General features: G+C 61.0%; 412 protein-coding genes, 1 other RNA gene and 1 pseudogene (2 of these 414 running past the window's edge). 186 read left to right on the top strand and 228 right to left on the bottom strand.

What is annotated here, in order from left to right; genetic code table 11:
• A protein-coding gene (locus AC0IYN_RS12265; RefSeq protein WP_071494482.1) for a DUF423 domain-containing protein crosses the window boundary here: on the bottom strand, positions 1-341 show its 5' portion. The gene continues 37 nt to the left of window position 1, outside the view; 341 of the gene's 378 nt are visible here — the first part of the coding sequence; its start codon is at positions 339-341; the stop codon falls past the left edge of the window.
• Between the two features lie 74 nt (positions 342-415).
• On the opposite strand from AC0IYN_RS12265, the gene mtgA reads away from it, so the two are divergent.
• Complete coding sequence (gene mtgA / locus AC0IYN_RS12260; RefSeq protein WP_471841569.1) at positions 416-1,138, top strand: monofunctional biosynthetic peptidoglycan transglycosylase; 723 nt, start codon at positions 416-418, stop codon at positions 1,136-1,138.
• 195 nt (positions 1,139-1,333) lie between these two features.
• On the opposite strand, the gene rpoH is transcribed toward mtgA, so the two are convergent.
• The 4 genes from rpoH to ftsY form a co-directional block, all read right to left on the bottom strand.
• Positions 1,334-2,188 (bottom strand): RNA polymerase sigma factor RpoH, encoded by an 855-nt coding sequence (gene rpoH, locus AC0IYN_RS12255; protein WP_003176698.1) that lies wholly within the window; start codon positions 2,186-2,188, stop codon positions 1,334-1,336.
• A gap of 129 nt (positions 2,189-2,317) precedes the next feature.
• Entirely contained in the window at positions 2,318-3,343 is a 1,026-nt protein-coding gene (gene ftsX / locus AC0IYN_RS12250; protein WP_028618314.1) for a permease-like cell division protein FtsX, read from the bottom strand.
• Positions 3,340-4,011 carry a cell division ATP-binding protein FtsE gene (gene ftsE, locus AC0IYN_RS12245; protein ID WP_003234627.1) on the bottom strand — a complete coding sequence of 224 codons (672 nt, stop codon included), beginning with the start codon at positions 4,009-4,011 and terminating at the stop codon, positions 3,340-3,342. The genes ftsX and ftsE overlap by 4 nt, the downstream gene beginning before the upstream one ends.
• Entirely contained in the window at positions 4,008-5,399 is a 1,392-nt protein-coding gene (ftsY, locus tag AC0IYN_RS12240; protein WP_471841565.1) for a signal recognition particle-docking protein FtsY, read from the bottom strand. The genes ftsE and ftsY overlap by 4 nt, the downstream gene beginning before the upstream one ends.
• 231 nt (positions 5,400-5,630) lie before the next feature.
• Between ftsY and AC0IYN_RS12235 the strand changes: the two genes are divergently transcribed.
• The 4 genes from AC0IYN_RS12235 to AC0IYN_RS12220 all read left to right on the top strand — a co-directional run bounded on the left by AC0IYN_RS12235 (position 5,631) and on the right by AC0IYN_RS12220 (position 10,184).
• Positions 5,631-6,986 (top strand): M16 family metallopeptidase, encoded by a 1,356-nt coding sequence (locus AC0IYN_RS12235; RefSeq protein ID WP_078050572.1) that lies wholly within the window; start codon positions 5,631-5,633, stop codon positions 6,984-6,986.
• Positions 6,979-8,469 carry a M16 family metallopeptidase gene (locus tag AC0IYN_RS12230; protein ID WP_406596608.1) on the top strand — a complete coding sequence of 497 codons (1,491 nt, stop codon included), beginning with the start codon at positions 6,979-6,981 and terminating at the stop codon, positions 8,467-8,469. The genes AC0IYN_RS12235 and AC0IYN_RS12230 overlap by 8 nt, the downstream gene beginning before the upstream one ends.
• Positions 8,469-9,077, top strand: a complete 609-nt coding sequence (gene rsmD, locus AC0IYN_RS12225; protein WP_016976022.1) for a 16S rRNA (guanine(966)-N(2))-methyltransferase RsmD — start codon at positions 8,469-8,471, stop codon at positions 9,075-9,077. The genes AC0IYN_RS12230 and rsmD overlap by 1 nt, the downstream gene beginning before the upstream one ends.
• A 102-nt stretch (positions 9,078-9,179) precedes the next feature.
• Positions 9,180-10,184 carry a hydrolase gene (locus AC0IYN_RS12220; RefSeq protein WP_406596606.1) on the top strand — a complete coding sequence of 335 codons (1,005 nt, stop codon included), beginning with the start codon at positions 9,180-9,182 and terminating at the stop codon, positions 10,182-10,184.
• A gap of 90 nt (positions 10,185-10,274) precedes the next feature.
• Here AC0IYN_RS12220 and AC0IYN_RS12215 read toward each other — a convergent pair whose 3' ends face one another.
• Entirely contained in the window at positions 10,275-11,129 is an 855-nt protein-coding gene (locus AC0IYN_RS12215; protein WP_457240456.1) for a sulfurtransferase, read from the bottom strand.
• A gap of 32 nt (positions 11,130-11,161) precedes the next feature.
• Positions 11,162-11,833 (bottom strand): TetR/AcrR family transcriptional regulator, encoded by a 672-nt coding sequence (locus AC0IYN_RS12210; protein ID WP_016976019.1) that lies wholly within the window; start codon positions 11,831-11,833, stop codon positions 11,162-11,164.
• 146 nt (positions 11,834-11,979) lie between these two features.
• On the opposite strand from AC0IYN_RS12210, the gene AC0IYN_RS12205 reads away from it, so the two are divergent.
• The 5 genes from AC0IYN_RS12205 to AC0IYN_RS12185 all read left to right on the top strand — a co-directional run bounded on the left by AC0IYN_RS12205 (position 11,980) and on the right by AC0IYN_RS12185 (position 16,596).
• Positions 11,980-13,407: a coniferyl aldehyde dehydrogenase gene (locus AC0IYN_RS12205; protein WP_457268003.1), complete on the top strand. Its 1,428-nt coding sequence runs from the start codon at positions 11,980-11,982 to the stop codon at positions 13,405-13,407.
• Positions 13,408-13,435: 28 nt separating this feature from the next.
• Complete coding sequence (locus AC0IYN_RS12200) at positions 13,436-13,981, top strand: twin-arginine translocation pathway signal protein (RefSeq protein ID WP_471841557.1); 546 nt, start codon at positions 13,436-13,438, stop codon at positions 13,979-13,981.
• Positions 13,982-14,052: 71 nt separating this feature from the next.
• The gene (locus tag AC0IYN_RS12195; protein WP_099493132.1) at positions 14,053-15,648 is read left to right on the top strand and encodes a GMC family oxidoreductase; all 1,596 of its coding nucleotides are present in this window, start codon (positions 14,053-14,055) and stop codon (positions 15,646-15,648) included.
• A gap of 114 nt (positions 15,649-15,762) precedes the next feature.
• On the top strand, positions 15,763-16,242 hold the full coding sequence (gene coaD / locus AC0IYN_RS12190) for a pantetheine-phosphate adenylyltransferase (RefSeq protein WP_003176711.1): 480 nt from the start codon (positions 15,763-15,765) through the stop codon (positions 16,240-16,242).
• A gap of 102 nt (positions 16,243-16,344) precedes the next feature.
• Positions 16,345-16,596, top strand: a complete 252-nt coding sequence (locus AC0IYN_RS12185) for a YfhL family 4Fe-4S dicluster ferredoxin (RefSeq protein ID WP_047278436.1) — start codon at positions 16,345-16,347, stop codon at positions 16,594-16,596.
• Between the two features lie 113 nt (positions 16,597-16,709).
• Here AC0IYN_RS12185 and mutM read toward each other — a convergent pair whose 3' ends face one another.
• Both mutM and AC0IYN_RS12175 read right to left on the bottom strand, forming a co-directional pair.
• The gene (gene mutM, locus AC0IYN_RS12180) at positions 16,710-17,522 is read right to left on the bottom strand and encodes a bifunctional DNA-formamidopyrimidine glycosylase/DNA-(apurinic or apyrimidinic site) lyase (protein ID WP_028618324.1); all 813 of its coding nucleotides are present in this window, start codon (positions 17,520-17,522) and stop codon (positions 16,710-16,712) included.
• 21 nt (positions 17,523-17,543) lie between these two features.
• Entirely contained in the window at positions 17,544-18,356 is an 813-nt protein-coding gene (locus tag AC0IYN_RS12175; protein WP_406599338.1) for an HDOD domain-containing protein, read from the bottom strand.
• Between the two features lie 310 nt (positions 18,357-18,666).
• Here AC0IYN_RS12175 and AC0IYN_RS12170 point away from each other — a divergent pair, with 310 nt between their 5' ends.
• The 3 genes from AC0IYN_RS12170 (at position 18,667) to ilvD (ending at position 23,346) form a co-directional block, all read left to right on the top strand.
• Entirely contained in the window at positions 18,667-19,863 is a 1,197-nt protein-coding gene (locus tag AC0IYN_RS12170) for a class I SAM-dependent rRNA methyltransferase (protein WP_471841551.1), read from the top strand.
• Between the two features lie 195 nt (positions 19,864-20,058).
• Positions 20,059-21,258, top strand: a complete 1,200-nt coding sequence (locus AC0IYN_RS12165; RefSeq protein WP_471841548.1) for an MFS transporter — start codon at positions 20,059-20,061, stop codon at positions 21,256-21,258.
• Positions 21,259-21,504: 246 nt separating this feature from the next.
• Positions 21,505-23,346, top strand: coding sequence for a dihydroxy-acid dehydratase (ilvD, locus tag AC0IYN_RS12160; RefSeq protein WP_016976011.1), 1,842 nt, complete (start codon positions 21,505-21,507; stop codon positions 23,344-23,346).
• A 107-nt stretch (positions 23,347-23,453) separates the two neighbouring features.
• Here ilvD and AC0IYN_RS12155 read toward each other — a convergent pair whose 3' ends face one another.
• From AC0IYN_RS12155 to AC0IYN_RS12140, 4 genes are all read right to left on the bottom strand, one after another.
• Complete coding sequence (locus AC0IYN_RS12155; RefSeq protein ID WP_471841545.1) at positions 23,454-25,901, bottom strand: TonB-dependent siderophore receptor; 2,448 nt, start codon at positions 25,899-25,901, stop codon at positions 23,454-23,456.
• A gap of 132 nt (positions 25,902-26,033) precedes the next feature.
• Complete coding sequence (locus tag AC0IYN_RS12150) at positions 26,034-26,981, bottom strand: FecR family protein (RefSeq protein WP_471841543.1); 948 nt, start codon at positions 26,979-26,981, stop codon at positions 26,034-26,036.
• Positions 26,978-27,511: an RNA polymerase sigma factor gene (locus AC0IYN_RS12145; protein ID WP_406599330.1), complete on the bottom strand. Its 534-nt coding sequence runs from the start codon at positions 27,509-27,511 to the stop codon at positions 26,978-26,980. The genes AC0IYN_RS12150 and AC0IYN_RS12145 overlap by 4 nt, the downstream gene beginning before the upstream one ends.
• A 192-nt stretch (positions 27,512-27,703) precedes the next feature.
• The gene (locus AC0IYN_RS12140) at positions 27,704-28,762 is read right to left on the bottom strand and encodes an HAD family hydrolase (protein WP_406599329.1); all 1,059 of its coding nucleotides are present in this window, start codon (positions 28,760-28,762) and stop codon (positions 27,704-27,706) included.
• Between the two features lie 241 nt (positions 28,763-29,003).
• On the opposite strand from AC0IYN_RS12140, the gene AC0IYN_RS12135 reads away from it, so the two are divergent.
• Positions 29,004-30,395, top strand: coding sequence for an L-cystine transporter (locus AC0IYN_RS12135; protein WP_065902204.1), 1,392 nt, complete (start codon positions 29,004-29,006; stop codon positions 30,393-30,395).
• 31 nt (positions 30,396-30,426) lie between these two features.
• On the opposite strand, the gene AC0IYN_RS12130 is transcribed toward AC0IYN_RS12135, so the two are convergent.
• From AC0IYN_RS12130 to AC0IYN_RS12120, 3 genes are all read right to left on the bottom strand, one after another.
• Positions 30,427-30,714, bottom strand: coding sequence for a type II toxin-antitoxin system RelE family toxin (locus AC0IYN_RS12130; protein ID WP_406599328.1), 288 nt, complete (start codon positions 30,712-30,714; stop codon positions 30,427-30,429).
• Positions 30,704-30,943: a type II toxin-antitoxin system RelB/DinJ family antitoxin gene (locus AC0IYN_RS12125; protein WP_338574457.1), complete on the bottom strand. Its 240-nt coding sequence runs from the start codon at positions 30,941-30,943 to the stop codon at positions 30,704-30,706. Before AC0IYN_RS12125 ends, AC0IYN_RS12130 begins: the two co-directional genes overlap by 11 nt.
• An 83-nt stretch (positions 30,944-31,026) precedes the next feature.
• Entirely contained in the window at positions 31,027-31,539 is a 513-nt protein-coding gene (locus AC0IYN_RS12120) for a dihydrofolate reductase (RefSeq protein ID WP_457239790.1), read from the bottom strand.
• Positions 31,540-31,608: 69 nt separating this feature from the next.
• Here AC0IYN_RS12120 and AC0IYN_RS12115 point away from each other — a divergent pair, with 69 nt between their 5' ends.
• Together AC0IYN_RS12115 and AC0IYN_RS12110 are read left to right on the top strand one after the other, a co-directional pair.
• The gene (locus AC0IYN_RS12115) at positions 31,609-32,979 is read left to right on the top strand and encodes a DUF2868 domain-containing protein (protein ID WP_406599326.1); all 1,371 of its coding nucleotides are present in this window, start codon (positions 31,609-31,611) and stop codon (positions 32,977-32,979) included.
• A complete protein-coding gene (locus AC0IYN_RS12110; protein WP_471841536.1) occupies positions 32,972-34,339 on the top strand; it encodes a DUF3482 domain-containing protein in 1,368 nt (455 codons plus the stop codon). The genes AC0IYN_RS12115 and AC0IYN_RS12110 overlap by 8 nt, the downstream gene beginning before the upstream one ends.
• On the opposite strand, the gene AC0IYN_RS12105 is transcribed toward AC0IYN_RS12110, so the two are convergent.
• From AC0IYN_RS12105 to AC0IYN_RS12075, 7 genes are all read right to left on the bottom strand, one after another.
• Positions 34,336-34,890 (bottom strand): phosphonate degradation HD-domain oxygenase, encoded by a 555-nt coding sequence (locus tag AC0IYN_RS12105; protein WP_406599324.1) that lies wholly within the window; start codon positions 34,888-34,890, stop codon positions 34,336-34,338. The two genes, AC0IYN_RS12110 and AC0IYN_RS12105, sit on opposite strands and share 4 nt — an antisense overlap.
• Positions 34,890-36,023: a TIGR03364 family FAD-dependent oxidoreductase gene (locus AC0IYN_RS12100; RefSeq protein ID WP_406599323.1), complete on the bottom strand. Its 1,134-nt coding sequence runs from the start codon at positions 36,021-36,023 to the stop codon at positions 34,890-34,892. Before AC0IYN_RS12100 ends, AC0IYN_RS12105 begins: the two co-directional genes overlap by 1 nt.
• A gap of 124 nt (positions 36,024-36,147) precedes the next feature.
• Positions 36,148-37,170, bottom strand: a complete 1,023-nt coding sequence (locus AC0IYN_RS12095) for a putative 2-aminoethylphosphonate ABC transporter substrate-binding protein (RefSeq protein WP_406599322.1) — start codon at positions 37,168-37,170, stop codon at positions 36,148-36,150.
• An 18-nt stretch (positions 37,171-37,188) separates the two neighbouring features.
• Positions 37,189-38,895: a putative 2-aminoethylphosphonate ABC transporter permease subunit gene (locus tag AC0IYN_RS12090; protein WP_471841533.1), complete on the bottom strand. Its 1,707-nt coding sequence runs from the start codon at positions 38,893-38,895 to the stop codon at positions 37,189-37,191.
• A gap of 1 nt (position 38,896) precedes the next feature.
• Positions 38,897-39,961, bottom strand: coding sequence for a putative 2-aminoethylphosphonate ABC transporter ATP-binding protein (locus AC0IYN_RS12085; protein ID WP_406599320.1), 1,065 nt, complete (start codon positions 39,959-39,961; stop codon positions 38,897-38,899).
• A gap of 273 nt (positions 39,962-40,234) precedes the next feature.
• Positions 40,235-41,098 (bottom strand): LysR family transcriptional regulator, encoded by an 864-nt coding sequence (locus AC0IYN_RS12080; protein ID WP_406599319.1) that lies wholly within the window; start codon positions 41,096-41,098, stop codon positions 40,235-40,237.
• Positions 41,099-41,114: 16 nt separating this feature from the next.
• The gene (locus AC0IYN_RS12075) at positions 41,115-43,367 is read right to left on the bottom strand and encodes a heavy metal translocating P-type ATPase (RefSeq protein WP_457239796.1); all 2,253 of its coding nucleotides are present in this window, start codon (positions 43,365-43,367) and stop codon (positions 41,115-41,117) included.
• 85 nt (positions 43,368-43,452) lie between these two features.
• Between AC0IYN_RS12075 and cadR the strand changes: the two genes are divergently transcribed.
• Positions 43,453-43,893: a Cd(II)/Pb(II)-responsive transcriptional regulator gene (gene cadR / locus AC0IYN_RS12070; protein WP_406599317.1), complete on the top strand. Its 441-nt coding sequence runs from the start codon at positions 43,453-43,455 to the stop codon at positions 43,891-43,893.
• A gap of 53 nt (positions 43,894-43,946) precedes the next feature.
• Here cadR and AC0IYN_RS12065 read toward each other — a convergent pair whose 3' ends face one another.
• The 3 genes from AC0IYN_RS12065 to AC0IYN_RS12055 form a co-directional block, all read right to left on the bottom strand.
• Positions 43,947-44,780 carry a thymidylate synthase gene (locus tag AC0IYN_RS12065; RefSeq protein WP_024077947.1) on the bottom strand — a complete coding sequence of 278 codons (834 nt, stop codon included), beginning with the start codon at positions 44,778-44,780 and terminating at the stop codon, positions 43,947-43,949.
• Positions 44,781-44,831: 51 nt separating this feature from the next.
• Positions 44,832-45,644, bottom strand: a complete 813-nt coding sequence (gene lgt / locus AC0IYN_RS12060) for a prolipoprotein diacylglyceryl transferase (protein ID WP_078050602.1) — start codon at positions 45,642-45,644, stop codon at positions 44,832-44,834.
• A gap of 77 nt (positions 45,645-45,721) precedes the next feature.
• Entirely contained in the window at positions 45,722-46,504 is a 783-nt protein-coding gene (locus tag AC0IYN_RS12055) for a sulfite exporter TauE/SafE family protein (RefSeq protein ID WP_099493148.1), read from the bottom strand.
• Between the two features lie 121 nt (positions 46,505-46,625).
• Between AC0IYN_RS12055 and AC0IYN_RS12050 the strand changes: the two genes are divergently transcribed.
• The gene (locus AC0IYN_RS12050) at positions 46,626-47,372 is read left to right on the top strand and encodes an NRDE family protein (RefSeq protein WP_471844777.1); all 747 of its coding nucleotides are present in this window, start codon (positions 46,626-46,628) and stop codon (positions 47,370-47,372) included.
• Between the two features lie 92 nt (positions 47,373-47,464).
• Here the strand turns inward: AC0IYN_RS12050 and ptsP are convergent, their stop codons facing one another.
• Both ptsP and AC0IYN_RS12040 read right to left on the bottom strand, forming a co-directional pair.
• The gene (gene ptsP, locus AC0IYN_RS12045) at positions 47,465-49,744 is read right to left on the bottom strand and encodes a phosphoenolpyruvate--protein phosphotransferase (protein WP_025859566.1); all 2,280 of its coding nucleotides are present in this window, start codon (positions 49,742-49,744) and stop codon (positions 47,465-47,467) included.
• Positions 49,745-49,766: 22 nt separating this feature from the next.
• Positions 49,767-50,246 (bottom strand): RNA pyrophosphohydrolase, encoded by a 480-nt coding sequence (locus AC0IYN_RS12040; protein WP_003176750.1) that lies wholly within the window; start codon positions 50,244-50,246, stop codon positions 49,767-49,769.
• A gap of 143 nt (positions 50,247-50,389) precedes the next feature.
• Here AC0IYN_RS12040 and AC0IYN_RS12035 point away from each other — a divergent pair, with 143 nt between their 5' ends.
• On the top strand, positions 50,390-51,046 hold the full coding sequence (locus AC0IYN_RS12035; protein ID WP_406599314.1) for a histidinol-phosphatase: 657 nt from the start codon (positions 50,390-50,392) through the stop codon (positions 51,044-51,046).
• Positions 51,047-51,140: 94 nt separating this feature from the next.
• On the opposite strand, the gene AC0IYN_RS12030 is transcribed toward AC0IYN_RS12035, so the two are convergent.
• From AC0IYN_RS12030 to ilvA, 3 genes are read right to left on the bottom strand one after another with little or no spacing between them, the layout of a single operon-like run.
• Positions 51,141-51,608, bottom strand: coding sequence for a DUF2269 family protein (locus AC0IYN_RS12030; RefSeq protein WP_406599313.1), 468 nt, complete (start codon positions 51,606-51,608; stop codon positions 51,141-51,143).
• Positions 51,609-52,022, bottom strand: coding sequence for a DUF2269 family protein (locus AC0IYN_RS12025; RefSeq protein WP_471841528.1), 414 nt, complete (start codon positions 52,020-52,022; stop codon positions 51,609-51,611).
• Between the two features lie 41 nt (positions 52,023-52,063).
• The gene (gene ilvA / locus AC0IYN_RS12020) at positions 52,064-53,578 is read right to left on the bottom strand and encodes a threonine ammonia-lyase, biosynthetic (RefSeq protein ID WP_457239797.1); all 1,515 of its coding nucleotides are present in this window, start codon (positions 53,576-53,578) and stop codon (positions 52,064-52,066) included.
• A 137-nt stretch (positions 53,579-53,715) separates the two neighbouring features.
• Between ilvA and rpiA the strand changes: the two genes are divergently transcribed.
• The gene (gene rpiA / locus AC0IYN_RS12015; RefSeq protein ID WP_028618351.1) at positions 53,716-54,387 is read left to right on the top strand and encodes a ribose-5-phosphate isomerase RpiA; all 672 of its coding nucleotides are present in this window, start codon (positions 53,716-53,718) and stop codon (positions 54,385-54,387) included.
• Between the two features lie 84 nt (positions 54,388-54,471).
• On the opposite strand, the gene AC0IYN_RS12010 is transcribed toward rpiA, so the two are convergent.
• The 4 genes from AC0IYN_RS12010 to AC0IYN_RS11995 all read right to left on the bottom strand — a co-directional run bounded on the left by AC0IYN_RS12010 (position 54,472) and on the right by AC0IYN_RS11995 (position 58,748).
• Entirely contained in the window at positions 54,472-55,386 is a 915-nt protein-coding gene (locus AC0IYN_RS12010; RefSeq protein ID WP_406600012.1) for an SdiA-regulated domain-containing protein, read from the bottom strand.
• 120 nt (positions 55,387-55,506) lie between these two features.
• Entirely contained in the window at positions 55,507-56,433 is a 927-nt protein-coding gene (locus AC0IYN_RS12005) for an SdiA-regulated domain-containing protein (protein ID WP_099493153.1), read from the bottom strand.
• 233 nt (positions 56,434-56,666) lie between these two features.
• Positions 56,667-57,332 (bottom strand): fumarylacetoacetate hydrolase family protein, encoded by a 666-nt coding sequence (locus AC0IYN_RS12000; protein WP_406600013.1) that lies wholly within the window; start codon positions 57,330-57,332, stop codon positions 56,667-56,669.
• 21 nt (positions 57,333-57,353) lie between these two features.
• Positions 57,354-58,748 carry an FAD-binding oxidoreductase gene (locus AC0IYN_RS11995; protein ID WP_471841526.1) on the bottom strand — a complete coding sequence of 465 codons (1,395 nt, stop codon included), beginning with the start codon at positions 58,746-58,748 and terminating at the stop codon, positions 57,354-57,356.
• A gap of 205 nt (positions 58,749-58,953) precedes the next feature.
• On the opposite strand from AC0IYN_RS11995, the gene serA reads away from it, so the two are divergent.
• Entirely contained in the window at positions 58,954-60,183 is a 1,230-nt protein-coding gene (serA, locus tag AC0IYN_RS11990) for a phosphoglycerate dehydrogenase (RefSeq protein ID WP_003195214.1), read from the top strand.
• 47 nt (positions 60,184-60,230) lie between these two features.
• On the opposite strand, the gene AC0IYN_RS11985 is transcribed toward serA, so the two are convergent.
• Both AC0IYN_RS11985 and AC0IYN_RS11980 read right to left on the bottom strand, forming a co-directional pair.
• Positions 60,231-61,562: an IS4 family transposase gene (locus AC0IYN_RS11985; RefSeq protein ID WP_471844775.1), complete on the bottom strand. Its 1,332-nt coding sequence runs from the start codon at positions 61,560-61,562 to the stop codon at positions 60,231-60,233.
• A 122-nt stretch (positions 61,563-61,684) separates the two neighbouring features.
• Positions 61,685-62,125 (bottom strand): DUF4399 domain-containing protein, encoded by a 441-nt coding sequence (locus AC0IYN_RS11980; RefSeq protein ID WP_025859315.1) that lies wholly within the window; start codon positions 62,123-62,125, stop codon positions 61,685-61,687.
• A 134-nt stretch (positions 62,126-62,259) separates the two neighbouring features.
• Here AC0IYN_RS11980 and AC0IYN_RS11975 point away from each other — a divergent pair, with 134 nt between their 5' ends.
• Entirely contained in the window at positions 62,260-62,736 is a 477-nt protein-coding gene (locus AC0IYN_RS11975) for a transporter substrate-binding domain-containing protein (protein ID WP_406599792.1), read from the top strand.
• A 79-nt stretch (positions 62,737-62,815) separates the two neighbouring features.
• Here AC0IYN_RS11975 and AC0IYN_RS11970 read toward each other — a convergent pair whose 3' ends face one another.
• Both AC0IYN_RS11970 and AC0IYN_RS11965 read right to left on the bottom strand, forming a co-directional pair.
• The gene (locus AC0IYN_RS11970; protein WP_457267995.1) at positions 62,816-63,298 is read right to left on the bottom strand and encodes a 2-thiouracil desulfurase family protein; all 483 of its coding nucleotides are present in this window, start codon (positions 63,296-63,298) and stop codon (positions 62,816-62,818) included.
• 2 nt (positions 63,299-63,300) lie between these two features.
• The gene (locus tag AC0IYN_RS11965; RefSeq protein ID WP_406599802.1) at positions 63,301-63,933 is read right to left on the bottom strand and encodes a 2OG-Fe(II) oxygenase; all 633 of its coding nucleotides are present in this window, start codon (positions 63,931-63,933) and stop codon (positions 63,301-63,303) included.
• A 131-nt stretch (positions 63,934-64,064) separates the two neighbouring features.
• Between AC0IYN_RS11965 and AC0IYN_RS11960 the strand changes: the two genes are divergently transcribed.
• The gene (locus tag AC0IYN_RS11960) at positions 64,065-64,817 is read left to right on the top strand and encodes a DUF2059 domain-containing protein (RefSeq protein ID WP_095013917.1); all 753 of its coding nucleotides are present in this window, start codon (positions 64,065-64,067) and stop codon (positions 64,815-64,817) included.
• Positions 64,818-64,861: 44 nt separating this feature from the next.
• On the opposite strand, the gene bipL is transcribed toward AC0IYN_RS11960, so the two are convergent.
• Positions 64,862-65,785, bottom strand: coding sequence for a phospholipase BipL (gene bipL, locus AC0IYN_RS11955; RefSeq protein ID WP_406599794.1), 924 nt, complete (start codon positions 65,783-65,785; stop codon positions 64,862-64,864).
• Positions 65,786-65,884: 99 nt separating this feature from the next.
• Here bipL and AC0IYN_RS11950 point away from each other — a divergent pair, with 99 nt between their 5' ends.
• Together AC0IYN_RS11950 and AC0IYN_RS11945 are read left to right on the top strand one after the other, a co-directional pair.
• Positions 65,885-66,460 carry a DUF6436 domain-containing protein gene (locus AC0IYN_RS11950; RefSeq protein ID WP_457232628.1) on the top strand — a complete coding sequence of 192 codons (576 nt, stop codon included), beginning with the start codon at positions 65,885-65,887 and terminating at the stop codon, positions 66,458-66,460.
• Between the two features lie 31 nt (positions 66,461-66,491).
• Positions 66,492-68,846 (top strand): penicillin acylase family protein, encoded by a 2,355-nt coding sequence (locus AC0IYN_RS11945; protein WP_471841520.1) that lies wholly within the window; start codon positions 66,492-66,494, stop codon positions 68,844-68,846.
• A 130-nt stretch (positions 68,847-68,976) separates the two neighbouring features.
• On the opposite strand, the gene AC0IYN_RS11940 is transcribed toward AC0IYN_RS11945, so the two are convergent.
• Positions 68,977-69,879 (bottom strand): AraC family transcriptional regulator, encoded by a 903-nt coding sequence (locus AC0IYN_RS11940; protein WP_458376073.1) that lies wholly within the window; start codon positions 69,877-69,879, stop codon positions 68,977-68,979.
• Between the two features lie 103 nt (positions 69,880-69,982).
• Between AC0IYN_RS11940 and AC0IYN_RS11935 the strand changes: the two genes are divergently transcribed.
• Positions 69,983-70,336 carry a carboxymuconolactone decarboxylase family protein gene (locus AC0IYN_RS11935; RefSeq protein WP_028618364.1) on the top strand — a complete coding sequence of 118 codons (354 nt, stop codon included), beginning with the start codon at positions 69,983-69,985 and terminating at the stop codon, positions 70,334-70,336.
• Here AC0IYN_RS11935 and AC0IYN_RS11930 read toward each other — a convergent pair.
• Entirely contained in the window at positions 70,314-71,279 is a 966-nt protein-coding gene (locus AC0IYN_RS11930; protein WP_471841517.1) for a GlxA family transcriptional regulator, read from the bottom strand. The two genes, AC0IYN_RS11935 and AC0IYN_RS11930, sit on opposite strands and share 23 nt — an antisense overlap.
• Positions 71,280-71,511: 232 nt before the next feature.
• Here AC0IYN_RS11930 and AC0IYN_RS11925 point away from each other — a divergent pair, with 232 nt between their 5' ends.
• Positions 71,512-72,153 (top strand): HD domain-containing protein, encoded by a 642-nt coding sequence (locus AC0IYN_RS11925; RefSeq protein WP_457267721.1) that lies wholly within the window; start codon positions 71,512-71,514, stop codon positions 72,151-72,153.
• A gap of 131 nt (positions 72,154-72,284) precedes the next feature.
• Here the strand turns inward: AC0IYN_RS11925 and AC0IYN_RS11920 are convergent, their stop codons facing one another.
• From AC0IYN_RS11920 to AC0IYN_RS11890, 7 genes are all read right to left on the bottom strand, one after another.
• On the bottom strand, positions 72,285-73,169 hold the full coding sequence (locus AC0IYN_RS11920) for an ABC transporter permease subunit (RefSeq protein ID WP_034116303.1): 885 nt from the start codon (positions 73,167-73,169) through the stop codon (positions 72,285-72,287).
• On the bottom strand, positions 73,166-74,086 hold the full coding sequence (locus tag AC0IYN_RS11915) for an ABC transporter permease subunit (protein ID WP_406599799.1): 921 nt from the start codon (positions 74,084-74,086) through the stop codon (positions 73,166-73,168). Before AC0IYN_RS11915 ends, AC0IYN_RS11920 begins: the two co-directional genes overlap by 4 nt.
• Complete coding sequence (locus AC0IYN_RS11910; RefSeq protein ID WP_033897564.1) at positions 74,083-75,225, bottom strand: ABC transporter ATP-binding protein; 1,143 nt, start codon at positions 75,223-75,225, stop codon at positions 74,083-74,085. Before AC0IYN_RS11910 ends, AC0IYN_RS11915 begins: the two co-directional genes overlap by 4 nt.
• A gap of 68 nt (positions 75,226-75,293) precedes the next feature.
• The gene (locus tag AC0IYN_RS11905; protein WP_406599800.1) at positions 75,294-76,388 is read right to left on the bottom strand and encodes a polyamine ABC transporter substrate-binding protein; all 1,095 of its coding nucleotides are present in this window, start codon (positions 76,386-76,388) and stop codon (positions 75,294-75,296) included.
• Positions 76,389-76,542: 154 nt separating this feature from the next.
• Positions 76,543-77,637, bottom strand: coding sequence for a polyamine ABC transporter substrate-binding protein (locus tag AC0IYN_RS11900; protein WP_078051003.1), 1,095 nt, complete (start codon positions 77,635-77,637; stop codon positions 76,543-76,545).
• A 196-nt stretch (positions 77,638-77,833) separates the two neighbouring features.
• Complete coding sequence (locus AC0IYN_RS11895; RefSeq protein WP_099493165.1) at positions 77,834-79,198, bottom strand: aspartate aminotransferase family protein; 1,365 nt, start codon at positions 79,196-79,198, stop codon at positions 77,834-77,836.
• A 58-nt stretch (positions 79,199-79,256) separates the two neighbouring features.
• Positions 79,257-80,615, bottom strand: a complete 1,359-nt coding sequence (locus tag AC0IYN_RS11890; RefSeq protein ID WP_065902296.1) for a glutamine synthetase family protein — start codon at positions 80,613-80,615, stop codon at positions 79,257-79,259.
• A 598-nt stretch (positions 80,616-81,213) separates the two neighbouring features.
• On the opposite strand from AC0IYN_RS11890, the gene AC0IYN_RS11885 reads away from it, so the two are divergent.
• Both AC0IYN_RS11885 and AC0IYN_RS11880 read left to right on the top strand, forming a co-directional pair.
• Complete coding sequence (locus AC0IYN_RS11885) at positions 81,214-82,590, top strand: glutamine synthetase family protein (RefSeq protein WP_003213894.1); 1,377 nt, start codon at positions 81,214-81,216, stop codon at positions 82,588-82,590.
• Between the two features lie 277 nt (positions 82,591-82,867).
• Positions 82,868-83,506 carry a TetR/AcrR family transcriptional regulator gene (locus AC0IYN_RS11880; RefSeq protein ID WP_406599801.1) on the top strand — a complete coding sequence of 213 codons (639 nt, stop codon included), beginning with the start codon at positions 82,868-82,870 and terminating at the stop codon, positions 83,504-83,506.
• Between the two features lie 91 nt (positions 83,507-83,597).
• Here the strand turns inward: AC0IYN_RS11880 and AC0IYN_RS11875 are convergent, their stop codons facing one another.
• The 6 genes from AC0IYN_RS11875 to ssuE form a co-directional block, all read right to left on the bottom strand.
• The gene (locus tag AC0IYN_RS11875; protein ID WP_003213899.1) at positions 83,598-83,813 is read right to left on the bottom strand and encodes a TOBE domain-containing protein; all 216 of its coding nucleotides are present in this window, start codon (positions 83,811-83,813) and stop codon (positions 83,598-83,600) included.
• A 28-nt stretch (positions 83,814-83,841) separates the two neighbouring features.
• On the bottom strand, positions 83,842-84,648 hold the full coding sequence (ssuB, locus tag AC0IYN_RS11870; protein ID WP_015886420.1) for an aliphatic sulfonates ABC transporter ATP-binding protein: 807 nt from the start codon (positions 84,646-84,648) through the stop codon (positions 83,842-83,844).
• A complete protein-coding gene (ssuC, locus tag AC0IYN_RS11865; protein WP_078050626.1) occupies positions 84,645-85,433 on the bottom strand; it encodes an aliphatic sulfonate ABC transporter permease SsuC in 789 nt (262 codons plus the stop codon). Before ssuC ends, ssuB begins: the two co-directional genes overlap by 4 nt.
• A 9-nt stretch (positions 85,434-85,442) precedes the next feature.
• The gene (gene ssuD, locus AC0IYN_RS11860) at positions 85,443-86,591 is read right to left on the bottom strand and encodes an FMNH2-dependent alkanesulfonate monooxygenase (protein ID WP_003176786.1); all 1,149 of its coding nucleotides are present in this window, start codon (positions 86,589-86,591) and stop codon (positions 85,443-85,445) included.
• Positions 86,592-86,616: 25 nt separating this feature from the next.
• Positions 86,617-87,585: a sulfonate ABC transporter substrate-binding protein gene (locus AC0IYN_RS11855; RefSeq protein WP_100491916.1), complete on the bottom strand. Its 969-nt coding sequence runs from the start codon at positions 87,583-87,585 to the stop codon at positions 86,617-86,619.
• Positions 87,586-87,679: 94 nt separating this feature from the next.
• Positions 87,680-88,273, bottom strand: a complete 594-nt coding sequence (ssuE, locus tag AC0IYN_RS11850; protein WP_015886424.1) for an NADPH-dependent FMN reductase — start codon at positions 88,271-88,273, stop codon at positions 87,680-87,682.
• On the opposite strand from ssuE, the gene AC0IYN_RS11845 reads away from it, so the two are divergent.
• On the top strand, positions 88,272-88,469 hold the full coding sequence (locus AC0IYN_RS11845) for a hypothetical protein (RefSeq protein ID WP_406599726.1): 198 nt from the start codon (positions 88,272-88,274) through the stop codon (positions 88,467-88,469). The genes ssuE and AC0IYN_RS11845 overlap by 2 nt on opposite strands.
• 96 nt (positions 88,470-88,565) lie before the next feature.
• Here AC0IYN_RS11845 and AC0IYN_RS11840 read toward each other — a convergent pair whose 3' ends face one another.
• On the bottom strand, positions 88,566-89,204 hold the full coding sequence (locus AC0IYN_RS11840) for a peroxiredoxin (protein ID WP_038850715.1): 639 nt from the start codon (positions 89,202-89,204) through the stop codon (positions 88,566-88,568).
• Positions 89,205-89,495: 291 nt separating this feature from the next.
• A complete protein-coding gene (locus tag AC0IYN_RS11835) occupies positions 89,496-90,851 on the bottom strand; it encodes an OprD family porin (RefSeq protein WP_457240552.1) in 1,356 nt (451 codons plus the stop codon).
• A gap of 370 nt (positions 90,852-91,221) precedes the next feature.
• On the opposite strand from AC0IYN_RS11835, the gene tauA reads away from it, so the two are divergent.
• On the top strand, positions 91,222-92,208 hold the full coding sequence (tauA, locus tag AC0IYN_RS11830; RefSeq protein ID WP_457248923.1) for a taurine ABC transporter substrate-binding protein: 987 nt from the start codon (positions 91,222-91,224) through the stop codon (positions 92,206-92,208).
• Between the two features lie 79 nt (positions 92,209-92,287).
• On the opposite strand, the gene argA is transcribed toward tauA, so the two are convergent.
• The gene (gene argA / locus AC0IYN_RS11825) at positions 92,288-93,589 is read right to left on the bottom strand and encodes an amino-acid N-acetyltransferase (RefSeq protein ID WP_122427232.1); all 1,302 of its coding nucleotides are present in this window, start codon (positions 93,587-93,589) and stop codon (positions 92,288-92,290) included.
• A gap of 135 nt (positions 93,590-93,724) precedes the next feature.
• Positions 93,725-94,873 (bottom strand): acetylornithine deacetylase, encoded by a 1,149-nt coding sequence (gene argE, locus AC0IYN_RS11820; RefSeq protein ID WP_078050632.1) that lies wholly within the window; start codon positions 94,871-94,873, stop codon positions 93,725-93,727.
• A 158-nt stretch (positions 94,874-95,031) separates the two neighbouring features.
• Here argE and AC0IYN_RS11815 point away from each other — a divergent pair, with 158 nt between their 5' ends.
• Positions 95,032-96,399: a CYTH domain-containing protein gene (locus AC0IYN_RS11815; RefSeq protein ID WP_471841510.1), complete on the top strand. Its 1,368-nt coding sequence runs from the start codon at positions 95,032-95,034 to the stop codon at positions 96,397-96,399.
• A 67-nt stretch (positions 96,400-96,466) separates the two neighbouring features.
• Here the strand turns inward: AC0IYN_RS11815 and AC0IYN_RS11810 are convergent, their stop codons facing one another.
• The gene (locus tag AC0IYN_RS11810; RefSeq protein ID WP_010207358.1) at positions 96,467-96,937 is read right to left on the bottom strand and encodes an Lrp/AsnC family transcriptional regulator; all 471 of its coding nucleotides are present in this window, start codon (positions 96,935-96,937) and stop codon (positions 96,467-96,469) included.
• A 127-nt stretch (positions 96,938-97,064) separates the two neighbouring features.
• Here AC0IYN_RS11810 and AC0IYN_RS11805 point away from each other — a divergent pair, with 127 nt between their 5' ends.
• The 7 genes from AC0IYN_RS11805 (at position 97,065) to AC0IYN_RS11775 (ending at position 103,158) form a co-directional block, all read left to right on the top strand.
• Positions 97,065-97,403, top strand: a complete 339-nt coding sequence (locus AC0IYN_RS11805) for a hypothetical protein (protein ID WP_457267933.1) — start codon at positions 97,065-97,067, stop codon at positions 97,401-97,403.
• 84 nt (positions 97,404-97,487) lie between these two features.
• Complete coding sequence (locus AC0IYN_RS11800) at positions 97,488-99,167, top strand: GspE/PulE family protein (protein WP_471841509.1); 1,680 nt, start codon at positions 97,488-97,490, stop codon at positions 99,165-99,167.
• 77 nt (positions 99,168-99,244) lie between these two features.
• Entirely contained in the window at positions 99,245-100,165 is a 921-nt protein-coding gene (locus tag AC0IYN_RS11795; protein WP_078050636.1) for an SPFH domain-containing protein, read from the top strand.
• 10 nt (positions 100,166-100,175) lie between these two features.
• Complete coding sequence (locus tag AC0IYN_RS11790) at positions 100,176-100,622, top strand: NfeD family protein (protein ID WP_034110117.1); 447 nt, start codon at positions 100,176-100,178, stop codon at positions 100,620-100,622.
• Between the two features lie 69 nt (positions 100,623-100,691).
• Entirely contained in the window at positions 100,692-101,006 is a 315-nt protein-coding gene (locus AC0IYN_RS11785; protein ID WP_003176799.1) for a DUF2388 domain-containing protein, read from the top strand.
• A 188-nt stretch (positions 101,007-101,194) separates the two neighbouring features.
• A complete protein-coding gene (locus tag AC0IYN_RS11780; protein WP_457240366.1) occupies positions 101,195-101,860 on the top strand; it encodes an outer membrane protein in 666 nt (221 codons plus the stop codon).
• A 155-nt stretch (positions 101,861-102,015) separates the two neighbouring features.
• Entirely contained in the window at positions 102,016-103,158 is a 1,143-nt protein-coding gene (locus tag AC0IYN_RS11775) for a DegT/DnrJ/EryC1/StrS family aminotransferase (RefSeq protein ID WP_457240365.1), read from the top strand.
• Between the two features lie 126 nt (positions 103,159-103,284).
• Here AC0IYN_RS11775 and gcvH read toward each other — a convergent pair whose 3' ends face one another.
• The 9 genes from gcvH to AC0IYN_RS11730 all read right to left on the bottom strand — a co-directional run bounded on the left by gcvH (position 103,285) and on the right by AC0IYN_RS11730 (position 113,258).
• Complete coding sequence (gcvH, locus tag AC0IYN_RS11770; RefSeq protein ID WP_025857391.1) at positions 103,285-103,668, bottom strand: glycine cleavage system protein GcvH; 384 nt, start codon at positions 103,666-103,668, stop codon at positions 103,285-103,287.
• 53 nt (positions 103,669-103,721) lie between these two features.
• Positions 103,722-104,804 (bottom strand): glycine cleavage system aminomethyltransferase GcvT, encoded by a 1,083-nt coding sequence (gene gcvT / locus AC0IYN_RS11765; protein WP_457268045.1) that lies wholly within the window; start codon positions 104,802-104,804, stop codon positions 103,722-103,724.
• Positions 104,805-104,960: 156 nt separating this feature from the next.
• Entirely contained in the window at positions 104,961-106,577 is a 1,617-nt protein-coding gene (locus AC0IYN_RS11760; RefSeq protein WP_471841506.1) for an ABC transporter permease, read from the bottom strand.
• 161 nt (positions 106,578-106,738) lie between these two features.
• Complete coding sequence (locus AC0IYN_RS11755) at positions 106,739-107,743, bottom strand: extracellular solute-binding protein (protein WP_406599736.1); 1,005 nt, start codon at positions 107,741-107,743, stop codon at positions 106,739-106,741.
• A 725-nt stretch (positions 107,744-108,468) separates the two neighbouring features.
• Positions 108,469-109,686, bottom strand: coding sequence for a 2-octaprenyl-3-methyl-6-methoxy-1,4-benzoquinol hydroxylase (locus AC0IYN_RS11750; RefSeq protein WP_457239385.1), 1,218 nt, complete (start codon positions 109,684-109,686; stop codon positions 108,469-108,471).
• Between the two features lie 9 nt (positions 109,687-109,695).
• Positions 109,696-110,181: a DUF4442 domain-containing protein gene (locus AC0IYN_RS11745; RefSeq protein WP_078050643.1), complete on the bottom strand. Its 486-nt coding sequence runs from the start codon at positions 110,179-110,181 to the stop codon at positions 109,696-109,698.
• Complete coding sequence (gene ubiH / locus AC0IYN_RS11740; protein WP_457248441.1) at positions 110,174-111,361, bottom strand: 2-octaprenyl-6-methoxyphenyl hydroxylase; 1,188 nt, start codon at positions 111,359-111,361, stop codon at positions 110,174-110,176. Before ubiH ends, AC0IYN_RS11745 begins: the two co-directional genes overlap by 8 nt.
• Complete coding sequence (gene pepP, locus AC0IYN_RS11735; protein ID WP_457239383.1) at positions 111,358-112,680, bottom strand: Xaa-Pro aminopeptidase; 1,323 nt, start codon at positions 112,678-112,680, stop codon at positions 111,358-111,360. Before pepP ends, ubiH begins: the two co-directional genes overlap by 4 nt.
• Before the next feature lie 20 nt (positions 112,681-112,700).
• A complete protein-coding gene (locus AC0IYN_RS11730) occupies positions 112,701-113,258 on the bottom strand; it encodes a YecA/YgfB family protein (RefSeq protein ID WP_406599146.1) in 558 nt (185 codons plus the stop codon).
• A gap of 138 nt (positions 113,259-113,396) precedes the next feature.
• On the opposite strand from AC0IYN_RS11730, the gene AC0IYN_RS11725 reads away from it, so the two are divergent.
• From AC0IYN_RS11725 to AC0IYN_RS11710, 4 genes are all read left to right on the top strand, one after another.
• Positions 113,397-113,606: a TIGR02449 family protein gene (locus AC0IYN_RS11725; protein ID WP_007982902.1), complete on the top strand. Its 210-nt coding sequence runs from the start codon at positions 113,397-113,399 to the stop codon at positions 113,604-113,606.
• Entirely contained in the window at positions 113,603-113,920 is a 318-nt protein-coding gene (locus AC0IYN_RS11720; protein WP_003176812.1) for a cell division protein ZapA, read from the top strand. Before AC0IYN_RS11725 ends, AC0IYN_RS11720 begins: the two co-directional genes overlap by 4 nt.
• A gap of 30 nt (positions 113,921-113,950) precedes the next feature.
• Positions 113,951-114,129, top strand: a non-coding RNA gene (ssrS, locus tag AC0IYN_RS11715) — 6S RNA.
• A 57-nt stretch (positions 114,130-114,186) separates the two neighbouring features.
• Complete coding sequence (locus tag AC0IYN_RS11710; RefSeq protein ID WP_406599145.1) at positions 114,187-114,816, top strand: 5-formyltetrahydrofolate cyclo-ligase; 630 nt, start codon at positions 114,187-114,189, stop codon at positions 114,814-114,816.
• Between the two features lie 7 nt (positions 114,817-114,823).
• Here AC0IYN_RS11710 and AC0IYN_RS11705 read toward each other — a convergent pair whose 3' ends face one another.
• Positions 114,824-114,973: a hypothetical protein gene (locus AC0IYN_RS11705; RefSeq protein ID WP_010207387.1), complete on the bottom strand. Its 150-nt coding sequence runs from the start codon at positions 114,971-114,973 to the stop codon at positions 114,824-114,826.
• Between the two features lie 195 nt (positions 114,974-115,168).
• On the opposite strand from AC0IYN_RS11705, the gene AC0IYN_RS11700 reads away from it, so the two are divergent.
• From AC0IYN_RS11700 to AC0IYN_RS11685, 4 genes are all read left to right on the top strand, one after another.
• Complete coding sequence (locus tag AC0IYN_RS11700; RefSeq protein WP_025857402.1) at positions 115,169-115,618, top strand: EVE domain-containing protein; 450 nt, start codon at positions 115,169-115,171, stop codon at positions 115,616-115,618.
• Between the two features lie 69 nt (positions 115,619-115,687).
• Positions 115,688-116,653 (top strand): HlyD family secretion protein, encoded by a 966-nt coding sequence (locus tag AC0IYN_RS11695; protein WP_457239380.1) that lies wholly within the window; start codon positions 115,688-115,690, stop codon positions 116,651-116,653.
• Positions 116,650-119,367: a ribosome-associated ATPase/putative transporter RbbA gene (gene rbbA / locus AC0IYN_RS11690; protein ID WP_471841500.1), complete on the top strand. Its 2,718-nt coding sequence runs from the start codon at positions 116,650-116,652 to the stop codon at positions 119,365-119,367. Before AC0IYN_RS11695 ends, rbbA begins: the two co-directional genes overlap by 4 nt.
• Positions 119,367-120,485 carry an ABC transporter permease gene (locus AC0IYN_RS11685; RefSeq protein ID WP_078050651.1) on the top strand — a complete coding sequence of 373 codons (1,119 nt, stop codon included), beginning with the start codon at positions 119,367-119,369 and terminating at the stop codon, positions 120,483-120,485. Before rbbA ends, AC0IYN_RS11685 begins: the two co-directional genes overlap by 1 nt.
• Before the next feature lie 19 nt (positions 120,486-120,504).
• Here AC0IYN_RS11685 and AC0IYN_RS11680 read toward each other — a convergent pair whose 3' ends face one another.
• Positions 120,505-120,912 (bottom strand): flagellar basal body-associated protein FliL, encoded by a 408-nt coding sequence (locus AC0IYN_RS11680; protein ID WP_015886451.1) that lies wholly within the window; start codon positions 120,910-120,912, stop codon positions 120,505-120,507.
• 150 nt (positions 120,913-121,062) lie between these two features.
• Here AC0IYN_RS11680 and AC0IYN_RS11675 point away from each other — a divergent pair, with 150 nt between their 5' ends.
• Positions 121,063-122,040 (top strand): NADPH:quinone oxidoreductase family protein, encoded by a 978-nt coding sequence (locus AC0IYN_RS11675; protein WP_471841497.1) that lies wholly within the window; start codon positions 121,063-121,065, stop codon positions 122,038-122,040.
• A gap of 252 nt (positions 122,041-122,292) precedes the next feature.
• The gene (glpT, locus tag AC0IYN_RS11670; RefSeq protein ID WP_025857408.1) at positions 122,293-123,630 is read left to right on the top strand and encodes a glycerol-3-phosphate transporter; all 1,338 of its coding nucleotides are present in this window, start codon (positions 122,293-122,295) and stop codon (positions 123,628-123,630) included.
• Here the strand turns inward: glpT and AC0IYN_RS11665 are convergent.
• Both AC0IYN_RS11665 and AC0IYN_RS11660 read right to left on the bottom strand, forming a co-directional pair.
• Positions 123,627-124,280: a gamma-glutamylcyclotransferase gene (locus AC0IYN_RS11665; RefSeq protein WP_099493183.1), complete on the bottom strand. Its 654-nt coding sequence runs from the start codon at positions 124,278-124,280 to the stop codon at positions 123,627-123,629. The two genes, glpT and AC0IYN_RS11665, sit on opposite strands and share 4 nt — an antisense overlap.
• A 26-nt stretch (positions 124,281-124,306) precedes the next feature.
• Positions 124,307-126,694: a TonB-dependent receptor plug domain-containing protein gene (locus tag AC0IYN_RS11660; protein WP_457239376.1), complete on the bottom strand. Its 2,388-nt coding sequence runs from the start codon at positions 126,692-126,694 to the stop codon at positions 124,307-124,309.
• Positions 126,695-127,022: 328 nt separating this feature from the next.
• Here AC0IYN_RS11660 and AC0IYN_RS11655 point away from each other — a divergent pair, with 328 nt between their 5' ends.
• On the top strand, positions 127,023-127,505 hold the full coding sequence (locus AC0IYN_RS11655) for a sn-glycerol-3-phosphate transporter (protein ID WP_406599140.1): 483 nt from the start codon (positions 127,023-127,025) through the stop codon (positions 127,503-127,505).
• A 106-nt stretch (positions 127,506-127,611) separates the two neighbouring features.
• Here AC0IYN_RS11655 and AC0IYN_RS11650 read toward each other — a convergent pair whose 3' ends face one another.
• The 5 genes from AC0IYN_RS11650 to AC0IYN_RS11630 all read right to left on the bottom strand — a co-directional run bounded on the left by AC0IYN_RS11650 (position 127,612) and on the right by AC0IYN_RS11630 (position 132,843).
• On the bottom strand, positions 127,612-128,580 hold the full coding sequence (locus AC0IYN_RS11650) for a CDP-6-deoxy-delta-3,4-glucoseen reductase (RefSeq protein WP_078050655.1): 969 nt from the start codon (positions 128,578-128,580) through the stop codon (positions 127,612-127,614).
• Entirely contained in the window at positions 128,580-130,046 is a 1,467-nt protein-coding gene (gene ubiD / locus AC0IYN_RS11645; RefSeq protein WP_003176824.1) for a 4-hydroxy-3-polyprenylbenzoate decarboxylase, read from the bottom strand. The genes AC0IYN_RS11650 and ubiD overlap by 1 nt, the downstream gene beginning before the upstream one ends.
• Positions 130,047-130,202: 156 nt before the next feature.
• Positions 130,203-131,462 carry a transcription termination factor Rho gene (gene rho, locus AC0IYN_RS11640; RefSeq protein WP_016973082.1) on the bottom strand — a complete coding sequence of 420 codons (1,260 nt, stop codon included), beginning with the start codon at positions 131,460-131,462 and terminating at the stop codon, positions 130,203-130,205.
• A 234-nt stretch (positions 131,463-131,696) separates the two neighbouring features.
• A complete protein-coding gene (gene trxA, locus AC0IYN_RS11635; RefSeq protein ID WP_015886460.1) occupies positions 131,697-132,026 on the bottom strand; it encodes a thioredoxin TrxA in 330 nt (109 codons plus the stop codon).
• 121 nt (positions 132,027-132,147) lie between these two features.
• Positions 132,148-132,843, bottom strand: a complete 696-nt coding sequence (locus AC0IYN_RS11630) for a FadR/GntR family transcriptional regulator (protein WP_406599138.1) — start codon at positions 132,841-132,843, stop codon at positions 132,148-132,150.
• 255 nt (positions 132,844-133,098) lie between these two features.
• On the opposite strand from AC0IYN_RS11630, the gene AC0IYN_RS11625 reads away from it, so the two are divergent.
• From AC0IYN_RS11625 to AC0IYN_RS11610, 4 genes are read left to right on the top strand one after another with little or no spacing between them, the layout of a single operon-like run.
• Positions 133,099-133,884, top strand: a complete 786-nt coding sequence (locus AC0IYN_RS11625; protein ID WP_406599137.1) for a transporter substrate-binding domain-containing protein — start codon at positions 133,099-133,101, stop codon at positions 133,882-133,884.
• 17 nt (positions 133,885-133,901) lie between these two features.
• Positions 133,902-134,570 (top strand): amino acid ABC transporter permease, encoded by a 669-nt coding sequence (locus AC0IYN_RS11620; RefSeq protein ID WP_457267429.1) that lies wholly within the window; start codon positions 133,902-133,904, stop codon positions 134,568-134,570.
• Positions 134,567-135,217, top strand: coding sequence for an amino acid ABC transporter permease (locus AC0IYN_RS11615; RefSeq protein ID WP_046034889.1), 651 nt, complete (start codon positions 134,567-134,569; stop codon positions 135,215-135,217). Before AC0IYN_RS11620 ends, AC0IYN_RS11615 begins: the two co-directional genes overlap by 4 nt.
• Positions 135,204-135,941, top strand: coding sequence for an amino acid ABC transporter ATP-binding protein (locus tag AC0IYN_RS11610; protein WP_065938032.1), 738 nt, complete (start codon positions 135,204-135,206; stop codon positions 135,939-135,941). Before AC0IYN_RS11615 ends, AC0IYN_RS11610 begins: the two co-directional genes overlap by 14 nt.
• Here AC0IYN_RS11610 and AC0IYN_RS11605 read toward each other — a convergent pair.
• The 4 genes from AC0IYN_RS11605 to AC0IYN_RS11590 all read right to left on the bottom strand — a co-directional run bounded on the left by AC0IYN_RS11605 (position 135,913) and on the right by AC0IYN_RS11590 (position 140,424).
• Positions 135,913-136,446 (bottom strand): DUF1120 domain-containing protein, encoded by a 534-nt coding sequence (locus tag AC0IYN_RS11605; protein WP_457248447.1) that lies wholly within the window; start codon positions 136,444-136,446, stop codon positions 135,913-135,915. The genes AC0IYN_RS11610 and AC0IYN_RS11605 overlap by 29 nt on opposite strands.
• A complete protein-coding gene (locus tag AC0IYN_RS11600) occupies positions 136,436-138,937 on the bottom strand; it encodes a fimbria/pilus outer membrane usher protein (protein ID WP_471841490.1) in 2,502 nt (833 codons plus the stop codon). Before AC0IYN_RS11600 ends, AC0IYN_RS11605 begins: the two co-directional genes overlap by 11 nt.
• A gap of 7 nt (positions 138,938-138,944) precedes the next feature.
• The gene (locus tag AC0IYN_RS11595) at positions 138,945-139,634 is read right to left on the bottom strand and encodes a fimbria/pilus chaperone family protein (protein ID WP_406599149.1); all 690 of its coding nucleotides are present in this window, start codon (positions 139,632-139,634) and stop codon (positions 138,945-138,947) included.
• Between the two features lie 130 nt (positions 139,635-139,764).
• Positions 139,765-140,424, bottom strand: a complete 660-nt coding sequence (locus AC0IYN_RS11590; RefSeq protein ID WP_406599134.1) for a DUF1120 domain-containing protein — start codon at positions 140,422-140,424, stop codon at positions 139,765-139,767.
• Positions 140,425-140,871: 447 nt separating this feature from the next.
• On the opposite strand from AC0IYN_RS11590, the gene ppx reads away from it, so the two are divergent.
• The gene (gene ppx, locus AC0IYN_RS11585; RefSeq protein WP_090401544.1) at positions 140,872-142,374 is read left to right on the top strand and encodes an exopolyphosphatase; all 1,503 of its coding nucleotides are present in this window, start codon (positions 140,872-140,874) and stop codon (positions 142,372-142,374) included.
• 157 nt (positions 142,375-142,531) lie between these two features.
• Here the strand turns inward: ppx and ppk1 are convergent, their stop codons facing one another.
• A complete protein-coding gene (gene ppk1 / locus AC0IYN_RS11580) occupies positions 142,532-144,754 on the bottom strand; it encodes a polyphosphate kinase 1 (RefSeq protein WP_457239369.1) in 2,223 nt (740 codons plus the stop codon).
• Positions 144,755-144,772: 18 nt separating this feature from the next.
• Positions 144,773-145,786, bottom strand: coding sequence for a porphobilinogen synthase (gene hemB / locus AC0IYN_RS11575; protein WP_406599132.1), 1,014 nt, complete (start codon positions 145,784-145,786; stop codon positions 144,773-144,775).
• Between the two features lie 207 nt (positions 145,787-145,993).
• Here hemB and AC0IYN_RS11570 point away from each other — a divergent pair, with 207 nt between their 5' ends.
• Positions 145,994-146,644 carry a DedA family protein gene (locus tag AC0IYN_RS11570; protein ID WP_457239367.1) on the top strand — a complete coding sequence of 217 codons (651 nt, stop codon included), beginning with the start codon at positions 145,994-145,996 and terminating at the stop codon, positions 146,642-146,644.
• Here the strand turns inward: AC0IYN_RS11570 and AC0IYN_RS11565 are convergent.
• Positions 146,625-147,860 (bottom strand): sterol desaturase family protein, encoded by a 1,236-nt coding sequence (locus AC0IYN_RS11565; RefSeq protein WP_406599130.1) that lies wholly within the window; start codon positions 147,858-147,860, stop codon positions 146,625-146,627. The genes AC0IYN_RS11570 and AC0IYN_RS11565 overlap by 20 nt on opposite strands.
• A gap of 117 nt (positions 147,861-147,977) precedes the next feature.
• On the opposite strand from AC0IYN_RS11565, the gene elbB reads away from it, so the two are divergent.
• Positions 147,978-148,643 (top strand): isoprenoid biosynthesis glyoxalase ElbB, encoded by a 666-nt coding sequence (gene elbB / locus AC0IYN_RS11560; protein ID WP_099493190.1) that lies wholly within the window; start codon positions 147,978-147,980, stop codon positions 148,641-148,643.
• A 71-nt stretch (positions 148,644-148,714) separates the two neighbouring features.
• Here elbB and AC0IYN_RS11555 read toward each other — a convergent pair whose 3' ends face one another.
• A complete protein-coding gene (locus AC0IYN_RS11555) occupies positions 148,715-149,170 on the bottom strand; it encodes a YaiI/YqxD family protein (protein ID WP_471841484.1) in 456 nt (151 codons plus the stop codon).
• A gap of 2 nt (positions 149,171-149,172) precedes the next feature.
• Positions 149,173-151,068, bottom strand: a complete 1,896-nt coding sequence (locus tag AC0IYN_RS11550) for an FTR1 family protein (protein WP_471841482.1) — start codon at positions 151,066-151,068, stop codon at positions 149,173-149,175.
• A gap of 266 nt (positions 151,069-151,334) precedes the next feature.
• Between AC0IYN_RS11550 and AC0IYN_RS11545 the strand changes: the two genes are divergently transcribed.
• The 4 genes from AC0IYN_RS11545 to AC0IYN_RS11530 are packed head-to-tail and all read left to right on the top strand — an operon-like array spanning position 151,335 to position 154,478.
• Complete coding sequence (locus AC0IYN_RS11545; protein ID WP_457267898.1) at positions 151,335-152,729, top strand: COG3014 family protein; 1,395 nt, start codon at positions 151,335-151,337, stop codon at positions 152,727-152,729.
• 10 nt (positions 152,730-152,739) lie between these two features.
• Positions 152,740-153,111: a YcfL family putative periplasmic lipoprotein gene (locus AC0IYN_RS11540; protein WP_008439304.1), complete on the top strand. Its 372-nt coding sequence runs from the start codon at positions 152,740-152,742 to the stop codon at positions 153,109-153,111.
• Positions 153,112-153,146: 35 nt separating this feature from the next.
• Positions 153,147-153,734: a penicillin-binding protein activator LpoB gene (gene lpoB / locus AC0IYN_RS11535; protein WP_015886479.1), complete on the top strand. Its 588-nt coding sequence runs from the start codon at positions 153,147-153,149 to the stop codon at positions 153,732-153,734.
• 3 nt (positions 153,735-153,737) lie between these two features.
• Entirely contained in the window at positions 153,738-154,478 is a 741-nt protein-coding gene (locus tag AC0IYN_RS11530) for a penicillin-binding protein activator LpoB (RefSeq protein WP_457267897.1), read from the top strand.
• A 137-nt stretch (positions 154,479-154,615) separates the two neighbouring features.
• Here the strand turns inward: AC0IYN_RS11530 and AC0IYN_RS11525 are convergent, their stop codons facing one another.
• The 3 genes from AC0IYN_RS11525 to AC0IYN_RS11515 all read right to left on the bottom strand — a co-directional run bounded on the left by AC0IYN_RS11525 (position 154,616) and on the right by AC0IYN_RS11515 (position 157,819).
• Complete coding sequence (locus AC0IYN_RS11525; protein ID WP_028618426.1) at positions 154,616-155,248, bottom strand: LysE family transporter; 633 nt, start codon at positions 155,246-155,248, stop codon at positions 154,616-154,618.
• An 88-nt stretch (positions 155,249-155,336) separates the two neighbouring features.
• Complete coding sequence (locus tag AC0IYN_RS11520) at positions 155,337-155,909, bottom strand: mechanosensitive ion channel family protein (protein ID WP_028618427.1); 573 nt, start codon at positions 155,907-155,909, stop codon at positions 155,337-155,339.
• Entirely contained in the window at positions 155,909-157,819 is a 1,911-nt protein-coding gene (locus tag AC0IYN_RS11515; RefSeq protein WP_471841480.1) for an ATP-binding cassette domain-containing protein, read from the bottom strand. Before AC0IYN_RS11515 ends, AC0IYN_RS11520 begins: the two co-directional genes overlap by 1 nt.
• 50 nt (positions 157,820-157,869) lie before the next feature.
• On the opposite strand from AC0IYN_RS11515, the gene AC0IYN_RS11510 reads away from it, so the two are divergent.
• Entirely contained in the window at positions 157,870-158,337 is a 468-nt protein-coding gene (locus tag AC0IYN_RS11510) for a TIGR02444 family protein (protein WP_471841479.1), read from the top strand.
• On the opposite strand, the gene AC0IYN_RS11505 is transcribed toward AC0IYN_RS11510, so the two are convergent.
• Positions 158,334-159,533 carry an AlgP family protein gene (locus AC0IYN_RS11505; protein ID WP_471841477.1) on the bottom strand — a complete coding sequence of 400 codons (1,200 nt, stop codon included), beginning with the start codon at positions 159,531-159,533 and terminating at the stop codon, positions 158,334-158,336. The genes AC0IYN_RS11510 and AC0IYN_RS11505 overlap by 4 nt on opposite strands.
• 192 nt (positions 159,534-159,725) lie before the next feature.
• On the opposite strand from AC0IYN_RS11505, the gene AC0IYN_RS11500 reads away from it, so the two are divergent.
• Positions 159,726-160,403, top strand: a complete 678-nt coding sequence (locus AC0IYN_RS11500; protein WP_471841475.1) for an FKBP-type peptidyl-prolyl cis-trans isomerase — start codon at positions 159,726-159,728, stop codon at positions 160,401-160,403.
• 54 nt (positions 160,404-160,457) lie between these two features.
• On the opposite strand, the gene AC0IYN_RS11495 is transcribed toward AC0IYN_RS11500, so the two are convergent.
• From AC0IYN_RS11495 to AC0IYN_RS11465, 7 genes are all read right to left on the bottom strand, one after another.
• A complete protein-coding gene (locus AC0IYN_RS11495) occupies positions 160,458-160,916 on the bottom strand; it encodes an Rsd/AlgQ family anti-sigma factor (RefSeq protein WP_078050678.1) in 459 nt (152 codons plus the stop codon).
• Positions 160,917-161,125: 209 nt separating this feature from the next.
• Entirely contained in the window at positions 161,126-161,647 is a 522-nt protein-coding gene (locus tag AC0IYN_RS11490; protein WP_406598738.1) for a disulfide bond formation protein B, read from the bottom strand.
• A gap of 236 nt (positions 161,648-161,883) precedes the next feature.
• Positions 161,884-163,125 carry a heme biosynthesis protein HemY gene (locus AC0IYN_RS11485; RefSeq protein ID WP_457267472.1) on the bottom strand — a complete coding sequence of 414 codons (1,242 nt, stop codon included), beginning with the start codon at positions 163,123-163,125 and terminating at the stop codon, positions 161,884-161,886.
• A 5-nt stretch (positions 163,126-163,130) separates the two neighbouring features.
• A complete protein-coding gene (locus AC0IYN_RS11480; protein WP_457248457.1) occupies positions 163,131-164,243 on the bottom strand; it encodes a uroporphyrinogen-III C-methyltransferase in 1,113 nt (370 codons plus the stop codon).
• An 18-nt stretch (positions 164,244-164,261) separates the two neighbouring features.
• A complete protein-coding gene (locus tag AC0IYN_RS11475; RefSeq protein ID WP_471841472.1) occupies positions 164,262-165,020 on the bottom strand; it encodes a uroporphyrinogen-III synthase in 759 nt (252 codons plus the stop codon).
• Positions 165,017-165,958: a hydroxymethylbilane synthase gene (gene hemC, locus AC0IYN_RS11470; RefSeq protein WP_078050681.1), complete on the bottom strand. Its 942-nt coding sequence runs from the start codon at positions 165,956-165,958 to the stop codon at positions 165,017-165,019. Before hemC ends, AC0IYN_RS11475 begins: the two co-directional genes overlap by 4 nt.
• A 138-nt stretch (positions 165,959-166,096) precedes the next feature.
• Positions 166,097-166,843 carry a LytR/AlgR family response regulator transcription factor gene (locus AC0IYN_RS11465; RefSeq protein ID WP_406598734.1) on the bottom strand — a complete coding sequence of 249 codons (747 nt, stop codon included), beginning with the start codon at positions 166,841-166,843 and terminating at the stop codon, positions 166,097-166,099.
• 505 nt (positions 166,844-167,348) lie between these two features.
• Between AC0IYN_RS11465 and argH the strand changes: the two genes are divergently transcribed.
• Positions 167,349-168,743: an argininosuccinate lyase gene (gene argH / locus AC0IYN_RS11460; RefSeq protein WP_457267475.1), complete on the top strand. Its 1,395-nt coding sequence runs from the start codon at positions 167,349-167,351 to the stop codon at positions 168,741-168,743.
• Between the two features lie 93 nt (positions 168,744-168,836).
• Here argH and AC0IYN_RS11455 read toward each other — a convergent pair whose 3' ends face one another.
• On the bottom strand, positions 168,837-169,496 hold the full coding sequence (locus tag AC0IYN_RS11455) for a glutathione S-transferase family protein (protein ID WP_458376102.1): 660 nt from the start codon (positions 169,494-169,496) through the stop codon (positions 168,837-168,839).
• 126 nt (positions 169,497-169,622) lie between these two features.
• Between AC0IYN_RS11455 and AC0IYN_RS11450 the strand changes: the two genes are divergently transcribed.
• From AC0IYN_RS11450 to AC0IYN_RS11440, 3 genes are all read left to right on the top strand, one after another.
• Entirely contained in the window at positions 169,623-169,907 is a 285-nt protein-coding gene (locus tag AC0IYN_RS11450; protein WP_028618441.1) for a hypothetical protein, read from the top strand.
• A gap of 96 nt (positions 169,908-170,003) precedes the next feature.
• Positions 170,004-170,258 (top strand): TIGR02647 family protein, encoded by a 255-nt coding sequence (locus AC0IYN_RS11445; protein WP_010207442.1) that lies wholly within the window; start codon positions 170,004-170,006, stop codon positions 170,256-170,258.
• A gap of 167 nt (positions 170,259-170,425) precedes the next feature.
• A complete protein-coding gene (locus tag AC0IYN_RS11440; RefSeq protein WP_471841465.1) occupies positions 170,426-173,266 on the top strand; it encodes a class I adenylate cyclase in 2,841 nt (946 codons plus the stop codon).
• Here the strand turns inward: AC0IYN_RS11440 and rnk are convergent.
• From rnk to cyaY, 3 genes are all read right to left on the bottom strand, one after another.
• Entirely contained in the window at positions 173,263-173,676 is a 414-nt protein-coding gene (gene rnk, locus AC0IYN_RS11435; RefSeq protein WP_135311347.1) for a nucleoside diphosphate kinase regulator, read from the bottom strand. The genes AC0IYN_RS11440 and rnk overlap by 4 nt on opposite strands.
• Before the next feature lie 131 nt (positions 173,677-173,807).
• Positions 173,808-174,026, bottom strand: a complete 219-nt coding sequence (locus AC0IYN_RS11430) for a DUF1289 domain-containing protein (RefSeq protein ID WP_015886498.1) — start codon at positions 174,024-174,026, stop codon at positions 173,808-173,810.
• Positions 174,027-174,028: 2 nt separating this feature from the next.
• Complete coding sequence (gene cyaY / locus AC0IYN_RS11425) at positions 174,029-174,361, bottom strand: iron donor protein CyaY (protein WP_406598731.1); 333 nt, start codon at positions 174,359-174,361, stop codon at positions 174,029-174,031.
• Positions 174,362-174,599: 238 nt separating this feature from the next.
• Between cyaY and lptM the strand changes: the two genes are divergently transcribed.
• Genes lptM through AC0IYN_RS11395 form a run of 6 tightly spaced genes read left to right on the top strand, consistent with a single transcriptional unit; the run spans position 174,600 to position 179,185 of the window.
• Positions 174,600-174,770 (top strand): LPS translocon maturation chaperone LptM, encoded by a 171-nt coding sequence (gene lptM / locus AC0IYN_RS11420; RefSeq protein ID WP_010207449.1) that lies wholly within the window; start codon positions 174,600-174,602, stop codon positions 174,768-174,770.
• Positions 174,771-174,779: 9 nt separating this feature from the next.
• The gene (gene lysA, locus AC0IYN_RS11415; protein ID WP_099493200.1) at positions 174,780-176,027 is read left to right on the top strand and encodes a diaminopimelate decarboxylase; all 1,248 of its coding nucleotides are present in this window, start codon (positions 174,780-174,782) and stop codon (positions 176,025-176,027) included.
• A 3-nt stretch (positions 176,028-176,030) separates the two neighbouring features.
• Entirely contained in the window at positions 176,031-176,861 is an 831-nt protein-coding gene (gene dapF / locus AC0IYN_RS11410) for a diaminopimelate epimerase (RefSeq protein ID WP_406598730.1), read from the top strand.
• A 13-nt stretch (positions 176,862-176,874) separates the two neighbouring features.
• Positions 176,875-177,591 (top strand): DUF484 family protein, encoded by a 717-nt coding sequence (locus AC0IYN_RS11405; RefSeq protein ID WP_099493202.1) that lies wholly within the window; start codon positions 176,875-176,877, stop codon positions 177,589-177,591.
• 2 nt (positions 177,592-177,593) lie between these two features.
• Positions 177,594-178,493, top strand: a complete 900-nt coding sequence (gene xerC, locus AC0IYN_RS11400; RefSeq protein WP_406598729.1) for a tyrosine recombinase XerC — start codon at positions 177,594-177,596, stop codon at positions 178,491-178,493.
• Positions 178,490-179,185: an HAD family hydrolase gene (locus AC0IYN_RS11395; protein ID WP_406598728.1), complete on the top strand. Its 696-nt coding sequence runs from the start codon at positions 178,490-178,492 to the stop codon at positions 179,183-179,185. Before xerC ends, AC0IYN_RS11395 begins: the two co-directional genes overlap by 4 nt.
• A 160-nt stretch (positions 179,186-179,345) precedes the next feature.
• On the opposite strand, the gene sutA is transcribed toward AC0IYN_RS11395, so the two are convergent.
• The 4 genes from sutA to glnK form a co-directional block, all read right to left on the bottom strand.
• On the bottom strand, positions 179,346-179,672 hold the full coding sequence (sutA, locus tag AC0IYN_RS11390; protein WP_015886504.1) for a transcriptional regulator SutA: 327 nt from the start codon (positions 179,670-179,672) through the stop codon (positions 179,346-179,348).
• A gap of 103 nt (positions 179,673-179,775) precedes the next feature.
• Complete coding sequence (locus AC0IYN_RS11385; protein ID WP_010567185.1) at positions 179,776-180,201, bottom strand: secondary thiamine-phosphate synthase enzyme YjbQ; 426 nt, start codon at positions 180,199-180,201, stop codon at positions 179,776-179,778.
• Positions 180,202-180,412: 211 nt separating this feature from the next.
• Entirely contained in the window at positions 180,413-181,750 is a 1,338-nt protein-coding gene (locus AC0IYN_RS11380; protein WP_078050692.1) for an ammonium transporter, read from the bottom strand.
• Positions 181,751-181,784: 34 nt separating this feature from the next.
• Positions 181,785-182,123 (bottom strand): P-II family nitrogen regulator, encoded by a 339-nt coding sequence (gene glnK / locus AC0IYN_RS11375; protein ID WP_002555808.1) that lies wholly within the window; start codon positions 182,121-182,123, stop codon positions 181,785-181,787.
• A 421-nt stretch (positions 182,124-182,544) separates the two neighbouring features.
• Here glnK and AC0IYN_RS11370 point away from each other — a divergent pair, with 421 nt between their 5' ends.
• The 3 genes from AC0IYN_RS11370 (at position 182,545) to AC0IYN_RS11360 (ending at position 185,694) form a co-directional block, all read left to right on the top strand.
• A complete protein-coding gene (locus AC0IYN_RS11370) occupies positions 182,545-182,805 on the top strand; it encodes an accessory factor UbiK family protein (RefSeq protein WP_078050693.1) in 261 nt (86 codons plus the stop codon).
• A gap of 17 nt (positions 182,806-182,822) precedes the next feature.
• Positions 182,823-184,103 (top strand): MFS transporter, encoded by a 1,281-nt coding sequence (locus tag AC0IYN_RS11365; protein WP_471841452.1) that lies wholly within the window; start codon positions 182,823-182,825, stop codon positions 184,101-184,103.
• 94 nt (positions 184,104-184,197) lie between these two features.
• Positions 184,198-185,694 (top strand): YifB family Mg chelatase-like AAA ATPase, encoded by a 1,497-nt coding sequence (locus tag AC0IYN_RS11360; protein ID WP_406598725.1) that lies wholly within the window; start codon positions 184,198-184,200, stop codon positions 185,692-185,694.
• Between the two features lie 101 nt (positions 185,695-185,795).
• On the opposite strand, the gene AC0IYN_RS11355 is transcribed toward AC0IYN_RS11360, so the two are convergent.
• Together AC0IYN_RS11355 and AC0IYN_RS11350 are read right to left on the bottom strand one after the other, a co-directional pair.
• The gene (locus tag AC0IYN_RS11355) at positions 185,796-187,772 is read right to left on the bottom strand and encodes a methyl-accepting chemotaxis protein (RefSeq protein ID WP_406598724.1); all 1,977 of its coding nucleotides are present in this window, start codon (positions 187,770-187,772) and stop codon (positions 185,796-185,798) included.
• A 177-nt stretch (positions 187,773-187,949) separates the two neighbouring features.
• Positions 187,950-188,870 (bottom strand): LysR substrate-binding domain-containing protein, encoded by a 921-nt coding sequence (locus tag AC0IYN_RS11350; protein WP_471841449.1) that lies wholly within the window; start codon positions 188,868-188,870, stop codon positions 187,950-187,952.
• A 149-nt stretch (positions 188,871-189,019) separates the two neighbouring features.
• On the opposite strand from AC0IYN_RS11350, the gene AC0IYN_RS11345 reads away from it, so the two are divergent.
• Positions 189,020-190,417 (top strand): NorM family multidrug efflux MATE transporter, encoded by a 1,398-nt coding sequence (locus AC0IYN_RS11345; RefSeq protein WP_458376107.1) that lies wholly within the window; start codon positions 189,020-189,022, stop codon positions 190,415-190,417.
• A 113-nt stretch (positions 190,418-190,530) separates the two neighbouring features.
• Here the strand turns inward: AC0IYN_RS11345 and AC0IYN_RS11340 are convergent, their stop codons facing one another.
• On the bottom strand, positions 190,531-192,195 hold the full coding sequence (locus AC0IYN_RS11340; RefSeq protein ID WP_406598721.1) for a putative bifunctional diguanylate cyclase/phosphodiesterase: 1,665 nt from the start codon (positions 192,193-192,195) through the stop codon (positions 190,531-190,533).
• A gap of 255 nt (positions 192,196-192,450) precedes the next feature.
• Here AC0IYN_RS11340 and rep point away from each other — a divergent pair, with 255 nt between their 5' ends.
• Both rep and AC0IYN_RS11330 read left to right on the top strand, forming a co-directional pair.
• Positions 192,451-194,460: a DNA helicase Rep gene (gene rep, locus AC0IYN_RS11335; RefSeq protein WP_016975907.1), complete on the top strand. Its 2,010-nt coding sequence runs from the start codon at positions 192,451-192,453 to the stop codon at positions 194,458-194,460.
• 58 nt (positions 194,461-194,518) lie between these two features.
• The gene (locus AC0IYN_RS11330; protein ID WP_010207474.1) at positions 194,519-195,091 is read left to right on the top strand and encodes a xanthine phosphoribosyltransferase; all 573 of its coding nucleotides are present in this window, start codon (positions 194,519-194,521) and stop codon (positions 195,089-195,091) included.
• A gap of 113 nt (positions 195,092-195,204) precedes the next feature.
• Here AC0IYN_RS11330 and AC0IYN_RS11325 read toward each other — a convergent pair whose 3' ends face one another.
• The 6 genes from AC0IYN_RS11325 to dadA form a co-directional block, all read right to left on the bottom strand.
• Positions 195,205-197,127, bottom strand: a complete 1,923-nt coding sequence (locus AC0IYN_RS11325; protein ID WP_471841447.1) for an acetyl-CoA hydrolase/transferase C-terminal domain-containing protein — start codon at positions 197,125-197,127, stop codon at positions 195,205-195,207.
• Between the two features lie 133 nt (positions 197,128-197,260).
• The gene (locus tag AC0IYN_RS11320; RefSeq protein ID WP_016975909.1) at positions 197,261-197,674 is read right to left on the bottom strand and encodes a c-type cytochrome; all 414 of its coding nucleotides are present in this window, start codon (positions 197,672-197,674) and stop codon (positions 197,261-197,263) included.
• A 181-nt stretch (positions 197,675-197,855) separates the two neighbouring features.
• Positions 197,856-198,404, bottom strand: coding sequence for a cupin domain-containing protein (locus AC0IYN_RS11315; protein ID WP_003176893.1), 549 nt, complete (start codon positions 198,402-198,404; stop codon positions 197,856-197,858).
• A gap of 116 nt (positions 198,405-198,520) precedes the next feature.
• Entirely contained in the window at positions 198,521-199,594 is a 1,074-nt protein-coding gene (gene alr / locus AC0IYN_RS11310) for an alanine racemase (RefSeq protein ID WP_471841446.1), read from the bottom strand.
• A 78-nt stretch (positions 199,595-199,672) separates the two neighbouring features.
• Positions 199,673-200,026, bottom strand: coding sequence for a RidA family protein (locus AC0IYN_RS11305; protein ID WP_078050724.1), 354 nt, complete (start codon positions 200,024-200,026; stop codon positions 199,673-199,675).
• Positions 199,998-201,299: a D-amino acid dehydrogenase gene (gene dadA / locus AC0IYN_RS11300; RefSeq protein WP_406598718.1), complete on the bottom strand. Its 1,302-nt coding sequence runs from the start codon at positions 201,297-201,299 to the stop codon at positions 199,998-200,000. Before dadA ends, AC0IYN_RS11305 begins: the two co-directional genes overlap by 29 nt.
• 156 nt (positions 201,300-201,455) lie before the next feature.
• On the opposite strand from dadA, the gene AC0IYN_RS11295 reads away from it, so the two are divergent.
• Positions 201,456-201,944 (top strand): Lrp/AsnC ligand binding domain-containing protein, encoded by a 489-nt coding sequence (locus AC0IYN_RS11295; RefSeq protein WP_003176896.1) that lies wholly within the window; start codon positions 201,456-201,458, stop codon positions 201,942-201,944.
• A 9-nt stretch (positions 201,945-201,953) separates the two neighbouring features.
• Here AC0IYN_RS11295 and AC0IYN_RS11290 read toward each other — a convergent pair whose 3' ends face one another.
• Positions 201,954-202,307, bottom strand: coding sequence for a YkgJ family cysteine cluster protein (locus tag AC0IYN_RS11290; RefSeq protein WP_028618464.1), 354 nt, complete (start codon positions 202,305-202,307; stop codon positions 201,954-201,956).
• A 115-nt stretch (positions 202,308-202,422) separates the two neighbouring features.
• On the opposite strand from AC0IYN_RS11290, the gene AC0IYN_RS11285 reads away from it, so the two are divergent.
• A complete protein-coding gene (locus AC0IYN_RS11285; RefSeq protein WP_471841443.1) occupies positions 202,423-203,715 on the top strand; it encodes an NAD(P)/FAD-dependent oxidoreductase in 1,293 nt (430 codons plus the stop codon).
• On the opposite strand, the gene AC0IYN_RS11280 is transcribed toward AC0IYN_RS11285, so the two are convergent.
• Positions 203,716-203,940, bottom strand: coding sequence for a DUF1127 domain-containing protein (locus AC0IYN_RS11280; RefSeq protein ID WP_338574279.1), 225 nt, complete (start codon positions 203,938-203,940; stop codon positions 203,716-203,718).
• 167 nt (positions 203,941-204,107) lie between these two features.
• Between AC0IYN_RS11280 and AC0IYN_RS11275 the strand changes: the two genes are divergently transcribed.
• Together AC0IYN_RS11275 and AC0IYN_RS11270 are read left to right on the top strand one after the other, a co-directional pair.
• Positions 204,108-205,532 (top strand): aminotransferase-like domain-containing protein, encoded by a 1,425-nt coding sequence (locus AC0IYN_RS11275; RefSeq protein WP_406598716.1) that lies wholly within the window; start codon positions 204,108-204,110, stop codon positions 205,530-205,532.
• A gap of 62 nt (positions 205,533-205,594) precedes the next feature.
• A complete protein-coding gene (locus AC0IYN_RS11270; protein WP_457267096.1) occupies positions 205,595-207,163 on the top strand; it encodes a phospholipase D family protein in 1,569 nt (522 codons plus the stop codon).
• An 18-nt stretch (positions 207,164-207,181) separates the two neighbouring features.
• Here the strand turns inward: AC0IYN_RS11270 and AC0IYN_RS11265 are convergent, their stop codons facing one another.
• Together AC0IYN_RS11265 and AC0IYN_RS11260 are read right to left on the bottom strand one after the other, a co-directional pair.
• Positions 207,182-208,327, bottom strand: coding sequence for an MFS transporter (locus AC0IYN_RS11265; protein ID WP_471841440.1), 1,146 nt, complete (start codon positions 208,325-208,327; stop codon positions 207,182-207,184).
• Between the two features lie 181 nt (positions 208,328-208,508).
• Positions 208,509-210,002, bottom strand: a complete 1,494-nt coding sequence (locus AC0IYN_RS11260; RefSeq protein WP_406598714.1) for an aldehyde dehydrogenase — start codon at positions 210,000-210,002, stop codon at positions 208,509-208,511.
• Positions 210,003-210,231: 229 nt separating this feature from the next.
• Between AC0IYN_RS11260 and AC0IYN_RS11255 the strand changes: the two genes are divergently transcribed.
• Positions 210,232-210,594 carry a cupin domain-containing protein gene (locus tag AC0IYN_RS11255; protein ID WP_457238827.1) on the top strand — a complete coding sequence of 121 codons (363 nt, stop codon included), beginning with the start codon at positions 210,232-210,234 and terminating at the stop codon, positions 210,592-210,594.
• A gap of 72 nt (positions 210,595-210,666) precedes the next feature.
• Here the strand turns inward: AC0IYN_RS11255 and rpmG are convergent, their stop codons facing one another.
• Together rpmG and rpmB are read right to left on the bottom strand one after the other, a co-directional pair.
• The gene (rpmG, locus tag AC0IYN_RS11250) at positions 210,667-210,822 is read right to left on the bottom strand and encodes a 50S ribosomal protein L33 (RefSeq protein WP_003176906.1); all 156 of its coding nucleotides are present in this window, start codon (positions 210,820-210,822) and stop codon (positions 210,667-210,669) included.
• An 11-nt stretch (positions 210,823-210,833) separates the two neighbouring features.
• The gene (gene rpmB / locus AC0IYN_RS11245) at positions 210,834-211,067 is read right to left on the bottom strand and encodes a 50S ribosomal protein L28 (protein ID WP_010207494.1); all 234 of its coding nucleotides are present in this window, start codon (positions 211,065-211,067) and stop codon (positions 210,834-210,836) included.
• Positions 211,068-211,525: 458 nt separating this feature from the next.
• On the opposite strand from rpmB, the gene AC0IYN_RS11240 reads away from it, so the two are divergent.
• Positions 211,526-213,118 carry an ABC transporter substrate-binding protein gene (locus AC0IYN_RS11240; protein ID WP_406598712.1) on the top strand — a complete coding sequence of 531 codons (1,593 nt, stop codon included), beginning with the start codon at positions 211,526-211,528 and terminating at the stop codon, positions 213,116-213,118.
• Positions 213,119-213,205: 87 nt separating this feature from the next.
• Here the strand turns inward: AC0IYN_RS11240 and radC are convergent, their stop codons facing one another.
• On the bottom strand, positions 213,206-213,880 hold the full coding sequence (gene radC / locus AC0IYN_RS11235; RefSeq protein WP_078050733.1) for a RadC family protein: 675 nt from the start codon (positions 213,878-213,880) through the stop codon (positions 213,206-213,208).
• A 161-nt stretch (positions 213,881-214,041) separates the two neighbouring features.
• Between radC and coaBC the strand changes: the two genes are divergently transcribed.
• The 4 genes and pseudogenes from coaBC (at position 214,042) to argB (ending at position 218,298) form a co-directional block, all read left to right on the top strand.
• A complete protein-coding gene (coaBC, locus tag AC0IYN_RS11230; protein WP_457238825.1) occupies positions 214,042-215,250 on the top strand; it encodes a bifunctional phosphopantothenoylcysteine decarboxylase/phosphopantothenate--cysteine ligase CoaBC in 1,209 nt (402 codons plus the stop codon).
• A gap of 5 nt (positions 215,251-215,255) precedes the next feature.
• Positions 215,256-215,711 carry a dUTP diphosphatase gene (gene dut, locus AC0IYN_RS11225; RefSeq protein ID WP_003213270.1) on the top strand — a complete coding sequence of 152 codons (456 nt, stop codon included), beginning with the start codon at positions 215,256-215,258 and terminating at the stop codon, positions 215,709-215,711.
• A 240-nt stretch (positions 215,712-215,951) separates the two neighbouring features.
• Positions 215,952-217,373: pseudogene (locus AC0IYN_RS11220) on the top strand (phosphomannomutase/phosphoglucomutase); the annotation flags it as partial.
• A gap of 19 nt (positions 217,374-217,392) precedes the next feature.
• The gene (gene argB / locus AC0IYN_RS11215; protein WP_016975925.1) at positions 217,393-218,298 is read left to right on the top strand and encodes an acetylglutamate kinase; all 906 of its coding nucleotides are present in this window, start codon (positions 217,393-217,395) and stop codon (positions 218,296-218,298) included.
• A 100-nt stretch (positions 218,299-218,398) separates the two neighbouring features.
• Here argB and pyrE read toward each other — a convergent pair whose 3' ends face one another.
• A complete protein-coding gene (gene pyrE, locus AC0IYN_RS11210) occupies positions 218,399-219,043 on the bottom strand; it encodes an orotate phosphoribosyltransferase (RefSeq protein ID WP_406598710.1) in 645 nt (214 codons plus the stop codon).
• Between the two features lie 82 nt (positions 219,044-219,125).
• Between pyrE and AC0IYN_RS11205 the strand changes: the two genes are divergently transcribed.
• A complete protein-coding gene (locus tag AC0IYN_RS11205) occupies positions 219,126-219,905 on the top strand; it encodes an exodeoxyribonuclease III (protein ID WP_003195493.1) in 780 nt (259 codons plus the stop codon).
• Positions 219,906-219,963: 58 nt separating this feature from the next.
• Here AC0IYN_RS11205 and AC0IYN_RS11200 read toward each other — a convergent pair whose 3' ends face one another.
• Positions 219,964-220,335, bottom strand: coding sequence for a DUF4870 domain-containing protein (locus AC0IYN_RS11200; RefSeq protein ID WP_025856354.1), 372 nt, complete (start codon positions 220,333-220,335; stop codon positions 219,964-219,966).
• A 22-nt stretch (positions 220,336-220,357) separates the two neighbouring features.
• Positions 220,358-221,080, bottom strand: a complete 723-nt coding sequence (rph, locus tag AC0IYN_RS11195) for a ribonuclease PH (protein WP_010207511.1) — start codon at positions 221,078-221,080, stop codon at positions 220,358-220,360.
• A 186-nt stretch (positions 221,081-221,266) separates the two neighbouring features.
• Between rph and AC0IYN_RS11190 the strand changes: the two genes are divergently transcribed.
• The 6 genes from AC0IYN_RS11190 to AC0IYN_RS11165 all read left to right on the top strand — a co-directional run bounded on the left by AC0IYN_RS11190 (position 221,267) and on the right by AC0IYN_RS11165 (position 226,561).
• The gene (locus tag AC0IYN_RS11190; RefSeq protein ID WP_078050738.1) at positions 221,267-222,130 is read left to right on the top strand and encodes a YicC/YloC family endoribonuclease; all 864 of its coding nucleotides are present in this window, start codon (positions 221,267-221,269) and stop codon (positions 222,128-222,130) included.
• A 10-nt stretch (positions 222,131-222,140) separates the two neighbouring features.
• Complete coding sequence (gene gmk, locus AC0IYN_RS11185; protein ID WP_471841433.1) at positions 222,141-222,761, top strand: guanylate kinase; 621 nt, start codon at positions 222,141-222,143, stop codon at positions 222,759-222,761.
• A gap of 167 nt (positions 222,762-222,928) precedes the next feature.
• Positions 222,929-223,192: a DNA-directed RNA polymerase subunit omega gene (gene rpoZ, locus AC0IYN_RS11180; RefSeq protein ID WP_003176920.1), complete on the top strand. Its 264-nt coding sequence runs from the start codon at positions 222,929-222,931 to the stop codon at positions 223,190-223,192.
• 60 nt (positions 223,193-223,252) lie between these two features.
• Positions 223,253-225,358 carry a bifunctional GTP diphosphokinase/guanosine-3',5'-bis pyrophosphate 3'-pyrophosphohydrolase gene (spoT, locus tag AC0IYN_RS11175; protein ID WP_016975931.1) on the top strand — a complete coding sequence of 702 codons (2,106 nt, stop codon included), beginning with the start codon at positions 223,253-223,255 and terminating at the stop codon, positions 225,356-225,358.
• A gap of 22 nt (positions 225,359-225,380) precedes the next feature.
• Complete coding sequence (locus tag AC0IYN_RS11170; RefSeq protein WP_003176922.1) at positions 225,381-225,761, top strand: RidA family protein; 381 nt, start codon at positions 225,381-225,383, stop codon at positions 225,759-225,761.
• Positions 225,762-225,817: 56 nt separating this feature from the next.
• Positions 225,818-226,561 carry a hypothetical protein gene (locus AC0IYN_RS11165; protein WP_471841430.1) on the top strand — a complete coding sequence of 248 codons (744 nt, stop codon included), beginning with the start codon at positions 225,818-225,820 and terminating at the stop codon, positions 226,559-226,561.
• A gap of 29 nt (positions 226,562-226,590) precedes the next feature.
• Here the strand turns inward: AC0IYN_RS11165 and AC0IYN_RS11160 are convergent, their stop codons facing one another.
• Positions 226,591-227,922 carry an IS4 family transposase gene (locus AC0IYN_RS11160; RefSeq protein ID WP_471841429.1) on the bottom strand — a complete coding sequence of 444 codons (1,332 nt, stop codon included), beginning with the start codon at positions 227,920-227,922 and terminating at the stop codon, positions 226,591-226,593.
• Between the two features lie 106 nt (positions 227,923-228,028).
• Positions 228,029-228,886 carry an SDR family oxidoreductase gene (locus AC0IYN_RS11155; protein ID WP_457248244.1) on the bottom strand — a complete coding sequence of 286 codons (858 nt, stop codon included), beginning with the start codon at positions 228,884-228,886 and terminating at the stop codon, positions 228,029-228,031.
• Positions 228,887-229,073: 187 nt separating this feature from the next.
• Between AC0IYN_RS11155 and exbB the strand changes: the two genes are divergently transcribed.
• From exbB to AC0IYN_RS11125, 6 genes are all read left to right on the top strand, one after another.
• Positions 229,074-230,054, top strand: coding sequence for a tonB-system energizer ExbB (gene exbB, locus AC0IYN_RS11150; protein WP_406599562.1), 981 nt, complete (start codon positions 229,074-229,076; stop codon positions 230,052-230,054).
• A gap of 6 nt (positions 230,055-230,060) precedes the next feature.
• Complete coding sequence (gene exbD, locus AC0IYN_RS11145) at positions 230,061-230,486, top strand: TonB system transport protein ExbD (RefSeq protein WP_017526806.1); 426 nt, start codon at positions 230,061-230,063, stop codon at positions 230,484-230,486.
• Complete coding sequence (locus AC0IYN_RS11140; RefSeq protein WP_016975935.1) at positions 230,483-231,232, top strand: TonB family protein; 750 nt, start codon at positions 230,483-230,485, stop codon at positions 231,230-231,232. Before exbD ends, AC0IYN_RS11140 begins: the two co-directional genes overlap by 4 nt.
• Before the next feature lie 143 nt (positions 231,233-231,375).
• Positions 231,376-232,296, top strand: coding sequence for a hydrogen peroxide-inducible genes activator (locus AC0IYN_RS11135; protein ID WP_015886540.1), 921 nt, complete (start codon positions 231,376-231,378; stop codon positions 232,294-232,296).
• 8 nt (positions 232,297-232,304) lie between these two features.
• Positions 232,305-234,380, top strand: coding sequence for an ATP-dependent DNA helicase RecG (gene recG, locus AC0IYN_RS11130; protein WP_471841425.1), 2,076 nt, complete (start codon positions 232,305-232,307; stop codon positions 234,378-234,380).
• A 77-nt stretch (positions 234,381-234,457) separates the two neighbouring features.
• Positions 234,458-235,858: an aminoacyl-tRNA deacylase and HDOD domain-containing protein gene (locus AC0IYN_RS11125; RefSeq protein WP_122729884.1), complete on the top strand. Its 1,401-nt coding sequence runs from the start codon at positions 234,458-234,460 to the stop codon at positions 235,856-235,858.
• 90 nt (positions 235,859-235,948) lie between these two features.
• Here the strand turns inward: AC0IYN_RS11125 and AC0IYN_RS11120 are convergent, their stop codons facing one another.
• The 13 genes from AC0IYN_RS11120 to tagH all read right to left on the bottom strand — a co-directional run bounded on the left by AC0IYN_RS11120 (position 235,949) and on the right by tagH (position 253,438).
• Positions 235,949-236,326, bottom strand: a complete 378-nt coding sequence (locus AC0IYN_RS11120; RefSeq protein ID WP_028618482.1) for a hypothetical protein — start codon at positions 236,324-236,326, stop codon at positions 235,949-235,951.
• A 124-nt stretch (positions 236,327-236,450) separates the two neighbouring features.
• The gene (tagQ, locus tag AC0IYN_RS11115) at positions 236,451-237,374 is read right to left on the bottom strand and encodes a type VI secretion system-associated lipoprotein TagQ (RefSeq protein ID WP_406599565.1); all 924 of its coding nucleotides are present in this window, start codon (positions 237,372-237,374) and stop codon (positions 236,451-236,453) included.
• Between the two features lie 84 nt (positions 237,375-237,458).
• Positions 237,459-239,168 (bottom strand): SUMF1/EgtB/PvdO family nonheme iron enzyme, encoded by a 1,710-nt coding sequence (locus AC0IYN_RS11110; protein WP_406599566.1) that lies wholly within the window; start codon positions 239,166-239,168, stop codon positions 237,459-237,461.
• The gene (locus AC0IYN_RS11105; protein ID WP_457239951.1) at positions 239,161-240,345 is read right to left on the bottom strand and encodes an ABC transporter permease family protein; all 1,185 of its coding nucleotides are present in this window, start codon (positions 240,343-240,345) and stop codon (positions 239,161-239,163) included. The genes AC0IYN_RS11110 and AC0IYN_RS11105 overlap by 8 nt, the downstream gene beginning before the upstream one ends.
• Positions 240,345-241,049 carry an ABC transporter ATP-binding protein gene (locus AC0IYN_RS11100; protein WP_457239950.1) on the bottom strand — a complete coding sequence of 235 codons (705 nt, stop codon included), beginning with the start codon at positions 241,047-241,049 and terminating at the stop codon, positions 240,345-240,347. The genes AC0IYN_RS11105 and AC0IYN_RS11100 overlap by 1 nt, the downstream gene beginning before the upstream one ends.
• Positions 241,049-244,030 carry a serine/threonine-protein kinase gene (locus AC0IYN_RS11095; RefSeq protein WP_406599569.1) on the bottom strand — a complete coding sequence of 994 codons (2,982 nt, stop codon included), beginning with the start codon at positions 244,028-244,030 and terminating at the stop codon, positions 241,049-241,051. Before AC0IYN_RS11095 ends, AC0IYN_RS11100 begins: the two co-directional genes overlap by 1 nt.
• Complete coding sequence (locus AC0IYN_RS11090) at positions 244,027-244,746, bottom strand: PP2C family protein-serine/threonine phosphatase (protein ID WP_406599570.1); 720 nt, start codon at positions 244,744-244,746, stop codon at positions 244,027-244,029. The genes AC0IYN_RS11095 and AC0IYN_RS11090 overlap by 4 nt, the downstream gene beginning before the upstream one ends.
• Positions 244,747-245,400, bottom strand: coding sequence for a type VI secretion system-associated protein TagF (gene tagF, locus AC0IYN_RS11085; protein WP_406599571.1), 654 nt, complete (start codon positions 245,398-245,400; stop codon positions 244,747-244,749).
• Positions 245,397-248,897 carry a type VI secretion system membrane subunit TssM gene (gene tssM, locus AC0IYN_RS11080; RefSeq protein ID WP_406599572.1) on the bottom strand — a complete coding sequence of 1,167 codons (3,501 nt, stop codon included), beginning with the start codon at positions 248,895-248,897 and terminating at the stop codon, positions 245,397-245,399. Before tssM ends, tagF begins: the two co-directional genes overlap by 4 nt.
• Positions 248,894-250,183: a DotU family type VI secretion system protein gene (locus AC0IYN_RS11075; RefSeq protein WP_457248248.1), complete on the bottom strand. Its 1,290-nt coding sequence runs from the start codon at positions 250,181-250,183 to the stop codon at positions 248,894-248,896. Before AC0IYN_RS11075 ends, tssM begins: the two co-directional genes overlap by 4 nt.
• A gap of 6 nt (positions 250,184-250,189) precedes the next feature.
• On the bottom strand, positions 250,190-251,524 hold the full coding sequence (gene tssK / locus AC0IYN_RS11070) for a type VI secretion system baseplate subunit TssK (protein ID WP_406599574.1): 1,335 nt from the start codon (positions 251,522-251,524) through the stop codon (positions 250,190-250,192).
• Positions 251,525-251,542: 18 nt separating this feature from the next.
• A complete protein-coding gene (gene tssJ / locus AC0IYN_RS11065) occupies positions 251,543-252,052 on the bottom strand; it encodes a type VI secretion system lipoprotein TssJ (protein WP_406599575.1) in 510 nt (169 codons plus the stop codon).
• 57 nt (positions 252,053-252,109) lie between these two features.
• On the bottom strand, positions 252,110-253,438 hold the full coding sequence (tagH, locus tag AC0IYN_RS11060) for a type VI secretion system-associated FHA domain protein TagH (protein WP_406599576.1): 1,329 nt from the start codon (positions 253,436-253,438) through the stop codon (positions 252,110-252,112).
• A gap of 394 nt (positions 253,439-253,832) precedes the next feature.
• Here tagH and tssA point away from each other — a divergent pair, with 394 nt between their 5' ends.
• The 12 genes from tssA to AC0IYN_RS11000 all read left to right on the top strand — a co-directional run bounded on the left by tssA (position 253,833) and on the right by AC0IYN_RS11000 (position 271,238).
• On the top strand, positions 253,833-254,852 hold the full coding sequence (gene tssA, locus AC0IYN_RS11055) for a type VI secretion system protein TssA (protein WP_471841416.1): 1,020 nt from the start codon (positions 253,833-253,835) through the stop codon (positions 254,850-254,852).
• A 54-nt stretch (positions 254,853-254,906) separates the two neighbouring features.
• Positions 254,907-255,413 (top strand): type VI secretion system contractile sheath small subunit, encoded by a 507-nt coding sequence (tssB, locus tag AC0IYN_RS11050; RefSeq protein WP_010207547.1) that lies wholly within the window; start codon positions 254,907-254,909, stop codon positions 255,411-255,413.
• A gap of 2 nt (positions 255,414-255,415) precedes the next feature.
• Positions 255,416-256,915 (top strand): type VI secretion system contractile sheath large subunit, encoded by a 1,500-nt coding sequence (gene tssC, locus AC0IYN_RS11045; protein ID WP_078050756.1) that lies wholly within the window; start codon positions 255,416-255,418, stop codon positions 256,913-256,915.
• A gap of 134 nt (positions 256,916-257,049) precedes the next feature.
• Complete coding sequence (locus tag AC0IYN_RS11040; RefSeq protein WP_005792512.1) at positions 257,050-257,538, top strand: Hcp family type VI secretion system effector; 489 nt, start codon at positions 257,050-257,052, stop codon at positions 257,536-257,538.
• A gap of 78 nt (positions 257,539-257,616) precedes the next feature.
• Complete coding sequence (gene tssE / locus AC0IYN_RS11035) at positions 257,617-258,132, top strand: type VI secretion system baseplate subunit TssE (protein ID WP_005792513.1); 516 nt, start codon at positions 257,617-257,619, stop codon at positions 258,130-258,132.
• Complete coding sequence (gene tssF, locus AC0IYN_RS11030; protein ID WP_457268002.1) at positions 258,129-259,988, top strand: type VI secretion system baseplate subunit TssF; 1,860 nt, start codon at positions 258,129-258,131, stop codon at positions 259,986-259,988. Before tssE ends, tssF begins: the two co-directional genes overlap by 4 nt.
• Positions 259,952-260,995 carry a type VI secretion system baseplate subunit TssG gene (tssG, locus tag AC0IYN_RS11025; protein ID WP_471841414.1) on the top strand — a complete coding sequence of 348 codons (1,044 nt, stop codon included), beginning with the start codon at positions 259,952-259,954 and terminating at the stop codon, positions 260,993-260,995. Before tssF ends, tssG begins: the two co-directional genes overlap by 37 nt.
• Positions 260,988-263,651 (top strand): type VI secretion system ATPase TssH, encoded by a 2,664-nt coding sequence (gene tssH / locus AC0IYN_RS11020; protein ID WP_458376118.1) that lies wholly within the window; start codon positions 260,988-260,990, stop codon positions 263,649-263,651. Before tssG ends, tssH begins: the two co-directional genes overlap by 8 nt.
• 156 nt (positions 263,652-263,807) lie before the next feature.
• On the top strand, positions 263,808-265,748 hold the full coding sequence (locus AC0IYN_RS11015) for a type VI secretion system Vgr family protein (RefSeq protein WP_406596258.1): 1,941 nt from the start codon (positions 263,808-263,810) through the stop codon (positions 265,746-265,748).
• Between the two features lie 14 nt (positions 265,749-265,762).
• Positions 265,763-266,197: a DcrB-related protein gene (locus AC0IYN_RS11010; protein WP_406596257.1), complete on the top strand. Its 435-nt coding sequence runs from the start codon at positions 265,763-265,765 to the stop codon at positions 266,195-266,197.
• A 12-nt stretch (positions 266,198-266,209) separates the two neighbouring features.
• Positions 266,210-270,607 (top strand): RHS repeat-associated core domain-containing protein, encoded by a 4,398-nt coding sequence (locus AC0IYN_RS11005; RefSeq protein WP_471841413.1) that lies wholly within the window; start codon positions 266,210-266,212, stop codon positions 270,605-270,607.
• A gap of 16 nt (positions 270,608-270,623) precedes the next feature.
• Positions 270,624-271,238, top strand: coding sequence for a DUF6707 family protein (locus AC0IYN_RS11000; protein ID WP_458376120.1), 615 nt, complete (start codon positions 270,624-270,626; stop codon positions 271,236-271,238).
• A 92-nt stretch (positions 271,239-271,330) separates the two neighbouring features.
• Here AC0IYN_RS11000 and AC0IYN_RS10995 read toward each other — a convergent pair whose 3' ends face one another.
• From AC0IYN_RS10995 to AC0IYN_RS10985, 3 genes are all read right to left on the bottom strand, one after another.
• On the bottom strand, positions 271,331-271,606 hold the full coding sequence (locus AC0IYN_RS10995) for an HU family DNA-binding protein (RefSeq protein ID WP_003176958.1): 276 nt from the start codon (positions 271,604-271,606) through the stop codon (positions 271,331-271,333).
• Positions 271,607-271,797: 191 nt separating this feature from the next.
• On the bottom strand, positions 271,798-272,946 hold the full coding sequence (locus tag AC0IYN_RS10990; protein WP_471841411.1) for an NAD(P)/FAD-dependent oxidoreductase: 1,149 nt from the start codon (positions 272,944-272,946) through the stop codon (positions 271,798-271,800).
• Between the two features lie 37 nt (positions 272,947-272,983).
• Positions 272,984-273,151 (bottom strand): rubredoxin, encoded by a 168-nt coding sequence (locus AC0IYN_RS10985; protein WP_015886569.1) that lies wholly within the window; start codon positions 273,149-273,151, stop codon positions 272,984-272,986.
• Between the two features lie 194 nt (positions 273,152-273,345).
• Between AC0IYN_RS10985 and AC0IYN_RS10980 the strand changes: the two genes are divergently transcribed.
• Both AC0IYN_RS10980 and ubiA read left to right on the top strand, forming a co-directional pair.
• On the top strand, positions 273,346-273,909 hold the full coding sequence (locus tag AC0IYN_RS10980; RefSeq protein ID WP_406596253.1) for a chorismate--pyruvate lyase family protein: 564 nt from the start codon (positions 273,346-273,348) through the stop codon (positions 273,907-273,909).
• Positions 273,909-274,799 (top strand): 4-hydroxybenzoate octaprenyltransferase, encoded by an 891-nt coding sequence (gene ubiA / locus AC0IYN_RS10975; RefSeq protein ID WP_233892994.1) that lies wholly within the window; start codon positions 273,909-273,911, stop codon positions 274,797-274,799. Before AC0IYN_RS10980 ends, ubiA begins: the two co-directional genes overlap by 1 nt.
• Before the next feature lie 160 nt (positions 274,800-274,959).
• On the opposite strand, the gene AC0IYN_RS10970 is transcribed toward ubiA, so the two are convergent.
• Positions 274,960-275,340, bottom strand: a complete 381-nt coding sequence (locus AC0IYN_RS10970; RefSeq protein ID WP_323622945.1) for a COG4315 family predicted lipoprotein — start codon at positions 275,338-275,340, stop codon at positions 274,960-274,962.
• Between the two features lie 155 nt (positions 275,341-275,495).
• On the opposite strand from AC0IYN_RS10970, the gene phoB reads away from it, so the two are divergent.
• From phoB to AC0IYN_RS10955, 3 genes are all read left to right on the top strand, one after another.
• Entirely contained in the window at positions 275,496-276,185 is a 690-nt protein-coding gene (phoB, locus tag AC0IYN_RS10965; RefSeq protein WP_003176964.1) for a phosphate regulon transcriptional regulator PhoB, read from the top strand.
• Positions 276,186-276,266: 81 nt separating this feature from the next.
• Positions 276,267-277,553, top strand: coding sequence for a phosphate regulon sensor histidine kinase PhoR (gene phoR / locus AC0IYN_RS10960; protein WP_406596266.1), 1,287 nt, complete (start codon positions 276,267-276,269; stop codon positions 277,551-277,553).
• Positions 277,554-277,677: 124 nt separating this feature from the next.
• Entirely contained in the window at positions 277,678-279,018 is a 1,341-nt protein-coding gene (locus tag AC0IYN_RS10955) for a hemolysin family protein (RefSeq protein ID WP_010207573.1), read from the top strand.
• A gap of 3 nt (positions 279,019-279,021) precedes the next feature.
• Here AC0IYN_RS10955 and AC0IYN_RS10950 read toward each other — a convergent pair whose 3' ends face one another.
• The 8 genes from AC0IYN_RS10950 to AC0IYN_RS10915 all read right to left on the bottom strand — a co-directional run bounded on the left by AC0IYN_RS10950 (position 279,022) and on the right by AC0IYN_RS10915 (position 289,263).
• Positions 279,022-279,684: a M23 family metallopeptidase gene (locus AC0IYN_RS10950; protein ID WP_471841410.1), complete on the bottom strand. Its 663-nt coding sequence runs from the start codon at positions 279,682-279,684 to the stop codon at positions 279,022-279,024.
• Positions 279,685-279,772: 88 nt separating this feature from the next.
• Positions 279,773-280,684 (bottom strand): response regulator, encoded by a 912-nt coding sequence (locus AC0IYN_RS10945; RefSeq protein ID WP_028618509.1) that lies wholly within the window; start codon positions 280,682-280,684, stop codon positions 279,773-279,775.
• A 167-nt stretch (positions 280,685-280,851) separates the two neighbouring features.
• Positions 280,852-281,613 carry a phosphate signaling complex protein PhoU gene (gene phoU, locus AC0IYN_RS10940; RefSeq protein ID WP_010207581.1) on the bottom strand — a complete coding sequence of 254 codons (762 nt, stop codon included), beginning with the start codon at positions 281,611-281,613 and terminating at the stop codon, positions 280,852-280,854.
• 70 nt (positions 281,614-281,683) lie between these two features.
• Entirely contained in the window at positions 281,684-282,517 is an 834-nt protein-coding gene (gene pstB, locus AC0IYN_RS10935) for a phosphate ABC transporter ATP-binding protein PstB (RefSeq protein ID WP_010207582.1), read from the bottom strand.
• Between the two features lie 187 nt (positions 282,518-282,704).
• Positions 282,705-284,375 (bottom strand): phosphate ABC transporter permease PstA, encoded by a 1,671-nt coding sequence (gene pstA / locus AC0IYN_RS10930; RefSeq protein WP_025856392.1) that lies wholly within the window; start codon positions 284,373-284,375, stop codon positions 282,705-282,707.
• 15 nt (positions 284,376-284,390) lie between these two features.
• The gene (locus tag AC0IYN_RS10925; RefSeq protein WP_406596265.1) at positions 284,391-286,424 is read right to left on the bottom strand and encodes an ABC transporter permease subunit; all 2,034 of its coding nucleotides are present in this window, start codon (positions 286,422-286,424) and stop codon (positions 284,391-284,393) included.
• A gap of 384 nt (positions 286,425-286,808) precedes the next feature.
• Positions 286,809-287,795, bottom strand: coding sequence for a phosphate ABC transporter substrate-binding protein PstS (locus AC0IYN_RS10920; protein ID WP_016978637.1), 987 nt, complete (start codon positions 287,793-287,795; stop codon positions 286,809-286,811).
• A 178-nt stretch (positions 287,796-287,973) separates the two neighbouring features.
• Entirely contained in the window at positions 287,974-289,263 is a 1,290-nt protein-coding gene (locus AC0IYN_RS10915; RefSeq protein WP_406596251.1) for an MFS transporter, read from the bottom strand.
• Between the two features lie 454 nt (positions 289,264-289,717).
• Here AC0IYN_RS10915 and AC0IYN_RS10910 point away from each other — a divergent pair, with 454 nt between their 5' ends.
• The 3 genes from AC0IYN_RS10910 to AC0IYN_RS10900 all read left to right on the top strand — a co-directional run bounded on the left by AC0IYN_RS10910 (position 289,718) and on the right by AC0IYN_RS10900 (position 296,842).
• Entirely contained in the window at positions 289,718-290,122 is a 405-nt protein-coding gene (locus tag AC0IYN_RS10910) for an acyl-CoA thioesterase (RefSeq protein ID WP_003176975.1), read from the top strand.
• A gap of 58 nt (positions 290,123-290,180) precedes the next feature.
• Positions 290,181-291,080 carry a D-hexose-6-phosphate mutarotase gene (locus AC0IYN_RS10905; protein WP_406596250.1) on the top strand — a complete coding sequence of 300 codons (900 nt, stop codon included), beginning with the start codon at positions 290,181-290,183 and terminating at the stop codon, positions 291,078-291,080.
• 113 nt (positions 291,081-291,193) lie between these two features.
• Positions 291,194-296,842 (top strand): hypothetical protein, encoded by a 5,649-nt coding sequence (locus tag AC0IYN_RS10900; protein ID WP_471841406.1) that lies wholly within the window; start codon positions 291,194-291,196, stop codon positions 296,840-296,842.
• A gap of 45 nt (positions 296,843-296,887) precedes the next feature.
• Here the strand turns inward: AC0IYN_RS10900 and AC0IYN_RS10895 are convergent, their stop codons facing one another.
• The 4 genes from AC0IYN_RS10895 to purE all read right to left on the bottom strand — a co-directional run bounded on the left by AC0IYN_RS10895 (position 296,888) and on the right by purE (position 299,443).
• Positions 296,888-297,424, bottom strand: coding sequence for a DUF3299 domain-containing protein (locus tag AC0IYN_RS10895; protein ID WP_078050776.1), 537 nt, complete (start codon positions 297,422-297,424; stop codon positions 296,888-296,890).
• Positions 297,425-297,502: 78 nt separating this feature from the next.
• Complete coding sequence (locus AC0IYN_RS10890; protein ID WP_015886585.1) at positions 297,503-297,748, bottom strand: GlsB/YeaQ/YmgE family stress response membrane protein; 246 nt, start codon at positions 297,746-297,748, stop codon at positions 297,503-297,505.
• 106 nt (positions 297,749-297,854) lie between these two features.
• Positions 297,855-298,940 (bottom strand): 5-(carboxyamino)imidazole ribonucleotide synthase, encoded by a 1,086-nt coding sequence (locus AC0IYN_RS10885; RefSeq protein ID WP_457247617.1) that lies wholly within the window; start codon positions 298,938-298,940, stop codon positions 297,855-297,857.
• A gap of 11 nt (positions 298,941-298,951) precedes the next feature.
• Positions 298,952-299,443, bottom strand: coding sequence for a 5-(carboxyamino)imidazole ribonucleotide mutase (gene purE / locus AC0IYN_RS10880; protein ID WP_003176980.1), 492 nt, complete (start codon positions 299,441-299,443; stop codon positions 298,952-298,954).
• A 392-nt stretch (positions 299,444-299,835) separates the two neighbouring features.
• On the opposite strand from purE, the gene AC0IYN_RS10875 reads away from it, so the two are divergent.
• The gene (locus AC0IYN_RS10875) at positions 299,836-301,671 is read left to right on the top strand and encodes a reprolysin-like metallopeptidase (protein ID WP_457266690.1); all 1,836 of its coding nucleotides are present in this window, start codon (positions 299,836-299,838) and stop codon (positions 301,669-301,671) included.
• 56 nt (positions 301,672-301,727) lie between these two features.
• Here the strand turns inward: AC0IYN_RS10875 and AC0IYN_RS10870 are convergent, their stop codons facing one another.
• Positions 301,728-302,639, bottom strand: a complete 912-nt coding sequence (locus AC0IYN_RS10870; protein ID WP_457238620.1) for a LysR substrate-binding domain-containing protein — start codon at positions 302,637-302,639, stop codon at positions 301,728-301,730.
• A gap of 182 nt (positions 302,640-302,821) precedes the next feature.
• Between AC0IYN_RS10870 and aspA the strand changes: the two genes are divergently transcribed.
• From aspA to AC0IYN_RS10830, 8 genes are all read left to right on the top strand, one after another.
• The gene (gene aspA / locus AC0IYN_RS10865) at positions 302,822-304,246 is read left to right on the top strand and encodes an aspartate ammonia-lyase (RefSeq protein ID WP_017135792.1); all 1,425 of its coding nucleotides are present in this window, start codon (positions 302,822-302,824) and stop codon (positions 304,244-304,246) included.
• 392 nt (positions 304,247-304,638) lie between these two features.
• Positions 304,639-306,090 (top strand): alanine/glycine:cation symporter family protein, encoded by a 1,452-nt coding sequence (locus AC0IYN_RS10860; RefSeq protein ID WP_078050779.1) that lies wholly within the window; start codon positions 304,639-304,641, stop codon positions 306,088-306,090.
• 86 nt (positions 306,091-306,176) lie between these two features.
• The gene (locus AC0IYN_RS10855) at positions 306,177-307,154 is read left to right on the top strand and encodes an asparaginase (RefSeq protein WP_406596245.1); all 978 of its coding nucleotides are present in this window, start codon (positions 306,177-306,179) and stop codon (positions 307,152-307,154) included.
• A gap of 105 nt (positions 307,155-307,259) precedes the next feature.
• Positions 307,260-311,852, top strand: a complete 4,593-nt coding sequence (locus AC0IYN_RS10850; RefSeq protein WP_471841399.1) for a hypothetical protein — start codon at positions 307,260-307,262, stop codon at positions 311,850-311,852.
• 143 nt (positions 311,853-311,995) lie between these two features.
• Positions 311,996-316,606 carry a dermonecrotic toxin domain-containing protein gene (locus AC0IYN_RS10845; protein ID WP_471841397.1) on the top strand — a complete coding sequence of 1,537 codons (4,611 nt, stop codon included), beginning with the start codon at positions 311,996-311,998 and terminating at the stop codon, positions 316,604-316,606.
• A gap of 72 nt (positions 316,607-316,678) precedes the next feature.
• Entirely contained in the window at positions 316,679-317,671 is a 993-nt protein-coding gene (locus AC0IYN_RS10840; RefSeq protein WP_406596242.1) for an AraC family transcriptional regulator, read from the top strand.
• 180 nt (positions 317,672-317,851) lie between these two features.
• Positions 317,852-318,892, top strand: coding sequence for a histone deacetylase family protein (locus AC0IYN_RS10835; protein ID WP_099493250.1), 1,041 nt, complete (start codon positions 317,852-317,854; stop codon positions 318,890-318,892).
• Positions 318,889-319,980 (top strand): polyamine ABC transporter substrate-binding protein, encoded by a 1,092-nt coding sequence (locus tag AC0IYN_RS10830; RefSeq protein WP_406596241.1) that lies wholly within the window; start codon positions 318,889-318,891, stop codon positions 319,978-319,980. Before AC0IYN_RS10835 ends, AC0IYN_RS10830 begins: the two co-directional genes overlap by 4 nt.
• Here AC0IYN_RS10830 and pdxR read toward each other — a convergent pair whose 3' ends face one another.
• Positions 319,981-321,519, bottom strand: coding sequence for a MocR-like pyridoxine biosynthesis transcription factor PdxR (gene pdxR, locus AC0IYN_RS10825; RefSeq protein WP_457238624.1), 1,539 nt, complete (start codon positions 321,517-321,519; stop codon positions 319,981-319,983).
• Between the two features lie 87 nt (positions 321,520-321,606).
• Between pdxR and AC0IYN_RS10820 the strand changes: the two genes are divergently transcribed.
• From AC0IYN_RS10820 to AC0IYN_RS10810, 3 genes are read left to right on the top strand one after another with little or no spacing between them, the layout of a single operon-like run.
• Positions 321,607-322,245: an FMN-binding negative transcriptional regulator gene (locus tag AC0IYN_RS10820; RefSeq protein ID WP_406596239.1), complete on the top strand. Its 639-nt coding sequence runs from the start codon at positions 321,607-321,609 to the stop codon at positions 322,243-322,245.
• Positions 322,242-322,688, top strand: a complete 447-nt coding sequence (locus AC0IYN_RS10815; protein ID WP_078050789.1) for a GNAT family N-acetyltransferase — start codon at positions 322,242-322,244, stop codon at positions 322,686-322,688. Before AC0IYN_RS10820 ends, AC0IYN_RS10815 begins: the two co-directional genes overlap by 4 nt.
• Before the next feature lie 10 nt (positions 322,689-322,698).
• Positions 322,699-323,370, top strand: coding sequence for a GNAT family N-acetyltransferase (locus tag AC0IYN_RS10810; RefSeq protein WP_471841394.1), 672 nt, complete (start codon positions 322,699-322,701; stop codon positions 323,368-323,370).
• Between the two features lie 211 nt (positions 323,371-323,581).
• Here the strand turns inward: AC0IYN_RS10810 and AC0IYN_RS10805 are convergent, their stop codons facing one another.
• Together AC0IYN_RS10805 and AC0IYN_RS10800 are read right to left on the bottom strand one after the other, a co-directional pair.
• Positions 323,582-323,839 carry a helix-turn-helix domain-containing protein gene (locus AC0IYN_RS10805; RefSeq protein ID WP_371857045.1) on the bottom strand — a complete coding sequence of 86 codons (258 nt, stop codon included), beginning with the start codon at positions 323,837-323,839 and terminating at the stop codon, positions 323,582-323,584.
• Positions 323,840-323,847: 8 nt separating this feature from the next.
• Positions 323,848-325,182, bottom strand: coding sequence for a type II toxin-antitoxin system HipA family toxin (locus tag AC0IYN_RS10800; protein WP_471844770.1), 1,335 nt, complete (start codon positions 325,180-325,182; stop codon positions 323,848-323,850).
• A 291-nt stretch (positions 325,183-325,473) separates the two neighbouring features.
• On the opposite strand from AC0IYN_RS10800, the gene AC0IYN_RS10795 reads away from it, so the two are divergent.
• The gene (locus AC0IYN_RS10795) at positions 325,474-326,748 is read left to right on the top strand and encodes an autotransporter outer membrane beta-barrel domain-containing protein (protein WP_458376125.1); all 1,275 of its coding nucleotides are present in this window, start codon (positions 325,474-325,476) and stop codon (positions 326,746-326,748) included.
• A gap of 89 nt (positions 326,749-326,837) precedes the next feature.
• Here AC0IYN_RS10795 and oadA read toward each other — a convergent pair whose 3' ends face one another.
• Both oadA and AC0IYN_RS10785 read right to left on the bottom strand, forming a co-directional pair.
• Positions 326,838-328,646, bottom strand: coding sequence for a sodium-extruding oxaloacetate decarboxylase subunit alpha (oadA, locus tag AC0IYN_RS10790; protein WP_078050793.1), 1,809 nt, complete (start codon positions 328,644-328,646; stop codon positions 326,838-326,840).
• 11 nt (positions 328,647-328,657) lie between these two features.
• Positions 328,658-330,073 carry an acetyl-CoA carboxylase biotin carboxylase subunit gene (locus tag AC0IYN_RS10785; protein WP_016978663.1) on the bottom strand — a complete coding sequence of 472 codons (1,416 nt, stop codon included), beginning with the start codon at positions 330,071-330,073 and terminating at the stop codon, positions 328,658-328,660.
• Between the two features lie 196 nt (positions 330,074-330,269).
• Here AC0IYN_RS10785 and AC0IYN_RS10780 point away from each other — a divergent pair, with 196 nt between their 5' ends.
• Positions 330,270-331,244 carry a LysR family transcriptional regulator gene (locus tag AC0IYN_RS10780; protein ID WP_099493256.1) on the top strand — a complete coding sequence of 325 codons (975 nt, stop codon included), beginning with the start codon at positions 330,270-330,272 and terminating at the stop codon, positions 331,242-331,244.
• Here AC0IYN_RS10780 and AC0IYN_RS10775 read toward each other — a convergent pair.
• The 3 genes from AC0IYN_RS10775 to AC0IYN_RS10765 form a co-directional block, all read right to left on the bottom strand.
• Positions 331,174-331,371 carry a PA3496 family putative envelope integrity protein gene (locus AC0IYN_RS10775; RefSeq protein WP_078050795.1) on the bottom strand — a complete coding sequence of 66 codons (198 nt, stop codon included), beginning with the start codon at positions 331,369-331,371 and terminating at the stop codon, positions 331,174-331,176. The genes AC0IYN_RS10780 and AC0IYN_RS10775 overlap by 71 nt on opposite strands.
• A gap of 93 nt (positions 331,372-331,464) precedes the next feature.
• Positions 331,465-332,331, bottom strand: a complete 867-nt coding sequence (hexR, locus tag AC0IYN_RS10770; RefSeq protein ID WP_003177007.1) for a transcriptional regulator HexR — start codon at positions 332,329-332,331, stop codon at positions 331,465-331,467.
• A 158-nt stretch (positions 332,332-332,489) separates the two neighbouring features.
• Positions 332,490-335,366 carry an EAL domain-containing protein gene (locus tag AC0IYN_RS10765; RefSeq protein WP_406596236.1) on the bottom strand — a complete coding sequence of 959 codons (2,877 nt, stop codon included), beginning with the start codon at positions 335,364-335,366 and terminating at the stop codon, positions 332,490-332,492.
• A 247-nt stretch (positions 335,367-335,613) separates the two neighbouring features.
• Here AC0IYN_RS10765 and uvrD point away from each other — a divergent pair, with 247 nt between their 5' ends.
• The 3 genes from uvrD to AC0IYN_RS10750 all read left to right on the top strand — a co-directional run bounded on the left by uvrD (position 335,614) and on the right by AC0IYN_RS10750 (position 339,470).
• Complete coding sequence (gene uvrD, locus AC0IYN_RS10760) at positions 335,614-337,797, top strand: DNA helicase II (protein WP_457247623.1); 2,184 nt, start codon at positions 335,614-335,616, stop codon at positions 337,795-337,797.
• 260 nt (positions 337,798-338,057) lie between these two features.
• Positions 338,058-338,927 carry a Tim44 domain-containing protein gene (locus AC0IYN_RS10755; RefSeq protein ID WP_406596234.1) on the top strand — a complete coding sequence of 290 codons (870 nt, stop codon included), beginning with the start codon at positions 338,058-338,060 and terminating at the stop codon, positions 338,925-338,927.
• Positions 338,928-339,062: 135 nt separating this feature from the next.
• Positions 339,063-339,470 (top strand): SMI1/KNR4 family protein, encoded by a 408-nt coding sequence (locus AC0IYN_RS10750; protein WP_010207624.1) that lies wholly within the window; start codon positions 339,063-339,065, stop codon positions 339,468-339,470.
• Positions 339,471-339,667: 197 nt separating this feature from the next.
• Here AC0IYN_RS10750 and AC0IYN_RS10745 read toward each other — a convergent pair whose 3' ends face one another.
• Positions 339,668-341,431, bottom strand: coding sequence for a cation:proton antiporter (locus AC0IYN_RS10745; RefSeq protein ID WP_406596233.1), 1,764 nt, complete (start codon positions 341,429-341,431; stop codon positions 339,668-339,670).
• Between the two features lie 291 nt (positions 341,432-341,722).
• Here AC0IYN_RS10745 and AC0IYN_RS10740 point away from each other — a divergent pair, with 291 nt between their 5' ends.
• Positions 341,723-342,208: an acyl-CoA thioesterase gene (locus AC0IYN_RS10740; protein ID WP_034110411.1), complete on the top strand. Its 486-nt coding sequence runs from the start codon at positions 341,723-341,725 to the stop codon at positions 342,206-342,208.
• Between the two features lie 36 nt (positions 342,209-342,244).
• Here the strand turns inward: AC0IYN_RS10740 and AC0IYN_RS10735 are convergent, their stop codons facing one another.
• Positions 342,245-343,273, bottom strand: coding sequence for a hypothetical protein (locus tag AC0IYN_RS10735; RefSeq protein WP_406596232.1), 1,029 nt, complete (start codon positions 343,271-343,273; stop codon positions 342,245-342,247).
• Between the two features lie 81 nt (positions 343,274-343,354).
• On the bottom strand, positions 343,355-344,227 hold the full coding sequence (gene pdxY, locus AC0IYN_RS10730) for a pyridoxal kinase PdxY (RefSeq protein ID WP_034110415.1): 873 nt from the start codon (positions 344,225-344,227) through the stop codon (positions 343,355-343,357).
• 117 nt (positions 344,228-344,344) lie between these two features.
• Here pdxY and AC0IYN_RS10725 point away from each other — a divergent pair, with 117 nt between their 5' ends.
• Positions 344,345-344,740, top strand: coding sequence for a DUF3301 domain-containing protein (locus AC0IYN_RS10725; RefSeq protein ID WP_406596231.1), 396 nt, complete (start codon positions 344,345-344,347; stop codon positions 344,738-344,740).
• Here the strand turns inward: AC0IYN_RS10725 and AC0IYN_RS10720 are convergent.
• The 4 genes from AC0IYN_RS10720 to dksA are packed head-to-tail and all read right to left on the bottom strand — an operon-like array spanning position 344,734 to position 348,025.
• Positions 344,734-345,696, bottom strand: a complete 963-nt coding sequence (locus tag AC0IYN_RS10720; RefSeq protein ID WP_471841380.1) for a CobW family GTP-binding protein — start codon at positions 345,694-345,696, stop codon at positions 344,734-344,736. The genes AC0IYN_RS10725 and AC0IYN_RS10720 overlap by 7 nt on opposite strands.
• A 44-nt stretch (positions 345,697-345,740) precedes the next feature.
• On the bottom strand, positions 345,741-346,385 hold the full coding sequence (locus tag AC0IYN_RS10715) for a DUF1826 domain-containing protein (RefSeq protein ID WP_471841378.1): 645 nt from the start codon (positions 346,383-346,385) through the stop codon (positions 345,741-345,743).
• Entirely contained in the window at positions 346,385-347,593 is a 1,209-nt protein-coding gene (zigA, locus tag AC0IYN_RS10710) for a zinc metallochaperone GTPase ZigA (protein ID WP_457238631.1), read from the bottom strand. Before zigA ends, AC0IYN_RS10715 begins: the two co-directional genes overlap by 1 nt.
• 27 nt (positions 347,594-347,620) lie before the next feature.
• Positions 347,621-348,025 carry an RNA polymerase-binding protein DksA gene (gene dksA, locus AC0IYN_RS10705; protein WP_078050804.1) on the bottom strand — a complete coding sequence of 135 codons (405 nt, stop codon included), beginning with the start codon at positions 348,023-348,025 and terminating at the stop codon, positions 347,621-347,623.
• Positions 348,026-348,152: 127 nt separating this feature from the next.
• On the opposite strand from dksA, the gene AC0IYN_RS10700 reads away from it, so the two are divergent.
• A complete protein-coding gene (locus AC0IYN_RS10700; protein WP_025854431.1) occupies positions 348,153-348,521 on the top strand; it encodes a hypothetical protein in 369 nt (122 codons plus the stop codon).
• Here the strand turns inward: AC0IYN_RS10700 and AC0IYN_RS10695 are convergent.
• On the bottom strand, positions 348,518-349,720 hold the full coding sequence (locus AC0IYN_RS10695) for an N-acetylmuramoyl-L-alanine amidase (RefSeq protein ID WP_458376128.1): 1,203 nt from the start codon (positions 349,718-349,720) through the stop codon (positions 348,518-348,520). The two genes, AC0IYN_RS10700 and AC0IYN_RS10695, sit on opposite strands and share 4 nt — an antisense overlap.
• Before the next feature lie 128 nt (positions 349,721-349,848).
• On the opposite strand from AC0IYN_RS10695, the gene folE2 reads away from it, so the two are divergent.
• From folE2 to AC0IYN_RS10660, 7 genes are read left to right on the top strand one after another with little or no spacing between them, the layout of a single operon-like run.
• Positions 349,849-350,745: a GTP cyclohydrolase FolE2 gene (gene folE2, locus AC0IYN_RS10690; protein WP_458376129.1), complete on the top strand. Its 897-nt coding sequence runs from the start codon at positions 349,849-349,851 to the stop codon at positions 350,743-350,745.
• The gene (locus AC0IYN_RS10685) at positions 350,742-351,410 is read left to right on the top strand and encodes a metal ABC transporter ATP-binding protein (RefSeq protein ID WP_457238634.1); all 669 of its coding nucleotides are present in this window, start codon (positions 350,742-350,744) and stop codon (positions 351,408-351,410) included. The genes folE2 and AC0IYN_RS10685 overlap by 4 nt, the downstream gene beginning before the upstream one ends.
• Positions 351,410-352,276, top strand: coding sequence for a metal ABC transporter permease (locus AC0IYN_RS10680; RefSeq protein ID WP_471841374.1), 867 nt, complete (start codon positions 351,410-351,412; stop codon positions 352,274-352,276). The genes AC0IYN_RS10685 and AC0IYN_RS10680 overlap by 1 nt, the downstream gene beginning before the upstream one ends.
• A gap of 11 nt (positions 352,277-352,287) precedes the next feature.
• A complete protein-coding gene (locus AC0IYN_RS10675; protein ID WP_406596223.1) occupies positions 352,288-353,166 on the top strand; it encodes a metal ABC transporter substrate-binding protein in 879 nt (292 codons plus the stop codon).
• Positions 353,163-353,576 carry a phosphoribosyl-AMP cyclohydrolase gene (hisI, locus tag AC0IYN_RS10670; RefSeq protein ID WP_457266701.1) on the top strand — a complete coding sequence of 138 codons (414 nt, stop codon included), beginning with the start codon at positions 353,163-353,165 and terminating at the stop codon, positions 353,574-353,576. Before AC0IYN_RS10675 ends, hisI begins: the two co-directional genes overlap by 4 nt.
• Positions 353,573-354,133: a gamma carbonic anhydrase family protein gene (locus AC0IYN_RS10665; protein WP_005792581.1), complete on the top strand. Its 561-nt coding sequence runs from the start codon at positions 353,573-353,575 to the stop codon at positions 354,131-354,133. Before hisI ends, AC0IYN_RS10665 begins: the two co-directional genes overlap by 4 nt.
• 3 nt (positions 354,134-354,136) lie before the next feature.
• Positions 354,137-355,474 (top strand): dihydroorotase, encoded by a 1,338-nt coding sequence (locus AC0IYN_RS10660; protein ID WP_406596221.1) that lies wholly within the window; start codon positions 354,137-354,139, stop codon positions 355,472-355,474.
• Here AC0IYN_RS10660 and AC0IYN_RS10655 read toward each other — a convergent pair.
• A complete protein-coding gene (locus AC0IYN_RS10655) occupies positions 355,471-355,992 on the bottom strand; it encodes a DUF3617 domain-containing protein (protein ID WP_471841370.1) in 522 nt (173 codons plus the stop codon). The two genes, AC0IYN_RS10660 and AC0IYN_RS10655, sit on opposite strands and share 4 nt — an antisense overlap.
• A 130-nt stretch (positions 355,993-356,122) precedes the next feature.
• On the opposite strand from AC0IYN_RS10655, the gene cls reads away from it, so the two are divergent.
• The gene (gene cls, locus AC0IYN_RS10650) at positions 356,123-357,562 is read left to right on the top strand and encodes a cardiolipin synthase (protein WP_471841369.1); all 1,440 of its coding nucleotides are present in this window, start codon (positions 356,123-356,125) and stop codon (positions 357,560-357,562) included.
• A 133-nt stretch (positions 357,563-357,695) separates the two neighbouring features.
• Here cls and cfaB read toward each other — a convergent pair whose 3' ends face one another.
• From cfaB to hflK (AC0IYN_RS10610), 8 genes are all read right to left on the bottom strand, one after another.
• A complete protein-coding gene (gene cfaB, locus AC0IYN_RS10645; RefSeq protein ID WP_406596218.1) occupies positions 357,696-358,880 on the bottom strand; it encodes a C17 cyclopropane fatty acid synthase CfaB in 1,185 nt (394 codons plus the stop codon).
• A gap of 87 nt (positions 358,881-358,967) precedes the next feature.
• Positions 358,968-359,756 (bottom strand): HvfC/BufC family peptide modification chaperone, encoded by a 789-nt coding sequence (locus AC0IYN_RS10640; RefSeq protein WP_471841366.1) that lies wholly within the window; start codon positions 359,754-359,756, stop codon positions 358,968-358,970.
• Complete coding sequence (bufB, locus tag AC0IYN_RS10635; RefSeq protein WP_457238641.1) at positions 359,747-360,592, bottom strand: MNIO family bufferin maturase; 846 nt, start codon at positions 360,590-360,592, stop codon at positions 359,747-359,749. The genes AC0IYN_RS10640 and bufB overlap by 10 nt, the downstream gene beginning before the upstream one ends.
• A 64-nt stretch (positions 360,593-360,656) precedes the next feature.
• Positions 360,657-360,908 carry a BufA2 family periplasmic bufferin-type metallophore gene (bufA2, locus tag AC0IYN_RS10630; protein ID WP_078050818.1) on the bottom strand — a complete coding sequence of 84 codons (252 nt, stop codon included), beginning with the start codon at positions 360,906-360,908 and terminating at the stop codon, positions 360,657-360,659.
• Positions 360,909-361,025: 117 nt separating this feature from the next.
• Positions 361,026-362,912, bottom strand: coding sequence for a cation-translocating P-type ATPase (locus AC0IYN_RS10625; RefSeq protein ID WP_471841363.1), 1,887 nt, complete (start codon positions 362,910-362,912; stop codon positions 361,026-361,028).
• The gene (hflK, locus tag AC0IYN_RS10620) at positions 362,909-363,943 is read right to left on the bottom strand and encodes a protease modulator HflK (protein ID WP_457238643.1); all 1,035 of its coding nucleotides are present in this window, start codon (positions 363,941-363,943) and stop codon (positions 362,909-362,911) included. The genes AC0IYN_RS10625 and hflK (AC0IYN_RS10620) overlap by 4 nt, the downstream gene beginning before the upstream one ends.
• On the bottom strand, positions 363,940-364,932 hold the full coding sequence (gene hflC, locus AC0IYN_RS10615; RefSeq protein ID WP_406596263.1) for a protease modulator HflC: 993 nt from the start codon (positions 364,930-364,932) through the stop codon (positions 363,940-363,942). The genes hflK (AC0IYN_RS10620) and hflC overlap by 4 nt, the downstream gene beginning before the upstream one ends.
• 9 nt (positions 364,933-364,941) lie before the next feature.
• Positions 364,942-366,846: a protease modulator HflK gene (hflK, locus tag AC0IYN_RS10610; RefSeq protein WP_457238644.1), complete on the bottom strand. Its 1,905-nt coding sequence runs from the start codon at positions 366,844-366,846 to the stop codon at positions 364,942-364,944.
• 246 nt (positions 366,847-367,092) lie between these two features.
• Between hflK (AC0IYN_RS10610) and AC0IYN_RS10605 the strand changes: the two genes are divergently transcribed.
• From AC0IYN_RS10605 to AC0IYN_RS10580, 6 genes are read left to right on the top strand one after another with little or no spacing between them, the layout of a single operon-like run.
• On the top strand, positions 367,093-367,716 hold the full coding sequence (locus AC0IYN_RS10605) for a CDP-alcohol phosphatidyltransferase family protein (RefSeq protein WP_471841360.1): 624 nt from the start codon (positions 367,093-367,095) through the stop codon (positions 367,714-367,716).
• An 11-nt stretch (positions 367,717-367,727) separates the two neighbouring features.
• Entirely contained in the window at positions 367,728-369,482 is a 1,755-nt protein-coding gene (locus AC0IYN_RS10600) for a bifunctional alpha/beta hydrolase/class I SAM-dependent methyltransferase (protein ID WP_406596211.1), read from the top strand.
• A gap of 2 nt (positions 369,483-369,484) precedes the next feature.
• Positions 369,485-370,783 carry a phosphatase PAP2/dual specificity phosphatase family protein gene (locus AC0IYN_RS10595; RefSeq protein ID WP_457238645.1) on the top strand — a complete coding sequence of 433 codons (1,299 nt, stop codon included), beginning with the start codon at positions 369,485-369,487 and terminating at the stop codon, positions 370,781-370,783.
• The gene (locus tag AC0IYN_RS10590) at positions 370,773-371,216 is read left to right on the top strand and encodes a hypothetical protein (RefSeq protein WP_078050825.1); all 444 of its coding nucleotides are present in this window, start codon (positions 370,773-370,775) and stop codon (positions 371,214-371,216) included. The genes AC0IYN_RS10595 and AC0IYN_RS10590 overlap by 11 nt, the downstream gene beginning before the upstream one ends.
• Before the next feature lie 9 nt (positions 371,217-371,225).
• Positions 371,226-371,846 carry a lysophospholipid acyltransferase family protein gene (locus AC0IYN_RS10585; RefSeq protein ID WP_471841357.1) on the top strand — a complete coding sequence of 207 codons (621 nt, stop codon included), beginning with the start codon at positions 371,226-371,228 and terminating at the stop codon, positions 371,844-371,846.
• 1 nt (position 371,847) lies between these two features.
• A complete protein-coding gene (locus tag AC0IYN_RS10580) occupies positions 371,848-372,780 on the top strand; it encodes a phosphatidate cytidylyltransferase (protein ID WP_078050827.1) in 933 nt (310 codons plus the stop codon).
• Positions 372,781-372,875: 95 nt separating this feature from the next.
• Here AC0IYN_RS10580 and AC0IYN_RS10575 read toward each other — a convergent pair whose 3' ends face one another.
• Entirely contained in the window at positions 372,876-373,358 is a 483-nt protein-coding gene (locus AC0IYN_RS10575) for an Lrp/AsnC family transcriptional regulator (RefSeq protein ID WP_010207672.1), read from the bottom strand.
• Positions 373,359-373,484: 126 nt separating this feature from the next.
• Here AC0IYN_RS10575 and AC0IYN_RS10570 point away from each other — a divergent pair, with 126 nt between their 5' ends.
• The 3 genes from AC0IYN_RS10570 to pbpC all read left to right on the top strand — a co-directional run bounded on the left by AC0IYN_RS10570 (position 373,485) and on the right by pbpC (position 382,271).
• Positions 373,485-374,114, top strand: coding sequence for a LysE family translocator (locus AC0IYN_RS10570; protein ID WP_406596209.1), 630 nt, complete (start codon positions 373,485-373,487; stop codon positions 374,112-374,114).
• 77 nt (positions 374,115-374,191) lie between these two features.
• Positions 374,192-379,990 carry an MG2 domain-containing protein gene (locus tag AC0IYN_RS10565; protein WP_471841354.1) on the top strand — a complete coding sequence of 1,933 codons (5,799 nt, stop codon included), beginning with the start codon at positions 374,192-374,194 and terminating at the stop codon, positions 379,988-379,990.
• On the top strand, positions 379,971-382,271 hold the full coding sequence (gene pbpC, locus AC0IYN_RS10560) for a penicillin-binding protein 1C (protein ID WP_471841352.1): 2,301 nt from the start codon (positions 379,971-379,973) through the stop codon (positions 382,269-382,271). Before AC0IYN_RS10565 ends, pbpC begins: the two co-directional genes overlap by 20 nt.
• On the opposite strand, the gene AC0IYN_RS10555 is transcribed toward pbpC, so the two are convergent.
• The 20 genes from AC0IYN_RS10555 to mnmG all read right to left on the bottom strand — a co-directional run bounded on the left by AC0IYN_RS10555 (position 382,272) and on the right by mnmG (position 401,322).
• The gene (locus AC0IYN_RS10555) at positions 382,272-383,438 is read right to left on the bottom strand and encodes a hypothetical protein (RefSeq protein ID WP_457247638.1); all 1,167 of its coding nucleotides are present in this window, start codon (positions 383,436-383,438) and stop codon (positions 382,272-382,274) included.
• A complete protein-coding gene (locus AC0IYN_RS10550; protein WP_471841351.1) occupies positions 383,435-384,016 on the bottom strand; it encodes a LemA family protein in 582 nt (193 codons plus the stop codon). The genes AC0IYN_RS10555 and AC0IYN_RS10550 overlap by 4 nt, the downstream gene beginning before the upstream one ends.
• A 117-nt stretch (positions 384,017-384,133) precedes the next feature.
• Positions 384,134-384,805: a Fic family protein gene (locus AC0IYN_RS10545; protein WP_471841349.1), complete on the bottom strand. Its 672-nt coding sequence runs from the start codon at positions 384,803-384,805 to the stop codon at positions 384,134-384,136.
• Positions 384,806-385,119: 314 nt separating this feature from the next.
• Positions 385,120-385,482 (bottom strand): avidin-fold protein, encoded by a 363-nt coding sequence (locus tag AC0IYN_RS10540; RefSeq protein ID WP_471841347.1) that lies wholly within the window; start codon positions 385,480-385,482, stop codon positions 385,120-385,122.
• Between the two features lie 60 nt (positions 385,483-385,542).
• On the bottom strand, positions 385,543-387,375 hold the full coding sequence (gene glmS / locus AC0IYN_RS10535; protein ID WP_034110478.1) for a glutamine--fructose-6-phosphate transaminase (isomerizing): 1,833 nt from the start codon (positions 387,373-387,375) through the stop codon (positions 385,543-385,545).
• 10 nt (positions 387,376-387,385) lie between these two features.
• Complete coding sequence (locus tag AC0IYN_RS10530; protein ID WP_078050831.1) at positions 387,386-388,153, bottom strand: DeoR/GlpR family DNA-binding transcription regulator; 768 nt, start codon at positions 388,151-388,153, stop codon at positions 387,386-387,388.
• Between the two features lie 193 nt (positions 388,154-388,346).
• Positions 388,347-389,714: a bifunctional UDP-N-acetylglucosamine diphosphorylase/glucosamine-1-phosphate N-acetyltransferase GlmU gene (gene glmU, locus AC0IYN_RS10525; protein WP_099493279.1), complete on the bottom strand. Its 1,368-nt coding sequence runs from the start codon at positions 389,712-389,714 to the stop codon at positions 388,347-388,349.
• Positions 389,715-389,837: 123 nt separating this feature from the next.
• Positions 389,838-390,254 carry a F0F1 ATP synthase subunit epsilon gene (locus tag AC0IYN_RS10520; protein WP_015886644.1) on the bottom strand — a complete coding sequence of 139 codons (417 nt, stop codon included), beginning with the start codon at positions 390,252-390,254 and terminating at the stop codon, positions 389,838-389,840.
• A gap of 44 nt (positions 390,255-390,298) precedes the next feature.
• A complete protein-coding gene (gene atpD, locus AC0IYN_RS10515; RefSeq protein ID WP_015886645.1) occupies positions 390,299-391,675 on the bottom strand; it encodes a F0F1 ATP synthase subunit beta in 1,377 nt (458 codons plus the stop codon).
• Positions 391,676-391,702: 27 nt separating this feature from the next.
• Complete coding sequence (atpG, locus tag AC0IYN_RS10510; protein ID WP_010565870.1) at positions 391,703-392,563, bottom strand: F0F1 ATP synthase subunit gamma; 861 nt, start codon at positions 392,561-392,563, stop codon at positions 391,703-391,705.
• A gap of 50 nt (positions 392,564-392,613) precedes the next feature.
• On the bottom strand, positions 392,614-394,158 hold the full coding sequence (gene atpA / locus AC0IYN_RS10505; protein WP_003177064.1) for a F0F1 ATP synthase subunit alpha: 1,545 nt from the start codon (positions 394,156-394,158) through the stop codon (positions 392,614-392,616).
• A gap of 21 nt (positions 394,159-394,179) precedes the next feature.
• Complete coding sequence (locus tag AC0IYN_RS10500) at positions 394,180-394,716, bottom strand: F0F1 ATP synthase subunit delta (protein ID WP_003233569.1); 537 nt, start codon at positions 394,714-394,716, stop codon at positions 394,180-394,182.
• Between the two features lie 12 nt (positions 394,717-394,728).
• Entirely contained in the window at positions 394,729-395,199 is a 471-nt protein-coding gene (locus AC0IYN_RS10495; protein WP_015886647.1) for a F0F1 ATP synthase subunit B, read from the bottom strand.
• Between the two features lie 58 nt (positions 395,200-395,257).
• Entirely contained in the window at positions 395,258-395,515 is a 258-nt protein-coding gene (atpE, locus tag AC0IYN_RS10490; RefSeq protein ID WP_002555987.1) for a F0F1 ATP synthase subunit C, read from the bottom strand.
• Between the two features lie 133 nt (positions 395,516-395,648).
• Positions 395,649-396,518 carry a F0F1 ATP synthase subunit A gene (gene atpB / locus AC0IYN_RS10485; RefSeq protein ID WP_025854397.1) on the bottom strand — a complete coding sequence of 290 codons (870 nt, stop codon included), beginning with the start codon at positions 396,516-396,518 and terminating at the stop codon, positions 395,649-395,651.
• A 16-nt stretch (positions 396,519-396,534) separates the two neighbouring features.
• A complete protein-coding gene (locus AC0IYN_RS10480; protein WP_010565865.1) occupies positions 396,535-396,942 on the bottom strand; it encodes a F0F1 ATP synthase subunit I in 408 nt (135 codons plus the stop codon).
• Between the two features lie 148 nt (positions 396,943-397,090).
• Entirely contained in the window at positions 397,091-397,963 is an 873-nt protein-coding gene (locus AC0IYN_RS10475; protein ID WP_016970690.1) for a ParB/RepB/Spo0J family partition protein, read from the bottom strand.
• A 9-nt stretch (positions 397,964-397,972) separates the two neighbouring features.
• Entirely contained in the window at positions 397,973-398,770 is a 798-nt protein-coding gene (locus tag AC0IYN_RS10470) for a ParA family protein (RefSeq protein ID WP_010207696.1), read from the bottom strand.
• A gap of 18 nt (positions 398,771-398,788) precedes the next feature.
• Positions 398,789-399,433, bottom strand: coding sequence for a 16S rRNA (guanine(527)-N(7))-methyltransferase RsmG (gene rsmG, locus AC0IYN_RS10465; RefSeq protein ID WP_406596205.1), 645 nt, complete (start codon positions 399,431-399,433; stop codon positions 398,789-398,791).
• On the bottom strand, positions 399,430-401,322 hold the full coding sequence (mnmG, locus tag AC0IYN_RS10460; protein WP_406596204.1) for a tRNA uridine-5-carboxymethylaminomethyl(34) synthesis enzyme MnmG: 1,893 nt from the start codon (positions 401,320-401,322) through the stop codon (positions 399,430-399,432). Before mnmG ends, rsmG begins: the two co-directional genes overlap by 4 nt.
• Before the next feature lie 566 nt (positions 401,323-401,888).
• Here mnmG and AC0IYN_RS10455 point away from each other — a divergent pair.
• The 3 genes from AC0IYN_RS10455 (at position 401,889) to AC0IYN_RS10445 (ending at position 405,869) form a co-directional block, all read left to right on the top strand.
• The gene (locus AC0IYN_RS10455; protein WP_457239518.1) at positions 401,889-402,395 is read left to right on the top strand and encodes a sigma-70 family RNA polymerase sigma factor; all 507 of its coding nucleotides are present in this window, start codon (positions 401,889-401,891) and stop codon (positions 402,393-402,395) included.
• Positions 402,395-403,339 carry a FecR domain-containing protein gene (locus AC0IYN_RS10450; protein WP_406596262.1) on the top strand — a complete coding sequence of 315 codons (945 nt, stop codon included), beginning with the start codon at positions 402,395-402,397 and terminating at the stop codon, positions 403,337-403,339. The genes AC0IYN_RS10455 and AC0IYN_RS10450 overlap by 1 nt, the downstream gene beginning before the upstream one ends.
• A gap of 91 nt (positions 403,340-403,430) precedes the next feature.
• Complete coding sequence (locus AC0IYN_RS10445) at positions 403,431-405,869, top strand: TonB-dependent siderophore receptor (protein WP_457247663.1); 2,439 nt, start codon at positions 403,431-403,433, stop codon at positions 405,867-405,869.
• Between the two features lie 84 nt (positions 405,870-405,953).
• Here AC0IYN_RS10445 and mnmE read toward each other — a convergent pair whose 3' ends face one another.
• The 5 genes from mnmE to rpmH all read right to left on the bottom strand — a co-directional run bounded on the left by mnmE (position 405,954) and on the right by rpmH (position 409,882).
• The gene (mnmE, locus tag AC0IYN_RS10440; protein ID WP_406596201.1) at positions 405,954-407,324 is read right to left on the bottom strand and encodes a tRNA uridine-5-carboxymethylaminomethyl(34) synthesis GTPase MnmE; all 1,371 of its coding nucleotides are present in this window, start codon (positions 407,322-407,324) and stop codon (positions 405,954-405,956) included.
• A gap of 79 nt (positions 407,325-407,403) precedes the next feature.
• Complete coding sequence (gene yidC, locus AC0IYN_RS10435) at positions 407,404-409,086, bottom strand: membrane protein insertase YidC (RefSeq protein ID WP_078050839.1); 1,683 nt, start codon at positions 409,084-409,086, stop codon at positions 407,404-407,406.
• Positions 409,087-409,088: 2 nt separating this feature from the next.
• Complete coding sequence (yidD, locus tag AC0IYN_RS10430) at positions 409,089-409,334, bottom strand: membrane protein insertion efficiency factor YidD (protein WP_003213574.1); 246 nt, start codon at positions 409,332-409,334, stop codon at positions 409,089-409,091.
• A complete protein-coding gene (gene rnpA / locus AC0IYN_RS10425) occupies positions 409,327-409,734 on the bottom strand; it encodes a ribonuclease P protein component (RefSeq protein ID WP_471844767.1) in 408 nt (135 codons plus the stop codon). Before rnpA ends, yidD begins: the two co-directional genes overlap by 8 nt.
• 13 nt (positions 409,735-409,747) lie before the next feature.
• A complete protein-coding gene (rpmH, locus tag AC0IYN_RS10420) occupies positions 409,748-409,882 on the bottom strand; it encodes a 50S ribosomal protein L34 (RefSeq protein WP_003213577.1) in 135 nt (44 codons plus the stop codon).
• Between the two features lie 585 nt (positions 409,883-410,467).
• On the opposite strand from rpmH, the gene dnaA reads away from it, so the two are divergent.
• From dnaA to gyrB, 4 genes are read left to right on the top strand one after another with little or no spacing between them, the layout of a single operon-like run.
• Positions 410,468-411,988 carry a chromosomal replication initiator protein DnaA gene (gene dnaA / locus AC0IYN_RS10415; protein WP_406596200.1) on the top strand — a complete coding sequence of 507 codons (1,521 nt, stop codon included), beginning with the start codon at positions 410,468-410,470 and terminating at the stop codon, positions 411,986-411,988.
• 38 nt (positions 411,989-412,026) lie between these two features.
• Complete coding sequence (gene dnaN / locus AC0IYN_RS10410; protein WP_010207719.1) at positions 412,027-413,130, top strand: DNA polymerase III subunit beta; 1,104 nt, start codon at positions 412,027-412,029, stop codon at positions 413,128-413,130.
• 20 nt (positions 413,131-413,150) lie between these two features.
• Entirely contained in the window at positions 413,151-414,254 is a 1,104-nt protein-coding gene (recF, locus tag AC0IYN_RS10405) for a DNA replication/repair protein RecF (protein ID WP_406596199.1), read from the top strand.
• 4 nt (positions 414,255-414,258) lie between these two features.
• Positions 414,259-416,676 carry a DNA topoisomerase (ATP-hydrolyzing) subunit B gene (gene gyrB, locus AC0IYN_RS10400; RefSeq protein WP_078046197.1) on the top strand — a complete coding sequence of 806 codons (2,418 nt, stop codon included), beginning with the start codon at positions 414,259-414,261 and terminating at the stop codon, positions 416,674-416,676.
• Between the two features lie 106 nt (positions 416,677-416,782).
• On the opposite strand, the gene AC0IYN_RS10395 is transcribed toward gyrB, so the two are convergent.
• A complete protein-coding gene (locus AC0IYN_RS10395; protein ID WP_457232087.1) occupies positions 416,783-417,505 on the bottom strand; it encodes a response regulator transcription factor in 723 nt (240 codons plus the stop codon).
• A gap of 350 nt (positions 417,506-417,855) precedes the next feature.
• Here AC0IYN_RS10395 and AC0IYN_RS10390 point away from each other — a divergent pair, with 350 nt between their 5' ends.
• Positions 417,856-418,728, top strand: coding sequence for a FecR family protein (locus tag AC0IYN_RS10390; RefSeq protein WP_406596261.1), 873 nt, complete (start codon positions 417,856-417,858; stop codon positions 418,726-418,728).
• Positions 418,729-418,731: 3 nt separating this feature from the next.
• Positions 418,732-421,011, top strand: coding sequence for a CHASE2 domain-containing protein (locus tag AC0IYN_RS10385; RefSeq protein ID WP_458376144.1), 2,280 nt, complete (start codon positions 418,732-418,734; stop codon positions 421,009-421,011).
• Positions 421,012-421,192: 181 nt separating this feature from the next.
• On the opposite strand, the gene AC0IYN_RS10380 is transcribed toward AC0IYN_RS10385, so the two are convergent.
• From AC0IYN_RS10380 to glyQ, 4 genes are all read right to left on the bottom strand, one after another.
• On the bottom strand, positions 421,193-421,963 hold the full coding sequence (locus tag AC0IYN_RS10380) for a lysophospholipid acyltransferase family protein (protein ID WP_457239513.1): 771 nt from the start codon (positions 421,961-421,963) through the stop codon (positions 421,193-421,195).
• A gap of 82 nt (positions 421,964-422,045) precedes the next feature.
• A complete protein-coding gene (gmhB, locus tag AC0IYN_RS10375; protein ID WP_016978727.1) occupies positions 422,046-422,582 on the bottom strand; it encodes a D-glycero-beta-D-manno-heptose 1,7-bisphosphate 7-phosphatase in 537 nt (178 codons plus the stop codon).
• 2 nt (positions 422,583-422,584) lie between these two features.
• On the bottom strand, positions 422,585-424,639 hold the full coding sequence (gene glyS / locus AC0IYN_RS10370; protein ID WP_406596194.1) for a glycine--tRNA ligase subunit beta: 2,055 nt from the start codon (positions 424,637-424,639) through the stop codon (positions 422,585-422,587).
• The gene (gene glyQ, locus AC0IYN_RS10365; protein ID WP_003187265.1) at positions 424,636-425,589 is read right to left on the bottom strand and encodes a glycine--tRNA ligase subunit alpha; all 954 of its coding nucleotides are present in this window, start codon (positions 425,587-425,589) and stop codon (positions 424,636-424,638) included. The genes glyS and glyQ overlap by 4 nt, the downstream gene beginning before the upstream one ends.
• 81 nt (positions 425,590-425,670) lie before the next feature.
• Here glyQ and AC0IYN_RS10360 point away from each other — a divergent pair, with 81 nt between their 5' ends.
• Entirely contained in the window at positions 425,671-426,228 is a 558-nt protein-coding gene (locus AC0IYN_RS10360) for a DNA-3-methyladenine glycosylase I (protein WP_406596193.1), read from the top strand.
• Positions 426,229-426,268: 40 nt separating this feature from the next.
• Positions 426,269-427,156 carry a lysophospholipid acyltransferase gene (locus AC0IYN_RS10355; RefSeq protein WP_406596192.1) on the top strand — a complete coding sequence of 296 codons (888 nt, stop codon included), beginning with the start codon at positions 426,269-426,271 and terminating at the stop codon, positions 427,154-427,156.
• A 130-nt stretch (positions 427,157-427,286) separates the two neighbouring features.
• Here the strand turns inward: AC0IYN_RS10355 and AC0IYN_RS10350 are convergent, their stop codons facing one another.
• The 5 genes from AC0IYN_RS10350 to def all read right to left on the bottom strand — a co-directional run bounded on the left by AC0IYN_RS10350 (position 427,287) and on the right by def (position 431,873).
• On the bottom strand, positions 427,287-427,598 hold the full coding sequence (locus AC0IYN_RS10350; RefSeq protein WP_406596191.1) for a hypothetical protein: 312 nt from the start codon (positions 427,596-427,598) through the stop codon (positions 427,287-427,289).
• 42 nt (positions 427,599-427,640) lie between these two features.
• A complete protein-coding gene (trkA, locus tag AC0IYN_RS10345) occupies positions 427,641-429,014 on the bottom strand; it encodes a Trk system potassium transporter TrkA (RefSeq protein WP_065875588.1) in 1,374 nt (457 codons plus the stop codon).
• Between the two features lie 22 nt (positions 429,015-429,036).
• Complete coding sequence (gene rsmB / locus AC0IYN_RS10340; RefSeq protein ID WP_457247665.1) at positions 429,037-430,347, bottom strand: 16S rRNA (cytosine(967)-C(5))-methyltransferase RsmB; 1,311 nt, start codon at positions 430,345-430,347, stop codon at positions 429,037-429,039.
• Positions 430,344-431,297 carry a methionyl-tRNA formyltransferase gene (fmt, locus tag AC0IYN_RS10335; RefSeq protein ID WP_457239511.1) on the bottom strand — a complete coding sequence of 318 codons (954 nt, stop codon included), beginning with the start codon at positions 431,295-431,297 and terminating at the stop codon, positions 430,344-430,346. Before fmt ends, rsmB begins: the two co-directional genes overlap by 4 nt.
• 69 nt (positions 431,298-431,366) lie before the next feature.
• Positions 431,367-431,873: a peptide deformylase gene (gene def / locus AC0IYN_RS10330; protein WP_457247666.1), complete on the bottom strand. Its 507-nt coding sequence runs from the start codon at positions 431,871-431,873 to the stop codon at positions 431,367-431,369.
• A gap of 135 nt (positions 431,874-432,008) precedes the next feature.
• Here def and AC0IYN_RS10325 point away from each other — a divergent pair, with 135 nt between their 5' ends.
• The 3 genes from AC0IYN_RS10325 to tsaC all read left to right on the top strand — a co-directional run bounded on the left by AC0IYN_RS10325 (position 432,009) and on the right by tsaC (position 434,555).
• The gene (locus tag AC0IYN_RS10325; protein WP_458376148.1) at positions 432,009-432,785 is read left to right on the top strand and encodes a peptidoglycan-binding protein; all 777 of its coding nucleotides are present in this window, start codon (positions 432,009-432,011) and stop codon (positions 432,783-432,785) included.
• Between the two features lie 63 nt (positions 432,786-432,848).
• Entirely contained in the window at positions 432,849-433,943 is a 1,095-nt protein-coding gene (gene dprA / locus AC0IYN_RS10320) for a DNA-processing protein DprA (RefSeq protein ID WP_457247668.1), read from the top strand.
• Between the two features lie 54 nt (positions 433,944-433,997).
• Entirely contained in the window at positions 433,998-434,555 is a 558-nt protein-coding gene (gene tsaC / locus AC0IYN_RS10315) for an L-threonylcarbamoyladenylate synthase type 1 TsaC (RefSeq protein WP_003170728.1), read from the top strand.
• Positions 434,556-434,649: 94 nt separating this feature from the next.
• Here tsaC and AC0IYN_RS10310 read toward each other — a convergent pair whose 3' ends face one another.
• On the bottom strand, positions 434,650-435,627 hold the full coding sequence (locus AC0IYN_RS10310; protein WP_099493292.1) for a quinone oxidoreductase family protein: 978 nt from the start codon (positions 435,625-435,627) through the stop codon (positions 434,650-434,652).
• A gap of 159 nt (positions 435,628-435,786) precedes the next feature.
• On the opposite strand from AC0IYN_RS10310, the gene hemF reads away from it, so the two are divergent.
• Together hemF and aroE are read left to right on the top strand one after the other, a co-directional pair.
• A complete protein-coding gene (gene hemF / locus AC0IYN_RS10305) occupies positions 435,787-436,719 on the top strand; it encodes an oxygen-dependent coproporphyrinogen oxidase (RefSeq protein WP_457247984.1) in 933 nt (310 codons plus the stop codon).
• Entirely contained in the window at positions 436,719-437,537 is an 819-nt protein-coding gene (aroE, locus tag AC0IYN_RS10300; protein ID WP_406596184.1) for a shikimate dehydrogenase, read from the top strand. The genes hemF and aroE overlap by 1 nt, the downstream gene beginning before the upstream one ends.
• 120 nt (positions 437,538-437,657) lie before the next feature.
• Here the strand turns inward: aroE and AC0IYN_RS10295 are convergent, their stop codons facing one another.
• The 3 genes from AC0IYN_RS10295 to betC form a co-directional block, all read right to left on the bottom strand.
• Positions 437,658-439,226: a SulP family inorganic anion transporter gene (locus AC0IYN_RS10295; RefSeq protein ID WP_406596183.1), complete on the bottom strand. Its 1,569-nt coding sequence runs from the start codon at positions 439,224-439,226 to the stop codon at positions 437,658-437,660.
• 133 nt (positions 439,227-439,359) lie between these two features.
• A complete protein-coding gene (gene choX, locus AC0IYN_RS10290) occupies positions 439,360-440,274 on the bottom strand; it encodes a choline ABC transporter substrate-binding protein (protein ID WP_406596182.1) in 915 nt (304 codons plus the stop codon).
• 15 nt (positions 440,275-440,289) lie between these two features.
• On the bottom strand, positions 440,290-441,804 hold the full coding sequence (betC, locus tag AC0IYN_RS10285) for a choline-sulfatase (protein ID WP_457247983.1): 1,515 nt from the start codon (positions 441,802-441,804) through the stop codon (positions 440,290-440,292).
• 103 nt (positions 441,805-441,907) lie between these two features.
• On the opposite strand from betC, the gene AC0IYN_RS10280 reads away from it, so the two are divergent.
• The 6 genes from AC0IYN_RS10280 to AC0IYN_RS10255 all read left to right on the top strand — a co-directional run bounded on the left by AC0IYN_RS10280 (position 441,908) and on the right by AC0IYN_RS10255 (position 447,527).
• A complete protein-coding gene (locus AC0IYN_RS10280; protein WP_406596180.1) occupies positions 441,908-442,858 on the top strand; it encodes a choline sulfate utilization transcriptional regulator in 951 nt (316 codons plus the stop codon).
• A gap of 31 nt (positions 442,859-442,889) precedes the next feature.
• Complete coding sequence (locus AC0IYN_RS10275) at positions 442,890-443,219, top strand: DOPA 4,5-dioxygenase family protein (RefSeq protein ID WP_457238822.1); 330 nt, start codon at positions 442,890-442,892, stop codon at positions 443,217-443,219.
• Positions 443,220-443,315: 96 nt separating this feature from the next.
• Positions 443,316-444,275 (top strand): 2-dehydro-3-deoxygalactonokinase, encoded by a 960-nt coding sequence (locus AC0IYN_RS10270; protein WP_471841320.1) that lies wholly within the window; start codon positions 443,316-443,318, stop codon positions 444,273-444,275.
• A gap of 1 nt (position 444,276) precedes the next feature.
• Positions 444,277-444,897: a 2-dehydro-3-deoxy-6-phosphogalactonate aldolase gene (locus AC0IYN_RS10265; RefSeq protein WP_471841318.1), complete on the top strand. Its 621-nt coding sequence runs from the start codon at positions 444,277-444,279 to the stop codon at positions 444,895-444,897.
• A gap of 47 nt (positions 444,898-444,944) precedes the next feature.
• Positions 444,945-446,093 (top strand): galactonate dehydratase, encoded by a 1,149-nt coding sequence (gene dgoD, locus AC0IYN_RS10260; protein WP_003170741.1) that lies wholly within the window; start codon positions 444,945-444,947, stop codon positions 446,091-446,093.
• 126 nt (positions 446,094-446,219) lie between these two features.
• Complete coding sequence (locus AC0IYN_RS10255) at positions 446,220-447,527, top strand: MFS transporter (protein ID WP_406596176.1); 1,308 nt, start codon at positions 446,220-446,222, stop codon at positions 447,525-447,527.
• Between the two features lie 91 nt (positions 447,528-447,618).
• On the opposite strand, the gene AC0IYN_RS10250 is transcribed toward AC0IYN_RS10255, so the two are convergent.
• The 3 genes from AC0IYN_RS10250 to trpB all read right to left on the bottom strand — a co-directional run bounded on the left by AC0IYN_RS10250 (position 447,619) and on the right by trpB (position 450,231).
• Positions 447,619-448,059, bottom strand: a complete 441-nt coding sequence (locus tag AC0IYN_RS10250; protein ID WP_028618615.1) for an anti-virulence regulator CigR family protein — start codon at positions 448,057-448,059, stop codon at positions 447,619-447,621.
• 136 nt (positions 448,060-448,195) lie between these two features.
• On the bottom strand, positions 448,196-449,005 hold the full coding sequence (trpA, locus tag AC0IYN_RS10245) for a tryptophan synthase subunit alpha (protein WP_471841315.1): 810 nt from the start codon (positions 449,003-449,005) through the stop codon (positions 448,196-448,198).
• A complete protein-coding gene (gene trpB / locus AC0IYN_RS10240) occupies positions 449,005-450,231 on the bottom strand; it encodes a tryptophan synthase subunit beta (protein WP_078046223.1) in 1,227 nt (408 codons plus the stop codon). The genes trpA and trpB overlap by 1 nt, the downstream gene beginning before the upstream one ends.
• 110 nt (positions 450,232-450,341) lie before the next feature.
• On the opposite strand from trpB, the gene AC0IYN_RS10235 reads away from it, so the two are divergent.
• Entirely contained in the window at positions 450,342-451,241 is a 900-nt protein-coding gene (locus AC0IYN_RS10235) for a LysR family transcriptional regulator (protein WP_406596174.1), read from the top strand.
• A gap of 5 nt (positions 451,242-451,246) precedes the next feature.
• Here AC0IYN_RS10235 and AC0IYN_RS10230 read toward each other — a convergent pair whose 3' ends face one another.
• Positions 451,247-451,573 (bottom strand): ElaB/YgaM/YqjD family protein, encoded by a 327-nt coding sequence (locus AC0IYN_RS10230; RefSeq protein WP_003170746.1) that lies wholly within the window; start codon positions 451,571-451,573, stop codon positions 451,247-451,249.
• 156 nt (positions 451,574-451,729) lie between these two features.
• Here AC0IYN_RS10230 and AC0IYN_RS10225 point away from each other — a divergent pair, with 156 nt between their 5' ends.
• Positions 451,730-451,945 carry a dodecin gene (locus AC0IYN_RS10225; protein WP_003187305.1) on the top strand — a complete coding sequence of 72 codons (216 nt, stop codon included), beginning with the start codon at positions 451,730-451,732 and terminating at the stop codon, positions 451,943-451,945.
• A 115-nt stretch (positions 451,946-452,060) separates the two neighbouring features.
• Positions 452,061-452,288 (top strand): DUF1161 domain-containing protein, encoded by a 228-nt coding sequence (locus AC0IYN_RS10220; RefSeq protein WP_406596173.1) that lies wholly within the window; start codon positions 452,061-452,063, stop codon positions 452,286-452,288.
• A gap of 61 nt (positions 452,289-452,349) precedes the next feature.
• On the opposite strand, the gene AC0IYN_RS10215 is transcribed toward AC0IYN_RS10220, so the two are convergent.
• Positions 452,350-453,351, bottom strand: coding sequence for an LLM class flavin-dependent oxidoreductase (locus tag AC0IYN_RS10215; protein WP_099493303.1), 1,002 nt, complete (start codon positions 453,349-453,351; stop codon positions 452,350-452,352).
• A gap of 217 nt (positions 453,352-453,568) precedes the next feature.
• Here AC0IYN_RS10215 and AC0IYN_RS10210 point away from each other — a divergent pair, with 217 nt between their 5' ends.
• Both AC0IYN_RS10210 and AC0IYN_RS10205 read left to right on the top strand, forming a co-directional pair.
• Entirely contained in the window at positions 453,569-454,000 is a 432-nt protein-coding gene (locus AC0IYN_RS10210) for an OsmC family protein (protein WP_065926832.1), read from the top strand.
• A gap of 237 nt (positions 454,001-454,237) precedes the next feature.
• Positions 454,238-454,477, top strand: a complete 240-nt coding sequence (locus AC0IYN_RS10205; protein WP_010207769.1) for a DUF1161 domain-containing protein — start codon at positions 454,238-454,240, stop codon at positions 454,475-454,477.
• Here the strand turns inward: AC0IYN_RS10205 and AC0IYN_RS10200 are convergent, their stop codons facing one another.
• Positions 454,478-454,740: the 3' portion of a PA0061/PA0062 family lipoprotein gene (locus AC0IYN_RS10200; RefSeq protein ID WP_457247982.1), read on the bottom strand. The gene runs 160 nt beyond the window's last position; 263 of the gene's 423 nt are visible here — the last part of the coding sequence; its start codon lies off the right edge, out of view; its stop codon occupies positions 454,478-454,480.

Raw genomic sequence — 454,740 nt, 5'->3', positions numbered from 1 at the left:
AAAAACCAACCTAAAAGGAACGCTAGCCCGCCAAACGGCGTAATGATGCCTAGCTTGCTGATCCCGGTCAGGGTCAGCACATACAGGCTGCCGGAGAACAGCAAGATGCCGACGGTAAACGAGATGCCCGCCCAGCTGACCAAACGGCCAGGAATATGCGCCGCCAGCAGCGCCACGCCGAACAGCGCCAGGGTATGGACCAGTTGGTAGGTCACGCCGGTATGGAAGATCGCCAGGTACTCGGCGCTCAGGCGGTTTTTCAGGCCATGGGCGGCGAACGCACCGAGGGCCACGCCGGTGAAGCCGAAAAAGGCAGCCAACATCAGAAAGCCACGCAACATGAGGAACTCCAGTCAGACTCAAAGGGCCGGGTCTGTATAATGGCCCGCTCAACGGGTTCGGCCAAGCCATCTCTATGCTGCGTCTCCTCTTCAAATGCTTTCTCAACGTCGTGAAATGGTTTGCCATCGGCAGTGTGCTGCTGGTGCTGCTGTTTCGTGTCGTCCCGCCGCCGTTCACCGCGCTGATGGTGGAACGCAAGGTTGAATCCTGGTTCGACGGCGAACCCATTGACCTGCAGCGCAGTTGGGTGCCGTGGGACGAGATCTCCGATGACCTCAAAGTGGCGGTGATGGCCGGTGAAGACCAGCGTTTCCCGCAGCATTGGGGTTTTGACTTTGGCGCAATCCAGGCCGCCATCCTGCACAACGAGCGCGGTGGCTCGATTCGCGGCGCCAGTACGTTGAGCCAGCAGGTGTCGAAGAACCTGTTCCTGTGGGCCGGCCGCAGTTATTTGCGCAAAGGCCTGGAGGCGTGGTTCACCGGGTTGATCGAGGTGCTGTGGCCTAAGCAACGGATCCTTGAGGTGTACCTTAACAGCGTGGAGTGGGATGAAGGCGTGTTCGGCGCGGAAGCGGCGGCGCGGCATCACTTTGGGGTGAGTGCCAAGGGGTTATCGCGACAGCAGGCCAGCTATTTGGCTGCTGTACTGCCTAACCCGAGGGTGTGGAGTGCCAGTCATCCGACGGCGTATGTGGCGAGGCGAGCGGCTTGGATTCGCCAGCAGATGAGCCAGTTGGGTGGGGATGGGTATCTGGTTGAGCTGAACAACTCACGCAAAGCACCCTGGTCCGACTGACACACCACAAATCTGGCTGACACCCACCCTCTGTAGGAGCCGGCTTGCCGGCGATCGCGGTCTGTCAGGTCGTTCGTTTTCCGCTGATAGACCGCTATCGCTGGCAAGCCAGCTCCCACAGGGGCTCGCGTGAGGTCAGAAACAAAAATGCCCCAATCTCTCGATCGGGGCATTTTTTTGTTTTATCGCAGCGTTTTAGGCGGCGATCGACAACTTCAGCTTGTTCATCGCGCTTTTCTCAAGCTGACGAATTCGCTCGGCCGACACGTTGTACTTCTGTGCCAGGTCGTGCAGCGTGGCTTTCTCTTCCGCCAGCCAGCGCTGGTAGAGGATGTCACGGCTGCGGTCGTCCAGCACTTCCAGCGCTTCGTGCAGGTTGTGGTTGGAGTTGTCGCTCCAGTCCGCATCCTCCAGTTGACGCGCCGGGTCGTACCGGTGGTCTTCCAGGTAGTTGGCCGGCGACTGGAAGGCGCTGTCGTCGTCCGCTTCAGCAGCGGGGTCGAAGGCCATGTCATGGCCGGTCAGGCGGCTTTCCATTTCGCGCACTTCACGAGGTTCCACACCAAGGCTTTCGGCCACACGGTGGACTTCCTCGTTGTTCAGCCACGCCAGGCGTTTTTTCTGGCTGCGCAAGTTGAAGAACAGCTTGCGCTGGGCCTTGGTGGTCGCCACTTTCACGATGCGCCAGTTGCGCAGGATGAACTCGTGGATTTCCGCCTTGATCCAATGCACAGCAAACGACACCAGACGCACACCCATTTCCGGGTTGAAGCGTTTCACAGCCTTCATCAGGCCGACGTTGCCTTCCTGGATCAGGTCAGCCTGGGCCAGGCCGTAGCCGCTGTAGCTACGGGCGATATGTACGACAAAACGCAGGTGGGCGAGCACCATCTGCCGAGCCGCCCCCAAATCCTGCTCATAGTAGAGACTCTCGGCCAGTTCACGCTCCTGCTCGGGCGTCAGCAATGGAATGCTGTTGACCGTGTGCACATAGGCTTCCAGGTTCGCACCTGGGACCAAGGCATAAGCAGGTTGCAAAGAAGTGGTCATACGAAAAAACCTCCGACTCACATAACTCGTGCAGTGAAGCACTGCGAAAATTGACCGGGAACCGTAGGACAAGTTCCCTAAACCACCAATACGGTCAATACAAACGAAACCACATTAATCTGACATTAACTACTTCGGTGCCAACTCGCGTAAATGACGAGCGACCGCAATCCAAGCACCGATATACCCCAACAATACCGCGCCTAGCAAGAGACTCAGACCATCGGCTACCGGCACGCCGGCCAGCGCGAAATCACTGCCGTAGAGTCCGGCCAGCCCGACAACCGCGTCGTTCAGCCAGTCCAGGCCAAATGCCAGCACGCCCCAGGACAAAACCCCGGCACCGAAGCCATAAAGCGCGCCCATGTACAGAAAAGGACGACGCACATAGCTGTCCGTGCCGCCGACCAGTTTAATCACTTCTATCTCGGTGCGACGGTTTTCAATATGAAGACGAATGGTATTACCTATCACCAAAAGTAATGCAGACACCAACAGCACCGTCAAACCGAACACAAAGCGGTCGCCCAGCTTGAGGATCGCCGCCAGGCGCTCTACCCAGACTAGATCAAGTTGCGCCTGCTGCACCTTGGGCATCTCTGCGAGTTTTTGTCGCAGGGCTTCCAGCGCCGGCTTGTCGACTTCATTCGGCGTCACCAGTACCACGCCCGGCAGCGGGTTCTGCGGCAGCTCTTTAAGCGCCTCGCCCAGGCCGGATTGTTGCTGGAACTCTTCAAGGGCCTGGTCGCGGCTGATGTACTCGGCATCCGCCACACCTGGGATGTTCTTGATGTCGTCGCGCAACGCTTCACCGTCTTTGGCGCTGGCATCGATGTTCAGGTACAGCGAGATCTGCGCCGCGCGCTGCCAGGAACCGCCGAGGCGCTCCACATTATTCAGCAGCAACGACAAGCCCATCGGCAGGCTCAGGGCCACCGCCATCACCAGGCAGGTGAAAAAGCTGCCAATCGGCTGCTTGCCCAGGCGGCGCAGGCTGTCGACCAGGCTGGCGCGATGGCTTTCGATCCAGGCGCGCAGCAGGGTGCTGAAGTCCGGACCGTCATCGTCGTGATCGTGTTTTTTCTTCTGCGGTTGCGGGTCGGCCGGCTTCGGCGCCACGCGCTCGGAGACTTTAGGGCTGCGTGTTGCACTCATACGCCGGCCTCCCCGTCACCGATCAGGCGGCCGCGCTGCAGGGTCAGCATGCGATGGCGCATGCGTGCGATCAGCGCCAGGTCGTGACTGGCGATCAGCACGCTGGTGCCCAGGCGGTTGATGTCTTCGAACACCCCCATGATCTCGGCCGCCAGGCGCGGGTCGAGGTTACCGGTGGGTTCGTCCGCCAGCAGCAAGGCCGGGCGGTGGACGATGGCGCGGGCGATGCCGACGCGCTGTTGCTGGCCGGTGGACAGGTCGCCAGGGTAGAGGTCGGTCTTGTCCGACAACGCCACGCGCTCCAGGGCCGAATCCACGCGCTTGACGATCTCGGCCTTGGACAACCCGAGTATCTGCAACGGCAGCGCCACGTTATTGAACACGGTGCGGTCGAACAGCAACTGGTGGTTCTGGAACACCACGCCTATCTGACGGCGCAGAAACGGAATCTGTGCATTGCTGATGGTGGCCAGGTCCTGGCCCGCCAGCAGCAGTTTGCCGGTGGTCGGGCGCTCCATGGCCAGCAGCAGGCGCAACAGGGTACTTTTGCCGGCGCCGGAGTGGCCGGTTACAAACAGAAACTCGCCGCGACGCACCCGAAAGCTCAGCTCATGCAAGCCCACATGCCCGTTGGCATAGCGTTTACCGACCTGTTCGAATCGAATCATGAACGCTCCCGCTCGGCAAACAGTGCCTGTACAAAGGGTTCGGCTTCAAAGGTGCGCAGGTCGTCGATGCCTTCACCGACGCCGATATAACGAATCGGCAACCCGAACTGTTTGGCCAGGGCGAAAATCACACCGCCCTTGGCCGTGCCGTCGAGCTTAGTCAATGCCAGGCCGGTCAGTTGCACCGTCTGGTTGAATTGTTTGGCCTGGCTGATGGCGTTCTGGCCGGTACCGGCGTCCAGCACCAACAGAACCTCGTGCGGGGCGTCTGCGTCGAGCTTACCGATCACGCGGCGAACCTTTTTCAGCTCTTCCATCAAATTGTCTTTGGTGTGCAGGCGACCGGCGGTATCGGCGATCAGCACATCAATGTTGCGGGCCTTGGCGGCTTGCACGGCATCGAAGATCACCGAGGCGGAATCGGCGCCGGTGTGCTGGGCGATGACCGGGATCTTGTTGCGCTCACCCCAGACCTGCAGTTGTTCAACCGCGGCGGCGCGGAAGGTGTCACCCGCCGCCAGCATGACTTTTTTGCCTTCGGACTGCAGCTTCTTGGCCAGCTTGCCGATGGTGGTGGTCTTGCCGGCGCCGTTGACGCCCACCACCAGGATCACGAACGGCTTGTTCGGGGTGATCACCAGCGGTGCTTCCACCGGCTTTAACATCGCCGCCAGTTCGGCCTGCAGGGATTTGTACAGCGCGTCGGCATCAGTCAGTTGCTTGCGCGCGACCTTCTGGGTGAGGCTCTGGATGATCACGGCGGTGGCTTCAACGCCCACGTCGGCGGTAAGCAGGCGGGTTTCGATGTCTTCCAGCAGTTCGTCGTCGATGACCTTTTTGCCCAAGAACAGGCTGGCCATGCCTTCGCCGATACTGGCGCTGGTCTTGCTCAGGCCTTGCTTGAGGCGGGCGAAGAAACCGGTCTTGCTGGTTTCGGCAGGCGCGACAGGTTCGTCGATAACGGCGGGAGCGGCAATTACTGGCTCGATTGCCACCGGTGCGGGAACTGGCGCTTCAACGACCACCGGCTGCGGCTCAACGACCACCGGAATCGGCGGCACCACGTGCTCGGCCTGCACATCTTCAACCAGTGCCACAGGCTCTTCGGCCACCGGCAGTTCCGGCCACGGCTTGTGCTCGGGCTGCGGCTCGGGTTCAGGCTCAACCTCGACGACCGGCTGCAATACCGGTTCGGCCATCGGCAACACCACTGGTGCCGGGGTTTCGGCAGCCGTATCGGCTTCTACTATAGGCTCGGGGATCGGTTCGGCTTGAACCTGTGGCTGTTCGTCGACGGTTTCCTGCGGCTTTTTGCGCAGCCATCCGAACAGGCCTTTTTTCTCGCCAGCCGCAGCTGGGGTCTTCTTGTCGTCGTTGGAACCAAACATGGAGACGGCTATCTCAAGGTAGCGACGCGCCAAGGGGCGCGCCGGTAAATAAAATTCGATGCGTAACAGACTGTTTTTTAGCCAGCTCGTTCATGCGCAACATTTTGAAGGCCAAAATAGGGCCTCAACAAGACAGCCGCAGTGGCCGTCCCTCAGTCGGATCAGTATCCTAGCACCTCCTCGCCCGCCGACGCTAAGACCAAGCGGGCAGCCCAACAGGTTTAAAAACGAATGAATGCTCTAGCCCGCCGCGCCGCAGGCCTGCTGTTCAGCACAGTTTGTCTGCCTCTTTCAGCTCTGGCTGCCGACCCACAACCCACCCACGAATTCACCCTGGACAACGGCCTCAAGGTCGTCGTACGCGAAGATCATCGCGCGCCGGTGGTGGTTTCCCAAGTCTGGTACAAGGTTGGTTCGAGCTACGAAACCCCGGGCCAGACCGGTTTGTCCCACGCCCTGGAGCACATGATGTTCAAGGGCAGCGCCAAGGTCGGCCCCGGCGAAGCCTCGCTGATCCTGCGCGACCTGGGCGCGGAAGAGAACGCCTTCACCAGCGATGACTACACCGCTTACTACCAAGTGCTGGCCCGCGACCGCCTGGGCGTTGCCTTCGAACTGGAAGCCGACCGCATGGCCAGCCTGCGCCTGCCGGCCGATGAATTCAGCCGCGAGATCGAGGTTATCAAGGAAGAGCGCCGCCTGCGCACCGACGACAACCCGATGTCCAAGGCCTACGAGCGCTTCAAGGCCATGGCATTCCCGGCCAGTGGCTACCACACGCCGACCATCGGCTGGATGGCCGACCTGGACCGCATGAAAGTCGAAGAGCTGCGCCACTGGTACCAATCCTGGTACGTCCCGAACAACGCCACCCTGGTGGTGGTCGGCGATGTCACCCCGGACGAGGTGAAGAACCTGGCCAATCGCTACTTCGGCCCTATCCCCAAGCGCGACGTGCCACCGGCGAAGATCCCAATGGAGCTGGCCGAGCCCGGCGAGCGCCTGCTGACCCTGCATGTGCAAACCCAACTGCCGAGCGTAATGCTGGGCTTCAATGTCCCTGGCCTGGCCACCGCCGAAGACAAGCGTTCGGTACAAGCCCTGCGCCTGATCTCGGCCCTGCTGGACGGCGGCTACAGCGCTCGTATCTCCGAGCAGCTGGAGCGCGGTGAAGAGCTGGTCTCTGCCGCGTCAACCAACTACGACGCCTATACCCGCGGTGACACGCTGTTCATGCTGTCCGCCACGCCGAACCAGCAGAAGAAAAAGACCGTCGCCCAAGCCGAAGCCGGCCTGTGGCGCCTGCTGGAAGAGCTGAAGGCCAAGCCACCGACCGCCGAAGAGCTGGAACGCATCCGCGCCCAGGTCATTGCCGGCCTGGTCTACCAGCGTGACTCCATCACCAGCCAGGCCACGGCCATTGGCTCCCTGGAGACCGTCGGCCTGTCCTGGAAGTTGATGGACACCGAACTGGCCGACCTGCAAAGCGTGACCCCGGAAGATATCCAGAAAGCCGCGCGCACCTATTTCACCCGCGAACGTCTCAGCGTCGCCCATGTTCTGCCTCAGGAGACCGCTCATGAGTGATCGCAAAAGCAGCCGCCTGATCTTCCCCGGCCTGGTCGTCGTCACCCTGATCGCCGCCAGCGCCGTGTACTTCCTGCGCCCGAACGACTCCGTGGCCAGCCCGGCACTGGAAAAAGCCCAATCGAGCAACACGCTGCAATCCCTGGCGGAGCTGGACGGCAAGGCGCCGACCAACCGCAAGCTCGACGTGCAAACCTGGACCACCGCCGAAGGTGCCAAGGTGCTGTTCGTCGAAGCCCATGAACTGCCGATGTTCGACGTGCGCATCCTGTTCGCCGCCGGCAGCAGCCAGGACGGCAACGTGCCGGGCCTGGCGCTGATGACCAACGCCATGCTCAACGAAGGCGTGCCGGGCAAGGATGTGAGCCAGATCGCCCGCGACTTCGAAGGCCTCGGGGCGGACTTCGGCAATGGCGCGTACCGCGACATGGCGCTGGTGTCCCTGCGCAGCCTCAGCGACAGCGATAAACGCGACGCCGCCCTGAGCCTGTTTGACCAGGTGATCGGCAAGCCGACCTTCCCGGCCGACTCCCTGGCGCGGATCAAGAACCAGATCCTCGCCGGCTTCGAGTACCAGAAGCAGAACCCCGGCAAGCTGGCGAGCCTTGAGCTGTTCAAGCGCCTGTACGGCGACCATCCTTACGCGCACCCAAGCGAAGGCACACCGGAGAGCGTCCCGAAGATTACCCTCGCGCAGTTGCAGGCGTTCCACGCCAAGGCTTACGCAGCGGGCAACGCAGTGATTGCAGTAGTCGGCGACCTCACCCGCGCCGAAGCCGAAGCCATGACCGCCAAGGTTTCCGCGTCGCTGCCCAAGGGCCCCGCCCTGCCAAAAATCGCCCAGCCGACCGAACCCAAACCGGGTTTGAGCCGTATCGAGTTCCCGTCCAAGCAGACGCACCTGCTGTTCGCGCAACTGGGTATCGACCGTGCAGACCCGGACTACGCTGCCTTGTCACTCGGTAACCAGATCCTCGGCGGCGGTGGTTTCGGCACCCGCTTGATGAGCGAAGTGCGCGAAAAACGCGGCCTGACCTATGGTGTGTACTCCGGCTTCTCGCCGATGCAGGTGCGTGGCCCGTTCATGATCAACCTGCAGACCCGCGCGGAAATGAGCGGCGGCACCCTGCGCCTGGTCGAGGATGTGGTAGCCGACTACCTCAAGACCGGCCCGACGCAAAAAGAACTCGATGACGCCAAGCGCGAGCTGGCCGGCAGCTTCCCGCTGTCGACCGCGAGCAATGCCGATATCGTCGGGCAGCTGGGCGCCATGGGTTTCTACAACCTGCCGCTGAGCTATCTGGAAGATTTCATGAAACAATCCCAGGCCCTGACCATAGAGCAGGTCAAGGCTGCCATGAACAAACACTTGAGCGCCGACAAGATGGTCATCGTGACCGCCGGCCCGACGATTGCGCAAAAGCCACTACCGCCCCCCACAGATAAACCCGCCGAGCAGCCGCTCGGGGTTCCGGAGCATTAATGGCCAGTTCATCTCGCCCGAAAAAACCTGTCCACAACGTCCATAACGGTGTGGGCCAACTGCGCATCATTGGCGGCGAATGGCGCAGCCGCAAGCTGAGCTTCCCCGACGTCGTGGGCCTGCGCCCGACGCCGGACCGCGTGCGTGAAACCCTGTTCAACTGGCTTGCACCGTACATCGCGGGCGCCAAGGTACTGGACCCGTTTGCCGGCAGCGGCGCGCTGTTCCTGGAGGCGTTGTCCCGTGGCGCCGCCCTGGGCCAGGCGCTGGACGCCAGCAATGTGGCGGTGTCCAGCCTCAAGGAACACCTGGGCACCCTGCGCTGCACCACCGGCCAGGTCCAGACCGCCGATGCCCTGCGCTACCTGGAAACCCAGCCGGCCAGCCAGTTCGACGTGGTGTTCCTCGACCCACCGTTCAACCAGAACCTGCTGCCGACCGTGTGCACGCTGCTGGAAGAGCGCCAATGGCTCGCGCCGGATGCGTGGATCTACACTGAGAGCGAGACCGCGCCTTCGACCCTGGGACTGCCGGCAGGCTGGCGCCTGCACCGCGAACAGAAGTCCGGGCGGGTGTATTACGCGTTGTGGCACCGTAGCGTCGCCTGACCTCCGGACGTGGCCGCAGGGCTTGTGTTGTAGTGAGCGGGCTTGTCGAATCGTCGCACCGCCCGCTCACCACAATTAAGTGCGCTCGCCACAGAGAGTTCCATGAAGCCTTCTACCCACCTGTTCACCCCCGCCTTCGGCCTCGGCAACCCTCACCTGCAAACGCTGTGGGGGCCGCTGTGGCGCCCCACTACCCATATCGAGCGCCAACGCGAACGCCTGTGGCTGGAAGATGGCGACTTCCTCGATCTCGACTGGCACGGCCCACATGACGCGCAATCCCCGTTGGTGCTGGTGCTGCATGGGCTGACCGGTTCCTCCAACTCGCCCTACGTGGCCGGCCTGCAAAAAGCCCTTGCCGCGCAAGGCTGGGCCAGCGCCGCGTTGAACTGGCGTGGATGCTCGGGCGAACCGAACCTGTTAGCGCGCAGCTATCACTCCGGTGCGAGCGAAGACCTGGCAGCGGCCATTGCCCACCTGCGGGCCAAGCGACCGTTGGCGCCGTTGTATGCCGTGGGTTACTCACTGGGCGGCAATGTGCTGCTCAAGCATTTGGGGGAAACCGGCGCGGCATCCGGGCTGCAAGGCGCCGCGGCGGTGTCGGTGCCGTTTCGTTTGGACCAATGCGCGGACCGTATCGGCCTGGGCTTTTCGCGGGTTTACCAGAAGCATTTCATGCGCGAAATGGTGGCGTATATCCGCGTCAAGCAAAGCCGCTTTCTACAGGATGGTCGGGCGGACGGGCTGAAAACCCTGGAAGCCCTGGGCTCATTGGAGAAAATGCGCACGTTCTGGGACTTTGATGGCCGGGTCACTGCGCCGTTGCATGGTTTCTTGAGTGCCGAGGACTATTACCGCCGCGCGTCGAGCCGCTATTACCTGGGCGGCATCCAAACGCCTACCTTGATCATCCAGGCGGCTGATGATCCGTTTGTGTTTGCCCATAGCCTGCCAGATGCGAGTGAACTGTCGGCGTGCACTGAGTTTGAGCTGACAGCCAAAGGTGGGCATGTAGGTTTTGTCGACGGTTCTCTCAAACAGCCAAGCTATTACCTGGAACGCCGGATTCCCGCCTGGCTGCTGGCGCAAACCAAGCCACACCTGTAGGAGCCCGGCTTGCCGGCGATGGGGCCGGTAGCTATTGCGCGAGACTTCAGGGCGCCATCGCCGGCAAGCCGGGCTACTACGGGGGTGTGATCAGTCGCCTGTGGCGATTGCCCGTGCCGGATCGGTAATCCACTCGCTCCACGACCCCGCATACAACTTGCCCAACGGATAACCCGCCAGGCTCAGGGCGAAGAGGTTGTGGCACGCCGTCACGCCAGAGCCGCAATACGCGACCAACTCGTCCGGCGAGCGACCTTGCAACTGGGCGGCGAAACGCTGCTTGAGCTGTTCAGCCGGAAGGAAGCAGCCATCGGCGCCAAGGTTTTCGTTGAAGGCCGCACATTGCGCGCCAGGGATGTGCCCGGCGATCGGGTCGATCGGCTCCACTTCGCCGCGAAAACGTGGTTGAGCGCGGGCGTCGATCAGGGTCAGACCCGGCTGGCCCAAGCGTTTTTGCAGGTGTTCGGCGTCCAGCAGCAGGCGGTTGTCCGGCGTACCGGCGAAGCTCCCAGGCTCAACCAGCGGCGCGTCCAGGCTCAGCGGGAAACCGGCGGAGTGCCAGGCCTTGAGGCCGCCATCCAGGATAAACACGCCATCGCGCTTGCCCAGCCAGGCCAGCAGCCACCAGGCGCGGGCGGCATAGGCGCCGGGGCCGTCGTCATACAGCACAATATCGGTATCTGCGCTGATGCCCCAGGCCCGTAATTGCTGAACCAAGGTGTCCGCCGCCGGCAATGGGTGACGTCCAGTGACCCCCTTGGTCACCGGGCCACTGAGGTGTCGCTCCAGGTCGGCATACTGCGCGCCCTCGATATGCCCTTCGGCATAGCTGCAGAGCCCGTAATCCGGGTCTTCCAGGGCAAAACGGCAATCCAGGATCACCACCCCATCGGCCTTCTGGCGCTCGGCCAGTTGCTGGGGGCTGATCAATTGGGCAAGCGGCATGACGGACTCCTATGAACGATTCGGGAAAGGTCCTACTTCACTTCTTCCAATGCCTGATTTAACGGCACGTAAAATTCCTTGAACAAGGCATCCACTGCTTCTTTCGCCTGGGGCGTGACAAAACCCGCCTCCAGCACCAGCACCTGATACACACCGCGCTTGATCGCCTCGGCGCTCAGGTGGGCCGAGTTCTCATTGGTGGTGCACAAAAACCGCACCCAAGAGGTGAGGATGATCCAGGCATTGAGGGTCAGGGCTTCGGTTTGTACCGGGTCCATATTGAGGATGCCGGCGTCGACAAACCCTTGGTAGATAGCCCCACCCTGGGTCAGGCAGCGCTGGGAAAAACGCCGGTAGCCGGTGGCCAGTTCCGGGTCGCTTTCCAGCAGGTGTTCGAGGTCGCGGTGCAGGAAACGGTAGCGCCACATACCAGCCAACACGGCTTGCAGGTAGAAGCGTTTGTCTTCGACTGTAACCGCGCGGCCTTGGGGTGGGCGCAGGAAACTGTCCACCAGGGCTTCGTATTCACGAAACAGTACGGCGATGATCGCCTGCTTGTTGGGGAAGTGGTAGTACAGGTTGCCCGGCGAAATTTCCATATGGGCAGCAATGTGGTTGGTGCTCACACTGCGCTCGCCCTGCTGGTTAAAAAGCTCCAGGCTGGTTTGCACAATGCGCTCGCTGGTCTTTACTCGTGGTGCCATAGGGAATCAGCTTCTGTACACGTGATGGGGCATCTTACGGCCTATTCTTGCAGGGATAAATCCGCACGTAGGCGTAATGACATTTGACAATTTAGAGCAATGACTCTAAAAATCCAGGCAGACCAATAACAATCGGGAACGCCGCCATGTCTGCCAACGTTGCCTACCTGCAAGATTCCCAGGCGCTGGATCAACTCCAAGACCTGTTCGACACCCAGCGCCGTGCCTACGCCGCCAACCCGATGCCGCCGGCGGCCCAGCGCCAGCAATGGCTCAAGGCCCTGCGCGACCTGCTCAGCGACGAGCGCCAGGCGCTGATCAACGCGATCAGCCAAGACTTCAGCCACCGTAGCGCTGACGAAACCCTGTTTGCCGAACTGATGCCCAGCCTGCACGGCATTCACTATGCCAGCAAACACCTCAAGGGCTGGATGAAACCTTCCCGACGCGCTGTAGGCATTGCCTTCCAACCCGCCTCGGCCAAAGTCATCTACCAACCCTTGGGCGTGGTCGGGGTGATCGTGCCCTGGAACTACCCACTGTACCTGGCCATCGGGCCACTGGTCGGCGCATTGGCGGCGGGTAACCGGGTGATGCTCAAGCTCAGCGAATCCACCCCCGCCACGGGCGAGTTACTCAAAGTGCTGCTGGCGAAGATCTTCCCCGAGGACCTGGTGTGCGTGGTGCTGGGTGAAGCCGAAGTCGGCATGGCGTTCTCCAAGCTGCCCTTCGATCACCTGTTGTTTACCGGCGCCACCAGCATCGGCAAGCACGTGATGCGTGCGGCGGCCGAACACCTCACACCGGTCACCCTGGAGTTGGGCGGCAAGTCGCCCGCCATCGTGTCTGCCGACGTGCCGCTCAAGGACGCCGCCGAACGTATCGCCTTCGGCAAGGCGTTGAATGCGGGCCAGACCTGTGTCGCGCCCGACTATGTACTGGTGCCGGAAGACCGGGTCGAGGCGTTCGTGGAGGCCTACACCCAGGCTGTACGCGGGTTTTATCCGACCCTGGCCGACAACCCGGACTACACCGCCATCATCAATGAGCGGCAACTGGCCCGGCTGAATGCCTACGTCAAGGACGCCACCGACAAGGGCGCCACCCTGATCCCGCTGTACGACCAGGGCCAGGCGCGACGCATGGCCCACAGCCTATTGTTGAATGTCAGCGATGACATGACGGTGATGCAGGACGAAATTTTCGGCCCGGTGCTGCCGATCGTGCCCTATCGCGGCATCGACCAAGCGTTTGCCTACATCAACCAACGCCCTCGCCCACTGGCCCTGTATTACTTCGGCTACAACAAGGGCGAGCAGGGTCGTGTGCTCCACGAAACCCATTCCGGCGGTGTGTGCCTGAACGACACGCTGCTGCATGTGGCCCAGGACGACATGCCATTTGGCGGCATCGGCCCGTCGGGCATGGGTCACTACCACGGCCACGAAGGCTTCCTCACCTTCAGCAAAGCCAAGGGCGTACTGGTGAAACAGCGCCTGAACGCTGCGAAGCTGATCTATCCGCCCTACGGCAAAGCCATCCAGAAGTTGATCCAGAAGCTGTTCGTCCGCTGACACCGCCACCCACGGGATAACAATAACAATGAACCCTAGCCTGACTGAAACACCCGCGCTGTCGCGGCGCGGCGTCCTGAAAATCGGCCTGTGTGCCAGCGCCTTCCTGGCAACCGCCGGGCTGGGCGCCAGCCTCAGCGGTTGCTCCAGCAGCACGCCGGCCAGCGGTTTCGTGATGTTGCGTAGCAGTGATCTACCGTTCCTGCGCGCCGTAATCCCGGTGCTGCTGGAAGGTGTGGCCAGTGCCCAGGCAATTGCCAACGGCGTTGAAGACACCCTCAAGAAACTCGACTTCAGCCTGCAACGCCTGTCGCCGGAGATGTTCAAGCTCACCCAGCAAATGTTCGACGTGCTGGGCATGGCCATCACCCGTGGCCCGCTGACCGGAGTCTGGGGCAGTTGGGAAAACGCCAGCAGCGAACAGATCCGCAACTTCCTGCACCGCTGGGAAAACAGCTACCTGAACCTGCTGCGCATGGGCCAGGGGTCGCTGCTCAAGCTGGTGATCATGGCCTGGTACTTCCAGCCCGCGTCCTGGGCCCATTGCGGCTACCCCGGGCCACCGAAGATCTGACACACCGCGTCGCCTGGATCGCCGGCAAGCCGGCTCCTACCTGTTCACCACAACAATAAGAGTGCCTGTTTATGCCCGTACCCGACCTGTTCCGCGACGGCATGGCCCGTGGCTGGAAAACCCACAATGGCGCCGCCCTCGACAACGACCTGACCCTGGAGGCCGACGTCGTGATCATCGGCAGCGGCGCCGGAGGCGGTACCACTGCTGAAATCCTCAGTGCAGCGGGCTACAAAGTGCTGCTGATCGAAGAAGGCCCGCTCAAGACCAGCAGCGATTTCAAGTTGCTCGAAGACGAGGCCTACACCAGCTTGTACCAGGAGGGCATCGGCCGCATGAGCAAGGATGGCGCGATCACCATCCTGCAGGGCCGGGCCGTGGGTGGCACCACGCTGATCAACTGGACATCGAGCTTTCGTACCCCGGACGCCACCCTTGCCCATTGGGCCAGCGAATACGCCGTGAAGGGCCACAGCAGCGCGGAGATGGCACCCTGGTTCGAGAAAATGGAGCAACGCCTGGGCATCGCGCCCTGGGCCCTGCCGCCCAACCCCAATAACGATGTGATCCGCAAAGGCTGCGAAAAGCTCGGTTACAGTTGGCACGTGATCCCACGCAACGTGCGCGGCTGTTTCAACCTGGGTTACTGCGGCATGGGCTGCCCGGTCAACGCCAAGCAGTCGATGCTGGTGACCACCATTCCCTCCACCCTGGAAAAGGGTGGCGAACTGCTCTACCTGGCCCGCGCCGAACGCCTCAACTACAGCGGCGACACCATCAACAGCCTGGAATGCGTGGCCATGGATACCCTGTGCGTGGCGCCGACCGGACGCAAGATCACGGTAAAAGCCAAGCATTACGTGCTCTCGGGCGGCGGCATCAACAGCCCGGCGCTGCTGATGCGCTCAGACGCGCCCGACCCACATTCACGGCTGGGTAAACGCACCTTCCTGCACCTGGTGAATTTCTCCGCCGGGTTGTTCGACGAGGTGATCAACCCGTTCTACGGCGCGCCGCAGTCGATCTATTCCGACCATTTCCAGTGGCAGGACGGCACCACGGGCAAAATGTCGTACAAGTTGGAGGCCCCGCCCCTGCACCCGGCGTTGGCCAGCACCCTGCTCGGCGGCTACGGCACCCAGAACGCCCTGGACATGAGCCAGTTGCCCAACACCCACGCGATGCTGGCGCTGCTGCGCGACGGCTTCCACCCCGACAGCCCGGGCGGCAGTGTGGAGTTGCGCGGCGATGGCACGCCGGTGCTCGACTACCAGGTGTCGGACTACGCCTGGGATGGCTTGCGCCGCGCGTTCCACAGCATGGCCGAGATCCAGTTCGCGGCGGGCGCCAAGTCGGTCAAGCCGCTGCATCACGATGCGCGCTACGTCAAAACCCTGGGCGAAGCCCGCACGATGATTGACGACCTGAACCTGGAGCTGCACCGCACGTGCCTGGGCAGCGCCCATGTGATGGGCGGTTGTGCCATGGGCGAAGACCCGAAAAACGCAGTGGCCGACAGCCTCGGTCGGCACCACCAACTGCGCAACCTGTCGATTCACGATGGCTCTTTATTCCCCACCAGCATTGGGGCCAACCCACAATTATCGGTGTACGGTTTGACCGCCCAACTGGCGACAGCATTGGCCGAACGTCTGAAAACAGCGTGAAAAAACACGGTATTCGCCATGTCTATACTGCTTTCTTCTGCATAAGTTGACTTTCCCGACCGGGATGGCTGCGATACCATCCGGTTCCCCAACGGACTCCGCCAGGACGACGCGATGAACCGAGTGTTGTACCCAGGTACCTTCGACCCGATTACCAAAGGCCATGGCGATCTGGTCGAACGTGCCTCACGCTTGTTCGACCATGTGATCATCGCGGTCGCAGCCAGCCCCAAGAAAAACCCGCTGTTTCCCCTGGAACAGCGCGTGGAGCTGGCGCGTGAGGTCACCAAACACCTGCCCAACGTGGAAGTGGTCGGTTTTTCCACGCTGCTGGCGCATTTCGCCAAAGAGCAGAACGCCAACGTATTCCTGCGCGGCCTGCGCGCGGTGTCGGACTTCGAATACGAATTCCAGCTGGCCAACATGAACCGCCAACTGGCGCCGGACGTGGAGAGCCTGTTCCTCACCCCGTCGGAACGTTATTCGTTCATTTCCTCGACGTTGGTCCGTGAAATCGCCGCTTTGGGCGGGGATATCACCAAGTTCGTACATCCGGCTGTAGCAGATGCACTGACGCTGCGCTTCAAGAAGTAACACCGTTCAATCGGCGCCTGCTCGCACTGCGGGCGCCAATGCGGCACAATTGCGCGCATTAGTTTTCAGATGCCTTGGCTGACAGCCCTGGCAGGAGTTTCCATGTCCCTGATCATCACCGACGATTGCATCAACTGCGACGTCTGCGAACCCGAGTGCCCGAACGCCGCAATTTCCCAGGGCGAAGAGATCTACGTGATCGACCCCAACCTGTGCACCCAGTGTGTCGGCCACTACGACGAGCCTCAGTGCCAACAGGTGTGCCCGGTGGATTGCATTCCGCTGGATGAAGCCCATCCGGAGACGGAAGAGCAGTTGATGGAGAAGTACCGGCAGATTACCGGTAAGGCTTAAGGGCCTCTTCGCGAGCAAGCCCGCTCCCACAGTTGACCGAGTTCCAATATGAGAATGCGGTCGAATGTGGGAGCGGGCTTGCTCGCGAAGGCGGCATCAGCCATCACACAAGATCAGCTCTGGCACTTAGGGCAAAACACACTCGCGCGCTGTCCCAGCACCACATTGCGCAACTCGCTCCCGCAGACCTTGCACGCCTCGCCACCGCGGCCATAGACGAACAGTTCCTGCTGGAAATACCCGGGTTGCCCGTCGCCACCGATAAAGTCCCGCAACGTGGTACCGCCGCGTTCGATGGCAGCGGCCAGCACGCGTTTGATCTCAATCGCCAGCTTCAAGTAACGCCCGCGCGAAATGCCGCCAGCAGCCCGACGCGGATCAATCCCCGCCGCAAACAGCGCTTCCGTTGCATAGATATTGCCCACGCCCACCACCACCGCGTTGTCCATGATGAACGGTTTTACCGCCATCGACTTGCCACGGGACAGCTGGAACAGGCGCTCGCCATCAAACAGGTCGGTCAACGGCTCCGGCCCCAGGCGTAGCAACAGCTCGTGGTTGTGCGGGTCCTGGCTCCAGAGCATGGCGCCGAAACGCCGCGGGTCGGTGTAGCGCAGGGCCATGCCCGATTCCAGCTCGATATCCACATGCTCGTGCTTGGCCGCCGGCATGCCGACCTCCACCAGTCGCAGGTTACCCGACATGCCTAAATGGCTGATCAAGGTGCCCACTTCGGCATTGATCAACAGGTACTTGGCCCGTCGCTCCACCAGCACGATGCGCTGGCCGGACAGGCGCACATCAAGGTCTTCCGGAATCGGCCAGCGCAGGCGCCGTTCACGCACTACCACGCGGCTGACCCGCTGGCCTTCCAGGTGCGGCGCGATTCCGCGCCGGGTGGTTTCGACTTCTGGCAACTCGGGCATGTGTACCTCTTGAAGGAAGGGTCAGTGCGCGCCCAGCTCGCGGATCGACAACTTCATGCTTTCGAAGTCGTAGTCCGACAGGCCCACGTAATCCAGCACCAGATGGCCGATGGCTTTCCACTCATGGTCCACCGCCTGGTTGCCCAGTACGCGGTAGGACGAACAAATGTGCTCGGCCATTTTCAGGATCGCCAGCAGGTTCTTGAGCTGCGAATTGCGCGACGACTCATCGCTGAAAACCGCCAGGGCGTTGTGGTGGTTGGCGATGGCGTCGGTCACATGCTCCGGCAGGCGCCAGGACTTGGCGGTGTAGTAACCCACCACGGCATGGTTGGTGTTGAACGCGTTGTTCTCGGTGTCGACCACGCGGCAATCAGGGCCGGCGTTGGCGTAGGCCTGCTCCAGTACCGACATGTAATTGGGGAAACGCTTGAGCATCAGCGGCACGCCGCAATCGTGGAACAGGCCCAGGGCATAAGCCTCGTCCACCGCCTGGGCGCCGGTGCGCTTGGCCAGGGTGAGGCAGGTCATCGCCACATCCTGCGCGGTGTCCCAAAAGCGGTTGAGGGTGACGATGGTGTCGTCGCTCATCTCGCCCTTGATCGACAGCGCGTTGATCAGGTTGATGATCGAACGGCTGCCCAGCAGGTTCACGGCACGCTGGATCGAGGCAATCTTGTTGCTCAGCCCGTAATACGACGAGTTGACGATCTTCAGCAGCGCACCGGACAGGCCGGGGTCCTGGGAGATCAACCGGGCGATCACTTCCAGGTCCGGGTCGGGCATGTATTGCTCCATCTGCAAATCCACCATGATTTGCGGCTGGGGCGGCACGCTGATGCCTTGCAGGGCCTGTTGGATCTGTTCGGAAGAAAGCTCTTGGGACATAAGTACATACTCTGGGCTAGGCGGGGATTCTAACCTCTATGGGAACTTGACTGACACCTCAAAAACCCGGGCCGAACCCCAATTACCTGTAGGAGCTGGCTTGCCAGCGATAGCATCACCTTGAAGTGACTGAAAGACCGCGTCGACTGCATCGCCGGCAAGCCGGCTCCTACACAAGGCAGCCCCACATGTCTGGCGGCGCGGCCAACATCGACACAACACGGTATACTCCCGCTCTTTTTTCCGGAGCGACGTCATGTCCCTGCCAAGCCTGCGTCTCAAAGCCAACGCCGATCGTCGTTTGCGCAACGGCCACCTGTGGGTCTACAGCAACGAAATCGACGTGGCCGCCACCCCACTTCACGGCTTCCAGGCGGGCGACCAGGCCATCCTCGAAGCGGCCGGCGGCAAGACCCTGGGCATCGTGGCCATGAGCCCGAACAACCTGATCTGCGCCCGCCTGCTGTCGCGCGACATCAAGTTGCCGTTGGACAAGTCGCTGCTGGTGCACCGCCTGAACGTCGCCCTGTCCCTACGCGATCGCTTGTTCGACAAGCCGTTCTACCGCCTGGTCTACGGTGATTCCGACCTGCTGCCAGGCCTGGTGGTCGACCGTTTCGGCGACATCCTGGTGGTGCAGATCGCCTCGGCGACCATGGAAGCGCATAAAGAAGACGTGATCGCCGCCCTGACACAAGTGCTCCAGCCGAGCGGCATCCTGTTCAAGAACGACTCCGCCGCGCGCGACGCCGAAGGCCTCAACCGCTACGTCGAAACCGTGTTCGGCCTGGTGCCGGAGTGGGTTGCGCTGGAAGAAAACGGCGTGAAATTCGAAGCCCCGGTGATCCACGGCCAGAAGACCGGCTGGTTCTACGACCACCGCATGAACCGCGCACGCCTGGCCCCGTATGCCAAAGGCAAGCGCGTGCTCGACCTGTACAGCTACATCGGCGGCTGGGGCGTGCAAGCCGCGGCCTTCGGCGCCAGTGAAGTGTTTTGCGTCGACGCCTCCGCCTTCGCCCTCGACGGCGTGGAGCGCAATGCCGCGCTGAACGGCTTTGCCGAGAAGATGACCTGCATCGAAGGCGACGTGTTTGAAGCCTTGAAAGAACTGAAAGCCAGCGAAGAACGCTTCGACGTGATCGTCGCCGACCCACCGGCCTTCATCAAACGCAAAAAAGACATGAAGAACGGCGAAGGCGCCTACCGCCGCCTCAACGAGCAAGCCATGCGCCTGCTCAGCAAGGACGGCATCCTGGTCAGCGCGTCGTGCTCCATGCACCTGCCGGAAGACGACCTGCAAAACATCCTGCTGACCAGCGCCCGTCACCTGGACCGCAACATCCAGATGCTCGAACGTGGCGGCCAGGGTCCGGATCACCCGGTGCACCCGGCGATTGCCGAGACACGCTACATCAAGAGCATTACCTGCCGGTTGTTGCCAAATAGCTAAGTAACACCGCCCCCCTGTAGGAGCCGGCTTGCCGGCGATGGCGTTATGCCTGGCGCTGCATCAGCGCCTGACCCATCGCTATCGCCGGCAAGCCGGCTCCTACAGGGGATTTGCAGGCTTTATGGCGTTATGGGTTGAATTCCATTTTTCGCAGACTAGTATCGGTTTCTGGAATTACTCCGGAAAACAAAAACAATGTCTGAGTCCACCTACTCGCCCCCGCTCAGTGGCGAGATAAAACGCCAACAACTCTCGCGCTTCATCCTCATCACCTGCATCTCACTGATCAGCTTTTTCCCGATCAATATCCTGCTGCCCTCCTTTCCCGCCTTGGCTGAAAGGTTCGATACGCCCACCGCCGAGGTCGCGCTGTCCATCAGCCTGTTCACCCTGGTCTTTTCCATTTCTCAACTGATCACCGGCCCGCTGTCGGACAAATGGGGGCGCAAGGAAGTCCTGCTCGGGTGCATTACGCTGTCGATCCTGGGTGCCATCGGTTGCGCACTGGCGACGGACTACCTGACCTTCCTGCTGTTTCGCTCAGTCCAGGCCATGGGCTGCGGCTTTTTTGTATTAGGCCACGCACTGGTGGAAGACCTGTTCGAGGAGCAAGACCGCGCTCGCGTGCGCCTTTACTACATGACCCTGAGCGGCTCATTCGTTGCGTTGTCGCCGTTGATCGGGTCCTGGCTGCAAACCACCTTCGACTGGCAAGGCAGCTTTTATGGGTTCGCCGTAATGGCACTGGGCATGTTGATCCACGCCCTCTGCATCCTGCCGTCCAAGTCCGCCAGCCCACACCGCACGCCAGTGTCAATCATCGGCACGCTGAAAGCCGTCGCCCGTAATCGCGACTTCCTGCGCTACTGGTGGATCGCCGCACTGGTATTCGCCTGCTACTTCGCCTTGATCAGCGTGACACCGCTGATTTTCATGGACGCGCTGAAGCTCTCCGAATACCAGTACGCGCTGGTGCTGATGGTGTACGGCGTGGCCTATCTGCTGGGCGGCGTTGCGGCCTCGTACCTGCAAAAGCGGATTTCGCTGTCCCGGCAAATCAATATCGGCCTGGGGCTGCTGCTGGTCGCTGGCGTGCTGTTAACGCTGATCGTCAGCCTGGACGCCATCACCACTGTGACGTTGCTCATCCCGATGTTAATCAGCGCCCTGGCCGTAACCCTGGTTCGCCCGGCGGCGATTTCTGCGGCGATGCTGCTGTTCTCAAGCAGCGCGGGCACTGCCGCCTCGGCGGGCAACAGCATCATGTTCCTGACAGCCGCCATAAGCAGTGCCGCCCTGGCGCAAACCGGGTCCAACCTATTGATGAGCATCGCCCTGAGCTTCATCGTCTTCAGCCTGTGGGGCTGGCTGACCAATGCCAGAACCGGAGGCTGACCGACCCGCACGTCCCGTAGCCGCTATCTTCACGGTTGCGGCCATTCCCTCCAGCCGCCAGCGGTGTAGAATCGACGCTATTCATCGCCAGTCATCCCCCGGCGGGTTTATGAGCTCGAGGCCCAAGCACGCGGCGATCCCGCGACGCGAGTGGCAACTTCCGGACACACGGCCATTTCTGAGTGTTCCAGACGTCAATAGAAGCTCACTCCCCATTGATACCGATTAGCCGCCCGGAGTGCTCCAATGCCTGATTACCGCTCGAAAACATCCACCCACGGCCGCAACATGGCCGGCGCGCGCGCACTGTGGCGTGCCACGGGGATGAAAGATGACGACTTCAAGAAGCCGATCATCGCGATTGCCAACTCGTTCACCCAATTCGTACCGGGCCACGTCCACCTCAAGGACCTGGGCCAACTGGTCGCCCGCGAGATCGAACGCGCCGGCGGTGTCGCCAAGGAATTCAACACCATCGCCGTGGATGACGGCATCGCCATGGGCCATGACGGCATGCTGTATTCCTTGCCGAGCCGCGAGATCATCGCCGACTCCGTGGAATACATGGTCAACGCCCACTGCGCCGACGCCATCGTCTGCATCTCCAACTGCGACAAGATCACCCCCGGCATGCTGATGGCCTCCCTGCGCCTGAACATCCCGGTGATCTTCGTGTCCGGCGGCCCGATGGAAGCCGGCAAGACCAAGCTCGCCTCCCACGGCCTCGACCTGGTCGACGCCATGGTCATCGCCGCCGATTCCAGCGCTTCTGACGAGAAGGTCGCGGAATACGAGCGCAGCGCTTGCCCAACCTGCGGCTCGTGCTCCGGCATGTTCACCGCCAACTCGATGAACTGCCTGGTGGAAGCCCTGGGCCTGGCCTTGCCGGGCAACGGTTCCACCCTGGCGACCCACAGCGACCGTGAACAACTGTTCCTGCAGGCCGGCCGCACCATCGTCGAGCTGTGCAAACGCTATTACCACGACAACGATGAGTCGGTGTTGCCGCGCAACATCGCCAACTTCAAGGCGTTCGAGAACGCCATGACGCTGGACATCGCCATGGGCGGTTCCACCAACACCATCCTGCACTTGCTGGCCGCGGCCCAGGAAGCCGAGATCGATTTCGACCTGCGCGACATCGACCGCCTGTCCCGCCACGTGCCGCAACTGTGCAAAGTCGCGCCGAATATCCAGAAGTACCACATGGAAGACGTGCACCGCGCCGGCGGGATCTTCTCGATCCTCGGTTCGCTGGCCCGTGGCGGCCTGCTGCACACCGACCTGCCGACCGTGCACAGCAAGTCCATTGCCGAAGGCATCGCCAAGTGGGACATCACCCAGACTGACGACGAAGCCGTGCACACCTTCTTCAAGGCAGGCCCGGCGGGCATTCCGACCCAGACCGCCTTCAGCCAGTCGACCCGTTGGGACACCCTGGACGACGACCGTGAAAACGGCTGCATCCGCAGTGTCGAGCACGCCTACTCCCAAGAAGGCGGCCTGGCTGTGCTGTACGGCAACATCGCCCTGGATGGCTGCGTGGTAAAAACTGCCGGTGTGGATGAATCGATCCACGTGTTCGAAGGCCGCGCCAAGATCTACGAAAGCCAGGACAGCTCGGTTCGCGGCATCCTCGCCGACGAAGTGAAGGAAGGCGACATCGTGATCATCCGCTACGAAGGCCCGAAAGGCGGCCCGGGTATGCAGGAGATGCTGTACCCGACGTCCTACCTGAAATCCAAGGGCCTGGGCAAAGCCTGCGCCTTGCTGACCGACGGCCGCTTCTCCGGCGGCACCTCGGGCCTGTCCATCGGCCACGCTTCGCCAGAAGCCGCTGCCGGTGGCGCGATTGGCCTGGTGCAGGATGGCGACAAGGTGCTGATCGACATTCCGAACCGCTCGATCAACCTGTTGATCAGCGATGAAGAACTGGCGGCACGCCGGGTCGAGCAGGACAAGAAAGGCTGGAAGCCGGTCGAGAAGCGTCCGCGCAAAGTCACTACTGCGTTGAAGGCCTATGCCCTGCTGGCCACCAGTGCCGACAAGGGTGCTGTGCGCAACAAAGCGATGCTCGACGGCCTGTAAGCCTCGCGCATAAAAAATGCCCCGCCAAGTGCGGGGCATTTTTTTGCCTGATGAAAACCTTCAGGCCACTCAAGATCAAAATGTGGGAGCGGGCTATGCGCAATGGCTCAGAATTGGGGGGTATAGGTCATGGTAAACATCACATTGCGCGGGTCGCCATAGTAGTTACTACCCCAGTTCGCGTTATACGCAGGGATGTAGTACTTCTTGTCGAACATATTGTTCAGGTTCGCCGCAACGGTGAATTCCTGGTTGATCTTGTAGGCCACCCGCGAATCCCACAAAGCATTGCCGGGCACGCTGAATGTGCGGTCATAGGCGACGGTGCTGCTTTGCGCGGTCACACCGGCGCCGACGCTGACGTTGCTCCAGTCCCCCGGCAACTGATAGTCACCCCAGACCTTGAGCAGGTGCTTGGGCGTCCAGGTGCTGAAGATCTTGCCTTCGTAAGTGTCGTCCTTGATGAATTTGGTGGTGTTGTAGGTGTAGCTGGAAACCAGTTGCAGGCCCGGCAGCACCTCACCGCTCAAGGTGGCCTCGAAGCCCTGGCTGCGAACCTTGCCGGACGCGAGCGAGCAGTACCAGCCGCCACAAACCTTGCCGCCTTGCAGATCTTGAGCCGCACGGTTTTCCTGGTCATAGCGGAAAACAGCAAACGACGTATTGAGGCGGCCATCCGCCAGTTCGCCTTTCAGGCCCAGCTCGTAGTTCTGGCCCTCAATGGGCTTGAGCACGGTCAATGAGGTGGTCAGGTTGGTTTGGGGCTCAAAGGCGTCGGTATAGCTGGCATAGGCCGACCATTGCTCGTTGAGCGCATAAACCAGGCCGGCGTAAGGCGTGACGTGACCATTGCTTTGCGTGGTGCTGCTGGTCGGCTCGCCGTATACCCCCCTGGCACCGCTCTCGTCCCGATAGGAATAGTCATACCAACTGGTACGCGCCCCGAGGATCACCGTCAGCGGGTCCATTACTTGGACGCGCCAGGTGCCATAAATCCCCTTCTGGCGAATGTCATACCAGCTCTTCGTCGCATTCCCTGCCTGGAACAACTGGTTCCTGTCGCGCTGCGGACGGTTGTGGTCGATGTTGAAGATATCCGCCCCCGGCGTCGCCGCGCGCGCCCAGAAATCATCCGTGGTGAGTTTGGAATAGTTGGCGCCCAGCACCATCTCCTGCCGCAACCCCAGGCCTTCGAACTTGCCGTCGACATACACGTCCACACCGCGACTCTTGGTGTTGAAGTCAGTGACCCAGTCCACGTAACGCACGGTGCCGGTGTCACCGGGATTGGGGATGGTGTCCCACGTGGCCTGGTAGGTCGCGTCGTTGTGTTCATCCATGGCCACCAGAGCGGCCTTCACTTTCCAATCATCGTTGAAGCGATGCTCGATATCGGCAAACACCTGGGTCTGGTCATTGACGTTACGGTTCCAACTGGCGCCGACAAAGGTCGAGCGCGACAGGCCGATATCGCTGCCGTTGGCGTACCGGGGCAGCGACATGAAGTTGGGCCGCGAGTGGCCCTTCTGGTTGCTGATGCCCACGCCGACGGTGGTGTCTGGCGTGAAGTCGTAGTCCACCGCTGCATAGACCGTCTGGTTCCAGCCGCCGGCGTAATCGACAAAAGAATCGGTCGTGTCGTAGTCCGCCACAAAACGGCCGCGTAAGGTGCCTTCGGTATTGAGCGGGCCACCCGCGTCCACTTGTGTGCCGTAGTGGTCCCAGGAACCGGCCTTGGCAGTGACGGTGACGGTCGGCGCCTGTTGCCCGCGCTTGCGCACCAGGTTCATCGTGCCGCCGGGGCTGTTCGCGCCCTGCAGCAAGGCGGCCGGGCCACGCAGGGTTTCCACGCGGTCGTAGATCGCCATGTTTTCGGTGAGGTAGCTGCCCAGCGCGTAGGTGTTGCGCGGAATGCCGACGCCGTCGTATTGCAGGGTGCCGACCTCAAAACCACGGGAGAAGATAAACATGCCAGGGCCAGGGGACTTGGTCGCCGTCAGGCCGGGGGTGCGCTTGACCACTTCGGACAACTTGGTGGTGTTCTGGTCGTCCATCTGCTTGCGGGTCATGACGCTGACCGATTGCGGGATGTCCTTGAGCTTTTGCTCGCCTTTGCCGATGGTCACGGCACCGGTGGTGTAGGAGCCGGTGCCTTCGGTGGTCGCCCCCAAGCGTTCAGCGCTGATGGTGGTGGCACCGACTTCGAGAGCGCCACCGGTGTCCACGCGTTTTTCCAGGGTGACGGTATCGGCGTTGATAAACGCCGCGCTCAGCCCAGTGCCGCCGAGCAGTTGCCCCAAGGCTTCACGCTGGCCCAGGTTGCCAATCACTCCCGGCGACACCACCCCTTGGGTCAATTCACCACTCACCAACACCTGAACCCGTGTCACCGCCGAAAACGCCGCCAGCGCACCGTCCAGGCTCTGCCCTGGAATATCAAAACGGTAGGTCTGTGCCTGAGTGGTCTCAGCGGCCTGCAAATACAGCGGTGCGGTGCCGCAAGCCAAGGAAATGGCCAGTGCCAGCAAAGGCCGTGCGGCGTATCGGTGTGCCATGGATGAAGCTCCCCGGTGCAAAAAAGTCTGTGATCGGCGCCGCACTACTTGAGAGTGCTTACTATTTACGCCTCAGTGATCAAGGACGATGGCTTGCGGGGAAACCCTGAAACTATTTTGAAAAAGTTGTCGTCAGGACGCTTTGCCTTCGCGCAACACCAGCAAATACGGGGTGTAGTGTTCGACCTGCAGATTGAGGGTGTATTCCAGCGCTTTGATCACGGCGTCGGGTTTGTCGATCTCGAACACGCCGGACACCACGCGATTGCGCAGCGCATCGCCCAGTACCACGGTCTTGCCCGGCCAGTAGCGATTCAACTCGCTGACCACTTCCGACAGGGGCTGCTGGCGGAACACCAGTTGCCGTTGGCGCCAGGCGAAACCGCTGGCCGGGTCGAAGCCATGTACCTCTGCGAGGTGCTGGTCCTGATACTCCACCGCCCGGCCTGGCTCCAGGAAGACCGGCTCACCACTGCCCGCACTGACCTGCACTTTGCCCTGAGCCACCTGCACACGCGTCTGTGCATCACGCCGTGCCACGCTGAACTGGGTTCCGACCACTTTCACCCAGCCATCGCCGGACTGCACCACGAACGGCCGCGCCGGGTCCTTGGTCACGCTGAAAAACCCTTCACCACGCAGCAGACGAATCTGACGCTCACCGCCGCTCATGCGCACTTGAATCGCGCTGTCAGTGTTGAGTTGCAACTGGGAGCCGTCGGCCAGTTCGACCGTGCGCGATTCGCCGGTGCCCGTGGCGTAGTCCGCGCGCAGGCGGTCGAGCCAGGGGGTGTTTTGCACGGTCAGGCCCACTGCCAGCAATATGGCAGCGGCATATGCCCAACGGCGCGCAGGTTGGCGCCAGGCAGCCTGTTCGGCGCGGCGGATCACCCGCGCCGGTTCACGCAAACCGCCGAGCATGGCCTGCACCTCCTGCCAAGCGTCATCCTGTGGCTGGCCCTGCCCAAGCCAGGCGGCAAAGGCGTCCATTTCGGCTGCCGTGACATCTTCGGCCTGCAGGCGGAAGTACCAGGCGGACGCTTCTTCGAACAACGCGTCGGCTGTGGGTAGAGCAGTCATGACCGACGTCCTTGTGTGTCGCAGGCGAGCCGCGTCTTGATGTAGGCGCGGCATTCAATCAAGGCGCGACGCAGTTGGTATTCCACGCTGCGCGGGCTGATCGACAGGCGATCGCCAATCTCGCGGTAGGAAAGTTCGTCGACATGATAAAGCAGGAAGATCTGCCGAGTCGCTTCGGGCAGCGACAGGATAGCGTCCTGCATGAGTTGCTCCTGCTGGTAGGCGGCCAATTGCTCGTCAGCACCTGGGTTGCCGCACGGCAGCTCTTCGCTGGGCTCGCCGGCATCCAAGCGTTCACGGCGGATGGCCTGGCGCTGGTGATCGCGCACCAGGTTGCTGGCGATGGTAAAGAGGAAGGCCGGGAGGTTGTCGATCTTCTCGCCGGAGTCCAGGCGCGCCAGGCGCAGGAACGATTCCTGGGTCAAGTCAGCGGCCACCTGAGCGCTGCCGGTGCGACGGGTGACGAAGGCTTCGAGGGCTTTCTTCTGCTCCGCGAACAGGCGCGCGATCTGCGAATTCCAGGAGGACACAGCACTACCTTGAAAAGAACGGAGGGTTCAGGAAGTGCGCACGCTAGCAGAGGATGAGATTGGTTCGCAATTGATATCTATTTTTGCCGACCTCTGTAGGAGCCGGCTTGCCGGCGATGACGGCCTTGAGCCTTGCATTGATCTCACTGACGCCATCGCCGGCAAGCCGGGCTCCTACACGGTTGCGTAGGGCTACTGGATTTCGTCAGGCTTGACGATCACCCAGTTCTTGTCCGCCGTCACCGGCAACCCTTCCTTGGCCTGCGCCGCCGCATGCTTGGCGATCATGCCGTTCAGTTGGGTCATGTATTTGTCCTTGCGGTTGATCCACAGGTGGATGCCGCCCTTGGCCACGTCGACATCGTGGAACAGCATGTAACCGTCGCTGGTCGGCGTGTCGCCGCCGACGATCACCGGTTTTTTCCACTCGTCGATGTAGGTGAGGATTGCCGCGTGCTTGCCCGCCATCCAGGTCGCCGGGGTCCACAGGTAAGGGGTGAGTTCCAGGCCGAGGTTGGCCTTCTCGTCATATTTGCCGGCCGTGATCTGCTTGCGCGCGGTGGTCAGTTCGCCGGTCTTGCGGTCCTTGAGCAGGGTGGTCACGCCGATGACGTTCTCGGGTTTGACGTTGTAGCCGTACTTCGGATCGGCGGCGACCATGCGCACCAGTTCTTCCGAGGCGGCGGTCATCACATACACTTCGATGCCGTTTTCCATCAGCTTGTTGTACAGCTCGGCCTGGCCGGTGAAGACTTTCGGCGGCTGCACCTCAGACTGCTTCACCACGTCGCCTTCAAAATAGCTGACCGGCACGGGCTTACCGGAGGCCATCAGCTCATCGACCTGCACTTTGAGTTCCTTGAGGGTGAACCCCGAGAACACCTGGGCAACCCACGGGTAGCAGACCATGTCGTCCACTTCGCAGAGGCGATAGTAGTAACTGAACAGACTTTCCTTATGGTCGGCGGTGTCTTTGAACGGCATAAGCTTGAGCGACGGATCAAGGCTGTCGCGGGTGATCAGGCCCTTGTTTTCCATGTAGGGCAGCAAGGATTCTTCGAGGTCGTAGCGGTAGCTGGTGTTGTCCATGTCGAACACCGCGTAATTACCCTTGTTGGCGTTGGCGGCGATCATTTTGTTCAGTTGCTCGGCGGCCGGTGCCGGCCAGTGTTTCAACTCGGTGGCGGCCATGGTTTGTCCGGCAAGGCCCAGACACAGCGCGGCGGCAAACAATCTCGAAGCGAGCTTCATATGCGTTTTCTCCCTGAGTTAAAAACATCGACGCTAACAAATCCCTGTGACAGTTACCGCCCGAGCGCGACCGCTTGCGTCGTGATCGCGCCAAAGGCATGTGCATGCGCGCCAGATGCTTATTCCAAAAACGACAGTCACCATTCCATATCGGTATTAAATCAATATATTTCAAGCTGTTAGGCTTTCCGGTTCGCAATCGCAGGCTCTCGCGATTGGCTGCCTTCTCAACGGAGCTTCAATGAATCTGCCCCTGATTCTCAACTTACTGGTGTTCGTGGCCCTGTTGCTGGGCCTGGCACAAACCCGTCGTACTAACTGGAGCCTCGCCAAGAAGGTGCTGGTTGCCCTCGTACTCGGCGTGGTGTTCGGCACTGTCTTGCACACGATCTACGGCGACGGCAACCCGGTGCTCAAAGCCTCCATCGGCTGGTTCGACCTAGTCGGCAACGGCTATGTGCAACTGCTGCAAATGATCGTGATCCCGCTGGTATTCGCCTCGATCCTCAGCGCCGTGGCGCGCCTGCACAATGCCTCGTCACTGGGCAAGATCAGCTTCCTGACCATCGGCACGCTGCTGTTCACCACCGCGATTGCGGCGCTGATCGGCATCGGCCTGACCAACCTGTTCGGCCTCACCGCCGAAGGCCTGGTGGCCGGTACCCAGGAAATGGCGCGCCTGCAGGTAATCCAGAGTGATTACGCCGGCAAGGTCGCCGACCTGAATATCCCGCAATTGCTGCTGTCGTTCGTGCCGGCCAACCCGTTTGCCGACCTGGCCCGGGCCAAGCCGACCTCGATCATCAGCGTGGTGATTTTCGCCGCCTTCCTGGGGGTTGCCGCGCTGCAACTGCTCAAGGATGACGTGGAAAAAGGCCAGAAAGTGCTCAACGCCATCGACACCCTGCAAGCCTGGGTGATGCGTCTGGTGCGCCTGGTGATGAAGCTGACCCCGTACGGCGTATTGGCGCTGATGACCAAAGTGGTCGCCGGTTCCAACCTGCAGGACATCATCAAGCTCGGCAGTTTTGTCGTGGTCTCGTACCTGGCCCTGGGCCTGATGTTCGTGGTGCACGGCCTGCTGCTGTCCCTGGCCGGGATCAACCCGCTGCGTTTCTTCCGCAAGGTGTGGCCGGTGCTGACCTTTGCCTTCACCAGCCGCTCCAGCGCGGCGGCGATCCCGCTGAGCATTGAAGCGCAGACCCGTCGCCTGGGCATTCCGCAATCCATCGCCGGGTTCGCCGCGTCGTTTGGCGCGACCATCGGCCAGAACGGTTGCGCCGGTCTTTATCCTGCGATGTTGGCGGTGATGGTCGCGCCGACCGTGGGCATCAACCCGCTGGACCCGCTGTGGATCGCGACGTTGGTAGCCATTGTGACCCTGAGTTCGGCCGGCGTTGCCGGCGTGGGTGGCGGTGCAACCTTTGCCGCGCTGATCGTACTGCCGGCCATGGGCTTGCCAGTGTCACTGGTGGCGCTGCTGATTTCCGTAGAGCCGTTGATCGACATGGGCCGCACGGCATTGAACGTGAATGGCTCGATGACGGCCGGCGCGATCACCAGCCAGGTCATGGGGCAGACGGATAAGGCGTTGTTGAATGCGGATGAGCATGCGGAGTTAGCGCAGGCATAACGAAATCAGCTAGCAGGGATCTAGCTCCCTGCTAGCTCAACCGATCGGCAGCCTTCCGGTAAACTTCTTCACGCTCACGCTTGTCGACGGCAACGACAAATACCGTAATCTCCTGCTCGATCACTTGATACACCAACCGATAGCCGCTGCTGCGAAGCTTGATCTTGTAGCAGTCGGGCAAGCCATGCAGACGGCTGGCTTCAATACGTGGATTGATCAATATCTCAGCCAGCTTCTTTTTAAACTGTTGGCGAACGGTATCGCCGAGTTTGTGCCATTCCTTTAAAGCGCGTGCATCGAAATCAAGTTCATAGGTCATCCAGTGAGACCTTCACTCGCTGAGGCGCAGTCAACCGCTCCCGGACGGTTACAAACAAAGCCTCATCATCTTCAGTCATGAGGACAGGTTTGAAGGGCAACTGACCGCGCTCTGCCACATACTGCAATGCTTGGCGCATCAATTCCGATGGAGTGACGCCGAGCTTTTCCAGCTCGTAATAAGCACGAGCCTTAAGGTCGTCGTCGATACGTACGTTAATAGAAGCCATGGGACAGCCCTCACTGTAAAGACATTAGTCATTACAGTGGCGCATAAGGGCTTCTTCTGCAAGTACGCCTTGTCCGGTTCCGACTAGGCCTTTTCCCAAACCTCGAAGTTATACGCCGGCTTATCTCCCTCAGCCGCATTCTCGACATTCGACACCAGCTTCCACTGGTTCGTATCAAACTGCGGAAACCACGCATCCCCATCCGGACTCAGCGCTACCCGCGTGAGGTACAGGCGATCCGCCTGCTCCAGCCCCTGCGCATACAACTGCGCACCGCCGATCAGCATCAGTTCGTCCACGCCTTGCGCCTTGGCCCATTCCTTAGCGCGCGCTAGCGCCGCGTCCAGTGACGGAAAAACTTCCGCACCTTCCAGCGCCAGGCCGGTCTGACGGCTAACCACAAGGTTCAAGCGCCCCGGCAGCGGTCGGCCCAGGGAGTCCCAGGTCTTGCGCCCCATGATGATCGGTTTGCCGAGCGTGGTGGCCTTGAAATACTTGAAATCCCCCGGCAAATGCCAGGGCATGCTGTTGTCGACGCCGATCACGCGGTTTTCACCGAGGGCTGCGATCAGGCTTAAAGGGAGAGTTTTTTTCATGGCGACGAGAATACCAGAGCCCCGAGCCAGGGGTTATGCTCCAGGCTCACAAACACAACAGGACTACGCGTGACTCCACTGCACACACTCTGGCTGACAGAAACCGTGCGCCTGCGCGAAGAACACGCCGGCCCGCTGGAAGACCTGGAAGCCAACCGCCTGGCCCGCACGGCCGGGGGCGACCTGCCGACACGTATCCAGCAGCGCGCCTTGCACCTGGCCGAACGCGATGGGCTCACGGCGGCCCTCACCCGCTGGCTGCAAGGTGCGCGTCTGGCGCTGGTGCTGCTGGCAATCGTCGCGGTCATCAGCGGCGCAGGGCTGGCGTTTGCTGCACTGGGCAACGGTCTAACGCCGGTGAATGTGTTCTGGGCCTTGGGCAGCCTGCTTGGCTTGAACCTGATCCTGCTGATCAGTTGGGCGCTGGGCCTGCTGTTTGCCGGCGAACACAGCGCCAGCCTCGGCCGACTGTGGTTGTGGCTCAGCGAAAAGCTCGCCCGCGACGCCAAGGCCGCCCAACTGGCCCCCGCACTGTTACTGCTGCTGCAACGGCAAAAACTCAATCGCTGGGCCGTGGGTGTGCTGGTCAACGGCCTGTGGCTGCTGGCGTTGCTCAGTGCCTTGGTGATTCTTCTTACGCTACTCGCCACCCGCCGCTACGGCTTCGTGTGGGAAACCACCATTCTCGGTGCCGACACCTTCGTCGCCGTCACCCAGGCCCTCGGCACCTTGCCTGCTCTGTTGGGCTTCAATGTGCCGACCGTCGAGATGATCCGCGCCAGCGGCGACTCCGCACTGAGTATTGAAAGCGCCCGCCAAGCCTGGGCGGCCTGGTTGGTGGGCGTGCTGCTGGTGTACGGCCTGCTGCCACGCTTGATCCTCGCCCTGCTGTGCCTATGGCGCTGGAAGCGTGGGCGCGCCGCGCTGCGCCTGGACCTCAACCTGCCCGGCTACAGCCAACTGCGCGAGCGTCTAATGCCGAGCAGTGAGCGCCTTGGCGTCAACGACGCTGCGCCCGAACAATTGCATCACGTCAGCGGCGGCGTCAGTGAACTGGAAAGCGATGGCGCGCTGCTGGTCGCCATCGAACTGGACGACCAGCACGCCTGGCCGCCCAAATTGCCGGCCAGCGTGAAGAACGCCGGCATCCTCGACAGCCGCGAATCACGCCACAAACTGCTGGAGCAACTCTCGCGCTTCCCACCCGCACGCCTGGCCATCGCCTGCGACCCACGGCGCTCGCCGGATCGCGGCAGCCTGGCACTAATCGCCGAACTCGCTCGCAGCGCCACCGCCACCCGCGTGTGGCTGCTACAAGCGCCGCCCGGCCAGGCCCTGGACGCCGAGCGCCTGGGCGACTGGCACGCCGCGCTGCAACAGCTTGAGCTGCCGTTCGCCGACTGCGCGCCGTTGAACTGGCTGGAGACCGGTCATGACTAAGCCACTGAAACTCGCCGTGGTTGGCCACACCAACGTCGGCAAGACCTCGCTGCTGCGCACCCTCACCCGTGACGTGGGTTTCGGCGAAGTCTCCCATCGCCCCAGCACCACGCGGCATGTCGAAGGCGCGCGGCTATCGGTGGACGGCGAAGCCTTGCTGGAGCTGTACGACACGCCCGGCCTTGAAGACGCCATCGCCCTGCTCGATTACCTGGAGCGCCTGGATCGCCCCGGCGAACGCCTCGACGGCCCGGCACGCCTGGCGCGCTTCCTGGAAGGCAGCGAAGCCCGTCAGCGTTTCGAACAGGAAGCCAAGGTGCTGCGCCAACTGCTGGCCTCGGACGCCGGCCTGTATGTGATCGACGCCCGCGAGCCGGTGCTGGCCAAGTACCGCGATGAGCTGCAAGTACTGGCCTGCTGCGGCAAGCCGTTGCTGCCGGTGCTCAACTTTGTCAGCAGCAGCGACCACCGCGAGCCAGACTGGCGCGAAGCCCTGGCCCGTCTTGGCCTGCATGCGCTGGTGCGGTTCGACAGCGTGGCGCCGCCGGAAGACGGCGAACGGCGCTTGTACGAAAGCCTCGCCCTGCTACTGGAAAGCGCGCGACCACAGTTGGAGCGCTTGATTCTTGACCAGGAGGCCCAGCGCCAGGCCCGTCAGCAAAGCGCTGCGCGCCTGATCGCCGAGCTGCTGATCGACTGCGCCGCGTGCCGTCGCAGCGTGGTTACCGAGGATGAGCAGCAAGCCATCGGCGACCTGCGCAAAGCCGTGCGCCAACGCGAACAAAAATGCGTGGAAGCGCTGCTCAAACTGTTCGGCTTCCGCCCGCAGGATGCCGCTGCCAGTGACTTGCCCTTGCTCGACGGACGTTGGGGTGATGACTTGTTCAACCCCGAAACCCTCAAGCAACTCGGCGTGCGCGTTGGCGGTGGCATTGCCGCCGGCGCGGCGGCGGGTGCCGGCGTGGATTTGCTGGTCGGTGGGCTGACCCTCGGCGCCGCCGCCATTGCCGGTGCGATTGCCGGTGGCGCCCTGCAGACCGCCCGCAGCTATGGCAGCCGGCTGCTGGGCAAGATCAAGGGCCAGCGCGAGCTGACCGTGGACGACAGCGTCTTGCGCCTGCTCGCCCTGCGTCAGCGCCAGCTGCTCAAGGCCCTGAACCTGCGTGGCCATGCGGCGATGCACAGCATCAAGGTCGATACGCCTCAGGACAAGACTTGGCGCGAAGGCAAATTGCCGGACGCGCTGCACAAAGCCCGCGCCCACCCGCAATGGTCGTCTTTCAACCCACACGCCAGGCTCAGCCAGGCCGAGCGCCAGGAACAGGTCGAAGCACTGGCCCAGCGCCTCGACGACGCCTAGGCCGCCAGCAGCTGCCGCGCCTTGGCCTTGAGCACGTCAAGGTCGAGCACCGGCACGTGCATCTCCTTGGCCTGTTCATCCCAATGACGCATGCGCAAACTCACGGCGCACAGCGGGTCCTGTTCAAATGCCTGGGCTTCTTCGGTGCTCATCACACCGCCCTGAAAGGCCAGGGTACGGCGGCTGGCCTCGCTGAGGCGGGCGTAGTAGTCCGGCTGGCTGAAGGTCAGGTAACGCTTGGCCTGCACGTGGTACTCCACCAACCGGGCCATGCGTTCGCTGAATCCTGCGCGGCGCAGGTAATCCGCCCCCAGCCGTTCATGACTGACCACGCCGTACCCGCCCATGTTCTCGCCGCCCTGGCCGCAGAGATGCCCGATGTCGTGGAAAAACGCCGCCAGCACCACTTCATCATCAAAGCCTTCGGCCATGGCGAGTTGCGCGGCCTGGGACATGTGCTCGATCTGCGACACCGGCTCGCCGATGTAATCCGCCGTGCCGTGCTGCTCATACAAGCCGAAGACCTCGGCGATGGTCTGTTCCGGGTTCATCACGCAGCTCCCCACAAGGTACTGATATTGCGCTCGGCCATCGCCGGCCCCACGCTCATGCCCACGCCCGTGTGCATCAACGCGGCGCTCACTCCTGGCGAGACCCGCAGGAATGAAAACGGCCCCGGCCCGCGCGAGCCGTACACGCCCTGCCAGCGTTCCACCACCTGGATCTTGCAGCCCAGCGTCTGCTCAGCCAGTTCGATCATCCAGTCATCCACCTGCTCGGCATTGAAGGGCGACGCATCGCTGCCGTAGTCATGGGAGTCGCCGATGATCAGTTCGCCATGGGGGGTCGGGCTGATCAGCAGATGGATGCCGTGCTCGTGCAGGTGTGGCGTTTCACGCAGGATCTGCGCCTGCACCGGCGCGGCTTCCGGCAGATCGGCGAACGCGCCGTAGTGCACGCAACTCAAGCCGGTGAGCAATGCGTGTTGCAGGTTCAGGTTCACCACTGGGCGGGCGCGCAACATTTGCAGGCGGCAGATGCTCGGGTTGAGTTCGGCGATCGATTCGGCCAGCAGGGTCTGGTAGTCGTGGCCGGAGCACACGATGATCTGCTCGCCGCGAAAACTGCCCGCCGTGCTGTGCAATTGGCCCGGCTCCACGTCGCGCACCAGCGTGGAGAAATAGAACTCCACGTTCAGCTCTTGCGCCAGGTAGCTGATCAGCGCCGGGATCGCTTCACGCGAATACAGCTGCTGATCGTCCTTGCCATGCAATGCGGCGCGGTGATGACGGAACTGGCCGCCGTACAGATCCTTCATGACGGCGCCTTGCAGCAGTTCGACGTTGTAGCCGTGCTCTGCAGCGCGGCCAACGCAGAAGGCTTCCAGCAAATGCTCTTCCGCTTCGGTGCGGGCAAACAGGTACGCGCCGTTGCGCTTGAGTTGCAGCCCGGCGACCTGCGCCCAATGCCCCCAGATGTCGCGGCTTTCCCGCGCCAGGTCCAACATTGGCCCCGGCGGTTGCCCGGTCACGAGGGCCTGGCCGAAGTTGCGCACCGAGGCGCCCAATGGCGTGGCGCTGCGCTCGAACACCTTGACCGTGAGGCCGCGCTTGGCAGCGGCAAAGGCGTGGGACAGGCCGAGGATGCCGGCGCCGATGATCAGCAGGTCGGTTTGGTGTGTCATGGAGTAATGTCCTGAATTCAAGGCCGCCTTCGCGAGCAAGCCCGCTCCACATTTTGAATTGCGAACACCATCAAATGTGGGAGCGGGCTTGCTCGCGAAGAGGCCAGTAGCCCTAACGAAAATCTTACTGACCTGCCACCTTCTCCGACTTGCCGTCATAGCGCTTGCGCCATTCGGTCAAAATGCTGTCACGGTTCTTCGAGGCCCACGCGAAGTCGTTCTTGATCAGGCGTTGTTCATAGTCGGCCGGCAATTCGGTCTGTGGCTTGGCAATGCCGGGTTGGGCGAGGACGGCAAAGTTGTCCTTGTACAGGTCCATGGCCGCTGTGCTGGCAGAGAAGTCAGCCAGTTTTCTGGCCGCATCGGCGTGGGCTGTGCCCTTGATCACCGCCGTGGCTTCGATGTCCCAGCCCAGGCCTTCTTTCGGCAGGATGATGTCCAGCGGCGCGCCCTGGCGTTTCAACTGCACGGCCGGGTATTCGAAGCTGATCCCGATCGGGAATTCACCCGACGCCGCCAGCTTGCACGGCTTGGAGCCGGAGTGAACGTACTGGCCGATGTTCTGGTGCAGGTCGTCCATGTATTGCCAGCCTTGCTTCTCGCCAAAGGTCTGCAACCAGGCGCTGACGTCCAGGAAACCGGTGCCGGACGAGGCCGGGTTGGGCATGACGATCTTGCCTTTGTACTCAGGCTTGGTCAGGTCCTGCCAGCTCACCGGCTTGGTCAGGCCCTGCTTTTCGGCTTCGACGGTGTTGAAGCAAATCGTTGCCGCCCACACGTCCATGCCGACCCAGGCCGGAGGATTGGCGGCGTCGCGGTAGTGTTTGCCGATCTTGTCCAGGTCCTTCGGTGCGTAGTTGTCCAGCATGCCTTGCTGGTCGAGGATCGCCAGGCTGGAGGCGGCCAGGCCCCACACCACATCAGCCTGCGGGCGGGCTTTCTCGGCCAGCAGCTTGGCGGTGATGATGCCAGTGGAGTCGCGTACCCATTTGATTTCGATATCGGGGTTGGCCTTTTCGAAGGCCTGCTTATAGGTCTTCAACTGCTCGGCTTCGAGGGCCGTGTACACGGTCAGCTCGGTCTTGGCGAAGGCATTCAGGCTGAATGCAGTGAGTACGGCAGCGACCAGCGCCAGGGGCTTGAACATGGAACACCTCCTTCAGGATTATTGGCCTGGCGCGGTCTGGCGCCATGCTTGGGAGCGGCGCAGTGCGCCACGTGAAGCCCACGCCAGCAGCAGTGAAACGCTGCCTGAGGTGAACAGGATCAGGGTCGACATGGCCGCCGCACCGCCCACGTTGCCGGCGTCGTCCATGTTCAGCACAGCGACGGCGGCCAGGATGGTGTCGGGGCTATAGAGGAAGATCGCGGCGGACACGGTGGTCATCGCCGACACGAACAGGTAGCGCACGATGTCCAGCAGCGCCGGCAGGCAGATCGGCACCGTCACTTTCAGGTAATGGCGGTAAAACGGCGCCTTGAGTGACAACGCGGCGGCTTCGAACTCGGCGTCGAGCTGGCGCAGTGCGGTGGTGGCGGTCATCTGTGCGGTGGTCAGGTAGTGCGCAATGGTGCACACCACCAGCAGGGTCATGGTCCCGTAGAACACATGCAGCGGGTTGCCATTGAGGTTGAAAAAGAACACGTAGCCCAGGCCCAGCACCAACCCAGGCACCGCCATCGGCACGAAACTGAGCATGCGCAGCGCCAGGTTCAGGCCTTTCTGACCCTTGGTCTTTTCCATCAGGTAGGCCCCGGTGAAGATCAGCACGCTGCCGATCAACGCCGTGCACAACGCCATGGTCAGGCTGTTGCGATAGGCCAGCCAACCGCCGCCCGCCGTGTCTTCGAACTGATAGTGGTTGAGCGACAGCGACAGGTTGTACGGCCAGAACTTCACCAGCGACGAATACACCGCCATGCCGAATACCAACAGCAACAGGGCACAGATCAGCAGCACGATGGCCAGGTAGCAGGCGTCTCTCAGGCGCGAGGGTGCCGGCTGGAACACTTGGGCACGCCCGCTCATCGAATCGCCGTGGCGGCGGCGCAGCCAGGCGTCGACGCCAAAGCTGAACAGCGCCGGCAGCAGCAACACCATGCCGATCAATGCGCCACGCCCGAACTGCTGCTGGCCAACCACGGCTTTGTAGGCCTCCAGCGCCAGCACCTGGTAATCGCCGCCCACTACCACAGGCACGCCAAAGTCGGTGATGGTGAGGGTGAACACCAGGCAGAACGCGGCGAACACCGCCTGGCGCGTGGCGGGCCAGGTGATGCTGCGAAACGCCCGGGCCGGGCTGGCGCCCATGCTGGAAGCGGCATCGAACAGTCGCGCATCCGCCAGGGACAGCGCCGACAGCAGAATCATCAGGGCGTGTGGGAAGGTGTAGATAACCTCCCCCAGCACAATGCCCCAGAAGCCGTAGATATTGTCCGAGAGCAACCCACGCAGCATGCCCTGGTTGCCGAACAGGTACACCAGCGCGATGCCCGGCAGCATCGACGGAGCCATCAGCGGCAGCAGCGACAGGCCACGCCAGATCGACTTACCGGGAATCAACGTGCGTTGCAGCGCGTAGGCAAACAGGTAGGCAAGCGGTACGACGATGGCCGCAACGCTGAGGGAAACCTTGAGGCTATTGCCCAGTAGCCAGTGGAAGTTGTCACTCGTGACCAATTCCCGCGCGGCCACCAGGCCACCGCCCTGCCCGGCTTCGCTGCTGAAACCGCGCCAGAAGATCGCCAGCAGTGGCAGCAGCACGGCGACGCTCAGCAGCAAAAGCCACAGCCACTTGCCGCCAAGCACGAAAAGACGGTCACCCATTTCGGCGCGGGTAGCCTGGCGCGGCAGCGTCATCACCGTAGCCATCTCAGGCAAACACCTGCAGGCTGCGCGGTGGCAAGGCCACCCAAATATCCTGGGCGCCCAGGCGCGGCATGGCCTCGGGGGCCAGTTCAGCCAGCAACGGGTGCCCGGGTAACTGCTCCAGTTCAAAGCTCATGCGGCAGCGGTTGCCAAGAAAGGTGATCTCACGGACCTTGGCCGGGAACAGGTTCTCTTCATGCACCGGCGGGTTGACGCTGATCGCCTCCGGGCGACAGAACAGGCGCCCAGACCTGGCGACGCCGGCGTCGTCGGCCAGGCGCATGTTCATCCCGCCCACTTGGGCGTGGCTGGCACTGTTGCGGCTGAACGGCAGCCAATTGCCCTGGCCGACAAACTCCGCCACGAACGGCGTGGCCGGGCGGTCGTAGATCTCCTGGGGCGTGGCGTATTGCTCGACCTTGCCGTTGTTCATCACGGCAATGCGGTCGGCCATCAGCATGGCTTCGTCCTGGTTGTGGGTGACCATCAGGGTGGTAATGCCCAGGCGACGTTGCAGTTGGCGCAGCTCGGTGCACAGATGCTCGCGCACCCGGGCGTCGAGGGCCGACATCGGTTCATCCAGCAGCAATAACGACGGCGCCGGGGCCAGCGCACGGGCCAGGGCAACCCGTTGCTGTTGGCCACCCGAGAGCTGGCCGGGGAATTTCTTTTCGCTGCCCAGCAGGCCAACCAGTTCCAGCATCTGGCCGACGCGCTTGCGCACTTCGTCACGACCGCTGCCGGTGAGGCCGTAGCCGATATTCGCTTCGACGGTAAGGTTGGGAAACAGTGCGTAGGACTGGAACAGGATGCCGTAGTCCCGCGCCTGGGGCGGCAGCAGGGATACATCCCGGTTGCCCAGGTAAAGCTCGCCGCTGTCCTGGCGTTCCAGGCCCGCGATGCAGCGCAGCAGGGTGGTCTTGCCGCAGCCCGACGGGCCCAGCAGGCACACCAACTCGCCGGCGGCGACGTCCAGGGAGACGTCATCCAGCGCGGTAAAGGCGCCAAAGCGTTTCTGGATACCGCGCACCTTCATGGGCGCGCCGGGTTGGGTCAGGGCTGTGTTCATGCAAGGCACCTCATCGAACGGATGAAGGCCATGCTAGGCAGGCAATGCGTCCCTGATGTGGCAGAAAGGCAAAACCAGGCGATAGTGGTATTGGTGGAATTGGGTAGGACGCGAACACCATTGTGGTGAGCGGGCTTGCCCCGCGCTGGGGCGAGCAGCGGCCCTAAAATCAGGCTCCCGGTTTTTCCTGCAAAAAATGCGGTGGCATTATTGGGGCTGCTGCGCAGTCCAGCGCGGGGCAAGCCCGCTCACCACAGAGATCTTACTCGACCGTTAGAGTGGAGACATTTCCTGCGCCAACCCCAGGAACGCCGCCGGTAACCGCGCGCCTTTGCGCTCCTTGAGGCAGTACAGGTACTCGGGAATCTGCGGTGCATTTTCAATGGTCAGCACGCGCAGTTGCGGGTCGTGGGGCACTTCCTGACGCGCAATGATGCTGATGCCAATGTTGCGCAGCACCGCCTCACGGATCGACTCGCGGCTACCGATTTCCAGCAACGGGCCGAAGCTCACGTTGGCGCTTTGCAAGAGCTCTTCGGTGAGGCGTCGCGTGGTTGAGCCCGCTTCACGCATCAGTAAAGTGTGCCCGGCCAACGCCGAGAGCGGCACATGATCGAGCTTGGCCAGCGGATGGTTGCGGTGCACCGCCAGCACCAGCGGGTCGGTGCCCAGCACGCGGCGGATCAGGCGCGGGTCTTCCAGCAGTTGCGAGGAAGCAGCGACGTCGACGCGGTAATCGTCCAGCGCTTCCAGCACCTGCTGGGAGTTGCCGATCTCCACCGACACGTCCACTTGCGGCAGGCGCTCGCGAAAGGCTTTGACCAGGTCGAGGATGTAATACGGCGCTGTCGCGGCGATTCTCAATGCACCCTGGACCTGACCATTGTTGCGCAGGAAAAACTCGATGTCCGCTTCCTGCTGCAACAGCGCCTTGACCATCGGCAGCAGGCGCGCGCCGTCGTCACTGACGGTGAGGCGGCGGCCGCCTCGGTAGAACAGTTCGACGCCGTACTGGCTTTCCAGGTTACGGATCTGGGTGGTGACCGTGGGTTGGCTCAGGCCGAGTTTTTTCGCCGCCTGGGTAATGCTGCCCAGGCGGGCGACCATGAAAAACGCCTTTAACTCCGCACTCAGCACACCGCCCTCTCATCGTTTATTTGCGCAACAGGCGCAGGCCATTGAACACCACCAACAGGGCCACGCCCATGTCGGCGAACACCGCCATCCACATGGTGGCCAGGCCCAGGAAGGTGACCACCAGGAAGATCGCCTTGATCACCAGCGCCAGGGTGATGTTCTGCTTGAGGATACTCGACGTTTGCCGCGACAGACGAATGAATGCCGGAATCTTGCGCAAGTCATCATCCATCAGCGCCACGTCAGCGGTCTCGATGGCCGTGTCGGTGCCGGCGGCAGCCATGGCAAAGCCGATCTCGGCACGGGCCAGGGCCGGGGCGTCATTGATGCCGTCGCCGACCATACCCACACGGTGGCCTTGACCGTAAAGGGTTTCGATGGCTTGCAGCTTGTCGGTAGGCAGCAGGTCGCCCTGGGCCTGGTCGATGCCGACTTGGGCGGCGATTGCCTGGGCGGTGTGAGTGTTGTCGCCGGTGAGCATCAGGGTCTTGATGCCCAGTTCATGCAGTTGCTGGATGGCTTCGCGACTGCTGTCCTTGACGGTGTCGGCCACCGCGAACAGTGCCAGCGGGCCGGAGTTGTCGAGCAGCAGCACCACGGACTTGCCCTGCTTTTCCAGGGCGAAGAGTTTTTCTTCCAACTCCGGCGAGCACAGGCCCAGGTCTTCCACCAGGCGATGGTTGCCCAGGTGGTAGGTTGCACCGTTGATATCGCCGCGCACGCCGCGACCGGCCAGGGCCTCAAAGTTATCCACAGCGTGAACCGGCAGGTTTTTATCCACAGCCGCATTGGCAATCGCCAGTGACACTGGGTGATCGGAGCGCCCTGCCAGGCTGGCGGCCAGGGCCGGCGCGCTGTCTTCAAGGTTGGGGAACAGCGCCAGGTAATCGGTTTGCACTGGCTTGCCGTGGGTGATGGTGCCGGTCTTGTCGAGCGCCAGGTAGTCGAGCTTGTAACCGCCCTCCAGATACACGCCGCCTTTGATCAGGATGCCTTTGCGCGCGGCGGCCGCGAGGCCACTGACGATGGTCACCGGAGTGGAAATCACCAATGCACAGGGGCACGCAACCACCAACAGCACCAGGGCGCGGTAGATCCAATCGAACCAGGCGCCGGCCATGAACAGCGGCGGAATAATGGCCACGCCGAGGGCGAACAGGAACACCGCCGGGGTGTAGACCTTCGAGAAGCTGTCGACAAACCGTTGGGTCGGTGCTCGCGCGCCCTGGGCTTGTTCCACCGCGTGAATGATGCGCGCCAGGGTGGAGTTGTTGGCCGCGGCAGTGACTTTGTATTCCAGGGAGCCTGCCTGGTTGATGGTGCCGGCGAAGACCTTATCACCCACGGTCTTTTCGATCGGCAGGCTTTCACCGGTGATCGGCGCCTGGTCGATGGTGGACTGGCCGGCAGTGACTTCACCGTCCAGGCCGATGCGCTCGCCGGGCCTGACCCGCACGATGGCATCCAACTCAATGCTTTTGACCTCTTTTTCGACCCATGTCCCATCCGCCTGCTGCACTGTGGCCTGCTCAGGCGTCATTTGCATCAAGCCGCTGATGGCATTGCGCGCACGGTCCAGGGACTTGGCTTCGATCAACTCGGCCACGGTGAACAGGAACATCACCATTGCCGCTTCCGGCCATTGGCCGATCAAGACCGCGCCAGTCACCGCGATGCTCATCAAGGCGTTGATGTTCAGGTTAAGGTTTTTCAGGGCAATCCAGCCCTTTTTGTAGGTGGTGAGGCCGCCGCTGAGGATCGACACCAGCGCGACCACCGCGATAACCCAGGTGGGCGCGGCATTGGTGAAGTGCAGCACCTCGGCAGCCAACGCGCCAACGCCGGACAGCGCCAGCGGCCACCAGTGCTTCTTGGGCGATGGCTCGGCGGCAGGCTTGCCTTCTTCGATGGGGTCGGCCTGCATGCCCAGGGATTTGATCGCGTCGACGATGGGCGCAGTGTTCGGCAGGTCGTGAGTGACGCCGAGGATGCGGTTGATCAGGTTGAACTCCAGCTGCTGCACGCCCGCGAGCTTGCCCAATTTGTTCTGGATCAGCGTCTGCTCAGTAGGGCAGTCCATGGCTTCGATGCGGAAGGTGCTCAGCCGGGAGCCAGCGGTGGGCGCCTCGCTCAGTTGCACCAGTGCCGGCGTTGGAGTGCCGGAACAGCACGAACCACCGTGGCCGTGGTCATGCACGGGCGTGAGTTTTTTCGGGCCATGATCATGGTCGTGATCGTGCTTATGCGGGGTGTGGAGGGAATCGCTCATTCTGTCGCGTCCGTAAAGGTGCCTGTTGCCAAGTAAAGACCCTGTAGCCACTATAGGGTCAAGCACCCATTTGGAGATTGCTGCGATGAAGATCGGCGAATTGGCCAAACTGACCGACTGCCCGGTAGAAACCATCCGTTACTACGAGAAGGAAAGCCTGCTACCGCCCCCGGCGCGCACCGATGCCAACTACCGCGTGTACACCCAGGCACACACCGAGCGACTGATCTTTATCCGCAACTGCCGCAGCCTCGACATGACCCTGGAAGAAATTCGCAGCCTGCTTGGCCTGCGGGACAGCCCCCAGGACCAGTGCGAGAACGTGAATGCGTTGATTGACGAGCACATCCACCATGTAAAGGCGCGGATCGATGGGCTGTTGGCGTTGCAAGAGCAATTGCTGGACTTGCGCCAACGCTGTGGCGGCGGGCCCGAGTGCGGGATTCTGCAGCGGCTGGAAGTCAGCGGGAGTGTGGCAGCCAGCGAGGCTGAGCCCTCGCATGTAGGCAGAAGCCACGGCCACTAAATCAAGTGAACACCGGCTAAATGTGGGAGCGGGCTTGCCCGCTCCCACATTGATCAGATGGCCACGTCTGCCTTGATGCTTGGGTCGGCGTCGTAACCGACGATTTCGAAGTCTTCGAACCTGTAGTCGTAGATCGACGCAGGTTTGCGCTTGATCACCAGTTCCGGCAGTTTCTTCGGCGTACGCGCCAGTTGGGTGCGTATCTGCTCCATGTGGTTGCTGTAGGCGTGGGTGTCGCCCGTGGTGACGATGATCTCGTGAGGGATCAGGTCGCACTGCTGGGCCAGCATATGGGTGAGCAAGGCCAGCGCGGCGGTGTTGTACGGCAGGCCGAGGAACACGTCGGAGCTGCGAATGTACAACTGCATCGACAGGTGACCGTCGTGCACAAACGCCTGGTACAGCAGGTGGCACGGTGGCAGGGCTTGCTTGCCGTTGCGCGCGTTTTCCTGCGGGCTTTTGGTTTCGTCGGGCAGGTACTCGACGTTCCAGCCGTGGAACAGGATGCGGCGGCTGTTCGGGTTGGTCTTGAGCGTGTGGACCATGTAGTCGATCTGGTTGATCGTACCGCCGTCCTTGGTTGGCCAGGCGGTCCACTGTTCGCCGTACACCGGGCCCAGGTCGCCCTCTTCGGTGGCCCATTCGTCCCAGATGCGCACGCCGTTTTCGTTCAGCCACTTGATGTTGGTGTTGCCGCTCAACATCCAGATCAGCTCATTGGCGATACTTTTGAAGTGAAGCTTCTTGGTGGTCAGCAGCGGGAAGCCGTCGGCCAAGTTATGCCGATACTGACGGGCGAACACGGCCTTGGTGCCGGTGCCGGTGCGATCGCCCTTGGTCAATCCATTGGTCACGACGTCGTTCAGTAGTTCGAGATATTGCTTCATGTTGGTACCTGTATCGGTGAAGCCGAGGCTGGCGAGCCTCGGCATTCGAATTTAAAGCGCAGCGTTCTTCAGCGGTTGCGGGCGGTTATAGGCCCACCACAGCAGGCCCAGGCCCACGAGGATCATCGGCAGGCTGAGGATCTGACCCATGGTCAGCCAACCCCACGCCAGGTAGCCCAGTTGTGCATCCGGCACGCGCACGAACTCGACGATGAAGCGGAAGATCCCGTAGAACAACGCGAACATGCCCGACACCGCCATGGTGGGGCGTGGCTTGCGCGAGAAGATGTACAGGATAAGGAACAGCGCCACGCCTTCCAACGCGAACTGGTAAAGCTGCGACGGGTGGCGCGGCAGTTGCGCCGGGTCGCTGAACGGCGGGAACACCATGGCCCACGGCACGTCAGTCGGCTTGCCCCACAGCTCGGCGTTGATGAAGTTACCGATACGCCCGGCACCCAGGCCGATCGGCACCATCGGCGCAACGAAGTCCATCAGTTGGAAGAACGACTTGCCATTACGACGGCCGAACCACCAGGCGGCGATCATCACGCCGATAAAACCGCCGTGGAACGCCATGCCGCCCTTCCACACTTCGAAGATCAGCGTCGGGTTGGCGATGTACGCCGAAAGATCGTAGAACAGCACATACCCCAGGCGCCCGCCGACGATCACCCCCATCGACAACCAGAAGACCATGTCGGAGAGCTTCTCCTTGGTCCAGGTCGGGTCGAAACGGTTCAGGCGCCGGGAGGCCAGCAACCAGGCACCGCCGATGCCGATCAGGTACATCAACCCGTACCAGTGGATTTTCAGCGGACCGATGGCCAGGGCCACCGGGTCGATCTGCGGGTAAGGCAGCATTGCGACTCCTCGTTAATCATTCGTTATTGCGACCGGACCATGCCCGGGCGCGATTAAGACTGCATTACTCACGTTTTTCAAAGCAAAAAGTTTATGCCGACACAGAACAGCAACCCGGCAAACAACCGCTTGAGCAAACGCGGCGACAACCGGTGCGCCAGGCGCGCGCCGAAGCGGGCGAACACCATGCTGGTCAGGGCAATGCCCAGCAGTGCCGGCAAATACACGAACCCTAGACTATGAGCGGGCAACAGCGGGTCATGCCAGCCCAGAATCATGAAACTTAATGCACTCGCCAGCGCGATCGGCAGGCCGCAGGCCGATGAGGTGGCGACCGCCTGTTGCATCGGCACGCTACGCCAGGTCAAGAACGGCACGGTCAGCGAGCCGCCGCCAATCCCGAAAATCGCCGAAGCCCAGCCAATCACGGTGCCCGCCAGGGTCAGGCCGACCTTGCCCGGCACCGTTCGGCTGGCCTTGGGCTTGACGTCCAGGGCCAACTGCACGGCCACCAGCAGGGCAAACACACCAATGATTTTCTGCAGGTGCGGGCCGGAAATCGCCTCGGCGGTCAACGCGCCAAAACCCGCACCGATCAAGATACCCACGGTCATCCATACAAAGATCGGCCAACGCACCGCGCCACGTCGGTGGTGCTCACGCACGGCATTCACCGAGGTGAAGATGATCGTTGCCAGGGAGGTGCCCACGGCCAGGTGGGTCAGCACCTGCGGGTCGAAGCCCTGCAAGGTGAAGCTGAACACCAGCACCGGCACGATGATGATCCCGCCGCCCACGCCAAACAGCCCGGCGAGCACGCCCGCACAGGCGCCGAGCAGCAAATACAGCAGAAATTCCATGGGAGCCCCCAAACCAAGTCCGGCATGTTAACGGATGGAAGGCATGCGACCCAACTGGATACGATGGAACGGCGCTGCCGGTGTGGGTAGAGTGGGAAAAAACACAAAAGGGAATCGCCTGATGTGCCTGATTGTTTTCGCCTGGCGGCCGGGCCACGCCCAGCCGTTGATCGTCGCGGCCAACCGCGATGAATTCTACGCCCGCCCCAGCCTGCCGCTGGCCCAATGGCCGGATGCGCCCGACGTCTACGCCGGTCGCGATCAGGAAGCAGGCGGCACGTGGCTGGGGGTGAATGCCGATGGGCGCTTTGCTGCCCTCACCAATATCCGTGACCCGCACCAGCCGCCGGCTCGTAAGTCGCGTGGCGAGCTGGTGGCGCGTTTTCTAAACGGTTCCCTGCCGATTGAGGACTATTTAGCCGACGTTAATGGCCGTTCGATTGAATATGCCGGGTTTAACCTGCTGCTGGGTACACGGGATGAGCTTTGGCATTACAACGCCAATCACACCGAGCCGACGCGATTGGAAGCTGGGGTGTATGGGCTGTCCAACGCCGGGCTGGATACGCCGTGGCCAAAGTTGCTCAAAGCCAAGACGGCGTTGAGCGCGGTATTGGATGATCCACAGCCGGAAGCCTTGTTGGGGATTTTGAGTGATCCTCAAACGGCGCCGTTTGCAGACCTGCCAGATACCGGAGTGGGCTTGGCGACGGAAAGCCTTTTATCCAGCGTGTTTATCGCCAGCCCAAGTTATGGGACACGAGCGAGTACGGCGCTGATCGTGAATGCCGACGGGACGCGGCGGATGGTGGAACGTAGTTTCGGGCCGCATGGTGGGCGGCTTGGTGAGGTAGAACTGAGGATTTAGCGGTGTTTGGGCTGGCGCCATCGCTGGCAAGCCAGCTCCTACAATGGAATGCATTCCAATGTAGGAGCCGGCTTGCCGGCGATGGCCTCGGTCTAGAGGGTTTTCGCCGAAGCCGGGTTGATCATCCGCGTCAGCCCCAGGTTTTTCAGGGCCAATTGCAACGAGCTGTGGATAACTTGCGGGTTGTCGATGGTCATCAACTCCGCCAGCAGGTCCTTGGCCATGCTCAGTTCAACCTGGCGCAGCATCCACTTCACCTTCGGCAAGTTGGTGGCGTTCATCGACAGGCTGTCAAAGCCCATCGCCATCAACAGCACCGCCGCCGCCGGGTCGCCGGCCATTTCACCGCAGATGCTCACCGGCTTGCCTTCGGCATGGGCGTCGCGCACCACATGTTGCAGTGCTTGCAGAACCGCCGGGTGCAGGTAGTCGTAAAGGTCGGCCACCCGTGGGTTGTTACGGTCCACGGCCAACAGGTATTGGGTCAGGTCGTTGGAGCCCACCGACAGGAAGTCCACCTGCCGCGCCAGCTCCTTGGCCTGGTACACCGCTGCCGGGATTTCGATCATCACGCCAATCGGCGGCATCGGTACGTCGGCGCCTTCGTCGCGTACTTCGCCCCAGGCGCGGTGGATAAGATGCAACGCCTCTTCCAGCTCATGGGTACCGGAGATCATCGGCAGCAGGATGCGCAGGTTGTTCAGGCCCTCACTGGCCTTGAGCATGGCGCGGGTTTGTACGAGGAAGATTTCTGGGTGGTCGAGGGTGACGCGGATACCACGCCAGCCGAGGAACGGGTTGTCCTCTTTAATCGGGAAATACGACAGTGACTTGTCGCCGCCAATGTCCAGGCTGCGCATGGTCACCGGCAACGGGTGGAAGGCTTGCAGTTGCTCGCGATAAATCGCCAGCTGCTCCTTCTCACTCGGAAAACGCTGGTTGATCATGAACGGCACTTCGGTGCGGTACAGCCCCACCCCTTCGGCGCCGCGCTGTTGCGCGCGGGCCACATCGGCGAGCAGGCCGGTATTCACCAGCAACGGCACACGGTGGCCGTCGGTGGTCACGCACGGCAGCTCGCGCAATGAATCGAGGCCCAGCGCCAGTTGCTTCTCTTCCTCGACCACTTCGGCGTATTGCTTGCGCAGTACTTCGCTGGGGTTGGTGAACACTTCACCACGATGGCCATCGACGATCATGTCGATGCCATCCACTTTGGAATACGGCAGGTCCACCAGGCCCATCACGGTCGGGATGCCCATGGCCCGGGCCAGGATCGCGACGTGGGAGTTGCCCGAACCCAGTACCGACACCAGGCCGACCAGCTTGCCTTCGGGCACTTCGCCGAGCATGGTGGCGGTCAGTTCTTCACTGATCAGGATGGTGTTGTCGGGGTAGACCAGGTTGGTGGTGCGGTCTTCCTGCAGGTAGGCCAGCAGACGGCGACCGAGGTCACGCACGTCCGAGGCGCGTTCGCGCAGGTAGGCGTCATCCATCAATTCGAAACGGTTGACGTGATCGGTGACCACTTGGCGCAGCGCACCCTGGGCCCACTGGCCGGTCTTGATCACGGTCTTGACTTCATTACCCAGCGACGCGTCGTCGAGCATCATCTGGTACACGTCGAACAGCGCACGCTCTTCGGGGCGCAGTTGTGTGGCCAGCTTGGTCGACAGGTTGCGCATGTCCGCGCGCACGCCTTCCAGGGCGGTCTTGAACAATTTGATTTCAGCGTCGATATCATCGACGGTCTTGTCCGGCACTACGTCGAGGTCGGCCGGCGGCAGCATGACCACGGCGGTACCGACCGCCGCGCCCGGCGAACCCGGTACGCCGACGAACTTGGCTTCCTGGATGCCCTTGCCCTGGCGCCCAAGGCCGCGAATCGAGCCGGTGGCTTCGGCGTGGGCGATAACCCCGGCGAGCTGCGCGCTCATGGTCACGAGGAAGGCTTCTTCACCTTCGTCGAACTGGCGGCGCTCTTTTTGCTGGATGACCAACACGCCGACAACGCGGCGGTGGTGAATGATCGGTGCGCCGAGGAACGAGGCGTAACGCTCTTCACCGGTTTCGGCAAAGTAGCGATAACGCGGGTGATCGGCCGCGTTTTCAAGGTTCAGGGGTTCTTCACGCGTCCCCACCAGGCCCACCAGACCTTCATTGGGCGCCATGCTGACCTTGCCGATGGAGCGCTTGTTCAAGCCCTCCGTGGCCATCAGCACAAAACGGTTGGTCTCGGGGTCCAGCAGGTAAACCGAGCAGACCTGGCTGCCCATGGCTTCCTTGACGCGCAACACAATAATCCCCAACGCCGCCTTGAGATCCTTGGCGGAGTTAACTTCCTGGACGATCTTGCGCAGCGTATTGAGCATGGCTCGGGGTCGAACTCCGTCGTCAGTCGCGCGCTAAAAGGCGCGGGGCAAGCTCTTTGAGAGCGCGACGATAAACCTCGCGCTTGAATGTCACCACCTGGCCCAACGGGTACCAATAGCTGACCCAGCGCCAGCCATCGAACTCCGGTTTACCGGTCAAATCCATCCGCACCCGCTGCTCGTTGGAGATCAGGCGCAGGAGAAACCATTTCTGCTTCTGGCCGATGCACAGCGGTTGGCTGTGGGTACGCACCAGGCGTTGCGGCAAACGATAGCGCAACCAGCCACGGGTACAGGCCAGAATTTGTACATCTTCGCGCTCAAGGCCGACTTCTTCGTTCAACTCACGGTACAAGGCGTCTTCAGGGGTTTCGTCGGGGTTGATTCCACCTTGAGGAAACTGCCAGGCATCTTGGTTGATTCGGCGAGCCCATAGCACCTGTCCGGCATCATTCGTAAGAATAATCCCGACATTAGGACGGAAACCATCGGGGTCGATCACGGCAACAACCTCGCAAACGCATGTCGCCGCATTGTTCCACAAAGGTTGATGAAGCGGCAACGAGGCTTCTTACCTTATGTGCACTCTTGTGAAAAGACCGTATTCTGGACGCCTTTTTACAGACTTTTCAGCGAGTAACTGCAATGCGCCTGGCTTTATTCGACTTGGACAACACCCTCCTCGGCGGTGACAGCGACCACGCCTGGGGCGATTACCTGTGCGAGCGCGGGATTCTCGACCCGGTGGCCTACAAGGCCCGCAACGACGAGTTCTACCAGGATTACCTGGCCGGAAAGCTCGACAACGCCGCCTACCTGAACTTTTGCCTGGAAATCCTCGGCCGCACCGAGATGGCCCAATTGGATGAGTGGCACAACGACTACATGCGCGACTGCATCGAGCCGATCATGCTGCCGCTGGCGATTGAGCTGCTGGCCAAGCACCGCGCCGCCGGTGACAAGCTGGTGATCATCACCGCCACCAACCGTTTTGTCACCGCTCCGATTGCCGCACGCCTGGGCGTGGAAACCCTGATCGCCACCGAGTGCGAGATGGAAAACGGCCGCTACACCGGGCGCAGCACCGACGTACCGTGCTTCCGCGAAGGCAAGGTGACACGCCTTAACCGTTGGCTGGATGAAACCGGCTACACCCTCGAAGACAGCTACTTCTACAGTGACTCGATGAACGACCTGCCGCTGCTGGAGCAGGTGACCCACCCGGTGGCGGTGGATCCGGACCCGAATCTGCGCGCCGAGGCCGAGAAGCGCGGCTGGCCGGTGATTACGTTGCGAAGCTGAACATGCCATCGCCGGCAAGCCGGCTCCTGCATTGGAATACGCTCTCCTTGCAGGACACGGCTTGCCGGCGATAAAGGCAACACAGTCCCAAGCCCTACATCGGCTTGGCCACCATCAAATAGAAAATCGCCATAAACGCCAGGAACGCCGGCCACCCCAGGCCAAACCACCAGCGCATATAGGTCGCAGCCTTGATCGGCATCGCCGTGCCCTCCAGCAACGCCTGCTCGGCCATCTGGTGCACGCGAATCTGCAACCACACCACCGGCAGCCAGCAGATACCCGCCAGCACATACAGACCGAACGTCCACTGCAGCCAACTCTGCTGCAACGACCACCCCGCCAGATGCATCAAGCCGAGCCCGCTCAGCGGCTGGAACACCGCCGTGGTCGCGGTAAACGCCCAGTCGGCGAACACCAGGTGCTTGAAGGTCACCGCGATCACTTCCACCTTGCCGGTGCGCCAGGCGCGCAACGCGTAGTACGCCGAGCCCGCGCCCAGCCCGAACAGGAGGGTCGACGAGAGGATATGCAGGGTTTTCAGCAGCAGGTAAGCGCTCATCTAGACGGGCTTGGCACCCATCAGCCCGGCAATCGCCACAAACCCCACCAGGCTGACCACCGCCAGCACCAACGTGAAGTTCAGGCTACCGCCCTCGCCTTTGCGCAGGCGATTAAGCCGCGCCACCAGCCAGAACCACGCCAGCGCCGCCACGGTATAGAGGATGCTGGACCCCAGGATCCAGGTCTGCCCCAGCGGCCAGCCGATCAGATGGACCAGCCACCAGCCGGTAAACGGCATGCTCACCACGCAAATGCCCATCAACAACCAGACGAATGCCCACGGGCGCTGCACGGTCACCGCCGGGCCGGCGCTGCGTTTGCGCCAGGCCAGCAACGCCAGCCCCAGGCCGCTGAGCAGCAGCAACACAGTGGCTGTTATGTGGATAACTTTCAGGGTTGTCAGGGTTTCCATGTGTCGTCTTCCTTAAAGGCCGCCCCCATCAGCGTAGTCGCTCAACCGAGGAACAGTTTGTAGGCCGGGTTATCGCTTTCATCCCAGTACGGGTAGCCAATGGCTTCCAGGGCTGCCGGCACCAGGTGGCGCTCATCCGCCGGCACTTGCAGGCCGGCGACCACACGGCCGTCTGCTGCGCCGTGGTTGCGATAGTGGAACATCGAGATGTTCCAGCGCCCGCCCAATTTGTTAAGAAAGTTGAACAAGGCACCCGGACGCTCCGGGAATTCGAAACGCAACACCACTTCGTCGCTGACCTTGGCTGCGTGCCCGCCGACCATATGACGGATGTGCAATTTGGCCAGTTCATTCTCGGTCAGGTCCAACACCGGGAAACCCTGGCTGGTAAGGCTGGCGATCAGTGCACTGCGCGGATCGTTGTCCGGGTGGGTTTGCACGCCCACAAAGATGTGCGCCTCGCTGCCGGAGTGGTAGCGGTAGTTGAATTCGGTGATCTGGCGCTTGCCCACGGCCTCGCAGAACGCCTTGAAGCTGCCGGGCTTTTCGGGAATGGTCACGGCGATGATGGCTTCGCGACCTTCACCCAGTTCGGCGCGCTCGGCCACATGGCGCAAGCGGTCAAAGTTGACGTTGGCACCGGAGTCGATGGCCACCAGGGTCTGCCCGGTCACGCCACGGGTCTCCACGTATTTCTTGATGCCCGCCACACCCAGGGCTCCCGCCGGCTCGGTGATGGAACGGGTGTCGTCGTAGATGTCCTTGATCGCCGCACAGATTTCATCGGTGCTCACGGTGATCACTTCATCCACATAGTCCTTGCAGATGTCGAAGGTGTGCTGGCCGATCTGCGCCACCGCCACGCCATCGGCAAAGATGCCCACGGCCGGCAATACCACGCGCTCGCCCGCAGCCATGGCGGCTTGCAGGCAGTTGGAGTCGTCCGGCTCGACACCGATGACCTTGATCTCCGGGCGCAGGTATTTTACGTACGCCGCGATACCGGCGATCAGGCCGCCGCCGCCCACCGGTACGAAGATCGCGTCCAGCGGCCCTGGATGCTGGCGCAGGATTTCCATCGCCACGGTGCCCTGCCCGGCAATGGTGTGCGGATCGTCGTATGGGTGGATGTAGACGTAGCCTTTTTCGTCGACCAGTTTTAGCGAGTAGGCCAGGGCTTCGGGGAAGGAATCGCCATGCAGCACCACCTTGCCGCCACGCGAGCGCACGCCTTCGACCTTGATCTCGGGGGTGGTCTTGGGCATCACGATAGTGGCCTTGACCCCCAGCACCTTGGCCGCCAGGGCCAGGCCCTGGGCATGGTTGCCGGCCGACGCCGTGACCACGCCGCGCGCACGCTCTTCGGCAGTCAGTTGGGTCAGCTTGTTATAGGCGCCGCGAATCTTGAACGAGAACACCGGCTGCAAGTCTTCACGCTTGAGCCAGACCTTGTTGCCCAGCCGTTCGGAGAGCTGGCGGGCGGTCTGCAACGGGGTTTCTACGGCAACGTCGTAAACGCGCGAGGTGAGGATCTTTTTGACGTACTGTTCAAGCATCGGCGGATATCACTGGGCGGGTTGGGCAGGGCCAAGGAGTCTAACCCAGCGTTTGGGCGGGCGACCACACGAATCCAGAGGTTTTGTTGCGTTATACTCGCGCCCCTCGATAACTCCCCGCCCGTTCCGGAGCCCGCATGACCCAGGATCAACTCAAACAGGCAGTGGCCCAGGCCGCCGTCGATTTAATCCTTCCTAAACTCGACGACAAGAGCATCGTCGGTGTCGGCACCGGCTCCACCGCCAACTGCTTTATCGATGCGCTCGCCCAGCACAAGGGCGCGTTCGATGGCGCCGTGGCCAGCTCCGAAGCCACCGCTGCGCGCCTCAAGGGCCACGGCATTCCGGTGTATGAGCTCAACACCGTGAGCGACCTGGAGTTCTACGTCGACGGCGCCGATGAAAGCGACGAGCACCTGAACCTGATCAAGGGCGGCGGCGCAGCCCTGACCCGCGAGAAGATCGTCGCCGCCGTGGCCAAGACCTTCATCTGCATCGCCGACGCCAGCAAGCTGGTGCCGGTACTCGGCGCATTCCCGCTGCCCGTGGAAGTGATCCCGATGGCCCGCAGCCACGTGGCCCGCGAGCTGGTGAAACTGGGCGGTGACCCGGTGTACCGCGAAGGCGTATTGACCGACAACGGCAACATCATCCTCGACGTGTTCAACATGCAGATCACTAACCCGGTTGAGTTGGAGACACAGATCAACGCGATCGTCGGCGTGGTCACCAACGGCCTGTTCGCCGCGCGCCCGGCCGATGTACTGCTGCTGGGCACTGCCGAAGGCGTCAAAACCCTCAAGGCCTGACACCCTTCCCTGTAGGAGCCGGCTTGCCGGCGATGCCGTCTTCAACATCGCCATCGCCGGCAAGCCGGCTCCTACAAGGGGCATTCAGGGATTGGTTTTCTTAAAGACGTAGAACAGGTTCGGCTCGCTGACGAGGTACAACGTGCCCTCGTCATCCATGGCGATCCCTTCGGCCTGAGGCACCCGCTTTTTCAGGCCATGGCGCCCGTTCAGCAGTGACAGACTGCTCAACGGGCGACCGTCGATATCCAGTTCCAGCACCAGGAACGACTCGTCCGACAGCGCCAGCAAATGGCCGCTGCGCTCGTCGTATTGCAGGCTCGACAGATCACGCACAAACAATCCGGCATCACGCTTGGGGTTGTTGATCACGTGCACCGAATAGGTTTTTTCCGGCTTGAAGTGGGGAAAACCGTGGACCTCGTAGATCAGCATCGGGTCGCGCTCCTTGGCCACGAACAGGCGCTTGCCCACCGAGTCATAGGCCAGGCCTTCAAAACCCTTGTTGCCACCCACGTGCAGGCCCAGGGTCATTTGCTCCGCATCGGCGGCGTCGAGGAATTGGGTGTCGTCGTCCACATGCACTTTGATCAGCCGCTGCTGGCGCTCATCGCTGATGACATAAATGTTGTCACTGATGAACTCCACGGCTTCGGCATCACCAAACCCCACCAACGGAATACGCCGTAGGATCTTGCCCTCCAGGGACAGCTCGATCAATTCGGCGTTCTTGTTGGTGACGGTAAACAGGCTTTTGCGCACCGGGTCGTAGGTCAGGGCCGAGACATCGTCATCAAGCCCGTCGATGACCTGGGCTTCCAGCGTCACCCGGTAATCCGCAAGGCCAATGGAGCGCTCGTCCGCCGGCTGGCGCCAGGCCTGCCAGTTGAACCAGGCGCGCTCGAAGAGGCGGAAGTGCTGCGCAACGGCCCCGGCGCTGACCAGGGCGATCAGCACCAGCATAAAGAAGAGGGGTTTGGGGCGGGCTAGTCGTCGCATCGGGCGGGCTCAAAGTCAAAAGTGGCGAATGAATATCACGCCCGTCTGAATTTAAACTTAAACGCGCCCGGATGTCTGGCGAATGCCGCACATAGAGACATATCCGACGTAATCGGTGTGCTATTTCTGCTTTTCGAAACGATAGAACAGGTTGGGCTCGCTGACGATGTACAAGGTGCCAGCCTCGTCCATGGTCACCCCTTCGGCTCGCGGAATGGTGTTTTTGAGGCCGTTGAATCCGCCGAGCAGGGTCATGAAGCTGACTTGCTCGCCCTTCTCGTCCAGCTCCAGCAGCAAATGGGAGTCGGCCGAGAGCACCAGCAAGTGCCCGGTGCGCGGGTCTACCGCCAGGGCGGAGAGATTGCGCATGTCCAACTCTTTGCTGGCCAGCTTCTGTTTATCGCCCGCCAGGGTCTGGCCACCGTCGCTTTTCCAGGTAAACAGCGCGGGCGGGCGCTCTTCGCCGAGTACCAGCTGCTGGTTGCGTTTGTCCCAGGTGATGGCTTCGAAGGCCTTGTTCTGGTCCTTTGAAGGGCCCAGGTCATAGCTGGTGAAATCCGCCTTGTTCAGCTGGGTGGTACTGGCGTCGACCTTGACGATGGTCAACGTGTGCTGGCGTTCGTCGACCACTGCCAGCAGGCCGTTTTCCATCACGGATACGCCTTCCGGATTGTCCCAGCCGTTGAGCGGCATCTTGCGCAGCACATCGCCCTGCAGGCTCAGCTCGACAAGAAACGGGTTTTTGCCCATCACCGAAAACAGGGTTTTGGTCTGCGGGTTGTAGGAGACGTCGGAAGCTTCGTCCTTTTCCATTCCCGGCAAAAGCTTGCCATCGATGACTGCACGGTAGTCCGGCAGCCACACGCTCTCCTGGCGTTCGGCAGGCGTCTCAAAGCGTTCCAGCACCCACAGCGCGCCGCGATCATCCCAGTGCATGGCCCAGGCAATGCCATACACAATGGCCCCGACCAGAAACAGCCAGGAGTACCAGCGCAAGGCAAAACGGGAACGCGGCTTGGGTGTAGCGGAGGGCAGAGGCACGGCCATTGGGCGCTTTTTCCGGAAAGTCAGCGTTAGGTGATAGCACAGGAACACAGGGCCCGCGCGCTGGAGGCTGAGGATTATCCGGATGGCGTGTGAAAAAAATGCAAAAAATTGGAAACTTCAGGCGCACACAAGACCCTGTGGGAGCCGGGCTTGCCCGCGATGGCATCAACCCGGTATGTCAGTCACACCGAGTCGATGCCATCGCCGGCAAGCCGGCTCCTACAAGCGCAGGTTCAGCGCACGCTGCTGTCGAAACGGCTCACGTTCGACAGTTCCAGCACCAGCTCATCACCGACATTCAATGGGCCTACGCCCGCCGGGGTGCCGGTGAGGATCACATCGCCCGCTTGCAGCGAGAAGCAGCCGGCCATGTGCTGGATCATCGGGATGATCGGGTTGAGCATCTGCGCGCTGTTGCCGTCCTGGCGCACTTCGCCATTGATGCTCAGGCGAATGCCGATGTCGGTGACGTCGGCAAAGGTGCTGCCCACGACGAATGGTGCAATCACCGCCGCACCGTCAAAGGACTTGGCGATTTCCCACGGCAGGCCCTTGGCTTTCAGCTCTGCCTGTTTGTCGCGCAGCGTCAGGTCCAGGGCTGGGGCGAAGCCGGAGATGGCGTCGAGCACTTCTTCGCGGCTGGGCTTGGTCGACAGCGGTTTGCCGATCAATACCGCGATTTCTGCCTCGTAGTGCACCGAACCGCGCTCGGTCGGAATGCTGAAACCGCCTTCCAGCGGCACCACGCAACTGCCCGGCTTGATGAACAGCAGCGGCTCGGTGGGCACTGGGTTGTCCAGTTCCTTGGCATGCTCGGCGTAGTTACGCCCGATACACACCACTTTACCGACCGGGAAGTGGATGTTGGTGCCGTCGACATACTTGTGCTGGTAGCTCATGGAACGACTCCTTCAGGGCGATTAAACAGCGAAGATCTTGCCAGGGTTCATGATCCCGTTCGGGTCGAACACGGCTTTGACGGCCTTCATGTATTCGATTTCAACCGGCGAGCGGCTGTAGGTCAGGTAGTCACGCTTGGTCATGCCCACGCCGTGTTCGGCGGAGATCGAACCGTTGTACTTCTCAACGGTTTCAAACACCCACTTGTTCACGGTGGCGCACTTGGCGAAGAACTCATCCTTGCTCAGGTTTTCCGGCTTGAGGATGTTCAAGTGCAGGTTGCCGTCACCGATGTGGCCGAACCAGACGATTTCGAAGTCCGGGTAATGTTCGCCGACGATCGCGTCAATTTCCTTCAAGAACGCCGGCACTTTGGAGACAGTCACCGAGATGTCGTTCTTATACGGGGTCCAGTGGGAAATAGTCTCGGAGATGTATTCGCGCAGTTTCCACAGGTTGTGCAGTTGGGTTTCGCTCTGGCTCATCACGCCGTCCAGCACCCAACCTTGCTCCACGCAGTGTTCGAAGGTTTCCAGCGCGTGGTTGGCGACTTCTTCGGTGGTGGCTTCGAATTCCAGCAGCGCGTAGAACGGGCACTCGGTGTCGAACGGTGCCGGCACGTCGCCTCGCCCCATGACCTTGGCCAGTGCCTTGTCGGAGAAGAATTCGAAGGCGGTCAGGTCCAGTTTGTTTTGGAACGCGTGCAATACCGGCATGATCGAATCAAAGTCGGTGGTGCCCAGCACCATCGCGGTGAGGTTTTTCGGCGCACGGTCCAGGCGCATGGTGGCTTCGACCACAAAGCCCAACGTGCCCTCGGCGCCGATAAACAGCTGACGCATGTCGTAGCCGGTGGCGTTCTTGATCAGGTCGCGGTTCAGCTCGAGTACGTCGCCCTTGCCGGTGACAACCTTCATGCCGGCCACCCAGTTGCGGGTCATGCCGTAGCGAATCACCTTGATCCCGCCGGCATTGGTACCGATATTGCCGCCAATCTGGCTGGAACCGGACGATGCGAAGTCCACCGGGTAGTACAGGCCTTTCTCTTCGGCGACGTTCTGCAATTGCTTGGTGACCACGCCCGGCTGGCACACGGCGGTGCGGTCGGTGAGGTTCACGTCGAGGATCTGGTTCATATAGTCGAACGACACCACCACCTCGCCATTCGCCGCCACGGCAGCGGCGGACAAGCCGGTACGCCCGCCCGATGGCACCAGCGCCACCTTGTGTGTATTGGCCCAGCGCACAATGGCCTGGACCTGCTCAGTGGTCTTGGGGAAGACGATGGCGGTCGGCGCGGGTGCGAAGTGCTTGGTCCAATCCTTGCCGTAAGCCTCCAGGGAGTCTGCATCGGTCAGCACTTTGCCGGGCTCAACCAGGGTCTTTAGCTCATCAATCAGGGCAGGATGGGTCATCGACAGAACTCTCGAACAATTCATGGTCATCCTGAGAACGCTTCACGTCGCAGGAATAGGTGTTTAGCGGGGCGCGTATGCTAGCATACCGCCCCCGCAGGACAGAGCCCAAGGGCGTTTCTGCGGTGACGGCTTTCCTGCCGTCCGGGTCAGCTTAAGCGATCCGATTCCCTGCCATTTTTCTCCGGGATACAGGTTTACGCAGATGAGCAAGACTTCTCTCGATAAGAGCAAGATCAAGTTCCTTCTTCTGGAAGGCGTCCACCCATCGGCTGTCGACGTTCTGAAAGCCGCCGGGTACACCAGCATTGAGTACATCACCAGTTCTCTGCCGGAAGCCCAGCTCAAGGAAAAGATCGCCGACGCGCACTTTATCGGCATTCGCTCCCGCACTCAGCTGACTGAAGAGATCTTCGACCACGCCAAGAAACTCGTGGCGGTCGGCTGTTTCTGCATCGGCACCAACCAGGTCGACCTCAACGCAGCGCGCGAGCGCGGCATCGCGGTGTTCAACGCACCGTACTCCAACACCCGCTCCGTTGCGGAGCTGGTGCTGGCCGAGGCGATCCTGTTGCTGCGCGGCATTCCAGAGAAGAACGCTTCCTGCCACCGTGGCGGCTGGATCAAAAGCGCGGCCAACTCCTTCGAAATTCGCGGCAAGAAGCTGGGCATCGTCGGTTACGGCTCGATCGGTACCCAGCTGTCGGTCCTGGCTGAAGGCCTGGGCATGCAGGTGTTCTTCTACGACACCCTGACCAAGCTGCCATTGGGCAACGCCACGCAAGTGGCCAGCCTGACCGAGCTGTTGGGCATGTCCGACATCGTGACCCTGCACGTTCCGGAAACCGCTGAGACCCAGTGGATGATCGGCGAGAAGGAAATCCGCGCCATCAAGAAAGGCGGCATCCTGATCAACGCTGCCCGTGGCACCGTGGTCGAGCTGGACGCCCTGGCCGACGCGATCAAGGACAAGCACCTGATCGGCGCCGCCATCGACGTGTTCCCGGTGGAGCCGCGCTCCAACGACGACATCTTCGAAAGCCCGCTGCGTGGCCTGGACAACGTGATCCTGACCCCACACATCGGCGGCTCCACCGCTGAAGCGCAGGCCAACATTGGCCTGGAAGTGTCGGAGAAGCTGGTCAAGTACAGCGACAACGGTACGTCGGTATCGTCCGTAAACTTCCCGGAAGTGGCCCTGCCGGCTCACCCTGGCAAGCACCGTCTGCTGCACATCCACCAGAACATCCCTGGCGTGATGATGGAGATCAACAAGGTCTTCGCGGAAAACGGTATCAACATCTCCGGTCAGTTCCTGCAGACCAACGAGAAGGTCGGCTACGTGGTGATCGACGTCGACGCCGAGTACTCGGACCTGGCGCAAGAGAAGCTGCAGCACATCAACGGCACCATTCGTAGCCGCGTGTTGTTCTAAGGTTTTGCCGCAACATGAAAAAGGGAGCCCCTCGGGGCTAATGCCAGTCAGTTAAGCTGACTGGCATTTTTATTTCTGATTGGATACTTCGGTGATTTGAGCCGGATGGCTCGGGGATAAATACGCTCCTCTCGCCGATGAGGCAGGACATAGTGCGGCGCTGAAGCATGGAGCTCGGCCAGGTATTTGGGGATGTTCCCGGAGCGGTCGGCCGAGACGCTGTTGATAAACCCTAAAATTGCCCAGGTACAGGCGGTAAAGCTCATTTCACATGGGTAAATACCCTGGCAGTGACGGCTCATTTCTACCATCTGATAGCGCAACAGGTTGTAGCCCAGCAACACGCCCCATAGTTCCTGCTCGATCATCTCGGGCGTCCTGCTACGCAAGGTATAGCTGCTGTTGAGCAGCGTCTGTTTCATCTCCCGAAAGCCCAATTCGATCTCCCATCGCTGGCTGTACAGGTCGACGATTTCATCAGACGGGAAGCGCAGCGGGTCGATCATTGACGTCAGGATCTGACACACCTTGCCCTTGACGGTTTTGCTCAGCAGTCGCGCAATCAGGCGCTCGGGCAGTCCCGGCCATTGCTTGCGGGCCTGCGGCGAAGTGCTTAACGAGACCACTGCATCCTGACGGCCCAAACGCTGAACAACTTCGTACTGCGCACCTTTGCGCAGTGGCATCAGCCAATGGCGCTCGGTGCCTGCTTGCTGCCATTGGTGCAGCAATCCCAAGGAGTAGAAGCCGCGATCGAAGAGGGTCAACGAGTGATCGGGCGTGGTGTCGATCAGTTGTTCGGCCAGTTTCATTTCGTTGCTGCGATAGCCATCAAATGCACTGCCGATCAACATGTGACTCGTCAATTCCATCTGACAGACCATGCGTACCTGGGGGAAACCGGTGTCGCCGTGCTGGTTGCTGGCCGAATCGTAGCGCGCTCGATTTTCGGGGGTGTCAGGCGTTCGCCAGACGACACCGTCGACGCCCAACAAGCGCAAACCGGCCCAAGTCGGATGGTTAGCTGCTTCATGCCAACTTTTCTGAGTCAGGTCGAAGACCTGTCGTACGGCTTCGCTACCGAGTCTCTGACGTGCCTGGACTACAGCGCTGGGGGCCACTAACGGGCGTTGACCCGGCAGCATGATGTTCATGCGACTGACCACATCCCACGCTGACATGCGCCGGAAGAACGCCATGGAAATCACGCACCAGAGCATCATTTCCAGCGGCAAGCGTCGCTTGCGCAGCGTCGCCACACCGGCCTGTTCAAGCGCCTGCTCGACCAAAGAAGGATCGAGCAAGGAATCCAATCCCTCGATTGAGTTTGGAGTGGAAGCGAAGTTGTGGGTCAGTTCCAGTGCCCGAGCGAGACGCATAAAAAAATCCGATGCCAGTACAGGCATCGGATTTTGATTTCTTGCGGCCAAAGGTCAAGCGAGATGGCTTAACTGATCGGCATTAGCCCCTCGGGGCTCCCTTTTTTGCATCTGAACAAATCTTACTTAACGTTAACCGTGATCACTTTCGAGGCTACAGTCGGGTTGAACTGCATGTGCAGCTTGTCGCCAGCCACCAGTTGCAAGGTGTGCTTGCCTGGGGTGAGGGTCAGTTCGGTTTCGGTCTGGGCCTTGCCGTAGTGGATCACGGTGTCGGTGGCCGGGATCGGCACGCTGGCGTCAGGCAGTTCTTTCTGGTCGATCAGCAGATGGTGGTGACCGGTGCCTGGATCCTGGCTGGTGGCCGGGGCCAGTTTCAGGCCCTCCATGCCGAATTTGACGGTGAAGGTTTTATCGACCGTCGCGCCGTCTTTAGGCGAGACGATGAATACTTTGGCATCTGCGGGTGGAGCGCTGCGCGGGATACCGTCAGCAGCAGTGGCCAACATCGAAGCACCCAGCATCAGGGAGGCCAGGGTGGCACGGGACAAAAAGGCGTTCATTCGCTTCTCCAGTTTTTCTATGAAATCTGTAGGGTTATGACAACTTCGCGACAAATTGCTGTCCAAGGCACTCAACACCATAGCAAAGCGATGCTGAACGGCGCCTCGCACATTAAAAATCTCTAGGAGTGACCATGCGCTTTTCGCCTGGCCTGTTACTTTTGCTTCCCCTAATGAGCCCCTTGGCTCACGCCGAGCTGATCGATGACGTCTTCGACCGTGGCGAACTGCGCATCGCTCTCGAAGCCAACACTCCGCCGTTCAACTTCAAGGAAGGCGACAAGCTCACCGGCTTCGAAGTGGAACTGGGCGAGCAACTGGCCAAGGAGATGGACGTGCGACCTTCGTTCATCACCACCGATGACACCGACCTGCTGCCAGGCGTGGAAACCGGCAAGTACGACGTGGCCATCAACCATATCGCTATGACTGCCGAGCTGCAGGATCGGTTCGATTTCAGTGAGGCGTATAACGAGAAGCCGGCGTTGGTGATCCCGTTCCAGAAGGGTAATCCGGCGTTCAAGGCGAGTTTGGACAAGGCATTGCAGCGCGTGAAGGCGGATGGGCGCTTGAAGGCACTGACCGATAAATGGCTGGAACCGGAACTGTAGGCGCCGGCTTGCCGGCGATAGCGGTGAGTCAGCGACAAATCAGGTGGCTGGGAGATTGCGATCGCTGGCAAGCCGGCTCCTACAGGTTTTTTAGCGCCTGGGCGGCTTCGGGCAATTCCAGCTCACTGAACACCAACACGCCATGCTGCTTGAGCAGCGCAGCCGTCACACCTTCGCCACTCACCTTCACGCCGCTGAAGGTGCCGTCGTAAGTCAGCAGATTGCCGCACGACGGGCTATTGGCCTTGAGCACGGCGATGCGGATGTTATGGCGCTGCACCAGTGCCAGGGCCTGGCGCGCCCCCTCAAGGAACGCCTCGCTGAAATTTTCGCCTTCGGCGGTCAGCACTTGGGCACGGCCCTCCCACACATCCACGCCTTGCCCGCCTGGGATCTCGGCGGCAGGTCGTGGGGTTGGCAAACCACCCGACACTTCCGGGCAGATCGCCACCACACGCCCCTCGGCCTGCCACACGGCCAACTGGTCGAACGGCCCACTGGCCCCGCCGTCGTAACGCACCTTGTGCCCGAGCAGGCAGCGGCTGATCAGAATCTTTTGCATACTTAAAACGGCTCGTTACCCCGACGGCGAAACCAACCGGTGAGGGACAGGCGTTCGCGCGTGGCGGGCAGGACTTCGTGGGGCACTTCGCCCGACAGGAACACCACCAGGCAACCGCCGGTGGGCACCACATCGTATTCGACGCCGTCCTTGAGGTACATGCGCAACTGGCCACCATGCTCGGGCAGCCAGGCGTCATTCAAGTAGATCACCGCCGAGACCATGCGCCGGTCATCGTCGCGAAAACGGTCCAGGTGCTTGAGGTAGAACGCACCCGGCGGGTACATGGCGAAATGGCTTTCGAAATCTTCGAGGCCGAGGAACAGGCCACGGTTCATCGCCAAACGCAGGCTGTCCATCAGCGCCATATAGGTGTCGCAGACCGCCGCGTCACCGTCCTCCAGCCACTGGATATGGTCACCGCGAATGCCTTCGCGAATCTCCTGGGCCGGGCCACGCCCTACCGCCGCCGGAGCCAGTTCACCCTCGGCCGCACGTTTACGGCACTCAGCCGCCAGTTCCAGAGTCAGAGCCTGGGGCACGAAGCCGTCCTGCCGGGACCAGCCCTTTTCGGCCAGGTCGTCGACAATACGTTGCAGCAAGGGGTGATCGAGGGGTATTTGCATGGCGCGCATAGTATCCATACGCCTGTGAATCCGACAGAGCCGCCGAGCGTCTGAATACACTTTAGTCAGGTGACCGATAGGACTTCTCGACAAATCCTACGCCTGACACGGACAATAGTGGCCGACTGACAGGAGTCCATATGCGTCGTTTGTTTTTTTCCTTGCTGATGTTCTGCGTTTTGCCCGCCTGGGCAGACGGCCATGACCAGTTGTACAAGGTCGCCGGCTGGGCCGAACAACGTGCGCATTTCAATGACGCCCTCAGTGCCGCCCAGCAACGCTACCGCAACAGCCTGCCGCCAGCGGTGTACCAGGCACTGGTGGACAACAGCAATAAACGTTTCGCTGCCCAGGCGGTGGACCAACGTGCCGAAGCACAGTTGCGCAAAAACCTGGCGGACCCTAAGCCGGCCCTGGCATTTTTCCAATCGCCCCTGGGCCGCAAGATTGTCGCCGCCGAGTTGCTCGCCACGCGCCGTGATCAATTGGCGAAAAACGCCCAAGGCCTGCCGAAAATCGAAGCCGACGCGACTCGCAGCCTGATCATCGGCCACTTGGCCCAGGCACTGCCGGCCCGTGAAGCGGGCGCGGAAGTCAGCCTGGCGATTGCTGGCGTGGCGGCAGACAGCTTGAGCCAGATGATCCCCGGCCTGTTGGGCGGTGGTCAGGCCCAGGGTATGTTGAATGGCCAGCGCGAGCGGCTGATGCAACAAATCGATAAGGACCTGAACAACACGCTGCTGTACGTCTATCGGGATTTGTCCGACCCGGAACTGGAAGAATTCGCTACGTTTGCTGAGTCGCCGGAGGGTAAGGCGTATTACCAGGCGGCCCTTGCGGCCATTCGCGCCGGACTGGCTGTCGGCCAAAGCACCTCAAGCCTCGCACCCTGACCCCTTGTAGGCGCCGGCAAGCCGGCTCCTACAGTGGGGGTGGGTCAGGTCAGGTGGCGAGTGAGATAGCTGAAGTATTGCTGGCGAATTTCTGGAATCTCATTCGCCAGATGATGCCTGCCACGCGGCAGCATCAACACGTCGGGCTGGTCGAACTTGCTCCGTAGCACCTGCAGGTTGTGCTGCCAGTCCACCGTCATATCTTCCTCACCCTGCACAATCACCGGCCGACGTGGGCTACGCGGTGCGGCTTCGATGCGTTTGATCCAGCGCGCCAAGGCGCCCACCCAGGCGGTCGGCAGTTGGCGCGGCTGCAGCGGGTCGGCTTCCAGGAAGGGCTTGAACGCTGGATCGTGGGTGTTTTCGCTGAACCGCCGCGCGATGCCTTTGACGAACGGGCGCAACAGGTAATAGCTGACTTGCGACCAGCCCCAGGCCCGTGGCCGCACCAGAGGTGACAGCAGGAAAGTCTTGCCCTGGGCCGGGCTGTCGGCGCCATGGTTGAGCAGGTGATCCACCACCACCGCGCCGCCGGTGCTTTGCCCGAACAGGTGCCAGGGTTGCGGCAGTTGCAGCGCTTGCGCCTGGGTGAACAGCGCATTCACCACCTGTTGATACACCGCAAAATCATCGATGCTGGCACGCACGCCACTGGACAGGCCATGCCCCGGTAAATCGCAGGCGATTACCACGAAGCCCTGCTCCAGCGCCCACTTCACCACATGGCGGTACAGCCCCATGTGGTCGTAGAAACCGTGGAACAGGAACATCGTCGCCACCGGCGTGGGCGGCCACCACACCTGCGCCACCACCTCAAAACCCTCCACCTCGAAACGCCCCAGACGGCTCACCGCCTGGTCCAGACCGTAAAAACGCTGGTAGACCCGCGCCTCGGCTGAAAGCGGTTGCGCATCCACCAGGGGCCGCAAGCTTTCGCGCAGATGATCAGGGTCAAAGGTAACAGGCATAAAGGCTTCCAGACTTGCGGCATAGATGAATATCGAGCTGCGATATTCATCTGTCAGGACAAGCATGGCAAGCTACGCGACCTTCGAGGATACATCTGAATGCGACAGCCCTACCGTACCGCCCTGTTCGCCAGCCTGATCCTGGTTATCTGCGCCGGCGTGCTGTGGGCGGCGTATGACTGGTTCCAGGGCCGCTACCTGCGCGCCTTCAGCGAACACACGGCGGTGTTTTCCGGTGACCCACTAACACTGCCCGCCGACCTCGCCGGCCCCGGCCCGATCCGCCTGGTGCACTTCTGGGACCCGGCCTGCCCCTGCAACGTCGGCAACCAGCAGCACCTGGGCGAATTGATCGAGCAATATGCCCCCCAGGGCGTCGAGTTCTATGCCCTGCAAAAGCCCGGCAGCCACGGCCAACTGCCCGACAACCTGCGCACGATGAAAACACTCACCGCCCTGCCCGGCGCCGACCAAGTGCCGGCCAGCCCGGCCGTGGGCATCTGGGATCGCAGCGGTAAGCTCGCGTATTTCGGGCCCTACAGCGAGGGCCTCACGTGCAACTCCAGTAACAGTTTTATCGAGCCGATCTTGAAAGCCCTTGAAGCAGGACGCGAGGTGAATGCCACGCACACCCTGGCGGTGGGCTGCTATTGTTCGTGGCCAAAAGGCTCGTAACTCGCCGCCCCACTCTTGGTAAGGAATGTTCATGAAGCGCGTCTTGCAGGTTCTCGCGGGTCTGGTGGTACTGGTCGCCCTTGGGGCCGGCGCGTACGTCTACAGCAAGCAACCCACCCGCCAGGGCACGGTGACACTGGCCAACCTGCAAGGCTCGGTCACGGTGCGCTACGACGACCGGGGGGTGCCGCATATTCGTGCCGAGAACGAAACCGACCTGTACCGCGCCCTGGGCTACGTGCACGCCCAGGACCGGCTGTTCCAGATGGAGATCATGCGGCGCCTGGCCCGTGGCGAGCTGGCCGAGGTGCTCGGGCCCAAGGTACTGGAGACCGACAAGTTGTTCCGCAGCCTGCGCATTCGCGACCGCGCGGCCACCTATGTGGCGCAACTGGACCACGAGTCAGCGCACTGGAAGGCCCTGCAGGCCTATCTGGACGGGATCAACCAGTATCAGGACAGCCACGCCCGCCCGATGGAGTTCGACGCGCTGGGCATCCCCAAGCGACCGTTCACCGCCGAAGACACCATCAGTGTTGCCGGGTACATGGCCTACAGCTTTGCCGCCGCGTTTCGTACCGAACCTTTGCTGACCTACGTACGCGACCAGTTGGGCAGCGACTACCTGAAAGTCTTCGACCTCGACTGGCAACCCAAGGGCGCCCTCAACCTGGCTGCCAGCGATTGGCAGACCCTCGGTGCCATTGCCTCGCTGAGCGAGCAGGCCCTGGCCGACAACGGCCTGCCACAGTTCGAAGGCAGCAACGCCTGGGCCATCAGCGGCAACCGCACCAAGAGCGGCAAACCGTTGCTGGCCGGTGACCCGCATATCCGTTTCTCGGTGCCGTCGGTGTGGTACGAGGCGCAGCTGTCGGCGCCGGGGTTTGAGCTGTACGGCTACCACAATGCGCTGGTGCCGGTGGCGTTCCTGGGGCACAACCTGGACTTCGGCTGGAGCCTGACCATGTTCCAGAACGATGACCTCGACCTCATCGCCGAGAAGGTCAACCCGGACAACCCCAACCAGGTCTGGTACCACGACCAGTGGGTCGACATGACCAGCACCGAGCAACAGATTGCGGTGAAGGGCCAGGCACCGGCGACATTGACCCTGCGCCAATCCCCCCACGGCCCGATCATCAATGACGTGCTGGGCGAAAACGCCGGCAAGACGCCGATTGCCATGTGGTGGGCGTTCCTCGACACCCAGAACCCGATCCTCGAAGGCTTCTACCAGCTCAACCGCGCCGACACCCTGGCCAAGGCACGCGCAGCGGCAGCCAAAGTGTCCGCGCCTGGGTTGAACATCGTATGGGCGAATGCCAAGGGTGATATCGGCTGGTGGGCGGCAGCGCAGTTGCCGATCCGTCCGGCCGGGGTCAACGCCGGGTTTATCCTCGACGGCAGCAGCGCCCAGGCCGACAAGCTGGGCTTCTACCCCTTCAGCGCCAACCCGCAGGAAGAGAACCCGGCGCGCGGTTACGTGGTGTCGGCCAATGCCCAGCCGGTCTCGCCGACTGGCATGGAGATTCCCGGTTACTACAACCTGGCCGACCGTGGCCAGCAGCTCAACGCGCAACTGAGCGACAAGAGCGTGAAGTGGGACGTAAACAACAGCCAGGCCTTGCAGCTGGGCACCACCACCGCCTTCGGCCCGCGCCTGCTGGCGCCGCTGTTGCCGGTGCTGCGTGAGGGGGTCACGGACCCGGCGCAATTGAAGCTGGTGGAGCAGCTTGCAAGCTGGAAAGGTGATTACCCGCTGGACTCTACCAGCGCCACGCTGTTCAACCAGTTCCTGTTCAACCTGGCCGATGCCGCCTTCCATCCGAAGCTCGGCGACGGCATGTTCAAGACCCTGCTCAGCACCCGCGTGATCGACGCCGCGCTGCCACGCCTGGCCGCCGCGCCGGATTCGCCGTGGTGGGACGGCAAGCGTTCGCAAACCGTCAAGCTTGCCTGGGACAACAGCCTCGCGCACCTCAAGGCCACCTTCGGTGATGACCCGAGCCAATGGCAGTGGGGCAAGGCCCACACCCTGACCCACGGCCACCCGCTGGGCTCGCAGAAGCCGTTGGACCTGATCGTCAATGTCGGCCCGTTCCCGGCACCCGGCACCCATGAAGTGCCGAACAACCAGTCCGCCAATATCGGCCCGGCGCCGTGGCCCGTCACCTACGGGCCTTCTACCCGCCGCCTGATCGACTTCGCCGACGTGGCCCACGCCCTGACCATCAACCCGGTCGGGCAAAGTGGCGTGCCGTTCGACAAGCACTATGGCGACCAGGCGGAAACCTACATCGAAGGCGGCTATGAGCAGGCGCATTTCAGCGATGAGGAAGTGACGGCGAATACGCGCGGCACACTGAAACTGCTACCTGCCAGATGAGCGCCTGGAACTCGGTCAACCTGTGGGAGCGGGCTTGCTCGCGAATGCGGAGTGTCAGTCAATATTCCCGCCACTGAACCACCGCATTCGCGAGCAAGCCCGCTCCCACATTGGATATACGCTACAGCGGCTACCGTGCCCGCACCCGGCCCGGCGCCTCCCCATAGGTTTCCTTGAATTTCTTGCTGAACGCCGCCTGGGACTGGTAACCCACCTGGGCGGCGATATCCAGCAGGCTCAGGTGCGACTGGCGCAACAGGTTGAAGGCCAGCTCCATGCGCAACTGAGTCAGCAGCACCCACGGTGATACGCCCGCCACTTTTACAAATGCGCGCATGAACGTAGCGCGCGACATCGTCGCGGCGGTGGCCAGGCTGTCGATGGTCCACTCATGCCCGGGATCGGCCAGCATCGCTTGCCAGGCCTTGCTCAGGCGCTTGTCGGCGAGCAACGCGAAGGTACCGGCCACGGGTGTCTGACGGGCCAGCCAAGTACGCAGGATCAGGGTGAACAGCGCCGACGACAACGCGTCGATAAAGGAGCGTGCGCCCAATTGCTGGCCGTCCGCTTCACTGCGCAATAACGCGATCAACGCCGCCAGCTGGCCGTCGCCCTGCCACTCGCGGCTGGACACCACCAGGTACTCCGGCAACGCGCCGAGCAGCAATGACTGGCGGTTGTAGTGGAAGCTGCCACAGAGCATGTCCAGGTCCGGCCGGTCGCCGCCCAGGCGATGCACCGGGAGCAGGCCACCGCTGACCACTTGCGGTTGCATCGGCCGAATCTGCGCACCCTGGCTGCGCAGCAAATGGGTGGCACCGCCGGGCATCAGCAGGATATCGCCCTCCTCCAGCGTCACTTGTTGCCCTCCCGACAACTCGGCACGACAGGTGCCGCTGAGCACGATGTGGTAAGGCGCCACGCCGCGGCTTTCCGGTGAATGACCCAGGGCCCACTCCCCCTGGAATTGGCAACGTAGATCTAGACTGCCGCGCAGGTTGGCCAGCGCGATGAGCGTGTCGATCGAGTTCATTTGCGAGCATCGGTCAAAAAGATGAGCGGATTGAACAATAACGCCACCCCCGAACGGAAGAGACTGGCTCCACACCACCCACACCTGTTCAGGAGTTACCGCAATGTTCAATAACTGGTCCGACTTGCTGCCTACCGTGAAGAAAGCCTTTGGCACACTGGGCAAGAGCAACCCGAAGATGGTCAAAGCCTACATGGCGCTGGGCGAGGCCGCCGAAGAAAACAACGTGCTCGACGCCAAGACCCGTGAGCTGATTTCCATCGCCGTGGCCATCACCACGCGCTGCGACGGCTGCATCGGCGTGCATGCCGACGCGGCGATCAAGGCCGGCGCCACTCGCGAAGAAGTCGCCGCAACCCTGGCCACCGCGATCTCGCTGAATGCGGGCGCGGCGTACATCTACTCGTTGCGCGCACTGGAAGCCTACGACACCCTCAAACCGGCGCCGCAAAGTTAAGCCGGAACTGTTGCGGCGTCACGCCCAGCCGGCGGTTGAACACACTGCGCATGTGCTGGGCGTCGCGAAAGCCGCATTGGTAGGCAACGGTCTTGAGCGGCGCGGGGCTGCTTTCGAGCATGACTCGTGCCGCGTCTACCCGCGCCCGCTCGACAAATTCCGCTGGCGTGATCCGCGCCTCACGGGCAAACACCCGGGAGAAATTGCGTGCGCTCATATTGGCCGCCTTGGCCAGGTCGGCAATGGTCAGGTCCCCGGTCAGGTTCGCCAACACGTACAACTGCACCAGCGCCACCGCCGAGGTGGTTTCGGCGTGGGGTGTGAGGAACGGACTGAACTGCGACTGCCCGCCCGAACGCTGGGTGAACACCACCAGGCGCTTGGCCACGCTCAACGCGACTTCCGGGCCGTGGTCCTGGGCCAGCAAATACAGCGACAGATCGATGCCCGCCGTGACGCCGGCCGAGGTGTAGAGGTTGCCGTCCTGCACGTAGAGGCGGTCGGCCTCGACCTGGGCGGTGGGGCACAGGCGGGCCAGGTCGGCGGCATCGTTCCAGTGGGTGGTGACGGTTTTCCCGTCCAGCAGCCCGGCGCGGGCCAGCATGAAGGCGCCGTTGCAGATCGAGCCGAAACGTTGCGCACGGGCGGTAGCGCCGCGCAGCCAGTCATCGAACTCGGCGCCGAAGTCTTGGAAGGGCAACTGCGGGCCGCCGGCGACCAGCAGCAGGTCGTAGGCTCGCAGGGCTTCGCTGTAGTGATGGTGGGCCTGCAATGACAGGCCGTTGGAAGCGGCCATGTTGCCGTGGCCGTAGCCGATCACGTCCAATTGGTAATGGTCTTGCGGCGGTAGAAAACGGTTGGCTTCGCAGAACACGTCCATGGGGCCGGTCACGTCCAGTGACTGGACGCCGGGGAAGATCAGGATGGCGACGGTTTTGCCCATGCTGCAAACACCTCGGCTGTGTGGATGTACGCGATTGTGTAGGAGCCGGCTTGCCGGCGATAGCGCCAGTGACATCCCCATCGCCGGCAAGCCGGCGCCTACAGGATGGGGTGGCGCGATTTCGAGGCACATTGGCCGACATCGCACCCTCGCCGCCATAGCCCCTTCGCGGGTGCGCGACCAGACTGGACTCCTCGGCGCCACCCCCGGCGCTTTGTTGAGGAGAACGACCATGAGCACCACCATCGCCGGCATCCAGATCCCGGACAGCGCCCTGGCCAGGGCCACCACCGAATACATCCGCGACGTCGAATCCGACCTGCTCTACCACCATTCCCGCCGGGTGTTTCTGTTCGGTGCGTTGAGCGGTGAACGCAAGCAACTCGCCTATAACCCGGAACTGCTCTACGTCGGCGCGATGTTCCACGACCTGGGCCTGGTGGAAGGCCATCGCAGTGACAACGAGCGCTTTGAAGTCGACGGCGCCAACGCCGCCGCCGCGTTCCTCAAGCCGTACGGGCTGACCGATGACGATATCGAACAGGTGTGGCTGTCCATCGCCCTGCACACCACGCCGGGCGTACCGCAGCATCTGCGCCCGACCGTGGCGCTGGTGACGGCCGGTGTGGAAATGGACGTGCTGGGTATGGACTACGCCGCGTTTTCCAGCGTGCAGCGCGAAGCCGTGGTGCATGCGCATCCACGCGGTGAAGGGTTCAAGGAGTGCATCATTTGCGCGTTTGCCGACGGCTTGCGCCATCGTCCGCAGACCACGTTTGGCAACGTGAAGACGGATGTGCTGGTGGATCAGGAGCCGGGGTTCAAGCCGATGAATTTTGTAGAGGTGATCCGCAAGTCTCCCTGGACTGCATAGTTGACCTGAAATGCAATCAACTGTGGGAGCTGGCTTGCCTGCGATGAGGCCCTGCCAGTCGACTCATCTGTCGACTGATAGACCGCTATCGCAGGCAAGCCAGCTCCCACTTCTTTACCGCATTCCGTCAGTTAGACCGGTGCAGGTGCCCGACGCTTGTCCGGCTGCTGCCAGCCATCGGCGGCGGCTTCTTCAATGGCTTGCTGGATGGCTTTCTTGCGGTGCTCTTCGGCACGACGGCTGAAGAACCACACCAGGAAGGTCACCAGCGACACCGCCAACAGTATCAGGCTGGCCACGGCGTTGATCTCGGGTTTAACCCCAAGGCGCACTGCCGAGAACACTTCCATCGGCAAGGTGGTCGAGCCAGGGCCCGACACGAAACTTGCCAGTACCAAGTCATCCAGCGACAGTGCGAACGACATCATGCCGCCCGCCGCCAGCGACGGCGCGATCATCGGGATGGTGATCAGGAAGAACACCTTCCACGGCCGTGCGCCCAGGTCCATCGCCGCTTCTTCGATCGACAAGTCCAGCTCACGCAGTCGCGCCGACACCACCACCGCCACATACGCCGCACAGAAGGTGGTGTGGGCGATCCAGATGGTGACGATGCCACGCTCCTGGGGCCAACCGATCATCTGCGCCATGGCCACAAACAGCAGCAACAGCGACAGACCCGTGATCACTTCCGGCATGACCAGCGGCGCAGTCACCAGGCCGCCAAACAGCGTGCGGCCCTTGAACTGGCTGATGCGCGTCAGCACGAACGCCGCCAACGTACCCAGGGCCACTGCGGCCACCGCCGTGTAGCAGGCGATTTCCAGGGAACGCGCCACCGAGCCCATCAACTGGGTGTTGTCCAGCAGGCCCACGTACCACTTGATCGACCAACCGCCCCACACCGTCACCAGCTTGGATTCGTTGAACGAGTAGATCACCAGGATCAGCATCGGCAGGTAGATGAACAACAACCCCGCCACCAGCATGAAACTCGAGAAACTGAAGCGCTTCATATCTTGCCCTCCATCTCTTTGGCTTGGCTGCGGTTGAACAGGATGATCGGCACGATCAGGATCGCCAGCATCACCACCGCCAAGGCAGAGGCCACCGGCCAGTCACGGTTGTTGAAGAATTCTTGCCACAACACTTTACCGATCATCAGGGTTTCCGGGCCGCCCAGCAGTTCCGGGATCACAAACTCACCCACCACCGGGATGAACACCAGCATGCAGCCGGCGATGATGCCGTTCTTGGACAGCGGCACGGTGATCTTCCAGAAACTGTTGAAGGTGCTCGAACCCAAGTCCGATGCAGCTTCCAGCAGGCTCTGGTCGTGCTTCACCAGGTTGGCGTACAGCGGCAGGATCATGAACGGCAGGTACGAATAGACCACGCCGATATACACCGCGATGTTGGTGTTGAGGATCTGCAGCGGCTCGTTGATCAACCCGATGGACATCAGGAAGCCATTGAGCAAACCGTTGTTGCTGAGAATGCCCATCCACGCATACACGCGGATCAGGATCGCGGTCCAGGTCGGCATCATGATCAGCAGCACCAGCACGGTCTGCATCTCTTTGCGCGCACTGGCGATGGCGTAGGCCATCGGGTAGCCGATCAACAGGCACAACACTGTGCTGAAGAACGCCATTTTCAGCGAGCCCAGGTACGCGGCGATATACAACTCGTCGTCGCCGAGCATCGCGTAGTTGCCCAGGTTGAGCACCAGCTGCAGTTTCTGCTCAACGAAGGTGTAGATCTCGGTGTAGGGCGGGATCGCTACGTCGGCTTCGGCAAAGCTGATCTTCAGGACGATGAAGAACGGCAGCATGAAGAACAGGAACAGCCACAGGAAGGGAATGCCAATGACCGCATGACGGCCACTGGGCGTTATTCGTTGCAGGCGGCGCTTGAGCTTCTTCATGTTCATGAGCGAAGTACCACGCCGCTGTCGTCTTCCCACCACACGTACACCTGGTCACCCCAGGTCGGCCGCTGGCCACGGCGTTCGGCGTTGGCCACGAAGGACTGCACCAGCTTGCCGCTCGGCAGCTCCACGTAGAACACCGAGTGGCCGCCCAGGTAGGCGATGTCGTGCACCTTGCCGCTGGACCAGTTGTGCTCGCAGGTCGGCATTTCGGTGGTGACCAGCAGTTTTTCCGGGCGAATCGCGTAGGTCACCGACTTGTCTTCCACGGAGGTGGCGATGCCGTAGCCCACGTAGATGTCACGGTCCAGGTCGGCGCACTTGAGCACCGCGTGGCCTTCGGCGTCATCGACCACTTGGGTGTCGAAGATGTTGACGTTACCGATGAACTCGCACACCAGGCGGCTGGTAGGCGTTTCGTAGATGTCGATCGGGCTGCCGATCTGGGCGATCCAGCCCAGGTGCATGATCGCGATGCGCTCGGCCATGGTCATGGCCTCTTCCTGGTCGTGGGTCACCATCACGCAGGTCACGCCGACGCGCTCGATGATCTCCACCAGTTCCAGCTGCATCTGCGAACGCAGCTTCTTGTCGAGGGCACCCATGGGCTCATCGAGCAGCAGCAGTTTCGGGCGCTTGGCCAGGGAACGGGCCAGGGCCACACGCTGGCGCTGGCCACCGGACAACTGGTGCGGCTTGCGCTTGGCGTACTGGCTCATCTGCACCAGCTTGAGCATCTCCGCCACGCGGGCGTCGACCTCGGCCTTGGGGATCTTGTCCTGTTGCAGGCCGAACGCGATGTTCTGCGCCACGGTCATGTGTGGGAACAAGGCGTAGGACTGGAACATCATGTTGATCGGCCGCTCGTAGGGCGGCATATCGGTGATGTCTTCGCCGTCGAGGTAGATGCGGCCCTCAGTCGGGCGCTCGAAACCTGCGAGCATGCGCAGCAAGGTGGACTTGCCCGAACCCGAACCGCCGAGCAAGGCGAAGATCTCGCCTTTCTTGATTTCCAGGGACACATCGTCCACGGCAATCGTCTCGTCGAACTTCTTCGTGACCCGGTCGATTTTGACCAGCACCTTTTTCGGTGTCTGGTCGCCCTCGAGGGCTTTCTTATAGGCGCCGGAGGCAACTGCCATTTACGAAACTCCCAGAAAAAAAAGAGTGCAGCGGACCCAATACGGGCCTGCCTTGGATAGTTTGAGCCTTACTTGCCCGTCTTGACCTTGGTCCAGCTACGGGTCATCAAACGTTGCACTTTCGGGGGTAGCTCGAAGTTGACGAATGTCCTGTCGAGTACCGCCTGCGGTGGGTAAACCGCTTCGTCCGTGCGTATCGATTGCTTCATCAGTTTGTCCGCCCCTGGGTTAGGGTTGGCGTAACCGACGTAATCACTGACCTGAGCGATCACCTCAGGTTGCAGCAAATAGTTGATGAAGGCGTGGGCCTCTTTGACGTTGGTCGCATCCTTGGGGATGGCCAGCACGTCGAACCACAGGTTGCCGCCTTCTTTCGGGATCGCGTAGGCGATGTTCACGCCTTTGCCCGCTTCAGCCGCACGGGCCTTGGCCTGGAATACATCGCCAGAGAAGCCTGCCGCCACGCAGATGTTGCCGTTGGCCAGGTCCGAGATGTATTTGGATGAATGGAAGTAGGTCACGTAGGGCCGCACCTTGAGCAGCTTCTCTTCGGCCTTCTTGTAGTCTTCGGGGTTGGTGCTGTTGGGGTTCAGGCCCATGTAGTTGAGCACTGCCGGCAGCATTTCATCCGCCGAGTCCATGAAAGACACGCCACAGGTGGCCAGCTTCTTCATGTTTTCCGGCTCGAACAGCACGGCCCAGGAATCGATACGGTCGACGCCCAGCACTTCCTTTACTTTATCGACGTTGTAACCAATGCCGTTGGTGCCCCACAGGTACGGCACGGCGTACTGGTTGCCCGGGTCATTCTTTTCCAGGCGCTTGAGCAGCACCGGGTCGAGGTTGGCGTAGTGGGTCAGCAACGACTTGTCGAGCTTCTGGAACGCCCCGGCCTTGATCTGCTTGCCGAGGAAGTGGTTGGACGGCACCACCACGTCGTAACCGGTACGCCCGGCCAGCAGCTTGCCTTCCAGGGTTTCGTTGGAGTCAAACACGTCATACACGGGCTTGATGCCGCTGGCCTTTTCGAAGTTGGCCAGGGTGTCGGCGCCGATGTAATCCGACCAGTTATAAATATGCACGGTCGGTGCAGCCTGCACGCTGACGGCCAGCGTGATACCTGCACCCACCAGCATGGCTTTGCGAAATAAAGAAATTGGCAAGTGGAGGTCCTCTTAAATAGTTGGGCCTTGAAGTTGTTGCCCGGCAACAAAACCGGCGCGCAACTTACCCTCGATAAACCGATCCGGCAAAACTTTCTGTCATTTAATTGTTTCGATAACCACCGCGCCAGGCGCGGTGGTTAACAAAGACCGGTTATTTACCGGACTTGATCTTGGTCCAGCTGCGTGTCATTTCACGCTGGGTCGCAGCCGGCAGGTCGGCAATGGCGTAGAGCTTGGCTTGCACGTCCGCTGGCGGGTAGATGCCTGGGTCGCTGGTGATGTCTTTGTCGACCAGTGCAGTGGCTTTCTCGTTACCGTTCGGGAACCGTACGCTGTTGGTGATCGACGCCATGACGTCCGGCTTCAACAGGTAGTTCATGAACTTGTAGGCTGCATCGACGTTTTCGGCATCTTTAGGGATGGCGACCATGTCGAAGAAGCTACCAGCGCCTTCTTTCGGAATGTCGTAGGCAACCTTGACCTTGCCACCCGCTTCAGCCGCGCGAGACTTGGCCTGCTGGATGTCACCCGAGTAACCCACGGCTACGCAGATGTTGCCGTTGGCCAGGTCGGAGATGTACTTGGACGAGTGGAAGTAGCCGATCGAAGGACGGATCTTGAGGAACAGCGCTTCGGCCTGCTTGAGGTCGTCTTTCTTCTGGCTGTCGGTCGGCAGGCCCAGGTAGTGCAGCGCGATCGGCAGCATCTCGGTTGGCGAATCGAGGAAGCTCACGCCGCAGCTTTTCAGCTTGGCGATGTTCTCGGGCTTGAGCAACACGTCCCAGGAATCGATCTTGTCCACGCCCAGCGCGGCCTTGACCTTCTCCGGGTTGTAGCCGATGCCGATCGAGCCCCACATGTACGGGAAGGCGTGCTTGTTGTCCGGGTCACTGACCGACACGGCTTTAAGCAGGGATTTGTTCAGGTTGTCGTAGTTGGACAGCTTGGACTTGTCCAGCTCCTGGTAGACACCGGCCTTGATCTGCTTGGCGAGGAAGTTGTTCGACGGTACGACGATGTCGTAGCCGGACTTGCCCGCCAGCAACTTGGCTTCCAGGGTTTCGTTGCTGTCGAAAACGTCGTACACCACTTTGATGCCCGACTCTTTTTCAAAGTTGGCAATGGTGTCCGGTGCAATGTAGTCGGACCAGTTGTAGACGTGCAGCACTTTATCGTCGGCCTGGGCCGCGCCCGCCATTGCGCCCATCAGGGACAAGGCGAGGAGGGTCTTGCCAGCGTTCTTCAAACCTAATGCCTTCATTTGGTGATGCTCCAATTTTTTCTTTTTTGGGCCACAAGCTTTATATGTTTCGAGGCCCAGCCAAAGGGCAACAAAACAGGGCGACAGTCTGGCAAGTTCCGAGGCCGGCTTTCAACCAAAGCCTCATTTATAACTGCTCAGGACGCGGCGCCCGAAAGCCGCTGCGTCCTGAGCCTAGCACTTAGCCCTGCAATGCCGCCAAAGTCAGGTCCAGGCACTGCCGAGCCTTGGTGACCAGCTCGTCGATTTCAGCCTTGCTGATCACCAGTGGCGGCGAAATGATCATGGTGTCGCCCACGGCGCGCATGATCAGGCCATTCTCGAAGCAAAAGGTGCGGCAGATCATGCCAACGCCCTTGCCTTCGTAACGCTTGCGCGTCGCCTTGTCTTGGACCAGTTCGATCGCACCGAGCATGCCGACACCACGCACTTCACCCACCAGAGGGTGATCAGCCAGCTCCCTCAGACGTTTCTGCAAATAGGGTGCCGTTTCGTCGTGCACACGCTTAACAATTTGCTCGTCGCGCATGATGCGGATGTTTTCCAGCGCCACCGCAGCGGCCACCGGGTGACCGGAGTAGGTGAAGCCGTGGTTGAAATCACCCCCTTCGTTGAGGACGTCCACCACTTCATCGCGCACGATCAGGCCGCCCATGGGGATGTAGCCCGAGGTCAGGCCCTTGGCAATGGTCATCATGTGCGGCTTGAGGTCGTAGAAATCGCTGCCGAACCACTCGCCGGTACGGCCGAAACCGCAGATCACTTCGTCGGCGATAAACAGGATGTCGTACTTGGCGAGGATTTCCTTGATGCGCGGCCAGTAGGTGGCGGGTGGCACGATCACGCCACCGGCACCCTGGATCGGCTCGGCAATAAAGGCACCGACGTTGTCCACGCCCAGTTCCAGGATCTTCTCTTCCAACTGGTTGGCCGCCCACACGCCGAATTCTTCCGGGCTCATGTCGCCGCCTTCGCCAAACCAGTATGGCTGGGCGATGTGGGTGATGCCCGGGATCGGCAGGTCGCCCTGCTCATGCATGTAAGTCATGCCGCCTAGGCTGGCGCCGGCCACGGTGGAACCGTGGTAGCCATTCTTGCGGCTGATGATGGTTTTTTTATTCGGCTGGCCCTTGATCGCCCAGTAGTGGCGGACCATGCGCAACATGGTGTCGTTGCCTTCGGAGCCGGAACCGGTGAAGAACACGTGGTTCATGCCGGCGGGCGCGATGTCGGAAATGGCCTTGGCCAATTCCAGCACCGGCGGGTGAGCGGTCTGGAAGAACAGGTTGTAGTACGGCAGTTCTTTCATCTGCTTGGCGGCGGCGTCAGCCAGTTCATCGCGACCGTAACCGATCGCCACGCACCACAGGCCGGCCATGCCGTCGAGGATCTTGTTGCCTTCGCTGTCCCACAGGTAAACGCCGTGGGCTTTGGTGATGATCCGTGGGCCTTTCTCTTTCAATTGCTTGAAGTCGCTGAACGGCGCCAGGTGGTGATCGCTGCTCAAGGCTTGCCATTCACGGGTTTGCGGGTTGTTGCTGGACATACCAATCTCCTAGACTTTTCAGGTGAGGGCGCGCCTTTCCTACGACGCGCCCGGCGCATCAGACGGCGAAGAGCAGGAATTCCCGCTCCCACGAACTGATCACGCGCTTGAAGTTTTCATGCTCGGCCCGCTTGACCGCGACGTAGCCTGTGATGAATTTTTGACCCAGGTATTTCTCGATGGTCTTGCTGTTTTCCATGCGTTCCAGGGCGTCTTCGATGGTCAACGGCAGGCGCAGGTTGCGTCGCTCGTAACCACGGCCCACCACTGGCGCGCTCGGGTTGTGGCCTTCGACCATGCCGATGTAGCCACACAGCAGGCTGGCGGCAATCGCCAGGTACGGGTTGGCATCGGCACCCGGCAGGCGGTTTTCCACACGGCGGTTCTGCGGGCCGGCATCCGGTACGCGCAGGCCGACAGTGCGGTTTTCTTCACCCCATTCCACGTTGACCGGCGCCGAGGTGTCGGGCAGGAAGCGACGGAACGAGTTCACGTTGGGGGCAAACAACGGCAGCAATTCAGGGATGAATTTCTGCAGGCCGCCAATGTGATTGAGGAACAGTTGGCTCATGGTCCCGTCTTCATTGGAGAAGACGTTCTTGCCGGTGGCGATGTCGATGATGCTCTGGTGCAGGTGCATGGCACTGCCAGGCTCGCCGGTCATGGGCTTGGCCATAAAGGTGGCGGCCACATCGTGCTTGAGCGCGGCCTCACGCATGGTGCGCTTGAACACCAGGATCTGGTCGGCCAGGGACAATGCATCGCCGTGACGGAAGTTGATTTCCATCTGCGCCGTGCCGTCTTCGTGGATCAGGGTGTCGAGGTCCAGCTCCTGCAGTTCGCACCAGTCGTAGACGTCTTCGAACAGCGGGTCGAATTCGTTGGCCGCTTCTATAGAGAAGGACTGGCGTCCGGTTTCCGGGCGGCCTGAACGGCCAATAGGCGGTTGCAGCGGGAAGTCCGGGTCTTCGCACCGCTTGGTCAGGTAGAACTCCATCTCCGGCGCCACGATGGGCTGCCAGCCTCTGTCGGCGTAGAGCTTGAGGACTTTCTTGAGCACGTTGCGCGGCGACAGCTCGATCGGGTTGCCTTGCTTGTCGTAGGTGTCGTGGATCACCTGGGCGGTCGGCTCAATGGCCCAGGGCACTAGGAATACCGCGTTCTGGTCGGGACGGCAGATCATGTCGATGTCGGCCGGGTCGAGCAATTCGTAATAAATGTCGTCTTCGACATAGTCGCCGGTCACGGTCTGCAACAGAACGCTCTCGGGCAGGCGCATGCCTTTTTCAGCGATGAACTTGTTGGTCGGCGAGATCTTGCCCCGGGTGATGCCGGTGAGGTCGCCAATCATGCATTCGACTTCTGTGATCTTGTGGTCTTTCAACCAATCGGTGAGCTGGTCGAGGTTGTTACTCATAAATGCCTCTGGGCTGGGTTTCCTGGCATCCGTTAAAGGCCAGGCGTTGGTTGACGCAGCATCCGCGTCGTTTTTTTCATTCAGGGTAGGAGCTTACCTGCCATTTGCTGCAGCGTTGCATTCCTCACGCCAAAGTTGTGTGCAATCTTGAGCGGCACATGGGTCGGGCGTGTTTCAAAGGCATGCGAGGAGGCAAAAAAGAGGTTGGACCGGGCGTCAAGAATATTGGCCGGGCCACGCGCTATCACGCGGGAGGAATATACGGGTGACACAGCCTGACTGAGGCAGGCCAAGACGCCGTTGGGCGGCAGGAGAAACATGAAGCACCCCGGTATTATTGCTGTTATGGGTTTGAATCGAGCTTAGCCTTGTTCATTTTTTTACACAACACCCCCGTAAAAAATACAACACGGCCCGCTCAAGCCTGCTAGTCCCAAGCCCTCCAAACCCAAAAAACCGCCCCAAAAAGCCCCAAAAAAGCCCTCGTGGCGCTTTTTTAGGGCAAAAAAGGCCTCGCTTGACTTCGGCATGCCGTTCGGGTTGACTGAAACCAGAAAAGATCAATGATTGATATTTTTAACAACAAAGGTGTTGCATCATGTCGGTACCCCCGCGTGCCGTTCAGCTTAACGAAGCGAACGCGTTCCTTAAGGATCATCCTGAGGTTCTGTACGTAGACCTTCTAATTGCGGATATGAATGGTGTGGTGCGCGGCAAGCGCATCGAACGCACCAGCCTCCACAAGGTTTACGAGAAGGGCATTAACCTGCCTGCCTCTTTATTTGCCCTGGATATCAACGGCTCTACGGTGGAAAGCACCGGTCTGGGCCTGGACATCGGTGATGCTGACCGAATCTGTTATCCAATCCCCGATACCCTGTGCAATGAACCTTGGCAAAAGCGCCCTACCGCGCAATTGCTAATGACCATGCACGAACTTGAAGGTGAACCTTTCTTCGCCGATCCGCGCGAAGTGCTCCGCCAAGTTGTAAGCAAATTTGACGACCTCGGCCTGACCATCTGCGCCGCCTTCGAGCTTGAGTTCTACCTGATCGACCAGGAGAACGTGAACGGCCGCCCACAACCGCCCCGCTCGCCGATCTCCGGCAAACGCCCGCACTCGACACAGGTCTACCTGATCGACGACCTCGACGAGTACGTCGACTGCCTCCAGGACATTCTGGAAGGTGCAAAAGAGCAAGGCATCCCGGCCGACGCCATCGTCAAGGAAAGTGCCCCGGCGCAGTTCGAAGTGAACCTGCACCACGTGGCCGACCCGATCAAGGCTTGCGACTACGCGGTACTGCTCAAGCGCCTGATCAAGAACATCGCCTACGACCATGAGATGGACACCACCTTCATGGCTAAGCCTTACCCAGGCCAGGCAGGCAACGGTTTGCACGTGCACATTTCGATCCTGGACAAAGACGGCAAGAACATCTTTGCCAGCGAGGATCCCGAGCAGAACGCCGCATTGCGTCACGCGATCGGCGGTGTGCTCGAGACCCTACCCGCTCAAATGGCGTTCCTGTGCCCCAACGTCAACTCCTACCGCCGTTTCGGCGCACAGTTCTACGTGCCGAACTCGCCGTGCTGGGGCCTGGACAACCGCACCGTGGCGATTCGCGTACCGACCGGCTCGTCCGATGCGGTCCGTATCGAACACCGTGTTGCCGGTGCCGACGCCAACCCTTACCTGCTGATGGCCTCGGTCCTGGCAGGCGTGCACCACGGCCTGACCAACAAGATCGAGCCTGGCGCACCGGTGGAAGGCAACAGCTACGAGCAAAACGAGCAAAGCCTGCCAAACAACCTGCGCGATGCATTGCGCGAGTTGGACGACAGCGAGGTGATGGCCAAGTACATCGATCCTAAATACATCGATATCTTCGTCGCCTGTAAGGAAAGTGAGCTGGAAGAGTTTGAACACTCCATCTCCGACCTTGAGTACAACTGGTACTTGCATACCGTGTAAGCGGTTGCTGCCGTAACTGCGGTGAGCAGGCTTGCTGTGGTGAGCGGGCTTGCTGTGGTGAGCGGGCTTGCCCCGCGCTGGGTGGCGAAGCCGCCCTAAAACCAGACGCCGCATTCTGCCTGACAGAATGCGGCGTTTTTATTGGGGCCGCTTCGCAGCCCAGCGCGGGGCAAGCCCGCTCACCACAGCAAGCCCTCTCACCACAAAAGCCCCCGCCCTAGGTATGGATCCTCCCCAGGCTCTGCGTACAATGCCCCCTGCCTTGTAGGAGACCTCCATGACCACCCGCCCCGCCGCCCCTCGCAAACCCCGCGCCCGCAGCCAGGCCCGGATCGACGCGATCCTCGACGCCGCCCGCACCTTGCTGGCGGCCGAAGGCGTGGCGGGTTTGTCGATCTACAGCGTGGCCGAGCGTGCGCAGATTCCACCGTCGTCGGTGTATCACTTCTTCGCCAGCGTACCGGCCTTGCTGGAGGCACTCACGGCAGACGTCCACGCGGCCTTCCGGGCAGCGATCCAGGCGCCCATCGAGCACGATTCACTCAAGCACTGGCGCGACTTGTCCTGCATCGTCGAGCAACGCATGCTCGCCATTTACGACCAGGATGCCGCCGCACGCCAATTGATCCTGGCCCAGCACGGGCTCACTGAAGTGACCCAGGCGGATCGCCAGCATGATCTGGAGTTGGGGAACTTGATGCTGGAGGTGTTCAATCGCCACTTTGAAGTGCCGACACTGCCCAGCGATGTCGACGTGTTTGCCCTGGCATTGGAACTGAGCGACCGCGTGTATGCGCGCTCGGTGCATCAGCACGGGCTGATCACCCCACGCATGGCGGAGGAAGGGATGCGGGTGTTTGATGCATATGTGGGGCTTTACCTGCCGCCGTATTTGCCTAAGCGCAAAAACCTGTAGGAGCCGGCTTGCCGGCGATAGCGCTCCCGACATCACCGCAAGGCGTGAGGGCCTATCGCCGGCAAGCCGGCTCCTACAGTGGCTTGTGCAATCACAACTTGGCGATCGACACCTCGGTGGATTTCACGAAGGCAATCACTTCGCTGCCAATCACCAGTTCCAGCTCTTTGACCGAACGGGTGGTGATCACGGAAGTAACGATGCCGGACGCGGTCTGCACGTCGATTTCCGACAGCACGTCGCCTTCGACGATTTCCTTGATGGTGCCTTTGAACTGGTTACGCACGTTGATGGCTTTAATAGTCATGTTGTTCTTCCTTCATGGGACAAGTGAGTTATTGAGCCCAACGCAATTGCGTAGGCAGCGGTGAAACAGGTTCGGGTTCCGGCGGTGTGCCGGGCAACGACAGCACACGGTTGAGCACTTCGGCTTCCAGCGCGGCCAGGCGATGCGAGCCCCGGGCACGCGGGCGCGGTAGGTCGACGATGAGGTCCAGGCCGATTTCGCCGTCTTCAATCAGGATCACGCGGTCGGCAATCGCCACGGCTTCGCTGACGTCGTGGGTCACCAGCAACACGGTGAAACCGTGCTTCTGCCACAGGTTTTCGATCAGTTGCTGCATCTCGATGCGGGTCAGGGCATCCAGTGCGCCCAGCGGCTCATCCAGCAGCAGCAAGCGCGGTTGGTGGATGAGCGCACGGGCCAGGGCCACGCGTTGCTTCTGCCCGCCGGACAGCGCCGCTGGCCATTCATTGGCGCGTTCGGCCAGGCCGACCGCTTCCAGGGCTTCCAGCGCCTTGGGGCGCCAGTTGCCTTTGAGGCCCAGGCCAACGTTGTCGATGATCTTTTTCCATGGCAGCAAGCGCGCTTCCTGGAACATCAACCGCGTGTCTTCAATGGCTTCGCTCAGCGGTGCGGAACCGGCCAGCAGCTCGCCGCCGCTGGCCTTGTCCAGACCGGCCAACAGGCGCAGCAAGGTGCTTTTACCGCAACCACTGCGACCGACCACCGCGACGAATTGGCCCGCCGGAATGTGCAGGTCGATGTCCTTGAGCACTTCGCGCGCGCCAAAGGCCTTGCGCAGCTTGCGTACTGCAAGGGGAATGCCCTTGAGCAGGCGCGGGGGTTGTTGAGCTGTCATGCCGCACCTCCTTTGTTCACTTGATACGCCGGGTGCCAGCGCAGCCACACACGCTCCAGACCGCGAGCGGCCAGGTCGGCGAGTTTGCCGAGGATGGCGTACATGACGATGGCCAACACCACCACATCGGTTTGCAGGAATTCGCGGGCGTTCATCGCCAGGTAGCCGATGCCCGAACTGGCGGAGATGGTTTCCGCCACGATCAGCGTCAGCCACATGAAGCCCAGGGCAAAGCGCACGCCCACCAAAATCGATGGCAGCGCGCCCGGCAGGATCACCTGGCGGAACAGGCTGAACCCGGACAAGCCATAGCTGCGCGACATTTCCACCAGCGCCGGGTCGACGTTGCGAATGCCGTGGTAGGTGTTGAGGTAAATCGGAAACAGCGTGCCGAGGGCGACCAGGAAAATCTTCGCCGTCTCGTCAATGCCGAACCACAGGATCACCAGGGGAATCAGCGCCAAGTGCGGCACGTTACGGATCATCTGCACCGAGCTGTCCAGTAGGCGTTCGCCCCACTTCGACAGGCCGGTGATAAAGCCCAGTGCCAGGCCGATGCTGCCACCGATCAGGAAACCCAGGCCGGCACGCCAGCCGCTGATGGCCAGGTGGGTCCAGATTTCGCCGCTGGCGACCAGGTTGATACCGGCTTCAATCACTGCGCTGGGGGCCGGCAGGATCCGGGTGGACAACCAGCCCGCCGACACCGACAACTGCCACACCGCCAGCAATAGAACCGGCAGTACCCAGGGCGCCACACGGTGGCTTAGTTTTTCATAGTTCATGGCGCTGCCTCAGCTCTGTGACGCAGCTTTGGGAAGGATGTCGTTGGCGACCATCTCGCCGAACGGGCTCACGTAGCCGGCGCTTTTCGGCAGCTCGGGACGTTCGATATCCAGGTGGGGAAACAGCAGTTCCGCGACGCGATACGACTCTTCCAAGTGTGGATAACCGGAGAAGATAAAAGTGTCGATGCCCAGCGCTGCGTACTCCTTCACGCGTGCTGCTACGGTTGGGCCATCGCCCACCAGCGCGGTACCCGCACCGCCACGGACCAGGCCGACGCCGGCCCACAGGTTGGGGCTGACTTCGAGGTTGTCGCGGTTGCCACCATGCAAGGCAGCCATGCGTTGCTGGCCGACGGAATCGAACCGCGCCAGGGAAGCCTGGGCACGGGCGATGGTGTCATCGTCCAGGTGGGAGATCAGTTTGTCGGCGGCTTTCCACGCTTCGTCGTTGGTTTCACGCACGATCACATGCAAACGAATGCCGAAACGCACGGTGCGCCCGAGTTTCGCGGCCTTCGCGCGTACCTGTTCGATTTTTTCCGCGACGGCCGCCGGCGGCTCGCCCCAGGTCAGCACCATTTCCACCTGCTCGGCTGCCAGGTCCTGGGCCGCTTCGGAAGAACCGCCGAAGTACAGCGGTGGACGCGGCTGCTGGATCGGCGGGTAAAGCAGCTTGGCGCCTTTGACGCTGATGTGTTCGCCGTCGTAGTCCACGGTTTCGCCTTCCAGCACACGGCGCCAGATACGGGTGAATTCCACCGAGGCCTGGTAGCGCTCTTCGTGGCTGAGGAACAAGCCATCGCCGGCTAATTCTTCCGGGTCACCGCCAGTGACCAGGTTGAACAAGGCACGCCCGCCGGACAGACGATCCAGGGTCGCAGCCTGACGCGCCGCCACCGTCGGCGAAATAATCCCGGGGCGCAGGGCGACCAGGAATTTCAGACGCTGGGTCACCGGAATCAGCGAGGCGGCCACCAGCCACGAATCTTCGCAAGAGCGCCCGGTGGGAATCAGAACCCCGCCGAAACCCAGGCGGTCAGCGGCTTGGGCCACTTGCTGCAGGTAACCGTGGTCAACGGCGCGAGCGCCTTCGGCGGTGCCAAGGTAATGGCCGTCGCCGTGGGTAGGCAGGAACCAGAAAATATTGAGGCTCATGGAGTTGTCTCCTGAAGAAGTCGGATTACGGCGCTTTGGCCACGGCGGCGGGTGGCGTCCAGATCACGTCCTTGATGTTCAAGGGCTTGGGGATCAATTTGAGTTGGTAGAAGCTGTCGGCGATTTTCTGCTGGGCCGCCACCACTTCCGGGGTCAGGAACAGTGCGCCGTAGCCTTGGCGTTTCACCGAGGTCAGGGTGATGTCAGCCGGCAGGCCGAGTAGCGGCGCCACTTGTTCAGTCACTTCCTGTGGGTTGGCCTTGGACCATTCGCCCACGGCGCGCACTTCTTCGATCAGGGCCTTGACCACTTCCGGATGCTTTTCGGCGTACGGCTTGGTTGCCAGGTAGAACTGATGGTTATCGGCAATGCCGGTGCCGTCACGCAGGGTGCGGGCTTGCAGTTGTTTCTCGGCAGCGGCCTGATACGGGTCCCAGATCACCCAGGCATCCACGCTGCCACGCTCGAAGGCGGCGCGGGCATCGGCGGGCGGCAGGAACACGGTCTGCACGTCGGTGTATTTCAGGCCGGCATCTTCCAGGGCACGTACCAACAGGTAGTGCACGTTGGAGCCTTTGTTGAGCACGACTTTCTTGCCTTTGAGCTCGGCCACGGATTTGATCGGCGAATCTTTCGGCACCAGGATCGCTTCGCTGGTCGGTGCTGGCGGCTCGTAGGCCACGTAGACCAGGTCGGCGCCGGCTGCCTGGGCGAAGACCGGCGGGGTTTCGCCGGTCACGCCGAAGTCGATGGAGCCGACGTTCAGGCCTTCAAGCAGCTGGGGGCCGCCCGGAAACTCGGTCCACTGGACATTGACGCCCTGGGCCGCCAGGCGTTTTTCCAGGGTGCCCTTGGCCTTGAGCAGCACCAGCGTGCCGTACTTCTGATAACCGATCCGCAGGGTCTCGGCCGCTTGAGCTTGAACAATGGCGCCGAAGGACACAGCCGCAGCAAACAGTGCGACCAGACCACGACGCAAGATGACAGTGCGCATGGCGCTCTCTCCAAATAATGCGATGAGGGGGTTGGCTGCACCTGCTTGGCCGTTGGCGGCTGAGTAAGGTGAGTACTACAAAATCCGGTAAGGCTCAGATGCTCCAGCGAGCACTCAACAAACGTTCATTCAACACATGGGGGTCCAGCGGTTTCGGGCGACGGGCCATGGCGCCGTAAAGCGTTTCCAGGGCCTCGTGCAAACGGTGTTCGAGCACCGGCACCAGTTGCGCCTGGGCGCTGCCCTCGCCATAAGCAATCTGGCTGTCTTCGGCAAAGATGCCGTGCAGCAATTCCTGGGCTTTCAGCGCCGACAGCACCGGCTTCAACGCGTAGTCCACCGCCAGCATGTGGGCGATGCTGCCGCCGGTGGCCATTGGCAATACGATCTTGTGGGCCAGGGCGCGCTCGGGCAGCAGGTCCAGCACGGTTTTCAGCGCGCCGGAGAACGACGCCTTGTACACCGGCGTAGCGATCACCAGGCCGTCCGCGTTAGCCACTTGTTGCAGCAGGTCGATGACCTTGGGGCTGTCGAAGCGCGCGTGCAGCAAGTCCTCCGCCGGGAAGTCCCGTATCTGGTAACTCACCACTTCTACGCCTTTGTCTTGCAACCACTGACGGGTTTTATCCAGCAACACCCCGGAGCGGGAACGCTGGCTGGGACTGCCTCCAAGTGTTACGACCAACATGCAGGAATTCCTTGAGCAGGTGTCGGCGGTTCGCTGTGTGGCGATGGCGCCAAGATGGAACAGACCTTATCAGCAGATTTATATATCTTTAAATCTTATTTTTTCATGTGTTTATTCTTTAAATGCATATAAGAGCGATCAAATCCCAGGCGAAAAAAAAGGCCGTGAAAACGGCCTGAAAACCCCTGCTATGTGATTCGTCAGAACGATCGCCATCGCCGGCAAGCCGGCTCCTACAATTGGAATGTGATCACCTGTAGGAGCCGGCTTGCCGGCGATAGCGACATCAGCATCAACGATTGGGCTGCGGGGTGAGCCGCAGGTACGGCTTCACCGCCCGGTAACCCTTCGGAAAGCGTTTCTTGATCTCGTCCTCATCCTTGAGCGACGGCACGATCACCACCTCGTCACCGTCCTGCCAGTTGGCGGGCGTGGCAACCTTGTGGTTGTCGGTCAGCTGCAACGAGTCGATGACCCGCAGGATTTCGTGGAAATTGCGCCCGGTGCTGGCCGGGTAGGTGATGGTCAGGCGGATCTTCTTGTTCGGATCGATCACGAACAAGGAACGCACGGTGAGGGTGTCACTGGCGTTGGGGTGGATCAGGTCATACAGGTCAGACACCTTGCGATCGGCGTCGGCCAGGATCGGGAAGTTGACGATGGTGTTCTGGGTTTCGTTGATGTCTTCGATCCACTTGTGGTGCGAGTCCACCGGGTCCACCGACAGGGCGATGGCCTTGACGCCACGCTGGGCGAATTCGTCCTTGAGCTTGGCGGTGAAGCCCAACTCGGTGGTGCACACCGGGGTGAAGTCCGCCGGGTGGGAAAACAACACACCCCAGCTATCGCCCAGCCATTCGTGGAAACGAATCTTGCCGGCGCTGGAATCCTGTTCGAAGTCGGGGGCGATATCGCCCAGTCTTAGGCTCATGGTGTGGCTCCTGGTGAGTGCTTATGGAGCCCACTGTGCATGCATTGCGGATTATTTAAAAAGAATAAATATCGATTTATCTAGACGATAAAAGAATATTAAAAATCTGTTCATTGGACGTATTCGAAGGCGAGGAGCACCATCGTTTCCAAGGTTCGAGAAGGCCTTGAGACGCTGTACACAGAGGGGTTCAGGAAGGGCCTGCGGGGGTTTGGCCCGACCTGAAAGCAAGACACCTTGCCCGGTGTTGCACCGGGCAAGGTTTTGCACACTTACAACAGCTTCACGCTACTAGAACAGTGGCAGCGAGTAGCTGACGATCAGACGGTTTTCGTCCTGGGAACGGGTGTTCGCCAGGTCGGTACGCCACATAGCGTTTTTCCAGGCGACGCCGAGGTTTTTCAGCGGGCCTTCTGGAATCACGTAGGCAACGGTGATGTCGCGCTCCCACTCGGATTGACCGGTGGTTTCGGCACGGCCAGCGTTGTTGGCGATGGTGTCGATGTCGCTACCTTTAAGGTAAACAACGCCAGCGGTCAGGCCAGGTACACCGACTTTTGCGAAGTCATAGGCGTAGCGAGCTTGCCAGGTACGCTCGCCAGCGCGGGCGAACTTCTGGATTTGCATGTCGGTCGTGATGTAAGCCGACGAGCCGTCACCCTGGTTCAACCAAGGGAAGTCGCTGCTGCCATTGCTGACCTGGTAACCACCACCGAAGGTGTGGCCGGCAACGGTATACAGGAACAGGCCGCTGTACAGGTTGTTATCGACCTTGCCTTTACCGGCGTTGAAGTTGTTGTAGTTACCGCTGGAGTAGTAAGCGGCGGTGTCGCCATTCTTACCATCGTCCGAACTGTTGAAATAACGCAGGTCAGACTTCAAAACGCCCGGGCCGATTGCCCAGTTGTGGGTCAGACCCAGGAAGTGCTGCTTGTAGAAGTCTTCCAGATTGCCGTAGTAGTACTGGGCAGTCAGGTCCTTGGTCAGCTTGTAGTCACCACCAGCGTAGTAGAACTTGTTGCTGAATGTACCGGTTCTGTAGTTAGAGCTACCGTTGGCGCCACCGATCGACAGATTTTCGTTGTTGCTGGAGTTACGGCCCTTGGCCTTTTCCACCTGACCAGCAACCAGGGTCAAATCCTTGATGTCGTTGGTAGTGATCTGGCCACCTTGGAAGGTTTGCGGCAACAGACGACCATCGTTGGTCACGATAACTGGCAGCTTAGGCTGCAAGGTGCCCAGCTTCAGTTCGGTTTGGGAGATTTTGACCTTACCGGTTACGCCCAGGCTCGCGAAATCGTTGACCGCGCGGTTACCGTCGCTCGGGAACACAGTACCGCCGGACGAAGTGCCGGTGATGTTACCGCTGGTGCCACGGCCGGAATCGAGACGCACGCCGTACAGGCCGATTGCGTCAACGCCGAATTGAACGGTGCCTTGGGTATAGCCCGAAATGAAGCGCAGATCGAAGCCTTGGCCCCACTCTTCGTTCTTGGACGGCTTTGCAGCACCATCACGGTTATCGGTGTTGATGTAAAAGTTACGCAGCCCCAGTGTTGCCTTGCTGTCTTCGATGAAACCGGCGGAGTTTGCCTGTTGGGCAATCGCAGCTACAGCCACGGCCAACGCCAATGTTGACTTCTTCATGTACCGCTCCTCTCATTTCTAATTTTTGTATTTCTTTGGTCTCGGGTCTGACGCCCTCGATCCACAGATGCGCGATTAGCGCCAGATAGTGACTACCAAGTCAATCGTAACCTTGTGTGTCTACTACCTTCGTCTAATCGCAGTTGATTTGGTCCCTGCAGGGTAATGAGTTTTTCATACACCCAAAAAGAATTGTTTCATTCTTTTTCATACGATTCGGGAATAAGCCTTTGCATGACACGGACAAGTCAGGGTAGACGAACCGCTCCATAAGCTAATTCCTAAAGGGTATTTGTTAGCGCTTTTTTAGATCGTTTAGTGTGGCCGTACTGTTGCATACGTCACCCACGATCAAAAAGGCGACGCCATCATGGCCAAACGCACATCCTCCCGTCAATTTGTTACAGTTTTTGTGTCACTAATACTTTCTTTTGGTGTCAAAGCCGCCGATTTAACCATCGGCTACCAAACCGGCATTGATCCCAGCAAAGTCCCACAGGCCGACGGCCTGTATGAAAAGGCCATTGGCGAGAAGATCGCCTGGCGCCGGTTCAACAGTGGGCCGGAAGTCGTAACGGCTATCGCCTCCGGCGATGTGCAAATCGGCAACCTCGGTTCCAGCCCCCTCGCTGCAGCAGCTTCGCGCAATCTACCCATCGTCGCGTTTATCGTATCGGCCCAGATCAATACTTCTGAAGCATTGGTGGTGCGTACCGGCAGCGGCATCGAAAAACCCGAAGACCTGATCGGCAAGACCATCGCCACACCTTTTGTCTCCACCTCTCATTACAGCCTGCTCGGCGCACTGAAGCACTGGGGCCTGGATAACAAGCAAGTCAAAGTGGTGAACCTGCAACCCGCCGAAATTGCCGCCGCGTGGAAACGTGGCGACATCGACGGCGCTTTTGTCTGGTCACCCGCGCTCGGAGAGATCCGCAAGACCGGCAAGACCCTGACAGACGCGGCCCAGGTGGGTCAGTGGGGCGCACCAACGTTTGAGGTGTGGGTGGCACGCAAGGATTTTGTGCAAAAACATCCTGACGTAGTGGCCAAATTTGCCAAGGTCACGCTGGACGCCTTCGCCGACTACGCCGCCCATAAAGATGCCTGGACGGTGGATTCCGAGCCGGTACAGAAAATCGCCAAACTGACAGGTTCAAACGCCGCCGATATCCCAGAGCTGTTGGCCGGCACCACGTTCCCGGATGCGCAGGCACAGCAGACTGACGCGCTGCTTAAAGGCGGCACGGCGAAGGCGATTGGGGAGACGGCGAAGTTCTTGAAGGAACAAGGAAAGGTTGAGGCAGTGTTGCCAGACTATTCAGCGTACGTGACCGACAAATTCGTCAAGCCCTGAACCCTGTGGGAGCCGGCTTGCCGGCGATGGCGCCCTTGAAAACACCATCGCCGGCAAGCCGGCTCCTACAGAATGGGGATTACAGGGCCTTCTCGAAAATCTTCGAATTACGCTGATAGTTGTACAGCGACGCCCGCGCCGACGGCAGGCGATCCACGCTGCTCGGCACAAACCCCCGCTCACGGAACCAGTGGGCGGTGCGGGTAGTGAGGACAAACAAGGTCTTCAAGCCCTGGGCACGGGCACGCGTCTGGATTCGCTCCAGCAACACATCACCCCGCGCGCCGTGACGGTACTCCGGGTTCACCGCCAGGCACGCCAGCTCACCCGCGTCCGAATCCGCGATCTGATACAGCGCCGCACACGCGATGATCATGCCTTCGCGCTCCACCACGCTGAACTGCTCGATCTCACGCTCCAGCACCTCCCGCGAGCGACGCACCAGGATGCCCTGCTCTTCCAACGGGCTGATCAAGTCGAGCAAGCCACCGACGTCTTCAATCGCCGCTTCGCGCACCAGTTCGAATTGTTCCTGGGCTACCAGCGTACCGCCGCCGTCCCGGGTGAACAGCTCAGTGAGCAAGGCGCCGTCTTCGGCGTAGCTGACAATATGGCTGCGCCCTACTCCACCCCGGCAGGCCTCGGCGGCCGCATCCAGCAATTCAGCCTGATAGTTACTGCTGCCCAGGCGCTGCAAATGAGCCGGCACTTGTTGCGGGCGCAGTTCGCGCACCAGGCGACCGTTTTCATCGATCAGGCCCATGTCTGCGCCGAACAGCAGCAGCTTGTCAGCGCCCAGGTCAATGGCGGCGCGAGTGGCGACGTCTTCGCAGGCCAGGTTGAAGATTTCACCGGTCGGCGAGTAGCCCAACGGCGACAGCAGCACGATCGAGCGTTCATCCAGCAGGCGGTTGATACCCTTGCGGTCGACACGGCGCACTTCGCCGGTGTGGTGGTAGTCGACGCCTTCCAATACGCCGATCGGACGCGCCGTCACCAGGTTGCCGCTGGCCACCCGCAGGCGCGAACCCTGCATCGGCGACGAGGCCATGTCCATGGACAGGCGCGCTTCGATGGCAATACGCAGCTGGCCAACCGCGTCGATCACACACTCCAGCGTCGCGGCATCGGTGATGCGCAAGCCTTCGTGGTACGCCGGGGTCAGGCCGCGTGCTTCAAGGCGCGCTTCGATCTGTGGGCGCGAACCGTGGACCAATACCAATCGCACGCCCAGGCTGTGGAGCAGCACTAGGTCGTGGACGATATTGCCGAAGTTGGGGTGTTCCACACCGTCGCCGGGCAACATGACCACAAAGGTGCAGTCGCGATGAGCGTTGATGTAAGGGGAAGCGTGACGAAGCCAATTAACGTAGTCGGGCATGGAACCTGGGCCTGTAATAAAAAGCAGCCGAAAAAGGATGGATCGTGAAAGCGCACAGCAGGCTGATGGTTATCGTCGGAACAGGCTTGGCGACACGCTCACTCTCCTTCTATGTACGAACAGGCAGGGGTTAATTTATGCAGGTTTCAGGCAGTAATGTTCGATCAGTTCCCGCAATAGACGCACTGTAGGCGTCAAGCGTGACATTTCGAGGTACTCGCCCGGCTGATGGGCGCAGGCGATGTCGCCAGGGCCGAGCACCAGGGTTTCACAACCCAGGCGCTGAAGATAAGGCGCTTCGGTGCCGAACGCTACTGCTTCGGCACGGTGGCCGGTCAATCGTTCCGCAACCCGCACCAGTTCGGCATCTTCCGGCTGTTCGAAGGGTGGTACTTCGGGGAACAGTGGCGCGTAATCAATCTTGACCTGATGGCGCTCGGCCAACGGCTGGAGCTTCTGCCGGATGGCATCGCGCAGCACCTGCGGGTCCATCCCGGGCAGAGGGCGCAGGTCGAATTCCAGGGAACACTGGCCGCAGATGCGGTTGGGGTTATCACCGCCGTGGATGCAGCCGAAGTTCATGGTCGGTTGCGGCACACTGAATTGCGGGTTGCGATACTCGCGCTGCCAGGCCAGGCGCAAACCACGCAGTTCGCCAATGGCGTCGTGCATGGCTTCCAGGGCGCTGTGGCCCAGGCGGGGGTCCGATGAATGGCCGCTTTGGCCAAGGATGTCGATGCGTTCCATCATCACGCCTTTGTGCAGGCGGATGGGCTTGAGCCCGGTCGGCTCGCCGATCACCGCGGCGCGACCCAGCGGGCGCCCCGCTTCGGCCAGTGCGCGGGCGCCGGACATGGAGCTTTCTTCATCGCAGGTCGCAAGGATCAGCAGTGGCTGCTTGAACGGCTGATCCAGCAGCGGCAACACCGCCTCGATGGCCAAGGCAAAAAACCCCTTCATGTCGCAACTGCCCAATCCGACCCAACGGCCGTCTACTTCCGTCAGCTTGAGCGGATCGGTCTTCCACAGCGCCGCGTCATAGGGGACGGTGTCGCTATGCCCCGACAGCACCAGGCCACCAGGGCCACTGCCGAAGCTGGCCAGCAGGTTGAATTTGCCAGGGCTGACTTGCTGGATGTCGATGGCAAAACCCAGGTCACCCAGCCAACTGGCGAGCAAATCGATCACCGGGCGGTTGGTCTGGTCGAGAGACGCCTGGGTGCAACTGACCGACGGTGCGGCAATCAGCGCGGCAAACTGCTCTTTCATGGACGGTAACGGCATGCGCGGTCTCTCTACTTCCCGGATGAGCCTCACTATAGAACCATCTGCACGACACAATAAACCGTTGCGGCACGTTGCCGGGCTCAGTCCTGTACACTGCACGACCTTGGCAGCCACTCTTTTCCCCGGCTGCGCTCCCGATCCTGGATTTTCCGGCCATGCAGAAAGAAACTGAAATCAAGCTCCGCGTCAGCCGCGAGACCCTCGCCGCGCTGCGTGAGCACCCGCTCCTGAAAAAACGCAACAAAAGTGGCTGGGAACGCCGTGAGTTGATGAACCAGTACTTCGACACCCCCGAGCGCGACCTGGCCCAGGCCAAAGTCGCCCTGCGCTTGCGCAAGGACGGTGACGACATCATCCAGACCCTCAAGACCCGTGGCCAAAGCGTCGCCGGCTTGTCGGAACGTAACGAGTACAACTGGGAATTGCCCAAAGCCAAGCTCGATGTGAAGAAGCTCGACGGCGAATGCTGGCCCGAGCAACTGGCCGAGTTGGACAAGAAAACCCTCAAGCCGATCTTCACCACCGACTTCGTGCGTGAACGCGCCGAAATCGCCTGGGGCCGTGGCAAGGCCAAGGTGGTGATCGAAGCCGCCCTGGACCTCGGCCATGTGGTGGTCGGCAAGCAGAAAGAAGAAATCTGCGAACTCGAACTGGAACTGCGCGAAGGTGAGCCGGCCGCGTTGCTGGAACTGGCCGCCGAACTGGCCGCGACCCTGGCGCTGATGCCCTGTGACATCAGCAAGGCCGAACGCGGCTACCGCCTGTACGACGCCAGCAGCTACTCCCTGAGCATGCCCGCGCCACAACTGCACGCTGAAATGCCACTGGACGACGCCTTCGCCGCGATCATGTGGCACCTGCTCGGCAGCAGCCAGCGCCTGGCCGAGCAATACCGGTTCAATGGCCACTGGCGTCTGCTGCAGGACTGGGTCGACAACCTCGGCGAACTGCGCGCCCTGATCGGTAGCCTCGGCCAGGCCGCACCGCGCCAATCCACCAGCGAACTGCGCAGCGCACTGGATGCATTGCTTGAAGACTGGCGCCCGCTGGTTCAGGCCGGTGATGACGATGAAGACATTCGCAAAGCCGCGCCGGAACAATTCGTCGAAGAATTGGACGACGTGCGCTGGGGCCTGTTCTCACTGAACGCTTCGCGCTGGCTGCTGGCCCGCACCTGGACCGCAGACCGCAACGTACGGGGCAACCGCCAAGGCGCTGCGCAGATCACCAACTGGCTGCCGCGCCTGTTGGCCGACGATGCCGTCGCCCTGCAACTGCCGCGCTACCAACAACAGCCGGAAGACCTGGCTGAGCAACTGCCGCGTATCGAACGTATCCAGGCCTGGCTGCACCACGCGCGTCAGGTGGTGGACATCCCGGAACTCGACCGCCTGTATGGCGAGCTGAACAAGCTGGTTCAGCTGGCCAACCAGCCAATCACCGACGAGTCGCTGGATGCGCGGATGCATCAGGCGATTGCGGTGTATCAGAACCGTGCCTGGAAGACCTTGTTGCGTCTGTAAGTTCGCTGTCGCCGGCTCCTGCACTGTCCCTGTAGGAGCCGGCTTGCCGGCGATAAGGCCATCCCTGTCAGCGCAATACTGGCAGGCTGGTGGTGGACTTGATCTCGGACAACGCCACAATCGAGTTGACCTCCTGAATCCCCGGCACCATCGACAGTTTCTCAAAGAAAAACCGCTCATACGCCTCGATGTCCGAGGTGACGATGCGCAGCAGAAAATCCACCGCCCCCATCAGCACATAACACTCCAATACTTCCGGAAACCCACGAATCGCATCGGTGAACTCGGTGAAGTTGGAACGTCCGTGGGCGTTGAGTTTTACCTCGGCGAAAATCTGCGTATTGAGGCCGATCTTCTTGCGGTCCAGCAGGGTCACCTGGCCACGAATCACGCCCTCTTCTTTCAGCCGCTGGATCCGCCGCCAGCACGGTGACTGAGACAGCCCCACCTGTTCGGCGATCTGCGCGCTGGAAAGCGAGGCGTCCTCTTGCAACAGAGCCAGGATACGGCGGTCGTAGGCGTCCAGCTCGCTGTGCATATAAATACCTGTTATGGCGCTTATCTTGAATTGAATGAGTCGATTAATCGAATAACAGGCTCATCTTAGATAAGAAATCTCCCGAGGCGAATGTAAAAATTTCTCCAGCCGATTTAGGAGAGCCCGCATGCACGCCGTCGAAACCACCCACCCTGTTACCCGCGTTGATGCGTGGGCCGTGAATAGCGCCCATTGCCAGGCGCACTACCGGATCGTCGCGGAGGCGGAGCCGGACGTGTTGTGCCGGGTACTCAACTTTTTCGCCCTGCAGTTCCTCACGCCTCAGCAGGTCACAGCGTGCCGGGAAGACGATCTGCTGCACCTCGACATCGTGATCGATGGCTTGAGCTGGCACCGCGCCCAGGTGATCGGTGAAAAGATTCGAAACCTGATCAGCGTTTGCACGCTGGATCTGTGGTCCGCCGATTCCGTGGGGCCTGCGACGGTGGTGGCCGTCGCCCAGTAAAAGCCTGCAATACACGCGGGGAGGTGGATAGCCAGAGCCTGGCTAGCCTGGGATTCATGCCTACTGCCTCCCAGGAAATCCACCATGCTTGTCGATCAACGATTGGAACTGCATCAGCTGTTGCCGGCTTTGGTCGAAGGGCGACTGATCACTCCCGAAGTCGCGCAGCACTTGTCGGCATTGCCGGCCAGCAACACCGAGCATCCCCTGGAGCGCATCGCAGCCCTGGGTCCTCACCTGGAAACCCTGACCGAATGGCTTGCCCAGCAGGCCGGGCAACCTTATCTGCGCATTGATCCCTTGAAGATCGACGCGGCAGCGGTAGTGCCGCTGATGTCCCAGGCATTTGCCCAGCGCCACGCCATCCTTGCCGTAGCGGTGGACGCGCAGACCGTTACCGTCGCCAGCGCCCAGCCCTACGTCAGCAGTTGGGAAGCCGGGCTGGCCCAGGTGCTCAAGCGTTCGATCAAGCGCGTGGTCGCCAACCCCCAGGACATTGCGCGTTGCATCGGTGAGTTCTATCGGTTGGCCAAGTCCGTCAGCGGTGCCGACCAAAAGGTCGCGGCGCCCGGCCCTGTCGACCTGCTCAACCTCGGCGCCAGCGACCAGGAACCGGATGCCAACGACGCGCATATCGTCAATATCGTCGACTGGTTGTTGCAGTACGCTTTCGGCCAGCGCGCCAGTGACATCCACATTGAGCCGTGCCGCGAACACGGCCGCGTGCGCTTTCGCATCGACGGTTTGCTGCATGACGTCTATCAGTTTCCGCCCCAGGTCACGATGGCCGTGGTCAGCCGCCTGAAAAGCCTGGGGCGTATGAACGTGGCGGAAAAACGCAGGCCCCAGGACGGTCGGGTCAAGACCAAAAGTCCCACGGGGGTGGAGGTGGAGTTGCGCCTTTCCACCTTGCCGACAGCGTTTGGCGAGAAACTGGTGATGCGTATTTTCGACCCGCAGGTGCTGCTCAAGGGCTTTGACCAGCTGGGTTTGTCCGTGGATGACCAACAGCGCTGGCACACCATGACCCAGCAAACCAACGGCATCATCCTGGTCACCGGCCCGACCGGTTCCGGCAAGACCAGCACGCTCTACACCACGCTCCGACAACTGGCGACCCGCGAGATCAACCTGTGCACGGTGGAAGACCCTGTCGAGATGGTCGAGCCGGCGTTCAACCAGATGCAGGTGCAGCACAACATCGACCTGACCTTTGCCAGCGGCGTCCGCGCTCTGCTGCGCCAGGACCCGGACATCATCATGATCGGCGAGATCCGCGACCAGGAAACCGCTGAAATGGCGATCCAGGCTGCGTTGACCGGGCACCTGGTGCTGTCGACCCTGCATACCAACGATGCTCCCAGCGCGATCAGCCGCTTGCAGGAGCTGGGCATTGCGCATTATTTGATCAAAGCCACGTTGCTGGGCGTGATGGCGCAACGGTTGGTGCGGGTTCTGTGCCCCCACTGCAAACGTGCGCAGGGGGAGGTCCACGAAGCGGTGGGGTGCGTTGAATGTCGCAACAGCGGGTATCGGGGGCGGGCCGGCGTTTACGAAATCATGGTGTTGAACGAGGAACTCAAGACTCTGATCACGCCAGGGGCCGATGTGCAGGTGCTGCGCCAGGCCGCGGTGGCCCAAGGCATGTGCAGCCTGCGCAGGGCCGGCCTGCAAAAAGTCGAAGCGGGGCTGACCACGATGGCGGAAGTATTACGGGTGACCCCTGGGGATTCGGTAACAAATCCTTTGTTTGTTACGCGGTGAAACCGTTCTTATCGGTGACAAGACCGTTACAATCGGCCGAACGTCGTTTCACTGACACCATCAGATAGGGAATCGCTATGCAGATCGGAACCGTACTGCTTCTTTTCGTGGGTTTGGCCATCGCCATCCTGTTCATGGGCTTCAAGGTCGTCCCCCAGGGTTACCAGTGGACGGTCGAGCGTTTCGGCCGCTATACCAACACCCTCAAGCCTGGCCTGAACATCATCATCCCGATCATGGATCGCATCGGTCGCAAGATCAACGTGATGGAAAGCGTGCTGGATATCCCGCCCCAGGAAGTCATCACCGCCGACAACGCCACCGTGCAGATCGACGCCGTGTGCTTCTTCCAGGTGGTCAACACTGCCCAGGCCGCCTACGAGGTCAACAACCTCGAACACGCTATCCGCAACCTGCTGCAAACCAACATCCGTACCGTGCTCGGCTCCATGGAGCTGGATGCGATGCTCAGCCAACGTGACGGCATCAACGAAAAACTGCTTAAAACCGTGGACGAAGCCACCGCGCCATGGGGTATCAAGATCACCCGTATCGAGATCAAGGACATCAGCCCGCCCGCCGACCTGATGGCCGCCATGTCCGGCCAGATGAAAGCCGAACGGATCAAGCGTGCACAAATCCTCGAAGCCGAAGGCCTGCGCGCCTCGGCGATCCTGACCGCAGAAGGCAAGAAGCAGGCGCAGATCCTCGAGGCCGAAGGTAGCCGGCAGGCGGCGTTCCTTGAGTCCGAGGCCCGTGAGCGTCAGGCCGAAGCAGAGGCCCGTGCGACACAGGTGGTGTCGGAGGCGATTGCGTCGGGCAACGTGCAAGCGGTCAACTACTTTGTTGCGCAAAAATACATCGATGCCCTGGGCAAGCTGGCGTCAGCCAACAACAGCAAGGTCATCCTGATGCCGCTGGAGGCCAGCCAGGTGATCGGCGCGGTCGGCGGTATCGGCGAGATCGTCAAGGCAACGTTCGACAACAAGAAAGGCTGAGGCCAGCGCCATGTGGGATTTCCTGCAGCATCTCTCGTTCTGGGATTGGCTGGCACTGGGCACGGTGCTGTTGATTCTTGAAGTATTCGGCGCCGGCGGCTACCTGTTGTGGATGGGTATCGCGGCGGCCGCCGTGGGTGTCATCAAGTTCCTGGTGCCACCCCTTGGGCTGGAATGGCAGCTCCTACTGTTTGCCGTGTTGTCGATCTTGACGGCGGTGTACTGGTGGAAGCGCCAGCGCAGTAGCGCCAAGGCCAGTGATCAGCCGGGTCTCAATGAGCGCGGCTCGGAGCTGATCGGGCGCACCTTCATGGTGCACCAGGCGATTGTCGATGGCCGGGGCAAGGTAAAAGTCGGCGATGGCGTATGGATGGTGACCGGGCCTGACAGCCCCGTAGGCGCTCAAGTACGGGTGGTTGGCCAGGAAGGCGTGGTTTTAAAGGTTGAAACTGTTTAGTCGGTGATGGAACTCGGTTGGGTTAACTACAATCATAAAGTACAGATAACCCACCCGGAGTCACCCATCATGCGTCTCAAATATGCTGTCGCAACCCTTGCTGTGCTTTCCCTCCCTGTCGGTTCAGCCATGGCCGACAGTTTCTGGCGCAACGTCATCTCGTCGGGTGCAACCACCGGCTCGACGTACTTGACCTTCAAAGACCACAAGCTGGTGGTTGCCGCGCAAGACGACGCAGGCAGCTTCGTTGCCAGCGACGGCGGCATCCGTGGCCCGTACCTGGAAGCCGCGATGCAGAAAGTCCGCGCCGATAACCCTGGCCTGCAGGCCACGGACATGGAGCTGGCCAACGCCATCCTCGCGAAAAACGCAGTGACCGAATAACTCGGGCTGTATAAAAAATGCCGCTGTTAACAGCGGCATTTTTTTGTCCTCAATTCCTACGGTCATCGTCGCTGGGCACTACGCAAGCATTGCTGCTTTCCCAACTGAACACAGAGAAGTCCTGTCGAGCCTCAGTCTGCGGGGCAACAAGCTAAGGGTTCCTTTTTAAATAAAGCGAATCACTGCCCATGCACAAGATTGCCTACGCACTGCTGCTCTCTGCATTTACCACCGCCTACGCCCAGGCAGAAAGCTGGTACGGATCAGCCAAAATCAACAGCGCTCGCCAGAACCTCTCCAGTTCACTGCTCACCAGCCCGCGCGTGACGGACAGGGTGGACGCCCCGGACAGCAGCAAAGCATTCGTCGCCTCTTTCGCCGCCGGCTACGCCTTCGACAATGGCTGGCGTCTGGAAGGGGAATACACGATGCCGAACGACTCGACATTCAAGTCCTACTGGGCCCCCTTCAATGCCAACGTCAACAGCCTGCATGTCCAGAGCCAACGCTTGATGCTCAATGGCTATAAAGACATCCCGATCAACTCATGGTTATCGTTCTACGGTATGGCCGGGGTAGGTGTCGCTCGCATTGAAGCCGAGGGCTTTCAAACCAATGAGACCCGTCGTTTCGCCAATAACCGTCAGCATAACTTCGCCTACAGCGTAGGCTTGGGGCTGGAAGCCAAGGTCAGTGAGCAAATCACGCTGGGTACTGGTTACCGTTACATCGCCATGGGCGATGTTGAAACCGGCTACAACACCTTCGCGAACCGCGTGAACGCCCGGGATGAACAACTCAAAGGCAAGCTCAAGGAGCAGAACCTGTTTCTGGAAGCGCGTTACGCCTTCTGACCGCAGAAAATGCCGCTGTAGAAGCGGCATTTTTTTGCCCGGACGGTGACGTTTCATTCACAGGCGACAGGCTATATTCAGTCAAGCCGTGCAACCATGCCGGTACTGATACCTCGCTTACTCATCGCCAACCTGAAACGGATGCCTTCGTCGTCATGAGCCAACAGCCCTTCCTGCCGTTTTCCAAACCCACCATTGATGAAGCCACCATCTCGGCGGTCGGTGATGTATTGCGCTCGGGCTGGATCACCAGCGGGCCGAAAGTGCAGGCCTTCGAGGCGCAGTTGTCGGAATATTTTGGTGGCCGGCCGGTGCGCACCTTCAACTCGGGCACCTGCACCATGGAGATTGCCTTGCGCATCGCCGGTATCGGGCCGGGTGATGAGGTCATCACCACACCAATCTCCTGGGTTGCCACGGCCAACGTGATCCTGGAGGTGGGCGCCACCCCGGTGTTCGCCGACATCGACCCGGTGACCCGCAATATCGACCTGGCCCAGGTAGAAGCGGCCATTACCCCGCGCACCAAGGCGATCATCCCGGTGTACCTGGCCGGCCTGCCGCTGGACATGCCAATGCTGTATGCACTGGCGAACAAGTACAACCTGCGCATCGTCGAGGACGCCGCCCAGGCGCTGGGCTCCAGTTGGGATGGCGAGCGTATCGGCGCGACTGGGGATTTTGTCTCGTTCAGCTTCCAGGCCAACAAGAACATCACCTCTTCCGAGGGCGGTTGCCTGGTATTGAACAACGCCGAAGAAGCGCGGCTGGCAGAGAAATATCGCCTGCAAGGCGTTACCCGCACGGGCTTCGACGGCCTGGACGTAGACGTGCTGGGCGGCAAGTTCAATATGACCGACATCGCCGCCGCCATCGGCCTGGGGCAATTTGCCCATATCGAGAAGATCACCGCCCACCGCCAGCACCTGGCGCGTCACTATTTCAAATGCTTTGGCAGTGATTTTGAACAGCAATACGGCGCGCAGCTGCCGCCGGCTGATTTCGAAAACAGCAACTGGCACCTGTTCCAACTGGTACTGCCCGAGCGTCAGGACGGCCTGCCGGCTCGCGCCACCTTTATGGAGCAGATGCAGGCCCACGGTGTGGGCATCGGCTACCACTACCCGCCGATCCACCTGCTAAGCCTTTATCGGGCGCAGGGGTTCAAGGAGGGCATGTTCCCGGTCGCAGAAAAGGTGGGGCGTTTGATCGTGTCGTTGCCGATGTTCACGGCGATGACAGAGGCGGATGTGGAGCGGTCGGTGGCAGCAGTGAAAGCGGTTCTGAAAGCGAACTAAGCACTCACAACTGACACAATCCAATGTGGGAGCGGGCTTGCTCGCGAAAGCGGTGTATCAGAAACACATTCAGTGACTGACATTCCACTTTCGCGAGCAAGCCCGCTCCCACAGTGGGTTTTGCGTTTACTCGCCGATGGCGGCTTTGTAGCCGGCAGCATCCAGCAGGTTTTCCAGGTCAGCCGGGTTGCTTGGCTTGAGCTTGAAGATCCACGCGCCGTAAGGGTCGGAGTTCAGCAGCTCTGGTTCGCCGCTCAAGGCTTCGTTCACCGCGATGACTTCGCCAGCAATCGGCGAATAGATATCCGAAGCGGCTTTCACCGACTCAACCACACCCGCCTGGTCCGCCGCGGCAAATACGTTGCCCACTTCTGTCAGCTCAACAAACACCACATCACCCAACGCTTCCTGTGCATGGTCGGAAATACCGACGGTCACGGTGCCGTCAGCTTCCAGGCGTGCCCATTCGTGGCTTTCGGCAAAACGCAGGTCGGCAGGGATATCGCTCATAGTCTGTGTCCTCAAGAAGTAATGTCAGCGGCCTTCGGCCTGCCAAAAATAGGTTAGATCAAGGTTTTGCCATGGCGCACGAAGGTCGGTTTGACCACTCGAACCGGGTACCACTTACCGCGGATTTCCACTTCGGCCCGATCGGCAGTTGCCGTCGGTACGCGCGCCAGGGCAATGGATTTGCTCAGCGTAGGAGAGAAACTACCACTGGTGATCTCCCCTTCGCCAATATTGGCGATACGAACCACCTGGTGAGCGCGTAGAACCCCGCGTTCTTCCAGCACCAGCCCGACCAGTTTCCACTGCACACCGGCGGCTTTTTCCGCCTCCAGCGCGGCGCGGCCGATGAAATTACGCTGCGCAGGCTCCCAGGCGATGCTCCAGGCCATGTTCGACGCCAGGGGCGAAACATCCTGGTGGATGTCCTGGCCGTACAGGTTCATCCCAGCTTCCAGGCGCAGGGTATCGCGGGCGCCAAGGCCGATGGGTGAAATGCCCGCGCCCACCAAGTCGTTGAAAAAGCCCGGTGCCTGGTCGGCAGGCAGGACAATCTCCAGGCCGTCTTCGCCGGTGTAACCCGTGCGCGCGATGAACCAATCGCCATCGGCTTGGCCCTCAAAGGGTTTGAGCTGGTGGATCAGGGTGCCGCGAGACTGGGTGACCAGCTCGGCAATCTTCTGCCGGGCGTGGGGACCCTGGATGGCGAGCATGGCCAATTCAGGCCGTTCATGCAGTTGCACCTGGTGGTTACCCAACTGCGCGTGCATCCAGGCCATGTCCTGGTCGCGGGTGGCGGCATTGACCACCAGCCGATAGGCGGACTCGGTTCGGTAGACAATCATGTCGTCCACCACGCCGCCCTTTTCGTTGAGCATGGCGCTGTACAACGCACGGCCGCAGCCATGCAGACGTTCGACATCATTGGCCAGCAGGTGCTGGAGCCATTCCTTGGCCTGGGGGCCGGTGACATCGATCACGGTCATATGAGATACATCGAACACCCCGCAGTCGCGTCGCACCTGATGGTGCTCTTCAACTTGCGAGCCGTAGTGCAGAGGCATATCCCAACCGCCAAAATCGACCATTTTCGCGCCGAGGGCGAGATGCAGGTCATACAGAGGCGTACGCTGTCCCATGGGTTTCTCCTTCCGGGCGTGGCGAAGGTGCGCAGCGTTGCCGTTCGTGCCGGACACCTTGGATTACAAGGCCTGCAGCCACGCCCAGCGACTCGATCCGAAAGACGGACCGCACCGAATGCCGCGCATTGTAGCCGCAAGCCGTAGGACTGGCACCTAACCGATTTGCCGAGCCGAACGTCGGATCAGCCCGATCACCGGCAACAGCCCCACCAGAACCAGGCTCAACGCGGGCAAAGAAGCCCGCGCCCACTCGCCTTCGCTGGTCATTTCAAAGATCCGCACCGCCAGCGTGTCCCAGCCGAATGGGCGCATCAGCAGGGTAGCGGGCATTTCCTTGAGCACATCGACGAACACCAGCAGCGCTGCGCTCAAGGTCCCCGGCAGCAGCAACGGCAGATACACTTTGCAAAACAGTCGTGGGCCACTCACACCCAGACTGCGTGCAGCCTCCGGCAAGGACGGTCGGATGCGCGCCAGGCTGTTTTCCAACGGCCCGTAGGCCACCGCCAGGAATCGCACCAAATATGCCAGCACCAACGCCGACAGGCTGCCCAACAGCAACGGCTTGCCCGCCCCGCCGAGCCAGCCGGACAGCGGCACCACCAGTTCACGGTCCAAGTAGCTGAACGCCAACATGATCGACACCGCCAGCACCGAGCCCGGCAAGGCATAGCCAACATTCGCCAGGCCGATGCCGGAGCGGATTGCCCGCGTTGGCGCCAGGCGGTTGGCAAAGGCCAGCACCAGCGCCACGCTCACGGTGATCAGGGCGGCGATGCCACCCAGGTACAGGGTGTGGATGATCAGGCCGGAATAACGCTCATCCAGATCGAAGCGGCCGCGCTGCCAGAACCAGGCCACCAGTTGCAGCATCGGGATGACAAAGGCACAGGCGAACACCAGGCCGCACCAGCCACTGGCGGCCGCCGCCTTGAACCCGCGCAAGTGGTACAGCGCCTTGCCCCGTGGTCGTTCGTTACTTGGGCGGCTCGCACCACGGGCGCGGCGCTCACCGTACAGCACCAGCATCACCACCAGCAGCAAGAGGCTGGCCAATTGGGCGGCGCTGGACAGGCTGAAAAAGCCGTACCAGGTCTTGTAGATGGCGGTGGTGAACGTATCGAAGTTGAATACCGAGACCGCACCGAAATCCGCCAGGGTTTCCATCAATGCCAAGGCCACCCCGGCGCCAATCGCTGGCCGCGCCATGGGCAGGGCCACGTGCCAGAACGCTCGCCATGGCGATTGCCCCAGCACCCGCGCCGCTTCCATCAGGCCTTTGCCCTGGGCCAGGAATGCAGTGCGCGCCAGCAAGTAGACGTAGGGGTAAAACACCAGCACCAGCACGATAATCACGCCACTGGTAGAGCGCACCCTTGGCAGCCTCAAGCCGGTGCCGAACCATTCACGCAGCAGGGTTTGCACGGGGCCGGAGAAGTCCAGCAGGCCCACAAACACAAACGCCAGCACATACGCAGGAATGGCAAAGGGCAGCATCAGCGCCCAGTCGAGCCAACGTCGGCCGGGGAATTCGCAGAGGCTGGTCAGCCAGGCCAGGCTGACCCCCAACACCGTCACGCCCACGCCGACACCCAACACCAGGGTCAGGGTGTTGGCCAGCAGCCGCGGCATCTGGGTTTCCCAGAGGTGGGACCAGATCTGGTTGTCAATGCTTTGCCAGGACAGCAACAGCACGCTCAGCGGCAGCAGCACCAGGGCGGCGACAGTGAAGACCGGCAGGTACCAGCGGCGTTGGGCGGGGTGGGCCAAGGAAAAGCTCTCAGAGAAATGAAGATTTTGAAGGCACAGCTAACCAATGTGGGAGCGGGCTTGCTCGCGAATGCAGTGTATCAGTCACACATGTATCGACTGACACGACGCTTTCGCGAGCAAGCCCGCTCCCACATTTCGATCTGCGGCGTTTTACAAATTTAGTTCCAGCCAGCCCGATCCATCAACCGAATCGCCTCGGCCTGGCGCTTGCCCGCCACTTCCACCGGCAAGGTGTCCGCCACGAACTTGCCCCAGGTCGCCACTTCGGCCGACGGCGGTACCGCCGGGTTGGCCGGGAACTCCTGGTTTACGTCGGCAAAGATCTTCTGCGCCTCAGGCGTGGTCATCCACTCCACCAGCGCCTTGGCCGCTTCCGGGTGCGGCGCGTGCTGGGTCAGGCCGATGCCCGACAGGTTCACATGCACGCCACGGTCACCCTGGTTCGGCCAGAACAGTTTCACGGCCAGGTCCGGCTTCTGCTTGTGCAGGCGACCGTAGTAGTAGGTGTTGACGATCCCCACGTCGCACTGCCCGGCGTTGATGGCTTCGAGCACCGCGATGTCATCCGAGAACACGTCGGTGGAGAGGTTGTTGACCCAACCTTTGACGATCTCTTCGGTTTTAGCCGCACCGTGGGTCTCGATCAAGGTGGCGGTCAGCGACTGGTTGTAGACTTTTTTCGCCGTGCGCAGGCACAAGCGGCCTTCCCACTGTTTGTCCGCCAGGGCTTCGTAAGTGGTGAGGTCACCCGGTTTTACCCGGTCGGTGGAATAGGCGATGGTCCGCGCGCGCAGGCTCAGGCCGGTCCAGGTGTGTTTGGAAGAGCGATATTGCAGGGGAATATTCTTGTCGATCACCGCGGAGGTGAACGGCTGCAGGATACCCATTTGCTCGGCCTGCCACAGGTTGCCAGCATCAACGGTGAGCAGCAGGTCGGCCGTGGCGTTTTCGCCCTCAGCCTTGATGCGCTGCATCAGTGGGGCTTCCTTATCGGTGATGAACTTCACCTGCACACCCGTCTTCTGGGTATAGGCGTCAAACACCGGCTTGATCAGCTCGTCGATGCGCGAGGAGTAGACCACCACTTCGTCGGCGGCCTGCACGGTGGTGCTGCCGATCAGGGTAAGTGCCAGAGCAGTCAGGAGGCGCTTGGGTGCCAACATGGGGGCAGTCTCTCATTTGCAAAAAGAGGGCAAATGATAAGGACTGGCATTTAGTGGCGCTTGGTGGAGGCGTTACCAGATGTTGCGTAACCGAAATCTGCGGTGCGCCTGACGGCCTCACCCCAGCCAAAGTATCTAAACAACGTCGTAGCAACCAACGCTAACCACGATGCGAAGCGAGCCGCTCTTGATCTTGATCTTGATCTTGATCTTGATCTTGATCTTGATCTTGATCTCGATCCTGCTTTTGATCTTAGGCGCCCCATCAAACACGCTGGCCGGAATTCGACAGGGATTTGGGGGGTAAACCGGCAGGGATGCCGGTTTAGCCGCCCCGCGCCATGGATGGCGCGTGGCGGCGGCCCCCCAAATACCTGTCGGATTACGGGCACACCGAGCCTAAGCGAGGTGCCGAGTGTTGGGGCAAGAGCCTTTTGGTTACTTTTGGGCTCTTTTCAAAAGTGACCCGCCGTAAGGGCGGACCCCATAGCAGCCGTTACCCAAGTAACGGATATGTATCCGGTCTGATCAAACATCCAGGTCGGCTGTCAGGCCGCCTTCGCAGGCAAGCCAGCTCCCACATTTGGATTGCGGGGTGACAGTTAGGTCGCCATCGCTGGCAAGCCAGCTCCTACAGTTAGATCGTGAGGCGACAGATAGATAGCGGTCGTCTGTCGGGCAGGCTTCGCCGGCAAGCCGGCTCCTACAGGGTATCGGGTGTCCGTTCAGGGTTTGGCAAGGTCGGGCAAGTCACCGGTCAGGCCCAACGCCTGGCGCACAAACACCGCCTTGGCTTCAGGCAACTGATCAACCATCTTCAGGCCAGCATTGCGCAACCAACGCAACGGCAACTGATCCGCCTGGAACAAGCGCTCAAAACCTTCCATCGCCGCCATCAACGCCAGGTTATGCGGCATACGCCGCCGCTCGTAACGGCTCAGCACCTTCACATCCGCCAGGCGCTCACCGCGCTCGGTTGCCGCCAACAGCACCTCGGCCAACACCGCTGCATCCAGAAAACCCAGGTTCACACCCTGCCCCGCCAACGGATGGATGACGTGAGCCGCGTCGCCAATCAACGCCAGGCCTTCGGCCACATAGCGCTTGGCGTGGCGCTGACGCAGTGGCACGCAGACGCGCGGGTCGGCGCTCAGCACCGTACCGAGCCGCCCTTCAAAGGCGCGCTCCAGTTCACGGCAGAAGCTTTCATCATCCAATGCCATCAAGCGTTCAGACTCGGCCGGCGTGGTCGACCAGACGATCGAACACCAATCCTCCTGCCCATCCCGCACCAGCGGCAAAAACGCCAGCGGGCCGGTGTCGGTAAACCGTTGCCACGCCGTGCGCTGGTGCGGCTGGCTGCTGCGAACGCTGGTGACGATGGCGTTATGCAGGTAATCCCATTCGCGGGTCGCGGTGCCGGTCAGGCGGCGCACGGCGGAGTTGGCGCCATCAGCGGCCACCACCAGCGGCGCGCGCAGCTTGCGGCCATCGGCCAAGGTCAGCAGCCACTCATCGCCAGAGCGGCGCATCTGTTCCAGGCGTGCATTGGCCAGCAGGCCCAGGTCGCAGTCGTGCAAGCGGTCGAGCAAGGCATCCTGAACCACGCGGTTCTCGACGATGTGCCCGAGCACGTCGGCATGCACACTGGCCGCCGAGAAATGGACCTGCCCGGTGCCGCTGCCGTCCCACACCTGCATCTCGCCGTAGGGGCTGGCGCGCCGCGACACAATGCCGTCCCACACGCCCAGGCGTTCGAGGATGCGCTGGCTGGCAGCCGACAAGGCGCTCACCCGGGGCTCGAAGGCCGCGTCACGGTCGAACGGCTTGACACTCAACGGGCTGCCATCAAGCAGCAGCACCTGCAGGCCACTGCCCTGCAACGCCAGCGCCAGGGCGCTTCCGACCATTCCGGCCCCGACAATCAGCACATCTGCGCGCATGTCCATGCTTTAAGCCTGTCTCACTGGCGGCTTGCGCCGCACGTAAAGGGTTTTGTCGACCCGCGCCACCAGGGTGCCGGAGCCGTCATGAATCTGCACCTTGAGGTGGGGCAGGTACTTCTCGCCACCTTCGGTGTGTCGACGGATCTCGTCCAGCAAGGCCTCGTCGATGGAAAATTCGGCATACACCGGGCCTTTGCCGGGCGAAACGAAGTCGATACTCGCGGCCTTGTCCCACACGATGTAGTCGCGGCCCAGGTTCTCCATCAGCATCAGCATGTAGAACGGGTCAACCATCGAATACAGGCTGCCGCCGAATTGCGTGCCGACATAGTTGCGGTTGTACCAGCCCAGGCCCATGCGCACTTTGACGTGACGAAAATCGGCGCTCATGTGCCGTACGCTGACCCCCGCACCCAGATACGGTGGGTACAGGGTCATGATCCAACGCAACAACCGTGCCTTGCCCAGGCGCTCGATCAACCACTTACGCATCGGGACGCGTGCCCAGGCCCATGGCCTGACGGGCGAACCAGCGCTTGGCCGGCGGCAACAGGTCCAGGCCCAGCAGGCCCATGTTGCGGCCTAGCGCTACCAGCGGCTGGGCGCTGCCAAACAGGCGCGTCACCTGGTCAGAAAAGCCCACGGTGAGTTTCTGGTCCAGGCGCTGGCGCTCGCGATAGCCTTGCAAGGTTGCCAGGTCTCCCGGCACCTGCGGCCCGGCCAGCAAGGCCTCGGCCAAGGCATTCGCATCACGCAGGGACAGGTTGAAGCCCTGCCCGGCAATCGGATGCAGGCTGTGGGCGGCGTTGCCGAGGACCGCCAGGTGGGAACGCACTTGTTCCTCGGCTTCCACCAGCGTCAGCGGATACAGGTGACGCGCCCCAACCTGTTTAAGCGTGCCCAGGCGGTAGCCGAACACGCCCTGCAATTCACTCAAGAAGCTGCGTTCGTCGAGGCTGGCCAGGCGCTGCGCGTCCATGCCGATGCGGGTCCAGACCAGCGCGCAGCGGTTGTCCGGCAATGGCAGCAGGGCCATCGGGCCTTCATCGGTGAAGCGTTCAAAGGCTTCGCCGTTATGGGATTCACTCGGGGTGATGTTGGCGATCAGCGCGCTCTGGTTGTACGGGCGGGTTTTCACACCGATGCCCAACTGTTCGCGCAACCCGGAGCGGCCACCATCGGCCAATACGGCGAGGTCGCACTCCAGCACGGTTTCATCGTTGAGGGTCAGGCGGTAGCCATCGGGCAGCGGTTCCATGCGCGTGACTTCCGCCGGGCAACGCCAGCTGACCACGTCTTTGTCCAGGCCTTGCCACAGGCATTGGCCCAACCAGGCGTTTTCCACTACGTAACCGAGGGCCGGCACGCCCTCCTCCATGGCAGACAAACGTGCGGTGGAAAACCTTCCACGGTCCGACACGTGGATCTGCTTGATCGGCTCGGCACGCCGGGAAATGTCCTGCCACAGGCCCAGGCGCTGATAGATCTGTCGAGCGCCAAAGGACAGCGCTGAAGAGCGCGCATCGTAACTCGGTTGGTAGCTATCGCCCGGCGCGAAAGGTTCGATCAGCACGATCTTCCAGCCACGCGCCTTGGCCCCGGCCTGCAACGCCAGCGCCAGGCTGGCGCCCACCAGGCCGCCGCCGATGATCGCCAGATTGACCCGGCTCATCGGGCAGCCGCCATCAGCGCTTCGATATCGGCGACGGTCTTGGGCACGCCGCCGGTCAGGATTTCACAGCCTTGCTTGGTCACTACCACGTCGTCCTCGATGCGCACGCCAATGCCACGCCATTTCTTTGCCACAGTCTGGTTGTCCGGCGCAATGTAGATCCCCGGCTCCACGGTCAATGCCATGCCGACCTCCAGCACACGCCATTCGCCGCCCACTTTGTACTCGCCCACGTCATGCACATCCATGCCCAGCCAGTGCCCGGCGCGGTGCATGTAGAAGGCACGGTAGGCTTCGCTGGCGATCAGTTCGTCGACTTCACCCTGGAGCAGCCCCAGCTCGACCAGCCCGGAGGTAATCACACGCACCGTCGCTTCATGTGCCTGGTTCCAATGTTTGTTCGGCGCGATCTCGGCAAAGGCGGCTTCCTGGGAGGCCAGCACTATCTCGTAGATCGCCTTCTGTTCCGGCGAAAACTTGCCATTCACAGGCCAGGTGCGGGTGATGTCGCTGGCATAGCAGTCGATTTCGCAACCGGCATCGATCAGCACCAGGTCGCCGTCCTTGAGCACCGCGTCATTCTGCTGGTAATGCAGGATGCAGCTGTTGCGCCCGGCAGCGACGATGGAGCCATAGGCCGGCATCTTCGCGCCGCCCTTGCGAAACTCGTAATCCAGCTCGGCTTCCAGGCTGAATTCGTGCATCCCGGCGCGGCTGGCCTGCATCGCCTTCACGTGGGCGGCGCAGGAGATTCGCGCAGCCTCGCGCATCACCTTCACTTCTGCCGCCGATTTATACAGACGCATATCGTGGAGCAGATGATCCAGGGCAACGAATTCGTTCGGCGGCTGGGCGCCCAGGTGCGCTTTAGAGCGGATCACGTTGATCCACTCCATCAGGTGTCGGTCGAATTCAGCGTTGCTGCCCATCGCCGAATACACCCGGTCGCGGCCTTCAATGAGGCCGGGCAGGATGTCGTCGATATCGGTGATGGGGAAGGCATCGTCGGCGCCAAAGTCGCGGATCGCGCCTTCAGTACCGGCGCGCAGGCCGTCCCACAGTTCGCGTTCGGCATTGCGCTCGCGGCAAAACAGCACGTACTCGCCGTGCTGGCGACCGGGCATCAGCACGATCACCGCTTCCGGCTCGGGGAAGCCGCTCAGGTACTGGAAGTCACTGTCCTGGCGGTACACATGCTCGACATCGCGGTTGCGGATCGCCACGGCGGCGGCCGGCAGGATCGCGATGCTATTGGGTTCCATCTGCGCCATGAGCGCCTTGCGGCGTCGGGTGTATTCCGCTCGGGGGATATGGATCATGGGCAGATGGGCTTCCTTTCTTAGTGCAGCGACGGCTTGGGCGCAGCAGGCTCAGCGGACTTCTTGGTCTCGGTGAACAGCAGCAGCGGCGCGACGCGCAGGTATTCCATCACTTCCATGTAGTCGCTTTCGCCGTCCTCGGACTCTTCCAGGGCATCTTGCACCTGGGAGATAGCGGCCAGATCCTGCAGCACTTCCTGGGCATCGGTGCTCAGGTCCAGGCCGCCGGCGTTGACGCCGAAACCGTGGAGGAAGCCTTGGCACCATTGGCCCAGGGCGGCGGCGCGCTCGGCGAGCGGTGCGTCGTCGGTCGGCAGCAGCAGGACCACGGTGACGTCATCACCGGTCAGCTCGCCCTTGACCATCTCTTGCAGGCCGATCAGCGCGTTGCGCACGTTGTCGGTCGGTTCGGTTTCCAGCAGCTCGGCCACGTCAGCCAGCCAGTTGTCGGCATCAAAGCCAACGCCAGTGCAGCTGCGGCCCAACAACACGCCGTGCAGTTCGGCAGGCGAGCAAGGGTGGCCGCTGGTGCTCAGCAGTTTGGAAAAAGCGTCGTACGGGGAGTTCTGAATAGGCATGGTGAGCTAGGCGCCAGACGGCGCAATGTCTAGAATGGAGCGCTGTATCCTAGCACCGGCAGACGTACCAAGACTATCAAGGGCGTCAGATCGTTTATCCTGCAGTTGCCATTCATCAGACAAATCCAGTGGAACCCAATGGAAGACACCGACCTGCAAGCGCTGATGGCCAGACTCGAATTGCTAATTACCCGGGTCGAGCAACTAAAGAGTCAAAACGGACTCCTATTAGCTCAGGAAAAGACCTGGCGCGAGGAACGCGCTCACCTCATTGAAAAAAACGAAATCGCCCGGCGTAAGGTCGAATCGATGATTTCGCGCCTGAAGGCCCTGGAGCAAGACTCATGAGTTCAAGCAATAGCGTCACCGTGCAGATCCTCGATAAAGAGTATTCGATCATCTGCCCCCAGGAAGAGCGCAACAACCTGGTGAGCGCCGCCCGCTACCTGGATGGCAAGATGCGTGAGATCCGCAGCAGCGGCAAAGTGATTGGTGCCGATCGCATCGCCGTGATGGCCGCGCTGAATATCACCCACGATTTGCTGCATAAGCAGGAACGCCCTGACGTGCAGGCCAGCGGCTCGACGCGTGAGCAGGTGCGTGACCTGCTGGAACGTGTTGATCTGGTGCTTTCCAGCGATTCAGACGCACCCAAGGGCTGATTGCCGCGACTGTTTGAGGTATACTCGCCCCACTCCCTGGCGTGTTTGCCAGTCGGCGATGTCCCTGAGCCGATTCGCACTACCCTGGAAGTTGCACGTTGGGCTGGTGTGCATGTCCGCTAGACGGAAAGCCTTAAAGCCTACTGCATCTTCCACCTTGAACTTTCGGGTTCAAGGGCTAAGTCGACAGCGGCTCTGTCGGGGAGCCTGAATTCCCAAACTCAATGCCAGTCCTCGGACTGGCATTGTTTTATGAGCCGAAAACCATGACCGAACCTGCGCCGCTTTCCCGTCCGCAACTTCGACGCATGTTGCGCAAAGCCCGCCGCGCCCTCACGCCGAGCGAGCAACGCCGGGCCGCCCACGGCCTGTATCGGCAACTGGCACAGCACCCGCTGTTTCGCCGGGCCAAACATATCTCTTTGTATCTACCGACGGACGGTGAAATCGATCCGCGCCTGCTGCTGCGCGCAGCCCAGCGCCGGGGCAAGGCCACCTACCTGCCGGTGCTCAGCGCGTGGCCGCGGACCAAGATGGTGTTCCAGCGCGTAAGGCCTGGGGAAAAGCTGCTGCCCAACCGTTTTCGCATCCTGGAGCCACGGGCGAACATCAACCGCCAACGCAAAGTCTGGGCGCTGGACCTGGTGTTGCTGCCGTTGGTTGGATTCGATGATGCGGGAGGGCGCCTGGGCATGGGCGGCGGGTTCTACGACCGCAGCCTGGCCTACCTGGCGCGCCGCCAAAGCTGGCGCAAGCCGACGCTGCTGGGCCTGGCCCATGAATGTCAGAAGGTTGAACGGTTGGCACAGGCAAGTTGGGATGTGCCGCTGGCGGGCACCGTCACCGATAAGCATTGGTATAGTGCGAAGACGCCACTGGAGTCAGCGGCGCCTTGAAGAAGGGTCAGCGCTTGAACGGTTGTGGCTGCTGCTGAGCCAGTTCAACGGGAGCATCGGTCTTGTTCGACCACAAGCTTTGGGCATACCCGGTGGTCACGACGCCCAGACCAAACAAAATCACCAAAATCCATAGTAAATCCGGTTTACGTTGCATCGATTGCCCCCCTTCAGGCACCTCGTACACGATGACAACAACGTTCCAAAGTAGTCCGTTGCAGCTGCGTCAAGCTTTAAAAGCCGGCATTCTGCGGTAACGTGAACCAACACGCAAACCTTGGCGCCAACCGACTGTCGGTTTGTCATCAAATTGCCTGACAACTTGCCCACGCCCTTTTTCAGGAGCCCAAAAATGGCCTATTGGCTGATGAAATCCGAGCCCGACGAACTCTCTATCAAAGGCCTGGAAAAGCTCGGCGAAGCCCGTTGGGACGGAGTGCGCAACTACCAGGCGCGCAACTTCCTGCGCGCGATGGCGGTGGGTGACACGTTTTTCTTCTATCACTCCAGTTGCCCGGAGCCGGGTATTGCCGGCATCGGCAAAATCGTCGAGGCGGCCTACCCGGACCCCACCGCGCTCGAACCAGAAAGCCATTACTTCGACGCCAAGGCCACTCCGGAGAAAAACCCGTGGAGTGCGATCAATGTGGCGCACGTGCAGACCTTCCCCAAGGTCCTCGGTCTTGGCTACCTGAAGCAGCAGACGGCCCTTGCCGAGCTGCCCCTGGTGCAAAAAGGCAGCCGGCTATCGGTGATGGCCGTCACGCCAGAGCAATGGGCTGCCGTGCTCAATTTGCTTTAACTGACCGGTATCAAGGCCCCGCCGGGGCAAACCGTTCAAACTAGGACGCTAATGCCGCAGGAAGCAGCCATGTCAACGAATCACCGCACCTCCCGCCTTTTCGCCATCGCACTCATTGCCCTGTTGCTGGGTGCCGGCGGCTTCGGTTACTGGCGTTCCACCCAGGACCGCCTGCCCGAAGGCCTGAGCATGGGCAATGGCCGCCTGGAATCCACCGAAGTGCAGATCGCCGCCAAGATCCCCGGGCGCCTGGCCGACGTGCGCGTGGACGAAGGCGACAAGGTGCTCAAGGGCCAACTGCTCGCACGCATGGACACCCGCACCCTCGAAGCCCAGCGCGCGCAGGCCGAAGCCGAAGTGCTGCGCGCCAAGGAAAACTTCGCCGCCGCCGAAGCCAACGTCCAACTGCGCCAGAGCGAACAACTGTTGGCCAACCAGGAACTCAAGCGCACCCAGGAGCTGTACAAGCGTGGCTTCGCCAGCAGCCAACTGATTGATCAGCAGCAGGCACGGCAAAATACCGGCAATGCCGCTGTGATTGCCGCGCAAGCCCAGGTCAACTCCGTGAAGGCCGCCATCGGCGCCGCCGAGGCCCAAGTGGCTCAGCTCACCAGCGAGATCGATGACAGCAGCCTGCGCGCGCCCATCGACGGCATTATCCAGCTACGCCTGGCCGAGCCGGGTGAAGTGCTGGGCGCGGGCGGCCGTGTACTGCTGTTGATCGATCCCAATGATCAATACATGAACCTCTACCTGCCGGCCTCCGTCACCGGCCGCCTGACCGTCGGCAGCGATGCGCGCATCCTGCTCGACGCCCTGCCCGACCAGCCACTGCCGGCCAAGATCAGCTTTGTCGCGGCCAAATCCCAGTTCACGCCCAAGGAAGTGGAAACCCGCGACGAACGCCAGAAACTGGTGTTCCGCGTCAAACTGCGCCTGACCCAACCCAGCGCCGTGCCCCAGGCCAAGCCCGGCATGCCCGGCGCAGGCTATGTGCGCACGGCTGACATTGACTGGCCGGCCAACCTGCAATGACCGCCCTGGCGCTGCAGGCCACGGGGATCAACCACCGCTACGGCAAGCAGCAGGCCCTGGTCGACATCGCCTTCAGCTTGCCGGCCGGTACACGCTGCGGCTTGATTGGCCCGGATGGCGCGGGCAAGTCGAGCCTGTTGGGTTTGATCGCCGGGGTCAAAAAGCTCCAGGACGGCCAGTTGCAGGTGCTCGGCGGCGCCATTGATGACCGCCGCCACCGCAACAGCCTGTACCCACGCATTGCCTTTATGCCCCAGGGGTTGGGCGGCAACCTGTACCCCGAGCTGTCCATCAGCGAAAACATCCGTTTCTTTGCCACCCTGTTCGGCCTGTCAAAAGCCGATTGCGACCAGCGCATGCACAACCTGTTGCTGGCCACCGACCTCGCACGCTTTGCCGATCGCCCGGCCGGCAAGCTGTCCGGGGGGATGAAGCAGAAACTCGGCCTGTGCTGTGCGCTGATCCACGACCCGGACCTGTTGATCCTCGACGAGCCCACCACCGGCGTTGACCCGCTGTCACGCCGACGCTTCTGGGAACTGGTCGACAGCGTACGCAGCGAGCGCCCGCAACTGACGCTGCTGGTGGCCACGGCCTACATGGAAGAAGCCGAGCAGTTCGAACACTGCCTGATGCTCGATCGCGGCAAGCTGATTGCGGACGGCCTGAGCAGTGAACTGGCGGGCGCGACCTCCAGCGGCAAATTAGACGAGGCGTTTACCCACTTCCAGGGCGACAGCGCCCACGATAACCAACCGCTGGTGATCCCGCCCCGGGAAAGCGCCACCACTGATATCGCCATCGAAGCCCATGACCTGACCCTGCGTTTTGGCGACTTCACGGCGGTGAACAAGGTCAGCTTCGCCATTGGCCGAGGCGAGATCTTCGGTTTCCTCGGCTCCAACGGCTGCGGCAAGACCACCACCATGAAGGTGCTCACCGGGCTGATGCCGGCCACTGAAGGCAGTGCGAAGCTGCTGGGCAACCCGGTGAATGCCAAGGACTTGGCCACCCGTAAGCGTGTGGGCTTCATGTCGCAAAGTTTCTCGCTGTATGGCGAGCTCAGCGTGCGCCAGAACCTGGTGCTGCATGCGCAATTGTTCGACTTGCCCAAAGCCGACAGCGGTCCGCGCATTGATGAGCTGGTCCAGCGTTTCGACCTCGGTGACGTCGCCGAGCAACCCTCCGGCGAGCTGCCCCTCGGCCTGCGCCAGCGCTTGTCATTGGCGGTGGCGGTGCTGCACCGCCCGGAAGTGCTGATCCTCGACGAGCCCACGTCGGGCGTCGACCCGGCGGCGCGGGATGACTTCTGGCGGTTGCTGATCGAACTGTCCCGCGAACAAGGCGTGACCATCTTCCTGTCCACCCACTTCATGAACGAAGCCCAGCGCTGCGACCGCATTTCCCTGATGCACGCCGGCAAGGTGCTCGCCTGCGATACGCCAGACGCGCTGCAGCGGCAATTCCACGGCGACACCCTGGAAGCGGCGTTCGTCACCTGCCTGGAGCAGGCCCAGGGCGAAGCCGAACCCACCGCACCCGCCAACACCGTCAGCGACGCCAGCGCGGCGCCTGTGAGCAAACGCGGTTTCAGACCCACTCGCCTGTTGGCCGTGGCCAGCCGTGAAAGCAAGGAACTGCTGCGCGACAAAGTCCGCATGGCCTTCGCGCTGCTGGGTGCGATGTTCATGATGGTGATCTTCGGCTACGGCATTTCCCTGGATGTGGAAAACCTCGCCTTCGCGGTCTACGACCAGGACCAGACACCCCAAAGCCGCGCCTACCTGGAGGCCTTTCGCAGCTCCCGCTATTTCGCCGAGCAGTCGCCCATCCAGGACTCGAATGAACTGCACCGGCGCCTGCAACGTTCGGAAATCAAACTGGCCCTGGAGATCCCGCCCGGTTTTGGCCGTGATCTCTACGCCGGGCGCCAACCCACAGTGTCCGCGTGGCTCGATGGCGGCATGCCCTTTCGTGCGGAAACCAGCCGCAACTACGTCGAGGCCGTGCACCAGGACAACCTGGCACAACTGGCCGAGCTGAGCAGCCTACCCCGCGGCAACCCGGCGGCCGCCAAACTGGAAACACGCTTTCGCTACAACCAAGACGTGGTCAGCGTGAACGCCATCGGCCCCGGGGTGATGGCGCTGATCCTGGCGTTTATCCCGGCAATGCTCACCGCCCTCGGCATCGTGCGCGAGAAGGAACTGGGCTCGATCACCAACTTCTACGCCACACCGCTGACGCGCCTGGAGTTCCTGCTCGGCAAACAGGCGCCCTACCTGGCCGTGAGCCTGGTCAACCTGGCGGTATTGGTGGCGATGAACCGCTGGCTGTTCGGCGTGCCGTTCAAGGGCAGCGGCCTGACGCTGGCGTTCGGCGGCCTGCTCTATGTGCTGGCGACCACCAGCATGGGCCTGCTGATTTCGGCGTTCACCCGCACTCAGATCGCGGCGATCCTCGGCACCATGATCATCACCAGCCTGCCGACCATCCAGTTCTCCGGGCTGATCGTGCCGCGCTCCTCACTGGAAGGTGCGGCGGCCTTGATGGGCATGCTGTTTCCGGCCGGGCACTTCCTGGATATTGCCGTGGGCACGTTCACCAAGGCCCTGGACCTGCGCCAGTTGTGGCCGCAATGCCTGGCGCTGTTCGGGTTCTTCGTCGGGTTTACCGGGCTGAGCCTGATCATGCTCAAGAAGCAGGAGGCCTGATGCATAAGTTCGCACACATCCTGCGCCTGGGGATCAAGGAGCTGACCAGCCTGCGCCACGACAGCGTATTGCTGCTGTTTCTGTTCTACGCCTTCACCGTCGCCATCTATATGCCCGCCGCCGGTTCGGTGATCGGTGTGCACAACGCCAGCGTCGCGTTTGTCGATGAAGACCACAGTTCGCTGTCGCGCCAGATGGCTGAGGCGCTGCAGCCGCCCGAATTCCAGCCCCCGGCACCGCTGGCGTACGACCAATTGGACAAGGTCATGGACAGCGGCAAATACACCTTCGTGATCAATGTGCCGGCGAATTTCCAGGCCGACCTGCTGGCAGGGCGCCAGCCGGGCGTGCAGGTGAATGTGGATGCCACGGCGATGAGCCAGGCATTCATGGGCGCGGGCTACATCGGGCGGATTTTCCAGCGCGAACTGCTGACCTACAGCGGACAAGCCGATGTCGCCAGCCAGGCGCCCGCACTGCTCACCACTCGGGCGCTGTTCAACACCAACCTGGAAGGCGGCTGGTTTCTGGCGGTGATCCAGATCGTCAACAACATCACGATCCTCGCCATTATCCTCACCGGCACCGCACTGCTGCGCGAACGCGAGCACGGCACCCTCGACCACTTGCTGGTGCTGCCGCTGACTGCGCTGGAGATCATGCTGGCGAAAATCTGGAGCAACATGCTGGTGGTGGTGCTGTGCACTTGGCTGTCGCTGGAAGTGGTGGTCAAGGGTTTGCTCGGTGTGCCGCTGGCCGGGTCGCTGAGTTTGTTTTTGCTGGTGACGGCGCTGTACCTGTTTGCCAGCACCGCGCTGGGCATCTTCCTCGCCACCCTCGCCCGCTCGACGCCGCAGTTCGGCCTGCTGGCAATCCCGGTGATCATCCCGATGCTGCTGCTTTCGGGCGGCAGTACGCCGTTGGACAGCATGCCCGAGTGGTTGCAGTGGGTGATGCAGGGCTCGCCGTCGACGCATTTTGTGAGTTTAAGCGCGGCGATTCTGTTCCGCGATGCGGGCGTGAGCGTGGTGTGGCCGGACTTGCTGGCGCTGGCGGGGATTGGGTTGGTGTTCTTTGCAGTGGCACTGGCGCGGTTCAGGAAGAGCCTGGCTTCCTGAAACCGCACCCTATTGGTGATTACTGGATGATCAGGTTATTGAACAACAGGTCTTCCACCACCGGCTTGCCGGTCTCATCGTTCATCACTTGCTGGGTCTGCTTCAACGCTTCCTGGCGCAGCTTTTCCTTGCCTTCAACGGTGCTCATGGCTTCGTTGGTCTGCTGGGTGAACAACGCCACCAACTGGTTGCGGATCAATGGATCGTTGGCTTTGACCAGTGCTGCCGCCTCGGTGCCGGTCACGCGCAGGGCGATGTCGGCCTTGAACACCTTGAGTTTCGCGGTGCCGTCCAGACCATAGTTGCCCACGAACGGCGGGCTCAGGCTGATGTAGCTGACCTTCGGCGCCTCGCCTTCTTTGGCTTCTTCGGCCTGGGCTGCCATCGGCAACGTCAGGGCCAGCATCAACAGGATCCACGCTTTCACAGTTCATTCCTCACATTCGGTTGCCGGGTAGCATAACGCTAGCAAGGCAGAGCACAAGCTTATGGCGGCTTATCAGGCCCGGGCATGCTCGTTGACCCACGGGCGTACCCTCCTACACTTATCGGCCACGACGCCAAAAGGAATAGTCCGATGAAAGCTGTGCTGTGCAAAGCCTTCGGCCCCGCCGAAACCCTGGTGCTGGAAGAGATTGCCAGCCCGGCGATCAAGAAGAACGAAATCCTGCTGGACGTGCATGCTGCCGGGGTCAACTTCCCGGACACGCTGATCATCGAGGGCAAGTACCAGTTCAAACCGCCCTTCCCATTCTCGCCGGGTGGCGAAGCGGCGGGCGTGGTCAGTGAAGTGGGGGAAAAGGTCAGCCATTTGAAAGTCGGTGACCGGGTCATGGCGCTGACCGGCTGGGGCAGCTTTGCCGAGCAGGTCGCGGTGCCGGGCTATAACGTGCTGCCGATCCCACCGAGCATGGACTTCAACACCGCCGCCGCCTTCAGCATGACCTACGGCACCTCCATGCACGCGCTGAAACAACGCGCCCACCTGCAACCCGGCGAAACCCTGCTGGTCCTCGGCGCGTCTGGTGGCGTGGGCCTGGCCGCCGTGGAAATCGGCAAGGCCATGGGCGCACGGGTAATCGCCGCCGCCAGCAGCGCCGACAAACTCGCGGTGGCCAAGGCCGCCGGCGCCGATGAGCTGATCAACTACAGCGAATCCAGCCTGAAAGACGAGATCAAGCGCCTCACCGACGGCAACGGCGCCGATGTGATCTACGACCCGGTGGGTGGCGACCTGTTTGACCAGGCTATTCGCGCCATCGCCTGGAACGGCCGCCTGCTGGTGGTGGGGTTTGCCAGCGGGCGCATCCCGGAACTGCCGGTGAACCTGGCACTGCTCAAGGGGGCGGCGGTGGTCGGCGTGTTCTGGGGCTCGTTCGCCCAGCGCCAGCCGCAGGACAATGCGGCGAACTTCCAGCAATTGTTCACGTGGTACGGTGAAGGCAAGCTCAAGCCGCTGGTATCGCAGGTGTATCCACTGGAACAAGCCGCCCAGGCGATCAATGACCTGGGGCAGCGTAAGGCTGTGGGCAAGGTCGTTGTCCAGACTCGCTGACCTTCCCCTGTAGGAGCCGGCTCGCCGGCGATGACCTCCGAAAGATCACCTCTACCTTTCGGGCCTCATCGCCAGCAAGCCGGCTCCGACAGGTTTATTCACGACCACCATTTATCTATTCGCGACATGTTCATAAGAGAACATGCAATAGCGCTCATTTCCTGTGTTTGCAGATAAGAGGCGATGCTATTTTCGGTAACGAAACTGTAACATTCGCATCCGCAGTCAAAACAAGAAATTTGGAGCTCTTGAATGTTTGCTTTCTTTCGACCTGCCGCACACCAGGCGCCCCTGCCTGAAGAAAAAATAGACAGCACCTACCGACGCCTGCGCTGGCAGATCTTCGCCGGTATTTTCTTCGGCTACGCCGGTTACTACCTGCTGCGCAAAAACTTCTCCCTGGCCATGCCCTACTTGATCGACGAGGGTTACACCCGTGGCGAATTGGGCCTGGCGATGTCGGCCATCGCGATTGCCTACGGCCTGTCCAAGTTCCTCATGGGCCTGGTGTCCGACCGCTCCAACCCACGCTACTTCCTGCCCTTCGGCCTGCTGGTTTCCGCCGGGGTGATGTTCATTTTCGGTTTCGCACCTTGGGCGACGTCCAGCGTGACCATGATGTTCATTTTGCTGTTCATCAACGGCTGGGCCCAGGGCATGGGCTGGCCACCGAGCGGACGCACCATGGTGCATTGGTGGTCGCAGAAGGAACGCGGCGGCGTGGTGTCGGTGTGGAACGTGGCACACAACGTCGGCGGCGGCCTGATCGGTCCGCTGTTCCTGCTCGGCATGGCCTGGTTCAACGACTGGCATGCCGCGTTCTATGTACCGGCCACCGTGGCCTTGCTGGTGGCGGCGTTTGCCTTCATCACCATGCGCGACACCCCGCAATCGGTGGGCCTGCCGCCTATCGAGCAGTACAAGAACGACTACCCGGAAGGCTACGACGCCAGCCACGAAGACGAATTCAGCGCCAAGGAAATCTTCGTCAAGTACGTGCTGCGCAACAAAATGCTGTGGTACATCGCCTTCGCCAACGTGTTTGTCTACCTGCTGCGCTACGGCGTGCTGGACTGGGCACCGACCTACCTGAAGGAAGCCAAGCACTTCACGGTGGATAAATCGTCGTGGGCGTACTTCTTCTATGAGTGGGCCGGTATTCCGGGCACGCTGCTGTGCGGCTGGATGTCGGACAAGATCTTCCGTGGCAACCGTGGCCTGACCGGCATCGTGTTCATGGCGTTGGTGACCGTGGCGACCCTGGTGTACTGGCTCAACCCGCCGGGCAACCCAATGATCGACATGATCGCGTTGTTCTCGATCGGCTTCCTGATCTACGGCCCGGTGATGCTGATCGGCCTGCAGGCGCTGGAGTTGGCGCCGAAGAAAGCTGCGGGTACGGCTGCGGGCTTTACTGGCCTGTTCGGTTACCTGGGTGGTTCGGTGGCAGCCAGTGCGGCCATGGGCTACACCGTGGACCATTTCGGCTGGGACGGTGGTTTCGTGCTGCTGATCGGTGCGTGCCTGCTGGCGATCGCCTTCCTGATCCCAACGCTGTGGCACACCAACAGCGTCAGCTCGGCGCGTTAACCGCCTGGGCAATCCTTTGCACAGCGCTTGAGCCGCGCCTCCAGATTCTTGTCTGGCATGGCGTGGCTACGCAGGGCGTTGACGGTCTGCTCGACATAATCGCGAGTGGTGCCGTAACGCCCGCAAGCGCTTTGCAGCACATGGTTCAGCACAATGTCGGGCAAGTTACCGGCGTAGCTGGGCAAGTGCCGCTCCAAGACAAACCCCAACGCCTGCACCGTAGTGCCATCTTCCAGGCGGCAGCTGAGCCAGTGTGGCCGGTAGGAAGGGTAAGGCATCTCGCGTTGCCATAAAGCATAAAGCGAGGCCTCCAGCTGATCCTCCGGCAAGCGGTAGGCGAACCCGCTGCAAGAGCCACCGCGATCCAGGCCAAAGACCAACCCTGGCAACTCCGGCGTACCCCGATGCTCGTGGGACCAGAGGTACAGGCCCCGGTGATAACCGTGAACCCGTGCCCGCCGCCGCTCGGTGGACGAGCATTCAGGGCGCCAGATCAGCGAACCATAAGCGAAAAGCCAGACCGGCCCACCCTTATGCTGGGCCATGGTGGCCTGCATCGAGCTCATCAACTGTTCGTGAGTGAGTTGCGGCCCAAGATCGAGCCGCGGAGGGTAAGCCAATTGCAAAAGATCGGATTCAATAACGGTCATGGCGGATCGCTTAGGTCTCCTGTGCTTTACCAGTTATAGGCAACTTTACCGTAATAGAACGCGCCGCTGTAACCGTACGGCGAAAAAGTGCTATAGGCCAAATTGCCACCACTGCTGGCAAAGGCATTGACCTTCTCCGGGTATTTATCGGTGACGTTGTCGCCGCCGAGGGTGAAGGTCCAATTCTTCAACTTGTAGTCCGCCGACAAGTCCAGCACCCACGCAGCCTTGAAGGTCTGGTCGTTGACCTTGGTTGCCTGGTAGCTGGTGAATTCACCATAGCGCACCAGGTTGCTGTGCAGCGCCCAATTGCCAAACGTGAAGTCGTTACCCAGGCTCAGCTTGTGCTCGGGCGTGGTATCGCCCAGCAAGCCGCTTTTCTCGCGACGGTCCACCCGCAGCAGGTTCACACCCAGGCTGTCGAGGACCGCCGGGTTGGCTTTCACGTCGGTGACTTTGGTGTGGTTGTAGTTGTAGCCCACGGTGCTGTTCCAACGAATGCCGTTGTCGAACTGGTAGCGATAGTTGGCCACGAGGTCGACGCCATCGGTGCTGGTATCGGTGGCATTGGTGAAGTAGCGGGCGCTGGTGTAGTTGATGTTGCCCACCCCGTTGGCTTGCAGGTAGGCAATCGCCGCCGGGTTGAGATTGAGGTTTGACGACAGGCTGATGCGGTCACGGATGTCGATGCGGTACACATCGACGGTCACGGTCAGGTCATCGGCAGGTTCCAGCACCAGGCCGAGGCTGTAGTTGCGTGATTTTTCCGCCTTGAGGTCTTCGGCGCCGAGCAAGCGAGCCACCTGACTGTTGGCCGGGAAGGTGCCCGCTTCCTGGATGGTACTGCCGATCAGCTGCGATGAGGTGTAGGCAAAATTCTGCTGGGCCAGGGACGGCGCGCGGAAGCCATTGGAGATACTGCCGCGCAGGGCCACTTGCGGGGTGAAGTCGTAGCGGGCCGACAACGAGCCACTGACGTTGGAGCCAAAGTCACTGTAGTCCTCATGGCGCACGGCGGCCGAGGCACTGAGTTTCTCGGTGAAGTTGGTTTCCAGGTCCAGGTACTGGGCCCAGTTGTGTCGCGTGCTGGTGCCGGCATCGGCATCGCGGAAGCCGCCCAGGCCCGAGCTGCCGGTCTGGTAGTAGGACGCCGGCTCCCCGGCTTCAATTTCATAGCCCTGGTGCAGGTATTCGCCGCCAAAGGCCACGGAAACCGGGTACGGCAGGAAGCCCACGTCGAACTCACGGGACAGGTCCAGGCTGACTTGCTTCTGGTCATTGCTCAGGGTGCCGTTGTCGAACTTGCGCGGCGTGGCCAGGCCCAGGGAGGTGTTGATGGTTTCGGTGCTCAGCTCGTACTGATTCTTGCCGTAGTTGGCCGACAGGTCGTAATGCCAGTCGTAGGCCAGCAACCCACGCAGGCCCACCACCAGCGAGGTGTCTTCCAGGTTGCCCTTGATCAGCGGCAGGTAGCCGTTGGGATTGAGCGCCGGGATGTTGTTGGAAGCGTTGCTCGCCCGGTAGAACGCCGCCGTCTCGCCGCGCCGCTTGCTGTAGCCACCGAAGGTGTAGAACTCGGCCGCATCGTTGAAGGCATATTCCGAGTTGAACTGGAACTTGCCTTCATTGGTAGCCGGCTCGCCCTGACGGAACACGCGCTGGCCGTAGGTAGTGGAGCCGATACTGGCCGGGCGGTAATCATCGCCGGCGCGGTTGGTGTAGTCATTGTCAGCGCCCTCGGCCGACAGGTTGATAAAGCCATTGTCGCCCAACGCCAGGCCGGTATTGCCGCTGACATTACGCTGGATACCGTCGCCCTTCTTGTATTCGCCAAACTTGGTGGAGATCGAGCCGCCATGGTCGGCATGCTTGAGGATCACGTTGATCACCCCGGCAATCGCATCGGAGCCATAGCGGGCGGAGGCGCCGTCGCGCAGCACTTCGATATGGTCCACCGCCGACAGCGGAATCGCGTTCAAGTCCGCCGGGGCAGAGCCACGGCCCACCGCCCCACCAAGGTTGACGAATGCACTGGTGTGGCGACGCTTGCCATTGACCAGCACCAGCACCTGATCCGGCGACAGGCCGCGCAACTGCGCGGGGCGCACCAGTTCGGCACCGTCCACCAGGCTTGGGCGTGGGAAGTTGATCGATGGAATCAGCCGCGCCAACACCGCCCCCAACTCATCGGAGCCGGTACTGCGCAGGGTATCGCCAGAAATCACATCGATGGGTGACAGCGATGCACTGGCGGTGCGCTCTTGGGCGCGGGTGCCGGTGACGATCACGGTGTCGAGCTTGGGTGCATCGGTGGCGGTCGTTTCGGCCGCGAAGACTGGATTGAAACCCACGGCGGTCAGCAAATTGGCCGACAAAATCGCCGTGTACAGCGCGTGTTGCTTGTAGCTCCCCATACCGCTCCCCTTGGATTCAAAACCCAGAACCTCGTGCTCTGGGTTCATACGATCGATCCGGCTGGCGGGCGGTGGCGGTCAGTTGTTGGTGGTTGTGAATGAGTCGGTAGTCCGTTGTGATATAGCTTAATGATATTTATGTAACAAATTAAATACCTTTAAAGCATAAGCGAATGCATAAGCAAACCCGTCCATTCGTCAGGATTGCGTGGGCCAATTTCGCTACTTTCAGCCCCGGTTCAGCCTGGGAGCGCGCCAAGCCGTCAAAATGGCGCACCGTTCACGACCCACCTAGCCGCCTACCAAACCGACTATCGAGGTCGCACCCATGAAGAAATTCCGACTGCCTGGCCTGCTGTTCCTGGCCCAGGCCACCACTGCCCTGGCGGGCGAAGCGCCAGCGACTGAAGACGACAAAGGCTTCTGGTACGCGCAGACCAGCGTCTACACCCGGCACTTCGCGCCCGACCCGGAGCACAACAACAACCAGGACCTGCTCGGCCTGGAGCGCAATGAAGCATCCGGGTTCGTGTACGGCGGGGCGACGTTCCGCAACTCGTTCCGCCAGCGCTCGTACTACGCCTATGCGGGCAAGCGCTATGACATGGCCGACTATCCGGTGTATTTGAAGCTGACGGGCGGGGCGATCCAGGGCTATCGCGGCAAATACCGCGACAAGATTCCGTTGAACCGTTTTGGCGTGGCGCCGGTGATCATTCCGTCGGTGGGCACGCATTACGGGCCGGTGGCGGCGGAGTTGGTGTTGCTGGGGTTCAATGCGGCAATGGTGACGACCGGCGTACGGTTCTAGAACTGTCCCTGTAGGAGCCGGCTTGCCGGCAATGAGGCCAGTGGGAATTGCGCAACTCGTCAGGACGCAATCGCCGGCAAGCCGGCTCCTACAGAGGGGCTCGGCGTCAGGGACGTGGGGCGTAGGCAAACACGTCGGCGCGCATCTGATGTGCATCCATGCCGGCGTCGACCAGTGCGTCCAGGGTGCCATAGATCATCGCCGGTGAGCCGCTGGCGTAGACGTGCACCGACTTGAGGTCGCTGATGTCTTCGCACACTGCTTCATGCAGCAACCCGCAGCGCCCTTCCCAGCCGCACAGGTCGCTGACGACCTTGTGCAGGAACAGGTTGGGCAGTTGCAGCCACTGGTCCCAGTGTTCGATCTCGTAGAAATCTTCCGGGCGACGCACGCCCCAGTACAGGTGCACCGGGTGCTTGAAGCCGGAGGCGCGGCAATGTTCGATCAGGCTGTGCATCTGCGCCATGCCGGTGCCAGCAGCGATCAACACCAGCGGCCCATCCGGCAGCTCGGCCAGGTGGGTGTCGCCAAATGGCAGCTCGACGCGGGCCATCTGGTTGCGCTGCAGTTGCTCCAGCAGGCTGCGTGCGCTGTCTTCACGCACCAGCACATGCAGCTCCAGCTCGCGCCCGGCATGGGGTGCCGAGGCCAGGGAGAATGCCGACTTCTCGCCGTTCTCGCGCTCGATCATCAGGTACTGACCGGCGTGGTAACGCACCGCCTTGCCGGCCGGCGCGCGCAGGCGCACACGCCACACATCGCCACCGACCTCTACGCATTCACTCAATTGGCACGACAATTTGCGCAACGGCAACTCTCCCGGCGCCAGCACGCCATCCCACAACACCACGCAATCTTCCAGCGGTTCGGCGATGCAGGTGTAGAACTCACCATGGTCACGCACTTCACCGGCTTGCTGCACCCGGCCCTCCACCAGCAGCGCGGCGCACACATGGCAAACGCCATTGCGACAGGCCTGGGGGCATTCGTAGCCCAGGCGGCGCGCGCCTTCGAGGATTCGCTCGCCAGGGACCAGCTCCAGCACGGCGCCGGAAGGTTGCAGGGTTACACGCATCAATCTATTCCCAATTCTTTCCAGATCGCATCGACACGGGCGGTGACGGCTTCATCCTTGACGATCACCCGGCCCCACTCGCGGGTGGTTTCACCCGGCCATTTGTGGGTAGCGTCCAGGCCCATCTTCGAGCCCAGGCCCGACACCGGCGAGGCGAAGTCGAGGTAGTCGATCGGCGTGTTGTCGATCATCACCGTGTCACGCTTGGGGTCCATGCGCGTGGTGATGGCCCAGATCACGTCGTTCCAGTCGCGGGCGTTGATGTCGTCGTCGGTGACGATAACGAACTTGGTGTACATGAACTGTCGCAAAAACGACCACACACCGAGCATTACCCGCTTGGCATGGCCGGGGTACGACTTTTTCATGGTCACGATGGCCATGCGGTACGAGCAGCCTTCGGGCGGCAGGTAGAAGTCGGTGATCTCCGGGAACTGCTTCTGCAGGATCGGCACGAACACTTCGTTGAGCGCCACGCCGAGAATCGCCGGCTCATCCGGTGGACGGCCAGTGTAGGTGCTGTGGTAGATCGGCTTGATCCGATGGGTGATGCGTTCGACGGTGAACACCGGGAAACTGTCGACTTCGTTGTAGTAGCCGGTGTGGTCGCCGTAGGGGCCTTCATCGGCCATTTCGCCCGGATGAATCACACCCTCAAGGATGATCTCGGCGGTGGCGGGCACTTGCAGGTCGTTGCCACGGCATTTCACCAGTTCGGTGCGGTTACCGCGCAGCAGGCCGGCGAAGGCGTATTCGGACAGGCTGTCAGGCACCGGAGTCACGGCACCGAGGATGGTAGCCGGGTCGGCCCCCAGGGCCACCGAGACCGGGAACGGCTTACCGGGGTGTTTTTCGCACCACTCGCGAAAGTCCAGCGCGCCGCCACGGTGGCTCAGCCAGCGCATGATCACCTTGTTGCGGCCGATCACTTGCTGGCGGTAGATACCGAGGTTCTGGCGGTCCTTGTTCGGGCCCTTGGTGACGGTCAGGCCCCAAGTGATCAGCGGGCCGACATCGCCGGGCCAGCAAGTCTGCACAGGCAGCATGGCGAGGTCGACATCATCGCCCTCGATGACCACCTCTTGGCACACCGCGTCCTTGACCACCTTGGGGGCCATGGCAATGATCTTGCGGAAGATGGGCAGCTTCGACCAGGCATCCTTGAGTCCCTTGGGCGGCTCGGGCTCCTTGAGGAAGGCCAGCAGCTTGCCGATCTCGCGCAGTTCGCTGACCGACTCGGCGCCCATGCCAAAGGCCACGCGCTCGGGGGTACCGAACAGGTTGCCGAGCACCGGGATATCAAAGCCGGTCGGGTTCTCGAACAGCAGCGCCGGGCCCTTGTTGCGTAGGGTACGGTCGCAAATCTCAGTCATTTCCAGCACCGGGGAAATCGGCATCTGGATACGTTTCAACTCTCCGCGCTGCTCAAGTTGCTGCACGAAATCCCGAAGATCCTTGAATTTCATTAACCATGCCACCCGTAAAATAGGCGTACATCCTACCTGCTATGACGGCGGCTGGCAGCTTATCGCGGTGCATTTGGGTGCCAACGGCGCTTAAAAAGCAGGCGAAAAAAAATGGCGCCCCTGGGGGCGCCATTCTTTCGGACCTGAAACGTCGTATTACTTACGCTTCATCGACAGGAAGAACTCGTCGTTGGTCTTGGTGGTTTTCAGCTTGTCGACCAGGAACTCGATGGCAGCGACTTCATCCATCGGGTGCAGCAGCTTGCGCAGGATCCACATGCGCTGCAGTTCGTCGTCGGCGGTCAGCAACTCTTCGCGGCGGGTGCCGGAGCGGTTGATGTTGATGGCCGGGAATACGCGTTTTTCCGCGATGCGACGGTCCAGGGGCAGTTCCATGTTGCCCGTACCCTTGAACTCTTCGTAGATCACTTCGTCCATCTTCGAACCGGTTTCAACCAGTGCGGTGGCGATAATGGTCAGCGAGCCGCCTTCTTCGATGTTCCGCGCGGCGCCGAAGAAACGCTTCGGTTTCTCCAGGGCGTGGGCATCGACACCACCGGTCAGTACCTTGCCGGAGCTCGGGATCACGGTGTTGTAGGCACGGGCCAGACGGGTGATGGAGTCGAGCAGGATCACCACGTCTTTCTTGTGTTCGACCAGGCGCTTGGCCTTCTCGATCACCATTTCGGCAACCTGCACGTGGCGGGTTGGCGGCTCATCGAACGTCGAGGCAACCACTTCGCCGCGCACGGTGCGCTGCATTTCGGTCACTTCTTCCGGACGTTCATCGATCAGCAATACGATCAGGTGAACCTCAGGGTTGTTACGTGCGATGTTCGCTGCAATGTTCTGCAGCATGATGGTCTTACCGGCTTTCGGCGGTGCGACGATCAGGCCGCGCTGGCCTTTGCCGATCGGGGCGCACAGGTCGATCACACGACCGGTCAAGTCTTCGGTGGAACCGTTGCCGGCTTCCATCTTCATGCGCACGGTCGGGAACAGCGGGGTCAGGTTCTCGAAGAGAATCTTGTTTTTCGCGTTCTCGGGACGATCGAAGTTGATCGTGTCGACCTTGAGCAGGGCGAAATAACGCTCGCCTTCCTTTGGAGGTCGGATTTTGCCAACGATGGTGTCACCGGTGCGCAAGTTGAAGCGACGGATCTGGCTCGGCGAGACGTAGATATCGTCTGGGCCGGCAAGATAGGAGGCGTCAGCAGAGCGGAGGAAGCCGAAGCCGTCCTGGAGAATCTCCAGCACGCCATCACCGGAGATTTCCTCGCCGCTTTTCGCGTGCTTTTTCAGCAGGGAGAAAATCACGTCCTGCTTGCGCGAACGGGCCATATTTTCTATGCCCATTTCTTCGGCCAGCTGGAGCAGGTCGGTAATCGGCTTTTGCTTGAGTTCAGTCAGATTCATATAGGAATGACGTAATCATTTATGGAGGGGGGAAATTAAGCTTTTGGCTTAATGAGGCCGCGCCGCGGAGAAGGCGACAGGATCGCGTACTAATCGAAAAGGAGTGCGTCGGCGACGGCATGCAGGGGGCAGTGGAGAAACCAGTGCGGGGCCGAATGTACCACCTGAGTTTCGGAGCGTCTAGCCCTGTTTCACGAAAAAGCCCCGCTATTTGCGGGGCTTTTTTGACGACGCTTAGATGTTCGCGTCGAGGAAAGCTTGCAGCTGAGACTTCGACAGCGCGCCCACCTTGGTGGCTTCGACGTTGCCGTTCTTGAACAGCATCAGGGTCGGAATACCACGCACGCCGTGCTTGGCCGGGGTTTCCTGATTGTCGTCGATGTTCAGTTTGGCAATGGTCAGCTTGCCTTCGTAGGTGGTCGCAATGTCGTCCAGGACTGGAGCGATCATTTTGCAAGGGCCACACCATTCAGCCCAGTAGTCAACCAGCACCGGGCCAGCAGCCTTGAGTACTTCGGCCTCAAAGGTCGCGTCGGTGACGTGCTTGATAAGATCGTTGCTCATGGATGTCTCCGGAATGTAAGCAAAAAAAACGTGGCCCATCATAGCCGCCCTTCCCCCGTTCAGGAAGCCGCCGCTGATTGAGTCTTGCTATGAAGGCGCATGAGTTTGGGTATAGCCCACCTCAGGGTGTTACGGGAGTCGCAAAGGCGATGCCGGTGCGCAACGCCGCATTGCGCACGTGTTCCTGCATGGTTTTCTGCGCCGCTGCACTGGCACGCCGCGCCAGGGCGCGCAGGATCCTGCGGTGCTCCTGCCAGGTTTCCATGGCTCGCTCCGGCCGGATGAACGGTAGCTTCTGGCTCTCCAGAAACACCTCGGCACTCGCGCTGAGGATACTCACCATCGCTTGATTACCGCTGGCGAGCAGGATGCGCTGGTGAAATTCGAAGTCCAGCCGGGCAGCGGCTTCGAAGTCGCCCGCCTTGAGCACCTTGCGCATGGCCTCGACATTATCTTCCAGGCTGTCCAGCTCATCGATAGTCAATGTGACCGCCGCCAACCCCGCCGCGAACCCTTCCAAGGCATAACGCAGTTGGAAGATATCCAGTGGCGTGGCCTGAGCCGCAAAGGGCCAGGCAAACCCCGGCGCTTCCTCCGTGGCCTGCACGAACACGCCCTTGCCGGGCTGCACACTGACCACACCCAGCGCGCTGAGGGACGACAATGCCTCGCGCAATGAGGCCCGGCTCACCCCCAACTGCACCGCCAGGTCGCGTTGGGACGGCAGTGCATCGCCCGGCCCGAAGCCTTGCTCCTTGATCAGTTTGCGGATGGCCTGCAGGGCCGCTTCCGGTACGGCTTGGGCGATGGAATTCATAAAAAACTCAAGGTTGCGGTCAACGGACCCGCTAGTTGTAAAGCTATTCGCAGCTGGCGGCAAGCCACGCCCCAAAGGGGCTCGCGGGGTTTTGTCGGCGCTCGAAAAGGGTGCGAAACGTCTGCGAACTGTTCAGACCAGTCCGACCACTAAAACGCAATAGATCCCTGGCTTTCAGGCGTTATTGAGCGTGATGGCATGGGCTGTGCACTGAGCAAATCCAGAAAATTCCTTCGCCCTTCTCGGAGAGTTGCCATGACCAAGCGCTACAGCGCCCTGCTTACTGCCCTGTTTGCCAGCCTGATGCTGAGCCAGGCACCCGCCCAGGCCAATGGTCTGGACGACATCATTGCCCGTGGCACGCTCAAGGTCGCCGTGCCCCAGGACTTCCCGCCGTTCGGTTCGGTCGGCCCTGACATGAAGCCACGCGGCCTCGACATCGATACTGCCAAGCTGCTGGCCGACCAACTCAAGGTCAAGCTGGAACTCACCCCCGTCAACAGCACCAACCGTATTCCGTTCCTCACCACCGGCAAGGTCGACCTGGTGATCTCCAGCCTGGGCAAGAACGCCGAGCGCGAGAAAGTCATCGACTTCTCCAAGGCCTATGCACCGTTCTACCTGGCCGTGTTCGGCCCGCCTGAAGCGGCCATCAGTAGCACCGACGACCTCAAGGGCAAGACGATCAGCGTGACCCGTGGCGCCATCGAAGACATCGAGCTGACCGCCGTTGCCCCCAAGGAAGCCACGATCAAGCGCTTCGAAGACAACAACTCGACCATCGCCGCCTACCTGGCCGGCCAGGTCGACCTGATCGCCAGCGGCAACGTGGTGATGGTCGCGATCAGCGAACGCAACCCGAAACGCGTCCCGGCGCTGAAAGTGAAGCTCAAGGACTCGCCGGTGTACGTGGGCGTGAACAAGAACGAGCCGGCGCTGCTGGAGAAGGTCAACCAGATCCTGGTCGCGGCCAAGGCCGATGGCAGCCTGGAAAAGAACGCACTGCAATGGCTGAAAGAGCCGCTGCCCGCCGATCTGTGAAGCGACGGAGCTGACTCATGGCGTATCAATTTGACTTTGTACCGGTACTGGCCAACACCGACCTGCTGTTGCGCGGCGCGCTGTTCACCCTGGAGCTGACGGCCATCGGCGCTATCCTCGGCGTGGCGCTGGGCACCGCCGGCGCCGTGGTGCGGGCGTGGAAGATCCAGCCATTCGCTTGGTTCTTTGGCGTATATGTCGAGTTGATCCGCAACACGCCATTCCTGGTGCAGTTGTTCTTCATCTTCTTCGGCCTGCCGTCCCTGGGGCTGAAGATCACCGAGTGGCAAGCTGCCGTGCTGGCGATGGTGATCAACCTGGGCGCCTACTCCACGGAGATCATCCGCGCCGGCATCCAGGCCATTCCGCGCGGGCAGCTGGAAGCCGCCGCCGCTCTGGCCATGACGCGCTTCGAAGCCTTCCGCCACGTGGTGCTGCTACCGGCGCTGGGCAAGGTGTGGCCGGCCCTGAGCAGCCAGATCATCATCGTGATGCTCGGTTCGGCGGTGTGCTCGCAGATCGCCACCGAGGAGTTGAGCTTTGCCGCCAACTTTATCCAGTCGCGCAATTTCCGTGCATTCGAAACCTATGCCCTGACCACCCTGGTGTACCTGTGCATGGCGTTGATGATTCGCCAGTTGCTCAACTGGATTGGCCGCCGCTTCGTGATGAGGAACAGCCGATGAGTGACTTCTCCTTCTGGGACATCGTGCGCAACCTGGCCACAGGCCTGCAATGGACGCTGTTGCTTTCACTGGTGGCGTTTGTCGGTGGCGGGGTGATCGGCTTGCTGGTGATGACGATGCGCATCAGCCGCAAAGCCTTCCCGCGCAATGTCGCCCGCACCTACATTGAGCTGTTCCAGGGCACGCCGCTGTTGATGCAGCTGTTCCTGGTGTTTTTCGGCATTGCCCTGCTCGGTGTGGACATCTCGCCCTGGCTGGCAGCCGCCATTGCCCTGACCCTGTTTACCAGCGCCTACCTCGCCGAAATCTGGCGCGGCTGCGTCGACTCCATCGCTCACGGGCAATGGGAAGCCTCGGCCAGCCTTGCACTTAACCCGCTTGAGCAACTGCGCTACGTGATCCTGCCCCAAGCGCTGCGGATTGCCGTCGCGCCCACCGTGGGGTTTTCGGTGCAGGTGGTCAAAGGTACCGCCGTGACCTCGATCATCGGCTTTACCGAACTGACCAAGACCGGCGGCATGCTCGCCAACGCGACCTTCGAGCCCTTCATGGTCTACGGCCTGGTGGCCCTTGGTTACTTTTTGCTCTGCTACCCCTTGTCCCTCAGTGCGCGCTACCTGGAAAGGAGACTGCATGCCTCTGCTTAGAATTTCCGCCCTGCATAAGTATTACGGCGATCACCATGTACTCAAGGGCATCGACCTGACCGTTGAAGAAGGCCAGGTGGTGGCGATCATCGGCCGCAGCGGTTCGGGCAAGTCCACATTGCTGCGCACCCTCAACGGCCTGGAGTCGATCAACGACGGCGTGATCGAAGTCGATGGCGAATACCTCGACGCCGCCCGCGCCGACCTGCGCAGCCTGCGACAGAAAGTCGGCATGGTGTTCCAGCAGTTCAACCTGTTCCCGCACCTGACCGTCGGTGAAAACGTCATGCTCGCGCCGCAAGTGGTGCAGAAAGTGCCAAAGGCCAAGGCCGCCCAATTGGCCAGGCAAATGCTTGAGCGTGTGGGGCTGGGCGAGAAGTTCGACGCCTTCCCTGATCGCCTGTCCGGCGGCCAGCAACAACGCGTGGCCATCGCACGCGCCCTGGCGATGTCGCCCAAGGTGTTGCTGTGCGATGAAATCACCTCGGCCCTCGACCCCGAGCTGGTCAACGAAGTGCTCAGCGTGGTGCGCCAACTGGCCAAGGACGGCATGACCCTGATCATGGTGACCCACGAAATGCGCTTCGCCCGGGAAGTCGGCGACAAGCTGGTGTTCATGCACCAGGGCAAGGTGCATGAAGTGGGCGACCCCAAGGTGCTGTTCGCCAACCCGCAAACCCCCGAGTTCGCCAATTTCATCGGCTCCGTGGAGCAGCCGGACTGACCAGCTCGAAACTGCCCTGCCCCTCCAGCACTGCTTGATTGCGAACATGCAGCGCGTCAGCGGGCAGGTTGGTATCAATTTCTACCTGTGCGCTCAACCGCTGGCCCGCCCCTCGTGCCACCAGGACCTGGCCTGGCAATAACTGCCCGCTGGCGGTCTCAGCGGGCAAGTGTGCCTGCGTCCACTCGACAGCACGCCCATCCATCAGGGCATGCTTGAGGGTCAGGTTGAAGCGCCCCTGACGGCCAAACCGAAAACCTTGCCCATTGGCTGCGCCGGTAAATCTCAATGCGATGACCGAAGGCTCCTCACACAGTACGTTCAGTTGCACCCTGCGCGTGCTGAGCGCTATTGAGAGGGGTTCAACAAGGGCCTCCCTGCTAATAACGCCATAGTCGACGCGCGGCTGGCTTACGGACACCCGGCAGTTTTGCGCCTGTGCTCCCTCAGCCATCCACACAACGCAGAGCAATGCGAAGCCCACGCTTTTCAAATTAACGGCCATGGCACACCGCCGAACGTGTCTCATAGAACCTGTCATTGTCGGCCTTCGACTCAGGGATAAGGTTGAGCAGGCAAGAAGAAGAGTCCGGCATTAAGACCCGCAGTATCTGGGCGTCATTGGCGTCGTTGAGGAAAATCATGCCATCACCCACCACACTGGTCAGGAACCGATTGTTCTTGTCCAAAACCGAAGCACCCTGAGGCACCGGCCGCCCTTGTTGGTCGCTGGCACTCAGCAGCACACGGCGCACCGTCACGACGTCGAAGGCCACGGTATTGACGGAGCCCCGGCCTGCTGCAAGCACTTGGGTGCCGTTCTTCAAGTCGACCCGTTTTGGCAAGGACTGGGTCTGCACCTCGATGCGGCTGTTGGTGTAGGCAGGCAGATTCGCGAGCACCGCCTGCCCAGTGAAGTCGGTCCACACCGGACCCTGTGGGGTTTCGACTTTTGCAGCGCCAATGTCACCCACCGAGACGATGCCAAACGTGTCCTGTACGGCATAAGGCGAAAAGGTCAAGCCACCCTGGTGCGCCACTATTCCACCCTGCACCTGCCCTGAATAGGTGGTGCCCTGCGGATCACGACTGACACCCAGCCCGGCGCGGGCATACCTTGGCAGCACGTCCACATTGGCTCGGATCGATTGCTCCCGATGGCTTAGATCGCGTTCGACACCCACCTCATAATTCACGTACTCATTGACCCGCTCACTCAATGCACTACCTGCTCGGGACTGGCCCCCTTGGCGACTGATATAGCTGCTCACGCGCCGATCAGCCCCCAAGGGCACACGGACCTGCAGCCGCACGGACAGCTTATCCTCCTGAGCCGAATCACGGCGGCGATCGTCACGCGGGGTATCACGGCGAGCCTGCGTGCCGCCCACCTGCGAGTCACCGATCAGCGCGATGTCGGCATAGCGGTATGACTTGTTCCACGCCGCAAACACATGCTCGGTCATGTGCCCGTCGAATTGAGCGCTGCGGGTGTAACCCACCGAAAAGCCCCCAAGCGTGGGGTCGACCCAGCTCATGCCCGCCGTATATTGATTCTTGAAGCGAGAGTCCAGACCCTCGGCCCTGGATGAACGCCCGGCTTCAAGCACCTCACGATAACCACGGGTCTGAGTGGTTGCGCTCAGGCTGACATCGATATCGGCAACCACCGGGCTGCTCACGGACACGCTGCTACGTGACCCGGAGCGTGCATCACGACTGTCACGGGACAAGTTGTGACGCGCACCTACGGAGACGCGCTGGAAAAACACGCTGCTCAGCGTGCCGCCAGACGACCAGTATTCATCAGTGCTCAACAGGCCAAAGCCCGCAGACGAGTCACGTCCCAGTCCCCAAGTGCCACTGCCCATGGCGACCACGGGCGACGGCCCGCTCTCGGATACGTTGTCCCGCACCTTGCCAAGGGAAAAGTAGTAACCGGGAGCCGCGGGTGCGGCGCCGGCGAACGATGCCGCCGGGACCACAAAACTGCGCTTGGCACCCCGTACATCGATGACGCTGACGTCCAGGTCGCTGGTGCCATTGAGCAAAGGCAGACCTGTCAGCCGGAAGGGGCCTTCAGGCACCAACGTGCTGTGAATCAACACGCCGGACTGGCGCACTTCAATCCGCGATTGGCTCTGGGCCAAGCCCTCCACCACCGCATTGTTACTGCCCGCCGGCACCCGCGACTGGCCGTCAGGAGAAAACTGCACGCCCGACAGTTGGAGACCACCGAACAACGGGTTGTTAGTGGAGATCTGCCCTACCTGGAAGGTGGACTGCAGCGCAGCAATGTCTCGCTGGGCGTAGGCATAGAGGTGTTCGCCACGGGTGTCTCCATTGTCAGCGACATAGAACTGGCGACTGCGCACAATCCAATCGCCCAGGTTAAAGCCTGCCTCGGTATAAGCCGACACGAATCGACCGGACCCACTGCGCGAATGGCTGTCAAAACCCAGCACGTCATAGTTGAACAGGGCCGCCGCGCCGCCGTGGGCAAAATTTCCTGCCTCCCAGTGCGGCTCGCGAAACGACTGGGTCGGCACTACCAGTGCCACCTCATCCATACCGGGTCGCAATCGCACCATCGTCGTCGGGAACGCACCGAGGAAGTCGTGGCAGGCGTCATCGACGGGAGTGCCTTCACGGACGATCTCAGGCGGCTGCACCAACCCGGCTTTCTCCAACAACCCCGGGGTGAAACACAACTGGCCTTGCGCGTCGAACCGCGCATCCACCAACCCGAGCGGATTGCCATTGACCCGGAGCCCCACCACCTGGGTGCCCTCGCGGAAACGCGCCGCAGTGCGAAAGTAGTCCGAGACCTTGGGGTCGATACCGTAGGTGGTCAGTGCCGCAACGTCGAAACCCTCCCCCAACTCCAGCGCAGAGACCAGGCCAGGCAAACTCCACAACGTCGCAAACCCCATGAGCAACGAGGGTCGGCGCGACCAGCAAGAAGCTGAAAGGCTTCTATTCGACAAGTTAGCCATGCGCCGATCAACTCCCTTCGGTAGTGATCGGGGCTCGGTAGTGGTCTACCGAATAACCGTAGACCGTGGCCGGCTGTATCTCGACCTCGGCCAAGCCGCCCAGGCTGCCCTCAACCTGTGCCGTCAGCACCTCCCCCGGCAAAATGTAGGTACGCGGCAAAGTGGCCAAGGCTTTTTGGGGCAGTAGCAGCACGTCCGGCGTGAGGCGCACCACATAGGCGCTGTCGTTATGAACGGTCAGACGCTCCCCCGACCGGCTCCACTTCAACAACTCCCAAGGCGAATCATGCCGAGGCAGGCCTTTGGGATGCAGGATCAGCGGCAGGTTCTGTCGAACAGTGATACCAATGGTCGCACCCGTTCCGGCCCGCGCCTGCGGGATACCCTCAAAGGACACGCGCTTCAAGCGCTGGGTCTTCAACGGTTCCTTCAAGGTGGCAATGAAACGCACTAATTGGGTTTCACCCGCATCCACCCGCGTGATGGGAGGTGTCACTATCAATAAGGGCTCCACGTCCTCGGGCACGTTCTCCACGACCGAGTGAAGAAGAGCCGGCCCCGCATCGGTATTCCTGATGTTTATCGTGGCCTCGCCCTGCTCTTCATAAAGAATGACCACCGAAGTCTCCGGCAGCATCCCGTCCGCCGTGGCAACTTCGACGAAACATAGACACAGACTTACACCTAACATTCGCACTTTATTTATGACTGAAAGACTGCGCACTCAAGGTTCCCCGCAAAGCATGAGGCTAGCTATTACAGCCAAGCGCCCCGATGAAACAGCCGATCAAAAACATTCGCCATTTGATCGGCTGTCGTTGAATCGCTTAGAGGTAAACCAATGTAAGCGTGGCGCGCCCATCAAGAATGACATCGCGATTTAGCGTCAAGTCTTGAGCCTTATTGATAACCGCTCTAACAGCGATAGTCCCGCTCATCTGGGAGAGTGACGCCGGGACAAGGGCTACACCACTGCGCCAGGAATATTGACTTGGCTGCCTTGCGACTTTGCCATCACTGTTCTGCCAGGCACCGACGTTGGTACCACGCGTAATAAGAGAAAGCGTTGTACCTGGCGACTGCAGGCTTTTAAGCGTGATCGCGTAACCACCCGTGTTTTTACCTGCGACCGTGCCCAAGCCAAAGTTGTGAGTGTCGCTATGACCTTGGTTAAGCGCACTCAGGATGCCCGTCACCCTGCTGGTCGACTGCAGGTCGTTAAATGTCAGCCCGAACGGGGTGTAGCCTGTGCCGCAATTGATCGTCACGGGCGTGGTCATTTCCCGCAGCGGTGTGTAGGCCGTCTGGGATAACGAACTCGAGAGAATATCCCCGTAATTGATATTGCCCCCTCCGGTCATGCTGAGGTTGCAAGAAGCGGGTTTGATCGTGCCCCTGACGCTCAACTCGGCAACCGTTGTTGCCTGTGCACCAATAGCCGCAACCAGGCAAGCGATACCGAGAGTCAATCCAACAATTTTTTTCATGTTCGACCTGTCACTTAAAGTTAGCAGGCGCATTTATTTCTGTTTTGAATAACTAACCATAAATAAATAACGCCACGGCACAATTGCCGAGTGACAGTCTGTCTTGTCGATGCCCAATTAAAGAATAAGACAACACCTCAATTACTGTCGGAGGCATATAAACAAGCTGTCGGCGGTGCGCTTCTCGGCAGTAGTCCTGAATCAGACATCAAAAAGAAAACCGACACTGAATTTGTAGGCAAAATCATAATCACCCCTCCAACAGTGCAAAGTTATATATTCCTACAGACCTCGGATACATCGCTAACAGAAGCGCGAAAGCGCAACCTACATATCCCACAGGAATTACCTACAGACCACCTCAGGGAAATTCCCCAAGCACTACGCGTTGGCGTCAGCGGTCGATCGTGGCACGATGGTCAGGTTATCGACCGAGACCCCCAAACCATGCCGCAATCCCAAGCCAAGAATCTGTCCCTGATCGCCGCCATCGACCTGGGCTCCAACAGCTTTCACATGGTCGTGGCCAAGGCCCAGAACGGTGAAATCCGCATCCTTGAGCGACTTGGCGAGAAGGTGCAACTGGCTGCCGGGATCGACGACGAGCGCCAGCTCAATGAAGAATCCATGCAGCGCGGGCTCGATTGCCTGAAGCGGTTTGCCCAACTGATCAACGGCATGCCCCTGGGCGCCGTTCGAATCGTCGGCACCAACGCGTTGCGCGAAGCCCGCAACCGTGGCGAATTCATCCGCCGCGCCGAGGAGATCCTTGGGCACCCGGTGGAAGTCATCTCCGGTCGTGAAGAGGCACGTCTTATCTATCTGGGCGTGTCCCACACCCTGGCCGACACCCCCGGCAAACGCCTGGTCGCCGACATCGGCGGCGGCAGTACCGAATTCATCATCGGCCAGCGCTTCGAACCGCTGCTGCGCGAAAGCCTGCAGATGGGCTGCGTCAGCTACACCCAGCGCTATTTCAAGGACGGCAAGATCACTCCGGCGCGCTACGCCCAGGCCTACACGGCGGCGCGGCTGGAGATCATGAGCATCGAGCACGCCCTGCACCGGCTGACCTGGGATGAAGCCATCGGCTCGTCCGGCACCATTCGCGCCATCGGCCTGGCCCTGAAGGCTGGCGGCCATGGCACCGGCGAAGTCAACGCCGAAGGCCTGGCGTGGCTCAAGCGCAAACTGTTCAAGCTGGGGGACGCCGAGAAAATCGACTTCGACGGTATCAAGCCGGACCGTCGCACGATCTTCCCGGCGGGCCTGGCCATTCTCGAAGCGATCTTCGACGCCCTCGAACTGCAACGCATGGACCACTGCGACGGCGCCCTGCGCGAAGGCGTGCTCTACGACCTGTTGGGCCGCCATCACCACGAAGACGTGCGTGAGCGCACGCTCACCTCGTTGATGGAGCGCTACCACGTCGACCTGGAACAAGCCGCCCGTGTCGAGCGCAAAGCCCTGCACGCCTTCGACCAGGTGGCCGAGGACTGGGATCTGGAAGACGGCGTCTGGCGCGAACTGCTGGGCTGGGCCGCCAAGGTGCACGAAGTAGGCCTGGACATCGCCCACTATCATTACCACAAGCACGGCGCCTACCTGATCGAGCATTCGGACTTGGCCGGCTTCTCCCGCGAGGACCAGCAAATGCTCGCCCTGCTGGTGCGCGGCCATCGCCGTAACATCCCCAAGGACAAGTTCGCTGAATTCGGCGACGAAGGCATCAAGCTGATTCGCCTGTGCGTGTTGCTGCGCTTTGCGATCCTGTTCCACCACATCCGTGGCACCCAGGAGATGCCCCAGGTGACCCTGCGCGCCAACGGCGACAGCCTGGACGTGGTGTTCCCGAAAGGCTGGCTGGATGAGAACCAACTGACCCAGGCGGATTTTGGCCAGGAAGCCGAGTGGCTGACGCGAGTGGGGTTCAGCCTGAACCTGCGCTGATCCGCCTCTCCCTGTAGGAGCCGGCTTGCCGGCGATGGCGGCCTCACGCCTAGCGGTGACTGCACTGACGTCATCGCCGGCAAGCCGGCTCCTACAGCCCACGAATAAACAAAAACGGCCCTCGAAAGGGCCGTTTTTCATGCAGCAAAGTCGAGCCTTAATTCACCGTCAGAATCGGGCTACCCAACTTCTCCAACAACGTCGCCTGCGCACTGCGCGGGTTCTGGTTGCCGGTCGGCGTGTTGCGCACGTAGCGGCCGTCCGACTGTAGGCTCCAACTGTGGGTGTTGTCGGTCAGGTAGCTTTCCAGCTCCTTCTTGACTCGCATGATCAGCTTCTTGCCCTCCACCGGGAAGCAGGTCTCTACACGCTTATCGAGGTTGCGCTCCATCCAGTCGGCGCTGGAGAGGAACATCTGCTCTTCGCCACCGTTGAGGAAGTAAAACACCCGCGTGTGTTCCAGGAAGCGGCCGATGATCGAGCGCACATGAATGTTGTGCGACACCCCGACAATGCCAGGGCGCAGGCAGCACATGCCGCGCACCACCAGGTCGATACGCACGCCGGACTGGCTGGCCTTGTACAGCGCGCGGATGATCTTCGGATCGGTCAGCGAGTTGAACTTGGCGATGATGTGCGCCGGCTTGCCGTCCAGGGCGAACTGGGTCTCGCGGGCAATCATATCGAGCATGCCCTTCTTGAGGGTGAACGGCGCGTGCAGCAGCTTCTTCATGCGCAAGGTCTTGCCCATGCCGATCAACTGGCTGAACAGCTTGCCGACGTCTTCACACAAGGCATCGTCGGAGGTCAGCAAGCTGTAGTCGGTATAGAGCTTGGCGTTGCCGGCGTGGTAGTTACCGGTGCCCAAGTGGGCGTAACGCACGATCTCACCGGCTTCGCGGCGCAGGATCAGCATCATCTTGGCGTGGGTCTTGAAGCCGACCACACCGTAGATCACCACCGCGCCCGCCGCCTGCAGGCGGCTGGCCAGTTGCAGGTTGGATTCTTCGTCAAAACGTGCACGCAACTCGATCACCGCGGTGACTTCCTTGCCGTTACGCGCGGCGTCGACCAGGGCGTCGACGATTTCCGAGTTGGCACCGGAACGGTACAGGGTCTGGCGTACAGCGAGTACGTGCGGGTCCTTGGCAGCCTGGCGCAGCAGGTCGACCACCGGGGTGAAGGACTCGAAGGGGTGCAACAGCAGGATGTCCTGCTTGCTCACCACACTGAAGATGTTCTCGCTGTTCTGCAGCAGTTTGGGGATCTGGGGGGTGAACGGCGTGTATTGCAGTTCCGGATGGCTGTCCAGGCCGGTGATGCTGAACAGGCGTGTCAGGTTCACCGGGCCATTGACCTGGTACAACTCGGTCTCGCCCAGGTTGAACTGCTTGAGCAGGTAGTCCGACAGGTGTTTCGGGCAGGTATCGGCCACTTCCAGGCGCACCGCATCACCGTAACGCCGCGAGAACAGCTCACCGCGCAGGGCACGGGCCAAGTCTTCGACGTCTTCGGAGTCCAGCGCCAGATCGGCGTTACGGGTCAGGCGGAATTGGTAGCAGCCTTTTACCTTCATGCCCTGGAACAGGTCATCGGCGTGCGCATGGATCATCGACGACAGGAATACATAGTTATCGCCAGGCCCCCCCACCTCTTCCGGTACCTTAATGATCCGTGGCAGCAGGCGCGGCGCCGGGATGATCGCCAGGCCCGAATCGCGTCCGAAGGCGTCGATCCCTTCCAGTTCGACGATGAAGTTGAGGCTCTTGTTCACCAGCAACGGGAACGGGTGAGTCGGGTCGAGGCCGATCGGTGTGATGATCGGCGCGATCTCGTCGCGGAAGTAACGACGCACCCAGGTCTTGATCTTGGTGGTCCAGTGACGGCGACGGATGAAGCGGACCTGATGTTTTTCCAGTTCCGGCAGCAGGATGTCGTTGAGAATCGCGTACTGGCGGTCCACATGGCCGTGTACCAGCTCGCTGATGCGCGCCAAGGCCTGGTGCGGCTGCAGGCCATCGGCGCCGGCTTGCTCGCGGGCGAAGGTGATCTGCTTCTTGAGGCCGGCGACGCGGATTTCGAAGAACTCATCCAGGTTGCTGGAGAAAATCAGCAGGAACTTGAGCCGCTCCAGCAGCGGATAGGACTCATCCAGCGCCTGCTCCAGCACGCGGATGTTGAATTGCAGTTGTGACAGCTCGCGATGGATGTACAGGCTGCTGTCATCCAGGTTGGTCACCGCGACCACCGGGGCCGGCGCGGGCGGCTCGACCACCACCGCAGGTGCGGCGGGCTCGTGCTCCGGCGGGGTCTCGGTGACTTGTTCAACCACCGGGTGAGCGTCTTTTACGGCAACTTCTGTGAGTCCTTCGGTATTCATCGAATGTTCCTGTGAGGGCTATTGTTGCTCTCTAAGCAATTGGGCGGCGCGGGCGGCGAAGTAGGTCAGGATGCCATCGGCCCCGGCGCGTTTAAAGGCTGTCAGGGATTCAAGGATCACCCCTTCACTCAGCCATCCATTCTGTATTGCAGCCATGTGCATCGCGTATTCGCCGCTGACCTGGTAGACGAAAGTCGGCACCTTGAATTCTTCTTTGACCCGATAAAGGATGTCCAGGTACGGCATCCCCGGCTTGACCATCACCATGTCAGCGCCTTCGGCCAGGTCGGCCGCCACTTCGTGCAGGGCTTCATGGCTGTTGGCCGGGTCCATCTGGTACGAGGCCTTGTTGGCCTTACCCAGGTTCAGCGCCGAGCCCACCGCATCGCGGAACGGGCCGTAATAGGCGCTGGCGTACTTGGCCGAGTAGGCCATGATCCGCACATTGACGTGACCGGCCAGCTCCAGGGCCTCGCGGATCGCCTGGATGCGGCCGTCCATCATGTCCGACGGCGCAACTACCTGGGCGCCTGCCGCTGCGTGGGACAAGGCCTGCTTGACCAGCGCGTCGACAGTGATGTCGTTCTGAACATAGCCGTCTTCGTCAAGAATGCCATCCTGGCCGTGGGTGGTGAACGGGTCCAACGCCACGTCGGTGATCACCCCAAGCTCCGGGAAACGCTCGCGCAGGGCACGCGTGGCGCGCTGGGCGATCCCTTCCGGGTTCCAGGCTTCGGCAGCATCCAGGGACTTGAGTTCAGACGGCGTGACCGGAAACAGCGCCAATGCCGGAATCCCCAACTCGACCCAACCGGCGGCCTCTTCAAGCAGCAGGTCAATGGTCAAGCGCTCTACACCGGGCATCGAGGCCACCGTTTCCCGACGATTTTCCCCGTCCAGTACAAACACCGGCAAAATCAGGTCGTTAGTTGTCAGCACGTTTTCGCGCACCAGGCGGCGAGAAAAATCATCACGACGATTGCGACGCAGACGGGTGGCGGGGAACAGGCGATTGGCAGGGGTAAAGCTCACGACAGACTCCTGAGCCCGGGTTCACGGGCGAGCGTTGCAGTTATAAGCGGCCATTATGACGAAGGTATGACAGTTGTGCTTAACGATGCGACCTGTAGTCGCATTCGTCGTTTATGTAGGAATTGTTCACTTCGTGACACATCTCGATACTTTCATGAATGTTCACGAAGGCGTAGGCTGCGCGTTCATTTCGCCAGCACCCAGACCATGCTTCAACAATTTCTGCATGACTTCGGCTACTTTGCCCTCTTCCTTGGGACCTTCTTCGAAGGCGAGACCATCTTGGTGCTCGCAGGCTTCCTGGCGTTCCGTGGATACATGGATATCAACCTGGTGGTCGTGGTTGCGTTTTTCGGCAGCTACGCGGGCGACCAGCTCTGGTACTACATGGGACGCAAGCATGGCCGCAAGCTGTTGGCGCGCAAGCCACGCTGGCAATTGATGGGCGACAAGGCTCTGGAGCACATTCGCAAGCACCCGGATATCTGGGTGCTGAGCTTCCGCTTCGTGTATGGGTTGCGCACCGTCATGCCGGTGGCGATTGGCCTTTCCGGTTACCCACCGATGCGCTACCTGATCCTCAATGGCATTGGTGCAGCGATCTGGGCCGCCGCCCTCGGCGCGGCGGCTTATCACTTCGGCGCCGTGCTCGAAGGTATGCTCGGCAGCGTCAAGAAATACGAACTGTGGGTATTGGGTGCATTGCTGGTACTGGGCTTCGGCCTGTGGCTGCGCCGTCGCTTCAAGAACGCGCGTATCGCCCGTGAAGCCTGTGCCGACGCCAAGGCCCGGCTTGCCGCCGAGCCCGTGCCGCTCGAAGCGCCTAAGACAGACGCCCCTAAGACACCAGTCGAGTAAACCGGCTTCTGCAGCAGTAGAGGCCGATCACGCTGAGCAAGCTGTAGCTCAGCAGGCCCAGCCAGCCCAGGTTGCTGGCCGGCCATAGCCCGATCAACGGCGCCAGCCACACCAGCGGCACGTTCAGCGCCAGCCGCAAAAGCTCAGCCTTCCACGCCCACGGCCGGTTCTCCAGGGCCACGCCCAACGTGAACAACCCCAGCGCCATCGCACTCCAGCCCAGGATCAGCGCCGCCACGGGCAAGCCTTCGCCGAAATTCATCAAATAGCTGCCAAAACCCACATACGCCGCGAACTGCAGGGCGATGTAGACCTGCTGGCGCACATCCAACGGTACTTCGAATTTGCGAAACTGGCTCAAGTCATGTTTGGCCAACGGGTATTTGGCCTTCACGTCTGCCGGGCGCCAGCCGGTGCGCATGAACCAGATGCGCAGCTTGTCCCACCCACTCTCGGTGCGCCGTGCGTCACTCCACAACTGTGCATAGAACTGCAGGTTCGCCCACAGTGGATTCCAGCTGGCCAAGGGCGTGGTCACACCGAAAATCACCGGTTCGTTGTCGTCTTCCTCCTGGAAGGTGCCAAACAGCCGGTCCCAAATAATGAACACCCCGCCATAGTTGCGATCCATGTAGAGAGCGTTTTGTGCATGGTGGGCCCGATGATTGGACGGCGTGACGAAAAACCACTCATACCAGCCGAGCTTCGGCACATGCCGGGTGTGCACCCAGAATTGATACAGCAAGTTAAGGGACGCCACGCTGATAAACACCACCAATGGCACACCTAGTACGGCCAGGGGCAGGTAGAAGATCCAACTGAGCAGGAAGCCTGTGCTGGTCTGGCGCAGTGCGGTGCTGAGGTTGTAGTCCTCGCTCTGGTGGTGCACCGAGTGCGCGGCCCACAGGATGTTGCGTTCGTGGCCCATGCGGTGCAGCCAGTAGTAGCAGAAGTCGTAGAACACAAACGCGAACACCCAGGTCCAGACGCTCTGGGCAGGCAGTTCGATGACGGCGAGATGCTTGAGGGCGAATGCGTAGGTCAACAGCCCTACGCCCTTGGTCAGCAACCCCGTGGTCGTCGACAGCACACCGGTGCTGAGGCTGTTGATGGCATCCGCCACCCGGTAGTTGCGTTCACCGCGCCAACGGTCGGCAAGCAGCTCCACGACAATCAACGCAATGAAAAACGGTACCGCGTAAGGCACGAAGTCCATGGTCTGGTCCGGTCTATTTTTGTTACATCAAGATTAGGTGCAGCGGCGCGAGATCCCATTGGCAACAGATGACAAATTAGTAGACATTTAACGCCAAGAATCCCAGGAGAAATGCCCATGAGCAAAAAGATTGCAGTGATCCTTTCCGGCTGCGGCGTATACGACGGCGCAGAGATCCACGAAAGCGTGATCACCTTGCTGCGCCTGGACCAGCGCGGCGCTCAGGTCCAATGTTTCGCACCGGACATCGCGCAATTGCATGTGATCAACCACCTCACCGGCGAAGAAATGCCCGAATCACGCAATGTGCTGGTGGAGTCGGCGCGGATCGCCCGAGGTGACGTGAAAGACATCCGCGAGGCCAACGTCGAAGACTTCGATGCACTGATCGTACCCGGCGGGTTTGGCGCGGCGAAAAACCTCTCGAACTTTGCCGTGGAAGGCGCCGGCTGCAGCGTCAACCCGCAAGTGCTGGAATTGGCCGAGGCGTTTGCCGAAGCGGGCAAGCCTGTGGGGTTGATCTGTATCTCCCCGGCCCTGGCGGCGAAGATCTATGGCCCGGGCGTGACCTGCACCATCGGCAATTGCGCCGACACCGCCGCCGCGCTGGACAAGATGGGCGCCACTCACCAGGAATGCGGGGTGGAAGATATCGTCGAAGACAAGGCACGCAAACTGGTGAGCACGCCGGCCTATATGCTCGGCAAGAACATCAGCGAGGTCGCTTCAGGGATCAACAAGCTGGTGGACCGGGTGCTGGAACTGACCCACGAGAACGACTGATTAGCCCTCTCACTGTGGCAAGTCGCTAGTTGTGGTGAGCGGGCTTGCGCCATGACGCCCACCCCACAGGCTCAGGCCTGGCGCATTAACCGCGTCAGGATCCGGTCCAGCGCATTGGCAAACGCCTGCTTCTCCTTCTCGCCATGAGGCGGTGGCCCACCCCCCATCTGGCCGTGCTCACGCAGATCAGTGAACAGGTTGCGCACTGCCAAGCGCTCGCTCATGTTCGCCGGGCTGAATTCCTTGCCGCGTGGATCGAGGGCCGTGACGCCGTTCTTCACCAAGCGGTCGGCCAGCGGCACATCGCTGCAGATCACCAGCTCGCCGGGCACCGCGTGCTCCACCAGGTAGTCGTCTGCGGCATCCGGGCCGCTGGGCACCACGATCAGCTTCACACAGGCAAAGCTCGGCTTAATCTGACTCTGCCCGGCCACAAGCACCACCTCGAACTGCCGCTTGAGGGCAAACTTCACCACCTGGTCCTTGGCTGCCCGAGGGCAGGCGTCGGCATCGATCCAGACCCGCATGCTCAAGCCACCGCCCGGCGCTTCTCGGCCAAGCGGCTGCGGCCGTACAGCACCACAATCGCCAGGATCGCCACCGCCTGTGCACTCAACGAGTACGCATCGGCGTGGATGCCCAGCCAATCGAAATCAAAGAACGCCACCGGCCGCGTGCCGAAGATTCCGGCTTCCTGCAACGCCTTCACGCCATGCCCGGCAAACACCACCGACAGCGCACACAGCAATGCCGCGTTGATCCCGAAGAACAACGCCAGCGGCAGCTTCGCCGAACCACGCAGGATCACCCACGCCAGGCCCACCAACAGCACCAGCGCCGTGGCACCACCGGCCAGCACCGCGTTGTGCCCGGCGGGGCCGGCTTGCAGCCACAGGGTTTCGTAGAACAGGATCACTTCGAACAGCTCGCGGTACACCGAAAAGAACGCCAGCATCGCAAAGCCGAACCGCCCGCCGCCGCCCACCAGGCTGCTCTTGATGTAGTCCTGCCATGCTGCTGCGTGGCGGCGGTCGTGCATCCACACGCCGAGCCACAGCACCATCACGCTGGCAAACAGGGCCGTGCAGCCTTCCAGCAATTCGCGCTGGGCACCGCTGACGTCAATCACATACGCCGCCAACGCCCACGTCGCCAGACCCGCCAGCAACGCCAGGCCCCAACCCACGTTGACGCTGCGCACCGCCGACTGCTGGCCGGTGTTGCGCAGGAACGCGAGGATCGCAGCCAGCACCAGGATCGCTTCGAGGCCTTCACGCAGCAGGATCAGCAAGCCGGAGATGTAACTCAACGACCAACTCAGGCCATCACTGCCCAGCAAGCCGGCGGATTCGGTGAGCTTGCCCTTGGCCACGTCCAGCCGTTGTTGCACCTGCTCGACCGGCAAACCGTCCTGCAACGACTGCCGGTAGGCCATCAGCGCCTTCTCAGTGTCCTTGCGCACGTTGGCGTCGACGTTGTCCAGGGAGCTTTCAACCAGCTCGAAACCTTCCAGGTACGCGGCCACCGACAGGTCGTAGGCCTGCTCATGATCACCGTTTTGGAATGCCGCCAGGCTCTTGTCTAGGGTGGTGGCGGTGTAGTCGAGCAACTGCGCCGGGCCACGCTTGACCTGTGGCGGTTGCGCACGCTGGGCACGGAACGTCGCAGCGGCCGCCGGACCGCTTGCGGCCAGCACTTCATTGGGGGTCTGGCGAGCCAGGTCGGCGAGGTTGAACGGTTGCTCGCTTTTCGCGTCGGCCGGGTCAGCGGTGAAGCTGGCAATGTAGGTGGCCAGGTCCCAGCGCTGACGGTCGTCCAGTTGGTCGGCGAAGGACGGCATGTCGGTGCCTTCGACACCCAGGCCGAGGGTGTTGTAGATCGCGTAGAGGCTCAGGCGATCCAGGCGCACGGCGTCCCGCAGGTTGGCGGGCGGCGGCGTCATGCCCACGCTGGCTGGGCCATCACCGGCACCCGCTGTGCCATGGCACACCGAGCAATGCTGGGCGTAGAGCGGCGCACCGCGCGTGGGATCAGGGGTGATCGCCGGGGCCTGGCTAACTTCATAGGCCACGGCCAACTGAGCGCCCAATTGACGGGCCTGGCGAGCGACTGTCGCGCCGTCCTGATGGGCAGTTACAGCCGCTAACAGTTCGTCGACGCCTTTGACCAACGCCGCGCGCTCCGGGCGTTGCGGCAGTTCTGCCACCAAGCCCTGTAACACGCCGAGAAACTCCAGTTGTTCGCGGTATTCGGATTCGTCGATAACCTTGCCCGCCTCCACCGTCGGAGGATAGTCAGCACCAATGTAGTCCAGCAAATGCAGGGCTTGTGGGGCGCCCTCGGCAGTCGCGGCCAACAGGTTGAAGCTGCACGACATCAACGCCGGCAGCATCAGCCAGGCGAGAAAACGGAAGGGGGCAGTCATGAACGAATCTCAAAGGGAAATACGAAGTAACACATTGTTGAGGTTTAAGAGGTTTGACTCAAGGCGTAAGTGATTTGTCGTAGGTGAAGGCGGGGAATTCAGGAGCAGATGGTGGCTCTTTAGTCGACTTGATCGAGGCAAAAAGCCATTGTTTTGCCAGTAATGACGCTTATAATGCCGCGCCCTGTTAGTGCGAAAGGGAATTTCGTTCCTCGTTTTTATGAGGAATAACCACATTGGTTGATACGTTCAGGGAAGAAGTCTGCATGGCATTTCGCGCCTTACCTTCGCTCGCGCTCGCAGCGGTGACCTTGTTGTCCGGCTGTTCGATGTTCCGCAGCTATGACACCGAGCTGCAAGCAACCAATCAGCAACTGGTCACCGGCAATGTCGATGCCGCCCTGACCCTGCTGGAAAAGAACAACACCGGCGATGACAAGGACTTGCTCTATTTCTTCGAAAAGGGCGAATTGCTGCGTGCCAAGGGTGACTTGGCCGGCAGCCAGACCGCCTGGCGCAGCGCCGACCTGCAAGTCTACAAGTGGGAAGAATCGGTCAAGTTTGACAGCGCCAAGTACCTTGCCCAGTTCGGCAGCTTCCTGGCCAACGACAAGGTGCGTCGCTACGAAGGCTATGACTATGAAAAGGTCATGCTGACCACGCAGATGGCCCTGAACCTGCTGGCCCTGAACGACTTCGACGGCGCGCGCACCGAAATCAAGAAGACCCACGAGCGCGAAGCGGTGATCGCCGACCTGCGCGACAAGGAATACCTCAAGCGCGAGGACGAAGCCCAGCGTGAAGGCGTGACCACCCAGATGAAAGACCTGCGCGGCTACCCGGTGGAAGCCCTGGACGCGCCGGAAGTGGTCGGACTCAAAAACAGCTACCAGAGTGCGTTCAGCCACTACCTGGCCGGCTTCGTCTACGAAGCCCTGGGTGAAAAAGACCTGGCAGCCCCCGGCTACCGCAAGGCCGCCGAACTGCGCCCCAACACGCCCTTACTGGAAAAGGCGCTGCTGGACCTGGACAAATCCAAGGTCGGCGCCGATGAAACCGACGTATTGATCGTGGTGCAGAGCGGCCTGGCACCGGCCCGCGACTCCATTCGCCTGCCGCTGCCGATCCCGATCAACGGCAATCTGGTGATCACCCCACTGTCGTTCCCGGTGATCAAGGCTGATACCTCGACCGCGCCCTTCGCGCAGATTGGCGTCGACGGCCAGCAACAGAACCTCACCGCACTCAACAGCACTACGGCCATGTCCCGCCGCGCCCTGCGCGACGACATGCCAGGCATCATCCTGCGCACCACCGTGCGTGCAGTCACCCGTGGCGTGGCGCAAAACAACCTAAACAAGACCAACCCCATGGCGGGCCTGGTATTGGGTATCGCCTCGGCCGTCACCGAAGGCGCCGACACCCGCACCTGGCGCACCCTGCCGGACATGACCCAGGTGACTCGCCTGCGCCTCAAGCACGGCGAGCATCAGGTCAGCCTGCCCAACGCCCTGGGCGGCACGCTGGTGACGGTCAAGGCCGATCAGCGTTACCAGGTCATCACCCTGCGCGTGGTCGGCAACCAGGTATTCGCCGGCGGCCTGGCCGCCCATGTGGTGCCAAGCACCGCCAACCAGGCCATCGCCCTCAAACAACCTTAAGGAGCACGCTATGCGTCATTTCATCCTCGGCGCCCTCGCGCTGGTCCTGCTGGCCGGCTGCGCCACCCCGCCGCCACCGGAACCCGGCAGCGCCGCGAGCAAAATCGTGGTGATGGGCAAGTTCAAGGGCATTGCCGTCGGTGCCATCCGTGTGGCCCGCGAAAACGGCTTCCTCACCGCCAAGGTGCAGTTGAGCAACATCACCAGCAGCAACCAGATGATGTACTACCGCTTTGCCTGGCTGGGTGCCGACGGCTTCCCGGTGGGCGACGAAGAAACCTGGAAAGTGCTGAACCTATACGCCAACCAGGCGACCTTCCTGCCTGCGATTGCCAATTTGCCGCAGGCGGCGGACTTCCGTCTTGAAGTGAAAACCCCTTGAGCCGTCCATCCTTTTTGCTGCTGAGAGATTTCCCAATGTTTGCACGCTTCTCGATCCTTGCCGTCGTCGCCGTCCTGGCCAGCGGCTGCGCCAACACCTCCCCGGTCCTGGGCGGTAAGAACATCAGCTACGGCGACACCAAGGCCGTGGAACTGGTGACCAACGAGTTCGGCTCCACCGACCTGCAGATGATCGCCGAAAGCATGACCCGCTCCCTCGCCCAGTCCGGCATCCTGCAAGGCCGCCCGGTGGTGCAGGTGTACGACGTGAAGAACAAGACCAGCGAGTACATCGATACCCGCGAAATCACCACGTCGATCAAGACCCAGCTGATGAAGACCGGCACCGCACGCTTTGCCAGCGACAACACCGACATGCAGAGCCAGGTTGACCAGCTCAAGCTGCAGAACCAAAGCGGCCTGTACAAGAAGTCGACCGTCAGCAAGACCGGCAACATGGTCGCCGCCAAGTACCGCCTGGAAGGCTCCATCAGCTCCATCGTCAAGCGCAGCTCGGACTACAAGGACGTGTTCTACAAATTCAGCCTGCAGCTGATCGACGTCGAGAGCGGCCTGGCCGAATGGATGGACGAAAAAGAAATCCGCAAAACCACGGAGCGCTAAGCAATGCGTGCATGGATCGGCATGATCGGCCTGCTGTGCGCCTTTGGCGCCTCGGCCGCCCCGAAGATCGCGGTAACCGACCTGGCCTACGAGGCGCGGGTCGAGGAATACATCCACCAGGTTTCGGCGAGCAACAACTTCCAGGCAAGCGCCTACCACGCCAGCGGTGCGTCGAACTACAGCGAGTACGAAAGCCGTACCAGCTACATCGAACAGACCGAGCTGCGTAAATTCAGCGGCGATATCAAGGGCGAGATTCTCAAGTCCCGGCAGTTCCAGCTGGTGCAAGGCACGCCTTACACCGCCGATGCCAAGGGTGACGTCTACGACGTGATCAAGCGCATCAAGGCCGGTAACTTCAAGGGTGCAGACTACGTGCTGTTCGGCACGCTGTCAGACATCGACTTCACCCAGGACATCAACGCCCTGGACCATACCAACAGCTATTCGGCCGTACTGGGCCTGACGCTGGTGGCCGATTTCAGCCTGATCAACACGCGCACCTACGAAATCACCTCGGCGTTTACCGCCATGGGTGAAGGCCAGGACACTAAGCTGGTGAACAGCCGTGACGTACGCGTAAGCCTGAACCGGCCGCGCGTGGTCAAGGAAGTGTCGAATGCCTTGGGTAAGGATGTGGCCAGGCAATTGGCGGAACAGTTGGGTGGCGGGTATCAAGAGCCTGGCCAACCGCCGCTGCGCAACAACCTGCCAAGGGATGAAGCGCCAAGAATCCTGCGCTGAAACCCGATTTCACAAGCAACACAAACCAATGTGGGAGCTGGCTTGCCTGCGATAGCATCACCGCGGCGTATCAGTTAAACCGCGGCGCTTGCATCGCAGGCAAGCCAGCTCCCACATTTTTGATCCGGTTTTGGCAGTTAAGCTGTGGCGCGATGCAAGCTGGCCAGGAAGCCCGCAGCGCCGACAAACAACCCGGCAAACGTACGGTTCATGCGCTTCTGCTGCTTAGGCGTACGCAACAGTCGCAACACCTTCGACGCCAGCCCCGTATACCCTGCCATCACGACCATATCGACGCAGATCATCGTCGCGCCCAGGATCAGGTACTGGATCAGCAGCGGCGCCTGCGGGTTCACGAACTGCGGCAGCACCGCCAGCATGAACACCAGTGCCTTGGGGTTACTGGCATTGACCAGAAAACCACGGAACATCATCGCCATCGGCTTGCCGATCGGGCGCACCGCCGCGTCATCGGTCATGTCCATGGGCAGGGCGCGCCATTGCTTGATGGCCAAGTACACCAGGTACGCCACGCCAAACCATTTGATCGCATAAAAGGCGGTAGAGGACGTCGCCAGAATGGCACCCAGGCCGCAAGCAACCACAGCTATCTGCATCGCCAGGCCCAGTTGCAGGCCGATGGCATTCCAGTAACCGCGCAGGAAACCGTATTGCAGGCCACTGGACATCGAGGCGATGGCGCCAGCACCAGGAGAAAGGGAGATGATCCAACTGGCCAGGAAAAAGGCCAGCCACGTATCGAGTGCCATTACACACCTCAGGAGGGAGTTTGCTGTTGTGCCTTAAGCTAACTCCGCCGACCAAAGGATGGCTATAGATTTTTACAAGATGTGAATGCTAGCGGTCGCCCGGAAACACGTGGGTACCTGGCCAACGCCGCACCGAGCGCTGGAAGAACAAGCTGTTGGGCACTTGCACCATCGCGCTGTCGGTACCGGCCTCTGCCACTTCAACCAGCGTGGTGTAGAGCAGGTTGATCGCCACGACCCGGCCCTTCACGCCAGGTTTGTCGACGGTATCCACCAGTTCGACGATATCGCCGAGGCGAAACGGCCCGACGGTGAAGATCAGAATGGCGCACAGCAGGTTGGACAGTACCGACCACATGGCGAAGAACGCCACTGCGGCGACCGCCACAAACCCCGACAGCGCCGTCCACAATACCGTGGCAGACACCCCCAGGCGGCCCAGCACAAAGATCAGCGCACTGCCCATGATCAACCAGCGCAGGCCACCGCGTAGCGGCATCAGCAGTTGTGGCGGGAACGGGTAACGCTCACCCAGGCGCGTCAGGCCCTTGGCGACAAAACGCTGGGCGAGGTAGCCGGCCAGCAGGATCAGCAGGATTTGCACGCCGACCCACACGGGTTCGACCCACTGCGTCGGTATAGGCAGCTGCAACGCTTCCATCAGGACAGCGCCTCCAGCTCCGCTTGCAGGGTTTCGAGCAGCTCGAGGGCTTCCATCCAGGTTTCCTCCAATTGCCCTTCACGCACCTTGAGCTTGGCCTGTTCGGCCAGCAGGTCGCGCAATTCATCCTTGCGGGCAGCTTCGTAGATGGCGCTGTCGCCCAGGCTGGTCTCGATCTTGGCCAGGCGCTCGTGCACCATGCCCAACTCGGCTTCCAGCTTATCGGCTTCACGCTTGTGCGGCGCCAATTGTTGGCGCAACGCAGCGGCAGCCTGACGCTGGGCTTTCTTGTCGGTCTTGTCGGGGTTGACCGGGGTGTTGCTGACCGGCGCGTTGCGCAGGCGGTAATCCGTCAGCCAGCGCGCGTAGTCATCCAGGTCACCGTCGAATTCTTCGACTTTACCGTCGGCCACCAACAGGAAGTTATCCGTGGTGCTCTTGAGCAAGTGGCGGTCGTGAGACACCACCAGCACCGCACCGCTGAACTCTTGCAAGGCCATGGTCAGCGCCAGGCGCATTTCCAGGTCCAGGTGGTTGGTCGGTTCATCGAGCAGCAGCAGGTTCGGGCGGTCCCAGGCGATCAGCGCCAGGGCCAGGCGGGCTTTTTCGCCGCCGGAGAAGTTCAGCACCGGCTCATCGATGCGCGCGCCACGGAAGTCGAAGCCACCCAGGAAGTCGCGCAGGGTCTGCTCGCGCTCGGTCGGCGCCAGGCGCTGCAAGTGCAGCAATGGGCTGGCCTTGGAGTCCAGGGAGTCCAGTTGGTGCTGGGCGAAGTAGCCCACCACGGTGTTCTCGCCACGGGTCAGGCGGCCGGACAGGGGCGAAAGCTCGCCGGACAGGTTCTTGATCAGCGTCGACTTGCCCGCACCGTTAGGCCCGAGCAATCCGATGCGTGCACCTGGCGTGAGTTGCAGCTTCACTTTTTCCAGGATGGTTTTGTCGCCATACCCCAGGCGCGCATCGGAAAGGTCCAGCAAGGGGCTGGAGATCTTCACCGACTCGCGGAACACGAAGTCGAACGGCGAATCAACGTGAGCCGCCGACAGCTCCTCCATGCGCTCCAGGGCCTTGATCCGACTCTGGGCCTGACGGGCCTTGGTGGCCTGGGCCTTGAAGCGGGCAATGTAGCTTTCCATGTGCGCGCGCTGCGCCTGCTGCTTCTCGTAGGCCTGTTGTTGCTGGGCCAGGCGTTCGGCACGGGCGCGTTCGAATGCGGTGTAGCCGCCACGGTAGAGCGTGATTTTCTTCTGTTCGACGTGGGCGATGTTGTCGACCACGGCGTCGAGGAAATCCCGGTCGTGGGAGATCAGCAGCAAAGTGCCCTGATAATTCTTGAGGAAGTCTTCCAGCCACAGGATCGCATCGAGGTCCAAGTGGTTGGTCGGTTCGTCGAGCAGCAACAAGTCCGACGGGCACATCAGCGCCTGCGCAAGGTTCAAGCGCATGCGCCAGCCGCCGGAGAAGTCGGCGACCGGGCGGTCCATTTGTTCGTTGGTAAAGCCAAGGCCGGCGAGCATCTTGCGGGCGCGGGCGTCGGCGGTGTAGCCGTCGGCGCTGTCCAACTCGGAATGCAGGCGGGCCTGGGCGGCGCCGTCCTGGGCTTTCTCGGCCTCGGCCAGGTCATGTTGCACCTGACGCAGGCGCAGGTCGCCATCGAGCACGTAATCGATCGCGATGCGGTCCAGGGTGTCGATCTCCTGGCGCATATGGGCGATGCGCCAGTCGGCCGGCAGCAAGCAATCCCCGGAGTCTGGAGTCAGCTCGCCCAGCAGCAAGGCGAACAACGTGGATTTGCCGGCGCCGTTGGCACCGATCAGGCCGGCTTTGTGACCGGCGTGCAGGGTCAGCTCGGCGTCTTCGAGAAGACGTTGCGGGCCACGCTGTAATGTTAGGCTTTGAAGTCGGATCATAATGGCGGCGGAGTCTACCAGCTTCGTTGGCCGCTGGCTTGGGTGTGAATATGTACGCTGACCTGTGGAGCTTTGCCCTCACGACTTATGCCCGTCCGGGCGTCGAATCCGCTTGCCTGCGCTTGCAGGAACACGGCGCAGACGTGTGCCTGTTGCTGTGTGGTGCCTGGTTGGAGCAGCGCGCTGTGGCAGCAACCTCCGAGCGCCTGCAAGCGCTGAAACAGATTGCCCGGCCTTGGCAGACACAGGTGATCGAACCGTTACGTCAAATACGCACGCACTGGCGCGGCATGGCGCAGCAGGATGAAGCTCTGGCGGGGTTGCGCGAGCGGGTCAAGGCCCTGGAGTTGGACGCCGAACGACAGTTGCTGATGCGACTGGAAGCACTGGCGCAAACGTGGCCGACTGGCGATGCGATGGATCAGCGGCGGTGGCTGGAAGGACTGGCGGCTGAGGATGCCGCCAACCTTGACCCCGGCGCGCTGCAGCAGCTGCGCGCCGAGGTCACCAGCACTTAGGAAGCGCTGGTTGGGGGGGTGCTTGACGCTGTCGGAGCAGGCGTGCTGCTGGCCGGTGCAGTGGGTGCGGTGGACGCTGCCGGGGCGGCAGCAGGTGTTGCTGGCTTGGCCGGTGCTGGTTTTGCAGCAGCTGGCTTTGCAGCAGCAGGTTTAGCAGCTGGCTTAACGGCTGGTTTTGCAGCCGCAGGTTTAGCGGCTGGCTTAGCGGCTGGTTTGGCAGCAGCGGGTTTAGCAGCTGGCTTAGCGGCTGGTTTTGCAGCAGCAGGTTTAGCAGCTGGCTTAGCGGCTGGTTTTGCAGCAGCGGGTTTAGCAGCTGGCTTGGCGGCTGGTTTCGCAGCAGCGGTTTTAGCAGCTGGCTTGGCGGCTGGTTTTGCAGCAGCGGGTTTAGCAGCTGGCTTGGCGGCTGGTTTGGCAGCAGCGGTTTTAGCAGCTGGCTTGGCGGCTGGTTTCGCAGCAGCAGTTTTGGCAGCAGGCTTGGCGGCTGGTTTCGCAGCAGCGGTTTTGGCAGCTGGCTTGGCGGCTGGTTTCGCAGCAGCGGTTTTGGCAGCTGGCTTGGCGGCTGGTTTTGCAGCAGCGGTTTTGGCAGCTGGCTTGGCGGCTGGTTTTGCAGCAGCGGTTTTGGCAGCAGGCTTGGCGGCTGGTTTTGCAGCAGCGGTTTTGGCAGCAGGCTTGGCGGCTGGTTTCGCAGCAGCAGTTTTGGCAGCAGGTTTCGCTGCGGCTTTAGCCGGTGCCTTGGCAACAACAGCTTTGCTCGCGGGCTTCTTAGCCGCGCTCGCTGCAACAGCTTTGGCAGGGGTACGAGCGCCCAGCACTTTAGCCACGGCTTCTTTCACACGACCAACGCCCTGTGCCAGTTTCAGGCTTTCCTGAGCATCTTTTTTGAGTTGGGAAATGTAGGCGCGGGTTTCAGCTTGGCGATCCTTGAGGGCGTCCAGCAGGTCCTCAAGTTCTTTGACAGCGTCTTTGGCTTTGGCTTGAGCCTTGGCCTTGCCGGCAGTAGCGGCGTCTTGCAGTTTGGTGCGGGATTTGTGCAGCTTTTCTTGCGCTTTACCGCGTTGTTTTTCCAGCTTGGCGAGCAGCTTTTCTGCATCGGCCAACGCTTGGGAACAGGCGCTTTCCAGATGTTCGAGCAAGCTGCCCGAAAGTTGTTGGAGTAAATGCAACGGGGTATTAACAGGCTTCTGTTTGGCCGACATGGTTTACCTCCTGGCTGACGTGGGTGCGGCTCATACTAGCCCTCTGCTCTTACCGCCGCTAGGGCATGTTGACAGTATCGTTTGCCTTGCGTTGCACCGCGCGAAAATTCTTATCGATATAACGAAAACACGCGGGACTTTTTACCCGTTCACACTGGCATAATCCGTCGCACTTTCGGCGGGAGAATACCCATGTCGCGTTACCTTTTTCTTGTGCTTGGTCTAGCAATATCAGTGGCCAATGCGAGCGAGCAATCGCGGGCAAAAACCACTGAACAAAACCAACATGACCTCGCCTACAGCCTGGGTGCGAGCCTCGGCGAACGCTTGCGCCAGGAGGTTCCGGACCTGCAGCTGCAAGCGTTGATCGACGGCCTCAAGCAAGCGTATCAAGGCAAGCCATTGGCACTGGACAACGCACGCATCGAGCAGATTCTTGCCCAGCACGAAGCACAGAACGAAGCCGATACGCAGGCACCGCAAAGCGAAAAAGCACTCGCGGCCGAACAACAATTCCTGAGCAAGGAAAAAGCCGTAAAAGGCGTGCGCGAATTGGCGGATGGAATACTGCTCACCGAACTCACTCCCGGCACTGGCGAGAAGCCAGCGGCCAGCGATCAAGTCCAAGTGAAGTACGTGGGACGATTGCCCGATGGGACGGTGTTCGACCACAGCACACAACCCCAGTGGTTCCGCCTGGACAGCGTGATCAGCGGCTGGAGCAGTGCATTGCGGCAGATGCCAGTGGGCGCGAAATGGCGCCTGGTGATCCCCTCAGCCCAGGCCTATGGTGCCGACGGTGCCGGCGAATTGATCCCGCCCTATACCCCTCTGGTGTTCGAGATCGAGTTGCTCGGTACCCGACACTGAGGCCATAAAAAACGGTGCGTCATGCGCACCGTTTTTTTGTATCGCGATCGAGCTTCAAGCCTGCGTAGCAGACTCTTCCTTGTGAGCGTTATGCAGCACTTCGATCAAGCAATCTTCCAGTTCGAATCGCTCATGCAGCAGTGCACCCAATTCTTTGAATTTTGCTGCAACACAGTTTCCGGCATCACACAGGTCGGTGAAGGCCAGCAGCTTCTCGGTGATGACATCGATGCGTGGGTAAATGGTCTCAGCCAAGTCCAGGCCACGCTGATCGTCAAAGGCTTCGGCCTCCTTGGTCAGCTGTTCGTAGACGCCGAAATGGCCGGCTGACACGTAGTCCACCAACACACCGCAGAAATCCTGCAACGGTTCACGGTTCTCCGCCAGTGCCTCGGGCTTGGCGCCGAGAGCATCAAAGGCCCGAACCAGTTCGTGACGTGCCTTCAGCCAGCTGTCGATCAGCTTGTGCACCCCACCCCAGCGTTCCTGAGCATTCTGACAACTTTCCAGCATGATGATCTCTCTTCCCTATAGGGGCGCTGCCGCCTGGTGCCCGCGCAACACTTCAAGGATAAAGCAGCAACCGGACAAGGCCGCATCGAACAAACGGTTTCAATAACACGTGCGGGCCAGATTATGCCCGCATGACTATGGCTTCAAGGTACGCAGGACAGAAAGTTCATACAAGTGTTTAATCCCGTCCTACAAAATGCGACCCGCTTTCAGTGCCTCGCCGGGCGCAAACGTTGGCTCCACAACAGCCGTGAAAATTGCAGGGCGCCCAGGATCAACATCCCGACGAAGAACAGCAGGCTCCACTCCGGCAGGCTCAAATCAAACAGCGTCCAGTTGATCTCCACGCAATCAACCGTGCCTTTGACCGTCAATTGCAGGGCCTGCCAAAGCGACAGGTTTTCGATCATGAAGTGCAGGCTCGGCCAGCAGTCAGCGGCCTGGTCCGGTGCGGCGTTTTGTAGCAATACCTGGCGCACGGCAGTCATCGCACCGAGCAACGCAAAGCCCATGCTCGCCAGCCCGTACAGGCAGAGAACAGAACGCTTGGGGTTATGCAGGGCAGCGACCAGGTTGATCAAGGTGAAAGCGGCGAGGAATACCCGTTGCATCTGGCACAGGAAGCAAGGACGCAGCGAGGCGCCAAATTCCAGGTAGAAAGACGCGCCCAACGTCAGCACACCTGCCAGGAACGCAAGGAAAAACAAGGAGCGTGAGGGGGCCAAAGACATGCTTTATCCGCATCGCGAAAGATAGGTCGCTACGGTAGAGGAAAGGCCTGACCGCTTTCAATACATGCTGGAGCAGACGATTCCGCGAGAGGGTAAGGACTTCCCACCAGAAGATGGAGGACTTTAGGCCATTGAGCGTCGGACTTTACCCACAAACGCTCTAACGCAGCGATTTTGGAGCTCATGAAGGTTGGCGGCCGGATATATCCGCGCCAACCCTCGTCGGCATTCCTACCTCAAGCGCGAGCCGGGACAGGCAGCGGTGACGCCAGCAGACGGTTATCCAGCAGCCCAAGGCCCTCTTGGAACAGCTGATTACTGCGCTCGGTATCACCCAACTGGGCCAACAATCGCGCCAGCTCGGCGCAGGCTTCAGGATTGCGTTGCACCTGCAGACTGCTTTCCAGGTAATCCCGCGCCTTGCCCCACAAGCTGTTTTGCAAACACAGGCGGCCCAGTGTCAGCAGCAGGCTGGCATCGCCTGGGTGGTCCTTGAGCCAACCCTCGGCAAACTTCAATTGCCGGGCTGGGTCACTGCCACGCAACAGGCCATATAGCCGGATCAGGTGGCTGTCGTAGCCGCGCTTGATCGCGACACGCAACGCTTCTTCAGCCTTGGCATCGGCGCCCAATTGGCGCAATTGCTCGGCGTAGGCCAGCACCAATTGCGGCTCCTGGCGCTGGGCAGAAGTGAGTTGTTGCCAGGCCCGCTCAAGGGACTGCAAGCCGGCTTCGCCCTGCTCTTCGCGTTGGGCGGCGAGGCTCAGGTTCTCACCCCAGGCACGGCGCTCAAGCTCGGCCAGTTCGCTGGCGGGCAGCACTTTGTCCTTGCGCAGTTCCGGCAGCAGGCGAATCACCGACGACCAATCACCGCGCTGCTGATGCAGGCGTTGCAATTGACGCAACACCTGCGCGTTATGGGGATGACGTTCGTGCATTGCCTGCAAGGTGATCAGTGCACCGTCGCTGTCGCCACGGTCCAATTGCAGTTGCGCATGGCTCAAGGCAACCGCCAGCTCGGCCTGGGGTTGACGCTCCAAGGCGCGCTCCAGCAGGCCGTCGGACTCTTCATACCGCCCCTGCTCATTCGCGGCACGGGCCGCGCCGAGGTAGTACAGCAGTGGCTGACGCTCGGCTTCGGCGGCTCGGTGCAGGTGGCGCTCGGCGCTGGCCCAGCGGCCTTCGGCGAGGTCCATCTGGCCTTGCTCGATGGCGATCTGCACGCGACGACTGCGATTACGTCGCGACCACGGGTTGACCACACCACCGGACGTGGTAACCAGGCTCACCAGTACGCGGATCAGGTAGATGGCCAAACCGAAGGCAAATACCGCCACCACAGTTGCCCAAAGGCTCGATTCGTAATGCAGCACATGCGGGTAGGTAATCAGCACGTAGCCGGTGTGTTTCGAAATGCCTACTGCCAGCGCCAGCGCGATTGCAATCGCCAGCACCAGGATCACATAGAAACGTTTCATCGGCTCTACTCCTGCTTCGCCGACGTCGCCGCCGCCTTGGCTTCGTCGGCAGACAGATGACGACGCTCAAGGTACGCCTGCACGGCAGCCAGGCTTGCGGCCAGGTCCGGCGTCACCACCGACACGGCCTTGGGCTCAAGCTCGGCGATACGCGCCAGCATCGCCTTGCTCTGCGGGTTGTCCTGGTTGAAGTTGTCCTGTAACACGCTGCGCGCCTCGCCCAGCGAGCGGCTATAGACGGCCGATTCACCATTGAGCGCCGCCCATTGCGCTTGCTCCAGGGCCAGGCTCAGGGCCAGGCGCACTTGGTTCAGACCCTGGCCGGCCAGCAGTGGACGGATGTTATCGTCGGGGTTGAAGTCGATGCGGAAGTAACGGGAAATCTGCTCCCACCACTGGCTCCAGCGGCTTTGCGTATCGGTGGTCGGGCGCCCTTCGGAAGTGGGGTCGGTCAGTTGATACTCAGGGGCAATGGCCGCCAATTGCACGACCTGGTCACGCAGGGCCGCCAGTTGCAGGTATAGCCCGGTACGGTCCGGCTGCTCGGTGCTGCGCAGCGCGGCAAGGCTCTTGGCCAATTGTTCACGGGCGGCGTAAGAGCCTGGATCGCTTTGCTCACGCAGAATCTCGTCGGCCCCCTGCACCAGCGCCTGGGCGCTGTTGATATCTTGAAGGGCGGACAGTCGCAAGCTCGCCAGGCGAATCAAGTGTTCGGCCTCGGCCAGTCGCCAATCCTTGCGGCTGGAGCCCAGTACGGTTTCCAGGCGCTGGCTCAGCTTCTGCTGGTCACCCTGCAACTGGGCCACCAAGCGACGGCGTTCCTCCAGCTCATCTGCACCCGGCAATTGCGCCAGGCGCGCGGCCAGTTGTTGCTGGCTTTGCTTGAGGGACTGGGACTGGTCATCAAGGGTCTGCACTTGGCCCAACTGTTGTTGGCTGCTGGCCTGCAGGGCGCGGACCTGCCAGATACCCCAGCCGCCAGCGGCAACACCGGCTACGCCGAGCAGCAGGGCGACGATTGCCAGGCCATTGCCACGGCGCGGCAAGGTGACCGGTGACTCAACCGGCGCATCAAGTGCGGGTTGGGTTTCATCTTTAGGCAAGGCTGTTTCGCTCACGTATCCGTCCTTTGCGTTTCAGAGAGTGGGAACGGGATAGCTCCGTATCGCCACTAACAAAGCCGCGGCACTCGCACCGCGACAATCCACAACTTTTTCTGCGCCAGCGGCCCGCGCCATTTCCTGGACTCGCGGGCTCGGCACGAACAACGGCAGCTGTGCCACCTGTGGCCAATCGGCTCCGGCCAGGGCTTGCAGGTGCAAAAAACCCTGCCCACTGCTGACCACCAAGCCGTTCAAGCGTTCCAACTGGATGCGTTGCATCAGCACACCAGCGTCGTAGGCCGGCAGGAAACGGCGATACAACTCCAGATAGTCGACACTAGCACCTTGCTCGCGCAAACGCTCCGCCAGCAGTTCGCGACCGCCCTCACCCCGCAGGATCAACACCTGGGCATCGGGGCGTGCGATAGCCTCGCGCAACGCAGGCAATTGAAGCAAGGCCTCGCTGTCATCGCCAGTCGGTGGGTAGTGAACGTTGAGGCCGTGATCAGCCAGGACCTGCGCGGTGGCGGCGCCGACACTGAACCACGGCAGTTGCTTCCCCGCCCGCCCCAGCTGCTGCACGGCCAGGCGCGCGGCAGGTTTGCTGACGACGATCACCGCACAGTAGCGGTCCAGACCACAGAAGACGGCCTGCTGTTCAGGAGTGACAGGCAGCGGCTCAATGTCCAGCAACGGCAAGCTGCTGCTGAAGATACCCGTTTCGGACAACGTGGCCGCGAGGGCCATCGAGTCCTCGGCAGGCCGCGTCAGCAGCACACGCCATTCGGTCACTGCGGACCGGCCTCGCCATAGACTTTTTGCAGAATGGCGCCGGCGCCCTTTTCCAGCAGCTCTTCAGCCACCTGGATACCCAGGGCTGTGGCGTCACGCTGCGGACCACGCACTTCAGCGGTCAGCAGGGTGCCGCCTTCCGGATCGCCGACCAAGCCACGCAACCACAGGTTTTCACCTTCAAGCACGGCGTAGCAGGCGATCGGCACCTGGCAGCCACCGTTGAGGTGCTTGTTCAGGGCGCGCTCGGCCGTGACGCGCACTTCGGTGTCCTGGTGATCCAGGGGTTTGAGCAGGGCGTGGATTTCTGTGTCGGCGGTACGGCATTCAATGCCAACGGCGCCTTGCCCACCGGCGGGCAGGCTGTCCTCGACGCTGATGGCCGAGGTGATACGGTCTTCGAAGCCCAGGCGGATCAGGCCCGCCGCCGCGAGGATGATCGCGTCATATTCGCCGGCATCCAGCTTCGCCAGACGGGTGTTGACGTTGCCGCGCAGGAAGCGGATCTGCAGGTCCGGGCGGCGGGTGAGCAGTTGTGCCTGGCGGCGCAAGCTCGACGTACCGACGATACTCCCCAGGGGCAGCTCATCCAAAGAGGCATACGTGTTGGAAACGAAGGCATCACGCGGGTCTTCGCGCTCACAGATGCAAAACAGGCCCAGGCCTTCAGGGAAGTCCATGGGCACGTCTTTCATCGAATGCACGGCGATGTCAGCTTCGTTTTCGAGCAGTGCGGTTTCCAGTTCCTTGACGAACAACCCCTTGCCGCCGATCTTCGACAGTGGCGAGTCGAGCAGCTTGTCGCCGCGACTGACCATGGGCACCAGGGTCACCGTGAGACCAGGGTGGGCCTGCTCCAGACGTGCTTTGACGTATTCGGCCTGCCACAAGGCCAGGGCACTTTTACGGGTGGCGATGCGGATTTCGCGAGAGGACATGGATCAATCCGTACTGAATAGATACGGCAGATAATAACAGCTCAGGCAAATACGCTTTGATTTGAATCAGCAAGTGCGGGGCCTCCCTGGCCTCGTCGCACCGGGATATGGAATGCAAGCCTCGCCACAGCCCTTGGGCTAAAGCTGCTGCATCATCTTGCGCACACCGGCGACGTGCCGTCGGCTGACGATCAACGCGTCACCGTTAAGGCCTTTCAGGAACAGCTGAAAGTGTCCCAGGGGCGTGCGTTGCAGGCGTTCGATTCGCTCGCGGGCTACCAGCGCGTTGCGGTGGATACGCACGAAGCGGTCGCCGAACTCGTCTTCAAGTGCCTTGAGCGGCTCATCGAGCAGCACTTCGCCGCCTTGGTGACGCAAGGTCACGTACTTGTGATCGGCAATAAAATAGACCACTTCACCCAGCGGGATAAGCTCTATGCCTTTGCGGGTTCGGGCGCTGATATGGCTGCGCGGCCCGTTACCACTTTGGGCGGCAGGCTGAGTCAGGGCGGCAAGCTGGACGCGGGTTGGGCGCTCAGCCTTTTTCAGGGCCTTGAGCAATGCGTCGCCGGCCACCGGCTTGGTGAGGAAGCTGACACCGCTGGCTTCCAGCGTTTCCGCAGAAAACTCTTCGCCGGTTGCGCAAAACACCACGGCGGGTGGTGACTCTCGCTCGCTCAGTCGGGCGGCAACTTGCAGGCCATCGAGGCCTGGCATACGGATATCGAGCAACACCACATCCGGCTTGAGGCTGTCGATCAGCGTCAACGCCTCTTCGCCCGTGGTGGCGCTCGGCTCTAGTACTGCGTAACCCTCGAGTTCACTGACCAGACGGCTCAGTCGCTCGCGGGCTTGGGGTTCGTCATCAACGATCAGGACATTCATATTGCGCTGGATTCCTGCGTGAGTCTCGCACAAGGATAGCGTAGACAGGTGCGGTGACTTGCGTCACAGCGATCCACGCTAAGACTAGCGCGAGCGGCAAAAAGTGCCCTGAGAGTGGCACCCATATTTACCCGGACCTGTTCAATTACGCCCAAGACCTGCTGCCTTCGGGCATCGTCATAGGGTTTGCTGATACACAATCCGAATACCCCCCTTTTTTAATGGATAGTCTGGGCTCTGACCGCATCACCCGACTTTGGTGCATTCACACACTATCAGTCCAACTGTAGACGCTCACTGAGACGACATTGCTCAATCGTCAAATATCGTTTCAATAAGCCTCTGTACTCAGTCTCGTCCTGGACGCGGTCGGCGGCAAGGCACTTAGCCATCCTTTGCACAAATAAAAATGCCGACGACCCGCAGCACCGCCTCCACGGGCAACCCTGTTATTATCGCCGGCACACTTCCATGCCTCTTTATTAAGCAGATCACGAGCGAATCCATGAGCACCGACAAGACCAACCAGTCCTGGGGCGGCCGCTTCAGTGAACCCGTCGACGCCTTCGTCGCCCGCTTCACCGCCTCCGTCACCTTCGACCAGCGCCTGTACCGCCACGACATCATGGGCTCCATCGCCCACGCGACGATGCTGGCCAAGGTCGGCGTGCTGACCGATGCCGAGCGCGACAGCATCATCGACGGCCTGACCACCATCCGTGGCGAGATCGAAGCCGGCACGTTCGACTGGCGCGTCGACCTGGAAGACGTGCACATGAACATCGAGGCCCGCCTCACCGACCGCATCGGTGTGACCGGCAAGAAGCTGCACACCGGCCGTAGCCGCAACGACCAGGTGGCCACCGATATCCGCTTGTGGCTGCGTGATGAAATCGACCTGATCCTGGCGGAAATCACCCGCCTGCAGAAAGGCTTGCTGGAACAGGCCGAGCGTGAGTCGGACACCATCATGCCGGGTTTCACTCACCTGCAGACCGCGCAACCGGTGACGTTCGGCCACCACCTGCTGGCCTGGTTCGAAATGCTCAGCCGCGACTACGAGCGCCTGGTGGACTGCCGCAAGCGCGCCAACCGCATGCCACTGGGCAGCGCTGCACTGGCCGGCACCACCTACCCGATCGACCGCGAGTACACCGCGCAATTGCTGGGCTTCGACGCTGTCGGCGGCAACTCGCTGGATGGCGTGTCGGACCGTGATTTCGCCATCGAATTCTGCGCCGCCGCCAGCATCGCGATGATGCACCTGTCGCGTTTCTCGGAAGAGCTGGTGCTATGGACCAGCGCGCAATTCCAGTTCATCGACCTGCCGGACCGCTTCTGCACCGGCAGCTCGATCATGCCGCAAAAGAAAAACCCCGACGTGCCCGAGCTGGTGCGTGGCAAGAGCGGCCGCGTGTTCGGCGCCTTGATGGGCCTGCTGACCTTGATGAAAGGCCAACCCCTGGCCTACAACAAGGACAACCAGGAAGACAAGGAACCGCTGTTCGACGCTGCCGACACCCTGCGCGACTCACTGCGCGCGTTTGCCGACATGATCCCGGCGATCAAGCCCAAGCACGCGATCATGCGTGAAGCGGCGCTGCGCGGATTCTCTACCGCGACCGACCTGGCGGACTACCTCGTACGCCGCGGCCTGCCGTTCCGCGACTGCCACGAAATCGTCGGCCACGCGGTTAAGTACGGCGTGGACACCGGCAAGGACCTGGCGGAAATGAGCCTGGAAGAACTGCGTCAGTTCAGTGACCAGATCGAGCAAGACGTGTTTGCCGTGCTGACCCTGGAAGGCTCGGTGAATGCCCGTAACCACGTGGGCGGCACTGCGCCGGCGCAGGTGAAAGCAGCTGTGTTGCGCGGCCAGGAATTGCTCGCCAGCCGCTAAAAGCATCGCAGGCAAGCCAGCTCCCACAGGAAATCGCATTCCAATGTGGGAGCCGGGCTTGCCCGCGATAGCGTCCTGCCAGACGCCAAAAATCTATTTCTTGGCCGCGATCATCGCCATAAAGGCCGGCATCGCCGCCTCCCGGTCCGCCGCCACTCGTTGCGCGTTGGGCATGGCATGCAGCTTGTCCAGCAACGCCTTGGCCTTCGGCATTTCAGCCAGCAGATCCAGGCCAAACAGCTTCTCGCCCACCGCGCAGGCGAGGTTCACGCTGTACATGAAATACAAATCGGCAATGGTGAAACTCTCCCCCGCCACATAGGGTGCAAACTTACCGTGCCTGCCCAACGACCCGAAACCCAACAGCAACTCGGCCTTGGACTTCTCCTTGATTGCCTCCGGTACCGGCATGCCAAAAAACGCCTCGGCAAAACACGCACGGGCAGGCAACTCGATGTACAGCTCGATTTCCCGGCACAGCGCCAGCACCTGTGCACGCTGGAACGGCTCCGCCGGGAGCAGCGCCGGCCCTTCCTGGGTGTGTTCGATGTATTCGAGGATCACGCTGGTCTCGTTGATGAAACCCTGCTTGACGCCCAGCACCGGTACCTTGCCTCGCGGGCTCACGGCCAGGGCTTCAGGGGTTTGCCCGGCATAAAAGGGCACCTCTTCGAACGGCAGCCCTTTCTCCAGCAGCGCCAGCTTGACCATGTTGTAGTAGTTACTGACCGAGAATCCGTAGAGCTTAAGCATTGCAGGTGCCTCCAGGCCGGGAATGGGGTTGGCTGCAACTGTTATAGATCCCGACGCCTGCCCTGACCAGCAGCATCACCGGCCTGAATGGAGTTAGACTGGCGCCCTTTCCTTGAGGAGCCTGCCATGAGCGAGCCGACCGATATCGACAACGACGAAGAAGAATTCGCCGAAACCACCCTGATCGAAGCGATCGAGAACCAGATCGAAAGCGAAAACCCACCGGCTGCCAAAGCCACCTTCAACAAGCTGACCCTGGTCGGTTACGAGCGTGAAGAGATCCTCCAACTGATGGCCCACGTGCTGGCTATCGAAATCGATGCGCTGCTGGAAGAGGACCGCGCCTTCAATACCGAATGGTATGAAACTGCACTGCGCGCCCTGCCGGAATTGCCGCCCGAAAAGCAATAAATCCAACACGCGGCAACACACTGGACAGTTCGGCAAAGTGCGTTCACCTTATGGCCTGCTAGCCTCTAATAAATTCTTAGAAAGTCTGGAGTCCTTATGTCGTATACCCCTGAGTTGGTTGCCGAACTGGAAATCCTTGTACTCTTCCCATTGGACAGCACCAAAGAAGGTCTGAAAGTCCACCAGACCGCTGCGCCTACTGCTATCGCCGCTGCCAAACGCCTTCACGCGAAAGGACTTATCGACCAACCGGACGGGGGCTACCTGACCAGCCTTGGCCGGGACGCCGCAGAGCAGGCCCAGACCCTGCTGACTATCTTGACCACTGCCACGACCAAAGAAGCCGCCTGATATCTGATACGCCCATGGAGTCCGCCTCTTGCGGATTCCGAGGGCGTTGCTGTGGAAGTGCGAAAATTCTGACGTCAAAATCCATTTCCCTCTAAACCTCCTACGCTACTGGCTGTAAACTCCTACACGGCCGCCCACGTCGGGCCCTGCGAGCCACCGAGTTCGACATGACCCGCACCCATGAAATCCGCCCCGACCTGGACGAAGGCATCGACCGCAAGGTGCTGGCCCAATTGCGCGCGCGTTTCATGGCCCTCAATGACGGCCGCATGGCCCGTGCCGTCGAGGGGCTGACGCCGCGCCAGCAAAGCGTGCTGAACCTGTTGCCGCTGTTCTTCCACGTCAACCATCCGTTGCTGCCGGGTTATGTGTCGGGCAGTACGCCAGCAGGCCTGTCGAATTACGAACCGGACGCCCAAGCCCTCACCGAAGCCCAGCGCCTGACCCGTTCGTTCTCCTACAAACCGCGCCACGGCAACCCGCCGCGACCGATCCATGGCCTGTTTCTGATGGGCAGCCTGGGCACCCTGGCCCAGGCCGACCAGAGCGATATGGATGTGTGGGTGTGTCACGCCCCGTACCTGAGCGAATCTGAGCTGGCCGAACTGCGCAAAAAATGCCAGTTGCTGGAAGCCTGGGCCCTGACCATGGGCGCCGAGGCGCACTTCTTCCTGATCGAGCCGACACGCTTTGTGCTCGGAGAGCGCGACACGCAACTGAGCTCCGACGACTGCGGCACCACCCAGCATTACCTGTTGCTGGATGAGTTCTACCGCACCGCCATCTGGCTGGCCGGGCGCACGCCGATCTGGTGGCTGGTGCCGGTGTATGAAGAAACCCGTTATGCCGAGTTCACCCACACGCTGATTTCCAAGCGTTTTATCCGCGCCGACGAAACCCTCGACCTGGGTCACCTGGCGCGCATTCCCCCAGGCGAATTCATCGGCGCCGGGTTGTGGCAGCTATTCAAGGGCATCGAGTCGCCCTACAAATCCGTGCTCAAGCTGCTGCTGACCGAGGTCTACGCCAGCGAACACCCGAGCGTGCACTGCCTGAGCCTGCGCTTCAAGCGAGCGGTGTTCGCCAACCAGATGGATCTGGATGAGCTGGACCCGTACATCGTGGTATACCGCCGCATCGAGGAATACCTCAAGGCCCGCAACGAGCCCGAGCGCCTGGAACTGGTGCGGCGCGCGCTGTACCTGAAGGTCAACCGCAAACTCAGCGCCGGGCAGCGCACCACCAGCTGGCAACGGCTGCTGCTGGAGCGCCTGGCCCACGAATGGGGCTGGGACCAGCGCCAGTTGGCGCTGCTGGACAGCCGCAGTCAATGGAAGGTGCGCCAGGTTGCCTCCGAGCGTCGGGCGCTGGTCAGCGAGCTCAATTACAGTTACCGCTTCCTGACCCAGTTCGCCCGCACCGAACAGACCGTCAGCCTGATCAACAAGCGCGACCTCAATGTGCTGGGACGACGCCTATACGCCGCGTTCGAGCGCAAGGCCGGCAAAGTCGAGTTCATCAACCCCGGCATCGCCCCGGACCTGGCTGAAGACACCCTGACACTGGTGCAATCGCCCAACCGCAAGGAGCCCGGCCAGCACCACTGGGGCCTGTACAACGGCAACCTTACGGCCCTGGAATGGGAGCACTTCGCGCCGATCAAGCGCAGCCGCGACCTGCTGGAAATGCTCACTTGGTGCCACCGCAACGGCGTGATCGACAGCAGCACGCGCCTGGCCTTGCACCCCGGCACCAGCGACATGACGGAATTCGAGCTGTTCAACCTGCTGGGCAGCCTGCAACAGACCATCGCCCTGCCCCTGGCCAGCGTGGATGAAGACCGCCTGCTGCGCTCGGCCGTGCCGGAGGAAGTGCTGCTGCTGATCAACGTCGGCGTCGACCCGCTCAAGCACCATCGCGACCTGAATATCCTGATGACCACTGAGCGCACCGACTCCCTGAGTTACGCCGGGGTGCGCGACAACCTGGTGCTGACCCTGGACCAGGTCACGCTCAATAGCTGGAACGAGGTGATGGTCAGCCGCTACGACGGCCCCCACGCGTTGCTCGACTGCCTGCGCGACTACCTCAACCAGTTACCACCCGACCATCTGCCCCGCCTGCGAGTGCGCTGCTTCTGTCACAACCGTGCGCAGTTCATTGCCCAGCGCGTGGAAGAAATCTTCGACACCGCTCAGAACCTGCTGCTCGGGCAGGGCAATCACCGCTATTTGCTCCAGGTGCAACAGCACTATCACGTGATGGAACTGATGCCGGGCCAGGCCACCCATGTATCCCTGCCGACCCAGGATGCGCTGATCGCCTACCTCAGCGAGGAGCTGGCCAGCTACAGCCCACTGCACCTGGACGCCATGGCCCTGGAGGACCACGACCTGGCCCTGCTGCTGCCCATGGGCATGGCCGATTGCGTGCAGGTGTTCTACCGGGTCAACGAAGGTTTTGCCGAGCTGTATGTGCTGGATGAATTCAATGCGCTCTGGCAACAGCGCCTGCCGTTTCATGATGAACAGAGCCTGTTGGCGCCCTTGCAGCGCTTCTTGCAGTCGATCATTTACCGCCGGGACGCGTTGTCCCCGCTGGACCCGCAACAGCCGCTGGGCGCAGTGCACGTCTTGTATTACCAGCTATTGCCGTCGGGCAGTGGACGCGCACGCGGCATCGAACCTCGGCCAGCGCCAATGAACCCGGCGAACAAGCCGTTTTACGATGTGCAGGCGATTATCGGCAAGGCAGCGCCAGGCCAAGTGGGAATTACCCTGTATTGCAATCAGCGGGAGTTTTCCGAACTGGAATTTGGCGACCAGCTGTTTGCAGTGGTCGCCCTGGAAATCGTCGGGCAACGCCGGGAAGCCGAACGTTACCGCTGCTACATCACGGACCTGGACCTGTCCGGCCTGCTCGGCGATGTGCAAAGCCCGAGCAACCTGTACCTGCGTTACAAGGCCGAACTTGAGCTGTCGCTCAACGAGGCGCTGAGCCAGATTTAAAGGGGAAAGGCTCCACCGTCTTTGGGTTGGCCTTCAACGCTGAGCAGCTCCAGCTTGAGGGTCTTGCCGCCCGGTGCCGGCCAATCGATGTGCTGGCCAACCTGCAAACCGAGCAACGCGCTGCCCACGGGAGCCAGGATCGAGATCTTGCCCTCATCGGCATTGGCGTGTTTCGGGTAGACCAGGGTCAGGTGGTAGTCCTTGCCGCTGCCTTGCTCACGGCAATGCACGCTGGAGTTCATGGTCACGACACCCGCAGGCACTTCATCGTGACCAACCACGTCTTCAGCGCGGTCGAGTTCGGCTTGCAACGCTTCGACGCCGGGAGATTCGTCGCCCAAGCGGTCGATCAGTTGCTCCAGACGCTGCACGTCAAGACGGGTGAGGATGATGGAAGGTGCGGTGGTCATGATTCAGGCAGACTCCTTTTTTCTGCACAAAAAAGCAAAACCCCGCCAGGAAAAGGCGGGGTTCTCACGGGCCTCGATGAGTTGAGGCGTACCCGGACACTACCACAGCGTCACAAATAAACAAGACGGCCTCAGGCGTGGGCCCGGCGCTGCTCGGCCTCGGCGCAGATCACGCGGCGCCGGGCATCGTCGGCAGAGCGCCATTCACGGATATCTTCCACGTGGCGGAAGCAGCCGAGGCAGACTTTCTGCTCGTCCAGGCGACACAAACTGATACAAGGTGAGGGCACCGCCGGGCTGACATTACTGAACAGCGGCTTCGGCGGGCGAACGGGTGCAGGCTGGGTCACGGTCAGATCTCGTCGAAATCCAGCTCGGCGCCGGTGTACTCGCTGACCAGGCGCGCGAGCATTTCACTCAGCAGCTCTTCACTCTTGTCGCACTGCCATTTGCCGCTTTCTTCGTCGTAGTCGAAGTGAACGCCACCGGAACGCGCCGCCAGCCACAGCTGACGCAACGGCTCCTGGCGGCTGAAGATCAGCTGTTGGCCACTGTCGAACTTGACGGTCAGCACGCCAGCCGAGTTTTCCAGGTCCACGTCCAGGCCGCTGTCGTCGAAAATATCCTCCAGCGCCTGCTGGGTCGAATCCACCAGGTCGTGAAAACGGGCTTCGGTCAAACTCATTGTGGCAACCTCAAAAGTGTCTGGTTTTGCTCAAGCGCCGCACGATACGGGCGCGCCCCGCCGATTGCAAAGGATACCGATTTCAACACGATTGACGGTGTGAAATATCCTCAACCAGCGTAGTCCGCTTCCTAACCGTCTCGTCAAACCCCCGCCGGACGGGTATTCCAGCGCATAGGCAAGCTGGCGGGTGGTCGGTATACTCGGGCGCAATTAATGCATATTCAAGGATTTCGCCATGAAGCGCCTGATCTCTTCCCTTGCTGCGCTCGTCGCGGTCGCTTGCCTCGTTAGTGCCTGTGGTCAGAAAGGCCCGCTGTACCTGCCCGATGACAGCAAAGACCCGAATGAACAGGCGCAATCGTCGCAAAAACCATCCAAAGCGCATAAGCACGACACCTACGAATAAGGGTACTCCATGGACGCTTTTAACTACCGGGACGGCGAGCTGTTCGCGGAAGGCGTGGCGTTGTCCGCGATTGCCGAGCGCTTTGGCACCCCGACCTATGTGTATTCCCGTGCGCATATCGAAGCCCAGTACCGCTCGTTCACTGACGCGCTTGACGGCGTACCGCACCTGGTGTGCTACGCGGTCAAGGCCAACTCCAACCTGGGTGTCCTGAATGTCCTGGCCCGCCTCGGCGCTGGTTTCGACATCGTCTCCCGTGGCGAGCTGGAACGTGTACTGGCTGCCGGCGGCAAGGCTGAAAAGATCGTCTTCTCCGGCGTCGGCAAGACCCGCGAAGACATGCGCCGCGCCCTGGAAGTCGGCGTGCATTGCTTCAACATCGAATCCACCGACGAACTCGAGCGCCTGCAAGTCGTGGCCGCCGAGATGGGGGTTCGCGCGCCGATCTCCCTGCGCGTCAACCCGGACGTCGACGCCGGCACCCACCCGTACATTTCCACCGGTCTCAAAGAGAACAAGTTCGGTATCGCCATCGCCGACGCCGAAGACGTGTACATCCGCGCTGCCCAACTGCCAAACCTGGAAGTGCTGGGCGTCGACTGCCACATCGGTTCGCAACTGACCAGCCTGCCTCCGTTCCTGGATGCGCTCGACCGCCTGCTGGCGTTGATCGACCGTCTCGGCGAATGCGGCATCTACCTGCACCACATCGATCTGGGTGGTGGCGTGGGCGTGCGCTATCGCGACGAAGAGCCGCCGCTGATTGCAGACTATATCCAAGCCGTGCGCGAGCGCATCGAAGGCCGTGACCTGACGCTGATGTTCGAGCCGGGCCGCTATATCGTCGCCAACGCGGGCGTGCTGCTGACCCAGGTCGAGTACCTCAAGCACACTGAACACAAGGATTTCGCCATCGTCGACGCGGCGATGAACGACCTGATCCGCCCGGCGCTGTACCAGGCCTGGATGAATGTCACCGCCGTGACGCCTCGCGACAGCGAAGCCCGCGCCTACGACATCGTCGGCCCGATCTGCGAGACCGGCGACTTCCTGGCCAAGGATCGTCAGTTGGCTCTGGAAGAAGGCGATCTGCTGGCTGTGCATTCGGCCGGCGCCTACGGGTTTGTCATGAGTTCCAACTACAACACCCGCGGCCGTACCGCCGAGGTGCTGGTGGACGGTGATCAAGCGTTTGAAGTGCGTCGCCGCGAGACGGTAGCCGAGTTGTATGCTGGCGAAAGCCTGCTGCCGGAGTAAGCCATGCTGCTGCGTTTTACCAAGATGCACGGGCTGGGCAATGATTTCATGGTCCTCGACCTGGTCAGCCAGCACGCGCATATCCTGCCCAAGCACGCTAAACAGTGGGGCGACCGTCACACCGGCATTGGTTTCGACCAGTTGCTGATCGTCGAGGCGCCGAGCAACCCGGAGGTGGATTTCCGTTATCGGATCTTCAACTCCGACGGTTCCGAAGTGGAACAGTGCGGCAACGGTGCGCGCTGCTTTGCACGCTTTGTGCTGGACAAGCGCCTGACCGCCAAGCGGCAGATCCGCGTCGAGACCAAGAGCGGCGTGATCGAACTGGACATCCGCAGCGATGGCCAGATCAGCGTCAACATGGGCGCGCCACGCCTGGTGCCGGCGGATATTCCGTTCCAGGCCACCGAGCAGGCCGTCAGCTATGCGCTGGACGTCGACGGCAAGACCGTCGACATCGCTGCCGTGTCCATGGGCAACCCCCACGCGGTGCTGCGGGTCAACGACATCAACAACGCGCCCGTGCATGAATTGGGGCCGAAGATCGAACACCACCCGCGCTTTCCGGCGCGGGTCAACGTGGGCTTCCTGCAGGTGATCGACCGTTCCCGCGCGCAATTGCGTGTGTGGGAACGCGGCGCCGGCGAAACCCAGGCCTGCGGTACCGGTGCATGCGCCGCTGCCGTGGCCGCGATCAGCCAGGGGTGGATGGATTCGCCGCTGCTGATCGACCTGCCCGGTGGACGCTTGTCCATCGAGTGGGCAGGCCCTGGCCACCCGGTGATGATGACCGGGCCGGCCTCGCGCGTATACGAAGGACAGGTCCGTCTATGAGTGAGTCAAGCCAATGACCGATAAGCCTCAAGTACCCGCACAAGCAACCCCGAGCGACAGCCTGGAGGCCGCTACCGTCGCGGCGTACCTTGAGGCCAATCCGGACTTCTTCGTCGAACACGAAGAGTTGCTGCCGGCACTGCGCATCCCTCATCAACGCGGGGATACCGTGTCGCTGGTGGAGCGGCAGATGAAGATCCTGCGCGAGCGCAATATCGAAATGCGCCACAAGCTCTCGCACCTGATGGACGTTGCCCGCGACAACGATCGCCTGTTCGAGAAAACCCGCCGCCTGATCCTGACCCTGATGGACGCTACCAGCCTGGAAGAAACGGTGATCGCCGTCGAAGACAGCCTGCGCCAGGACTTCCAGGTGCCGTTCGTGAGCCTGATCCTATTCAGCGACAACCCGATGCCGGTGGGTCGCTGGGTCAGTGGCAGCGACGCACAAACCGCCATCGGCGGCCTGTTGTCCGAAGGCAAGACCATCAGCGGCACCTTGCGTGAGCATGAGCTGGACTTCCTTTTTGGTGCCGAGCAACGCAAACAGATCGGCTCCACCGCCGTGGTCGCCCTCAGCCATCAAGGCCTGCACGGCGTGCTGGCCATCGCCAGCCGTGATCCCCAGCATTACAAAAGCTCAGTGGGCACGCTGTTCCTGACCTACATCGCCGAGGTACTGGGCCGCGTCCTGCCGCGCTTCACCACCGCCCTGCGCGCGGTGCGCTAGCCATGGAACGGCAACTGGACGCTTATTGCGCTCACCTGCGCAACGAGCGCCAGGTGTCGCCCCATACCCTGGAAGCCTACCGGCGGGACTTGAACAAGGTCCTGGCGTACTGCGAAAAACAACAGATCAGCAGTTGGAAGGCCCTGGATATTCAGAGCCTGCGCAGCCTGATCGCGCGCCTGCACCAGGCCGGCCAATCCTCGCGCAGCCTGTCGCGCCTGCTCTCGGCGGTGCGTGGGCTTTATCACTACCTGAACCGCGAAGGCCTGTGCGACCACGACCCGGCCAACGGCCTGTCGCCGCCCAAGGGTGAGCGGCGCCTGCCCAAGACCCTGGATACCGACCGCGCCCTGCAATTGCTGGATGGCGCCGTTGAAGATGACTTCCTGGCCCATCGCGACCAGGCCATCCTTGAGCTGTTCTATTCATCGGGCCTGCGCCTGTCGGAGCTGACTGGCTTGAATCTCGACCAGTTGGACTTGGCGGACGGCCTGGTACAGGTACTCGGTAAAGGCAGCAAGACCCGCGTGTTGCCGGTGGGCCGCAAAGCCCGCGAAGCCTTGCTCCTGTGGTTACCGCTGCGCCTGCTGACCAACCCGGCGGATGACGCCGTGTTTGTCAGCCAGCAAGGCCGGCGCCTGGGGCCGCGCGCGATCCAGGTGCGGGTCAAGGCCGCCGGCGAGCGCGAGCTGGGCCAGAACCTGCACCCACACATGCTGCGACACTCTTTTGCCAGCCACCTGCTGGAATCATCCCAGGACCTGCGCGCGGTTCAAGAGCTGCTCGGCCACTCCGACATCAAGACCACACAGATCTACACCCACCTGGATTTCCAACACCTGGCAACGGTCTACGACAGCGCCCATCCACGGGCCAAACGCATCAAGGGCGGCGACTCATGAGTATCAAGCTGATCACCTTCGACCTGGACGACACACTCTGGGACAACGTACCCGTCATCATCAGCGCCGAAGCGTCGATGCGCGAATGGCTGGCCACCCATGCGACCAAGGTCGGCGACCTGCCCCTCGAGCATTTCGCCAGCCTGCGCCAGCAGGTGCTGCAACGTCATCCCGAGCTCAAACACCGCATCAGCATCCTGCGCCACCGGGTGTTGATGCATGCGTTTGAAGAGGCGGGTTATCCGCAGCCCGAAGCCACGGAAATGGCGGATGTGTGCTTTGAAGCGTTCATCCATGCGCGCCACCAGCTCACGGTGTTCCCGGAAGCCGAGCCGATGCTGCAAGCCCTGCGCCAGCACTTTTTGCTGGGGGTGATCACCAATGGCAATGCCGACGTGCAGCGCGTGGGCCTGGCGGATTACTTTCATTTTGCCTTGCGCGCCGAAGATATCGGCATTGCCAAGCCGGACGCGCGGTTGTTTCAGGAGGCGTTGCAACGCGGGGGCGTGGACGCCGGCGCGGCGGTGCATATCGGTGATCATCCGGGGGATGACATTGCCGGGGCGCAGCAGGCGGGGCTTCGGGCAGTGTGGTTCAACCCGACGGGCAAAAAATGGGACGCCGATAAACGCCCGGACGCAGAGATTCGCAACTTGAACGAGCTGGCGCCACTGCTCCAGAGCTGGAAATAATCAACCTGTAGGAGCTGGCTTGCCGGCGATGAGGCCCCTGAGTCCAGCACATATTTCAAGGACGCCATCGCCGGCAAGCCGGCTCCTACAGGTGACCTGCCCGCAGACATGAAAAAGCCCGCAGCGACGGCGGGCTTTTCCTACAAGCGGGTGACTGACCTCAGATAGGTCGGCTGCCGTACTTGTTGTCTGGCTTCTTCGGTGGGTCTGCCACCACGTTAGCCTCGACTTCCTGCACTTTGCCGCCTTTAGCGAGGAATTCTTCCATCGCACGGGCCAGGGCATCACGCTCTTTGTTCTTGGCTTCAACGCTCGGCAATTCATCTACCGACACCGCTGCCTTGGCTTTGCCTTTGGCAGCCGGGACAGGTGCATCATCGCCACCGTCGTCGTCAGCAACGTCTTCCGCCGCCGCTTCAAGACCTTCTTCGGTGTCGTCTTCGTCACCTACTTCGAGTTCGTCGTTTTCCAGATCATCGTCGCTCATGTTCTACCTCATGACTTGCGAAAAGCAGATTAGTTATAGCCCAGCTTCACCCTCTGTCGACGGCTGCTGGAAAAAAATCAACATCCACTGGATAACCAGTGGCTTATGCCCCATCACCGTGCAAGGTGGCGAGGACTTTACGAGCACCGCCATGATCACGGTGCTCGCCTAGATAAACACCTTGCCAGGTCCCCATCGCCAAGCGGCCGGCCTTCACCGGCAAACTCAGCTGGCAGCCCAGGAGACTGGCCTTGAAGTGCGCCGGCAAGTCATCCGGACCTTCGTCGTTGTGTTCAAACCCTGCAAGGCCTTGGGGCACCAGCGAGTTGAAATAACGTTCGAAGTCACGGCGAACCGCCGGATCGGCATTCTCGTTGACGGTCAACGAGGCCGAGGTGTGCTGCAGCCACAGATGCAACAAGCCCACGCGACAGGCCTTCAATTCAGGCAAGCCGGCCAGCAACTCATCCGTTACCAGGTGAAAGCCTCGGGGCTTGGCCCGCAGGGTAATCAGGGTCTGTTGCCACATACAGTTCTCCGCCCATCGGCGCGCATTCTAGCGCGCTCTGGGAAAAAACAAAGTGCCGAATACGCCTACATGCCTGTAAGACATTGGCACGCAGAAAAGTGCCGTGTGCATACCATCACAAACACGGGATAAAAACCGGTACAGCTCGTTATGACTGACAAACAACAGACAAAAAAATGCCCGGCAAGCCGGGCATCTTTTTTTCACTCTATTACAAGTTGTAGCCGCGTTCGTTGTGTTGCGCCAGGTCGAGGCCGACAGCCTCTTCTTCTTCGGTAACCCGCAGGCCCATGACCATGTCCAGCACCTTGAGGATGATGTAGGTCACGATTGCGGTGTAGATCACTGTGAAGCCAACACCTTTGGCCTGGATCCAGACCTGTGCCGCCACATCAGTCACGGTGCCGAAGCCGCCCAGTGCAGGGGCTGCGAACACACCGGTGAGGATCGCACCGACGATACCGCCGATACCGTGCACGCCGAATGCGTCCAGGGAGTCGTCGTAGCCCAGCTTGCGCTTGAGGCTGGTGGCGCAGAAGAAGCAGATCACACCGGCAACCAGGCCGATCACCAGGGCGCCCATCGGGCCCACGGTGCCGGCGGCAGGGGTGATGGCAACCAGGCCCGCCACCACACCCGAGGCAATGCCCAGTGCGCTTGGCTTACCGTGGGTGATCCACTCGGCGAACATCCAGCCCAGCGCCGCAGCAGCGGTAGCGATCTGGGTGACCAACATCGCCATGCCGGCAGTGCCATTGGCCGCAGCAGCGGAACCGGCGTTGAAACCGAACCAGCCCACCCACAACATGGCCGCGCCGATCAGGGTGTAACCCAGGTTGTGCGGTGCCATCGGCGTGGTCGGGAAGCCTTTGCGCTTGCCGAGCACGATGCACGCCACCAGGCCAGCCACACCGGCGTTGATGTGCACCACGGTGCCGCCGGCGAAGTCCAGCACGCCCCAGTCCCACAGCAGGCCACCGTTACCACTCCAGACCATGTGCGCGATTGGCGCATAGACGAGGGTGAACCAGATAGCCATGAAGATCAGCATCGCGGAGAACTTCATACGCTCAGCGAACGCACCGACGATCAGCGCCGGGGTGATGATGGCGAAGGTCATCTGGAAGGTGATGAACACCGCTTCCGGGAACAACGCTGCAGGCCCGGTGATGCTGGCCGGGGTAACGCCCGCCAGGAACGCCTTGCCCATGCCGCCGAAGAAGGAGTTGAAGTTGACGACGCCCTGCTCCATACCGGTGGTATCGAACGCGATGCTGTAGCCATAGATGACCCACAACACGCTGATCAGGCCAGTGATGGCGAAGCACTGCATCATGACGGAAAGAATGTTTTTGGAGCGCACCATGCCGCCGTAGAACAGCGCCAGGCCTGGGATGGTCATGAACAGCACCAGCGCGGTGGATGTGAGCATCCACGCGGTGTCGCCGGAATTGAGGACTGGAGCAGCCACTTCGTCTGCCGCCATGGCCAGGCTTGGCATTACGATGGACAACAGGGCTCCGAGCCCTGCGAATTTACGCAGAGTCATATTGTTTTCTCCTGGGGCGTTGGGGTTTGGCGGCTTAGATTGCGTCGGTATCGGTTTCGCCGGTACGGATGCGAATAGCCTGTTCCAGATTGACCACGAAGATCTTGCCGTCACCGATCTTGCCGGTGTTGGCTGCCTTGGTTATCGCCTCGATAACCCGGTCAAGATCCTTGTCGTCAATGGCGACATCAATCTTCACCTTCGGCAGGAAATCGACTACGTATTCCGCGCCGCGATACAGCTCGGTGTGACCCTTCTGCCGACCGAAGCCTTTGACCTCAGTAACGGTAATGCCCTGCACGCCGATCTCGGACAACGACTCGCGTACATCGTCCAACTTGAACGGCTTGATGATGGCAGTGACTAGCTTCATGAAAACTCTCTCCCGAATTGGTGGACTTGCCCCAGGAAAACAAACCCGTCTCAAGTCTAAGCGCAGTGCCTGGCTTTGTAACGCGTCGTCGCAAGAGCAGATGCCGTTGCGACGCCAGCGAACCACTGGTGACGAAACCTGTACCCCTGATCCGTCGGCGCACTGCATTCGTCACAGCGACTGCATCAGTGCATGGGTCATGATCGTCTAAGCAGAAACCTTGCCAGCTCCGTAAAAATCACCGAAATCAGTCCTTTGCCCACTTATGCCCACCTACCGGGCTTATCGGCGGTGCCAATGCGCACAAAAACGGTGCGCCGCCGCCCGACCCCCTGCGCGAAAACCGTGCGCCAAGGAGGTCAAAAAGACTATAGACGCTGCGTGATACACTGCCGGCCAACAGTTTTCCGGAATATTTCCCATGCTCGCGCCCAAAGACCTCCTCGACGCCCTGAGCGGCCACGCCTCTCGCCTGTTCAGCGGCGACACACCCCTGCCCCGCAATGAAATCGAAAGCCAATTCAAGGCATTGCTGCAAAGCGGTTTCAGCAAACTCGACCTGGTGAGCCGGGAAGAATTCGACAGCCAGATGGTCGTGCTGGCCCGCACACGTGCACGCCTGGAAAGCCTGGAAGCAAAAGTCGCTGAGCTCGAAGCGCGGTTGAATCCACCGAGCGAATAACCGACATCAAGCGCTCTATGTGGGCCCTGCCGGCCCTCGACCGGCGCCTGCTGAAAATACAATTCAGCTTTTTGCTGGTGGTGCTCGGTGGCCGCTGCAACCAATTGGCCGTGGCCTGGTGGGCCTTGCAGCAATCCGGTTCAGCCCTCGCCTTCGCCAACATGATCGCCTGCTCCATCGCAGCGGAGGTACTGGCCCGCCCCCTGCTGGGGTGGCTGGGCGATAAGTACAACAAGATCCTGATCCTCAAACTCGCCTCTCTTACCAGCCTTTTGACCGCGCTGTTGATGGTGGTGCTCTCTGCCACGCAACTGTTCAACCCCTGGACCGTCGGCGCCCTGATGCTGGTCAGCAGTGCCGTCGCGGGCGTCCGCGACCCGCTGCAATCCTCGATTATTCCGTTGTTTGCACGCGACGATCAGGTCTCACTGGCCGTGCGCACCAAAAGCATGCTCTCGTCAATTTCCAACCTGCTCGGGCCAGTCATGGCCAGCGCGTTGATTTTCAGTTTCGGCACCACGCTGGCGTTTACCGTCGACTTCTTTGCGATGCTTGGCTCGGCGGCCCTGATTGCATCAATCCCACGCCACCTCGGTGCCAGCCCCCCGGATGAACAAGCCCCGACCGCCAACGGCTGGCGCATGATTTACTCGGGCTTCAAGGCGGTCTACGGCGTGAAGGTCGAGTTCTACCTGGCCCTGGTGGCGATGCTCGTCAACTTTGCGCTGTTTCCGTTCTTTACGATCCTGCTGCCGCTCTACGTGAAGACCGTTATCCACTACCCGGTCACCTACCTCGGCCTGTTGGATACTTGCTTTGGCCTGGGCATCCTGCTGGGCAGCTACAGGATCACCGGCTGGCTGACCGAGCGAGTGCCCCGTGACTTCTGTGTCGCGGTGGGCTTTGCACTGTTGGGGGGCAACCTGTGGCTGGCCGGCACACTTTCATCAGTGGTCGTCATGCCGCTGGCATTTTTCTGCGGTGGGGTGGGCTTGATGCTGATCAATATCCCGACCTCTGCCGTCAGGTTGCTGGCAACCCCCAAGTCGCATCGCAATCGGATCTTTGCCACCGTGTCGTTCCTGTCCGCTGCAGCCAGCCCGCTGGGTAGTTTTGCCATGAACGGCTTGATCGCTCATCTCGGCGTTGAACTGACCATCACGTCGCTGGGGGTGATGGTGCTGGGATTGTCACTGCTGGTGTTCCTGATCCCGGATTTCCGCACCTTCATGCGCGCCCCCGATACGCAGCTTAACGATGCCTACCTAGTTAAATATCCCGACGCCTTTGCACGTTGATACGTCCTGTAAAAGTCTGATCCGTCGCCCCGGCAATCCCTCGACTACCTTTGAAAAACCGCAGGAAGCGGCCTCCATTTTTCAAGGAATGTGCATGTCCCTCGCCATCGTCCACAGCCGTGCCCAGATCGGCGTCGAAGCGCCTGCCGTCACTGTCGAAGTGCACATGGCCAATGGTTTGCCGTCCCTGACGCTGGTGGGTTTGCCGGAAACGGCGGTCAAGGAGAGCAAGGACCGCGTGCGCAGCGCCATCCTCAACTCCGCGCTGCAATACCCCGCCCGTCGCATCACCCTCAACCTCGCGCCTGCCGACCTGCCCAAGGACGGCGGGCGCTTTGACTTGGCGATTGCCCTGGGGATTCTCGCGGCCAGCGTGCAGGTACCGGCGTTGATGCTCGACGATGTGGAGTGCCTCGGGGAGTTGGCGCTCTCAGGTGAAGTGCGCGCGGTCAAAGGCGTATTGCCAGCGGCACTGGCGGCACGCAAAGCCGGGCGCACCGTGATAGTGCCGCGAGCGAATGCGGAAGAGGCGTGCCTGGCGTCAGGGTTGAAGGTCATTGCGGTGGACCACTTGCTGCAGGTGGTGGCGCACCTGAATGGGCACCAGCCTATCGAGCCTTATAAATCCGATGGTTTGCTGTATCTGAACAAGCCATACCCGGACTTGAGCGAAGTACAGGGTCAACTGTCGGCCAAGCGCGCGCTGCTGATCGCTGCAGCGGGCGCGCACAATTTACTGTTCAGCGGGCCCCCAGGAACGGGCAAGACGCTGCTCGCAAGCCGCCTACCGGGTTTGCTGCCGCCGTTGAGCGAACAGGAAGCCTTGGAAGTAGCAGCAATTCAGTCGGTAGTCAGCCTGGCACCACTGAGCCATTGGCCGCACCGGCCATTCCGCCAGCCACATCACTCGGCATCAGGCCCGGCATTGGTAGGCGGCGGGTCGAAACCGCAGCCTGGGGAAATTACCCTGGCTCATCACGGTGTGCTGTTCCTGGATGAATTGCCGGAGTTTGATCGCAAAGTACTGGAAGTACTGCGTGAGCCCCTGGAGTCAGGGCATATCGTGATTTCCCGCGCCCGTGACCGGGTAAGTTTCCCGGCGCGCTTTCAATTGGTGGCCGCGATGAACCCCTGCCCTTGCGGCTATCTGGGCGAGCCCAGCGGTCGCTGTCGTTGTACGTCGGAGCAGATCCAGCGGTATCGCAACAAGCTGTCCGGACCGCTGATGGACCGGATCGACCTGCACCTGACCGTCGCTCGGGAAACCACTGCGCTGAACCCCACCCAACAGGCTGGCGATAACACTGCAAAGGCTTCGGCCGAGGTTGCCGAAGCCCGGGAGCGCCAGTTACGGCGCCAGGGTTGTGCGAATGCTTTCCTGGATCTGCCTGGGCTTCGCCAGCACTGCACGTTGGCGAAGGTCGATGAAGGCTGGCTGGAGACTGCCTGCGAGCGGCTGACACTGTCGCTGCGCGCAGCCCACCGGCTGCTCAAGGTGGCGCGCACCCTGGCAGATCTGGAACACACGGACGCTATCGCTCGCCATCATCTGCAAGAGGCCCTGCAATATCGCCCGGCAGCAATCACCTGACAGCCCGACACTGTAGGAGCCGGCTTGCCGGCGATGGCGGCCCTGAAACCACCACAAGGCCAATGACCGCATCACCGGCAAGCCGGCGCCTACAAGGGGGGTCAGCGGAAGCGATCCACCTCATGCCGCAAGCCCGCCGCCAGGGTTTCCAGTTCCTTGGCGGTAATTGCCAGGTTCGACACCACTTCACGCTGCTCGCTGTTGGCCAGCGCAATGCTCTGCAGGTTGCTGCTGAGCAGCGTCGCGGTGCTGCTCTGCTCCTGAGTGGCGGTGGTGATCGCGGCGAACTGCTGGCCAGCCGAGCGGCTTTGCTCGTCGATACGCGCCAGGGCCGAGGCCACGTCGGCGTTGCGCGACAGCCCTTCCTGCATCAACACATTGCCGTGTTCCATGGTGGTGATCGCGTTGCCGGTTTCCTGCTGGATGCTCTGGATCATCCCGGAGATTTCGTCAGTGGCCTGGCGGGTGCGCGATGCCAGGTTGCGCACTTCGTCGGCGACCACGGCAAACCCGCGGCCTTGCTCACCCGCCCGTGCGGCTTCAATGGCGGCGTTGAGTGCCAGCAGGTTGGTCTGTTCGGCGATCGAAGTGATCACGCCGACGATCCCGCCGATCTCCTGGGAGCGCTGGCCGAGGGTGTTGATCACCGTGGCCGTGCTGTTCAACGCAGCGGCGATGTGCTCCAGCGACGAGGACGCCTCTTGCATCGAGGTACGACCGATACGGGTTTGCTGGGCGTTTTCCTGGGCCAGGCGCTCGGTGTTGCCCATGTTGTCGGCGATGTTCAGCGAGGTAGCACTGAATTCTTCCACCGCGCCGGCCATGCTGGTGATCTCGCCGGACTGCTGCTCCATGCCTTCATAGGCGCCGCCGGACAAACCGGACAACGCCTGGGCACGGCTGTTGACCTCTTCGGCCGCCTTGCGGATATGCGAGACCATGGTCGACAGCGCTTCACCCATCTGGTTGAAACTGCGCGCCAGCTGGCCGATTTCGTCATGGCTGGATACGTTGAGGCGTGCGCTCAAATCACCGGCGCCCAGGGCCTCGGCCTGACGCACCAGGTCACTCAGGGGCTGCAACTTGCTGCGCAGCAGCCACACCGCCGCGCCGACCGCGAACAGCATCGCCAGCACACTGCCAATCACCAGGCGTATCCCCACGGCCCAGGTGACTTCGCGGATTTCCGCCTTCGGCATGCTCGCCACTACCGACCATGGTCCGCCTTCGAATGGCACCGCGACGCTGTAGAAGTCTTCGTTCTTGTCACTCCAGAAGCGGCCCTCACCCGGTTTTTTCGCCAGGTCGAGCATCACCGGAATCGACTGGTCCAGTGCTTGTACACCGGCCGGCGGTACCAGCCAGCGTTTCTGTTCATCCAGCAAGGCCAGGGAACCGGTGGAGCCGATACGGAAGCGCTTGAGGTTTTCGAACTGGGCATTCTGCGCATCGGTGTAATCGAAGCCGACAAACAGCACCGCAATCACCTTGCCGGCCGCATCGCGCACCGGGGTGTACTGGGTCATGTAGGAACGTTCGAACAGCACCGCACGGCCAACGTAGCTCTGCCCGGCAAGCAGGCGCTGATACGCCGGATGCTGATGGTCCAGGGCGGTACCAATGGCACGACTGCCGTCCTGCTTGGTCAGCGACGTACTGATGCGGATGAAGTCTTCGCCGCTGCGCACAAATACCGTTGCCACGCCGCCGGAGGTGTCCTTGAACTCATCGACCTCATCGAAATCGTTGTTCAGCAGGTCGCTACCCAGGAACAGGCTCGGGGTCTGCACACCGGCCACGGCAATGGGCTGGTCCCCACGCACACTCAAGCCCGCGCCGAAGCGCTTTTCAAACAGCCCGCTCAGACGCTGGGTACTTTCGCGCAACGTGCTGTGGAAGGTGTTGAGTTGGTCGGCGAGCAAGCGCGCCTCGCTGGCCAGGTGTTCCTCACGGGTGGCGAGGTTGGCGGAGTCGAGGGAACGCAAGGCAAACACGGTACTGCCGCTGATGACGACAGCCAGTATCACGGCGAGTGCGAGGCCTAGCTGTGAGGCTATCCGGGCGCGAGGTTGAGACATGAAGGCTCCTGGCCGAGGCCAGGATCATCCTGATCTCATAGCGCTGCTCGGCAAATTATCTGGTGGGAAACGTTGGTGCACGATGGTTCCAACACACCTACTTCGGCGGGCCGAGACAATACTTGAGCGAATCACAGGGGTATCACGCAAACGATTGCACGAACGGTCTTGCACCACTCAATCGAGTCGCCCGACCACAGGCAACTCCATGGCCTTGACTTCAGCCTGGAGAAACTCCGCCAAGCGCCGCAAACGCTCGCCGCCGGGGCGGGTTTTCGGCCACACCAGGTAATAATTTTCACCACTGGCGACGGCAGTGGGCCATGGCAGGCTCAACCGTCCCTGGGCCACGTCTTCGGCCACCATCAGCAAGTCGCCCATCGACACGCCATAGCCCCGCGCGGCGGCGATCATGCCCAGTTCGAGGGTATCGAACACCTGCCCGCCCTTGAGCGAGACCTGGGATGACAACCCCATGCGCTCCAGCCAATTGCGCCAATCGCGACGGTCGGGCGTTGGGTGCAACAACTCGGCAGTCGCCAGGCGTGCAGCGTCCCAGGGACCCTCCGCCAACAGGTTGGGGGCGCCAACCGGAATCAGCAATTCCGGGAACAGGTAACTGGCCTCCCAGTCCGCCGGAAAATGCCCGTAGCTCAGCAGCACTGCACAGTCGAACGGCTCCTGGTTGAAATCCACCTCGTCCACGCTCATCCAGGCGCTGGTCAACTGCACTTCATTGCCAGGCTGTAGCGCCCGGAAGCGACTGAGTCGCGCCAGCAGCCAACGCATGGTCAGGGTCGACGGTGCCTTCATGCGCAGGATGTCGTCCTCGGCGTTCAGCGTATGGCAGGCCCGCTCCAGCGCGGCGAAACCTTCGCGCACGCCAGGCAACAGCAAGCGCGCGGCTTCAGTGAGCTGCAGAGTACGGCCACTGCGTTGGAACAGGCGACAGGCGAAATGCTCTTCCAGTGTGCGGATATGTCGGCTCACCGCACTTTGCGTAATGGACAGCTCCTCCGCCGCACGCGTGAAGGAGTTGTGCCGGGAAGCCGCCTCAAACGCACGAAGGGCATACAGCGGAGGTAGGCGACGCGGCATCTGGAAAACTCCTACAGGCAATACCCTAAGCTACCAGATTCATCAGGCATGAGTTTTAGTCATGCGAACGATCGCATTTATCCCTTTGTGCAGCGGGCTGGGAGCGCCGAGAATCAACCCTTCCCCAACCCTCCGACATTTCGAGTGTGATGATCATGCAGCATCCGGCACGTACCGAACTCTGGGCCATTCTGCGGCTGTCGGGGCCGTTGATTGCCTCACAGTTGGCACACATGCTGATGGTGCTGACCGACACCCTGATGATGGCCCGCCTGAGCCCCGAAGCCCTGGCCGGTGGCGGCCTGGGCGCAGCGAGTTATTCGTTCGTGTCGATTTTTTGCATCGGCGTGATTGCCGCCGTGGGTACTCTGGTGGCCATTCGTCACGGCGCGGGCGATATCGAAGGCGCCACCCGCCTGACCCAGGCCGGGCTGTGGCTGGCGTGGCTGATGGCGTTGGCTGCGGGCTTGCTACTGTGGAACCTCAAGCCACTGCTGTTGATGTTTGGCCAGACCGAGACCAACGTGCACTCGGCGGGGCAATTCCTGACGATCCTGCCGTTCGCCTTGCCGGGCTTCCTGAGCTTCATGGCCTTGCGCGGCTTCACCAGCGCGATTGGCAAGGCCCAGCCGGTGATGGTGATCAGCCTCGGTGGCGCGGTGGCCAACTACCTGCTCAACCACGCGTTGATCGAAGGCATGTTTGGCCTGCCTAAACTGGGACTGATGGGCATTGGGCTAGTCACTGCCGTCGTTGCCAACGGCATGGCATTGACGTTGATGTGGTACATCCACCGCAACCGTACCTATGCGGCCTACCCGCTGAGCACCGGCCTGCTGCGCCTCAACACGCAGTACCTGCGCGAGTTGTGGCGCCTGGGCCTGCCAATCGGCGGCACCTACGCAGTGGAAGTCGGGCTGTTTGCCTTTGCGGCGCTGTGCATGGGCACCATGGGCAGCACGCAGTTGGCGGCGCATCAGGTCGCACTGCAGATTGTGTCAGTGGCGTTTATGGTGCCTGCGGGGATGTCCTACGCGGTGACCATGCGCATCGGACAGCATTACGGCGCCGGGCAGTTACTGCAGGCGCGCCTGGCCGGGCGCGTTGGCATAGGCTTTGGCGCGGCCGTAATGCTGGGATTTGCCGTAGTGCTGTGGCTGTTTTCCGACCCGCTGATCGGGCTGCTCATCGACCATAACGACCCGGCGTTCCACGACGTGATCGTCCTGGCCGTCAGCTTGCTGGCCGTGGCGGCGTGGTTCGAGTTGTTCGACGGCGTGCAAACCATCGCCATGGGTTGCATTCGTGGGCTCAAAGACGCCAAGACCACCTTCCTGATCGGGGCGGGCTGCTATTGGTTGATTGGGGCACCGTCGGCCTGGCTGATGGCCTTCACCCTGGGCTGGGGGCCGACCGGCGTATGGTGGGGCTTGGCCCTGGGCCTGGCGTGCGCGGCAGTCAGCCTGACTTGGGCGTTCGAGGCGAAGATGAAGCGCATGATTCGGCGAGAGCCGGAACCTCACCAGGCACTCCACACCGCGCATTAACCTGTAGGAGCCGGCTTGCCGGCGATAGCGGCGTGTCAGTCAGAACATCTGGTACTGATACACCGCTATCGCCGGCAAGCCGGCTCCTACAGTTGCCTGGGTTCGCAACCCGTTCAACCCAGCAAGGCCTGCTGGCTTTTCCCGAAAGTCAGGTACTCCACCAACTCCGGCAACGGCAATGGCTTGCTGATCAGGTACCCCTGGGCCTGGTCGCAGCCGAACAACCGCAGCAATGCCAGTTGTTCGGGTGTTTCCACACCTTCGGCGACCACTTCCAGGTTGAGGTTGTGCGCCAGGTTGATCATGGCATGCACCAGCTTGCGGTTCTCTTCGCGCTCTTCCATGCCACCGACAAAGCTCTTGTCGATTTTCAGCAAGGCAATCGGCAGGCTGTTGAGGTGCACGAAGGATGAGAAGCCCGTGCCGAAATCATCCAGGGAGAACCGCACGCCCAGGCGGCCGAGGGCGTCCATGGTCTGTTTGACCAGGTCACTGCGGCGCATCACGGCGGTTTCGGTCAGTTCGAACTCCAGCCACTGCGCCTCCACGCCCCGCTCGGCAATCAGCCGGCTGAGGGTGGAGAGCAACTGGCTGTCCTGGAACTGGCGGAACGACAGGTTGACCGCCATGTGCAGCGGCGGCAGGCCACGTTCGCGCAGGTCTTGCATGTCGCGCAGGGCCCGGGAGATCACCCAGTAGCCCAACGGTACGATCAGGCCGCTTTGCTCGGCCAGGGGCACGAATTCACTCGGCGGTAACAGGCCACGCTCGCCATGCCGCCAGCGCACCAGGGCCTCCAGGCCGACGATATGCCCGTCGTCCAGGTCCAGGCGCGGCTGGTAGTGCAGCTCCAGTTCATCACGCCGTAAGGCGCGGCGCAGTTCGCTTTCCAGGTCGGCTAGGCTGCGCGCGTTGCGGTTGATACGTTCGTTGAAGATATGAAAGGTGCAGCCCTGGGTGCTCTTGGCCTGCTGCATGGCGATATGGGCGTGCCACATCAGCGGGTCGGCACCGGCGCGGGCACGGGCATGCGCCACGCCCAGGCTGCAACCGATCAGCAGGCTTTCGCCATCCACCCAATAAGGTTCGGCCATGACTTCGGTGATGCGCTCGGCCATCCATTCGGCACGCTGGGGCGCGCGGCGGGTGTCGATGAGCAGGGCAAATTCGTCGCTGCCCAGGCGCGCCAGTTGGTCCCCGACCTCAAGCTGGCTCTTGAGCCGCGAGACCACTTGCAGGATCAACCGGTCGCCGGCCTGGTGGCCGAGGGCGTCGTTGGCGTGGCGAAAGTTATCAAGGTCCAGGTGCCCGAGGGCCAGGCCACGGCCTTCGTTCTCGGCCAGGCGCGCGGTCAACAGGGTCTGGAAGCCCTGGCGGTTGGCGATACCGGTGAGCGGGTCTTGTTCGGCCAGGCGTTGCAGGGTGTTTTCCAGCACGCCACGCTCGCGGACGTGGCGCAGGCAGCGGCGCACTGTATCGGCATCCAATACATCACGCACCAGCCAGTCGCTGACGCCCAGCGGCGAAACCAGCGGTTCCTGCTCCAGCAGCAAGACGCACGGCAGGCTGCATCGCCCAGGGCCGGGTTGCAGGCTGGGCGTGGTGAGCAGCACGGCGCTGTGGTCGTCATCGAACAGACGGCTCACGGAATCCCAGTTTGGCGCGCTGATCAGCACAGCCCCATCGCCCATCGGCGCCAGGCACTCGCGCAATAACGCTGCCCACGCGGGCTCATCGGCCAGCAGCAGCAAACGCAAGGGTTCGACAGGCGTAGACAAGCTAGCTCCCTAGACTCTGCAAAAAATCGTGGCGGCAGGCATTATGACGTGCGGCCTGAGAATCACCAATGATAGGGGTTATCAAACACGCGAACTGTAAACAATAGTCTCAAACAACCCCGACATCCTGCGGCAAAGTATCAAAACCGGCAAATTTAGATCGAGTGGTACGTCACACTGTCGTTCTGACAGGGCAGAATCCTGCCAGCCTGTTAAAATGCCCGCCCTTTTGAATAACGACTCCCTGAATTCCGTATGTCCCGACTCAATCCCCGGCAGCAAGAAGCCGTGAACTACGTCGGCGGCCCTCTATTGGTGCTCGCCGGTGCTGGCTCCGGCAAGACCAGCGTGATCACCCGCAAGATCGCGCACCTGATCCAGCAGTGCGGCATCCGCGCCCAATACATCGTCGCCATGACCTTTACCAACAAGGCGGCGCGGGAAATGAAAGAGCGCGTCGGCACCCTGCTCAAGGGTGGCGAAGGCCGTGGCCTCACCGTGTGCACCTTCCACAACCTGGGGCTGAACATCATCCGCAAGGAGCATGTGCGGTTGGGCTACAAGCCGGGCTTCTCGATCTTCGACGAGACCGACGTGAAGTCGCTGATGACCGACATCATGCAAAAGGAATACGCAGGCGACGACGGCGTGGATGAGATCAAGAACATGATCGGCGCCTGGAAAAACGACCTGATCCTGCCCGCTCAGGCGCTGGAAAACGCACGCAACCCCAAGGAGCAGACCGCCGCCATCGTCTACACCCACTACCAGCGCACGCTCAAGGCGTTCAACGCGGTGGACTTCGACGACCTGATCCTGCTGCCGGTGAAATTGTTCGAGGAACACGCCGACATCCTCGAAAAATGGCAGAACAAGGTGCGCTACCTGCTGGTGGACGAATACCAGGACACCAACGCCAGCCAATACCTGCTGGTGAAGATGCTGATCGGCAAGCGCAACCAGTTCACCGTAGTAGGCGACGACGACCAGTCGATCTACGCCTGGCGCGGCGCCCGCCCGGAAAACCTGATGCTGCTCAAGGACGACTACCCGTCCCTGAAAGTGGTGATGCTGGAGCAGAACTACCGCTCCACCAGCCGCATCCTGCGCTGCGCCAACGTGCTGATCTCGAACAACCCCCACGAGTTTGAAAAACAGCTGTGGAGCGAGATGGGCCACGGCGACGAGATCCGCGTGATCCGCTGCCGCAACGAAGACGCCGAAGCCGAGCGCGTGGCCGTGGAAATCCTCAGCCTGCACTTGCGCACCGACCGGCCCTACAGCGACTTCGCAATCCTGTACCGCGGCAACTACCAGGCCAAGCTGATCGAGCTGAAGTTGCAGCACCACCAGGTGCCGTATCGCCTCTCGGGCGGCAACAGCTTTTTCGGACGCCAGGAAGTCAAGGACCTGATGGCCTACTTCCGGCTGATCGTGAACCCGGACGACGACAACGCCTTCCTGCGCGTGATCAACGTGCCGCGCCGCGAAATCGGCTCGACCACCCTGGAAAAGCTCGGCAACTACGCCACTGAACGCAAGATCTCGATGTACGCCGCCACCGACGAAATCGGCCTGGGCGAACACTTGGATTCGCGCTTCACCGATCGCCTGTCGCGCTTCAAGCGCTTCATGGACAAGGTGCGCGAGCAGTGCGCCGGCGAAGACCCGATCAGTGCGCTGCGCAGCATGGTCATGGACATCGACTACGAAAACTGGCTGCGCACCAACAGTTCCAGCGACAAGGCCGCGGATTACCGCATGAGCAACGTCTGGTTCCTGATCGAAGCGCTGAAGAACACCCTGGAAAAAGACGAAGACGGCGAAATGACCGTCGAAGACGCCATCGGCAAGCTGGTGCTGCGCGACATGCTCGAGCGCCAGCAGGAAGAGGAAGACGGCGCCGAGGGTGTGCAGATGATGACCTTGCATGCCTCCAAGGGCCTGGAATTCCCCTACGTGTTCATCATGGGCATGGAAGAGGAAATCCTCCCGCACCGCTCCAGCATTGAAGCCGACACTATCGAAGAAGAACGCCGCCTGGCCTACGTGGGCATTACCCGCGCGCGTCAGACTCTGGCCTTCACCTTTGCCGCCAAGCGCAAGCAATACGGCGAAATCATCGATTGTGCCCCCAGCCGGTTCCTGGATGAACTGCCGCCGGATGACCTGGCCTGGGAAGGCAATGACGACACCCCGACCGAGGTGAAGGCCGTTCGCGGCAACACCGCCTTGGCGGATATACGCGCGATGTTAAAGCGCTAGAATCGACTACTTTTTAATCTACTTTCGGCGCACACCGCGCCATTAGAGGAAGCTTTCCGTGGAAGCACTGCACAAGAAAATTCGCGAAGAAGGCATCGTGCTTTCCGATCAGGTACTCAAGGTCGACGCCTTTCTGAACCACCAGATCGACCCGGCACTGATGAAGCTGATCGGCGACGAATTCGCCGCACTGTTCAAGGACTCGGGCATCACCAAGATCGTCACCATCGAAGCGTCGGGCATTGCTCCTGCGATCATGACCGGCCTGAACCTGGGCGTACCGGTGATCTTCGCCCGCAAGCAGCAATCCCTGACCCTCACGGAAAACCTGCTGTCGGCGACGGTATATTCCTTCACCAAGAAGGTCGAAAGCACCGTGGCGATTTCCCCTCGCCACCTGACCAGCAGCGACCGCGTGCTGGTCATCGATGACTTCCTGGCCAACGGTAAGGCATCCCAGGCGCTGATTTCGATCATCAAGCAAGCCGGCGCGACCGTTGCCGGCTTGGGGATCGTGATCGAGAAGTCGTTCCAGGGCGGCCGTGCGGAGTTGGACGCGCAGGGATACCGAGTGGAATCCCTGGCACGGGTGAAATCCCTGGCCGGTGGTGTGGTCACCTTCATCGAATAACACAAAATCCCTGTAGGAGCCGGCTTGCCGGCGATGGCGGCATTGAGTCTTGTGGTGACTTCAAGGGCCTCATCGCCGGCAAGCCGGCTCCTACAGTAGGTTTGTGGTGTTTTTTAGTGCGCGGTGGCCTGTAGACCTGCCAGCAACAAGCGCTGATACAGGTCTTCTTTAAGCCCATCGGGCTTATTCAATCGCATGCGTTCCAGATGCTTGGGAAACGCCTCCGGCTCCGGCGCATCCAACGCCGCCTTGCCCAACTCCAGAATCTCCGTGAGCTTGAATTTGCTCTTGAGCCAGTTCAGCGCGCGCAACAAATCCCGCTCCTCGTCCGTGAAATCGCTGCCCAGTGGATACTCCGGGAACAGCCGACGATGACGCGCTTGAATCGCCTGTAACCGTTCCGGCGTGTTGTCGGCAAAGCGTGGATCCAGCTGGAAATCCTTGGCTAGCTTGCCGGCCTTTTGCGCCTGCTCGATCAAGTCGTCCTGGAACCGTGAGTCAGTGATATTGAGCAACGCCTCGATCACCTTGGCATCCGTCTGCCCACGCAAATCGGCAATGCCGTACTCGGTGATGACAATGTCCCGCAGGTGCCGAGGAATCGTGCAGTGGCCGTATTCCCACACAATGTTGGAACTGACCTCCCCCGCCGACTCGCGCCAACTGCGCAAGATCAGGATCGACCGCGCACCGTCCAACGCATGGCCCTGGGCTACGAAGTTGTACTGCCCGCCCACGCCGCTGAGCACGCGGCCGTCGTCCAGTTGGTCGGCGACACCCGCGCCGAGCAGCGTCACCATGATCGCGCTGTTGATAAACCGCGCATCCACGCGCTGCAGGCGCTTGAGTTCTTCCTGGCCGTACAGTTCGTTGATGTAGCTGATGCGGGTCATGTTGAATTCGAGGCGTTTGGTGTGGGTCATTTCCTGCAGGCGCTGATAGAAACTTCTCGGGCCGAGGAAAAAACCACCGTGGATCGAAATGCCATCCGGCTGTGCGGCGTCATCCAATAAGCCAGCATTGGCCTGTTCCTGTGTCGCCACGTCGGGGTAGACCTTGCGGCGGATAATTCCCGCGTCTGCCAGTACCAGCAGGCCGTTGACGAACATTTCGCTGCAACCGTAGAGGCCACGGGCGAACGGATCGACGCCGCCTTCTCGGCTGATCAACGGCGCCCATTGGTACACATCCAAGTCTGTCAGCAGCAGTCGGTAGGACTCATTGTCCGCCTGGCGGGCCAACAGCGCGGCCGTCAGCGCATCCCCCATGGAGCCGATGCCGATCTGCAAGGTGCCGCCGTCGCGCACGAGGGTGCTGGCATGCAGACCGATAAAGTGGTCCTGGAAACCCACCGGCATATTCGGCGTGGAGAACAACGTGGTGCTGTCTTTTTCATCGATCAGGTAATCGAAAGCATCCATGCCCAGTTCAGCGTCCCCGGGCATGTAGGGCAAGTCGCTGTGAACCTGGCCGACCACCAGAATGGTTTCGCCGGCCTCACGACGCTTGGCAATCATCGGCAACAGGTCGAGGGTGATATCCGGGTTGCAGCTCAGGCTCAGGCGATCCGGGTGTTCGCTGCTGCTGGCGACCAGCTGCGCGACCAGGTTCAGGCCCGCTGCGTTGATGTCGCGGGCAGCGTGGCTGTAGTTGCTGCTCACGTAATCCTGCTGCGCCGACTCGCTGTGCAGCAAGCTGCCCGGCTGCATGAAGAACTGCTGCACATGGATATTTTTCGGAAGGCTGTCTTTGTGCAGGTCGGCCAGGAAATCCAGCTCGGGATAATCGCCAAACACCCGCTCGATAAAGGGTTCGAGAAAGCGCTTCTGCAAACCATCGCCCAGCGTTGGCCGGCCCAGGCTCAGCGCGGTGTAGATCGTCAGTGCCCGCTCCGGCAACTTGGCGACGCGCCGGTACAGCGCGTTGGCAAACAGGTTCGGCTTGCCCAAGCCCAACGGCATGCCCATATGGATATGCGCCGGCAACCGTTCCAGTACATCGTCAACTGCTTGCTCGATTGAACACAACTGCACCATCCGACCCTCCTGAACATTCCATGATTAGGGGTTGGACCGAGCTTGCCGGGTCTTTGCTGCAAAGAACAGTGCTGAAACACAAATCACGGGTACAAAAAAGCCGCTCGAAAGCGGCTTTTTGGCGAAGATCGGTTTATTTCAACCCGGACATCTTCTCGATCGCACCTTTGAGGTCGTCATCCGAGCAGTCGGAGCAGGTGCCTTTGGGTGGCATGGCATTGATGCCCGTAATCGCCTTGGCCAGGATGCCATCCAGGCCGCCTTGATGGTCGGCGCGCTCTTTCCAGGCGGCGGTGTCGCCGATTTTCGGCGCGCCTAACAGGCCGGTGCCGTGGCAAGCGTTGCAATGCTTGGCGATGATCTCATCCGGCGTCTTCGCCGCGCCGCCGCCTGCGGCGACCGCCACTTCCATGCCCTTGCACTCCTGGCCCTGAACACACACCTGGCCGACAGGCTCCAGGCGCTTGGCAATATCATCATTGGTCGCAGCTTGAGCGCTGACAGCCCATAGGGCCAGTACGGTTGCTGGTGCAGCCAGCATTTTCATAATTAGGTTCACGCGTTCACCCTCAATGGTGGCTATTCACGCCTGCGGCCACGGTTTCGCAGGCGGCGAAAGTATAACGGTTAGCCCGCCCGGCCGAAACAACCCTATTAAATAAAGGGAGATTCGACTTCACGGATACAGCTACGGGAGTCTCTGCAACGCTGGCAGGACGCCTCTTCTCTTAAAAGTTCGCGGGTGTAGCTGCGCTGATTAGTCGCGCCGGCACATCGAACGGGTTGCGAAAACGATGAGGCTTGGTACTTTCAAAGTAGTAGCTATCGCCCGCTTCGAGCACAAAAGTTTCAAGACCGACCACCAACTCCAGGCGACCTTCCACCAGAATCCCGGTTTCTTCGCCTTCGTGGGTGAGCATTTCTTCGCCCGTGTCGGCGCCCGGTGGGTAGATCTCGTTGAGAAACGCAATCGCCCGGCTGGGGTGCGCGCGACCTACCAGTTTCATGGTGACGGCACCGTCAGAGATATCGATGAGCTCATTGGCTTTATAGACGATCTGCGTCGGTATTTCCTGGAGGATCTCCTCGGAAAAGAACTCGACCATGGACATGGGGATGCCGCCCAGCACCTTGCGCAAGGAGCTGATCGAGGGGCTGACGCTGTTTTTTTCGATCATCGAAATGGTGCTGTTGGTGACACCCGCGCGCTTGGCGAGCTCGCGCTGGGAAAGACCCTTCAGTTTACGGATGGATTGCAGTCGTTCGCCGACGTCCAATGCAGGAGCCTCCTAGGATTCAGGCTTTGTTGTAATTGAGCGTTATCATGGCGACAGCGTTCAGTATTTACAACACTTGGGCCTAAATCCCAGGCGCTTGCGTTCGTACCGGGCGGTCAAGCCCCGGAATAGAGCCTTGGCACGCGGCGCAGGTTGCAGAACAGCTGGTAGGGAATGGTCTCGGCGGCAACAGCGATGTCACTGGCCAGGATGTTTTTGCCCCACAGTTCCACTGTGGAACCGAGGCTGGCCTGCGGCACGTCTGTCAGGTCGATGCACAGCATGTCCATGGACACACGCCCCAGCAACTGGCTGCGTTGCCCCGCCACCAGCACTGGCGTGCCGGTCGGTGCGTGGCGCGGGTAACCATCGGCGTAGCCCATGGCAACCACGCCGATACGCATCGGCTTTGGCGTAATGAACTTGGCGCCATAACCCACCGGCTCACCGGCCGGCAGTTCACGTACGCAGATAACCTTGGACTCCAGGGTCATTACCGGCTGCAAACGCGAGGCCACGGCTTGGTCTTCGCCAAACGGCGTGGCGCCGTAAAGCATGATGCCAGGGCGGACCCAATCACTGGACACACCTGGCCAGCCCATTACTGACGGTGAATTGCGCAGGCTGACCTCAGCCGACAAGCCCTGACGCGCCGCTTCAAACACCGCTACCTGTTCATCGCTGCGCACACAGTCGAGTTCATCGGCGCGCGCGAAGTGGCTCATCAAAACGATCTTGGCGACTTTGCCACTGGCCAGCAGGCGTTGGTAAGCCTCGTGATAATCCTTCGGATGCAGGCCAACACGGTGCATGCCGGAATCGAGTTTGAGCCAGATAGTCAACGGTTTGCTCAGCTTGGCCTGTTCGATCGCATCCAACTGCCACAGCGAATGCACCACACACCAGAGGTCATGCTCGATGATCAGCGGCAGTTCGTCGGCCTCGAAAAAACCTTCCAGCAGCAGCACCGGCGCACGAATCCCGGAAGCACGCAGCTCCAGGGCTTCCTCGATACACGCCACCGCAAACCCATCCGCTTCGCCTTCCAGTGCCTGGGCCACGCGCACGGCGCCGTGCCCGTAGGCATCGGCCTTGACCACGGCAAGGGCTTTGGCCCCCGTGACTTCACGGGCCAATTGATAGTTGTGGCGCAGGGCTTGGAGGTCGATCAGGGCACGGGCAGGACGCATGGCGGCAGGCTTCTAGGCGGCAAGTGAAGAAAAAACCGGCACCGACCAACCGCTTCGGCACCGGGAGAGGGATCGTTGTTAAGGCAGGGCCGCCACGACGGACAGCTCTACCAGGATCTGCGGCTCGCACAGCTTGGCTTCAACCGTGGCACGGGCCGGGGCAACGCCTTTTGGCAGCCACTTGTCCCACACCGCGTTCATGCCGGCAAAATCCGCGTCGATGTCTTTCAGGTAGATCGTCACCGACAGCAGCTTGGTCTTGTCGGTGCCGGCCAAGTCCAGCAAACGCTCGATATTGGCCAGGGTTTCACGGGTCTGCTGTTCAATCCCGGCGCTCATGTCGTCGCCGACTTGCCCGGCCAGATACACGGTACCGCTGTGGACAACGATCTGGCTCATGCGCTCATTGGTGAGCTGGCGCTGGATTGACATGTTTTGCGGACTCCTGGTGGTTGCCATAACGGGAAATATCGAGGCCTTCGGCACTGATTTGCGGCGTTTTCTTCGCCATCAGGTCGGCCAGCAAACGACCGGAGCCACAAGCCATGGTCCAACCGAGGGTGCCGTGGCCGGTATTCAGGAACAGGTTCTTGAACGGAGTGGCACCGACAATCGGCGTGCCATCGGGTGTGGTCGGACGCAAGCCGGTCCAGAAGCTGGCTTCGGTCAAATCGCCGCCCTGAGGATAAAGGTCGTTGACGATCATCTCCAGGGTTTCGCGCCGGCGCGGGTTCAGCGACAGGTCGAAACCGGCTATTTCAGCCATGCCACCGACGCGGATGCGGTTATCGAAACGGGTAATCGCGACCTTGTAGGTCTCGTCGAGAATGGTCGACGTCGGCGCCATGGCCGCGTTGGTGATCGGCACGGTCAGCGAGTAGCCCTTGAGCGGATACACCGGCGCCTTGATCCCCAGCGGCTTGAGCAGCTTCGGCGAGTAACTGCCGAGGGCCAGCACGTAGCGGTCGGCGGTTTCCAGCTTGCCATCAATCCACACGCCGTTGATGCGGTCACCGGCATAGTCGAGGCGCTGGATGTCCTGCTCGAAGCGGAACTCCACGCCCAGTTGCGTGCACATGTCGGCCAGGCGAGTGGTGAACATCTGGCAGTCGCCTGTCTGGTCGTTGGGCAGGCGCAAGGCACCGGCGAGGATATCGGTGACGCTGGCCAGGGCCGGCTCAACGCGGGCAATGCCAGCACGGTCGAGCAGTTCGAATGGCACGCCGGACTCTTTCAGCACGGCGATGTCCTTCGCGGCACCATCCAGCTGCGCCTGGGTGCGGAACAACTGCGTGGTCCCGAGGCTGCGGCCTTCGTAGGCAATGCCGGTCTCGGCGCGCAGTTCGTCGAGGCAGTCGCGGCTGTACTCGGACAGGCGCACCATGCGCTCCTTGTTCACCGCATAGCGGCTGGCGGTGCAGTTGCGCAGCATCTGCGCCATCCATAGGTATTGGTCGATATCGGCGGTGGCCTTGATCGCCAGCGGCGCGTGGCGTTGCAGCAGCCACTTGATGGCCTTTAGCGGCACGCCTGGTGCGGCCCATGGCGAGGCGTAACCTGGGGACACCTGGCCGGCGTTGGCGAAACTGGTTTCCATGGCAGCAGCAGGCTGACGGTCGACTACGACGACTTCAAAGCCGGCCCGAGCCAAATAGTAGGCACTGGTCACACCAATGACGCCGCTACCCAAGACCAGAACGCGCATTTTTATATCCTCATCGCGGGCATGGCCGCTGACGTGTGTTATTCGAGCAATGATGAGCGCAGTGTAAAAAACAATTGCCAGTGCATTTCACTATATAACTGCCTATATTTGGCGACAATTCTCGGCAAAAACCCTTTTCACAGAGGCGTATCCCCTATGCGTACCAACACCCAGACCAAGCGGGAGCTGGACAAGATCGACCGCAACATCCTGCGCATCCTGCAAACCGACGGGCGCATTTCGTTCACGGAGTTGGGGGAGAAGGTTGGGCTGTCGACCACGCCGTGCACCGAACGGGTTCGCAGGCTGGAGCGTGAAGGGATCATCATGGGCTACAACGCGCGGCTCAATCCCCAGCATTTGAAGGGCAGTTTGCTGGTATTTGTCGAGATCAGCCTCGATTACAAGTCCGGCGACACCTTTGAGGAGTTTCGCCGCGCGGTGCTGAAACTGCCCCATGTGCTGGAGTGCCACTTGGTATCAGGCGACTTCGATTACCTGGTAAAGGCACGGATTTCCGAGATGGCGTCGTACCGCAAACTGCTTGGCGATATCCTGCTCAAGCTGCCCCATGTGCGGGAGTCGAAGAGTTATATCGTGATGGAAGAGGTGAAAGAGAGCCTTAACCTGCCGATCCCGGACTGATAGAGCGGGCTAAACCAAAACCTGCCGCGTGCTCGCCATGTACTCATGGATCTGTTTCTCCACCCGCGGATGAATCAGCTCCACCGGGCGCCGCCCATTCGGGCACGGCAAGGCCTTGGTGGTGCCAAACAGTCGGCAGATCAACGGTCGCTCGTCGTACACCGTGCAGCCGTTGGGGCCCAGGTGCACACAGTTCAGCTCATCCATGGCAGCATCTTGCTCGGCGGCGGTCTTGCGCGGCAGGCGCGACATTTCCTCGGGTGACGTGGTCACCGGCCCACAGCAATCGTGGCAACCGGGGACGCACTCGAACGAAGGAATCTGCCGGCGCAGCGCGCTGATTTTCTGACTGTTGCAACTCATCGAAACACATACCGAACGGCGAATAGGCGTGGATTCTGCCGCAAAACGCACTGCGCAGACAGCTTCATCCGACCACTGTATCCTGCGTCAAATTTTCCAAACAGGGATGCTCCCCATGACTGCCAGCGCCCGGCACACCCCGTCCTATTACGCCGCCAGCAGCGTGCCGCAACCCGATTACCCGGTGCTGACCGGCGAAGTGACGGCCGATGTGTGCGTGGTGGGCGGCGGTTTTTCCGGGCTGAACACGGCGCTTGAGCTGGCCGAGCGGGGTTTCAGCGTGGTGTTGCTGGAAGCGCGCAAGATCGCCTGGGGCGCCAGCGGACGCAACGGCGGCCAGTTGATCCGTGGCGTCGGCCATGGCCTGGACCAGTTCGCCAATGTGATCGGCACCGATGGCGTGCGCCAGATGAAGCTGATGGGCTTGGAAGCCGTGGAGATCGTGCGTGAGCGCGTCGAACGCTTCCAGATTCCCTGCGACCTTACCTGGGGCTACTGCGACCTCGCTAACAAGCCTCGCGACCTGCAAGGCCTGGCCGAAGACGCCGAAGAGCTGCATGGCCTGGGTTATCGCCACGAAGTACGCCTGTTGCAAGCCAACGAGATGAGCAGCGTAATCGGTTCAGACCGCTACGTGGGTGGCATGATCGACATGGGTTCCGGCCACCTGCACCCGCTGAACCTGGCCCTTGGCGAAGCCGCTGCAGCGCAGCAATTGGGCGTGAAGCTGTACGAGCAGTCCGAAGTCACGCGCATCGACTACGGCCCCGAGGTCAACGTACACACCGCCCAGGGCAACGTGCGCGCCAAGACCCTGGTGCTGGCGTGCAATGCTTACCTCAACGGCCTCAACCCACACCTGAGCGGCAAAGTGTTGCCCGCCGGCAGCTACATCATCGCCACCGAGCCGTTGAGCGAAGTGCAGGCCGCCCACCTGCTGCCGCAGAACATGGCGGTGTGCGACCAGCGTGTCACCGTGGATTACTTCCGACTGTCCGCCGACCGTCGCCTGCTGTTCGGCGGCGCCTGTCACTACTCCGGTCGCGATCCGAAGGACATCGGCGCCTACATGCGTCCGAAAATGCTCCAGGTTTTCCCGCAATTGACCGACGTTAAAATCGATTATCAATGGGGCGGCATGATCGGCATCGGCGCCAACCGTTTACCTCAGATTGGCCGCCTGGCCGACCAACCCAACGTGTATTACGCCCAGGCCTACGCCGGCCATGGCCTCAACGCCACCCACCTGGCGGGCAAGTTGCTGGCCGAAGCCATCAGTGGCCAGCAACAGGGGCGCTTCGACCTGTTCGCCCAGGTGCCGCACATCACCTTCCCCGGCGGCAAGCACCTGCGCTCGCCGCTGTTGGCACTGGGGATGCTGTGGCACCGGCTCAAAGAACTGGTCTGATCAATCGCGCCAGAAGGGTTTGAGGCCTTCCTGGCGCGCCTGTTCGGCGGTCAGCCCCACATCGCGCAACTGCTCGCGGGTCAGATGCAGCAACGCCTTGCGCGTATGACGACGGCGCCAGAACAGACCCCAGCGGCTGATATCGCGCGGCGCCGTCGCCCGCTCTTGCCCTGCCTGCAGTTCCTGACCGTGTAGCGCCAACCGCACATCGCTCATGCCGTTCATTTTGCCGCCCCTCATTTGCCTTGTTGCCTTGAGTGACAAGGATGGGCGCAGGGCATAAACCATTACAGATTCAACCCGACTTTATTAAATCCATACAGATACTGCCTATCGGCGGCTGAATCCTGTATTTTCGGGCGATCTGTAATGGTTTCACGGGAGCGACCGCCATGACCCTGTACATGAACCTCGCCGAATTACTGGGCACCCGCATCGAACAGGGCTTCTATCGCCCTGGAGACAGGCTGCCTTCTGTACGGGCTTTAAGCGTGGAGCACGGGGTCAGCCTGAGCACCGTGCAGCAGGCCTATCGCTTGTTGGAAGACAACGGCCTGGCAATGCCGAAGCCGAAATCCGGCTACTTCGTGCCAGTCGGCCGCGAGTTGCCGGCCCTGCCCGAAGTTGGCCGTCCGGCACAGCGGCCTGTGGAGATATCCCAGTGGGACCAGGTACTGGAGCTGGTTCGCGCAGTCCCGCGCAAAGATGTCATACAGATGGGGCGCGGCATGCCAGATGTATTGTCGCCCACCATGAAGCCACTACTGCGTAGCCTGGCTCGCGTGAGTCGCCGCCAGGACCTGCCAGGCCTGTATTACGACAATATCCTCGGCTGTATGGAATTGCGCGAGCAGATCGCTCGACTGTCACTGGACTCCGGCTGCCAACTGACGGCCGAGGACATCGTAATAACCACCGGCTGCCATGAGGCGCTGTCCGCCAGCATCCATGCCATCTGCGAGCCGGGCGATATCGTTGCGGTGGACTCGCCGAGCTTTCACGGCGCCATGCAGACGCTCAAGGGCCTGGGGATGAAAGCCCTGGAGATTCCCACCGACCCCATCACCGGCATCAGCCTCGAAGCCTTGGAACTGGCGCTGGAACAGTGGCCGATCAAGGTCATCCAGCTCACACCCAACTGCAACAACCCCCTGGGCTACATCATGCCGGAGGCCCGCAAGCGCGCGCTGCTGACCCTGGCCCAGCGCTTTGACGTGGCGATCATCGAAGACGATGTTTACGGCGAACTGGCCTACAGCTACCCACGCCCGCGCACTATCAAATCCTTCGATGAGGACGGCCGTGTAGTGCTGTGCAGCTCATTCTCGAAAACCCTGGCGCCGGGCTTGCGCATTGGCTGGGTCGCGCCGGGTCGCTACCTGGAACGGGTGCTGCACATGAAATACATCAGCACCGGCTCCACCGCCACGCAGCCGCAGATCGCGATTGCCGAATTCCTCAAGGGCGGCCACTTCGAACCCCATTTGCGGCGGATGCGCACGCAATACCAGCGCAATCGCGACTTGATGCTCGATTGGGTCAGCCGCTATTTCCCGGCAGGCACTCGCGCCAGCCGGCCCCAGGGCAGTTTCATGTTGTGGGTCGAGCTGCCTGAAGGCTTCGATACGCTCAAGCTCAACCGCGTCCTGATTGAACAAGGTGTACAGGTAGCGGTAGGCAGCATCTTTTCTGCGTCGGGCAAATACCGGAACTGCCTGCGCATGAACTACGCTGCCAAGCCAACCGCACAGATTGAAGAAGCCGTGCGCAAGGTCGGGGCCGCCGCGATCAAAATGCTCGCGGAGACCGCCGACTGACCTTTCGCGGGAAATTGCCGTCATATGCCGACAACCGCCCTGATCTGGAAGCAACTCCCTTGATGATTCAACGGCTATTACCGTTTTTCCTGTTGGGAGCCCTGACCTTGGGCGGCTGCGCCAGCGTGAGCACGCCGCGCGTCCCCAGTGACGCCCTGCCCGCCGCCCAGTCATCGTTCGGTCGCTCTATCCAGGCCCAGGCCGCGCCGTATCAGGGGCGCTCGGGCTTTCGCCTGTTGCCCAACAGCAGCGAAGCGTTCATGGCCCGCGCCGAATTGATCCGCAACGCCCAGACCAGCCTCGACCTGCAGTACTACATCGTGCACGACGGCATCAGCACCCGCATGCTCGTGGACGAACTGCTCAAGGCCGCCGACCGTGGCGTGCGGGTGCGCATCCTGCTGGATGACACCACCAGCGACGGCCTCGACCAGATCATTGCCACCCTCGCCGCCCATCCCAAGATCGAGATCCGCCTGTTCAACCCTTTGCACCTGGGCCGCAGCACAGGCGTCACGCGGGCCATGGGGCGGTTGTTCAACCTCTCACTGCAACATCGGCGCATGCACAACAAGCTGTGGCTGGCGGACAACAGCGTGGCCATCGTCGGTGGGCGCAACCTGGGGGATGAGTATTTCGACGCCGAGCCCAACCTGAACTTCACCGACATCGACATGCTTAGCGTGGGGCCGGTGGCGGAGCAACTGGGCCATAGTTTCGACCAATACTGGAACAGTGCCCTCAGCAAGCCCATCGACGACTTCGTTTCAAACACCCCATCCAAAGGCGACCTGGCCGCTGCCCGCGTACGCCTGGAAGCGTCGCTGGCCGAGTCGCGCCAGCAGAATCACGCGCTGTACAACCGCTTGCGCACCTACCAGACCCAACCGCGCATGGACACCTGGCGCCGCGAACTGATCTGGGCCTGGAACCAGGCACTGTGGGATGCGCCGAGCAAGGTACTGGCCAAGGCCGACCCGGACCCTCGCCTGCTGCTCACCACCCAGCTCGCGCCGGAACTGGAAGGGGTCAATCACGAGCTGATGATGATCTCGGCCTACTTCGTGCCGGGGCAACCGGGGCTGCTGTACCTGACCGGGCGCGCCGATGCAGGTGTGTCGGTCAGCTTGCTGACCAATTCCCTGGAGGCAACCGACGTACCTGCCGTGCACGGCGGTTATGCGCCCTATCGCAAGGCGCTGCTGGAGCACGGCGTGAAACTCTACGAGCTGCGCCGCCAACCGGGCGACCCCAGTGGCGGCAGCGGCCCACACCTGTTCCGGCGCGGCACCTTCCGGGGCTCGGACTCCAGCCTGCACAGTAAGGCGATGATCTTTGATCGGGAGAAGTCGTTTATCGGCTCGTTCAACTTCGACCCACGCTCGGTGCTGTGGAATACCGAAGTAGGTGTACTGGTCGACAGCCCGGAGCTGGCAGAGCACGTGCGCAACCTGGCGCTGCAAGGCATGGCGCCGGCCTTGAGCTATGAGGCGAAGTTGCAAGATGGCCAGGTGGTATGGGTGACGGAGGACAACGGCCAATTGCACACCCTGACCCGCGAACCGGGCAGTTGGTGGCGACGGTTCAATGCCTGGTTCGCCACCTCCGTCGGCCTGGAACGCATGTTGTAGGAGCCGGCTTGCCGGCTCCTACAGGGCCGGCTGTGTTGCACCGAATGCACCCTGGCGCAGCAACAACAGCACAAGCCCCAGCGCACCGGCTGCCATCAGCAGCGGCAGCGCATGGCCGCTGATCCATTGGCTGCCAGCACCGGCCACCAAGGGACCGACCAGGCAGCCGATACCCCACAATTGCGCCACATGGGCATTGGCGCGCACCAGCGCGTCGTCGCGGTAACGCTCGCCGATCAGGATCAGCGACAAGGTGAACAGGCCTCCTGCACTTGCACCGAACACCACCCAGATCGGCCAGATCAACGGCGTGTGCATCAGCAGAGGAATGGCCAGGCTCGATGCCAGCAACAACACAGCACAGCTCAGGAACAACGTGCGCCGAGGCAGGTAGTCGGCCAGCGCCCCGATGGGCAGTTGCAGCAGCGCATCGCCGACCACCACTGTGCTGACCATGGCCAGGGCAATTTCGGCGGTGAATCCCTGCTGCAGGCAGTACACCGGCAGCAACGTGAGGATCATCGCTTCGAATGCGGCGAACAAGGCCACCGCCCAGGCGATCGCGGGGAGGCTCAGGCAGAAGCGCCACAGTTGCGCGAAGGTCACGCTGAACGACTCGGCGCTCGGCGCGCCGGAGCGTCCCAGCAGCAACAGCGGCGCAACCATCAGCAGGCCTACGCCCACCCAGAAACCGTAGTCATGGTCGGTGCCGATCAGCCCCAGCAACAACGGGCCCGACAGTTGGCTCAAGGCATAGCTGCAGCCGTACAGCGCCACCAGCCGGCCGCGCCACTGCTCCACCACCAACTGGTTGATCCAGCTTTCGCCGAGGATAAACACGATGGTGAGGATCACGCCGATCATCAGCCGCAATACCAGCCACACCGGGTAGCTGGGCAGGATCGCCAGCAAACCGATGGAGACCGCGCCCGCCCACAGGCACAGGCGCATGAGGTTGGCGGTGCCGAGCCATGAAGACAAGCGACTCGACACCTTCGCGCCGAGCAGCACGCCAAAGGCAGGCATCGCTGCCATCACGCCGATGGCGAAACTGCCATAACCCCAGCTTTCAAGGCGCAGGGACACCAGCGGCATGCTGACACCCAGCGCCAGGCCGACGCTGAGCACCGAGGCCAGGACGGCGAAATAAGTCGCCCAACGCATGTCCACGCTCCTGTGGATAATTTTTCGGGTTTGCAAAACGAACTGTAGGAGCGGGCTTGTGTGGGAGTCGGGCTTGCCCGCGATGCAGGCACCTCGGCGTGTCAGGCACACCTCGGTGATGCTATCGCAGGCAAGCCAGCTCCCACACAAGCTCGCTCCTACAGGGGATCTGCGGTGTTGCTTAGAGCTTGATCCAGGTCGCCTTCAGCTCGGTGTACTTGTCGAACGCATGCAGCGACTTGTCGCGACCATTGCCCGACTGCTTGAAGCCACCAAAAGGTGCGGTCATGTCGCCGCCATCGTACTGGTTGACCCACACACTACCGGCGCGCAGGGCCTTGGCGGTGAGGTGCGCCTTGGAGATATCCGCCGTCCACACCGCTGCGGCCAGGCCGTATTGGGTGTCGTTGGCAATGGCGACCGCTTCCTCGGCACTGTCGAACGTGATCACCGACAGGACCGGACCAAAGATCTCTTCCTGGGCGATCTTCATCGCGTTGGTCACACCGTCGAAAATCGTCGGCTCGACGTAAGTACCACCCGTTTCTTCCAGCGTGCGCTTGCCACCGGCGACCAACTTGGCGCCGTCGGCATGCCCGGCTTCGATGTACGAGAGCACGGTGTTCATCTGCTGGGTGTCTACCAGTGCGCCCACGTTGGTGGCCGGATCCAGTGGGTTGCCGGGCTTCCAGCCTTTGAGGGCCTCGATCACCAGTGGCAGGAATTTGTCCTTGATGGAGCGCTCCACCAGCAGACGCGAACCTGCGGTGCAGACCTCACCCTGGTTGAAGGCAATGGCACCGGCGGCGGATTCGGCTGCGGCTTGCAGGTCCGGCGCGTCGGCAAACACGATGTTCGGGCTCTTGCCGCCCGCTTCCAGCCATACACGCTTCATGTTCGATTCGCCGGAGCGGATCAACAGTTGCTTGGCGATCTTGGTGGAACCGGTGAACACCAGGGTGTCGACGTCCATGTGCAGTGCCAGCGCGTTGCCGACCGTGTGGCCGTAGCCCGGCAGCACGTTGAACACGCCTTTTGGAATACCGGCCTCAACGGCCAGGGCCGCGATGCGGATGGCAGTCAGCGGGGATTTTTCGGACGGCTTGAGGATCACCGAGTTACCGGTGGACAGCGCGGGGCCCAGTTTCCAGCAGGCCATCATCAGCGGGAAGTTCCACGGCACGATGGCGCCGACGACGCCAACCGGCTCACGGGTCACCAGGCCCAGTTGGTCGTGCGGGGTAGCCGCGACTTCGTCGTAGATCTTGTCAATCGCTTCGCCGCTCCAGCTCAGGGCATTCGCCGCGCCGGGTACGTCGATGTTCAGGGAGTCGCTGATCGGCTTGCCCATGTCCAGGGTTTCGAGCAACGCCAGCTCTTCGGCATTGGCCTTGAGCAACGCGGCGAAACGGATCATGGCGGACTTGCGTTTGGCCGGCGCCAGGCGCGACCACACGCCGGAATTGAACGTGGCACGCGCGTTTTCCACGGCGCGCTGGGCATCGGCGGCGTCACAGCTGGCAACAGTGGCCAGCAGGCGGCCATCGACCGGGCTGATGCATTCGAAGGTGTCACCGGAAACGGCGGCGGTGTACTCGCCATTGATGTAGGCACGGCCTTCGATCTTGAGATCCTTGGCGCGTTGTTCCCAGTCGGCACGGGTCAGGGTGGTCATGCGAGTGTCCTCCTCTTATTGAATACAAGGGCCAGGGGATGTCCCACGGCAGCCTCAAAGAATTCTTGCCCGCCAGCCAATGGTTCGGCGCAAGGCAGCTGCCACCCTAAACCAGCGGCTGGGGGTGTTTCAATATATTTGACATAACGCCAGTAAACGCCCTTGCGATGTTCATTTTAATAAACATAGACTTTGGGCTCTCCAACCGCAGGCCAGACGGGACACGCACATGAGCATCCAGGACATCGTCGACTTCAGCCAAGCCAGCACCGCCCCAGACCGCTACCGCCCCGCCGCCGAAAAAATCCTCAAGGGCGATCCCGAGCAAACGATCTACAACCACTACAACAGCCCGTGCGGCCAGATGAGTGCCGGCGTGTGGGAAGGCGAAGTCGGGCAGTGGAAGGTCAATTACACCGAGCATGAGTACTGCGAGATTGTGCAGGGCGTGTCCGTGCTGCGTGATGCCGATGGCAATGCCAAGACCTTGCGCGCCGGCGACCGCTTTGTGATCCCTGCCGGGTTCAGTGGCACTTGGGAAGTGCTGGAGCCTTGCCGCAAGATCTACGTGGTGTTCGAACAGAAAACCTGATCAGCCAAATCACAGGCAAAAAAAAGCCCGGATCGTGAGATACGGGCTTTTTTTCACAAGGAGGAAAATCAATTACTTGATTTTGCCTTCTTTGTAGATCACGTGCTTGCGAACGCGCGGGTCGAACATTTTCTTTTCGAGCTTGTCCGGGGTAGTACGCTTGTTCTTGTCGGTAGTGTAGAAGTGACCAGTACCGGCGCTAGAGATCATTCGAATCAATTCACGCATGATATAGCTCCTTAGATTGTGCCAGCGCGGCGCAATTCAGCCAGCACGACAGTGATGCCACGCTTGTCGATGATGCGCATGCCTTTAGCAGATACGCGCAGACGGACGAAACGTTTCTCTTCTTCAACCCAGAAGCGGTGATGCTGCAGGTTCGGCAGGAAACGACGACGGGTTTTGTTATTTGCGTGGGAAATGTTATTCCCAGTCACCGGACCCTTACCGGTAACTTGACAGACTCTCGACATGCCTCAGCCCTCTAAAACCACATGCCCAACCCGGCATGGGTTGGCCGCTTAATCTCTCAGTCATTTGGCGCCAGGCGCCGCGTTTCTTTAGGGTCTTACCGGCTACACCTACAAGCGAAGGAACCGGGCCCCTAGAAAAGAGCGCTGCTTTATACCAGAAAGACCCCAGCGCAACAACAGCCCGCGTGTTTTTACTGGTGTAAATCTTGGCGGAAGACGCCTGAACCGTTGCCAGGAGGGGCCGCTGTCACAGCCGACCGCTCGTCGCACAGAATGATTTTCAGCGCTCGCGGGCACAGCGAAGTGCACGACAAAACGCACTGAGGTGCCATCAAAACAGCATTTGGCGCAAAAGCACAGGCAAAAATGGGCTAGTCATTTACCTATCAGACCACTACGGTAGGACTTTTCCAGACTGCACTCGCAGATGGGCCTTCGATCTGCAAAGGAAACCGAACATGCGCCTCGCTGCCCTACCGCTATTGCTAGCCCCTCTCTTTATCGCCCCGCTGGCCTCTGCCGCCAGCAACCTGAGCGTCTGCACCGAGGCCAGCCCCGAAGGGTTCGATGTGGTGCAATACAACTCGCTGACCACTACCAACGCTTCGGCCGACGTGCTGATGAACCGCCTGGTGGACTACGATGCGGCCAGCGGCAAACTGGTGCCCAGCCTGGCGGACAGTTGGGAAATCTCGCCGGATGGCCTGACCTATACCTTCAAGCTGCACCCGCAGGTGAAATTCCACCGCACCGAGTACTTCACCCCAAGCCGTACCCTGACCGCCGAAGACGTGCGCTTCAGCTTCGAGCGCATGCTCGACCCGGCCAACCCCTGGCACAAGATCGCCCAGAGCGGCTTCCCCCACGCCCAGTCGCTGCAACTGCCGACGCTGGTGAAGAAAATCGACGCCCTCGATCCGCTGACCGTGCGCTTTACCCTGGATCACGCCGACTCCACCTTCCTCGCCGCCCTGAGCATGGGTTTTGCCTCGATCTACCCGGCGGAATACGCCGACAGACTGCTCAAGGCCGGCACGCCGGAGAAGCTCAACAGCCAGCCGATAGGCACCGGGCCGTTCATCTTCAGCCGTTTCCAGAAGGATGCCGTGGTGCGCTACAAGGCCAACCCGGACTACTTCGCTGGCAAACCGTCTGTGGATAACTTGATCTTCGCCATCACACCGGACGCCAACGTGCGCCTGCAGAAATTGCATCGCGATGAGTGCCAGATTGCCCTGTCGCCCAAGCCGCTGGATGTGGGCGAGGCCGAAAAGGACCCGGCACTCAAAGTGGAAAAAACCGCCGCATTCATGACCGCCTTCGTGGCCATCAACAGCCAGCATCCGCCCTTGGACAAGCCGGAAGTGCGCCAGGCGATCAACCTGGCCTTCGACAAAGGCAGCTACCTCAAGGCCGTGTTTGAAGGCACCGCCGAAGCCGCCAACGGGCCTTACCCGCCCAACACCTGGAGCTACGCCAAGGACCTGCCCGGTTATCCACAGGACCTGGCCAAGGCCAAGGCGCTGCTAAACCGCGCCGGGCTCAAGGACGGTTTCAAGACCACCATTTGGACCCGCCCTACCGGTAGCCTGCTGAACCCCAACCCCAACCTCGGCGCGCAACTGCTGCAAGCGGACCTGGCCAAGGTCGGCATCCAGGCCGAGATCCGCGTGATCGAATGGGGCGAGCTGATTCGCCGCGCCAAAGCTGGCGAGCACGACCTGCTATTCATGGGCTGGGCCGGCGACAACGGCGACCCGGATAACTTCCTGACCCCGCAGTTCTCCTGCGCAGCGGTGAAATCCGGCACCAACTTCGCCCGCTACTGCGACCCAGCGCTGGACAAGCTGATCAGCGCCGGCAAGACCACCAGCGAACAAGGTGTGCGCAGCAAGCTGTACCAGCAGGCCCAAGCGCAGATCCAGCAGCAGGCATTGTGGCTGCCGCTTGCACACCCAACCGCGTTTGCCCTGGCCCGCAAAAACATCGAGGGCTACCAAGTGAGCCCGTTCGGCCGGCAGGACTTCTCCAAAGTCAGCGTCAAACCGTAACCTCCCCGTAGGAGCTGGCTTGCCAGCGATGGCGCCAGCGAATCCATCGCGGCCTTGCGGCCCCAATCGCCGGCAAGCCAGTTGCTCCTACATCCACCCATACTCCGCCATCGACAACGGATCGCCATCCCCCACGATGATGTGATCCAGTACCCGCACATCCACGACTTCCAGGGCTTTCTGCAACAATTTGGTCAGTTTTCGATCAGCTGCGCTCGGCTCAAGGCTGCCGGAAGGATGGTTATGGCACAGGATCAACGCCGCCGCGTTGTAGGCCAAAGCGCGCTTGACCACCTGCCGGGGATACACCATCGCCGTGTCGATGGTGCCTTGGGACAACGCCTCGAAGCCCAGGACCCTGTGCCTTGAATCAAGAAACAGGCAGCCGAAGATCTCATGAGGCTCATGGCGAAGCATGGCCTTCAGGTAGTCCCGCACGGCCACGGGGCTTTCCAGTACCGAGTCGCTTCGCAGGCGCTCGGCCATGTGCCGCTTGGCCATTTCCAGCACCGCCTGCAACTGGGCAAACTTCGCCGGCCCCAGGCCCAATTGTTGATTGAACAATGTCTGGCTGGCCTCCAGCAGTGGGCGTAAGCCGCCGAACTGCGCCAACAGATGGCGCGCAAGGTCCACCGCGCTCCTTCCGGAAACCCCGGTACGCAGGAAGATCGCCAACAACTCGGCATCCGACAGGCTCGCAGCGCCCCACTCCAAAAGCTTCTCTCGCGGCCGCTCTGCTGCTGGCCAATCGCGAATACTCATCCCACCTCCCTGTCCCTATGCGCGCTATGCGCCATGTGCGCCGCTGTTGCCAAGCGGACGCTGTGTTATCGTAGGCCCTCTTTTTTGCAGGCGATTTCCCCTGGGGAGGGGGCATCGCAGGCGTCACTGAACTGGCATCACTGAACTGGAAAGGCAAACCAATGCAGCGTCTGTATCGGAAACGCATCGTTCTCGGCGTTGGCGGCGGCATTGCCGCCTACAAGAGCGCAGAGCTGGTCCGCAGGCTCCTGGACCAAGGCGCCGAAGTGCGCGTGGTCATGACGCGCGGTGGCAGTGAGTTCATCACCCCGCTGACCATGCAAGCGCTGTCCGGCCACCCGGTTCACCTGGATCTGCTGGACCCTGCGGCCGAAGCCGCCATGGGTCACATCGAACTGGCCAAATGGGCCGATCTGGTGCTGATCGCGCCGGCCACTGCCGACCTGATCGCTCGCCTGGCCCAAGGCATCGCCGATGACCTGTTGACCACCCTGGTACTGGCCACCGACGCTACCGTTGCCATCGCCCCGGCCATGAACCAGGCCATGTGGCGCGACCCGGCCACCCAAGCCAACACCCAACTCCTGCAAAGCCGTGGCCTCAAGGTGTTCGGCCCGGCCTCCGGCAGCCAGGCCTGTGGCGACGTCGGCATGGGCCGCATGCTCGAAGCCACCGACCTGGCGCTGTGTGCCGCCGAGTGTTTCCAGCACCTGGCCCTGACCGGCAAGCACGTGCTGATCACGGCGGGCCCGACTCAGGAAAATATCGACCCGGTGCGCTACATCACCAACCATAGCTCAGGGAAAATGGGCTTTGCCTTGGCCGAAGCGGCGGTCGAGGCAGGCGCACGTGTCACCTTGATTACCGGCCCGGTGCATTTGCCGACCCCTGATCGGGTCACGCGAATCGACGTAGTCAGCGCCCGCGACATGCTGGCGGCCTGTGAGGCAGCCATCCCGTGCGACCTGTTTATCGCCTCGGCGGCGGTGGCGGACTATCGCCCGGAAGTCGTCGCCCCGCAAAAACTCAAGAAAGACCCTACAAGCGGTGACGGGCTGCTCCTGCAAATGGTGCGCAACCCGGACATCCTGGCGACCATCGCCAGCCGTGCGGACCGACCGTTCAGTGTTGGCTTTGCCGCCGAGACCGAGCACCTGCTGGACTACGCAGCACGCAAATTGAAAGACAAAAACCTCGACCTGATCGTTGCCAATGATGTCGCCAACCCGAGCATCGGCTTCAACAGCGAGGAAAACGCCATCAGCGTGATCGACCGCGAGTTGCACGCCACCGTTTTCGCCCAGACCAGCAAAGGCAAGATTGCCCGCCAACTGATCTCTTTTATCGCCCAACGGCTGAACCAGGTTTAATTTCCATGCACGCTTTGCAAGCCAAGATCCTCGACCCACGCATCGGCAACGAATTCCCACTGCCGGCCTACGCCACCCCAGGCTCCGCCGGCCTCGACCTGCGCGCCATGCTCAAGCAAGACACTGTCCTTGAGCCGGGCCAGACCATTCTGATTCCGACCGGCCTGTCGATCTACGTCGGCGACCCTGGCTTGGCGGCGCTGATCCTGCCGCGCTCCGGCCTGGGCCACAAACATGGCATCGTGCTGGGCAACCTGGTGGGGCTGATCGACTCGGACTACCAGGGCGAGTTGATGGTGTCGTGCTGGAACCGTGGCCAGACCGCGTTCAACATCGCCGTCGGCGAGCGCATTGCCCAGTTGGTACTGGTGCCGGTGGTGCAGGCGCACTTCGAACTGGTCGAGGAATTCGATGAAACCCAACGCGGCGCAGGTGGTTTTGGGCATTCCGGCAGTCACTGACTAAGCTGAATCTGGCCGGGCACCCTTGCCCGGCCCGACGCCACCGCAAGGCCTTTCAGGACGAAGAATGCGCGGACTTTATCAGCGAGATTTCCCCATAGAAATCAACGCATTACGCCGAAAACAAGGCGGAGCCAGCGCTCCGATGGCACTTTTGCACCACGAACTCTCTGCCGAAAACGCCGTCATACCCTTCAGTTTGAGCCTGCCGGTCAGCCACATTAAGGCCAGCCTTGCCCCCTTCAGATGGAGTTTCCCCCCGCGATGAGTACCGCAGCCCGAGTAGCCCCGACATTCCCCGACAGTATCTTTCGCGCCTATGACATTCGTGGCGTGGTGCCCAAGACCCTGACTGCCGAAACCGCCTACTGGATTGGCCGCGCCATCGGCTCCCAGAGCCTGGCCCAGGATGAGCCCAACGTTTCGGTCGGCCGTGACGGTCGCCTGTCCGGCCCGGAGCTGGTGGAGCAGTTGATCCAGGGCCTGGCCGACAGCGGCTGCCATGTCAGCGACGTCGGCCTGGTACCTACGCCTGCGCTGTACTACGCCGCCAACGTACTGGCCGGCAAGTCCGGGGTGATGCTTACCGGCAGCCATAACCCGTCGGACTACAACGGTTTCAAGATCGTCATCGCTGGCGACACCCTGGCCAACGAACAGATCCAGGCCCTGCACGACCGCCTGAAAAATAACGACCTGACCAGCGGTAAGGGCACCATCACCAAAGTCGACATCCTGCAGCGCTACTCTGACGAAATCACCCGTGACGTCAAACTCGCGCGCCGCCTCAAAGTAGTGGTGGACTGCGGCAACGGCGCGGCCGGCGTGATCGCCCCGCAGTTGCTCGAAGCCTTGAACTGCGAAGTGATTCCGTTGTTCTGCGAGGTCGACGGCAACTTCCCCAACCACCACCCGGACCCGGGCAAGCCTGAGAACCTGGTGGATCTGATCGCCAAGGTCAAGGAAACCGGGGCTGATGTGGGCCTGGCCTTCGACGGCGACGGCGACCGCGTGGGTGTAGTGACCGAGACCGGCGAGATCGTATTCCCGGATCGCCTGCTGATGCTGTTTGCCCGTGACGTGGTGGCGCGCAATGCCAATGCCGAGATTATCTTCGACGTGAAGTGCACCCGCCGCCTCACCCCGCTGATCAAGGAATATGGCGGTCGCCCGCTAATGTGGAAGACCGGTCACTCGTTGATCAAAAAGAAAATGAAGGAAACCGGCGCGCTGTTGGCTGGCGAAATGAGCGGCCACGTGTTCTTCAAGGAGCGCTGGTTCGGTTTTGACGACGGTATTTACAGCGCTGCGCGCCTGCTGGAGATCCTCAGCAAGGAAAAATCCACCGCCGAAGAGCTGTTCCAGACCTTCCCGAACGATATTTCTACGCCAGAGATCAATATCCATGTGACCGAGGAGAGCAAATTCAGCATCATTGACGCACTGCACGATGCGCAATGGGGTGAAGGCGCCAACCTGACCACCATTGATGGTGTGCGAGTCGATTACGCCAAAGGCTGGGGCCTGGTTCGCGCGTCCAACACCACACCGGTGCTGGTCCTGCGTTTCGAGGCGGATACCGAGGCTGAGTTGCAGCGCATCAAGGACGTGTTCCACGCCCAGTTGAAACGTGTTGCCCCTGATCTCCAATTACCGTTCTGATTTTTTACCGGAGCCCTGAATGACCCTCGAACGCGAAGCCGCTGCCAACACTGCCAAGGTCCTTTCCGAAGCGTTGCCTTACATCCGACGCTACGTCGGCAAGACGCTGGTGATCAAGTACGGCGGCAATGCCATGGAAAGCGACGAGCTGAAAACCGGCTTTGCCCGCGACATCGTGTTGATGAAGGCCGTCGGGATCAACCCGGTGGTGGTCCACGGTGGCGGCCCGCAAATCGGCGACCTGCTCAAGCGCTTGTCGATCGAGAGTCACTTCATCGATGGCATGCGCGTCACTGACGCGCAGACCATGGACGTGGTGGAAATGGTGCTCGGCGGCCAGGTCAACAAGGACATCGTCAACCTGATCAACCGCCATGGCGGCAGCGCCATCGGCCTGACCGGCAAGGATGCGGAGCTGATCCGCGCGAAAAAACTGACCGTGACCCGCCAGACGCCGGAGATGACCCAGCCGGAAATCATCGACATCGGCCAAGTGGGCGAAGTGGTTGGCGTCAACACCGACCTGCTGAACCTGCTGGTCAAGGGCGATTTCATTCCGGTGATCGCGCCGATCGGCGTGGGCGCCAATGGCGAGTCCTACAACATCAACGCCGACCTGGTAGCCGGCAAGGTGGCCGAAGCATTGAAGGCTGAAAAGCTGATGCTGCTGACCAACATCGCCGGCTTGATGGACAAGGAAGGCAAGGTGTTAACCGGCCTGACGACCCAACAGGTCGACGAACTGATCGCCGATGGCACCATCTACGGCGGCATGCTGCCGAAAATCCGTTGCGCGCTGGAAGCGGTGCAAGGCGGTGTGGGCAGCTCGCTGATCATCGATGGCCGGGTACCGAATGCGGTACTGCTGGAGATCTTCACGGATACCGGCATGGGCACGTTGATCAGTAACCGCAAGCGCCCCTAAACGCTGAAAACAAAAAGGCCCCGCTCAATATGATTGAGCGGGGCCTTTTTTATGCACGCAGCTCCCCTGTGGGAGCGGGCTTGCCCGCGAAGGCGGTGGGTCAGACGCCAAACTGCTCGCGGTATGCACGCACCGCCGGCAGGTGTTGCTTGAGCTGCGGGTCATCTTCCAGGAACTGCAGCACTTGGTTCAGCGACACGATGCTGACCACGGGAATGCCGAAATCGCGTTCCACTTCCTGGATCGCCGACAACTCACCGTTGCCGCGCTCCTGGCGGTTCAACGCGATCAGCACGCCGGCAGCCTTGGCGCCGTCCTGGGAAGCGATGATCTGCATCACTTCACGGATGGCGGTGCCAGCAGTGATCACGTCGTCGATGATCAGCACATCGCCCTTGAGCGGAGCCCCGACCAGGCTGCCGCCTTCACCATGCGCCTTGGCCTCTTTACGGTTGAAGCACCATGGCAAATCCTGCCCGTGATGTTCAGCCAGGGCCACAGCTGTGGCCGCGGCCAGGGGGATGCCCTTGTAGGCCGGGCCAAACAGGACGTCGAAGGAAATACCGCTTTCAACGATGGCTGCGGCATAGAAACGACCCAGCTGAGCCAGGGCCGAACCTGTGTTGAACAAGCCCGCATTGAAGAAGTACGGGCTGGTGCGCCCGGACTTCAGAGTGAACTCACCGAAGCGCAAAACGCCGCGATCGATGGCAAAACGAATGAAATCGCGTTGATACGCCTGCATGAAAAAAGCCTCAGATACCACGGATTTAGCTAATTAGGTAGACGGCGTGTATCATACACGCACGCGATTTTTGGGGCCATTTATGCGGATCATCAGTGTGAACGTTAATGGTATTCAGGCTGCAGTCGAGCGTGGTTTGCTCAGTTGGCTGCAAGCCCAGAATGCCGACGTCATCTGCCTGCAGGATACCCGCGCCTCCGCCTTTGAACTGGACGACCCAGCCTTCCAACTGGATGGCTACTTCCTTTATGCCTGCGATGCCGAAGTGCCCACCCAAGGTGGCGTGGCTTTGTATTCGCGGTTGCAACCCAAGGCGGTCATCAGCGGCCTCGGCTTCGAGACAGCCGACCGCTACGGGCGCTACCTGCAAGCCGATTTCGACAAGGTCAGCATCGCGACCTTGCTGCTCCCTTCGGGGCAGAACGGCGATGAAGACTTGAACCAGAAGTTCAAGCTAATGGACGATTTCGCCCGTTACCTGGATAAACAGCGGCGCAAACGTCGCGAGTACATCTATTGTGGCTCGCTGTACGTGGCGCAACAGAAGCTGGATATCAAGAACTGGCGCGACAGCCAGCAATCCCCGGGCTTCCTGGCGCCAGAACGCGCCTGGATGGACGAGATTGTCGGCAACATGGGCTATGTGGATGCACTGCGCGAAGTCAGCCGCGAAGGCGACCAGTACAGCTGGTGGCCAGATAACGAACAGGCTGAGATGCTCAACTTGGGCTGGCGTTTCGACTATCAGTTGCTGACCCCTGGCCTGCGCCGGTTCGTTCGTAGCGCACGCCTGCCGCGCCAGCCACGCTTCTCGCAGCACGCGCCACTGATCGTGGACTACGACTGGACACTGACCATCTAAAGTCTTTTTCCAGGCACAAAAAAACCGACATCGCTGTCGGTTTTTTTGTGGGCGCTCATTATTTGATCAGGCGCCAGGTCAAGGGGTAGCGATAAACAATCCCCTTGTTGGCCTTGATGCTGCCAATAATGGTCAGCACCACCGTGGCGATGGCCAGGGCAACCATCAGGAAAAAGCCAATCACTGCAAAAGCCAGCACGATGCAAGCTATCCAGGCGATGGCCACGGTGATCTGGAAATTCAGCGCTTCCTTGCCCTGATCATCAATGAACGGGTCCACTTCTTTCTTCATCTGCCACAGGATCAGCGGCCCCACGACGCTACCGAAGGGAAACACGAAGCCCAGAAACGCCGCGAGATGGCACAACATTGCCCCCTGGCGCACTTCGTAGGAAGGCGTAGGCACCGGCATTTGGCTGTTGTCATTCATGGCGTTTCTCCTTGAAACGGGCTCAGTCAGCCAGGGCGGCGTTCTGCAGCTCGAAGATTTCGGTCATGCCTTTCTGCGCCAGGGCCAGCATGGCGTTCAGGTCGGCCGGCTGGAAGGGCGCGCCTTCGGCGGTGCCCTGCACTTCGATGAAACCACCGGTGCTGGTCATGACCACGTTCAGGTCGGTCTCGGCGGCCGAGTCTTCCAGGTAGTCCAGGTCCAGCACTGGCTCGCCCTGGTACATGCCTACCGACACAGCGGCGATCATTTGCTTGAGCGGGTCGCCTGCTTTCAGGCCGCCACGTTTCTTGATCACTTTCAGCGCGTCAACCAGCGCCACCATGGCGCCGGTAATAGATGCGGTACGGGTACCGCCGTCGGCCTGGATCACGTCGCAGTCGACATACAGGGTCACGTCGCCGAGCTTGGACATGTCCAGGGCTGCGCGCAGGGAGCGGCCGATAAGACGCTGGATTTCAAGGGTGCGGCCGCCTTGCTTGCCACGACTGGCTTCACGCTGGTTACGTTCGCCGGTAGCGCGCGGCAGCATGCCGTACTCGGCGGTCAACCAACCCTGGCCCTGGCCCTTGAGGAAGCGCGGCACGCCGTTTTCGACGCTGACGGTGCAGATGACCTTGGTATCGCCAAACTCGACCAGTACAGAACCCTCGGCGTGTTTGGTGTAGTTGCGGGTGATGCGGATCGAGCGGAGCTGATCGGCAGCGCGACCACTTGGACGTTTCATAGGGAGACACCTGTACTGAGGACGAAAAACTGCCGAGCATTATAGAGCCGCGAGCCGGTTCGGGGCACTGCTAAAAAATCCAGTTACGAATGCTCGGGTTTGGGCGCGCTCGTTCCACTGCGCTACAATCCTGCGCCTTCTTAACCATCAGCCCGTGTTTGCGGGACTGCAACGCGAGGTACCTCCATGGTGCACAGCATGACCGCCTTCGCCCGCGTCGAAAAAGCCGGCGTACAAGGCACCCTGAGCTGGGAACTGCGCTCGGTCAACAGCCGTTACCTGGAGCCGCACCTGCGCCTGCCGGAGTCGTTCCGCGACCTCGAAGGCGCCGTGCGTGAAGCGTTGCGCCAAGGCATTTCCCGCGGCAAGCTGGAATGCACCCTGCGTTTTACCGAAGAAACCACCGGCAAGCCGCTGCAGGTTGACCGCGACCGCGCCGCACAGCTGGTGGCCGCCGCCGAAACCATCGCCGGCCTGATCAAGCAGCCGGCCGCGCTCAACCCCCTGGAAGTGTTGGCCTGGCCCGGCGTGCTGGTGGCCGACGCCACCGACCCGCAAGCCCTCAACGCCGAAGCCTTGGCCCTGTTCAACCAAGGCCTCAAGGAGCTCAAGGCCGGCCGCGAGCGCGAAGGCGCCGAGCTGGCTCGCCTGATCAACGAGCGCCTGACCTCGATCGAAGAAGACGTAGTGACCCTGCGCGAGCTGGTCCCGCAGATGCTCGCTACCCAGCGCCAGAAGGTGCTCGACCGTTTCACCGACATGAAGGCCGACCTCGACCCGGTGCGCCTGGAGCAGGAAATGGTCCTGCTGGCGCAAAAGAGCGACGTCGCCGAAGAACTGGATCGCCTGAGCACCCACATCCTCGAAGTGCGCCGCGTGCTCAAGTCCGGCGGTGCCGCCGGTCGGCGCCTGGACTTCCTGATGCAGGAACTCAACCGCGAAGCCAATACACTGGGCTCCAAGGCGTTCGACCCGCGCAGCACCACGGCGGCGGTCAACCTCAAAGTGTTGATCGAGCAGATGCGCGAACAAGTACAGAATATTGAGTAAGGCAACCTCCATGACCCACAGCACCGGTACCCTTTACATCATTTCCGCCCCTTCGGGCGCGGGCAAGAGCAGCCTGGTCAAGGCTTTGACCGACGCTGACGAGCAGATCCGCATCTCGGTCTCCCACACCACCCGCGCCATGCGCCCGGGCGAGGTGAACGGCGTGCACTACCACTTCGTCGAGCGCACCGAGTTCGTCAAGATGATCGAACACGGCGACTTCCTGGAGCGCGCCGAAGTGTTCGGCAACCTCTACGGCACGTCGCAGAGCCACTTGCAGCAAACCCTGGACGAAGGCCACGACCTCATCCTGGAAATCGACTGGCAGGGCGCCGAGCAAGTCCGCAAGCTGATGCCCCAGGCGCGTTCGGTCTTCATCCTGCCGCCTTCACTGGAAGCCTTGCACCAGCGCCTGACCAACCGTGGCCAGGACAGTGACGAGATCATCGAAGGCCGCATGCGTGAAGCCGTCAGCGAAATGAGCCACTACGTCGACTACGACTACCTGATCATCAATGACGATTTTGCCCATGCGCTGGACGATTTGAAGGCGATTTTCCGCACCAACCAGCTCCAGCAAAAGCGTCAGCAACAGCGTTTCGGCAAATTACTCGCCGAACTGCTCGGCTGATTGGCTCTTCCCAAAACCGCTGCAAGGGCTTTACATTGGCACTTGTAGCGGTTTTGCGAGGGCCTGCGAGAAATCAGCGCTTCCCTAAACGCTGGTGATTTTTTAAACTGTTCAGTCCGCTCGCCCAACCGGGCAGCGCGCATCTTGCATTCGCTCCGAGGAATACCATGGCCCGCGTAACCGTTGAAGACTGCCTAGAACACGTGGATAACCGCTTTGAGCTGGTCATGCTCTCTACCAAGCGTGCCCGTCAACTGGCCACTGGCGGCAAAGAGCCCCTGGTCCAGTGGGAAAACGACAAGCCTACCGTTGTAGCCCTGCGTGAAATCGCTGAAGGCCTGATGAGCTACGAGTTCATCGCCAACGCTGAAATCGTTGAAGACGAACCGCTGTTTGCAGCGTTCGAGGACGAGTCCAACGAGGCCGTCTAAGCCTATGCCTGGTCGACGTAGCACGGCGCGGGGTCACAGCCAACGGCAGGAGTTCACACTTTGCCGAGCATAGACGCCCTCGCCGATCGCTTATCGGCCTACCTCGGCCCAGACCAGGTCAACCTGGTCCGCCGAGCGTATTTCTACGCCGAACAAGCCCACGACGGCCAACGCCGCCGTAGCGGCGAGGCGTATGTCACCCATCCTCTTGCGGTGGCAAATATCCTGGCCGACATGCACATGGACCATCAGAGCCTGATGGCCGCGATGCTGCATGACGTGATCGAAGACACCGGCATCGCCAAGGAAGCGCTCAGCGCGCAGTTTGGCGAAACCGTGGCCGAACTGGTCGACGGGGTCAGCAAACTGACCCAGATGAACTTCGAGACCAAGGCCGAAGCCCAGGCGGAAAACTTCCAGAAGATGGCCATGGCCATGGCACGCGACATTCGCGTGATCCTGGTCAAGCTGGCCGACCGGCTGCACAACATGCGCACGCTGGAAGTGCTGTCCGGCGAAAAACGCCGACGCATCGCCAAGGAAACCCTGGAAATCTACGCACCCATCGCCAACCGGCTGGGCATGCACGCCATTCGTATCGAATTCGAAGACCTCGGCTTCAAAGCCATGCATCCGATGCGTTCGGCGCGCATCTACCAGGCGGTCAAGCGCGCCCGGGGCAACCGCAAGGAAATCGTCAACAAGATCGAAGAGTCCCTGAGCCATTGCCTGGCGATCGACGAGATCGAAGGCGAGGTCAGCGGCCGGCAGAAGCACATCTACGGCATCTACAAGAAGATGCGCGGCAAGCGTCGGGCCTTCAACGAGATCATGGACGTGTATGCGTTCCGGATCATCGTCGACAAGGTCGACACCTGCTACCGCGTGCTGGGCGCTGTACATAATTTGTACAAACCCCTGCCAGGCCGCTTCAAGGATTACATCGCGATTCCCAAGGCCAATGGCTACCAGTCGCTGCATACCACGCTGTTTGGTATGCACGGGGTGCCGATCGAGATCCAGATCCGCACCCGCGAAATGGAAGAGATGGCCAACAACGGCATCGCCGCCCATTGGCTGTACAAATCCAGCGGCGACGAGCAGCCAAAAGGCACCCATGCCCGCGCCCGCCAATGGGTCAAGGGCGTGCTGGAAATGCAGCAACGTGCCGGCAACTCCCTAGAATTTATCGAAAGCGTGAAGATCGACCTGTTCCCGGACGAGGTCTACGTGTTCACGCCCAAAGGCCGGATCATGGAGCTGCCCAAAGGCTCCACGGCGGTCGACTTTGCCTACGCCGTGCACACCGATGTGGGCAACAGCTGCATCGCCTGTCGGATCAATCGTCGTCTCGCACCGCTGTCCGAGCCGCTGCAAAGTGGTTCCACGGTCGAGATCGTCAGCGCACCGGGCGCACGCCCGAATCCGGCATGGCTCAACTTTGTGGTCACCGGCAAGGCGCGCACGCACATCCGTCACGCCTTGAAACTGCAACGCCGCTCCGAGTCCATCAGCCTGGGCGAACGCCTGCTGAACAAGGTACTCAACGGTTTCGACAGTGCCCTCGACAAGATTCCTACAGAGCGCGTGCAAGCGATGCTCCATGAGTACCGCCAGGAAACCATCGAAGACCTGCTGGAAGATATCGGCCTGGGCAACCGCATGGCCTATGTGGTCGCTCGCCGCCTGCTCGGCGAAGGCGAACAGTTGCCCAGCCCGGAAGGCCCGCTGGCGATTCGCGGCACCGAGGGCCTGGTGCTCAGCTACGCCAAGTGCTGCACGCCAATCCCGGGCGACCCGATTGTCGGCCACTTGTCGGCGGGCAAAGGCATGGTCGTGCACTTGGACAACTGCCGCAATATCACCGAAATCCGCCACAACCCGGAAAAATGCATCCAGCTCTCATGGGCCAAGGATGTCACCGGCGAATTCAACGTCGAGCTGCGGGTGGAGCTGGAACACCAGCGCGGCCTCATCGCCCTGCTCGCCAGCAGCGTCAACGCGGCCGACGGCAATATCGAGAAAATCAGCATGGACGAGCGCGACGGTCGCATCAGCGTGGTCCAGTTGGTGGTCAGCGTTCACGACCGCGTGCACCTGGCCCGCGTGATCAAGAAACTGCGCGCCTTGACGGGTGTGATCCGCATCACTCGCATGCGCGCCTAAGCCACATTACAAGGAGTCATTCATGACCAAGACTGTTATCACCAGCGATAAAGCCCCGGCCGCCATCGGCACTTACTCCCAGGCGATCAAGGCAGGCAACACCGTCTACATGTCCGGCCAGATTCCACTGGACCCAAAGACCATGGAACTGGTTGAAGGCTTCGAAGCACAGACCGTACAGGTCTTCGAAAACCTCAAGTCGGTGGCCGAGGCTGCCGGCGGTTCGTTCAAAGACATCGTCAAGCTGAACATCTTCCTCACCGACCTGAGCCACTTCGCCAAGGTCAACGAGATCATGGGCAAGTACTTCGAACAGCCTTACCCAGCCCGCGCCGCCATCGGCGTTGCCGCCCTGCCAAAGGGTGCACAGGTTGAGATGGATGCGATTCTGGTCATCGAGTAAAACACCCGGCGCAGCCCCCACAGGCTGCGCCGACTTCGTTTCAGAAGGATTTCATGATGCGCAAAGCGCTTGTAGCCTCATCAATGCTCGCCCTGTTGCTCGGCGGCTGCGCCAGCAACCCTGCCGACCGGGATGTGAGCGGCACCTGGATCAACCAGGTCGCCATCGATGCGGCGGCCAAAGGCGGCCCTTTGCGTGAAGCCCTGCAGAGCTTTGGCCCGAACCTCGAATGGGAGGTCAATACCAAGGCCTCGCAGGCCCGCTACTACAACGGTTTTGAAGTAGCGGAAGGCAAGTTGCTGGGTGAAAAGTCCGGCGCCTGGAGTGTGGACTTCTACGGCAGCTCCGCCACCGAACTCAAGCGCAAAGGCAAACAGCTGCTGCAAGTGGCCAACGACAACGAGCCTGAACAACTGTTCGCCCGCCCCAAAGAGCCCGCACCGGAAGGCGCGCCACTGGGCGCAAACTTCGAGCGCGCGCTGTACGCCGCTTATATGGGGGGTGACTGGAAGATCCTCGACGGCTTCGGCAGCGGCGCCATCGTGCAATTCCAGGCTAACGGCAAGGTCGCCGGCCTGCCCAATGTCGATCAGTACTCGCTGTGCCTGGCGGGCGATTGCGCGTCCATGAGCGGTGGCTACGACAGCATCTGGCTGCAGTTGAACGGCCAGGGCAGCCCGTGGATCTTTGTGCGCAAAGGCAAACAGCTGGAGATCTTCCAGGCGATAAATACCGCGCAGGCGGATGAAGTGCCCTCGTTTACGCCAGGGCCTCGCCAGTGGCTGCTGGAAAAACAATGATAAAAAAGGAGCCCTTGGGCTAATGCCAGTCAGTTAAGCTGACTGGCATTTTTATTTCTGATTGGATACTTCGGTGATTTGAGCCGGATGGCTCGGGGATAAATACGCTCCTCTCGCCGATGAGGCAGGACATAGTGCGGCGCTGAAGCATGAAGCTCGGCCAGGTATTTGGGGATGTTCCCGGAGCGGTCGGCCGAGACGCTGTTGATAAACCCTAAAATTGCCCAGGTACAGGCGGTAAAGCTCATTTCACATGGGTAAATACCCGGGCAGTGACGGCTCATTTCTACCATCTGATAGCGCAACAGGTTGTAGCCCAGCAACACGCCCCATAGTTCCTGCTCGATCATCTCGGGCGTCCTGCTACGCAAGGTATAGCTGCTGTTGAGCAGCGTCTGTTTCATCTCCCGAAAGCCCAATTCGATCTCCCATCGCTGGCTGTACAGGTCGACGATTTCATCAGACGGGAAGCGCAGCGGGTCGATCATTGACGTCAGGATCTGACACACCTTGCCCTTGACGGTTTTGCTCAGCAGTCGCGCAATCAGGCGCTCGGGCAGTCCCGGCCATTGCTTGCGGGCCTGCGGCGAAGTGCTTAACGAGACCACTGCATCCTGACGGCCCAAACGCTGAACAACTTCGTACTGCGCACCTTTGCGCAGTGGCATCAGCCAATGGCGCTCGGTGCCTGCTTGCTGCCATTGGTGCAGCAATCCCAAGGCGTAGAAGCCGCGATCGAAGAGGGTCAACGAGTGATCGGGCGTGGTCTCGATCAGTTGTTCGGCCAGTTTCATTTCGTTGCTGCGATAGCCATCAAATGCACTGCCGATCAACATGTGACTCGTCAATTCCATCTGACAGACCATGCGTACCTGGGGGAAACCGGTGTCGCCGTGCTGGTTGCTGGCCGAATCGTAGCGCGCTCGATTTTCGGGGGTGTCAGGCGTTCGCCAGACGACACCGTCGACGCCCAACAAGCGCAAACCGGCCCAAGTCGGATGGTTAGCTGCTTCATGCCAACTTTTCTGAGTCAGGTCGAAGACCTGTCGTACGGCTTCGCTACCGAGTCTCTGACGTGCCTGGACTACAGCGCTGGGGGCCACTAACGGGCGTTGACCCGGCAGCATGATGTTCATGCGACTGACCACATCCCACGCTGACATGCGCCGGAAGAACGCCATGGAAATCACGCACCAGAGCATCATTTCCAGCGGCAAGCGTCGCTTGCGCAGCGTCGCCACACCGGCCTGTTCAAGCGCCTGCTCGACCAAAGAAGGATCGAGCAAGGAATCCAATCCCTCGATTGAGTTTGGAGTGGAAGCGAAGTTGTGGGTCAGTTCCAGTGCCCGAGCGAGACGCATAAAAAAATCCGATGCCAGTACAGGCATCGGATTTTGATTTCTTGCGGCCAAAGGTCAAGCGAGATGGCTTAACTGATCGGCATTAGCCCTTGGGCTCCTTTTTCATTTAACGCTGGCCTTCGAGGATCGCCGCATAGCCTTCCCGATAAGTCGGGTAAGTCGGCACCCAACCCAACGCCTTGATACGCGCATTGCTGCATTGCTTGCTGCCAGCACGCCGCACACTCGCGTCATCAGCCCATTCGGTCACACCCAGATACTCACGCAACCAATCCACCACCTCGGCCAGCGGCGCAGGCGCATCGTCGACGCCGATGTAGACCTTCTCCAGCGAGCCGCCTTTTTCCACATGATGCAACAAAAACGCCAGCAAACCCGCTGCGTCATCTGCATGAATGCGGTTGCCATATAAAGGTGGGTCGATTGTCACGCGATAGCCTTGGCGCACCTGGGTCAGCAGCCATTCGCGGCCGGGGCCGTAAATACCGGTCAGGCGAACAATGCTGGCCGGGATGCCGCTGTTGAGCGCCACTTGCTCAGCCTCCAGCATGACTTGCCCGGAATACCCCTTTGCTTGAGTCTCCGACGTTTCATCGACCCACTCGCCATTCTGCTGCCCGTAGACGCTGCTGCTGGATACAAACAGCAAGTGCTTGGGCGTCTGGCCGTAGTCGCCCAGCCACTCCAGCACATGCTTGAGCCCTTGTACGTAGGCGGCACGATAGCCGGCTTCGTCGTGGTCCGTCGCAGCCGCGCAGTACACCAGGTAATCCACCCCGCCGATCGGCCAGGTGTCAGGGCAATCCTTCTTGAACAGGTCGCCGGCGATGCCGATCACCCCCTCGGGGAGCCGCGAAATATCGCGGCGCAGGCCATGGACCTCCCATTCCGAGGCCAGCAACTGGCTGGCCAGCCGACTACCCACGTCGCCGCAACCGGCAATCACAACAGAAGGCGCTGACATCACAAAACTCCGTACTGAAAGGTCTAGGTTAGCCTTCGCAGATGACCGCCGGCCAGAAAAAGGGCAAATAAAGTAACTGTATTACTTTAGTTAACAAGAATTACTTGCAATAATAACCGCCCATTTGTCCTCGACCTCAGGGTCTGGAAGGACGATCACTCATTTTTTTTACTCAGGTCCGGCCAGCATGACACGTAATACAACCCCCGCTTCGCCAACCAAGCTTCACAGCCCATCCCGCGCCTGGCGTGCGATTGCTGCGCTGCTGTTCAGCGTACTGCTGGCACCGACCGCTGCCTTCGCTGACGCCACCGCGCCAGCCACCCCGGCTGCCGCCGAGCACAATGCCGCGGCACCGGCAACACCTGGCGCAGCGCCCGCTGCCACCGACCCGGCCCAGGCTGCCGACCCTGCCGCCGCCGACGACACCGGCGTGGTGCTCGAAGAAGACAACACCCTGGGCATGGCCCACGACCTGTCGCCGTGGGGCATGTACCAGAACGCTGACGTGGTGGTGAAAGCGGTCATGATCGGCCTGGCCATCGCCTCGATCATCACCTGGACCATCTGGATCGCCAAAGGCTTCGAGCTGCTGGGCGCCAAACGTCGTCTGCGCACTGAAATCGTCCACCTGAAAAAGGCCACCACCCTCAAGGAAGCCAGCGAAAGCGCGACCAAGAAAGGCACCCTGGCCAACACCCTGGTGCACGACGCGCTGGAAGAAATGCGCCTGTCGGCCAACACCCGCGAAAAAGAAGGCATCAAGGAACGTGTGGCCTTCCGCCTGGAGCGCCTGGTAGCGGCCTGCGGCCGTAACATGAGCAGCGGCACCGGCGTGCTGGCGACCATTGGTTCCACCGCGCCCTTCGTCGGCCTGTTCGGTACCGTGTGGGGCATCATGAACAGCTTCATCGGCATCGCCAAAACCCAGACCACTAACCTTGCCGTCGTTGCCCCAGGCATCGCCGAAGCCCTGCTGGCGACCGCCCTGGGCCTGGTTGCCGCGATTCCTGCGGTAGTGATCTACAACGTCTTCGCCCGTTCGATTGCCGGCTACAAGGCTCAGGTATCGGACGCGTCGGCGGAAGTCCTGCTGCTGGTCAGCCGAGACCTCGATCACCTGCCTACCGAGCGCAGCTCGCAACCGCACATGGTGAAAGTGGGGTAATCGGCCATGGGCCTGCATTTGAATCAAGGCGACGACGAACTCGTCGAGAACCACGAAATCAACGTCACACCGTTTATCGACGTGATGCTGGTGCTGCTGATCATCTTCATGGTGGCGGCACCGTTGGCGACCGTGGACATCAAGGTCGACCTACCCGCGTCCAGCGCCAAGCCGGCACCGCGACCAGAGAAACCGATCTTCCTCAGCGTCAAGGCGGACCAACGCCTGTTCCTGGGCGAAGAAGAAGTCAAAACTGAAACCCTGGGCCCGGTGCTCGACGCCAAGACCCAAGGCAAGAAAGACACGACGATCTTCTTCCAGGCCGACAAAGGCGTGGACTACGGCGACCTGATGAGCGTGATGGATGCCCTGCGGGCAGCCGGCTACCTCAAGGTCGGCCTGGTCGGACTTGAGACGGCAGCCAAGAAATGATCACGACGCGCCACAAACTGACGCGTTATGGCACCAGCCTCGCCGTCGTACTGGGCGTGCATGCCGTCGCGATCGCTATCGCGCTTCATTGGTCCGCGCCGCGCACGGTGCAGTTGCCGCCGGCTGCCATGGTCATCGACCTGGCACCGATGCCAGCCCCGCCGCCGCCGGCGCCGCCCAAGGTGGTAACGCCGCCGCAACCGCCCGCACCGGTGGAAGAGCTACCTCTGCCGAAACTGGCCGAGGCACCCAAGCCGACGATCCAGGTGCCCAAGCCGGTCAAGCCCAAGCCCAAACCACAGCCGCCCAAGCCGGTAGAGAAGAAGATCGAGCCGCCCAAGGAGAAACCCTCCGAGGATCCGCCGAGCGACGCTCCGCCGACCCAGGCACCGGCAGAGAAATCGGCCCAACCTGTACCAGGCCCTTCTCCGCAGCAAATCGCTGCCAAGGCGTCCTGGGAAGGCACCTTGCTGGCCCACTTGCAGAAGTACAAGAAGTATCCGCCAGGTGCCCAGGCCCGTGGCAAGGAAGGCCTGAACCGCCTGAAGTTCGTGGTGGATGCGGAAGGTAACGTGCTGTCCTACGAGTTGGTGGGCCGCTCCGGCAACGCCGACCTGGACCGCGCCACGCTGGACATGATCCGTCGCGCCCAGCCGCTGCCCAAACCACCGGCAGACATGCTCAAAGGTGGCAGCATCGAGATCGTTGCGCCGTTCGTGTACAACATCGAGAAGCGTCGTCGCTGAAAAATGAAGGTGGTGAGGGGCAACCCTCACCACCTTTAGCAAAATCTGCGTAACTCCCCGCTCAATCCCCACCAAAGTTCTGATAACGTGCGTCTATCGATTGCAGCCGGTATGCTTGGCCCGCAACCTCATGGACGCCCGCTATGACTCTTACAGAATTACGCTACATCGTTACCCTCGCCCAAGAGCAGCACTTCGGCCACGCAGCCGAGCGTTGCCACGTCAGCCAGCCGACGCTGTCGGTGGGCGTGAAAAAGCTTGAAGACGAACTCGGTGTGCTGATTTTCGAGCGCAGCAAGAGCGCCGTGCGCCTGACGCCTGTGGGCGAAGGCATTGTGGCCCAGGCCCAGAAGGTGTTGGAGCAGGCGCAGAGCATTCGCGAGCTGGCCCAGGCCGGTAAAAACCAACTGACCGCACCGCTTAAAGTCGGCGCCATCTACACGGTCGGCCCGTACCTGTTCCCGCACCTGATCCCGCAACTGCACCGCGTCGCGCCGCAGATGCCGCTGTATATCGAAGAGAACTTCACTCACGTGCTACGCGACAAGCTGCGCAACGGCGAGCTGGACGCGATCATCATTGCCCTGCCGTTCAATGAAGCCGACGTACTGACCCTGCCGCTCTACGACGAGCCGTTCTACGTACTGATGCCGGCCTCCCACCCGTGGACGCAAAAAGACACCATCGACGCCGGCCTGCTCAACGATAAGAGCCTGCTGCTGCTCGGCGAAGGTCACTGCTTCCGCGACCAGGTGCTCGAAGCCTGCCCGACCCTGACCAAGGGCAACGACGGCGCCAAGCACACCACCGTGGAATCCAGCTCCCTGGAAACCATTCGCCACATGGTCGCTTCCGGCCTGGGCATTTCGATCCTGCCGCTGTCGGCGGTGGACAGCCATCACTACGCCCCCGGCGTGATCGAAGTTCGCCCTCTCACGCCGCCGGTGCCGTTCCGCACCGTGGCGATCGCCTGGCGCGCCAGCTTCCCACGGCCCAAGGCCATTGAGATCCTCGCCGACTCGATCCGCCTGTGTTCGGTGGCCAAGCCGCCTGCTGCGAGCTAAGCAAGGGTATGACTGAGCTGTCGCAGGTGTCGGTGACGGCACTCAAGGGTGTCGGTGAAGCCATGGCCGAGAAGCTGGCCAAGGTGGGCCTGGAGAACCTCCAGGACGTGTTGTTCCACCTGCCCCTGCGCTATCAGGACCGCACCCGCGTGGTGCCCATCGGCCAGTTGCGTCCAGGCCAGGATGCGGTGGTCGAAGGCACCGTCAGCGGTGCCGACGTGGTCATGGGCAAGCGCCGCAGCCTGGTGGTGCGCCTGCAAGACGGCACCGGTGGCCTGAGCCTGCGCTTCTACCATTTCAGCAACGCACAGAAAGAAGGCCTAAAACGCGGCACTCGCGTGCGCTGCTACGGCGAAGCCCGGCCCGGTGCCTCAGGCCTGGAGATCTATCACCCGGAATATCGCGCCATCACCGGGGATGAACCGCCGCCGGTCGACACCACGCTCACCCCGATCTACCCGCTCACCGAAGGCCTGACCCAGCAACGCCTGCGCCAACTGTGCATGCAGACCCTGACGATGCTCGGCCCAAAGAGCCTGCCCGATTGGCTACCTGTGGAACTCGCCCGCGACTATCAACTGGCGCCGCTGGACGATGCGATTCGCTACCTGCATCACCCGCCTGCCGATGCCGATGTCGATGAACTGGCCCTCGGTCATCACTGGGCCCAGCACCGCCTGGCCTTTGAAGAGCTGCTGACCCACCAACTGTCCCAGCAACGCCTGCGCGAAAGCATGCGCTCGCTGCGCGCGCCAGCGATGCCCAAGGCCACGCGCTTGCCTGCCCAGTACCTGGCCAACCTGGGCTTTGCGCCGACCGGCGCCCAGCAACGCGTCGGCAATGAAATCGCCTACGACCTCAGCCAGCAGGAGCCCATGCTGCGGCTGATCCAGGGCGACGTAGGCGCGGGCAAGACCGTGGTCGCCGCCCTCGCCGCCTTGCAAGCCCTCGAAGCCGGTTACCAGGTGGCGCTGATGGCGCCCACCGAAATCCTCGCCGAGCAGCACTTCATCACCTTCAAGCGTTGGCTCGAACCGCTGGGCCTGGAAGTGGCGTGGCTGGCCGGCAAGCTCAAGGGCAAGGTACGCGCAGCGGCATTGGAGCAGATTGCCGGTGGTACGCCCATGGTGGTCGGCACCCACGCGCTGTTCCAGGACGAAGTGCGGTTCAAGAACCTGGCCCTGGTGATCATCGACGAGCAGCACCGTTTCGGCGTGCAACAGCGCCTGGCCCTGCGCCAGAAAGGCGTGGGCGGACGCATGAACCCGCACCAGTTGATCATGACCGCCACGCCGATCCCGCGCACCCTGGCCATGAGCGCCTACGCCGACCTCGACACCTCGATCCTCGACGAACTGCCGCCCGGTCGTACCCCGGTCAACACCGTACTGGTCACCGACACCCGGCGAGTCGAAGTGATCGAGCGGGTCCGTGGCGCCTGCGCTGAAGGCCGCCAGGCGTATTGGGTGTGCACGTTGATCGAAGAGTCCGAAGAGCTCACCTGCCAGGCCGCCGAGACGACATTTGAAGACCTCACCAGCGCCCTCGGTGAACTCAAGGTCGGGCTGATCCACGGGCGCATGAAGCCCGCTGAAAAAGCTGCGGTGATGGCCGAATTCAAGGCCGGCAACCTGCAACTGCTGGTGGCCACTACCGTGATCGAGGTCGGTGTAGACGTGCCCAATGCCAGCCTGATGATCATTGAAAACCCCGAGCGCCTCGGCCTGGCGCAGTTGCACCAGTTGCGCGGGCGTGTTGGCCGAGGCAGCGCCGCCAGCCATTGCGTGCTGCTCTACCACCCGCCGCTGTCGCAGATCGGTCGCCAGCGCCTGGGCATCATGCGCGAAACCAACGACGGTTTTGTCATCGCCGAAAAAGACCTCGAACTGCGCGGCCCCGGCGAAATGCTCGGCACCCGCCAGACCGGCCTGCTGCAATTCAAGGTCGCCGACCTGATGCGCGACGCCGATCTGCTGCCAGCCGTGCGCGATGCGGCGCAAGCGTTGCTCGAACGTTGGCCGGATCATGTCAGCCCATTGCTGGACCGCTGGCTACGCCATGGGCAGCAATACGGCCAAGTGTGACGCCTGACTCACTTAGTCGACCAACACTTGTATCAAGCTGGTTATACTTCGTGGACTGTAAGAAATTGGATCAGGCCATGTCAGAAGTTGCCCTCGCCACAGCCCCACTGACCGCCCCGCCGGTCATTCGGGCTCTGCTCGCAAAACTCGCCATCCCCTACACGGAAGTCACCGACCTACCGGGCCTGAATCCTGCGCGAAAGGTCCAGGCCGTGTTGCTGGAAGACGCGGTGGGCGCACTGATGGTGCTGTTCCCGCAGAACCAATTGCTCGACCTCAACCGCCTCGCCGAACTCACCGGTCGCCGCCTCACGGCGGTGTCGCCGGATCGCGTCGAACGCATGCTGGGCAAGCACGAACTGAGCCTGTTGCCAGGCCTGCCGCCGCTCACCAGTTCGCCGTGCCTGTACGAAGGCAGCCTGCTCAACGAGCCGAGCCTGCTGGTGCATTCGGGCGAAGCCGGGCTGCTACTGGAAATACCGACCGACACGTTCAAGACGATGCTGACCAAGGCCAGCGCCGGCCACTTTGGCGAGCCGCTTAGCAACATTCGCCCCAACCTCGACCGCCCCAACGATGACCGCGAGGAAATCACCCAGGCGATGCAGGCGTTCACCGCCCGCCGCATCCAGCAACGCCTGGAAGCGACCATCGAGATTCCACCGCTGGCCGACACGGCGCAGAAGATCATCAAGCTGCGTGTCGACCCGAACGCCACCATTGATGACATCACTGGCGTGGTCGAGACCGACCCGGCCCTGGCCGCCCAAGTCGTGAGCTGGGCCGCATCGCCGTACTATGCCTCGCCGGGCAAGATTCGTTCAGTGGAAGACGCCATCGTGCGGGTGCTGGGCTTTGACTTGGTGATTAACCTGGCGCTGGGCTTGGCCCTGGGCAAGACCCTGAGCCTGCCCAAGGACCATCCACACCAGTCCACACCGTATTGGCACCAGTCCATCTACACCGCTGCCGTGATCGAAGGCCTGACCCGCGCCATGCCCCGCGCCCAGCGCCCGGAAGCCGGCCTGACCTACCTGGCAGGCCTGCTGCACAACTTCGGTTACCTGCTGCTGGCCCATGTGTTCCCGCCGCACTTCTCGCTGATCTGCCGTCACCTGGAGGTCAACCCGCACCTGTGCCACAGCTATGTCGAGCAGCACCTGCTGGGCATTAGCCGCGAACAGATTGGCGCGTGGCTGATGCGCTACTGGGACATGCCGGACGAACTGTCCACCGCACTGCGCTTCCAGCACGACCCGACCTACGATGGGCAATACGCTGAGTACCCGAACTTGGTGTGCCTGGCCGTGCGCTTGTTGCGCAGCCGGGGGATTGGCTCCGGGCCGGATGAGGCGATTCCGGATGCGCTGCTTGAGCGTCTGGGCTTGAGCCGTGACAAGGCCGAGGAAGTGGTTGGCAAGGTGTTGGATGCTGAAGTGCTGTTGCGCGAGTTGGCGTCCCAGTTCAGCCAGGGCTAACTCACCACCTGTTACATCGCCATCGCCGGCAAGCCGGCTCCTACAGAGTTTGTGTAGGAGCCGGCTTACCGGCGATGGGTTCAACCCTTTTCAACCCTTCTTTTTCTTCGGCTTCAAATACTTGGTCAACCCCTGGAACCAGATCACCAGCGCCGGGTTGCCCTTGATCTGGATCGACTTGTCTTGTATCCCCGTCATGAACGCCAGTTGCTTGTTCTTCGCCTGCATCGTGGCGAAGCCGTAGGCGGCATCCTTGAACGCGATGGCAAACGCCGGTGATGGGTGGACGCCCGAGCGGCTAGTGATGCGCTGGTCTTTGACGATGAAGTGACGGGCAACCTTGCCGTCGAGGGTCTGCAGCTGGAAGGCCAGGTCCTTGTCACCCAGTTGCTGCTGGAAGGCGGGATTGGTGCGGCTGGCTTTGCCCATCATCAGGCCCAGCACCCACAGGAGAAGACGAAATTTCATGCACACGGCCTCGGTGTAATTATTGAGTGGCCGCAGCAGTTTAACGATTTGCTAAAAGAACGCCACCGATCTAGCGCATTTGCGGAAGATCGGCTGGCGTTTGACGCTTATAGCAGCATGTTACTTAAACGTTAGGGCAAGGTACCGGTGCCCAGTCGGCCAGGTTCGGATCGCGGCAGCTGCCTTCGAGCTGGGCCTTGCCGGCGCTGGCGACCTGCTTGCTTTCAGCTTGCTTGGCCTGCACGGTCTGGATGCTCTTCTCGGTGGTGACAGCTTCTTTCGGCACGACTGGCAGAGCCGGCTTTTTCGCAACCTTGACCGGCTTCTTGCCCTTGGCCGGAGCGGCCACAGGTGCGGTGTCGGCGGTCGCCACGGTCACCACGTCGTTACGCTGCACGCCCACTTGCTGCAGGTCTTTCTCGTAGGCCTGGGTGTAGTTGTTCAGGTCTTCGCTGGCCTTGCCGTTGACCGCAACGATCAGGTCATTGGACTCTTTGAGGCCAGCAACGATTTCTGCCAGGCGCTTGCGGCCTTCGGTGTCGTTGACGGTCTTGGCCTTGCGGTCGGCCACCAGCTTGGTGAACGCGCTCTGGTAGCACTGTTGCGACGCTTTGGCGTACGCGGTGCTGCGGTCGATGTCGGATGCGCTTTTGTTGAAGTCGGTGGAGTAGGACGCAATGCGCTGGTTGTCATCGCTGATCTGCTTCTGGCGCTCGGTGTAGTACCCCGCCGCGCCGCCGGCCAGGGCGCCGCCCGCTGCACCGATGGCGGCGTTACGGCCGCGCTTGTCGGAGTCGCCGGTCAGGGCGCCCAGCAGTGCACCACCGGCCGCGCCGATGGCTGCACCAGTGACGACCGACTTGGTCATGTCCGAGTCAGTCGCGCGCAGGTGCTGCACCGGCTCGTAGCAGTTCGGGTAGTACTCGACCTTGGTGCTCGACGCGACCTTGGAGGCCGGCGACGTAGCGCAACCGGTCAACACGGTGCTGAAACCGGCTGCGATCAGCAGCAAGTGACGCTTGGAAACCGCCTTACGGGAAAAAAGCATAGGTGTGTTCTCTTTTAAGTTTGACTTGCCCAGCACGGCCCACCGCCGCCTGAGTCCCTTCCAAGCTCGCCATACAGCCAGCGCTCATCGCTGACCGCTCGCTGCGAGCAATTCCTTCAAGATCGTTGCCGGGTCGGCCCGCTGTTGCTTGCGGTAGTTGCCGACATGGCGAACGAACAGTGTTGCGCGCGTCACCAGGCTCTTGCCGAGCACCGGCTTGCGATCCAACTCTTCCTTGATCCGTTGAAACTGCGCCTGGATCACCGCATCGGTATAGCGCGTGCCGGTGGCCAGGTTGTCGATATAGATCGCCACGGCGCCATCGAGCGCGCTGCGGCCATTGGTTATGGCCATGTCAAACAGTTGCGCGCTGGCCTCGTCCTTGTTGTCCAGGGCCTGCTGGCGACTCTTTTGCAGGTTGGCCAGGCGGATGTTGTAGTTGGCGATGGTCTCGGCCACCAGGGCGGCCGACTGAATCAGGTTGCCCGCGGCTTCTTCGCGTTGCTGGGCGATCAGCGAGACATTGCGCTTGAGCTCTTCGTTGACCAGCCCCAGCTCGGCTTGCAGCTTGGGGTCGGCGCTGGCGGCGATGATGCTGTCCAGGCGCTTGGTCGGGTCCTGGGCGTCGTCGATGGCGTCGGTCAGCGAGGCCAGGCGGCCCTCTTTCTGCCACTGCGCGAACAGCTCCTTGTAGCGCGAACGCGGTGCCGACAGCGCGCCAATCGCCACGCGGAAACCGGTGGTCTCGTTGCTTTGCTCGGTGCCGTCGGCGGCGAACAGCGGGTACTCGCGGCGCATGCCGGTGAACAGCGTGCCCTCGCCTTCCAGGTAGTTGCCACCCTTGACCACAAAGCCGCCATAGGTGCCCTGGCGACGCCCCGCGTGCACCAGTTGGAAGGATTCCTGGACCATCTCCGCCGCGTTGCCGATCACATCGAACAGACCGATCGGGTTGGGCAACTTGGTGCCGATAGGCATCAGGCGCGCGGCCTGGCCGGTGCCGCCGGCGACCTGGTTGAACACGGCGTAATCGCCGAGCGGGCCGTCGCTGTCACTGCCTTCGACGCGGCGAGGAAACAGGCGCCCTTCCAGGTCCTGGCGGCTGACGGCATGACCTCCGCGCGCGGCGAATTCCCACTCCACTTCGGTGGGCAGGCGCACAAAACCCAAGCCGCCGTCGTCCGCCGAAGAGCCGCGACCACTGACCGGCAGCAACTCACGGTGGTATTTCATCAACCAGGCGCTGTACACCGCCGAGAAGCGCTCGGCTTCAAAGCGCGACAGCTTCACCTTGGGCAAACGCCCGGCCATGCCGGTGGGTGCGTCGCACGCAGGCGCGGGTTCACCACTGGCCAACGACTGCGCCTGGGACATCACCTGGGCGTACTGGCGTGCGGTCACTTCGTACTTGCCGATGAAGTACAGCATCGGCTTGAGGGGGGTCTTGGCGTCGGTCTTCGGCATCAACGGCGCGATGACTTTGTTCCAGTCTTTGGGCAGGTCCTTTAGGGTGAACTGGCCATTGATGAAGTCGCGACGGTAGCCGGAAATAAACGACTGCTGATAACCCGCCTCGCCTTCGGCAAAGGGGTAGCCGAGGCTGATTTCGCGGTCATCCAAGGTGCCCTGGGCCAGCACATAGGCATAGCGGAACACCATGTTGCCTTCGCACGGCAGCGGTAAGCTGACGTCGCCTTCCAGCGGCTTGGGGTTATCGAGTTTGTCACTCGCCTCATCGGCCCAGGCCATAGAGGCCAGGGTCAGCGCCACACAGGCGCCCAGTAACTTATACATCTCTGATTCCTTCAGAAGCCTGGATACGCGCCACTCGCCAACCGCCACAGGCCGCCGCCACGGCGCTGACGCCGAGGACAGCAGCCAGGGCCAGGCCGTAATGACGCGCCAGCAGGTGACTGGCGTGTTCGCCCGGCACCTGCACAAATAACTGATTCAACGCTGCCTCGGCCAGGCCATAGAGCCCGGCACTGAGCACGGCAGCAAAGCCTGCGCTGTACAGCGCCTGCACCACCACGAACAACAGCAACCCGCCCGTGGAAAACCCCAGCAGGCGCAGCACCGACAATTCCCGTCGCTTGCGTGCCACGGCGGCCAGGGCCCCGGCAAAGATCGCCGCAAACGCCCCCGCCAACGCCAACCCGCAGATCACCCAGAACACGATCGACAGGTTGCGGCTCAACGACTGCACCTGCGCGATGGTCTGTGCCTGGGTCGACACCAGTAAATTCTGCGCCGCGAAGTACACCCGCAGCGGCTCCACATCGGTGAGCTTGCGCGCGTACAAGCGGAACGCCGGGTAGACCCGCTGCTCGTTCGTCCCCACCGCCTCACCACTCCATCCCAACGCCGGCACTGCGCGACCGTCGCGGTAATCTTCCGCCGCTTCCAGCACTTTCAGATCGGCAAACAAGCCGTCACGGGCAAACGCTTCCAACGGCAGTACCGCCAGCACCTGCAAGCGTGTGCGCTGGGCTTCTACGCGTCCCGCCACTTGCCGTGCAAAGCTGGTTTCCAGCCAATCCCCAGGCCGCGCCGCAAGCTTCTCGGCGGCAGTGTGGCTCAGCACGATCTGGTCCAGGCCCTGTGGCATCGGCAGCCCGGCGAGCAACGGATCACCCGACGCGGTCGGCAGCATCTCCAGGACCAGCGTGCCTACCTGCGCGGTCGCCGCAATCTGCCGCGTACGCGGCAGTGCAAACGCCACATCGCTGCGCTGGCCGAGTTGCTCGATAAAGGTGCTGCTGAATCGACCACCGCCCAACGGAATAATTTCACGGGTGGCGGGGTCGGTCTCCAAACGTTCGGTCAAACTGCTAACCAGTCCAAATTTCAGGCCGAATAACACCAGCAACGGTGCGATCACCGCCACCAGCGCGAGCACCGAGCAGGCGGACAGCCAGGCATCGTTGCGATAATCCTGCCAGGCCAGCGACGCCACCAGACCGAGGCGCATCAGCATGCCTCCCCAAGGGTCGCCGTCACACCGCCGTCGGTGTCGCGACGGCAACTGATACGCCGCACCTGCAAGCCACTGGCGCGGGCCAGGGGTTCGTCATGGGTGGCAATCACACAGGCGGCACGGTGTTCGCGCGCCTGGGCCAGCAGCGCCTGCATCACGCGCTCGGCATTCAAGGGGTCGAGGGACGCCGTCGGTTCATCCGCCAACACCAATTGCGGCGCGTGGGCCAGGGCGCGGGCACAGCTGACGCGCTGGCGTTGACCCACCGAGAGCGCCGCCGGTTTCTTGGCCAACTGGTCGCTGATCTCCAACTGCTCGGCCAGGCGCGCCACGCTGCCGTCGTCCTTCAAGCCCAACAGTTGCCGTGACAAGGCGATATTGCCGCGCACATCGAGAAACCCCAGCAAGCCACCGGTTTGCAGCACATAGCCCAGATGCTGGCTACGCAGCGCGGCCAAGGTAGATTGCTGATCACCGCGCCATAGCCCGGCAATGTCGTGCTGATGGAATTCAAACTGCCCGACCTGATCCGGCGCCAATACCAACGCCAGCAAATCCAGCAAGGTGCTTTTGCCGCAACCGCTGGGCCCGACAATCGCCAGTTGCTCACCCGCACGCAGCGTCAGCGCCGGAATCACCAGGCTGTAGCGCTGGCTGCCGACGCCCCGGCTCTTGTGCACCGCGTTCAGGTTCAGCATCACGGCAACGTCGACAATGGCACGCGGTACAACGCGTCACCCGGCTCGGCATCGCCGAAACGGACCCAGTTGGCCACATCATTGTGGAAGGTTTCGTAGAGGCGGATCTTCGAATCCAGCTCGTCGATAAAGTCTTCCTGCTCGGCCACGCTCAACGACAACCACAGGTCCTGGGTCATGTTCAGCGACTTGCTGCGGTACGGCAGGCCTTCCAGGTATTCACCCAAGATGCCGCCGTCGGCCAGGTTGCCGCCCTTGCGCAGGGCCTGTGGGTCGCGGCTCATATAGGCAGAGGCGCTGGCGATTTCCTGGAAGAAGTCCTTGGGCGAGGTCTGGGTCTTGCGCGCCGCGTCGACGATCAATTTCAGCGACTGCTGCAGGTCATTGAGCTGCAGCTTGGTCAGCATCACGCACACCTGGAACGCCGGCAGCGCCGGGTTGGTCAGGTCGCGGTCGGCGGTCCAGGCGCTGACCAGTTGGGGCGCCTGGCTCGCGGCTTTGCGCCCGAGGAAATCCATGTGCATGGCATAGCCGACGGCTGCGGATTTGTCCGCCAGGCTCGGTGCGCTGTTCAGCAACGGCACCGGCTGCGGCGTGTTGCTGCGCACCTGGTGCACGAGGTTGGCGAACACCGTGCCGATCTCATCCACACGCTCACCGAGCTTGCGCACATCGCCACCGGGCACCGCCGTGTAGAGGTCGCCAATCTGCGGGTTGGCGTCGGCGGTGAGGATGCGGTACTGGCTCTCGGCGCCGGCATGGGTTTTCTTGCCAGCGTCGGTGCGCAGGTGCAAGGCGTAGATCTTGATCTGCTTGCCCAGCGCGGCCTGACGCACTTCGGCTTCGTTCATCTGAGTGGCGGCAAACGGGTCGTTCTTGCGCAGCGCGCCGGCGTCGGTGACCAGCAGGATGATACGCCCGCCGTAGCCGGACCAATCCATGCCGTCCACCGCCTGCATCACCCCGGCGAACGCGTCTTCGTTGAAGGAATGGCTGGACACGGTGGAAGCCTTGACCTGGCGCGCCATGTCGAGAAACCGCTGCGGGTCGCGGCCTTGGTCAAGGGTGATCAGGGTCTTGGCCACGTATTCCAGGCCGGGGGTTTTCTTGATGCTGCTGCGAAACCCCACCATGCCGAAGCTCACGCTGTCCAACTCGCCGCGCTCGGCGATGCGCGCTTGCAGTTCGTGCACCACGTCGCGAACCTGGTCGATATAGGGCTGCATCGACACGGTGGTGTCCACCACCAGCACCACGGCCGTGCGGAAGGCGTCGGCGTTGGCCTTGAGTACCGGCGTCGAGGGCTTGGCCGCTGCGCTGCTGCCGGGGTCGATGGAGGCCACGTTGAGCAACTGCACAGGCTGGCCGTTCTCGTCGAAGCTCTCTTTGGAATCGAAGATTGGTAGCAGGTAGAACTGATTCTGCGGCACTGCGCTGGCGCTCGGTTCCAGGGCCAGGACCTGGCTGTTGTCTTCGCTGTTTTTCTGCGCCTTGGCCAGGACGCCTTTGGCGGCGGCGGGATCGGCCAACAGTTTTTCCACTTCGCCGGATTGGCGCAGGAACATCACCGGCGCCCGGCCCGAACGTTCGGTGAACTTGAGCACCAGGCTTTGTTTCCAGTCGCTGAGCTGCGACGCAGGCAACCAACCATCGCTGCGGCCATCAGTGGCGGCACCGACACGCATCCACGGGCGGCCATCGACGTCCTTGCGCTGGTAAACGTACAGCACGGAAAACGCCGGCAGGGCTTTGCCCGGCGCGCTGCCGGCGTCAGCGGAAAGCTTGGCGCCCGGTTTGCTCAACACGCGCTGAAACAGGGTCTTCTTGCCCGCCATCAGCAACGGACGCTGGCCGCCATCAACTTCGGCTACCGCGGGTGGCGGCGTGACTTGCGGCACCACCGCAACCGGCGGCTTGGCAACAGGCTCATCGCTGCCACTCAACCACCAGTAACTGGCACCACCGATAGCCAAGGCAACCGCCACCGCAACCGCCGCCAGCGCCAACACCGGGCCACGGCGCTGTTCGGAGACGGCGTTGTGTTGCGTTGGTGTCACCACTGGCTGGCGCACGACAGGTTGCGGCTGCGGCTTATCGGTCGGAATATCGATGGAGACCGGGGTCATGCCCGCCAGGTCGAAGCTCAACGGGATAGGCAGCGGCCGCACCAGGGTGGCCTCCGGCGACTCTGCCGGCAGGTTATCCAGCGCCGCCAGCAACGCCGCCGCATCCGGGAAACGTTCCGCCGGGTCCTTTGCCAACAGCTTGCCCAGCACATCCTGATAGCGGCCATGGTGCACCGGCAGTTCCGGCAACGGCTCGGTCAAGTGCGCCAGCGCCGTGGACAGCGCGTCGGTGCCGTTGTACGGCAGTTTGCCGACCAGGATTTCATACAGCACCACACCCAACGCATACAGGTCGGCCCGGCCATCGATTTCCTGGCCGCGCGCCTGCTCTGGGCTCATATAGCTCGGCGTGCCCACGGCAAACCCGGCCTGGGTGAACTGGGTGCGATCATCCAGCGACTTGGCGATACCAAAGTCGGACAGCACCGCCGTGCCATCGGCGCGGAACAGAATGTTCGCCGGTTTCACATCGCGGTGCACCAGGCCCTGGGCATGGGCATAGCCCAGCGCCGAGGCGATCTGGCGAATCAGCGTCACGCCCTGCTCCGGGGTCATGCCGGCCGCGATGCGCTCCTTGAGCGTACCGTTGGGCAGGTATTCCATGGCCATGTAATACAGCTCACCGACATTGCCGATGTCATGGATGGTCACCGTGTGCGGGTGCGACAAGCGCGCCAGGGTCTTGCCCTCACGCAGGAAGCGTTCGCAGAAGCTCGGGTCAGCCGCCAATGCCGCCGCCATCACCTTCAACGCCACCTTGCGCTCCAGGGAGCGCTGGGTCGCCAGGTACACGCTGGCCATGGCACCTTCGCCGATCTCGCCTTCGATGTCATAACCCGGAATCAGGATGTTCATGCCGATACCTTCACAACGATGGCGGTGATGTTGTCCGGCGCACCCCGGTTGAGCCCCAGGTGCACCAGGCTGCGCACGATTTCATCCGGCGCGTCGTGGCCGAGGACTTCGCGGATCTCATGGTCTTCGACGGTCTTGTTGAGGCCGTCGCTGCACAGCAGGTAGCTGTCACCGGGGGCGATCAGCAGGTCGACCACCGCCAGGTCCAGGTGGGCTTCCACGCCAATGGCGCGGGTGACGATATTGGCGCGCGGATGGGTGCGGGCATCTGCTTCGCTAAGGAGGCCGCTGTCTTGCAGGTCCTGGACGTAGCTGTGGTCGCGGGAGATGCCTTCGAGCACGCCGTCGCGCAAGCGGTACAAGCGACTGTCGCCGGCCCACAGGCACACGCCGCGCAGGCCACGGGCGGCCAACAGCACCACCGTGCTGCCCATCATGGTCACGCCACGGTTGGCGGTTTCTTCGCGCACGGCCGTGTTGATGCGAAGCAAGTCGTTGCGCAGCGCCGCCGTGTATTCATCCAGGGAGCGCCCCACCGGCACGCTGCGCAGGCTGTCGACGATCAGGCTGCTCACGTAGTCCCCCGCCGCATGCCCGCCCATGCCGTCGGCCACCACCCACAGGCGGTTTTCCGGCAGGTCCAGGCAGGCGTCTTCGTTGACCTGGCGGACCATGCCCACATGGCTTTTGCTCGCGGATTTGTACGTCGACCCCATCTACACCACACCTTCTTGTCCGAGCAAAAACTGCGCAAAATCGCTGGCGGCAGGCAGGCCCTGGCACCGCAACAAACCGGGTGAAATACGTTGTGAACCACGGCCCCACCATAGGCTGGCGCCTTCGCAGGCCTGTTCGGCCAGTGCGCTCATACGCCCGTGGGACACGGTGGCGGCCACCCGCTGCAAGCCGGCGAAACGGCTGCCCACGGCACGCGGCTCGCTCGGCGGGAAACCCAGGCCATCGAGGCCTTCATTGAAGCGTTCAAAGGTGGCGCCGGAATCCAGGGTGCTGAGCAACAGTGCTTCGGCCTGTTCAAACCAGCTGTCCGGCCCGCCCACCAGCGAGGCAGGGTTGGTGTCGTGATCAAGCAACGCCACCACCGCCAGCGGGAAGTAGCGCCCCACCCGATCGATGCTCGGCATCACCACGCCTGCCGCCGCGTCCGGCCCGCACACGCCCGGCGCCAGCACAAAGCGCCACAGCGGGCTGACCAGGTAGGTGTTGAGCCAGTCGCCGCCGAGGCTGTTCTGACTGGCGAGCAAACCCGCCGCCAGCCAGCTGTCCCACGGACCGATAAAACTCTGGGGCAAGGCGCGGCTGACAAAGTCACCGCGGCTGGCCAACTTGCCGTAGAAGCCCAGGGTCGTCATAGCCGCTCCGGCAGGCTGAAGCCGCTGAGCACACGGCTCTTGAACGGGTTGAAGGCGCTGTTGGCGCGCAGTTCGTAGGCGATGCTCGCACCGTCGACGCGCAGGCGCAGGTTGAAGCGGTCCGGGGAGTTACCAGCCGTAAGGTCCGATTGCTCCAGCAGGCGGAACCAGGCCCACGGTCCGTCCAGGGTCACGCCGGAACGGCCACTGGCCGACGGCGGCATGATGGAGATACGCACCACGCCAATGCTGCCGGGGTTTGGCCATTGCATCGCCACTGGGCGGCTGGGGCCGTGGTCGTAGCTCAGTTGCTGACCGTCCAGGTCCAGCAGGAACTGGGTGATGGTCGGGTCCATCGACACCGGCTTGAGTTCGAAACGCACGATGGGCTGGGTACCACCCGAGCGGAAGAACGCATCGCGGATCGTCGCCGCGCGCTGAAAGGTTTGCAGCACACCCGGTGCAATCCCGAGCTTCTGCGCCGCGCCCGGCTGCCAGCGCCAGGTCTGCGCGGAAGTGTCTACGTAAGGTTGCAGGTATTTGCGGAAGTAGTTGTCCATCACTCCGCCCACGCCGAAGAACTGGCCGAAGTCATCCAGGGTGGCGTCCCGTGCGCTGCCCGGCGACATCGGGTAGCGGCCGGCCAGGGACTGGCGATACACGTTGACCACTTCGCTGACCCAGGCCGCGTTCAGCTGGTTACGCACGCCGCCCATCATGCTGTTGGTGGTGGAGTTGACCACCGACTTGACCATGCCCTGCACCAACGGTGGCTGGCGCTCGGCGTTCAGGCTGACCCGCGTGGCCGCAGCTGCCGCCTGGTTCTTCGCCTCACCGAGCAACGCATCGCCGCTGGCGCCGACCATGGCGCTGACCTGCACATACAGCGCATTCATGTCGGTAAGCAGGCCATCGATGGCCGCTGGCTCGCCTTCATTCTTGCTGACGATGCTGTTGAGTTCGGCAAAGTGTGCGGTCACCGGATCATCCGCAGCAGCAGGTGCATTGGCGGTCGGTTGTTCCTGGCCAAGCAGGCTGCCCAGGCGCTCCTTGAGCTTGTCGACGCCCCCTTCCACCGGCACGCCTTTAGCAGCCAATTGGCGCTCTTCGGCTTGCAGATCGGTTTCCTTGGCCACCGCCACCAGCAGTTTTTTCAGCGGAGAAGTCGGGCCGGAAATCACCCGCAGCACGTCGGCCGCCTGGGCCACGCTGGTGATCGGCACGAAGTCGATGTCCGCCAGCAACGCATCCCACTGGCGCTGGTAATCCTGGAAATACAGGCGACGCACATCGGCAGCCAGGCTCACCACGTTCTGCTGGTCGGCCTGTTCGTGCCCCAACACCCACTGCTCTTCAGCCAGGGTGCCGGTCTGGTTCAGGCTGCTCAGCAGGAACGCCTGGCGATAGCCCTTGGCGGTGAAGAACCCGCTCAGCGGCTCGCCCAGCGGCTTGCCACTCTTGCGGCTGAACACCAGCGCCGCGTCACGGCCGGCAGCTTCGTTGAGGCGGAAGTCCGGGATGCCTTCGGGCAGTTTCTGGCGTTTGACCCGGTCATACACACGCTGGGCCACCGGCAGTTGTTGCAACTGACGACGCAGGTCATCGATCAAGCGCGGGTCGAGGCGAGCACTCGGTGGATGGCGTTCGAACAGCGCCTGCAAGTGCCCGGCCAGTGCCTGGCGCTGATCGGCCGGCAAGTCGCGCGGCAGGTTGCGGTCCCAGTCGAGGGCGATCCAGGCTTTGATGAAGTCCGGATCGTAATGCTCGGAATCGGCGAGCATCAGGTAGGCCTTGAGGCCTTCGTAGAGGAAGTCGGAATTGCCGCCGCCGTGCAGTTGTTCTTCGATGCGCGTCACTAGCCGCGGTGCGAACACGGCGATCAACAGCTTGCGGTAGACACTGGCAGACTCGGCTTCAAGCATGTCGCCCTGGTACAGCCCCAGGCCTTCGGACCAGCTCGGCGAGTCGCCGGCCAGGTTCTTCACGGCGTTGAGTAATGGCAGCACCGCGAGGATGTCACGCTGCGCCGGGCTCAGGCTCTGCACGGTCTGGCCCAGCGGTGCGACCTTCTGGTCGACCTGGGCGATATACGCCTGGTTGGCGCGGTAACTCACCCACCACAAACCGCTGACCACCACGACAGTCGCCACGGTAGCGGCCAGCACACCGCGTGCAATCCACTTGCGTCGGCGCTCGACCTTGGGGTTCACCCCGACCAGTCCACGCTCGGCAAACGCCACGGCGGTGAAGAGTTTTTCGATGAAGTAACTGCGCCCGGTGCCGCTCTGGCGCGCCAGGTGCTGGCGGTCCAGGTTCATGCTTTGAGCCATGGCGCCGATCAGGCGGTCGATCGGGCTGCCTTCCTGGGTGCCGCTGGTGAAATACACACCGCGCAGCAACACGCGCTCTTCAAAGGCATTGGGCTTGAACACGCCTTCGAGGAAGCTTTGCAGGCAATCCTTCAACGCACCGAACTGCTGCGGGAAGCCGTAGATCAGGTCGCGCCGCGCCGGGTCGCGTTCCTGTTGCAGGCGTTCGACCAGGCGTTCGTTGAGGCGCTGTTCCAGGCCGGCGAACTCGCTTTGCAGGTGGGCCAGCGGGCTGTCGCTGTTCTTGCCGTCGTCCAGGGCAAAGGTCATGCCCCACACCTGGGCGCGCTCTTCCTTGCTCAGGTTGTCGAAGAACTCCATGAAGCCCGGCACCAGGTCGAGCTTGGTCAACATCAGGTAGATCGGGAAGCGCACGCCCAGTTGGGTGTACAGCTCCTGGATCCGCAGGCGGATGGCGGCGGCGTGGGCGGCGCGCTCGGCGTCGGTGCCGAGCAACAAGTCCGACAGGCTAATGGCGATGAAGGCACCGTCGATAGGCCGGCGCGAGCGTTGCTTTTTCAGCAGGTCGAGGAAGCCCAGCCACGCGGCTTTATCCACCGTGGAGTTGCTGTCCTGGGTGGTGTAGCGCCCGGCGGTGTCGAGCAACACAGCCTGATCGGTAAACCACCAATCGCAGTTGCGCGTGCCGCCAACACCACGCACGGCGCCGGCGCCCAACTGCGCGGCCAGCGGGAAGTGCAGGCCGGAGTTGACCAGCGCCGTGGTCTTGCCCGAGCCCGGCGGGCCGATGATCACGTACCACGGCAGCTCGTAAAGGTTGCGGCGCTCATCGCCGCCCAGCTTGGCCTTTTTCAGCAGGGCCAGGGCCTCGTCCATGCGCTGGCGCAGGGTAGTGAGCTCTTCGGCGGTGGCGACGCTGTTGGGGTCGGCCGGGGTTTCGGCGGCCAGGCTGCGCATCACTTCCGCGGCCTGGCGACGGGCCTGGATGATGCGGAATACGCGGTAGGCGAGCCACACCGCGAACACCAGGATGATCAGCGCCCAACGCCGGCCCTCCGGCACCAGCACATCGAGCAACGGCCCGACAAACCAGATGATCAGGCTCAGGGCAATCAGGCCCAGCACGGGGATCACCCAGCGAATCATGAAACTGAAAAACGCCTTCACTCGACGCCCTCCGCCAATACGGTGATTTCAACCCGACGATTGCGGGCGCGGCCTTCTGCGGTGGCGTTGGTCGCCACCGGCTCGGTGTCGCTTCGGCCCTCGGCGCTGAAGCGCTCCGCCTGGCCAGTCTTGGCCGCGAGAATTTCCAGCACCGACTTGGCCCGCGCTTCGGACAAGGCCCAGTTGGACGGGAAGCGCAGCGTGGCAATCGGGCGGTTGTCGCTGTGCCCGGTCACGCGTACCTGGCCTTTCACTTTGCGGATGGCATCGGCGATGCGCAGCATCAGTGGCTGGTAGTCATCGACGATGCTCGAGCTGGCGGACGCAAACAGTTCATCGCCACGGATGGTGACTACCGAACGATCGACCGCATCTTCCACGGCGACACGCCCGGCCTTGATGTCTTCCACCAGGAAGCCGGCCAGGCGCGGGCGCTCGATGACTTTGGGCTGCGCCACCGGACGATCGATCGCTTGCACCGGGATCTCGCCCAGGGCATGGATATTCTTGAACACCGGCTCGGCATCCGACGCCAGCTTGAGGCGCAAGCCAAACAGCAGCGCCAGCAACAACGCCAAGCCGATAGCCACGGCGATCCACGGCGGCATGAATTGCGCCAAGCGATCACGTGCCACGGTCACCCCACGCCAATGCGGCGACAGCTCACGCTCGTGTTCACCCCGCGCGCTGCGAATGGCGGCGGCGGTGCGTTCGCGCAGGGCTTCCAACTGGCTGCGACCGTCGTTCATCACGCGGTAGCGACCTTCGAAACCCAGGCACACGCACAGGTACAGCAACTCCAGCAGGTACAGGCGTTCCCGTGGGCTTTGCAGGCAGTGGTCGAGCAACTGGAAGACTTTTTCGCCGCCCCAGGCTTCGTTGTGCACGGTGATCAGCAGGCTCTGTTTGCCCCAGTCACTGGTGCTGCCCCAAGGCGTACTCAACACCGCTTCATCCAGTGCGGTGCACAGCGCATAACGCGCCAGCAGTACTTCGTTGCGGGCGATACCGGCCGCTTCGGCGCGTTCTTCGAACTGGCGCAGATACGCCAGCAACTGCGCGCGCAGGCTGGCCGGCGCCGGGTGGGCGATGGTGTTGCGCAGGCGCGTCAGCAGGGCCAGCAAGGGGCCGGCGGCGCTTTCCAGCGGGTTGAGGCCCTGGCTCTTGCCGGTGAGCATCGGCGCGGCCGGCATGGCCAGCGGCGACGGTTCGGCACGCACAGGTTCCGGCGCCCGGCCACCCGGACGCGGCATGAACTGGGTGCGGTCATCATCATTGGGATGCATCGCGAATTATCCTCGGATCGCCCAGAAGGCCAGGTTCAAGCCCGGGAACTGCCCGGCGATATGGAAGGCGAAGCCACCGGAGTTGCCTAGCTGTTGCCAGGCCTCGCTGCCGCGATCCAGCTCGTAATAGGTCGAGCCTGCGTGGTACGGCAGTTGGCGTGGCGCCACGGGCAGAGGCAACAGGGTGATGCCCGGCAGTTGCAGGTTGACCAAATCGCGGATGTGCTCCACTGAGCCAACCTTGCTCTGCTGGCCGAAGCGCGCGCGCAGGGTTTCGCCGGGGACATCGGCACGCACCACCAGGATGAAGCTGGCGTTGTCGAGCAGGGTTTTGTCGGCCAGCATCGCCACGTGCACGCCGTAGGCTTTCTCGACAATCGGGATTGGCGTGGCCTTGCTGTCGATCAGCATCGACAGCGCTTCACGCAGCGCGGCCATTACCGGGGCAAAGCTCAGGGCCAGGTCGTCGTGCTGGTATTGCGGGTATTCCTGGGGACGGCGGCCCGAGGTCGAGAAGGTCGAGAACTCACCGGCCAGGCTCACCAATTCACTGAAGAAGCGCTCCGGGTGCAGCGGGCTCAGCTGGCTCAAGTGCTGGATCAGCGGTTGGGCGCGGTTGACCAGTTGCAGCAGCATGAAGTCGGCAATCTCCGACGCGCCACCGGCCCCCGAGGCAACTACGCGGCCAGCCAAGGCTTCGCCACGCTGGTGCAGCAGGCCGAGCAATTCACTGCGGAACGCGGTCAGCGGCTTGCTCGCGGCGACGTCCAGGACCGGCGGGATGTAGGTGTCGTCGAGCACCAGCGCACGGTCGGCGCGCTTTTCCTTGATGCGTACCAGGCCGATGGCGGCGTAATCGCTGATGCCATCCTGGGCGGTCAGCAGGCGCAGGGCCCGGGAGCCCACGGCCACCGGGGCGCGGTTTTCGAAGGGTGCGTTGTCGTCACGCACTTCACGGACCTGGCTCACGTAACGCGCCGCCTCCAGGGCTTCGCCTTCATCCACGGTATCGCGGGCGCCTGCACGCTTGAGCGGCAGCGACAGGTACACCAGGCCGTCGCGCAGGTTGTCGTCAATGTTCAGCGGGCTCGGCGCCAGGTCGTCCTGGGGGATGTTGAACGGCGTGCCGTCGGGCAACAGGCCACGTGCCGAGACGATTGCCAGCTTGCCCTGGGCCAGCAGACCCTGGTCGATCAGCAGCTCGGAAAAACCCCAGGCGCCGGCCGATAAAGGGCGGCTGCGGGCGTCGATCAGGTTTTCCAGGTAACGGTCATGCTGCTGGAAGTGCTGCGTTCCGATGAACATGCCTTCCGACCAGACCACGCGATTGTTCCAGGACATGGGGGCTCCGATTGCTTCTTATTGGGCAGGGCTGGATGGGGTGACCACGACGTCGGCGCGCACGGCACGCACATCGAGGCTGATCTGGTATTCGGTGTATTGGCGCGCGGGCACGTTGATCACCGTGCGCCATTGCGCGCGGTCCAACTCGCGATAGCCCACCAGCAAGCCGATCTGGCGCGTGGACGGGTCGAGGTCGCGCTGGATGCTCAGTTGCTCGCCGGGTTGCACCATCACTTCGTCCTGGTCCAGCAGGTCCAGGCCCAGGGTCGATTGCGCTCGGTCGGCCAGCGCGAAGTAATCGGAGCGGGCAAAAGTGGCGGCGTTTTTCAGCTCGAAGATACGCACCCGCACCGGGGCGGCCTGGCCGTTGGCGCCGGGGTTAAGCCCGCTGATCGCGTGAAAGTGCAACTCGACGGCGGCGGTATCCGCCTCGGCCTCGGCGGCTGTTTCGGGTTTGGCGGCGTCTTTGGCACACGCCGTCAGCAGCAGCAAGGTGGCGGCTGCGAGTAAAAACCTGGGAATCATCCTGCGTCCTCAATGACGTACTTAGCTATCCGTTAATCCATGTGTTGCGGCGCGGTTTTACCGACGCTGTCGTGCGCTGTGTTCTTCGTAGGCCCGGCTGAATTCGCGGCCGAACAGGTCCTGGAAATCTTCCTGGGCCTCGCGGGAAATATTGCTGTAGAGCTCGGTGAACTGCTGCCAGTACTGCGCCTGGCGCGAGCCATTGAAAAGGCTCGACAGCCCACCGGGCTTGCCCATGCGTTCTTCCAATTGCGCCGGTTCGAAGCGACTGAGCAAGTGTTTGATCGCCGCTTCCACGCCGGCCATCACCGCCAACTGGTGGGCACGCAGGTCATTGAAACTGTCGCGCACGGCGAGGTCCGGTGCCATAAACGCCTGGTTGCCGTGACGAAGCAAAAGCAGTAACGCTTCGTCAGCATTGGGGGCAAATTTCAACGGATTGTTTTCCGCGGGCTGGATCATCGTTTGCTGCATGCGGAACTCACCCTTGAGGCTGGCACGGGCACGCAACACGTCGATCATGCCTTCGACCATCAGGCGGTAGCTGCGGCCGATGCTTTCCATCTGGGCCTCGGCCTGGGCTTTGTCCAGGCGCAATTGGTCCAGGCCCGCGCCGCGCAGGAAGGCTTGCAAAAGATCGGGTTGTTGGCTGTCTGCCACGGGGAGCACAGGCTCGACCACGGGTGGCGGCGGGATGACTGGCTGTGGAGTCGGCGGTGGTGGAGCACTGACAACAGGTGCAGGCGCATCGCCAAACAGGTCCCAGTCTTCGGGGATCACCGCGCCCGACACCACAGGCGGCTCGGCCACAGGCATGGCGACCGGCGTCGGCGGGCGGAAGTCGTGCTGCTCGGAAGGCACGTGGTCCGGCACGGTGGGCGGTGGCACGGCGGTGGGGCTGAGGAAGTCGAACAGGTCCGGCAGCGTGTCCATCGAAGACGCACCCTGGAACTGCGGTGCGATCACGGGCACAGGCGCGGGCTTGTTTGCCACGGCGCCCATCAGCGCTTCAAAGCTGTTCGGCGAATCGCCGGCAAACGGCTGGCTGTCGATGGCTTGCACATTGAAGTCGATGCGCGCCTGGATCTCGTAATCGCCGATGCGGATCAGTTCACCATCTTGCAACAGCTCACTATTACCCCGGCGCATACGAATACCGGCTTTAACCAACTCCACACCGTTTGTGCTGTTATCGGTTAAATAATAACGGCCCTCTTTGTATTGAATAACGCAATGTTGCGAGGACACCAGGCGCTCTGGATCAGGCAATACCCAGTCATTATCCGAGCTGCGGCCGATAGCCATCGCGCCCTGATTCATGGACTTTTCGGAGCACTGCCCAGGGGTGATCTTGTGATAACTAGTGATAGTCAAACACAGCGACATCTTGCCTCCTTGCTGATACTTCGCGCGCGGTCGATTCCCGGGACAGCGCTCCCCGGGGTATCCCCATCAGGTCGAGCAATCGACCGTCTAAAACCTGCCAATGCCAGCATGATCGCTGATCTTAACTGGGCTCTATGACAAAAATCCTGTCCCGGTGCGTCGTTCGACCCACCAGTCGCGCAGGTTGTTAAGCACCGCACATCTGTCACAGAGGGCGAATAGCTTACCTTGACAAGGCGTAAGTACTACACCAAAAATGCACAACTTCTTGAATACCAGTGATGGCACATTAGTGGCATCTTGCTTATATGACCAAGAAAACATGCAAAGTTCCTCGCGCAACTAATGCATGAATTGCCCGCCATCTAACGGGCTGATAGGGAGATCAAATTCAGTGGATGTGCCGTTGCTGCTCACCGCCGTTTCCGCGACTTCGCCCTGTGGCGAAGACATGGAATATGACGCGCAATTTCTGCAATTGGAGCGTGATGCCAAGGGCCAACCCGAGCGCAGCATGGGCGATTCGGTCCTGCCCGCTGAACCGCCGGAATGGCGCAGCATCCAGCAGCAAAGCCTCGACTTGCTCGCGCGCAGCAAAGACCTGCGCATCACTCATTTCCTGTTGCAAAGCGCTCTCGCCCTCCAGGGTGTGGCCGGCCTGGCCGAAGCCCTGACGCTGATCGACGCCCTGCTGCGCGACTACTGGGCCGACCTGCACCCGCGCCTGGACGCCGACGACGATAACGACCCCACCGTGCGCATCAACGCCCTCACCGGCCTGACCTGCGACACCAACATCCGCCTGCTGCGCGAAAGCATCCTGACACGCTCGCGCACTTTCGGGCCCGTGAGCCTACGCGCGGCGCTCAACGCCAGTGGCCTGTTGAGCTTCCCCGATGAACAACTCGGCGCCCAGCAGCTCAATGCCGCGTTCCTCGACAGCGACCCGGAGCAACTGCAAGCCACCCGCGACGCCCTGGTTGCAGCGCGTGCAGCGTGCGAAGCGATCGAACAACAGGTCAACGATCAAGTCGGTTCCGCCCAGGGCGTGGACCTCAGTGCCTTGAAGCAACCGCTCAAGCAGGCGTTGCAGATACTCAATCAAGCGGTGCCCGGCACCGCCGGTAGCAGCGAACCCGAGGCCGTCAGTGACGACAATGCCCCCTCGGTCGACTTCGCCGCCGCCCCCGCAGCACCGCGCCCCGTTGGCGATATCGCCAGCCGCGACGATGTGCTGCGCAGCCTCGACAAGATCCTTGCGTACTACACCCGGCACGAGCCTTCGAGCCCGCTGCCGGTGCTGTTGAACCGGGCCAAGAATCTGGTACACGCCGACTTCGCGGCCATCGTGCGTAATCTGATTCCCGACGGCATGTCCCAATTTGAAAACCTGCGCGGCCCGGACGGCGAATAAACCGCCCGACTGTGCAGTAACAACACCGTCGCTCAAGCGACCAGGAGCAGCAACGTGGCGAAGCAAAGTTCTCAGAAATTCATCGCGCGCAACCGCGCGCCTCGAGTGCAGATCGAGTACGACGTCGAGCTCTACGGCGCCGAGAAAAAGGTCCAGCTGCCCTTCGTGATGGGTGTGATGGCCGACCTCGCCGGCAAGCCCGCCGAGCCTTTGGCGCCGGTGGCCGACCGCAAGTTCCTTGAAGTGGACGTCGACAATTTCGACTCACGCCTCAAGGCCATGCAGCCGCGCGTGGCGTTCCACGTACCGAACGAGTTGACCGGCGAAGGCAACCTGAGCCTGGACATCACCTTCGAAAGCATGGACGACTTCAGCCCGGCCGCCGTGGCGCGCAAGGTCGACTCGCTGAACCAACTGCTCGAAGCCCGCACCCAGCTGGCCAACCTGCTGACCTACATGGACGGCAAGACCGGCGCTGAAGAAATCATCATGAAGGCGATCAAGGACCCGGCACTGCTCCAGGCACTTGCCAGCGCGCCCAAGCCTGCAGGGGACCAGTAATCATGACTGACAATACCGCCCGCGAAGGCACCCAGATCCTGGGTACCCAGACCGAAGAAGCCAGCGAGTTCGCGAACCTGCTGCTGCAGGAATTCAAGCCAAAGACAGAGCGCGCCCGCGAAGCCGTGGAAACCGCTGTGCGCACCTTGGCCGAACAGGCCCTGGCGCAAACCGACCTGGTGTCCAATGACGCGATCAAGTCGATCGAATCGATCATCGCCGCCATCGACGCCAAGCTGACCGCCCAGGTCAACCAGATCATCCATCACCAGGATTTCCAGCAGCTGGAAAGCGCCTGGCGTGGCCTGCACTACCTGGTCAACAACACCGAGAGCGATGAGCAGCTGAAGATCCGCGTGCTCAACATCTCCAAGCCGGACCTGCACAAGACCCTGAAGAAATTCAAGGGCACTGCGTGGGACCAGAGCCCGATCTTCAAGAAGATGTACGAAGAAGAATACGGCCAGTTCGGCGGCGAGCCGTACGGCTGCCTGGTAGGCGACTACTACTTCGACCAGTCGCCACCCGATGTCGAACTGCTGGGCGAGCTGTCGAAAGTCTGCGCCGCCATGCACTCCCCGTTCATCGCTGCCGCTTCGCCGACTGTGATGGGCATGGGCTCGTGGCAAGAACTGTCGAACCCGCGCGACCTGACCAAGATTTTCACCACCCCGGAATACGCCGGCTGGCGTTCGCTGCGTGAATCGGAAGACTCGCGCTACATCGGCCTGACCATGCCGCGCTTCCTGGCGCGCCTGCCGTATGGCGCCAAGACCGACCCGGTGGAAGCCTTCGCCTTCGAAGAAAACACCGACGGTGCCGACAGCTCCAAGTACACCTGGGCCAACGCCGCGTACGCGATGGCGGTGAACATCAACCGTTCGTTCAAGCACTACGGCTGGTGCTCGCGCATCCGTGGCATCGAGTCCGGCGGCGAAGTGGAAAACCTGCCGGCGCACACGTTCCCTACCGATGACGGTGGCGTGGACATGAAATGCCCGACCGAAATCGCTATTAGCGACCGCCGTGAAGCGGAGCTGGCGAAGAACGGTTTCATGCCGCTGCTGCACAAGAAAAACACCGACTTCGCCGCGTTCATTGGCGCCCAGTCGTTGCAGAAACCGGCCGAATACGATGACCCGGACGCCACCGCCAACGCCAACCTGGCCGCGCGCCTGCCGTACCTGTTCGCCACCTGCCGTTTCGCCCACTACTTGAAGTGCATCGTGCGCGACAAAATCGGCTCCTTCAAAGAGAAGGACGAGATGCAGCGCTGGTTGCAGGACTGGATCCTCAACTACGTGGACGGTGACCCTGCGCACTCCACCGAAACCACCAAGGCCCAGCACCCATTGGCTGCCGCCGAAGTGATCGTGGAAGAAGTGGAAGGCAACCCGGGTTACTACAACTCCAAGTTCTACCTGCGCCCGCACTACCAGCTCGAAGGGCTGACCGTGTCGCTGCGCCTGGTATCGAAGCTGCCTTCGGCGAAAAGCGCGTAAGAACCCGCATCGCCCTTTGTAGGAGCCGGCTTGCCGGCGATGGCGATCTTGAGGACGCCATCGCCGGCAAGCCGGCTCCTACAGGGACACGGCGTTAACCAAATATCGTGGCTGAGTCCACACAGGGAGAAAACATGGCTGTTGATATTTTCATCAAGATCGGCGACATCAAGGGCGAGTCCATGGACAAGGCCCACAAGGACGAAATCGACGTGCTGAACTGGAGCTGGGGCATGGCCCAGTCCGGCAACATGCACGTAGGCGGTGGCGGCGGTGCGGGCAAGGTGAATATCCAGGACCTGTCGCTGACCAAGTACGTCGACAAGGCCTCGCCGAACCTGATGATGCACTGTGCCAGCGGCAAGCACATCGACAAGGTCAAGCTGACCGTGCGCAAGGCCGGTGGCGAAAGCCAGGTCGAGTACATGGTGATCAACCTGGAAGAAGTGCTGGTCACCTCGCTGAGCACCGGCGGTTCGGGCACCGATGACCGCCTGACCGAGAACGTCACCCTGAACTTCGCCCAAGTGATGGTCGACTACCAGCCGCAGAAAGCCGACGGCACCAAAGACGGCGGCGCGATCAAGTTTGGCTGGAACATCCGTTCCAACACCAAGCGCTGATAGCCCTTGAGGCCGTGGCTTAGCGCCACGGCCCCAACCCACTTGTCCCTCTCACAACCCGTCCGTGGAGCCGCTTTGGTGGTCACTGAAATCGCTTCCCGCGACCGTCTGCAACCGTCCCTGTTGGACCGGTTGACTGACGACGATCCAACCAACCCCAAGGAAAGCGCCGACAAACGCGTGCTGTCCCTGACCCAATTGAAAGCCTCGGTGCTGCGCGACCTGGCGTGGCTGCTCAACACCACGTCGTTGCTCGATGCCGATGCCACGCTGCACACACCGGCCGGTACTTCGGTGGTCAACTACGGTCTGCCGGCGCTGGCGGGTAACAGTGTTTCAAGCGTGGATATCAAGGCCCTGGAAGCGTTGATCTACCAGGCCATCGCTACCTTTGAGCCACGCATTCTGCGCCACACCCTGCGCGTAAAAGCCCGCGTCGGCCATGGCGAGATGAACCATAACGCGCTGAGTTTCGAGATCGAAGGCGACCTGTGGGCACAGCCCGTGCCGTTGCGCCTGCTGCTGCAAACCGACCTGGACCTGGAATCGGGCCACGTACGCGTGGTCAACGCTGACCAGCGGAGGCGCCCATGAACCCGCGCCTGCTGGAGCTGTACAACCAGGAACTGCACCACGTGCGCGAAAGCGCCGCCGAGTTCGCCAAGGAATACCCGAAGATCGCCAGTCGGCTGACTCTGTCCGGCATGGACTGCGCCGACCCGTACGTCGAACGTTTGCTCGAAGGCTTTGCCTACCTCACGGCCCGCGTACAGCTCAAGCTCGACGCCGAGTACCCGACCTTCACCCACAACCTGCTGGAAATCGCCTACCCGCACTACCTGGCGCCGACGCCTTCGATGACCGTGGTGCAATTGCAGACCGATCCCGATGAAGGCTCCTTGACCAGCGGTTTCCCACTGCCCCGCGACACCGTATTGCGCGCCGCCCTGGGCCGTGAAACCCAGACGTGCTGCGAGTACCGCACTGCACACCCGGTGACGTTGTGGCCGTTGCAGGTGAGCAATGCCGAATACTTCGGCAACCCTGCCGCCGTGTTGGGCCGCCTGGCCGCCAGTGAGCCGAAAGCCAAGGCCGGCCTGCGCCTGACCCTGCGTACCGGCGCCGAATTGCCCTTCAACAGCCTCGACCTGGATAACCTGCCGCTGTACCTCAGCGGTGCCGACGAGCAACCGTTCCGCCTCTACGAACAACTGCTGGGCAACGCCTGTGCGGTGTTTGCACGCAAGCCGGGTGGCGATTGGGTCGAGCGCCTGCCGCAGGATGCGTTGCGTTCCCGTGGTTTTGACGACGCCGACGCCGCCATGCCGGTGGTGGCGCGTGCCTTCCAGGGCTATCGCCTGTTGCAGGAATACTTCGCCCTGCCCCACCGCTACCTGTTCGTCGAGTTCGCCGAACTGAGCCGCGCAGTCAAACGCTGCGACGGCCAGGAGCTGGAACTGATCGTGCTGTTCGATCGCCACGAACCGAGCCTGGAAGGCAGTGTCGGTGCGGCGCAGTTCCTGCCGTTCTGCACCCCGGCGATCAACCTGTTCCCCAAGCGCGTGGACCGCATCCACTTGTCCGACCGGGTCAACGAACACCATGTGATTGCCGACCGCACGCGGCCGATGGATTTCGAGATTCATTCGCTGAGTGGCATCACCGGCCATGGCACCGGGCCGGAGCAGCCGTTCTTGCCGTTCTATGCGGTGCGCGACCCGTCGCGCTATGGCCGCGACCAGGCCTATTACACCGTGCGCCGCGAGCCGCGCGTGCTGTCCAGCGACCAGCGTCGCAACGGCCCGCGCTCCACCTATGTGGGCAGCGAGACCTTTGTCAGCCTGGTGGACAGCGGGCAAGCGCCCTACCGCCACGATCTGCGCCAACTCGGCGTGACGGCGCTGTGCACTAACCGCGACCTGCCGCTGTTCATGAGTGTTGGCAACGGCAAGACCGACTTCACCCTGGCCGACAGCGCCCCGGTATTGGCCGTGCGCTGTGTCGCAGGCCCGAGCCGCCCGCGCGCCAGCCACGCCCATGACGCCAAGGCCTGGCGCCTGATCAGCCAGTTGTCGCTCAATTATTTGTCTTTGAGCGAACAGGGCCAGGGCGCTGCGGCCTTGCGCGAACTGCTGCGCCTGTACGGCGACAGCAACGACGCCGCCCTGCAATTGCAGATCGAAGGCCTGCGCGACGTCAGCAGCAAAGCCGTGACCCGTCGCTTGCCGATGCCCGGCCCGATCGTGTTTGGCCGTGGCCTGGAAATCACCTTGGAATTCGATGAAAACGCGTTTCGCGGCACCGGCGTGTTCTTGCTCGGTGCGGTGCTGGAACGCTTCCTGGCACGCTACGTGTCGATCAACAGTTTTACCGAGACGGTGATCCGTACCACCGAACGCGGCGAGATCATGCGATGGAAAGCCAAGCCCGGACGTCGTCCGACCCTGTGAGTACCCTGGATGCGATGCATCAGGAGCCCTGGGAATACGATTTCTTCCAGGCGCTGCGCCGTATCGAGTGCGAATCGCCAGACCTGCCGCGCCTGGGCCATTCCCTGCGCCTGGCGGATGACCCGCTGCGCCTGGGGCAACAGGCTGACTGCACCTTTGCGCCGGCCACCCTGGCCTCGGTCGATCCCGGTGGCGACGGCAAGCCGGCGCGGCTGGAGCAGTTCTTCTTCGGCCTTGGCGGCCCCAATGGCCCGCTGCCGCTGCATATCACCGAATACGTACGCGAGCGTCAGCGCAACAATGCCGACAGCACCAGCAAACAGTTCCTGGATGTGTTCCACCATCGCCTGCTCAGCCTGTTCTACCGGGCCTGGGCTGAAGCAAGGCCGACGGTCAGCCACGACCGCCCGGACGATGACTACTGGTCCGCGCGCCTCGCCGCCCTGAGTGGCCGCGGCATGCCAAGCCTGCTGAATCAGGGGCTCATCCCGGATACCGCGAAGCTGCACTACAGCGGCCACCTCTCGGCGCAAACCCGCTACCCGGACGGCTTGAAAGCCATTCTCGGCGAGTACTTCGGCCTACCGGTGGAGATCGAAGAGTACGTCGGCCAATGGCTGGAGCTGCCCGAGCGCAGCCGCGTGAGTGTAAGTGCCAACCGCCTGGGCGTGGACTTTTGCCTGGGCAGCTTCGTGTGGGACCGGCAACACAAATTCCGCATTCGCCTGGGCCCGCTCACGCTGGATGACTACATGGGCATGCTGCCCGGCCACCAGCCGTTCAACGAGCTGGTGGCCTGGGTGGCGGAGTACCTGGGCCACGAACTGGACTGGGACCTTAACTTGGTCCTGCAACAACCCGAAGTCCCGGCGCTGCAACTCAATAGTCAGTTCCGCCTGGGCTTCAACACCTGGCTCGGCAAGCCCGAGCATGACGCCAACGACCTAATCCTGGCCCGGCATTACGCCGATCACGCCACCACCTCAAGGAATCCAGAGCATGGGTGAAATCAGTCGCGCCGCACTGTTCGGCAAACTCAACAGCGTGGCCTACAAGGCCATCGAAGCCGCCACCGTGTTCTGCAAACTGCGGGGCAACCCGTATGTGGAACTGGCCCATTGGTTTCACCAGTTGCTGCAACTGCAGGACTCGGACCTGCACCGCATCATCCGTCAATTCAACGTGGAGCCGGCGCGCCTGGCCCGTGACCTGACCGAAGCGCTGGACCGTTTGCCGCGTGGCTCGACGTCGATCACCGACCTGTCCTCCCATGTGGAAGAAGCCGTGGAACGCGGTTGGGTCTACGGCAGCCTTATGTTTGGTGAAAGCCAGGTGCGTACCGGCTACCTGGTGCTGGGCATCCTGAAGACGCCTAGCCTGCGTCATGCGCTGTTGGGCTTGTCTGCCGAGTTCGACAAGATCAAGGCCGAGGCCCTGAGCGAGCGTTTCGACGAGTATGTCGGTGATTCGCCGGAGAACGCGCTGAGCGCCAGTGATGGTTTCAATGCCGGTGCCGTGCCCGGTGAAGCCAGCGGTGCCATGGCGCCGAGCGCGATGGGCAAGCAGGAAGCCCTCAAGCGTTTCACCGTGGACCTGACCGAACAGGCCCGCAGCGGCAAGCTCGACCCGATTGTTGGCCGTGACGAAGAGATCCGCCAACTGGTCGACATCCTTATGCGTCGTCGCCAGAACAACCCGATCCTCACCGGTGAAGCCGGGGTGGGCAAGACCGCCGTGGTCGAAGGCTTCGCCCTGCGTATCGTCGCCGGCGACGTGCCGCCAGCCTTGAAAGACGTGGAACTGCGCAGCCTCGATGTAGGCCTGCTACAAGCCGGCGCGAGCATGAAAGGCGAGTTCGAACAGCGCCTGCGCCAGGTCATCGAAGACGTGCAGGCCTCGCCCAAGCCGATCATTTTGTTTATCGACGAAGCCCACACACTGGTGGGTGCCGGTGGCGCCGCCGGCACCGGTGACGCAGCCAACCTGCTCAAGCCGGCCTTGGCACGTGGCACCTTGCGTACCGTGGCCGCGACCACCTGGGCCGAGTACAAGAAACACATTGAGAAAGACCCGGCCCTGACCCGTCGCTTCCAGGTGGTGCAAGTCGCCGAGCCGTCGGAAGACAAGGCGCTGCTGATGATGCGCGGTGTAGCGTCGACCATGGAAAAGCACCACCAGGTGCAGATCCTCGACGAAGCCTTGGAAGCCTCGGTGAAGCTATCCCACCGCTACATCCCGGCGCGCCAGCTACCGGACAAGTCCGTAAGCCTGTTGGACACCGCCTGCGCCCGCGTCGCCATCAGCCTGCACGCGGTGCCGGCCGAAGTGGACGACAGCCGCCGCCGCATCGAAGCGCTGGAAACCGAGTTGCAAATCATCGCTCGCGAGCATGCCATCGGTATTGCGATTGGTGCGCGCCAAACCAACACCGAGGCGCTATTGAGCGCTGAACGTGAGCGTCTTGCGACCTTGGAAAGCCGTTGGGCTGAAGAGAAAACCCTGGTGGACGAGCTGCTAGCCACCCGTGCAACGCTGCGTGAAAAGGCGGGCGTGGTAGACAGTGGTAACGATGAGCTGCGCGCCCAACTGGTCGACCTGCAACAGCGCCTCACCGCCCTGCAAGGCGAAACCCCGCTGATCCTGCCGACCGTGGATTACCAGGCCGTGGCCTCGGTGGTTGCTGACTGGACCGGCATCCCAGTGGGCCGCATGGCGCGCAATGAATTGGAAACGGTGCTCAACCTCGACCAGCACCTGAAGAAACGCATCATCGGCCAGGACCATGCCCTGCAGATGATCGCCAAGCGCATCCAGACTTCCCGCGCCGGCCTCGACAACCCGAGCAAGCCGATTGGCGTGTTCATGCTGGCCGGCACCTCCGGCGTGGGCAAGACCGAAACTGCCCTGGCCCTGGCCGAAGCCATGTACGGCGGTGAGCAGAACGTCATCACCATCAACATGAGCGAATTCCAGGAAGCCCATACGGTGTCGACCCTCAAGGGCGCGCCACCGGGCTATATCGGCTACGGCGAAGGCGGCGTGCTGACCGAAGCCGTGCGGCGCAAACCCTACAGCGTGGTGCTGCTGGACGAGGTGGAAAAAGCCCACCCGGACGTGCATGAGATCTTCTTCCAGGTGTTCGACAAGGGCGTGATGGAGGACGGCGAAGGCCGGGTGATCGACTTCAAGAACACCCTGATCCTGCTGACCACCAACGCCGGCACCGAGCTGATTTCCCACGTCTGCAAAGACCCGGCGAACATCCCTGAGCCAGAAGAAATCGCCAAGGCTTTGCGCCAGCCGCTGCTGGAAATCTTCCCGCCAGCTCTGCTCGGCCGCCTGGTGACGATCCCTTACTACCCGCTCAGCGACGAGATGCTCAAGGCGATCACCCGCCTGCAACTCAACCGCATCAAGAAGCGCGTAGAGACCACCCACAAGGTGGCTTTCGATTACGACGACGCGGTGGTCGACCTGATCGTCTCGCGCTGCACCGAGACCGAAAGCGGCGGGCGCATGATCGATACCATTCTCACCAACAGCCTGCTGCCGGACATGAGCCGTGAATTCCTCACGCGCATGCTCGAAGGCAAGGCGTTGGCGGGTGTACGTATCAGCAGCCGCGATAATGAATTGCACTACGCCTTCAGCGACGCAGATTGACCTGACGGAACACGGTCAAAATGTGGGAGCTGGCTTGCCTGCGATAGCGGTGTATCAGTCAACATCAATGTTGAATGTTCAAGTGCTATCGCAGGCAAGCCAGCTCCCACATTGGATTCGGTTCCTTCAGTAATCAAGACCTTTACAGGACGCCCAATGCTATTCAACCAAGCCTCACGCCTGGCCAAAATCACCAGCCCCCTCGGGCCGGATGTACTGCTGCTCAATGAAATGGGCGGTGGCGAGGAGCTGGGCAGGCTGTTCAACTACGAGCTGCAACTGACGTCCCTGGACGCCAACATCGATCTCAACCAGTTGCTCGGCAAGCCCATGAGCGTGGGCCTGCAATTGGCGGACGGTGGCGAGCGGCACTTCCACGGCATCGTCGCGCGGTGCAGCCAGAATATCGACCAGGGCCAGTTCGCCAGTTACCAGGTGACGCTGCGCCCATGGTTTTGGCTGCTCAGCCGCACCTCCGACTGCCGGATTTTCCAGAACCTGAGCATCCCGCAGATCATCAAGCAGGTGTTCCGTGACCTGGGTTTTTCCGACTTCGAAGACGCCCTGAGCCGGCCGTACCGCGAGTGGGAATACTGCGTGCAGTACCGCGAGACCAGCTTCGATTTCGTCAGTCGCTTGATGGAACAGGAAGGCATCTACTACTTCTTCCGCCACGAGCAGGACCGCCATGTGCTGGTGCTGGCCGACGCCTACGGTGCCCACACCACGGTGCCGGGCTACGCGTCGATCCCGTACTACCCCAAGGACGAGCAGCAACGCGAACGCGACCATATGCACAACTGGCACCTGGCGCACGAGGTGCAACCGGGTTCGCTGGAGCTCAACGACTACGACTTCCAGCGCCCCAGCGCCAGCATCGACGTGCGCTCGGCCATGCCGCGCCCGCACACCGCCGGCGACTATCCGCTGTACGACTACCCCGGCACCTACGTGCAAAGCGAGGACGGCGAGCACTATGCCCGCACCCGCATCGAAGCGCTGCAAACCCTGCATGAACAGATCGAGTTCAGCGGCAATGCTCGCGGCCTGGGTTCTGGGCATTTGTTCAGCCTCACCGGCTTCAGTCGCCAGGACCAGAACCGCGAATACCTGATCGTCGGCTGCCGCTACTACATCGTCCAAGAAAGCCTGGAAAGCGGCGGCGGTTCGGGCTCGGCACAGTTCGAAAGCAGCCTCACCTGCATCGACGCCCAGCAGAGCTTCCGCCCGTTGGCCAGCACCCACCGCCCGATCGTCAAAGGCCCGCAGACCGCGCTGGTGGTCGGCCCCAAAGGCGAGGAAATCTGGACCGACCAGTACGGCCGCGTGAAGGTGCACTTCTACTGGGACCGCCACGACCAGTCCAACGAAAACAGCTCGTGCTGGATTCGTGTGTCGCAATCCTGGGCCGGCAAGAACTGGGGCTCGATGCAGATCCCGCGGATCGGCCAGGAGGTGATCGTGAGCTTCCTTGAGGGCGACCCCGACCGGCCGATCATCACCGGGCGGGTCTACAACGCCGAGCAGACCGTGCCTTACGACCTGCCGGAAAACGCTACCCAGAGCGGCATGAAAAGCCGTTCGAGCAAGGGCGGCACGCCGGCCAACTTCAATGAAATCCGTATGGAGGACAAGAAGGGGTTGGAGCAGTTGTACATCCATGCCGAGCGCAACCAAGACATCGTGGTCGAGGTGGATGAAAGCCATTCGGTGGGGCATGACCGCAACAAGAGCATCGGCCACAACGAGACGGTGACCATCGGCAACAACCGCCTGCGCATCGTCAAGCAGGAAGACATCCTCTCGGTGGGCCAGAGGAAGACTGACAGCATCAGCCAGAGCTATGTCATCGAAGTCGGTGAAAACCTGCGCCTGGTCTGCGGCGAAAGCATTCTGGAGTTGAACGCCAGCGGGCAGATCAACCTCACGGGCGTGCAGATCAGCTTCTATGCCAGCGGCGATGCCGAGTTCAACACCGGCGGCGTGCTGCACCTGAACAACGGCGGCGGCCCCGGCGCCACGCCCGATGGCCAGGGCCAGAAAGGCGCCATCGACGCCAATATCAAAGCCGCGTTCCCCGCGCCTAAAAGCTCCTGACGAGACCTGTTTTCATGACGTATCGAATCAACGAATTCCAGTTCCAACTGCCGGCCAGCGAGCTGCAGGACGCGACGATCAATATCCTCAAGTTCCCGGAACTGGGGACTTCACTGATCGTCAGTCGCAGCATGCTCGCCGAGGGTGAAACCCTGCACAGCAACTTCAATGACCAACTCCAGCGCCTGGAAAAACAAGTGCAGGACTTGCGCTATCAACCGGGTGTTGATGTGCGCCTGGGCGCCGCGCAAGAGGTCGAAGGCATTGAGCTGCGCAGCCAATTCAACAAGGGCAATGACAAGGTGTTCCAGTATCAGCTGGCGCTGGTGCTACCGGGTACGCGCAAGATGCTCGCCTTGAGTTACGTGAAGGCCGACAAGCTTGGGGATGCCGAGGCGGCGCACTGGGCGCTGATCAAAAATTCGCTGTCGTTCGACGCTGTTTCCTGATGAGCTGCCTGCATGTCTGACGCGTTATGGGCGGCCCGGATGGGCGATGCACTGACCCACACCTCGATGATGGCGGATATCCTCGGCGGCGTGCTGGAGGTGGCGGCCAACGTGGCGATCACGGCACTGGCGACTGCCGCAGTCGCGGCCGCCGTGGGGGTGACGATTGCTACCGCCGGTATCGGCGGCTGCATCCTCGGCGCGGTGGTGGGCATTGTCGTCGGCATGGCCATGAGCAAGACGGGGGCCGACAAGGGCCTCAGTAAGATGTGCGAGAGTTTCGCCAATGCGCTGTTTCCACCGGTGGTGGAAGCCACGATTGCGGTGGGTTCGACCGACACGTTCGTCAACAGCATTCCGGCTGCGCGGGCCGCGGGCTCCATTCCTTCGCACGTGGCGCCCGCTGGTACGGAGCTTGAGCAAGCGCCGCCGGAGCCCGACCCCGAGCCAAAACCCGAGCCTGGCTTCCTGGACATGGCCGAGGGTTTCTTCTCCCAGCTATGGCGGCCCACCGTCGCCACGCCTGCACCGGGTGTGGTGCCGGCCCTCACCGACATGGTCCTGTGCGCCCGCCATCCGCCCATGCCGCCACAGCTTCTGGCCGAAGGGTCTGACAAAGTCACCATCAACGGCCAGCCCGCCGTACGCAGCGGTGATCGCAGCATGTGCGAAGCGACGGTGGTGTCGTCGGGGCTGATCTCGCCAAACGTCACCATTGGTGGTGGGACGGTGGTGGTGCAGGAAATTCGCAGTGGGAAGACCCCCGGCGTTGGCTTGGCGATTGAAGCATTGATGATGCTTAAAGGAGCCAAGGGCAAGACGCTGAGTAATTTGCCGTGCATGTTGCTCAGCGGGGTGGGTTCATACGCGGTGAGCCAGGCCATCGGGGCCATGACTAACGCGGCTATGGGCTCGATGAACCCAGTGCACGCGGCTACAGGCGCCAAGGTCCTGGGTGGCGAGGCAGAGTTGGATTTTGTGCTGCCGGGCGTACTGCCGATTCACTGGCAGAGGTTCTATAACAGTCGTGACGAGCGCCGCAGTGGGATGTTTGGCGCCGGCTGGAGCGTGTCCTACGAAGTCAGTGTCGAGGTCCTGCCGCACCCCGCCGGGGGTGAAGAACTGACTTATACCGATGAACAAGGCCGACAAATACAGCTCGGTTCGGTTGCTTTGGGCAGTGCGATGTTCAGTCCGGGCGAGGGCTTGAGCATTCGTCGGCACCGCAACGGCCAATTGCTGATTGAAAGTGATGACGGACTTTATCGCCTGTTTGACCCAACGCCAGGCACTAGCTCATTACTGCGCCTGAGTCAGTTGGGCGATCGCAATAACAACCGCATTTATCTCGACTATGACGATCTCGGGCGATTGGTACGTCTTCGCGACACTTTCGACCTGGTACAGGTGGAGCTGATCCGCGAGCAAGGTCGTGTGAGCCGGATTGAACGCGTGTATAGCGACCTGCCGCGAGAAGTATTGGTCAGTTATGAATACGACTTGGCAGGCGACCTGGCAATCGTGCGCGATGCGACCGGCCAGATTCAAAGACGCTTTGCTTACGACACCGGGCGGCGAATGGCAGAGCATCAACTGCCCACCGGCTTGCGCTGCTTCTACGAGTGGGCATTGATCGCCCAGGCTGAATGGCGCGTTGTCCGGCATTGGACGGATGAGGGCGACGAGTACCAATTCGAATACGACCTGGCCGCAGGCACAACGTGTATTACCGACAACGCGCAACGGGTTAGCACGCGAGTCTGGAACACTCAGCACCAAGTCATTGCCTATACCGACAACCTCGGCAATACCTGGCTATTTGAGTGGAATGACGAACGCCAGTTGCTAAGCGCCACAGACCCCCAGGGGGGGCGCTATGAATATCACTACGACGAATCAGGCAACCTGATTGGAGAAATCGATCCCCTAGGTCGCAAAGAGGCTTCATCGTGGCTGGCGCATTGGTCGCTGCCGCTGGCTCGAACCGATGCCGCAGGAAACAGCTGGCAGTTTCGCTATGACCCGCGCGGTAACTGCATCAGTGAGACTGATCCCCTTGGCTGTGCCACCCGTTATCGCTATGACAGTCGTGGACAAGTCGTCGAAATCATCGACGCCACCGGCAAGCAGAAAAAACTATCCTGGAACGGGCTCGGCCAGTTGATCGAGCACATCGACTGTTCAGGCTACCCGACTCGATTCAGTTACGACCATCGTGGATATTTGCAAGCCATCATCGATGCACTTGGCGAGCGTACCCAGTTCAGCTATGACGCAAAGGGGCGCCTGCTCAGTACCCAGCTGCCAGACGGCCGAACTGAACACTATTTGCGCAGTATCAGTGGCCAGTTGGTGGGTTATACCGATCCCGCCGGGCACACAACTCACTACCAGCACAACCGCCGGGGCCAGGTTAACCTGCGTACGGATGCCCATGGTCGCCAGGTACAGTTTGGGTATGATCGATTTGGCCGCCTGCAAGCGCTGACCAACCAGAACGGTGAAACATACCGATTCACCTGGGACGCCAGCGACCGGCTAATTGAACAGCAAGACCTGGACGGCAGCGCCAAGCGTTACAGCTACGACCCGCTCGACAGTGTCTGCGTGGTCACCGCCGTACCGGCGCCGCACGGCAACGGCATGGCGGTTGTCCCCTCAACGCCCCTCGACCCGATTGTTCATTATCTTGAGCGGGACGCGATGGGTCGCTTGATCGGCAAGGTAACGGCCGATGGGCGCACCGACTATTCCTATGACCCGCTGGATCGCCTCCTTGCAGTGAGCACTGTCGATGCGCAGGGAAACGCACAGCGCCTGGCTTTCAACTACGACGCGCTGGGTCAATTGCTTGGAGAGCATAGTGTTGCTGGCAGCCTGCAGCATCACTATGACGAGTTGGGTAACCTTATCCAAACGCGCTTACCCGACGGGCGTTGGCTCAACCGTCTTCATTACGGCAGCGGTCATCTTCACCAAATCAACCTCGATGGACGCGTTATCAGCGACTTCGAGCGCGATCGCTTGCATCGAGAAGTGTTGCGTACGCAAGGTCAGCTCAGCACCCGCAGCGAATACGACCGCAATGGTCGCTTGCGAGCTCGTCAATGCAGAAATGAAGGTGTTTCGACGTTACTGGCGCCGACGATGCAAATAGCGTTCGACTACGACCCTGCCGACAATCTGATTGGCAAGCTTGAACAGCTGCCCACTCACCAGCATCGTCAATTGCTTCACTACGATGCGACTGCGCGCATCATTGCCAACCAGGACAATCTGCAGGGGCAAACCGAAACATTCGCCTACGATGCGGCCGCCAACTTGCTTGATCCGCCGCAGGCGGCGAGCGGGCTGGTGGTACACAACAAACTGCTGACCTATCAGGACAAGCGTTATCGTTACGACGCTTTCGGCCGTCTCGCTGAAAAGCGCAGTGCGAAATGGGGCACTCAGCTTTTTACCTACGACGCTGACCACAGACTGATCGAAGTACGCCATCAAAAGGCTGAGCGAACGACTGTTATAAAAATGACGTATGACCCTTTGGGTCGTCGTATCGCTAAAAGCGAACATGACAGCCACGGCTTCCCGGTGGGGCAAACGCACTTCGTTTGGGACGGGTTGCGCTTATTGCTGGAACGCAAAAATAACCAGAGCAGCCTGTACCTCTACGAAGGTAACGGCTACGAACCCCTGGCACGTGTCGATGGCACTGGCGAGCATCAGCGTGTGCGTTACTACCACAATGATTTAAACGGTTTGCCTGAACAGTTGACGGAAGCGGACGGGCATACGCTGTGGCAATCGCGTTACCAGGTATGGGGCAACAGCGTCAGGGAAGTTCGCGAACCCTATTACATCGAGGAGCAGAACCTGCGTTTCCAGGGACAATACCTGGATCGGGAGACGGGCCTGCACTACAACACCTTCCGCTTTTATGATCCGGACGTAGGGCGGTTTACGACGCCCGACCCTATTGGGCTGGCAGGTGGGATTAACCTCTATGAATACGCGCCGAACCCTATCGTCTGGACTGACCCCCTTGGATACAAGGGTTGCAACGTCAAGGCAGGAGATGGCAAGACACACGATATCGTTCTTGAACTGACCAGGAAGCAGTACAAGCAGACGTTCGGTCACATCGCTGATGTCATCAAGGCGCGAGGAAAAAATATATTCACTATTGATCGCCTGGGCGCGGCAGATAACCGCAAAGCCTCTCTGGCCGGTCACCCGTCCGTCAAGGCACTGGATCGGGATGAATTCCCGATGGCGATGTTCAAAGAAGGTGGCAAAGGGGCTAGCGTCAGGTACATCGACCCTAGCGACAACCGAGGCGCAGGCTCCTCGATCGCGCATGCCCTGAGCGGCTATGACGACGGGACCCGAGTAAAAATAGTCGTGAAGTAACCGATTGGAGATTTCCATGCAGATCACAGAAGCACTTGACTCACTCTCTGCTGCCAGCGGCCCATTGGCAGACCGCGTGTCGAAAGTGGCAGCCAAATACAATAAAACTCAGAAGTCACGTATCGAATCGCTGACCCGTCTGGCTTACCTGTTGTACGTCATCAATGAAAACGACCTGGCCGAGCAGCTCACTGCACCGCTGAGCAAAATCCCTTTTGAAAATAACTATGACTATTGGGTCTGGATCGAGGCGTCACTGGTACTCAACGGCACCCTGGCGAGGGCGCGCGGTGATGAGCCCGTGTACGCTGATGCGCTTGCTCGTGTATTGGCGGCGCTGAACACCGGAAACGAGCTGCAAGTCACGGTGAAGCGCAACACCCATGAACGCTTTGTAAGAGGCGAGACCTTGAGCCTGGACAAAATCCAGGACGCGCAGAACGAGGGCGACTTTGTGACAGAGGGCAATCAACGTGTCACTTACCTGATGAGCCTGTTAAAAATTCAGTTCTTTGATAAACCCGAACATTACCCGCACGAAAAGATAAAGGCCGATATCGAAGAAAATGTCGCCAGAATCAATGAAATCATTGGCAAGATCGGATTAGAAAAGCTCACGCCATTCAAATGAAGTCTTGTTTAATCCAATAAAAAATGGGCACCCGACCCAGTCGGCGTGCCCATCTCTCCTACCACCCCGCCCCCTTCGAGACGGTAACGCTCTTACGCGTTAACAGTGTCTTTCAGCGATTTGCCTGGCTTGAACGCAACCGTGTTGCTGGCCTTGATTTTCACCGGCTCACCGGTTTGAGGGTTTTTGCCAGTGCGGGCGCCGCGGTGGCGTTGCAGGAAGGTGCCGAAGCCAACCAGGGTGACGCTGTCCTTGCGGTGCAGGGCGCCGGTGATTTCTTCGAGAACGGCGTTGAGGACGCGGTTGGCCTGTTCTTTGGTGAGATCCGCTTTTTCAGCGATGGCGGCTGCGAGTTCTGGTTTACGCATAAGTGAAGCCTCTTTGACGGTTTTTTGTTGTTATGTCCGTGCTGCTCTCTTCTGGAGCAGCGCCCAAAGCGCCGCAGGCTCTACTCTGCGGCAGACGGGAGTGAGGATGGCATGCCCTCGCACGCTCCGCCAGTCTAGCGGCGACCTTTCTAGTGGGAAAAACGTGCTTAATCCGACAGAACGACCGGTATTTACGCCAGCAACGGCGGAAGTTCTTTATTGAGGGCCAGTTTTTCCATCACCGCAGTGCCGGTCAGTGCGTAACCCAGCAGGCGGCCACTGGCATCGCGGCACAGGGCCTTGATATCGGCGCCCTCGCCTTCCACGCTCCAGACGCCTTCGGTGCCGCGTGGCGGTGGCGAGACCACCAGGGGGCAGACCGGCGTCTTGACGGTCACCGGCATCGGGCCGTAGCTGACGGCCGTGGCATTGCCCGCCAGGGTCTGGGCCAGGGCGCGGGCGCAGCTCATCAGCGGCATTACGTACAGCAGGTTAAGGCCGTCAACCTCGGCGCAGTCGCCCAGGGCGTAGATGTTGGCGTGGGAGGTCTTGAGGTGGCGGTCCACCATGATCCCGCGGTTGGTCTGCAGGCCGGCGGCGGCGGCCAGGTCGACACGTGGGCGCAGGCCGATGGCGGAGACCACCAGGTCGCAGGCGATCACTTCACCGTCCGACAGATGGGCTTCCAGGCCGTCAGCAGTGCGCTGCAGCCGATTGAGCACCGGGCCCAGGTGGAAGCGCGCGCCGAGGCCTTCAAGGCCAACCTGGACCGCTGCGGCGGCGGCCGGGTGCAGCAAGGTCGGCATGACCTGCTCGCACGGCGCTACCAGGTCGATCTCATAGCCGCCAAGGATCAGGTCGTTGGCGAACTCGCAGCCGATCAGGCCGGCGCCGAGCAGCAGCACGCGGCGCTTGCCGGCGGCGGCGGCACGAAAGCGTGCGTAGTCTTCGAGGTCGTTGATCGGGAAAATCAGTTCAGCCGCATCGCCCTCAACCGGCACACGCACGGTTTCGGCGCCCCAGGCAAGGATCAGGTCGCGGTAAGCCACCGCTTCCTCACCAATCCACAAGCGCTTGTGGCCAGGGTCAATACCGCTGACGCGGGTGTGGGTGCGCACTTCGGCCTTGAGTTGCTCGGCCATGGCGCCAGGTTCAGCCATGCTCAGGCCATCGGCTTCCTTGTTCTTGCCAAAGCCGGTGGAGAGCATGGGCTTGGAGTAGGAGCGCCCGTCATCCGCGGTGATCAGCAGCAATGGGGTCTCGCTGTCGAGCTTGCGAAACTCCCGGGCCACGTTGTAGCCGGCCAACCCTGTGCCGATGATCACGACAGGTGCGTTCATTCCTTTCTCCTTGTAGTACGTATCTGAAAACTAAAAATCAGCCGATTTCGATCATTTCGAAATCCATTTTGCCTACGCCGCAGTCCGGGCACAGCCAATCTTCCGGGACGTCTTCCCAACGGGTGCCAGGCAGAATCCCATCATCCGGCCAGCCGTCTTTCTCGTCATAGATCAGGCCACAGACTACACATTGCCACTTCTTCATCACTTGCTTCCTCAGGGTCAGGCATCTTGGCCGACGGTCGATAGACCCGCGTTGCCGTGCGGCTCAGGGCGTTTTGTACTGATCAGGGCCGGCAGATGCAAGCACGATCGACGCAAACAGCCGGTTCAGACCGGCAAAAACCCGGGACGCCATGGTAAGCTCGCCGCCTCTTTTGCTGCCAATACTGACTCACCGTGCCGCACTCAATCGACCCTCCCGATGCTTGCCAATGGCTGACCCAGAGCCTTCTGCACCCTGCACCCGCGCCCTTGACGCTCAATTGGCTGTTCAACGAAGACTCGTTGACACGGCGATTGACGTGGCTGTCCAACGACGGGTTCAGCGTGACGCCACTGTTCGAGGGCTGGCAGCCGCTGCGCGATGATGAATGTGCTGCCCTGCAGCTGTCGCCGGCGACTATCGGTTGGGTGCGCGAGGTATATTTGCGTGGGCATGGCCAGCCGTGGGTGTTCGCACGCAGTGTGGCTGCGCGCAGCGCTCTGCAGGGCGACGGCTTGCATATGGATGCGTTGGGCAGCCGCTCATTGGGCGAGTTGCTGTTCTGCGACCGAGCGTTCACCCGCCAGGCGATCGAGGTGTGCCATTACCCACGGCACTGGTTGCCCACTGCCGATCAGGTCGACGGGCTGTGGGCGCGCCGCTCACGCTTTGATCGCGGCCCCTTGAGCGTGTTGGTCGCGGAGATCTTCTTGCCCAGCTTCTGGCACGCGCTGCACGCCCATCCGGAGAACTGCTGATGTACCAACGTCTGCTCAAGTCCCTGAACCACCTGAACCCCAGGGCCTGGGACTTCATTCAGCTGACCCGCATGGACAAGCCCATCGGCATCTACCTGCTACTGTGGCCGACGCTGTGGGCGCTGTGGATCGCCGGCAAAGGCTCGCCCTCTTTGATCAATATCGTGATTTTCGTTTTGGGCGTGGTGCTGACCCGCGCCGGTGGCTGCGTGATCAACGACTGGGCCGACCGCAAGGTCGACGGCCATGTAAAGCGCACCGAGCAGCGCCCGCTGGTGAGCGGCAAGATCAGTTCGAAAGAGGCGCTGGTGTTTTTCGCGGTGCTGATGGGCATCAGTTTCCTGCTGGTGCTGCTGACCAACGCCACCACCATCCTGCTGTCCTTGGGTGGCCTGGCCCTGGCGGCGAGCTATCCGTTCATGAAGCGCTACACCTATTACCCGCAGGTGGTGCTGGGGGCGGCGTTCTCGTGGGGCATGCCGATGGCGTTCACCGCCGAGACCGGCAGCCTGCCTGCCGCCGCATGGCTGTTGTATATCGCCAACCTGCTGTGGACGGTGGGCTACGACACGTATTACGCGATGACCGACCGCGACGATGACTTGAAGATCGGCGTGAAATCCACGGCCATTCTGTTCGGCGAAGCCGACCGTGTGATCATCCTGACCCTGCAGGGCCTTTCGCTGGCGTGCCTGCTGCTGGCGGGCGCACGGTTCGAACTGGGGGGCTGGTTCCACTTGGGCTTGCTGGCGGCGGCGGGCTGTTTTGCTTGGGAATTCTGGTACACCCGGGACAAGGATCGGATGAAGTGCTTCAAGGCGTTCTTGCACAACCACTGGGCGGGGTTGGCGATATTTGTCGGGATTGTGCTGGATTACGCATTGCGCTGAGGTCTTTGTGGCGGCCGGGCTTACGCCTTTGCGGGCAAGTCGAATCGTCGCACCGCCGCTCCCACATTTGGAATGCGTTCCCTTGTAGGAGCCGGCTTGCCGGCGATTGCGGCATATCTGACGGACCGCCATCGCCGGCAAGCCGGCTCCTACAGAAAGATCAGGGCTTGGCGACCTTCCAAGCGCCGTCCATTTTGCCGTCACCGGTCATGTCGCCCGCCTTCTTGTCCATGATGAAGGTATAGAGCGGCTTCCCGCTGTAAGCCCATTGGCTTTTCTGATCGTCACGGGTGATGACGGTCCATTTACCCATGGGCTTATCGGTGGACTCAGCCATCAGTGGGGGCCAGTTGGTGGCGCACTTGTCATTGCACATGGACTTGCCATCGGCATCCTTGGCAAAGGTGTAAAGCGTCATGCCCTTGTGGTCGACCAGCATTCCGTCTTTCGTCATCGCTGGCTCCGCCGCAAATGCCAGGGTCGGCAGCGTCAACGCGGCCGTTACCAGCAGGGCTTTCCAGGAAATCGTGCTGTAAGTCATCGGAACCTTCCTTTTGTGGTTGTCAGGATTCGGACCCAAAGCGTAGTCCAGAGAGGCGGGAATTGCCCGAGCGACTAAATTACTGTCACACGACTGCAATAATTCCGTTATCTAATGCGGCGCAAGACAGTTAAATGACAAGAGGATTTTTGAGCATGGTTGGCAGGAGCATTCTGATTGTTGACGACGAAGCGCCCATCCGCGAGATGATCGCCGTTGCGTTGGAAATGGCCGGCTACGACTGCCTGGAGGCGGAGAACTCCCAGCAGGCCCATGCCATTATCGTCGACCGCAAGCCGGACCTGATCCTGCTGGACTGGATGCTGCCCGGCACCTCCGGCATCGAGCTGGCCCGCCGCCTCAAGCGTGACGAGCTGACCGGCGACATCCCGATCATTATGCTCACCGCCAAGGGCGAAGAGGACAACAAGATCCAGGGCCTGGAAGTCGGTGCCGACGACTACATCACCAAGCCGTTTTCCCCACGCGAGTTGGTAGCACGTCTGAAAGCCGTATTGCGCCGCGCCGGCCCAACCGATGGCGAGGCGCCGATCGAAGTCGGCGGCCTGCTGCTTGACCCGATCAGCCACCGCGTGACCATCGACGGCAAGCCGGCCGAGATGGGCCCGACCGAATACCGCCTGCTGCAATTCTTCATGACCCACCAGGAACGCGCCTACACCCGTGGCCAATTGCTGGACCAGGTGTGGGGCGGCAACGTGTATGTGGAAGAGCGCACCGTGGACGTGCATATCCGTCGCCTGCGCAAAGCCTTGGGCGATGCCTACGAGAATCTGGTACAAACCGTGCGCGGCACGGGCTACCGCTTTTCAACCAAAGGCTGAGCCGGTCCCTTCTTTCCTTAACAGCCGACAAGGACGCATGTTTAAGTGAACCAAAACTGGCATGGCACCCTGATCCGCCACATGCTTTTGCTGATCACCGGCTGCCTGTTGGTGGGTCTGGTCAGCGGTTACTACGGCTGGAGCCTGGCAGCCGGCATCGCCTTGTACCTGGGTTGGACCCTCAAGCAACTGCTGCGCCTGCATGAATGGCTGCGCCAGCACAAACCCGATGAAGCACCGCCCGATGGCTACGGCCTGTGGGGCGAAGTGTTCGACAGCATCTATCACTTGCAGCGCCGCGACCAACGGGTGCGCGGGCGCCTGCAAGCGGTGATCGACCGGGTACAGGAGTCCACCGCCGCACTCAAGGACGCGGTGATCATGCTCGACAGCGACGGCAACCTGGAATGGTGGAACCGCGCCGCCGAGACCCTGCTGGGCCTCAAGACGCCCCAGGACAGCGGCCAGCCGGTGACCAACCTGGTGCGCCACCCGCGCTTCAAGGAGTACTTCGAACAGGAGAACTACGAAGAAGCGCTGGAGATCCCCTCGCCCACCAATGACCGCGTGCGCATCCAACTGTACCTGACGCGCTATGGCAACAACGAGCACCTGATGCTGGTGCGCGACGTCACCCGCATCCACCAGCTGGAACAGATGCGCAAAGACTTCGTCGCCAACGTCTCACACGAGTTGCGCACACCGCTGACGGTGATTTGCGGCTACCTGGAGACGCTGCTGGACAACGTCGACGAGATCAACCCGCGCTGGAGCCGGGCCCTGCAGCAAATGCAGCAGCAAGGCTCACGCATGCAGACACTGCTCAACGACCTGCTATTACTCGCCAAGCTGGAAGCCACCGATTACCCGTCGGATAACCACCCAGTGGCGGTGCAGAGCCTGCTGCAGACCATCAAGAACGACGCCCAGGCCCTCTCCGGCCAACGCGGCCAGCAGATCACCCTGGAAGCCGACCCCGCCGTGCTGCTCAAAGGCAGCGAAGGCGAGTTGCGCAGCGCGTTTTCCAACCTGGTGTTCAACGCCGTGAAGTACACCCAGGACAAAGGCAACATCCGCATCCGCTGGTGGGCCGACGAACAGGGCGCGCACCTGAGTGTGCAGGACTCCGGCATCGGCATCGACGCCAAGCACCTGCCACGCCTGACCGAGCGCTTCTACCGTGTCGACTCCAGCCGCAACTCCAATACCGGCGGTACCGGGCTTGGCCTGGCGATCGTCAAGCACGTGCTGCTGCGTCACCGCGCACGCCTGGAGATCAGCAGCGTGTTGGGCCATGGCAGTACGTTTACCTGCCATTTTCCGCCAGCACAGATGACACGATCGAAGGCAGTTGATCAGGACACCTGACGGCCCGCCCGGCAGTGGGCACTAGGCAAGCGCCCCGTCAGCCGCTACATTGGCCGACTTGCGCCTGCCTTCCAGGCCCACCTGCCACCCCTTATTGAACACACGGAACCTGCAAAACCCCATCATGGACCCTTCCCCTGGTATCACCCTCGCTACACTCTTCGCCGACTTCGGCATGATTCTTTTTGCACTGATCCTGGTACTGCTCAACGGTTTCTTCGTTGCGGCCGAATTTGCCATGGTCAAACTGCGCGCCACCCGGGTCGAAGCCATTGCCCACAAGAACGGCTGGCGCGGGCAGATCCTGCGCACCGTGCACAGCCAGCTCGACGCGTACCTGTCGGCCTGCCAGCTGGGTATCACCCTCGCCTCCCTGGGCCTGGGTTGGGTCGGTGAGCCGGCCTTTGCGCACATCCTTGAGCCGCTGCTCGGCGCCGTAGGCGTCGAATCGCCGGAAGTAATCAAGGGCGTGTCGTTCTTCGCCGCGTTCTTCGTGATTTCCTACCTGCATATCGTGGTCGGTGAGCTGGCGCCCAAGTCCTGGGCGATTCGCAAGCCCGAGCTGCTGTCGCTATGGACCGCAGTGCCGCTGTACCTGTTCTACTGGGCCATGTACCCGGCGATCTATCTGCTCAATGCCAGCGCCAACGCGATCCTGCGTATCGCCGGCCAAGGCGAGCCTGGCCCACACCACGAACACCATTACAGCCGCGAAGAACTCAAGTTGATCCTGCACTCCAGCCGTGGCCAGGACCCGAGCGACCAAGGCATGCGTGTACTGGCTTCCGCCGTGGAAATGGGCGAGCTGGAAGTGGTGGACTGGGCCAACTCCCGGGAAGACCTGGTCACCCTCGACTTCAATGCCCCGCTCAAGGAAATCCTTGCGCTGTTCCGTCGCCACAAATTCAGCCGCTACCCGGTGTATGACGCGGTGCGCAACGAATTCGTGGGCCTGCTGCACATCAAGGACCTGCTGCTGGAACTGGCGGCCCTGGACCACATCCCTGAGTCGTTCAACCTGGCCGAGCTGACCCGCCCACTGGAGCGTGTGTCGCGGCACATGCCGTTGTCGCAGTTGCTGGAGCAGTTCCGCAAAGGCGGCGCGCATTTCGCCCTGGTGGAAGAAGCCGACGGCAAGATCATCGGCTACCTCACCATGGAAGACGTGCTGGAAGTGCTGGTGGGCGATATCCAGGACGAACACCGCAAGGCCGAGCGCGGCATCCTGGCCTACCAGCCGGGCAAGCTGCTGGTGCGTGGCGACACCCCGTTGTTCAAGGTCGAGCGCCTGCTGGGCGTCGACCTGGACCACATCGAAGCCGAAACCCTCGCCGGCCTGATCTACGACACCCTCAAGCGCGTGCCGGAAGAGGAAGAAGTGCTGGAGGTCGAAGGCTTGCGCATCATCATCAAGAAGATGAAAGGGCCAAAGATCGTGTTGGCCAAGGTGCTGTTGCTGGATTGATCGTCAATTGCCCAATGCAAAATTGGGCAATGCGCCGACCGGCTGGTTGAACTCATACGGGATCGACACCAGCCCCGCCTCGGTGGCGCGCTGCACCACAAAATGCAGGTGCGGCCCGCTGCTGTTGCCGGTATTGCCCGACAACGCCAGCGGGTTTCCTACCGCCACACGCTGCCCAACCCTGACACTGACCGAGCCTTGCTTGAGGTGCAGGTACACGCCCTCGGTGCCATCATCGTGGCGCACCCTCACGAAATTCCCCGACGCATCACTGCCGCGCCCGGCCTGCTCGTTCTCGGTTTTCACCACCACCCCGCTACGCGCCGCGATGATTGGCGTGCCTTCGGGCATGGCGATATCCATGGCGTAGCGGCTCTTACTATCGGTATGGCTGAAAGCGCCGTTGGGACCTTGGGTCAGGCGAAATGGGCCGCCGCGCCAGGGCAAGGGATAGCGATAGGCTTGTTGTGGACGATTGGGCTTGGGCACGACAAGCATCGGTCGCTCAACCTTGCGCTCCTGGATCACGAACGCCAGGGCACCCGGCGTATACCGGTCGCTGATAAACACCAGGCCATTGGCATCGACGGATTTGTAGAGGGTCATGGCCTGGGTCGAAGTGACGACCGCTGCCAGCCCGCAGCACAGTAGTAAGCGCATGAGCATAGCGTGAAACTGCCGGGATGACTGACCGGCAGGTTAGCAAGGGATCGTTACAGTCTGTAGTGAGCGGGCTTGCCCCGCTCACTACAAATCACGCACCCGGCACAAAATGCTTCTGCGCCGTACCCCGTGCGATCAGACGGGAGATGTAATCGAGCTTCTGCGCGTCCTGGTCGATGAACCGGAAGGTCAGTTGCAGCCAATCGCTGTCCGGCTTCGGTTCGAAGGCGACGATGGCGTGCAGGTAGCCATTGAGACGGGCCACTTCGGCGTTGTCGCCTTGCTCCAGGTCGAGCACGGCGCTTTCCAGTACCTGGGGCAGGACTTCGCTGCGACGTACTACCAGCAGCGCTTCCTTGATGCTCAGCGCCTTGATCACGCATTGCTGGGTGCCACTGGACAGGCGCAACTGGCCTTGGCCACGGCCACCGGCAGGGGATGCAGCCGCAGGCGCCTGAACCGGCGGGCTGTTGAGCAGGCCTCGGCTCGGTGCAGGGGCAGCAGCCGCCACAGGTGCCGACTTGAGCGCTTCGGGCTTGCCGCCGGTCAGGGCGCTGAGTGAATCGTTGCCAAAGGCCGAGTTCATTTTGGTCGGCGCGCTGGCGACCAGGGCGTCGAGACGGCCGATCTTGTGCAGGGCCTGCTTGACCTTGTTCAGCAACTGCTCGTTGGTGAACGGCTTGCTGACATAGCCGGAAACCCCGGCCTGGATGGCCTGGACCACGTTTTCCTTGTCGCCACGGCTGGTCACCATCACGAATGGCATGGCTTTGAGGTGAGGTTGCTCGCGGCACCAGGTGAGCAGTTCAAGGCCAGACATCTCCGGCATTTCCCAGTCGCACAGCACCAGGTCGAAGCTCTCGCGCATCAGGATGGCCTGGGCCTTTTTGCCGTTCACCGCGTCTTCAAGCTTGATCCCGGGGAAGTAGTTGCGCAGGCACTTCTTCACCAGGTCGCGGATAAACGAGGCGTCATCCACCACCAATACACTGACTTTACTCATCGACCCTTCATCCTATAAAAACTTCGGCACGCAAGACGCCTGACTGATGGCATTTTGCCAAAACCCTGTAGTCACGTTCGGACTTTTTTCATCCGATCCGCAAAAAATTCAGCGGCCACAAACAAAAACGCCCGACCAAAGGCCGGGCGTTTATTTCTCGGGCAATCTTACTTATCGTCAGATTCGCCCGGAACATTAGGGATTAGATCGGCCGAACCTTCAACTTCGGCCTTCATGCGCTTGAGGCCCATGTGCCGTACGTCGGTCCCGCGCACCAGGTAAATCACCAGTTCCGAGATATTGCGCGCGTGGTCGCCAATGCGCTCCAGGGAGCGCAGTACCCAGATAATGCTCAAGACCCGCGAGATAGAGCGTGGGTCTTCCATCATGTAGGTCGCGAGTTCACGCAGGGCGGTCTTGTATTCGCGGTCGATGATCTTGTCGTACTGGGCCACCGACAGTGCCAGCTCGGCATCGAAGCGTGCAAAGGCGTCGAGGGCATCGCGCACCATGTTGCGCACTTGGTCACCGATATGGCGCACTTCCACGTAACCACGCGGCGCTTCGCCTTCTTCGCACAGTTGGATGGCGCGACGGGCGATCTTGGTGGCTTCATCGCCGATGCGCTCCAGGTCGATCACCGACTTGGAGATGCTGATGATCAAACGCAGGTCGGACGCCGCCGGCTGACGACGGGCGAGGATGCGCAGGCATTCTTCGTCGATGTTGCGTTCCATCTGGTTGATCTGGTCATCGATCTCACGCACTTGCTGGGCCAGGCCCGAGTCGGCCTCGATCAGCGCGGTGACGGCGTCGTTGACTTGCTTCTCCACCAGCCCGCCCATCGCCAGGAGGTGGCTGCGCACTTCCTCGAGCTCGGCGTTGAACTGCGCGGAGATGTGATGGGTAAGGCCTTCTTTGCTAATCATGTTGGCGTCCTTGGAGCGTCCGGTAAGGTGCGGAAAACCGCAGCGTCAGTGCAATCAGAACCACAGCTTCCTAGCCGTAGCGACCGGTGATGTAGTCTTCGGTCTGCTTCTTCGCCGGATTGGTGAACAGGGTGTCGGTGTCGCCGAATTCCACCAGCTTGCCCATGTACATGAACGCGGTGTAGTCGGAAACCCGCGCCGCCTGTTGCATGTTGTGGGTCACGATGACGATGGTGAACTTGGACTTGAGCTCGTAGATCAGCTCTTCGACTTTCAGTGTCGAGATCGGGTCGAGTGCCGAGCAAGGTTCGTCGAGCAGCAGTACTTCCGGCTCAACGGCGATGGTGCGGGCAATGACCAGACGCTGTTGCTGGCCGCCAGACAGGCCGAGGGCCGATTCGTGCAGACGGTCCTTCACTTCGTCCCACAGCGCCGCGCCTTTCAAGGCCCATTCGACTGCTTCGTCGAGGATGCGTTTCTTGTTGATGCCCTGGATGCGCAGGCCGTAGACCACGTTTTCGTAGATGGTCTTGGGGAACGGGTTGGGCTTCTGGAACACCATGCCCACGCGGCGACGCAGCTCGGCCACGTCTTCGCCCTTGCGGTAGATGTTGGTGCCGTAGAGGTTAATCGCACCATCTACGCGGCAGCCGTCCACCAGGTCGTTCATGCGGTTGAAAGTACGCAGCAGCGTGGACTTGCCGCAGCCCGACGGGCCGATGAAGGCGGTCACGCGCTGCTTGGGGATGTTCATGCTGACGTCGAACAGCGCCTGCTTTTCACCGTAGTACAGGCTCAGGCCCGGCACTTCGATGGCCACGGTTTCCTGGGCCAGGCTCAGGCTCTGCTTGTCGCGACCCAGGGCAGACATGTTGATGCCGTGAGTGTGGGTGTCTTGTTGCATGGGATGCTCCCTGTGCTACCAATTCGTTTCGTTGAACCGCCGGGGCGGTTTACTCAAAAATCTGTGTCTGGCGCTGACCCCTGTGGGAGCTGGCTTGCCTGCGATGGCATCACCGCGGTGTACCTGCTAAACCGAGTCGCCTGCATCGCAGGCAAGCCAGCTCCCACATTGACCGTGTCCGGCCCGCTTAGCTGTCCAACGCTTTGTATTTTTCGCGCAGGTGGTTACGGATCCACACCGCCGACAAGTTGAGCGTGGCGATCACCAGCACCAGCAGCAACGCGGTGGCGTACACCAGCGGCCGTGCGGCTTCGACGTTGGGACTCTGGAAGCCGACGTCATAAATATGGAAGCCCAGGTGCATGATCTTCTGGTCCAGGTGCAGGTACGGGTAGTTGCCATCCAGCGGCAGTGACGGCGCCAGTTTCACCACGCCGACCAGCATCAGCGGCGCCACTTCACCGGCGGCGCGGGCCACGGCGAGGATCATGCCGGTCATCATCGCCGGGCTGGCCATCGGCAGCACGATCTTCCACAGCGTTTCCGCCTTGGTCGCGCCGAGTGCCAGGGAGCCTTCACGGACGGTACGAGGAATCCGCGCCAGGCCTTCTTCGGTGGCCACGATCACCACCGGCACCGCCAGCAGCGCCAGGGTCAGCGAGGCCCACAACAGGCCCGGGGTACCGAAGGTCGGGGCCGGCAGGGCTTCGGCGAAGAACAGGCGGTCAACCGAACCGCCCAATACATACACGAAGAAGCCCAGTCCGAACACGCCGTAGACGATGGCCGGTACACCGGCCAGGTTGTTCACGGCGATACGGATGACGCGGGTCAGGGTGTTCTGCTTGGCGTATTCACGCAGGTACACCGCCGCCAGCACGCCAAACGGAGTGACGATCATCGCCATGATCAGGGTCATCATCACGGTGCCGAAGATAGCCGGGAAGATCCCGCCTTCGGTGTTGGCTTCCCGTGGGTCATCGCTGAGGAATTCCCAGACCTTGCTGAAGTAGAAGCCGACCTTGGTGATCGTACCCATGGCATTCGGCTGGTAGGCGTGCACCACTTTGCCGATGCCGATTTCGACTTCCTTGCCGTTGCCGTCGCGGGCAGTCAGCGCGTCGCGGTTGAACTGGGCGTGCAGGTCGGCCAGGCGGGCTTCGATGTCTTGGTAACGGGCATTCAGCTCGGCGCGGTCGGCATCCATGTCGGCTTGGGCGGCGGCGTCGAGCTTGCCTTCCAGCTCCAGCTTGCGGCCGTGCAGGCGGATGCGCTCCAAACCGGCGTTGATCGCGCCGATGTCGGATTTTTCCAGGGTCTTGAGCTGGGCCGCCAGCTTGTTCACCCGGTCGACGCGGGCCTGCAGCTCCGGCCATGCGGCTTCGCCTTCGGCGATGACCTTGCCGTCCTGCTTGACGTTGACCAGGGTGCCGTAGAAGTTGCCCCACTCACGACGCTCGATGGTCATCAGGTTCGCCGGCGTGGTCTGGTCCTTGAGCCACTCGCCGACGATCCAGGTGAAGTCGTTGCCGTTCAGGTCGCGGTTGCCGACCTTGATCAGCTCGCGGGTCATAAACTCCGGGCCTTGGTCCGGCACCGGCAGGCCTGCGCTTTTCAGGCGCTCGCGGGGGACTTCTTCTTTCTGCACCACTTCGCCGATGACGATATGGTTTGCCTGGCCCGGCACGTTGTAGTTGGCCTGGATCAGGTCGGCCGGCCAGAAGTGGCCCAAGCCACGCACGGCAATCACCGCCAGCAAACCAATGGTCATGATGACCGCGATGGACACCGCGCCACCACTGATCCAGACGCCGGGGGCGCCGCTCTTGAACCATCCATTCAGGGAGTTCTGTTTCACAGACTTCTACCTTTCTTAAAGCGACGAGTATTTCTTGCGCAGACGCTGACGGATCAGCTCCGCGAGGGTGTTCATGATGAAGGTGAACAACAGCAGCACCAGCGCCGAGAGGAACAGCACGCGGTAGTGACTGCCACCCACTTCCGACTCCGGCATTTCCACCGCAACGTTGGCCGCGAGCGTTCGCAGGCCTTCGAACAGGTTCATCTCCATCACCGGGGTGTTACCGGTGGCCATCAACACGATCATGGTCTCGCCGACAGCGCGGCCCATGCCGATCATCAGCGCCGAGAAAATGCCCGGGCTGGCGGTCAGGATCACCACGCGTGTCATGGTCTGCCACGGCGTGGCGCCCAAGGCCAGCGAGCCCAGGGTCAGGCCGCGTGGCACGCTGAACACGGCATCTTCGGCGATGGAGTAGATGTTCGGGATCACTGCGAAGCCCATGGCCAAACCCACCACCAGAGCGTTGCGCTGGTCGTAGGTAATGCCCAGGTCATGGGAAATCCACATGCGCATGTCGCCGCCGAAGAACCAGGTTTCCAGGTACGGGCTCATGTACAGCGAGAGCCAGCCCACAAACAGGATCACCGGGATCAGGATCGCGCTTTCCCAGCCATCGGGAACCCGCAGGCGCAGGGATTCAGGCAGGCGACTGAAGACGAAACCGGCCACTAGAATGCCAATCGGCAGCAGCATCAACAGACTGAAAATGCCCGGTAGATGCCCTTCCACATACGGCGCCAGGAACAGGCCCGCGAAGAAGCCGAGGATCACCGTCGGCATCGCTTCCATCAATTCGATCACCGGCTTGACCTTGCGGCGCAGGCTCGGGGCCATGAAGTAGGCAGTGTAGATCGCTGCCGCAACGGCCAGTGGTGCAGCCAGCAGCATGGCGTAGAACGCCGCCTTCAAGGTGCCGAAGGTCAGCGGGGCCAGGCTCATCTTGGGTTCGAAATCGGTGTTGGCAGCGGTCGATTGCCAGACGTATTTAGGCTCGTCGTAGTTTTCGTACCAAACCTTGCTCCACAGTGCACTCCAGGACACTTCCGGGTGCGGGTTATCGAGCAGCAACGGTTGCAGCTTGCCGCCAGCTTCGACGATCACGCGGTTGGCGCGTGGCGACATGCCGTACACGCCTTGGCCATCGACCACCGGGTCCACCAGCAGTGTGCGGTGCGCGGTGCTGTGGAACACGCCGAATTTGCCGGAAGCGTCGAGGGCGGTGAAGCCTTTGCGGCGCTCTTCGGCGGAGATTTCTACGATAGGCGCAGGGCCCATCTGGAAGGTACGGATCTGCTTGAAGCGCTGCTCGCCATCCGGGTCGCGGGCCATGAACCACTGGGCCAGGCCGCCCTTGGAGTTACCGATGATCAGCGAGATACCGCCCACCAACTGCGTGCTGGCGGTGACTTCAGCGTTACCGTCTTCGAGCAATTTGTAGCGACCGTTGAGGCTCTTGTCGCGCAGGCTGAACACGTCGGCCAGGGCGCGGCCGTTGATCACGTACAACCATTGCTGACGTGGGTCGATGAAGATCGCTTTCACCGGCTCGGTCATCTGCGGCAGTTCGATGCGCTTCTGCTCGCTGGTGACTTCGCCGGTCATCATGTTTTCTTCGCGGCTCAGGGACAGCACGTTCAAGTGCGAACCAGCGGAACCTGCAATCACCAAGGACGAGTCCGTGGCATTGAGGGCCACATGCTCCAGTGGGCGACCGGCGTCATCCAGCACGATCGGCGTTTCACCGTAAGGGTATTCGATCGCGGGGGTAATGGTTTTCTTGCCGTCCGGGTAGGACACCTTATAGGTGTGGCGGAATACCAGGGATTGGCCATTGGACAGGCCGAGGATCACCAGCGGGCTACCGGGCTGGTCTTCACCGATAGACGCAACGCTGGTGCCGGCGGGCAGTGGCAGGTCGACACGCTTGAGTTCAGCACCGGTTTCCACATTAAAGAACAACGCCTGGCCCTTGTCGGAAACCCGCATGGCGACTTGGTTCTGTTCTTCGAGGGAGATCATCAGCGGCTTGCCCGCGTCCTGGATCCAGGCCGGGGTCAGGGCGTCTTCCTTGGTCAATGAGGCACCCTGGAACAGCGGCGCGACGACGTAAGCCAGGAAGAAGAAAATCAGGGTGATCGCGCCGAGGACGGCGAGGCCGCCGACCAGCACATACCAACGGGTCAGGCGATCCTTGAGCGCGCGAATGCGGCGCTTGCGTTGCAGCTCAGGCGTATTGAAGTCAATGCGCTTGGGGGGAGAAGTCGTCGTCATGGTGGAATTGGCCAGATCATTCATGCGCACACCCTAGCGATCCTGTATGACAGAAAGATGACAGTGCAGTGACGCAACAAATCCGCCGCGAAGCTAGGCTGGCAGCGGACTAGAAAATTCGGATGCGGAGCCGGCAGGCCGGCCCCGCAGAGGCAATCAGTTGCCTTCTTTCAGACCCAGGTCAGCCAGGGCCTTGGCGGCGACTTTGGCTGGCAGTGGGATGTAGCCGTCTTTCACCACAACTTCCTGGCCCTGCTTGGACAGAACCAGCTTCACGAACTCAGCTTCCAGCGGGGCCAGAGGCTTGTTCGGGGCTTTGTTGACGTACACGTAGAGGAAACGCGACAGCGGGTATTTACCGTTCAGGGCGTTTTCTTCACTGTCTTCGATGAAGTCAGTGCTGCCTTTCTTGGCCAGGGCCACGGTTTTCACGCTGGCGGTCTTGTAGCCGATGCCCGAGTAACCGATGCCGTTCAGCGAGGAGCTGATCGACTGCACGACCGAAGCCGAGCCGGGTTGTTCGTTCACGTTTGGCTTGTAGTCGCCTTTGCACAGGGCTTCTTCTTTGAAGTAGCCGTAGGTGCCGGATACCGAGTTACGACCGAACAGTTGCACCGGCTTGTTGGCCAGGTCGCCGGTCACACCCAGGTCGCCCCAGGTTTTCACGTCGGCTTTGCCACCGCACAGGCGCGTCGAGGAGAAGATCGCGTCGACTTGTTCCATGGTCAGGTGCTGGATCGGGTTGTCCTTGTGCACGAACACGGCCAGGGCATCCACGGCAACCGGGATAGCGGTTGGCTTGTAGCCGTACTTCTGCTCGAAGGCCGCCAGTTCGGTGTCCTTCATCTTGCGGCTCATCGGGCCCAGGTTGGAGGTGCCTTCAGTCAGCGCAGGTGGCGCGGTAGCGGAGCCAGCAGCTTGAATCTGGATGTTGACGTTCGGGTATTCCTTTTTGTAACCCTCGGCCCACAGGGTCATCAGGTTAGCCAGGGTATCGGAACCGACGCTGGACAAGTTGCCCGACACACCAGTGGTCTTAACGTAAGCCGGAATTGCCGGATCAACACCAGCGGCCACCGCGTTGGCGGTCGCAACGCCAGCAGCGACAAAAGTCATTGCCGCCATCAAACGTTTCAGTTTCATGCCTTGCTCCTAGCAGATAGGGATAGTTGGATCGGGGCCAAGTATCGGGAGGCCGTGTGAACACTCTATGTCTGCAATGTGACAGTTAGATGAAAGGCCACTATCGGCAAGGTGAAGGGGCGCAGCGAGGAGTTGCCATCGCTCCCACGCAGGGCGCGGGAGCGAGCATGTCAAGGAATCAGCGTGCGCGCTTCCACAGATACCCACCCACCAACATCCCCATCACACACAGGGCAGCCACGTAGTAAGACGGCCCCATCGGGCTTTCCTTCATCAGCAGCGACACCGCCAACGGCGTCAGGCCGCCGAAAATGGCGTAGGCCACGTTGTAGGAGAACGACAACCCGCTGAAACGCACCACCGGCGGGAAGGCCTTGACCATGACGTAAGGCACTACGCCAATGGTGCCTACAAACAGACCGGTCAGCGTGTACAGCGGGAACAGCCAGTCCGGGTGAGCGATGAGGCTGTGATAGAGGGTCCAGGAGGTTGCCAGCAACAGCGCGCAACCGACGATCAGCACGCGGCCAGCACCGAAGCGGTCCGCCAGGGCACCCGAGGCTATGCAGCCCAGGCTCAAGGCGACGATGGCCAGGCTGTTGGCCTGCAGCGCAACGGTGGCGCTGAAGTGATAGACCGTTTGCAGCACGGTCGGGGTCATCAGGATGACAACGACGATACCGGCCGACAGCAGCCAGGTCAGCAGCATCGACAGCACAATGGCGCCCCGGTGATCCCGCAGTACTGCACGCAATGGCAGCTCGGCGGCCAGGGTCTTGCGTTGCTGCATCTCGGCGAAGATCGGTGTTTCATGCAGCCAGCGGCGCAGGTACACCGACAACAGGCCGAACACGCCGCCGAGCAGGAACGGGATACGCCAGGCGTAATCCGAGACCTGCTCCGGGCTATAAATAGTGTTGATCGCCGTGGCCACCAGCGAGCCCAGCAGGATCCCGGCCGTCAGGCCGCTGGTGAGGGTGCCGCAGGCATAGCCGATATGGCGTGGCGGAACGTGCTCGGAGACGAACACCCAGGCGCCGGGTACTTCGCCGCCGATTGCCGCGCCCTGGATAATGCGCATCAGCAGCAGCAGGACCGGCGCCCACAGGCCGATCTGCGCGTAAGTTGGCAGCAGGCCCATGATCAGGGTCGGCACGGCCATCATGAAGATGCTCAGGGTGAACATCTTCTTGCGGCCCAGCAGGTCACCGAAGTGCGCCATGATGATGCCGCCCAGGGGACGTGCCAGGTAGCCGGCAGCGAAGATGCCAAAGGTCTGCATCATGCGCAGCCATTCGGGCATGTCCACGGGGAAGAACAGTTTCCCGACCACGGTGGCGAAAAACACGAAAATGATGAAGTCATAAAACTCCAGCGCCCCGCCCAAGGCAGACAGCGACAGGGTTTTGTAGTCGTTGCGGGTCAGCGGGCGCGAAGGTTGCGCACTGCTTGCGGGCACGGAGGACATGGCAAGGCTTCTCTTATAGTAATCAGGACGGCAAGCGGGACTTGCGGCAGGTTTGGCAAGATAGCAAATCGCTAGAAAAAGCACAGCGTCGAGCGGATAACAGTTCCAGGCCGTGAAATATTCCACATTCCTGCTCTTTATCTGCACGCAGAAGCACAGTTGCCGGAAAAAGCCGCGATACAGCCGCCAATTGCCGACCAAATGAGCGCCCAGAGGTCGTCGTGGCGCCAGGGTCTCGATATACTCGGCCCTTGCAAGCGCAAGAACCGCAGTCTTGAGGGGCTGCTGTGCCAAAACGTCGTTGGGTGCCATCCAGCCGATTTGGCAGAGTTTCCCTTTAGTACGCCTTACGAGAAACGCATCACGCGGTGTATGTTGGTGCTGAAACGTTTTTTTCGAAGACGGCTATCCACTTGAAATACCCACGAAGCGTTACGGGTCAGAGGCCCTCGGCATGATCGAACTCGAACAAGAAGATCCTATCCCGCAAGGCGATCTAGCCCTGCAAATCACCGCGCTCCCGCGTGAAACCAACGGTTTCGGCGACATCTTCGGCGGCTGGCTGGTCGCGCAGATGGACCTGGCTGGCACCGCAATGGCCAGCAAGGTCGCAGGCGGCCGCGTGGCCACCGTGGCCATTGATCGCATGGCGTTCCTGGTGCCGGTCGCCGTGGGCGCGCAGCTGTCCTTCTATACCCAGGCCTTGGAAATCGGCCGCAGCTCGATCCAGATGATGGTCGAGGTGTGGAGCGACGACCCGCTGTCCAGCGAATGGCGCAAGGTTACCGAGGCGGTATTCGTGTTTGTCGCCATCGATGGCAGCGGTCGTACGCGTTCGGTTCCGTCGCGCGCACGTTAAACCTCACCGGGTTTTGACGGTCAATTGCCCCATTGCCTGCCATAAAGAGTGCTTTGTTATGCCGACGCCCCACGTTGAAACCGTGAAAATCGACGAACTGGATTGCTGGCGTATCCGCCACAAGGGTGCCGAAGTGATGGTGGCCCAACAAGGTGCGCATATCTTCAGTTACCAGCGTGACGGCGAGCAGCCGCTGATCTGGCCAAATCCTGAAGCGGTGTTCAAAAAGGGCAAGGGTATTCGTACCGGCGTACCGGTGTGCTGGCCGTGGTTTGGCGTGTTTGACCGCAACCCGCAGAGCGTGAAGGCAATGCGCCAGAGCGAGCAGCCAGCCGGCGCCCACGGCTTTGTGCGCACCGCGTTGTGGGAACTGGCCGCGACCGAGCTTGAAGGTGAAGCGCTCCGTGTGGACCTGGTACTGCCGGTGCCGGCAGGCGGCTTTCCTGGCTGGCCTCACCACGTTGACCTGACACTGAGCCTGCTGCTGGATGAGCAACTGCATATCCGCCTGACCAGCCACAACCGTGGCACCGACACCGTCACCCTCAGCCAGGCGCTGCACACCTACTTCGCTGTAAGCGATGTGCGCAATGTGCAGGTCGAAGGACTGGACGGGCGTGCCTATATCGACACCGCCGATGGCTGGACCGAGAAGACACAATCCGGCCTGCTGCACTTCACCGCCGAGACTGATCGCATCTACCTCGATACGCCGCCCCAGCTGAATATTGTCGACAAAGACTGGCAGCGTCGCATTCAGCTCACTGCCGAGGGTTCGAAATCGACAGTGATCTGGAACCCATGGACCGAACGCGCCAAGGCGTTTGATGACATGGCCGATGATGGGTGGAAAGGCATGCTGTGCATCGAAACGGCGAATGTACTGGACGATGTGGTGGTGCTGGCGCCAAGTGAGAGGCACACACTGCAGGTGAGCATCACTGCCATACCCTCGTAAACGTCACGGCTGACGTCCGTGACACGGGGGACGATGACATTACTATGTAGGTCCATATGCCAGAACAGCCTCGCTAAAGTGCGAAAATCGCACCTTATAGCAGAGGCAACACGATGGTCCCCTCTCCCCAGGAAGTACTGCAACAGCCCCCCGCCGACGTGGCCGAACTCATGGCCACGTGCAATAACACTCTTATCGCGACACTTAACGCTCAGCCCTCACTGACCTTTTGCGCAAATACGCAGGTATTGGAAGAGATCAACGGATTGTTTGATCGTTACTCAACCCAACACATCTACCTGAAATCCCCAGAAGACACCTTGACTGACCCGCCCACTGAGCACGACAGGGCGTTGATAGCCCTAGTGAATGATGCCTTGCATCAATGCCGAATTCCGGATTATTTCGACCCGCGTCATGACTTCTATCTCTATAAAAACAACACGTTCACTCGACTCGACGATACAAGCCAGCTAACCATCAGAACCCTGATAAATACCTTGCTGACGCCTGACTATTATCTGAATAGTCTCAACCGATACTGGAGCGCCAATCACAGCGCAACCCAGCAGCCGCATCAAAGCCTCATCGCTCAAACCGTCGCGCTGTTGATCCAGTGCGAGGCATCATTGAGATTCGAAACGGCCTCACTTGGCCCCGCCAGCGCTGCCCTGATACGGCAACTGAGCCCCCCCTCCCCGCCAGAAACGCTGAATATCTTTCACCTTGGCCTGCAAGATACAGCGCACACCGACGAAATTGCATTGATCGGTGCATTTGCCATCTGCACGTGGCCACCGGGCGAATACCCAACCGCCAACCCCACAGTGCTTTACCTGCCTGGCCATGGCCTGGCTGAATTTGCCAGCCCCATGGCACTGAAAACACATTTGAAGCAACGTCTTAAAAGCGTGCTTGGACGTCAGCAACTGATGGTCAGCGTCGCCCATCGGCAACACTCGGCGTTCGACAGTCTGGCGCAACGAGTAAGCCAAAGCGGGCGTGTCAATCTGATACCTGTCACTGCCACTGAGCACTTTTTCAACCTTCAGATCAACCTGCTAATCGCCAAGCAACGCCAGGATATCGAACACCATTGGTCCATCAGCCGCAGTGCTGCAGAGGGCATGATTGGAATAATCAACCAGGCGGCCGACCTTGTCCCGCTGCTGAACTTCAGCGCAGCCATCGAGCGATACGCCCGCAGGCACTTAACCCTCAACGCACGACGCAGGGAGCAGACACGCGCTGCTCAGCAACACCTGATACAGCAAAAAACCTACCGATCAATTGATTTCGCGGGGTTGCTGGTACAGCTGAAAAATCTCCAGGCGCACGCTGAGCAGCAGCCGCTGGCACAACAGTTCTTTAAACCTCATAGCCAATCACCGCTGTACAAAGCATCCGCGCCGGCAGTGAGCGTCTTGCAAAAACTGAAGAATGACATCGACTTTTCAGCCTGGCTGAGCGAGCGCTTGAGAGCAAAAGAGGAGGGCTGGAATTCTTTGGTCACAATCGAAAAGCTCATCAATAACCTGCCGCCCGTGGTGGATTCACCACTCACTCGCTTTACCATTCAGGACGTGCTGCTGCCACTGAGCGAGGTGCCCAGATACTGGCGCAATGATATCCATGTACTGATAGCGGCGCGGCGCGACATTGGTGATGGTATTCGAGAAGACGGCACTGTCCGGCTTGATCTTGCGCTCAAGTTCTACGGTGCCCACGTCGCCACCGATGACCCGCTCCAGCGAGTGATTACGGTACTGCAGGAGCGCGCCGCCACGCTATCACTGGAGATGGAGGAAGGCCGCTTACCTTTTGACGACATCATTGACGAGCAAGATGATGCCCGCCTGCGACGCTGGCTTGATCACCATCAATTGACGGCTCCCCGTTCAATATTCATGCAACTGACCGAAGATTTTTTGACGCCACAACGCGAAGTAGAGGCATTGAGGACACCCACGGTGATACTCGAACAATGGCTCAATACTCCGCAATGCTTAGCGTTAGGCAAACAACTGGTCAAGGAACTGGATTGGTATACGGCCGAAGATGAAACACCACCGGTAAAAGTACTACGCGACTTGGTCTGGCGGGCACTTTACCTGCACGTTGAGGGCCCAACTGGCAGTGCTCAAGAGGCTGTCGCCGGGGAACAAATAGCAACGTCACGGCACTGGGGTAACAGCTATAGCTTTATTCGCCGACACATTGAGCAGTCCCTCAGCCGCAAGCACCAACTCACCCCCGGCGGTGTGCAACTGGCCCTGCGCTTGGTGCAACAGGCTTCTCCTGCGGAAATCTGGGTGAGGGGCATTCCCGACGATCTGCATTACGCCAGCTCCATCGCCTGGGTGAACTTCAAGGCTGGCGTGACGCTTGCGCAAGCGATTGCACCCGGCGCTGCGCAACACATGACATTCCAACAATTGCTCGGGCTGCTGGCAACAGCAAGCCAGAGCGCGACGCCTGAGCAAAAAATAGTCATTTCGTTAGCTAGATTGGGGCCAACGCTGGAATGGGCCAAAGCGAATGGAGTACTAACAACTGAAAAAGCCGACATCACCCCTGAACAAGCCCAATTGGCCGTAGAAGCCTTGGAGCAACACGAGCACGAAATAATCCAGGCAACCGAAACGATTGCTCAAAACCCTCCTGGCCGCTGGCGCTTTACCACGGATGAAGCATTCGACCGCGGGTTCAGTGATTACCTGAGCGGGGTCAAAGAAGCCTACAAAACCTTGATCAGAGCCTTGCTGCCTAACCTGCCGTTGTCTGATCGTAACGCCATCGAAAACGGCCAGGTAACACTATATGCACTGCGCCAGGAGCTTCGCGACTTGCAAGTTCAGCACGAAACTGCGCAGAACATCGCTGCCGCCAGAGGCCGCCACGGTTTCATCATCCGAGCCCAGGTCAATCACCATACTACTTATTATGAGGTGTTCCCCCGGGCTGCATTGATCCGCGCGCGCCCAGATATTCAAACGCTGACGATCAACGGCGAAATTGTCGTGAGAAGAACGGGGGGCTCAACCCGCTCGAGCAGGGGAACCTTTCGACTTGCGACCTCCCTGCCGTTCGACTGGGCAGCCTACCAACACGGCCAACGCCCTCGGGACGCTGTGTCCAGCCTTGTGATCGCCGAGCAGATCGGACACGTGTTACCAGCCACCGCACCCGCTCCTTCCGAGACTGGGCGAACAGTACAATCCGGGTCTTCAGTGCGCAGTCGACAGCTGGCAACCATCGTTGCCAACGATCTATTTCACACTGACGAATCTCAGCTCAAATTGGCTGCCCAGCGTAACGTTTCCGAGTTTGATGCCGCACAACAAGCCGTTGACGAAATGATCGACTACGCCAAGATGCTCGTACCCTTCTGGGGCGGTATCGAGGACATCCTCTCGGGTGATCCGCAACGCGTGGAGCGCGGAGGGTTATCGTTGTTCACCGACTTGATCTCCTCCATATCTCCACTCAGTACTTTCGTTGGCGGTTCGGTACGCATGATTGCACAAGCAGCAAGAATCAGTTTTCAGGCCGCGTTGCCGAGGTTCGCCACCCTCACCAAAACGCTCTTGTTGGGCGCCCTCAGAGAGTTAAACCCGCTGGAAGCCGTGCCATCTCTGCTCAAACTCGCGGGCTTAAGTATGTTGCGGCTCAGCGCTGCCGGCATGCGTCAGGTAGACGCAGGCGTGGCGTTGTTCAAAAAAACCCTCATCAATCCCACGATCGTACCCCCCGGCCGAGCACTACAGTCGGTAGACCCGCGAGTCTGGAAACCCCTTGAACCGCAGGACAGCCTGTTCACCGTGGCCGGCATGGACCATGTTCCCATGCGCAGTGTCGGGACCGACCTGTTGCCCGAGTATCGCCTGATCAACCCACGGACCAATACCGTGTTCGGCCCCCGGTACATTCCAGTGGGGGCAGAGGGCCTGCAACGAATTCCGGATATTGACGACTACATCGCCCCCCTCTCGTATGAACAAACCGCGGAATTCAGCCGTCGGGCCAACGGTGTCTATGATGGAAAAAATCAGCAGAGCTATGTTCGCTCACGCGGCCAATGGTACGTCGTCGACACTCGCTACAGCCTCACAGGTGACACTGAGTTCTATATTGTTCACCCGCACAACAAGACTCGCCCAATTTACCGCGTCGTCAATAAGGACGGGAGTTGGCTGCCGGTCGACGAAAGCGGGCATGCTGGCGGGAAAAGGTTGGAGGAGCTTAGAAAAGCGAATGCTGCAAAGTCCGCCGGCTACGGGAAAGAGTTCGAGAAGATGAATATCGCCACAAACCGGCTGGATGAGGCCGCCAAATCGACGGAATTCAACACCACAAACGCTCTGTTTGATAGATCTCTCCTGCACTGGGAGGCCACTAAAGAACTGGGGATGCTGCACACGAAGAACAACGTATTGCCAGTATTCGTACCCGAAGATTTTGTTACCACACCGGACCTCGGCAGGGCGCGACTGATCGGGAGCATTGATACGGCTGACAATCTCAGCCCGCGCTATACGGCAGTCATTGATAGCCTGGAAGGCTACTTGGACGCTCAGAAGAAACATCTTCAACGGTTGTTGGATACCGGCGGCATAAGTAAAAAAGACGCAAGGTATAAAGAGTTCACCGTTTTTTTTGTCTCTAAAAAAAAGGCCGTGGGCACCATAATCGAACAGGCCACGGTGTTTAAGTCATTACTGGACGAAGACTTGGAACGCATGCTGGATGCCCTGGATAAGCTCCCAGTGAAAAAAGCCGGGCCTTCACGCGCGACCCTCCCACCGCCTGGCGCGGCGAAACCGCCGTCCGCCTCCCCCGTGCCGCAGGCGCCCGTGAACCCTGCGCCGAAAGATCAACTCTCGATAATGATCGCCGGCGATGAGCCCCGCACCTCTCTCACCGTCGTCGCCAAGCCGAGAGCCGGGAATAATGATGTCGCCGACGTTTTCGATGCGGATGGTAAGCGCATCCTCACCTATATCAAGGTCGGCGAAGACAAGCTCTGGATCAGATCGACCATCCACATCGAAGAACCGAGTGGATTGGCCTCTTCCAGCCAGGCGACTATTACCCAGCAGCTGGAAGGTGCGGTCGAGAAAATGCAACACATGATTGAGGAGCATAATGACCTCATCGTGTTTTACCGGAACAAAGCTGCAGCCGAACCCGCGGGTGCCGAAGCCCTCATCAGGTCCGGCGGGACCAAGCTCAATCAGGGAGCCGATGACCTTCAGGCGGCGTGCATCGCCATTACCGATGAGGCAACCAAAAAAGTTCTGCTGGAGCAAGTGGCCCACTTCAGGGAGACCGCAACCAACTACAACATTATGGCGAAAATCGTGCGTGTGAATCTGACTGTCAACCAAGCGCCCAATGCCAATGCGCTGGAGTTCTTGCACGACCAACCGGGAGTTCTGAGGATCCGCAAGACCCAGAATCGAGTTGCAGTTACCCGCGAGATACAAGAGCCTGGCAGCCGAACATGGACAAAAGTCCCCGACTTTCTGGACGAGTTCGAGATTTGCGCCAAGGATAGAATATGGGCCTATGCTCAAATACACTTTGAACAGGCCGCGCACAACGTCCCCGCCAGATGTCAGCTTATAACACCGGACCAGCGAGCGCTGAGGGCGGACGTTCAAACCCATGCTGCTCGCGAACGCTCGCGCTTGGATATTCACCGCACAGAGATCGATTGGTCAAAGGCCAGTAGGATGTTTTACCCAGCGCTGCCAAAATGAATCGACGCGCTCGTCATCTGCACCGGTACGTGGGACGACAACGGGTTAAAGATCCGACTCTTTGACCACCCGCACTTTCCCGGCATCCAGGGCATAGGCAGCATCGGCCAAGTCGTTGTTGACCTTCTCAACCTTGAGGGTGCCGGTGACCCACAGCGGCGTGTAGATATCATCCAGCTTCAGCCCCTTGGGATAACGCACCAGCACCAACTGGTTAGGCGGCGGTGGCGGCACGTGGATGCAGGCGCCTGGGTACGGCACCAGGAAAAACAACGTGCTGCGCCCCTTGGCGTCGGTTTCCAGTGGCACGGGATAACCGCCGATACGGATGTTCTTGCCATTCATGGCGGCCACGGTCTTGGTGGAATACATCACCGCCGGCAAGCCTTTGCTCTGTTTCAGGCCACCTTTGTCGGTGAACGTGCCTTGGGCTTCGGGAGAGTTGTGGTCGATCTCGGGCATGGCTTCGAGGGCTTTTTGATCCGACAGCGGCATCAGGTCGAGCCAGTCGGTTTCCGGCAGTTCGCCGGCGTGGACCAGGCCAGAGCCCAGTAGCAGGAGGGTAAACAGAAGACGGCGCATGGAGAGGCTCGACAAGGTTAACAGTGTCGGCATTCTAGCCCCCTGCGCCTGCGCAGCGCAGAGGGCCGTGACGCTAAATTATTTTTTTCGCAGCAGACCGTAGATCACCAGCAGCACGATGGCGCCGATCAGCGCGCCGAGGAAGCCGGCGCCCTGGCCTGCCTGGTAGATGCCCAGGGCCTGACCACCGTAGGTGGCGACCAGGGAACCTGCGATACCCAGCAGGATGGTCATGATCCAGCCCATGCTGTCGTCGCCAGGCTTGAGGAAACGCGCGAGCAGACCGACGATCAAGCCGATGAAGATGGTTCCGATGATACCCATGGCATTTCCCTCTGATTGAATGTGAGTCATGGCAAAGCCTAGTCAGGCTTTGCCATCCTGCAATCAGAGAGACGGCGGCAACCAATGGTTCCCGCCGATCCTTGGGTTATTGCTCGGCGATCAGCGCCTCGACCTTGAGGATCTGCGCCTCGAGGGTCGCACGGTCATTGCAACGCAGGTTGGCGTGGCCGACTTTGCGCCCGGCCTTGAAGGCCTTGCCGTAGTGATGCAGGTGGCAGTCGTCGATAGCGATGACTTTTTCCACCGGCGGTACCACACCGATAAAATTGAGCATGGCGCTCTCACCGACCTTGGCGGTGGAGCCCAGCGGCAAGCCCGCGATGGCCCGCAGGTGGTTCTCGAACTGGCTGCACTCGGCGCCTTCGGTGGTCCAGTGTCCGGAGTTGTGCACACGCGGGGCGATTTCATTGGCCTTGAGGCCATCGTCGACTTCAAAGAACTCGAACGCCATCACGCCGACGTAATCCAGTTGCTTGAGCACACGACTGGAATAGTCTTCGGCCAGGGCTTGCAGCGGGTGATCGGTGCTGGCCACGGACAGCTTGAGGATCCCGCTGTCGTGGGTGTTGTGCACCAACGGGTAGAAGCGGGTTTCACCGTCACGGGCACGCACGGCGATCAGCGAGACTTCGCCGGTGAACGGTACGAAGCCTTCGAGCAGGCAGGCTACGCTGCCCAGCTCGGCGAAGGTGCCGACCACATCGGCGGCGGTGCGCAGGACTTTCTGGCCCTTGCCGTCGTAACCCAGGGTGCGGGTTTTCAGCACGGCCGGCAGGCCGATGCTGGCGACTGCAGCGTCCAGGTCTGCCTGGGACTGGATATCGGCGAAGGCCGGGGTCGGGATGCCCAGGTCCTTGAACATGCTCTTCTCGAACCAACGGTCGCGGGCGATGCGCAGGGCTTCGGCGCTCGGGTACACCGGCACGAACTGCGACAGGAAGGCGACGGTTTCAGCCGGGACACTTTCGAACTCGAAGGTCACCAGGTCAACTTCGTCGGCCAGTTGGCGCAGGTGGTCCGGGTCGCTGTAGTCAGCGCGCAGGTGTTCACCCAGGGCAGCCGCACAGGCGTCCGGCGCCGGGTCCAGGAAAGCGAAGTTCATCCCCAGCGGGGTTCCCGCCAGGGCCAGCATGCGGCCCAGTTGGCCGCCACCGATTACACCGATTTTCATCGTCAATAACCTCAGGCGATGCGTGGGTCTGGATTGTCCAGCACGCTGTCTGTCTGCTCAGCACGGAATTTTTTCAGCACCGCATGGAACTGCGGGTGCTTGGCGCCCAGGATGCTGGCGGACAGCAACGCGGCGTTGATCGCGCCCGCTTTGCCGATCGCCAGGGTGGCCACCGGGATACCGGCCGGCATCTGCACGATGGACAACAGCGAGTCCACGCCCGAGAGCATCGCCGACTGCACCGGCACACCGAGCACGGGCAGGTGGGTCTTGGCCGCGCACATGCCTGGCAGGTGCGCTGCACCGCCGGCACCGGCGATGATCACCTCGATGCCACGGGATTCTGCTTCATCGGCATACTGGAACAGCAAATCCGGAGTGCGGTGGGCGGAGACCACTTTCACTTCGTAGGGAATGCCGAGTTTTTCCAGCATATCGGCGGTGTGGCTAAGGGTGGACCAATCGGACTTGGAGCCCATGATCACGCCAACCAATGCACTCATCGTCGTGCCTCTTCTCTCTGGGCGCCCGAAGGCGCGTCAAAAAACAACAAGCCACGCGGGAAATCCGGCGTGGCTTGTTGTACGAAATTTGGCCGGTTGGACCGGCCGAAGGCCGCGCAGTATACCGTAACGCAGTAGATATACAGCCCCTCAAAACGACCATTTGTCTTGCATCGTTAAAACGCTGATTCTTGACTGAAAAATCAACAAATGAAACACCTTGGGCGCGCAAAACTTCTTCGTCTGATTTCGAATTTTTATTCGACGAGCACAGAAACTGACTACAGGGTTTGAGTACTCATCACCGCAAAAAATCAACAACACAACCCTTATTATTTAAATGACTACGCAAACTGATTTGCATACCCCATAGACTAGTAAGGATTGCTACCATGACTGCACCTGAAGACGAAAATTTATCTATACCCTCGCCGGCGAGCATTACAACGATGTCCTCCCCTTATCCGGCGTTTATTTTGGAGAAGCTGTACAAAAACGTCATACATACAATAAGTAGCTCACCCTACCTTGTGCAAAATGCATACAGGTTCTTGGAGGAGGCCATCACGCCCTTCGCCGGAGGAAAGTCGGTGGACGAGATTTTTTACTTGCCCCCGCAAGCATCGCCATCTCCTATGTCAACAGCAAATCCGGGCACACTCAGAAGCATCTTCGAATCGATAGTATTTATCAATACCCCCTTGACCACCTACAGCCAAGCCTGCGAGTTTTATTACAACAGCGCTGGGACACTGCACAAACTCCACTCCGCGTTCCAGCGTGCAGTCAAAAACGCACTCTTTAAACTTCAAGGCATTCAGTTCTATCTGGATCGCATGGATAATTTCTGGGCCGCCAGGCACGAAGCCTATCCCTACACGAACAAAGAGTATATGGCCCGTTCACTGGCTGCGCAGATACAGTGCGCGAGCATGGTTAAAAAAAATGATCTTTCTCTCAATTTGGAGAGTGTCGACTTAATCTTGCGCCTTGCACACTTAACTATAATGCCTGAAGCGTATGCCTACAGAGTGTCGCTTACGCAGTCGGCAAATGCCGCTGACATTTCGCTTGTCGGTGCTTTTCTCATTACGAGAAAACCTGAAGATACTGTCGGCAGCCTGAATCCCTGCGTGCTGTATATGCCCGGCGTAAAATTACAGCAATTCGATTCAATTTCCATGATGAAAACGTACCTGGCGACTCACCTGATAAACCCCATGGCGCCTCAGAACCCATTTTTACACTGCGTCTCATTGCATCAGCAGCGTGTCCTCGAAGATTTGATCAATCGAAGACTCTTGGATGTACAGAACATCACCCTGTCGCCTTTTCCAATCGACCAACACTTCTTCAGCGACCACATACAAGCGTTGATCGACCAACAAAAACAAGATCTTATTTATCGTTGGTCACAGACAAATCGCCCAGTGGCAACCACGACGAATCGGGACGACTTCCAGCCTCGTTATATATTGAACTATGAGTCTTTTTTATTCTTCAGAGACACGTTGCATAATCATGCGATTCCTGCATTGGAGGCCTGGCAGCAAGGCCAGTTGCCCGCCGCAGTGACAGAGCCAGTACCGGAGCTGGAGCCAACCCCCACTCTATTAAAACCCATCAGGCTGCATGTAATCTTTCATAAAGATCTGGAGCCTAACGCCTTGACAGTTTTTCCAGGTTTTATGTTTAACTGGCCCGTCCTTCCTCGCAACTTCTTATTAATGAAAGACAATTATTTCTCTTGGCTCATTACCGAACTTGAGAACATCTCAAGCCGTAAAGTCGAGCTTATCGAGATCAAAAAGGAGGTCGCGCCTGAGCTCTACAATTTCAACTACACATCAATAACCATAAAGGACGCCTCGGCTCGCTGGAAAAAAGCGGTAACTCAATACTTGGAGAGAACATCACAAACAACGTCACCACTCGACAAGTTTATTCTGCTCACCTACTCTGACCCAGTACCCTTTCAGTATGCAGGTTTAGCCAATAAAACTGGAGGGCAGTTTGCGGTCGCGTCAATCCTGCGCTACAACACATTCGCGCACGAAGTAGGGCACCTGCTTGGCGCAGAACATGACGCAGCAGCAGTAATCTACGACGGCTGGTGGAGTGACACACTTATGAGTACAAGTGCATGGAGGGTCTTTCGTACAACAGCCTATCGCTTTAGCGACAAGAACAGAGAGCTTATTAAGACTTACCTCTGTCAATTCGATTAATTAGCACAGCGGCCCTGCCAACTGAATGGGGGTACCGCCGTATCGACCTTGATCCCTCAGCTGGCGGGGCTCGCTGCCCCGCCTTCCAACTTGCGCCACAGCAACCTCACATTCGCCTTGCGCACCAATGCACAGCGATACAGGCGAATTTCCAGCGGCACATGCCACTGCGGGCCGCCGCACACTACCAACTCACCGCGAGCCAACTCCGCCCTCACGCTCAGTTGCGGAACCCAGGCGATGCCCAGGCCTTCCAGCGCCATGCTCTTGAGGCTGTCGGCCATGGCGGTTTCGTAAACGGTGGTAAAGCGCAAGGCACGCTGGCGCAGCAACAGGTGTACAGAGCGCCCCAGAAAAGCACCGGCGCTGTAGGCCAGCAGCGGCACGCTACCCTCACCCTCCAAGTCGAACAACGGTTTGCCATCGGCATTGGCGGCGCACACCGGAAGCATTTCAGTATTGCCCAAGTGCAGCGAGGGGAAGATTTCAGGGTCCATCTGCATCGCCGCATCCGGGTCGTAGAACGCCAGCATCAGGTCGCAACCGCCTTCGCGCAGGGCGTGCACAGCATCGCCGACGTTGGTCGCAACTAACCGCGTGGCGATGTTCAACCCTTCGTTGCGCAGTTGCGCGATCCAGCGCGGAAAGAAGCCCAGGGCCAGGGAGTGGGCCGCCGCCACTTGCATGACCTCGCCCTGCCCGCCTTCCAGGTGATGCAAATGGCGCAGCACTTCACCGAGCTGTTCGACCACCGTGCGCGCAGTCACCAGGAACAACTGCCCCGCTGCCGTCAGCTCAACCGGTGTGCGCGAACGGTTGACCAGAGTCAGGCCCAACGCGGCTTCCAGGCTGCGGATACGGCGGCTGAACGCCGGCTGGGTGACGAAGCGCCGCTCTGCCGCCTGTGAAAAGCTGCGGGTTGCCGCCAGGGCGCTGAAGTCTTCCAGCCATTTGCTCTCAAGGTTCATTGCTGCCTCCCGTGGGTACGCACCATTTTGGCACACACGCCCGCCATGATAACCGGGTCACACCGACATTATGCCGTTTGTGCATAGGCCAGTGTTTAACAGCATTGGCCCAAAAAGTTCTACAAGCCTAGCATTCGCAGCGTTCCGGCCAGTTCCGGGTCCATATCGAGATGATTTCCGTCATGTCCTCCGCTGCATCTTTCCGCACAGAAAAAGACCTGCTTGGCGTACTCGAAGTACCTGCCCAAGCGTATTACGGCATCCAGACCCTGCGAGCGGTGAATAACTTCCGCCTCTCGGGCGTACCGATTTCGCATTACCCGAAATTGGTGGTCGGCCTGGCAATGGTCAAGCAAGCGGCGGCTGACGCCAACCGCGAGCTGGGCCAGCTCAGCGAAGCCAAGCACGCTGCCATCAGCGAAGCCTGTGCCCGTCTGATCCGCGGCGATTTCCACGAAGAGTTCGTGGTGGACATGATTCAAGGCGGCGCTGGCACTTCAACCAACATGAATGCCAACGAAGTCATCGCCAACATCGCGTTGGAGGCCATGGGCCACAACAAGGGCGAATACCAGTACCTACACCCCAACAACGACGTGAACATGGCGCAGTCCACTAACGACGCCTACCCAACCGCGATCCGCCTGGGTCTGCTGCTGGGCCATGACGCGCTGCTGGCCAGCCTCGATAGCCTGATCCAGGCATTCGCCGCCAAAGGCGTCGAGTTCGGCCACGTGCTGAAAATGGGCCGCACCCAACTGCAAGACGCCGTGCCGATGACCCTCGGCCAGGAATTCCGCGCCTTCGCCACCACCCTCGGTGAAGACCTGGCCCGCCTGAAAACCCTGGCGCCAGAGCTGCTGACCGAAGTGAACCTGGGCGGCACCGCTATCGGTACCGGCATCAACGCCGATCCGCGTTACCAGGCCCTCGCCGTACAGCGCTTGGCCCTGATCAGCGGCCAGCCACTCGTCCCTGCGGCCGACCTGATCGAAGCCACCTCCGACATGGGCGCCTTCGTCCTGTTCTCCGGCATGCTCAAGCGCACCGCCGTGAAGCTGTCGAAGATCTGCAACGACCTGCGCCTGCTGTCCAGCGGCCCACGTACCGGCATCAACGAGATCAACCTGCCGGCCCGCCAGCCAGGCAGCTCGATCATGCCCGGCAAGGTCAACCCGGTGATCCCGGAAGCCGTGAACCAAGTGGCGTTCCAGGTCATCGGTAACGACCTGGCCCTGACCATGGCAGCCGAAGGCGGCCAACTGCAACTGAACGTGATGGAGCCACTGATCGCTTTCAAGATCTTCGACTCGATCCGCCTGCTGCAACGCGCCATGGACATGCTGCGCGAGCACTGCATCGTCGGCATCACCGCCAACGAAGCCCGCTGCCGCGAACTGGTGGAACACTCCATCGGCCTGGTCACCGCGCTGAACCCCTACATCGGCTATGAAAACGCCACCCGCATCGCGCGCATCGCCCTCGAAAGCGGCCGCGGCGTGCTGGAACTGGTGCGTGAAGAAGGCCTGCTCGACGACGCTATGCTCGACGACATCCTGCGCCCCGAAAACATGATTGCCCCACGTTTGGTCCCGTTGAAGGCCTAAGCGTTTGTTGCACCGCTCACCAGGTTGAGGGACTAGACACCTCTCACCTTTTGAGGGCCTGAAGGCTCGTTCTTCAGGCCCTTTTTTTTGCCTCAAGGTTGTGAAATGACGCTCATAAAAAATCCAATATCGCCCTGCAAACCCTCCTTGCCCGACGCCTGCGTGCTGAAACCTTTAATCGGCCTGTGCAGACGGATCACGCGCTCCTAGGTATAGTGCCGCCCCTCTTCGCGTCAGAGATCGTCGGTAACGAGGTCCTGGACAGCGCGAAACCGCATGAATAACAACACCCGCAAAAGGATTGGGGTCGAAACGTCGTGCACTGCCTGGTGCCATACGACGTGTCGGACCGTCCTGCGTTTGCCATTAGAAAAATCAGCGAGGAACACTCCATGCTCGAAGTCATCAACGACTTCCTCTCAGGGAAAGTACTGATCGTGCTCATTGTCGGGCTCGGCGGTTATTTCACGATTCGCTCGCGTTTCGTTCAGTTGCGCCACTTTTTCCACATGTTCTCGGTGTTCAAAGACAGCCTCAAGAGCAGCTCCGGCCAGCTCAGCTCGTTCCAGGCGCTGATGCTCAGCCTGGCCGGCCGCGTCGGTGCCGGTAACATCGCCGGTGTCGGTATCGCCGTGACCCTGGGTGGCCCCGGTGCCGTGTTCTGGATGTGGGTCACTGCGCTGGTAGGCATGTCCTCAAGCTTTATCGAATGCTCCCTCGGCCAGCTGTACAAGCGCACCGACGCAGAAGGCACTTACCGTGGCGGCCCGGCCTACTACATCCAGCACGGCCTGCAGAAGCGCTGGCTGGGCATGGTCATGGCGTTCCTGCTGCTGGTGACCTTCGGCTTCGCCTTCAACGGCCTGCAAGCCCACGCTGTGACGCACTCGCTGAACAACGCCTTCGGCCTGGACACCACCTACACCGGCCTGGCACTGGCGGTACTGCTGGGCCTGGTATTCATCGGCGGGATCAAGCGCATCGCCTCGATCGCCGATTTGCTGGTACCGGTCAAGACCCTGGTCTACATCGCCGTGACCCTGTACGTGATCGTGCTGCAATTCGACCACGTACCGGCCATGCTCGCGACCATCGTCAAGAGCGCTTTTGGCCTCGACCAAGCCTTCGGCGGCCTGGTAGGCAGCGCAATCATCATGGGTGTGAAGCGCGGCGTGTTCGCCAACGAAGCGGGCTTGGGCAGTGCGCCTAACGTGGCGGCGGTGGCTTCGGTAGAGCACCCGATCGCCCAGGGCGTGGTGCAGGCGTTCAGCGTGTTCCTCGACACCTTTGTGATCTGCACCTGCACCGCGTTGCTGATCCTGCTTTCCGGCTTCTACACCCCAGGCTTCGAAGGCGACGGCATTGCCCTGACCCAGAACTCCCTGGCGGCGGTTGTCGGCGACTGGGGCCGCATGTTCATCTCGGTGGCCCTGGCGTTGTTCGTGTTCACCTCGATCATGTACAACTACTACCTGGGCGAGAGCAACCTGCGCTTCCTGGTGGGCAACAACCGCAAAGTGCTGATGGGCTACCGTGCACTGGTGCTGGTGCTGATTTTCTGGGGTTCCATCGAGAACCTGAGCACCGTGTTCGCCTTTGCCGACATCACCATGACCATGCTGGCGTTCGTCAACCTGTTCGCCCTGGCGTTCCTGTTCAAGATCGCCATGCGCATCCTGAACGACTACGACAACCAGCGCGCAGCGGGTATCAAGACCCCGGTATTCGACTCCAGCCAGTTCCCTGACCTGGACCTGGATCGCAAGGCCTGGCCGGCGAACCCGGTGAAGCCTGAGCCAACGGCTCAAGCATCGGCAGAACTGAACGCCCAAGCGCAACGCTAAGCGCAGTCAACCTAGATAGATGACACGCCGCCCGGCCTTGGGCATGCTCTGGGCCCGGCGGCGTTTTTCGTTCAGGAGATTTTTCGATGCAATCAGCTAACAATGTGATGGTGCTCTACACCGGCGGTACCATCGGCATGCAGGCCAGCGCCAATGGCCTGGCACCCGCGTCCGGTTTCGAAGCCCGCATGCGCGCGCAACTGGCCAACCAGCCCGTGCCCGCCTGGCGCTTTCGCGAAATGTCGCCGCTGATCGACAGCGCCAACATGACTCCCGCCTACTGGCAGCAGCTGCGCACTGCCGTGGTCGAGGCCATTGATGAGGGCTGCGACGCCGTACTCGTCCTGCACGGCACCGACACCCTGGCGTACAGCGCCGCCGCCATGAGCTTTCAATTGCTGGGCCTGTCGGCACCGGTGGTGTTCACCGGCTCCATGCTGCCTGCCGGCGTACCCGATAGCGATGCCTGGGAAAACGTCAGTGGCGCGCTGGCAGCCTTGGGGGAAGGCTTGGTGCCAGGCGTGCACCTGTTCTTCCACGGCATGCTGATGGCGCCGACCCGCTGCGCGAAGATCCGCAGCTTCGGCCGCAACCCGTTCGCCGCCTTGCAGCGCCAGGGCGGTGTGGCGCGTGCCGAATCCCTGCCGACCCCACTGGATTACCGCCAACCCAAGGCCCTGGCGACAGTCGGCGTATTGCCCCTGGTGCCGGGTATCGGCGCGGCGCAGTTGGATAGCCTGATTGGCAGCGGCATTCAGGCACTGGTGCTGGAATGCTACGGCAGCGGCACCGGCCCCAGCGACAACCCCGAATTCCTCGCCAGCCTGCGCAAAGCGCGGGACCACGGCATTGTGGTCGTCGCCATCACTCAATGCCATGAGGGCGGGGTGGAGCTGGATGTCTATGAAGCCGGCAGCCGCCTGCGCGAAGCAGGTGTGGTGTCGGGCGGCGGGATGACCCGGGAAACCGCGTTCGGCAAACTCCAGGCCTTGATCGGTGCTGGTCTGCCCTTCGAGCGTATCGGGCCATTGCTTGAAGCCAACCTGTGTGGCGAATTGGATTGAACGTCGAGACATAAGCACCGCCTGCCTGGCTGAGCGCTTTCTAGCATGGAACCCCCGAGGCTTTGCCTCGGGTCGTTTCCATCCTAATGCTCGCCAGGACTCTGTATGACCACCACCCCTTCATCCCCCACACCGCAAAACGGCGACAGCCCCAACCCTACCGCCGCCCTGCTCACTCAACTGGCCATCGGCCCTGATTTTCGAGAAGTCGCCGCCGTGTTGTTGCGCCAGCAGCTGCGCGAACGCTACCCCAGCCTGGATATCGATCCCGACACCGCCATGGTGGTCTACCCGGTCTGGCAGGTCGTCGAAGACCAGGTGCTCGTCGCCGAGCCCCGCTACCACTCCCTGACCGGCATCCTGGCCCGGCAGGCCATCACGAAAGAACCCTGCCTGTTTATTGAAGGCGAGCATTTCCTGACCCAACAGCCGCTCACCGTGCCCCCCGCCCACTTGCCCGTGCGTATCGGCGACATCGCCTACATGCTCAATCTCCTGGCGCCGGTGATGCTGCGGGGTTACCAGGCACAACAGCTGGTGTTCTGGAACCAGTCCAGTGCCGCAGGTAACGGCCCCCACTGGCACAAGCTGTCGAGCGTGTTGCGCGAATTCTGGAATGTGCAGCAGGTGCCCGGCTGGAGCGCAGAGGATTGCCGCCTGGCGCGCCAGCTGTTCCACGCCCCGGACCCGGCCAGTCGCCCCGGCCTGCGCGCCTGCGTGGTCGACATCGACTGGGTGCAGGACGACGGCAGCCTCAGCCATTACGACGGGCACCTGGTCGCCGTATTGATTGGCAAGGAAGCCGGACGCGACGTCATCCTGACCCATTCGCTGCCACCGATGTACGATAAATACGCCTCCCTCGAGCAGCTGGGCCAGGCTTTGCCAGCGAAGCTGAGCAGCCCGATGTACGGCAAGAGAATCCAATGGCGTTTGCTGGAGCCTGAGGGCAATTTTTTCGACCAGTTGGCCTGTGCCCTGATTGCCCTGCAGATCAAGGCCATCGGCAATATCGATTTTTCCAACGACGTGACCGTCAGCAATGACCATGCTGCCCTGGCCGCCCCACCCAGCGACGGCCAGGAGACAGACACCAACCTCGACTGGTTCGAGCAACAACTCCCGGACTGGCTGAGCCAGGCCTCCACCTCGGACCTGAATGCTTACTCACGCCACTTCAAGGACCTGGCTGCCCTGCACAGCCTGAATGCCGGCAAACAGTACCAGGACGGTATCGCGCCCATCCGCCAGTACGCCCTCGATACCTTGAAAGCTGAAATGCTCAAGGCCCATCCCGACGCCGCCAACCTGATGCTGGACAAGCTGGAGATCGTGGTCCAGAGCCTGGTGGTTTGGGGCACCTTCACCGTCCCGGGCCAAGTCGAAACCAGCGTCTTCGATCTCGCCGACCTGGCCCTGCAGAACCTGATCGCGTTGCCCCTGGGCAACAAGACCCTGCGCGAAAAGAACGGCCGCGCGCTGCCCGCCTGGCTGACCGTCACCTACCTCGAAAGCCTGATCACTCGCGTCAACATCGGCAGCGCCTACCCGGCACTGATCAAGCGCACCCTGCTGGACGATGCCACGGAGTCGACTCGCCGCCAGCAGCTCTACACCGCCCACCTTCGGGTTCAGTTACCGTTGCTGGCGCTGCAATACAAGATCCGCCGCGAGGCCGGGATTGATGAGCGCGGTTATCGCTATGTCGCCGCCCTGATGGAAACCGACAGCAGCAAGCGTCAAGTGGAAGGCCAGACGATTGTCCTGCGCCAGCTCGCTTTCATGCCCAAGCGCCGCACCGAGGCGAACCAGGACATGGTAGCCAACATGTTCATTATCGGCCCCCAGGACCTGCACGCCGGGCCGTGTCTGCTCTATCGCCCGTTGCTCGACCAACCATTGGCCCAATACCCCACGCCCACCAACTTGCTCTACGCCATCGCACAGTCCGCCAGCCTGCGCGAGTCCGTACTGGCCTGGCTGCCCGACGCGGTGCGCAACGACTACAGCCAGTATGTGTTCCCCGGCGCACTGCCCTCGCCCTGGACAGTGGCCGAGTTCCTGATCGACCCCGACAAGCTGTGGGTGATGAGCGGCCCTATAGCGCTGGGCGAACATGTGATGAATGCCGATATTTTCGCCACGCTGTACAACGCCAACGCCACCGCGCTGGTGGAGCTGGCGGATCGGCAATCGGTATCAAATGCCGAAGCCCGCTGGGCGACGTTCAAGCATGCCGGCTGGCTGATTCTCAATGCAGCGCTGCCCTTTCTCGGTCGCGGCCTCGCCACTGCCGCCTGGATCTGGCAAGTCATGGATCAATTGCAGCAGGTGGTCAAGTCTGTCGAGCACCCGGAGCAACAGGCCCCCGGTACGGCAATTGCCGAGCTGCTGCTAAACCTGGGCATGGCCATCGCGCTGCACGTAGTGACACGCAGCACGGCGTCACCCGGCTCCCGTGTTAAAACTCAGATTCCCCCAGGGGCACCGCCCAAACCGGCCACCCTGGAGGTCGAGAAACTCGCCGACCTCAAGACCGACGAATTGCCGGCAAACGCCGCCAACCCATTGTATGCCAGTGGCGCGATCAATCGCACAGCGGTGCGCCTGGGCACGGTGCTCGACAGTTTAAAAGTGACCAAGCCTGCCGACCTGGGCAAGGCCATCAGCACTGAGGGCATCCACCTGCATCTCTACCCGCAGGGCGAGCACTACTACGCGCCGGTCGGGCCGCGCTGGTTCAAGGTGCGAGTGGATGAAGACGCTACCGTCATGATTGTCGACCCCACCCTGCCTGAACGTATCGGTCCCTTGTTGATCAGCAATAAACGTGGCGAGTGGTTTGTCGATACTCGCCTGCGCCTGCGGGGTGGCGGGCCGAAAAGCTTGATCAGCAAGGCAGAGAAACTGGCCAGGAAACGCGCGGAACAATTGCGCAAACAGTTGAGCGAATTCGAAGAAACCAAAAAAACCGGCCAGTCCAGCCTGCGCCAGGCCCGTGAGTCGATGGATACCGGCACTGCCAGCTCGCTCGATGCTAACCGGACGGCGTACCTGCAGGCGTTGGAGGCGCATCGAGACCAATACGAGGTCGCGCTGCAACAGCTCAAGGAACTGAACATGCATGCTCCCCTCCCGGACTACCCGCAAAAAGCCCTCAGTTACCTCAAGGCCCAGGTGGAACTGACCAACGCGGGCATCCGCGAAGCCCTGACGCGGTTCACACCAAAACTACGCAGTGTGCTGGTGCAAATCGAACAACAGGCCGCCTCTGCCAACGAGCGCAATATCGAAGACGCCCGGCAGATGAGCGCGTTGAACCACGACATGATCCAACGCCTGGACTACATGCAAACCCGCTTCGGTGAACTGCATAATTTGTCCAGGGAAGGTGCACGCCTGATCAGGACGACCAAAGGCTCACTGCCGGCCTATAAACTCGACGACCTCAAGGCCCTGCAAGTGACCCTGGCGCGCAACCTCTGCCTGACGGAAACCACCCAGGTCACCGAACCCGCAGCCTGGGCCGGTATCGATCTATTGGTCGACACCGCCGACGTGTCCATCCAGTGCCTGCGCGACACCCTGAATGAAAGCGGTGCCCTGCGCCTCGACGAACGCATCGACACCTTGAGCAGCCTGATCGAACAATTCCAGATTCTCGACGAGCGCTTGCAGGACTTCCCCGATGAGTTCTCCAAGGTTGTCATCTCCGATCAGATCCAGTCCTTGCGCCGCCACCTTACCGAGTTCGGCAAGCGGGCCGTGGGCAAACTCGGTGTGCTCAGCGCGGAACGCGACATCGTCCGCTCGCGTCCCTCTCCGTCATTGACACCACCCAGGCCGGAGAAAAAATTCATCAGGACCCGCTATAACGGCATGCTCGTTGGCGAGCCGCGCCTATCCGCGACAGGCGACGACACCGGGCTGGTGGATATCCGCTCGCCATTGACCCACAAGATCGTCGCCACTTATCACGAAAAACCACCGGGCATCTGGGTAGAAAGACTGCCAACACCGACGTCCACGTCCCCGTCCACACCGACGCCTGTGGACATGCAGGTGAGCGTCAACCAGGGCCAGGCTCTGCTCGATGGGTTGCCCACCTTTCTCGAACGCATGACCCATCTGGCCAGCAAAGTGGAACGCACCCCGATCGGCATCGAATACTTGTATCACCACCATATCGCCCAGCTGGAGGCGATTAGCGCAACGATCGACGAGGGCCTCACCCAGAACAACGAAACCGAAAGCCAGCCCATTTCGGCCAGCAAGGTCAATAAAGCCCTCAGTGACGCCGTTACAGACCTTTACCGGCGTAGCAACAACCAAGTTTTGCTTATGTTCAAACAACGCCCACCCACCGTACTGGCGGTCGATTGGCTAAAAAAACACAGCGCCGTCAAGATCAAGAAAACCGTCTCGCGGCGCCCCCTCAAAAGCGCCATGCCGTTATACCTCGATGAGTACACCGTCAGCGAGAGCGAGACCCAAGAGGTGCTCTGGTACGCCCACTTTCACTACAGCACCACCTGGACCCATCCCCGGGCCTATGTGTATGGGCGCCTGAAAACCGTGGTGGAGCACGCCCTGGGCGCCGCGGCTGATACGACCAAAGGCTTGAACGACACGCAGAAAATCGCCTACTACCGCAGCGAGATCAGCCAGGAAGAGGCTCGGTTGCTGTTTTTCAACTAAACGTCTGCTGGCGGTCGAGCGTACTGCCCCACGCTCACCGCCGAACCCGTTATCTATCTACCGTCCCGGCTGGCCTGGCGGTGATTACCTTGCGGCTTCGCGGCCTGTCGTTTCCAGGCCATTCACTTGCCAAGGAATTGCCGATGTCAAACAACCTGCCAAGCACCACCCGCCCCACCAGCGCGTCTGAACTACTCACTCAGCTCACCACCGGGCCCACCTTGCGGGAGGTCGCGGCCAACACGCTATGCAAGGCGCTCATGGAGCTATACCCGACCCTGGAGATCGACCCGGACCTGGCGACGGTTGTCACCCCGGGCTGGCGCTTTGCCAATAGCCACCCGCTACCTGCCGGCTTCTTCACAGAATCATTGACCTCCGCCCTGACCCGCCTGGCCTTGTCGGCGGACGAGGTGATCTACCTCGATGGCGAACACTTCCTCACCTTGCAGCCGCAGGCGCAGCCACCTGTGCACCTGCCGGTCAAAATCGATGCTATCGCTCGCCTGCTCAATGAGCTGGCACCGCTGCTGTTCATCGCGTTCCAGGAACAACAGCTGGACTACTGGAACGCGCCCAACAAAGGCACCGGCCCACGCTGGCAAGCCTTCTCAAGTGCACTGCGCAAGGTATGGAACATCACGACGCTGGAGGGCTGGAGCGAACACGAATGCGCCATGGGCAAAAGCCTGTTCCATTTTCCGGACAAGGCCACCCGCGCGACCCGTGACAGCTATAACAGCCGCGCCTACTTGGTCGACCTCGATACGAAGGAGGACGGGCAAGCCTCACACGCCAGCCTCTCGGACCTGACCGTGCTGATCGGCGAGCATGAACAGCGCCCCATGATCCTGGTGTACTCGCTGATTGGGGGCTACGAGCGTTATGACTCCCTGGCGGAACTCGGCGCAACGTTGCCTGCCAGGATGGTACAAATCCACCTTGAAGCCTCGTTCCACTGGCGTTTGTACGAGCCCGGCGGTAATTTTTTCGACAGCCTGGCGTGCACGTTGATAGGCCTGCAAATTGCAGCCATCGGCGCGTTGGGCGAGCCTGGGCCCATGCCCGATGATCAGGTCGAGACCGTCGATGTCCGGCCGAGCGTCGCGCGCATCCTGCCCAGTATCGAAGACCTGAGCGATCACGCCCTGTCGAACATCCGCCTGATCCACCAACATATACCCGACTGGCTGATGACGGCATCAGACCTTGAGATGTCGGCCTACAGTCGCTATCTGATCGACTTGGCCCAATTGCAAGCCCATCACCAGGGTCAGTCCTTCCAGGACGACATTACGCCCCTACGCGAGTATGCACGTGCCCGCCTGCAAACCGAGATCCTCGCCCACCCACAAGGTGAAAACCTGAACCTGGACAAGGTCGAAATCATCATCGAGAGCCCGGTGATCTGGGGCACGTTCGTGCTGCCCGGCAGCGTCGATATCACTCGCCGCGGCCTGATCGACCTGGCCCTTGAAAACCTCACCGGGCTGCCGACCGGGCAGCCCAGTGTACTTTACGACGCAGCACCCGCGCCGGACTGGCTGACCTACAGTTACCTCAAGGGCATTATCGAAAAGCTCGACATCGGCGCCGTCTACCCGGCGTTGGTCAAACAGAAGCTGATCGATGACCCGGATCAGTCACAGGCCCGGCAGCTGCTGTACACGGCACACCTGCGCTTGCAGCTGCCGTTGCTGGCCCTGCAAATGAAAATTCAGCAGAACGACGGTATCGATGAAACCGGCTACCGCTACCTGGCCGCAGCGATGCGATCGCAAGCCCACGAGCGGCACGTCGACAGCCAAGAGATCGTGATCCGCCGCCTGGCGTTCATCCCCACCTTGCGTCCCGGTAAAAGCCAGGATGTGGTGGCCAACATGTTTGTGATCGGCCCCCTCGATCACACTGCCGGACCGTGCCTGCTCTACCGGCCATTGCTGCTACCGGTCTTGATCCAGTTCCCTTCGCAGCAAAACCTGCTGTATGCCATCAAGCATGACCGCGCGTTGCGCGACGCGGTGTTGGCCTGGCTACCGGAAGAGGTGCGGTTCAACTATGCGCAATTCGTGTTCCCCGACCGGTTCCCATCGCCATGGGCAGCCGTGCGCGTGTTGGTAGAACCGGCGACCGTGGTGTACATGAGCGGCCCGATCACGGTGACGGATGAAGTACTGGGCAATGATGCGCTGGCCACGCTGTACGAGGACAACGCCAATGCCCTGGTCGAGTTGGCGACGCGCCAATCGGTGTCCAACCAACAAAAACGCTGGGAGACCCTCCGTCACGCCGGCTGGCAACTGTTCAATGCCGCCCTGCCGTTTTTCGGACGTACGTTGGGTATCGCTGCGTGGATCTGGCAAATCATGGACGACCTGCGTGAAGCCGGGCAGGCGCTCAACCAGTCGGACGAGCAACCGCAATGGACCGCCGAGGTAGACCTGTTGCTCAACCTGGGCATGGCCCTGGCATTGCACGTGAGCATGCGCAGCCCGCCACCGGAAGTCGTTGCCCAAGTGCGCAAGCTAGAAGCAGAGCCGCCACGCACAGACCTCCCCGAAGCACCCGTGGTGCCGCCCAAGGCCGTCATAGTCCTCCAGCAACCGACCCTGCCAGGCGTCGAACCACCCAGCCATCACCAGGGCCCGCTGCACATGAGTGGCGCGCTGTCGCGCAACGGCCTGGCAGCCACCCTGGAGCGCTTCAAGGTCCGCAAGCCGGCAGACCTGGGCGAACAAAGCAAAACACCCGGCCCTTACCTAAACCTCTACCCCCACGCCGAAAAATGGCTGGCCGTCGTCGGTGGGCAATGGTTCGAAGTTTCGGTGGATGTGAACGAAAACGTGGTCATCGTTGATCCGAAAGACCCAGCGCACACAGGCCCGCTGCTGATCAGCAGCCAGGTCGGGCAGTGGTTTGTCGACACTCGCCTGCGCCTGCGCGGGGGTGGTTTCAGGAATCGCCGAAGAGCCAATGCCGCTGGCAAGCCCGCGCGTATCAGCACGCTGAGGGCCGCGCTGGACGAGTTCGACGCCACCGAGAGGAGCAGACAGAACCAGCTGTATCAGGCGCACCTTGCCATCGGCGCTGAACCCGGCCCTTCCACCGAGTTACGCCGACAACAGTTCGTCAGCCAGGTCGACAGTCGGCTGGCAGAGTACGAGGTTCCGATCCGTCAGCTCAGGTCCCTGGGCATCATCGACACAGTGCCCAACTACCAGAGCAGGATGATCGGCTACCTGAATAAGCAAGTGCTGCTGGCCCGCTCTGCCGTAGAGGCGCGATTGCCCAGCTACCGTAATGTACTGGCCTCGACGCTCGACGAAGCCCAAACCCTGGAAATGCTCGAACCGGCCAAACAGACCGCAACCGCACAATCGGTGACGGCCCTCAATCAGGACATGATCGGACGCCTGGAGTATGTGGAGTCACGTCTCAAGGAGTTGAGAAAACTCGGCATGGAAGGCACCAAGATCGTCAACGCCACTGTGCAGGCCATGCCCCGCCTCAAACTGCAGGATATGAAGGCGTTCCAGGTCTCCCTGGGGCGCTACCTGTGCATTGCGGCCGGTGAAGGCGAAGCGTTCACCGAGGCCCGGGCGCAGTTGCACGATATCCTCGACAACGCCGATATCCACGTGCAGAGCCTGATGGAAACAGCGCCCAAATCCAACGGCAGTCCATTGGAGGAACATATCGAGGTGCTCAACAGCCTGGTCGATCAATTCGCCATCGTCGACCAGCGCCTGCTGGACCTGCATGCGCAATTTCCGGAACAACTGATGCGCGAACCGCTGGAACGCGTGCGCCAGGACATCGACGAATTCAACCAGCGTGCGGTGGTGGACCTGGCTCGGCTGATACGTGAACGCAAGGCGCTGCAGCCCCAGCCCGGACCGTCCAGGCCTAGCGGTACGCCAATTAGAAAGGTCATCAAGACACGCTTCAGCGGCGTCGTTGTTGGCGAACCCCGCCAGGCCGAGTCGGAACTGGTAGACGTCAAGGCGCCCATGACCGGCAAGGTTATCGCCACCTTCCATGAAAAAACCCCCGGTGTCTGGGTTGAACGCGCACGCCCCACGTCGCCGGTGCAGGCCGCACCGAGCGTGGACCTGGACACCAGCCTAAGCGCCGCACGCACCCTGCTTGACGCAGAGCCCGCCAATACCCAGCGCCTACTGGCCCACTCCAGAAGACCGGGGCGTATTCCGGTGGAGATCGAAGAGATGTTCCACCAGTACGCACAACGGCTGGAGCGCGCGCAGGGCACTATCGAAGATGCGCTCACCCGGCTCAACCTCACGGAGGTCGACCGTCCCGCTGCCGCCACGCTCAGCCTGGAACTCAATACCGCCACTCAACGCCTCTATGAAGAGGGCAGGAGTACGCGCATCACCATGATCAAGCAACAACTGCCGACTGCCGAACGGGTCCAATGGCTGCGCGATCAGGGCCAGGTCACGACAGCCCGGATCCTGGTCCGAAAGCGCCTCAAAGGACCGGGCAAGAACTACCTGGACGAGTGGGAAGTCCGTGACCGTACGAACCAGGCCGTGCTCTGGTACGCACATTTTCACTACAGCTCGGTTGAGGCAGGCGAGGAAGAGTTCTTCGCCGGCCACCTCAAGACCTCGGAACAACGAAGGCAGGGCGGCGCCTTCCAGCAAGGGGCGACCAACGACAGGGACCAGATCGCGATATACCGCAGCGAGATCAGCCTGGCGCTGGCCAGGTCGGTGTTCTTCACCCGTTGATCCTGGGACCCTCATCGCCCTGTGAACGGCATGCAATTTGCTCGTCCAGTCCCACACTCTGGCGACATGCTTATGCTGCATTCACACCTGACCACCCTCAATGCCGTGTCACTGGTGCTGGCGACCTTCCAGGACCATGGCTTGGCAAACGATGTATTGCTGGCCGGTAGCGGCATTGGCCTGGCCGATCTACGCCACGCCGACACGCGCATCACCACCTGCCAGGAAATGCGTGTATGCGCCAACGCCGTGGCCTTGCGCGAGGATATCGGCCTGGACCTGGGCCAACGCATGCACGTGTCTTGCTACGGGTTGCTCGGCTATGCCCTGCTCACCAGTGCCACCTTAGGTGACGCTTTACGCCTGGCCCTGCGCTACCCGGCGCTGTTGGGAACACTTTTCGAGCTCATGCTGGTGGAGGACGGCCAGCAGGTCTGGCTGACCGCCGGCGACTATCGGGAAAACCCGGCGCTGGCGGCGTTCAATGTAGAATTTTGCCTGGTGTCGATGAAAGTCATCTGCGATGACCTGCTCGGCCGCGCCCTGCCCTTGCGCGAGGCATGCTTTGACTACGCGGCGCCGGACTATCACGCCCGCTATGCCGAGCGGTTTGACTGCCCAGTGCAGTTCCAGGCCGGCGCCAACGGGTTTGCCTTCGACCTGGAGTGGCTGCAACAGCCGCTCCCCCTGGCCGACCCCATCACCCACCGCGCCATGGCCGAACGCTGCCGCAAACAGAACTCCGAGTTTACCGGGCGCCAAGCCTGGCTCAGCCGCGTGCGCCAGTTGCTGGCCGAACAACTGCACGCCGCGCCAGGCCTCGACGGCCTGGCCGCACAGATGAACTGCTCGCCCCGCACCCTGCGTCGGCACCTGCAGGCACTGGGTTGCAGCTACCAGCAAATGCTCGACGAGCTACGCTTCGAGCAGGCCAAGCAATGGCTGGCGGAAGACCAGTTGCCGATTTATCGCATCGCCGAACGGCTGGGGTTCAGCGAAACCGCGAGTTTTCGCCACGCGTTCGTACGCTGGAGTGGGGTCGCGCCAAAGCGGTTTCGCGCCTGAGTACCTTGGCGATAAAGAACAGGGCTGCACCACGCTGATGCCTTTGCGCGCCTTCAGGGGGCGAATTGCGGTCACAGCCTTTGGCCATATCTATCCCCTTTTGGCCGCTCCCGCCGTTTTCTTGAAGGGCGCACCCCGCAACACTGCAAGGCACAACAAAGAGCCTGCGGGGAACCACACATGCTGACGATCTACTCGGACGATCACCACCTGCACCACGGACGCTGCGAATTGATGGACGGGCAACTGATGCCCTGCTTCGAAATGCCGTCCCGCGCCGACCATGTACTGCAACGGGTCAGGGACCGTGAGCTGGGCCCGGTCGAGGCGCCACAGGATTTCGGCCTGGCGCCGCTGCAACGCATTCACAGCCGCGACTACCTCGACTTTTTCAAAGGCGCCTGGGACCGCTGGACCGAATTCGGCCAGGACGGCGACCTGTTGCCCTACACCTGGCCGGCCCGCACCCTGCGCCGGGTGTTGCCGACCAGCTTGCATGGGCAATTGGGCTACTACAGTTTCGACGGCGGCGCGCCGATCACCGCTGGCACCTGGCAGGCAGCCTACAGTGCGGCGCAAGTGGCGCTCACCGCGCAACAGGCGATCCAGCAAGGCGCCCACAGCGCATTTGCCCTGTGCCGCCCACCGGGGCATCACGCTGCCGGTGACTTGATGGGCGGTTATTGCTACCTCAACAACGCCGCCATCGCCGCCCAGGCCTTTCTCGACCAGGGCCATGAAAAGGTCGCGATCATCGACGTGGACTACCACCACGGCAACGGCACGCAATCGATCTTCTATGACCGCAGCGACGTGCTGTTCACCTCGATTCATGGCCACCCGGAGGCTGAGTTTCCGTTCTTCCTCGGTTACGCCGATGAGCTGGGCGAAGGCGCCGGAGAAGGTTTCAACTTCAACTACCCACTGCCAGCCGGCTCGGGCTGGGCGCAATGGAGCGCAGCACTCGAAGCGGCGTGCGCGCAAACCGAACGTTACGGCGCCGACGTCATTGTGATCTCCCTTGGCGTGGACACCTTCAAGGACGACCCGATCTCCCAATTCAAGCTCGACAGCCCGGATTACCTGGCCATGGGCCGACGTATCGCGCGCCTCGGCAAGCCGACCCTGTTCGTGATGGAAGGCGGGTACGCAGTGGAAGAAATCGGCATCAACGCCGTCAACGTTCTCGAAGGTTTTGAATTAGAAGGGGCCACCCGATGAAGATGCTCACCTCCCTCGCCTTGTGCGCCGCTGTGTTGAGCGGCGCGGTACAGGCCGACGAAAAAACCCTCAAGGTCTACAACTGGTTCGACTACATCACCCCCAAGGCCCTGGAAGATTTCAAGGCGCAAAACCCCAGCATCAAGTTGGTCTACGACATCTTCGACACCAACGAAGCCCTGGAAGCCAAGCTGCTCACCGGCAACTCTGGCTATGACGTGGTGGTGCCGTCCAACGTGTTCCTGGCCAAGCAGATCGAAGCCGGGGTATTCCAGCCCCTGGACCGCAGCCAGTTGCCCAACTGGAACCACCTCGACCCCAAGCTGATGAAGCTGATCGAAGCCAACGACCCCGGCAATAAATTCGCGGTGCCCTACATGTACGGCACCATCTTGATCGGTTTCAACCCGGACAAGGTCAAGGCAGTGCTAGGGCCCAACGCACCGGTAGACAGCTGGGACCTGATCTTCAAGGAAGAGAACATCAGCAAGCTCAAGCAGTGCGGGGTGGCGTTGCTCGATTCGCCGTCGGAAATCCTGCCCCTGGCGTTGCAGCACCTGGGCCTGGACCCCAACAGCAGCAACCCCAAGGATTACGTCAAGGCCGAAGCGCTGTTGATGAAAATCCGCCCGTACATCACCTACTTCCACTCGTCCAAGTACATGGCCGATATCGCCAATGGCGACATCTGCGTGGCCGTCGGTTACTCGGGCAGCTTTTCCCAGGCGGCCAACCGTGCCAAGGAAGCCAAGAACGGTGTGACAGTGGACATGCGCCTGCCCAAAGAAGGTGCGCCAATCTGGTTTGACATGCTCGCCATCCCCAAGGGCGCACAGAATCCGCAGGACGCCTACACCTTCATCAACTACCTGCTGCAACCGCAGGTGATTGCGCCGATAAGCGACTTTGTCGGTTACCCTAACCCGAACAAGGACGCCACCCTGCAAGTCGACCCGGCGATTCGCAACAACCCCAACCTGTACCCGACCGAAGCGGCGATGGCCACGCTGTACACCCTGAAGCCGCTGGGCCGCGATGCGGAACGGGCCAGGACACGGGCGTGGACCAAGATCAAGTCGGGGACCTGATCAGCCGCGCCAGGCCTGTCGCAACCGCGCCAGCGCCTGGGCGATGTCGGCTTCTGGCACGGCAGCGAAGCCCATGACCAGGCCGGCGCGCTGGTCCGCCGGCGGGGCCGGTTGCGCCAGCCAGTAGCTGCTCAGGCCATTGATTTCGATGCCCACGGCATGGGCCTGCGCGAGCAATTGCTGCTCGCGCGCCAGGCTATCGACACGTACGGTCATGTGCAGCCCTGCTGCGACGCTCGGTAATTCGCCAACCCCTTCGATCCCACCGGGCCATCCGGCCAGCAAGGCATTGCGTCGACTCAACGCTGCGCGCCGCATACGCCGGATATGCCGCTGGAAATGCCCGGCGGCCATGAACTCGGCCATCACCGCCTGGGTGCTGACTTCGGAATGACGCATGTCGACGGCCCGGCGCCGGGCGAAGGCATCCACCAGGCCCGGCGGCAGCACCAGGTAGCCCAGGCGCAACGCGGGAAAGGCCACCTTGCCGAAGGTGCCGACGTACAACACACGCCCGTTGCGATCCAGTGCCGCGAGCGGCGACAACGGCGCGCCGCTGTAGCGGTACTCGCCGTCGTAATCATCTTCAATGATCCATCCGCCCTTGCGCTCCGCCCAGGCCAGCAGTTCCAGGCGCCGCGCCAGGCTCATCACCACGCCCAAGGGGTACTGATGGGACGGTGTCACATAGGCGACACGGCAATCGTCGAGGCGGTTCAATGCTTGGCAATCGATACCCTCGCTGTCCACCGGTACACCGTGCAACCGTCCACCCGCCAAGGCAAACGCATGCCCCGCCGCGCGATAGCCCGGGTTTTCCACCGCGACCCCATCGTCCGGTTCCACCAGCAACTGTGCACAAAGGCTAATAGCCTGTTGTGCGCCACTGGTGATCACTATTTGCTCAGCCGCGCATTGCATGCCCCGCGAGCTGCGCAGGTAGGCGGCAATCAAACCGCGCAGGCGGCCGTCACCCGCCGGGTCGCCATAGCACAGCAGCTCCAGGTCCGGCTTGCGCCAGAACGCCCCGTTCAGCTTGGCCCACACCTCAAACGGGAACAGGTCGAAGGCCGGTACGCCCACGCGAAATGCCCGAGGCGGCCCCGAAGGAGGCAGGGCCAGATGATTGTTTTTTACCCGCGCCAAGCCCGCGCTGTGGATAACTTCGTTGTCGAGGTCCTCCGGTAAATTTGCCCATTTTGTGGATAAGGCTGGGGATAAGCCTGTTGAAAACCCTGTGGATACTTTTGTGGATAGTTTTTTTGCGGTGGGCAATTGGGCGACGTAAGTGCCATCGCCCACCCGGCTTTCGATAAACCCCTCCGCATACAGCTGATCGTAGGCACGCACCACACTGTTGCGGGAGATCGACAACGCCGCCGCCAAGTCACGGGTGGCCGGCAACCGTGTGCCACTGACCAGCCGCCCGTCCAGCACCCGCTGACGCAAGGCGTCGTACAGTTGACGAGTCAGGCCCTGACGGCGATCAAGCTCAATGCCAGCAGGGTTGAATGACAGCGGCGGCGAAGTGGGCGGCATATTGGACCTACGAAATGGGGTTCAGATGGCTCTTTCAACGAACCATTAGCCTGCCTAGGATGCAGGCATTCGCCAAGGAATATTTCCATGTACACACCCCGCGCCTTTGCCCTAGAAGATTTGCCCGAACTGCAGCAACTGATCCAGCACACGCGCCTGGCGCAGTTGGTGACCGTTGGCGAGCAAGGCCTGCAAGCCAGCCACCTGCCGTTACTGCTCAATCCCGATGAAGGCCCGAACGGCACGCTCTACGGGCATCTCGCCAAGGCCAACCCCCAGTGGCGCGACCTGCAAACTGGCAGCGAAGCGCTGGTGATCTTCGCTGGCGCCGAGGCCTACATCAGCCCGGCCTTTTACCCGGCCAAGGCCGAGCACGGCAAAGTGGTGCCCACCTGGAATTACATCGCCGTGCATGCCTACGGCAAGGCTGACGTGTTCAGCGACGCCGAACGCTTGCTCGGCGTGGTCACCGCGCTGACGGATCGCCACGAAGGCGGCCGCGCCCAACCGTGGAAGGTCAGCGACGCCCCGGCCGACTACATTGACGGCATGCTCAAGGCCATCGTCGGCTTTGCCTTGCCGATCGAACGCCTGGTCGGCAAACGCAAACTCAGCCAGAACCGCAGCGCGGCGGACATCGCCGGCGTTCGCGAAGGCCTCGCCGCCAGCGTCGACGTCCGCGACCAGACCCTCGCCCGCTTTATTCCCCAAGGAGCTTCAGAATGAGCCAGATCGACATCCGCCCGGTCACCGCCGCCGACCACGCCGCCTGGCTGCCGCTGTGGCAAGCGTATTTGACGTTCTACAACACCGAGCTGCCGGACGCCGTCAGCCAGAACACCTGGCAACGTCTGATCGACGCCAAAGAGCCAACCCACTCGGCCCTGGCCTGGCAGGACGGCAAGGCTGTGGGCATGGTCAACTTCATCTATCACCGCTCCAACTGGAGCATCGAGAACTCCTGCTACTTGCAGGACCTGCTGGTGGTCCCGACCCAACGCGGCACCGGCGTCGGCCGCAAGCTGATCGAGTTTGTCTACGCTACCGCCAAGGCCGACGGCTGCTGCAAGGTCCACTGGCTGACCCACGAAACCAATGCCACGGCGATCCAACTCTACGAACGCATCGCCGAACGCCCCGGTTTCATCCAATTTCGCAAAGGTCTTTAAGGAGCGCAGCATGACTACCTCTCTCGCCGACTGGAAAGGCGTCCCGGCCCCCACGGTGCAACTGCTCGAAGGGCGTTTTATCCGCCTGGAAAAACTCGACCCGGCCCGCCATGGCGACGACCTGTTCAAAGCCCTGCAAGGCCCCGGTGCCGATCCGAAGCTTTGGGACTACCTACCTTACGGCCCTTTCCCTGAGCGCAGCGTCTTCAACGATTGGCTGAACAACCACGCAGCCCACAGCGATCCGTACTTTTTCAGCGTGATCGACCGCGCGACCGGCCAGGTACAGGGCATCCTCAGCCTGATGTCGATCGTCCCTGATCACGGCCGAATCGAAATCGGCCACGTCACCTTCGGCGCCCCCATGCAGCGCTCACCGAAAAGCACCGAGGCCGTCTACCTGCTCGCCAAACATGCGTTCGAACAGGGCTACCGTCGCCTGGAATGGAAGTGCAACAACGCCAACGACCGCTCCAAATACGCAGCCGAGCGATTGGGTTTCAGTTTTGAAGGCGTATTCCGCCAGCACACCGTGGTCAAGGGCAAGAACCGCGACACCGCGTGGTACTCGATCATCGACTCGGAATGGCCGAAGGTAGGCGTCGGGTTTGAGGAATGGTTGTCAGAGGGCAACCAACGGGGTGACGGCCAAGTGAAATCACTGGCGCAGTGCCGGGGCTGAGCCGGCAAGCCAGCCCTGAACAATGTGGGAGCCGGGCTTGCCCGCGATAGCGATTTGTCTGCATCGCCGGCAAGCCAGCTCCCACATTTGGATCGCGGGGCAACAGGTAGATAGCTGTGAGCAAGCTCCCTCGCCACAGGCCCAGCGCCGTACCCAGAGTTGAGTAGCTACCTACGGCCATCGCGGGCAAGCCCGGCGCCTGCATGGATCCTCAGCGGCGGACCTTGACCACGCCCATCTTCAGTCCAAACGGCCTGAACACGGCATTCAGTGACTTAAGCGTCTGATTCCCTTCGCCATGTTCAATATGCACCAACGTGCGCACAGAGATTTTGCACATCTTGGCGAACTGGGCTTGGTGCAGGCCAGTGACTTCGGTGCGTAGACGGCGCACAGCGTCGCCTATTTCGAGAGAACCGTCTGACAAGCCCTGCTCGATGCTTTCAATCACTTGCGCGCGCTGACTCATCGAGAGGCTCATTGGAGGCCCCAACTTCTCAGACGCTGATCAAGGTTTCGTAAGGCAATACTCGGATGATTCAAGGTGACCTTCGGTAAACCATTGTCGACCAATATATCCGGCAGCGCCCTGAGACGCTGAGCATCTGTGCGTAAGCGCTCAAAGGCATCCGTGGGGTTAATAACCGGTGCGAGCGCATTACATACACCGCGCCAATCAATATCACCCGCGACTTCCAGGGGCCGCGGCCACTTAGTCGTGCGAGTAACACCTTCAGGGTCCATGACCATCGGTGCGAGGTCGTAGATGGGGGCCAGACGCAAGCTATCGGGGCCACGAATAATCGATGTGTTCCGGCCATGGTTGTCGGAATTCCCCAACACTTTATTGAGCAAGTCGCGACGAAGATAATCCGCGACCAAGTCGGTCACTTGTTCACCTTGACCTGTCTGCTGCCACAAACCTGCCAGTTGCAACAACACATCCAGATGGCTCATCGCGCTGCCCGGTTTTGTTACACCTGCCAGAGAATAAATGGACTCCACCGCAAAGCGCTCCACTCCTTGATCACTGACATGACGATCAAAACGGTGCATCCAAAGACTTGGCTTTGTCGCCATCTCCAACGCCAGGCCCTCGACTGCAACGGTCTCGATCCCTAATGACTGCAGCGCTTTGTAGTAGTGAAATTCGCTTCTCAGAATGTCTTGGTCAATCTGCAGGCCTTGATTACGAGCAAACTTTATAAACCAGTGCTGGCTGGCTTGATCATCACCCAACACCGCATCTGGATAAAGCAAGCCTTCGTGGCTTTGCGTCAACAACAGCTTTGGGGCCTCTCCACCTGCGCCGGTCGCTCCCCCAATAGCAGCCCCCTGCTCGTAGGCGTACTCCAGAAATCGGTTATCGCGATCAATCACCTCCTGTCGTTCAAAGCCCATAGGTGGACGGTCGTTGAGGGCCTGAAGTGACTCCTTGATTCGCATGTGTCCGATAGGGGCAGGAGTGCTTCGCGCTAACAAAAACAAATCCGAACTGACGTTATCAGTGCTCAGCATCTCAAAGCGGCTAGCCAGGAACCGCTTCGCTGCACCCGCAGGTGCGATGTCATGAAGAAAGGCCGGGGCGTTCCGGGGAGCCTCCTGCGCCCAGTTCAAGGGCACCCTTACACTCACGGCCTTGGCAAACACAGTGTCAATATGGTCCAAATGATCAACCAGGTAATCAGACTCGTAGCCGAAACGGCAGGGGCTTGCGAAACCTTTATCCGGCTCTGAAAACTCAAGCGTCATTGCGTCCTGCCAACGATCGGCATTGAATATCTGCAGAGTAAGCCTGTACGCATCGTCCATACGCAATTTAATGCACCTTCAGATAATATATAAGCGCCAAAAACGCAATATAGTGCATAAATTGCGTTGTGACCGCCAAAAAATTGCAATTCAATGCAGTTTCATTACAACACTCGAACCCAATCCGCATCAAAATGCGTATCCATGCTTTCAGCCAATGCCTATTGACCCGGAGTTTTTAATCGCACCGCACTAGAGACAACTCCCGCAAACCAAGGGTCGCTGGCCTGACAGTTATCACCCCGCCACCTCGCTAAATTCCTGACCTCATTCATCAGAGGCCGGGAATTCATGCCCTTTTCAGTCAAGAAACTCACACGCGCTATCACGCTCGCACTCGGCGTCGTCAGTGCGCAACTGTCCCATGCCGTCATGCCCTTTCAGTTCCCACTGGATCTGCCCTACGACTACTGGTTTTACGCACCCGTCACTGAAACCTCTTCTCTGGACAACCACCTCACGCGTCGGGCAACCACTGACAACGGTCGCCAGGTTGCCAGGATGCTTGAGCCCGCACTGAAGCGCTTGTTGGAATCCGGCCAGTTGAGCTCCCAGCAGATCAAGGCGTTGGAGAAGCTTGACGCTGCGCTTGCCAAACGACCTGGCGAGTTCGGCATGGCCCTGGAACAGTTGGCCGCCAGCCAGAACGCCAACCTCGCGGCGGCGACCCAAGCCACCGCCGAGCAGATCAGCGGCCAGTTGCTGTCGGTGCTGCGCACACTGCCCACGGACGAGGATGGCCACTTCTGGGTGCAGGGCCTTTCCGACGAAGGCAGCCTGGACAAACAGGGTGGCAGTGCCGGCCTGAACTATTCCACCCGGGGCTTGATGCTGGGGGCCGACTGGGCGCTCGACCATGCCTGGCGTGTCGGCGTCATGGGCGCTAAATCCACCAGCGACCTGGATGCCCAACGCTTCTCCGCCGACCTGGACAGCTGGCACCTGGGCGGTTACGCCGTTCGCCAGGATGGCCCGTTGTCCATGCGCCTGGGGGCGATCTATAGCAGCCACGCCGGGCAGAACACCCGCACTGTCCAGATCGTGAATCACAAGGAATCGCTCAAAGGCAGCTATGACGCGCAGAGCCAAAATGTGTTTTCCGAATGGGGCTACCAACTGGGCAACGGGGACATCAGCGTCGAACCCTTCGCCGGCCTCGGTTACCAGCGCTACTACCGCGAACGTTTCAAGGAACAGGGTGGCCTGACCGCACTGAACGTTGGCCCGCAAACCCAGCAAAACCTGAACAGCACCCTCGGCCTGCGCCTGGCCACGGTGTACCGTTTCGATAACCGGATGAGCCTCACGCCTTACGTGAGCACTCACTGGAAACACCTCTATGGCAACGTCGACAGCCAGGTCAGCCAGTCCTTTCGCACTGCGGCGGGCTTCGGTACAGACTTCACCATCAACGGCACCGCCCTGGACCGCAACAGCCTCAACTTGCAGGCGGGGCTGGATCTGGCATTGTCGAACGAACACACGGTCGGCCTGGCCTACACCGGTGAAAGCGGCACACACAGCCGCAACCATGGGCTGATGGGGCGATGGCGCGTGATGTTCTGAACCCGACCTCGGCGGCCGATAAACCCCAGGCGAAAAAAAAGGGGGGCACCTGCCCCCCCGAGGATTAAGCGGTAGTGTCGAAGGCTTGATCAGCCTTCGATTTCAATCAGGATTTCGCCAGGGTTGACCCGGTCGCCCTTGGCCACGTGAACGGCAGTCACCTTGCCGGCAATCGCTGCCTGCACTTCGGTTTCCATCTTCATGGCTTCGGTAATCAATACGGCCTGACCGGCCTTGACCACGTCGCCTTCCTTGACCAGCACATCAACAATATTGCCCGGCATCGCAGTGCTCACATGGCCTGGCTCGGTGGCATGCTTGCGCTTGCTACCGCCGCTGCTGACAAACTCGTTGAGCGGTTCGAACACCACTTCTTCCGGCATGCCATCAATGGACAGGTAGAAGTGGCGTTTGCCTTCGGCCTTCACGCCCACACCGGTGATGTCCACGCGGTAGCTTTCACCGTGCACGTCGATGACGAACTCGGTCGGTACGCCCTCGCCACCGGCACGCGCCACACCGCCGGCTTCCGGGATGGGCAGCAGCACTTCCGGCGCCAGGGTGCCGGCGTCGCGCTCTTCGAGGAACTTGCGCCCGATGTCCGGGAACATGGCGTAGGTCAGCACGTCTTCTTCGGACTTGGCCAACGCGCCGATTTCACCGCGCAACTTGGTCATCTCAGGCTTTAGCAGGTCAGCCGGGCGGACGTCGATCACCTCTTCACTGCCGATGGCCTGGCGACGCAACTTCTCGTTCACAGTGCCCGGCGCCTTGCCGTAGCCGCCTTGCAGGTAGAGCTTCACTTCGTTGGTGATGGTCTTGTAGCGCTCGCCGGCCAGTACGTTGAAAAACGCCTGGGTGCCAACGATCTGCGACGTTGGGGTCACCAGCGGCGGGAAACCCAGGTCTTCACGCACGCGCGGAATCTCGGCCAGCACTTCACCCATGCGGTTGAGGGCGCCCTGCTCCTTCAGTTGGTTGGCCAGGTTGGAAATCATCCCGCCCGGCACCTGGTTGACTTGCACGCGGGTGTCGACGGCGGTGAATTCGCTTTCGAACTGGTGGTATTTCTTACGCACGGCGTAGAAGTACAGACCGATTTCCTGCAGCAGTTCCAGGCTCAGGCCGGTGTCGAATTCGCTGCCTTTAAGGGCGGCGACCATCGACTCGGTCCCTGGGTGGCTGGTGCCCCAGGCGAAGCTGGAAATGGCGGTGTCGATGTGGTCGGCACCGTTTTCGATGGCCTTGAGCTGGCACATCGCGGCCAGGCCGGCCGTGTCGTGGGAGTGGATAAAGATCGGCAGGGTCTGCTCGGCTTTCAGCGCCTTGACCAGTTCGCCGGTGGCGTACGGGGTCAGCAGGCCAGCCATGTCCTTGATCGCGATCGAGTCGCACCCCATGGCTTCCAGCTGCTTGGCCTGGGCCACGAAGGCCTCGACGGTGTGCACCGGGCTGGTGGTGTAGGCGATGGTGCCTTGGGCATGTTTGCCAGCGGCTTTCACCGCTTCGATGGCCACGCGCAGGTTACGCACGTCGTTCATGGCGTCGAAGATGCGGAATACGTCGATACCATTCACGGCCGCCTTGGCCACGAACGCCTTGACCACGTCGTCGCTGTAGTGGCGGTAGCCCAGCAGGTTCTGGCCACGCAGCAGCATCTGCAGGCGCGTGTTGGGCAACGCGGCACGCAGTTTGCGCAGGCGCTCCCACGGGTCTTCTTTCAGGAAGCGGACGCAGGCATCGAAGGTCGCGCCGCCCCAGACTTCCAGGGACCAGTAGCCGACTTTGTCGAGCTTGTCGCAGATCGGCAGCATGTCCTCGGTGCGCATGCGAGTGGCGAGCAGCGATTGGTGGGCGTCGCGCAGGATGGTGTCGGTTACGAAAATCTTCTTAGTCATTGTTGTATTCCTCACAGGCCTGCGTGGGCGGCGATGGCGGCGGCGATGGCCAGGGCCAGCTCTTCGGGTTTGCGCTTGATCGAGTAGTTGGTCAGTTCAGGGTGGGCTTCAACGAAGCTGGTGTTGAACTGGCCGCTGCGGAATTCCGGGTTGCGCAGGATTTCCTGGTAGTAGGCGGCGGTGGTCTTCACGCCTTGCAGGCGCATGTCGTCCAGGGCACGCAGGCCACGGTCCATGGCTTCTTCCCAGGTCAACGCCCACACCACCAGTTTCAGGCACATGGAGTCGTAGAACGGCGGGATGGTGTAGCCGGTGTAGATCGCCGTGTCGGTGCGCACGCCGGGGCCGCCAGGTGCGTAGTAACGGGTGATCTTGCCGAAGCTGGGCAGGAAGTTGTTCTTCGGGTCTTCGGCGTTGATACGGAACTGCAACGCGAAACCACGGTGCTGGATGTCTTCCTGTTTCACCGACAGCGGCAGGCCGGAGGCGATGCGGATCTGCTCGCGGACGATGTCGATCCCGGTGATTTCTTCGGTGATGGTGTGTTCCACCTGCACCCGGGTGTTCATCTCCATGAAGTACACCTCGCCCTCAGCGAGCAAGAACTCCACGGTGCCGGCGTTCTCATAGCCCACGGCCTTGGCCGCACGTACCGACAGGTCGCCGATGTAGGCGCGCTGCTCAGGAGTCAATTGCGGGCTTGGGGCGATTTCGATGAGCTTTTGGTTGCGGCGCTGGATCGAGCAATCGCGCTCGAACAGGTGCACCACATTGCCAAAGCTGTCACCGAGGATCTGCGCTTCGATGTGTTTGGGATTGACGATGCATTTTTCCAGGAACACTTCCGCCGAACCAAAAGCCTTGGTGGCCTCGGAAATCACACGGGGGAAGGCTTGTTCGAGTTCTTCACGGCTGTTGCAGCGACGGATACCGCGACCGCCGCCACCGGAAGTGGCCTTGAGCATTACCGGGTAACCAATGCGGTCGCCTTCGGTCAGGGCTTCGTGGATATCCGCGACGTTGCCTTCAGTGCCCGGCGTGACCGGCACACCGGCCTTGATCATGCTGCGGCGTGCTTCGGTCTTGTCGCCCATGCGGCGAATGACTTCGGCCGACGGACCAATGAATTTGATCCCACGTTCGGCACAGATGTCCGCCAGCTCGGCGTTTTCCGACAGGAAACCGTAGCCGGGGTGCAGCGCATCGCAGCCGGTTTCCACTGCCAGGTTCACCAGCTTGCGCGGGTTCAGGTAGCCGGCCAGGGGCTCGGCACCAATGCTGTGGGCTTCGTCGGCACGTTTGACGTGCAACGCGTGGCGGTCGGCGTCGGAGTAGACCGCGACCGAGCGAATGCCCATCTCGGCGCAGGCACGCACGATTCGTACGGCAATTTCACCACGGTTGGCGATCAGGATCTTTTTTATCACTTGGAAATTCCCTTGAGCCGATTGCTGCGTTCTTCGACCCACTAGACCTGGGTCGGCGCGTGACCAAATGTTTCATGACAGTCGCGAGACACACACTAAGCCTGCAGAGGGATTAACAAAAATCAATAATTATTGGGTCGTGCATAAGTAAAGACTTATAGTTGGCCCGACAGCCGCTGGCGGAAGGATTGAAATAATGCGTAAGTCATTGATGCGTATGACATTGCGACAACTGCAGATCTTCAACGAAGTGTGTGACTTGCGCTCCTACAGCCGCGCTGCCGAGGAAATGTCCCTCACACAACCTGCCGTGAGCCTACAAATTCGCCAGTTGGAAGAGCTGATCGGCCAGCCGCTGTTCGATTACGTCGGCAAAAAGCTCTACATGACCGAGGCCGCCGAAGCCTTGCAGCGCGCCAGTCGCGATATTTTCGGGCGCCTGGAAAACCTCGATATGCAGTTGTCGGACATGCAGGGTTCGCTGCAAGGCCAGCTGAAACTGGCGATTGAATCCAGCGCCAAATACTTCGTGCCGCACCTGTTTGCGGCCTTCAAGCGCCAGCATCCGGAGGTGCAGTTGCACCTCACCGTGGTGAACCGCGCCCAGGTGATCCGACGGCTGTCGGACAACCGTGACGACTTGGTGATCATGTCCATGGTGCCCCAGGACATGGGCCTGGAATTCCTGCCGTTCCTCAACAACCCGATTGTTGCCGTGGCGCCACCCGATCACCCGCTGAGCCTGCAAGGCCCGCTGCGCCTGCAGGACCTGGAACCCTACACGCTGCTGCTGCGCGAACCGGGCTCTGGCACGCGACTGGCTTGTGAGGAGTATTTCAAGGAGAAACGCGTGCACTTCACCCAGACGGTGGAAGTGGCCTCGGCCGAGGCGCAGCGTGAATGTGTATGCGCGGGGTTGGGCGTGGCCCTGCTGACGCGTCACGCGGTCAACATGGAGCTGGCCACCGGCGGGCTCAAGGAGCTGCCGGTGGAAGAGCTGCCGCTGTACCGCAGTTGGTGCCTGGTGCAGGCCAAGGCCAAGCGCCTGTCACCGGTGGCCCATGCGTTCCTGGGCTTTATCCGCAGCGAGCGGGTGCAGATCAGCGCGCTGGCTGAGCGCTTCGCTGGGCAGCCGCGGGTGCCTGCCAGTGGAGTTCCGGGTAATCCGTGATGCTCTGGAGCAACTGGCGCTCCTCGCAACGGTCTTCGATTGCGCGACGGAACGCCATGCGGCGCTGGTCTTCCTGCTGACGACGGGTTTTGACGGAGCTGCTGCTTTCTTCGTAGTGCCGGGCCATTTGGAGTCTCCCAATGCGAGTACGGGGAGTTCAGGATGGCCCTGGGCGATGACGGTTTGGCGGCGCGGGGATTACAAACTGATGAAAGTTTGATCAATCATCCAATGCTTTGACGGATTTCGGTGACAGGCGAAGGCTGCGCAGACTGCGTTTTACGCTCTTGAGGTGGTTGACCAGGCTCGGCCCGCGCGCCATGGCCACGCCCATCGCCAACACGTCGATCACCACCAGGTGGGCAATGCGTGAGGTCAGCGGCGTGTAGATCTCGGTGTCTTCGTGCACATCGATGGCCAGGTTGACCGTGGACAGTTCCGCCAACGGCGTCTGGCTCGGGCACAAGGTGATCAGCGACGCGCCGCTTTCACGCACCAGGTTGGCGGTGATCAGCAGGTCTTTGGAACGCCCCGATTGGGAAATGCAGATGGCGACGTCGGTGGGCTTCAAGGTTACCGCCGACATGGCTTGCATGTGCGGGTCGCTGTAGGCCGCTGCGGTGAGCAGCAAGCGGAAGAATTTGTGCTGGGCATCGGCAGCCACCGCGCCGGAGGCACCAAAGCCATAGAACTCGACGCGCTGGGCCTGGGACATGGCCGTCACGGCCTTTTGCAGCTCCACCGGGTCGAGCTTCTCGCGCACTTCCATCAGGGTGTGCAAGGTGGTGTCGAAGATTTTCAGGCTGTAGTCGGCGACGGAGTCGTCTTCATGGATCGCAAATTGGCCGAAGCTGGCGCCAGCGGCCAGGCTTTGCGCCAGCTTGAGTTTCAAGTCCTGGAACCCGGAGCAACCGATGGCGCGGCAGAAGCGCACGATGGTCGGCTCGCTGATGCCCACGCTGTGGGCCAGGTCGGCCATGGAACTGTGCATCACAGCCGCGGGGTCAAGCAGCACGTGATCGGCAACCTTGAGTTCCGATTTGCGTAACAGGTGGCGCGACTGGGCGATATGTTGCAACAGGTTCAAAGGGCAGGACTCTTGTTATGGGCAGGGCCAAGGATGTAGCAAGCTTGTAGTTATACTACAAGAATTGCCGTTTTGCCCGTCCGACGCATCACTAAATCGCCCTGCCCGCCTTTGAATCTAAGGGCGGCGCAGTTGTAGCCACAGCGGCGGCCTTGGCGTCACGCAGGAAAATCTGCATTTTCCCGCAACAAATCCGCCAGCCCTTCGGCCTGCATCGGCCGGCTGATCAAATAGCCCTGCACTTCGTCACAACGCTCCCCGCGCAGGAAATCCAACTGCTGCTGGTCTTCCACGCCTTCGGCCACCACCTTGAGTGCCAACCCGTGGGCCATGGCGATAATCGCGCGGGTGATGGCAGCGTCTTCACGCCCCTGGCCCAGCCCACGGATAAAGGTCTGGTCGATCTTCACGTAGTCCACAGGGATGCGCTTGAGGTAGCTGAGGGACGAATAACCCGTGCCGAAGTCGTCGATCGCCAGCTTTACCCCAAGGTCGCGCAGCTGCTGGAAGGTGGCGATGATGTGTTCAACGCTGTCGAGCAATTGGCTTTCAGTCAGCTCCAATTCGAGGTATTGCGGGTCCAGGCCGGTTTCTTCGAGCACCTGGCGCACCAGGCTGACCAGCTTGCCCTGGCGCAGTTGATGCACCGAAAGGTTCACCGACACCCGGATCGGCGCCAACCCTTGACGCTGCCATTCACACGCCTGCCAGCAGGCTTGGCGCAGCACGAACTCGCCCAGCGGCACGATCAGGCCGGTCTCTTCGGCCAGGCCGATAAAATCCCCCGGCGGCACCATACCCCACTGCGGATGCTCCCAGCGGATCAACGCCTCGGCAGCATTCAGCTTGCCAGTGGCCAGGCACAGCTTGGGTTGATAGAACACTGAAAGCTGGCGTTCTTCGATGGCTTTGCGCAGGTGATTTTCCAACTGCAAGCGCTCCAGCGTGCTGGCTTGCAGGCTGTCGGTGTAGAACTGGAAGTTATTACCGCCCAAGTGCTTGGCGTGCTGCATGGCCATGTTGGATTGGCTGACCAGCGCGGAAACTTCCCGCGCATTGTCCGGCAACAGGCTGACGCCCATCGAAGCACTGACCACCAATTCATGCCCTTCCACCGTCACTGGCACCCGCAGTTTGGCCAGCAGCCGCGTAGCGACGCGCGCCAGGCTCGACAGGTTGCCGTAGGCGTCGAACAACACGGCAAACTCATCCCCGGACAGGCGGGCAATGGTGTCGGCCTCGGGCAAGGCATTGATCAAGCGACGCGCCATTTTCTGCAACAACTGGTCGGCGACTTCATGGCCCAGGCTGTCGTTGAGCAGCTTGAAACGGTCCAGGTTGATGTGCAGCAATGCCAAACTGCGCCCGCCCTGACGCACACGCTGGTGGGCCTCGCGCAGCCGTTCGCGGAACAGCGAGCGGTTGGCCAGGCCGGTCAATTCATCGTAATGAGTGAGGTAGCGCATGCGCTCTTCGGACTCACGCCGCGCCGAGAGATCGGCGAAGAAGCCTACGATGTGACTGACTTTTCCGCGAATATCGCGCACTACATTCAACTGCAGCCATTGGGGGTAAAGCTCGCCGTTCTTGCGTGTCTCCACCAACTCGCCCTGCCAGGTGCCATGGCTGAGCAACGCCTGGCGGATCACCGGGAAGTGGCGACGGGCGTCACGGCTGCTGGGTAGCTCAACCACGTTGCGACCCAGCATGTCGTCGATGTCAAAGCCGGTGACTCGGCTGAAGGCCTGGTTGACGGCGATCAGCTTGTAGTCCGGATCAAGGATCACAATGCCTTCGCTGGCGGCTTCAAATACGGTCGAGGCCAGACGCTGCTGCTCTTCCAGCGCCTTGCCGGCGCTGATATCGCGGCGGGTACCCAACATGCGCGTGACCCGACCGCCTGGCGTACGCTCCACGGCGCGACCACGGTCTTCGATCCATACCCAGTGGCCATCGCCATGGCGCACGCGGTATTCCACCTGGTAATCCTCGCTGCGGCCCTTGAGGTGTTCCACCAGGGCGCGCTTGAGCAGCGGCAGGTCTTCGGGGTGCAGGCGCGGCTTGAGGTGGCTGAGCATCGCCGTGACGTACTCCGGCTCCAGGCCGAACAGTTCCTTGAGCTGGGTGTGGTGGACTTCGTCGGTTTGCAGGTTCCAGTCCCACAGCCCCAATTCACTGGCCTGCAGGGCCATGGCCAGGCGCGCTTCGCTTTTATTCAGGGCCAGGCTGGCAGCATCCAGCTCCTGACTGCGCTGTGCCACGCGGTCCTGCAGGCCGATCTGGGCTTCGCGCAGTTCCTGCTCGACCTGACGACGTTGTTCGACTTCGCGCACCAACTCCTGGTTGAGTTGCTCACTGCGCTGCTGCGCCTGTTGCAGGTGCTCGATCAGCGCCTGGTTCTGGAAGCGCCTCAGCAGCCCGCGCTGGATCAGGCGGTTGACCTGCCACGCCACCAGGCTCAAGGACGCCAGCAGGATCAGGCCGAGTACGCCCCAGCCACGTTGCTGTGGGTCGCCGCTCCAGAACAGGTAAATGATGGCGGGCACCAGGCATGGCAAGGCGAACGACAAAAACGCAGGCAGGCTCACGGCGTACGCCACGCTTGCCGACAGTGTCGCCGCGCCGATCAGGCCGAACACCCAGGCCTGCTGCATAAAGCTGTCCACGGGCACCAAGGCGATGGCAGCGGTGGCCAGGGTGAGGCCGCTGACCGCCGAGCCGAGCATGAACATGCGTCGCCATACGGGCTGGGCCTGGCGGCTGGGCATGGCGGAGTCAAACGCCGCCACCTGGATCACGCGCATTGCCACCAGGGCCAGCAGCCAGACTAACCAAATGCTGTCCAGCAGGTATTGCTTGGGGTTCCAGAGCAGCCAGGCGCAGACCAGGCCATTGACCAACATCAACAGGGTCGGCAACAGCGAGCCTTGATACAGCAGGCGCGTGCGCTCGACCGCCATCTCCGTGGCGTAGTGTTTGCGAAGAACCTGCGCGGGCGCCGCCGAGGGGCCAAGCAGATCGGTGCTGAAGGTCATAGGCAGTGTTCTTATAATGGTGAGCCCGAAACGTCGACGGAGCATACACAAGCAAGCGCGTGGGCCAAACTGCTCTACGTCATAAAAACTGCACGCTCATGCGTCGCAATCTCCGGGGCCAGACGGCTTGAGCGAGACGCCGCGCGGGCTGTGGCCATTGACCGACCGGTCATCACCCTGAAGGTTTTCCGTCGACCACCCGGCATTGGTATTTGCCCCACTCACCCGGGGGCCATAGAATGCGCCGATGCGCGATGATCTCTCCCTTTTGCTGAACTCCCTCAACGATGCCCAACGCCAGGCCGTAGCGGCCCCCGTTGGCCGTCAGTTGGTCCTGGCCGGTGCTGGCTCCGGTAAAACCCGAGTGCTGGTGCACCGTATCGCCTGGTTGATCCAGGTCGAAAACGCGTCCCCGCATTCCATCCTGTCGGTGACCTTCACCAACAAGGCCGCTGCCGAGATGCGCCACCGCATCGAGCAGCTCATGGGCATCAGCCCGGCCGGTATGTGGGTGGGCACTTTCCACGGCCTGGCGCACCGCCTGTTGCGGGCGCACTGGCAGGAAGCAGGCCTGAGCCAGACCTTCCAGATTCTCGACAGCGACGACCAGCAACGCCTGGTCAAGCGGGTGATCCGCGAGCTGGGTCTCGACGAACAGCGCTGGCCAGCGCGCCAGGCGCAATGGTTCATCAATGGCCAGAAAGACGAAGGCCTGCGCCCGCAACATATCCAGGCCAGCGGCGATTTGTTCCTGGCCACCATGCGCAGCATTTATGAAGCCTACGAGGCGGCCTGTGTGCGCGCCGGGGTCATTGACTTCTCCGAGCTGCTGCTGCGCGCCCTCGACTTGTGGCGCGACAACCCAGGCCTGTTGGCCCATTACCAGAAACGCTTCCGCCACATCCTGGTGGACGAGTTCCAGGACACCAACGCCGTGCAGTACGCCTGGTTGCGCCTGCTGGCCAAAGGCGGCGACAGCCTGATGGTGGTGGGCGACGACGACCAGTCGATCTACGGCTGGCGTGGCGCGAAAATCGAGAACATCTACCAGTATTCCGAAGACTTCCCGGACGCGGTCACCATCCGCCTGGAGCAGAACTACCGCTCCACCGCCGGGATTCTCAAGGCGGCCAACGCCCTGATCGCCAATAACACCGGGCGCCTGGGCAAAGAGCTGTGGACCGACGGCGGCGAAGGCGAGGCGATCAACCTGTACGCCGCGTTCAACGAGCACGATGAAGCGCGCTACGTGGTCGAAACCATCGAAAGCGCACTGAAAACCGGCCTGGCGCGCAGCGACATCGCGATTCTGTACCGCTCCAACGCCCAATCGCGGGTATTGGAAGAAGCCTTGCTGCGCGAACGTATCCCGTACCGCATCTATGGCGGCCAGCGCTTCTTCGAGCGCGCCGAGATCAAGAACGCCATGGCTTACCTGCGCTTGCTGGAAGGACGTGGCAACGACGCGGCGCTGGAGCGGGTGATCAACATTCCGGCCCGTGGCATCGGCGAAAAGACAGTCGAAGCCATTCGCGACCACGCGCGCCATGCCGATGTGTCGATGTGGGAAGCCATGCGCTTGCTGATCGCCAATAAAGGCCTGACCGGCCGGGCTGCCGGGGCGCTGGGCGTGTTTGTCGAGCTGATCGAGAACCTCGCCGCCAAGTGCGCGGAAATGCCCCTGCACTTGATGACCCAGTCGGTGATCGAACAGTCAGGGCTGATCGCCTACCACGAAGCGGAAAAAGGCGAGAAAGGCCAGGCCCGGGTAGAAAACCTTGAGGAACTGGTCAGCGCAGCGCGCGCGTTCGAAAACACCGAGGAAGATGAAGAGCTGACCCCGCTCGCCGCTTTCCTCGGCCATGCGTCGCTGGAAGCCGGCGACACCCAGGCCGATGAGCATGAAGACAGCATCCAGCTGATGACCTTGCACAGCGCCAAGGGCCTGGAGTTTCCCTACGTGTTCCTGGTGGGCATGGAAGAAGGCCTGTTCCCGCACAAGATGAGCCTGGAAGAGCCTGGCCGTCTTGAGGAAGAGCGCCGCCTGGCCTACGTGGGCATCACCCGCGCCATGCAGAATCTGGTGATGACCTACGCCGAGACCCGACGCCTGTACGGCAGCGAGACCTACAACAAGGTGTCTCGCTTCGTACGTGAGGTGCCGAAGGGGTTGATCCAGGAAGTGCGCCTGTCCAACAGCGTCAGCCGCCCGTTCGGCGGGGGCCAGCAACAGAACTCCAGCAGTCTGTTTGCCGGTTCCGAGATTCCGGAAACCCAGTTCAGCCTTGGCCAGCAGGTCAGGCATTCGGTGTTCGGCGAAGGCGTGATCCTCAACTTCGAAGGTGCCGGTGCCCAGGCGCGGGTGCAGGTGAATTTCGCCGAAGGCAGCAAGTGGCTGATGATGGGCTACGCGAAGCTCGAAGCCATCTGAATCACTGCACCCTTATTGTAGGAGCCGGCTTATCGGCGATTGCGGCTTTAAGATTGCTATCGCCGGCAAGCCGGGCTCCTACAGGTGAAGAATCGCGCCCCTCCCTTGTTTTTCACCCGCTCGGGCCAATATCTGTAATTAGTCCTACAGACCCTTCGGAATCGGTCTTACGCAAAAGCCCGAAACATTATGCCGCTAGCCACTGTCACTACACCTGTGCAACATGGCGCGCGTGCAATCCACAAATGGGAATTCCCTTTATGAAACGTTTTCTTAGCATCGCCATGGCGTTGTGCATCGGCCTGACGATGAGCATCGACGCCAACGCCAAACGCTTTGGTGGCGGCAAAAGCATGGGCTCGGCACCGACTCACCAGACCAGCCAAATGGCCCCATCCGCCGGTGCCGGCGGTGCTGCGGCCACCGCAGGCGCAGCCGGTGCTGCAGGCGCTGCTGCCAAGGCTGGCGGTGCTTCGCGCTGGTTGGGCCCTCTGGCCGGTATCGCCGCCGGTGGCCTGCTCGCTTCCATGTTCATGGGCGGCGGCTTCGAGGGCATGCAGATCTTCGACATCCTGATCATGGCGGTCATCGCCTTCCTGGTCTTCCGCTTTATCGCCGCCCGTCGCCGCAAGCAGCAGGAGCACCTGGCTCCAGCCGGCGCGCCGATGCAGCGTGAAGTGTTCGAGCAGAAGCCAGCCATGGGTTCGATCTTCGGTGGTTCTTCAGCACCTGCTGCGGCCCGCCCGGTGATCAACGCACCGGCCTGGTTCAACGAAGAGCGTTTCGTCGAAGCGGCCCGCAGCCACTTCCAGTCCCTGCAGCAGCACTGGGACGCCAACGAAATGGACAAGATCGCCGAGTTCGTGACCCCGCAACTGCTGGAGTTCCTCAAGCGCGAACGCGCCGATCTGGGCGACGCTTTCCAGTCGACCTACATTGACGACCTGCGCGTACAGCTGGAAGGTGTGGATGATCGCGCCGACAAGACTATCGCCACCCTGACCTTCAGCGGTGTGTCGAAGACATCGCGCTTCGACCAGGGCGAAGTGTTCAGCGAGAGCTGGAACATGGAGCGCGCCCAAGGCGACAACCAGCCTTGGCTGGTCGCCGGTATCCGCCAGAACGGCTGATCCCTGCACGCCTTGCAAGCAGATACAAAAAACCCCGGACCTGTCCGGGGTTTTCTATTTCACGGTTGCACTTATAGCGAGCTACTGTATAAAACGCCCCTATAAACCGCGCCATCTAGCACGAGGATCCCGGCCGTGGAAGAAATCATCGAACAATTGCGTGAAGCCAACGAACCGGTCCCGGTTCCTCTGGAGCTGCCTGACGAAGATTTGCTGGTGGAGATCGAGGAACAATTGTTCATCGACATCCCGTTTGTCTTCCGTGAATTCCTGCTGACCGTCAGCGACGTGGTGTACGGCAGCCTGGAGCCGGTGACCGTCACCGACCCGCAGTCCCACACCTACCTGCCGGACGTGGCCGCCAACGCCTGGGACGCCGGTGTTGATCGCAGCCTGATCCCGATCTGCCAGGATGGCGACGATTACTACTGCGTCGAAGAAGACGGCACCGTGGTGCTGTGGTCTGGCGAAGAAGAAATCGTCACCGAAGAAACCTGGGAGTCAGTGTGGCACTGGGCGCGGGACGTCTGGCTGGAAAGCTGAGCCCTGCACCAAGGGTGACCGGCTTGCTGTGGTGATCGGGCTTAGCGTGGTGAGCGGGCTTGCCCCGCGCTGGGCTGCGTAGCGGCCCCATGCCTCACATCGCAAAACCTGAAAGAACGCGTCGCCTGGACTGGGGCTGCTACGCAGCCCAGCGCGAGCAAGCTCGCTCACCACAAAAAGCTACGTGGCCCGCTCACTCAGTGTTCGGGCGTATCCTTGTGGTTATCCAGCGTCTCCAGCAAGGCGACCTGCATCCGCGTATGCACGCGGATGAACCACCGCCACAGCACTGCCGCCACTGCTGCCGTGACCACAGCGATCAGCACCAGCAACTTGTTGGTCGGCAGGATACTGGCCGACAAGGCTGCCAACAGCAGGAAAATCACCAGCAGCGAAAGGATCGGGATCAGTTCCGCGATCACCCTTCGCACACGCTGGGTATGCCGCCCGGCCATCTCCGGCTTCACGCTCATCTCCGCCAGCAACATCGACAGCGCCTTGAGCTTGCGGTACGCCGCGATCAGGAAAGGCAGCGATAACAGCAACGCCCCACCCCAGATCAACGCCTTCTGCCAGCTTGGGTCACTGATCCAGCCTTCCAGATAGCCGCCGATGCGCGCCGCAAAAAAGCTGCCGGCAAAGAAGATCGCCACCACCAGCGCCAGGTTCACCCCCACTTGCAGGATGATCTTGCGGATCATCGACGCCAGCATCGCACCCTCGCCCTGAGGTTGAATGCTGCGCAGCCATTCACCGTACATGCCGAACACTCGACTCATGCGCCTGGGCATGACCGCCGCGATCTTCAATGACAACGGGTCGGCGCCGCGAATCAGGTACGGCGTGAGCAATGTGGTAATCGCCGAGACCGCCACCGCAACCGGGTAGAGGAAATCACTGGTCACCTGCAACGTCATCCCCAACGCCGCGATGATGAAGGAAAACTCACCAATTTGTGACAGCCCCATGCCCACACGCAGTGAGGTACGGCCATCATTGCCGGCGATAAACGCGCCCAGGCCGCAGGACAGCATCTTGCCCAGTACCACCGCCACGGTGATTACCGCGATCGGCCAGGCATATTGCAGCAGGATTTGTGGGTCGATCATCAAACCAATCGCCACAAAGAAGATGGCGCTGAACATGTCACGAACGGGCTCGATCAGGCGCTCGATCTTAATTAACTGACGGGATTCAGCCATGATTGCGCCAATCAGGAACGCGCCCAGCACCATGCTGTATTCCAGCTTGACCACCAGCAAACAGAAACCGAAACACAGGCCCAGTACGGTAATCAGCAACATCTCGTTGCTTTCGAATTTGGCCACGTAGGCCAGCAAACGCGGCACCAGCAAAATGCCAATGACCAGCGCCACGATCATGAACAGCGAGAGCTTGCCGACCGTGGAGAACACCTCGCCGGAGCTGACCGTACCGCTGACGGCAATGCTCGACAGCAAGGCGATGATGCCGATGCCGAGGATGTCCTCGACGATCAGCACGCCAAAAATCAATTGGGCGAAGCGCTGGTTCTTCATCTTCAAGTCGTTGAGTGCCTTGACGATGATGGTGGTTGAGGAAATCGCCAGGATCGCGCCGAGGAACAGCGAGTCCATGGTGTTCCAGTCAAACCAGCGGCCGATCTCGTAGCCGATCCAGATCATCAGGATGATCTCCAGGAAGGCTGCGATAAACGCCGTGGCGCCAACCTTGAACAGCTTGCGCAGGCTGAACTCCAGGCCCAGGCAGAACATCAAGAAGATCACGCCCAGTTCGGCGAGGGTCTTGATGGTGTCTTCGTCGTGGATCAGGCCGAAGGGTGGGGTATGAGGGCCGATGATGAAGCCGGCGACGATGTAACCCAGCACCACCGGCTGCTTGAGGCGGTGAAACAAGATGGTGACAACCCCGGCCACCAACATGATCACGGCCAGGTCCTGGATAAAGCTGATGGCGTGCATGGCGAGGGGCTCCTTGAGGGTACTGGCGCTTTTCCCACTTCCGCGCGCGCCTTTGATCAGTCGCAAAGAACGGAAGGAAAAGTCTGCCTTGATCGTAAGAAATGCCCTGAGACGGGCTTTTGAAGGTTAACACCGCGACTTCCGGCAGAAAGCCGGTGCAATATATGGAAACAGATCGGTGCACGCGTGACGGCAAGCCGCCTACCGGCGTCCCGTTATGGATGGCGCTGCAAAGATTCCAGCACCCGCAGAGGTGCCCCCCAACCAATGCCTACAACCCGTGAGTGTGCTATGGAACCCGGAAACGCCCAGCTGTCGATGACGGTATTGATGACCCCTGATATGGCCAACTTCTCAGGCAATGTCCACGGCGGCACCCTGCTCAAGTACCTCGACGAAGTGGCCTACGCCTGCGCGAGCCGTTATGCCGGTCGCTATGTCGTGACGCTGTCGGTGGACCAGGTGATTTTTCGCGAACCCATCCACGTTGGCGAGCTGGTGACGTTCCTCGCATCGGTCAACTACACCGGCAACACCTCCATGGAGGTGGGCATCAAGGTGGTGACCGAGAATATCCGCGAGCGCTCGGTGCGCCATACCAACAGCTGCTTCTTCACCATGGTGGCCGTGGACGACCAGCGCAAACCGGCCGCCGTGCCACCGCTGCAACCGCACAACAGCGAAGACAAGCGCCGGTTCGTGCAGGCCCAGCAGCGCCGGCAGATCCGCCAGGAACTGGAAAAGCGCTACCAGGAAATCAAGGCAGACGCGCCGTAAGCCATTTCCTCCGTTTAGGAGCGAACAAGCCCGCTCCTACAACTGCCAGCACCCATCGTAGTGGGCACACACATCAAAGCGCTGATCCAACTGGCTCATGCGCTCCATGTGATGGTTCACGATGTCCACCATCACGGCTTTGCTGGTGTTCTTGTAGTACTGCGCCATCAACTTGTCGTTGGCCTTGACGCGCTCGACGACGGCGGCGTCCGTCGGATTCTGCCATTGTTCCAGAATCGCATCTTCGGTCCCGCTCAGGCGCATGCGGTAAACCCGCTCATAAAGCTCCAGCGTACGCGCCTTGCGGCCAGCCATTTCCTGATTCACCAGTGCGTAGTTCTGACGGAACTGAACCCAATAGGCCTCAGGTGGGGTGAAGGTGCCTAATTTCGCCTTGCGCTCGGCGATCGCTTCTTCGGTGGCTTGCGGACGTTGCGCGGTGTCGGGCTCCATCAACGTGATGAGCTGCATATGGGTTTCAACGATCGCGTTGATCAACGCGGTACGGTGAGGCGTCGCCGGGATCACCTTACCGAATATCGGGCTCTTGCCCGCACACGACGGCATGCCGTTCTCGAATATCGGCTGGGGAATGCGCACATCCTTGCCCCCAGCACGCGTCAGGCGCTGCAACGAGGTCGTGCACATGCCCCGCTCCATATCGAAGGTCACTTCATACTCTTCCCCGGCCTTTGGCGTGATGCTCATGGATTTGCCGCACACATAGCTTCCGCCATTGGTGTTGATCATCAGCATGGTTTCTTTGCCGGGTGCCAGCTTGAACTCCAGCAAGCCCCTGGCCTTGGCCGGCGGGGGCACGGACATGCCGACACGTCGGCGGGTATCGACCAGGAAAATATTGTTGAGCATGCCAGTGGTCTGGCCCATGCAGTGCTCAGCGTCGTAGACGTCGATGGTGGTGTTGGACGTATTAGAGATGAAGCGCAGCTTGGCGGCATCAGCCTCGGTGGCGTCAGGGTAAGTGCCGTTCACACTGCAACCGGCCAGCAACGACGTCAGCACCAGGGCGGTCAGCGCCCGCGGCGAAGGGAATACGAGGGACATGGATCTTCCTTGAAAGCACAGGGGACTAGGAGGCGCCCGATACTACCGGACGCCCTTGCCCTGGCTCAATGAAGAATATTCCTACAACTCAATGGGTGTGGCTTCGAAACGCACGCGAGGATGGGCAATGCGATCCTGGGCGCGTACCAGCTCAAGCTCGTAACTGGCGCAGGCCTGGGTTTCCAGCAGCACTTCATGGACCGCAGCGGCGGTGAATTCAAAGGCGGCCAGCAGGCTGTCGCCCAACAGCACCCGCGCCAGGAACAGGCCCGAGGTCAAATCGCCGACGCCCACTGGCTGACGTGGAAACGCCAGCAGCGGCCGACGCAAGTGCCAGCTGCCTTCGGCGGTCACCAGCAGCATCTCGAAACCGTCCGGTAGCTTGCCAGGGTAATCCAGATGTTTAACCAATACCGCTTTCGGTCCGCGTGCCAGCAGCGCCTTGGCCATGGCCAGGCAATCGAACAGCGATTGCGGCTTGCGCCCGGCGAAGCTGTCCAGCTCAAGCTGGTTGGGGCACAGGAAGTCGGCCATGGCCGCGGCTTCGTCCAGCAGGAAATCGCTGACTTCCTGGGGCACGATGCAGCCCTTTTCCGGATGGCCCATCACCGGGTCGCACAGATACAGGGCCTTGGGGTTGATGGCCTTGATGCGCGCTACGCCGGTCAGGATCGCACGGCCCTGATCCGCACTGCCCAGGTAACCGGACAGAATCGCATCGCAGTTGCCCAACTCACCGATGGCGGCAATGCCTTCCACCAGCGCCGGAATCTGCTGCGGCGCCAACACTTCGCCCGCCCACTGGCCATACTGGGTGTGGTTGGAGAACTGCACCGTGTTCAGCGGCCAGACGTTCACCCCGACCCGCTGCATGGGGAACACGGCGGCGCTGTTTCCGGCGTGGCCAAAGACCACATGAGACTGGATCGCAAGCAGATGAGGTGTGCGTTTCATGCAGGGGATTTCCGTAAAGCCATTGAAATTCTGGCCGCGCAGTATGCGACTAAACGCAGCCTGTACGACAGACCGGCGACACAGTTAAGCTGCTCTCACTTTGTTGGAGTCTTTCGCATGCTGACCCTGGGAAACATCTTCGTGTTGATGCTGCTGGCGACCGGTGCCGCCTGGGTGTGGCACAACCACGGCCTGCGCGAACGCGCGTTGGAGCGGGTCAAGCAGCATTGCGCCAAACTCGACATCGAACTGCTCGACGGTGCCGTGGCGCTCAAGCGCATCGGTTTTGTGAAGGATGCCAACGGTCGGCGGCGCCTGGCACGCATCTACAACTTTGAATTCACCGTGACCGGCGAAACCCGCCACCCAGGGACTATCACCCAATTCGGCGCCCACAGTGCGCAGATCGAACTGGCGCCCTATCCGTTCGAGATCAAGACACCGCTGCCTAGCGCCGATGTGATCGAGCTGAGCCAGTGGCGCCAGGACCACGGCACCAAGAACCGTCAGTAACGGCAGGCCGCCAGTGCGGCCTGCAACGCGGCCACGTCCTGTGGTTCGCTGAAAATCAATTCGATACGTGAGTCACGCCGCCATTCGCTGGTTTGCCAGGCGAGCGGGCTGTTATCCACAGCGTTGGCCGAAACCCAGCCTTCGGCGCCGTGGATAACCAACTTGGCGCGGCGCCACTCAAGGCTTGCCAGCCACCGAAGCAGGCGTTGGGCATCGAATTGCTGGCTCGGGTGCCAGCGCCAGCCGATGCTCCAGCCGCCCTCTTGGGCTTGGCTCAGGCAGATCGGTTGCGCAGGGTCACTCCAGATTGCCGGTATTTGCGCCAACCCCTTGGGCACGTCGAAGTTATCCAAAGCCGCTGCGGCCTGCGCATTCAGGCCCGGTAACTGCGCCAGCGGCAAATGCGCCTGGCGGGTCCAGTACAACGGGCAGTCAGGTAACTGCTGTTCAATTGCCTGGCGCTGCGCAGCGTCCAGCGCTTCATCCTTGTTCAATACCAATAGCCCGGCACTCGCCAGGGCTTCCTGCTGCGTTGGCGGCAAGGGCTTGCCCGCCGCCAGCGCCTGGGCATCCAGCACCAGCACACAGGGCTGCACCGCCAGGACGTCATGCCACGGCGCCTCTCGCAGTTGTTTGAGCAATTGCGCCGGATGGCCCAGGCCCGAGGGTTCGATGAATAGCCGATCCGGCTTGGCCTTACGCAACAACCGACCCAGTCCTACCTGAAACGGAGCGCCATTCACGCAGCACAGGCAGCCGCCTGCAACCTCGCCCAGGGCTATGCCGTCGCTGTCCTGAGTGAGCAAGGCAGCGTCCAGGCCGATCTGCCCGAACTCGTTGATCAGCACGGCCCAGCGCTCATTGGCCGGGCGCTGGGCGAGCAGGTGCTTGATAAGGCTGGTCTTGCCGGCCCCCAAGGGCCCGGCAATCACGTGGGTGGGAATGTTCTGCAGCATGAGGGGCATCGTTCGGACCGTGTAGAGCGTTTGATCCTACGCGGTTATGCGAGCCAATCCAGTGTCAGGATCAATCGACGCTCGTCAGCCTTGAGTGCGGGTGAACGGTGAATCAGGCCGTAACCTTCGTTGCCCTGCCATTTGGTGCCCTTGAGCAGGGCGACTTCGCCGCAGTGGAACTGTTCGATCTTGTCACTGGGTTCGGCGTCCGGCTGGCTCAGTCTACGACGGTCCATCACGCCTTCACGCAACCACTGGCTGCCGACCCCGGCATAGGTGGTGATCAGCCGCACCGGTACATGGTCGACATGAAAACGCGGGCACATGGCTTTATCCAACAGGCGCAAGCGCACGCCGATACGCTTGGCGCCCAGCAAACAGGCGAACGCGCTGACCAGCCAAGACACATCGGCGATAAAGCCTTCGTAGCCTTCCAGATCGCGGCAACTGGACGCCAGCCCCTGCACGTTGGGCACGGCGTCTTCGTCGTTGAGTTCTACCACCATGGAATCCGCCAACGGCTCGTTGAGCGCCACCAGCAAGGCGCCGAACTCGGCGATATGCAGGGGCAACTGGCGCTGCCACACCGCCAGGTTGACGCCATCTTCAAGGATGTCGGACAGCGCCAGCGGGGTTTCACCATAGGTCTGGCGAATCACGGGACGCAGGGGAATCACCGGGGCCAGCATCAGGCGGCTGCCTCCTCATACCAGGGGCCAAAGGGATCGGCCAGCAAGCGCCAACCTTCGACGCCCTGGGCCATTTCTTCATCGTTGAGCAAGCAGGCGTCCAGCTCCGCGCGCAGTTGGGTGAAGTCGATGTTCTGACCGATAAACACCAGTTCCTGGCGGCAGTCACCGGTGCTCAGTTGCCAGTTGCCCATGATCGCCGCGACACTTTCTTCGTCCTGAGGCCACTGGCTTTTCGGCACAAAGCGCCACCAGCGACCGGCAAACCCATGGCGCATCAAGCCGCCGGCCTGGGACCAACTGCCCGCATCCTGGTGCTTGCTGGCCAGCCAGAAAAAGCCTTTGGAGCGCAGCAGTTTGCCGTTGACCCACGGGCGGTCGATAAAGTCGAAAAAACGCTGCGGATGAAAGGGACGCCGCGCGCGGTAAGCGGTGGAGGCGATGCCGTACTCTTCGGTTTCCGGCACATGTTCTCCGCGCAACTCCTGCAGCCAGCCCGGCGCTTGAGCTGCGCGTTCAAAATCGAAGCGGCCGGTGTTGAGGATCTTGTTCAGGGGCACTTCACCCATGACCATCGGGATGATTTCCGCCTGGGCATTCAGGCGCTCGAGGATCGCCATCAATTCTTCGCGCTCGCGGCTGCTGATCAGGTCGATCTTGCTGATAAGGATCACGTCGGCAAATTCGATCTGTTCGATCAGCAGGTCGGTGATGGAGCGTTCGTCTTCTTCACCGAGGGTCTCCCCGCGCGAGGCCAGGCTTTCGGCGGCCTGGTAATCGAGCAGGAAGTTCATGCCGTCGACCACCGTGACCATGGTGTCCAGGCGTGCGATATCGGCCAGGCTTTGCTCGTTTTCATCGCGAAAGGTGAAGGTTTCGGCCACCGGCAAGGGCTCGGAGATGCCGGTGGACTCGATCAGCAGGTAATCGAACCGACCTTCCTTGGCGAGTTTTCCGACTTCTTCCAGCAAGTCTTCACGCAAGGTGCAGCAGATGCAGCCGTTGCTCATCTCCACCAGCTTTTCTTCGGCGCGGTTGAGGGTGACGTCACGCTGGACTTCGCTGCCGTCGATGTTGATTTCGCTCATGTCGTTGACGATCACCGCCACCCGCAGGTTTTCGCGGTTGCGCAGGACGTAATTGAGCAGCGTGCTTTTACCGGCGCCGAGAAAGCCGGACAACACGGTCACAGGGAGACGATTGGGCATCAGGTATTCCTCATCAGGGTTGGCCGGTCAAATCGCCCGTTTATGGCGTTCGCGCAGCTCTTCACGTTCTTTGGCTTCGATACACAGCGTGGCGGTGGGACGTAGCAGCAGGCGTTGCAGGCCGATGGGCTCACCGGTCTCGCGGCACCAGCCGTATTCCCCACGGACCAACAACTCGAGCGCGTCGTCGATCTTGTCCAACAGCTTTTTTTCCCGTTCGAGCAGGCGCAGTTGCCATTGCCGCTGTTCTTCGGCGCTGCCCACATCGGCCGGGTCGCTGTTGGTTTCCTGTTCACGCAGCGCCATGAACTCGGCGTCTATACGTACTTGCAGCTCATTGCGCTGGATCAGCAACAACTCGCGGAAGAAGCCTTGCTGGGCTTCGTTCATGTAGTCGGCGGGTGGCTGGGCCAGCAGGTCTTGTTCGGTCATGGGGAGCGGTTCACGGGTCAGGCTGTGCTTTAATGTTATAGTATAACAATGCAAATAAGCCAATCCACTCTTGCTCACCTCGACGAAGGGCGCAATGCTTGACCACTTCCCTGCTGTGAGAAACCCGATGAAATACCTGGTGTGCGCCCTGTTGTTGGCAACGGCCGGAACGGCTTGCGCCCAGGTACCCAACCTGCTGGCCAACTGCACGCGCAGCGCTAATCTGCTGGCCTGCGTCGATCCCCTGGGCAATGCCTACAGCGTGGCGACGGTCGGCAGCACCACGTATTTGCGCGGGTACGAGGTGATCGGCAAACGCTACTGGGCACAGACCAACAGCCGCTACGGGCAACTGACGTTCTTTACCGGGTTGGCGTCGGACGGTGAGGCGTGGGTGGGCTATACGCGGCGTGTGGGCTGGACCACCCTCAACCGGTTTTCCAGTTCGGGTGGCGCCAGCGCCAAATTCACCTGCAGCCGTATAACCGGCTGTTAGACCTGGCCGTTCTTCTGTTCCTGCACCCACGCCATGTAGCTGTTCATGGGTGGGTTCTTCTGGAAGTACTTTTTCAGGCCTTCGAACAGGCCATCGGCAACCGCCTGTTGATGCCGCGCGGTGACCAGGCGGGCGCTGTCGCGCGCATTAGAGATAAACCCGGTTTCCACCAGGATCGAAGGCACGTCCGGTGACTTGAGCACCGCGAATCCCGCCTGCTCCACGCGCTTCTGATGCAGGCTGGTGATGCCTTCCAGGCTGCCCAGGATCGAGTTGCCCAGTTGCAGGCTGGAGGCAATCGTGGCGTTCATCGACATATCCAGAATCACCCCGGCCAGCATCGGGTCCTTGTCCTTCAGATTGAGCAGGCTGGTGGCGCCGAGCAGGTCAGCGCCGTTTTCCCGCTGCGCCATGAAGCGTGCGGTGGCTGAAGTTGCGCCGCCTTCGGACAAGGCATACACCGAAGCGCCCGACGCAGTGACCCTCGGCGCCGCATCCGCATGCACGGAGATAAACATGTCGGCATTGTGCTTGTGGGCGATCTCCACCCGTTTACGCAGCGGCACGAAGAAGTCGTCGTTGCGCACCAACTTCACGTCAAAACCCTTCTCGCGTTTCAAGCGTTTGGCCAACAGCTGGGCGATGGACAACACCACGTCTTTTTCGCGCTGGCCTTTGGAGCCGACGGCGCCTGGGTCCTTGCCGCCATGGCCGGGGTCGACCACCACGATGATGTCGCGCTTGGGGTGCGCCTTATCCACCAGGGGCTTGGGTTCTGCCGCAATTTGACGAGGCGCCTGCGTCGCGCTGGTCAGGTCCAGCACCAGGCGATGGCCCTGACCCTCCTGGGGCGGCAACAGAAAGCTGTTGAGCTGCATCGGCGCCGCGAGGTCGAGCACGATGCGCGTATCGCCTTTGCCGAAATGCCCCGAACGGATCGACGTGATCCCGCTGTTCGTCAGCGCCAGTTGAGAGAAATCACCACTGAGCCCGGCGCCGCTCAAGTCAATGATCAAGCGTTCCGGCGCGCTCAGGGTAAAGGTCTTGTACTGCACCGGGCCGCTGAGGTCGAACACCAGCCGCAGCTTGTCGTCCGAGCGCCACAGGCGGGCGTTGCGTATCTGCGCGGCATGGGCCGCAAACGGCAAGGTGAAAAGAGGGCTGGCCAGAAGCAGGTTCAGGAGCTGACGTCTGTGCATGAAAAATACCGCAAATAAAGGAGCGTCCCTGCTCGACATGACTGAAAAAAGGCTGGAGCAGAAAAATCATCGTCGACTCAATAGTTATAATATAACATGTCTTTTTATTTCCAACGATGGACCTGCTCATGAATGCGCTGACTCTGCCGGATATCGCCGCGCAGGCTTCACGCCAAGCCTTGCCGCTCGACTGGGTGGGCATGTGCGGCATCGCCCTGCCGATCCTCATCGACGGGCAGCAACTGACCGCCACCGCCGATGCCGGTGTGAGCCTGGACGACGGCGCCGCCCGTGGCATTCATATGTCACGCCTGTACCTGGCGCTGGAGATGCTCGACCAGCAGCCTCTTACGCCTGCACTTCTGCGTAATGTACTGCAGCGTTTTCTCGACAGTCATGAAGGTTTATCTAATAACGCCTACCTGCGGATCCACACCGATTTACTGCTCAAACGCCCGGCACTGGTCAGCCCGCTGGCTGGTTGGAAGGGCTACCCGGTGAGCATCGAAGCGCGCCTGGAAAACCAGATGTTCCACGTGGAACTAAAAATTGACGTTACTTATTCCTCGACTTGCCCTTGCTCCGCTGCCCTCGCCAGGCAATTGATTCAGCAGCAATTTCTCGAAGACTTCGCCGACACACCGTTGCAGCATGAAGACGTATTGTCCTGGCTTGGCAGCGCCAATGGCATTGTCGCTACGCCCCACAGTCAGCGCAGCAGCGCGCAACTGCTGATCGCATTGGACGGCGACCAACCCAGCCTGCCCATCACCGAGCTGATCAATGACGTCGAAGCCGCCCTCGGCACCGCCGTACAAACCGCCGTAAAGCGCGCGGATGAACAAGCTTTTGCCCTGGCCAACGGGCAGAACCTGATGTTCTGCGAAGACGCCGCTCGCCGCCTGAACCTCGCCTTGAAATGCTCGGATGCCGTCAAAGCCTTCCACCTGAAAGTGATCCACGCCGAAAGCCTGCACGCGCACGATGCCGTGGCTGAAAGCCGCTGGACGAGAAACCCTGCATGATCACCTGCACCGCATTGCGTTGGGGCGCCCCAGGCCAACCGCTGACGCCCGCCATGGATCTCACGCTGGAAAGAGGCAGCCTCACCGGCATCATTGGCGCCAACGGCACCGGTAAAAGCAGCCTGCTCAAAGTCATCGCCGGTCTGCAAAAGCCCTTGGCGGGCAACGTCACGGTGGATGTTCCACGCCGTGGCGGCCTGTCGTTTCTGCCCCAGCAGCAGCACTTGGACCGACAATTTCCCATCAGCCTGCAGGAACTGGTCGCTGCCGGTTTCTGGGGTACGCAACTTTCCCCGCAGCAACGCAGCCAGCGCCTTGCAGCGGTTTTGGAGGACTGGTGCCTCAGCGGCCTGGAGCACCGCCCGTTGATGGCCTTATCCGGTGGCGAGTTGCAACGCGCCCTGCTCGCCCGCATGAGCCTGGCCGAAGCGCCGGTGCTGTTGCTCGACGAGCCTCACGCAGCTCTCGATGAAGAAGGCCAGGCGCTGTGCTGGAAACACATCCATGCCTGGCACGACGCAGGCCGCACGCTGATCGTCGTCTGCCATGACCTAGCGTCCGTGCGCCATCACACCCAGCAAGTGGTGCAGATCAAAAACACCGGCTGCCTCTTCGGCCCGAGCAAAGAGCTCATCCGCCCACAGCCACAGATGCAGGTGGCCTGATGCATTTCGCCGCCCACCTGTGGATGCCTTTTGTTGATTTCGTCTTTATGCGCCGCGCCCTCATCGGCGGGTTGGTGCTCGCCTGCAGCACCGCGCCACTGGGAGTGTTCCTGATCCTGCGGCGCATGAGCCTGATCGGTGACGCGGTGGCCCATGGCATCCTGCCTGGGGCGGCCCTCGGCTTCTGGTTCGCCGGCCTCAGCCTGCCCGCCCTGACCATCGGCGGCCTCGGTGCCGGCTTGAGCATGGCCGGCCTGTCCGCCTGGATCACTCGTCGTACCGGCCTGCGCGAAGACGCCAGCCTCGCGGCCATCTACCCCATCTCCCTCGCCGCCGGCGTACTGATCCTGGGCCTCGCCGGCAAACGCCTGGACTTGCTCCACCTGCTGTTCGGCTCCGCCCTGGCCGTGGATGAAACCACCCTCACCGGCATGCTCTGGGTCTCCAGCTTCAGCCTGATCGCCATGGCCGCGATCTACAAACCGCTGCTGCTGGACACCCTCGACCCTCTGTTCCTGCAGACCATCAGCCGCCTCGGCCCGTTGGCCCACGGTTTGTTCCTGACCCTGGTGGTGCTGAACCTGGTGATCGGCTTCCAGGCAATCGGTGCATTGATGGTGGTGGGATTGATGATGCTGCCCGCCATCGCTTCACGTTTCTGGAGCCGGCGGCTGCCGGTGCTGATCGCGGTATCGGCGGTGCTGGGATGCCTGTCGGTATGGCTGGGCCTGTTGTTGTCGTTCTACTACTCGCTGCCCAGCGGCCCGGCCATCGTGCTGGTGGCGGGCGCCGGGTACCTGGTGTCCGTGATCTTCGGTCCGGTGCACGGTTTGCTGCGCCGCCCGCCCTTGCTGTCATCCCAATGAGGTGTTTCCCGATGCGCGCTCTACTCGTGCTATTCAGTCTCGTCCTGTCGTTATCGACGGCTCAGGCCGCAGACAAACTCCAGGTGGTTACCAGCTTCAGCATCCTGGATGACATCACCCACCAGATCGGTGGCGATCACATCCAAATAAGCAACATGGTCGGCCCCGACGCCGATGCCCATACCTACGAGCCAACACCCGACGATGCCAAGGCGCTGCTCAACGCCAAGGTCATCATCAAGAATGGCCTGGGCTTCGAGCCGTGGCTGGACCGCCTGGTGACCAGCACCGAAACCAAGGCCACCGTGGTCACCGCGAGCAAAGGCGTGATCTCCCACACCATGGAAGAGGACGGCGAAACCATCCCCGACCCGCACGCCTGGCATAACCTGGCCAACGCCGAAATCTACGTGAACAACATCACCAAGGCGCTGGTGGCCGCCGACCCGGCAAACAAGGCCGACTACCTGCGCAACAGCCAGGCCTACCTGAAAGAAATCTACCGGCTGCTGGCCGAAGCCAAGACCAAGTTCGGCGCTCTACCCGCCGGTAACCGTCGCATCGTCACCTCCCACGACGCCTTCGGCTACCTGGGCCAGGCGTACGGCATTGAGTTCCTCGCGCCACAGGGTTTGTCCACTGAACGCGAGCCGTCCGCCGCCGAAGTCGCCGCGCTAATCACTCAGATCCGCAAAGACAAAGTCAAAGCCGTGTTCATGGAAAACATCAAGGACTCGCGCCTGCTCCAGCAGATCGCTGACGAAAGTGGCGCGCAGATAGGCGGCACGCTGTATTCCGATGCCCTCGCGGCACAAGGCCCGGCCAGCACCTTCACCGGGCTGTTCGAATACAACCTCAACACGTTGTGCGCGGCCCTGAGCAAGCCATGAGCGTAAGCATGCTCGACCTGGAAGGGGCTGCCGCCGGCAGCCGCTTTCCACTTCAACCTGTCTTCGATGCGCTGCCATGGAACAGCGATGGCCTGATCGCCGCCATCGCCCAGCAACACCGCAGCGGCGAAGTCCTGATGCTGGCCTGGATGAACCGCCAGGCCCTCAAGGAAACCCTGGCCACCGGGCAAGTCTGCTACTGGTCGCGCTCGCGCCAGCAGTTATGGCGCAAGGGGGAAAGCTCGGGTCACGGGCAGCAACTGATCGAGGCACGCCTCGATTGCGACGGCGACGCCGTATTGCTGATCGTCGACCAGCAAGGCCCGGCTTGCCACACCAGTCGGCCCACCTGTTTCTACAACGCTATCGATGGCGACTACATTCACATCCTCACGGAGCCCCGCGCATGATCCGCAAGAACCCTTCCGGCGACCTGCCAGTGATTGCCGAATCGGCCTACGTCGACAAGACCGCGATCATCTGCGGCAAAGTCATCATTGGCGAAAACGTCTTCGTCGGCCCCTATGCCGTGATCCGCGCCGACGAAGTAGACGCCAGCGGCGCCATGGACCCGATCACCATCGGCGCCAATTCCAATATCCAGGACGGCGTGGTCATCCACTCCAAGTCTGGTGCGGCGGTGACTATCGGCGAATTCACCTCGATTGCGCACCGCTCCATCGTGCACGGCCCCTGCACGGTTGGCGACCGCGTGTTCATCGGCTTCAACAGCGTGCTGTTCAATTGCGCCGTGGGCGACGGCTGTGTGGTGCGCCACAACTCGGTGGTCGACGGCCGCGACTTGCCTGCTGCCTTCTATGTGCCCTCCACCACCCGCATCGGGCCCAACACCGACCTGTCGCAATTCCCGCCAGTGAGTGTGAGCGCCTCGGAGTTTTCCGAAGACGTGGCCCGTACCAATGTCGATTTGGTGCGCGGCTACAAAGCCCTGCAAAACGAGTTCTGAACCATGAGCCGCCTACTGATCCGCAATGCCCGCCTGGTGAACGAAGGCCAGGAGTTCGACGCTGATGTGCTGGTCGCCAACGGCCGGATCGAGAAGATTGCCAGCAGCATCGAAGGCTGCAACGCCCCCGTGGCCATCGACGCTCAGGGCCAATGGCTGCTGCCGGGCATGATCGATGACCAGGTGCACTTTCGCGACCCCGGCGCACCGGACAAAGGCAGCTTCTACAGTGAATCACGCGCGGCGGTGGCCGGCGGTATCACCAGTTTCATGGACATGCCCAATACCAGCCCCGCCACCCTGAGCCTGGAGGCCCTGGCGGATAAAAAGCGCCGGGCGGCCCTGCACTCAGTAGCCAACTATGGCTTTCACTTTGGCGTGAGCAACGACAACCTCGACACGGTCGCAGCTCTCGATCCGCGCGCAGTGGCCGGGGTCAAAGTGTTCATGGGCGCCTCCACCGGCAACATGTTGGTGGATGACCCACGGATCCTCGAGCGGCTATTTGCCGAAGTGCCCACCCTTCTGCTGGCCCACTGCGAACACACGCCGAGCATCCTGGCCAACGAACAACGCCTGCGCGAACGCTTCGGCGACAAAATTCCACCTGTCGCCCACCCACTGATCCGGGATGCCGAGGCGTGTTATCGCTCGTCGTCCTTCGCCGTGGAATTGGCGCAGCGCTTCGGCACGCGCCTGCATGTGCTGCACCTGACCAGCGCTCGCGAATTGAGCCTGTTCGAAGACAAGCCCCTGGCGGAAAAACGCATCACAGCGGAAGTTTGCGTGCACCACCTGCTGTTTGATGACCGCGACTATCACCGCCTCGGTCACCAGATCAAATGCAACCCGGCGATCAAGACTCGCGCCGACCGCGACGCGCTACGCCAGGCCTTATTGAGTGACCGTCTGGATGTGATTGGCACTGACCATGCACCGCATACCTGGGCACAAAAACAGTTGAGCTATCGTGAAGCGCCGTCGGGTTTGCCCCTGGTGCAGCACGCGCTACCGGCGTTGTTGGAGTTGGTGGCCGATGGGCTGCTGCCGCTGACCACCCTGGTGGCGAAAACCAGTCACCGCGTGGCCGACCTGTTCGCCATCCCGGATCGGGGTTATCTACGCGAGGGTTATTGGGCCGACCTGGTGGTGATCAAACCGGAGCCTGCCGGCAAACCGGTCAGTAGCCAACCGGTCCTGGCCCGCTGCGGCTGGACGCCCTTCGCCGAGCGCAGTTTGCGCCACAGCGTCAGCACCACGCTGGTCTCCGGCCACCTGGCTTGGCACAACGGCCAGGTGGTCGACAGCTGCCAGGGCTTGCCCCTGCACTTCTTGCGTTAGGCGCGCGGCTTGACCGTACCGCAATCGTTGCCCAGCCACTGGGCGTGACTGTCGAGGCTGCCCTTTTGCTGGACACCGGTGGCATTGAAGGTGCCGTTGACGGTGGTGGTGAACTCTTTCTGGCTCTGGAACGTGGCGACGCCCGTGCCCTGGGCTTTCGGGCAACTGAAGCGGAATTTCCACTGGTTGCCGGTCTTGTCGGTCACTTCCTGTTTGCAGCCCGACTGCGGGTCGGTCAGGGGGATCGAGTCGGAGGCGACCTGTGCCGGTGTCAGGCACACCTGCACACCTTTACCGGCCATGGTAATACCTTGTTTCTCCAGCATGGCGCTCTGTTCGGGGGTCATCTGTTGCTTGAGTTGACCGAGGATCAGCGACAGGTCCGGCAGGTCCTGGTTATCGACTTTCATATTGCTGGTGGTCAATTCCCACAAGCCCGGCGCCAGCATCTGCGCCTGTGCGGCCATAGGCAGCGCCAAACCAGTAACCATGGCTAAACAGAGCAAACGAGCATTCATCGGGTAACTCCTGGGCAATTGTTGGCGTTAGACGCCGCAAAGCGGCCAGTGTTGCACGGCAAATAAAATAGCGACATTCGCGACCGAACATGGTCTGTTAGGCACTGGATTGCCTGGAGTACCGTCGTCCATGGATTTTTTTGGCCCGCACCTGCTCGCCTACTTCATTGCCACGCTGCATTTTCTCGGGACCCTCGCCGCGATCCACGCGGTGCTGACCGTCAGGACCGCCCAAGGCTCGATCGCCTGGGCCTTGTCGCTGATGTTCATGCCCTATCTCACGCTGATCCCCTACCTGATCTTCGGCCGCAGCACCTTTGACGCCTACATCCAGGCACGACGCCAAGCCAACCAGGAAATGCACACCGCCATTACCGCGCTGAACTGGCGCCCCTGGGTCGAAGAAGCCCTGGCCGCGCGCAACTCCAGCGCCTACGGCTCGCTGCGCGCCATGCCCAAGCTGGGCCGCATGCCGTGCCTGGCCAATAATGAAGTGCGCTTGTTGATCAATGGCGAAGCCACCTTCAGCGCGATCTTCGAGGCGATTCGCAACGCCAAGACCGCGGTGCTGTTTCAGTTTTTTATCATTCATGACGACGAACTCGGCCGTCAACTGCACGCCTTACTGAAGGAAAAAGCTGCGGAGGGCGTGGACATCCACGTGCTCTACGACCGTATCGGCAGCCACGCCCTGCCCCACCGGTATGTGCAATCGCTGCGCGACGCCGGGGTGAAAGTCAAAGCCTTCGCCACCCGCAGCGGCTGGCTCAATCGCTTCCAGGTCAACTTCCGCAACCACCGCAAGATCGTGGTGGTGGACGGCATCACCGGGTTTGTCGGCGGGCATAATGTCGGCGATGAATACCTGGGCAAGAAGCCACCGCTGGCACCGTGGCGCGATACCCATGTACAGGTCACAGGACCGGTGGTCGCGTGCTTGCAGGAGTCGTTCGCCGAAGATTGGTTCTGGGCCGCGCGCGAGTTGCCGCCGCTGATCCTGCCAGATGCCTACCCTGAGGACGGGGTGCTCTGCCAACTGCTTGCCAGCGGCCCGGCCGACCCGTATGAAACCTGCTCGCTGTTTTTCGTCGAGGCCATCCACGCGGCGACCGAACGCGTGTGGATCACCAGCCCGTATTTCGTCCCCGACGAAGCCGTGTTTGCCGCACTGCGCCTGGCAGTGTTGCGTGGCGTGGACGTACGCCTGCTGCTGCCGTCGCGGCCCGACCACCGCATCGTCTACGCCGCCTCCAGCCTTTACGCGATCGAAGCCGTACGCGCCGGCGTGCGGGTGTTCCGCTATACGCCAGGGTTTCTGCATCAGAAGGTGGTGTTGGTAGACCGAGAAATCAGCGCCATTGGCAGTGCGAACATGGACAACCGATCATTCCGGCTGAATTTCGAAGTGATGTTACTGACAGTCGACGAAGCCTTCGCCCAGGAAGTCGAGCAGATGCTGCTCGACGATTTCGCCCTGGCCCACGAAGTCAGCCAAGAAGAAAGCCGCGAAACCCGCCGCCTTCAACAACTGGGCATGCGAGTCGCGCGGCTTATTTCACCGATTCTCTAACAAATAACCCAATACCCACTGTAGGAGCTGGCTTGCCAGCGATAGCGTCGTGTCAGCCGACTGATCCGGTACTGATACACCGCCATCGCTGGCAAGCCAGCTCCTACAGTCAGGTCTTCTGCGTTTTCAATAATCAGCGGTAGATATCTTCCCGCGTCCACGGCAATTCATGGCTGCCATCTGCATGGGGCTTCACCGCCAGAATCTGGTGCAGGTTGATCCAGCCCCGCGCAAACGCATACGCGCAGCCGGCCAGGTACAGCCGCCAAATGCGCAACGCTTGCTCCGGCACCATCTTCGCCGCCGCTTCCAGATTGTCTTCCAGCCGCTCGCTCCAATGGTCCAGGGTGCGCGCGTAGTGCAGGCGCAGGCTTTCGACGTCGACCACTTCCAGCCCGACTTCACTGATCTCGGCGGTCATCATCGCCAGGTGCGGCAACTCGCCATTGGGGAACACATAGCGTTCGATAAAATCCCCCGCACCACGGCCTACCGGGCGGCCATCGGTGTGCTTGGCGGTAATGCCGTGGTTCATCACCAGGCCGCCTTCGCGCACGGCGCCGAACAGGGTCTTGCAGTATTCCGCCAAGTTGGCGTGGCCGACATGTTCGAACATGCCCACGCTCACCACTTTGTCGAAACGGCCATCCTGCGGCAGGTCTCGGTAATCGAGCAGTTGCAGGTCCACCTGGCTTTCCAGGCCTTCGGCTTTCACCCGCTCCCGGGCCAGGGCCAGTTGCTCCTTGCTCAAGGTGATGCCAAACACTTTCACCCCGAACTCCCGCGCGGCGAACCGCGCCAGCCCGCCCCAACCACAGCCTACATCGAGCAAATACTCGCCCGGCTGCAGCCGCAGCTTGCGGCACAGGTGGCGAAATTTGTCTTGTTGAGCCTGGTCGATGGATTCGCTGCCGGTTTCGAAATAACCGCAGGAATACGCCATGTCCTGGTCCAGCCACAGCTGGTAGAACTCGTTGGACAGGTCGTAATGGTAGGAAATGGCCGCTGCGTCAGTGGCCTTGTCGTGGATCGAGCGCACCGGACGACTCCCCTCGTCGTCTTCGATCAGGGCGTGACTCAATTCGTCACATACCCGGATGACCTCGGAGATGGAGCCTTCCAGCTCCAATTTGCCCTCGATGAAGGCTTCGCCCAGTGAATCGAGCGTGGGATGGGTCAGCTTGGAGACTACCGTGGGGTCCTTCACCACGATGGTCACACTGGGCTCGGGGCCCAAGTTGAATTCATGGCCGTCCCAGAGTCGAAGACGCAGCGGTAGCTGAAGATTCTGTAAGGCCGGTGGAAGTTGCGCGAGCATGAGTGATCCCCCCTTGTTTCAGACGTCTGCTGTGAGGGTAGACCATCCGAAGACAAAGTAGGAGGCTATCGATTTGATAGCGGTCTTCTATGGGGCTAGGCGCTCGAGCAAACCGTCTTGGATCCACTGTTTCAGCCAGGTGACGGCTTGCAGTGGCGCACCCTCTGCATAAGTGACTGCGAGTTCGGCGCACAGTTCTGAAAAACTCCAGCCGGTAGTCACCATGCCCGCCAGGGCGCAGATTTCTGCAGGCTCCAGGCTGCGGTACTGGCATACATTCTGGTGCCTCCACACCAGGCAGATCTGCGCCGGGTCCAGCGCCTGGCTGGGCGGGAAGTGCGACTCATCCTTGCTGGCCCGCCAGAGTGCCACCGTGTTGAAGCGGCAGAGTATCTGTTGCACGGAGGGCGTCAGCGTCACCTGCAAACCCGGCCAGTCTTCAGGCGCCAGGCGTGCCATGTCGTGGAGGGTCAGCGGATCACCCTGGGGCGCGTCAAACGCCAGGGTAAACGCCCACTCCAACCGCGCCAGTTCCGCCAGCGGCGCGCTTTGTTCCGCCACCAGGTGCTCAAGAATGAACGCAGGGAAACGCTCGCCCAGCCACCGCAGGCTGTAATGAGCCGATGGGTAACGGCGCACATAGGCGTCGGTCAGCGAGGCGAATTCATCATCGCCCAGCCAATAGAGGACGGCACTGAAGTCATGCCGCAAGACTTCCCGCAGCCGTGCGAGGTAGGCGTTGTGGTAAATCGCCAGGCCCGTGTCCACGTCCAGTGTCGGCCCGCCCAGCAGGGTGGCGGCGAAGCTGCTGTCGGCCACTGGGGTTTCGGCTAACAGGTGCTGTTCAAAGGCCAGTTGCCAATCGATCAGGCGCATAACGATCTCCTGGCCAAGGCGATGGCCCCCAGTTCGCGGGCCTTGCTCAGCTCTGTGAGCAACGCTTCGAAGGGGGGGAAGTGGTCGTCCCGCTCCAGTAGCGTCGACACCGGGCCCAGGTGCTCCAGCGTCTGTTGATAGAGCGCCCACACCGGGTCAGACACGGGATGGTCATGGGTGTCGACCACGTAGTCGCCATAGTCCATGTGCCCCGCCAGGTGCAGTTGGCGGATGCTCTCAGGGGGCAGGTTGCGGATAAACGTCCAGGCGTCAAAGCCATGATTGCGCGAGCTGACATACACATTGTTGACGTCGAGCAACAATTGGCAGCCCGACAGGTGCACCAGGGCGTTGAGGAATTCCCACTCGGTGAATTCGTCCGCCTTCGAGCGCACATAACTGGAGACGTTTTCCAACACCAGTGGACGCTCCAATACGTCCTGCACTTGGCGCACGCGGGCGGCCACGTGGTAAAGGCTTTCTTCGGTGTACGGCAGTGGCAGCAGGTCGTGCAACTGGTGAGCGCTGCCGCGGCTCCAGCACAGGTGATCAGACACCCACGCCGGTTGGATACGCTCGGCGAGCTGTTTGATTTGCTTCAGGTAATCGGTGTCGAGGGCATGGGGCCCGCCAATGGACAAGGACACGCCGTGCATCACCAGGGGATAACGCTCGGCTATCGCCTCCAGGTAGTACAAGGCTTTGCCGCCCTGGACCAGATAATTCTCGGAGATCACTTCGAACCAATCCACGGGCGGCGATTGTTCAAGGATCTGTTCGTAGTATTCGTTACGTAAACCCAGGCCGTAACCCAGGAAGGGAAGAGACGTGGCCATCATGGACTCCTGGAAAAGTGTCCGCAGCGGCGTGAAAGCCGCTGCGGTTGCACTCGGCTTGCGATTACTCGCCGACTTTGCCACCGGCAGCGTCGCAGGCAGCCTTGGTCATGGCCTTGAAGCCGTGGCCCTTGCAGACAGCCTGGCCTTTGCAGGCGTTTTCAGCGGTCTTGCAGTCGTTCATGCCTTTGCAGGAGGTCACGCCGTAACAATGAACGTTAGCGTCGGCGGCCTGTGCCTGGGTCGCAACACCGGCGAACATGGTGGCAGCAGCAATAGCCAGGGCAGCACCGGAAACAGCTTTTTTGATGTTCATTTTTGTATTCCTCAACGATCAGTAGGGGTGTCGTTCTGAACGGATTGTTCAGCCTCGACACACCACTAGAGTGAGGTCCCCCATAGGCGTTACAGCACCTGCAAAAAAAACTGAAAATTATTCCTCAAGCTTCAACAGGGGTTCCTGAAAACGCAGCAAACGCCCGGCGTTCCCCAGTACCAGCAAGGTGCTGAGGTTATGCAACACCGCCGCAATCATGGCGCCGGCGGCACCCAACCAGCCAAACGCGGCAAACACGACAATGGCCAGGGTCCAACCCAGGCCGATGACCACGTTGACCTGCAACGTCTGCCGGCACTGGCGGCTCAAACGTACACAGGTGCCCAGGCGCCGCAGGTCGCTGCCGATCAGCACCACATCCGCCGACGCCAACGCGATATCCGCCCCACCCGCGCCCATGGCCACGCCGACCACACCGGCCTTGAGCGCCAGCGAATCGTTGATGCCATCCCCCACCACCATTGGCCGGAAGCCGCTGCCGATTTCGCCCAGCACGCGGTTGAGCTTGTCTTCTGGCAGGGCCTGGGCCTCGACATCGCTGATGCCCACGTCCAGCGCCAGGCTGTCAGCCACACTCTGGCGGTCGCCGGTGAGCAGCAGTTGACGACCGAGCCCAAGGTCACGCAGCTCCTGCAGGGCCTGGCGGGCTTCCGGCTTGACGCTATCGGCCAGCAACAGCCAGGCCAGAAACTGCCCGTTCAGCGCCAGCCCGGCGATGGGCCCGTCGTGATGGGGAACAGCCGTGGTGAGGATGCCCAGTTGTTCGAACAACTCCGGCCGGCCCAAGGCCGCTTCGCCCCCATCGGTCTGCGCCACCACACCAAGGCCCTGGCGCTCGCGAATATCCGTCAACGCCAGCCTCTGTTCCTGGGTCGCCAACCCTGCCAGCGCCCGGCTGACCGGGTGGCTGCTGGCCGAGCCCAAGCTGGCTGCCAGGTTCAGCAACACCTGCCGGTCCGGCGCGGTGGTTTCGATGGCGTGCAGGCGCAACGTGCCGAAGGTCAGGGTGCCCGTCTTGTCGACCACCAGGGAGGTCAGGTCCGCCAGCTCTTCGAGGAACGCCGAGCTGCGAATCAGGATCCCATGCCGCGCCGCCACAGCGATCCCGGCAATGGCGGTGGCCGGCGCCGACAGCACCAAGGCGCATGGACATGCGGCCACCAACACGGCGAGCATCGCCTGGGCGTCATTGGTCACAAACCAGGTGACCGCCGCCAGCAGCAACACCAGCACCATATAGCTGCCGGCATAACGCTCCAGCAGCCGTGTGATCGGCGGCTTGGAACGCTCGGCGTTCTGCATCAGCGCAATGACCTTGCCCAAGGTGGATTCGTTACCGGTGCGGGTCACTTGCAGGCGCAGCAGGCCGTCGAGGTTGATCGCCCCACCAAACACCTGCACACCCACGCTGGCTTCCAATGGCACCGACTCACCGGTAATCGGCGCCGTGTCCAGGCTCGCCTGGCCCGACAGCACCACACCATCAGCCGGTACCCGATCACCCGCACGCACCTCGACGATGTCGCCGGTGTTCAGCGTGCCGTTGTCCACTTCATGGATGCTGCCGTCAGCCTGCACCAACCGCGCATGACTGCGCGTGAGTTTACCCAGGGCATGAATCGCCTCCTGGGAGCCGATCACGCTGCGCTCTTCCAGCACATGCCCAAAGATCATGATGATCGGCAACAGCGCGGCGGTCAGCAGGTCACCCGTGGCCCAGGCGCCGAGCATGGCCAGGGCGATCAGTTGGTCAGTGATGCCATGCAGGCTGGGAAATCGCAGGCTGTACCAGGCCGAACGCATCACCGGCACCGCCACCAACAGCGACGCGACGCCCAACAACAACTGGCTCACGCCGGTCTGGTCCGGCGCCAGCCAGCGCCATACCAGGCCCAGCACCAGCAAGCCCAAGGCGAGCATGGCCAGGGTCAATTGCCGGGCAGCGCTGCGCTGCTCGGCGGACGTCAGCATGGGTGCGCTCATTGTTCGGCTCCCTGGATGATCAAGCGGGCGTCGTCTTTAGGATCGACCGTGGTCACCGAGCCGGCCTGGCCGAGAATCTTTGGCAGGCGCTCGCGGTACAGGCGCAACATCAGGCCCGGGTCTTTCACCTGGGCCAGGCTGGCAACCGTGGCCGTCTGCGCCTGGGCATTGGCCAGGCGTTCGCTTGCCTGGGCATGGGCGACCTGCACCAGGCGATCGGCCTGCTGGGTCGCGGTCTGGTCGAGTTTTTCCGCATCGGTGCGGGCGTTGGCTACGGCTTTATCGGCCTGTTGACTGGCAGTCAGCACCGCATTGAACGCGTTCACCGCCGGGGCTGGCAGGCTCGATTGCACATCCACGCGGGTGACTTGGATACCCAATCCCAACCCTGTGGATGTCAGCTCCGCCAAGCGTTTGTTGATGCCTTGCACCAAGTCGCCACGCAGCCGCTCGCGACGTTCGGCAGCGCCGTTATCAGACCCGATCAATTCAGGTCGTGCCACCAGGATCGTGTCCAGATCCCGCGCCGCCGTGAGCGCCACGGCGCTGCGGGTGACCAGGCGATCCAGCGCCGGCAGCACATGCTCGCCCTGCAACACAAAAGCGTAGGGTTCGATGACTTTGTAGAACACCCGCACATCCAACTGCACCACGCCGGCATCGCCGGTCAGCAAATAACCGGAGCCGGCCAACGCATCACTCAACGGCGTGGCGAAACTGGCCACGCGGTCGGCCTGGATCGCCGCGTCCGAACGCAACAGGTTCTCCACCCGCCGCTCGATCACACGGTCAGCCGCCGGCAACAGCACCACCTGCTCAAAAGGCTGCGGCCAGGCCAGCAACAGCCCGGCGTTCTGGATACGGTCGAGGGCGCCGAAGTGCAACACCACCGCGCGGTACTGCGGGTCGATCTGGCGCACATTGGAAAATGCCCAGGCCAACGCCGCCAATACGGTCACCGCGTACAACGCCAGGAACGTCAGGCGCCCGGCCTGGATCCACGGGCTGTCCGGGCCGTCACGCTCGGTCATGGCTGGACATCCTTCGGCCCGTCGACCAAGGCGCGGAATGGCCCAGCGTCGGTGCGCAGGATGATCTTGGTGCCTGGCGTGACCACGGTGCCCAAGGTATCCAGGGAGCGCAGCAGGTTGTACAGCTGCGGATTGCCGGCGTAGGCGCGGCCATAGATCTGCGCGGCCTCGACCCGCGATTGCGCTTCGATGTCGGCGGCTTTCACCGTGGCATCGGCCTGCACAATGCGCGCATCACGCTCGGCGGCGGAGCGGATCTGCGCCGCTTCGCGCTTGCCCACGGCGGTGCGCTCGGTGGCGATGGTTTCCCGCTCGGCGCGCATGCGGTCGACCGTGGCGGTGAGGGTCACTGACGGCAAGGTCAGCCGTTCGATACCGACTTGGGCCACGCGCACGCCGTAGGTGGTGAGCAATTGTTGATCAATCTGCTGGCGCAACTGCGCTTCGAAGTCAGCGATGCGCACCTGGCTGGCATCGGTGTTGATCAGGCTCGACAGGTCGAAGCTGGCCGCCGTGGTTTCCAGCGCCGAACCTACGAAGGTGCGAATCTGCCGCGCCGCCTCATCCGGCTGGTTCTGCACCGCGCGCATGAAGCGCTGCACGTTGTCTGCGTCGCCCTGCACCTGCCACGCCACGTACGCCTGCACGATGATGCGCAGGCCATCGCGGGTGCCCACATCCTGCAAACCGCTGGAGGTGGTGCGCAGGCGCAGATCCACCGGGATCGCCGCTTCGAACGGCGCCGGCCAGCGCCAGCCCAGGCCGGGTTCCAGCAGCACCCGCGAAGGGTTGCCGAAACGAGTAATCACCGTGGCCTCGCCGGAGCGCACTTGCACCAGGCTGGCGGCGGCGACCGCAAACAATACCAGCAACAGCGCCCAGGCCATGCGGCGCCAGGGGAACGGGCCGGCCGCGTGTTCGTCACCGTGATGAGGGTGGTGGTGATGGCCGTGATGATGACCGTGATCGTGAGAATGAGCGCTCAACAGACAGACTCCTTATTGAACGGCTTTACGCGGCACCGAAGGATCGGCCGGCAAGGTAAAAGAACGCAGATCGATCGTCGGCGCGCCATCGGCGCCCAGGCGGTGATCCAGGATAAGCAGCTTGGCATGGGCCAGGCCCTGGCTGAGTTGGCCAAGGTATTGCTCCAGTACGAAGGCCTGGCCGGCCGTGGCGTAGGCCTTTTGTTCGGCGGCGAAACGCAGGTCGGCGGCCTGGGCGCCGGCATTCACTTCCCGCGCTGTGGCCTGGGCCTGGTCGCGGGCGGTGCTGGCTTGCAGCAACGCCTGGTTGGTTTGCTCACTGGCCGCACCGCGCTCGCGGGAGATCAGGGCCTGGGCACCAATCTGCGCAGCTTGCACGCCGTGATAAGCGTTGGCGGCACCGGCCGGTGGGTGGATCGCCTCGACCACGGTGGCAAGGATTTCCACGCCACTGTCGAGTGTTTGCAGGTCCGCCTGCACGGCGCGCCCGATCTCGTCAGCCAGGGAGGTGCGTTGTTCGCCGAGCAATTCATCCAGGGTACGCGAGGCAAAGTCGTGCACCAGGATGCGACTGGCGGTGCTGCGGATCAGGGTCGGCACGTCCGCGCTGTTATAGGTGGCGGCGAGCGCGGCCTGGTCGGTGAGACCGATGCGGTAGACGAACCGCACATCCATATTGACGATCTGGAAGCTCTGTTTGTCGCCGCTGCTGCTGGCGATCACCTGGGACTTGTCATTCACATGGCTGGCGTCCCACAAGCGGTTGGCGATCAGCGGGGCCGGGCCTTCGGCAGGCGCCAGCTCCGGTGTAGCGGCTTCGCTGACGCTGGTGGCCAGTTCATGCACCACGCCGTTTTCTACACTGATCACGCGGCCCAATGGCCATGGCAATCCCGCATGCAAGCCAGGGCCGAAGACCTGCACCGGCTTGCCGAAACGTTCATAGATCCCACGGCCTTGCAGGGGCACTTCGTGCACGCCGGTAAGCGCCCAGCCTACCGCCAGCACCACCAGCAACACCGGCAGGAACGCCCTGCGCATGTAGGTAAAGGCCCAGATCTGGCGCAGGTCGATGCCGAAGCGGTTGTGCAACTCATGCTGCAACGCGAGCAAGGGTTGGGGCGGCCAACGCAGCAGCCCTGCGATAAAGCTGTGCGCCATCAGCCGAGGTTCGAGCCGTGGCTGGCGTGGGCTGAACAACGACAGCACAGCCCTCAATAGAAACTCCAGCGAGACCAGTGCCGGCAGCAACCCGATCAGCACCGCCAGGCGCAACGGCCACACCGACTGCGCACCGGCAAATAGCAGGCAAACCGCACTGACCACCAGGCAGATAATCGCCACCCGACTCAACTGCGCCAGTTGCGAGGCTTCCGGCCATTGCGCGGCGGTCTCCTGCGCCAGACGGCGTTCAAACACCAGCAGGCCAAACGCCAAGGCCAATGCCAGCGCAGCACCGATGCTGGCCGATTGACCGACGGGGGCGGCGGGTAACGTCAGGTTCCAGAATTCGACAATGCTGACCAGCGCCAGCAGCGACCAGCCGCCAAGCCATAACACCGGCGCACCGATCTGCTTGCCAAAGCACTCGACCAGGCGCGCGTAGCGGCCCGCGTTTTCAACCGGCAGGTCAACTGCGGGTGCTTCCAGTGCCTGGGCGCGCCAATCCGCCACCCACCAGGCTGACTGCAAACCGGCGACAAGCAGCCATAACGCCGACGCGCAGTTGATCAGCACCACGGGCCAGACCGACAGCGGTGCAAACAACGCGACAAACAGCGCCAACACCCAGCCGGCCACCGCCAGCACCGTCAGGCTGATACCGGCTTGGCGCAATCGACGGGCATGGAACAGCCCCTGTTGAAAACGCGGGAGGCCTTCCACCGAAGCGCCGTCAGCTTCCAGATCCACTTGCATCCACTCAACGCCCAGTTGTACACAATTCGTTACGATATAACACGGAGCGTGAAATTTTTGTTCGAGAAACAGCAGTTTCAGATGCCCCCAAATCCCCTGTAGAAGCTCCCACAGAGTGACATCGTTGTGTTCAAGACCGTGACTAAACCCCCAGAAACACGCGCCATCACTGGTGCAGGCCGCGATTAATCGGCACACTCCAGAACAGTTTTTCGCGGGTCCACGGACAAGGAAGCGTCACCCCCCATGATTTCGATCTATCAGCTCAAACCGCGTTTTCAGAACTTGCTGCGCCCGCTTGTGCAGCGCCTTTACGACAATGGCACCACCGCCAACCAGATCACCGTACTGGCCGGGGTGGTTTCGCTGCTGGTCGGGCTGCTGATCGCCAGCTTTGCCCAACACCTGTGGCTGTTCGCGCTGATCCCGTTATGGATGATCCTGCGCATGGCCCTCAACGCCATCGACGGCATGCTCGCCCGCGAATTCGGCCAGCAGTCGCGCCTGGGCGCTTACCTCAATGAACTGTGCGATGTGATCGCCGACAGTGCGCTGATCCTGCCGTTTGCGTTGATCCCCGGTGTGAGCCTGGCGCCGGTGCTGCTGGTGGCGTTGCTGGCGGTGTTCAGCGAATACGCCGGCGTGCTGGGGCCCATGGTCGGTGCATCGCGCCGCTACGACGGGCCGATGGGCAAAAGTGATCGCGCCTTCGTACTCGGGGTCCTGGCCACCGGCGTTTCGCTGGGCTGGCTGGGCGCCGGTTGGGTCGATGCGGTGATGTGGCTGGTCGCTGCCCTGCTCGCGTACACCCTGGTCAATCGGGTGCGCCAGGGCCTTAAAGAACAACAAGAAACCTCACCGATTGCATAAGGATTTTTGCGATGCGCGAACAGCAAGAGCACAGCTTCAGCACCCATGATGGCGTCGAGCTTTTCTACCGGCACTGGCCAGCCACCGCCCAGGCAGACGGCGAGCCGCGCAAAGCGATTGTGTTGTTCCATCGCGGCCATGAGCATTCGGGGCGTATCGCCCATCTGGTCGATGAGCTGAACCTGCCGCAGTTCGACTTCTTCGCCTGGGACGCCCGTGGTCACGGCCAGTCCCCTGGCGAGCGCGGTGACAGCCCCAGCTTCGCCACCAGCGCCCGCGATGTGCAGACCTTTTGCAACCACATCGGTGCCACCTATGGCATCGAGGAAGAAAACTTCGCCGTCGTCGCCCAAAGCGTCGGTGCGGTCATTGCCGCCACGTGGGTACACGATTACGCGCCGAAAATCCGCGCCCTGGTGCTCGCCTCCCCGGCCTTCAAGGTCAAGCTCTACGTGCCGTTCGCGCGGCCGGGCCTGGCGCTGATGCGCAAGTTTCGCGGCAACTTTTTCGTCAACAGCTACGTCAAGGCCAAGTTCCTCAGCCATGACCCGGAACGCGTAGCCTCCTACGACACTGACCCGCTGATCACCAAGGCAATCTCGGTAAACGTGCTGCTCGGCCTGTATGAAGCGGCCGACCGGGTAGTCGCCGATGCCCAGGCGATCCAGGTGCCGACCCAATTGCTGGTCTCCGGCTCCGACTTTGTAGTGCATCGCAAACCCCAGCAGCAATTCTTCGACCGCCTTGGCAGCCTGAAAAAAGAGCTGCATATCCTTCCCGGGTTCTTCCACGACACCCTCGGCGAACGTGACCGCGCCACCGCCGTGAACAGCGCCAGGCGCTTTATCCTGCAGAACTTCGAATACCCGCTGGACCGCGCCTCGCTGTTGGATGCGGACAAACTGGGCACCACCTGCGCCGAATCCGAAGCCCTCGCCGCGCCGCTGCCGCGCAACTCCCTGCGCGACCTGTACTGGCGCCTGACCCGCGCCAGCATGGGCCTGGGCAAGAACCTGTCGGATGGCGTGAAACTAGGCTTCGACACCGGTTTCGACTCCGGCAGCACCCTGGACTATGTGTACCGCAACACGCCTACCGGCAAGGGCGGGCTGGGGCGGATGATCGACACCAATTACCTCAACTCCATTGGCTGGCGCGGCATTCGCCAACGCAAGCTGAACGTCGAGGAACTGCTGCGCCTGGCCATGACCAAGTTGCGGGATGAACAGCGTGAAGTGCGCATCGTCGACATCGCTGCCGGCCACGGTCGCTACATTCTTGAAGCCTTGCAGGGCGTGTCGCCGCTGCCGGAATCGATCCTGCTGCGTGACTACAGCGACATCAACGTGCGCGACGGTGGCGCGCTGATCCGCGAGAAGGGCCTCGGGGATATCGCGCAGTTCGTCAAAGGGGATGCGTTCGACCGCCTGGATCTGGCGGCGCTGGACCCGAAACCTACGCTGGCGGTGGTGTCCGGGTTGTACGAACTGTTTGCCGACAACAGCATGGTTGGCGGCTCATTGGCCGGACTGGCCGAGGCCGTGGAGCCCGGTGGCTACCTGGTCTACACGGGCCAACCGTGGCACCCGCAACTGGAACTGATCGCCCGGGCGCTGACCAGCCATCGCCAGGGCCAAGCCTGGGTAATGCGTCGTCGCAGCCAAGCGGAAATGGATCAACTGGTGGAAGCTGCCGGCTTTCGCAAGATCACCCAACGTGTGGATGAGTGGGGCATCTTTACCGTGTCCCTGGCACAGAAGATCTGAACATGCGCGAACCCGGCTTGTTGAAACCAGCGGTCCTCTGGCTGCTGCTGTTAGCGCCGCTGTTCTTCAGCACTTACGGCTTTGCCACGTGGGTGACCAGCCAACGCAGCGACGTCGGCACGCTGGTGTTCGGCTGGGAAACCCATATGCCGTTTTGGGCATGGACCATCGTGCCCTACTGGTCCATCGACCTGCTCTACGGGTTTTCCCTGTTGCTGCCCAACACTCGGCATGAGTTGAAACAGCATGCGTTGCGGCTACTGTCGGCCCAGGTCATCGCGGTCAGTTGTTTCCTGCTCTGGCCGCTGCGCTTCACCTTCGAGCGGCCAGCGTTGGATGGCGTTTTTGGCTGGCTGTTTGCCGTGCTGGCGGGCTTTGACAAACCGTTCAACCAGGCGCCGTCGCTGCATATCGCGCTGCTGGTGATCCTGTGGGTCATGTACCAGCGCCATAGCCAAGGCGTGTGGCGTTGGCTGGTGCACGGCTGGTTCGCATTGATCGGTATTTCGGTGCTGACCACTTATCAACATCACTTTATCGACTTACCCACAGGCGCCCTCGCGGGGTGGATATGCGTTTGGCTGTGGCCGGTGGCGCATCCGAGCCCGCTGTTGAATGCGCGGCTCACACGAGACCCCAAGCGCTGGCGGTTGGGCGTGCGCTATGGGCTCGGTGCCTTGTTCCTCGGGGTTCTCGCCTGGGTACTGGGCGGCGGCTGGCTGTGGATACTTTGGCCGGCGGTGTCTCTCGCCTTGATCAAGGCCAATTACTTCGTACTGGGCGCTTCTGGTTTCCAGAAACGCGCCGATGGCCAACTGACGCCCGCCGCACGGTGGCTGTATGCGCCGTACCTGGCCGCCGCGTGGATAAATTCGCGCCTGTGGACACGCAAGCATCCCCAACCCGACCGGGTTGTGGATAACGTCTGGCTTGGTCGAATTCCTACGAGAAGCGAGCAGGCGCCCTTCAAGGCCATCGTAGATCTCTGTGCAGAATTGCCGATTAATCCACAGGGCCGCGCTTACCAATGCATCCCCGTGCTGGACCTGATCGCCCCAACGCCCGACGAATGCCTGCAGGCCGCCCACGCCATCGAGCGCCTGCGCGCCAGCGGCCCCTTGCTGGTGTGTTGCGCCCTCGGCTATTCACGCAGTGCTACCGCCGTTGCCGCCTGGTTATTGCACTCCGGGCGCGCCGCGACGGTGGAGCAGGCGCTGACTATCATTCGTACAGCGCGGGCCGATGTGGTCCTGCACCCCGCACACCGTGAAGCGTTGGAGGGTTTGCCCCATGCCAGCTGATATGGAACTCCAAGTGGTCGCCAGCCTGTTACGCCGTGGCCGCTCGCTCGATCAATTATCCACAGGCCTGACCGTGGCCGGTGTGTTGTTCGGCCTGGCCCAGTTGTTGATGGCGAGCATCTCGACGATCTGCCTGTTGCTCAGCCTGTGGATGATTATCCTCGGCTTGCTGCAAAAGTACTGGGCGCTGCGGGTGGCCTTCGACGCCGACCTGTTTGCTCTGCTGGCGCGTGATATCGAGCGCACCCCGGACCTTGACCAGGCCCTGCAAACCCTCGGCCTGCAATCGCCCAAGCGCGTTGGCCGGCCTTGGCCCGAACGCCGTCGCGGCGCGCTCAAACTGTTGCGCAAACAAGCCTGGCTGCTCGGCGCACAAGCGCTGCTGACCCTGGGCGTGATCCTCGCCAGCCCTTGGCTGCCTTTCGCCGGATAAGGAATACCCATGTTCGAACCCGTGGTCGCCACGCTGATTACTTCCATGGCACGCACCGTCACCGGAGCGCGCAGCCTGTGGCTGGGTTGCGCGCCGGTGCCGGTGCAACGCATTTACTTCGCCAACCACAGTAGCCACGGCGACTTTGTGTTGCTGTGGGCCTCGCTGCCGCAGAACCTGCGTAAATTCACGCGCCCAGTGGCCGGCAGTGATTACTGGAATAAAAGCGCTCTGCGCCGCTACATCATCAACCGCGTATTCAACGGCGTATTGATCGATCGCGAACGCAAAGAGCCTGTGGATAACCCGTTGCAGCCCATGCTCAACGCCCTGGAAGGCGGCGACTCACTGATCATCTTCCCCGAAGGCACGCGCAATCTCGACGACGGCCTGCTGCCGTTCAAAAGCGGCCTGTATCACCTGGCCAAAAGTTACCCACAGGCCGAACTGATCCCAGTGTGGATCGCCAACCTCAACCGGGTCATGCCCAAGGGCCGCGTACTGCCGCTGCCCCTGCTGTGCACCACCAGCTTCGGCGCGCCGCTGCAATTGGAGGAAGGCGAAGACAAAACCGCCTTCCTCGCCCGCACCCGCGATGCCCTGCTCGCCCTTGCCCCGGAGCACGTCTGACATGGATAGCCAAACCCTGATGTTGTTCGGCGGCATCGGCGCGATCCTGGTGCTCGCCTCGCTGATCGGCCTGATCCTCAAGCTTCGCACCCGTGGCAGCCCAAACGCCGTCATCGACAACCTCAACGCGCGCATCAACGCCTGGTGGGTGATGGTGGTGGTCATCGGCATCGCCTTCTGGCTCGGCACCGGCGCGGTGATCCTGCTGTTCTACGCGGTGTCGTTCTACGCCCTGCGCGAATTCCTCACCCTCACCCCCACCCGCCGCAGCGACTACCCAGCGCTGGTGGCCGCGTTCTACCTGGCGCTGCCGCTGCAATACTTGCTGATCTATTCAGACTGGTACGGCCTGTTCTCGATCTTCATCCCGGTGTACGTGTTCCTGCTGCTGCCGATCCTCGCCTCACTCGGCGGCGACAGCACGCACTTCCTGGAGCGTGCCTCGAAGGTGCAGTGGGGCTTGATGATCGCGGTGTTCTGCGTGTCGTTCGTGCCCGCCCTGCTGACCCTCGACATCCCCGGCTACGAAGGCCGCAACCTGCTGCTGATCGCCTACCTGGTGATCGTGGTGCAGTTGTCCGACGTGCTGCAGTACGTGTGCGGCAAGCTGTTCGGCAAACACAAGATCGCGCCCAACCTGTCCCCTTCAAAGACAGTGGAAGGGTTTATCGGCGGGATTCTGCTCTCGTCGCTGATCGGCGCGGCATTGTGGTGGACCACGCCGTTCAACCCGTGGCAGTCGTTCTTGATTGCGCTGCTGATCAACCTGCTGGGGTTTGCCGGCGGCATCGTGATGTCTGCGATCAAGCGCGACCGGGGGGTGAAGGACTGGGGCCATATGATCGAAGGGCACGGTGGGATGCTGGATCGGTTGGATTCAGTGTGCTTCGCCGCGCCCATCTTCTTCCACCTCGTGCGCTACTGGTGGACCTGAACAAGCCCCTGTAGGAGCCGGCTTGCCGGCGATGGCGACCCGGAACGTTCATGAAATTCACGGGCCTCATCGCCGGCAAGCCGCTCCTACAGTCATTAGCCTGGCAAATGCCCCAGCGGCAATGCGCCTGGGGTCTTTACGGTCTGGATCGCGAAGTTGCTGCGGATGTCCCTCACCCCCGGCAGTTTCAACAGGCTGCCCGTGACAAACCGTTCGTACCCGCGCAAGTCCGGCACCACCACCTGCAACAGAAAGTCCGACTCCCCTGACACCAGGAACGCCGAGATCACTTCCGGCAGCGCCATCACTGCCTCGCGAAAGGCGTTGGCCTCGGTGTCGTTATGCCGCTCCACCTTCACGCCCACGAACACCATCATCCCCAGGCCGACTTCGTCACGGTCCAGCGTGGCCTGGTAGCCGCGAATCACACCGGCTTCTTCCAGCAGACGCACGCGCCGCAGGCAGGGTGAAGCAGACAGCCCGATCTCGTCAGCCAGTTGCACATTGCTCAGGCGGCCGTCGCGTTGCAGGGCTTCAAGAATCTTGCGGTCAAACGCATCGAGTTTTAGGTTTGGCATAAGTGAACAATCGATAAGGTAATCAGTGGCAGAAAATTCCAAGAATAGACGCTTTTATGGCTGACTACGCAAGCACCTGCCCCACCCTTCGGCCCTAGAATTGGCCAACACACAAGGGGGTGAGACATGACGGAACTCTGGTTATTCCTGGTGGCGCTGTCGGTGGCGTATCTGTTGCCCGGGCCGGACATGATCCTGCTGCTGCAGACCGGAGCGCGCCAGGGCAAGGCGTTGGCGCTGACCACGGCGATTGGCTTGGGAGTAGCTCGCGCCTGCCATGTGGCGTTGGCGGGCATGGGGTTGGCGACCTTGTTCAAGGTGGCGCCGTGGACCTTTGATGTCGTGCGCCTGGGTGGCGCGGCCTATCTGTTGTGGCTGGGTATTCAATGCCTGCGCGCGACTATGCTGCCATCCCTGGAGACAGCAAACACCCCACTGGCAGCCCATGCCTGGCGTGCAGCATTCCAACGCGGCTTGCTGACCAACCTGCTCAACCCCAAGGCGCTGCTGTTCTGCTCGGTACTGCTGCCGCAATTCATCAACCCCCAGGCCGGCCCGGTGGCAGCGCAGTTTGCGTTGCTGGGCGTGATCCTGGTGGCCGTCGGTTTCGCGTTCGACTGTTGCTACGCCCTGGCCGGCGCGCACATCGGCCAGTGGCTGGCACGCAATCGCTCGGCGCAGCGTCTGCAACAGTGGTTATTCGGCAGTCTTTTGATTGGTTTTGCGGTGCGTCTCACTTTTGTGCAACACGCCTAGCGGGGCGGCGTATCTGCGTCATCTTTTGTATCAAAGACGCGTGTAAGATACGCCGCACTTAGCCAGGGATGCTCACCATGTTCGATTCGTTCAAAGCGATCAGCCGCCGTATTGTCGGTGCGATATTGACTGTGGTGGGGGCCATCTTTGGCCAATGGCATCCGCCGGTCTGGCTGCGCGCCACCGGCCGTGGGCTGGCGAACCTGGGCGGCAAAGCCCGCGCATACCCACGTCAAACCGGTGCCGGCTTATTAGGGCTGGTCCTGTTGGCCGCTGCCGGTTTCTACGGCTGGCACTGGTATTCCAACCTGCCAAAGCCGCATACCGCGAGCTATTCGCTGCACAAGCCGAACCTCACCGACTACACCCAGCAAACGCCGGTTGTGGATAACTTGCAGGTGCGTTTCGGCGAGTCTGTGGCCCCACTGGCGGCCATCGGCAAACCGGTTACCGAGGGCATCAGCCTCAAACCTGCAGTCGCGGGCACCTGGCGCTGGGCGGATGACCGCAGCCTGTTGTTCGTACCGGAAAAAGACTGGCCCATCGACGCCCACTACACCGTCGAACTGGCAAAGAAAAACCTACTGGCCGACGGCGTGCTGCTGGACCAATACAGCACGCAGTTTTCCACTCAACCGTTCCGCGCCACCCTGGCACAAAACGAGCTGTACCAAGACCCGTCCAACCCGACGCTGAAACAGCTGGTGGCAACCTTCCGTTTTTCCCACCCGGTGGATGAAGACACCCTGCGCAAGCGCGTCACGGTAACCCTCGGCAAAGGCCTGGCCTACCGCGACGCCCAGTTGCCCAACCGCCCGGAAATCACCTTCGACGAGAAGAAACTCAACGCCTACGTACGCTCCGCCGCCCTGGCGACCCCGTTGGAAAGCACGCCGGTCAGCGCCAAGCTCGACGAAGGCATCAAGGCCCGCGACGGCGGCAACGCCAGCACCGCGCCGCTGGTGGCGGAAGTCACCGTGCCCGGTCGCTATCGCCTGACCTTCACCGGGGCCGAAGTGAGCTTTGTCGACAACGAACGCGGCGAGCCGGAGCCCGTGCTGATGTTCAGCAGCTCCAGCGCCGTGGCCGACGAAACCATCGCCGGCAAGGTCCAGGCCTGGCTGTTGCCGGAAAAAGCCCAGGACGACACGCGCCCCTATAGCAGCAACGACATCGATGACGCCCTGCTCGCCCGCAGCACCAAGGTCAACCTGACCCACGTGCCCAGCGTCGAACCGCTGAATACCCTGCACGCCTTCAAATTCAAGGCCCCTGCCGGTCGCGCGGTGTATGTACGCGTGCCCGCCAACCTGGAAGCCATCGGCGGCTATCTGGCGAAGAATCCTACAGCGTCGCTGATCAGCATGCCGGCGTACCCGCGCACTTTGCAGTTTCTGTCCGACGGCGCCTTGCTCAGCCTCAACGGCGAAAAACGCCTGGGCTTCATGGCCCGTGGTGTGCCTGGCGCCCATGTGGAAATCGCGCGTTTACTGCCCAACCAGTTGCAACACTTGGTGGACCAGAGCAGCGGCAGCTTTGCCCGGCCGAATTTCGGCAATGAGTATTTCGATCGCATGGTCGAGCGTCAGGCGTTGGATATCCCGCTGTCATCCAATGACCCGGCAAAAACCGTCTATGACAATGTCGACCTGAGCCACTACCTCACCGCCAATGGCGGCCGGCGCGGCATTTTCGTGCTCAAGCTCAGCCCGCAGGATGACCCGGCCCCGCGAACGTTCGAGTACGACCGTAGCAGCACCAGCGACCTGCGCTTCATCGTGGTGACGGACCTGGGCATCATTGCCAAGCGCTCCAGCGATGGCAGCCATGACGTGTATGTGCAGTCCATCGGCAATGGTTCGCCGGTGTCCGATGCACAAGTCGACATCATTGGGCGTAACGGTCTGCCGGTGAGCAGTGGCCGCACCGATGCCGAAGGCCACGCGCACTTCGCCAAGCTGGATGAGTTGCGCCGTGAGAAAACGCCGCTGATGTATGTGGTTACTCGCGGCAATGACCAGTCGTTCCTGCCGATCGCCCGCCAGTCCCAGCAGTTGGATCTGTCGCGTTTCGACGTAGGCGGTTTGGAAGAAGACGGTGCGATTGATCGCCTCAGCGCCTACCTGTTTACCGACCGTGGCCTGTACCGGCCGGGCGAAACCGCGCACCTGGGCATGATTGTGCGCAGCGGTAACTGGAAAGGCGCATTGCAAGGCCTGCCGGTTGAGCTGCAGATCACCGACCCGCGTGGCCTGGAAGTGATTCGCCAGCCGTTGAAGCTGTCCGCCAGCGGCTTTGAAACCTTTGATTTCCCCAGCAGCGAAGTCGCCCCCGCCGGTGAGTACACCGCCACCTTGCAGTTGATCGGCGAGAAACAGACCCGCACCGACCTGGGCAGCGTGAACTTCAAGGTCCGCGACTTCGAGCCGGACCGCATGAAGGTCAGCCTGAGCCTGCATGACACCCCTGTGCAGGGCTGGATTCCACCGGACCAAGTGGTGGCCAAGGTCACCGCCATGCACCTGTTCGGCGCTCCGGCAGCCGGCCGTCGGGTCACCGCGAAGATGTCCCTGAGCCCGACACTCGCGGCGTTTGACCGCTACCCGGATTACCGTTTCCGCCTCAACGACTCCCTGGAAGACGCCACCACTGAAGACCTGGCCGAAACCACCGTCGACGACAACGGCCAGGCCGTGCTCGACCTCAACCTGCAACGCTTCGCCAGCAGCACCTATCGCCTGCAGGTGATGACCCAGGTGTTCGAAGCCAAAGGCGGCCGCAATGTGGCGGCGCAAAGTGCCTTGCTGGTGTCGTCCGCGCCTTATCTGGTCGGTGTGAAAAGTCAGGATTCGCTGTCGTACGTCGCCAAGGATGCCCCGCGCCAGGTGCAATGGCTGGCCGTCGCGCCGGACCTTACGCCGATGGCGGTGGATGGCCTGACCAGCGAAGTGGTCGAGCACCGCTATGTGTCGGTACTGGTGAAACAGTCCAACGGCACCTACAAGTACGAGTCGCGCATCAAGAACATCAGCCAACCGGCCTCACCGCTGGTGATGACCAAGGAAGGCGCCAAGCAGACCTTGAACACCGGCACGCCGGGCGACTTCACCCTGCAACTCAAGGACGCCAACGGCAACCTGCTCAACCAGATCGACTACAGCGTGGCCGGGCGTGGCAACACATCGCGCTCCCTGGAACGCAATGCCGAGTTGCAACTGCGCCTGGATAAACGCAGCTACGCCACCGGTGACGAAATCGCCATCAGCATTCGTGCGCCGTATACCGGTGCCGGCTTGATCACCATCGAACGCGACAAGGTCTACACCCAGCAGTGGTTCAAGGCCGACAGCACCAACAGCGTGCAGCACATCCGCGTGCCGGCAGGGCTTGAGGGCAATGCCTACGTGAACGTGCAGTTTGTGCGCGACATGGGCTCGGCCGAGGTGTACATGAGCCCGCTGTCCTACGGCGTAGTGCCGTTCAGCATCAACCTGGATGCGCGGCGCATGGCCTTGAAGGTTGAAGGCCCGGCGAAGATCGAGCCGGGGCAGATGCTGGATATCAAGGTCAACGCTGATCGCCCGGGCCGCGCGGTGGTCTACGCGGTCGACGAAGGCATCCTGCAAGTGGCGCGCTACCAGACGCCGGACCCGCTGGGTTTCTTCTTCCAGAAGCGTGCGCTGGAGGTTGGCACCAGTCAGATCCTTGACCTGATCCTGCCGGAATTCAGCCGCCTGCTCAGTGGGGCGGCGCCCGGTGGCGATACGGAAGGCGCCCTGGCCAATCACCTCAACCCGTTCAAGCGTAAACACCAGCCGCCGGTGGCCTGGTGGTCCGGGCTGGTGGACTTGCCGGCCGGCGAAACCGTGCTGCATTACCAAGTGCCGGACAGCTTCAACGGCAAGCTGCACCTGTTCGCGGTGGCGGTAGACAGCGACAGTGTCGGCGTCAGCGAAGCCACGACCGACGTGCGCGGGCCGATCGTGATCACGCCAAACGTGCCGGCCTTTGTCGCGCCAGGAGATGTGTTCAACGTCAGCGCCGGGGTATTCAGCAATCTCGACGCGGCGGCGGATGTGAAGTTTGAAGTGCAGACCAGCGCAGGCCTGATTGTGCAGGGCGACAAGGGCAGCACCTTGTCCCTGCAGCCGCGCAAGGAAGGCACGGCCGAGTTCAAGATCAAGGTCGGCGACACCCTCGGCTCGGCGGACCTGCGTTTTGTCGCAGTGCTGCCGGACGGCAAACGCATCCAGGTGGCAGAAACCACCTCGATCCGCCCACTGAGCGAACATCGCGTAGCCCTGAGCCTGGGCCGCTTCGACAGCGCCAGCAAGGAGCTCAAACCCACCCGCGAGCTGTTCAGCCAACTGCGCGACGTGCAGCTGGGCGTGGCCGCGTCGCCGCTGGTGTGGGCCAACGGCCTCAAGCATTACCTGGATGACTACGGCTACGCCTGCACCGAGCAACTGGTGTCCAAGGCCATGCCGGCGTTGATCTGGGGCGGCACACAGCCTGAAGCCGAGCAAGCCTTCAACAGTGCGGTGCGCATGCTGCGCCAGCGCCAGAACCAGGCCGGCGGCTTTGGTTTGTGGGCAGCCAACCCGGACGTGGCGCCGTACGCCAGCCTCTACGCCACTGACTTCCTGATCGAAGCCAAGGAGCGCGGGCTGCCGGTGCCGGATGACCTGCTGGTGCGCTCGAATGCGTACCTGACGGACCTGGCCAATGGTCCTAGCGAGGGGCTATCGGAATTGCGCAACCGGGCCTACGCCAGTTACCTGCTGAGCCGTCAGGGGATTCTGGTGAGCGGTGCGTTGAGCGATATCCGCGAGCGCTACGAGGGCTACTTCAAGGATAGCTGGCAGAACGACTTGGGCGCCGCTTACCTGGCGGCCAGCTACAAGCTGCTCAAGCAGGATCGCCAGGCTGACACACTGTTCCGCAAAATCCCCTGGCGTTCGCTTGTGGATAAGTGGGACAGCGACGGCCTGTATTACGACCCGCTGGTGCATGACGCCGAACACCTGCACCTGTTGGCGCGCCACTTCCCCGAGCTGATGGACGATGTACCCACGGCGCTGCTGGACAAACTCGGCAAGCGCCTCAACGAGCAGCGCTACAACTCGCTGTCGGCGGCCCTGTTGCTGCGCGCCCTGGACAACTATGGCCAGCGTGCGCAAAGCGACATGACCCTTAAGGCCACCGCCTGGCTGGGCGACAAGCAGCAGCAATTGCTGGAGATGGCCGGCCAGCCACCCCGCGCCGCCGTGCCGGGCGCTACGCAGAAGCTGGTGATGGAAAAATCCGACGGCCCGGCCGCGTTCTACATGCTCAGCGAAGCCGGTTTCGACAAGGGCGCCAAGCTCAAGCCGATCACCAATGGCCTTGAAATCATCCACGAATACCTCGACCTCAAGGGCGAGCCGGTGAGCAAGGTCGCGGTAGGCGATGAGTTCCTGGTGCGCCTACGTCTGCGCGCGACCGACCGTGACCAGGTGCAGCAAGTGGCCGTGGTCGACCTGCTGCCGGGTGGCGTCGAGCCTGTGTATAACTTGCCGCCGGAGCCAGAAGCCGCGAGCAGCGAGGAAGGCGAAGAGTCCGAGTACGTGGAAGAGGGCAGCCAGGAAGAAGAAAGCTGGCAAGCCCCCATCGGCGAAACCGAGCTGAGCAACTGGCAGCCGGAGTACGTCGATGTGCGCGATGATCGCGTGGTGCTGTACGGTACCGCGCTGCGCGATGTAGGCACTTTCGTATACCGCGTGCGCGCTACCAACGCGGGCACCTTCAATACGCCACCGGCCTACGCCGAGGGCATGTACGAAACCACCCTGCAAGGGCGCGGCAAAGTAGGCCAGCTTGAAATTACCAAGCCTTAAGCGCCTGACACTGCCGCTGTTCGCAACGGCGGTGGTCCTGGTGGGGCTGCGGGTGTGGCCCCATGCTCCGCTGGAAAAGGCCGTGACCTCATCGCGGGTGGTGTTGGCCGATGACGGCGCGCTGCTGCGCATGACCTTGGCGGATGACGGGCAATACCGTCTTTGGCTACCGTTGGAGCGGATTTCTCCTTCATTGGTCGAAGCCTTACTGCTCAAGGAAGACCGCAATTTCTATTGGCACCCGGGGATCAATCCCCCGGCATTGCTGCGCGCAGCCATGGCCACCTACAGCGGTGGCCAGCGCCAGGGCGGCTCGACCTTGAGCATGCAACTGGCGCGGCGCCTGTGGGACCTGAACACTCGCCAGGTGCCGGGCAAGTTGCAGCAGATGGCGTTGGCCCTGTGGCTGGAGGCGCGCTACAGCAAGCACGACATCCTTGAGGCCTATCTGAACCTGGCGCCCATGGGTGGCAATATCGAAGGGGCCGAGGCGGCAAGCCGTATCTACTTCGGCAAGTCGGCTGCGCAGCTGTCATTGTCCGAAGCACTGGCGCTGGCGGTGATTCCACAACAGCCAGGGCGGCGGGCGCGCTTTGGGCCGTCGCTGCAAAACGCCCGGCTGCGCTTGATGAACGACTGGCGCGAGACTTATCCACAGGACCCACGTAACGACAGTTTGCTGGAGTTGCCCCTCGAAGCACGCGACCGCCAGCACATTCCGTTCCTTGCGCCGCATTTGAGTGAACAACTGCTGGCATCCCAGCCCGGCACTGAGCTGAACAGCACCCTCAACCTGCCGTTGCAACAATTGCTCGAACGCCTGATCACCGGCTTTATCGCCGAACGACGCAGTACAGGTGTGGAAAACGCCACGGCGATCCTGATCGACAGCCGCGACCAGAGCGTCAAGGCATTGGTCGGGTCTGCGGATTACTTATCCACAAGCCTGCACGGCCAGGTCAATGGCGTGCTGTCGCGACGCTCGCCGGGGTCGACGCTCAAGCCCTTCTTGTATGGGCTGGCGCTGGACCAAGGGGTGATCCACCCCATGAGCATCCTCAAGGACTTACCGAGTAACTTCGGCTACTTCCAGCCGGAAAATTTCGACGGCAGTTTTGTCGGCCCGCTGACCGCGCGGGACGCCCTGATCCGTAGTCGCAACATCCCGGCAGTGTGGCTGGCCAGCCAGGTCAAGTCACCCTCCTTGTATGGACTGTTGCAACGCGCCGGGATCAAAGGCCTGCGAGACGAAAGCCATTACGGCCTGGCCCTGGCCCTCGGTGGTGGTGAAATGACCCCGGAAGAGCTGGCGCGCCTGTATGTGATGCTGGCCGGTGATGGGCATCTGCGCCCGTTGCGCTATTTGCAGGAACAGCCCCAGACCACCGGCGCCCAACTGCTGACGCCCCAGGCAGCGTTCATGGTGCGCGACATGCTGCGTCGTAACCCACGCCCGGATGGCCTGCCTGGACGTCACTGGCGCACTGCCTGGAAAACCGGCACCTCCTGGGGTTTTCACGATGCGTGGAGTGCAGGACTGGTCGGCCCCTACGTGCTGGTGGTGTGGGTGGGCAACTTCGATGGTCGTCCAAACCCAGCCTTCATCGGGGCCAAGACCGCCGCGCCGTTGTTCTTCCGCATCGCCGACGCCCTGCCTTTGGCCTTGCCCAACGTGGTGATCAAAGCCGACAAACCGCCCGCCGGATTAGTGCGCATTGATGTCTGCGCCGCGTCCGGCGAGTTGCCCAACCGCTGGTGCCCGCAAACCCGCAAGACCTGGTACATCCCCGGTGTATCGCCGATTCGCGTGTCGAACCTGCACCGGCCGGTGCTGATCGACACCCGCACCGGCAAGGCCGCCTGCCCGCCGTTTGACGCGCAATACACCCGCGAAGAAGTCTTCGAATTCTGGCCGAGCGACGTGCAACGCCTGTACCGCGCCGCCGGCCTGCCGCGACGCACCCCGCCAAACGTGATGAAAAACTGCCAGCCCAACCGCCTCAGCGACCAGAGCGAAGCCCCGCAGATCCGCTCGCCGCTGACCCAGGTGAGCTATCAACTGCGCCTGTCCCAGCCCCAGGAAAGCATCCCGCTGAATGCCAACGCCGCCAGCGATGCGGCGACGTTGTACTGGTTTGCCGATCAAACCTTGATCGGCCAAGGGCCACCGCAAACCACGTTGAATTGGCGGCCGGGCAAGTCGGGGGAGTATCGGTTGCGCGTGAGTGATGATCAGGGGCGCAGCGCAAGTCGGGGGTTGAAGGTGGAGTTTGTGCCGTGATCAGGCGTCTTCGTCGCCGAAGCTCGCCTTGCCGACACGCTTGGCAAAATGGTTGTACGCCGCCCCCAGTTTTCGTTGTTCAAAAATAGAAAACACCAGGGTGCCCAGCAGAATCAGCATCCACACCAGAAACAGCTTCAGCGTATCCACGTGGGCCACGAACAGCAGCAGGGTCACCACGCCGCCAATCACCATGCCCAGCCCCATCCACGCCCCCAACACACGACCCACGGCCATGCGTATGCCTTTGGGCAGGACCAGTCGGGTGGCCATCATCACCATGATGATCGCCAGGAAGAAGCCAAACGCGGCCATGAACGGAATCTGGAAACCGCCTTCGCGGTACAACCAGGCCAGCAAACGATACAGCGGGCCGAGTTCTACCATCTGTTGATAAGTGTCCGGACCCGGCAAATGCAACTGGGCAATCTGCTCGGGGGTGAGCGCCATAATCCCCACGCCGATTATCCCCGCGAAGACGGCATAGAACCCACCCACACGCCACAGCGGCGCCAGCACTCGGCGGTTTTCCACATCCTCGGTCAGCGCCACGCCGAACACGGCCTTGGGGTATTTGCCCTGGGCAATCACGGTCTGGCCGTCCCATTCGCAGGCATCGCCGATCAGCATCACATCCAGACCTTCGCCGAGCAGGATTTCACCTTGGCGGCGAGAGCTGCCGATCAATTCGTAATCGTCGGGCGACTTGTTGCCGAACAGGTCGATACCCTCGGCTATCACACAGACTTCACCGCTGGGGTCCTGCACGCGAAAGTCATTGCAACACGCCTCGCTCTTGGACCGGCTCCAACTCCAGCGCCCGTCGTCATCCTTCTTACCGTCTTCAATGATCCACACATAACCTGCGCACTGTTTGCCATGCACCGGCGACAGCAATGGCGTATCCACAATCACCTTGCCACGCAGCTCAACCAGGCCCATTGCCAGGGAGCGGATCTGGCTCGTTGCCAGCCGCTGCTCGGTTTTGTAGAAGCCTGGGCCAAAGCTGGTCAGCAGGCAGATCAATAGGAACACCGGGAAGAACAGCGCGACAACCGTCATCGGGGCATAGATCAATAGCCCGATAAAGCCCGCAAGAATCACCAACGCCAGTGCGGTTTTCCACTTCGGCTTTTTCACCACGGCGCCTACCGGGGTGGTCTTCATGCCCTTGGCACCTCGAGCTTCACACCTTCGTAGCGGGTTTCTTCGGCGCTGATCGCCAGCAACGGGATGCGCTGATAACTGAGCAGCCGCGCAAAGAACAGGTCGGGGAACACTGCAATGGCAATGTTGTAGAGGTTGACCGACTCATTGAAAAACTCACGCCGGTCGGCAATGCGCTCCTCCACCGCCGAGATCGCCTGTTGCAACTCGACCATAGTGGGGCCCGACATCAACGTGGGATAACCCTCCGCCACCGCAATCACTGACTTGATCGCCGCGTTGAGCTGGTTGGAGGCATCGACCTTATCGTTGAGGCTGCTGGCATTGAGGTACTGCTGGCGAGCGTCACTCAGGCGCGTGAACAACGCGTTCTCGTGGTTCATGGCGGTTTGGACCACACGCATCAAGTCCGGGATCTGATCGGCCCGCTGCTTGAGCAGCACGTCGATGTTGGCAAAGGCTTTGTCCACATCGTTACGCCGCCTCACCAGGCCGTTATAGACCCCCACCATCCAGCCCACCAGGCCCACGACAATGATCAACACAACGACGCCGGCGATAAGGAGTTCGATGCTCATGGTGAAGGCATTCCCTGGCTGAGTTATCCACAGGGTCGCATTCTAGGGGTAAAGCGTGGCGACCAATGCGGAATTAGTCCACAAAAGGGACAGAAGGCCCACGCATACTTTTACCCCTTAATAAAAGCGCCGGTGAAGATCAGGAAAGATCATCTGCGCAAACCACACGGGAAGCCTAGGAAAGAGAGAACGTGACTTGGCCGATGGCGCCTCGACCACGCCCATATCGATTAATTTTTTAAGCTGATCACTCGCCACTCGATCATGAAGCCCAGAGAAGGTCTTGAAATCTGCTCGGGAAACCTCGCCCTGAGTCAGCAAGATATGAATAGCCTTGGCCATATCCTGCTTTACCCCGGACTCTATGAAGCGACTCTCGAGTCCAATCACTTTTTCAAGTCGCTGGCGCAAGCTGACAAGCCCCATGGATTGCTCTACGTAATCCATCTGGTCGATACACACTTGCAGCATGAATTCTACAAACTCGAACAACCCGCCTTGGGTCAACTGGCCTCGACCATCGAGGTCGCCTCGACGAGGCTGATCGGCAGCACGCAGGCGCCCATAGTATTCATCTTGTTTTCGTGCCAGCCCTCGAGAAAGCGACCAAAGTGGCGACGCAAGTCCAAGTCGCATCAACTGCAAATGCGTGACCATGCGCACCACCCGGCCATTGCCATCCTCGAATGGGTGAACAAATGCCAGACGATGGTGGTAAGCCAGTGCGCTGAGAACTCGAGAGGTCAGGTCGGGTTGTCTCCCGTATACCTGCTGCAGACGTTTGAGCATTGGAGTGACGGACTCCCAAGCCGGCGCAGCATGGTCACCTACCAGTACGTTGGGGGAGTAGACCCGTGAGTTTTCCTGCACGAAACGAAAGCGTCTCTGCGGTACGTAAAATCGACGCAGGGAAACCAGGAGATGGCCAGACAGGTTCCAACCAGTGGTTTCCGGATATGAACTTCTGCGTCATTTTCCTCACCTTTTTCCGATTTTTTTTCGGATCTATTTTTCCTTGAGACTCAATACTAACGGGACTAACAGGCGATTTTATACAACTATTTCAGTGATATTTTTCCGATTTATTTTCTGATTTTTCTACCTTATCTAACCAGCTCCACATAGCTGGACTCTCCTCCACCCGTCGCCCCCGACATCCAACCCCATACAAAGCTGAGCGTGGTAACCCCGGCAACATCCAAACCGACCGTGCCACGCGACCAACCGGACAGCAGCTCACCTTCCAAGGTCAGGCACTGAAAAAGCAGTTCGATAGTGTCCGGGCCTGTCACTCGTCCCACTTGCGTGCCCAGGCGAATGCGCCCGCCCTGGTAAGTGCCGGAGATGGCATCACCCTCGACAAGGTAATGAAACACCGTGCCCGAGCCGGAAAGCCCCTGGGCGTTGTTGGCGACGGTGAAGCGACGGTTGTTCAAGCGCTGGTGAATTTGGGACGAAGTTTGCATCGAGCGCGCGTCCTTTCGCGGGAGCCTGGAGGCCCGGGCGGGCCTCCAGGGTGTGGCGGATTACTCCACGGTCACCGATTTCGCCAGGTTACGCGGCTGGTCGACGTCAGTGCCCTTCAGCACGGCGACGTAGTACGACAGCAGTTGCAGCGGGATTGTGTAGAGGATCGGCGACAGGGTGTCGTTGATGTGCGGCATGTTGATGACGTGGGTGCCTTCACCGTTGGTCATGCCGGCTTTTTCATCAGCGAACACCACCAGTTGGCCGCCACGGGCGCGGACTTCCTGCAGGTTGGACTTGAGCTTCTCCAGCAGTTCGTTGTTCGGCGCCACGGTAACCACCGGCATGTCGTCATCCACCAGGGCCAATGGGCCGTGTTTGAGCTCGCCAGCCGGGTAGGCTTCGGCGTGGATGTACGAGATTTCCTTGAGCTTGAGCGAGCCTTCCATCGCTACCGGGTATTGCGCGCCACGGCCGAGGAACAGGGTGTGGTTCTTGTCGGCGAACAGCTCGGCGACTTTTTCCACGGTGCTGTCCATCGCCAGGGCTTCACCCAGGCGGGCTGGCAAGCGGCGCAGTTCTTCAACCAGCGTGGCTTCGACGCCTTCGGCGAGGGTGCCGCGAACCTGGCCCAGGGACAGGGTCAGCAACAGCAGGCCAACCAGCTGGGTGGTGAAGGCTTTGGTGGACGCCACGCCGATTTCACGACCGGCCTGGGTCAGCAGGGTCAGGTCGGATTCACGCACCAGAGAGCTGATGCTGACGTTGCAGATCGCCAGGCTGGCCAGGAAGCCCAGCTCCTTGGCATTGCGCAGGGCGGCCAGGGTGTCGGCGGTTTCGCCGGACTGGGAGATGGTCACGAACAGGGTGTCGGGCTGCACCACCACCTTGCGGTAGCGGAACTCACTGGCGACTTCTACCTGGCACGGGATACCGGCCAGTTCTTCCAGCCAGTAACGGGCAACCATGCCGGCGTGGTAGCTGGTGCCGCAGGCCACGATCTGCACGTTGCGCACTTTGGCGAACAGCTCGGCGGCCTGTGGGCCGAAGGCGTTGACCAGCACTTGGTTCTGGCTCAGGCGACCTTCCAGGGTGCGTTGCACCACCGCTGGCTGCTCGTGGATTTCCTTGAGCATGAAGTGGCGGTACTCGCCCTTGTCAGCCGCTTCAGCGCCGTCGCGGTATTGCACGGCTTCGCGCTCGACGGATTGACCGTTAACGTCCCAGATCTGCACGCTTTCACGGCGGATGTCGGCGATATCGCCTTCTTCCAGGTACATGAAGCGGTCGGTGACTTGGCGCAGGGCCAGTTGGTCGGAGGCGAGGAAGTTTTCGCCCAGGCCCAGGCCGATCACCAGCGGGCTGCCACTGCGCGCGGCAACCACGCGGTCGGGTTGGCTGGCGCTGACCACGGCCAGGCCATAGGCGCCGTGCAGTTCCTTGACCGTGGCCTTGAGGGCGACCGTCAAATCGCCAAGGTCCTTGAGCTTGTGGTTGAGCAGGTGGGCGATAACTTCGGTGTCGGTGTCCGAGGTGAACACGTAACCCAGGCCCTTGAGCTGTTCCCGCAGCACTTCGTGGTTTTCGATAATGCCGTTGTGGACCACGGCCAGGTCACCGGAGAAGTGCGGGTGGGCATTGCGTTCGCACGGTGCACCGTGGGTGGCCCAGCGGGTGTGGGCAATGCCCAGGCGGCCTACGAGTGGCTCGCCCAGCAAGGCTTGCTCCAGCTCGCTGACCTTACCCGGACGTCGCATGCGCTCCAGCTTGCCGGCGTTGGTGAAGACCGCCACACCGGCGCTGTCATAGCCGCGGTATTCCAGGCGCTTGAGGCCTTCGAGCAGGATGGGGGTGATGTTGCGTTCAGCGACTGCGCCTACGATGCCACACATGGTGTTTCTCCTAGATGATTGCCGCGCATATCAGCGTAATGCCGCGGGCTTGGATCTGGTCGCGGGCCTCAAGCGGCAGGCGATCATCGGTGATAAGGGTATGGACGCTGCTCCACGGCAGTTCCAGGTTGGGAATCTTGCGGCCGATCTTGTCGGATTCGACCATCACCACCACTTCACGGGCGACCTCGGCCATGACGCGGCTCAGGCCCAGCAATTCGTTGAAGGTGGTGGTGCCACGTTCCAGGTCGATACCATCGGCGCCAATAAACAACTGGTCGAAGTCGTAGGAACGCAGGACCTGCTCGGCGACCTGGCCTTGGAACGAGTCCGAATGCGGGTCCCAGGTGCCGCCGGTCATCAACAGCACCGGCTCGTGCTCCAGTTCACTCAAGGCGCGGGCCACGTGCAGGGAGTTGGTCATCACCACCAGGCCGGGCTGATGGCCCAGCTCCGGGATCATCGCGGCGGTGGTGCTACCACTGTCGATGATGATGCGAGCGTGTTCGCGCAGGCGCATGACCGCAGCACGGGCGATGGCACGCTTGTAGGCCGACACCGGCTGAGTGGCATCGCCCACCAATTCCTGGGGCATGGTGATTGCGCCACCGTAGCGGCGCAGCAGCAGGCCGTTGCTTTCCAGCGCAGCCAGGTCCTTGCGGATGGTGACTTCCGACGTTTCGAAACGTTTAGCCAACTCGTCCACGCTGACTTCGCCCTGTTCGTTGAGCAAGGTCAGGATGTTGTGGCGCCGCTGGGGGGTATTTCGTTTCGACATGGTGATGATAAGTTTCGTTTCGAAAGATAACGAAGGCAATCAAAACCTATTGGCGAAAGATCGTCAAGCGACAGACGCAAAAAAACCTGTAGGAGCCGGCTTGCCGGCGAGGGCGTCAGTTCATTAGGTGATGAACGTGAGGGTGCCATCGCCGGCAAGCCGGCTCCTACAGGTCGTTCGGGGTGTAGATAAGTCAGGTCTTTTTGATTTTGACCGGACGCTTCCAGCCGTCGATGTTGCGCTGGCGGGCGCGAGCGACGGCCAGTTGAGACTTATCCACATCCTGGTTGATGGTTGAGCCGGCGGCTGTGCTGGCGCCATCGTCGAGGGTGACCGGGGCGACCAAGGAGTTATTGGAACCGATAAACACGTCCGCCCCAATGGTGGTCTGGTGCTTGTTGGCGCCATCGTAGTTACACGTGATGGTGCCGGCGCCGATGTTGGTTCGTGCGCCTACAGTGGCGTCACCCAAGTAGGTCAAGTGGCCAACTTTAGCTTCGGCATCCAACTTGGCATTCTTCAATTCAACGAAGTTACCCACATGGGCCTTGGCGCCCAGCACACTGCCCGGACGCAACCGCGCAAACGGGCCGGCGTCACTGCCCTCACCCATCACGGCACCGTCGATATGGCTGTTGGCCTTGATTACCACGCCCTTGCGCAGGGTGCTGTCCTTGATTACGCAGTTAGGGCCAATCACCACGTCGTCTTCGATGACCACACGGCCTTCGAGAATCACGTTGATGTCGATCAGCACGTCGCGGCCGACGGTCACTTCACCGCGCACATCGAAGCGTGCCGGGTCACGCAAGGTCACGCCTTGGGCCATCAGGCGACGGCCTTCGCGCAATTGATAGTGACGCTCCAGTTCGGCCAACTGCTTGCGGTCGTTGGCGCCCTGCACTTCCATCGGGTCGTGGGGTTGTTCAGTGGCAACCAGCAGGCCATCACTCACGGCCATTTCGATGACGTCGGTGAGGTAATACTCGCCCTGGGCGTTGTTGTTGGACAGACGGCTCATCCAGTCAGCGAGCTTATTGGCGGGCACTGCAAGAATGCCGGTGTTGCCTTCAGTGATGGCACGCTGGGCTTCGCTGGCATCCTTGTGCTCAACGATGGCGGCGACCTTGCCGTCGGCATTGCGCACGATGCGCCCGTAGCCGGTGGGGTCGTCCAGCTCAACGGTCAGCAGGCCCATTTGGCCAGGCACAACGTGCTTGAGCAGGCGTTGCAGGGTTTCCACTTCGATCAGCGGTACGTCGCCATACAGGATCAGCACGGTGTCGGCCGTGATGAAGGGGACGGCCTGCGCAGTCGCGTGGCCAGTACCCAGTTGCTTGTCTTGAAGGACGAAATTCAAGTCGTCTGCGGCGAGACGTTCACGCACCGCATCGGCACCGTGACCGATCACCACGTGAATGCGCTGGGGGTCGAGCTGTCGGGCGCTGTGGATAACATGACCCAGCATGGAATTACCCGCAACCGGGTGCAGCACCTTGGGCAGGGCCGAACGCATGCGGGTGCCCTGGCCTGCGGCGAGAATGACGATTTCAAGAGACATGAATGGCTACCAATCCTGGGCGGTCCGGCTTCAGACCTGAGAAGTGTTTTGCAAAAAAAGAAAAAGGGTAGCCGAGGCTACCCTTTTTAATCAATCGCGCACGAAGCATGACGGCATGGCCGCTTACTTCTTGCGGATCTGCTGGAGCGTGCGCAGCTGAGCTGCAGCCTCGGCCAGACGTACAGCAGCAGCGCTGTAGTCGAAGTCCGCGCCCTTTTCGTTCAGGGCCTTCTCGGCAGCCTTGACGGCTTCCTGAGCGGAGGCTTCATCCAGGTCGCCAGCACGTTGCACGGTGTCGGCAAGTACCTTGACCATGTTCGGCTGAACCTCGAGGAAACCACCAGAGATGTAAAACACCTCTTTTTCCCCGCCTTGCTTGGTCAGCGTGATAGGACCTGGCTTCAAGCTGGTGATCAACGGCGCGTGGCCCATGGCAATACCCAGGTCACCCAGGTCGCCGTGTGCAATCACCATTTCTACCAGACCGGAGAAGATTTCCCCTTCCGCGCTGACGATATCGCAATGGACTGTCATAGCCATCTGATTGCCTCAACCTGATGAGCGCCCGTTGCCGGGCGCTTGGATTACAGTTTCTTGGCTTTCTCGATCGCTTCTTCGATGCCGCCGACCATGTAGAACGCTTGTTCTGGCAGGTGGTCGTAGTCACCGTTGAGGATGCCTTTGAAGCCAGCAATGGTGTCTTTCAGGGAAACGTATTTACCTGATGCACCGGTGAAGACTTCAGCCACGAAGAACGGCTGCGACAAGAAGCGCTGGATCTTACGAGCACGGGATACCAACTGCTTGTCGGTTTCCGACAGCTCGTCCATACCCAGGATCGCAATGATGTCCTTCAGTTCTTTGTAACGCTGCAGCACGTACTGAACGCCGCGAGCGGTGTCGTAGTGCTCCTGGCCGATCACGTTCGGGTCCAGCTGGCGCGAAGTCGAGTCGAGTGGATCGACCGCTGGGTAGATACCCAGGGAAGCGATGTCACGGGACAGTACGACGGTGGCGTCCAAGTGGGCGAAGGTGGTCGCTGGCGACGGGTCGGTCAAGTCATCCGCAGGTACGTATACCGCTTGGATCGAAGTGATCGAACCTTCCTTGGTCGAAGTGATACGTTCTTGCAGAACGCCCATCTCTTCAGCCAGGGTCGGCTGGTAACCTACTGCCGAAGGCATACGGCCCAGCAGTGCGGATACTTCGGTACCGGCCAGGGTGTAACGGTAGATGTTGTCGACGAACAGCAGAACGTCGTTACCTTCGTCACGGAACTTCTCGGCCATGGTCAGGCCAGTCAGTGCTACGCGCAGACGGTTTCCCGGCGGCTCGTTCATCTGACCGTAAACCAGTGCCACTTTGTCCAGAACGTTGGAGTCCTTCATCTCGTGGTAGAAGTCGTTACCCTCACGAGTACGCTCACCCACACCGGCGAACACGGAATAACCGCTGTGCTCGATGGCGATGTTACGGATCAGTTCCATCATGTTTACGGTCTTGCCTACACCGGCACCACCGAACAGACCGACTTTACCGCCTTTGGCGAACGGGCAAACCAGGTCGATAACCTTGATGCCGGTTTCCAGCAGATCGTTGCCGCCCGCTTGTTCGGCGAACGAAGGTGCTGGACGGTGAATGCCCCAGCGCTCTTCGGTGTCGATCGGGCCAGCTTCGTCAATCGGGTTGCCCAGTACGTCCATGATCCGGCCCAGGGTCGCTTTACCGACCGGTACGGAGATGGCAGCGCCAGTGTCGACAACGTCCAGACCGCGCTTCAAGCCTTCGGTGGAACCCATCGCAATGGTACGAACTACGCCGTCGCCCAGCTGCTGCTGAACTTCCAGAGTAGTTTCCGCGCCTTGTACTTTCAGCGCGTTGTAGATGCTCGGTACGCTGTCGCGTGGAAATTCCACGTCGATAACGGCGCCGATGATTTGAACGATACGTCCGCTACTCATAGCTGGATCCTCTGAATATTTGAACCGTTAAACCGCGGCAGCGCCGCCGACGATTTCCGAGATCTCTTGGGTGATCGCAGCCTGACGCGCCTTGTTGTAGATCAGCTGCAAATCGCTGATCAGATCACCGGCGTTATCGGTAGCGTTTTTCATCGCGATCATCCGCGCCGCTTGTTCAGCTGCGTTGTTCTCGACCACCGCCTGGTACACCTGCGACTCCACGTAGCGCACCATCAAGCCGTCAAGCAGCTCTTTGGCGTCTGGTTCGTAGAGGTAGTCCCAGTGGTGCTTGAGTTCCTGATCCGGAGTCGCCACCAGTGGAATCAATTGCTCCACGGTTGGCTGCTGGGTCATGGTGTTGATGAACTTGTTGGATACCACGGACAGGCGGTCAATCCGGCCTTCCAGGTACGCATCCAGCATCACCTTCACACTGCCGATCAAATCATTGATCGACGGCTCTTCACCCAGGTGGCTGATAGCTGCAACGACGTTACCGCCGAAGTTGCGGAAAAAGGCCGCACCCTTGCTACCAACAACACACAGATCGATCTCGACGCCGTTTTCGCGGTTTACCGCCATGTCCTTGACCAGGGCCTTGAACAGGTTGGTATTCAAACCACCGCACAAACCACGGTCACTGCTCACAACCACATAACCCACACGCTTTACTTCGCGGTCGATCATGAACGGGTGGCGGTATTCCGGGTTGGCGTTGGCCAGATGCCCAATTACCTGGCGGATACGCTCCGCATAAGGACGGCTAGCAGCCATGCGCATTTGTGCCTTGCGCATTTTGCTGACCGCCACTTTTTCCATGGCGCTGGTAATTTTTTGCGTGCTTTTGATGCTCGCAATCTTACTGCGAATCTCTTTTGCGCCTGCCATGTAACACCTATCAGGTTAGCAAGCGGGAGCCTTGCGGCTCCCGCTGCGGCTTACCAGGTTTGGGTGGCCTTGAACTTCTCGATACCGGCTTTCATGCCAGCGTCGATATCGTCATTGAAGTCACCCTTCACGTTGATCTTCGCCATCAATTCGGCGTGATCGCGGTTGAAGTAAGCAATCAGCGCTTGTTCAAAGCTGCCGACCTTGGCGATTTCAACGTCGGTCAGGAACCCACGCTCAGCGGCATACAGCGACAACGCCATGTCAGCGATCGACATTGGGGCGTATTGCTTCTGCTTCATCAGCTCGGTAACGCGCTGACCATGCTCAAGTTGCTTACGGGTCGCTTCGTCCAGGTCAGAAGCGAACTGGGCGAATGCCGCCAGTTCACGGTACTGAGCCAGAGCGGTACGGATACCACCGGAGAGCTTCTTGATGATCTTGGTCTGAGCGGCACCACCCACACGGGATACCGAAACACCGGCGTTCACTGCAGGGCGGATGCCCGAGTTGAACATGGCCGATTCCAGGAAGATCTGACCGTCGGTGATGGAAATCACGTTGGTCGGAACGAACGCGGAAACGTCGCCAGCCTGGGTTTCGATGATCGGCAGTGCGGTCAGGGAACCGGTTTTGCCGGTCACTGCGCCGTTGGTGAACTTCTCTACGTACTCTTCGGAAACGCGGGATGCGCGCTCCAGCAGACGGGAGTGGAGATAGAACACGTCGCCTGGGTAAGCTTCACGGCCTGGTGGACGGCGCAGCAGCAGGGAAATCTGGCGGTAAGCCACTGCTTGCTTGGACAGATCGTCATAAACGATCAGCGCGTCTTCACCGCGGTCGCGGAAGAATTCACCCATGGTGCAACCGGAGTACGGTGCCAGGAATTGCAGCGCAGGAGATTCCGAAGCACTGGCAGCCACGATGATCGTGTTGGCCAGGGCGCCGTTTTCTTCCAGCTTGCGAACCACGTTGGCGATGGTCGATTGCTTCTGACCGATTGCTACGTAGACGCAGAAAATGCCGCTGTTCTTCTGGTTGATGATCGCGTCGATCGCCAGAGCGGTTTTACCGATCTGACGGTCACCGATGATCAGCTCACGCTGGCCACGGCCGACTGGGATCATGGCATCGACAGCCTTGTAGCCAGTCTGTACAGGCTGGTCTACCGACTTACGCCAGATCACGCCTGGAGCAACTTTCTCGACCGCGTCGGTCTCGGTGTTGCCCAGTGGACCTTTACCGTCAACAGGGTTACCCAGTGCGTCGACTACGCGACCCAGCAGTTCCTTACCAACCGGAACTTCCAGGATGCGGCCTGTGCACTTGGCGCTCATGCCTTCAGCCAGACTGGTGTACGCGCCCAATACAACGGCACCTACGGAGTCTTGCTCCAGGTTGAGGGCCATACCGTAGACGCCGCCCGGAAACTCGATCATCTCGCCGTACATGACGTCGGCCAGACCGTGAATCCGCACGATGCCGTCAGATACGCTGACGACAGTGCCTTCGTTACGGGCTTGGGAGGTCACATCGAGCTTGTCGATGCGGCCCTTGATAATTTCACTTATTTCGGAAGGATTGAGTTGCTGCATTGCTCTGCTGCCCCTTCAAACTCAAGATTTCAATGCTTCGGCAAGGCTCGCGAGTTTGCCGCGAACCGAGCCATCGATAACCAGGTCGCCGGCGCGAATGACAATGCCCCCAATGAGGGATCTGTCTTCCGCAACTTGCAGGCGCACTTCCCGGTCGAGTCGTGCACTGAGAACCTTGGCGAGTTTGTCTTGCTGTTCTTGGTTCAATGCAAAAGCACTGGTGACTTCAACGTCTACCGATTTCTCTTGCTCGGCCTTGTACAGGTCGAAAAGAGCGGCAATCTCCGGCAAAAGCGGGAGACGGTCGTTTTCGGCAACGACATTGATGAAGTTCTGCACTTTCACATCAAACTTGTCGCCGCACACTTCAATAAAAGTGGCGGCCTTGTCTGCGCTCGTCAGGCGCGGGGCCTTGAGCACGCGCTGCATGGTGTCGTCTTGCGACACTGCTGCAGCCAGGCCGAGCATGGCTGACCAAGAGGCCAGCTGCTGGTGGGCCTGGGCGTGCTCGAAGGCTGCCTTAGCGTAAGGTCGGGCCAACGTGGTCAGTTCTGCCATGATCGCCCTCGCTTAAATTTCAGCAGCCAGTTTGTTAACCAGCTCCGCGTGCGCGTTTTGATCGATTGTGGCACCGAGGATCTTCTCAGCACCGCCGACCGCCAGAGCACCCAGTTGGGCACGCAGCGCGTCTTTGACGCCGTTCAGTTCCTGTTCGATCTCGGCATGAGCCGAAGCCTTCACACGGTCAGCTTCGACGCGGGCTTTTTCAACAGCCTCTTCGACGATCTGGTTACCGCGTTTCTTGGCTTGCTCAATGATTTCAGCTGCCTGTGCTTTAGCATCGCGCAGTTGATGACCCACTTTCTCTTGGGCCAACTCCAGGTCGCGAGCTGCACGGCTGGCAGCGTCCAAGCCATCAGCGATCTTCTTCTGACGTTCGTGCAAAGCCGCGATGACCGGAGGCCACACGAACTTCATGCAAAACACTACAAAAATGAAGAACGCAACGGATTGGCCAATCAGGGTTGCATTAATGTTCACGCCAACACCTCGCTCATTCGTTGTCCATCACTCCAATCAACTCGAAAAATTCGAGTGATTAGCCAGCGAGTTGACCAACGAAGGGGTTCGCGAAGGTGAAGAACAGAGCGATACCAACGCCGATCATGGTCACGGCGTCGAGCAGGCCGGCGACGATGAACATTTTAACTTGCAGCATTGGAACCATTTCTGGCTGACGCGCAGCGCCTTCCAGGAATTTGCCGCCCAGCAGGCCGAAACCAATGGCAGTACCCAGGGCGCCCAGGCCGATCAACAGTGCAACAGCGATAGCGGTTAGACCAACTACAGTTTCCATCTTTCCTCCCGACTTTTACGTCGTATGGTTTAGGTTTTTTAGATTTTAAAGCGGTAAAACAAATCGTTTCATAGCCCTGGTGGGCCACCTTCCCGTTTCACCGGGAAGGACATCAGACTAGTCGAGACTGGTCTTAATGGTTCTCTTCGTGCGCCATCGACAGGTAGACGATGGTCAGCATCATGAAGATGAAGGCCTGCAGGGTGATGATCAGGATGTGGAACACAGCCCACGCCCACTGCAGAACCACGCCCAGGCCGCTAAGCCAGAGCAGACCGCTGCCGAACATCACAGCGATCAGAATGAACACCAGCTCGCCGGCATACATGTTGCCGAACAGTCGCAGGGCCAGGGAGATCGGCTTGGCGACCAGGGTCACGAACTCCAGCAGGAAGTTCACCGGGATCAGCAGGGCTTGAACGAAGATGTTCTTGCTGCCGAACGGGTGCAGGGTCAGTTCGCCGATGAAGCCGCCGATGCCCTTGACCTTGATGCTGTAGAAAATGATCAACGCAAACACCGACAGGGCCATGCCCAGGGTGGCGTTAGGGTCTGTGGTCGATACGGCACGGAATGGAATGTGCGCATCGCCGGTGATCAGGATGGCCAGCTGAGGAATCCAGTCGACCGGGATCAGGTCGACGGCGTTCATCAGGAACACCCAGACGAAGATGGTCAGTGCCAGCGGTGCAATCACCGGGCTACGGCCATGGAAGCTGTCTTTCACGCTGCCATCGACGAATTCGACCAGTACTTCAACGAAGTTCTGCAAGGCACCTGGCTGACCTGACGTTGCCTTCTTTGCCGCCATGCGGAAAATCAGGACGAAGATCAGACCCAATGCGACCGACCAGCCCAGAGTATCCAGGTGGAAAGCCCAGAAGCCCATTTCTTTGGCCTCTGCTGCGGAGTGGGCAAAGCCCCAGCCGCCATTAGGAAGCTGACCGAAGGTCAGGTTCTGCAAGTGGTGCTGGATATAGCCCGAAGCGGTTGTTTCTGCCATGGTTGCCTCAAACGCCCTAAGGTTTCGAAAGTCTTGTTTTCATTAGCAGGGGAGCGAACCAGCTGACCAGTTGGGTCAACACGAAGACGCCGAATACAGCCAGCGGCGCCAATGGCTTCACACCTGCAAAGGTCAGTGCAAACAGCACTGCCGTCAAAATCAGTTTCCCCGCTTCGCCGGCATAAAAGGACCGGACGATAGCCTGGGCTGCTCGGGCGCCGGAAAACCGAAAGGCCCTGTGAGCAAAATACATATTGGGCAGCAAGGCTATCAGGCCTCCGCAGAGTCCTGAATATCCGGCTACGACTCCATGCCAATACCAAAGCGCCAATGCGGCGATCAGCAGAATGACAAATTGAGCCAATAAAACCGGGAAAACGGCCAAGCGATGGAACGGCAACGTGTTTGGCGTGCGGGTTTCCATCACTCTTGCTCCTCAATGGTCGGCTGCCGGAAATCAATAACTTGGCATAATTTGTGCCGACAAAATGCGCGCAGAGTATAGGGGCGGTTCTGCCCCTATTCAACTGCCGGGTAGTGATTTCCGATCACGCGCTACATAAGCAAATGTTTCAGCGGATGTGGGCAAGGACGCCCTGAAGCTCATCGAGAGAGTTATATCCGATGACTAATTGCCCTTTGCCTTTCTTACCGTGGCGAATTTGCACCGCAGAGCCCAGGCGCTCGGCCAGGCGTTGCTCGAGACGTGCAATATCCGGATCAGGTTTAGCGGTTTCGACCGGTGCAGGTTTACCGCTCAGCCACTGGCGAACCAGGGCCTCGGTCTGACGAACGGTGAGCCCCCGTGCGACAACGTGTCGCGCCCCTTCAACCTGTTGATTTTCCGGCAAACCGAGCAATGCACGGGCGTGGCCCATCTCCAGGTCGCCATGGGACAACATGGTCTTGATGACTTCCGGCAGCGCGATCAGGCGCAGCAGGTTGGACACGGTCACGCGGGATTTACCCACTGCCTCGGCCACTTGTTGCTGGGTCAGCTGGAATTCCTGCTGCAAACGCTGCAGGGCGATGGCCTCTTCGATCGGGTTGAGGTCTTCGCGCTGGATGTTCTCGATCAGCGCCATGGCGATGGCGGTTTCATCCGGTACATCACGCACCATCGCGGGGATGGTTTCCTTGCCGGCCTGCTGGCTCGCGCGCCAGCGGCGTTCACCGGCGATGATCTCAAAGCGGCCGCCACCGATCGGGCGCACGACGATCGGCTGCATGACGCCCTGGGCCTTGATCGAGTTGGCCAGTTCTTCCAGCGCCTGGGGGTCCATGTCCCGGCGTGGCTGGTATTTGCCGCGCTGGATCAGGTCCAGCGGCAGGTGTTGCAGCTCGCGCTCGTCGGCCTGCACCGCTTGTTCTTCAAGCGATGTGACGGTCGGACCACTCAACAGTGCATCCAGTCCACGTCCTAGACCTCGTTTCTTGACGGCCATGGGGATTCCTTAAGTTGGCTGGGCTGCAGCGGTGCGTGAGTTGCGGCGCTGGCGACGAACCATCTCGCCAGCCAGCGCCAGGTAGGCGATGGCACCACGGGATTGTTTGTCGTACGCCAAGGCCGGCATGCCGTAGCTTGGCGCTTCGGCCAGACGGATGTTGCGCGGGATCACCGTGTCATACAGCTGATCACCGAAATGTTCCTTGAGCTGCGCCGACACATCGTTCATCAGGCTCAGGCGCGGATCGAACATGGTGCGCAACAAACCTTCAATTTGCAGGTTCGGGTTGAGCAACTCGGCGATTCGCTTGATGTTATCCACAAGGTCGCTCAAACCTTCCAGCGCGTAGTACTCGCACTGCATGGGGATAATGACCCCATCGGCAGCCACCAGCGCGTTCAACGTCAGCATCGACAGTGACGGCGGGCAGTCGATCAGAATGTAATCGTAATTCTCGCGGATCGGCGCCAGGGCGCTGCGCAGACGACTTTCTTTCATCTGCATTTCCAGCAGCACCACTTCCGCCGCGGTCAAGTCGCGGTTGGCCGGCAGCAGTTGGTAACCGCCGTGCTCAGAGTAGTGCATGGCTTGGGCCAGGTCGCACTCGCCAATCAGCAAGTCGTAGACCGAGTTTTCCAGGCCGTGTTTATCCACACCGCTACCCATGGTGGCGTTGCCCTGTGGATCGAGATCGATCAGCAGCACCCGACGCTTGGTAGCGACCAGGGAAGCTGCGAGGTTGATGCAGGTGGTGGTTTTGCCCACGCCACCTTTCTGGTTCGCTATCGCGAATACCTTAGCCATTCTTGCTTGTGTTCCCAATCATGCCGTGCGGCGCAGTATCAGCAGATGGCGTTGGCCTTGGCAACCGGGTACGGCCAAGGCGTGTTCGCTATCGAGGTGGAAGTCTGCCGGCAATGCTAACAGCTCATCGCTTGGATGGACGCCCTTCATTGCCAGCCAGCGGGTATCGCGGTTGCCGAGGTGGCGGGTCCAGTTGCTGAAGTTCTCCATGCTGCTGAACGCCCGGGAAACAATTCCGTTGAAAGGCTGTTCAGGCGTGAAGGCTTCGACGCGGCTGTGGATAACGTGCAGGTTGTCCAGCTTGAGTTCGAGTTTGACCTGGGTGAGGAAGCGGGTCTTCTTGCCGTTGCTGTCCAGGCAGGTCACTTGCGACTCGGGAAACAGGATTGCCAGTGGAATACCGGGCATGCCGCCGCCACTGCCCACGTCGAGCCAGCGCCCGTTTTCGATAAACGGCATGACGCTCAGGCTGTCGAGCAGATGGCGTGACACCATCTCGTCGGGATCGCGCACTGCAGTGAGGTTGTAAGCCTTGTTCCACTTGATCAACAGGGCCAGGTAGCCCAGCAGCAATTCGTGCTGGACAGGGGTCAGGTCGACACCCAACTGCCGTGCACCTGTGGATAACTCTTCGGCGTGTTGCGAGGTGACCAACGAACTCAAGCGCTTTGCTCCAACTGACGGCCCGCGCCGCGTTTTTTCAAATGGATCATCAACAGCGAAATCGCTGCTGGGGTAACACCGGGGATACGTGAAGCTTGGCCCAGGGTCTCTGGCCGAGTTATCCCCAGCTTGCTTTGAATTTCTTTCGACAGCCCGGAAATCCCGGTGTAGTCGATATCCACAGGCAGCTTGGTGTTTTCACTGGCGCGCAGGCGGGCGATCTCGTCCTGCTGACGGTCAATGTAACCGGCGTATTTGGTCTTGATCTCGACCTGCTCGGCAACCTGTGGGTCTTCTGCACCCTGGCCTGTCACTTCGACCAGACCAGCGTAGTCGATTTCCGGACGGGACAGCAGGTTGAGCAAGTTGTATTCGTGGGTCAACGGTGTGCCGAATTTTTCGGCAATCGCGTCGCCTTGCTCGGTGCCCGGGCGGACCCAGGTGCTTTTCAGGCGCTGTTCTTCCAATGCAATGCTTTCGCGTTTTTTGCAGAAGGCTGCCCAACGCGCGTCATCGACCAGGCCCAGTTCGCGACCTTTCTCGGTCAGGCGCAGGTCAGCGTTGTCTTCACGCAGGATCAGGCGATATTCCGCCCGGGAGGTAAACATCCGGTACGGTTCCTGCGTCCCCAAGGTAATCAGGTCGTCGACCAAAACACCGATGTACGCTTCGTCGCGACGCGGGCACCAGCTGTCTTTGCCCTGAGCGCGCAGCGCGGCATTGGTCCCGGCCAGCAAACCTTGGGCGCCGGCTTCTTCATAACCGGTGGTGCCGTTGATTTGCCCGGCGAAGAACAGACCGCCGATCACTTTGGTTTCCAGGCTGTACTTCAGGTCACGCGGGTCGAAGTAGTCGTACTCGATGGCGTAGCCCGGACGCACGATGTGCGCGTTTTCCATGCCGCGAATCGATTGCACGATCTGGATTTGCACGTCGAACGGCAGGGAAGTGGAAATCCCGTTCGGGTACAGCTCGTGAGTGGTCAAGCCTTCGGGTTCGATGAAGACCTGGTGGCTTTCCTTGTCGGCAAAGCGGTGGATCTTGTCTTCGATCGACGGGCAGTAACGCGGGCCGATGCCTTCGATCACCCCGGAATACATCGGCGAACGATCGAGGTTCGCAGCAATGATTTCGTGGGTGCGGGCATTGGTGTGGGTGATCCAGCAGCTTACCTGTTTCGGGTGCTGTTCTTTGGAACCCATGAACGACATGACCGGGATCGGCGTATCGCCGGCCTGTTCGGTCATCACCGAGAAGTCCACAGAACGCCCGTCGATACGCGGCGGGGTCCCGGTTTTCAGGCGGCCGACACGCAGCGGCAATTCACGCAGGCGTTTTGCCAAAGCAATCGACGGCGGATCACCGGCGCGACCGCCGGAATAGTTCTGCATACCAATGTGGATAAGTCCGCCGAGGAACGTGCCGGTGGTCAACACCACGGATTCCGCGAAGAAACGCAGGCCCATTTGCGTGACAACACCGCGTACCTGGTCCTGCTCGACGATCAAGTCATCGGCGGCTTGTTGAAATATCCACAGGTTCGGCTGGTTTTCCAGGGTTTCGCGCACCGCAGCCTTGTACAGGATGCGGTCGGCTTGTGCCCGAGTGGCCCGTACGGCCGGGCCCTTGCGGCTGTTGAGCACGCGGAATTGGATTCCACCTTTGTCGGTAGCCATGGCCATTACGCCGCCAAGGGCGTCGATTTCCTTGACCAGATGGCTTTTGCCGATCCCACCGATGGCAGGGTTGCAACTCATGGCGCCGAGGGTCTCCACGTTATGCGTCAACAACAGGGTTTTTACGCCCATGCGTGCTGACGCCAGTGCTGCCTCGGTACCGGCATGACCGCCGCCGATGACGATCACTTCAAAACGGGAAGGGAAATCCACCACGCACCTCGTGCCTGCTTATGTAGGTAATTAGGAATTGATTGATTGAGCTGGTTTTAGAGCTTTGGCGGCAAGTATAGGGACTTAGCCCTTCCTAAAGAACCCTTTGCACAAAATTTAACCAGCTGTGGATGAATCACAGACAATAGAAATTAAAAGAGAGAAATTTATTAAATCTTTGTTTTTATGTTTATTTCTACTGAACCCTATTTCTGTGGATAGATCTACGCAGGCCTTTATCTACGGTATGTACAGCGATTCAAAAGTCTGTGGTCATGTGCCAACGAGGCCCTTGGATAAGTGCTTTAAGCCTGTGGATTAAACATGTGGTTATCCACAGAGGTGTTTTTGCTCAGGTTTCAGGCCCTGTTATCAACTGGGCACAGGGGCGGTTATTCACAGGGCTTAATCCACAGAAATCGGTGATGCTGTCTGTATTCGGTCCACGACAACGCCAACAGAAACCTCCACGCGGTGATGAGCCCAGCAAAAAAAGAGATCTATTGTGAGAAAACGGCAGGGCAGTTAATAATAGCGATTATCATTAACCTACCTTGTCATGCCCTATGTCCCCTTCTTCACACACGGCTGCGGTCCAGAACATCTATGAGCAGCACCATTCCTGGCTGCACGGGTGGCTCAAAGGGAAGTTGCATAACGCCTGCGATGCGGCCGATGTGGCGCACGACACGTTCGTGCGCATCCTGGGCGGGCGGCATGCGGGGCAGATCGTTGAACCGCGAGACTATTTGGCGACTATTGCCAGGGGTTTGGTGATCGATCGTTACCGTCGACATGCCATCGAACAGGCCTATAAGCAAACCTTGTCCGAACGGCCTGAAGCCATAGCCATCAGCGAAGAAGACAAAGCCATCATCATCGAGACGTTGGTGGCTGTGGATAAAGCCTTGTCGGCACTCGGCGAGCGAGCACGCCGGATATTTATGCTGTCGCAGATCGAGGGCCTGACTTATCAACAGATTGCCGATCAGCTTCAGGTTTCACTGACCACGGTGAAGAAGCACATGATCCGGGCATTGACCGAATGCGCATTGATCATGGCCAGCTTGTAATGGCGGCGCCTGATCGCAAGACCTTCGAGGCCGCTGCCAGTTGGTATGTGCAGTTTCAATCCCAAACCCCTACCGCCGCCGAGCGCCAAGCCTGGCAACAATGGCTAAACGGCGATCCGTCCCATCAGGCCGCGTGGAACCAGATGGAGCAGTTGCAGCGCAGTCTCGGCGCCCTGCCCCAGGATTTCACTCGCCGGGCCTTGTCGACCGGCCAGCAACGACGCCAGGTGTTGAAATGGATGCTGGTGCTGGGCGGTACCGGGTACCTGGGCTGGAATGTCCAGCAACACACGCCCCTGGCCAATGTATGGGCCGACTACCGGACGTCCGTGGGTGAGCGCCGGCGTATCGAGCTGGCTGACGGTACGCGGATTGATCTGAACACCCATACGGCAATTGACGTGGTATTCGATGGGCGACAGCGTTTGATTCGCCTGCGTGAAGGTGAAGTACTTATCCACACCGGCAAGCGGGGTGGCCAGACGCCCTTTTATGTCGAGACCCGCCAAGGCCGAATCCAGGCCCTGGGCACCACCTTCACCGTGCGCCAATTGCCAGACTCCACACGTGTCGGCGTCCTTGAGGATCGGGTAAGCGTAGCGCCTGGTGACCAACCCCATCACGCGCGGCTACTCAGTGCCGGTGAAAGCGCTGACTTCGATCGCCAACATGTGGGACTAAACCACGCGTACCGCGGCTCACAAGCGGCGTGGGTCGATGGTCAGTTGATCGTATTGGATGCTCGCCTCGGGGATGTGATCGAAGACCTCGCGCGCTACCGCCCGGGCGTCCTGCAATGCGACTTGGCGTCGGCTCGCCTGCGTGTCTCCGGGACCTTCCGCCTGGATTCCACCGATGCGGTACTGGCCAATCTGCAGGCAACTCTGCCGATCCAGGTGAAGTACTTCACCCGCTATTGGGTTTCAGTGAAACGAATCGGTTGATTGCAAAAAATATCCGCACAAGGGTTATCTTTTTCTGACCTGACACGGCCCTACAGGTAATCACGACGCCACCTTCAGGGCTTATCCACTTATGCGCCTCCCTTCCAAGCTCCGCCAGCGACTTTCCTACCACGGTATGACGTGCAGCCTGCTACTCGGCACGGCAGCCACCGGCGTTATTGTGTTATCCACTGATGTCCTGGCCGCCAGCGCGGTGCAGCACTACGCTATTGCGGCGGGCCCCCTGGACAATGCGTTGAGCCAATTTGCCGCTCGGGCGAATGTGATTCTATCTTTCTCGCCCCAGCAAACCGCGCGTTTGAACTCGACCGGGCTTGAAGGCGATTATTCGGTAGAACAAGGCTTTGCGCTGTTGCTGCAGAACTCGGGGTTACAAGCGGTAGCCCAGGCGCCCGGCAGTTATGTCCTGCAGGCCATTCCTGCTGGGCAACTCACGCTTGCGCCCACCACGGTCAGCACTTATCAACAGGAAGGTTTCAGCCAGGAGATCGCCGGGGATGTGGGCTACAAGGCACAAAACAGCCGCGTCGGTACCAAGACCAGTACGCCTCTGTCAGAAACACCGCGTTCGGTATCCGTGGTCACCAGCCAGCGCATCAAGGACCAGAAGTCGCAGACCCTGACGGAAGTATTGGGCTACGTGCCAGGTATCTTTGCGCCACCCTTTGCTGCCGGCGACGGTCTGGCCGGTGACCTGTTCTTCATTCGTGGTTTCAATGCCACCGATTACGGCTACGGTTTGCTGCGAGATGGCCTACGTGTACAAGGCAATCGGTATGACACCACCAGTGAGCCGTATGGCCTGGAGCGCGTCGAAATCTTCCGTGGCCCCTCTTCCCTGCTCTACGGCGAAAACGCACCTGGCGGTTTGGTGAACCTGGTGAGCAAGCACCCGACAGCCACGCCGCAAGGTGAAGTCCAGCTGGGGTATGGCTCGAATAATCGGCGTCAGCTGGGTGTGGATATCTCGGGGCCGCTCAATGACAGCGGCAATATTCTTGGTCGAGTTGTGATGCTCGGTCGAAAATCCGACACGCAGACCGACCATGTGCCAGATGATCGCCTGTACATCGCGCCATCACTGACCCTCAATTTCGACGACTACAACACCCTTACCCTGTTGGCTAATTATCAAAAGGACCACACCAATCTCGAACTTGGCCTACCGGCCGCCGGCACCTTGCTGACGAATCCCAATGGCAAGCTGTCCAAGCACACCATGCTCGGCGACCCGGACTGGAACACATTTGAACGTGAAGCCTGGAGCACCGGTTACGAATTCAGCCACAGCTTCAACGACGATTGGCAGTTCCGCCAGAACTCGCGGTATATGCAGTCGCGCATCAACCGCCATGAAACCTGGCCCAGCGCCCTGAATAACCGCGGGTTTGGTACGCAACTGAACATGACCGCCTATGACCGCTACAACAAGTCGATGGTGTATTCCCTGGATAACCAGTTGGAAGGCAAATTCCAGGTGGGCGGCCTGGAAAACACAGTGCTGTTGGGTGCCAGCTATGACCGCACTTCGTTCAATCAGGATTGGGACGCCGGTTTCGCCGGCACCATCAATGTGTATAACCCCGTGTATCTACGTGATCCGCTTACGCCGGTGGCGGTGCAAAACACCTTGCTCGAGCAGCAGATGAAGGGCGTTTATGCACAGATCCAGAGCAAGTACGACCACTGGCTGTTCCTGCTGGGTGGCCGTCAGGACTGGGTCGACAGCGATTTCCGCGACAAGGTCAACAAGGCCAGTAACACTGGCTCGGAAGACCGCAAGTTCACCTACCAAGGCGGGGTGATGTACCAGTTCGACAACGGCCTGACGCCGTACGTCAGCTACTCCACCGCCTTTGTGCCGGTGCAGCAGATCTCCAATGCCGGGTCACCGCTGAAGCCGATTACCAGCAGTCAGTACGAAGTGGGTGTGAAGTACGAGCCTATCGGCTGGGATACGGCGATGACCCTGTCGGTGTATGACCTGCGCAAGGAAGACGACACCTACCTCGACGCCACCACCAACAGCTATCGCCAGGTGGGCGAAAGCCGGGCCAAAGGTGCGGAAGTCGAGGTGAACAGCAACATCACCCCCAACCTGAATGTGACGGCCGCTTACACCTACACTGACGCTCGGATTACCAAGGATTCGGCTACATCGCTGGTCGAAGGGCACCAGATGACGGGGGTTCCACGCAACCAGGCTTCGGTATGGGGCAAGTACCGCTTCCTTGATGGCCAACTCAAAGGTTTGTCCCTGGGCGGCGGTGTGCGTTATTTCGACAGCACCTTTTCCTACACCGCGCCAACGCTATACGGGAAGTTGGATGCAGGAAGCGTCACCTTGGTGGATGCAGCCGTTGGCTATCAAATCGACAAACATTGGTCTGTGGATGTGAACGCCAAGAACCTGTTCGACAAGGAATATGTATCTGGTTGCAACGATGCGGGCCGCTGCTATTGGGGGGATAGCCGCACGCTGCTTGGGACGGTTTCGTACAACTGGTGATGGGTGAGGGCCTGAAGAATGTGGTTTTCTTCAGGCCGCTATCACTGCCAAGCCAGTGCCTACAGGGCGTGTGGATAACTTTTTTTATTTGCCGATGCAGAAACTGGAAAAGATCCGGCCCAACAAATCATCGGAGCTGAATGCACCGGTGATCTCTCCCAACAGCTGCTGCGCCTGACGGAGATCCTCTGCCAGCAGCTCCCCTGCTCCCGCTAAGGTCAACTGTGCCCGACCGTGCTCCAACGCTGCGCTCGCGTGGCGCAACGCCTCCAGGTGCCTACGGCGCGCACTGAAGCTGCTTTCCGAAGTCTGCTCGTAGCCCATACAGGCCTTGAGGTGCTCGCGCAGCAGTTCCAGGCCTTCACCCGCCGACTTGGCGCTCAGGCTGATCGTGACGTGGCCATCCGCGCTGGTTTCCATCGCAATGGCTTCACCCGTCAGGTCGGCTTTGTTACGAATCAAGGTGACCTTGGCCGGGTCTGGCCGTTGCTCAAGGAATTCCGGCCACAACGCGAAAGGATCAACAGCCTCGGGCGCCGTCGCATCCACCACCAGCAGGACTCGATCCGCTTCTCCGATGGCCTTGAGCGCGCGTTCCACGCCGATCTTTTCCACCTGGTCATCGGTGTCGCGCAAACCGGCGGTGTCGACCACGTGCAGTGGCATGCCGTCGATGTGGATATGTTCGCGCAGGATATCCCGGGTGGTGCCGGCGATCTCTGTAACAATGGCGGCCTCACGCCCCGCCAGCGCATTCAACAGACTGGATTTGCCTGCATTGGGCCGTCCAGCAATCACCACGGTCATGCCGTCACGCAGCAGCGCACCTTGCCCGGCTTCACGCAGCACTGTGGATAACTCATCACGGACTTTATCGAGCATCGCCAATACATGGCCATCGGCGAGGAAATCGATTTCTTCCTCGGGAAAATCAATCGCCGCCTCGACGTATATGCGTAGGCTGATCAGTTGTTCGGTCAGGTTATGCACACGCAGCGAGAACGCGCCCTGCAGCGAGCGCAGTGCGTTGCGTGCAGCCTGTGCAGAACTGGCCTCGATCAAATCAGCAATGGCCTCAGCCTGGGCCAGGTCGAGCTTGTCGTTGAGAAAGGCGCGTTCGCTGAACTCCCCAGGCCTGGCCAAGCGGCAGCCCAGTTGCAGGCAACGCTGCAGCAGCATATCCAGCACGACCGGGCCGCCGTGGCCCTGCAATTCCAGGACATCTTCCCCGGTAAAGGAATTGGGCCCAGGGAAATAAAGGGCCAAGCCTTCGTCCAGCACCGTTTCATCTGCATCCAGGAATGGCCCGTAATGGGCATATCGCGGCTTTAACTCACGGCCGCTGATAGCCTCAGCCGCCTTGCCGGCGAGCGGTCCGGAGATACGAACGATACCGACACCGCCGCGACCTTGAGCGGTAGCGACAGCAGCGATGGTTTCACGAGGAGCGCTCATCAGCAGGTTCCAGAACTAAAGTGACGAAAAGCAAAACGCCCCACTAGGGGGCGTCTTGAGTGGTTATCCACAGAGTAAATTACGCCGCGGCTTTTGCGGTAGCCGCTTCGATTTTACGTGTGATGTACCACTGTTGAGAGATCGACAACACGTTGTTGACCACCCAGTACAGCACCAGACCAGCAGGGAACCACAGGAAGAAGAAGGTGAAGATGATTGGCATCATTTTCATTACCTTGGCCTGCATCGGATCCGGCGGAGTCGGGTTCAAGCGCTGCTGGATAAACATGGTCGCGCCCATGATGATCGGCAGGATAAAGAACGGGTCCTTGATCGACAGGTCAGTTATCCACAGCATGAACGGGGCCTGGCGCATTTCCACGCTTTCCAGGAGAACCCAGTACAGCGACAGGAACACCGGCATTTGCACAAGAATCGGCAAGCATCCACCCAGCGGGTTGATCTTCTCTTTCTTGTACAGCTCCATCATGGCCTGCGACATTTTCTGCCGATCATCGCCATGTTGTTCTTTCAGCGCCGCCAGTTTCGGTGCTACGGCACGCATGCGCGCCATCGACTTGTAGCTGGCTGCCGACAGCGGGAAGAAGATCCCTTTGATCAGCATGGTCAGGAAGATGATCGAGAAGCCCCAGTTACCCACAATGCTGTGGATATGTTGCAGCAACCAGAAAATCGGCTGGGCGATGAACCACAGGAAGCCGTAATCCACAGTCAGTTCCAGACCTGGGGACAACTCTTTCAGCACAGCCTGGCTTTTCGGGCCGGCGTACAGAGTAGCGCTGGTTTCAGCCTTGGCACCGGGTGCGACGGTCAACGCCGGGCCAGTAAAGCCAATGATGTAGTTGCCCTGGCTGTCCTTGCGGGTTTGAACCAGGTTTGCATCACCCTTGTTCGGGATCCAGGCGGTCACGAAGTAGTGTTGCAGCCAGGCTACCCAACCACCTTGGACGGTTTCTTTCAGCGAGCCCTTGTCGATGTCTTTCATCGACACTTTTTTGTACGGCTCGTTACTTGTCCACAGGGCAGCGCCCAGGTAAGTCGCGGTGCCGGTGGCAGTGCTGGAAGAAGGATCGGAACTGGCGTCACGCTTGAGCTGGGCAAACAGGTTGCCGCTCCATGGCTTGTCGCTTTCGTTGTCGATCAGGTAAGTGACCTTCAAGTCGTACAGACCACGGGTGAAGCTGAAGCGCTTGATGTAATTGACGCCGTCGAGGCTGAATTTCAGGTCGACGTTCAACTGGTTCTGGCCATCAGCCAGTTGATAAGTCTTTTGTTCGGTCGAATAAACCGGACGACCGGTAGCACGTGCATCCGGACCATTGGTGCCGGTCAGGCCGCTTTGCGCCAGATAAGTACGTTCACCACCGTTATCGAACAGTTGGAACGGAACATCCGGATGGTCTTGGCGACGTGGATACAGCGGCAGTTTCAACTGCGCGATATCACCACCTTGTGGGTCGATAGCCAGGTCGAGCACATCCGTTTTGACGTGGATGAGGTCTTTATTGGTGACCACTGGCGTTTCTAAAGGGGCGCTTGTCTCGCCATTCGCGCTGGGAACATCGGCACTCGCGGACGCATTGTTACCCAGCGGGGTGTCCGGAATAGCCGGCGCAGCCTGGTTGGTAGCAACATTCTGAGTCGGCAGGGCAGCCTGGCCGTAGTCCTGGTTCCACTTAAGAACCATGACGTAGGACACGATTGCCAGGGCGACGATCAGGATCGTGCGTTTAATATCCATGATTACTCGGCCATCGAAGAAGAACGGGAGGTAGGGATAGGTGGAACCGGGTCATAACCACCGGGATTCCACGGATGACAGCGACCTAAACGACGAAAGGTCAGCCAGCCACCGCGCAGAAGACCATGGTTTTCTATGGCCTCTAACGCGTAGCAGGAACAACTGGGGTAGAAACGACAGTGGTTGGCCATCAGAGGACTAATGGCATAGCGATAAAACTGGATCGGAACGAGGGCCAGTTTACGCATCAAGGCTGTCTACCCCTACAGTTTCGGTGCCGACTGCTGGTGCTGGCTTGTTGGTACGCGCCAAACGTTTCCAGAGCTTGCCGAAATGCTGAATCAATTCGGGGTTTTCTACGTCCCCCAAGCCTTTGCGCGCGACGATAACAATATCCCAACCAACCAGAGTGTCCTGGTGGAGGCGAAACGATTCGCGCATCAGACGCTTGAGGCGATTGCGCTCAACGGAGAGCTTTACGCTCTTCTTGCCGATCACCAACCCAAGTCGGGGGTGATCAAGATCGTTGTTACGCGCAAGGAGCAGGAGATTTTTCCCCGGAACCTTGCCGGTGGGGGAGTCAAAGACTGCCTTGAAATGCCGGGGGGTTAGCAGACGCTTTTCCCGACTGAAGTCCTGACTCACCACCAGTACCGGATTATCAAACTGCCAGACGCGCACGACCTTTGGCGCGACGACGCGACAGGACAGCACGGCCGTTCTTGGTAGCCATGCGAGCACGGAAGCCGTGGGTGCGGGCGCGTTTGATGGTGCTTGGTTGGAAAGTACGTTTCATGGCGTTGTTACCTGGTTCGTCCACAACGGGCCGGAATGGCCCCCGTTTTAAGAGACCGGCGATTCTAGTGAAAGCAAGCCTCTAGGTCAATTTCCAACCAGCTTTTCCTTTAATTAGATCTCCACAGGCCATCCGGTCATTTCTGTCCGCCAGGCTTCTACCGGTCGTGGAATAGATATAAAAATAAAGAAGGAAGTTATTTAAAGCTTTTCTGTAAAGCTTATAAAAGCTAGGCAGGCCTTCCTCTGTGGATAACTGCCTTGAGGCCATGTTCCACCTGATGTACAGAGAATGACAACACGGGGGAGAAACGGTGCTCTGCCTGTGCTGCGCTGTCGGATAAGCTGTGTGTGGAATGGCTTGTTATCCACAGGACAGTTACCCACAGACTTTCGACCCCACTTGTACAACGACCTTAGATAGGCTTATCCACAGAGCTTATGCACAGACCATTGGTCGCCTTTATTACCGTTAAGACATTGATTTTGGCCGGCCTGTGATCAAGCTACATGTGGATAAGTGGGCGGCTCGCCGCTACAATGGCGGCTGTTTTTGCCTCACCGGCTTTCAACTTAGGGGATATCCGTGTCAGTGGAACTTTGGCAGCAGTGCGTGGAGCTTTTGCGCGATGAGCTGCCTGCCCAGCAATTCAACACCTGGATCCGTCCGCTACAGGTCGAAGCCGAAGGCGACGAGTTGCGTGTCTACGCGCCCAATCGTTTTGTTCTCGACTGGGTCAACGAGAAGTACCTGAGCCGCGTTCTCGAATTGCTCGACGAACATGGCAACGGACTCGCGCCCGTGCTCTCCTTGTTAATAGGCAGCAAACGCAGCTCCGCTCCTCGCGCTGCGCCGAACGCGCCATTGGCGGCGAGTGCCTCGCAGGCACAGGCAGCAGCAGCGCCTGTTAATAACTCGCCAGCACCGGTGGCCCAGACGGCTTCGAAATCCGCGTCGCAGAAAAACGCGCCCATAAATGAAGAGCCGTCCCGCGACAGCTTCGACCCGATGGCAGGCGCAAGCTCCCAGCAGGCTCCGGTCCGCGCCGAGCAGCGCACCGTGCAGGTCGAAGGCGCGCTCAAGCACACCAGCTACCTGAACCGTACGTTCACCTTCGAGAACTTCGTCGAAGGTAAATCCAACCAACTGGCTCGTGCAGCCGCCTGGCAGGTAGCCGATAACCCCAAGCATGGTTACAACCCGCTCTTCCTTTACGGCGGCGTTGGCTTGGGTAAGACCCACTTGATGCACGCTGTGGGTAACCACCTATTAAAGAAGAACCCGAACGCCAAGGTTGTGTACCTGCACTCGGAGCGCTTCGTGGCTGACATGGTCAAGGCCTTGCAGCTCAACGCGATCAACGAGTTCAAGCGGTTCTACCGCTCGGTTGATGCGTTGCTGATCGATGACATTCAATTCTTTGCCCGCAAAGAGCGTTCCCAGGAAGAGTTTTTCCACACCTTCAACGCCCTGCTCGAAGGTGGCCAACAGGTCATCTTGACCAGCGACCGTTACCCGAAAGAAATCGAAGGCCTCGAAGAACGCCTTAAATCGCGCTTCGGTTGGGGCCTGACCGTTGCGGTAGAGCCGCCGGAGTTGGAAACCCGGGTCGCGATCCTGATGAAAAAGGCCGATCAGGCCAAAGTCGATTTGCCGCACGATGCAGCGTTCTTCATCGCCCAGCGTATTCGCTCCAACGTGCGTGAGCTGGAAGGCGCGCTCAAGCGCGTGATTGCGCATTCGCACTTCATGGGCCGCGACATCACCATCGAGCTGATCCGCGAATCCCTCAAAGACTTGTTGGCACTGCAGGACAAACTGGTGAGTGTGGATAACATCCAGCGCACCGTGGCCGAGTACTACAAAATCAAGATTTCCGACCTGCTGTCCAAGCGCCGCTCGCGCTCGGTGGCACGTCCTCGTCAGGTGGCCATGGCCCTCTCTAAGGAGTTGACCAACCACAGCCTGCCGGAAATCGGTGATGTGTTTGGCGGGCGCGACCACACCACGGTCTTGCACGCGTGCCGCAAGATCAACGAACTTAAGGAATCCGACGCGGATATTCGCGAGGACTACAAGAACCTGCTGCGTACACTGACAACTTGATGACACCAGCGCAGCTTATTAAGGCAAGGGACTAGACCATGCATTTCACCATTCAACGCGAAGCCCTGTTGAAACCCCTGCAACTGGTCGCAGGCGTCGTCGAGCGCCGACAGACCTTGCCGGTGCTCTCCAACGTATTGCTGGTTGTCGAAGGCCAGCAATTGTCCCTGACCGGTACCGACCTGGAAGTCGAGCTGGTCGGTCGTGTTCAGCTGGAAGAGCCCGCCGAGCCGGGCGAGATCACTGTGCCAGCGCGCAAGCTGATGGATATCTGCAAAAGCCTACCGAACGATGCGCTGATCGACATCAAGGTTGATGAAGCGAAATTGGTCGTCAAGGCCGGTCGCAGCCGTTTCACCCTGTCCACTTTGCCGGCGAATGATTTCCCGACCGTTGAAGAAGGCCCGGGCTCGCTGACCTGCAGCCTGGAGCAGAGCAAGCTGCGTCGCTTGATAGAGCGCACTAGCTTCGCCATGGCCCAGCAGGACGTGCGTTACTACCTCAACGGCATGCTGCTGGAAGTGTCGGAAGGCATCATCCGCGCCGTGGCTACAGACGGTCACCGCCTGGCGATGTGCTCGATGCGCGCCGATATCGGCCAGCCAGACCGTCACCAGGTGATCGTGCCACGCAAGGGTATCCTTGAGCTGGCGCGCCTGCTCACTGAGCCGGAAGGCAACGTCAGCATCGTGTTGGGTCAGCACCATATTCGCGCCACCACCGGTGAGTTCACCTTCACTTCCAAGCTGGTGGACGGCAAATTCCCGGATTACGAGCGCGTGCTGCCTAAAGGTGGCGACAAGCTGGTTCTCGGTGATCGTCAGGCACTGCGCGAAGCGTTTAGCCGTACCGCGATTCTTTCCAACGAAAAGTACCGCGGTATCCGTCTGCAACTGGCCAACGGTCAGTTGAAGATCCAGGCGAACAACCCGGAGCAGGAAGAAGCGGAAGAAGAAGTGGGTGTCGACTACAACGGCGGTTCGCTGGAGATCGGCTTCAACGTGAGTTACCTGCTGGACGTGCTGGGTGTGATGACCACCGAGCAGGTTCGCCTGATTCTTTCGGACTCCAACAGCAGCGCCCTGGTGCAGGAATCCGACAACGACGACTCGGCTTACGTTGTCATGCCGATGCGCCTGTAACCATGCTCAGCAGAAGCTAGATGTCCCTCAGTCGCGTCTCGGTCACCGCGGTGCGCAATCTGCACCCGGTGACCTTCTCCCCCTCCCCCCGCATCAATATCCTCCACGGCGCCAACGGCAGTGGCAAAACCAGCGTGCTGGAAGCCATTCACTTGTTGGGGCTTGCCCGTTCCTTTCGCAGTGCGCGCTTGTTACCGGTCATCCAGTATGAGCAGTTGGCATGCACGGTATTTGGCCAGGTTGAACTGGCAGAAGGTGGGCACAGCAGCCTGGGGATTTCCCGTGATCGCAGCGGAGAGTTCCAAATCCGCATTGACGGGCAAAATGCTCGCAGTGCTGCGCAGCTGGCGGAGATCCTGCCGCTGCAATTGATCAACCCCGACAGTTTTCGTCTGTTGGAAGGTGCACCAAAAATTCGCAGACAATTCCTCGATTGGGGAGTGTTCCACGTGGAACCCAGGTTCATGGCCACGTGGCAGCGCTTGCAGAAGGCCCTGCGGCAGCGGAACTCATGGCTGCGGCATGGTACACTTGACGCCGCTTCGCAAGCGGCCTGGGACCGGGAATTGTGCCTGGCCAGCGACGAAATAGATGAATACCGCCGTGCTTACATCAAAGCCTTGAAACCAGTCTTTGAGCAGACCTTGAGTGAATTGTTGGATCTCGAGGGACTGACGCTGAGTTACTACCGGGGTTGGGACAAAGAGCGTGAGCTGAGTGCAGTGCTCGCAACGTCCTTGCAGCGGGATCAGCAAATTGGCCATACCCAAGCCGGCCCCCAGCGAGCTGATTTGCGCCTTAGGTTAGGCGCTCACAATGCTGCGGACATCTTGTCCCGTGGCCAGCAGAAGTTGGTGGTGTGTGCATTGCGGATCGCCCAGGGCCATCTGGTTAGCCAGGCCCGACGTGGACAGTGTATTTATCTGGTGGATGACTTGCCGTCTGAGCTCGACGAGCAACACCGCCGCGCGCTATGCCGCTTGTTGGAAGAATTACGCTGCCAGGTGTTTATCACCTGTGTAGACCACGAATTATTGAGGGAAGGCTGGCAGACGGAAACGCCAGTCGCTTTGTTCCACGTGGAACAAGGCCGTATCACCCAGACCCACGACCATCGGGAGTGAAGGCATGAGCGAAGAAAACACGTACGACTCGACCAGCATTAAAGTGCTGAAAGGTTTGGATGCCGTACGCAAACGTCCCGGTATGTACATTGGCGACACTGATGACGGTAGCGGTCTGCACCACATGGTGTTCGAGGTGGTCGACAACTCCATCGACGAAGCTCTGGCCGGTCACTGCGACGACATCAGCATTATCATCCACCCGGATGAGTCGATTACCGTACGCGACAACGGTCGCGGCATTCCGGTAGACGTGCACAAAGAAGAAGGCGTTTCGGCGGCAGAGGTCATCATGACCGTGCTCCACGCTGGCGGTAAGTTCGACGACAACTCCTATAAGGTCTCCGGCGGTTTGCACGGTGTGGGCGTTTCGGTAGTGAACGCACTGTCCGAAGAGCTGATCCTGACTGTTCGCCGCAGCGGCAAGATCTGGGAGCAGACCTACGTTCATGGCGTTCCACAAGAACCGATGAAAATCGTCGGCGACAGTGAAACCACCGGCACCCAGATCCACTTCAAGCCATCGGCAGAAACCTTCAAGAATATTCACTTCAGCTGGGACATCCTGGCCAAGCGTATTCGTGAATTGTCCTTCCTCAACTCCGGTGTGGGTATCGTCCTCAAGGATGAGCGCAGCGGCAAGGAAGAGCTGTTCAAGTACGAAGGCGGTTTGCGTGCATTCGTTGAATACCTGAACACCAACAAGACTGCGGTCAACCAGGTGTTCCACTTCAATATCCAGCGTGAAGACGGCATTGGCGTGGAAATCGCCCTGCAGTGGAACGACAGTTTCAACGAGAACCTGTTGTGCTTCACCAACAACATTCCTCAGCGCGATGGCGGTACTCACCTGGTGGGTTTCCGTTCGGCACTGACGCGTAACCTGAACACCTACATCGAAGCCGAAGGCCTGGCGAAGAAGCATAAAGTTGCCACCACCGGTGACGATGCCCGCGAAGGCTTGACTGCGATTATCTCGGTCAAAGTACCGGATCCGAAGTTCAGCTCCCAGACCAAAGACAAGCTGGTGTCTTCCGAAGTGAAGACCGCAGTGGAGCAGGAGATGGGCAAGTACTTCTCCGACTTCCTGCTGGAGAACCCGAACGAAGCCAAGTTGGTCGTCGGTAAGATGATCGACGCTGCACGTGCCCGTGAAGCCGCGCGTAAGGCCCGTGAAATGACCCGTCGTAAAGGCGCGTTGGACATTGCCGGCCTGCCGGGCAAACTCGCTGACTGCCAGGAGAAGGACCCTGCCCTCTCCGAACTGTACTTGGTGGAAGGTGACTCTGCTGGCGGTTCCGCCAAGCAGGGTCGTAACCGTCGCACCCAGGCCATCCTGCCGTTGAAGGGTAAGATCCTCAACGTCGAGAAAGCGCGCTTCGACAAGATGATTTCTTCTCAGGAAGTTGGCACTTTGATCACGGCGCTGGGCTGCGGTATTGGTCGTGACGAGTACAACATCGACAAGCTGCGTTATCACAACATCATCATCATGACCGATGCTGACGTCGACGGTTCGCACATCCGTACCCTGCTGCTGACCTTCTTCTTCCGTCAGTTGCCGGAGCTGATCGAGCGCGGTTATATCTACATCGCCCAACCGCCGTTGTACAAAGTGAAAAAAGGCAAGCAAGAGCAATACATCAAAGACGACGACGCCATGGAAGAGTACATGACGCAGTCGGCCCTGGAAGATGCCAGCCTGCACTTGAACGACGAAGCGCCGGGTATCTCCGGTGAGGCGTTGGAGCGTCTGGTTAACGATTTCCGCATGGTCATGAAGACCCTCAAGCGTCTGTCGCGCCTGTACCCGCAGGAGCTGACCGAGCACTTCATCTACCTGCCTTCCGTGAGCCTGGAGCAATTGGGTGATCACGCCCACATGCAGAATTGGCTGGCTCAATACGAAACCCGCCTGCGCACTTCGGAGAAGTCCGGCCTGGTGTATAAAGCCAGCCTGCGTGAAGACCGTGAACGTAACGTCTGGCTGCCAGAGGTCGAACTGATCTCCCACGGCCTGTCTAACTACGTCACCTTCAACCGCGACTTCTTCGGCAGCAATGACTACAAGACCGTGGTTACCCTGGGCGCGCAACTGAGCACCCTGCTGGACGATGGTGCTTATATTCAGCGTGGCGAACGCAAGAAGCAGGTCAAGGAATTCAAGGAAGCCCTCGACTGGTTGATGGCCGAAAGCACCAAGCGTCACACCATCCAGCGATACAAAGGTTTGGGCGAAATGAACCCGGATCAGCTATGGGAAACCACCATGGACCCGGCTCAGCGTCGTATGCTGCGCGTGACCATCGAAGACGCCATTGGCGCGGACCAGATCTTCAACACCCTCATGGGTGATGCGGTCGAACCTCGTCGTGACTTCATCGAGAGCAATGCACTGGCGGTGTCTAACCTGGACTTCTGATTCAGGCAAACAGCCAAACCAAAAAAGGCCAACGCTAAGCGTTGGCCTTTTTTATTGGGCGGTGTTCAGTGATCTAGAAATTGCTCCACGTGGAACATCAGCGTTTTTAGCTTTCCGATACAGCCGCCACGCTCTCCAATCGGTACCCATAGCCGTAGATGGTCAGCAGCTGCCAACCGCGATCGGCGGTGAGCCCCAGCTTGTTGCGCAACCGGTAGATATGCGTATCCAGCGGACGTGAGGACACCATTTCTTCATGGGTCCAGAACCGTTCGTAGAGGTACTCGCGAGACAGTGGCCGCGCCAAATTGGCAAATAAGCAACTGGCCAGGCGGTACTCTCGCTCGGTCAGGTTGATGGGTTTACCCGCGCGGGTGACGGTCAATTCCGCGTCATCGAAGGTCAGGTCGTTGAAGCTCTGCACTTCATGGTTGGCGGATTTCTGCAGGCCGTGGCGACGCAGAACCGCCGTGACCCTCGCCTTCAGTTCATTGGGGCGAAAGGGTTTGCTGACGTAGTCATCGGCACCGCTGTTCAGCGCAGTGACGATATCGCTCTCGGCGTCACGGCTGGTGAGCATGATGACGGCAGGAGGCGACTCCATGTGTTCGCGGGTCCAGCGTAGCAATGCAATCCCGGTGATATCGGGCAATTGCCAGTCGAGTATCAACAGGTCGAACGTTTCCCGGCGCAGTTGGCGAAGCAGGTCTTCACCGCGTTCGAAGCAATGCAGGGTCCAGGGGTGTTCGGCGGTGCTGGGGATTTGTCGCAGTGTCTGTTCCACCCGGCGCAGTTCCGCGGGTTCGTCATCCAGTATTGCGACACGCATGGGTGGGTCCTTTCTACTTAAAGAGTACGGCAGCCGACGGCCTGGTGTTATTGATGGGCACGTACTGCGCAGATGCCGGCCGTTGAATCTGAAGAATTGTGCTCAGATTCGTCGACCCCTTGGATCTCTCGGTACGCTGGGATCAATGAGGGGGGGACCCACTGAAAGTCCTCGCAACCGATGTGGGAAAGATACCGGCTCCCGACCATAAGGAAAAGGATCAGCCGACGCATGCGCTGTCGTAAACTCCTGTGCGCTGATAGCCGACGCCCTCTGGAACCCCAACCTTGATGAGCCTCATGATCCTTTCACCGAACCGCTTACGTCGCGCCCTCCCCCCATTGCTGATCATGGCGGTCGGCTCTGTGGGGGCTGCCGCCAAGAATCGTTCGCCTTACATTGATGACGATTTTCTGTGCCGAGCCCAGCCTTTACCGGCAGTGGTTCAGCACCTCACCGGGGAAGCGTGGAAACTCGATACCAAAGGCAAGGCAAGCCCGTTGCTGGAAGGCATGACCATTGATGAACAGGAAGGTGTAAAGACATCGGCGTCGGCGTTCGTCAGCTTGTTGCTGGGTGACGGATCCCGGGTGGTATTACCTTCCAGTTCCCAGGTGCGACTGCATCTGGAAAAGAAGCAGTCTATTCCCCAGGTTGTACTCGATCAGGGCCAGGCGGAAGCGTATGTGATCAAGCGCACCAGCGAGCATGACCGTTTCCAGATCGTCACCCCCGTGGGTGTGCTGGGTGTACGAGGCACGCACTTTCGGGTGCGTAACGACACTGAGCAAGCGGTACTCGAAGTGTTGGACGGTCAGGTCGCCGTCAATCGCGAGCCAGAGACCCGGACCGTGGAACAGGAGGTCAACGTGGGCGCCCGGCAAGGTTTGCTGTTCAAGAAACACGGTGATTTGAAACCCGTTGAGTTGCTCACCGCACCGAAGCTCGTGGGGCAGGATGGCCAAAAGGGCGATGCGCCGGTCTGGAGTCTGTACCTTCGGCCACTGCCGGGTGCCCAGCGGTACCGCGCCCAAGTCGCCATTGACAGAGCCTTTATGAATATCAAGCAGGAAAACTTTTCCAGCACGCCGAAAATGAGCTTCACTGGGCTCAAAGCCTCGTTCTATCACGTGCGCTTGTCGGCATACGATGAAAACGGCCTGGAGGGAGAAACCGGGGTTTATGACATCTTCTACTACCCACCCACCGCCCAGGCACGCTGACCTATGAAGCTTTGGGGCCAGGCCGAGAAACGCCAACCTACCCATGCCCAGCGCCTGTTTCACGGCTTAGTGCGCGAGTGGCTGTGGATTGGCTTGCTGCTATTGCCGATCACCGCTTACCTGTCCTTGAGCCCAGGCCTGGCGCTGAATAACCCGCTGTATGACAGCCTGCGCCGCCTCACGCCGCTACCGGTAGACCCGCGTATCCTGCTGGTGACCATCGACGACCCCAGCCTGAAAAAGCTTGGCCAATGGCCCTGGCCGCGCAGTTTGCATGCTGACCTGATCGATCGTCTCAATGCGGCACAACCGGCGGGTATCCTGTTCGACGTGATCTTCAGTGAAGCCGGCGACCCGACCAATGACAAACGCCTGGCAGAGGCGGTCTGCAATGCCGGCAATGTGTTGCTGCCGCTGGTGCGTGAGGGCACGGCGAGCTATAGCCAACCCGGCGCACAGATGCAGCCGCTGCTTAAATGTGCCAAGGGTGTGGGCCACATCAATGTGGAGGCCGACAACGACGGTGTGGTCCGCAGCCTGTACCTGCGTGAAGGTCCGCCAGACGCCACGGCGCCCCAACTGGCTTGGCTGGCCTACGAGATGAGTGGCGAGTTGTCAGAGATGCCGGGTGAGCCTCTGCAGACGGTCCCCCAACACTGGCACCGTGAACACTCGATCCGCATCCCATTCATCGCACCACACACCCATTTTCCTAGCGTGTCCTACGTCAGCGTACTGCGCGGTGAAGTACCGCCCGAGCAGTTGCGCGGTCGCCTGATTTTGGTGGGGTCAACGGCTTCAGGCTTGGGCGATCGTTTTGTCACGCCGCTGTCCTCCACGGTTGGCACCACCGCAGGTGTGGAGATACAAGCCAACGTACTCAATGGCTTGCTTCAAGGCCGCAGCATTGTCGATTTGCCGGGATGGCTCGCGGCGCTTATGGCGACGTCCCTGGTGGCATTGCTGTTGGGCTTGCTGCTCTACCGTCCGCGCTACGCGTTGTGGGTGACCCTGGGCTGCATGTCTGCCGCGTTGCTGGGTTCCTTGGCCCTGTTGCGCCTGGGTCACTGGTGGTCGCCCGCAGCCTGTCTGATCGGTTTGCTGCTCAGTTACCTGATTTGGAACTGGCGTCGCCTCAGTGTGATTCTCGCTTACTTCGGCTGGGAACTGGCGCGCCTGGACAACGAACCCAAAGTCCTGCCCGAACGCCGCCGTGCGCCCGCCAGCAGGGGCGATGTCTTGCAGGCACGTATCTTTGCCCTGGAGCAGGCCGTTAGCCGCACGCGTGACACGCGGCGCTTTATGGCCGATGGCCTGGAATGCCTGCCGGTGGCAACGCTGATCACCGACCCCAAGGGCAATATTCTGTTGGCCAACCGCATCGCCCGTGACGTGTTCGGCAATGACCTTGTTACCGAAAACCTGCTGGAGCAGTTGGCCGACCTGGGCTACCCGCCGCTGCACAATGGCGTGCGCCCTGCCCTCTCGGCGCTGGAGTTGGTCGAGTTCCGGGATATCCACCAACGCAGCCTGCGCATGGAGCTGGCGCCCTTGTTGCCCGCCGAAGGCGATGTCGCACTGGGCTGGCTGCTGAGCCTGACGGACTTGAGCAAGGAGCGCGAAGCCCAGCAACATCGCGAGACGATGTTACGGTTCCTGTCCCACGACCTGCGTGCACCACACTCGGCGATCCTCGCGCTGCTGGATGTGCATAACAGTGAGTCGCCGGTGTTCGCCCAGATCGAACAGCAAGTTCGTCGCGCCTTGAGTCTCACGGAATCCTTTGTGCAACTGGCCAAGGCCGAGGCTGACGGTTACCAGTTCCAGCCAACATTGTTCGCCATGTTGGTCATGGATGCCTTTGACCAAGTCGCGTTGATTGCCCAGCTCAAGGGAATCCACCTAGTTCACGACCTTGATGAGGCCGATGAGGGCATGGTGTCTGCGGATCAGTCACTGCTCACGCGGGCGTTGTTCAACGTGATGGAGAACGCCATCAAGTATTCGCCCTCCGGCACCACTGTCCGGCTCAGACACAGCAGTGCGCAGGGCTGGTTGGAATGTCGTATCAGTGACCAGGGGCCTGGGATTGCGGCAGAGGACCTGCCCGAGCTGTTCAGCCAATACCGGCGCTTTGATTCCGCCCAGGGTAGTGAAGGTTTGGGGCTTGGACTGACCATGGTCAAAGCGGTGGTAGAGCGCCATGGTGGACGTATCAGCTGTGAAAGCGTGGTAGGCAAAGGCACCACGTTCAGCCTGCAATTGCCCCTGTTGGAAGACTGAGAAATCCTACTTTCTTGCTGTGCATAAAAAACCGGTCGCAAGGACCGGTTTTTTTTTGCGGAAAAACTTATGCACCTTTTCCGTGATTTTATGAGCTTAGGAAATATGTAATAAAATCAGATCCTTATTAGCCAAAAAGCGCAATTCGCCAACAAACCGTGCACAGGTTATCCACAGATGCTCAGATCACCGGCGTGTCCACCACAACGGGCTCAGGCGGCAGCGAACCCATGGCCCGTTGCTGTGCTTCATTCCAGGCCGCAGCACGGTCATTCAGCGCAGCAATCGCCCGTGGCCCTTCACCATCTGCGTACATCGGTTCGCCGATGACCACGGTGATGGTGCCTTCGCGTTTAGCCCAACCGGTTTTTGGCCAGAATTTTCCGGCGTTGTGGGCAATCGGCAGCACGGGCAGGTTGGCGTTAACGGCCAACGCCGTGCCGCCACGTGAGAACTTGCCTACGGTGCCGTAGGGCACACGAGTGCCTTCGGGGAAGATCAGCACCCAAACACCATCCTTGAGCAGCTCGTCGCCCTTCTTGGCCACGTGCTTGAGCGCGGCCTTGGGGTTATCACGGTCGATGGCGATCGGACGCAGCATGGCCATGGCCCAGCCGAAGAACGGCACATACAGCAACTCACGCTTGAGTACTTGGCTCAACGGCGAGAAGTACGCCGACAGGAAGAACGTCTCCCAGGTGCTCTGGTGGTTCGACAGAATCACGCAGGGCTGGTCCGGGACGTTTTCCGCTCCCTTGATCTCGAAGCGGATATTCAGGAACACCTTGGTCAGCCACAACGCGCAGCGGCACCAATAGACGTTGATAAAGCGATAGCGCGCCTTGAACGGCAGGAAGGGCGCGATAAAAAAGCTCAGGGTGCACCAGAGAAACGAACTGGTGCCCAACAGCAGGTAAAAGAAAAAGGTTCTGATGGCCTGCAAAATCGACATGGCGGCATTTACCGTTGCGGGACACGGCCCGCCTGCTAAAAGCGCACTCCCGAGCAATCCTTGTTCAGGAAGTCGAGGGTGGCTAGTTGTTGATAAGTTCTGCGGCAACGGCCGCCAGATCGTCAAAAATCAAGGTGCCTACCGGCAGGTTTTTCGCCTGGGTCTTTTCGCCTTTTCCGGTCTTAACCAAAACTGGCTGAGAGTCGACGGCTTTGGCCGCCTCCAGGTCACCGAGGCTGTCCCCGACGAACCATATCCCAGCTAACGGCACCTTGTAATGTTCTGCAATGGTTTTCAACATGCCGGGCTTGGGTTTGCGGCAATCGCAGCCCTCATCCGGCCCGTGGGGGCAATACACCACCAACCCCACTTCACCGCCCTGCTCGGCCACCAGCGTGCGCAAGCGCGCGTGCATGGCGTCCAGGGTGTCGATGTCGTAGTAACCACGGGCGATGCCGGACTGGTTGGTGGCGATGGCCACCGTCCAGCCGGCTTTGCTCAACTGCGCGATGGCCTCGATCGAGCCGGGCAGTGGAATCCACTCCGCCACCGACTTGATGTAAGCGTCGGAGTCGTAATTGATCACCCCGTCCCGATCGAGAATCAGCAGTTTCAACATGGTCAGCTCAGCGTCGAAATGTCAGCGATATTGACGAACAAGCCGCGCAGGCGCGCCAGCATCGCGTAGCGGTTTTTGCGCACGCCGGCATCGTCGGCATTGATCATCACGGCTTCAAAGAACGCATCCACCGGCTCACGCAAGGTCGCCAGGCGCGCCAGGGCTTCGGCGTAGTTGCGCTCGGCGATCAACGGTTTCACCGCGTTCTCAGCCTTGGCGATGGCCGAGTTCAGCGAAAACTCCTTGGCGTCTGCAAACAGGCCAGGGTCGACGTCGGCATTGCCCAGGCCTTCGGCCTTGCTCAGCAAGTTCGACACACGCTTGTTCACGGCGGCCAGGGCATCGGCTTCCGGCAGTTTGCGGAAGGCCTGCACGGCTTGTACGCGCTGGTCGAAGTCCAGCGCCGAACCCGGCTGCAGGGCACGTACCGACAGGTACACCGACACGTCCACGCCTTCGTCTTCGTAGCGCGCACGCAGTCGGTCAAACACGAACTCCAGCACTTGTTCGGCCAGGCCGGCTTGCTTGACCTTGGCACCGAACTGGCCGACGGCGAACACCACGGCCTGGGTCAGGTCGAGGTCGAGCTTCTTGTCGATGAGGATACGCAGCACGCCCAGGGCCGCACGGCGCAGGGCATACGGGTCTTTGCTGCCGGTTGGCAACATGCCGATACCGAAGATACCCACGAGGGTGTCCAGCTTGTCGGCGATCGCCACGGCTGCACCGGTCAGGGTGGTCGGCAGTTCAGCGCCGGCACCGCGTGGCATGTACTGCTCGTTCAGCGCCAGGGCAACATCGTCTGGCTCGCCGTCGTTGAGTGCGTAGTAGTAGCCGGCAACGCCTTGCATCTCCGGGAACTCGCCGACCATCTCGGTGGCCAGGTCGCACTTGGACAGCAAGCCTGCACGCGCAGCCCAGGCGGAATCGCCACCAATGCGTGGCGCAATGTAGGCGGCCAGCTTGGAGACTCGTACGGCCTTGTCGTAGACGCTGCCGAGTTTTTCCTGGAACACCACGTTCTGCAGGCGCAGGTTGAAGTCTTCCAGCTTCTGCTTCTTGTCTTGCTTGAAGAAGAACTCGGCGTCGGTCAGGCGCGGGCGAACGACTTTTTCGTTACCGGCGATGATCTGCTGCGGGTCCTTGCTCTCGATGTTGGCCACGGTGATGAAGCGCGGCAGCAACTTGCCGTCCACGTCCAGCAGGCAGAAATACTTCTGGTTGTCCTGCATGGTGGTGATCAGCGCTTCTTGCGGCACGTCGAGGAAACGTTCCTCGAACGAGCACACCAGCGGCACTGGCCACTCAACCAACGCCGTCACTTCGTCGAGCAGGCTTGGCGGCACGATGGCGGTGCCTTCCTGCAGGCGGGCCAGCTCTTCGGTGCGCTTGCTGATCAGCTCGCGACGCTCGTTGGCATCGGCCAGCACATAGGCGGCGCGCAGGTCGTTGAGGTAGTTGGCCGGCGACGTGATGCGTACGGCTTGCGGGTGGTGGAAGCGGTGGCCACGGGAATCACGACCGGCTTTCTGGGCGAGGAGGGTGCAGTCGATGACTTGATCACCGAGCAGCATCACCAGCCACTGGGTCGGACGCACGAACTCTTCCTTGCGAGCACCCCAGCGCATGCGCTTGGGAATCGGCAGGTCGTTCAGGGAATCTTCGACGATGGTCGGCAACAGGCTGGCGGTCGGCTTGCCGGTGATGACCTGGCTGAAACGCAGTTTCGGGCCGCTCTGGTCGATCTCGCTCAGTTCCACGCCGCACTTCTTGGCAAAACCAAGGGCGGCCTGGGTCGGGTTGCCATCGGCGTCGAACGCCGCCTGGCGCGGTGGGCCGTCGAGGTTGATGCTGCGGTCCGGCTGCTGGGTTTCCAGCGCGGTCAGCAACACGGCCAGGCGACGTGGCGCGGCGTAGACTTTTTTCGCTTCGAACTTCAGGCCAGCGCTGTGCAGGCCTTTTTCGATACCGGCCAGAAATGCGTCGGCCAGGGTATTGAGTGCCTTGGGTGGCAGCTCTTCGGTGCCCAGTTCAACCAGGAAATCTTGAGCACTCATTGTGCAGCCTCCAGCTTAGCCAACACTTCATCACGCAGGTCCGGGGTTGCCATCGGGAAGCCCAGCTTGGCGCGAGCCAGCAGGTAGGCTTGGGCGACGGAACGCGCCAGGGTGCGTACACGCAGGATGTATTGCTGGCGTGCGGTGACCGAGATGGCACGGCGCGCGTCCAGCAGGTTGAAGGTATGGGAGGCCTTCAACACCATTTCATAGCTCGGCAACGGCAGCGGCTGGTCGAGTTCGATCAGGCGCTTGGCTTCGCTTTCATAGAAGTCGAACAGTTCGAACAGTTTGTCGACGTTGGCGTGTTCGAAGTTGTAGGTGGACTGCTCCACTTCGTTCTGGTGGAACACGTCGCCATAGGTGACTTTGCCAAACGGACCGTCAGCCCACACCAGGTCGTAGACCGAGTCCACGCCCTGCAGGTACATGGCCAGGCGTTCGAGACCGTAGGTGATCTCGCCGGTCACCGGGTAGCACTCGATGCCACCGGCTTGCTGGAAGTAAGTGAACTGCGTCACTTCCATACCGTTGAGCCAGACTTCCCAGCCCAGGCCCCAGGCACCCAGGGTCGGCGATTCCCAGTTGTCTTCGACAAAACGGATGTCGTGGACCAGTGGGTCGAGGCCGACGTGTTTCAGCGAGCCCAGGTACAGTTCCTGGAAGTTGTCCGGGTTCGGCTTCAGTACCACCTGGAACTGGTAGTAGTGCTGCAGACGGTTCGGGTTTTCGCCGTAGCGGCCGTCAGTCGGGCGACGACTGGGCTGCACATAAGCGGCGTTCCAGGTTTCCGGGCCGATGGCCCGCAGGAATGTAGCGGTGTGGAAAGTGCCGGCGCCTACTTCCATATCGTAGGGCTGAAGTACCACACAACCTTGCTCGGCCCAGTATTGCTGGAGGGCGAGGATCAAGTCTTGGAAGGTACGCACGGCTGGCGTAGGCTGGCTCACGAAATTCACCTGTTACTTGGGCTGCGATTTAAAGAGCGGGAGTATACCCGATTCGGCCGCGCCACCATCCCCTGGAGCCTTATGCCACGCTGCTTTTGGTGTTCTGAAGATCCGCTGTACATGGCTTATCACGATCAGGAGTGGGGAACGCCGCTGCGCGATGCGCAGGGTTTGTTCGAGTTGCTTTTGCTCGAAGGGTTCCAGGCGGGCCTGTCCTGGATCACCGTTTTACGCAAACGCGAGCATTATCGAAAGGTCTTGTTTGGTTTTGATGCGCAGCGCTTGGCCCAACTGAGCGACGCCGAGATCGAAGCGCTGATGCTCGATCCGGGCATCGTGCGTAACCGCCTGAAACTCAATGCCACCCGACGCAATGCCGCCGCCTGGCTGGCGTTGGAGGACCCGGTGGGGTTGCTCTGGTCCTTCGTCGGCGGCACACCCAAGGTCAACCATTTCAAGGATCGCGGCGAAGTCCCGGCGATCACGCCTGAGGCCGAAGCGATGAGCAAGGCGCTGAAAAAAGCCGGCTTTACCTTTGTTGGCCCGACCATTTGCTACGCCTTCATGCAGGCCTCGGGCATGGTCATGGACCACACTCAGGACTGCGACCGTTACGCGGACTTGTCCAACGCCGGTTAGAATGCCGGCTTTGCGCACCACACACGATCAGGAGTGACCTGTGGAAAAGTTTAAAGGCGCCTTGCTGGTAGGCGCTCTCCGGCTGTTTGCCCTGCTGCCATGGCGCGCTGTCCAGGCCGTCGGCACGGCCATTGGCTGGATTATGTGGAAAACCCCCAATCGTTCCCGCGACACCGTGCGGATCAACCTCTCCAAATGCTTCCCGGACATGGACGCCGCTGAGCGCGAAGCGCTGGTCGGCCGCAGCCTGATGGACATCGGCAAGTCCCTGACCGAAAGCGCCTGCGCCTGGATCTGGCCGGCCCAGCGCTCCATTGACCTGGTGCGTGAAGTCGAAGGCCTGGAAGTGCTGCACGAAGCCCTCGCCTCGGGCAAAGGCGTGGTCGGCATCACCAGCCACCTGGGCAACTGGGAAGTGCTGAACCACTTCTATTGCAGCCAATGCAAACCGATCATTTTCTACCGCCCGCCCAAACTCAAGGCGGTGGACGAATTGCTGCGCAAGCAGCGCGTGCAATTGGGCAACCGTGTGGCCGCGTCGACCAAGGAAGGCATTCTCAGTGTGATCAAGGAAGTGCGCAAAGGCGGCCAGGTAGGTATCCCCGCCGACCCGGAGCCTGCCGAATCCGCCGGGATCTTCGTGCCATTCTTCGCCACCCAGGCGCTGACCAGCAAGTTCGTGCCGAACATGCTCGCCGGCCACAAGGCGGTGGGCGTGTTCCTGCATGCGCTGCGGCTCCCGGACGGTTCGGGTTACAAAGTGATCCTGGAAGCGGCGCCGGAAGACATGTACAGCACCGACACCGCCACGTCCTGCGCGGCGATGAGCAAGGTGGTGGAGCGGTATGTCGGCGCGTACCCGAGCCAGTACATGTGGAGCATGAAACGCTTCAAGAAGCGCCCGCCGGGTGAGGCGCGTTGGTATTGAGCCACCTCTGACTCAAGACCCATGAAGATCTAATGTGGGAGCTGGCTTGCCTGCGATGCAGGCAATTCAGTCTTTCAGTTAAACCGAGTTGATGCCATCGCAGGCAAGCCAGCTCCCACAAGGGATCGGCTCAAGGTTGGCGGTCGAGTTTCTTCAGGAACACCGTCATCTCTTTTTCGGCCTGTTTATCACCATGGGCCTGGGCCGCTTCAATGCCCTTCTCCCATGCCAGTCGCGCCGCCGCACGATCTTCCAAGCCCAACTGCGCCTTGCCGAGAAGCTTCCAAGCCGCCGAATACTTCGGATCAAACTCGACGCACTTCTGCAAATGCTCCGCCGCCTTGGCGTTTTCCTTCACGTCCAGATAACCCTTGCCCAAGCCAAATCGCAGTAGCGCGTTATCCACACCCTTGGCGAGCATTTTCTCCAGTGACTCAAGCATACAACCCCCCCTGTAGGAGCCGGCTTGCCGGCGATAGCGTCATCAGAAAAAACTCAGCCCCACATGGAACAACTTCTCCACATCGCGGATATGTTTCTTATCCACCAGAAACAGGATCACATGGTCCCCGGTTTCAATCACCGTATCGTCATGGGCGATGATCACTTCTTCATCACGAATGATCGCGCCAATGGTGGTGCCCGGCGGCAAGCCGATGTCGCGGATGGCCTTGCCGATCACTTTGCTCGACTTCGAGTCGCCGTGGGCAATCGCCTCGATGGCTTCCGCCGCGCCCCGGCGCAGGGAGTGCACGCTGACGATATCGCCACGGCGCACGTGGGCGAGCAAGGTGCCGATGGTGGCCAGTTGCGGGCTGATGGCGATGTCGATATCGCCACCCTGGATCAAGTCCACATAAGCCGGGTTGTTGATGATGGTCATCACCTTTTTCGCGCCCAGCCGCTTGGCCAGCAATGACGACATGATGTTGGCTTCGTCATCGTTGGTCAGGGCCAGGAAGATATCGGCGTCGGCGATGTTTTCTTCCATCAGCAGGTCGCGGTCCGAGGCGCTGCCTTGCAGTACGACGGTGCTGTCGAGGGTATCGGACAAATGCCGGCAACGTGCCGGGCTCATCTCGATGATCTTGACCTGGTAGCGGCTTTCGATGGCTTCGGCCAAGCGCTCGCCGATCTGCCCTCCCCCCGCGATGACGATGCGTTTGTAGGTCTCGTCGAGGCGGCGCATTTCGCTCATGACTGCGCGAATATTCGCCTTGGCGGCGATGAAAAATACTTCGTCGTCAGCCTCGATCACCGTATCGCCCTGGGGCAGGATCGGGCGGTCACGACGGAAAATCGCGGCTACGCGGGTTTCCACATTGGGCATGTGCTCGCGCAACTGACGCAGTTGCTGCCCCACAAGTGGGCCGCCGTAATAGGCCTTTACCGCGACCAGTTGCGCCTTGCCGCCGGCAAAGTCGATCACCTGGAGGGCGCCGGGGATTTCGATCAGGCGCTTGATGTAATGGGTGACCACTTGTTCCGGGCTGATCAGCACGTCGACGGGAATCGCGTCGTTGTCGAACAGGCCGGCGCGGGTCAGGTAGGCCGCTTCACGTACACGGGCGATTTTGGTCGGGGTGTGGAACAGGGTGTGGGCGACCTGGCAGGCGACCATGTTGGTTTCGTCGCTGTTGGTCACGGCGACGAGCATGTCGGCATCGTCGGCGCCGGCCTGGCGCAGCACGGTTGGAAACGACGCGCGACCCTGCACCGTGCGGATGTCCAGGCGGTCGCCGAGGTTGCGCAGGCGCTCGGCATCAGTGTCGACCACGGTGATGTCGTTGGCTTCACTGGCCAAATGTTCGGCCAGCGTACCGCCGACCTGCCCTGCCCCAAGGATGATGATTTTCATCCGGTCACTCCCTTAAAACCATTCAGCCGCGCGCGGCGGCGATCTTGATCAGTTTGGCGTAGTAGAAGCCATCGTGTCCGCCTTCTTGCGCGAGCAATTGGCGGCCATGGGGCTGCTTGATGCCGGCCGTGGTGGCAAGGTCCAACTCCCGGGCGCCGCTGGTGCGGGCGAGGAAGGCTTCGATCACCTCGGTGTTTTCCGTCGGCAACGTGGAGCAGGTGGCATAGAGCAGGATGCCGCCGACTTCCAGGGTTGGCCACAGCGCGTCGAGCAACTCGCCTTGCAATACGGCCAGCGCGGCGATGTCGTCGGGTTGGCGGGTGAGCTTGATGTCCGGGTGGCGACGGATCACCCCAGTGGCGGAGCACGGCGCATCGAGCAGGATGCGCTGGAACGGTTTGCCGTCCCACCAGGTGGCGGTGTCGCGGCCGTCGGCGGCGATCAGTTCGGCGCTGAGGCCCAGGCGAGCGAGGTTTTCGCGCACGCGTACGAGGCGCTTGGCTTCCAGGTCGACAGCCACCACACCGGCGAGGTCTTGTTGCACTTCAAGGATGTGGCAGGTCTTGCCGCCCGGCGCGCAGCAGGCATCCAGCACGCGTTGGCGGGGCGCCAGGTCGAGCAGGTCGGCAGCCAGTTGCGCCGCTTCATCCTGCACGCTGATCCAGCCTTCGGCAAAGCCCGGCAGGCTGCGCACATCGGTGGCCGCTTCGAGCACGATGCCGTCGACGCTGTACACGCACGCCGTGGCATTGATGCCGGCGGTGGCGAGCAATTGCAGGTAGGCGTCACGGCGGTGGTGACGACGGTTGACCCGCAGGATCATCGGCGGGTGCGCGTTGTTCGCCGCGCAAATGGCTTCCCACTGCTCAGGCCAGAACGCCTTCAGGGACTTTTGCAGCCAGCGCGGATGGGCGGTGCGCACCACCGGGTCATGTTCCAATTCGGCCAGCAGTGCTTCGCTTTCGCGCTGGGCGCGGCGCAGCACGGCATTGAGCAGGGCTTTGGCCCAAGGTTTTTTCAGCTTGTCGGCGCAACCGACCGTTTCGCCGATCGCGGCGTGAGCGGGGACGCGGGTATAGAGCAACTGATACAGGCCCACCAGCAGCAGCGCCTCGACATCCGCATCGGCGGCCTTGAACGGCTTCTGCAGCAGCTTGGCCGCCAGCGCCGACAAGCGTGGCTGCCAGCGCGCTGTGCCAAAGGCCAGGTCCTGGGTGAAACCGCGATCGCGGTCTTCAACCTTGTCCAGCTGGGTCGGCAATGAACTGTTCAGCGACGCCTTGCCGTTGAGGACGGCGGCGAGAGCCTTGGCGGCGGCCAGACGCGGGTTCATTGGGCGATCACCCCAAGGACGGTGCCCAGGGCAAATTTCTCACGACGGCTGTTGAACAAATCGCTGAAATTAAGCGCCTTGCCCCCGGGCAATTGCAGACGGGTCAGGCACAGCGCCTGATCGCCGCAAGCGACCAACAGGCCGTCCTTGCTGGCGCCGATGATTTCACCGGGCGCGCCTTTGCCTTCGGCCAGGCTGGCGGCCAGCACTTTCAAGGCTTCGCCATTAAGCGTGCTGTGGCAGATCGGCCACGGGTTGAAGGCGCGTACCAGGCGTTCCAGCTCCACGGCCGGGCGGCTCCAGTCGATGCGCGCTTCGTCTTTGTTGAGTTTGTGGGCGTAGGTTGCCAGGCTGTCGTCCTGGACTTCACCTTCCAGGGTGCCGGCAGCCAGGCCGGCAATGGCCTGGATCACGGCAGGCGGGCCCAGCTCGGCAAGGCGGTCGTGCAGGCTGCCGCCGGTGTCTGCGGCGGTGATCGGGGTGGTGACTTTCAGCAACATCGGGCCGGTGTCCAGGCCAGCCTCCATGCGCATCACGGTCACGCCGCTTTCGCTGTCGCCGGCTTCCACGGCCCGCTGGATCGGCGCCGCCCCGCGCCAGCGTGGCAGCAGCGAGGCATGGCTGTTGATGCAGCCCAGGCGTGGGATATCCAGTACCCCTTGCGGCAGGATCAAGCCGTAGGCAACGACCACCAACAGGTCTGGCTTGAGCGCCGCCAGTTCGGCCTGGGCCTCGGCATTGCGCAAGGTCGGCGGTTGCAGCACGGGAATGTTGTGCTCCAGCGCCAACTGCTTGACCGGGCTCGGCATCAGTTTTTGCCCGCGACCGGCCGGGCGATCCGGCTGGGTGTACACCGCGACGATGTCATAAGGGCTGGCAAGCAGCGCCTTGAGGTGTTCGGCGGCAAATTCGGGGGTACCGGCAAAAACAATGCGCAGTGGCTCGGTCATGGGAGTTCTCGGTTAAAAGCAGTCACAAAAGAAAAAGGCTTGCCGCAGCAAGCCTTTGGAAGAAGGGCATCAAGCTTGCTGGCGATGCTTTTTTTCCAGCTTCTTCTTGATCCGGTCGCGCTTGAGCGTGGACAGGTAGTCGACAAACAGCTTGCCGTTGAGGTGGTCGCATTCGTGCTGGATGCACACCGCCAGCAGGCCTTCGGCAATCAGCTCGAACGGCTTGCCGTCGCGGTCCAGGGCCTTGATCTTCACGCGCAGCGGGCGTTCGACGCTCTCGTAGAACTCCGGCACCGACAGGCAGCCTTCCTGGTATTCACCCATCTCGTCGGTCAGCGGTTCGAACTCTGGGTTGATGTACACCATCGGTTCGCTGCGATCTTCCGACAGGTCCATGACCACGACGCGCAGATGCACGTTGACCTGGGTCGCGGCGAGGCCGATGCCCGGGGCTTCATACATTGTTTCAAACATGTCATCGACCAACTGACGAACCTTGTCGTCCACTACGGCCACCGGTTTGGCGATCGTGCGCAGGCGCGAGTCGGGGAATTCGAGGATGTTCAAAATAGCCATAAGCGTAATTGCTGCACATGTGAGGTAGAGGCAAATCGGCGTTGGGATGGACCCAGACAGCCGGTGTGAAACGTCCCTAAGCCGCGAAGGCCCTGGCATTTCACGCGAACGCACATAATAAAGGAGATTCACCCCATGAGGAAATCGCTACTCGTCTTGCTGCTGTGGGCCCCGCTTGCCCTGGCCCTGCTGCCCCAGCCCGTCCAGCGTCTGGATCAACCGACGCAACAGGCCATACAGCGCTTTTTACTGCATAACCGCATTCTTGATTCGCCCCAGGATCTGGACAACGCCCCTTACATTATCGCCGCCGATGCAGGGCGTGTGCTGGGGGCTAACGGTGAGCGGGTGTATGCCCGAGGCAACCTGGAACCTTCCCAACCCCATTACGGAATATTCCGACGCGGTAAGGTCTATACCGACCCTCAGACCCAGGAACTGCTGGGCATCAATGCCGACGACATCGGCACGGCGCAATTTGTCGTCGCCGGCGACCTGACGACCCTGGCCGTACAGCGGGTCACCCAAGAGGTGCGCCCCGGCGACCGCCTGTTACGCGCGGAGTCTCCCGTCGACCCGGCGACTTTTTCGCGCAAGCCAAGCGCGGCTTTTGTGGAAGGGAAAATCATCGATATCCCCAAAGGCGTCACCCAGATCGGCGTGCTCGATACCGTCACCCTCAACAGAGGTCGCCGCGATGGCCTGGCCGAAGGCCAACTGCTCAGCGTGATCAAGACCGGCGCCACCGTCCGCGACACCCTCACTGGTGCCCCGGTGGCACTTCCCGATGAGCGCGCCGGCACCCTGCTGGTGTTTCGCACCTACGAAAAGCTCAGTTACGGCCTAGTGCTCAGTGCCTCACGACCCTTGGCGGTGATGGACCGTTTCGAGACTGCTCATCAAACACAATAAATAGCCTGCTAAATAAGTTACCAACAGAGTTATCCACAGCTTGTTCTGGTCAAGGACGATCCAATGAATCCGATAAACAGTCATGAAATATCCCCGTCAGAAATGGAAGCCCGACTACGCTTGCACAGGCTGCCGGAACTGGGTCCGAAACGTTTTCACCTACTGATCGAAGCGTTCGGCTCTGCGTCGAAGGCGATCAGCGCCCCCGCCAGTGCCTGGCGTTCACTGGGCTTGCCTGCCACCAGTGCCGATGCCCGGCGCAGTCATGAAATCCGCGACGGTGCCAGTGCGGCATTGGCCTGGCTGGCGTGCCCGGGCCAGCATTTGCTGATGTGGGACCAGCCGGAGTACCCCGCGTTGCTCGCCCAGATAGATGACGCGCCACCGCTGTTATTCGTTGCCGGCGACCCTCTGATCCTGGAAAAACCGCAACTGGCGATAGTGGGCAGCCGTCGTGCATCCCGTCCTGGCATGGACACCGCGGCTGCGTTTTCCCGCAGTTTGGCGAGCGCGGGTTTTGTCATCACCAGCGGCCTGGCCTTGGGCATTGACGGCGCCGCCCATCAAGCGGCATTGGACGTGGGCGGCCAGACAATCGGCGTGCTCGGCACCGGGCTTGAAAATTTTTATCCACAGCGCCACAAACGGTTGGCAGCGGCGATGATTGACCAAGGCAGCGCCGTGGTTTCCGAGTTTCCCCTGGACGCTCCGCCCCAGGCCGGCAACTTCCCCAGGCGTAACCGCATCATCAGTGGCCTGTCCCTGGGCGTGCTGGTGGTGGAAGCCAGCATGGCCAGCGGTTCGCTGATCACCGCGAAACTGGCGGCCGAGCAGGGACGGGAGGTGTATGCCATTCCGGGTTCCATCCACCATCCCGGCGCCAAGGGCTGTCATCAGTTGATCCGCGACGGTGCGATGTTGGTGGAAACCATCGAGCACATTCTTGAAGGGTTGCGCGGCTGGCAGGCGCTGTCCCGCCCGACGCCGATCCCTGTCGTGCATCCGCTGGTGGCGCTGCTGCACGCGGCACCCCACACCAGTGAGGCGCTGTCGATTGCCAGTGGGCGGCCGTTGTCCCAGGTGTTGGCGACCCTGACCGAGCTTGAGCTCGAAGGCCAGGTCATCTGCGAAAGCGGACGCTGGCTTGCGCGCTGCTAGGTTTTGTAACGAAGATCGGTAAACTGCGCAGAGCTTTAGTCTGGAGAGTGAACAATGGTCAACCGGTGGCGTGTGCTGGAAACCGCACGAGAAATTCGCGCAGGCGCAGTGATTGCCTATCCAACCGAAGCGGTTTGGGGCTTGGGCTGCGACCCGTGGAACGAAGAAGCAGTGGACCGTTTGCTCGCCATCAAGAACCGTTCGGTGGACAAGGGCCTGATCCTGGTGGCGGACAACATTCGCCAGTTCGACTTCCTGTTTGAAGACTTCCCGCAGGATTGGATCGACCGCATGGCCAGCACCTGGCCGGGGCCGAACACCTGGCTGGTACCGCATCAGGATTTGCTGCCGGAATGGGTAACGGGTGTGCACGACACCGTGGCGCTGCGCGTGACGGACCATCCATTGGTGCGCGACTTGTGCTCACTGGTGGGACCGTTGATTTCTACTTCGGCCAACCCGCAGGGCCGCCCGGCGGCGCGCACGCGGATTCGCGTGGAGCAATACTTCCGTGGCCAAGTGGACCTGGTGTTGGGTGGCGCCCTGGGTGGGCGCAAGAACCCGAGCCTGATTCGCGATCTGGTGACGGGTGAGGTGGTGCGGCCTTCTTGAGACCGAGGTGTGGCTGATCGCCGGCAAGCCGGCTCCTACAGAAAGCTCACAGTCGCTGTAGGAGCCGGCTTGCCGGCGATAGCACCCTGAAGCCTTACGGCAACAGAATGGTCGACCCCGTCGTGCGCCGCCCCGACAACTCCGTCTGTGCCTTCGCCGCTTCCGCCAGCGGGTAGCGCTGGTTGATATCAATGCGCACCTTCCCGCTCTTGATCATCGAGAACAGGTCATCGGCCATCGCCTGCAGGTTCTGTGGGTTGTTGGCGTAGGTCGCCAGGGTTGGCCGGGTGACGTACAGCGAGCCCTTGGCCGACAGGATCCCCAGGTTCACCCCGTCCACTGCGCCTGACGCATTGCCGAAGCTCACCACCAGCCCACGCGGCGCTACGCTGTCCAGCGAGGTCAGCCAGGTGTCCTTGCCGACACCGTCATACACCACCGGGACTTTTTTGCCGTCGGTCAATTCCAGCACGCGCTGTGCGACGTCTTCCTTGCTGTAGTCGATGGTTTCCCAGGCGCCGAGGGATTTGGCCAGCGCGGCTTTTTCCGGCGAACTCACGGTCCCGATCAGCTTGACGCCCAGGGCCTTGGCCCATTGGCAGGCCAGGGAGCCCACGCCACCTGCGGCGGCATGGAACAGGATGGTTTCGCCGCCTTTGAGTTCATAGGTCTGGCGCAACAGGTACTGCACGGTCAGGCCCTTGAGCATGGCGCCGGCGGCTTGTTCGAAGCTGATGTCGTCTGGCAGGTGCACCAGGTTGGCGGCGGGCAACACATGCAGTTGGCTGTAGGCGCCCAGCGGGCCGCTGCCGTAGGCCACGCGGTCGCCGACCTTGAATTGGGTGACTTCGCTACCGACAGCGTCGACTACGCCAGCGCCCTCTGCGCCCAACCCCGATGGCAACGCGGGTGGCGCATACAGGCCGCTGCGGAAATAGGTGTCGATGAAGTTGAGGCCGATCGCCTCGTTGCGCACGCGAACCTGCTGCGGGCCCGGCTCGGCCGGCGTGTAGTCCACATACTCAAGTACATCGGGGCCGCCATGGGCGCTGAACTGGATACGTTTTGCCATCTGCCTTCTCCTTGGGTCGAATTCGCGTAGCCCCCTATCCCACTCCTAAGCTTGATCTTCGTCAACTGCGGCGCAACGGGGTGCAGTGGTATCCTGTGCGCCCATTTGCCGCCGACGCCCAATGGCCTCGCGTAGCTTTGCCCGATTCAAGGTGATGCCATGACTACCCGCACCGAGGCTGTAAAGGCCTACCTGCTTGACCTGCAAGACCGTATTTGCAGCGCCCTGGAAACCTTCGAGACGGACACTCGCTTTATCGAAGACGCCTGGACCCGGCCTGCCGGTGGCGGTGGTCGCACCCGTGTGATCGAAAACGGCTCGGTGATCGAAAAAGGCGGCGTTAACTTTTCCCACGTGTTTGGCAGCGGCCTCCCACCGTCCGCCAGCGCGCATCGGCCTGAACTGGCCGGCCGTGGTTTTGAGGCCCTGGGCGTGTCGCTGGTGATCCACCCACACAATCCTCATGTGCCGACTTCCCACGCCAATGTGCGTTTTTTCATCGCCGAAAAAGAAGGCGAAGAGGCGGTGTGGTGGTTCGGCGGCGGTTTCGACCTGACGCCTTACTACGGCAACGAAGAAGACTGCATCCACTGGCACCGCGTTGCCGAGCAGGCCTGTGCGCCGTTCGGACCGGACGTGTATTCGCGCTACAAGGCCTGGTGCGACACCTACTTCCACATCAAGCACCGCAACGAACCGCGCGGCATCGGCGGCCTGTTCTTCGATGATCTGAACGAATGGGACTTTGATACCTGCTTCGCCTTCATCCGCGCCATCGGCGACGCGTACATCGACGCTTACCTGCCGATCGTGCAGCGCCGCAAGGCCACCGCCTACACCGAGCAGCAGCGCGAATTCCAGGAATTCCGTCGTGGCCGCTACGTAGAATTCAACCTGGTCTATGACCGTGGCACCCTCTTCGGCCTGCAGTCGGGCGGGCGCACCGAGTCGATCCTGATGTCGCTGCCGCCGCAAGTGCGCTGGAGCTATGACTGGAAGGCCCAGGCCGGCAGCGAAGAGGCACGCCTCACCGACTACTTCCTGCAAGACCGCGACTGGCTGGGCGTTGCCGCGCCCAAGGCGGCTGTCTGATGGACCGTTATGTCGTCTTCGGCAATCCCATCGGCCACAGTAAGTCACCGCTGATCCACCGGATGTTCGCCGAGCAGACGGGCGAGCAACTGGACTACAGCACCTTGCTGGCGCCCTTGGAGGATTTCACCGGCTGCGCCCGTGAGTTTTTTCAACAAGGCCGTGGTGCGAACGTCACCGTACCGTTCAAGGAAGACGCCTTCCGCTTGGCCAATACCTTGACCGAACGCGCCCAACGCGCGGGCGCGGTGAACACCCTGAGCAAGCTGGCCGATGGCAGTCTGTTGGGCGACAACACCGACGGCGCCGGGCTGGTGCGCGACCTCACGGTCAACGCCGGGTTGAGCCTGCAAGGCAAACGCATCCTGTTGTTGGGCGCCGGAGGCGCGGTGCGCGGCGCTTTGGAACCGTTGTTGGCCGAACAGCCCGCTTCGCTGATCATCGCCAATCGAACCGTGGAAAAGGCCGAACTACTCGCCGAGTTGTTCGATGATCTTGGCCCGGTGTCCGCCAGTGGTTTCGACTGGCTGCGTGAGCCGGTGGACGTGATCATCAATGCCACCTCCGCCAGCTTGTCAGGCGATGTACCGCCGATTGCCGGCAGCCTGATCGAGCCGGGCAAGACGTTTTGCTACGACATGATGTACGCCAAGGAGCCGACCGCGTTCTGCCGCTGGGCCAACGAACAAGGCGCAGCCGTGGCAATGGATGGCCTGGGCATGCTGGTTGAGCAAGCGGCGGAGGCCTTCTTCCTGTGGCGCGGTGTGCGCCCGGATTCGGCGCCCGTATTGGCTGAACTGCGCCGCCAGTTGGCTTGACATAGCGCTGGCACGGGCACGGACATTGTAGGAGCCAGCTTGCCGGCGATTGGCCCTCAAGACGTGTACTGACCTCGCGGGCGCTATCGCCGGCAAGCCGAGCTCCTACAGGGGTTGGGTTCAGTCTTCGAAATGGAGCGGGCACTTGTCGGCCCCCTCCAGCTTCTTAAGTTCTTCAACGACCTGTGGCCGCGCCCGACGCAACGTCAAGCTGCGCCCCAACCCCCGCAAGCGCCGCGCCTCCTGGTGCAGCATCTCCACCCCGGAATAGTCGATAAAGTTGATCTGCTGCGCCTCGATCACCACCCGTTCGCCCTGCAGGCTTTGCAGGCGCACTTGCAGGTAGTGGCTGGCGCCGAAAAAGATCGAACCGCCCACTCGCAGCACATCCTCATCACCATCGCGCCATTGCTGAACCCGTGGCTGCGACGTGCGCTTGAGGTAGAAAAACAGCGACGCCAGTACCCCGGCATAAATCGCTGTTTGCAGCTCCAGCAGCCAGGTGGCGACGCAGGTGAGGCCCATCACCACGAATTCGGCGCGACTGACGCGGAATAAAGCGCGAATACCGCGACGGTCCACCAGCCCCCAACTGATCAGCAAGATGCTCGCTGCCATGCTCGGGATCGGAATATGGGCGATCAATGCCGCGCCAAACAGCGCAAACAGTGCCACCCACAATGCGGAAAACACGCCCGCCAACGGCGAACAGGCGCCCGCCTCGTAGCTGAGACCAGAGCGTGTGAACGAACCGGCTGACAAATACCCGGAGAAAAATCCGCCAACGATGTTGGATAAGCCCTGCGCACGCACTTCCTGATTGGCGTCGAGCAATTGCTGCGAACGCGCCGACAGCGAGCGGGCAATCGACAGGCTGGTCACCAACCCCAGCATGCCCAGCGCCACGGCGCTCGGCAGCAGGCGCAGGATCACGTCCAGGTCCATCGGCAACGGGCTGAACGGCGGCAGTTTACCGATAAACGAACTGACCAGCGCCACATGCCCGAACATCGCCGGCCACAGCCACGCCACCAGGCTGCCCAGTGCCAGGGCGATCAACAGGGTCGGCCAGCGCGGTACGAGGTATTTGAGCAGTGCGCCAACCAGCAAGGTACCGAGCCCGAGAGTGAGTGAGGCATGATCCCATTCGCCACTATGGTGGATCAGTGCCAGCAGGCTATTGATTGCCGTGGCCTGGCTCGGTAGGTCCAGCCCCAACAGGTTGGGCAACTGTCCCAGGGCGATCACCACCGCGGCGCCCAGGGTGAAACCGAGCACCACCGAATGGGAGACAAAATTCACCAGCGCGCCAAAACGCAGCATGCCCAGTAGCCACTGGAAAACCCCGGCGAGGAAGGTGAGCAACAGGATCAGGGTGATGTAGTCCTGTGAGCCCGGCACGGCCAGCGGGCTGACGCTGGCGTAGAGCACAATGGAAATCGCCGCCGTGGGGCCGCAGATCAGGTGCCAGGACGAACCCCAGAGGCAGGCGATCAGCACTGGGATGATCGCGGCGTATAGGCCGTATTCGGGTGGGAGACCGGCGATCAGCGCGTAGGCAATTGACTGTGGCAAGGCGAGAACCGCGCCACTGAGGCCCACCATCGCATCCCGGCCAACGCTGGCGCGGGTCTGGCGCGGGAGCCAGGCGAGGAAGGGGAAAAGTGTATGGCGGTTGGGCCGGGGCATCGGGCTGCTCGAAATACTGTAGGAGCTGGCTTGCCAGCGAAGGTGGCTAACGATAACGCGGGTTGTCTGAAAAAACGCGGCGTTTTCGAGTGCTTCGCCGGCAAGCCGGCTCCTACAGGGGGTGATGTTGCATTCAGAGTTTGGCTTTTACAGCGGCCAGCGCATCCTTACCCTCTACGGTCTTCACGCCATCCAGCCACTTATCCAATACCGCCGGGTTGGCCTTGATCCACGCCTTCGCCGCATCGGCATTGCTGACCTTGTTGTTGGCTACCTCGGCCATGATGCTGTTTTCCATTTCCTGGGTAAAACTCAGGTTGGTCAGCAGCTTTCCTACGTTCGGGCAGGCTTGTGCATAGCCCTTGCGGGTCAAGGTATACACGCTGCCGGTGTCACCAAAATATTTCTCGCCGCCTTTGAGGTAGTGCATTTTCAACTGCACGTTCATCGGGTGCGGGGTCCAGCCGAGGAAGGTCACGAACTTCTGCTTTTTAACGGCGCGCGACACTTCGGCGAGCATCGCTTGTTCGCTGGACTCCACCAACTTCCACTGGCCGAGCGCGAAGTCGTTTTTCTTGATGATTTCCTGCAACGAAATATTCGCCGGCGCGCCGGAGCCGATGCCGTAGATCTTCTTGTCGAACTTGTCCGCGAATTTATTCAGGTCGGCAAAGTCATGCACGCCGGCGTCCCATACATAGTCGGGCACGGCGAGGGTGAACTCGGTGCCGTCGAGGTTCTTCGCCAGTTGCACCACGTCGCCATTGGCCACGAACTTGTCATAGAAGCCCTGCTGCGCCGGCATCCAGTTGCCCAGGAACACATCCACCTGGCCGTCCTTGAGCCCGCCAAACGTAATCGGCACCGCCAGGGTGTCGACCTTGGGTTTGTAGCCCATGCCCGTCAGGAGGAAACCGGTGATGGCATTGGTGGCCGCGATGTCGCTCCAGCCCGGATCGGCCATCTTTACCGTTTCACAACTGGCGTCTGCGTAAACATTGGCGCTTCCCAGCGCCAGGAGCCCCAGCATCACAGTTAACTTTTGCATGGCCTTCCCTCAGTGTTATTGGTTTTGGCAGGGTTGTGGATAACGTGCCTTGCGCTCCAGGTCGTCGAGGTCGATATGGTTGCGCATGTATTGCTGACTGGCGTCCACCAGTGGCTGGTGATCCCAGCTCTTCAGCTTGCCCTGGGTCAGTGCTTCAAACACCAGACGACGGCGACGTTGGCTGGCGAGCACCTGCTGGTGGATCGCCGGGATGTCCCATTTGGCCCGCGCCTCGTCCAGGAAGGCTGCAAACAGCGCCTGATGCTGCGGCGACTGGCTGAGTTCTTCCTGCTCCCGAGGGTCGTTGTGTACATCGAACAGTAGACAAGGGTCGTCTTCGCTGTAGATGAATTTGTAGGCGCCACGGCGAATCATCATCAGCGGGCCGATGGTGCCTTCGGCCATGTATTCCCCAAAGACTTCGTCGTGTCCGCCCTGCCCTCGCAAGTGCGGGACCAGCGAGCGGCCGTCCAGCGGCAGGCGCGGGTCGAGCTCGCCGCCGGCCAATTCCACCAGGGTCGGCAGCAGGTCGGCGGTGGACACGGCTTTGCTGACGCGGCCCGCCGCGAATTGCCCTGGCGCACTGATCAGCAGCGGTACGCGGGCGGCCATTTCAAACCAGTGCATTTTGTACCAGAGGCCCCGCTCGCCGAGCATGTCGCCGTGGTCGCCGGAGAAGATGATGAGGGTGTCATCGGCCAGGCCGGTGTCTTCCAGGGTCTGCAGCAGCTTGCCGACATTGCTGTCGATGTAGCTGCACGCGCCGAAATAGGCACGGCGTGCGTCGCGGATCTTATCCACAGGCAGCGGCTTGTCCCACAGGTCGTAGACCTTGAGCAGGCGCTGGGAGTGTGGGTCGAGATCGCCTTGCGCAGGGGTCGTAGGCAAAGGGATGTCGGCGTCTTCGTACAGGTCCCAGAACGGCTTGGGAATGGTGTACGGGTCATGAGGGTGGGTCATCGACACCGTCAAGCAGAACGGCTGGTCGCCGTCTTCGCGGATATGGTCGAACAGGTATTGCTGGGCTTTGAACACCACCTCTTCGTCGAAATCCAGCTGGTTGGTGCGCACGCACGGTCCGGCTTGCAGCACCGACGACATGTTGTGGTACCAAGTGGGCCGTACGTCCGGCTCGTCCCAGTTCACCGCCCAGCCATAGTCGGCGGGGTAGATGTCGCTGGTCAGGCGTTCTTCGTAGCCATGCAACTGGTCGGGACCACAGAAGTGCATCTTGCCCGACAACGCGGTGCGATAGCCGAGGCGGCGCAGGTAGTGGGCATAGGTCGGCACATCGGCGGGGAAATCAGCCGCGTTGTCGTAGGCGCCGATCTTGCTCGGCAACTGGCCACTCACCAGGGTGAAGCGCGACGGTGCGCACAGCGGGCTGTTGCAATAGGCGGCATCGAACACCACGCCTTGTGCGGCGAGGCGGCTCAAATTCGGTAGTTTGATAGGCGAAGAACCGTAGAACGGAAGCAACGGCGCGGCCATTTGATCGGCCATGATGAAAAGAATGTTCTTGCGCTTCATGATCTATCGGCATTCCATAGGCGGTGTTTATGCGAATGAGCATGCAGTCCATGCAAAATGGGGTAAAGCCCCTGAAAAGCAATGTCTAGGATAAGCACAGCTTATGTATGAAGCCCTTGGTGACCTGTCCCTCGATTTGCTGCGTGCCTTTGAAGCGGCAGCCCGTCATCGCAGCTTTACCGCCGCAGCGATGGAGCTGGGCACCACCCAGCCGGCCATCAGCCAGCAGATCAAGCGCCTGGAAGAACAACTGGCGATCCGCCTGTTTGATCGCATCTACCGTGGCATCGAACTCACCGATGCTGGCGCCTTGCTGTTCGAGCATGTGCAGGGCGGTTTGCAGGCCATCAACGCGGGCCTCAGTGCGATCACCCAGCAGGATCAGCACGAAGTGCTGCAAGTGGCCACCGACTTCGCCTTCGCTGCCTATTGGCTGATGCCGCGCCTGCATCGATTTCACGCGGCGAACCCCCAGGTGGATGTGAGCCTGGTCACCAGCGAACGCAACCACGCGACCTTGCGCAGCGACATTGATGTGGCGGTGCTGTTTGGCGACGGTCGTTTCAAGCAAGGCGACAGCCTGTGGCTATTTAACGAGGAAGTGTTCCCGGTGTGCAGCCCGCAGTGGCTCAAGGCACAGGCCAGCCCACTGTCTGTACAAAATTTGCACGATTTTCCCTTGTTGCACCTGCGCCAGGAAAACAACAGCCAGTGGTTCGACTGGAGCGGTGTGTTTCGCGAACTGGGCATCGCCAGCGCACCTACGCCCGGGCAACTGCGCTTTGATAACTACACCCTATTGATTCAAGCCGCGATTGCCGGCCAGGGCGTGGCCATTGGCTGGCGCCATTTGGTGGACAACCTGCTGGAGCAGAACTGGCTCTGCCGGCCGATCAACGACACGGTGATCTCGCGTTTTGGCTATTACGTGGTGCAGCCCCAGCGCAAACGCCGGGGGCAGTTGGTGGAACGGTTTGTCGACTGGCTGGTGGCCGAGCAAGCCAGCAGCGCGCAGTCCTTGACCGGGCTGGCCCTGCCGTCGATTGCGGTCTAGCATCTGGCGCATATTGGATCCGGAGGCCGTCATGCAACGTATCAAGGGTTACCACGCCCATATCTACTTCGACGCACACACGATCGACCAGGCGCGCACCTTGTGCGAAGACGCCGCCAAACTTTTCCCGTTGCGCATGGGGCGCGTGCACGAACGCCCGGTGGGCCCGCACCCGGACTGGAGCTGCCAGCTGGCGTTCGAGCCGGAATACATCGGCGTGGTGCTGCCGTGGCTGGTGATCCATCGCAATGGCCTGGTGGTTTTTTTGCACCCGGAAACCGGTGATGACCTGAAGGACCACACTGACTATGCCGTCTGGATGGGGGCGATGCGGGAGCTGAACCTGTCAGCCTTTTCTTAAATGGTGTCCCTAAATATGGGATTGATATTTATATATTGAGACTTCTGTTCACGTAGGTTTATATTCGCTGCATCCGCTCAGAACTCAGGTGAAGCGATGCAGGCGCAATTGATCGCGCTCGATTGGGGAACCAGCTCCCTTCGTGCTTATAAACTCGGCCCCGCCGGCGTGGTGCTGGAACAGCGCTCGCTGGGGTGGGGCATCATGCATTTGCCCAGCGAACCCCGGGACATTGCCGGCGTGCGCTGCAGCGATGGCTTCGAGTTGGCGTTCGATGCGGCGTGCGGGGATTGGCTCGACGGCCAGCCGGGGTTACCGGTAATTGCCTGTGGCATGGTCGGCAGCGCCCAGGGCTGGAGCGAAGCGGCCTATCGCAACACCCCGATCGACGTGGCGAGCCTGGGCCAGGCCCTGCACCGCGTGCGCAGTTTGCGTGGGGTCGATGTGCACATCGTGCCAGGCGTGATCGAGCAGGTCGGCTTGCCCAACGTGATGCGTGGCGAAGAAACCCAAGTGCTGGGCGTACTGCAAGGGCTGGGCGCCGATGGGTTGATCGGCCTGCCCGGCAGCCATTCCAAGTGGGTCGAGGTGGTCGAAGGCTGCATTACTCATTTCGACACCTTCATGACTGGCGAGCTGTTCGCCGTACTGAGTAAACACAGCATTCTCGGACGCACCCAGCAACCCAGCGATCGATTCCAGGCCGACGCCTTTGACCGAGGCGTGCAGGTGGCGCTGTCAGAGGACGGCCAGCGCGGTGTGCTGTCGACCCTGTTCAGCGCACGCACCCTGGGGCTCACCGGCGAACTCGCCCCTGACCAACAGCCCGATTACCTGTCCGGCTTGCTTATCGGCCATGAACTCGCCGGTCTGCCCGACAGCGCAAAACACCAGCCGATCGTCCTGGTCGGCGCCGCTCCCCTCTGCGCCCGCTATCAACGCGCCCTCGCCCTTTGCGGCTTTGCCCACGTCAGCCTGGCACAGGAAGCCACCGAGCGTGGCCTGTGGCAACTGGCCGTAGCGGCCGGGCTCACTCAACCTGTACTGGAGGCCTGACATGCTCAAGCAAGCACTCGCGCAAAACGGTTTGATCGCCATCCTGCGCGGCATTCGCCCGGACGAAGCCCAGGCTGTCGGCCAGGTGCTGTACCAGGCGGGGTTTCGGGTGATCGAAGTCCCGCTGAATTCGCCTGATCCCTACACCAGTATCCGCACCCTGCGCGACAGCCTGCCCGCCGATTGCCTGATCGGTGCCGGCACGGTGTTGACGCTTGAGCAAGTCGAGCAGGTGAAGGCTGCCGGTGGTCAGGTAATCGTAATGCCTCACAGCGATGCCAAGGTGTTGCGCGCCGCCAAAGCCGCAGGCCTGTTCCTGTCGCCGGGTGTGGCGACGCCGACCGAAGCCTTCGCCGCATTGGCCGAAGGCGCCGACGTTTTGAAGCTGTTCCCGGCCGAGCAAATGGGCCCGGCGGTGATCAAGGCGTGGCTGGCGGTATTGCCGGCAGGCACTTTGCTGCTGCCGGTCGGCGGCATTACCCCGGACAACATGCAGGTGTTCACCGACGCCGGCGCGAAAGGCTTCGGGTTGGGTTCCGGGTTGTTCAAACCGGGTATGACCGTGGATCAGGTAGCGAGCCGCGCCCAGGCTTATGTCGCCGCCTGGAAAGCCCTGAACTGAATCAAGTTTCGCGCCCACAGGCGCCGCATCTATAAGAGAGATAACAGATGAAAATCACCAAACTGACGACCTTTATCGTCCCGCCGCGCTGGTGCTTCCTCAAGGTCGAGACCGACCAGGGCGTGACCGGCTGGGGTGAGCCCGTGGTCGAAGGCCGCGCTCACACCGTGGCGGCTGCCGTTGAAGAACTGTCCGACTACCTGATCGGCAAAGACCCGCGCAACATTGAAGACATCTGGACCGTGCTCTATCGCGGCGGCTTTTATCGCGGCGGCGCCGTGCACATGAGCGCCCTCGCCGGTATCGACCAGGCGTTGTGGGACATCAAGGGCAAGGCCCTCGGTGTGTCCGTCAGCGACTTGCTCGGTGGCCAGGTGCGCGACAAGATCCGCGTGTACTCATGGATCGGCGGCGACCGCCCCGCCGACACCGCCCGCGCCGCCAAAGAGGCCGTGGCCCGTGGCTTCACGGCGGTAAAAATGAACGGCACCGAAGAGCTGCAGTTCGTCGACAGCTTCGAAAAGGTCGACCTGGCCCTGGCCAACGTCGCCGCCGTGCGTGATGCGGTCGGCCCCAACGTCGGCATCGGCGTCGACTTCCATGGCCGCGTGCACAAGCCCATGGCCAAGGTGCTGATGAAGGAACTCGACCCGTACAAACTAATGTTCATCGAAGAGCCGGTGCTCAGCGAAAACTACGAAGCGCTGAAAGAACTCGCACCGCTGACCAGCACGCCGATTGCCCTGGGCGAGCGCCTGTTCTCGCGCTGGGACTTCAAGCGTGTGCTCAGCGAAGGTTACGTCGACATCATCCAGCCGGATGCGTCCCACGCCGGTGGCATCACCGAAACCCGCAAGATCGCCAACATGGCCGAAGCCTACGACGTGGCGCTGGCCCTGCACTGCCCGCTGGGCCCGATTGCCCTGGCGGCGTGCCTGCAACTGGACGCGGTTTGCTACAACGCGTTTATCCAGGAGCAAAGCCTGGGCATTCACTACAACGAGAGCAACGACCTGCTCGACTACGTGCGCGACCCGGGCGTGTTCGACTATGACCAGGGCTTTGTGAAGATCCCTAATGGGCCGGGGCTGGGTATTGAGATCAATGAGGAATACGTGATCGAACGCGCGGCTATCGGCCACCGCTGGCGCAACCCGATCTGGCGCCACGCCGACGGCAGCTTCGCCGAGTGGTAAGCACCGCTTACCGGTAGGAGCCGGCTTGCCGGCGATTGCGGTGGATCAGCCACTGCCGGTGTCGTCGGCAAGCCGGCTCCTACAAGTTGATCCATACCTCAATAAGCATAAGAAGAGGCACCCCCCATGCACCCTGAATCCTTCACCGGGCAGGCATCTTTAGTCACGCCTACCAGAAAGCGTTTCTTCATCATGGTGCTGCTGTTCATCACCGTGGTGATCAACTACCTCGACCGCAGCAACCTGTCCATCGCCGCCCCGGCCCTGACCAGTGAACTGGGGATCGACCCGGTGCACGTCGGGCTGATTTTCTCTGCGTTCGGCTGGACCTACGCCGCCATGCAGATTCCCGGCGGTTGGCTGGTGGACCGCGTGCCGCCGCGTATTCTCTACACGGCGGCGCTGCTGTTGTGGTCTATCGCCACCGTCATGCTCGGCTTCGCGGCCAGCTTTATCGCGCTGTTTGTGTTGCGCATGGCGGTAGGGGCTTTAGAGGCCCCGGCCTATCCGATCAACAGCCGCGTAGTCACCACCTGGTTCCCTGAGCGCGAGCGCGCCACGGCGATTGGCGTCTATACCTCCGGGCAGTTTGTCGGGCTGGCATTCCTGACGCCGGTACTGGCCTGGCTGCAGCATGCATTTGGCTGGCACATGGTGTTTGTCGCGACTGGTGGCGTGGGGATCCTGTGGGCAGTTATCTGGTACGCGGTGTACCGCGAACCGAAAGACTTCAAAGGCGCGAACGCCGCTGAAATCGACCTGATCCGTGAAGGTGGCGGTTTGGTTGATATGCAGGAAAAAGCTGCCAAGACGCCCTTCAGTTGGGTCGACTTGGGCATCGTGTTGAGCAAGCGCAAGCTGTGGGGCATCTACCTGGGGCAGTTCTGCCTCAACTCCACGCTGTGGTTCTTCCTGACCTGGTTCCCGACCTACCTGGTGAAATACCGCGGCATGGACTTCATCAAGTCCGGCTTGCTGGCGTCATTACCATTCCTCGCGGCATTTGTCGGCGTGCTGTGTTCCGGGATCTTTTCCGACTGGCTGATTCGTCGTGGCGCGTCGGTGGGCTTTGCCCGCAAGTTGCCGATCATCGGCGGGCTGCTGATTTCCACGGCGATCATCGGCGCCAACTACGTGGACTCGACGGCGTGGGTGATTGCGTTCCTGGCGGTGGCGTTCTTTGGCAATGGCCTGGCGTCGATCACCTGGTCGCTGGTGTCGACCCTGGCACCGGCCCGCCTGTTGGGGCTGACCGGTGGGGTGTTCAACTTCATCGGCAACCTGTCGGCGATTGCCACGCCGATCGTGATTGGCTTTCTGGCCAGTGGCGATTCGTTTGCACCGGCGATTACCTATATCGCGGTGCTGGCGTTGCTCGGGGCGCTGTCCTACGTGTTGCTCGTAGGCAAAGTCGAACGCATCGAACTCAAATAACCACAGCCCCACCTTGTAGGAGCCGGCTTGCCGGCGATAGCGCCCTCAAGACCGCCATCGCCGGCAAGACGGCTCCTACAGTGGGTGGGTTTCAGTTGAGCACGCCGTCGAGGATCTCGTAGACGATGCCCGTACCCACGGCGATCAACACCACGTCAGGCCCCGAACGGCGCCATTCATAACCGGGATACACCGGCAGGCGTGCCAGGGCGCGGTTGTCGAGGCGTTCGCCGTAGTAGCCGCGGGGCAGCGGCTGGCCACGCACCAGGCGCACGTTTGGCGGTGGCGGTGCGCCACGGGCGAACTGGCCGTGGTTGTCGTGGATGATCTGCCGAACCGGGCCGAAGTCCTGGGGCGGGCCGCCGCGACGGTTGTCCTGCGGGCCGCGATGGTCGTCGCCACGTTGTTCGTGCTGGCCTTGCGGGCCGCCACGGTCGGGGCCGCCTTGGTCATACGGCGCGGCCTGCACCAGGGCACTGGCGCCAAGCACCAGCACGCCAAGGCCTGCAATCACGGATTTAGGCATTTTCATCGGGTATTCCTCAGGGCACACAAGCAAAAAAGGGATTTCGAACGAGGTTCGAAATCCCTTGGTCTTGCTGTTTAGGCCGTGCCCGAGCGGGTTGATTCCTCTGTATCAGGAACTTTACCTACTGCTTACGGGGCCCTTACTTACGTGCGTTACGCACGCCTTCCGACAGCGCTGCACACAAGCCCAACACGCCATCGATGGCTTGCTGGTCGTCGCTGGCGTTGGCGATGTGGTCGATCAGCGCCGAACCCACCACCACACCGTCGGCCAGGCGGGCAATGGCCGCTGCTTGTTCCGGTGTGCGGATACCAAAACCGATGCTGATCGGCAGGTCGGTATGGCGACGCAGGCGGGTCACGGCTTCTTCGACGTGCTCCAGGGTCGCAGCGCCAGCACCGGTCACACCGGCCACCGACACGTAGTACACAAAACCGGAGCTGCCATTCAGCACTGTCGGCAAGCGCACATCGTCGGTGGTTGGCGTGGTCAGGCGGATAAAGTCGATGCCAGCGGCCTGGGCCGGGTCGCACAGTTCGCCGTTATGCTCGGGCGGCATGTCGACCACGATCAGGCCATCCACGCCCGCTTCCTTGGCATCGGCAATGAATGCCGGCACGCCGTATTTGTGAATCGGGTTGAAGTAGCCCATCAACACCAGAGGCGTGTCGTGGTTGTCCTGGCGGAACTCACGGACCATCTGCAGGGTTTTTACCAGGTTCTGCTTGGCTTCCAGCGCGCGGATGTTGGCCAGTTGGATGGCCGGGCCGTCCGCCATTGGATCGGTGAAGGGCATGCCCAACTCGATCACGTCGGCACCAGCGGCTGGCAAGCCCTTGAGGATCGCCAGCGAAGTGTCATAACCCGGGTCGCCGGCCGTGACGAAGGTCACCAGCGCGGCGCGATTCTGTTCTTTAAGTTGTGCGAAGCGGGTTTGCAGGCGGCTCATCAGTGTTTCTCCTGCTTGGCGGTTTCCATATGGTGCATCACGGTCTGCATGTCTTTGTCGCCACGGCCAGACAGGTTAACCACCATCAGGTGATCCTTCGGCAGGGTCGGTGCGCGTTTGAACACTTCGGCCAGGGCGTGGGCGCTTTCCAGGGCAGGAATGATGCCTTCCAGGCGGCAGCACTTGTGGAACGCGTCCAGGGCTTCGTCGTCGGTCACCGAGGTGTACTGGACGCGACCGATGTCGTGCAACCAGGCGTGTTCCGGGCCGATGCCAGGGTAATCCAGGCCTGCGGAGATGGAGTGGGCGTCGATGATCTGGCCGTCGTCATCCTGCAGCAGGAACGTACGGTTGCCGTGCAGTACGCCGGGTACGCCACCGTTGAGGCTGGCGGCGTGCTTGCCGGTCTCGATGCCGTGGCCGGCCGCTTCAACGCCGATGATCTCGACGCTGGTGTCGTCCAGGAACGGGTGGAACAGGCCCATGGCGTTGGAGCCACCGCCGATGCACGCCACCAGGCTGTCCGGCAGGCGGCCTTCCTGGGCTTGCAACTGGTCGCGGGTTTCCTTGCCGATCACGGCCTGGAAGTCGCGCACCATCGCAGGGTACGGGTGCGGGCCGGCCACGGTGCCGATCAGGTAGAAGGTGCTGTCGACGTTGGTCACCCAGTCACGCAGGGCTTCGTTCATCGCGTCTTTCAGGGTGCCGGTGCCGGCTACCACCGGGATCACTTCCGCGCCCAGCAGCTTCATGCGGAACACGTTGGCCTGCTGGCGCTCGATGTCGGTGGTGCCCATGTAGATCACGCATTGCAGGCCGAAGCGTGCAGCCACGGTGGCAGTGGCCACGCCGTGCATGCCGGCGCCGGTCTCGGCGATGATGCGTTTCTTGCCCATGCGCCGGGCCAGCAGGATCTGGCCGATGCAGTTGTTGATCTTGTGCGCGCCGGTGTGGTTCAGCTCTTCGCGCTTGAGGTAGATCTTGGCGCCGCCGCAGAACTCGGTCAGGCGCTCGGCGAAATACAGCGGGCTTGGACGACCGACATAATCGCGTTGGAAGTAGGCCAATTCTTCTTTGAATGCAGGATCTTCCTTGGCCGCTTCGTATTCGCGGGCCAGGTCGAGGATCAACGGCATCAGGGTTTCAGCGACGTAGCGGCCGCCGAACGCGCCAAACAGGCCGTTGGCGTCAGGGCCGTTGCGCAGATCGGTCTGGGACTGAGTCATGGGGCGCTCCAGGAAATAATTCGTGTGAGAGGCAATGACGGCCACTCTACCCCTCACATCTGGTGCTGAAAACCGATAAGATCGCCGAAACCTGTCAGGAAAACTCACAGATGAGCCGAGACCTTCCTCCCCTCAATGCCTTGCGCGCTTTTGAAGCCACCGCGCGGCTGAACAGCGTCAGCCAGGCCGCCGAGCAATTGCACGTGACCCACGGCGCCGTCAGCCGACAATTGAAGGTGCTGGAGGAGCACTTGGGGGTGAGTTTGTTTGTCAAGGATGGGCGCGGCCTTAAACTCACAGATTCAGGTGTTCGCCTGCGCGATGCCAGTGCCGAAGCGTTCGAGCGGTTGCGGGATGTGTGTGCAGAGCTGACCCAGGCCAGTGCCGATGCACCTTTCGTGCTTGGCTGTTCGGGCAGCTTGCTGGCGCGTTGGTTGATCCCACGCCTGGGACGTTTGAACGCGGACCTGCCGGACCTGCGCCTGCACCTGTCGGCGGGTGACGGTGATCTCGATCCTCGCCGCCCAGGACTGGATGCCCTGCTGGTGTTCGCCGAGCCACCCTGGCCCGCCGACATGCAGGTGTATGAATTGGCCAGTGAACGCATCGGCCCGGTGATGAGCCCACGGTTTGCCGGCTACGAGCGCTTGCGCCAGGCACCCGCCCAGGCCTTGTGTGATGAAGCGTTGTTACACACCACGTCTCGCCCGCAAGCCTGGCCCAGTTGGGCGCAGCAACACGGCATTGCGCCCGACGCGTTGAAACACGGCCAGGGGTTCGAGCATTTGTATTATTTGCTGGAGGCAGCGGTGGCAGGATTAGGTGTTGCGATTGCGCCAGAACCGCTGGTGGCAGAGGACCTGCGCGCGGGTCGCCTGGTGGCGCCGTGGGGTTTCAGCAAAACCCCGGCGCACCTGGCGTTGTGGCTACCCAAGCGCGCCGCAGACGGGCGCGCCGGGCAACTGGCGCAATGGCTCAAGGCTGAGCTGTTACGCCAGCCTGGCCGGTAAAACTATCAGTCACCGCGTTTGCACAGCAGGTAGGCTGCCAGCAGGCCCAGTGCACCGACAGCGACGCCGGCTGTGGTCCATGGGTGCTCTTGTGCGTAATCGCGGGTTGCAACACCGGTTTCGCGGATTTTGACTTTGCTTTCTTCGTAGGCATCGCTGATCAGATGACGGGAGTGCTTGAGGGCATTCTCGGCATTGCTTTTCAGGGCCTTCAGCGTTTTGCGCGACTCGTCGGACGCATCGTCCTTGAGGCTCTCAAGTGACTTGAGCAGGCTCGAAATCTCGGCTTCCATGCTTTCCAGCGACGCTTTGCGTAAAGAAGTGTTGGCCATGTGGACTCTCCTGAAATGATTGAGTGGCGTGTGTAGATACCGACTGCGGCCGTTTCAGAAAGTGCAGTAAATCTGAACTTTCGAGTAGGAATGGTCGCCAGAAGCAGTACGAACATTGACTGCTACGCTTGCTTAACGACCCTTAGGAGAACTGCCATGAGTGATCATCACACCTACAAGAAAGTCGAATTGGTCGGCTCGTCTGCCACCAGCATTGAAGACGCGATCAACAATGCCTTGGCCGAAGCCAACAAAAGCATCAAGCACCTGGAATGGTTCGAGGTGACCGAAACCCGTGGTCATATCAAGGATGGCAAGGCGGCACACTTCCAAGTCACCCTCAAAGTGGGGTTCCGTATTGCCAGTAGTTGATCACCTCGGTTGAACTTGCCGACTGGCCGATTGCCATAACCTGCGCTACAACCAATGGGTGCCGACGCCACGCGCGTCGGCACGCTCTTTTAGATCAGCGCAAGGAAAGTAACGGATGAAGAAGTTCCTGTTAGCGGTAGGTTTGTTGAGCATTGCAGGCACAGCCCTGGCGGCGGGCAAGCCTTGTGACGAGCTGAAAAGCGAAATTGCAGCGAAAATCGACGCCAAGGGCGCTTCGGGTTATTCGCTGGAAGTGGTAGACCAAGGCGCTGCGCCGAGCGATCACACCGTGGTCGGCAGCTGCGAAGGTGGTACCAAGGAAATTGCCTACAAGCGCGGTTAATCCCGTGTTGCAGACATAAAAAACCGACGCAAGCGCGTCGGTTTTTTTTCGCCTGAAGGTTTTAGCCCTTCATCAACTGCGCCAGTAACTCGTAGGAATGAATCCGGTCGGCGTGTTCGTACAGGTCGCAGGTGAAGATCAGCTCATCAGCGCCGGTCTGCTCGATCAACACCTCCAGTTTGGCGCGGATCTTCGCCGGGCTACCGACCATGGCCAGGCCGAGGAAGCTACCCACTGCGTCTTTCTCATGGGGCAGCCACAGGCCGTCCATGGTTTTCACCGGTGGGCGCTGCACCAGGCTTTGCCCGCGCATCAGCGCCAGGATGCGTTGATACACGGAGGTGGCCAGGTAGTCGGCCTGTTCATCGGTGTCCGCCGCCACCAACGGAATGCCGAGCATCACGTAGGGTTTGTCCAGCACGGCTGAAGGCTTGAAGTGGTTGCGGTACACGCGAATCGCCTCATGCATCAGGCGTGGTGCGAAGTGCGAAGCGAAGGCGTAGGGCAAGCCGCGCTCCCCAGCCAGCTGTGCGCTGAACAGGCTGGAACCCAGCAGCCACACGGGCACATTGGTGCCGGTACCCGGTACGGCAATGATCCGTTGATCGGGCGTGCGTGGGCCGAGGTAGGCCATCAACTCGGCGACATCTTCCGGGAATTCATCGGCGCTGCCGGAACGCTCGCGGCGCAGGGCGCGGGCGGTCATTTGATCAGAGCCGGGCGCACGGCCCAGGCCGAGGTCGATACGGCCAGGGTAGAGACTCTCCAGAGTGCCGAACTGCTCGGCGATCACCAAGGGCGCGTGGTTGGGCAGCATCACGCCACCGGAACCGACACGAATGGTCGAAGTGCCACCGGCCAGGTACCCCAGCAGCACCGAGGTCGCGGAGCTGGCGATGCCGTCCATGTTGTGGTGTTCGGCCACCCAGAAACGGTTGTAGCCGAACTTTTCCACATGTTGGGCCAGGTCCAGGGAATTGCGCAGCGACTGCGCCGGACTGCCATTGGCCCGCACGGGCACCAGGTCGAGGGTCGAGAACTTTACGTCGGACAGCGATTTCATAAGCCTGCTTCTCCAAGGGGGCCGCAGGCTTTTTAGACGAACCAAAACCTGCCGCTTCATGTGCATACCTATGCAATGAGGGCATATACCCGAGATTCAATAGTTGAGTCGGAAATTTCCTACTGAATCGCTCGGTTTCTCCGACAAGATGAACTTTGCCACGCCGTCTATCCTCAGAACCCTTACTGACGTAAAACCACCGTTCGAGGAGACCGCTATGAGTATCGTTAAAAAAGCATCCGCGCATTGGGAAGGTGACCTGAAGACTGGCCTGGGTTCCATTTCCACGGAAACCGGCGTACTGCGCGAAGCGCCCTACGGCTTCAAGGCCCGTTTCGAAGGCGGCAAGGGTACCAACCCGGAAGAACTGATCGGTGCGGCCCATGCGGGCTGTTTCTCCATGGCATTTTCCATGATTCTCGGCGATGCCGGGCTCAAGGCTGACAGCATCGACACCCAGGCCGAAGTGACCCTGGACCAGGTGGACGGCGGTTTCGCGATCACTGCGGTGCACCTGGTCCTCAAGGCCAAGATTCCGGGCGCAAGCCAGGCGCAGTTTGATGAGCTGAGTAAAAAGGCCAAGGAAGGGTGCCCGGTGTCCAAGGTGCTGAATGCAAAAATCAGCCTGGATGCCACGCTCGTAAACTGACACCGCTAAACCGGTAGCAGCCGGCTTCTGTGTGAGCTGGCTTGCCTGCGAAAGCATCACCTCGGAGTCACTGCGAAGCCGAGGCAACTGCATCGCGGGCAAGCGCGGCTCCCACAGAGGTTCGTTCCGACATTTAGTTATGCGTTAAATCAGAACTCGTGTTTCACCGATGTGGTCCTATAGCCTATGCAGCCTTAGCCGCACACCCGTGCGCAATGCATTTAGGGAGCTTCAAACATGAAACGTTTTGCCTTGGCGATCATCTGCGGTGTATTGGCCACATCGGCTGTGGCCGCACCAAAAGACTGTGAAGAGCTCAGGAAAGAGATCGAGGTCAAGATCCAGGCTAATGCGGTTCCGTCCTACACCCTGGAGATCGTCAGCAAGGAAGAAGCCGACAAGCACGACAGCGCCATGGTTGTCGGCAGCTGTGAGAACGGCACCAAGGCCATCGTCTACCAGAAGAACAACGACTGATCAGATGCAGTTGACGCTGCGTTCCTCCGCGAGCAACTGACGCGCCGAGTCATACAACCGGATATTGGGTGTGAAGGCCAACGAGCGTCCTTCCAGCACATAGCGCTGGCCGGCCTGGAAGTGGTCGTATTCCAGGGTCATGAAGCAGGTGCGGTACATCATCTGGCTCAGCCCACCCAAACCGCCACCTGCCGGGACTTCAAAGTCGAAGCGCACCATCAGTTCATGATGGCCGGGCGGGAACTGGAAGAAACGCCCGTCAT

It is taken from the genome of Pseudomonas sp. AC112 (assembly GCF_979253545.1).
This window is presented reverse-complemented; position numbering and strand designations above follow the sequence as displayed.

Excerpts from the sequence above, each read along its gene's own strand:
- AC0IYN_RS10550 (WP_471841351.1), bottom strand. The coding sequence starts at position 384,016 with ATGAGCATCGAACTCCTTATCGCCGGCGTCGTTGTGTTGATCATTGTC.
- folE2 (WP_458376129.1), top strand. The coding sequence starts at position 349,849 with ATGAATGCGCTGACTCTGCCGGATATCGCCGCGCAGGCTTCACGCCAA.
- pstB (WP_010207582.1), bottom strand. The coding sequence starts at position 282,517 with ATGCAACAAGACACCCACACTCACGGCATCAACATGTCTGCCCTGGGT.
- AC0IYN_RS11550 (WP_471841482.1), bottom strand. The coding sequence starts at position 151,068 with ATGACTGCCCCCTTCCGTTTTCTCGCCTGGCTGATGCTGCCGGCGTTG.
- def (WP_457247666.1), bottom strand. The coding sequence starts at position 431,873 with ATGGCTATTTTGAACATCCTCGAATTCCCCGACTCGCGCCTGCGCACG.
- AC0IYN_RS11280 (WP_338574279.1), bottom strand. The coding sequence starts at position 203,940 with ATGAACGGCATGAGCGATGTGCGGTTGGCGCTACACGGTCAGGAACTG.
- AC0IYN_RS12055 (WP_099493148.1), bottom strand. The coding sequence starts at position 46,504 with ATGGAATTTCTGCTGTATTTGCTGCTCGGCGCCTGTGCGGGCGTGCTC.
- AC0IYN_RS10215 (WP_099493303.1), bottom strand. The coding sequence starts at position 453,351 with ATGAAATCGCTGTCCGACGTAAAGTTCTCGACCCTCGACCTGGTGCCC.
- AC0IYN_RS10720 (WP_471841380.1), bottom strand. The coding sequence starts at position 345,696 with ATGCTGCAGAACATTCCCACCCACGTGATTGCCGGGCCCTTGGGGGCC.
- AC0IYN_RS11950 (WP_457232628.1), top strand. The coding sequence starts at position 65,885 with ATGCGACAGCCCTACCGTACCGCCCTGTTCGCCAGCCTGATCCTGGTT.
- AC0IYN_RS11270 (WP_457267096.1), top strand. The coding sequence starts at position 205,595 with ATGATTCAACGGCTATTACCGTTTTTCCTGTTGGGAGCCCTGACCTTG.
- AC0IYN_RS11265 (WP_471841440.1), bottom strand. The coding sequence starts at position 208,327 with ATGCGTTGGGCGACTTATTTCGCCGTCCTGGCCTCGGTGCTCAGCGTC.
- coaD (WP_003176711.1), top strand. The coding sequence starts at position 15,763 with ATGAACCGAGTGTTGTACCCAGGTACCTTCGACCCGATTACCAAAGGC.
- AC0IYN_RS11450 (WP_028618441.1), top strand. The coding sequence starts at position 169,623 with ATGAGCGAGCCGACCGATATCGACAACGACGAAGAAGAATTCGCCGAA.
- AC0IYN_RS11675 (WP_471841497.1), top strand. The coding sequence starts at position 121,063 with ATGAAAGCTGTGCTGTGCAAAGCCTTCGGCCCCGCCGAAACCCTGGTG.
- AC0IYN_RS11980 (WP_025859315.1), bottom strand. The coding sequence starts at position 62,125 with ATGAACGCCTTTTTGTCCCGTGCCACCCTGGCCTCCCTGATGCTGGGT.
- AC0IYN_RS10695 (WP_458376128.1), bottom strand. The coding sequence starts at position 349,720 with ATGCACAGACGTCAGCTCCTGAACCTGCTTCTGGCCAGCCCTCTTTTC.
- AC0IYN_RS10205 (WP_010207769.1), top strand. The coding sequence starts at position 454,238 with ATGAAACGTTTTGCCTTGGCGATCATCTGCGGTGTATTGGCCACATCG.
- AC0IYN_RS11515 (WP_471841480.1), bottom strand. The coding sequence starts at position 157,819 with ATGATCCGACTTCAAAGCCTAACATTACAGCGTGGCCCGCAACGTCTT.
- AC0IYN_RS10800 (WP_471844770.1), bottom strand. The coding sequence starts at position 325,182 with ATGGACGATGCGTACAGGCTTACTCTGCAGATATTCAATGCCGATCGT.
- AC0IYN_RS11510 (WP_471841479.1), top strand. The coding sequence starts at position 157,870 with ATGTACGCTGACCTGTGGAGCTTTGCCCTCACGACTTATGCCCGTCCG.
- fmt (WP_457239511.1), bottom strand. The coding sequence starts at position 431,297 with ATGACCGAGCCACTGCGCATTGTTTTTGCCGGTACCCCCGAATTTGCC.
- coaBC (WP_457238825.1), top strand. The coding sequence starts at position 214,042 with ATGCAGCGTCTGTATCGGAAACGCATCGTTCTCGGCGTTGGCGGCGGC.
- AC0IYN_RS11800 (WP_471841509.1), top strand. The coding sequence starts at position 97,488 with ATGCTTGTCGATCAACGATTGGAACTGCATCAGCTGTTGCCGGCTTTG.
- AC0IYN_RS10280 (WP_406596180.1), top strand. The coding sequence starts at position 441,908 with ATGTATGAAGCCCTTGGTGACCTGTCCCTCGATTTGCTGCGTGCCTTT.
- AC0IYN_RS10605 (WP_471841360.1), top strand. The coding sequence starts at position 367,093 with ATGATTTCGATCTATCAGCTCAAACCGCGTTTTCAGAACTTGCTGCGC.
- AC0IYN_RS11995 (WP_471841526.1), bottom strand. The coding sequence starts at position 58,748 with ATGACCCATCCTGCCCTGATTGATGAGCTAAAGACCCTGGTTGAGCCC.
- AC0IYN_RS11295 (WP_003176896.1), top strand. The coding sequence starts at position 201,456 with ATGCGTACCAACACCCAGACCAAGCGGGAGCTGGACAAGATCGACCGC.
- ssuD (WP_003176786.1), bottom strand. The coding sequence starts at position 86,591 with ATGAGCCTCAATATTTTCTGGTTCCTGCCTACCCACGGCGACGGCCAT.
- AC0IYN_RS12210 (WP_016976019.1), bottom strand. The coding sequence starts at position 11,833 with ATGGCACCACGAGTAAAGACCAGCGAGCGCATTGTGCAAACCAGCCTG.
- AC0IYN_RS11455 (WP_458376102.1), bottom strand. The coding sequence starts at position 169,496 with ATGCTTAAGCTCTACGGATTCTCGGTCAGTAACTACTACAACATGGTC.
- AC0IYN_RS10765 (WP_406596236.1), bottom strand. The coding sequence starts at position 335,366 with ATGACCTTCAGCACCGATCTGCTTGGCCCCTCGGCGGCGCCCGCGCAG.
- AC0IYN_RS11255 (WP_457238827.1), top strand. The coding sequence starts at position 210,232 with ATGAGCATCCAGGACATCGTCGACTTCAGCCAAGCCAGCACCGCCCCA.
- glyS (WP_406596194.1), bottom strand. The coding sequence starts at position 424,639 with ATGAGTGCTCAAGATTTCCTGGTTGAACTGGGCACCGAAGAGCTGCCA.
- bufA2 (WP_078050818.1), bottom strand. The coding sequence starts at position 360,908 with ATGAACATCAAAAAAGCTGTTTCCGGTGCTGCCCTGGCTATTGCTGCT.
- pdxY (WP_034110415.1), bottom strand. The coding sequence starts at position 344,227 with ATGAAACGCACACCTCATCTGCTTGCGATCCAGTCTCATGTGGTCTTT.
- AC0IYN_RS11405 (WP_099493202.1), top strand. The coding sequence starts at position 176,875 with ATGACCGATAAGCCTCAAGTACCCGCACAAGCAACCCCGAGCGACAGC.
- AC0IYN_RS11500 (WP_471841475.1), top strand. The coding sequence starts at position 159,726 with ATGTCGCGTTACCTTTTTCTTGTGCTTGGTCTAGCAATATCAGTGGCC.
- AC0IYN_RS11520 (WP_028618427.1), bottom strand. The coding sequence starts at position 155,909 with ATGGAAGCGTTGCAGCTGCCTATACCGACGCAGTGGGTCGAACCCGTG.
- AC0IYN_RS11530 (WP_457267897.1), top strand. The coding sequence starts at position 153,738 with ATGCGTGCATGGATCGGCATGATCGGCCTGCTGTGCGCCTTTGGCGCC.
- AC0IYN_RS11790 (WP_034110117.1), top strand. The coding sequence starts at position 100,176 with ATGTGGGATTTCCTGCAGCATCTCTCGTTCTGGGATTGGCTGGCACTG.
- AC0IYN_RS12185 (WP_047278436.1), top strand. The coding sequence starts at position 16,345 with ATGTCCCTGATCATCACCGACGATTGCATCAACTGCGACGTCTGCGAA.
- AC0IYN_RS10600 (WP_406596211.1), top strand. The coding sequence starts at position 367,728 with ATGCGCGAACAGCAAGAGCACAGCTTCAGCACCCATGATGGCGTCGAG.
- atpG (WP_010565870.1), bottom strand. The coding sequence starts at position 392,563 with ATGGCAGGCGCAAAAGAGATTCGCAGTAAGATTGCGAGCATCAAAAGC.
- hisI (WP_457266701.1), top strand. The coding sequence starts at position 353,163 with ATGAGCGTAAGCATGCTCGACCTGGAAGGGGCTGCCGCCGGCAGCCGC.
- AC0IYN_RS10580 (WP_078050827.1), top strand. The coding sequence starts at position 371,848 with ATGGATAGCCAAACCCTGATGTTGTTCGGCGGCATCGGCGCGATCCTG.
- AC0IYN_RS10835 (WP_099493250.1), top strand. The coding sequence starts at position 317,852 with ATGCTGACGATCTACTCGGACGATCACCACCTGCACCACGGACGCTGC.
- AC0IYN_RS10830 (WP_406596241.1), top strand. The coding sequence starts at position 318,889 with ATGAAGATGCTCACCTCCCTCGCCTTGTGCGCCGCTGTGTTGAGCGGC.
- AC0IYN_RS11360 (WP_406598725.1), top strand. The coding sequence starts at position 184,198 with ATGTCCCTCGCCATCGTCCACAGCCGTGCCCAGATCGGCGTCGAAGCG.
- ppx (WP_090401544.1), top strand. The coding sequence starts at position 140,872 with ATGCCGCAATCCCAAGCCAAGAATCTGTCCCTGATCGCCGCCATCGAC.
- AC0IYN_RS12085 (WP_406599320.1), bottom strand. The coding sequence starts at position 39,961 with ATGAACACAGCCCTGACCCAACCCGGCGCGCCCATGAAGGTGCGCGGT.
- gcvT (WP_457268045.1), bottom strand. The coding sequence starts at position 104,804 with ATGGGACAGCGTACGCCTCTGTATGACCTGCATCTCGCCCTCGGCGCG.
- glnK (WP_002555808.1), bottom strand. The coding sequence starts at position 182,123 with ATGAAGCTAGTCACTGCCATCATCAAGCCGTTCAAGTTGGACGATGTA.
- AC0IYN_RS11890 (WP_065902296.1), bottom strand. The coding sequence starts at position 80,615 with ATGAGTAACAACCTCGACCAGCTCACCGATTGGTTGAAAGACCACAAG.
- AC0IYN_RS12065 (WP_024077947.1), bottom strand. The coding sequence starts at position 44,780 with ATGAAGCAATATCTCGAACTACTGAACGACGTCGTGACCAATGGATTG.
- AC0IYN_RS10685 (WP_457238634.1), top strand. The coding sequence starts at position 350,742 with ATGATCACCTGCACCGCATTGCGTTGGGGCGCCCCAGGCCAACCGCTG.
- AC0IYN_RS11970 (WP_457267995.1), bottom strand. The coding sequence starts at position 63,298 with ATGCAAAAGATTCTGATCAGCCGCTGCCTGCTCGGGCACAAGGTGCGT.
- AC0IYN_RS12215 (WP_457240456.1), bottom strand. The coding sequence starts at position 11,129 with ATGCCGCTTGCCCAATTGATCAGCCCCCAGCAACTGGCCGAGCGCCAG.
- AC0IYN_RS11125 (WP_122729884.1), top strand. The coding sequence starts at position 234,458 with ATGTCAGAAGTTGCCCTCGCCACAGCCCCACTGACCGCCCCGCCGGTC.
- AC0IYN_RS11755 (WP_406599736.1), bottom strand. The coding sequence starts at position 107,743 with ATGTTGGCACCCAAGCGCCTCCTGACTGCTCTGGCACTTACCCTGATC.
- lpoB (WP_015886479.1), top strand. The coding sequence starts at position 153,147 with ATGTTTGCACGCTTCTCGATCCTTGCCGTCGTCGCCGTCCTGGCCAGC.
- rpiA (WP_028618351.1), top strand. The coding sequence starts at position 53,716 with ATGACCCAGGATCAACTCAAACAGGCAGTGGCCCAGGCCGCCGTCGAT.
- AC0IYN_RS11650 (WP_078050655.1), bottom strand. The coding sequence starts at position 128,580 with ATGCGTGTAACCCTGCAACCTTCCGGCGCCGTGCTGGAGCTGGTCCCT.
- rbbA (WP_471841500.1), top strand. The coding sequence starts at position 116,650 with ATGACCGCCCTGGCGCTGCAGGCCACGGGGATCAACCACCGCTACGGC.
- dapF (WP_406598730.1), top strand. The coding sequence starts at position 176,031 with ATGCTGCTGCGTTTTACCAAGATGCACGGGCTGGGCAATGATTTCATG.
- AC0IYN_RS10530 (WP_078050831.1), bottom strand. The coding sequence starts at position 388,153 with ATGTCGAAACGAAATACCCCCCAGCGGCGCCACAACATCCTGACCTTG.
- rnk (WP_135311347.1), bottom strand. The coding sequence starts at position 173,676 with ATGACCACCGCACCTTCCATCATCCTCACCCGTCTTGACGTGCAGCGT.
- AC0IYN_RS11525 (WP_028618426.1), bottom strand. The coding sequence starts at position 155,248 with ATGGCACTCGATACGTGGCTGGCCTTTTTCCTGGCCAGTTGGATCATC.
- AC0IYN_RS12200 (WP_471841557.1), top strand. The coding sequence starts at position 13,436 with ATGAACCCTAGCCTGACTGAAACACCCGCGCTGTCGCGGCGCGGCGTC.
- recG (WP_471841425.1), top strand. The coding sequence starts at position 232,305 with ATGACTGAGCTGTCGCAGGTGTCGGTGACGGCACTCAAGGGTGTCGGT.
- AC0IYN_RS12100 (WP_406599323.1), bottom strand. The coding sequence starts at position 36,023 with ATGACACACCAAACCGACCTGCTGATCATCGGCGCCGGCATCCTCGGC.
- AC0IYN_RS12140 (WP_406599329.1), bottom strand. The coding sequence starts at position 28,762 with ATGAAGCTCGCTTCGAGATTGTTTGCCGCCGCGCTGTGTCTGGGCCTT.
- AC0IYN_RS10360 (WP_406596193.1), top strand. The coding sequence starts at position 425,671 with ATGCCACGCTGCTTTTGGTGTTCTGAAGATCCGCTGTACATGGCTTAT.
- AC0IYN_RS11350 (WP_471841449.1), bottom strand. The coding sequence starts at position 188,870 with ATGCCGCGTCGCCTACCTCCGCTGTATGCCCTTCGTGCGTTTGAGGCG.
- AC0IYN_RS10570 (WP_406596209.1), top strand. The coding sequence starts at position 373,485 with ATGACGGAACTCTGGTTATTCCTGGTGGCGCTGTCGGTGGCGTATCTG.
- AC0IYN_RS10575 (WP_010207672.1), bottom strand. The coding sequence starts at position 373,358 with ATGCCAAACCTAAAACTCGATGCGTTTGACCGCAAGATTCTTGAAGCC.
- exbD (WP_017526806.1), top strand. The coding sequence starts at position 230,061 with ATGGGCCTGCATTTGAATCAAGGCGACGACGAACTCGTCGAGAACCAC.
- purE (WP_003176980.1), bottom strand. The coding sequence starts at position 299,443 with ATGAGTGCATTGGTTGGCGTGATCATGGGCTCCAAGTCCGATTGGTCC.
- AC0IYN_RS10310 (WP_099493292.1), bottom strand. The coding sequence starts at position 435,627 with ATGGCAAAACGTATCCAGTTCAGCGCCCATGGCGGCCCCGATGTACTT.
- AC0IYN_RS10395 (WP_457232087.1), bottom strand. The coding sequence starts at position 417,505 with ATGCGTGTCGCAATACTGGATGACGAACCCGCGGAACTGCGCCGGGTG.
- AC0IYN_RS10845 (WP_471841397.1), top strand. The coding sequence starts at position 311,996 with ATGTCAAACAACCTGCCAAGCACCACCCGCCCCACCAGCGCGTCTGAA.
- AC0IYN_RS10795 (WP_458376125.1), top strand. The coding sequence starts at position 325,474 with ATGCCCTTTTCAGTCAAGAAACTCACACGCGCTATCACGCTCGCACTC.
- AC0IYN_RS10210 (WP_065926832.1), top strand. The coding sequence starts at position 453,569 with ATGAGTATCGTTAAAAAAGCATCCGCGCATTGGGAAGGTGACCTGAAG.
- AC0IYN_RS10985 (WP_015886569.1), bottom strand. The coding sequence starts at position 273,151 with ATGAAGAAGTGGCAATGTGTAGTCTGTGGCCTGATCTATGACGAGAAA.
- AC0IYN_RS10265 (WP_471841318.1), top strand. The coding sequence starts at position 444,277 with ATGCTCAAGCAAGCACTCGCGCAAAACGGTTTGATCGCCATCCTGCGC.
- phoB (WP_003176964.1), top strand. The coding sequence starts at position 275,496 with ATGGTTGGCAGGAGCATTCTGATTGTTGACGACGAAGCGCCCATCCGC.
- AC0IYN_RS10945 (WP_028618509.1), bottom strand. The coding sequence starts at position 280,684 with ATGAGTAAAGTCAGTGTATTGGTGGTGGATGACGCCTCGTTTATCCGC.
- AC0IYN_RS11750 (WP_457239385.1), bottom strand. The coding sequence starts at position 109,686 with ATGCGCGCAGATGTGCTGATTGTCGGGGCCGGAATGGTCGGAAGCGCC.
- AC0IYN_RS11170 (WP_003176922.1), top strand. The coding sequence starts at position 225,381 with ATGACCAAGACTGTTATCACCAGCGATAAAGCCCCGGCCGCCATCGGC.
- AC0IYN_RS12050 (WP_471844777.1), top strand. The coding sequence starts at position 46,626 with ATGTGCCTGATTGTTTTCGCCTGGCGGCCGGGCCACGCCCAGCCGTTG.
- tagQ (WP_406599565.1), bottom strand. The coding sequence starts at position 237,374 with ATGCTTTTTTCCCGTAAGGCGGTTTCCAAGCGTCACTTGCTGCTGATC.
- AC0IYN_RS11485 (WP_457267472.1), bottom strand. The coding sequence starts at position 163,125 with ATGAAACGTTTCTATGTGATCCTGGTGCTGGCGATTGCAATCGCGCTG.
- AC0IYN_RS11725 (WP_007982902.1), top strand. The coding sequence starts at position 113,397 with ATGGAAGACACCGACCTGCAAGCGCTGATGGCCAGACTCGAATTGCTA.
- AC0IYN_RS11775 (WP_457240365.1), top strand. The coding sequence starts at position 102,016 with ATGAGCCAACAGCCCTTCCTGCCGTTTTCCAAACCCACCATTGATGAA.
- AC0IYN_RS11240 (WP_406598712.1), top strand. The coding sequence starts at position 211,526 with ATGCGCCTCGCTGCCCTACCGCTATTGCTAGCCCCTCTCTTTATCGCC.
- AC0IYN_RS11815 (WP_471841510.1), top strand. The coding sequence starts at position 95,032 with ATGCAGAAAGAAACTGAAATCAAGCTCCGCGTCAGCCGCGAGACCCTC.
- AC0IYN_RS11605 (WP_457248447.1), bottom strand. The coding sequence starts at position 136,446 with ATGGCCGTTAATTTGAAAAGCGTGGGCTTCGCATTGCTCTGCGTTGTG.
- AC0IYN_RS11685 (WP_078050651.1), top strand. The coding sequence starts at position 119,367 with ATGCATAAGTTCGCACACATCCTGCGCCTGGGGATCAAGGAGCTGACC.
- AC0IYN_RS10450 (WP_406596262.1), top strand. The coding sequence starts at position 402,395 with ATGGCGGCGCCTGATCGCAAGACCTTCGAGGCCGCTGCCAGTTGGTAT.
- AC0IYN_RS10910 (WP_003176975.1), top strand. The coding sequence starts at position 289,718 with ATGATCGAACTCGAACAAGAAGATCCTATCCCGCAAGGCGATCTAGCC.
- AC0IYN_RS11200 (WP_025856354.1), bottom strand. The coding sequence starts at position 220,335 with ATGAATGACAACAGCCAAATGCCGGTGCCTACGCCTTCCTACGAAGTG.
- AC0IYN_RS12170 (WP_471841551.1), top strand. The coding sequence starts at position 18,667 with ATGTCCCTGCCAAGCCTGCGTCTCAAAGCCAACGCCGATCGTCGTTTG.
- ftsE (WP_003234627.1), bottom strand. The coding sequence starts at position 4,011 with ATGATTCGATTCGAACAGGTCGGTAAACGCTATGCCAACGGGCATGTG.
- AC0IYN_RS10500 (WP_003233569.1), bottom strand. The coding sequence starts at position 394,716 with ATGGCAGAACTGACCACGTTGGCCCGACCTTACGCTAAGGCAGCCTTC.
- AC0IYN_RS11135 (WP_015886540.1), top strand. The coding sequence starts at position 231,376 with ATGACTCTTACAGAATTACGCTACATCGTTACCCTCGCCCAAGAGCAG.
- AC0IYN_RS11880 (WP_406599801.1), top strand. The coding sequence starts at position 82,868 with ATGACCACCCGCCCCGCCGCCCCTCGCAAACCCCGCGCCCGCAGCCAG.
- AC0IYN_RS11565 (WP_406599130.1), bottom strand. The coding sequence starts at position 147,860 with ATGGACTTCGTGCCTTACGCGGTACCGTTTTTCATTGCGTTGATTGTC.
- tauA (WP_457248923.1), top strand. The coding sequence starts at position 91,222 with ATGGCCAAACGCACATCCTCCCGTCAATTTGTTACAGTTTTTGTGTCA.
- AC0IYN_RS12195 (WP_099493132.1), top strand. The coding sequence starts at position 14,053 with ATGCCCGTACCCGACCTGTTCCGCGACGGCATGGCCCGTGGCTGGAAA.
- AC0IYN_RS11695 (WP_457239380.1), top strand. The coding sequence starts at position 115,688 with ATGTCAACGAATCACCGCACCTCCCGCCTTTTCGCCATCGCACTCATT.
- gcvH (WP_025857391.1), bottom strand. The coding sequence starts at position 103,668 with ATGAGCGATATCCCTGCCGACCTGCGTTTTGCCGAAAGCCACGAATGG.
- trkA (WP_065875588.1), bottom strand. The coding sequence starts at position 429,014 with ATGAAAATCATCATCCTTGGGGCAGGGCAGGTCGGCGGTACGCTGGCC.
- ilvD (WP_016976011.1), top strand. The coding sequence starts at position 21,505 with ATGCCTGATTACCGCTCGAAAACATCCACCCACGGCCGCAACATGGCC.
- AC0IYN_RS10325 (WP_458376148.1), top strand. The coding sequence starts at position 432,009 with ATGAGGAAATCGCTACTCGTCTTGCTGCTGTGGGCCCCGCTTGCCCTG.
- ssuE (WP_015886424.1), bottom strand. The coding sequence starts at position 88,273 with ATGTTGGTCGTAACACTTGGAGGCAGTCCCAGCCAGCGTTCCCGCTCC.
- AC0IYN_RS11260 (WP_406598714.1), bottom strand. The coding sequence starts at position 210,002 with ATGACCACCCTGACCCGTGCCGACTGGGAACAACGCGCCAAGGATCTC.
- AC0IYN_RS11835 (WP_457240552.1), bottom strand. The coding sequence starts at position 90,851 with ATGAAGAAGTCAACATTGGCGTTGGCCGTGGCTGTAGCTGCGATTGCC.
- AC0IYN_RS10230 (WP_003170746.1), bottom strand. The coding sequence starts at position 451,573 with ATGGCCAACACTTCTTTACGCAAAGCGTCGCTGGAAAGCATGGAAGCC.
- AC0IYN_RS11320 (WP_016975909.1), bottom strand. The coding sequence starts at position 197,674 with ATGAAAATGCTGGCTGCACCAGCAACCGTACTGGCCCTATGGGCTGTC.
- AC0IYN_RS10640 (WP_471841366.1), bottom strand. The coding sequence starts at position 359,756 with ATGCGCCTGATCGATTGGCAACTGGCCTTTGAACAGCACCTGTTAGCC.
- AC0IYN_RS11100 (WP_457239950.1), bottom strand. The coding sequence starts at position 241,049 with ATGCTGAACCTGAACGCGGTGCACAAGAGCCGGGGCGTCGGCAGCCAG.
- lysA (WP_099493200.1), top strand. The coding sequence starts at position 174,780 with ATGGACGCTTTTAACTACCGGGACGGCGAGCTGTTCGCGGAAGGCGTG.
- AC0IYN_RS10820 (WP_406596239.1), top strand. The coding sequence starts at position 321,607 with ATGTACACACCCCGCGCCTTTGCCCTAGAAGATTTGCCCGAACTGCAG.
- AC0IYN_RS10905 (WP_406596250.1), top strand. The coding sequence starts at position 290,181 with ATGCCGACGCCCCACGTTGAAACCGTGAAAATCGACGAACTGGATTGC.
- AC0IYN_RS10740 (WP_034110411.1), top strand. The coding sequence starts at position 341,723 with ATGGAACCCGGAAACGCCCAGCTGTCGATGACGGTATTGATGACCCCT.
- bufB (WP_457238641.1), bottom strand. The coding sequence starts at position 360,592 with ATGGCCACGTCTCTTCCCTTCCTGGGTTACGGCCTGGGTTTACGTAAC.
- gmhB (WP_016978727.1), bottom strand. The coding sequence starts at position 422,582 with ATGTTGAAACTGCTGATTCTCGATCGGGACGGGGTGATCAATTACGAC.
- tssF (WP_457268002.1), top strand. The coding sequence starts at position 258,129 with ATGAACCCGCGCCTGCTGGAGCTGTACAACCAGGAACTGCACCACGTG.
- rho (WP_016973082.1), bottom strand. The coding sequence starts at position 131,462 with ATGAATCTGACTGAACTCAAGCAAAAGCCGATTACCGACCTGCTCCAG.
- recF (WP_406596199.1), top strand. The coding sequence starts at position 413,151 with ATGTCCCTCAGTCGCGTCTCGGTCACCGCGGTGCGCAATCTGCACCCG.
- AC0IYN_RS11105 (WP_457239951.1), bottom strand. The coding sequence starts at position 240,345 with ATGCGCCTCGGTCTGGTGGCGTCGCTGGCCTGGCAGGATTATCGCAAC.
- dprA (WP_457247668.1), top strand. The coding sequence starts at position 432,849 with ATGAATCCGATAAACAGTCATGAAATATCCCCGTCAGAAATGGAAGCC.
- AC0IYN_RS11885 (WP_003213894.1), top strand. The coding sequence starts at position 81,214 with ATGTCGGTACCCCCGCGTGCCGTTCAGCTTAACGAAGCGAACGCGTTC.
- argE (WP_078050632.1), bottom strand. The coding sequence starts at position 94,873 with ATGCCGTTACCGTCCATGAAAGAGCAGTTTGCCGCGCTGATTGCCGCA.
- AC0IYN_RS12135 (WP_065902204.1), top strand. The coding sequence starts at position 29,004 with ATGAATCTGCCCCTGATTCTCAACTTACTGGTGTTCGTGGCCCTGTTG.
- betC (WP_457247983.1), bottom strand. The coding sequence starts at position 441,804 with ATGAAGCGCAAGAACATTCTTTTCATCATGGCCGATCAAATGGCCGCG.
- AC0IYN_RS11075 (WP_457248248.1), bottom strand. The coding sequence starts at position 250,183 with ATGCATCCCAATGATGATGACCGCACCCAGTTCATGCCGCGTCCGGGT.
- AC0IYN_RS10955 (WP_010207573.1), top strand. The coding sequence starts at position 277,678 with ATGGACCCTTCCCCTGGTATCACCCTCGCTACACTCTTCGCCGACTTC.
- AC0IYN_RS10870 (WP_457238620.1), bottom strand. The coding sequence starts at position 302,639 with ATGAACCTTGAGAGCAAATGGCTGGAAGACTTCAGCGCCCTGGCGGCA.
- atpA (WP_003177064.1), bottom strand. The coding sequence starts at position 394,158 with ATGCAGCAACTCAATCCTTCCGAAATAAGTGAAATTATCAAGGGCCGC.
- AC0IYN_RS11795 (WP_078050636.1), top strand. The coding sequence starts at position 99,245 with ATGCAGATCGGAACCGTACTGCTTCTTTTCGTGGGTTTGGCCATCGCC.
- AC0IYN_RS10540 (WP_471841347.1), bottom strand. The coding sequence starts at position 385,482 with ATGCAAACTTCGTCCCAAATTCACCAGCGCTTGAACAACCGTCGCTTC.
- AC0IYN_RS12205 (WP_457268003.1), top strand. The coding sequence starts at position 11,980 with ATGTCTGCCAACGTTGCCTACCTGCAAGATTCCCAGGCGCTGGATCAA.
- AC0IYN_RS11710 (WP_406599145.1), top strand. The coding sequence starts at position 114,187 with ATGACCGAACCTGCGCCGCTTTCCCGTCCGCAACTTCGACGCATGTTG.
- AC0IYN_RS10380 (WP_457239513.1), bottom strand. The coding sequence starts at position 421,963 with ATGTCGATTTTGCAGGCCATCAGAACCTTTTTCTTTTACCTGCTGTTG.
- AC0IYN_RS11925 (WP_457267721.1), top strand. The coding sequence starts at position 71,512 with ATGAGCACCACCATCGCCGGCATCCAGATCCCGGACAGCGCCCTGGCC.
- AC0IYN_RS10655 (WP_471841370.1), bottom strand. The coding sequence starts at position 355,992 with ATGAATGCTCGTTTGCTCTGTTTAGCCATGGTTACTGGTTTGGCGCTG.
- hflK (WP_457238644.1), bottom strand. The coding sequence starts at position 366,846 with ATGCAAGTGGATCTGGAAGCTGACGGCGCTTCGGTGGAAGGCCTCCCG.
- AC0IYN_RS10480 (WP_010565865.1), bottom strand. The coding sequence starts at position 396,942 with ATGGAAACCCGCACGCCAAACACGTTGCCGTTCCATCGCTTGGCCGTT.
- AC0IYN_RS11490 (WP_406598738.1), bottom strand. The coding sequence starts at position 161,647 with ATGTCTTTGGCCCCCTCACGCTCCTTGTTTTTCCTTGCGTTCCTGGCA.
- AC0IYN_RS12125 (WP_338574457.1), bottom strand. The coding sequence starts at position 30,943 with ATGGCTTCTATTAACGTACGTATCGACGACGACCTTAAGGCTCGTGCT.
- AC0IYN_RS11495 (WP_078050678.1), bottom strand. The coding sequence starts at position 160,916 with ATGCTGGAAAGTTGTCAGAATGCTCAGGAACGCTGGGGTGGGGTGCAC.
- AC0IYN_RS10660 (WP_406596221.1), top strand. The coding sequence starts at position 354,137 with ATGAGCCGCCTACTGATCCGCAATGCCCGCCTGGTGAACGAAGGCCAG.
- AC0IYN_RS11380 (WP_078050692.1), bottom strand. The coding sequence starts at position 181,750 with ATGACTCTGCGTAAATTCGCAGGGCTCGGAGCCCTGTTGTCCATCGTA.
- AC0IYN_RS11975 (WP_406599792.1), top strand. The coding sequence starts at position 62,260 with ATGCGCTTTTCGCCTGGCCTGTTACTTTTGCTTCCCCTAATGAGCCCC.
- elbB (WP_099493190.1), top strand. The coding sequence starts at position 147,978 with ATGAGCAAAAAGATTGCAGTGATCCTTTCCGGCTGCGGCGTATACGAC.
- uvrD (WP_457247623.1), top strand. The coding sequence starts at position 335,614 with ATGCGCGATGATCTCTCCCTTTTGCTGAACTCCCTCAACGATGCCCAA.
- AC0IYN_RS11445 (WP_010207442.1), top strand. The coding sequence starts at position 170,004 with ATGTCGTATACCCCTGAGTTGGTTGCCGAACTGGAAATCCTTGTACTC.
- AC0IYN_RS12120 (WP_457239790.1), bottom strand. The coding sequence starts at position 31,539 with ATGAAAAAAACTCTCCCTTTAAGCCTGATCGCAGCCCTCGGTGAAAAC.
- tssJ (WP_406599575.1), bottom strand. The coding sequence starts at position 252,052 with ATGATTCCCAGGTTTTTACTCGCAGCCGCCACCTTGCTGCTGCTGACG.
- AC0IYN_RS10270 (WP_471841320.1), top strand. The coding sequence starts at position 443,316 with ATGCAGGCGCAATTGATCGCGCTCGATTGGGGAACCAGCTCCCTTCGT.
- AC0IYN_RS11160 (WP_471841429.1), bottom strand. The coding sequence starts at position 227,922 with ATGCGTCTCGCTCGGGCACTGGAACTGACCCACAACTTCGCTTCCACT.
- mtgA (WP_471841569.1), top strand. The coding sequence starts at position 416 with ATGCTGCGTCTCCTCTTCAAATGCTTTCTCAACGTCGTGAAATGGTTT.
- ftsX (WP_028618314.1), bottom strand. The coding sequence starts at position 3,343 with ATGAGTGCAACACGCAGCCCTAAAGTCTCCGAGCGCGTGGCGCCGAAG.
- AC0IYN_RS10755 (WP_406596234.1), top strand. The coding sequence starts at position 338,058 with ATGAAACGTTTTCTTAGCATCGCCATGGCGTTGTGCATCGGCCTGACG.
- AC0IYN_RS10585 (WP_471841357.1), top strand. The coding sequence starts at position 371,226 with ATGTTCGAACCCGTGGTCGCCACGCTGATTACTTCCATGGCACGCACC.
- tsaC (WP_003170728.1), top strand. The coding sequence starts at position 433,998 with ATGGTCAACCGGTGGCGTGTGCTGGAAACCGCACGAGAAATTCGCGCA.
- ubiA (WP_233892994.1), top strand. The coding sequence starts at position 273,909 with ATGTACCAACGTCTGCTCAAGTCCCTGAACCACCTGAACCCCAGGGCC.
- AC0IYN_RS10915 (WP_406596251.1), bottom strand. The coding sequence starts at position 289,263 with ATGTCCTCCGTGCCCGCAAGCAGTGCGCAACCTTCGCGCCCGCTGACC.
- ssuB (WP_015886420.1), bottom strand. The coding sequence starts at position 84,648 with ATGACAGCTCAACAACCCCCGCGCCTGCTCAAGGGCATTCCCCTTGCA.
- atpD (WP_015886645.1), bottom strand. The coding sequence starts at position 391,675 with ATGAGTAGCGGACGTATCGTTCAAATCATCGGCGCCGTTATCGACGTG.
- AC0IYN_RS12090 (WP_471841533.1), bottom strand. The coding sequence starts at position 38,895 with ATGGCTACGGTGATGACGCTGCCGCGCCAGGCTACCCGCGCCGAAATG.
- dut (WP_003213270.1), top strand. The coding sequence starts at position 215,256 with ATGCACGCTTTGCAAGCCAAGATCCTCGACCCACGCATCGGCAACGAA.
- AC0IYN_RS12130 (WP_406599328.1), bottom strand. The coding sequence starts at position 30,714 with ATGACCTATGAACTTGATTTCGATGCACGCGCTTTAAAGGAATGGCAC.
- AC0IYN_RS11140 (WP_016975935.1), top strand. The coding sequence starts at position 230,483 with ATGATCACGACGCGCCACAAACTGACGCGTTATGGCACCAGCCTCGCC.
- AC0IYN_RS12005 (WP_099493153.1), bottom strand. The coding sequence starts at position 56,433 with ATGGCCGTGCCTCTGCCCTCCGCTACACCCAAGCCGCGTTCCCGTTTT.
- ftsY (WP_471841565.1), bottom strand. The coding sequence starts at position 5,399 with ATGTTTGGTTCCAACGACGACAAGAAGACCCCAGCTGCGGCTGGCGAG.
- AC0IYN_RS10350 (WP_406596191.1), bottom strand. The coding sequence starts at position 427,598 with ATGCTTGAGTCACTGGAGAAAATGCTCGCCAAGGGTGTGGATAACGCG.
- AC0IYN_RS11540 (WP_008439304.1), top strand. The coding sequence starts at position 152,740 with ATGCGTCATTTCATCCTCGGCGCCCTCGCGCTGGTCCTGCTGGCCGGC.
- AC0IYN_RS10255 (WP_406596176.1), top strand. The coding sequence starts at position 446,220 with ATGCACCCTGAATCCTTCACCGGGCAGGCATCTTTAGTCACGCCTACC.
- mutM (WP_028618324.1), bottom strand. The coding sequence starts at position 17,522 with ATGCCCGAGTTGCCAGAAGTCGAAACCACCCGGCGCGGAATCGCGCCG.
- AC0IYN_RS12155 (WP_471841545.1), bottom strand. The coding sequence starts at position 25,901 with ATGGCACACCGATACGCCGCACGGCCTTTGCTGGCACTGGCCATTTCC.
- atpE (WP_002555987.1), bottom strand. The coding sequence starts at position 395,515 with ATGGAAACTGTAGTTGGTCTAACCGCTATCGCTGTTGCACTGTTGATC.
- AC0IYN_RS11440 (WP_471841465.1), top strand. The coding sequence starts at position 170,426 with ATGACCCGCACCCATGAAATCCGCCCCGACCTGGACGAAGGCATCGAC.
- AC0IYN_RS12105 (WP_406599324.1), bottom strand. The coding sequence starts at position 34,890 with ATGAACCCGGAACAGACCATCGCCGAGGTCTTCGGCTTGTATGAGCAG.
- AC0IYN_RS10995 (WP_003176958.1), bottom strand. The coding sequence starts at position 271,606 with ATGCGTAAACCAGAACTCGCAGCCGCCATCGCTGAAAAAGCGGATCTC.
- lgt (WP_078050602.1), bottom strand. The coding sequence starts at position 45,644 with ATGCTGCCTTACCCGCAGATCGACCCGGTGGCCCTGGCCATCGGTCCG.
- AC0IYN_RS11090 (WP_406599570.1), bottom strand. The coding sequence starts at position 244,746 with ATGGGGTCGACGTACAAATCCGCGAGCAAAAGCCATGTGGGCATGGTC.
- trpA (WP_471841315.1), bottom strand. The coding sequence starts at position 449,005 with ATGAGCCGCCTGCAAACCCGCTTCGCACAACTTAAAGAACAGAATCGC.
- pepP (WP_457239383.1), bottom strand. The coding sequence starts at position 112,680 with ATGATCCATATCCCCCGAGCGGAATACACCCGACGCCGCAAGGCGCTC.
- trxA (WP_015886460.1), bottom strand. The coding sequence starts at position 132,026 with ATGAGCAACGATCTTATCAAGCACGTCACCGACGCGACCTTTGAGGCC.
- AC0IYN_RS11370 (WP_078050693.1), top strand. The coding sequence starts at position 182,545 with ATGCTCGCGCCCAAAGACCTCCTCGACGCCCTGAGCGGCCACGCCTCT.
- AC0IYN_RS10445 (WP_457247663.1), top strand. The coding sequence starts at position 403,431 with ATGCGCCTCCCTTCCAAGCTCCGCCAGCGACTTTCCTACCACGGTATG.
- xerC (WP_406598729.1), top strand. The coding sequence starts at position 177,594 with ATGGAACGGCAACTGGACGCTTATTGCGCTCACCTGCGCAACGAGCGC.
- rpmG (WP_003176906.1), bottom strand. The coding sequence starts at position 210,822 with ATGCGTGAATTGATTCGAATGATCTCTAGCGCCGGTACTGGTCACTTC.
- AC0IYN_RS11040 (WP_005792512.1), top strand. The coding sequence starts at position 257,050 with ATGGCTGTTGATATTTTCATCAAGATCGGCGACATCAAGGGCGAGTCC.
- trpB (WP_078046223.1), bottom strand. The coding sequence starts at position 450,231 with ATGACTCAGTCCCAGACCGATCTGCGCAACGGCCCTGACGCCAACGGC.
- AC0IYN_RS11665 (WP_099493183.1), bottom strand. The coding sequence starts at position 124,280 with ATGACCGTTATTGAATCCGATCTTTTGCAATTGGCTTACCCTCCGCGG.
- AC0IYN_RS10595 (WP_457238645.1), top strand. The coding sequence starts at position 369,485 with ATGCGCGAACCCGGCTTGTTGAAACCAGCGGTCCTCTGGCTGCTGCTG.
- AC0IYN_RS11935 (WP_028618364.1), top strand. The coding sequence starts at position 69,983 with ATGTTCAATAACTGGTCCGACTTGCTGCCTACCGTGAAGAAAGCCTTT.
- AC0IYN_RS11920 (WP_034116303.1), bottom strand. The coding sequence starts at position 73,169 with ATGAAGCGCTTCAGTTTCTCGAGTTTCATGCTGGTGGCGGGGTTGTTG.
- AC0IYN_RS11155 (WP_457248244.1), bottom strand. The coding sequence starts at position 228,886 with ATGTCAGCGCCTTCTGTTGTGATTGCCGGTTGCGGCGACGTGGGTAGT.
- AC0IYN_RS10250 (WP_028618615.1), bottom strand. The coding sequence starts at position 448,059 with ATGAAAATGCCTAAATCCGTGATTGCAGGCCTTGGCGTGCTGGTGCTT.
- ptsP (WP_025859566.1), bottom strand. The coding sequence starts at position 49,744 with ATGCTCAATACGCTGCGCAAGATCGTCCAGGAAGTTAACTCCGCCAAG.
- glpT (WP_025857408.1), top strand. The coding sequence starts at position 122,293 with ATGTTTGCTTTCTTTCGACCTGCCGCACACCAGGCGCCCCTGCCTGAA.
- AC0IYN_RS10295 (WP_406596183.1), bottom strand. The coding sequence starts at position 439,226 with ATGCCCCGGCCCAACCGCCATACACTTTTCCCCTTCCTCGCCTGGCTC.
- yidC (WP_078050839.1), bottom strand. The coding sequence starts at position 409,086 with ATGGATATTAAACGCACGATCCTGATCGTCGCCCTGGCAATCGTGTCC.
- AC0IYN_RS11365 (WP_471841452.1), top strand. The coding sequence starts at position 182,823 with ATGTGGGCCCTGCCGGCCCTCGACCGGCGCCTGCTGAAAATACAATTC.
- AC0IYN_RS11395 (WP_406598728.1), top strand. The coding sequence starts at position 178,490 with ATGAGTATCAAGCTGATCACCTTCGACCTGGACGACACACTCTGGGAC.
- AC0IYN_RS10745 (WP_406596233.1), bottom strand. The coding sequence starts at position 341,431 with ATGCACGCCATCAGCTTTATCCAGGACCTGGCCGTGATCATGTTGGTG.
- AC0IYN_RS11915 (WP_406599799.1), bottom strand. The coding sequence starts at position 74,086 with ATGAACATGAAGAAGCTCAAGCGCCGCCTGCAACGAATAACGCCCAGT.
- AC0IYN_RS11615 (WP_046034889.1), top strand. The coding sequence starts at position 134,567 with ATGAGTGACTTCTCCTTCTGGGACATCGTGCGCAACCTGGCCACAGGC.
- AC0IYN_RS10875 (WP_457266690.1), top strand. The coding sequence starts at position 299,836 with ATGACTGCACCTGAAGACGAAAATTTATCTATACCCTCGCCGGCGAGC.
- AC0IYN_RS12220 (WP_406596606.1), top strand. The coding sequence starts at position 9,180 with ATGAAGCCTTCTACCCACCTGTTCACCCCCGCCTTCGGCCTCGGCAAC.
- AC0IYN_RS10225 (WP_003187305.1), top strand. The coding sequence starts at position 451,730 with ATGAGTGATCATCACACCTACAAGAAAGTCGAATTGGTCGGCTCGTCT.
- dgoD (WP_003170741.1), top strand. The coding sequence starts at position 444,945 with ATGAAAATCACCAAACTGACGACCTTTATCGTCCCGCCGCGCTGGTGC.
- AC0IYN_RS10555 (WP_457247638.1), bottom strand. The coding sequence starts at position 383,438 with ATGAAGACCACCCCGGTAGGCGCCGTGGTGAAAAAGCCGAAGTGGAAA.
- AC0IYN_RS10590 (WP_078050825.1), top strand. The coding sequence starts at position 370,773 with ATGCCAGCTGATATGGAACTCCAAGTGGTCGCCAGCCTGTTACGCCGT.
- ppk1 (WP_457239369.1), bottom strand. The coding sequence starts at position 144,754 with ATGAATACCGAAGGACTCACAGAAGTTGCCGTAAAAGACGCTCACCCG.
- AC0IYN_RS11855 (WP_100491916.1), bottom strand. The coding sequence starts at position 87,585 with ATGCGCACTGTCATCTTGCGTCGTGGTCTGGTCGCACTGTTTGCTGCG.
- AC0IYN_RS10715 (WP_471841378.1), bottom strand. The coding sequence starts at position 346,385 with ATGCTGGCCCCGGTGATTCCCCTGCGTCCCGTGATTCGCCAGACCTAT.
- AC0IYN_RS11545 (WP_457267898.1), top strand. The coding sequence starts at position 151,335 with ATGGCATTTCGCGCCTTACCTTCGCTCGCGCTCGCAGCGGTGACCTTG.
- AC0IYN_RS11960 (WP_095013917.1), top strand. The coding sequence starts at position 64,065 with ATGCGTCGTTTGTTTTTTTCCTTGCTGATGTTCTGCGTTTTGCCCGCC.
- atpB (WP_025854397.1), bottom strand. The coding sequence starts at position 396,518 with ATGGCAGAAACAACCGCTTCGGGCTATATCCAGCACCACTTGCAGAAC.
- radC (WP_078050733.1), bottom strand. The coding sequence starts at position 213,880 with ATGAGTATTCGCGATTGGCCAGCAGCAGAGCGGCCGCGAGAGAAGCTT.
- ubiD (WP_003176824.1), bottom strand. The coding sequence starts at position 130,046 with ATGAAATTCAAGGATCTTCGGGATTTCGTGCAGCAACTTGAGCAGCGC.
- cadR (WP_406599317.1), top strand. The coding sequence starts at position 43,453 with ATGAAGATCGGCGAATTGGCCAAACTGACCGACTGCCCGGTAGAAACC.
- AC0IYN_RS11620 (WP_457267429.1), top strand. The coding sequence starts at position 133,902 with ATGGCGTATCAATTTGACTTTGTACCGGTACTGGCCAACACCGACCTG.
- AC0IYN_RS11655 (WP_406599140.1), top strand. The coding sequence starts at position 127,023 with ATGAAGAAATTCCGACTGCCTGGCCTGCTGTTCCTGGCCCAGGCCACC.
- AC0IYN_RS12035 (WP_406599314.1), top strand. The coding sequence starts at position 50,390 with ATGCGCCTGGCTTTATTCGACTTGGACAACACCCTCCTCGGCGGTGAC.
- AC0IYN_RS10725 (WP_406596231.1), top strand. The coding sequence starts at position 344,345 with ATGCTGACCCTGGGAAACATCTTCGTGTTGATGCTGCTGGCGACCGGT.
- AC0IYN_RS11810 (WP_010207358.1), bottom strand. The coding sequence starts at position 96,937 with ATGCACAGCGAGCTGGACGCCTACGACCGCCGTATCCTGGCTCTGTTG.
- AC0IYN_RS12235 (WP_078050572.1), top strand. The coding sequence starts at position 5,631 with ATGAATGCTCTAGCCCGCCGCGCCGCAGGCCTGCTGTTCAGCACAGTT.
- AC0IYN_RS11610 (WP_065938032.1), top strand. The coding sequence starts at position 135,204 with ATGCCTCTGCTTAGAATTTCCGCCCTGCATAAGTATTACGGCGATCAC.
- AC0IYN_RS11785 (WP_003176799.1), top strand. The coding sequence starts at position 100,692 with ATGCGTCTCAAATATGCTGTCGCAACCCTTGCTGTGCTTTCCCTCCCT.
- AC0IYN_RS11095 (WP_406599569.1), bottom strand. The coding sequence starts at position 244,030 with ATGAACATCCTGATTCCGGGTTATGACATCGAAGGCGAGATCGGCGAA.
- AC0IYN_RS11000 (WP_458376120.1), top strand. The coding sequence starts at position 270,624 with ATGCAGATCACAGAAGCACTTGACTCACTCTCTGCTGCCAGCGGCCCA.
- AC0IYN_RS10275 (WP_457238822.1), top strand. The coding sequence starts at position 442,890 with ATGCAACGTATCAAGGGTTACCACGCCCATATCTACTTCGACGCACAC.
- tagF (WP_406599571.1), bottom strand. The coding sequence starts at position 245,400 with ATGACGACCCTGGGCTTCTACGGCAAGTTGGCCAGCCGCGGTGACTTT.
- AC0IYN_RS12010 (WP_406600012.1), bottom strand. The coding sequence starts at position 55,386 with ATGCGACGACTAGCCCGCCCCAAACCCCTCTTCTTTATGCTGGTGCTG.
- AC0IYN_RS11705 (WP_010207387.1), bottom strand. The coding sequence starts at position 114,973 with ATGCAACGTAAACCGGATTTACTATGGATTTTGGTGATTTTGTTTGGT.
- hflK (WP_457238643.1), bottom strand. The coding sequence starts at position 363,943 with ATGACCGAGCGTGACGGCCCGGACAGCCCGTGGATCCAGGCCGGGCGC.
- gmk (WP_471841433.1), top strand. The coding sequence starts at position 222,141 with ATGACCCACAGCACCGGTACCCTTTACATCATTTCCGCCCCTTCGGGC.
- AC0IYN_RS10520 (WP_015886644.1), bottom strand. The coding sequence starts at position 390,254 with ATGGCTATGACAGTCCATTGCGATATCGTCAGCGCGGAAGGGGAAATC.
- tssC (WP_078050756.1), top strand. The coding sequence starts at position 255,416 with ATGACTGACAATACCGCCCGCGAAGGCACCCAGATCCTGGGTACCCAG.
- AC0IYN_RS10885 (WP_457247617.1), bottom strand. The coding sequence starts at position 298,940 with ATGAAAATCGGTGTAATCGGTGGCGGCCAACTGGGCCGCATGCTGGCC.
- AC0IYN_RS10475 (WP_016970690.1), bottom strand. The coding sequence starts at position 397,963 with ATGGCCGTCAAGAAACGAGGTCTAGGACGTGGACTGGATGCACTGTTG.
- tssH (WP_458376118.1), top strand. The coding sequence starts at position 260,988 with ATGGGTGAAATCAGTCGCGCCGCACTGTTCGGCAAACTCAACAGCGTG.
- AC0IYN_RS10840 (WP_406596242.1), top strand. The coding sequence starts at position 316,679 with ATGCTGCATTCACACCTGACCACCCTCAATGCCGTGTCACTGGTGCTG.
- AC0IYN_RS11625 (WP_406599137.1), top strand. The coding sequence starts at position 133,099 with ATGACCAAGCGCTACAGCGCCCTGCTTACTGCCCTGTTTGCCAGCCTG.
- AC0IYN_RS10675 (WP_406596223.1), top strand. The coding sequence starts at position 352,288 with ATGCGCGCTCTACTCGTGCTATTCAGTCTCGTCCTGTCGTTATCGACG.
- AC0IYN_RS11600 (WP_471841490.1), bottom strand. The coding sequence starts at position 138,937 with ATGGCTAACTTGTCGAATAGAAGCCTTTCAGCTTCTTGCTGGTCGCGC.
- lptM (WP_010207449.1), top strand. The coding sequence starts at position 174,600 with ATGAAGCGCCTGATCTCTTCCCTTGCTGCGCTCGTCGCGGTCGCTTGC.
- AC0IYN_RS11965 (WP_406599802.1), bottom strand. The coding sequence starts at position 63,933 with ATGCGCGCCATGCAAATACCCCTCGATCACCCCTTGCTGCAACGTATT.
- AC0IYN_RS11110 (WP_406599566.1), bottom strand. The coding sequence starts at position 239,168 with ATGTATAAGTTACTGGGCGCCTGTGTGGCGCTGACCCTGGCCTCTATG.
- argA (WP_122427232.1), bottom strand. The coding sequence starts at position 93,589 with ATGCCCGACTACGTTAATTGGCTTCGTCACGCTTCCCCTTACATCAAC.
- oadA (WP_078050793.1), bottom strand. The coding sequence starts at position 328,646 with ATGACTAAGAAGATTTTCGTAACCGACACCATCCTGCGCGACGCCCAC.
- AC0IYN_RS10775 (WP_078050795.1), bottom strand. The coding sequence starts at position 331,371 with ATGGCCCGGCACTACGAAGAAAGCAGCAGCTCCGTCAAAACCCGTCGT.
- AC0IYN_RS10850 (WP_471841399.1), top strand. The coding sequence starts at position 307,260 with ATGACCACCACCCCTTCATCCCCCACACCGCAAAACGGCGACAGCCCC.
- AC0IYN_RS11205 (WP_003195493.1), top strand. The coding sequence starts at position 219,126 with ATGCGGATCATCAGTGTGAACGTTAATGGTATTCAGGCTGCAGTCGAG.
- glmS (WP_034110478.1), bottom strand. The coding sequence starts at position 387,375 with ATGTGTGGCATCGTAGGCGCAGTCGCTGAACGCAACATCACCCCCATC.
- mnmE (WP_406596201.1), bottom strand. The coding sequence starts at position 407,324 with ATGAGCGCTCCTCGTGAAACCATCGCTGCTGTCGCTACCGCTCAAGGT.
- serA (WP_003195214.1), top strand. The coding sequence starts at position 58,954 with ATGAGCAAGACTTCTCTCGATAAGAGCAAGATCAAGTTCCTTCTTCTG.
- AC0IYN_RS11840 (WP_038850715.1), bottom strand. The coding sequence starts at position 89,204 with ATGAGCCTAAGACTGGGCGATATCGCCCCCGACTTCGAACAGGATTCC.
- yidD (WP_003213574.1), bottom strand. The coding sequence starts at position 409,334 with ATGCGTAAACTGGCCCTCGTTCCGATCCAGTTTTATCGCTATGCCATT.
- AC0IYN_RS10895 (WP_078050776.1), bottom strand. The coding sequence starts at position 297,424 with ATGCGCCGTCTTCTGTTTACCCTCCTGCTACTGGGCTCTGGCCTGGTC.
- rpoH (WP_003176698.1), bottom strand. The coding sequence starts at position 2,188 with ATGACCACTTCTTTGCAACCTGCTTATGCCTTGGTCCCAGGTGCGAAC.
- AC0IYN_RS11355 (WP_406598724.1), bottom strand. The coding sequence starts at position 187,772 with ATGTCTCAACCTCGCGCCCGGATAGCCTCACAGCTAGGCCTCGCACTC.
- sutA (WP_015886504.1), bottom strand. The coding sequence starts at position 179,672 with ATGAGCGACGATGATCTGGAAAACGACGAACTCGAAGTAGGTGACGAA.
- AC0IYN_RS12075 (WP_457239796.1), bottom strand. The coding sequence starts at position 43,367 with ATGAGCGATTCCCTCCACACCCCGCATAAGCACGATCACGACCATGAT.
- AC0IYN_RS11720 (WP_003176812.1), top strand. The coding sequence starts at position 113,603 with ATGAGTTCAAGCAATAGCGTCACCGTGCAGATCCTCGATAAAGAGTAT.
- ubiH (WP_457248441.1), bottom strand. The coding sequence starts at position 111,361 with ATGAGCCGGGTCAATCTGGCGATCATCGGCGGCGGCCTGGTGGGCGCC.
- AC0IYN_RS10680 (WP_471841374.1), top strand. The coding sequence starts at position 351,410 with ATGCATTTCGCCGCCCACCTGTGGATGCCTTTTGTTGATTTCGTCTTT.
- AC0IYN_RS11845 (WP_406599726.1), top strand. The coding sequence starts at position 88,272 with ATGCAGGAATTCCTTGAGCAGGTGTCGGCGGTTCGCTGTGTGGCGATG.
- AC0IYN_RS10860 (WP_078050779.1), top strand. The coding sequence starts at position 304,639 with ATGCTCGAAGTCATCAACGACTTCCTCTCAGGGAAAGTACTGATCGTG.
- cfaB (WP_406596218.1), bottom strand. The coding sequence starts at position 358,880 with ATGCTCGCGCAACTTCCACCGGCCTTACAGAATCTTCAGCTACCGCTG.
- hemF (WP_457247984.1), top strand. The coding sequence starts at position 435,787 with ATGACTACCCGCACCGAGGCTGTAAAGGCCTACCTGCTTGACCTGCAA.
- AC0IYN_RS10455 (WP_457239518.1), top strand. The coding sequence starts at position 401,889 with ATGTCCCCTTCTTCACACACGGCTGCGGTCCAGAACATCTATGAGCAG.
- AC0IYN_RS10735 (WP_406596232.1), bottom strand. The coding sequence starts at position 343,273 with ATGTCCCTCGTATTCCCTTCGCCGCGGGCGCTGACCGCCCTGGTGCTG.
- rsmD (WP_016976022.1), top strand. The coding sequence starts at position 8,469 with ATGGCCAGTTCATCTCGCCCGAAAAAACCTGTCCACAACGTCCATAAC.
- phoU (WP_010207581.1), bottom strand. The coding sequence starts at position 281,613 with ATGATTAGCAAAGAAGGCCTTACCCATCACATCTCCGCGCAGTTCAAC.
- phoR (WP_406596266.1), top strand. The coding sequence starts at position 276,267 with ATGCTTTTGCTGATCACCGGCTGCCTGTTGGTGGGTCTGGTCAGCGGT.
- AC0IYN_RS12095 (WP_406599322.1), bottom strand. The coding sequence starts at position 37,170 with ATGTTCAAGCCCCTGGCGCTGGTCGCTGCCGTACTCACTGCATTCAGC.
- gyrB (WP_078046197.1), top strand. The coding sequence starts at position 414,259 with ATGAGCGAAGAAAACACGTACGACTCGACCAGCATTAAAGTGCTGAAA.
- AC0IYN_RS12165 (WP_471841548.1), top strand. The coding sequence starts at position 20,059 with ATGTCTGAGTCCACCTACTCGCCCCCGCTCAGTGGCGAGATAAAACGC.
- AC0IYN_RS10235 (WP_406596174.1), top strand. The coding sequence starts at position 450,342 with ATGAGCCGAGACCTTCCTCCCCTCAATGCCTTGCGCGCTTTTGAAGCC.
- rpmB (WP_010207494.1), bottom strand. The coding sequence starts at position 211,067 with ATGTCGAGAGTCTGTCAAGTTACCGGTAAGGGTCCGGTGACTGGGAAT.
- rph (WP_010207511.1), bottom strand. The coding sequence starts at position 221,080 with ATGAAACGTCCAAGTGGTCGCGCTGCCGATCAGCTCCGCTCGATCCGC.
- AC0IYN_RS10815 (WP_078050789.1), top strand. The coding sequence starts at position 322,242 with ATGAGCCAGATCGACATCCGCCCGGTCACCGCCGCCGACCACGCCGCC.
- AC0IYN_RS11985 (WP_471844775.1), bottom strand. The coding sequence starts at position 61,562 with ATGCGTCTCGCTCGGGCACTGGAACTGACCCACAACTTCGCTTCCACT.
- AC0IYN_RS11120 (WP_028618482.1), bottom strand. The coding sequence starts at position 236,326 with ATGAAATTTCGTCTTCTCCTGTGGGTGCTGGGCCTGATGATGGGCAAA.
- AC0IYN_RS12025 (WP_471841528.1), bottom strand. The coding sequence starts at position 52,022 with ATGGAAACCCTGACAACCCTGAAAGTTATCCACATAACAGCCACTGTG.
- pyrE (WP_406598710.1), bottom strand. The coding sequence starts at position 219,043 with ATGCAGGCGTATCAACGCGATTTCATTCGTTTTGCCATCGATCGCGGC.
- hemC (WP_078050681.1), bottom strand. The coding sequence starts at position 165,958 with ATGTCCTCTCGCGAAATCCGCATCGCCACCCGTAAAAGTGCCCTGGCC.
- AC0IYN_RS11190 (WP_078050738.1), top strand. The coding sequence starts at position 221,267 with ATGGTGCACAGCATGACCGCCTTCGCCCGCGTCGAAAAAGCCGGCGTA.
- glmU (WP_099493279.1), bottom strand. The coding sequence starts at position 389,714 with ATGTCTCTTGAAATCGTCATTCTCGCCGCAGGCCAGGGCACCCGCATG.
- AC0IYN_RS11290 (WP_028618464.1), bottom strand. The coding sequence starts at position 202,307 with ATGAGTTGCAACAGTCAGAAAATCAGCGCGCTGCGCCGGCAGATTCCT.
- aroE (WP_406596184.1), top strand. The coding sequence starts at position 436,719 with ATGGACCGTTATGTCGTCTTCGGCAATCCCATCGGCCACAGTAAGTCA.
- exbB (WP_406599562.1), top strand. The coding sequence starts at position 229,074 with ATGACACGTAATACAACCCCCGCTTCGCCAACCAAGCTTCACAGCCCA.
- AC0IYN_RS11285 (WP_471841443.1), top strand. The coding sequence starts at position 202,423 with ATGACTGCCAGCGCCCGGCACACCCCGTCCTATTACGCCGCCAGCAGC.
- cyaY (WP_406598731.1), bottom strand. The coding sequence starts at position 174,361 with ATGAGTTTGACCGAAGCCCGTTTTCACGACCTGGTGGATTCGACCCAG.
- AC0IYN_RS10385 (WP_458376144.1), top strand. The coding sequence starts at position 418,732 with ATGAAGCTTTGGGGCCAGGCCGAGAAACGCCAACCTACCCATGCCCAG.
- AC0IYN_RS10900 (WP_471841406.1), top strand. The coding sequence starts at position 291,194 with ATGGTCCCCTCTCCCCAGGAAGTACTGCAACAGCCCCCCGCCGACGTG.
- dksA (WP_078050804.1), bottom strand. The coding sequence starts at position 348,025 with ATGACCGAACAAGACCTGCTGGCCCAGCCACCCGCCGACTACATGAAC.
- AC0IYN_RS10390 (WP_406596261.1), top strand. The coding sequence starts at position 417,856 with ATGGCGGTCGGCTCTGTGGGGGCTGCCGCCAAGAATCGTTCGCCTTAC.
- pdxR (WP_457238624.1), bottom strand. The coding sequence starts at position 321,519 with ATGCCGCCCACTTCGCCGCCGCTGTCATTCAACCCTGCTGGCATTGAG.
- rpoZ (WP_003176920.1), top strand. The coding sequence starts at position 222,929 with ATGGCCCGCGTAACCGTTGAAGACTGCCTAGAACACGTGGATAACCGC.
- AC0IYN_RS10700 (WP_025854431.1), top strand. The coding sequence starts at position 348,153 with ATGAAATACCTGGTGTGCGCCCTGTTGTTGGCAACGGCCGGAACGGCT.
- AC0IYN_RS11015 (WP_406596258.1), top strand. The coding sequence starts at position 263,808 with ATGCTATTCAACCAAGCCTCACGCCTGGCCAAAATCACCAGCCCCCTC.
- AC0IYN_RS10665 (WP_005792581.1), top strand. The coding sequence starts at position 353,573 with ATGATCCGCAAGAACCCTTCCGGCGACCTGCCAGTGATTGCCGAATCG.
- AC0IYN_RS10470 (WP_010207696.1), bottom strand. The coding sequence starts at position 398,770 with ATGGCTAAGGTATTCGCGATAGCGAACCAGAAAGGTGGCGTGGGCAAA.
- AC0IYN_RS11630 (WP_406599138.1), bottom strand. The coding sequence starts at position 132,843 with ATGAATTCCATCGCCCAAGCCGTACCGGAAGCGGCCCTGCAGGCCATC.
- AC0IYN_RS11345 (WP_458376107.1), top strand. The coding sequence starts at position 189,020 with ATGATCATGCAGCATCCGGCACGTACCGAACTCTGGGCCATTCTGCGG.
- AC0IYN_RS12030 (WP_406599313.1), bottom strand. The coding sequence starts at position 51,608 with ATGAGCGCTTACCTGCTGCTGAAAACCCTGCATATCCTCTCGTCGACC.
- rpmH (WP_003213577.1), bottom strand. The coding sequence starts at position 409,882 with ATGAAACGTACTTTCCAACCAAGCACCATCAAACGCGCCCGCACCCAC.
- AC0IYN_RS11590 (WP_406599134.1), bottom strand. The coding sequence starts at position 140,424 with ATGAAAAAAATTGTTGGATTGACTCTCGGTATCGCTTGCCTGGTTGCG.
- AC0IYN_RS11780 (WP_457240366.1), top strand. The coding sequence starts at position 101,195 with ATGCACAAGATTGCCTACGCACTGCTGCTCTCTGCATTTACCACCGCC.
- AC0IYN_RS10220 (WP_406596173.1), top strand. The coding sequence starts at position 452,061 with ATGAAGAAGTTCCTGTTAGCGGTAGGTTTGTTGAGCATTGCAGGCACA.
- AC0IYN_RS11930 (WP_471841517.1), bottom strand. The coding sequence starts at position 71,279 with ATGGGCAAAACCGTCGCCATCCTGATCTTCCCCGGCGTCCAGTCACTG.
- AC0IYN_RS10565 (WP_471841354.1), top strand. The coding sequence starts at position 374,192 with ATGTTCGATTCGTTCAAAGCGATCAGCCGCCGTATTGTCGGTGCGATA.
- cls (WP_471841369.1), top strand. The coding sequence starts at position 356,123 with ATGGATTTTTTTGGCCCGCACCTGCTCGCCTACTTCATTGCCACGCTG.
- AC0IYN_RS11385 (WP_010567185.1), bottom strand. The coding sequence starts at position 180,201 with ATGTGGCAACAGACCCTGATTACCCTGCGGGCCAAGCCCCGAGGCTTT.
- tssK (WP_406599574.1), bottom strand. The coding sequence starts at position 251,524 with ATGTCCTGGAACAATCGCGTGGTCTGGTCGGAAGGCATGTTCATCGGA.
- AC0IYN_RS10545 (WP_471841349.1), bottom strand. The coding sequence starts at position 384,805 with ATGCTCAAACGTCTGCAGCAGGTATACGGGAGACAACCCGACCTGACC.
- AC0IYN_RS10855 (WP_406596245.1), top strand. The coding sequence starts at position 306,177 with ATGCAATCAGCTAACAATGTGATGGTGCTCTACACCGGCGGTACCATC.
- AC0IYN_RS12110 (WP_471841536.1), top strand. The coding sequence starts at position 32,972 with ATGACTAAGCCACTGAAACTCGCCGTGGTTGGCCACACCAACGTCGGC.
- AC0IYN_RS11465 (WP_406598734.1), bottom strand. The coding sequence starts at position 166,843 with ATGAATGTCCTGATCGTTGATGACGAACCCCAAGCCCGCGAGCGACTG.
- AC0IYN_RS10920 (WP_016978637.1), bottom strand. The coding sequence starts at position 287,795 with ATGAAACTGAAACGTTTGATGGCGGCAATGACTTTTGTCGCTGCTGGC.
- aspA (WP_017135792.1), top strand. The coding sequence starts at position 302,822 with ATGTCCTCCGCTGCATCTTTCCGCACAGAAAAAGACCTGCTTGGCGTA.
- AC0IYN_RS11660 (WP_457239376.1), bottom strand. The coding sequence starts at position 126,694 with ATGGGGAGCTACAAGCAACACGCGCTGTACACGGCGATTTTGTCGGCC.
- alr (WP_471841446.1), bottom strand. The coding sequence starts at position 199,594 with ATGCGTCCTGCCCGTGCCCTGATCGACCTCCAAGCCCTGCGCCACAAC.
- rsmB (WP_457247665.1), bottom strand. The coding sequence starts at position 430,347 with ATGAACCCGCGTCTGGCCGCCGCCAAGGCTCTCGCCGCCGTCCTCAAC.
- AC0IYN_RS11875 (WP_003213899.1), bottom strand. The coding sequence starts at position 83,813 with ATGACTATTAAAGCCATCAACGTGCGTAACCAGTTCAAAGGCACCATC.
- AC0IYN_RS11005 (WP_471841413.1), top strand. The coding sequence starts at position 266,210 with ATGTCTGACGCGTTATGGGCGGCCCGGATGGGCGATGCACTGACCCAC.
- rep (WP_016975907.1), top strand. The coding sequence starts at position 192,451 with ATGTCCCGACTCAATCCCCGGCAGCAAGAAGCCGTGAACTACGTCGGC.
- AC0IYN_RS11570 (WP_457239367.1), top strand. The coding sequence starts at position 145,994 with ATGCTTCAACAATTTCTGCATGACTTCGGCTACTTTGCCCTCTTCCTT.
- choX (WP_406596182.1), bottom strand. The coding sequence starts at position 440,274 with ATGCAAAAGTTAACTGTGATGCTGGGGCTCCTGGCGCTGGGAAGCGCC.
- AC0IYN_RS10890 (WP_015886585.1), bottom strand. The coding sequence starts at position 297,748 with ATGGGTATCATCGGAACCATCTTCATCGGCTTGATCGTCGGTCTGCTC.
- AC0IYN_RS10810 (WP_471841394.1), top strand. The coding sequence starts at position 322,699 with ATGACTACCTCTCTCGCCGACTGGAAAGGCGTCCCGGCCCCCACGGTG.
- tagH (WP_406599576.1), bottom strand. The coding sequence starts at position 253,438 with ATGTCGCTGTGTTTGACTATCACTAGTTATCACAAGATCACCCCTGGG.
- AC0IYN_RS11700 (WP_025857402.1), top strand. The coding sequence starts at position 115,169 with ATGGCCTATTGGCTGATGAAATCCGAGCCCGACGAACTCTCTATCAAA.
- bipL (WP_406599794.1), bottom strand. The coding sequence starts at position 65,785 with ATGCCTGTTACCTTTGACCCTGATCATCTGCGCGAAAGCTTGCGGCCC.
- argH (WP_457267475.1), top strand. The coding sequence starts at position 167,349 with ATGAGCACCGACAAGACCAACCAGTCCTGGGGCGGCCGCTTCAGTGAA.
- zigA (WP_457238631.1), bottom strand. The coding sequence starts at position 347,593 with ATGCCCAATCGTCTCCCTGTGACCGTGTTGTCCGGCTTTCTCGGCGCC.
- AC0IYN_RS10970 (WP_323622945.1), bottom strand. The coding sequence starts at position 275,340 with ATGACTTACAGCACGATTTCCTGGAAAGCCCTGCTGGTAACGGCCGCG.
- AC0IYN_RS11945 (WP_471841520.1), top strand. The coding sequence starts at position 66,492 with ATGAAGCGCGTCTTGCAGGTTCTCGCGGGTCTGGTGGTACTGGTCGCC.
- AC0IYN_RS11745 (WP_078050643.1), bottom strand. The coding sequence starts at position 110,181 with ATGCGTAAGTGGTTGATCGAGCGCCTGGGCAAGGCACGGTTGTTGCGT.
- AC0IYN_RS10625 (WP_471841363.1), bottom strand. The coding sequence starts at position 362,912 with ATGAGCGCACCCATGCTGACGTCCGCCGAGCAGCGCAGCGCTGCCCGG.
- AC0IYN_RS11730 (WP_406599146.1), bottom strand. The coding sequence starts at position 113,258 with ATGCCTATTCAGAACTCCCCGTACGACGCTTTTTCCAAACTGCTGAGC.
- AC0IYN_RS11010 (WP_406596257.1), top strand. The coding sequence starts at position 265,763 with ATGACGTATCGAATCAACGAATTCCAGTTCCAACTGCCGGCCAGCGAG.
- AC0IYN_RS11555 (WP_471841484.1), bottom strand. The coding sequence starts at position 149,170 with ATGCGGGTCTGGATCGATGCCGACGCCTGCCCTCGGGCAGCCAAGGAC.
- AC0IYN_RS11305 (WP_078050724.1), bottom strand. The coding sequence starts at position 200,026 with ATGTCAATCCAGCGCCAGCTCACCAATGAGCGCATGAGCCAGATCGTT.
- AC0IYN_RS11805 (WP_457267933.1), top strand. The coding sequence starts at position 97,065 with ATGCACGCCGTCGAAACCACCCACCCTGTTACCCGCGTTGATGCGTGG.
- AC0IYN_RS11895 (WP_099493165.1), bottom strand. The coding sequence starts at position 79,198 with ATGTCCAGCAACAACCCGCAAACCCGTGAATGGCAAGCCTTGAGCAGC.
- AC0IYN_RS10990 (WP_471841411.1), bottom strand. The coding sequence starts at position 272,946 with ATGAACGCACCTGTCGTGATCATCGGCACAGGGTTGGCCGGCTACAAC.
- ilvA (WP_457239797.1), bottom strand. The coding sequence starts at position 53,578 with ATGCTTGAACAGTACGTCAAAAAGATCCTCACCTCGCGCGTTTACGAC.
- AC0IYN_RS12000 (WP_406600013.1), bottom strand. The coding sequence starts at position 57,332 with ATGAGCTACCAGCACAAGTATGTCGACGGCACCAACATCCACTTCCCG.
- AC0IYN_RS11325 (WP_471841447.1), bottom strand. The coding sequence starts at position 197,127 with ATGGTGCAGTTGTGTTCAATCGAGCAAGCAGTTGACGATGTACTGGAA.
- dadA (WP_406598718.1), bottom strand. The coding sequence starts at position 201,299 with ATGCGCGTTCTGGTCTTGGGTAGCGGCGTCATTGGTGTGACCAGTGCC.
- AC0IYN_RS11165 (WP_471841430.1), top strand. The coding sequence starts at position 225,818 with ATGCGCAAAGCGCTTGTAGCCTCATCAATGCTCGCCCTGTTGCTCGGC.
- tssG (WP_471841414.1), top strand. The coding sequence starts at position 259,952 with ATGGAAAGCCAAGCCCGGACGTCGTCCGACCCTGTGAGTACCCTGGAT.
- AC0IYN_RS11910 (WP_033897564.1), bottom strand. The coding sequence starts at position 75,225 with ATGGCAGTTGCCTCCGGCGCCTATAAGAAAGCCCTCGAGGGCGACCAG.
- argB (WP_016975925.1), top strand. The coding sequence starts at position 217,393 with ATGACCCTCGAACGCGAAGCCGCTGCCAACACTGCCAAGGTCCTTTCC.
- dnaN (WP_010207719.1), top strand. The coding sequence starts at position 412,027 with ATGCATTTCACCATTCAACGCGAAGCCCTGTTGAAACCCCTGCAACTG.
- AC0IYN_RS12150 (WP_471841543.1), bottom strand. The coding sequence starts at position 26,981 with ATGACTGCTCTACCCACAGCCGACGCGTTGTTCGAAGAAGCGTCCGCC.
- AC0IYN_RS10805 (WP_371857045.1), bottom strand. The coding sequence starts at position 323,839 with ATGAGTCAGCGCGCGCAAGTGATTGAAAGCATCGAGCAGGGCTTGTCA.
- AC0IYN_RS12230 (WP_406596608.1), top strand. The coding sequence starts at position 6,979 with ATGAGTGATCGCAAAAGCAGCCGCCTGATCTTCCCCGGCCTGGTCGTC.
- AC0IYN_RS11940 (WP_458376073.1), bottom strand. The coding sequence starts at position 69,879 with ATGAACTCGATCGACACGCTCATCGCGCTGGCCAACCTGCGCGGCAGT.
- AC0IYN_RS10950 (WP_471841410.1), bottom strand. The coding sequence starts at position 279,684 with ATGCTCATGCGCTTACTACTGTGCTGCGGGCTGGCAGCGGTCGTCACT.
- ssuC (WP_078050626.1), bottom strand. The coding sequence starts at position 85,433 with ATGAACTATGAAAAACTAAGCCACCGTGTGGCGCCCTGGGTACTGCCG.
- AC0IYN_RS11275 (WP_406598716.1), top strand. The coding sequence starts at position 204,108 with ATGACCCTGTACATGAACCTCGCCGAATTACTGGGCACCCGCATCGAA.
- AC0IYN_RS10780 (WP_099493256.1), top strand. The coding sequence starts at position 330,270 with ATGCGTAAGTCATTGATGCGTATGACATTGCGACAACTGCAGATCTTC.
- AC0IYN_RS11505 (WP_471841477.1), bottom strand. The coding sequence starts at position 159,533 with ATGTCGGCCAAACAGAAGCCTGTTAATACCCCGTTGCATTTACTCCAA.